The organism is Yimella lutea (assembly GCF_006715095.1).
Taxonomy (GTDB): Bacteria; Actinomycetota; Actinomycetes; order Actinomycetales; family Dermatophilaceae; genus Yimella; species Yimella lutea.
Genome location: NZ_VFMO01000001.1, coordinates 1,598,420 through 2,057,582, shown reverse-complemented (window position 1 = coordinate 2,057,582; position 459,163 = coordinate 1,598,420). Strand labels below are relative to the sequence as shown.

Annotated in this window: 452 protein-coding genes, 7 tRNA genes, 14 pseudogenes and 2 riboswitches (2 of these 475 cut by a window edge); of the genes and pseudogenes, 202 read left to right on the top strand and 271 right to left on the bottom strand. The window is 66.3% G+C overall.

What is annotated here, in order from left to right; genetic code table 11:
* On the bottom strand, positions 1-839 hold the 5' portion of the coding sequence (locus tag FB459_RS09905; RefSeq protein ID WP_141928370.1) for an FAD-dependent oxidoreductase. The gene continues 424 nt to the left of window position 1, outside the view; only the first 839 of its 1,263 coding nucleotides appear in the window; it begins with the start codon at positions 837-839; its stop codon lies off the left edge, out of view.
* A gap of 407 nt (positions 840-1,246) precedes the next feature.
* On the opposite strand from FB459_RS09905, the gene FB459_RS09900 reads away from it, so the two are divergent.
* From FB459_RS09900 to FB459_RS09860, 9 genes are all read left to right on the top strand, one after another.
* The gene (locus FB459_RS09900) at positions 1,247-1,696 is read left to right on the top strand and encodes a hypothetical protein (protein WP_141928369.1); all 450 of its coding nucleotides are present in this window, start codon (positions 1,247-1,249) and stop codon (positions 1,694-1,696) included.
* Complete coding sequence (locus tag FB459_RS09895) at positions 1,689-2,195, top strand: DUF1643 domain-containing protein (RefSeq protein ID WP_141928368.1); 507 nt, start codon at positions 1,689-1,691, stop codon at positions 2,193-2,195. Before FB459_RS09900 ends, FB459_RS09895 begins: the two co-directional genes overlap by 8 nt.
* Entirely contained in the window at positions 2,188-2,589 is a 402-nt protein-coding gene (locus FB459_RS09890) for a hypothetical protein (protein WP_141928367.1), read from the top strand. The genes FB459_RS09895 and FB459_RS09890 overlap by 8 nt, the downstream gene beginning before the upstream one ends.
* Before the next feature lie 4 nt (positions 2,590-2,593).
* Complete coding sequence (locus FB459_RS09885; protein WP_141928366.1) at positions 2,594-3,001, top strand: nucleoside triphosphate pyrophosphohydrolase family protein; 408 nt, start codon at positions 2,594-2,596, stop codon at positions 2,999-3,001.
* 330 nt (positions 3,002-3,331) lie between these two features.
* Entirely contained in the window at positions 3,332-3,805 is a 474-nt protein-coding gene (locus tag FB459_RS09880) for a hypothetical protein (RefSeq protein WP_141928365.1), read from the top strand.
* 132 nt (positions 3,806-3,937) lie between these two features.
* Complete coding sequence (locus FB459_RS09875; protein WP_141928364.1) at positions 3,938-4,177, top strand: hypothetical protein; 240 nt, start codon at positions 3,938-3,940, stop codon at positions 4,175-4,177.
* Between the two features lie 291 nt (positions 4,178-4,468).
* Complete coding sequence (locus FB459_RS09870) at positions 4,469-4,705, top strand: hypothetical protein (RefSeq protein ID WP_141928363.1); 237 nt, start codon at positions 4,469-4,471, stop codon at positions 4,703-4,705.
* Positions 4,702-5,346: a molecular chaperone DnaJ gene (locus tag FB459_RS09865; RefSeq protein ID WP_141928362.1), complete on the top strand. Its 645-nt coding sequence runs from the start codon at positions 4,702-4,704 to the stop codon at positions 5,344-5,346. Before FB459_RS09870 ends, FB459_RS09865 begins: the two co-directional genes overlap by 4 nt.
* Before the next feature lie 352 nt (positions 5,347-5,698).
* Positions 5,699-5,926 carry a hypothetical protein gene (locus FB459_RS09860; RefSeq protein ID WP_141928361.1) on the top strand — a complete coding sequence of 76 codons (228 nt, stop codon included), beginning with the start codon at positions 5,699-5,701 and terminating at the stop codon, positions 5,924-5,926.
* A 58-nt stretch (positions 5,927-5,984) separates the two neighbouring features.
* Here FB459_RS09860 and FB459_RS09855 read toward each other — a convergent pair whose 3' ends face one another.
* A complete protein-coding gene (locus tag FB459_RS09855; protein WP_170221846.1) occupies positions 5,985-6,410 on the bottom strand; it encodes an RNA polymerase-binding protein RbpA in 426 nt (141 codons plus the stop codon).
* 81 nt (positions 6,411-6,491) lie between these two features.
* Between FB459_RS09855 and FB459_RS09850 the strand changes: the two genes are divergently transcribed.
* Both FB459_RS09850 and FB459_RS09845 read left to right on the top strand, forming a co-directional pair.
* Positions 6,492-7,115, top strand: coding sequence for a hypothetical protein (locus FB459_RS09850; protein ID WP_141928359.1), 624 nt, complete (start codon positions 6,492-6,494; stop codon positions 7,113-7,115).
* A gap of 33 nt (positions 7,116-7,148) precedes the next feature.
* Positions 7,149-8,630 (top strand): DNA methyltransferase, encoded by a 1,482-nt coding sequence (locus FB459_RS09845; protein WP_141928358.1) that lies wholly within the window; start codon positions 7,149-7,151, stop codon positions 8,628-8,630.
* A gap of 57 nt (positions 8,631-8,687) precedes the next feature.
* Here the strand turns inward: FB459_RS09845 and FB459_RS09840 are convergent, their stop codons facing one another.
* The 5 genes from FB459_RS09840 to FB459_RS17280 form a co-directional block, all read right to left on the bottom strand.
* Positions 8,688-8,993, bottom strand: a complete 306-nt coding sequence (locus FB459_RS09840) for a winged helix-turn-helix domain-containing protein (RefSeq protein WP_141928357.1) — start codon at positions 8,991-8,993, stop codon at positions 8,688-8,690.
* A 27-nt stretch (positions 8,994-9,020) separates the two neighbouring features.
* The gene (locus FB459_RS17285; protein WP_170221844.1) at positions 9,021-9,197 is read right to left on the bottom strand and encodes a hypothetical protein; all 177 of its coding nucleotides are present in this window, start codon (positions 9,195-9,197) and stop codon (positions 9,021-9,023) included.
* Positions 9,198-9,311: 114 nt separating this feature from the next.
* Positions 9,312-9,674: a hypothetical protein gene (locus FB459_RS09835; protein ID WP_141928356.1), complete on the bottom strand. Its 363-nt coding sequence runs from the start codon at positions 9,672-9,674 to the stop codon at positions 9,312-9,314.
* Between the two features lie 158 nt (positions 9,675-9,832).
* A complete protein-coding gene (locus tag FB459_RS09830) occupies positions 9,833-10,735 on the bottom strand; it encodes a DNA adenine methylase (RefSeq protein ID WP_141928355.1) in 903 nt (300 codons plus the stop codon).
* Positions 10,728-10,898, bottom strand: coding sequence for a hypothetical protein (locus FB459_RS17280; RefSeq protein WP_170221843.1), 171 nt, complete (start codon positions 10,896-10,898; stop codon positions 10,728-10,730). The genes FB459_RS09830 and FB459_RS17280 overlap by 8 nt, the downstream gene beginning before the upstream one ends.
* Before the next feature lie 206 nt (positions 10,899-11,104).
* On the opposite strand from FB459_RS17280, the gene FB459_RS09825 reads away from it, so the two are divergent.
* The gene (locus FB459_RS09825) at positions 11,105-11,362 is read left to right on the top strand and encodes a hypothetical protein (protein ID WP_141928354.1); all 258 of its coding nucleotides are present in this window, start codon (positions 11,105-11,107) and stop codon (positions 11,360-11,362) included.
* Between the two features lie 151 nt (positions 11,363-11,513).
* On the opposite strand, the gene FB459_RS09820 is transcribed toward FB459_RS09825, so the two are convergent.
* The 7 genes from FB459_RS09820 to FB459_RS09790 all read right to left on the bottom strand — a co-directional run bounded on the left by FB459_RS09820 (position 11,514) and on the right by FB459_RS09790 (position 15,384).
* A complete protein-coding gene (locus tag FB459_RS09820) occupies positions 11,514-11,705 on the bottom strand; it encodes a hypothetical protein (RefSeq protein ID WP_141928353.1) in 192 nt (63 codons plus the stop codon).
* A 58-nt stretch (positions 11,706-11,763) separates the two neighbouring features.
* A complete protein-coding gene (locus tag FB459_RS09815) occupies positions 11,764-11,988 on the bottom strand; it encodes a hypothetical protein (protein ID WP_141928352.1) in 225 nt (74 codons plus the stop codon).
* A gap of 23 nt (positions 11,989-12,011) precedes the next feature.
* On the bottom strand, positions 12,012-12,221 hold the full coding sequence (locus FB459_RS09810) for a hypothetical protein (protein ID WP_141928351.1): 210 nt from the start codon (positions 12,219-12,221) through the stop codon (positions 12,012-12,014).
* Positions 12,214-12,753, bottom strand: coding sequence for a hypothetical protein (locus FB459_RS09805; protein WP_141928350.1), 540 nt, complete (start codon positions 12,751-12,753; stop codon positions 12,214-12,216). The genes FB459_RS09810 and FB459_RS09805 overlap by 8 nt, the downstream gene beginning before the upstream one ends.
* Positions 12,750-13,250 carry a zinc metalloprotease gene (locus FB459_RS09800; RefSeq protein WP_141928349.1) on the bottom strand — a complete coding sequence of 167 codons (501 nt, stop codon included), beginning with the start codon at positions 13,248-13,250 and terminating at the stop codon, positions 12,750-12,752. The genes FB459_RS09805 and FB459_RS09800 overlap by 4 nt, the downstream gene beginning before the upstream one ends.
* Before the next feature lie 37 nt (positions 13,251-13,287).
* Entirely contained in the window at positions 13,288-13,809 is a 522-nt protein-coding gene (locus FB459_RS09795) for a hypothetical protein (RefSeq protein WP_141928348.1), read from the bottom strand.
* Between the two features lie 336 nt (positions 13,810-14,145).
* Positions 14,146-15,384 carry an MFS transporter gene (locus FB459_RS09790; RefSeq protein ID WP_246092550.1) on the bottom strand — a complete coding sequence of 413 codons (1,239 nt, stop codon included), beginning with the start codon at positions 15,382-15,384 and terminating at the stop codon, positions 14,146-14,148.
* Between the two features lie 70 nt (positions 15,385-15,454).
* Between FB459_RS09790 and FB459_RS09785 the strand changes: the two genes are divergently transcribed.
* The 3 genes from FB459_RS09785 (at position 15,455) to FB459_RS09775 (ending at position 17,275) form a co-directional block, all read left to right on the top strand.
* On the top strand, positions 15,455-16,018 hold the full coding sequence (locus tag FB459_RS09785) for a CGNR zinc finger domain-containing protein (protein WP_170221841.1): 564 nt from the start codon (positions 15,455-15,457) through the stop codon (positions 16,016-16,018).
* Positions 16,019-16,339: 321 nt separating this feature from the next.
* Positions 16,340-16,699, top strand: coding sequence for a VOC family protein (locus tag FB459_RS09780; protein WP_141928345.1), 360 nt, complete (start codon positions 16,340-16,342; stop codon positions 16,697-16,699).
* Between the two features lie 75 nt (positions 16,700-16,774).
* On the top strand, positions 16,775-17,275 hold the full coding sequence (locus FB459_RS09775) for an ATP-binding protein (RefSeq protein ID WP_141928344.1): 501 nt from the start codon (positions 16,775-16,777) through the stop codon (positions 17,273-17,275).
* A 466-nt stretch (positions 17,276-17,741) separates the two neighbouring features.
* Here FB459_RS09775 and FB459_RS09770 read toward each other — a convergent pair whose 3' ends face one another.
* The gene (locus FB459_RS09770) at positions 17,742-18,689 is read right to left on the bottom strand and encodes an EamA family transporter (RefSeq protein ID WP_141928343.1); all 948 of its coding nucleotides are present in this window, start codon (positions 18,687-18,689) and stop codon (positions 17,742-17,744) included.
* A 43-nt stretch (positions 18,690-18,732) separates the two neighbouring features.
* On the opposite strand from FB459_RS09770, the gene FB459_RS09765 reads away from it, so the two are divergent.
* The gene (locus FB459_RS09765; RefSeq protein ID WP_141928342.1) at positions 18,733-19,230 is read left to right on the top strand and encodes a MarR family winged helix-turn-helix transcriptional regulator; all 498 of its coding nucleotides are present in this window, start codon (positions 18,733-18,735) and stop codon (positions 19,228-19,230) included.
* 260 nt (positions 19,231-19,490) lie between these two features.
* Here FB459_RS09765 and FB459_RS09760 read toward each other — a convergent pair whose 3' ends face one another.
* The 4 genes from FB459_RS09760 to FB459_RS09745 all read right to left on the bottom strand — a co-directional run bounded on the left by FB459_RS09760 (position 19,491) and on the right by FB459_RS09745 (position 22,083).
* Positions 19,491-19,724 (bottom strand): hypothetical protein, encoded by a 234-nt coding sequence (locus tag FB459_RS09760; protein WP_141928341.1) that lies wholly within the window; start codon positions 19,722-19,724, stop codon positions 19,491-19,493.
* A gap of 28 nt (positions 19,725-19,752) precedes the next feature.
* Positions 19,753-20,487 carry a glutaminyl-peptide cyclotransferase gene (locus FB459_RS09755; protein ID WP_170221839.1) on the bottom strand — a complete coding sequence of 245 codons (735 nt, stop codon included), beginning with the start codon at positions 20,485-20,487 and terminating at the stop codon, positions 19,753-19,755.
* Positions 20,488-20,615: 128 nt separating this feature from the next.
* Positions 20,616-21,560, bottom strand: coding sequence for a site-2 protease family protein (locus tag FB459_RS09750; RefSeq protein WP_170221837.1), 945 nt, complete (start codon positions 21,558-21,560; stop codon positions 20,616-20,618).
* A gap of 304 nt (positions 21,561-21,864) precedes the next feature.
* A complete protein-coding gene (locus FB459_RS09745; RefSeq protein WP_141928338.1) occupies positions 21,865-22,083 on the bottom strand; it encodes an FDXHR family putative zinc-binding protein in 219 nt (72 codons plus the stop codon).
* Positions 22,084-22,162: 79 nt separating this feature from the next.
* Between FB459_RS09745 and FB459_RS09740 the strand changes: the two genes are divergently transcribed.
* Positions 22,163-23,385, top strand: a protein-coding gene (locus tag FB459_RS09740) for an IS3 family transposase (protein WP_425472340.1) whose coding sequence is annotated in 2 segments (ribosomal slippage) — positions 22,163-22,415 and positions 22,415-23,385 — 1,224 coding nt in all. Because the reading frame shifts where the segments join, the coding sequence is not laid out codon by codon here.
* A 98-nt stretch (positions 23,386-23,483) separates the two neighbouring features.
* Here the strand turns inward: FB459_RS09740 and FB459_RS09735 are convergent.
* From FB459_RS09735 to FB459_RS09720, 4 genes are all read right to left on the bottom strand, one after another.
* Complete coding sequence (locus FB459_RS09735; RefSeq protein WP_141928336.1) at positions 23,484-24,470, bottom strand: IS481 family transposase; 987 nt, start codon at positions 24,468-24,470, stop codon at positions 23,484-23,486.
* A gap of 63 nt (positions 24,471-24,533) precedes the next feature.
* Entirely contained in the window at positions 24,534-25,298 is a 765-nt protein-coding gene (locus tag FB459_RS09730; protein WP_164987493.1) for a MerR family transcriptional regulator, read from the bottom strand.
* A 223-nt stretch (positions 25,299-25,521) separates the two neighbouring features.
* Positions 25,522-25,935, bottom strand: coding sequence for a hypothetical protein (locus tag FB459_RS09725; RefSeq protein WP_141928335.1), 414 nt, complete (start codon positions 25,933-25,935; stop codon positions 25,522-25,524).
* A 23-nt stretch (positions 25,936-25,958) separates the two neighbouring features.
* Positions 25,959-26,327 carry a hypothetical protein gene (locus FB459_RS09720; RefSeq protein WP_141928334.1) on the bottom strand — a complete coding sequence of 123 codons (369 nt, stop codon included), beginning with the start codon at positions 26,325-26,327 and terminating at the stop codon, positions 25,959-25,961.
* A 115-nt stretch (positions 26,328-26,442) separates the two neighbouring features.
* Here FB459_RS09720 and FB459_RS09715 point away from each other — a divergent pair, with 115 nt between their 5' ends.
* Positions 26,443-27,156 carry a hypothetical protein gene (locus FB459_RS09715; protein ID WP_141928333.1) on the top strand — a complete coding sequence of 238 codons (714 nt, stop codon included), beginning with the start codon at positions 26,443-26,445 and terminating at the stop codon, positions 27,154-27,156.
* Between the two features lie 470 nt (positions 27,157-27,626).
* Here FB459_RS09715 and FB459_RS09710 read toward each other — a convergent pair whose 3' ends face one another.
* From FB459_RS09710 to FB459_RS09655, 12 genes are all read right to left on the bottom strand, one after another.
* The gene (locus FB459_RS09710) at positions 27,627-30,749 is read right to left on the bottom strand and encodes a type I restriction endonuclease subunit R (protein ID WP_141928332.1); all 3,123 of its coding nucleotides are present in this window, start codon (positions 30,747-30,749) and stop codon (positions 27,627-27,629) included.
* Positions 30,746-31,972: a restriction endonuclease subunit S gene (locus FB459_RS09705; protein WP_141928331.1), complete on the bottom strand. Its 1,227-nt coding sequence runs from the start codon at positions 31,970-31,972 to the stop codon at positions 30,746-30,748. The genes FB459_RS09710 and FB459_RS09705 overlap by 4 nt, the downstream gene beginning before the upstream one ends.
* Positions 31,969-33,915: a type I restriction-modification system subunit M gene (locus FB459_RS09700; protein ID WP_141928330.1), complete on the bottom strand. Its 1,947-nt coding sequence runs from the start codon at positions 33,913-33,915 to the stop codon at positions 31,969-31,971. Before FB459_RS09700 ends, FB459_RS09705 begins: the two co-directional genes overlap by 4 nt.
* A 228-nt stretch (positions 33,916-34,143) precedes the next feature.
* Positions 34,144-34,593 (bottom strand): hypothetical protein, encoded by a 450-nt coding sequence (locus tag FB459_RS09695; protein ID WP_141928329.1) that lies wholly within the window; start codon positions 34,591-34,593, stop codon positions 34,144-34,146.
* Positions 34,580-35,833 (bottom strand): RNA-guided endonuclease InsQ/TnpB family protein, encoded by a 1,254-nt coding sequence (locus tag FB459_RS09690; protein ID WP_141928328.1) that lies wholly within the window; start codon positions 35,831-35,833, stop codon positions 34,580-34,582. Before FB459_RS09690 ends, FB459_RS09695 begins: the two co-directional genes overlap by 14 nt.
* A 256-nt stretch (positions 35,834-36,089) precedes the next feature.
* Entirely contained in the window at positions 36,090-36,599 is a 510-nt protein-coding gene (locus FB459_RS09685; protein WP_141928327.1) for a hypothetical protein, read from the bottom strand.
* Complete coding sequence (locus FB459_RS09680) at positions 36,599-37,174, bottom strand: hypothetical protein (protein ID WP_141928326.1); 576 nt, start codon at positions 37,172-37,174, stop codon at positions 36,599-36,601. Before FB459_RS09680 ends, FB459_RS09685 begins: the two co-directional genes overlap by 1 nt.
* Before the next feature lie 33 nt (positions 37,175-37,207).
* Positions 37,208-37,975, bottom strand: coding sequence for an HNH endonuclease family protein (locus FB459_RS09675; protein ID WP_211345168.1), 768 nt, complete (start codon positions 37,973-37,975; stop codon positions 37,208-37,210).
* A gap of 29 nt (positions 37,976-38,004) precedes the next feature.
* Positions 38,005-38,310 carry a hypothetical protein gene (locus FB459_RS09670; RefSeq protein ID WP_141928325.1) on the bottom strand — a complete coding sequence of 102 codons (306 nt, stop codon included), beginning with the start codon at positions 38,308-38,310 and terminating at the stop codon, positions 38,005-38,007.
* 2 nt (positions 38,311-38,312) lie between these two features.
* Positions 38,313-39,044, bottom strand: coding sequence for a hypothetical protein (locus FB459_RS09665; RefSeq protein ID WP_141928324.1), 732 nt, complete (start codon positions 39,042-39,044; stop codon positions 38,313-38,315).
* 100 nt (positions 39,045-39,144) lie between these two features.
* A complete protein-coding gene (locus FB459_RS09660; protein ID WP_141928323.1) occupies positions 39,145-42,147 on the bottom strand; it encodes a hypothetical protein in 3,003 nt (1,000 codons plus the stop codon).
* A gap of 168 nt (positions 42,148-42,315) precedes the next feature.
* Entirely contained in the window at positions 42,316-43,116 is an 801-nt protein-coding gene (locus tag FB459_RS09655) for a hypothetical protein (protein ID WP_141928322.1), read from the bottom strand.
* A 1,068-nt stretch (positions 43,117-44,184) separates the two neighbouring features.
* On the opposite strand from FB459_RS09655, the gene FB459_RS09650 reads away from it, so the two are divergent.
* The 6 genes from FB459_RS09650 to FB459_RS09625 all read left to right on the top strand — a co-directional run bounded on the left by FB459_RS09650 (position 44,185) and on the right by FB459_RS09625 (position 49,322).
* The gene (locus FB459_RS09650; RefSeq protein ID WP_141928321.1) at positions 44,185-45,450 is read left to right on the top strand and encodes an RNA-guided endonuclease InsQ/TnpB family protein; all 1,266 of its coding nucleotides are present in this window, start codon (positions 44,185-44,187) and stop codon (positions 45,448-45,450) included.
* Positions 45,451-45,596: 146 nt separating this feature from the next.
* On the top strand, positions 45,597-46,550 hold the full coding sequence (locus FB459_RS09645; protein ID WP_141928320.1) for a CpaE/TadZ family protein: 954 nt from the start codon (positions 45,597-45,599) through the stop codon (positions 46,548-46,550).
* A 9-nt stretch (positions 46,551-46,559) separates the two neighbouring features.
* Positions 46,560-46,964, top strand: a complete 405-nt coding sequence (locus FB459_RS09640; RefSeq protein ID WP_141928319.1) for a hypothetical protein — start codon at positions 46,560-46,562, stop codon at positions 46,962-46,964.
* Positions 46,964-47,854: a hypothetical protein gene (locus tag FB459_RS09635; RefSeq protein ID WP_141928318.1), complete on the top strand. Its 891-nt coding sequence runs from the start codon at positions 46,964-46,966 to the stop codon at positions 47,852-47,854. The genes FB459_RS09640 and FB459_RS09635 overlap by 1 nt, the downstream gene beginning before the upstream one ends.
* Positions 47,851-48,291 carry a hypothetical protein gene (locus FB459_RS09630; RefSeq protein WP_141928317.1) on the top strand — a complete coding sequence of 147 codons (441 nt, stop codon included), beginning with the start codon at positions 47,851-47,853 and terminating at the stop codon, positions 48,289-48,291. Before FB459_RS09635 ends, FB459_RS09630 begins: the two co-directional genes overlap by 4 nt.
* Positions 48,288-49,322, top strand: a complete 1,035-nt coding sequence (locus tag FB459_RS09625) for a hypothetical protein (protein WP_141928316.1) — start codon at positions 48,288-48,290, stop codon at positions 49,320-49,322. Before FB459_RS09630 ends, FB459_RS09625 begins: the two co-directional genes overlap by 4 nt.
* 128 nt (positions 49,323-49,450) lie before the next feature.
* Here the strand turns inward: FB459_RS09625 and FB459_RS09620 are convergent, their stop codons facing one another.
* Together FB459_RS09620 and FB459_RS09615 are read right to left on the bottom strand one after the other, a co-directional pair.
* Positions 49,451-49,804, bottom strand: coding sequence for a hypothetical protein (locus FB459_RS09620; protein WP_141928315.1), 354 nt, complete (start codon positions 49,802-49,804; stop codon positions 49,451-49,453).
* 82 nt (positions 49,805-49,886) lie between these two features.
* Positions 49,887-51,434, bottom strand: coding sequence for a RecB family exonuclease (locus FB459_RS09615; RefSeq protein ID WP_141928314.1), 1,548 nt, complete (start codon positions 51,432-51,434; stop codon positions 49,887-49,889).
* A gap of 123 nt (positions 51,435-51,557) precedes the next feature.
* Here FB459_RS09615 and FB459_RS09610 point away from each other — a divergent pair, with 123 nt between their 5' ends.
* Positions 51,558-52,145, top strand: coding sequence for a hypothetical protein (locus FB459_RS09610; protein ID WP_141928313.1), 588 nt, complete (start codon positions 51,558-51,560; stop codon positions 52,143-52,145).
* Positions 52,146-52,227: 82 nt separating this feature from the next.
* On the top strand, positions 52,228-52,911 hold the full coding sequence (locus FB459_RS09605; RefSeq protein WP_141928312.1) for a DUF7455 domain-containing protein: 684 nt from the start codon (positions 52,228-52,230) through the stop codon (positions 52,909-52,911).
* 20 nt (positions 52,912-52,931) lie between these two features.
* Here the strand turns inward: FB459_RS09605 and FB459_RS09600 are convergent, their stop codons facing one another.
* Positions 52,932-53,126, bottom strand: a complete 195-nt coding sequence (locus FB459_RS09600; protein ID WP_141928311.1) for a hypothetical protein — start codon at positions 53,124-53,126, stop codon at positions 52,932-52,934.
* Positions 53,127-53,179: 53 nt separating this feature from the next.
* Here FB459_RS09600 and FB459_RS09595 point away from each other — a divergent pair, with 53 nt between their 5' ends.
* The 29 genes and pseudogenes from FB459_RS09595 (at position 53,180) to FB459_RS09465 (ending at position 83,072) form a co-directional block, all read left to right on the top strand.
* A complete protein-coding gene (locus FB459_RS09595; RefSeq protein WP_141928310.1) occupies positions 53,180-54,460 on the top strand; it encodes a WGR domain-containing protein in 1,281 nt (426 codons plus the stop codon).
* 129 nt (positions 54,461-54,589) lie between these two features.
* The gene (locus FB459_RS09590; protein ID WP_170221835.1) at positions 54,590-55,096 is read left to right on the top strand and encodes a macro domain-containing protein; all 507 of its coding nucleotides are present in this window, start codon (positions 54,590-54,592) and stop codon (positions 55,094-55,096) included.
* 203 nt (positions 55,097-55,299) lie between these two features.
* The gene (locus FB459_RS09585; RefSeq protein WP_141928308.1) at positions 55,300-55,683 is read left to right on the top strand and encodes a hypothetical protein; all 384 of its coding nucleotides are present in this window, start codon (positions 55,300-55,302) and stop codon (positions 55,681-55,683) included.
* A gap of 179 nt (positions 55,684-55,862) precedes the next feature.
* A complete protein-coding gene (gene ligA, locus FB459_RS09580; protein WP_141928307.1) occupies positions 55,863-57,917 on the top strand; it encodes an NAD-dependent DNA ligase LigA in 2,055 nt (684 codons plus the stop codon).
* A 47-nt stretch (positions 57,918-57,964) separates the two neighbouring features.
* Positions 57,965-58,207, top strand: a complete 243-nt coding sequence (locus tag FB459_RS09575; protein ID WP_141928306.1) for a hypothetical protein — start codon at positions 57,965-57,967, stop codon at positions 58,205-58,207.
* Between the two features lie 9 nt (positions 58,208-58,216).
* Positions 58,217-58,387 (top strand): hypothetical protein, encoded by a 171-nt coding sequence (locus FB459_RS17275; protein WP_170221833.1) that lies wholly within the window; start codon positions 58,217-58,219, stop codon positions 58,385-58,387.
* A 29-nt stretch (positions 58,388-58,416) separates the two neighbouring features.
* A pseudogene (locus FB459_RS17820) lies at positions 58,417-58,860 on the top strand (ATP-binding protein); the annotation flags it as partial.
* A gap of 492 nt (positions 58,861-59,352) precedes the next feature.
* Positions 59,353-59,460 (top strand): annotated as a pseudogene (locus FB459_RS17815) (fructose-bisphosphatase class II); the annotation flags it as partial.
* Between the two features lie 136 nt (positions 59,461-59,596).
* Positions 59,597-60,481, top strand: a complete 885-nt coding sequence (locus FB459_RS09565; protein WP_141928304.1) for a hypothetical protein — start codon at positions 59,597-59,599, stop codon at positions 60,479-60,481.
* Between the two features lie 43 nt (positions 60,482-60,524).
* Positions 60,525-61,457 carry a hypothetical protein gene (locus tag FB459_RS09560; protein WP_141928303.1) on the top strand — a complete coding sequence of 311 codons (933 nt, stop codon included), beginning with the start codon at positions 60,525-60,527 and terminating at the stop codon, positions 61,455-61,457.
* A gap of 102 nt (positions 61,458-61,559) precedes the next feature.
* Entirely contained in the window at positions 61,560-62,237 is a 678-nt protein-coding gene (locus FB459_RS17810; protein WP_240795855.1) for an aggregation-promoting factor C-terminal-like domain-containing protein, read from the top strand.
* A 566-nt stretch (positions 62,238-62,803) separates the two neighbouring features.
* Positions 62,804-63,286 (top strand): transposase, encoded by a 483-nt coding sequence (locus tag FB459_RS09550; RefSeq protein WP_141928302.1) that lies wholly within the window; start codon positions 62,804-62,806, stop codon positions 63,284-63,286.
* Positions 63,287-63,413: 127 nt separating this feature from the next.
* Positions 63,414-63,794: an integrase core domain-containing protein gene (locus FB459_RS09545; RefSeq protein WP_141928301.1), complete on the top strand. Its 381-nt coding sequence runs from the start codon at positions 63,414-63,416 to the stop codon at positions 63,792-63,794.
* Positions 63,795-64,126: 332 nt separating this feature from the next.
* The gene (locus FB459_RS09540) at positions 64,127-65,218 is read left to right on the top strand and encodes a beta/alpha barrel domain-containing protein (RefSeq protein ID WP_211345167.1); all 1,092 of its coding nucleotides are present in this window, start codon (positions 64,127-64,129) and stop codon (positions 65,216-65,218) included.
* Positions 65,215-66,084: a fumarylacetoacetate hydrolase family protein gene (locus tag FB459_RS09535; protein WP_141928300.1), complete on the top strand. Its 870-nt coding sequence runs from the start codon at positions 65,215-65,217 to the stop codon at positions 66,082-66,084. Before FB459_RS09540 ends, FB459_RS09535 begins: the two co-directional genes overlap by 4 nt.
* Positions 66,077-66,841, top strand: coding sequence for an SDR family oxidoreductase (locus FB459_RS09530; protein ID WP_170221829.1), 765 nt, complete (start codon positions 66,077-66,079; stop codon positions 66,839-66,841). The genes FB459_RS09535 and FB459_RS09530 overlap by 8 nt, the downstream gene beginning before the upstream one ends.
* 40 nt (positions 66,842-66,881) lie before the next feature.
* Complete coding sequence (locus tag FB459_RS09525; RefSeq protein WP_211345166.1) at positions 66,882-68,582, top strand: non-ribosomal peptide synthetase; 1,701 nt, start codon at positions 66,882-66,884, stop codon at positions 68,580-68,582.
* Positions 68,583-68,632: 50 nt separating this feature from the next.
* Positions 68,633-70,333 carry an asparagine synthase (glutamine-hydrolyzing) gene (gene asnB / locus FB459_RS09520; RefSeq protein WP_246092403.1) on the top strand — a complete coding sequence of 567 codons (1,701 nt, stop codon included), beginning with the start codon at positions 68,633-68,635 and terminating at the stop codon, positions 70,331-70,333.
* Positions 70,334-70,479: 146 nt separating this feature from the next.
* Positions 70,480-71,727: an AMP-binding protein gene (locus FB459_RS09515; RefSeq protein ID WP_170221827.1), complete on the top strand. Its 1,248-nt coding sequence runs from the start codon at positions 70,480-70,482 to the stop codon at positions 71,725-71,727.
* Positions 71,687-71,998 (top strand): acyl carrier protein, encoded by a 312-nt coding sequence (locus tag FB459_RS18235; protein WP_141928296.1) that lies wholly within the window; start codon positions 71,687-71,689, stop codon positions 71,996-71,998. Before FB459_RS09515 ends, FB459_RS18235 begins: the two co-directional genes overlap by 41 nt.
* Positions 71,985-73,211, top strand: coding sequence for a cytochrome P450 (locus FB459_RS09505; protein WP_141928295.1), 1,227 nt, complete (start codon positions 71,985-71,987; stop codon positions 73,209-73,211). The genes FB459_RS18235 and FB459_RS09505 overlap by 14 nt, the downstream gene beginning before the upstream one ends.
* A 7-nt stretch (positions 73,212-73,218) precedes the next feature.
* Positions 73,219-73,926, top strand: a complete 708-nt coding sequence (locus tag FB459_RS09500) for a thioesterase II family protein (RefSeq protein ID WP_170221822.1) — start codon at positions 73,219-73,221, stop codon at positions 73,924-73,926.
* Positions 73,923-75,230, top strand: coding sequence for an APC family permease (locus FB459_RS09495; protein WP_141928293.1), 1,308 nt, complete (start codon positions 73,923-73,925; stop codon positions 75,228-75,230). The genes FB459_RS09500 and FB459_RS09495 overlap by 4 nt, the downstream gene beginning before the upstream one ends.
* Positions 75,227-75,958: a thioesterase II family protein gene (locus FB459_RS09490; RefSeq protein ID WP_141928292.1), complete on the top strand. Its 732-nt coding sequence runs from the start codon at positions 75,227-75,229 to the stop codon at positions 75,956-75,958. Before FB459_RS09495 ends, FB459_RS09490 begins: the two co-directional genes overlap by 4 nt.
* Entirely contained in the window at positions 75,951-77,261 is a 1,311-nt protein-coding gene (locus FB459_RS09485) for an MFS transporter (RefSeq protein ID WP_141928291.1), read from the top strand. The genes FB459_RS09490 and FB459_RS09485 overlap by 8 nt, the downstream gene beginning before the upstream one ends.
* 14 nt (positions 77,262-77,275) lie before the next feature.
* Entirely contained in the window at positions 77,276-79,294 is a 2,019-nt protein-coding gene (locus tag FB459_RS09480; protein WP_141928290.1) for a condensation domain-containing protein, read from the top strand.
* Complete coding sequence (locus FB459_RS09475; protein ID WP_141928289.1) at positions 79,194-80,126, top strand: alpha/beta fold hydrolase; 933 nt, start codon at positions 79,194-79,196, stop codon at positions 80,124-80,126. The genes FB459_RS09480 and FB459_RS09475 overlap by 101 nt, the downstream gene beginning before the upstream one ends.
* Complete coding sequence (locus FB459_RS09470; RefSeq protein WP_141928288.1) at positions 80,116-81,984, top strand: 2-oxoacid:acceptor oxidoreductase subunit alpha; 1,869 nt, start codon at positions 80,116-80,118, stop codon at positions 81,982-81,984. The genes FB459_RS09475 and FB459_RS09470 overlap by 11 nt, the downstream gene beginning before the upstream one ends.
* Positions 81,981-83,072: a 2-oxoacid:ferredoxin oxidoreductase subunit beta gene (locus FB459_RS09465; protein WP_141928287.1), complete on the top strand. Its 1,092-nt coding sequence runs from the start codon at positions 81,981-81,983 to the stop codon at positions 83,070-83,072. The genes FB459_RS09470 and FB459_RS09465 overlap by 4 nt, the downstream gene beginning before the upstream one ends.
* Before the next feature lie 5 nt (positions 83,073-83,077).
* Here the strand turns inward: FB459_RS09465 and FB459_RS09460 are convergent, their stop codons facing one another.
* The 3 genes from FB459_RS09460 to FB459_RS09450 all read right to left on the bottom strand — a co-directional run bounded on the left by FB459_RS09460 (position 83,078) and on the right by FB459_RS09450 (position 86,877).
* Entirely contained in the window at positions 83,078-83,635 is a 558-nt protein-coding gene (locus FB459_RS09460) for a DinB family protein (protein WP_141928286.1), read from the bottom strand.
* Positions 83,636-83,731: 96 nt separating this feature from the next.
* A complete protein-coding gene (locus FB459_RS09455) occupies positions 83,732-84,721 on the bottom strand; it encodes a hypothetical protein (protein WP_141928285.1) in 990 nt (329 codons plus the stop codon).
* Between the two features lie 38 nt (positions 84,722-84,759).
* The gene (locus FB459_RS09450) at positions 84,760-86,877 is read right to left on the bottom strand and encodes a sensor histidine kinase (RefSeq protein ID WP_141928284.1); all 2,118 of its coding nucleotides are present in this window, start codon (positions 86,875-86,877) and stop codon (positions 84,760-84,762) included.
* Between the two features lie 246 nt (positions 86,878-87,123).
* On the opposite strand from FB459_RS09450, the pseudogene FB459_RS18230 reads away from it, so the two are divergent.
* Both FB459_RS18230 and FB459_RS17800 read left to right on the top strand, forming a co-directional pair.
* Positions 87,124-87,414: pseudogene (locus tag FB459_RS18230) on the top strand (ATP-binding protein); the annotation flags it as partial.
* 362 nt (positions 87,415-87,776) lie between these two features.
* Positions 87,777-88,118 carry a hypothetical protein gene (locus FB459_RS17800; protein WP_246092401.1) on the top strand — a complete coding sequence of 114 codons (342 nt, stop codon included), beginning with the start codon at positions 87,777-87,779 and terminating at the stop codon, positions 88,116-88,118.
* 646 nt (positions 88,119-88,764) lie between these two features.
* On the opposite strand, the gene FB459_RS09440 is transcribed toward FB459_RS17800, so the two are convergent.
* From FB459_RS09440 to FB459_RS09375, 14 genes and pseudogenes are all read right to left on the bottom strand, one after another.
* On the bottom strand, positions 88,765-89,385 hold the full coding sequence (locus FB459_RS09440; RefSeq protein ID WP_141928283.1) for a hypothetical protein: 621 nt from the start codon (positions 89,383-89,385) through the stop codon (positions 88,765-88,767).
* A gap of 252 nt (positions 89,386-89,637) precedes the next feature.
* Complete coding sequence (locus tag FB459_RS09435; protein WP_141929497.1) at positions 89,638-90,006, bottom strand: very short patch repair endonuclease; 369 nt, start codon at positions 90,004-90,006, stop codon at positions 89,638-89,640.
* 38 nt (positions 90,007-90,044) lie between these two features.
* The gene (dcm, locus tag FB459_RS09430; protein WP_141928282.1) at positions 90,045-91,910 is read right to left on the bottom strand and encodes a DNA (cytosine-5-)-methyltransferase; all 1,866 of its coding nucleotides are present in this window, start codon (positions 91,908-91,910) and stop codon (positions 90,045-90,047) included.
* Positions 91,911-92,299: 389 nt separating this feature from the next.
* On the bottom strand, positions 92,300-94,000 hold the full coding sequence (locus FB459_RS09425) for an ABC transporter ATP-binding protein (RefSeq protein ID WP_170221816.1): 1,701 nt from the start codon (positions 93,998-94,000) through the stop codon (positions 92,300-92,302).
* A 22-nt stretch (positions 94,001-94,022) separates the two neighbouring features.
* Positions 94,023-97,067, bottom strand: coding sequence for a type 2 lanthipeptide synthetase LanM family protein (locus FB459_RS09420; protein ID WP_141928280.1), 3,045 nt, complete (start codon positions 97,065-97,067; stop codon positions 94,023-94,025).
* Between the two features lie 309 nt (positions 97,068-97,376).
* Complete coding sequence (locus FB459_RS09415; RefSeq protein ID WP_141928279.1) at positions 97,377-98,015, bottom strand: hypothetical protein; 639 nt, start codon at positions 98,013-98,015, stop codon at positions 97,377-97,379.
* A gap of 83 nt (positions 98,016-98,098) precedes the next feature.
* Entirely contained in the window at positions 98,099-99,016 is a 918-nt protein-coding gene (locus FB459_RS09410; protein WP_211345165.1) for an ATP-binding cassette domain-containing protein, read from the bottom strand.
* 241 nt (positions 99,017-99,257) lie between these two features.
* Positions 99,258-99,500: a hypothetical protein gene (locus tag FB459_RS09405; protein WP_141928278.1), complete on the bottom strand. Its 243-nt coding sequence runs from the start codon at positions 99,498-99,500 to the stop codon at positions 99,258-99,260.
* Between the two features lie 56 nt (positions 99,501-99,556).
* Positions 99,557-99,856, bottom strand: coding sequence for a hypothetical protein (locus FB459_RS09400; RefSeq protein ID WP_141928277.1), 300 nt, complete (start codon positions 99,854-99,856; stop codon positions 99,557-99,559).
* Positions 99,857-99,865: 9 nt separating this feature from the next.
* Positions 99,866-100,735, bottom strand: coding sequence for a hypothetical protein (locus tag FB459_RS09395; RefSeq protein WP_141928276.1), 870 nt, complete (start codon positions 100,733-100,735; stop codon positions 99,866-99,868).
* Positions 100,696-101,124, bottom strand: a complete 429-nt coding sequence (locus FB459_RS09390) for a hypothetical protein (protein ID WP_141928275.1) — start codon at positions 101,122-101,124, stop codon at positions 100,696-100,698. The genes FB459_RS09395 and FB459_RS09390 overlap by 40 nt, the downstream gene beginning before the upstream one ends.
* Positions 101,121-101,821 (bottom strand): annotated as a pseudogene (locus FB459_RS17795) (ATP-binding cassette domain-containing protein). The gene FB459_RS09390 and the pseudogene FB459_RS17795 overlap by 4 nt, the downstream one beginning before the upstream one ends.
* Positions 101,822-102,356: 535 nt before the next feature.
* Positions 102,357-102,767 carry a nuclear transport factor 2 family protein gene (locus FB459_RS09380; protein WP_141928273.1) on the bottom strand — a complete coding sequence of 137 codons (411 nt, stop codon included), beginning with the start codon at positions 102,765-102,767 and terminating at the stop codon, positions 102,357-102,359.
* A complete protein-coding gene (locus FB459_RS09375; protein ID WP_141928272.1) occupies positions 102,757-103,398 on the bottom strand; it encodes an HAD-IA family hydrolase in 642 nt (213 codons plus the stop codon). The genes FB459_RS09380 and FB459_RS09375 overlap by 11 nt, the downstream gene beginning before the upstream one ends.
* A 187-nt stretch (positions 103,399-103,585) precedes the next feature.
* On the opposite strand from FB459_RS09375, the gene FB459_RS09370 reads away from it, so the two are divergent.
* Positions 103,586-104,200, top strand: coding sequence for a ScbR family autoregulator-binding transcription factor (locus FB459_RS09370; protein WP_141928271.1), 615 nt, complete (start codon positions 103,586-103,588; stop codon positions 104,198-104,200).
* On the opposite strand, the gene FB459_RS09365 is transcribed toward FB459_RS09370, so the two are convergent.
* The gene (locus FB459_RS09365; RefSeq protein ID WP_141928270.1) at positions 104,191-105,108 is read right to left on the bottom strand and encodes an AfsA-related hotdog domain-containing protein; all 918 of its coding nucleotides are present in this window, start codon (positions 105,106-105,108) and stop codon (positions 104,191-104,193) included. The genes FB459_RS09370 and FB459_RS09365 overlap by 10 nt on opposite strands.
* A 507-nt stretch (positions 105,109-105,615) precedes the next feature.
* Here FB459_RS09365 and FB459_RS09360 point away from each other — a divergent pair.
* Both FB459_RS09360 and FB459_RS09355 read left to right on the top strand, forming a co-directional pair.
* A pseudogene (locus tag FB459_RS09360) lies at positions 105,616-105,839 on the top strand (integrase core domain-containing protein); the annotation flags it as partial.
* Between the two features lie 34 nt (positions 105,840-105,873).
* Positions 105,874-106,140, top strand: coding sequence for an asparagine synthase-related protein (locus FB459_RS09355; protein ID WP_141928269.1), 267 nt, complete (start codon positions 105,874-105,876; stop codon positions 106,138-106,140).
* A gap of 9 nt (positions 106,141-106,149) precedes the next feature.
* Here FB459_RS09355 and FB459_RS17790 read toward each other — a convergent pair whose 3' ends face one another.
* From FB459_RS17790 to FB459_RS18225, 5 genes and pseudogenes are all read right to left on the bottom strand, one after another.
* Positions 106,150-106,290 (bottom strand): hypothetical protein, encoded by a 141-nt coding sequence (locus tag FB459_RS17790; protein ID WP_246092548.1) that lies wholly within the window; start codon positions 106,288-106,290, stop codon positions 106,150-106,152.
* A 24-nt stretch (positions 106,291-106,314) separates the two neighbouring features.
* Positions 106,315-107,132 (bottom strand): annotated as a pseudogene (locus FB459_RS09350) (IS110 family transposase); the annotation flags it as partial.
* A gap of 485 nt (positions 107,133-107,617) precedes the next feature.
* Positions 107,618-108,253, bottom strand: a complete 636-nt coding sequence (locus FB459_RS09345) for a phosphotransferase family protein (RefSeq protein WP_141928268.1) — start codon at positions 108,251-108,253, stop codon at positions 107,618-107,620.
* Between the two features lie 67 nt (positions 108,254-108,320).
* The gene (locus FB459_RS09340; protein WP_141928267.1) at positions 108,321-108,605 is read right to left on the bottom strand and encodes a hypothetical protein; all 285 of its coding nucleotides are present in this window, start codon (positions 108,603-108,605) and stop codon (positions 108,321-108,323) included.
* A 56-nt stretch (positions 108,606-108,661) separates the two neighbouring features.
* A complete protein-coding gene (locus FB459_RS18225) occupies positions 108,662-108,748 on the bottom strand; it encodes a helix-turn-helix domain-containing protein (protein ID WP_425472378.1) in 87 nt (28 codons plus the stop codon).
* Between the two features lie 38 nt (positions 108,749-108,786).
* Between FB459_RS18225 and FB459_RS18050 the strand changes: the two genes are divergently transcribed.
* The 9 genes from FB459_RS18050 (at position 108,787) to FB459_RS18045 (ending at position 118,637) form a co-directional block, all read left to right on the top strand.
* Positions 108,787-108,909 carry a hypothetical protein gene (locus tag FB459_RS18050; protein ID WP_281279553.1) on the top strand — a complete coding sequence of 41 codons (123 nt, stop codon included), beginning with the start codon at positions 108,787-108,789 and terminating at the stop codon, positions 108,907-108,909.
* 99 nt (positions 108,910-109,008) lie between these two features.
* Positions 109,009-109,203, top strand: a complete 195-nt coding sequence (locus FB459_RS09325; RefSeq protein ID WP_141928266.1) for a hypothetical protein — start codon at positions 109,009-109,011, stop codon at positions 109,201-109,203.
* Positions 109,204-109,576: 373 nt separating this feature from the next.
* Positions 109,577-110,182: a hypothetical protein gene (locus FB459_RS09320; RefSeq protein WP_141928265.1), complete on the top strand. Its 606-nt coding sequence runs from the start codon at positions 109,577-109,579 to the stop codon at positions 110,180-110,182.
* A gap of 37 nt (positions 110,183-110,219) precedes the next feature.
* Positions 110,220-111,380 carry a hypothetical protein gene (locus FB459_RS09315; protein ID WP_141928264.1) on the top strand — a complete coding sequence of 387 codons (1,161 nt, stop codon included), beginning with the start codon at positions 110,220-110,222 and terminating at the stop codon, positions 111,378-111,380.
* 19 nt (positions 111,381-111,399) lie between these two features.
* Entirely contained in the window at positions 111,400-115,773 is a 4,374-nt protein-coding gene (locus FB459_RS09310; protein ID WP_141928263.1) for a hypothetical protein, read from the top strand.
* Positions 115,774-115,938: 165 nt separating this feature from the next.
* Positions 115,939-117,069: a hypothetical protein gene (locus tag FB459_RS09305; protein WP_141928262.1), complete on the top strand. Its 1,131-nt coding sequence runs from the start codon at positions 115,939-115,941 to the stop codon at positions 117,067-117,069.
* The gene (locus FB459_RS09300) at positions 117,069-118,286 is read left to right on the top strand and encodes a hypothetical protein (RefSeq protein WP_141928261.1); all 1,218 of its coding nucleotides are present in this window, start codon (positions 117,069-117,071) and stop codon (positions 118,284-118,286) included. The genes FB459_RS09305 and FB459_RS09300 overlap by 1 nt, the downstream gene beginning before the upstream one ends.
* Position 118,287: 1 nt before the next feature.
* A complete protein-coding gene (locus FB459_RS09295) occupies positions 118,288-118,512 on the top strand; it encodes a hypothetical protein (RefSeq protein WP_141928260.1) in 225 nt (74 codons plus the stop codon).
* Entirely contained in the window at positions 118,509-118,637 is a 129-nt protein-coding gene (locus tag FB459_RS18045) for a hypothetical protein (RefSeq protein WP_281279552.1), read from the top strand. The genes FB459_RS09295 and FB459_RS18045 overlap by 4 nt, the downstream gene beginning before the upstream one ends.
* Before the next feature lie 154 nt (positions 118,638-118,791).
* Here the strand turns inward: FB459_RS18045 and FB459_RS09290 are convergent, their stop codons facing one another.
* From FB459_RS09290 to FB459_RS09270, 6 genes are all read right to left on the bottom strand, one after another.
* Positions 118,792-119,586, bottom strand: a complete 795-nt coding sequence (locus tag FB459_RS09290) for a class I SAM-dependent methyltransferase (protein ID WP_246092547.1) — start codon at positions 119,584-119,586, stop codon at positions 118,792-118,794.
* A gap of 2 nt (positions 119,587-119,588) precedes the next feature.
* Positions 119,589-120,725, bottom strand: a complete 1,137-nt coding sequence (locus FB459_RS09285) for an MFS transporter (protein ID WP_170221813.1) — start codon at positions 120,723-120,725, stop codon at positions 119,589-119,591.
* A gap of 91 nt (positions 120,726-120,816) precedes the next feature.
* Positions 120,817-121,965 (bottom strand): CgnE/CgnB domain-containing protein, encoded by a 1,149-nt coding sequence (locus FB459_RS09280; protein ID WP_141928257.1) that lies wholly within the window; start codon positions 121,963-121,965, stop codon positions 120,817-120,819.
* 97 nt (positions 121,966-122,062) lie between these two features.
* Entirely contained in the window at positions 122,063-122,221 is a 159-nt protein-coding gene (locus tag FB459_RS17260) for a hypothetical protein (protein ID WP_170221811.1), read from the bottom strand.
* A gap of 390 nt (positions 122,222-122,611) precedes the next feature.
* Positions 122,612-123,004 (bottom strand): hypothetical protein, encoded by a 393-nt coding sequence (locus FB459_RS17550; protein ID WP_211345164.1) that lies wholly within the window; start codon positions 123,002-123,004, stop codon positions 122,612-122,614.
* A gap of 64 nt (positions 123,005-123,068) precedes the next feature.
* Positions 123,069-123,728 (bottom strand): zinc-ribbon domain-containing protein, encoded by a 660-nt coding sequence (locus tag FB459_RS09270; protein ID WP_170221809.1) that lies wholly within the window; start codon positions 123,726-123,728, stop codon positions 123,069-123,071.
* 110 nt (positions 123,729-123,838) lie between these two features.
* Between FB459_RS09270 and FB459_RS09265 the strand changes: the two genes are divergently transcribed.
* The 4 genes from FB459_RS09265 to FB459_RS09250 all read left to right on the top strand — a co-directional run bounded on the left by FB459_RS09265 (position 123,839) and on the right by FB459_RS09250 (position 126,117).
* A complete protein-coding gene (locus tag FB459_RS09265; RefSeq protein ID WP_141928255.1) occupies positions 123,839-125,071 on the top strand; it encodes a hypothetical protein in 1,233 nt (410 codons plus the stop codon).
* A gap of 81 nt (positions 125,072-125,152) precedes the next feature.
* On the top strand, positions 125,153-125,392 hold the full coding sequence (locus tag FB459_RS09260; protein ID WP_141928254.1) for a hypothetical protein: 240 nt from the start codon (positions 125,153-125,155) through the stop codon (positions 125,390-125,392).
* A gap of 3 nt (positions 125,393-125,395) precedes the next feature.
* Positions 125,396-125,785 carry a hypothetical protein gene (locus FB459_RS09255; protein WP_141928253.1) on the top strand — a complete coding sequence of 130 codons (390 nt, stop codon included), beginning with the start codon at positions 125,396-125,398 and terminating at the stop codon, positions 125,783-125,785.
* 152 nt (positions 125,786-125,937) lie between these two features.
* Positions 125,938-126,117, top strand: a complete 180-nt coding sequence (locus FB459_RS09250) for a hypothetical protein (protein WP_141928252.1) — start codon at positions 125,938-125,940, stop codon at positions 126,115-126,117.
* 187 nt (positions 126,118-126,304) lie between these two features.
* On the opposite strand, the gene FB459_RS09245 is transcribed toward FB459_RS09250, so the two are convergent.
* Complete coding sequence (locus FB459_RS09245) at positions 126,305-127,570, bottom strand: RNA-guided endonuclease InsQ/TnpB family protein (protein WP_141928251.1); 1,266 nt, start codon at positions 127,568-127,570, stop codon at positions 126,305-126,307.
* Positions 127,571-127,706: 136 nt separating this feature from the next.
* Between FB459_RS09245 and FB459_RS09240 the strand changes: the two genes are divergently transcribed.
* Positions 127,707-128,177, top strand: a complete 471-nt coding sequence (locus FB459_RS09240) for a metallophosphoesterase (protein WP_141928250.1) — start codon at positions 127,707-127,709, stop codon at positions 128,175-128,177.
* Here the strand turns inward: FB459_RS09240 and FB459_RS09235 are convergent.
* The 6 genes and pseudogenes from FB459_RS09235 to FB459_RS09210 form a co-directional block, all read right to left on the bottom strand.
* Entirely contained in the window at positions 128,174-128,749 is a 576-nt protein-coding gene (locus tag FB459_RS09235) for a hypothetical protein (RefSeq protein WP_141928249.1), read from the bottom strand. The two genes, FB459_RS09240 and FB459_RS09235, sit on opposite strands and share 4 nt — an antisense overlap.
* Before the next feature lie 198 nt (positions 128,750-128,947).
* Positions 128,948-129,706 carry an IS21-like element helper ATPase IstB gene (istB, locus tag FB459_RS09230; RefSeq protein ID WP_211345253.1) on the bottom strand — a complete coding sequence of 253 codons (759 nt, stop codon included), beginning with the start codon at positions 129,704-129,706 and terminating at the stop codon, positions 128,948-128,950.
* A gap of 17 nt (positions 129,707-129,723) precedes the next feature.
* Positions 129,724-131,393 (bottom strand): annotated as a pseudogene (gene istA, locus FB459_RS09225) (IS21 family transposase).
* A gap of 240 nt (positions 131,394-131,633) precedes the next feature.
* On the bottom strand, positions 131,634-131,936 hold the full coding sequence (locus tag FB459_RS09220; protein WP_141928247.1) for a hypothetical protein: 303 nt from the start codon (positions 131,934-131,936) through the stop codon (positions 131,634-131,636).
* Positions 131,933-132,643, bottom strand: a complete 711-nt coding sequence (locus FB459_RS09215; RefSeq protein ID WP_141928246.1) for an alpha/beta fold hydrolase — start codon at positions 132,641-132,643, stop codon at positions 131,933-131,935. The genes FB459_RS09220 and FB459_RS09215 overlap by 4 nt, the downstream gene beginning before the upstream one ends.
* The gene (locus FB459_RS09210) at positions 132,640-133,698 is read right to left on the bottom strand and encodes an alpha/beta fold hydrolase (protein ID WP_281279550.1); all 1,059 of its coding nucleotides are present in this window, start codon (positions 133,696-133,698) and stop codon (positions 132,640-132,642) included. Before FB459_RS09210 ends, FB459_RS09215 begins: the two co-directional genes overlap by 4 nt.
* A 182-nt stretch (positions 133,699-133,880) precedes the next feature.
* Here FB459_RS09210 and FB459_RS18220 point away from each other — a divergent pair, with 182 nt between their 5' ends.
* The 3 genes and pseudogenes from FB459_RS18220 to FB459_RS17255 all read left to right on the top strand — a co-directional run bounded on the left by FB459_RS18220 (position 133,881) and on the right by FB459_RS17255 (position 136,886).
* Positions 133,881-134,204, top strand: a complete 324-nt coding sequence (locus FB459_RS18220) for a MarR family winged helix-turn-helix transcriptional regulator (RefSeq protein WP_425472377.1) — start codon at positions 133,881-133,883, stop codon at positions 134,202-134,204.
* Between the two features lie 132 nt (positions 134,205-134,336).
* Positions 134,337-134,465, top strand: a pseudogene (locus FB459_RS17780) (transposase); the annotation flags it as partial.
* A 2,244-nt stretch (positions 134,466-136,709) separates the two neighbouring features.
* Positions 136,710-136,886 (top strand): hypothetical protein, encoded by a 177-nt coding sequence (locus FB459_RS17255; protein WP_170221803.1) that lies wholly within the window; start codon positions 136,710-136,712, stop codon positions 136,884-136,886.
* A 95-nt stretch (positions 136,887-136,981) separates the two neighbouring features.
* On the opposite strand, the gene FB459_RS09190 is transcribed toward FB459_RS17255, so the two are convergent.
* Complete coding sequence (locus FB459_RS09190) at positions 136,982-137,332, bottom strand: hypothetical protein (RefSeq protein WP_141928242.1); 351 nt, start codon at positions 137,330-137,332, stop codon at positions 136,982-136,984.
* Positions 137,333-137,489: 157 nt separating this feature from the next.
* Positions 137,490-137,885, bottom strand: a complete 396-nt coding sequence (locus FB459_RS09185; protein WP_141929494.1) for a RidA family protein — start codon at positions 137,883-137,885, stop codon at positions 137,490-137,492.
* A gap of 131 nt (positions 137,886-138,016) precedes the next feature.
* Here FB459_RS09185 and FB459_RS09180 point away from each other — a divergent pair, with 131 nt between their 5' ends.
* Positions 138,017-139,003, top strand: coding sequence for a helix-turn-helix transcriptional regulator (locus tag FB459_RS09180; protein ID WP_141928241.1), 987 nt, complete (start codon positions 138,017-138,019; stop codon positions 139,001-139,003).
* Positions 139,004-139,045: 42 nt separating this feature from the next.
* On the opposite strand, the gene FB459_RS09175 is transcribed toward FB459_RS09180, so the two are convergent.
* Both FB459_RS09175 and FB459_RS09170 read right to left on the bottom strand, forming a co-directional pair.
* Positions 139,046-139,747: a J domain-containing protein gene (locus tag FB459_RS09175; protein WP_141928240.1), complete on the bottom strand. Its 702-nt coding sequence runs from the start codon at positions 139,745-139,747 to the stop codon at positions 139,046-139,048.
* Positions 139,744-140,577 (bottom strand): hypothetical protein, encoded by an 834-nt coding sequence (locus FB459_RS09170; protein ID WP_141928239.1) that lies wholly within the window; start codon positions 140,575-140,577, stop codon positions 139,744-139,746. The genes FB459_RS09175 and FB459_RS09170 overlap by 4 nt, the downstream gene beginning before the upstream one ends.
* Before the next feature lie 163 nt (positions 140,578-140,740).
* Here FB459_RS09170 and FB459_RS09165 point away from each other — a divergent pair, with 163 nt between their 5' ends.
* The 11 genes from FB459_RS09165 to FB459_RS09115 all read left to right on the top strand — a co-directional run bounded on the left by FB459_RS09165 (position 140,741) and on the right by FB459_RS09115 (position 148,620).
* On the top strand, positions 140,741-140,929 hold the full coding sequence (locus FB459_RS09165) for a DUF4236 domain-containing protein (protein ID WP_141928238.1): 189 nt from the start codon (positions 140,741-140,743) through the stop codon (positions 140,927-140,929).
* A gap of 66 nt (positions 140,930-140,995) precedes the next feature.
* Positions 140,996-141,475 carry a hypothetical protein gene (locus tag FB459_RS09160; RefSeq protein WP_141928237.1) on the top strand — a complete coding sequence of 160 codons (480 nt, stop codon included), beginning with the start codon at positions 140,996-140,998 and terminating at the stop codon, positions 141,473-141,475.
* Positions 141,476-141,517: 42 nt separating this feature from the next.
* Positions 141,518-141,910: a hypothetical protein gene (locus tag FB459_RS09155; RefSeq protein ID WP_141928236.1), complete on the top strand. Its 393-nt coding sequence runs from the start codon at positions 141,518-141,520 to the stop codon at positions 141,908-141,910.
* A complete protein-coding gene (locus FB459_RS09150; protein ID WP_141928235.1) occupies positions 141,910-142,818 on the top strand; it encodes a hypothetical protein in 909 nt (302 codons plus the stop codon). The genes FB459_RS09155 and FB459_RS09150 overlap by 1 nt, the downstream gene beginning before the upstream one ends.
* A 5-nt stretch (positions 142,819-142,823) precedes the next feature.
* Positions 142,824-143,747: a hypothetical protein gene (locus FB459_RS09145; protein WP_141928234.1), complete on the top strand. Its 924-nt coding sequence runs from the start codon at positions 142,824-142,826 to the stop codon at positions 143,745-143,747.
* An 8-nt stretch (positions 143,748-143,755) separates the two neighbouring features.
* The gene (locus FB459_RS09140; protein ID WP_141928233.1) at positions 143,756-144,706 is read left to right on the top strand and encodes a hypothetical protein; all 951 of its coding nucleotides are present in this window, start codon (positions 143,756-143,758) and stop codon (positions 144,704-144,706) included.
* 36 nt (positions 144,707-144,742) lie between these two features.
* The gene (locus tag FB459_RS09135) at positions 144,743-145,273 is read left to right on the top strand and encodes a hypothetical protein (RefSeq protein WP_141928232.1); all 531 of its coding nucleotides are present in this window, start codon (positions 144,743-144,745) and stop codon (positions 145,271-145,273) included.
* Positions 145,260-145,439, top strand: a complete 180-nt coding sequence (locus tag FB459_RS09130; RefSeq protein ID WP_141928231.1) for a hypothetical protein — start codon at positions 145,260-145,262, stop codon at positions 145,437-145,439. The genes FB459_RS09135 and FB459_RS09130 overlap by 14 nt, the downstream gene beginning before the upstream one ends.
* A gap of 102 nt (positions 145,440-145,541) precedes the next feature.
* Entirely contained in the window at positions 145,542-146,441 is a 900-nt protein-coding gene (locus tag FB459_RS09125) for a hypothetical protein (RefSeq protein ID WP_141928230.1), read from the top strand.
* Positions 146,442-146,443: 2 nt separating this feature from the next.
* On the top strand, positions 146,444-147,205 hold the full coding sequence (locus FB459_RS09120; protein ID WP_141928229.1) for a hypothetical protein: 762 nt from the start codon (positions 146,444-146,446) through the stop codon (positions 147,203-147,205).
* A gap of 29 nt (positions 147,206-147,234) precedes the next feature.
* Positions 147,235-148,620, top strand: a complete 1,386-nt coding sequence (locus FB459_RS09115; RefSeq protein WP_141928228.1) for a PcfJ domain-containing protein — start codon at positions 147,235-147,237, stop codon at positions 148,618-148,620.
* A 79-nt stretch (positions 148,621-148,699) separates the two neighbouring features.
* Here the strand turns inward: FB459_RS09115 and FB459_RS09110 are convergent, their stop codons facing one another.
* From FB459_RS09110 to FB459_RS09100, 3 genes are read right to left on the bottom strand one after another with little or no spacing between them, the layout of a single operon-like run.
* Entirely contained in the window at positions 148,700-148,897 is a 198-nt protein-coding gene (locus FB459_RS09110; protein ID WP_129627594.1) for a hypothetical protein, read from the bottom strand.
* Complete coding sequence (locus FB459_RS09105; RefSeq protein WP_141928227.1) at positions 148,887-149,102, bottom strand: hypothetical protein; 216 nt, start codon at positions 149,100-149,102, stop codon at positions 148,887-148,889. The genes FB459_RS09110 and FB459_RS09105 overlap by 11 nt, the downstream gene beginning before the upstream one ends.
* Positions 149,103-149,108: 6 nt before the next feature.
* A complete protein-coding gene (locus tag FB459_RS09100) occupies positions 149,109-150,167 on the bottom strand; it encodes an ImmA/IrrE family metallo-endopeptidase (RefSeq protein ID WP_170221801.1) in 1,059 nt (352 codons plus the stop codon).
* Between the two features lie 181 nt (positions 150,168-150,348).
* Here FB459_RS09100 and FB459_RS17250 point away from each other — a divergent pair, with 181 nt between their 5' ends.
* Together FB459_RS17250 and FB459_RS09090 are read left to right on the top strand one after the other, a co-directional pair.
* Positions 150,349-150,666, top strand: coding sequence for a hypothetical protein (locus tag FB459_RS17250; RefSeq protein ID WP_170221799.1), 318 nt, complete (start codon positions 150,349-150,351; stop codon positions 150,664-150,666).
* Positions 150,667-150,726: 60 nt separating this feature from the next.
* Positions 150,727-151,741, top strand: a pseudogene (locus tag FB459_RS09090) (IS481 family transposase).
* A gap of 435 nt (positions 151,742-152,176) precedes the next feature.
* On the opposite strand, the gene FB459_RS09085 reads toward FB459_RS09090, so the two are convergent.
* The 3 genes from FB459_RS09085 to FB459_RS09070 all read right to left on the bottom strand — a co-directional run bounded on the left by FB459_RS09085 (position 152,177) and on the right by FB459_RS09070 (position 154,956).
* Positions 152,177-152,842 carry a potassium channel family protein gene (locus FB459_RS09085; protein WP_246092393.1) on the bottom strand — a complete coding sequence of 222 codons (666 nt, stop codon included), beginning with the start codon at positions 152,840-152,842 and terminating at the stop codon, positions 152,177-152,179.
* Positions 152,835-154,193: a TrkH family potassium uptake protein gene (locus FB459_RS09080; protein ID WP_129627508.1), complete on the bottom strand. Its 1,359-nt coding sequence runs from the start codon at positions 154,191-154,193 to the stop codon at positions 152,835-152,837. Before FB459_RS09080 ends, FB459_RS09085 begins: the two co-directional genes overlap by 8 nt.
* A gap of 322 nt (positions 154,194-154,515) precedes the next feature.
* The gene (locus FB459_RS09070) at positions 154,516-154,956 is read right to left on the bottom strand and encodes a hypothetical protein (protein WP_141928224.1); all 441 of its coding nucleotides are present in this window, start codon (positions 154,954-154,956) and stop codon (positions 154,516-154,518) included.
* 66 nt (positions 154,957-155,022) lie between these two features.
* Here FB459_RS09070 and FB459_RS09065 point away from each other — a divergent pair, with 66 nt between their 5' ends.
* The 4 genes from FB459_RS09065 (at position 155,023) to FB459_RS09050 (ending at position 156,680) form a co-directional block, all read left to right on the top strand.
* The gene (locus FB459_RS09065) at positions 155,023-155,580 is read left to right on the top strand and encodes a hypothetical protein (RefSeq protein WP_141928223.1); all 558 of its coding nucleotides are present in this window, start codon (positions 155,023-155,025) and stop codon (positions 155,578-155,580) included.
* A complete protein-coding gene (locus tag FB459_RS09060) occupies positions 155,573-155,848 on the top strand; it encodes a hypothetical protein (RefSeq protein ID WP_141928222.1) in 276 nt (91 codons plus the stop codon). The genes FB459_RS09065 and FB459_RS09060 overlap by 8 nt, the downstream gene beginning before the upstream one ends.
* A 24-nt stretch (positions 155,849-155,872) precedes the next feature.
* Entirely contained in the window at positions 155,873-156,250 is a 378-nt protein-coding gene (locus FB459_RS09055) for a WhiB family transcriptional regulator (RefSeq protein ID WP_141928221.1), read from the top strand.
* Between the two features lie 356 nt (positions 156,251-156,606).
* Positions 156,607-156,680 (top strand) — tRNA-Pro (locus FB459_RS09050).
* 207 nt (positions 156,681-156,887) lie between these two features.
* On the opposite strand, the gene FB459_RS09045 is transcribed toward FB459_RS09050, so the two are convergent.
* The 5 genes from FB459_RS09045 to FB459_RS09025 all read right to left on the bottom strand — a co-directional run bounded on the left by FB459_RS09045 (position 156,888) and on the right by FB459_RS09025 (position 161,264).
* Positions 156,888-158,117, bottom strand: coding sequence for a tyrosine-type recombinase/integrase (locus FB459_RS09045; protein WP_141928220.1), 1,230 nt, complete (start codon positions 158,115-158,117; stop codon positions 156,888-156,890).
* Positions 158,101-158,313: a helix-turn-helix transcriptional regulator gene (locus tag FB459_RS09040; RefSeq protein ID WP_141928219.1), complete on the bottom strand. Its 213-nt coding sequence runs from the start codon at positions 158,311-158,313 to the stop codon at positions 158,101-158,103. Before FB459_RS09040 ends, FB459_RS09045 begins: the two co-directional genes overlap by 17 nt.
* Positions 158,310-158,897: a hypothetical protein gene (locus tag FB459_RS09035; protein WP_141928218.1), complete on the bottom strand. Its 588-nt coding sequence runs from the start codon at positions 158,895-158,897 to the stop codon at positions 158,310-158,312. The genes FB459_RS09040 and FB459_RS09035 overlap by 4 nt, the downstream gene beginning before the upstream one ends.
* A gap of 79 nt (positions 158,898-158,976) precedes the next feature.
* A complete protein-coding gene (locus FB459_RS09030; protein ID WP_141929492.1) occupies positions 158,977-160,698 on the bottom strand; it encodes a type IV secretory system conjugative DNA transfer family protein in 1,722 nt (573 codons plus the stop codon).
* Positions 160,699-160,751: 53 nt separating this feature from the next.
* Positions 160,752-161,264, bottom strand: a complete 513-nt coding sequence (locus FB459_RS09025; RefSeq protein ID WP_141928217.1) for a hypothetical protein — start codon at positions 161,262-161,264, stop codon at positions 160,752-160,754.
* A gap of 88 nt (positions 161,265-161,352) precedes the next feature.
* On the opposite strand from FB459_RS09025, the gene FB459_RS09020 reads away from it, so the two are divergent.
* Positions 161,353-162,168: a hypothetical protein gene (locus tag FB459_RS09020; RefSeq protein ID WP_141928216.1), complete on the top strand. Its 816-nt coding sequence runs from the start codon at positions 161,353-161,355 to the stop codon at positions 162,166-162,168.
* On the opposite strand, the pseudogene FB459_RS09015 reads toward FB459_RS09020, so the two are convergent.
* A pseudogene (locus FB459_RS09015) lies at positions 162,144-162,920 on the bottom strand (ATP-binding protein); the annotation flags it as partial. The gene FB459_RS09020 and the pseudogene FB459_RS09015 sit on opposite strands and share 25 nt — an antisense overlap.
* Before the next feature lie 124 nt (positions 162,921-163,044).
* Between FB459_RS09015 and FB459_RS17545 the strand changes: the two are divergent.
* From FB459_RS17545 to FB459_RS08985, 8 genes are all read left to right on the top strand, one after another.
* Positions 163,045-163,191, top strand: coding sequence for a hypothetical protein (locus tag FB459_RS17545; RefSeq protein WP_211345163.1), 147 nt, complete (start codon positions 163,045-163,047; stop codon positions 163,189-163,191).
* A gap of 5 nt (positions 163,192-163,196) precedes the next feature.
* Positions 163,197-164,477 carry a queuosine biosynthesis protein queC gene (locus tag FB459_RS17240; RefSeq protein WP_170221797.1) on the top strand — a complete coding sequence of 427 codons (1,281 nt, stop codon included), beginning with the start codon at positions 163,197-163,199 and terminating at the stop codon, positions 164,475-164,477.
* A complete protein-coding gene (locus FB459_RS09010; RefSeq protein ID WP_170221796.1) occupies positions 164,474-165,229 on the top strand; it encodes a TatD family hydrolase in 756 nt (251 codons plus the stop codon). The genes FB459_RS17240 and FB459_RS09010 overlap by 4 nt, the downstream gene beginning before the upstream one ends.
* Positions 165,230-165,838: 609 nt before the next feature.
* Positions 165,839-167,305, top strand: a complete 1,467-nt coding sequence (locus FB459_RS09005) for a hypothetical protein (protein WP_141928214.1) — start codon at positions 165,839-165,841, stop codon at positions 167,303-167,305.
* Positions 167,306-167,372: 67 nt separating this feature from the next.
* Positions 167,373-168,080, top strand: a complete 708-nt coding sequence (locus FB459_RS09000; protein WP_141928213.1) for a hypothetical protein — start codon at positions 167,373-167,375, stop codon at positions 168,078-168,080.
* 111 nt (positions 168,081-168,191) lie between these two features.
* Positions 168,192-169,364, top strand: a complete 1,173-nt coding sequence (locus FB459_RS08995; RefSeq protein WP_211345162.1) for an SIR2 family protein — start codon at positions 168,192-168,194, stop codon at positions 169,362-169,364.
* Positions 169,357-171,120, top strand: a complete 1,764-nt coding sequence (locus FB459_RS08990; RefSeq protein ID WP_141928212.1) for an ATP-binding protein — start codon at positions 169,357-169,359, stop codon at positions 171,118-171,120. Before FB459_RS08995 ends, FB459_RS08990 begins: the two co-directional genes overlap by 8 nt.
* The gene (locus FB459_RS08985) at positions 171,117-171,338 is read left to right on the top strand and encodes a KTSC domain-containing protein (RefSeq protein ID WP_141928211.1); all 222 of its coding nucleotides are present in this window, start codon (positions 171,117-171,119) and stop codon (positions 171,336-171,338) included. Before FB459_RS08990 ends, FB459_RS08985 begins: the two co-directional genes overlap by 4 nt.
* A gap of 358 nt (positions 171,339-171,696) precedes the next feature.
* On the opposite strand, the gene FB459_RS08980 is transcribed toward FB459_RS08985, so the two are convergent.
* From FB459_RS08980 to FB459_RS08970, 3 genes are all read right to left on the bottom strand, one after another.
* The gene (locus FB459_RS08980; protein ID WP_141928210.1) at positions 171,697-172,494 is read right to left on the bottom strand and encodes a class I SAM-dependent methyltransferase; all 798 of its coding nucleotides are present in this window, start codon (positions 172,492-172,494) and stop codon (positions 171,697-171,699) included.
* Positions 172,491-173,627: an MFS transporter gene (locus tag FB459_RS08975; RefSeq protein WP_170221795.1), complete on the bottom strand. Its 1,137-nt coding sequence runs from the start codon at positions 173,625-173,627 to the stop codon at positions 172,491-172,493. The genes FB459_RS08980 and FB459_RS08975 overlap by 4 nt, the downstream gene beginning before the upstream one ends.
* A 710-nt stretch (positions 173,628-174,337) precedes the next feature.
* Positions 174,338-174,979 (bottom strand): hypothetical protein, encoded by a 642-nt coding sequence (locus tag FB459_RS08970; RefSeq protein WP_141928208.1) that lies wholly within the window; start codon positions 174,977-174,979, stop codon positions 174,338-174,340.
* Between the two features lie 231 nt (positions 174,980-175,210).
* Here FB459_RS08970 and FB459_RS08965 point away from each other — a divergent pair, with 231 nt between their 5' ends.
* Positions 175,211-175,564: an aminotransferase class V-fold PLP-dependent enzyme gene (locus FB459_RS08965; RefSeq protein ID WP_141928207.1), complete on the top strand. Its 354-nt coding sequence runs from the start codon at positions 175,211-175,213 to the stop codon at positions 175,562-175,564.
* A 79-nt stretch (positions 175,565-175,643) separates the two neighbouring features.
* Here FB459_RS08965 and FB459_RS08960 read toward each other — a convergent pair whose 3' ends face one another.
* The 11 genes from FB459_RS08960 to xerD all read right to left on the bottom strand — a co-directional run bounded on the left by FB459_RS08960 (position 175,644) and on the right by xerD (position 185,951).
* Positions 175,644-176,396, bottom strand: a complete 753-nt coding sequence (locus FB459_RS08960; protein WP_141928206.1) for a PIG-L deacetylase family protein — start codon at positions 176,394-176,396, stop codon at positions 175,644-175,646.
* Between the two features lie 32 nt (positions 176,397-176,428).
* The gene (locus FB459_RS08955) at positions 176,429-177,187 is read right to left on the bottom strand and encodes a PIG-L family deacetylase (RefSeq protein ID WP_170221793.1); all 759 of its coding nucleotides are present in this window, start codon (positions 177,185-177,187) and stop codon (positions 176,429-176,431) included.
* 124 nt (positions 177,188-177,311) lie between these two features.
* A complete protein-coding gene (gene der, locus FB459_RS08950) occupies positions 177,312-178,781 on the bottom strand; it encodes a ribosome biogenesis GTPase Der (protein ID WP_141928204.1) in 1,470 nt (489 codons plus the stop codon).
* A 38-nt stretch (positions 178,782-178,819) separates the two neighbouring features.
* The gene (locus FB459_RS08945; protein ID WP_141928203.1) at positions 178,820-179,497 is read right to left on the bottom strand and encodes a lysophospholipid acyltransferase family protein; all 678 of its coding nucleotides are present in this window, start codon (positions 179,495-179,497) and stop codon (positions 178,820-178,822) included.
* Complete coding sequence (cmk, locus tag FB459_RS08940; RefSeq protein WP_129623909.1) at positions 179,490-180,161, bottom strand: (d)CMP kinase; 672 nt, start codon at positions 180,159-180,161, stop codon at positions 179,490-179,492. The genes FB459_RS08945 and cmk overlap by 8 nt, the downstream gene beginning before the upstream one ends.
* Positions 180,162-180,198: 37 nt before the next feature.
* Positions 180,199-181,275: a prephenate dehydrogenase gene (locus tag FB459_RS08935; RefSeq protein WP_141928202.1), complete on the bottom strand. Its 1,077-nt coding sequence runs from the start codon at positions 181,273-181,275 to the stop codon at positions 180,199-180,201.
* A 102-nt stretch (positions 181,276-181,377) separates the two neighbouring features.
* Positions 181,378-182,241, bottom strand: a complete 864-nt coding sequence (locus tag FB459_RS08930; RefSeq protein ID WP_129623910.1) for a pseudouridine synthase — start codon at positions 182,239-182,241, stop codon at positions 181,378-181,380.
* Complete coding sequence (gene scpB, locus FB459_RS08925) at positions 182,238-182,879, bottom strand: SMC-Scp complex subunit ScpB (RefSeq protein ID WP_141928201.1); 642 nt, start codon at positions 182,877-182,879, stop codon at positions 182,238-182,240. The genes FB459_RS08930 and scpB overlap by 4 nt, the downstream gene beginning before the upstream one ends.
* A complete protein-coding gene (locus FB459_RS08920) occupies positions 182,872-183,801 on the bottom strand; it encodes a segregation and condensation protein A (RefSeq protein WP_275578513.1) in 930 nt (309 codons plus the stop codon). The genes scpB and FB459_RS08920 overlap by 8 nt, the downstream gene beginning before the upstream one ends.
* Positions 183,802-183,859: 58 nt before the next feature.
* On the bottom strand, positions 183,860-184,714 hold the full coding sequence (locus FB459_RS08915; protein ID WP_205744615.1) for a ParA family protein: 855 nt from the start codon (positions 184,712-184,714) through the stop codon (positions 183,860-183,862).
* Positions 184,715-185,024: 310 nt separating this feature from the next.
* A complete protein-coding gene (gene xerD, locus FB459_RS08910; protein WP_141928200.1) occupies positions 185,025-185,951 on the bottom strand; it encodes a site-specific tyrosine recombinase XerD in 927 nt (308 codons plus the stop codon).
* 103 nt (positions 185,952-186,054) lie between these two features.
* On the opposite strand from xerD, the gene FB459_RS08905 reads away from it, so the two are divergent.
* A complete protein-coding gene (locus FB459_RS08905; RefSeq protein WP_141928199.1) occupies positions 186,055-186,780 on the top strand; it encodes a hypothetical protein in 726 nt (241 codons plus the stop codon).
* Here FB459_RS08905 and hisS read toward each other — a convergent pair.
* Complete coding sequence (hisS, locus tag FB459_RS08900) at positions 186,767-188,113, bottom strand: histidine--tRNA ligase (protein WP_141928198.1); 1,347 nt, start codon at positions 188,111-188,113, stop codon at positions 186,767-186,769. The genes FB459_RS08905 and hisS overlap by 14 nt on opposite strands.
* Positions 188,114-188,133: 20 nt before the next feature.
* Positions 188,134-188,829 carry an MBL fold metallo-hydrolase gene (locus tag FB459_RS08895; RefSeq protein WP_141928197.1) on the bottom strand — a complete coding sequence of 232 codons (696 nt, stop codon included), beginning with the start codon at positions 188,827-188,829 and terminating at the stop codon, positions 188,134-188,136.
* 210 nt (positions 188,830-189,039) lie between these two features.
* Between FB459_RS08895 and FB459_RS08890 the strand changes: the two genes are divergently transcribed.
* From FB459_RS08890 to FB459_RS08880, 3 genes are read left to right on the top strand one after another with little or no spacing between them, the layout of a single operon-like run.
* Positions 189,040-189,714, top strand: coding sequence for a peptidylprolyl isomerase (locus FB459_RS08890; protein WP_246092391.1), 675 nt, complete (start codon positions 189,040-189,042; stop codon positions 189,712-189,714).
* Positions 189,715-189,716: 2 nt separating this feature from the next.
* Positions 189,717-191,081: a DUF349 domain-containing protein gene (locus FB459_RS08885; protein ID WP_141928196.1), complete on the top strand. Its 1,365-nt coding sequence runs from the start codon at positions 189,717-189,719 to the stop codon at positions 191,079-191,081.
* Positions 191,081-192,358: a M18 family aminopeptidase gene (locus tag FB459_RS08880; RefSeq protein ID WP_141928195.1), complete on the top strand. Its 1,278-nt coding sequence runs from the start codon at positions 191,081-191,083 to the stop codon at positions 192,356-192,358. The genes FB459_RS08885 and FB459_RS08880 overlap by 1 nt, the downstream gene beginning before the upstream one ends.
* 12 nt (positions 192,359-192,370) lie before the next feature.
* Here the strand turns inward: FB459_RS08880 and FB459_RS08875 are convergent, their stop codons facing one another.
* The 11 genes from FB459_RS08875 to FB459_RS08825 form a co-directional block, all read right to left on the bottom strand.
* Positions 192,371-194,284, bottom strand: coding sequence for an acyltransferase family protein (locus tag FB459_RS08875; protein WP_170221791.1), 1,914 nt, complete (start codon positions 194,282-194,284; stop codon positions 192,371-192,373).
* A 95-nt stretch (positions 194,285-194,379) separates the two neighbouring features.
* The gene (locus FB459_RS08870; protein ID WP_141928193.1) at positions 194,380-196,671 is read right to left on the bottom strand and encodes a RelA/SpoT family protein; all 2,292 of its coding nucleotides are present in this window, start codon (positions 196,669-196,671) and stop codon (positions 194,380-194,382) included.
* Between the two features lie 46 nt (positions 196,672-196,717).
* On the bottom strand, positions 196,718-197,239 hold the full coding sequence (locus tag FB459_RS08865; RefSeq protein ID WP_141928192.1) for an adenine phosphoribosyltransferase: 522 nt from the start codon (positions 197,237-197,239) through the stop codon (positions 196,718-196,720).
* Complete coding sequence (gene secF, locus FB459_RS08860; RefSeq protein ID WP_129623923.1) at positions 197,236-198,369, bottom strand: protein translocase subunit SecF; 1,134 nt, start codon at positions 198,367-198,369, stop codon at positions 197,236-197,238. The genes FB459_RS08865 and secF overlap by 4 nt, the downstream gene beginning before the upstream one ends.
* Positions 198,369-200,360 carry a protein translocase subunit SecD gene (gene secD / locus FB459_RS08855; RefSeq protein ID WP_141928191.1) on the bottom strand — a complete coding sequence of 664 codons (1,992 nt, stop codon included), beginning with the start codon at positions 200,358-200,360 and terminating at the stop codon, positions 198,369-198,371. Before secD ends, secF begins: the two co-directional genes overlap by 1 nt.
* Positions 200,361-200,364: 4 nt before the next feature.
* Complete coding sequence (gene yajC / locus FB459_RS08850) at positions 200,365-200,685, bottom strand: preprotein translocase subunit YajC (RefSeq protein ID WP_129623925.1); 321 nt, start codon at positions 200,683-200,685, stop codon at positions 200,365-200,367.
* Between the two features lie 181 nt (positions 200,686-200,866).
* The gene (gene ruvB, locus FB459_RS08845) at positions 200,867-201,955 is read right to left on the bottom strand and encodes a Holliday junction branch migration DNA helicase RuvB (protein ID WP_129623926.1); all 1,089 of its coding nucleotides are present in this window, start codon (positions 201,953-201,955) and stop codon (positions 200,867-200,869) included.
* Positions 201,952-202,557: a Holliday junction branch migration protein RuvA gene (gene ruvA, locus FB459_RS08840; protein ID WP_141928190.1), complete on the bottom strand. Its 606-nt coding sequence runs from the start codon at positions 202,555-202,557 to the stop codon at positions 201,952-201,954. Before ruvA ends, ruvB begins: the two co-directional genes overlap by 4 nt.
* Positions 202,554-203,120 (bottom strand): crossover junction endodeoxyribonuclease RuvC, encoded by a 567-nt coding sequence (ruvC, locus tag FB459_RS08835; protein WP_129623928.1) that lies wholly within the window; start codon positions 203,118-203,120, stop codon positions 202,554-202,556. The genes ruvA and ruvC overlap by 4 nt, the downstream gene beginning before the upstream one ends.
* A 489-nt stretch (positions 203,121-203,609) precedes the next feature.
* Positions 203,610-204,368 carry a YebC/PmpR family DNA-binding transcriptional regulator gene (locus FB459_RS08830; protein ID WP_141928189.1) on the bottom strand — a complete coding sequence of 253 codons (759 nt, stop codon included), beginning with the start codon at positions 204,366-204,368 and terminating at the stop codon, positions 203,610-203,612.
* Between the two features lie 72 nt (positions 204,369-204,440).
* Positions 204,441-205,715 carry a PucR family transcriptional regulator gene (locus FB459_RS08825; RefSeq protein WP_170221789.1) on the bottom strand — a complete coding sequence of 425 codons (1,275 nt, stop codon included), beginning with the start codon at positions 205,713-205,715 and terminating at the stop codon, positions 204,441-204,443.
* Positions 205,716-205,866: 151 nt separating this feature from the next.
* On the opposite strand from FB459_RS08825, the gene FB459_RS08820 reads away from it, so the two are divergent.
* From FB459_RS08820 to FB459_RS08800, 5 genes are read left to right on the top strand one after another with little or no spacing between them, the layout of a single operon-like run.
* A complete protein-coding gene (locus FB459_RS08820) occupies positions 205,867-206,772 on the top strand; it encodes an ABC transporter ATP-binding protein (protein WP_246092390.1) in 906 nt (301 codons plus the stop codon).
* On the top strand, positions 206,765-207,469 hold the full coding sequence (locus tag FB459_RS08815) for an ABC transporter ATP-binding protein (protein ID WP_129623932.1): 705 nt from the start codon (positions 206,765-206,767) through the stop codon (positions 207,467-207,469). The genes FB459_RS08820 and FB459_RS08815 overlap by 8 nt, the downstream gene beginning before the upstream one ends.
* A gap of 13 nt (positions 207,470-207,482) precedes the next feature.
* Positions 207,483-208,361, top strand: a complete 879-nt coding sequence (locus tag FB459_RS08810) for a branched-chain amino acid ABC transporter permease (protein ID WP_141928186.1) — start codon at positions 207,483-207,485, stop codon at positions 208,359-208,361.
* 1 nt (position 208,362) lies between these two features.
* Complete coding sequence (locus FB459_RS08805) at positions 208,363-209,547, top strand: branched-chain amino acid ABC transporter permease (protein ID WP_141928185.1); 1,185 nt, start codon at positions 208,363-208,365, stop codon at positions 209,545-209,547.
* Between the two features lie 36 nt (positions 209,548-209,583).
* Complete coding sequence (locus tag FB459_RS08800; protein WP_246092389.1) at positions 209,584-210,933, top strand: ABC transporter substrate-binding protein; 1,350 nt, start codon at positions 209,584-209,586, stop codon at positions 210,931-210,933.
* A gap of 72 nt (positions 210,934-211,005) precedes the next feature.
* Here FB459_RS08800 and pdxT read toward each other — a convergent pair whose 3' ends face one another.
* The gene (gene pdxT / locus FB459_RS08795; RefSeq protein ID WP_239701943.1) at positions 211,006-211,638 is read right to left on the bottom strand and encodes a pyridoxal 5'-phosphate synthase glutaminase subunit PdxT; all 633 of its coding nucleotides are present in this window, start codon (positions 211,636-211,638) and stop codon (positions 211,006-211,008) included.
* A 17-nt stretch (positions 211,639-211,655) separates the two neighbouring features.
* On the opposite strand from pdxT, the gene FB459_RS08790 reads away from it, so the two are divergent.
* On the top strand, positions 211,656-212,618 hold the full coding sequence (locus FB459_RS08790) for a GNAT family N-acetyltransferase (protein ID WP_141928184.1): 963 nt from the start codon (positions 211,656-211,658) through the stop codon (positions 212,616-212,618).
* Positions 212,619-212,620: 2 nt separating this feature from the next.
* Here the strand turns inward: FB459_RS08790 and pdxS are convergent, their stop codons facing one another.
* The 6 genes from pdxS to FB459_RS08760 all read right to left on the bottom strand — a co-directional run bounded on the left by pdxS (position 212,621) and on the right by FB459_RS08760 (position 217,551).
* Complete coding sequence (gene pdxS / locus FB459_RS08785; protein ID WP_141928183.1) at positions 212,621-213,535, bottom strand: pyridoxal 5'-phosphate synthase lyase subunit PdxS; 915 nt, start codon at positions 213,533-213,535, stop codon at positions 212,621-212,623.
* A gap of 118 nt (positions 213,536-213,653) precedes the next feature.
* Positions 213,654-214,232, bottom strand: a complete 579-nt coding sequence (locus FB459_RS08780) for a hypothetical protein (RefSeq protein WP_141928182.1) — start codon at positions 214,230-214,232, stop codon at positions 213,654-213,656.
* Entirely contained in the window at positions 214,232-215,404 is a 1,173-nt protein-coding gene (locus tag FB459_RS08775) for a glycosyltransferase family 4 protein (RefSeq protein WP_141928181.1), read from the bottom strand. The genes FB459_RS08780 and FB459_RS08775 overlap by 1 nt, the downstream gene beginning before the upstream one ends.
* Positions 215,401-216,327, bottom strand: coding sequence for a phosphatidylinositol mannoside acyltransferase (locus tag FB459_RS08770; protein ID WP_141928180.1), 927 nt, complete (start codon positions 216,325-216,327; stop codon positions 215,401-215,403). The genes FB459_RS08775 and FB459_RS08770 overlap by 4 nt, the downstream gene beginning before the upstream one ends.
* On the bottom strand, positions 216,324-216,950 hold the full coding sequence (gene pgsA / locus FB459_RS08765; RefSeq protein ID WP_129623940.1) for a phosphatidylinositol phosphate synthase: 627 nt from the start codon (positions 216,948-216,950) through the stop codon (positions 216,324-216,326). The genes FB459_RS08770 and pgsA overlap by 4 nt, the downstream gene beginning before the upstream one ends.
* 28 nt (positions 216,951-216,978) lie before the next feature.
* Entirely contained in the window at positions 216,979-217,551 is a 573-nt protein-coding gene (locus FB459_RS08760) for an HIT family protein (RefSeq protein WP_425472332.1), read from the bottom strand.
* A gap of 118 nt (positions 217,552-217,669) precedes the next feature.
* Here FB459_RS08760 and FB459_RS08755 point away from each other — a divergent pair, with 118 nt between their 5' ends.
* Complete coding sequence (locus FB459_RS08755) at positions 217,670-218,104, top strand: nitroreductase family deazaflavin-dependent oxidoreductase (protein ID WP_141928178.1); 435 nt, start codon at positions 217,670-217,672, stop codon at positions 218,102-218,104.
* Here FB459_RS08755 and FB459_RS08750 read toward each other — a convergent pair.
* The 5 genes and pseudogenes from FB459_RS08750 to FB459_RS08725 form a co-directional block, all read right to left on the bottom strand.
* Positions 218,088-218,558, bottom strand: coding sequence for a GNAT family N-acetyltransferase (locus FB459_RS08750; RefSeq protein ID WP_168990082.1), 471 nt, complete (start codon positions 218,556-218,558; stop codon positions 218,088-218,090). The genes FB459_RS08755 and FB459_RS08750 overlap by 17 nt on opposite strands.
* Before the next feature lie 73 nt (positions 218,559-218,631).
* Positions 218,632-220,632, bottom strand: a complete 2,001-nt coding sequence (gene thrS, locus FB459_RS08745; RefSeq protein WP_129623944.1) for a threonine--tRNA ligase — start codon at positions 220,630-220,632, stop codon at positions 218,632-218,634.
* A gap of 408 nt (positions 220,633-221,040) precedes the next feature.
* Positions 221,041-221,472, bottom strand: coding sequence for an antitoxin (locus FB459_RS08735; protein WP_141928176.1), 432 nt, complete (start codon positions 221,470-221,472; stop codon positions 221,041-221,043).
* A 100-nt stretch (positions 221,473-221,572) separates the two neighbouring features.
* Positions 221,573-221,665 (bottom strand): annotated as a pseudogene (locus FB459_RS18215) (30S ribosomal protein S14); the annotation flags it as partial.
* Between the two features lie 27 nt (positions 221,666-221,692).
* On the bottom strand, positions 221,693-222,145 hold the full coding sequence (locus tag FB459_RS08725; RefSeq protein WP_205744616.1) for a MarR family winged helix-turn-helix transcriptional regulator: 453 nt from the start codon (positions 222,143-222,145) through the stop codon (positions 221,693-221,695).
* Between the two features lie 76 nt (positions 222,146-222,221).
* On the opposite strand from FB459_RS08725, the gene FB459_RS08720 reads away from it, so the two are divergent.
* Positions 222,222-224,066, top strand: a complete 1,845-nt coding sequence (locus FB459_RS08720) for an ABC transporter ATP-binding protein (protein ID WP_246092388.1) — start codon at positions 222,222-222,224, stop codon at positions 224,064-224,066.
* A 4-nt stretch (positions 224,067-224,070) separates the two neighbouring features.
* Here FB459_RS08720 and FB459_RS08715 read toward each other — a convergent pair whose 3' ends face one another.
* The 3 genes from FB459_RS08715 to FB459_RS08705 form a co-directional block, all read right to left on the bottom strand.
* Complete coding sequence (locus FB459_RS08715; RefSeq protein WP_141928175.1) at positions 224,071-224,403, bottom strand: cupin domain-containing protein; 333 nt, start codon at positions 224,401-224,403, stop codon at positions 224,071-224,073.
* Positions 224,404-224,469: 66 nt separating this feature from the next.
* The gene (locus FB459_RS08710) at positions 224,470-224,976 is read right to left on the bottom strand and encodes a gluconokinase (protein ID WP_239701953.1); all 507 of its coding nucleotides are present in this window, start codon (positions 224,974-224,976) and stop codon (positions 224,470-224,472) included.
* Between the two features lie 2 nt (positions 224,977-224,978).
* Positions 224,979-226,376 (bottom strand): GntP family permease, encoded by a 1,398-nt coding sequence (locus FB459_RS08705; protein ID WP_141928174.1) that lies wholly within the window; start codon positions 226,374-226,376, stop codon positions 224,979-224,981.
* A gap of 180 nt (positions 226,377-226,556) precedes the next feature.
* Here FB459_RS08705 and FB459_RS08700 point away from each other — a divergent pair, with 180 nt between their 5' ends.
* Positions 226,557-227,282 carry a FadR/GntR family transcriptional regulator gene (locus FB459_RS08700; protein ID WP_141928173.1) on the top strand — a complete coding sequence of 242 codons (726 nt, stop codon included), beginning with the start codon at positions 226,557-226,559 and terminating at the stop codon, positions 227,280-227,282.
* Between the two features lie 53 nt (positions 227,283-227,335).
* Here FB459_RS08700 and FB459_RS08695 read toward each other — a convergent pair.
* The 6 genes from FB459_RS08695 to FB459_RS08670 form a co-directional block, all read right to left on the bottom strand.
* Positions 227,336-227,409: transfer RNA gene (locus FB459_RS08695), tRNA-Val, on the bottom strand.
* A gap of 79 nt (positions 227,410-227,488) precedes the next feature.
* Complete coding sequence (locus tag FB459_RS08690; RefSeq protein WP_141928172.1) at positions 227,489-228,019, bottom strand: TIGR02611 family protein; 531 nt, start codon at positions 228,017-228,019, stop codon at positions 227,489-227,491.
* A complete protein-coding gene (locus FB459_RS08685; RefSeq protein ID WP_141928171.1) occupies positions 228,019-228,846 on the bottom strand; it encodes an aminotransferase class IV in 828 nt (275 codons plus the stop codon). The genes FB459_RS08690 and FB459_RS08685 overlap by 1 nt, the downstream gene beginning before the upstream one ends.
* Complete coding sequence (locus tag FB459_RS08680; RefSeq protein ID WP_141928170.1) at positions 228,843-229,886, bottom strand: chorismate-binding protein; 1,044 nt, start codon at positions 229,884-229,886, stop codon at positions 228,843-228,845. Before FB459_RS08680 ends, FB459_RS08685 begins: the two co-directional genes overlap by 4 nt.
* A 144-nt stretch (positions 229,887-230,030) precedes the next feature.
* Positions 230,031-230,105, bottom strand: a tRNA-Val gene (locus tag FB459_RS08675).
* Between the two features lie 14 nt (positions 230,106-230,119).
* Positions 230,120-230,192: transfer RNA gene (locus FB459_RS08670), tRNA-Gly, on the bottom strand.
* A 94-nt stretch (positions 230,193-230,286) separates the two neighbouring features.
* On the opposite strand from FB459_RS08670, the gene FB459_RS08665 reads away from it, so the two are divergent.
* Positions 230,287-231,210 (top strand): phosphatase PAP2 family protein, encoded by a 924-nt coding sequence (locus tag FB459_RS08665; RefSeq protein WP_141928169.1) that lies wholly within the window; start codon positions 230,287-230,289, stop codon positions 231,208-231,210.
* A 58-nt stretch (positions 231,211-231,268) separates the two neighbouring features.
* On the opposite strand, the gene FB459_RS08660 is transcribed toward FB459_RS08665, so the two are convergent.
* The 4 genes from FB459_RS08660 to FB459_RS08645 form a co-directional block, all read right to left on the bottom strand.
* Positions 231,269-231,343 (bottom strand) — tRNA-Val (locus FB459_RS08660).
* 1 nt (position 231,344) lies between these two features.
* Positions 231,345-231,416, bottom strand: a tRNA-Cys gene (locus FB459_RS08655).
* Positions 231,417-231,443: 27 nt separating this feature from the next.
* A tRNA-Gly gene (locus FB459_RS08650) sits at positions 231,444-231,516 on the bottom strand.
* A gap of 50 nt (positions 231,517-231,566) precedes the next feature.
* Entirely contained in the window at positions 231,567-232,613 is a 1,047-nt protein-coding gene (locus FB459_RS08645; protein ID WP_141928168.1) for a YihY/virulence factor BrkB family protein, read from the bottom strand.
* Positions 232,614-232,795: 182 nt separating this feature from the next.
* On the opposite strand from FB459_RS08645, the gene glgX reads away from it, so the two are divergent.
* Positions 232,796-234,955 (top strand): glycogen debranching protein GlgX, encoded by a 2,160-nt coding sequence (gene glgX, locus FB459_RS08640; RefSeq protein WP_141928167.1) that lies wholly within the window; start codon positions 232,796-232,798, stop codon positions 234,953-234,955.
* A gap of 68 nt (positions 234,956-235,023) precedes the next feature.
* Here the strand turns inward: glgX and FB459_RS08635 are convergent, their stop codons facing one another.
* Positions 235,024-235,944: a PPK2 family polyphosphate kinase gene (locus FB459_RS08635; protein WP_425472376.1), complete on the bottom strand. Its 921-nt coding sequence runs from the start codon at positions 235,942-235,944 to the stop codon at positions 235,024-235,026.
* A gap of 12 nt (positions 235,945-235,956) precedes the next feature.
* Between FB459_RS08635 and FB459_RS08630 the strand changes: the two genes are divergently transcribed.
* Complete coding sequence (locus tag FB459_RS08630; protein WP_170221787.1) at positions 235,957-236,613, top strand: dihydrofolate reductase family protein; 657 nt, start codon at positions 235,957-235,959, stop codon at positions 236,611-236,613.
* On the opposite strand, the gene FB459_RS08625 is transcribed toward FB459_RS08630, so the two are convergent.
* A complete protein-coding gene (locus FB459_RS08625) occupies positions 236,602-237,753 on the bottom strand; it encodes an alpha/beta hydrolase family protein (RefSeq protein ID WP_246092387.1) in 1,152 nt (383 codons plus the stop codon). The two genes, FB459_RS08630 and FB459_RS08625, sit on opposite strands and share 12 nt — an antisense overlap.
* Before the next feature lie 37 nt (positions 237,754-237,790).
* Between FB459_RS08625 and FB459_RS08620 the strand changes: the two genes are divergently transcribed.
* A complete protein-coding gene (locus tag FB459_RS08620) occupies positions 237,791-238,849 on the top strand; it encodes an ATP-dependent DNA ligase (protein WP_141928164.1) in 1,059 nt (352 codons plus the stop codon).
* A gap of 233 nt (positions 238,850-239,082) precedes the next feature.
* Here the strand turns inward: FB459_RS08620 and ligD are convergent, their stop codons facing one another.
* A complete protein-coding gene (gene ligD, locus FB459_RS08615) occupies positions 239,083-240,126 on the bottom strand; it encodes a non-homologous end-joining DNA ligase (RefSeq protein WP_211345161.1) in 1,044 nt (347 codons plus the stop codon).
* A gap of 201 nt (positions 240,127-240,327) precedes the next feature.
* Between ligD and FB459_RS08610 the strand changes: the two genes are divergently transcribed.
* Both FB459_RS08610 and msrB read left to right on the top strand, forming a co-directional pair.
* Positions 240,328-242,715 carry a lamin tail domain-containing protein gene (locus tag FB459_RS08610; protein ID WP_141928163.1) on the top strand — a complete coding sequence of 796 codons (2,388 nt, stop codon included), beginning with the start codon at positions 240,328-240,330 and terminating at the stop codon, positions 242,713-242,715.
* Between the two features lie 95 nt (positions 242,716-242,810).
* Positions 242,811-243,212 (top strand): peptide-methionine (R)-S-oxide reductase MsrB, encoded by a 402-nt coding sequence (gene msrB / locus FB459_RS08605; RefSeq protein ID WP_141928162.1) that lies wholly within the window; start codon positions 242,811-242,813, stop codon positions 243,210-243,212.
* A gap of 86 nt (positions 243,213-243,298) precedes the next feature.
* Here msrB and hemQ read toward each other — a convergent pair whose 3' ends face one another.
* The 3 genes from hemQ to yczR are packed head-to-tail and all read right to left on the bottom strand — an operon-like array spanning position 243,299 to position 246,847.
* The gene (gene hemQ, locus FB459_RS08600; RefSeq protein ID WP_141928161.1) at positions 243,299-244,018 is read right to left on the bottom strand and encodes a hydrogen peroxide-dependent heme synthase; all 720 of its coding nucleotides are present in this window, start codon (positions 244,016-244,018) and stop codon (positions 243,299-243,301) included.
* Complete coding sequence (gene hemG / locus FB459_RS08595; protein WP_246092385.1) at positions 244,015-245,421, bottom strand: protoporphyrinogen oxidase; 1,407 nt, start codon at positions 245,419-245,421, stop codon at positions 244,015-244,017. The genes hemQ and hemG overlap by 4 nt, the downstream gene beginning before the upstream one ends.
* Before the next feature lie 49 nt (positions 245,422-245,470).
* Complete coding sequence (gene yczR, locus FB459_RS08590; RefSeq protein WP_246092540.1) at positions 245,471-246,847, bottom strand: MocR-like transcription factor YczR; 1,377 nt, start codon at positions 246,845-246,847, stop codon at positions 245,471-245,473.
* A 67-nt stretch (positions 246,848-246,914) separates the two neighbouring features.
* On the opposite strand from yczR, the gene yczE reads away from it, so the two are divergent.
* Positions 246,915-247,622: a membrane protein YczE gene (yczE, locus tag FB459_RS08585; RefSeq protein WP_141928158.1), complete on the top strand. Its 708-nt coding sequence runs from the start codon at positions 246,915-246,917 to the stop codon at positions 247,620-247,622.
* A gap of 37 nt (positions 247,623-247,659) precedes the next feature.
* On the opposite strand, the gene FB459_RS08580 is transcribed toward yczE, so the two are convergent.
* The 3 genes from FB459_RS08580 to FB459_RS08570 all read right to left on the bottom strand — a co-directional run bounded on the left by FB459_RS08580 (position 247,660) and on the right by FB459_RS08570 (position 250,062).
* Positions 247,660-247,950 carry a hypothetical protein gene (locus FB459_RS08580; RefSeq protein ID WP_141928157.1) on the bottom strand — a complete coding sequence of 97 codons (291 nt, stop codon included), beginning with the start codon at positions 247,948-247,950 and terminating at the stop codon, positions 247,660-247,662.
* Between the two features lie 191 nt (positions 247,951-248,141).
* Positions 248,142-249,197, bottom strand: a complete 1,056-nt coding sequence (gene hemE / locus FB459_RS08575; protein WP_141929482.1) for a uroporphyrinogen decarboxylase — start codon at positions 249,195-249,197, stop codon at positions 248,142-248,144.
* Positions 249,198-249,219: 22 nt separating this feature from the next.
* Complete coding sequence (locus FB459_RS08570) at positions 249,220-250,062, bottom strand: DMT family transporter (RefSeq protein WP_141928156.1); 843 nt, start codon at positions 250,060-250,062, stop codon at positions 249,220-249,222.
* 81 nt (positions 250,063-250,143) lie between these two features.
* Between FB459_RS08570 and FB459_RS08565 the strand changes: the two genes are divergently transcribed.
* The 7 genes from FB459_RS08565 (at position 250,144) to FB459_RS08535 (ending at position 258,773) form a co-directional block, all read left to right on the top strand.
* Entirely contained in the window at positions 250,144-250,725 is a 582-nt protein-coding gene (locus FB459_RS08565) for a DUF3000 domain-containing protein (RefSeq protein WP_141928155.1), read from the top strand.
* Positions 250,722-251,975 carry a ribonuclease D gene (locus FB459_RS08560; RefSeq protein ID WP_141928154.1) on the top strand — a complete coding sequence of 418 codons (1,254 nt, stop codon included), beginning with the start codon at positions 250,722-250,724 and terminating at the stop codon, positions 251,973-251,975. The genes FB459_RS08565 and FB459_RS08560 overlap by 4 nt, the downstream gene beginning before the upstream one ends.
* Before the next feature lie 50 nt (positions 251,976-252,025).
* Entirely contained in the window at positions 252,026-253,288 is a 1,263-nt protein-coding gene (locus FB459_RS08555) for a thiolase family protein (RefSeq protein WP_141928153.1), read from the top strand.
* Positions 253,288-255,393 (top strand): 3-hydroxyacyl-CoA dehydrogenase NAD-binding domain-containing protein, encoded by a 2,106-nt coding sequence (locus FB459_RS08550; protein ID WP_141928152.1) that lies wholly within the window; start codon positions 253,288-253,290, stop codon positions 255,391-255,393. Before FB459_RS08555 ends, FB459_RS08550 begins: the two co-directional genes overlap by 1 nt.
* A 135-nt stretch (positions 255,394-255,528) precedes the next feature.
* Positions 255,529-257,055 (top strand): UDP-N-acetylglucosamine 1-carboxyvinyltransferase, encoded by a 1,527-nt coding sequence (locus FB459_RS08545; protein WP_141928151.1) that lies wholly within the window; start codon positions 255,529-255,531, stop codon positions 257,053-257,055.
* A gap of 11 nt (positions 257,056-257,066) precedes the next feature.
* Positions 257,067-257,834: a glycerophosphodiester phosphodiesterase family protein gene (locus tag FB459_RS08540; protein ID WP_141928150.1), complete on the top strand. Its 768-nt coding sequence runs from the start codon at positions 257,067-257,069 to the stop codon at positions 257,832-257,834.
* A gap of 105 nt (positions 257,835-257,939) precedes the next feature.
* Positions 257,940-258,773, top strand: coding sequence for an aldo/keto reductase (locus FB459_RS08535; RefSeq protein WP_141928149.1), 834 nt, complete (start codon positions 257,940-257,942; stop codon positions 258,771-258,773).
* Positions 258,774-258,868: 95 nt separating this feature from the next.
* Here FB459_RS08535 and FB459_RS08530 read toward each other — a convergent pair whose 3' ends face one another.
* Both FB459_RS08530 and dxs read right to left on the bottom strand, forming a co-directional pair.
* On the bottom strand, positions 258,869-259,843 hold the full coding sequence (locus FB459_RS08530; RefSeq protein ID WP_141928148.1) for a phosphotransferase: 975 nt from the start codon (positions 259,841-259,843) through the stop codon (positions 258,869-258,871).
* Positions 259,844-259,846: 3 nt separating this feature from the next.
* On the bottom strand, positions 259,847-261,715 hold the full coding sequence (gene dxs / locus FB459_RS08525; RefSeq protein WP_141928147.1) for a 1-deoxy-D-xylulose-5-phosphate synthase: 1,869 nt from the start codon (positions 261,713-261,715) through the stop codon (positions 259,847-259,849).
* A gap of 105 nt (positions 261,716-261,820) precedes the next feature.
* On the opposite strand from dxs, the gene FB459_RS08520 reads away from it, so the two are divergent.
* The 3 genes and pseudogenes from FB459_RS08520 to FB459_RS17770 all read left to right on the top strand — a co-directional run.
* Positions 261,821-262,210 (top strand): VOC family protein, encoded by a 390-nt coding sequence (locus FB459_RS08520; RefSeq protein ID WP_141928146.1) that lies wholly within the window; start codon positions 261,821-261,823, stop codon positions 262,208-262,210.
* Between the two features lie 220 nt (positions 262,211-262,430).
* The gene (locus tag FB459_RS08515) at positions 262,431-262,730 is read left to right on the top strand and encodes a hypothetical protein (protein ID WP_141928145.1); all 300 of its coding nucleotides are present in this window, start codon (positions 262,431-262,433) and stop codon (positions 262,728-262,730) included.
* Between the two features lie 34 nt (positions 262,731-262,764).
* A pseudogene (locus tag FB459_RS17770) lies at positions 262,765-263,519 on the top strand (transposase); the annotation flags it as partial.
* A gap of 36 nt (positions 263,520-263,555) precedes the next feature.
* On the opposite strand, the gene FB459_RS08500 reads toward FB459_RS17770, so the two are convergent.
* Positions 263,556-264,829 (bottom strand): IS3 family transposase gene (locus tag FB459_RS08500; RefSeq protein WP_370447369.1). Its coding sequence is split into 2 segments (ribosomal slippage): positions 263,556-264,481 and positions 264,481-264,829, totalling 1,275 coding nucleotides; the frame shifts between segments, so codons are not numbered across the junction.
* An 87-nt stretch (positions 264,830-264,916) separates the two neighbouring features.
* Here FB459_RS08500 and FB459_RS08495 point away from each other — a divergent pair.
* Positions 264,917-265,645, top strand: coding sequence for a hypothetical protein (locus FB459_RS08495; RefSeq protein WP_141928142.1), 729 nt, complete (start codon positions 264,917-264,919; stop codon positions 265,643-265,645).
* 72 nt (positions 265,646-265,717) lie between these two features.
* Here the strand turns inward: FB459_RS08495 and acnA are convergent, their stop codons facing one another.
* Both acnA and FB459_RS08485 read right to left on the bottom strand, forming a co-directional pair.
* Positions 265,718-268,375: an aconitate hydratase AcnA gene (acnA, locus tag FB459_RS08490; protein ID WP_141928141.1), complete on the bottom strand. Its 2,658-nt coding sequence runs from the start codon at positions 268,373-268,375 to the stop codon at positions 265,718-265,720.
* 206 nt (positions 268,376-268,581) lie between these two features.
* On the bottom strand, positions 268,582-269,847 hold the full coding sequence (locus FB459_RS08485) for a class I SAM-dependent RNA methyltransferase (RefSeq protein WP_141929481.1): 1,266 nt from the start codon (positions 269,845-269,847) through the stop codon (positions 268,582-268,584).
* A 143-nt stretch (positions 269,848-269,990) separates the two neighbouring features.
* Here FB459_RS08485 and FB459_RS08480 point away from each other — a divergent pair, with 143 nt between their 5' ends.
* Positions 269,991-270,656, top strand: coding sequence for a potassium channel family protein (locus tag FB459_RS08480; RefSeq protein ID WP_141928140.1), 666 nt, complete (start codon positions 269,991-269,993; stop codon positions 270,654-270,656).
* Positions 270,657-270,670: 14 nt separating this feature from the next.
* Complete coding sequence (locus tag FB459_RS08475; RefSeq protein ID WP_129623980.1) at positions 270,671-271,369, top strand: potassium channel family protein; 699 nt, start codon at positions 270,671-270,673, stop codon at positions 271,367-271,369.
* 22 nt (positions 271,370-271,391) lie between these two features.
* On the opposite strand, the gene FB459_RS08470 is transcribed toward FB459_RS08475, so the two are convergent.
* The 6 genes from FB459_RS08470 to FB459_RS08445 form a co-directional block, all read right to left on the bottom strand.
* Positions 271,392-271,766, bottom strand: coding sequence for an OB-fold nucleic acid binding domain-containing protein (locus FB459_RS08470; RefSeq protein WP_211345159.1), 375 nt, complete (start codon positions 271,764-271,766; stop codon positions 271,392-271,394).
* Entirely contained in the window at positions 271,766-272,611 is an 846-nt protein-coding gene (locus tag FB459_RS08465; RefSeq protein ID WP_170221782.1) for a DUF3710 domain-containing protein, read from the bottom strand. The genes FB459_RS08470 and FB459_RS08465 overlap by 1 nt, the downstream gene beginning before the upstream one ends.
* A 5-nt stretch (positions 272,612-272,616) precedes the next feature.
* Complete coding sequence (dut, locus tag FB459_RS08460; protein ID WP_141929479.1) at positions 272,617-273,120, bottom strand: dUTP diphosphatase; 504 nt, start codon at positions 273,118-273,120, stop codon at positions 272,617-272,619.
* Positions 273,121-273,146: 26 nt separating this feature from the next.
* Entirely contained in the window at positions 273,147-273,440 is a 294-nt protein-coding gene (locus tag FB459_RS08455; RefSeq protein ID WP_129623982.1) for a DUF4193 domain-containing protein, read from the bottom strand.
* Between the two features lie 163 nt (positions 273,441-273,603).
* Positions 273,604-274,422, bottom strand: a complete 819-nt coding sequence (locus FB459_RS08450) for an inositol monophosphatase family protein (RefSeq protein WP_141928138.1) — start codon at positions 274,420-274,422, stop codon at positions 273,604-273,606.
* Entirely contained in the window at positions 274,422-275,690 is a 1,269-nt protein-coding gene (locus FB459_RS08445) for a ferrochelatase (protein ID WP_141928137.1), read from the bottom strand. The genes FB459_RS08450 and FB459_RS08445 overlap by 1 nt, the downstream gene beginning before the upstream one ends.
* 151 nt (positions 275,691-275,841) lie before the next feature.
* On the opposite strand from FB459_RS08445, the gene sepH reads away from it, so the two are divergent.
* Complete coding sequence (gene sepH, locus FB459_RS08440; protein ID WP_170221780.1) at positions 275,842-277,203, top strand: septation protein SepH; 1,362 nt, start codon at positions 275,842-275,844, stop codon at positions 277,201-277,203.
* A 23-nt stretch (positions 277,204-277,226) separates the two neighbouring features.
* Here sepH and FB459_RS08435 read toward each other — a convergent pair whose 3' ends face one another.
* Genes FB459_RS08435 through FB459_RS08425 form a run of 3 tightly spaced genes read right to left on the bottom strand, consistent with a single transcriptional unit; the run spans position 277,227 to position 282,118 of the window.
* The gene (locus tag FB459_RS08435; RefSeq protein WP_246092383.1) at positions 277,227-278,849 is read right to left on the bottom strand and encodes an MFS transporter; all 1,623 of its coding nucleotides are present in this window, start codon (positions 278,847-278,849) and stop codon (positions 277,227-277,229) included.
* 52 nt (positions 278,850-278,901) lie between these two features.
* Positions 278,902-279,603, bottom strand: a complete 702-nt coding sequence (locus FB459_RS08430) for a thymidine kinase (RefSeq protein ID WP_141928135.1) — start codon at positions 279,601-279,603, stop codon at positions 278,902-278,904.
* A 28-nt stretch (positions 279,604-279,631) separates the two neighbouring features.
* Entirely contained in the window at positions 279,632-282,118 is a 2,487-nt protein-coding gene (locus FB459_RS08425) for an XRE family transcriptional regulator (RefSeq protein WP_170221778.1), read from the bottom strand.
* A 210-nt stretch (positions 282,119-282,328) separates the two neighbouring features.
* On the opposite strand from FB459_RS08425, the gene FB459_RS08420 reads away from it, so the two are divergent.
* The 3 genes from FB459_RS08420 to FB459_RS08410 all read left to right on the top strand — a co-directional run bounded on the left by FB459_RS08420 (position 282,329) and on the right by FB459_RS08410 (position 285,233).
* Positions 282,329-283,066 (top strand): M15 family metallopeptidase, encoded by a 738-nt coding sequence (locus FB459_RS08420; RefSeq protein ID WP_141928133.1) that lies wholly within the window; start codon positions 282,329-282,331, stop codon positions 283,064-283,066.
* Positions 283,067-283,090: 24 nt separating this feature from the next.
* A complete protein-coding gene (locus FB459_RS08415; RefSeq protein WP_211345158.1) occupies positions 283,091-284,053 on the top strand; it encodes a penicillin-insensitive murein endopeptidase in 963 nt (320 codons plus the stop codon).
* Positions 284,054-284,147: 94 nt separating this feature from the next.
* Positions 284,148-285,233 carry a peptidoglycan recognition protein family protein gene (locus tag FB459_RS08410; RefSeq protein ID WP_141928131.1) on the top strand — a complete coding sequence of 362 codons (1,086 nt, stop codon included), beginning with the start codon at positions 284,148-284,150 and terminating at the stop codon, positions 285,231-285,233.
* A 26-nt stretch (positions 285,234-285,259) separates the two neighbouring features.
* Here FB459_RS08410 and FB459_RS08405 read toward each other — a convergent pair whose 3' ends face one another.
* From FB459_RS08405 to FB459_RS18120, 5 genes and pseudogenes are all read right to left on the bottom strand, one after another.
* Positions 285,260-286,387, bottom strand: coding sequence for an alkaline phosphatase family protein (locus FB459_RS08405; protein WP_246092381.1), 1,128 nt, complete (start codon positions 286,385-286,387; stop codon positions 285,260-285,262).
* Between the two features lie 5 nt (positions 286,388-286,392).
* Complete coding sequence (locus FB459_RS08400) at positions 286,393-286,995, bottom strand: DUF5998 family protein (RefSeq protein ID WP_129623987.1); 603 nt, start codon at positions 286,993-286,995, stop codon at positions 286,393-286,395.
* An 81-nt stretch (positions 286,996-287,076) separates the two neighbouring features.
* Entirely contained in the window at positions 287,077-289,749 is a 2,673-nt protein-coding gene (locus tag FB459_RS08395; RefSeq protein ID WP_141928130.1) for a bifunctional acetate--CoA ligase family protein/GNAT family N-acetyltransferase, read from the bottom strand.
* A gap of 19 nt (positions 289,750-289,768) precedes the next feature.
* Positions 289,769-291,172, bottom strand: coding sequence for a hypothetical protein (locus FB459_RS08390; RefSeq protein ID WP_168990088.1), 1,404 nt, complete (start codon positions 291,170-291,172; stop codon positions 289,769-289,771).
* Positions 291,173-291,222: 50 nt separating this feature from the next.
* Positions 291,223-291,324 (bottom strand): annotated as a pseudogene (locus FB459_RS18120) (hypothetical protein); the annotation flags it as partial.
* Between the two features lie 143 nt (positions 291,325-291,467).
* On the opposite strand from FB459_RS18120, the gene FB459_RS08385 reads away from it, so the two are divergent.
* Genes FB459_RS08385 through dhaM form a run of 5 tightly spaced genes read left to right on the top strand, consistent with a single transcriptional unit; the run spans position 291,468 to position 295,927 of the window.
* Positions 291,468-293,222: an AMP-binding protein gene (locus tag FB459_RS08385; RefSeq protein WP_141928129.1), complete on the top strand. Its 1,755-nt coding sequence runs from the start codon at positions 291,468-291,470 to the stop codon at positions 293,220-293,222.
* Positions 293,219-293,902, top strand: a complete 684-nt coding sequence (locus FB459_RS08380) for a nitroreductase family protein (protein WP_342771182.1) — start codon at positions 293,219-293,221, stop codon at positions 293,900-293,902. The genes FB459_RS08385 and FB459_RS08380 overlap by 4 nt, the downstream gene beginning before the upstream one ends.
* Positions 293,899-294,900: a dihydroxyacetone kinase subunit DhaK gene (dhaK, locus tag FB459_RS08375; RefSeq protein ID WP_141928128.1), complete on the top strand. Its 1,002-nt coding sequence runs from the start codon at positions 293,899-293,901 to the stop codon at positions 294,898-294,900. The genes FB459_RS08380 and dhaK overlap by 4 nt, the downstream gene beginning before the upstream one ends.
* 2 nt (positions 294,901-294,902) lie before the next feature.
* A complete protein-coding gene (dhaL, locus tag FB459_RS08370; RefSeq protein ID WP_170221776.1) occupies positions 294,903-295,520 on the top strand; it encodes a dihydroxyacetone kinase subunit DhaL in 618 nt (205 codons plus the stop codon).
* Positions 295,517-295,927 carry a dihydroxyacetone kinase phosphoryl donor subunit DhaM gene (gene dhaM / locus FB459_RS08365; RefSeq protein WP_129623992.1) on the top strand — a complete coding sequence of 137 codons (411 nt, stop codon included), beginning with the start codon at positions 295,517-295,519 and terminating at the stop codon, positions 295,925-295,927. The genes dhaL and dhaM overlap by 4 nt, the downstream gene beginning before the upstream one ends.
* A gap of 85 nt (positions 295,928-296,012) precedes the next feature.
* Here the strand turns inward: dhaM and FB459_RS08360 are convergent, their stop codons facing one another.
* Complete coding sequence (locus FB459_RS08360; protein WP_211345157.1) at positions 296,013-297,071, bottom strand: alpha-hydroxy acid oxidase; 1,059 nt, start codon at positions 297,069-297,071, stop codon at positions 296,013-296,015.
* Between the two features lie 26 nt (positions 297,072-297,097).
* Between FB459_RS08360 and FB459_RS08355 the strand changes: the two genes are divergently transcribed.
* Positions 297,098-297,907, top strand: coding sequence for an LLM class F420-dependent oxidoreductase (locus tag FB459_RS08355; RefSeq protein WP_141928126.1), 810 nt, complete (start codon positions 297,098-297,100; stop codon positions 297,905-297,907).
* Between the two features lie 49 nt (positions 297,908-297,956).
* On the opposite strand, the gene FB459_RS08350 is transcribed toward FB459_RS08355, so the two are convergent.
* Positions 297,957-298,373 carry a VOC family protein gene (locus tag FB459_RS08350; protein WP_141928125.1) on the bottom strand — a complete coding sequence of 139 codons (417 nt, stop codon included), beginning with the start codon at positions 298,371-298,373 and terminating at the stop codon, positions 297,957-297,959.
* Positions 298,374-298,765: 392 nt separating this feature from the next.
* Here FB459_RS08350 and FB459_RS08345 point away from each other — a divergent pair, with 392 nt between their 5' ends.
* From FB459_RS08345 to FB459_RS08335, 3 genes are all read left to right on the top strand, one after another.
* Entirely contained in the window at positions 298,766-299,479 is a 714-nt protein-coding gene (locus tag FB459_RS08345; protein WP_239701988.1) for a thermonuclease family protein, read from the top strand.
* A 150-nt stretch (positions 299,480-299,629) separates the two neighbouring features.
* Positions 299,630-302,098 carry a DNA gyrase/topoisomerase IV subunit A gene (locus FB459_RS08340; protein ID WP_141928124.1) on the top strand — a complete coding sequence of 823 codons (2,469 nt, stop codon included), beginning with the start codon at positions 299,630-299,632 and terminating at the stop codon, positions 302,096-302,098.
* 32 nt (positions 302,099-302,130) lie between these two features.
* Positions 302,131-303,054, top strand: coding sequence for a ferredoxin family protein (locus tag FB459_RS08335; RefSeq protein WP_141928123.1), 924 nt, complete (start codon positions 302,131-302,133; stop codon positions 303,052-303,054).
* Here FB459_RS08335 and FB459_RS08330 read toward each other — a convergent pair.
* From FB459_RS08330 to dinB, 6 genes are all read right to left on the bottom strand, one after another.
* Positions 303,051-303,554, bottom strand: coding sequence for a GNAT family N-acetyltransferase (locus FB459_RS08330; protein ID WP_141928122.1), 504 nt, complete (start codon positions 303,552-303,554; stop codon positions 303,051-303,053). The genes FB459_RS08335 and FB459_RS08330 overlap by 4 nt on opposite strands.
* On the bottom strand, positions 303,551-304,075 hold the full coding sequence (locus tag FB459_RS08325) for a DinB family protein (protein ID WP_246092380.1): 525 nt from the start codon (positions 304,073-304,075) through the stop codon (positions 303,551-303,553). Before FB459_RS08325 ends, FB459_RS08330 begins: the two co-directional genes overlap by 4 nt.
* A gap of 264 nt (positions 304,076-304,339) precedes the next feature.
* On the bottom strand, positions 304,340-304,738 hold the full coding sequence (locus FB459_RS08320) for a hypothetical protein (RefSeq protein WP_246092379.1): 399 nt from the start codon (positions 304,736-304,738) through the stop codon (positions 304,340-304,342).
* A 10-nt stretch (positions 304,739-304,748) separates the two neighbouring features.
* Entirely contained in the window at positions 304,749-305,381 is a 633-nt protein-coding gene (locus FB459_RS08315; protein WP_141928120.1) for a transposase, read from the bottom strand.
* A 38-nt stretch (positions 305,382-305,419) separates the two neighbouring features.
* Positions 305,420-306,007, bottom strand: coding sequence for an HhH-GPD-type base excision DNA repair protein (locus FB459_RS08310; RefSeq protein ID WP_141928119.1), 588 nt, complete (start codon positions 306,005-306,007; stop codon positions 305,420-305,422).
* A 128-nt stretch (positions 306,008-306,135) separates the two neighbouring features.
* Positions 306,136-307,350: a DNA polymerase IV gene (gene dinB / locus FB459_RS08305; protein ID WP_141928118.1), complete on the bottom strand. Its 1,215-nt coding sequence runs from the start codon at positions 307,348-307,350 to the stop codon at positions 306,136-306,138.
* 76 nt (positions 307,351-307,426) lie between these two features.
* Here dinB and FB459_RS08300 point away from each other — a divergent pair, with 76 nt between their 5' ends.
* Positions 307,427-307,903, top strand: coding sequence for a hypothetical protein (locus FB459_RS08300; RefSeq protein WP_141928117.1), 477 nt, complete (start codon positions 307,427-307,429; stop codon positions 307,901-307,903).
* A 33-nt stretch (positions 307,904-307,936) separates the two neighbouring features.
* On the opposite strand, the gene FB459_RS08295 is transcribed toward FB459_RS08300, so the two are convergent.
* On the bottom strand, positions 307,937-310,045 hold the full coding sequence (locus FB459_RS08295) for a DNA gyrase/topoisomerase IV subunit B (RefSeq protein ID WP_141928116.1): 2,109 nt from the start codon (positions 310,043-310,045) through the stop codon (positions 307,937-307,939).
* A gap of 289 nt (positions 310,046-310,334) precedes the next feature.
* Here FB459_RS08295 and FB459_RS08290 point away from each other — a divergent pair, with 289 nt between their 5' ends.
* A complete protein-coding gene (locus FB459_RS08290; protein WP_129624003.1) occupies positions 310,335-310,538 on the top strand; it encodes a DUF7455 domain-containing protein in 204 nt (67 codons plus the stop codon).
* A gap of 98 nt (positions 310,539-310,636) precedes the next feature.
* Positions 310,637-311,119, top strand: coding sequence for a DUF456 domain-containing protein (locus FB459_RS08285; protein ID WP_141928115.1), 483 nt, complete (start codon positions 310,637-310,639; stop codon positions 311,117-311,119).
* Between the two features lie 16 nt (positions 311,120-311,135).
* Here FB459_RS08285 and FB459_RS08280 read toward each other — a convergent pair whose 3' ends face one another.
* From FB459_RS08280 to metF, 3 genes are all read right to left on the bottom strand, one after another.
* Positions 311,136-311,579 carry a DUF3040 domain-containing protein gene (locus tag FB459_RS08280; protein WP_141928114.1) on the bottom strand — a complete coding sequence of 148 codons (444 nt, stop codon included), beginning with the start codon at positions 311,577-311,579 and terminating at the stop codon, positions 311,136-311,138.
* 130 nt (positions 311,580-311,709) lie between these two features.
* Positions 311,710-312,159 carry an SAV_6107 family HEPN domain-containing protein gene (locus FB459_RS08275; RefSeq protein WP_141928113.1) on the bottom strand — a complete coding sequence of 150 codons (450 nt, stop codon included), beginning with the start codon at positions 312,157-312,159 and terminating at the stop codon, positions 311,710-311,712.
* A gap of 99 nt (positions 312,160-312,258) precedes the next feature.
* On the bottom strand, positions 312,259-313,152 hold the full coding sequence (gene metF / locus FB459_RS08270; RefSeq protein ID WP_141928112.1) for a methylenetetrahydrofolate reductase [NAD(P)H]: 894 nt from the start codon (positions 313,150-313,152) through the stop codon (positions 312,259-312,261).
* A gap of 90 nt (positions 313,153-313,242) precedes the next feature.
* On the opposite strand from metF, the gene FB459_RS08265 reads away from it, so the two are divergent.
* On the top strand, positions 313,243-314,325 hold the full coding sequence (locus FB459_RS08265; protein ID WP_246092377.1) for a polyprenyl synthetase family protein: 1,083 nt from the start codon (positions 313,243-313,245) through the stop codon (positions 314,323-314,325).
* Positions 314,326-314,349: 24 nt separating this feature from the next.
* Here FB459_RS08265 and FB459_RS08260 read toward each other — a convergent pair whose 3' ends face one another.
* Complete coding sequence (locus FB459_RS08260; protein WP_239701997.1) at positions 314,350-314,709, bottom strand: Rv2175c family DNA-binding protein; 360 nt, start codon at positions 314,707-314,709, stop codon at positions 314,350-314,352.
* Between the two features lie 122 nt (positions 314,710-314,831).
* On the opposite strand from FB459_RS08260, the gene pknB reads away from it, so the two are divergent.
* Positions 314,832-316,787, top strand: a complete 1,956-nt coding sequence (gene pknB, locus FB459_RS08255; RefSeq protein ID WP_246092376.1) for a Stk1 family PASTA domain-containing Ser/Thr kinase — start codon at positions 314,832-314,834, stop codon at positions 316,785-316,787.
* Between the two features lie 64 nt (positions 316,788-316,851).
* Here the strand turns inward: pknB and FB459_RS08250 are convergent, their stop codons facing one another.
* Entirely contained in the window at positions 316,852-318,180 is a 1,329-nt protein-coding gene (locus FB459_RS08250) for a class II 3-deoxy-7-phosphoheptulonate synthase (RefSeq protein ID WP_129624149.1), read from the bottom strand.
* Positions 318,181-318,276: 96 nt separating this feature from the next.
* Positions 318,277-319,218: a lysophospholipid acyltransferase family protein gene (locus FB459_RS08245; protein ID WP_275578536.1), complete on the bottom strand. Its 942-nt coding sequence runs from the start codon at positions 319,216-319,218 to the stop codon at positions 318,277-318,279.
* Between the two features lie 46 nt (positions 319,219-319,264).
* Between FB459_RS08245 and FB459_RS08240 the strand changes: the two genes are divergently transcribed.
* Together FB459_RS08240 and FB459_RS08235 are read left to right on the top strand one after the other, a co-directional pair.
* Positions 319,265-320,014 carry an alpha/beta hydrolase gene (locus tag FB459_RS08240; RefSeq protein ID WP_141928111.1) on the top strand — a complete coding sequence of 250 codons (750 nt, stop codon included), beginning with the start codon at positions 319,265-319,267 and terminating at the stop codon, positions 320,012-320,014.
* Complete coding sequence (locus FB459_RS08235; RefSeq protein ID WP_141928110.1) at positions 320,011-320,454, top strand: hypothetical protein; 444 nt, start codon at positions 320,011-320,013, stop codon at positions 320,452-320,454. The genes FB459_RS08240 and FB459_RS08235 overlap by 4 nt, the downstream gene beginning before the upstream one ends.
* A 3-nt stretch (positions 320,455-320,457) precedes the next feature.
* Here FB459_RS08235 and FB459_RS08230 read toward each other — a convergent pair whose 3' ends face one another.
* The 8 genes from FB459_RS08230 to FB459_RS08195 are packed head-to-tail and all read right to left on the bottom strand — an operon-like array spanning position 320,458 to position 326,163.
* On the bottom strand, positions 320,458-321,150 hold the full coding sequence (locus tag FB459_RS08230; RefSeq protein ID WP_141928109.1) for an endonuclease/exonuclease/phosphatase family protein: 693 nt from the start codon (positions 321,148-321,150) through the stop codon (positions 320,458-320,460).
* On the bottom strand, positions 321,147-322,145 hold the full coding sequence (locus tag FB459_RS08225; RefSeq protein ID WP_246092375.1) for an ROK family glucokinase: 999 nt from the start codon (positions 322,143-322,145) through the stop codon (positions 321,147-321,149). The genes FB459_RS08230 and FB459_RS08225 overlap by 4 nt, the downstream gene beginning before the upstream one ends.
* Entirely contained in the window at positions 322,142-323,101 is a 960-nt protein-coding gene (locus tag FB459_RS08220) for an ROK family glucokinase (protein WP_246092373.1), read from the bottom strand. Before FB459_RS08220 ends, FB459_RS08225 begins: the two co-directional genes overlap by 4 nt.
* 5 nt (positions 323,102-323,106) lie before the next feature.
* A complete protein-coding gene (locus tag FB459_RS08215) occupies positions 323,107-323,601 on the bottom strand; it encodes a hypothetical protein (RefSeq protein ID WP_141928107.1) in 495 nt (164 codons plus the stop codon).
* Entirely contained in the window at positions 323,598-324,599 is a 1,002-nt protein-coding gene (locus FB459_RS08210) for an ArsA family ATPase (RefSeq protein WP_141928106.1), read from the bottom strand. The genes FB459_RS08215 and FB459_RS08210 overlap by 4 nt, the downstream gene beginning before the upstream one ends.
* Complete coding sequence (locus tag FB459_RS08205; protein ID WP_141928105.1) at positions 324,596-325,039, bottom strand: SRPBCC family protein; 444 nt, start codon at positions 325,037-325,039, stop codon at positions 324,596-324,598. The genes FB459_RS08210 and FB459_RS08205 overlap by 4 nt, the downstream gene beginning before the upstream one ends.
* A 9-nt stretch (positions 325,040-325,048) precedes the next feature.
* Positions 325,049-325,885: a hypothetical protein gene (locus FB459_RS08200; RefSeq protein ID WP_141928104.1), complete on the bottom strand. Its 837-nt coding sequence runs from the start codon at positions 325,883-325,885 to the stop codon at positions 325,049-325,051.
* Positions 325,886-325,926: 41 nt separating this feature from the next.
* Complete coding sequence (locus FB459_RS08195; protein ID WP_141928103.1) at positions 325,927-326,163, bottom strand: hypothetical protein; 237 nt, start codon at positions 326,161-326,163, stop codon at positions 325,927-325,929.
* Between the two features lie 211 nt (positions 326,164-326,374).
* Between FB459_RS08195 and FB459_RS08190 the strand changes: the two genes are divergently transcribed.
* Complete coding sequence (locus FB459_RS08190; protein WP_141928102.1) at positions 326,375-328,114, top strand: DEDD exonuclease domain-containing protein; 1,740 nt, start codon at positions 326,375-326,377, stop codon at positions 328,112-328,114.
* Positions 328,111-328,392 (top strand): Lrp/AsnC family transcriptional regulator, encoded by a 282-nt coding sequence (locus FB459_RS08185; protein WP_141928101.1) that lies wholly within the window; start codon positions 328,111-328,113, stop codon positions 328,390-328,392. The genes FB459_RS08190 and FB459_RS08185 overlap by 4 nt, the downstream gene beginning before the upstream one ends.
* A gap of 34 nt (positions 328,393-328,426) precedes the next feature.
* Here the strand turns inward: FB459_RS08185 and trpD are convergent, their stop codons facing one another.
* Both trpD and FB459_RS08175 read right to left on the bottom strand, forming a co-directional pair.
* Entirely contained in the window at positions 328,427-329,485 is a 1,059-nt protein-coding gene (gene trpD, locus FB459_RS08180; RefSeq protein WP_141928100.1) for an anthranilate phosphoribosyltransferase, read from the bottom strand.
* Positions 329,486-329,489: 4 nt separating this feature from the next.
* On the bottom strand, positions 329,490-329,933 hold the full coding sequence (locus tag FB459_RS08175) for a response regulator (protein WP_141928099.1): 444 nt from the start codon (positions 329,931-329,933) through the stop codon (positions 329,490-329,492).
* 218 nt (positions 329,934-330,151) lie between these two features.
* Here FB459_RS08175 and ctaE point away from each other — a divergent pair, with 218 nt between their 5' ends.
* Genes ctaE through FB459_RS08145 form a run of 6 tightly spaced genes read left to right on the top strand, consistent with a single transcriptional unit; the run spans position 330,152 to position 335,758 of the window.
* On the top strand, positions 330,152-330,796 hold the full coding sequence (ctaE, locus tag FB459_RS08170) for an aa3-type cytochrome oxidase subunit III (RefSeq protein WP_484455998.1): 645 nt from the start codon (positions 330,152-330,154) through the stop codon (positions 330,794-330,796).
* Positions 330,797-330,842: 46 nt separating this feature from the next.
* A complete protein-coding gene (gene qcrC / locus FB459_RS08165) occupies positions 330,843-331,631 on the top strand; it encodes a cytochrome bc1 complex diheme cytochrome c subunit (protein ID WP_141928098.1) in 789 nt (262 codons plus the stop codon).
* A 32-nt stretch (positions 331,632-331,663) separates the two neighbouring features.
* On the top strand, positions 331,664-332,740 hold the full coding sequence (gene qcrA / locus FB459_RS08160; protein WP_240795867.1) for a cytochrome bc1 complex Rieske iron-sulfur subunit: 1,077 nt from the start codon (positions 331,664-331,666) through the stop codon (positions 332,738-332,740).
* Entirely contained in the window at positions 332,737-334,548 is a 1,812-nt protein-coding gene (gene qcrB / locus FB459_RS08155) for a cytochrome bc1 complex cytochrome b subunit (protein WP_141928097.1), read from the top strand. Before qcrA ends, qcrB begins: the two co-directional genes overlap by 4 nt.
* 47 nt (positions 334,549-334,595) lie before the next feature.
* Positions 334,596-335,393, top strand: a complete 798-nt coding sequence (locus tag FB459_RS08150) for a 2-phosphosulfolactate phosphatase (protein ID WP_141928096.1) — start codon at positions 334,596-334,598, stop codon at positions 335,391-335,393.
* Positions 335,390-335,758, top strand: a complete 369-nt coding sequence (locus tag FB459_RS08145) for a metallopeptidase family protein (protein ID WP_141928095.1) — start codon at positions 335,390-335,392, stop codon at positions 335,756-335,758. Before FB459_RS08150 ends, FB459_RS08145 begins: the two co-directional genes overlap by 4 nt.
* 66 nt (positions 335,759-335,824) lie before the next feature.
* Here FB459_RS08145 and ctaF read toward each other — a convergent pair whose 3' ends face one another.
* From ctaF to FB459_RS08120, 5 genes and pseudogenes are all read right to left on the bottom strand, one after another.
* Complete coding sequence (gene ctaF, locus FB459_RS08140; RefSeq protein WP_129624027.1) at positions 335,825-336,238, bottom strand: aa3-type cytochrome oxidase subunit IV; 414 nt, start codon at positions 336,236-336,238, stop codon at positions 335,825-335,827.
* The gene (ctaD, locus tag FB459_RS08135) at positions 336,235-337,962 is read right to left on the bottom strand and encodes an aa3-type cytochrome oxidase subunit I (RefSeq protein WP_141928094.1); all 1,728 of its coding nucleotides are present in this window, start codon (positions 337,960-337,962) and stop codon (positions 336,235-336,237) included. Before ctaD ends, ctaF begins: the two co-directional genes overlap by 4 nt.
* The gene (ctaC, locus tag FB459_RS08130) at positions 337,962-338,888 is read right to left on the bottom strand and encodes an aa3-type cytochrome oxidase subunit II (RefSeq protein WP_425472315.1); all 927 of its coding nucleotides are present in this window, start codon (positions 338,886-338,888) and stop codon (positions 337,962-337,964) included. The genes ctaD and ctaC overlap by 1 nt, the downstream gene beginning before the upstream one ends.
* Positions 338,889-339,014: 126 nt before the next feature.
* Positions 339,015-339,692: pseudogene (aat, locus tag FB459_RS08125) on the bottom strand (leucyl/phenylalanyl-tRNA--protein transferase).
* 19 nt (positions 339,693-339,711) lie between these two features.
* Complete coding sequence (locus FB459_RS08120; protein ID WP_141928093.1) at positions 339,712-340,692, bottom strand: carbohydrate kinase family protein; 981 nt, start codon at positions 340,690-340,692, stop codon at positions 339,712-339,714.
* A 76-nt stretch (positions 340,693-340,768) separates the two neighbouring features.
* Here FB459_RS08120 and FB459_RS08115 point away from each other — a divergent pair, with 76 nt between their 5' ends.
* Entirely contained in the window at positions 340,769-342,262 is a 1,494-nt protein-coding gene (locus FB459_RS08115) for a serine hydrolase domain-containing protein (RefSeq protein WP_141928092.1), read from the top strand.
* Between the two features lie 64 nt (positions 342,263-342,326).
* Here FB459_RS08115 and erpA read toward each other — a convergent pair whose 3' ends face one another.
* From erpA to FB459_RS08090, 5 genes are all read right to left on the bottom strand, one after another.
* Positions 342,327-342,704, bottom strand: coding sequence for an iron-sulfur cluster insertion protein ErpA (gene erpA / locus FB459_RS08110; protein ID WP_129624032.1), 378 nt, complete (start codon positions 342,702-342,704; stop codon positions 342,327-342,329).
* A 122-nt stretch (positions 342,705-342,826) separates the two neighbouring features.
* The gene (locus tag FB459_RS08105) at positions 342,827-343,906 is read right to left on the bottom strand and encodes a glycerate kinase (RefSeq protein ID WP_141928091.1); all 1,080 of its coding nucleotides are present in this window, start codon (positions 343,904-343,906) and stop codon (positions 342,827-342,829) included.
* Between the two features lie 46 nt (positions 343,907-343,952).
* Complete coding sequence (locus tag FB459_RS08100) at positions 343,953-344,642, bottom strand: M50 family metallopeptidase (RefSeq protein WP_246092372.1); 690 nt, start codon at positions 344,640-344,642, stop codon at positions 343,953-343,955.
* Positions 344,643-344,705: 63 nt separating this feature from the next.
* Positions 344,706-345,794, bottom strand: coding sequence for a glutathione S-transferase family protein (locus FB459_RS08095; protein ID WP_141928089.1), 1,089 nt, complete (start codon positions 345,792-345,794; stop codon positions 344,706-344,708).
* Entirely contained in the window at positions 345,791-347,092 is a 1,302-nt protein-coding gene (locus FB459_RS08090) for a dipeptidase (protein WP_141929469.1), read from the bottom strand. Before FB459_RS08090 ends, FB459_RS08095 begins: the two co-directional genes overlap by 4 nt.
* A 159-nt stretch (positions 347,093-347,251) precedes the next feature.
* On the opposite strand from FB459_RS08090, the gene FB459_RS08085 reads away from it, so the two are divergent.
* On the top strand, positions 347,252-347,848 hold the full coding sequence (locus tag FB459_RS08085) for a DUF3043 domain-containing protein (protein WP_239702018.1): 597 nt from the start codon (positions 347,252-347,254) through the stop codon (positions 347,846-347,848).
* A 76-nt stretch (positions 347,849-347,924) separates the two neighbouring features.
* The gene (locus FB459_RS08080) at positions 347,925-348,752 is read left to right on the top strand and encodes an SDR family oxidoreductase (RefSeq protein WP_129624036.1); all 828 of its coding nucleotides are present in this window, start codon (positions 347,925-347,927) and stop codon (positions 348,750-348,752) included.
* Positions 348,753-348,826: 74 nt separating this feature from the next.
* Here FB459_RS08080 and FB459_RS08075 read toward each other — a convergent pair whose 3' ends face one another.
* Positions 348,827-349,015 (bottom strand): hypothetical protein, encoded by a 189-nt coding sequence (locus FB459_RS08075; protein WP_129624037.1) that lies wholly within the window; start codon positions 349,013-349,015, stop codon positions 348,827-348,829.
* 98 nt (positions 349,016-349,113) lie between these two features.
* Between FB459_RS08075 and FB459_RS08070 the strand changes: the two genes are divergently transcribed.
* Positions 349,114-349,743 carry a DUF937 domain-containing protein gene (locus FB459_RS08070; protein ID WP_129624038.1) on the top strand — a complete coding sequence of 210 codons (630 nt, stop codon included), beginning with the start codon at positions 349,114-349,116 and terminating at the stop codon, positions 349,741-349,743.
* Between the two features lie 59 nt (positions 349,744-349,802).
* Here the strand turns inward: FB459_RS08070 and FB459_RS08065 are convergent, their stop codons facing one another.
* On the bottom strand, positions 349,803-350,951 hold the full coding sequence (locus FB459_RS08065; RefSeq protein ID WP_129624039.1) for an NAD(P)-dependent malic enzyme: 1,149 nt from the start codon (positions 350,949-350,951) through the stop codon (positions 349,803-349,805).
* Positions 350,952-351,246: 295 nt separating this feature from the next.
* Here FB459_RS08065 and FB459_RS08060 point away from each other — a divergent pair, with 295 nt between their 5' ends.
* Positions 351,247-351,795, top strand: coding sequence for a bifunctional adenosylcobinamide kinase/adenosylcobinamide-phosphate guanylyltransferase (locus FB459_RS08060; RefSeq protein ID WP_141928088.1), 549 nt, complete (start codon positions 351,247-351,249; stop codon positions 351,793-351,795).
* A gap of 61 nt (positions 351,796-351,856) precedes the next feature.
* Here the strand turns inward: FB459_RS08060 and gcvT are convergent, their stop codons facing one another.
* Complete coding sequence (gcvT, locus tag FB459_RS08055) at positions 351,857-352,963, bottom strand: glycine cleavage system aminomethyltransferase GcvT (RefSeq protein ID WP_141928087.1); 1,107 nt, start codon at positions 352,961-352,963, stop codon at positions 351,857-351,859.
* 103 nt (positions 352,964-353,066) lie between these two features.
* Between gcvT and FB459_RS08050 the strand changes: the two genes are divergently transcribed.
* Positions 353,067-354,563, top strand: a complete 1,497-nt coding sequence (locus FB459_RS08050) for a leucyl aminopeptidase (RefSeq protein ID WP_129624042.1) — start codon at positions 353,067-353,069, stop codon at positions 354,561-354,563.
* Positions 354,564-354,645: 82 nt separating this feature from the next.
* Here the strand turns inward: FB459_RS08050 and FB459_RS08045 are convergent, their stop codons facing one another.
* Positions 354,646-354,831 (bottom strand): DUF5302 domain-containing protein, encoded by a 186-nt coding sequence (locus FB459_RS08045; protein WP_129624043.1) that lies wholly within the window; start codon positions 354,829-354,831, stop codon positions 354,646-354,648.
* Positions 354,832-355,036: 205 nt separating this feature from the next.
* Here FB459_RS08045 and lpdA point away from each other — a divergent pair, with 205 nt between their 5' ends.
* Together lpdA and sucB are read left to right on the top strand one after the other, a co-directional pair.
* On the top strand, positions 355,037-356,416 hold the full coding sequence (gene lpdA, locus FB459_RS08040) for a dihydrolipoyl dehydrogenase (RefSeq protein ID WP_141928086.1): 1,380 nt from the start codon (positions 355,037-355,039) through the stop codon (positions 356,414-356,416).
* A 44-nt stretch (positions 356,417-356,460) separates the two neighbouring features.
* Positions 356,461-358,395, top strand: coding sequence for a 2-oxoglutarate dehydrogenase, E2 component, dihydrolipoamide succinyltransferase (sucB, locus tag FB459_RS08035; RefSeq protein WP_141928085.1), 1,935 nt, complete (start codon positions 356,461-356,463; stop codon positions 358,393-358,395).
* A 63-nt stretch (positions 358,396-358,458) separates the two neighbouring features.
* On the opposite strand, the gene FB459_RS08030 is transcribed toward sucB, so the two are convergent.
* The gene (locus FB459_RS08030; RefSeq protein WP_141928084.1) at positions 358,459-359,973 is read right to left on the bottom strand and encodes a serine/threonine protein kinase; all 1,515 of its coding nucleotides are present in this window, start codon (positions 359,971-359,973) and stop codon (positions 358,459-358,461) included.
* Positions 359,974-360,051: 78 nt separating this feature from the next.
* On the opposite strand from FB459_RS08030, the gene FB459_RS08025 reads away from it, so the two are divergent.
* Positions 360,052-360,267, top strand: a complete 216-nt coding sequence (locus FB459_RS08025) for a hypothetical protein (protein ID WP_129624047.1) — start codon at positions 360,052-360,054, stop codon at positions 360,265-360,267.
* A 357-nt stretch (positions 360,268-360,624) separates the two neighbouring features.
* Entirely contained in the window at positions 360,625-361,131 is a 507-nt protein-coding gene (locus FB459_RS08020) for a mycothiol transferase (protein ID WP_240795868.1), read from the top strand.
* Positions 361,132-361,326: 195 nt separating this feature from the next.
* On the opposite strand, the gene FB459_RS08015 is transcribed toward FB459_RS08020, so the two are convergent.
* Positions 361,327-362,343: a Gfo/Idh/MocA family protein gene (locus FB459_RS08015; protein WP_141928083.1), complete on the bottom strand. Its 1,017-nt coding sequence runs from the start codon at positions 362,341-362,343 to the stop codon at positions 361,327-361,329.
* A gap of 33 nt (positions 362,344-362,376) precedes the next feature.
* Between FB459_RS08015 and FB459_RS08010 the strand changes: the two genes are divergently transcribed.
* The 4 genes from FB459_RS08010 to FB459_RS07995 all read left to right on the top strand — a co-directional run bounded on the left by FB459_RS08010 (position 362,377) and on the right by FB459_RS07995 (position 365,221).
* Positions 362,377-362,526, top strand: a complete 150-nt coding sequence (locus FB459_RS08010; protein WP_129624049.1) for a helix-turn-helix domain-containing protein — start codon at positions 362,377-362,379, stop codon at positions 362,524-362,526.
* Between the two features lie 13 nt (positions 362,527-362,539).
* Positions 362,540-363,277, top strand: coding sequence for a lipoyl(octanoyl) transferase LipB (lipB, locus tag FB459_RS08005; RefSeq protein WP_281279586.1), 738 nt, complete (start codon positions 362,540-362,542; stop codon positions 363,275-363,277).
* Between the two features lie 145 nt (positions 363,278-363,422).
* Complete coding sequence (lipA, locus tag FB459_RS08000) at positions 363,423-364,448, top strand: lipoyl synthase (RefSeq protein ID WP_141928082.1); 1,026 nt, start codon at positions 363,423-363,425, stop codon at positions 364,446-364,448.
* Between the two features lie 5 nt (positions 364,449-364,453).
* Positions 364,454-365,221 carry a DUF4191 domain-containing protein gene (locus FB459_RS07995; RefSeq protein ID WP_141928081.1) on the top strand — a complete coding sequence of 256 codons (768 nt, stop codon included), beginning with the start codon at positions 364,454-364,456 and terminating at the stop codon, positions 365,219-365,221.
* Between the two features lie 100 nt (positions 365,222-365,321).
* Here FB459_RS07995 and FB459_RS07990 read toward each other — a convergent pair whose 3' ends face one another.
* Positions 365,322-365,792 (bottom strand): RDD family protein, encoded by a 471-nt coding sequence (locus FB459_RS07990; RefSeq protein WP_129624053.1) that lies wholly within the window; start codon positions 365,790-365,792, stop codon positions 365,322-365,324.
* Between the two features lie 171 nt (positions 365,793-365,963).
* On the opposite strand from FB459_RS07990, the gene glnA reads away from it, so the two are divergent.
* Positions 365,964-367,388, top strand: a complete 1,425-nt coding sequence (gene glnA, locus FB459_RS07985) for a type I glutamate--ammonia ligase (RefSeq protein ID WP_129624054.1) — start codon at positions 365,964-365,966, stop codon at positions 367,386-367,388.
* A gap of 334 nt (positions 367,389-367,722) precedes the next feature.
* Here glnA and FB459_RS07980 read toward each other — a convergent pair whose 3' ends face one another.
* Positions 367,723-368,526: a DUF1206 domain-containing protein gene (locus FB459_RS07980; protein WP_141928080.1), complete on the bottom strand. Its 804-nt coding sequence runs from the start codon at positions 368,524-368,526 to the stop codon at positions 367,723-367,725.
* A 52-nt stretch (positions 368,527-368,578) separates the two neighbouring features.
* Here FB459_RS07980 and FB459_RS07975 point away from each other — a divergent pair, with 52 nt between their 5' ends.
* The 3 genes from FB459_RS07975 to FB459_RS07965 all read left to right on the top strand — a co-directional run bounded on the left by FB459_RS07975 (position 368,579) and on the right by FB459_RS07965 (position 370,027).
* Complete coding sequence (locus FB459_RS07975) at positions 368,579-369,013, top strand: HIT family protein (RefSeq protein WP_129624056.1); 435 nt, start codon at positions 368,579-368,581, stop codon at positions 369,011-369,013.
* A 64-nt stretch (positions 369,014-369,077) separates the two neighbouring features.
* The gene (locus FB459_RS07970) at positions 369,078-369,341 is read left to right on the top strand and encodes a DUF4031 domain-containing protein (RefSeq protein WP_141928078.1); all 264 of its coding nucleotides are present in this window, start codon (positions 369,078-369,080) and stop codon (positions 369,339-369,341) included.
* 227 nt (positions 369,342-369,568) lie between these two features.
* Positions 369,569-370,027, top strand: coding sequence for an SRPBCC family protein (locus tag FB459_RS07965; protein ID WP_141928077.1), 459 nt, complete (start codon positions 369,569-369,571; stop codon positions 370,025-370,027).
* A gap of 94 nt (positions 370,028-370,121) precedes the next feature.
* Here FB459_RS07965 and FB459_RS07960 read toward each other — a convergent pair whose 3' ends face one another.
* The 22 genes from FB459_RS07960 to mraZ form a co-directional block, all read right to left on the bottom strand.
* Positions 370,122-372,233 (bottom strand): S9 family peptidase, encoded by a 2,112-nt coding sequence (locus FB459_RS07960; protein WP_141928076.1) that lies wholly within the window; start codon positions 372,231-372,233, stop codon positions 370,122-370,124.
* Between the two features lie 79 nt (positions 372,234-372,312).
* On the bottom strand, positions 372,313-375,885 hold the full coding sequence (gene dnaE, locus FB459_RS07955; protein ID WP_141928075.1) for a DNA polymerase III subunit alpha: 3,573 nt from the start codon (positions 375,883-375,885) through the stop codon (positions 372,313-372,315).
* A gap of 84 nt (positions 375,886-375,969) precedes the next feature.
* On the bottom strand, positions 375,970-376,233 hold the full coding sequence (locus tag FB459_RS07950; RefSeq protein WP_141928074.1) for a hypothetical protein: 264 nt from the start codon (positions 376,231-376,233) through the stop codon (positions 375,970-375,972).
* A complete protein-coding gene (locus tag FB459_RS07945) occupies positions 376,226-377,152 on the bottom strand; it encodes an RluA family pseudouridine synthase (protein ID WP_211345156.1) in 927 nt (308 codons plus the stop codon). Before FB459_RS07945 ends, FB459_RS07950 begins: the two co-directional genes overlap by 8 nt.
* Entirely contained in the window at positions 377,145-377,675 is a 531-nt protein-coding gene (gene lspA / locus FB459_RS07940) for a signal peptidase II (RefSeq protein ID WP_239702028.1), read from the bottom strand. Before lspA ends, FB459_RS07945 begins: the two co-directional genes overlap by 8 nt.
* A 23-nt stretch (positions 377,676-377,698) precedes the next feature.
* The gene (locus tag FB459_RS07935) at positions 377,699-378,820 is read right to left on the bottom strand and encodes a TraR/DksA family transcriptional regulator (RefSeq protein WP_246092371.1); all 1,122 of its coding nucleotides are present in this window, start codon (positions 378,818-378,820) and stop codon (positions 377,699-377,701) included.
* 171 nt (positions 378,821-378,991) lie between these two features.
* Positions 378,992-380,041, bottom strand: a complete 1,050-nt coding sequence (locus FB459_RS07930) for a DivIVA domain-containing protein (protein WP_141928071.1) — start codon at positions 380,039-380,041, stop codon at positions 378,992-378,994.
* 84 nt (positions 380,042-380,125) lie between these two features.
* Positions 380,126-380,404, bottom strand: a complete 279-nt coding sequence (locus tag FB459_RS07925; protein WP_141928070.1) for a YggT family protein — start codon at positions 380,402-380,404, stop codon at positions 380,126-380,128.
* Between the two features lie 55 nt (positions 380,405-380,459).
* Positions 380,460-380,969, bottom strand: coding sequence for a cell division protein SepF (locus FB459_RS07920; RefSeq protein WP_141928069.1), 510 nt, complete (start codon positions 380,967-380,969; stop codon positions 380,460-380,462).
* A 148-nt stretch (positions 380,970-381,117) separates the two neighbouring features.
* Positions 381,118-381,819 (bottom strand): YggS family pyridoxal phosphate-dependent enzyme, encoded by a 702-nt coding sequence (locus tag FB459_RS07915; protein WP_141928068.1) that lies wholly within the window; start codon positions 381,817-381,819, stop codon positions 381,118-381,120.
* The gene (gene pgeF, locus FB459_RS07910) at positions 381,816-382,547 is read right to left on the bottom strand and encodes a peptidoglycan editing factor PgeF (RefSeq protein ID WP_141928067.1); all 732 of its coding nucleotides are present in this window, start codon (positions 382,545-382,547) and stop codon (positions 381,816-381,818) included. Before pgeF ends, FB459_RS07915 begins: the two co-directional genes overlap by 4 nt.
* Before the next feature lie 9 nt (positions 382,548-382,556).
* Positions 382,557-383,963 (bottom strand): cell division protein FtsZ, encoded by a 1,407-nt coding sequence (gene ftsZ, locus FB459_RS07905; RefSeq protein ID WP_141928066.1) that lies wholly within the window; start codon positions 383,961-383,963, stop codon positions 382,557-382,559.
* A gap of 116 nt (positions 383,964-384,079) precedes the next feature.
* The gene (gene murC, locus FB459_RS07900; protein WP_141928065.1) at positions 384,080-385,528 is read right to left on the bottom strand and encodes a UDP-N-acetylmuramate--L-alanine ligase; all 1,449 of its coding nucleotides are present in this window, start codon (positions 385,526-385,528) and stop codon (positions 384,080-384,082) included.
* Positions 385,525-386,625: an undecaprenyldiphospho-muramoylpentapeptide beta-N-acetylglucosaminyltransferase gene (murG, locus tag FB459_RS07895; RefSeq protein ID WP_141928064.1), complete on the bottom strand. Its 1,101-nt coding sequence runs from the start codon at positions 386,623-386,625 to the stop codon at positions 385,525-385,527. The genes murC and murG overlap by 4 nt, the downstream gene beginning before the upstream one ends.
* Positions 386,626-386,629: 4 nt before the next feature.
* A complete protein-coding gene (gene ftsW / locus FB459_RS07890) occupies positions 386,630-387,871 on the bottom strand; it encodes a putative lipid II flippase FtsW (RefSeq protein WP_141928063.1) in 1,242 nt (413 codons plus the stop codon).
* A 3-nt stretch (positions 387,872-387,874) separates the two neighbouring features.
* Positions 387,875-389,380 (bottom strand): UDP-N-acetylmuramoyl-L-alanine--D-glutamate ligase, encoded by a 1,506-nt coding sequence (murD, locus tag FB459_RS07885; protein ID WP_141928062.1) that lies wholly within the window; start codon positions 389,378-389,380, stop codon positions 387,875-387,877.
* Positions 389,377-390,453: a phospho-N-acetylmuramoyl-pentapeptide-transferase gene (gene mraY, locus FB459_RS07880; RefSeq protein WP_141928061.1), complete on the bottom strand. Its 1,077-nt coding sequence runs from the start codon at positions 390,451-390,453 to the stop codon at positions 389,377-389,379. Before mraY ends, murD begins: the two co-directional genes overlap by 4 nt.
* Positions 390,450-391,844 carry a UDP-N-acetylmuramoyl-tripeptide--D-alanyl-D-alanine ligase gene (locus tag FB459_RS07875; protein WP_141928060.1) on the bottom strand — a complete coding sequence of 465 codons (1,395 nt, stop codon included), beginning with the start codon at positions 391,842-391,844 and terminating at the stop codon, positions 390,450-390,452. Before FB459_RS07875 ends, mraY begins: the two co-directional genes overlap by 4 nt.
* Complete coding sequence (locus FB459_RS07870; protein ID WP_246092370.1) at positions 391,841-393,607, bottom strand: peptidoglycan D,D-transpeptidase FtsI family protein; 1,767 nt, start codon at positions 393,605-393,607, stop codon at positions 391,841-391,843. Before FB459_RS07870 ends, FB459_RS07875 begins: the two co-directional genes overlap by 4 nt.
* Before the next feature lie 343 nt (positions 393,608-393,950).
* Positions 393,951-394,676 carry a cell division protein FtsL gene (gene ftsL / locus FB459_RS07865; protein ID WP_141928059.1) on the bottom strand — a complete coding sequence of 242 codons (726 nt, stop codon included), beginning with the start codon at positions 394,674-394,676 and terminating at the stop codon, positions 393,951-393,953.
* Positions 394,673-395,665, bottom strand: coding sequence for a 16S rRNA (cytosine(1402)-N(4))-methyltransferase RsmH (rsmH, locus tag FB459_RS07860; RefSeq protein ID WP_246092369.1), 993 nt, complete (start codon positions 395,663-395,665; stop codon positions 394,673-394,675). Before rsmH ends, ftsL begins: the two co-directional genes overlap by 4 nt.
* Positions 395,666-395,845: 180 nt before the next feature.
* On the bottom strand, positions 395,846-396,280 hold the full coding sequence (mraZ, locus tag FB459_RS07855) for a division/cell wall cluster transcriptional repressor MraZ (protein WP_141929465.1): 435 nt from the start codon (positions 396,278-396,280) through the stop codon (positions 395,846-395,848).
* A 430-nt stretch (positions 396,281-396,710) separates the two neighbouring features.
* Here mraZ and FB459_RS07850 point away from each other — a divergent pair, with 430 nt between their 5' ends.
* The 3 genes from FB459_RS07850 to FB459_RS07840 are packed head-to-tail and all read left to right on the top strand — an operon-like array spanning position 396,711 to position 401,227.
* A complete protein-coding gene (locus FB459_RS07850; protein ID WP_141929464.1) occupies positions 396,711-397,694 on the top strand; it encodes an AAA family ATPase in 984 nt (327 codons plus the stop codon).
* Positions 397,695-397,733: 39 nt separating this feature from the next.
* Positions 397,734-398,969: a DUF58 domain-containing protein gene (locus FB459_RS07845; protein ID WP_141928058.1), complete on the top strand. Its 1,236-nt coding sequence runs from the start codon at positions 397,734-397,736 to the stop codon at positions 398,967-398,969.
* Positions 398,966-401,227 (top strand): transglutaminase TgpA family protein, encoded by a 2,262-nt coding sequence (locus FB459_RS07840; protein ID WP_141928057.1) that lies wholly within the window; start codon positions 398,966-398,968, stop codon positions 401,225-401,227. Before FB459_RS07845 ends, FB459_RS07840 begins: the two co-directional genes overlap by 4 nt.
* 75 nt (positions 401,228-401,302) lie before the next feature.
* Here FB459_RS07840 and FB459_RS07835 read toward each other — a convergent pair whose 3' ends face one another.
* From FB459_RS07835 to FB459_RS07815, 5 genes are all read right to left on the bottom strand, one after another.
* Positions 401,303-403,000 carry an RNA polymerase sigma factor gene (locus FB459_RS07835; protein ID WP_141928056.1) on the bottom strand — a complete coding sequence of 566 codons (1,698 nt, stop codon included), beginning with the start codon at positions 402,998-403,000 and terminating at the stop codon, positions 401,303-401,305.
* A gap of 214 nt (positions 403,001-403,214) precedes the next feature.
* Positions 403,215-403,580 (bottom strand): universal stress protein, encoded by a 366-nt coding sequence (locus FB459_RS07830; RefSeq protein WP_129624082.1) that lies wholly within the window; start codon positions 403,578-403,580, stop codon positions 403,215-403,217.
* 33 nt (positions 403,581-403,613) lie between these two features.
* Positions 403,614-404,858 (bottom strand): homoserine O-acetyltransferase MetX, encoded by a 1,245-nt coding sequence (metX, locus tag FB459_RS07825; RefSeq protein WP_170221774.1) that lies wholly within the window; start codon positions 404,856-404,858, stop codon positions 403,614-403,616.
* Between the two features lie 32 nt (positions 404,859-404,890).
* A riboswitch (SAM riboswitch) is annotated at positions 404,891-405,003 on the bottom strand.
* 67 nt (positions 405,004-405,070) lie between these two features.
* Entirely contained in the window at positions 405,071-406,099 is a 1,029-nt protein-coding gene (locus FB459_RS07820; RefSeq protein ID WP_141928055.1) for a DUF4192 domain-containing protein, read from the bottom strand.
* Between the two features lie 116 nt (positions 406,100-406,215).
* Positions 406,216-406,896, bottom strand: coding sequence for an EcsC family protein (locus tag FB459_RS07815; RefSeq protein ID WP_129624084.1), 681 nt, complete (start codon positions 406,894-406,896; stop codon positions 406,216-406,218).
* 74 nt (positions 406,897-406,970) lie between these two features.
* On the opposite strand from FB459_RS07815, the gene FB459_RS07810 reads away from it, so the two are divergent.
* The 3 genes from FB459_RS07810 to FB459_RS07800 all read left to right on the top strand — a co-directional run bounded on the left by FB459_RS07810 (position 406,971) and on the right by FB459_RS07800 (position 410,223).
* Positions 406,971-407,393: a SufE family protein gene (locus FB459_RS07810; RefSeq protein ID WP_141928054.1), complete on the top strand. Its 423-nt coding sequence runs from the start codon at positions 406,971-406,973 to the stop codon at positions 407,391-407,393.
* Positions 407,394-407,488: 95 nt separating this feature from the next.
* Positions 407,489-408,523, top strand: a complete 1,035-nt coding sequence (locus FB459_RS17535; protein ID WP_211345154.1) for a hypothetical protein — start codon at positions 407,489-407,491, stop codon at positions 408,521-408,523.
* Positions 408,493-410,223, top strand: coding sequence for a DNA polymerase (locus FB459_RS07800; RefSeq protein ID WP_141928053.1), 1,731 nt, complete (start codon positions 408,493-408,495; stop codon positions 410,221-410,223). The genes FB459_RS17535 and FB459_RS07800 overlap by 31 nt, the downstream gene beginning before the upstream one ends.
* A 60-nt stretch (positions 410,224-410,283) precedes the next feature.
* Here FB459_RS07800 and FB459_RS07795 read toward each other — a convergent pair whose 3' ends face one another.
* The 5 genes from FB459_RS07795 to FB459_RS07775 all read right to left on the bottom strand — a co-directional run bounded on the left by FB459_RS07795 (position 410,284) and on the right by FB459_RS07775 (position 417,821).
* The gene (locus tag FB459_RS07795) at positions 410,284-411,204 is read right to left on the bottom strand and encodes a PAC2 family protein (protein ID WP_129624087.1); all 921 of its coding nucleotides are present in this window, start codon (positions 411,202-411,204) and stop codon (positions 410,284-410,286) included.
* 81 nt (positions 411,205-411,285) lie between these two features.
* Positions 411,286-411,711, bottom strand: coding sequence for an HIT family protein (locus FB459_RS07790; protein ID WP_141928052.1), 426 nt, complete (start codon positions 411,709-411,711; stop codon positions 411,286-411,288).
* Between the two features lie 27 nt (positions 411,712-411,738).
* Positions 411,739-415,731 carry an ATP-dependent RNA helicase HrpA gene (hrpA, locus tag FB459_RS07785; RefSeq protein WP_141928051.1) on the bottom strand — a complete coding sequence of 1,331 codons (3,993 nt, stop codon included), beginning with the start codon at positions 415,729-415,731 and terminating at the stop codon, positions 411,739-411,741.
* 28 nt (positions 415,732-415,759) lie between these two features.
* On the bottom strand, positions 415,760-416,929 hold the full coding sequence (locus FB459_RS07780; RefSeq protein ID WP_141928050.1) for a DUF4185 domain-containing protein: 1,170 nt from the start codon (positions 416,927-416,929) through the stop codon (positions 415,760-415,762).
* Positions 416,930-416,963: 34 nt separating this feature from the next.
* On the bottom strand, positions 416,964-417,821 hold the full coding sequence (locus FB459_RS07775) for a serine protein kinase RIO (RefSeq protein ID WP_211345153.1): 858 nt from the start codon (positions 417,819-417,821) through the stop codon (positions 416,964-416,966).
* A gap of 239 nt (positions 417,822-418,060) precedes the next feature.
* Positions 418,061-418,178, top strand: a riboswitch (SAM riboswitch).
* Between the two features lie 58 nt (positions 418,179-418,236).
* Here FB459_RS07775 and FB459_RS07770 point away from each other — a divergent pair.
* A complete protein-coding gene (locus FB459_RS07770; protein WP_141928049.1) occupies positions 418,237-419,577 on the top strand; it encodes a bifunctional o-acetylhomoserine/o-acetylserine sulfhydrylase in 1,341 nt (446 codons plus the stop codon).
* Here the strand turns inward: FB459_RS07770 and FB459_RS07765 are convergent.
* From FB459_RS07765 to FB459_RS07725, 9 genes are all read right to left on the bottom strand, one after another.
* Complete coding sequence (locus FB459_RS07765) at positions 419,561-420,853, bottom strand: DUF445 domain-containing protein (RefSeq protein WP_342771124.1); 1,293 nt, start codon at positions 420,851-420,853, stop codon at positions 419,561-419,563. The genes FB459_RS07770 and FB459_RS07765 overlap by 17 nt on opposite strands.
* A 134-nt stretch (positions 420,854-420,987) precedes the next feature.
* Entirely contained in the window at positions 420,988-421,734 is a 747-nt protein-coding gene (locus tag FB459_RS07760; RefSeq protein WP_129624092.1) for a DUF4352 domain-containing protein, read from the bottom strand.
* A 188-nt stretch (positions 421,735-421,922) separates the two neighbouring features.
* The gene (serA, locus tag FB459_RS07755) at positions 421,923-423,122 is read right to left on the bottom strand and encodes a phosphoglycerate dehydrogenase (RefSeq protein WP_129624093.1); all 1,200 of its coding nucleotides are present in this window, start codon (positions 423,120-423,122) and stop codon (positions 421,923-421,925) included.
* 28 nt (positions 423,123-423,150) lie between these two features.
* On the bottom strand, positions 423,151-424,413 hold the full coding sequence (locus FB459_RS07750) for a cytochrome P450 (protein WP_141928048.1): 1,263 nt from the start codon (positions 424,411-424,413) through the stop codon (positions 423,151-423,153).
* The gene (locus FB459_RS07745; RefSeq protein WP_141928047.1) at positions 424,406-424,747 is read right to left on the bottom strand and encodes a DUF3349 domain-containing protein; all 342 of its coding nucleotides are present in this window, start codon (positions 424,745-424,747) and stop codon (positions 424,406-424,408) included. Before FB459_RS07745 ends, FB459_RS07750 begins: the two co-directional genes overlap by 8 nt.
* A 1-nt stretch (position 424,748) precedes the next feature.
* A complete protein-coding gene (locus tag FB459_RS07740; RefSeq protein WP_141928046.1) occupies positions 424,749-425,000 on the bottom strand; it encodes a hypothetical protein in 252 nt (83 codons plus the stop codon).
* Positions 425,000-426,211, bottom strand: a complete 1,212-nt coding sequence (locus tag FB459_RS07735) for an inorganic phosphate transporter (RefSeq protein WP_141928045.1) — start codon at positions 426,209-426,211, stop codon at positions 425,000-425,002. Before FB459_RS07735 ends, FB459_RS07740 begins: the two co-directional genes overlap by 1 nt.
* Before the next feature lie 99 nt (positions 426,212-426,310).
* Entirely contained in the window at positions 426,311-427,783 is a 1,473-nt protein-coding gene (locus FB459_RS07730) for an HAD-IB family hydrolase (RefSeq protein ID WP_129624098.1), read from the bottom strand.
* Positions 427,784-427,792: 9 nt separating this feature from the next.
* Complete coding sequence (locus FB459_RS07725; RefSeq protein WP_141928044.1) at positions 427,793-429,046, bottom strand: esterase/lipase family protein; 1,254 nt, start codon at positions 429,044-429,046, stop codon at positions 427,793-427,795.
* Positions 429,047-429,112: 66 nt separating this feature from the next.
* Here FB459_RS07725 and FB459_RS07720 point away from each other — a divergent pair, with 66 nt between their 5' ends.
* Complete coding sequence (locus FB459_RS07720; RefSeq protein WP_141928043.1) at positions 429,113-429,541, top strand: hypothetical protein; 429 nt, start codon at positions 429,113-429,115, stop codon at positions 429,539-429,541.
* An 87-nt stretch (positions 429,542-429,628) separates the two neighbouring features.
* A complete protein-coding gene (locus tag FB459_RS07715) occupies positions 429,629-429,907 on the top strand; it encodes a hypothetical protein (protein WP_141928042.1) in 279 nt (92 codons plus the stop codon).
* A gap of 74 nt (positions 429,908-429,981) precedes the next feature.
* Here the strand turns inward: FB459_RS07715 and FB459_RS07710 are convergent, their stop codons facing one another.
* The 3 genes from FB459_RS07710 to FB459_RS07700 form a co-directional block, all read right to left on the bottom strand.
* Complete coding sequence (locus FB459_RS07710; RefSeq protein WP_141928041.1) at positions 429,982-432,843, bottom strand: vitamin B12-dependent ribonucleotide reductase; 2,862 nt, start codon at positions 432,841-432,843, stop codon at positions 429,982-429,984.
* Between the two features lie 86 nt (positions 432,844-432,929).
* Positions 432,930-433,478 carry a transcriptional regulator NrdR gene (gene nrdR, locus FB459_RS07705; protein ID WP_129624102.1) on the bottom strand — a complete coding sequence of 183 codons (549 nt, stop codon included), beginning with the start codon at positions 433,476-433,478 and terminating at the stop codon, positions 432,930-432,932.
* 380 nt (positions 433,479-433,858) lie between these two features.
* Positions 433,859-434,239, bottom strand: a complete 381-nt coding sequence (locus tag FB459_RS07700) for a LysM peptidoglycan-binding domain-containing protein (RefSeq protein WP_129624103.1) — start codon at positions 434,237-434,239, stop codon at positions 433,859-433,861.
* 160 nt (positions 434,240-434,399) lie between these two features.
* On the opposite strand from FB459_RS07700, the gene FB459_RS17235 reads away from it, so the two are divergent.
* Together FB459_RS17235 and lexA are read left to right on the top strand one after the other, a co-directional pair.
* On the top strand, positions 434,400-434,555 hold the full coding sequence (locus tag FB459_RS17235; protein ID WP_168990094.1) for a hypothetical protein: 156 nt from the start codon (positions 434,400-434,402) through the stop codon (positions 434,553-434,555).
* Positions 434,552-435,295, top strand: a complete 744-nt coding sequence (gene lexA, locus FB459_RS07695) for a transcriptional repressor LexA (protein ID WP_370447330.1) — start codon at positions 434,552-434,554, stop codon at positions 435,293-435,295. Before FB459_RS17235 ends, lexA begins: the two co-directional genes overlap by 4 nt.
* Here lexA and FB459_RS07690 read toward each other — a convergent pair whose 3' ends face one another.
* The gene (locus FB459_RS07690) at positions 435,296-436,186 is read right to left on the bottom strand and encodes a Sir2 family NAD-dependent protein deacetylase (protein ID WP_129624104.1); all 891 of its coding nucleotides are present in this window, start codon (positions 436,184-436,186) and stop codon (positions 435,296-435,298) included.
* 344 nt (positions 436,187-436,530) lie between these two features.
* On the opposite strand from FB459_RS07690, the gene FB459_RS07685 reads away from it, so the two are divergent.
* Entirely contained in the window at positions 436,531-437,466 is a 936-nt protein-coding gene (locus FB459_RS07685) for a LysR family transcriptional regulator (protein ID WP_129624105.1), read from the top strand.
* 19 nt (positions 437,467-437,485) lie between these two features.
* Here FB459_RS07685 and FB459_RS07680 read toward each other — a convergent pair whose 3' ends face one another.
* The 4 genes from FB459_RS07680 to leuS form a co-directional block, all read right to left on the bottom strand.
* Positions 437,486-439,828 (bottom strand): ComEC/Rec2 family competence protein, encoded by a 2,343-nt coding sequence (locus FB459_RS07680; RefSeq protein ID WP_141928040.1) that lies wholly within the window; start codon positions 439,826-439,828, stop codon positions 437,486-437,488.
* 4 nt (positions 439,829-439,832) lie between these two features.
* A complete protein-coding gene (locus FB459_RS07675; protein WP_141928039.1) occupies positions 439,833-440,879 on the bottom strand; it encodes a ComEA family DNA-binding protein in 1,047 nt (348 codons plus the stop codon).
* A 91-nt stretch (positions 440,880-440,970) separates the two neighbouring features.
* Positions 440,971-441,840, bottom strand: coding sequence for a DegV family protein (locus FB459_RS07670; RefSeq protein WP_141928038.1), 870 nt, complete (start codon positions 441,838-441,840; stop codon positions 440,971-440,973).
* A gap of 34 nt (positions 441,841-441,874) precedes the next feature.
* The gene (gene leuS / locus FB459_RS07665) at positions 441,875-444,745 is read right to left on the bottom strand and encodes a leucine--tRNA ligase (protein WP_141928037.1); all 2,871 of its coding nucleotides are present in this window, start codon (positions 444,743-444,745) and stop codon (positions 441,875-441,877) included.
* 262 nt (positions 444,746-445,007) lie between these two features.
* Here leuS and FB459_RS07660 point away from each other — a divergent pair, with 262 nt between their 5' ends.
* Positions 445,008-446,246 (top strand): geranylgeranyl reductase family protein, encoded by a 1,239-nt coding sequence (locus FB459_RS07660; RefSeq protein WP_141928036.1) that lies wholly within the window; start codon positions 445,008-445,010, stop codon positions 446,244-446,246.
* Between the two features lie 233 nt (positions 446,247-446,479).
* On the opposite strand, the gene rpsT is transcribed toward FB459_RS07660, so the two are convergent.
* Both rpsT and holA read right to left on the bottom strand, forming a co-directional pair.
* Positions 446,480-446,740, bottom strand: a complete 261-nt coding sequence (gene rpsT, locus FB459_RS07655; RefSeq protein ID WP_129624111.1) for a 30S ribosomal protein S20 — start codon at positions 446,738-446,740, stop codon at positions 446,480-446,482.
* A gap of 214 nt (positions 446,741-446,954) precedes the next feature.
* The gene (holA, locus tag FB459_RS07650) at positions 446,955-447,914 is read right to left on the bottom strand and encodes a DNA polymerase III subunit delta (RefSeq protein ID WP_141928035.1); all 960 of its coding nucleotides are present in this window, start codon (positions 447,912-447,914) and stop codon (positions 446,955-446,957) included.
* Between the two features lie 87 nt (positions 447,915-448,001).
* Here holA and purU point away from each other — a divergent pair, with 87 nt between their 5' ends.
* Positions 448,002-448,886 (top strand): formyltetrahydrofolate deformylase, encoded by an 885-nt coding sequence (gene purU, locus FB459_RS07645; protein WP_129624113.1) that lies wholly within the window; start codon positions 448,002-448,004, stop codon positions 448,884-448,886.
* A 14-nt stretch (positions 448,887-448,900) separates the two neighbouring features.
* Here the strand turns inward: purU and FB459_RS07640 are convergent, their stop codons facing one another.
* From FB459_RS07640 to hflX, 3 genes are all read right to left on the bottom strand, one after another.
* The gene (locus FB459_RS07640) at positions 448,901-451,267 is read right to left on the bottom strand and encodes an ATP-dependent DNA helicase (protein ID WP_141928034.1); all 2,367 of its coding nucleotides are present in this window, start codon (positions 451,265-451,267) and stop codon (positions 448,901-448,903) included.
* Between the two features lie 92 nt (positions 451,268-451,359).
* Positions 451,360-451,776, bottom strand: coding sequence for an aspartate 1-decarboxylase (gene panD / locus FB459_RS07635; protein ID WP_129624115.1), 417 nt, complete (start codon positions 451,774-451,776; stop codon positions 451,360-451,362).
* 34 nt (positions 451,777-451,810) lie between these two features.
* Positions 451,811-453,301, bottom strand: a complete 1,491-nt coding sequence (gene hflX, locus FB459_RS07630) for a GTPase HflX (RefSeq protein WP_129624116.1) — start codon at positions 453,299-453,301, stop codon at positions 451,811-451,813.
* A 102-nt stretch (positions 453,302-453,403) separates the two neighbouring features.
* On the opposite strand from hflX, the gene FB459_RS07625 reads away from it, so the two are divergent.
* On the top strand, positions 453,404-454,015 hold the full coding sequence (locus FB459_RS07625) for a class I SAM-dependent methyltransferase (RefSeq protein ID WP_211345152.1): 612 nt from the start codon (positions 453,404-453,406) through the stop codon (positions 454,013-454,015).
* Here FB459_RS07625 and dapF read toward each other — a convergent pair.
* The 3 genes from dapF to FB459_RS07610 are packed head-to-tail and all read right to left on the bottom strand — an operon-like array spanning position 453,999 to position 456,077.
* Complete coding sequence (dapF, locus tag FB459_RS07620; protein ID WP_141928032.1) at positions 453,999-454,886, bottom strand: diaminopimelate epimerase; 888 nt, start codon at positions 454,884-454,886, stop codon at positions 453,999-454,001. The genes FB459_RS07625 and dapF overlap by 17 nt on opposite strands.
* Positions 454,883-455,809: a tRNA (adenosine(37)-N6)-dimethylallyltransferase MiaA gene (gene miaA / locus FB459_RS07615; RefSeq protein ID WP_246092368.1), complete on the bottom strand. Its 927-nt coding sequence runs from the start codon at positions 455,807-455,809 to the stop codon at positions 454,883-454,885. The genes dapF and miaA overlap by 4 nt, the downstream gene beginning before the upstream one ends.
* A complete protein-coding gene (locus FB459_RS07610) occupies positions 455,802-456,077 on the bottom strand; it encodes an acylphosphatase (protein WP_129624119.1) in 276 nt (91 codons plus the stop codon). Before FB459_RS07610 ends, miaA begins: the two co-directional genes overlap by 8 nt.
* A 69-nt stretch (positions 456,078-456,146) precedes the next feature.
* Here FB459_RS07610 and FB459_RS18040 point away from each other — a divergent pair, with 69 nt between their 5' ends.
* The 3 genes from FB459_RS18040 (at position 456,147) to FB459_RS07600 (ending at position 458,544) form a co-directional block, all read left to right on the top strand.
* Positions 456,147-456,269, top strand: coding sequence for a hypothetical protein (locus FB459_RS18040; protein ID WP_255407401.1), 123 nt, complete (start codon positions 456,147-456,149; stop codon positions 456,267-456,269).
* A 174-nt stretch (positions 456,270-456,443) separates the two neighbouring features.
* Positions 456,444-457,613: an RtcB family protein gene (locus FB459_RS07605; RefSeq protein WP_141928031.1), complete on the top strand. Its 1,170-nt coding sequence runs from the start codon at positions 456,444-456,446 to the stop codon at positions 457,611-457,613.
* An 88-nt stretch (positions 457,614-457,701) separates the two neighbouring features.
* Positions 457,702-458,544: a phosphotransferase enzyme family protein gene (locus tag FB459_RS07600; RefSeq protein WP_141928030.1), complete on the top strand. Its 843-nt coding sequence runs from the start codon at positions 457,702-457,704 to the stop codon at positions 458,542-458,544.
* 19 nt (positions 458,545-458,563) lie between these two features.
* Here the strand turns inward: FB459_RS07600 and trpS are convergent, their stop codons facing one another.
* Positions 458,564-459,163 carry the 3' portion of a tryptophan--tRNA ligase gene (gene trpS / locus FB459_RS07595; protein WP_141928029.1) on the bottom strand. 471 nt of this gene lie beyond the right edge of the window, so the window shows 600 of its 1,071 coding nt (coding positions 472-1,071); its start codon lies beyond the right edge, outside the window — the gene reads right to left on this strand; the stop codon is at positions 458,564-458,566.

The following is a 459,163-nucleotide window of genomic DNA, read 5'->3' as shown; positions in this document are numbered from 1 at the left end:
GGTACGACGTGCAATGCGTCGTAGGGCCAATGAGTAGCGTTGCCGTCGACGTCGCGCGTGATGACGTGGCGCGAGTCTGCGTCAATGGATTCGATGGTGATACCGGAACGCACGTGGACACCGAGGCGTCGCAGGCGGGAGTCGATCTCGTTGTTCGCGCGGGGTAGGCCGGTGAAGTCGCTGTTCTCGTTGAGCACGGTCATCGTGATGTTCTCGAGGCGCCCTTCGCGGCGCCAGTGGTCCGCGGCGAGAAACAGTGGCTTGAGGCCAACGGACGGGCAGGGTGCGTTGTGGCTCGAGATGGTGAACACCGCGTTGCCCTGGCGCAGGTTCTTGAGCATGTCCCATGTTGCGCTGGCCATGGTCGGCTCGTAGTTCGTCGAGGCGTGAGGTGAAGCGCATGCCTGACGCAGTCCGGGGGTGGCGTCCCAGTCAATGTGGGTGCCGGGGCACACGACGACATCGGTGGCGCTGATACGCCGTCCGGCATCTGTATGCACCTGATGCGCGCTTGTCGCGTCCACCTCGCCTGAGACTGGAGCGGGGGTCAACTCGACGACCGATTCGCGATACCAAGTGCATCCCGCAGGGATCTGCTTGCTTTGAGGCCGTTGCGCCCTGCGCAGCGTCGCAAGCCCTGCACCAACGTAGGAAAGCAGCGGGCGATAGGTGTGCAGCCCTTCGGGGCTGACGATGGCGATGTCCAGATCGGGATCGTCACGACGTAGCCGAGCGGCCAGCGCGATGCCGGCGTTGCCAGCGCCGATAATGACGACGTCGTGCGTGGTTTCGGGGCGGGTGAGGTTCATGGCTTCCATCTTGCCGCGCGGGTACGTCATTCTTGGATGGCGGTGACTGGCGGTAGCACGCACCGCCTCCGTCAGGGCCGCTTGGCTCGCACAGACCGGACCGTAGGGGACGGGGACGTGGCGATCCACCGAAGTCGGTCAGCTCATCGCGTGGCGCTTCTTGCTCGCCACCCTCTAGTTGTCCGGTCAGTACAGCTAGGCCGCGCACGAGAAGAGAAAAACGGATGACGGATAGTTACGCGCAGCTCGGCGACGAGTCCCGTTGCGTCCGCGTTGGCCGGCGACCCCGTCCATCGCTGGGTCGCTGTCCAAACGACGAAACCAGCCCTGATCCCGGTCGTCTGCCCGAACCACAACACGGGCGGTCCACACCTCACCGCGGCGCATAGTTGCGACGACTCACCGCTGTCGTTCGACTGCCGTCGCACCGTCGCTACATGAACACCTCTCCCCTGCTTGACGTGCTGGCCTCCGCCGAGCTGCGTGCGCTGTACGCGCGAGACGAGATCGGCGATCAGTTCCGTGCCGCGCTCGGACTGCGGCTCGACGTCCTCGGCAGTTGCGCCACCGGTGACCACCTGCGCGTCCTCTCCGTCGGCGACTACTGCACATCCGACCACGAACTGATCATCCGCGACGAGGCCACAGGAACCGTCACTTCGACTTCGGATGCGCGTGCTCTGGCCGAGGCCGTCCTACAGATCGCCTGTCGCGGACTGGCGAGCACACTCGACTTCCGGCAGATCGACCCAGACATCGCCGACCGGGAACGCGCCGCCTACGACGCTGCCGGAGGATTCGGTGGTGGCCGTCGTGCCGTCGAACAGTTGCGTATCGAGGAGATCTCCGAACTGCTGGCCGAGGCGCTGGGCAGCGCCGATGACTGAGCGGATTCGGTTCGGATCGGGCACCGCAGACCTTTCGGACGATGGTCTATACCGCTACCGCCTGACCCGTCGTTGGGGCGACGGCGAGAACGTCGCCACGTTCATCATGCTCAATCCCTCGACAGCTGACGCCGACCTCGACGACCCGACGATCCGCCGATGCGTCGGTTTCGCCAAGCGCGAGGGCTGCCAAGCGCTCCAGGTCGTCAACCTGTTCGCGTACCGCGCAACCACTCCCGCCGTACTTCGCACTGTCGCCGACCCGGTCGGCTCGGAGAACGACGAGTACCTCCGCCGGGCGATCGACTCCCCCGGACTGCGTGTCGCGGCATGGGGTGTTCACGGACGAGCTGATCGAATCGTCGTCGTGAAGAGCGCTGGCGCTGCACTCCACGCGCTCGGCACCACTAAGGACGGACATCCGCGGCACCCGCTGTACGTCCGCCGTGACGTCCCGCTCCTTCAGTGGCCGCTGGAAGAAGAAGGTCGACGTGCCTGAGCCGGTGTATCCGCCCCGCTTCGATTCCGACGAGTTCGGACACCGGGCACTGTGTACGTGCACTCTCACGTCGTACTGGACGACCGGGGTCCGGCACAGTCGCGCAGAAGCCGAAGGGGAACTCGCGCGGCACCTGACTGGTCATCACGACCGTAGGCTCGAGGTCGATCCGCCGGACGATGTTCGAGACGTCGTTCTCGATCTCATGGATGCCGTCGGCCGGATCGCGAAACACCAGTTCCAGGGTAAGGACGACCTTGCTGGGCTTTGTGACGCGGCGATTGCGCTGCACCGGATTGCGGCCGCGCACAACATCGACCTGGACTCTGGGGTTGCCTACCGCCAGGCGGTGCTGTCCGCACGTGAACGCGGCGATACGGCCGTCGCACCGTAGAGCCATGAACCTCAACGAGTACGCCGAGAAGATTCACGCGAACGCCGCCGACAAGGGCTTCTGGGACAGCGACCGCAACATGGGCGAGATGCTCATGCTCGCCGTTTCCGAACTGGCCGAAGCACTCGAAGAACACCGCGCCGGACGGCCGGCGGTCTGGTACGCCAGCACTGAGGCTGGCGACGACCGATCCGTCGACGAGGTCACCGTGATGGCCGACGGTCGTGCGCTCTACGGCGACGAGCAATGGCACGAGACGATGAAGCCCGAAGGTGTCGCTGTGGAGATCGCCGACTGCCTCATTCGGTGCCTCGACATGCTGAACTCTCTCGACGTCGATATCGACTCCGTTGTCCGTCAGAAGATGGCGTACAACGCCAGCCGCGAGCAGTTGCACGGGAAGTCTTACTGACGGGCGAGCTGGCCCTGAGGTAGATAGAGCGAGCTGCAGGTCAACGCTCAAGTGCGCGAGTGCCAGACCGGGACCGTCGACGCGGATCAGGCGACAGCGATCGCTCTGTGAGATCGCCTCGCAGCCCTTGCGATGAAGAATGCCCGACGTGTCGGCGCCCTTCTTATCGCTCGGCACTTTGCTGAGCGATGCGGGCTCAACGCTGACGATGCCTGGCTTTCGCAGCCCCTCATTGGCTAACGCGATTGACTCCTCGGGCTGACAAGATCCGGTTTCAGAGCTGGTCAGTCCAGAACGGCTGGGCGCTCGTGGCCGTCGCACCGTATCGGCATGTCCAAAAACCACCGCCTGCGCCTCGCCGATCTCGACGCATTGACCGCAGAAGCAGAAGCCTCCCGATCCGACAACGTCTCCGTGCCGATTGGTCCGCGCGAGCTCTTGGCGCTCCTCGGTGAGGTCGAGACTTCCCGACGCCTCGCGGCGAAGTCACAGACTCGAGGGGAGGACCGTTCGCTGACCGGTCTCGACCAGATCGAGGCGAAGCTCTGCCAGTGGGTGGAGGATCAGTCCGACCCCGGCAACCTCCTGTGCGCCACCCACGTCCGAAGCGAGGTCACCAGTGTCGACGGACGGTTCTGCGACCAATGGTCAGCGTGGATCGCTCCGGCTGTGCTCGCTGATTCGATTGCGGCGGTCCGGGCACGCGAATCGGCGATCCGGCACGCGGCCGAAGCCGATCGCAAGTGCCCCTGCTGCAGTGGATACTCGCGCATCCTGAAGATTCTCAACGGCACGGGCGACTAAGGCGCACATGTCAGAAGCATTGAGCCGGTGCGCGAAGCGCGGAAGCAGGCATCCCCTGTCCATCATCGAGTCGATCGCCCGCGACGAGGCGAGGTGGTTTCGGCTGAGCATCGGCCGTCGCACCGTATCGGCATGAAGATTTCCTGGGAGCCCACCAGCACCGAGCGGATGGCCCTGTTCGAGCACTACGACGAGACCGGCTTGCTCCTTTCCGTGTCGTCGATCTATCCGGAGCCCGTTGAACCCCGGGATGTCGTGGTCCGCCGACTCTGGTCGACGAGCGCCGACCCCACGATTCGGGTCCGCGGCTCTTGGGTGCCTCTCGACGACAACCTCACTGGTTCCGATGAGCAGTGCAGAGCATCGCGGTGATGCTCCGTCGCACCGTCACGGCATGAACAACGCAACACAGCAGCGGTGTCCTCAAGGCCGAACTCACGCGCGACGCCGGAGACCGTTGATGTCGACAGCCGACTGCGACCGGACATACATGGCTGCCGTCAGCCTCATCGGCGCGTGTGAAGGCAGCCCTGGTGCGGAAGGCGTGATCAGCGGATCTCCCACCGGCCACTGTGATCGGTTCGATGACGCGCTCGAAACCATCACTCAAGCGTTCGCCCGGATTCGCGCGGAAACGGCCCAGCCAACCGAAGGAGACTGCCCATGAGTCGCATCAAGCATCTAGACAACGGAACCAACGTTCGCCTCGAGACACGCACCGGAACAGAGGCAACAACCGTCGTCGTTGTGGATCATCCGGACGCGCCGGACGATATGCGCAACTACGAGGTGGGGCGCTTGTTTCCCGGCCTGGGCTTCCTGCCGGCGCCTTTCTGCGAAGCCGGTCTTCGTCCCGCGACGCTGCGCGCCATCGCCGATCTCATCGAGGAGAACACGTGAGCCGCCAGACCTGGTACAGCGTCGAGCCGATGCAGGACCAATCGTGGATTGGGCAGCGTGGCCGCACACCGACCCAGTTCAGCGCGAAACTGACCGACACGCTGACCTTGTTGCGCTCCGAGATCGACGCCATCACTGCGCGCGGCACGCTCGGCGACCCGGTGCTGCAGCTAGACCTTGACCGGGCCGACTTGCGCCTCGACGGCGGCATCCGTGCCAAGGCGCAGACCCGCACCGGAGCCGTCGCGGTGTCGTTCGAGTCCGCGCACGGACCGCTCATGTTCCGCTGCGACCGGTACTACACGAACTACTACTCACAGGGTGAGTCCTGGCACCACAATCTGCGTGCCATCGCGCTCACCTTGCAGTCGCTGCGCGCCGTCGCCCGGTACGGTGCCACCGCGTCCGGTGAGCAGTACACCGGCTTCCGGCAGATCGAAGCCGCGCGCCCGATGACGCAGCCGGAAGCTCTACAGGCGCTGTGGACCGCTGCCGGATTCCCCGGGCGGTTCACCAGCGACTACCCGCCGGCGGAGCTGTACCGCCGGGCGCGCCGCTCCACCCACCCCGACCGGCCCAGCGGGACGCGGGCGGCTTGGGACGCCGTTGAACGCGCCGGGCATGCCCTGGGGCTGGCATGACAGCGGCTCGGTTCGCCCAGGGTCGGCGACGACGACACCTGCGCGAGTGCGGACAGATTGTCGGCCGGTGAGCCGCTGTCCGCCGGACCTAGCACGCGCCGATCCCTTTGGTCTGCCCGCGTAACAGCACCGTTGCAGCTCATCGGACCGCAACCCACCAGTGCGCCCGGGACGCCGCTCAGGCTGTGCTCCGGGTGACCACCCGACGGAAAGTGGTCGAGAACGACAACGTCATCGGCGAGGTCGACGAGTCCGGAGACGACACCTACGGACTCACCCTCACGCTGGTCTGACGATCAGCTCCGTCGCACCGTTCGTTCGTATCACACCGCCGACCGAACGGACGGACCCGATGTCTTTGCTGCCCGCCGACAAGCCGACCAACCCGATCCTGTCCAGTCTCGGGTTCCTGGTCGCCTCCGCGCTGCTGTCGATTCCGCTGCTCGGCGGCCTGGTCCTCGCGGCCTACTGCGCCGTCGCGCTCGCCACCGGAACCCTCGACCCGCAGGGCTGGCTGGTGCCGGACTTCGTCACCGACTCGATCTCGCCGTCCAGCGCCACGCCGTCGGTCGCCCCGTAGTCGCCGGCACAGAAAAAGCCCGTACCGGACACCGGGACGGGCTCTTTCTCTTGATCGGTCAGGCGACGATGCGCGACGGTCCGTTGCGCAGGACGTCCAGGCGCTCGGCGAGCATCGCTTCAAGTTCGGCGTCCGTGCGCCGGGCATGCACCGCGTCGATGTGCGCCTGCGTCACCCACGACCCTTCGTACGCCGGCTCGTGCCGGGCGTTCAGTAGGTCGCGGTGACTCAGTTGACGCTCGGTTCCGCCCTCGCCGCAGATCTGCGCCACGGACCCGCAAGTGCGGCAGTCCCAGGTGTTCGGTACTTCCGCGTCCGCTGCGAACGTCAGCGTCATCCGGTGCTCCTTGCGGCAGACGAAGTCCCGGTCGATCGTGTCGATGGCGAACTGCTCGTCGATCTCCTCACGCTCGGACTGGAAGCTGTGGGTGACGCCGACGATGGATCCGACAACGCGGGTGGCTCGTGCTCGGTGAAGTGCCATGCCGCAACGGTGCGACGCCCGGTGCGGATGACTCGGCCTGGATGATCCGAGTCGCGGCATGCAACCTCTAACGTGTCGGCCATGCCCAACGATTTACCGTGCGGAATACCGTCGGCTGCCGTTGAGCAGTCGATCGTGCAGCCGATTCTTGTGCTCGGATCGGTGGCCCTCCTGATTGTGGCGCTGGTGCTTTGGGCAAGTGGGGAGCTGTCGTTCACGAAGTCCATGAGCGGGTCGTCCCGCCTCCTCAAGCCGCAATACCCGATCATTCGATGGATGTACGGCACCCTTCTTCTCGTTTTCGGAACGGTGTACTTAGTTGAGCTCAGCGACGCAGCGGCGCGATTGACGGAGGGTCACTGCTCCCTGATCGTGACTCCGGCACTGTGGCCGACCGCGTTCGTCGCCTCGTGCGTTGCGATCCTGAGTGCTGCGTTCCTCGGTCTCTGCGCGTGGTCGAATCGAACCCCCCTCCCTCTGGTCGATTACTTCGTCCCGCGCATGTTCAGATCCCGCCCGACAGTGTTCTGGAATGCCTTGTGGTCGTTCGTCGTCATCGCGCTGGGTCTGTGGGCGAGCGTTCTGAACTTGTCTCCCGTCGTCCTGGTCTGGGTCATGTTCGGTTTGTCGATCCTTCCGCTGGCTTTTCAGCGTGCTGGCAAAGCGGAAAGCGACACAGAACGGCGCGACGCGCCGAACGACTGAGGCAAACGTCACCGGTGTCGCACCGTCGATACGGTGACGCTCGTGCTGCCCAAACTCCCTTCCCCGAACCCCGGACAGCACGGGCGTCTCCTTCGCCTCGAAGAGCACATCGGCGTCGCGGGGAAGCAACCGCACCGGGTCATCTCCGGTGACAACCTGGCTGTGTTGGAGCTGCTGGATTCCGAGCTCGCCGGGGTCACGGACGCCGTCTGGATCGACCCGCCGTACAACACCGGCGTGGCGCGCCGCAGTTACGCCGATCAGTTTCGCGACTGGTCCGCCTTCATGCGCCCCCGCCTGCAGGCCGCGCGCCGGCTGCTGAACCCGGACGACTCGGTAATGGTCGTCCTCATCGGGCACGACGAGATGCTCACCCTCGGCCAGCTGTTACACGAGGTCTTCCCCGACGCCCGCATCCAGCTGGTCACCGTCGTCACTTCCCGGCGCGGAGTTCATTCACGCAACGCGTTCACCCAGGTCGCCGACTACGCCTTCTTCGTCATGCTCGGTGGCGCCCGGCCCGCGCCGGGCTACGTCGAACTGCTGGAGCAGGTCAAGGTCGACACCGCGAACCGTCTCACGGTGCGATGGGCGGGTCTTCGGCACCGCGGGCTCGGCTGGCGGCGTACGGAAACCCCGACCGCTTTCTACCCGATCCACGTCGACCCGGACACCGCTGCAATCCGAGACATCGGTGACGCCATCCCGCTCGAGATGCACCGGGACGATGCCCCGGCCGGGCCCGCAGGCTCGATCCCGTTGTGGCCGTTCAACCCCGACGGCGTCGAGGCACGGTGGACGCTCAGTGTCGACAGAGCACGGTCACTGTGGTCACAGGGTTACCTGCGCAGCCAGTTCCGCACCCGGCAAGCCGTCGGCGGGATCTCCGTGGACTACCTGACCGCTGGTCAGCGCGCACAGATCAAGGCGGGCACCCTGGTCGTCATCGGGCGCACCGAAGCCGGCGCCGTCATCGTCAAGCAGGCCGGTGCGAAACCCGTGCAGTCCAAGACGGTCTGGAACCACCTGAGTCACTCCGGCGACAAGTTCGGTACCGCGCTGTTGAGCTCGATGCTGCCGGGCCGGTCCTTCGACCACCCCAAGTCGCTTTATCTGGTCGCCGACACGCTGAGGCCGTTCATCGGGCACAAGCCGGACGCCCTGGTCGTCGATTTTTTCGCCGGATCCGGAACCACCGGCCACGCCGTCATGCTGCTCAACCACCTGGACGGCGGATCCCGGCGCAGCCTGCTGGTGACCCGCAACGAGGTGGCGCCGGCGGCTCAAGTCGAACTGATGAAGCAGGGACTGGCGCCAGGCCACCCTGACTGGGAAGCACTGGGGATCGCCCAGTACGTCTGCTACCCGAGGATGCTCTCGGCCGTCACTGGACGAACTCCGGATGGCCTTCCGATCCCGGGGAGCTACCGCTTCATGTTGGACCGGCCGATCGTGGGCGGCCTCGATGAGAACGTCGAGCTGCTGCGCTTCGAGTCGACCGACACCACGGACTAGACGCCATGTTCATTGCCGTTTGAGCACCGATAGTAACGATTGGCGCTGTTTCCACCGTCAGCTCGCCAGGGCGTCGCCGATCATCTCAAGGACACCCGGCACCAACTGCAGACGTCTGCCCGGCACACGCGCGACGATGCCGGTGCGTATCAACGACTCGAGATGGTGCTCGAAACGCTCCAAGCCGAGATGCCCGCACAACTCTCCGAAGCTCAGCCCCTCCGGATGCTGCATGAGCACCTGCACGGCACGCAGGCGATGAGGGTGCCCCAGGGCACGCAGCGCGACGGCCATCGCTGACAGATCGCCCGCGACCGACAGCGGTTCAATCCCGCTGGTGACCGGACGGACAGTGGCAACCATGCATCCAGGGTGGCACAGCCCGCAGGTTCACCCCGCGTGAACGGCCGAGCCGATGATTGAGCCGCGGCTGTTCACGACCTCCGGGTTCCAGTCCGGCCTCCAGTCGGGGCTGTCCTGCAGCAGCGCCGCGAGTTCTTGGGCGTGCGCGAACTGGCGGAAGCTGAATGCCTTGGTCGGCTTCGGCTGAATCGAGAACTCGTGCACCGCACCCGAGGACTTCGGCGGGCCAACCGCGACCCAGGCGTAGGAGACTCCGTCACCCCAGCAGCCGGATGCCGCATCGAACGTCGGGGGCGGCCACCTTCGAGACAGAGGTCGTCACGGCAGAAGGACCTCAATGTTGACGTCGTCGGACTCGGTCACCGCGACGAAGGCCGTGATGAGAGCGCGGGTGTCGTCCTCGTTGTCCGACCCGCCCTCGAGAATCTCGTCCCAGATGTCGCCGTCGCGCACGTCGATGTACCAGGTGTAGCCGCACCGCCGCCCGGTGTCCTCATCGAGTTCGTCGCTGGCGGTCAGGCGATACTCGCCGATCGTCCAGACGACGTTCGGGCCGTCGAGGTAGTCGGCGAAGGCGATGTGTGAGGTGCCCTCGTGGGCGAGGTAGGCGTCACGGACGAGGTCGACGACCTGCGTGGTCTGGGTGCTGACAGGGGCCGGGGACTTCGTCTGAGTTGTCACCAAAGGTGTGCCTTCGTTTGGACGCGACCAGCGACCGCGTCGATGGAACTGTTCGTGCTCGACACGGTGCGACGCGCGTGGACCGGCACGATCGCTCCGGAAGCGGCGGTTGTCGCACGGATTGCTGCCGTGCGGCGGCGGATCGGCGCTCCTGCCGGTCAGGCCGCGCCCAGCCAGCGCACCCGGCTACCAGGCACCGGCTCGAACGACTCCGGCACCATCACGCCGTCGGACAGCACCAGGTACTCCGTGTCGATGCGTGCCCGGTTGGCCGTGTGCGGGATCTCGAACTCGACAATGCGGCGGTCCGGGTACAGGCTGTCAGCGACCAGCGGCTCGTCGTCGTAGGTCAGCATCCAGTGCGCCGGGCAGTCGTTGAGCGCGTCAGCCAGCGCCTGATGGTCGTCCGCAGCGAACCCGTTGGCGTAGAGCCGGTTGCCTTCGCGGACATACGGCGGGTCGACGAACAGGAACACCTCATCCTCGATACCCGATCCATTCAGATCTGCGATGCAGCCGATGGCGTCCGTGCCCAGGTACCGCATCCGGTCGCTCACCGCGGCGATCCGGGTGATGCGGTCGACCAGTCCGTCGGCGTTCCATCGGGAGGCGACCGTCCACCGGCCCTTCTGGGTCTTCCCGCCGATCGGTCCGACATTCGAGGCGATGATGCCCGAGCGTGAACATCGGTTGAGCACGAGCGCGGATCGCGCCAGATCCAGGCGGTCGGCGCCGATGGGCGATCCCACAAGTTCACGGGCGGCGTAGAACGTTTCAAGCGTCGGTGTCGTCGACCGGATCGCGGCGATCAGCTCATCGGGTTGCTCGATGACGGCCTGCCAGAACGCGGCCAACGCCGGGTGCTTCTCGGCGAACCACAGCTCGTCGACAGCATCCTGCTCTAGCAACTTCAGTCCGGCACCGAGTCCGCCGGCGAACGGCTCGAGGAAGATCTCGATGTCCATAACGGACCACTGCGCCGCAAAGGCGCCGGCGAGGAACGGAGCCATGCGGACCTTCCCGCCGGGGTAGCGCAGCGGGCTGGTCCAGCGATTATTCATCCTCGTGCGACGGAACACAGTCCGGGCAGTAGTCGTACTCGGTCGAATGAACCCAGCCAGGGTCGATCGCCGACTCGATTTCGTTGACGCCGGCCGTAATGTCACTCGAGGTCTCAGCGGACTCGCCGCAGTCGTCGCACGTAATACTGATCGTGATGGTCATACAGCTACGGTGCGACGGGCCGGATGTCGCTTCACGGGTAGCTACAGACCGTTCGAATGGTGAGATTCGCGTTTCGGCTCATAAACGAGTCGAAACGCGAGATTGGTCTTCCCCGACGCCTGCGAAGACTTGCTCTGCTCCGTTCAGTGCGTCCACACTCGGAGCATCGGACAGCGAATATCGCTGCCGCACAAAACCATTCGAGGATGATCACTATGCATAACATCGGGACGATCCAGTTCGAGAAGGCCGTGGAGCGGGTCGCGAAAAAGCTCGACATATCCCACGAGCAAGCCCGGAAATGGCTGCTGAGGAACGAGTTCAAGGACCAAGCATCACTGTCGAGCGTCGATCTCGACCGCAAGATCGGAGTTGAGCTCGAACGGCGCAGAAAAAGGAGGCTTGCAGCCCTGCTGGCGTCCGTACCGCAGGCCGAGAAGGATGAGGACGAACTCAGCCTGTGAGCATGGACCACCGACCACGGCGGCGTGACGGGCTTATCGCCGCCCCTGGGCCGAGCGTGCTTCGGGCAATAGCGCCGGGGTACCGCAGCGGGCTCGTCCGACGGTCGGTCGCCATCAGTCGTGCTTGACGGAGAAGACCATCGGCGGCACGTCAGTCCCCTCCGCCGAACTTGGCGTTGCGGTGGGCGACCTGGGGGTCATCCTCGTCCTTCCACCAGGCGCAGTCCTGCGGGTGGTCGGTGATCTTGCGCCCACCGTTGCGGGCCGGGACCTGGCTCCAGTCCACCGACCCGTCGCTCTGCTCGGCGTCCTTGGCGGCGTAGTAGTCGGACAGGCAGCTCATGGGTGTTCCTCCTCGATTCAGTCCCGGAACCGCTCCGGGCAGAGCGCAGAGGACTCGTTCAGCGGTCGGTCGTCGTCTTCGTCGGCGTACGCAGCGCAGGACGGGGGCGATCCACGCAGAACCGGTCACGGTAAACCTCAGCTGTGCGCTGGGCTTCGCGCTCACTGAACTCGATGCTCCTCCACCCGCAGGTGCAGGATGCGGCGAGCATGAACTCGGGCCGAGCGTTGACGAACCACTCCGGGCGCTCGGCGCACATGACGATGCTGATGACGGGTTCCATGTCGGTACGGTGCGACGCGCTTGTTAGTCGAGATCGGACAGGTTGTGCAGCGTCTTGAAGCAGCGGGCGCAGAGGATGACACGGCGGGTGATCACCAGCGTCTGTCCGTCAGGATCTTCGGCGTTCCACTCCTCGGTTCCGGGGCGGTCGTCATGCCCGACCGTCCAGCAGATCGCGCGGGCAATCGTGTCGCGGATCGAAGCGGTCTCTAAGACGACGTCCTTCTCATCCATGACGAACCCTTCCGTTAGGACGCGGCTTGATCGTGACGACCGGTTGGGTCGCCCAGCGGACAGCTCGCTCCGCCGGCAAGACGTTCAGCAAACGTTCGGCGCCCTCGCCCTTCACCCGGACCACGAACGGGACGTCGTCACCGAGGCGCACGAGCAGATCGACTAGGCGGGCAAGGTCCGTGTCGGCCAGGTGGTCGGCGCCAGGCACGGTGAGCGTCACCTTGAGTCGAGCCGGGTGATGCAGGGAACCCCCGCAGCACTTGACGAAGCGTCGGATCTCGCGGATCGTCGACGGATCAAGGTGGGTGCGTCGTGCCTCGCGGATGCGGTCACGCCGGGCAACCTCGGAGGAGGACTTGGCGTCGATCGCCTTCCGGTCCCAGAGCACTTCACCGGCAGCGATCCGTTGCCACGCGGCATCGTTCGAGCGCCGCGGCGCACGCCACTTCGTTCCGACGACAACCTTCGGGTGCTCGCAACGACTTCCCATCCGTCGACAGGTGGCGCAGACGGCGCGCCTATACATCGTCATGTCCGGACGGTGCGACGGGCGATGTCCGCCAGTGCTGCGACCGCCTTCCATCCGTCGGAACGTCGGCCGGACGGCAGCAAGTTGGCGACACCGTCGAACAGCGCGAACAGGCAACCGACCCAGGCGGCGAAGCTGAGTCCGTTCCGGTCGAACACGGTGAGACCGAGGCTGGCCGCAGCGATGTGCAGACCCGGCCCTGCAAGGCTGATCCACAACTGCTCGGAGGGCGTGCGGTCCCGACCGTCCCGATGCTCGGACCGGACAGACGCGCCGAACTGGAAGGTCAGGTTCGCCCAGCGCATCCCAAAGAACCACCCAGGAAGCACATGCCCGACCTCGTGCACGAGCACGAGCAGCAGATAGGTGCCGGCGAAGACCACCGCGAACCCCCAGGTGCTGCCGTCCGGGTCGAGAAGCGTTCCGATGAACGCACCCACGACAAGAAGCACCACCAGGAGGGCGACGAATCCGACCCAGCGGACCCGGACGGTCGGCATCAGTGATGCGTGCCGTCGGTCCAGATGCAGCCGAGCGTCATTCGGCGACCCCCAACGGCTCACGCATTTCGTAGTACGTCGAGATCGCCCAGCGCATCGCTCGCAAAGCCCAGATGAACTGGAAGCTGTAGCCGTCGAGGTTGTACTCGTACCACTCGGTCTTCTCGTGCGGGCCGACGCTGAGGCCGCGCAGGAACTCGTGCGCCTCCTCCTTGAACGTGATGTGCGCGTACCCGTCCTCGTCGAACGCCTCAGCGAACTCCTCGGGGTACTGGTCGTCGTAGCCGCACTCAGCCCAGTCGTCACGGATCGTGTTCACGAGATCACGGAACACCCCCGGCGAGAACTCCTTGCCCTGACCGGCCTGGACCTTCTGTCCGACGTAATCGGCTGACAGCCGTTCGATGGTGGCTGAGTGGAACCAGGCGAACATGTCGGTTTCGCGGCGGAAGATGAAGCTACCCATGTCACCGGAGAAGACCAGATGACCGGGGTAACTGACGACGTCGAAGCGCTGGTGCCACGACCCGCCGTTGCTGCAGGACAGGTGCCGGTGCAACCCCTGGTCAAGCTGGACGTCGATGGTGTGACCAGCTAGATGTACTGACCGGGGACGTTAATCGAAGAGCCACTGCATGAGATTTACCTCGACACTGGGTGATGGGATGGTGTGGGGATCAACATTCTGAGCGCCGTTGTCATCACGTACTGAACCGCACCGGCGTCTCCGACCGGATGCTGTTTCACTAGGGACTCGAGGGCTGTTGGCCCCAGCGACTGCGGATCCGGCGACGGGCTACCGGCATTTCCAGAGCAAGTCCCGTTGGACAATGGCGGGGTCTACCGCTCACGTCCGTTGCGGGTCACCTGTGCTGAAGTGTGTCGGGCCAGTGCATCAAGAAGGGTCGGCCAGGTCTCGCATACCTCGTACGGGCGACAGGGCGACGGGAAGGGTGGAGGCTGCCATCAACGTTGCACCGACAATCGCTGCCGGCCACCAGGACCATGTGGTGACCAGTGAACCCGCAAGAAGGGCTCCGATGGCCAGAGCCCCCCAGGATAGCATCCGGTATGCGGCATTAACCCGGCCCCGGAGAGGTTCTGGGACTGTGAGCTGACGAACCGTGACGGCTTGGGAGTTCGCGACCCCAACACCGACGCCCGAGGCGAGCAAGGCGACGCCCAGGACGACCAGTGAACGCGTCGAGGTGTCCGACGCGAGAAGGACGCCCAGGAGTGGAGCCGTGTTTCCCAGGGCCATGGCTGCGATCAAGGAACGTCCGTAGCCGAACGTGGCCGTCAGCTGAGCACTCAGACTGGCCCCCAGGAAGGCGCCGATGCCGCCTGCCATGAGGATCACACCCAGCGCCAGAGGCCCACTGGGGTGCCCCTGAACCACTGCGACGGTCAGGGCGAGCATGAGGACCTCGTTGCCGAGATTCCACGCGGTGGCCTCCGCTGCGAGAGATCGCACGACACGGTGTCGAGCCAAAGCGGCCAGTCCTTCACTGGCCTGGCGCAGGGTGGAGTCAGTCGACGGTTCCGGAGTCGGTTCTGGCGTGCGAACCCGGCAGATGAGAGCCACTGCCACGAACCGCCCGATCCCGTTCAGGACTACGGCGAAGGGCGCCGACAGCCATTGGACTAGGGCCCCGCCGACCCCGGATCCGCCGATCCCGATTGCAGACTGAGTGGCCGTGATGCGGGCATTGGCGTCAGCTAGCTGCTCCCGGGAGACGACCAGTGGCACAAATGAGAAGTCGGCCAGCATGTGAAGCACCGCCATCGAGCCCAACACGGCCGCTGCGGCGATCAGCATGGGAATGGTCAGGCTCCCCACCAGCGCGAGTCCGGCCATCGTCAAGAGGACACAGGCACTCACCGCCTCGGCTCCGATGAGCAGGGGCCTGCGTGGATGACGATCCACGAGCACCCCGATCCACAGTGTCAAGGCCAGATAGGGCAAGAACGTGGCGACACGGACCCACGACAGCTCTTCCGCCGAAGCACCCAGCCACACCAGCGCGAGCACCGGGAGGGCTAGCTCTCCCACCTCGTTCCCCAAGGCCGAAGCGGTCGTGGCCCCCCAGATGCGCCTGAAGTCGCGGCTGCTCCATGCTGTAACTTTCGTCATAGCAACGAAGGTTATGAGACTGGCGCCGGGAGGGCAACCGCCAAACTGGGCTGGACGGTTATGCTGGAGCATGGTCTCGTCACAAGCCCCCTTTGCTCCGGGGCACCTTGAACTGGTCCGAAAGTTCGTCAACACCCGTGACTTGGAAAAGGGCACCGATGAGTTGCTCGAATCCAGCGATTGGGACGCGTGGTGCCAGTCGCAAGAGCTCCCCACCGGAAGCGCTCGTGACGATCGGGAGCGTCTTCAGGGATTGCGTGAGGCGCTGAGGGTGGGCATGCTGGCGAATCACGACCGTGCCGCACCGCCCACCCCCATGCTGGATGCCTTGAATGCCGCGCTCGCATGGAGTGAGGCCTGCCCTGTCGCCACCTCGAAGGGCCTCGACCTCCAGCCAGCTGGGGATGGTGCCAGCTATGTGGCGGGACTCCTCGTCCGGACGGTGGCCCAGGCGCTCACCGATGGCTCATGGTCTCGGATGAAGGCTTGCGGCGACGACACCTGCCAATGGGCCTTCTATGACCACTCACGCTCCAGAAGCGGCCATTGGTGCTCCATGGACATCTGCGGGAATCGAAACAAGCAGATACGTTGGCGGAAACGTCAAGCCCGTGAGCCTCGCAGCGATGGCTGACATGCCCCCAAGCGAATCCGAATAGTCCGGCAAGCACTCACGATCGACAGGGCGATGAAACGGCAGAACGCTTCAGCCCGAACCAGCGCAGCGACGGCGATGTCGATCATGCAGCCTTCTTGGCCCGGGTGCTGGCGTCGGTTCGCCACAGGGGAAGCTCAATCAGCTGCGTCCTGGGGGAAGCCTTCGGTGCCCGTCCAGCCGCGATTATCGGCGCTCTCCTGATGTGCCTGTCCGTCACGCCCATGCTCACCCGATCCATCCGAACCCCCACACTCCCCTCGACCTGACCACAGCCCCGCAACGAACAAGGAGAACGTCATGTCACTGCGCCTGTCACATACCACCTGGGATGCCCTCGACCCGTACGCCATCGCGGAGTTCTGGCGTCAACTGCTGGACTGGAGCATCACGGAGGCCGACACCTACAAGCCCGGATCAGACGAGTGCTACCTGACCAGTCCGCACGGGTACACAGTCCTCTTCTACCGCGTGCCCGACGCCAAGACCGTCAAGAACCGCGCACACATGGACCTCGCCCCCGAGGACTCCACGCGAGACGAACAGGTCGAACGCGCACTGGACCTCGGAGCAACCCTCGTCGACGACCGGCGCGAGGACCTCGGCTGGGCCGTCATAGCCGACCCCGAGGGAAACGAGTTCTGCATCCTCAGCGCATGACCCCACCGGCCGCACCACTGAGGACAAGGCGCCGGAAGCTTGGTCGGATATTCGGTCGCGAGTAGCTTGCTTCCCATGACTCTCGCACCGTTGCTTCTCACCGGAGGTCCCGCCGCTGGCAAGAGCAGCACTGCGCTCGCGCTGGCCGCAACGACCGTACGTACCGCGTTCATCAACGTGGACGACATCCGCCAGCTGGTCAAGAACGGCGGCGCCGCACCATGGGACGGTCCCGAGGGGACGGCCCAACAACAGCTCGGGGTCCGGAACGCCGCAAACCTCGCGACGAACTTCCTCGCTGCAGGGATCAACGTGACCATCGCTGACGTGGTCAATTCGACAACGCTGGCGCTCTATCGCGAACTCCTGCCCAGCCTCAGGGTCATCCGCCTAGCCCTGGGTCTGGAAGAAGCCGGCCGTCGTGCCACGCAGCGTCCGGTGTTCCTGACGGACGTCGAATTCGATGAACTTCACCACCAGCAGGCGGCGTCCTTGAAGGTGGATCACGAGCTTCCGGTGGCCGGCTTGTCCCGCGAGGCGCAGGTCGAAGCGGCGCGGAGGTTGTGGATCGCTTGAGGCAAAGCCACCAGTACCCCCTCTTCGGGATGGGTTGGAGGCCGCACCGATTTCGCCTGTCTGGCTGCAAGGCCAGGCCGAGGCAGAACTCCGCATCTGCCGCTGTTCGCAGCGGGGGCATCTCCAATGAGATTCGACAAGGGCGGAGGGGGGTGGAGATGGGTGGCGTGGTGGGGGAGGCGCTCGAGCCTTCGACCCTGCGGCCACTCGCCGCGAGCGTAGCCACCCCCGCAACGCGCTAGCAATGATGCCCTCGTGGATACACGTGGGTGTCATAGCAAATATTCACGAAACCCCAGTGCACATCCGTCTTCGAGGGCCGCTGGCCCACCGCAGAACAGTACTAATCAACAGGACCAGAAACACCGAAATTCTGACACTCCCAACTCCGGCCGGGTGGGGCAGCCGGTGCGGGGAACCAGCGGACCTTAAGCCCTGAGACGGCCGTCGGCCGGATTCGCCTCCGCTAATACCACCGGGTTCGATGCCCCGCGCTCAGGCTCCTGGCGGGGCCCGGCCGCCATGGCCGACGTCCGCCAGGCCGGACGGCAGAAACCCTTGGACCACGAATTTGCCCAAGAATGGATGCTGCCAGCGCGAGCGCAAAACCCGCGGACTGGGCGACGGTCAACTCCTGGCCCAAGATCAACCATCCGAGTGCCGCAGCAGTGATTGGACTCAGTGGGCCGAGAAGCGACGTCGACGTCGGCGGAAGACTTCGTGCTGTGCGGAACCACACCGCGTAGGCAAGAGCGCCACCGACGACGCTGAGCCACAGGTATCCCGCGACTCCCTTGGCAGTGAGCACCCATGACTGCTGGTCGAGGAGCGGCACCAACGGGGTGATCATGATTCCTCCGAGTAGCAGCTGCCATCCTGTCGACGCGAGTCCGCTCAGTCCAGCAGTCGGCCCCCAGGCCCGGGTCAACGTGATACCCAGCGCCATACTGACGGTGCCTGCACACGCCGCCACTGCACCGACTGGGTCGATACCGGTTACCCCTCCTCCAAGGGTCATGCCCACTCCGACGACCGCGACTAGGGTCCACGCAAGCTGGCGCAAGGGGGTTTGGCGCCCATGCATGAACCAAGCCGCGACCGCGACTACGAATGGCTGGGCAGCGCCAACGACTGCCGCGAGACCGCCAGGGAGGCGGTACGCAGCGACGAAGAGGAGGGGGAAGAACGCACCAATGTTCAGCAAGGCCAACAGGGCCAGCTTTCCCCATTGCTGGGGCCATGACCGCGTCCAGGCTATGAGGAGAAGACCTGCGGGAACCGCCCTCAGGACGGAAGCAGTCATCGGCCTTCCCGGTGGGAGCAGTTCGGTGGTCACCACGTAGGTTGTCCCCCACACGACTGGCGCTATTGCACCCAGCGCAGTCAACCGAACCCAATTAGATGTCGCTTCCATGGAAGTGACTATACACTTCCATGGAAGCGACTAGGCTGTGGGAATGAATGAGGACCACGTTGATGTCATCCAGTCAGAATGGCGGCGGGAGCGACCCGACGTCGATGTCGGCCCTCAAGGTGTGATCGGGCGGCTCCACCGCCTCGCGAACGCTCTGACCGCCGAACTGGAGACCGTCTACGACTCCCACGGCTTCGCCGAGATCGATTTCGACATCCTGTGTACTCTCCGCCGAGCAGGATCGCCGTTCGCGCGTCGCCCGGTCGACCTCGCACGAGCCTCCATGATCACGACGGGGGGAATCAGCAAGCGACTTGACCGACTGGAATCGGCCGGGTTGGTAGAGAGGGAGAAGGTCGCTGCCGGCGATGGCAGAGCCGTACGGATTCGGCTCACCGACGACGGGCGGCGGCGGATCGACGCGGCGTTCACCGAACACATGACCAACGAGCATCGTCTGCTGGAGATGATCTCGGACGACGACAAGGTCATGCTCGAACGAATTCTTCGCGGCTGGCTGCGGCAACTCGATCAACCGTAGCCCTCCTCAGGCTGCGAGGCCATGGCCGAACCGGCGAACCGGGCCCCCTCCTCGCTCATCGGCAGATGAGGGGTGGAGTGCCAACTGTCAGGCGGAAGGCCCTCTCGATGCGCACCATGATGATCGCGTGCACTGATCCCACATGCCGGCCCAAGGGTGCTTGGGCGACATGCGACGTCGCACCTACGAGGCCAAGGCCCGGCTACTTCCGCCTCATCGACTTCCGTTTTCACTAGCAGTGAGGCACTAGCCTCAGTCGTTCATATGACGTCGAACAGTCGCCGCACGGTGACGGCACCGTCGCCGTAGCTGGCACTGGCTTGCCAGCCGTCGATACGTCCGAGGTCGTCGGTCGATTCGAATCCGTGCAGGACGGTCGTGCCGATCATCCACACGACGTGGTCGGAGACCACGAGACGGGACGGACCATTGAACCGGCGACGGGCATCGAACACGACCTCGTCGATGCCGGGTGCGGCGAACGCTATTTGCATGACCGAACGGTGCGACGTGGCTGGGTCGTCAGCCGGAGACGCGCGCCACGAACATGAGCGGCCAGCGCTTGCCGGTCAGCAGGAGCGAACCGTCCGGCATCGTCGCGATCCCATTCAGCACGTCATCAGGGCCGAGGCGGCGGTGCTTGGAAGCCTCCGCGGTGAGGGCCGCAGCGTCCACCACGGCGGACACCTGGCCGCTGACGGTGGAGATCCTCACGATCTGGTTCGTCATCCAGACGTTCGACCAGATGGTGCCGTCCGGGTTGCACTCAAGCTCGTTGAGCATCGTGACCGGGACGCCGGCTCGGGTGGTGACCTGAATCCGGTGATGGACGGCGCCCGTCTTCGGGTCGCGCGCCGAGATCGTCGAGGTGCCGTCGCTGGTCCACAACATCCCGTCATGCAGGCACGCACCCCAGCCCTGGGTGTCCAGTGGCAGGTCGGCCTTGGCGGACAGCCCGGGCCAGGTGTAGCGCAGGATTCGCTTGTCCTTCCAGGTCAGCACCCACACCGTTCCGCCGTCGAGCGCGGGGTCAACCGCAACGCCCTCCCCGAAGACCTGCGCCGGTAGCTTCACCGACCGTTTCGTACGGCCCTGCAGGTCCATCACGATCAGCGTGGACTCACCGACCAGTCCGGTCGTCTCCACCAGCTCGTCACGGACGCGCACCAGGCCTTGCGTGAAGCGCGAGGTGTCGTGCGGCAGGTGGCGTTCGACGGCCAAGGTGGGCGCCGACGAACCGATCGGGACCGCCGGCACCGAAGGTTCCGCGGCGCCACCGGAGGTGCATCCGGAAATCAGGAGAAGAACACCACCAGCCAGGGCAGGGAGTCGTCGCACGAACGCACGGTGCGACGACCTTTCTGATCATCTACTGAGCCTGCCGGTCAACTCAGGAAGCGGATGAGGTCTTCCACCAGGAACCGGATCATCGCCAGACCGACGACCGCTGCCCCGGCCATCCGAAACCGTCCGATCGCCTTCAGCGATACCGGCCTGCCCGTACGCCGGCGCTGGACCTTGTCCCACGCCAGCAACGCAATGTGGTTACCGTCCAGCGGCGCCAATGGCAGCACGTTGAAAGCGGCCAGCATCAGGTTGATCGTGCCGAAGAACAGCAGCACCGCGCCGACCGCAGAGCCGTGCGATCCGACGACCGTCTCAAGCTGGCCCGGAGCCGACAGAATCGAGCCGCCCTCGCTCGTCAGCGCACTCGCCCCGAAGATCAGCGCCACCAGGAACACAGCAGCACCGACCGCAGTCATCACCACCACGGCAGCCGCAGTAGCGATCGGAGCCAGGATGGCCGTCGCCGGCTTCATCGGTGCCAGGAAGTACATCGCCGCGGTGATACCAACCCAAGCCAGCACCATGTTGTAGGCGATCCCGCCGAGCATGATGCGGGACTGCACCCGACTTGAGGACTCGCTCATCAGCGACACCGACCCGGTGTGCTGCGCGCACAGCCGGTCGCCTGAGTCACCGCCGATGATGCGCGTGAAGCCACCGAGCAGCACCAGTCGCAACGTGACCGGGACCTGCCAACGCCGGCCGACCGCCAACACCGGACCGAACCCGACGGAGAACTCGGACACCGTGACACCGTGGCGCAGCGCCGACCGCAGATGACCGAGCTCGTGCACAGCCACCGAGATCGTCAGCAGAATGAGCGTCCCGGCGATGGCGGCACCGGTGACAGGACTGGCTGCAACGACGGCAGCAAGACCGGTGAACAACCCCAAGGCCATGATCCGTCCCAGGAAGGACGGGGCGAGGTCCGGATCGTCTTGGCCTTCGCAGACCGGACAGGAGGTAGTGCTCTTGGGTTCCACCGAGTCCCCTTCCTCGTGTCCGACTGCCCCGATCCTCGCCGACCGCACCGACACACGGTGGGACAACGTCCGAAGAAGGCGAAACCCGCCGTGTCCGGACACGGCGGGTTCGCAGGGGAAGTCGGTCGCAGGTACGCCGCTACAGGGCCAGAGAAAGGAGGCCGCGCGCAGCCTGTTGTGGAACCCCAGTCGTCCTTCACCGGTTGTGAAATACCATCCTGCGCGCATTTTCCGGTGTTGACGTCCGACTATGAAGTTGGTGGTGGTACTGCTCCCACGGTGCGACGAACGTCGCGGCGCAGCGTCAGCGTTCGCGTCCCCAGCCAGCGGCGGCCTTCTGCTCGTCGGTCATCGGCTCACCACCCCACAGTCCGTCGTCGCGCAAGTGCAGACCGACCTCCGAGGGCTCCCGGCAGATACGGCGGCGGTTGGTGGCGTCCGCAGCGTCATCGGCGTGCCAGGCACGATGGCGGTCGAAGTTGGAGAGGCCGGAGAAGTAGTTACCGCATCCGGCGCACTGCATGTTCCGGTCGGTTGAGGTTGACCCCGTTTGGTGGACATCCTGATCGTCAGGTTTAGGCCTGGCAGGGAAGGATGCATTCATGGGTGCGAAGAGGAAGAGTTACACCCCGAAGTACCGGCAGGAGGCTGCTCACCTGGTGATCGACACCGGGCGAACGATCGTCGAGGTCGCGCGGGAGATCGGAGTCGGGGAGCAGTTGCTGGGCCGGTGGGTCGCGATCGAACGGTCTCGGATTGATGACCCGCCGGCGGCGTTGGACGCCGACGAGCGGGCCGAACTAGACCGGCTACGTCGTGAGGTCGCCGAGCTGCGGATGGATCGGGAGTTCCTGAAAAAAGCAGCGGCCTTCTTCGCCACCGAGAACTCGAACACGAGCAGGCGTTCGCAGTGATCGATGCGGAGAAGGCCACCCCGAACATGCCACCGGTGACCCGAATGGTCGACCTGCTGGGCGTGTCCCGATCGGGCTACTACGCCTGGGTGGCCCGCCAAGCCGACGCGGCCCGTGGCGAGCTCGACCCGCAGGCGGCACGCCGCGCGGACTTGCTGGTGAAGATCAAGGTTGCGCACGACGCCTCGGACGGGGTGAACGGGGCACCAAGGATCACCGCCGACCTGCGCGCAACGGGTGAGATTGTGTCGGTCAAGACCGTCGCGAAAATTATGCGGCACAGCGATCTTCGTGGGATCAGTCCACGTCCGTGGCGGCCGGTCACCACGATCACGGATGAGGGTGTGGCCCCGAGCCCGCACGCGATTCCCGATCTGGTGTGCCGCCGGTTCGATCGTGGTGCGCTGAATCAGGTGTGGACGTCTGACATCACCTACTTGGCCACCGGCGAGGGCTGGTTGTACCTGTGCGCGGTCCGTGACGGGTGCTCCCGTCGGGTGATCGGGTATGCGTTCGCCGAGAGCCTGCACACCGACGTCGTGGAGCAGGCGCTGCGACGCGCGGTCATGTTCCGGGAAGGTGATACCCGCGAGGTGATCTTCCATGCCGACCGTGGCTGTCAGTACACCTCGGCCCAACTCGCCGAGGCCGCAGAAGAGCTCGATGTTCGATTGTCGGTCGGGCGCACCGGGGTCTGTTGGGACAACGCGCAACAGGAATCTTTCTGGTCAACCCTGAAAACCGAGTACTACCATAGGTATTCGTTCACGACCCGGGCCGAAGCCATCACCGGAGTCAGTACCTGGATCGACACGGTCTACAACCGTCGCAGGCGGCACAGCGCCCTCGGTCAGATCAGCCCGACAGCGTTCGAAGACCAACTCACCACCGCGGCTGCTGAAGCCGCATAACCGATGTCCACCAGACGGGGTCAACCCCACGGTCAGTCGAGGGGTCTTGGCAGGGGCCGTGGTGGTCATGCTTGAACGGTGCGACGCCGCAGACACCCCTAGCTGTACTGATCGGGAACGTTGATCAATCGTGAGAAGGGCGGCTGGTTGCCGCAGGCCGTGTGGGGACGATGCTGGTTGTATTGGTGGAGCCAGGCTTCGAGAGAGTCGCGGCGTTCCTGCTCGCTGATGTAGCAGCGGGCGTAGGCCCACCCGTCGGCCATGGTGCGGTGGAACCTCTCGACCTTCCCGTTGGTCTGCGGCCGGTACGGACGAGTCCGCTTCGGGGTGATCGACAGTGCTTCGCAGGTGTCGCGCCAGAGGTGCGATCGGTACGCACCACCGTTGTCTGAAAGCACTCGCTCGATCGCGACGCCGCGGTCGGCGAACCAATCAACGGCCCGACGCAGGACAGCGACAGCGGTGAAGGCGGTCTCGTCGTCGTGGACCTCGGTGTAGGCGACTCTGGAATGGTCATCGATGACGGTATGCACGAATGCATATCCGAGCTTCGGATTGCCATAGACGTTGCGTGACTTGTCCTGCGTCGCGGCGCGGTTCTTCTCGCCTTGGTGGCGACCAACGTAACGCCAGCCGCCACCGTCGGGGATGTTGCCGAGCTTCTTCACGTCTACGTGCACCATTGATCCCGGATGATCGTGCTCGTAGCGGCGGACGGGCTCACCTGTTTCGCGGTCGACATGAGAGAGTCGGTTCAAGCGGGCTGATCGCAAGATTCGATGAACCGTCGACGGCGCGATGTTGAGTCTCGCAGCGAGCTGGACCGCACCTTCCCGCAGACGCATTCGTAGGCTGACGCACCTCTTAGTCACGGTCTTGGACGTCTTGCCAGGAGACCTCCGTGGCCGCGAGGAGCGATCCTGCATCGATTCGCCGGCGAGGTATCGATCGACCCAGCGCTTAACTGTCGGCCAGGACACTTGAAAGCGGGCCGCCACTTCACTGATCCGCCACCCCTGGTCGACAACCAGCCGGGCAACTTTCAGTCTGTGGCGCGGGGTGAGAGCCGCATTCGCATGGCTCATTGAGACACACCTCCAGGCGGGGGCTCGACGTCGCCGCTGGCCTCCCTTGCTGTGGTCCGCAAATCAGTGTCGCTCGCGAACAGGGGCCTGCAGGGTGACGTGTCCCGTCACGCTGTTGACCTGCCGATAGATGCCGAAACTGGTCAGGTGTCGCTTCTCTAGCTCGGCATCGATCAGGACCCAGGCATCCCCGATGCTCTCTGGCGGTCCATCGAAGGTGACCGTTACGCCTTCCGAGGCCTCCGGCACGACGATCCTGCTGACCGCCTCAGATTCGGGGCGCGTCGTAATCCCGGCTGAGACGGTGATCTGGTCGTCGTCCGTACCGTCATACAGAAGCACGATCTCTTCATCGGTGTGAGGGAGGTCCCGGTGCAACTGTTTGACGGCGTGACCGATCTCGGTCTCGTCAAGGACGGTGGTGCTCAGCCCCCAAATATTGAGGCTGGGCAGCGCGGTGATGGACAGATTCATGATGATCTCCATGGACTTGCTCTGGATGATGTCCAGCCGGTGCTGAACGTGGACCAGACGTGTTGAAGCCTCGGTGATCTGCCGCTGCAGGGCGTCTACCTGGTGAGTGAGAAGCACTTCCAGAGTGGACTGCTCAAGATGCGGATCGAGCAGCTGCCCGATCTCGGCCAAGCCGAACCCCAGCGCGCGCAGTTCCGCAATGGCACGCACGCGCCCAAGCTGGCTGTCCTGGTAGCGCCGATAGCCGGTTACAGGGTCGGTAGTAGCTGGGGTCAGCAACCCCTCGCCTTCCCAGTGCCGCAGCATGCGCCGCGAGACACCAGTGCTATGCGCGATCTCTCCGATACTCAACATGTCGACCCCCACCAGACCGCATCACACAGTGTCAAGGTCAATGCTCCCAGAGAGAGTCGCTCTACCAACGTCCCCGATCAGTACACCTAGCTGTGTTGCAACGTTTCCTGTGGACAGGCGTAGCCAGACGTGCTGGAGCACGCACAACCCCTGAGGGGCCAGCCGGGCATCCTCAGGGGTTGTGCGTTGCAGGGTGCGTCGCAGCGTTGACTTGAGCAAACGTTTAGCTGGTGAACGGCCGACCGTTCATCATCAGGAACACGAGGCCGCCCAGCCATCGGCGCGCGGCGGTGATCGATTTCAGCACCAACGGGTCGGCCTCGGTCAGCTTCTGTCGCTGCACCGGACGGGAGCCACGGTGCTTGTCCAGGCGGCGGGTTTCGTACAGCGACAGCACCGCGGCGATCGTCGTACCGTGCTGGACGAACAGGTCGACGGTCTGACCCGCACGCCACGACGGGAGGATCACATCGCGCAGCTCGTGCACGGCCCCGATGTGCGCAAAGCTGTCGGCCGGCGTCCGCAGCCACCCGTACGGGACGCTCAATGCGGTGTCGAGCAGGTCGAGCACCTCAAGTGCCGGCGGAGCAACGGGTGTCGCACGCGAGGTGATGTCAGCAAGAGCGGAAGTCGTCATGTCCTGACGGTGCGACACGCCTGTCAGCCGGGCCAATGCGACGATGTGTGATCGAGACGGTCCGCGAATCGCCGGACAAGCTTCGCCTCGGTGGCGGCGTCCGCCTCCGCGAAGTCGCGCTGGTTGTTGTAGTAGATCCTTTCCTGATCACGATGGGTGGCGCGGTTGAACACGAGCTCGTGCGTCGCCTGGTGGATCGAGTAACCAGAGCACTGGTAGCTCATCCGAGCCGCGCGACCGTAGATGAACGCGGGCTCCAGCGCCTCGAAGAAGTGGACGGAAGGCCTGGACGGGTCGCCCGCAAGGACGACATATCCCGGCGTCCGGATCAGGTCATCTCGGGTCGTCCGACGCGGAAGGTGCTCGGTGACGACCAGGTAGATCTTGCTCATGCGCGAACGGTGCGACGGACCAATAACAAGCGGCCCCACACAGTGTGTGAGGCCGCCGAGGTAGGTGCACCGGTCCAAGCCCGGTGCTCAATGCATTCAGTATAGCCTGCACCCCATGACTCAGGCCACCACCCTCCAAGACCTCATCGGTCCGGCGAGAAGCGCGCCGTACCTCATGGCGACCCACGGCGACCCGAAGTTGGCCGCTGTCCTGTACGCGTGGGGTGTGGAGTTGGCCGGCGCCTGGCACTCACACATCAGTTATGTCGAGGTCGCTGTACGCAACGCGATTGACGTCCAGCTGAAGCAGTGGAACGGACAGCATGGAGGCGGGCCGGAATGGACGGCACCAGGCAAAGCCGGGTCACTACTGCACAAGATCATAGGCAGTGCGATCGCCGACGCACGGAAGAGCGCCGGGAAGGAGGCGGCGCGGCGCCCGACCGGCCATCCGCGTTACGGACACCACCCCACACACGACGACGTCGTTGCACAGCTGATGTTTGGAGCGTGGTCCCGTTTGTTGATGCTCCCCCACCCCGACCCCCATGTTCGCCAGAAGAAGCTGTGGAGTCAGGGTCTGTGCTCAGCTTTCCCCCAAGGGCTCTCCACCGATTCGGGACGTGAAACTGCGGGACGGCAGTTAGAGTCCCTTCGCTTGCTGCGTAACCGAATCGCGCACCACGACAATCTGCTGGGGGTCAACACCATCGGGCACCTCAACAGTTCGCTGTCACTCCTGTCGAAGATCGACTCGTCCTACCCGGGTCTCGTGATGTCCCGCAACTCACTCCGGCGACTGGCGCAGGAAGACCCGCGGCGCTTCTGATCCAGTCGCGAACCGTCAATGGGCACCCCTCGTACGGCTCGCCGTGGGCGCAGTAGAGACCGGCCATCTCGGGCCAGTCCAGCTGCCGGCGAAACCGGGCGTCGCGCGAGGTGGTGTCAGCGAAGACGGAAGTCGTTATGCCCTGACGGTGCGACGCGCGGATCGTCTGCCCCGTCGCACCGTGGGGTCATGCCCGAATGCGGCACCTGTTCGTTGACATGACCCCATAGCCGTCGGATGGATCCTGGCGGAGACCTGCGATCACCAGCGCGACCGGTGGTCGAGTCGATCGAAAGCGAAGCTGAAACGAGCTGTCGGTGGGTATCGGCGAGGTCACGAAGTGTCTGCCCCGCGCACGCGGGGATGATCCATCAGTCGCCTGAGCAGGCTGGTTCGGTCATCGCGAGTACGTCGGTACGGAATCTTTGGGACGCTACGACGGACGGACGGGAAGATCGCCCGCCGGCGAATCACAGACCGTCCGTCGTCCCCTGCCCGTATCGGCGTTGCAGGTCAAGGTAGACGGTCTTGCCCAGTGCTTCGAGCAGGAGCTTCTCAATGGCACCCTTCTCGTTGAACAGTTGCGTCATGCGGGTCTGCGAGATGTTCGTCTCTACGACCGCCAGGGTGAGAGCGTCACGCAGGGTGGGTGAGATAAGGAACTGATCCTCGTTGTTGGCCACTGCCTGCTCACGCAGATCCTCGTCGGATTCCATCGCTGCGATGACCGAGTCGATCCACGACATTTTCTGGTGGTTCGGGATGTCCGCGGCGCCACTGACCTCGTTGATTCGCTCGATGACTTCGTCGAGCAGCACCATCCGGGGGTCGCGAGACTTCTTCGACCCGGCGGCCGTCGTTGTGCGCAGCGGGACGACCTCTCCTTCGCCCAGGTCGATCGAGTGCTTGCCGGTCTCCTTCTGCATGATCTGCACCAGCTCGACGTCGGACAGGTCTACCCGTTCCGAGGTGTCCGAGACGCGAAGGTGCGGGACGAGCAGCCGGCAGAACACCGCGTGCTTCTCGACGTCGGTGTCTTCGAAGTCAAGGATCTGGGACAGGAAGTCATACAGCCGGACGTAGGTGCCGATGTCCTTGCGGAAGGTACTCAGCTCATCGACCGTGCACTTGTCCTTTGTCGCGACCGCCGTGTTGTACCGCGCCACGAACCGCTGCTTGATCGGCTGGATCGCGCCGGCCAGAGCGTTGTTGCCCTTCTTCAGCACGAACGCCTCCACGACCGCGTCGAGCTCCTCGGTCGAGTAGATGCCCGCCGTGTCGAGCTTGGTCTGCAGGTCATGAATCTGGTTCGGGTCGGTCGTGGCGACGATCCGCGCCTCTTCGTAATACGGCTTGAACGCGGCCAGGATCTCCTCTTCGTTGTTCACGAAGTCCAGGATCATCGTCTTCTTGCCGGGCACGAACCGGTTGAGCCGCGACAGGGTCTGCACGGCGGTCACGCCGGACAGTTGCCGGTCGACGTACATCGCGCACAGCAGAGGCTGATCGAACCCGGTCTGGAACTTGTTGGCGACGATCATCACGCGGTACTCGTCCGTGTTGAACGCACCCCGTAGGTCTTTCACCCCGGGGTTCATCGTGTGCTCAGTGAACGGTCCAGGACCGGTCTTCGGGTCCACGACTTCGCCGGAGAACGCCACCAGGCTCGTGTAGTCGGTGTAACCCATCTTCTGGATGTAGGCGTCCATCGCGGTCTTGTACCGCACCGCAGCCTTGCGGGAATCGGTGACGACCATCGCCTTCGCGCGTCCGCCGAGGAGCGGCTTCACGTTCGCCTCGAAGTGCTCGATGATCACCTGAACCTTCTGCGCGATGTTCGTCGGGTGTAGCTTCACCCACCGCATCAGCCCCTTCGTCGCAGCAGACTCGTCCACGAGTTCGCCGTTGCTTTCGATCCGCTGGACCGGCTGCATCTGCCCACCCTGGACCTTCTTCGCCAACTCGAACGCGGTCGAGTAGGTGGTGTAGTTGCGCAGCACGTCGTGGATGAAGTTCTCCTCGATCGCCTGCGCCATCGTGTACGTGTGGAATGGTCGCGGCAGCCCGTCGTCACCCTCCGTCCCGAACATCTCGAGCGTCTTCGCCTTCGGAGTCGCCGTGAACGCGAGGAAGGAGATGTTGTGCGTGTCCGCCTTCGCCTTCGCGTCAGCAGCCAGGATCGCTTCGACATCGACCTCTCCCCCGTCCTCCAAGTCGGCGGCCTCCTGATCAGACAGCACCTGCTTCAGCTTGGTGGCCGTCTGACCGGTCTGCGATGAGTGCGCCTCGTCAGCGATCACCGCGAACTTGCGGCCCGCCAGCGCCTTGTTCTCCTGGATCGCCTCCAGGACGAACGGGAACGTCTGGATCGTCACCACGATGATCAACTTGCCCGAGGACAAGGTCTGCGTCAGGTAGGCCGACTTGGAGGTAAACGACTTCTTGGACGCCTCCGCGCTCGAGATCGTGGCAACCACCCCGGCCTTGGATTCGATCTGCTTGATCGCCTCCTGCAACTGCGCATCGAGCACGTTGCGGTCGGTCACCACGATGACCGTGTCGAAGACCTTCTCGTTCTGGTCGTTGTGCAGTGTCGCGAGGCGGTGCGCCGACCACGCGATCGAACGGGTCTTGCCCGACCCGGCCGAATGCTGGATCAGGTACCGCTGACCGGCGCCGTTGGTACGGGCGTCGTTCACGATCTTGGTGACGGCGTCGAGCTGGTGGAACCGCGGGAAGATCAGCATGTGCTTGGTGCTGACCTGCCCCGTCTTCTCATCAGTGCTCTTGGTGGTCTCGTAATGGATGAACTTGCCGATGATGTCGAGCCACTGGTCCCGCTGCAGCACATCCCGCCACAGGTACGTGGTCGCTGACCCGCCATCCTCATCCGGGCCGTTGCCTTTGTGCCCGTCGTTGCCACGGTTGAACGGCAGGAACACCGTCTTGTCGCCGGCGAGCTTCGTGGTCATCCACACTTCATCGTTCGACACGGCGAAATGCACCAGGGCACGCGTCCCGAACCCCAGCAGCGGTTCGCCCGCCGGTGGGCGGTCCTGCATGTACTGCGTCTTCGCATCGCCCACGTTCTGGGTGAAGTCCGTCTTCAACTCCAGGGTGGCGACGGGGATGCCGTTCACGAACAACACCAGGTCGATGCTGTTCTGGTTCTTCGTCGAGTAGTGCACTTGCCGCATCACCCGCAGCCGGTTCGCCACGTACCGGGCGTTCACCGTCGGGTTGATCGCCTGCTCCGGACGCTTCTGCATCAGGGAGAACGACGCCGGCGTGTCCTTGAAGCCGCTCCGCAGCACCTGCAGCGACCCGCCGACGGGCTGCCCCTTGTCGAGCAGCGTCGCGAGCCGGGTCAAGATGCCGTCACGCGCCTTCTCCTGAGCCTGCGCAGACATCGACGGCTTGACCTTCTTGGCGAGCTCCTCCGGTTGCGTGTCCTCGAGCCAGGCGAACACGTCCTCCGGGAACAACGCGCGCTGCCGGTCGTACCCGTCATCGTTCGGTGAGTACAACCACCCGTGCGCGGCAAGGTGCGCACACAGTTCGTCCTCGAACGCCTTCTCGATCACCTGGCTCACAACGCATCCCCCTGGCCCGCCACGTCAATCTGACCCGTCACCGCAGCCGTGATCAACGCTGACCGGCGCTCCCGCGACAACTCGATCATCCGCTCCGTCTTCGCGATCAACTCACCAATCCTCGCCGTCTCCCGCTCGAGGTACGCCACGATTTCCTGCAGTTCCTCGCCGTCTGTAGGCCATGAGACGAGCAGTCGTCCGAGGGCGTCCTGGGTCAGTTTTGGCTGGGCCGATCCTGTGACGAAGGGGGCGACGTCGAGTGATTCCACCCGGGCCGCCCAAAACGTCGGGGAACCGACCTTCGGTCGCATCACATGCGCGTGATTGTTCACCCAGTAGCGGCCAGAGGCAGTGAAGGCGATCGGTGACGAGCGCAGTATCAAGTTGGCACCGTCCTCGCTCACCAGCAGTAGTTCTTCATCGAAGAGGAAGTCGTCAACGTAGTCAATGACTCCGGACGCGCCGTAGTAGGGAAACTCACCGCTGCGTCCACCCCGCTCTTCGGCGCTGAGAGGGATTCGACGCCCGTCGAGTGACGTCATGGCCCTCCGGAGTGGCTGCACTGTCCAGCCGTCCGGAACGTACCCAACGGGGTTATCCGGGAGCTCAGTTCCTTCACGATTGTGCAGGCCGTACGTCACTGCCCGTTGGGTGATAGCCGCCCGTCGTTCTTGGAGGCGGGTGATCAGTTCGGTTTGCTTCTCGATGAGCGCGTCGATCTTCGCCGTCCCCCGATCCAAGAAGTCCGCGATGGCGCATTGCTCGACGAGCGTCGGAAGCGCGACACGAAGACGTCGGTACCGGCCAGCGCTGAAGTTGTCGATCGTCGACCGAACGGCGCCTACCGAAATCTGATCCCAATACGGCTGTGACTGCATCCAGTAGCCCATGAAACGCCGAGAGACGCCGGGCTTCGGTCGAAATCTGACTAGGAACCCTGCGTAGCAGGCTCGCCCCCCGGGGAAGGTCACGCTCTTCCCGATGGTTGCACCGGCTGCGGTCATCAAGAGATCGCCTGCCATCAGCATTGCCTTGGCTGCGACGTCAGGCGGCTGCGAAGCAAAGGTGTCTGTTCGGAGCTCCCGTGGCCCAGCGATGTCGGTCGTTCTGATGTAACGCGGCCACTCTGGCTCATCGTGCTCTCCCGAGAGGCCGAGTCCGTTTGTGATTGGAATCGAAGACAGATGTCTCAGGGAAATCTCTTTCCACACAGGCTTGGTCACGACTCGACCGCCTGCAACAGCTCGATGATCTCGGCGGTGAGCTGGTTCAGTTCGGCGTCGATCTCCTCGAGCGGCCGCGGTGGCACGTACTTGTAGAACAGGCGGGTGAACGGGATCTCGTAGCCGATCTTCGTCTTCGACTCGTCGATCCACGCATCAGGGACGTGCGGCTTCACCTCGCGCTCGAAGTACGTCTGGATGTCGTCGCGGAACGGCACCAGCTCCGTGTCTCGAAGGTCGGTGTCCGGTTCGATGACGCCCTTGGCGTCAGTGCAGATGTCGGCTGCCTCGTCCCGCTCACCGATCGACTGCCACAGCGCCTTGATCACCGGTGTCCCGACGGTGGTGCCGGCGGCCTTGATCGCCAAGCGGAGCGCCTTTGTGAACTCGTCCCGGTTCGTCCACACCTTGCCGGTCAGGGACAGCAGTGCCGTGCGGACAGCGTGCTGGTCGGACTCGTCCAGCTTCAGCACCGGCTTCAGCGCGAGGGCCGCGTCCATGCTCTCGGTCGTGACTTCGAAGCGGAGCCGCAGCGGTTGCTCGACGGTGATCTCCCAGTACCCGAAGTCGGCCGGCCGGAGGATCTTCGACTCGTCGGTTTCGGCGAAATCGTCGTACAGCTTCACGATCGCTGCCCGGTCAGCCTCACCGATCTCACGGTTCTTGCTGCCGAGGTTCTTGCGCAGCTTCTGCCACCGGGCCGTGCCGTCGATCAGCTGGATCTTGCCGCGCCGCTCCTTCGGCTTGTGGTTGTCCAGAATCCACACATAGGTCGCGATACCGGTGTTGTAGAACATGTTGGTCGGCAACGCCACGATGCAGTCGACCAGGTCGGACTCGATCATCCACCGGCGAATCTCCGACTCCCCCGAACCCGCGCCGCCGGTGAACAACGGTGACCCGTTCAGGACGATGCCGGCGCGGCCACCGGAGTTCTCGACACCTGAGGTGGCGGGGCGCATCTTGCTGGCGAGGTGCTGCAGGAACAGCATCTGACCGTCGCTGATCCGCGGCAGGCCAGCATCGAACCGGCCCTGCCCGAGCTCGTGCTCCTTGCGGACAACGGCTTCGGCGGCCTTCCAGTCACCGCCGTAGGGCGGGTTGGACAGGCAGTAGTCGAACCGGGTCTCATCGTGCCGGTCGTTGCGCAGCGTGTCGCCGAGCCGGATCGAGTCGACGGCCTGGCCCTTGCCGATCATGTCGGACTTGCAGACCGCATACGACTCCGCGTTCAACTCCTGACCGGCAAGGGTGACCTTCGCCTTCGGGTTCATCGTCAGGATCGCTTCCTCAGCGACCGAGAGCATCCCACCTGTCCCGGCGGTCGGGTCGTAAATGCTGCGCACCACACCGGGTGTGGCGAGCAGTTCGTCATCGGCCGCTAGGACGAGGTCGACGATCAGCCGGATCGCGTCGCGCGGCGTGAAGTGCTCACCAGCGGTTTCGTTCGATGCGGTGGAGAACTTGAAGATGAGGTGCTCGAACACCTCCCCCATGTCGGCGTTCGACACCGTTTCGGGGCGCAGGTCGATGTCGGAGAACTGGTCGACGATGAGGTAGAGCCGCTCGTTGTCGTCGAGCTTGTTCACCGTCTTGCTGAACTCGAACTTGTCGAAGATGTCGGCGACGTTGCTCGAGAACCCGGTCACGTAGTCGATCAGGTTGTCTGCGAGGTTCTCCGGGTCACCGAGTAGCGACTGCAGCGTGTAATCGGTGCGGTTCCAGAAATGCAGCCCGTACTTCTTGCGCAGCATTGCCGCCAACACGTCATCATTCGGTGTCTTCGCGACGAGCTCGTTGATCGCCTCGCGCTCGTCAGCCAGGACGCACTCCATCCGGCGCAGGATCAGGAACGGGAGCGTCGCCGTTCCGTACTGCGCTGGTTTGTAGACGCCCCGTAGCTGGTCCGCAATGTTCCAGATGAGACCACCTAGTGCCGACATTTCGTGCCTCTCGTTGATGCTGTTTCCCGATCGGGAGCGGGACAGAGAGAGGTGTCAGCCAGCGTGGCGACACTGGTGTCGTCCGCATTCTCCATGCCCAAGCGACCAAGATAGTCCGCGTTCCGTGCGGCGGTTCGAGCACTCGGTACCGCTCCCCGCTGTTTGCGCCCAGTTCCGTCGTTTCGCCCTCTTGACCCGAGTGGTCGTACCGGAACCGTGCGACGTGCCCTAGACCGTCTGGCGCGACCGTAGTGCGACGACGCCCGCAGCACGTTCGAGCGCTCCGGTCAGCCACGTCTCGTGCGCGAAGTTGTCCAGGTTGAGTCGCTCGAGTGCGACCACTTCGCGTACCGCGGCACGGGCCAGCTCGGCGAGCTCGCGGATCGACAGCGAAATGCGTCCACCGGACCAGATCGGTGCCAGATCCGGGTTGTCCCGAAGCACCGTTGCAGCGGCGTCATCCCACGATGCACCGGATGGTCCGAGCGAACCACGGCGCTGATCCATCAGGTGACGCTGCGCAGAAAGCAGCACCGCGGCAGCCGTGATCTCCTCCATCTCGGTGCGCAGCGGGAAAACGGACAGCGCAGCGCCGGAGCGGACGGAACGGATCAGGGCTGCGTTGACATCCTCCCCACGGCTGAAGCCGGGGGATTCCAGGGGGCTAGGGAGCGACACTGCGCCGCCTGCCTCTGGCGGTTGACGCGGTGGTGGGCGTACCACGGTTGCGTCCAAGCCCCCGAATGTCCTCGGGTTGGGTGCCGACCCCGACCGTAGCCAGGCCACGGCCCAGGATGTTGCCGGCGGCGTTGGTGTCCGCGTGACCACTCCAGCCGCATTCGACGCAGACGAACACCGCTTGGCTCTTGCGGCTTTGTGCTGCGACGTGCCCACAGGGGCAGGCGCGGGAGGTGTTACGCGGGTCCACGAAGACCAGGTGGCCTTCGGGAAGTTTGTGTCCCAACCGGGTGGCGAACGTCCCCCAGCAGGACGCCAGGATCGCCTTGTTGAGTGCGGACTTTGCGCGGGCACCGTTGCTCAGGAACGAGCCGTCGTTGTCCGGGTCGGGTTTGGGTGACGGGCGTTTGGTCATCCCGACGGTGTTGAGTCGTTCCAGGACGACTAGGTCGTAGGCGCGCGCGACCTGCGTTGTGGTGGTCTCGACCCAGTTCGTGCGCCGGTCGGTCAGGCGTTGCCGCATCCGGGCGAGTTTGTTCTTGGTGACCTGACGCCGGTTCGAGCCGGGGTGTTGCCGGGACAGTTGTCGCTGCAACGCCACAAACCGGGCCTGCTCGCCACGGGTGAAGCCGGGGATGTGCTCGAAGCCCCCGTCGCTGGTGGCGATCGTGTTCGACACGCCACGGTCGATCCCGACGACGGCACCGGTGCCGGTGACGATCGGTGGTGCTGGTGGGGTGGTCAGAGCGATGTGCCATTGGCCGTTGTGGAACGTCACTCGGGCGCTGGTCGCCGCCTGAACCTCGGGCCAGGGTCGGGTGGTGATGACGGTGACCGGACCCACCTTGGGCACAAGCACGGTGGCTTTACGCCGGCTGATCCGATGGATCGTGAGGTCTCGGATGACGAACCCCTGCCGGGAGTCGCTGGCTTTACGCCAGGTCGGACGCTGCTTGTGCCCGCCGAAGAACCCGTGGACGGCCCGGTCGAAGTCCCGCAACGCTCCTTGGTGCACCACGCTCGACCCGGCCCGCAACCACCCGAACTCGGACCTGGCCTCGGTGAGCTGCTTCATCCGGACCGCGTTGTTCGGGACCTGCACGCCTCGGGACGCCTTGTCCGGCCGGTACAGGTTCCATTGCTCCAAAGCCAGATTCCACACGTATCGGGCCTGGGCACAGTGCAGCATCATCGCCTCGGCCTCAACCGGGGACGGGTACATGCGCTGCCGGATGGACATGCTCCAACGGTGCGACGGAGCTGACAATCGGGGGTCGTTACCTGCGACAGGGCGGGACTAACCCCACGGCTCAAGTCGGGGGCCCGCGTCCACGCCATTCCGGTCAGTGGGTCGCAGGACATGTGCGGACGGTGCGACGCGCCAAGCGCACTCAGCCTTCGTCCAGTTCATCGACGAGCTGCTTGAACTCGCGCTGGTGCCGTCGGGCGAGTTCGGCCTGACGGCGAAGCTCGGGTGGGATGCGCGTGCCGGGCGTCTACCGTCCGATCCAGTCGGCGTGCGCCAGGATCGCCGCGGCAACCGTGATGCGAACATCCACGGTGGCCGAGGATGACTTCAGGAGACTGAACGCCTCATCGAGACACGAGCCGACGTACACCTCGAGTGAGTCGATCGCTTCGTCGTCGGGGATCTCGGCCACCATGCCAGTCCCGCCGTGGATCGCGTCATCCAGGATGAGGGTCGCCGCCACCGCGGTGTCGATGCCGTTGACGTCGGCTCCGGCGAGCTCAGACTGAGCCAATGCCGTCCTGCGCATCAGGTGGTGGTGCCGGACGATCTCGAACAGTACGTCGCGCTGCGTCGAGGAAACCGTCGGGGTCTCAGACGCAAGGACGGAGCGGTTCACCAGGGCGGCTGCACCCAACGCCATCTGCAGCGCGTGGGTTCGGCGCCGGGGGTCATCGGTGACCGGTTCGGTGCCGCCGACCAGACCGTCGATCAGGTCGCTGGCGTACTGCACCAGGGCGTCATGGTCGCTGGTCATCAGCCGGCCACCTGTTCCAGCGGCGGGCGGCGCAACCGAATCTTTGCGCCGGAGTGCTCGACGATCAGTGCGGCGAGTTCGCCGCGACCCTCGGGGTCGTTGATCTCCAGGTCGAGCATCTCAGCCAGCAATGGGACCAGCTCCATGATGAACCGCACGAGTGCACGGACAGCCTCGTCGGCCGGCACGAGTGAGACCAGTCCTCTGCCGCCGTACACCAGGTCATCAAGGATGGCGGTGGCCGTGGTGATCGAGTCGTAGCACTCGTCGCAGTAGTCCTGCTCGACGAAATCCTCAAGCGCGTCCCGACGGATACGGTGATGCTCGGCCAGCACCCGTTCACCGACCTCGGACCAGGTCGGATTCTTGAACGGGGTACCGAACATTATGTTGCGTGCCCTGTCGTGCAACGCATTGTTCCGGGTCGCCAGGACTGTTGCTCCCCAGGCCACCGGACGCACTAGGTCGAGTACCGCAGCAACGGATGGCGCGCCGCAGACACGGAACTCGCCTCCGGTCGAAGCGGCTTCCAGTGCGGCAAGGACGAACGACGGGTTGGCCTGACGAGAACGCATGCCGGCACGGTGCGACGCGCCTTCCGAACGGACTCAGCAGGTTCCGAGCGCGGTATTGAGCGAGGTCTTGTCAGCGCCGGTGATCGGCAGCGCGTACTTGGCGGCGACGGCGGTGTACTTGACCGCGTACGAGCAGGCGTAGGCCTTGTTCACCGGCATCCACTCCCCCGGGCCCTTGTCGCCCTTGGATGAGTTGGCAGGGCCGTCGGCGGCGAGCAGGTTGGCTGTCGTGTCGTTGGCGAAGTTGATCTTCTTGTCCAGCGGCCAGTACGCGGCACCGAAGTCCCACGCCCTCGACAGCGGGTAGATGTGGTCGACCTGCACGGCACTGGCATTGGTCTTCGTCCAGTTGATGACCCGCCCGGTGTACGGGTCCGGGTTGAGAGTTCCGGACTGCACGACGCATCGGCTGCCGTCGCGCATGACCACCTTCGTCATCTGCGCCTTGAGCACGTCGTCGCGGGTTCCGCAACCGTTGTGCCCGGTCCCACTGATCGTGTTGTCGTCAGTCCAGGCCGGACCGAAGGAGCACCCCTGACCGGTGCCGCAGCCACGCTCGTAACCGGGGACGTCCGGGCGCGCCGGGAGCACCTTCAGACCGGACAGCTGTTTGAGCGCAGCATCACGCTGCGCCGTGCTGACAGACCATGACGGAGCGACCGTCGAGCGTGTCGGGTTCGGTTGAGCGACAACAGAACCCACCTTGGACCCGCCGTAGCTGACCAGTGCAGCCAGGACGAGGATCCACAGGACGAAGTCCCCCATGTCGGGACCGGCGGACTTCTTACGTGATGCGGCCATGTTCGTACGGTGCGACGTCCCGCAGCCGCCTACGCCGGGTCCGGGGATTCGCGTAGTGCAGTCATCCGCGCCTCGCGCGCCTGACGACGGATGCGTGCCACACCGAGCTCGTCGCCGCGCGCGGTGGCTGCGTTCAGCAGCACGGTGTCCGCGACCGCAGCCGTCCAGTGCTCACGGGCGTCACGGCGGCTCAGACCGGAGCGAACCATCATCCGGATCGCGCTGGCACGGGCCAGCTCCATCCCGGCGCCCATCTGGGAAACGGACTGCTGAGCGAGTTCGCGGGCGGCGTCGATCGCTGCCTCGACGTCGGTGTTCGTGCTCTGGACGGACATGGTCACTCCTGCCATCCGGGGACGGTGTTGTGCAGGTAGGCGGAGACGTCGTAGCGGTCCTGACTCCATCCGGCGTCGCCGCGCTCAAGGAGGTACTCCTCGCTGAGCGAGAAGCCTCGGTTGGCGTCGTACTCGAAGTGGTTCATGTCGGTTCCGCTGGAACGGACGGTGTTGCTGTCGAAGACGTCGCGGCCGTCCTGGGCGAAGACGACCTCGCCGTTCTCGTGAACCTGCGCCGGGCCTTCGGACAGGTCGCGGTGCCTGACCCCGTGGCGGTACCAGGACGCGCCCTCATCGTCACGCCACGCCGGGCCACCGTCGCCGCGGTGCAGTCGATCCGTCGCATCGCGCCACTGGCTTGCACCGGTGGCGAGGTTGTAGACGTGGGCTCCGCCGCTCGACAGTGGGATCCGTACCGCGCCGAGCCGGTTCGGCTGCAGCGTCGTTCCGTCATCCAGGCGAACAGCAACGGACCTGCCGTTCTCGCGCACAACCTCGAAGTCGGGGTCGTAGGTGTCGGGCTCGACGTGGTCGCCGGTGATCTGGCCGGACTGCTTGGTGTGCGCCGCATCCCGCAACGCGCGAACCGCTCGCGCTGCCACAGGGCCGATCGGCTCCAGGCCGCGTGAGGGTTCGGCAGCCACATGGCCGGCGAAACGGCCCTTGGCGTCGTGGATAGCTCCGGACGGGTCAACGGTGGACATGCCAGATGGAACGGCGGGGCGGTTCGACATGCCTGGACGGTGCGACGAAGCCCGCCGGGTGGTTGCTCTGCCCCCGGCGGGCTCCGTCGGTTTCAGCGTACGTGGACCGGTCGCCGAATCACTCCACGAATCACTCGGCCTCGTCCGTGTCGGCGACGCCATCTTCTTCGCCGTACCCGCCGAGCAGCACCCGCAGCGGCACCGGGACACCGTTGATCGCGTTGCCCCTAACGTTGTAGCGCGCCGTGATGCGTTCCGAACCGTCGATGTTCTTCTGGCGGCTCCACTCCGTCGAACACATCCCCTCCGACCAGCACGAACTCCAACTCGAGTGGTGCTTCTGACCCGCCGGGATGTTGGTCCGGTAGAACCGGGCCGCGTTGTTGAACGCCTCCTGGGGGTTGAAGAAGATGTGCGGTTCGCCGTTACGCCAGACCAACCGGCCGATCGTCGGCCCCTGCGGATCCCAGCGGGTCTTGTCGTCGCTGCGCATCCGCCACCCGAGACGGCTGTTGGTGTCCACCGCCATGCCGGCCCAGTCCGAGGTCGGCGGGACTTCGGTCATCGGCGGCATGCCCTGCGCACCGAGGATGTGAAAATGACCAGCCGACAGTCCGTCCTGCAGTGACTCCATGAGTTTGCGTCCGGGGATCGAGTGCGTCTGCGCCTGGAAGTTGGAGTTCACCACGTCGATCAGGTCACCGGACAGCTCTTCGATCTTGTCGAGCGTCTCGATGGACACCTCCACCTGCTCGGCGAGGTCACGCAGCACCTCCAGCCCGAGCATGAGGTCTGCGGCGATCTCCGAGTGACGCGTCGCTTTGCCCTTGTCGTCGGACTCGCCTGCCATCCAGCGACCCGCATCGTTCTGGCACTGCTTGAGGCGCTGCTTCCACGCCCTGATGACGCCGGACCAGCCGTCGTAACTGGCTTCGACGGTGAGCATCTGCACACACGCAGCGACGATGTGGTTGGCCGCCAGGGTGTCCATGTTGAGACGCTCAAGCTCGCCGGTCTTGTCCCGGCCACCGAGGAAGTTGCGTTCACCGGTGTTGATGTGGACGACACGGTCCATTTCGGAGTGCGACACCAGTGAGTTCTCGGCCGTCACCACGAACACGCACCGCGGCTGGTTCAGCTGGCGGCGGGTGCCGTCGGAGAACATGCGCCGGGTTCCGGTGCCGTTGAAGATGGACCGGATGATCGCGCCGATGCCGGCCTCTTCGCGCTCAGCCTTGCGGGCATCCACTGAGGGTGCCTGGTCATCGGCCACCCAGATCGGAGTCCGCGCAACGACGTCCTCCATCGAGTACTTGGTGTCTGAGGCGCTACCGGGCAACTGGGACTGGAAAGCACCGGGCTCGTGCTGCCAGAACGCCATCATCGCCTTCGCCGTCCACGACTTACCGCCACGCGGCGGACCTGCGAGCAGGATCGAGGAGATCGGCCGGATCGGCACCACGGGACGAATCGCGGCAGCGATCGTCAGCGCGGCGACGCCCTGCTTACCCCACACTCCCCCGGTGTAGACGGAGATGACTTCCTCGATCGCGGCGCGCACGAGCTGCTGATAGTGCTCATCGTTGCTCGCCGGGACCAGGTTGAGCCCGAAGGATGAAGTTCCGGGGATCATCGCCGAGGTGACACCGGCGACGGTGTCCGACTCCGCACCCAGCGGACCTTCAGCCCCGAGCACGTCGTTGCCGGCGATGAAGACTGGTCGCCCACTGGTAGTCGGGACCCAACCCATGTGGTTCCACACGTAACGGTTGATCGTGTCCGGTGACCGGTGGCGCTTGATCGCCGCCTGCCACTTCTTGTCCATCGCGGTCCAGTCCGGGCAGCGCGAAACCGACACGGGAACCTTCCCGCCGCGCATGTGCCAGCGGTCCGGCGGCTCGGTGAGCAGGTCCGAGGGTCCGGTGACCGAACCGGTCGACTTCTGCCCGTCCGCGTTCTTCCACGAGATCTCGTAAACGACCTCGTCCTTGATCGAGGTGTCGACGTACGCCTCGTTGAGCCTTCCGGTGGCAAGCTCATCGTCACCCCATGCGGCGTACTTCGGAGTGTCGATCGAGACCAGGCGCCCGGACATCGGGTACTTCGGCACCCACTTCTTGATCGTGGTGGCTCCGTCGACGTCGACGTGGAACTCCTCGACCACGCAGTCCGTCTCGTTCACCCGCAGAGTGCCGGGCAGGAACTCCTCACCGGCGTCCGGAGCGTCGGGCAGCTCGGCGAGTTCGGTGTCGATCAGGTCGTTCCAGGACTTCCCACCAGCGAAGTAGTCATCCACTCCGGCCTTGTCGACATCATCCAGGCTCGGGTCGAGGAAGGCGACGCGCAGAGCCTTCTTGGATTCGAGGAAGCTCTGCAGGCGGTCGGCCTGCTTCCAGACGTTGGAGTTGCTGGCGACGTCTCCGTCGAAAGCGACGTAGACCGGCTTGTTCTTGAACGACAGCGACTCCCATTCGGGCTTGCCGTGCCAGTTGCCGACGCCGACCACCGAGATGATGAGCAGCTTGTCGGTCAGGGTGTCCATGATGTCCCGCAGGCGGGTACGGGACCCGGACGGGTCGTACTCGGACAGGTCCTTGAACGACACACCGCGGTCGAGCAGCCACGCGGTCAGCGCGGACAGTGCCTTGAGCTGACCTTCGCAGATCATGATGCTGGTCATGTCGCGGAAGTAGGACGACGGCGTTGAGGGGTGCACACCGAGCACGGTGTCGCCACCGCCGACCATCATGTACTTGCCGAATCCGGCCGTCGGTCGCTGGGGACGCCACTGTCCGAAGGTGGGCTGCGGCTCGACGCCGGCACCGATCTTGTCGTGGGCGGCGGCATGCGCAACCTCGTCCATCCGGAACCAGGGCATCGCCATCGCCGGCAAGCTCGCCTTGAGCTGCTTCCATGAGGCGTGTCGCTTGTCAGGCTTCGACGCGTCCTGCTTTGTCATGCCCACGCGCAACGCGGCCGCGCCGTCGTCGAGGTTCTTCTCGGTGATGCTGAACAGCCCCGCGGAGGCTGCTACGAGCGGGGCGATCGCGGAGCTGGCTACCTTCGCTGCGTCGACGGGATCAAGGCCGGGGTAACTCTCCGGGGTCCACCCGGCGGACGCGTTTGCTGACATGGCGTCAACGGTGCGACGCTTCGCACGAACGCGTTACTGCCGACGGTCAGCTGGGCCTGCGTCGAGCACCGTGTCAGAAGTCGACGTCTTCAGCGATGATCGAGTTGTCCGCATTGCGTTCGTCGATGCTGGCCCAGTCGAAGACATGGGCCTGCGTCGAGCACCGTGTCAGAAGTCGACGTCTTCAGCGATGATCGAGTTCTCCGCATTGCGTTCGTCGATGCTGGCCCACTGCGCGCCGAGGTCGCCGCCGTCGGCCAGCGTCGTCGCCAGGATGGACCAGCGTGAGACGACCTCGACGACGTAGCTGTCGTCGGTGGTGCCGAGCCAGCTGCGTCTGCGCGCGGCGACCCATCGGATCGCTTCAAGTCCGTCCTCGGCAAGTTGGCGGCCCTGTCCCTGCGGTAGTCGGCGGCGACTGCCGATCTGGATGACGGCGGCGACCTGTTCCTGTTCGCTGAGGTCACCTTCGTCTGTGTCGCCGGCCAGTGCAGCCAGTGCATCCGGGGCGCGTTTGTGTCCGAGGGCTCCTGCTGCGACGGCGTATGCGGCTCCGGGCGACAGGGGTTGCGCGAAGGCGGCCAGGCCTGTGTCGATCTCGGGGTGTGCCATGACCTGTCCGGCGACGTCGAGTGCGTCGGTGTAGGTCCCGAACACTCTGCCTGTGACGCCGACTGCTCCGTTGTCCAACGGCGGGTGCGGGCCGAAGCTCGATGCGCCCCAGCGTGCGGACAGGTGCCGCCACGGATCGGAGCCGGGGAGGGTTGAGATGAGGTCGCTCAGGACACCGCCGATGAAGAACGCGCCCCAGCGCGGGCGGGTCGTGATGAGGGCGACCATCTGGTCATTGAGGTGCTGCCGGTAGCGCAACGGGATGAGTGGGTCCGTCAAAGTGAACAGCCATCGCACGCCAATGTCGTGCGGGGTGTATGCGCCCGGTTCTCCGACCACGATGGTTTCTGCCTCCATGTCCTTGCCTCACCGATCCGGTCCCCCACCGCCAGGCGGACGGCCGGGTCAGATGGTTTCACATCCACCGTTGGTCAGACCGGGTGGATCGCCGCAGCTACTGCAACGGATGGGTTCGTTATCTCTCCAGTGTGCCTCGTGTATGACCGCGCCGGAAAGACCTTTGAAGAAAGCTCGCTCCGAGCATTGACTTTCCACCATGTTGCCTGTAGAACGCGCGCGCTACGCGGTACCGGGCATGCCCGAACAAAGTTAGACATCCTATGCACCTTATCGACCGGCATGGTCAAGACATGGGGTACCCCTTCTCCCATCGTGTGCGCGCGCCCGCGCGCGCGTAGGGGTAGTCGGCAGTGTGTGGCCTGCGTCACATTCGGTACTTTGGGCCATCTTGAGCCGAAAACAGGGCTGTTTCGTCCAAAATGAACCCCTCCGCAGCCCTTGTGTTCACGGGTTGGTTCAAAATCTCCACCCACGTTTCTGCAGGTCAGAGCCGGAAACCCTACTACTACTACTACTTTTTGATCTTTTGTACGAGGTTAGTAACGGTATAAGGGGGTACCTCCTATATGTATGGTTGTTTTCGGCAAGTAGATATATACGAATCACCCCTATAAGCACTACGTGCGCGCTGTTCAAAAGTACAAATCCTCGAACTTGTACCAATCAAACCGCCGCTGACCTGCGGAAACGTGGGGCGAAACTTTGACCCAACCGGTGACCACGATGAACAAGGCGCCTGCACGCATCCCCGGATACCCGCGCAATGGCGGTGTTTTCTGAGGTTCAGCTCGTTGTTCACTGGAAAGGCGGCTGGAGACCGATCGCGTCGTCCTCTCTCGACGTCTCACATCGTGGACGCCTTCCCGGAAGCTACCCGGACACCCGGACCACCCTCGCAGCTGGAGTGCTGCCCACCCATTGCCACGTCCTGTCGCGCGAGGGTGCTCCGTCCTTCAGGGCGGAGGTGAATCGCGCTGGGTCTCGGGCGGCTCTGTGCAGTGGAGCGTCCGCGCCGTCGCACCGTGAGGAGTGACAGGTTCGGTCCATGGTGGAAGGTGGTGAGGGATGGTGAGCACGACGCGCGCGTTCGTGTTCCGGCTGCGCCCTACCGCCAAGCAACAGGTGCTGTTGCGGGCGATGCTGAACGACCACCGTCACCTGTACAACGCCGCGCTGCAGGAACGCCGGGATGCCTGGGACACCCGTACCAAGCGCGGCATCACCGATCCTAAGGACCAGTTCGGCAAAATCGGGTTCGCGATCCAGTCCGCGCAGTTGCCGGCCATCCGCGCCAGTGACCCCGACCAGGCTCGGTGGTCAGCCACCGGCCAGCAGCAGACTCTGCGGAAACTGAACAAGTCCTTCGCCGGCTTCTACAGACGGTGTCGGGAGGGTCAGACCCCCGGATACCCGCGCTTCAAACCCGAGAAACGGTGGGACTCCGTCGAGTTCCGTGACGGTGACGGCGCCCGGTGGGACTCGGTCCCGACCGGCCGCGATGACTCCCGCCGGGTGTACCTGCAAGGCGTCGGGCACATCAAGACCAGCACCCACCGACCCATCAGGGGCACGGTAGCCACCATCCGGGTCAAGCGCCAGGGTGACCACCGCGCCCATACCCGTTGGGTCGTCATCGTCACCTGCAACAACGTCCCCCTGAAGGTGCTGCCGCGCACCAGCCGGGTGATCGGGATCGACATGGCCACCGGCGACAACGGACTGGCCTACACCAGTCACGGCGACCGGATCGACAACCTGCAACCGCACAAGCACGCTGCGCAACGGTTGACCCGGTTGCAGCAGCAACGATCTAAGACCAGGCGTGGCTCGATGCCCTACCGCGACCTGACCCGGCAGTTGGCTCGGGCGCACGCCAAAATCGCCCGGCAACGCTACGACCACCATCACCAGGTCGCCGCGCGACTGGTCGCCAGCTACGACATCATCTGCATCGAAGGATTGCCGGTGGCGTCCATGACCCGGCGAGCGAAAGCCAAACCTGACCCCGACGCTCCGGGGGCGTTCCTACCGAACGGGGCTCGCGCCAAAGCCGGGCTCAACCGATCCATCCTTGACGCGGGTTGGGGACAGTTCATTGCCATCCTGAAAGACAAGGCAGCATGCGCCGGTCGTCAGGTCATCGTGGTGAACCCCGCCTACACGTCACAAACCTGTGTCCAATGCCAACGCACGGACCCGGCCAGCCGGTCGGGCAAGGTGTTCTACTGCACCGGCTGCGGACACTACGACGACGCCGACATCAACGCGGCACAAACGATTCTGTGTGTGGGGACTGGACTGGTCCCCGAGCAACCCACCCGGGCTGCTTGAAGAAGCCCCCGCCTTCAGGCGGGGGAGAAGTCACAGGAACACGACCCTGACCTCGGGGTAGGTGCGTAAGTAGTAAGTGACATCACTCGCCTCGAACCAACGCGTGTGACCGCCGAACCGCACACCACCCAAGGAGTCCACCCGCCGTGTCCGATGACCTGTTCGCCGATCACGACCCGCGACGTCGCGTCGCCGGCCGTCTCGCGCCCGTCCTGCTGTTCGCCGGCGGCGCCGGTGGTTTGGGCAACACCAGCCTCGCCATCTGTACCGCACAGCTGGCCGCGACCCTGGGCAAGATGGATCGTGTCGTACTCATCGACGCCGACCTGACTCGCTCCGACGTTGCCACCATCCTGCGTGCACCCGCGTCCCTGCCGACCACTGCCACGGTGGCGATCACCGGTGCGATCGACCGCGCCTTCCTGGCACCGGGCACGCTCAACGCCCACCGCCCCGCGCACGTCCCGGACGTCAGCTTCCACGCCGTCCTGCTTCCCAGCGACCCCTCTATCCGATCCGACATCACCCCGCACCAGATCACTCAGATCGTCGAAGCCGCGCAGAAGGCCGCCGACCTCGTCGTGGTCAACCTGGGCCCGGCCGACCCGCGTCCGGGGTCGCTGGTCAACCAGATCGTCCTGCCTCTGCTGCGTCAGGGTGCCTGGCTCTCCCTGACCACCGAGCCTTCCCCGACCTCGCTCGCGAACACCGAACAGTCGCTGCAGTTCCTGACCGACGCAGCCGGGATCACTCGTGACCGCTTGTCCGTCGTCGTGTCCCGGCTGTCCGATGCGGTCAAGCCCGACCAGGCCGCTGCGTTCACCAAGCGTCTGTCCAAGGTGGCTCACCCGATGGGGTCGATCGAGGAGAACACCAAGGTCGGTGCTGACCTGCGCTCCGGCTCATTCCCGTTGCGCGGCCGTTACGTCTCCCCTGTGCTGGCTGGTCTGCTGCTGCGGGTGACCGGTCGCCCGGAGTTCGAAGAGACTGCCGCCGTCAAGGACGCCCCGCGCAGCGAGGTTGTCATCGACGAGGAGAACGACGTTCCGGTCGCCGTGACCAGGGCCACCAAGTCGCGTCGAATGCCCTGGAAGAAGTAGGACACGTCCTTGAGCACCATGATGCCCACCCACATCTCGAGTGCCCGCGACTGGCTGGCGATCCCGCTCACCGGAGCTCTCACCGCTGCGCTGGCGCTCGTGCCCGGACCGTCCTGGCTGCCGGTGATCGCCGCCGTCCTGATCGCACTGGTCGTCTCGGCCGTGGTCGTCTACCGGATGCGCCCCGTCATCGAAACCGGTGTCAACGTGCTGGCCGTGCTGACTCTGCTCGGCCTGGCACTGCTGTTGTCCGCGCCGATCCTGTTCGTGCCGTTCGCTCTGGTCGCGCTCGTAGCCCGCACGCTCGGGCTGACCGACCGGGTCATCGGCGCGGACGACGTCCCGGACGAGCAGGGTGCACCACTGGTGTTCCCCGTACCGGCCCACACCCCGGACGACGGACTGGAGGACTGATGTCCCACGGCCTGTCCGAGATGAACGACCTGGCCCGGATCATGCACGACATCCGGGTCGGTGAAGCCATCGAAGCAGCGGACCTACCCGACGGTCCGTTCGCCGTCCTGCCGACCTGGTGGATGCTTCCGGCCGACATCGGCCGCAAGTCCCGCCGCAGCGACGGCGAGAACGCCTTGGTCCCCCACCGGCTTCAGGGACCGGTGCTGCTCAGCGGCAATCAGCCGGCCGAACTGACAACCGCTTCGTTCGGCCGTGTCGATTCCTTCACGTCCGTCCTCGAGCCCACCGCCCGAGCTGTGCCGACGTGGTTCACTCACACTGACCCCACCGCCACCGACCCGGTGCGTCAGCCGGCGAGTTCCATGCCTGCGCCTGACCTCCTGCTCGCTGCGCGCGCCGCCCGCTGGCAGCTCACGGAGATCATCGAGGACAAGGTGCGCCGCACGTTGACCTCGCATGCCACAGCGACAATCGCCGCGGTGCGCGATGCCTCGATTGCCTACGGTCGGCGAGGAAGCACCCCGCACGGGCACCTGGACGAACAAGCCATCCAGGACGCAACGACCCGATTGGCTTTCGGCGACGACTCGAACGAAGGGTTGGTCACGCACGTCATTCGGACCTCGCTCACCCAGTCCTTCTCCGGGGTCGAGCCGAGCCTGTGGTTGACGCGGACGGTCAACGCTTCCGCCAAGCAGTTCGTGCGTCAGTGGCTGTCCGATCCGGTCGAAGGGCCGAAGGTGCGCGCCGCGATCATCGCCGGCGACCGGTTGGACGCCTTTGGCGACACCTTGATCCGCCGCTCCCTTGAGCCGGAGCTGGCACGGGTGTTGACCGCGGACGCCTTCCCTGACGACGACGACCCGCGCCACTGGATCACGTCATGAGCCGGCGCATCGTCCCGATCCCGGAACTGTCGGCCGCCCGCGACGCCGCCCGGAGGATGAGAGCCGCCTGGCTGGTGGGTCTGCATGAACGCAAAGCGGCACCGATCGACCTCATCGGTGCAGCCTCCCAGCCCGGCGGGAAACCCCTGCGAGCCGTGCGTCTGACCGAGCTGCTCTCGGTGCGCCATACCCCCGGCGAACGGAACCTTCGGCTTGCTCTGCTACGTCGTGGCTTGTCGGTCCCGAGTGGACTACTCGACAAGTCGCTGACGGTTGGTTGGCTCCTCAAGGGAGGTACTCGTCCGCATCACCGCCTGGCGGCATTCGTGGAGGCTGAACAGATGACAGGGCTGCGCGAACGAGAACGCACGATGACGACGTTCCCGTTCGTCTCAGACGACGAAACGCTGGCCGAGGTTTGGAGGGGGTCTTGGTGAACGACGCCATGACCGGCAAGGGGTACAACGCTGTGCCCGATGATGTCCTGGATGCGCCGGTCGACGCATTCCAGGAGTTCGCCGAACTCGACCAGGCCAGCAGGGTCGCGAACGTGGAAGCGTTCATGCTCGGGCACCTGCCAGACCTGAAGCAGATGGCTCGCAAGGTGGCACTGGACGGCCAGGACTTCGACGACGAACCGTTGTCCTCGGTCATGGAGGCCACCGTCAAGATCTACCACCGCACTGACGCGGAGTTGTCCGGAGTGCGCAGCTTCCGCGGCTACATCGTCCAGGAGGCCAAACGGCGCCAGCAGGAGAGCCGGCGCTCGTCCCTACCCAAGGGAGCCAAGAACGTCGACCGGGTCTCGATCGAGGTCAACAAGACCCGCGACATGCTCATCCGTGAGCTCGGTTTTCCGCCCACGCAGGATCAGCTCATCGAGCGGCACAACGCGCGGATGCGCCAGTCCCGCAAGGATCCGGCGCGCTCGGGGATGATCTTGGATCACTCGCGCCTGCGCGAGATGGAGGAGATCACCAACACCACCAAGTACGCCGGCGTGCCGGTCGAGACTCACGATGGGATGGTTGCCAGCCAGGAGAACATCATTGTCATGCAGCACCTGATCGCCAAGGTGATCCGCAGCTGCGAGAGGTTGTCTCCGGTGCTCGGGCAGGTCGCCCAGATGCGTCTGGACACCGACATGGCTCTGGGTGGTGACCGCTGGAGCGACAAGGAGATCGCCAAGCGTCTCGAGCTGCCGGTCTCCTCGGTTGAGGCCATGTGTGTCCAGGTGCTGCAGGAACTGGTGGACGAACTCGATGAGTACGCCCGTTTCGAGGCAGGCGATGACTACATCACTGGCAACACCGACCGGCGCGAATCTGACATCACGCATCCGCCGTTCGGCCACAGCCGGGTCTCACGCCAACCGGCGCAGACCGACTCGACCGACCCGATGGGCGGGACCCCGGACGACCCGTGGGATGCCTACGACGACCCTCCGGACTTCGATCCGACCCCCTGAGTCCTATGGCGGCACCTCAGAGCGCTCGAACGCCCCACCAGGGTCCACTGAGACCTTGGCGGGGCGTTCCGTCTTCCTGGGTCGAGTACTCGGCGCGTAACAGCCGGTTGCGGACTGTGCCGACGATCTCAGAACCGGTAGTCGGTCCGGGTCACCGGGATGCCGTCGATGACCGGGGCGGCGAACAGCGGTCGCGCACTGCGATCGACACGGAACGTCCCGTCGCCACGCCGGCGGACCACGTGTTGCTGCGCGTCCGGGTTGGGGACCATCTCCTCCCAGACCAGCGGGTAGGGGTTGCCCTCAAGGTTGTCGGACTGCACGATCTTCCCGGTCTTGGTCCGCCGAATGGTCAGCGTCTGCGCGGTCGTGGCAAGCACCTCCCAGCCGACACTGTCGGTGACGAGCATTTCCACCAGCATGTCGCCAGCGGAGAAGGTCTCCGCTGGGTGCTGGGGTTGGGTCTTCGTCTGAGTACTCATGCTCGAACGGTGCGACAGCCTCCGGCCGGGCATGACGAACGCCGCCCCGATGTGCGAAGCGGCGTTCGGTCAGTGGTTGGTCTCAGGCGGCCTGGGCATCCGGCGCCGCGATGGCTGCCACCAGGTCGGCGTACGGCTGCGAGACCTGACCGGCCTCCCAGACGTCCGTGGCGATCCGGAACAGGGTGATGATGCGCTGAATGCAGTAGCTCATCCAGCCCTCCCACTTGGTCGACTCGGGCGAGTCCAGCGGCGGCGGGGCTACCTCCAGGGTGGCGTAGAGCGCTGCACGCAGACGGGTGTTGGAGCCGTCCTGCAACGACACCTTGACGCCGAGCTGCTGCTGAGCAGCGGCGACGATGTTCGACAGACACAGCGCCAGCGACTTCACCTGCGCCTCGCCGGACATCCGCTTGCCGCCGTTCTTGGCGTGGGCGAACAGGATCTTGAACGCCTCGCAGGTGTAGGTCATCGACGCGGCGGCGGCGTAGGCGTTCGGGTTGAGCGCGGAGCCGGTCACCGGGTTGGTCTGGTTGGCCGGGAGGATTTCCTCCCAGGTCTTTCCTTCGGAGATCATGTGCGGGCCTTTCGGGTCATCGGACGGCGAGGCGGTCGGGTCGGTGGTGCCGTCTGTCGGTTGCGTAGGTACGGTGCGACGCTCCTCGCGGATTGGAGGGGCGGACGGGGCGCGCAGTAGTCGTGGGATGCCCAGTTCGGGACCGAGATGGGCTGCCGGGGTCTTGGCTCGGACGACTCGTGACCGGTTGCCCTCCGGGCAGACCAGAGCCAGCGGGCACCAGCCGCACAGGCCGGATGCCTTCATCGAGAACGTCCCCCGCTCGGCGTTGCTGTTCATCGCGGCGAACGCGTTACGCAGCACCGTCGCGGTTTCGCGCAGCGCATTCGGGGAGACATCGACTTCCTTGGACGCCCCGAAGGCGGTGTAGAGCAGGGTGGCTCGGGTCGGTAGTTCGCCGGTTTTGGCGGCTAGTGCCATGACGTAGGTGCGCTGCTGATCGGACTCCGCGTCGCGTTCGTCGCGGTAGGGCTTGCGCACCTTCCCGGTTTTGTAGTCCTGAACCCAGAGTGACCCATTCGGTTGTCGCGCAACGAGATCGGCGTACCCGTTGATCGGTACGCCAGCCACACTGACGTGGTCGAAGTGGATCTCGGTGCCGTACACGTCGATGGATGGCAGATCCATGATCGCGGGGATTCCGGCGAGCTTGCCGGCCACCTCACCGCGCCAGCGGGTGCGCTCCATGATGTCGTCCGGAACCGCCAGTTCCGGGTGGGTCTGGTCGACCCGTGACAGCTCGAACTCGATCGCTTCTGGTGTCCGCTGGTGCGACGGGCGCTGCATGACCTCTTCCATTACCGCGTGTGCGGCAGAGCCGAGTTCAGCGGCCCCGAACGGGTCATCGGTGCGCGGCATCGACCTCTCCACCGCCCACCGGGCATGACAACCGCCCTCCATCGCCGCAGCGGTGGAGGGTGAGAGCCGGCGTGGCTTCAGCAGCGACTTGGCAGCCGGATGCTCCCGGTCGGTGACGACGAGCGTGGCGGTTCCGCCTTCGTCGACGAACGCCAGCCAGGCGCCGAGATCGAGTGCGTCGTTGGGGTCGGGCATACCAGGGACGGTGCGACGCCCGACACGAAAGCAATCAGGCTCCGTTCGTCACCGGCGTCGCACCGTGCAGGGGCAATCGCACACCGATCACCCACGATCTGATCCCCCGGAGGGAAGCCCCACATGTCCAACGAGAACTACTCGCCCATTCAGGTACAGCAGGCGCTGATGACCGCTTACGGCATGGTCCCGTTCCCCACCCCGGAGGACTTCGAGGCGCTGCGCAACGGTCGCGGCGAGCTGCCGAAGTTCGGCCCCGAGCAGTGGCACGAGGCACTGGTGGCCGACAAGGCCAAGCAGCTGCTGATGTCCACCGGCGAGGGCGGACGCCTGTTCGCCGAAGTCGCACCGGTTGCCAAGGCCGAAAAGGTGTTCCGCTCGATCATCGCTGGCATCGAGACCGAGGCGAGCTCGGGACGCGCCGTGCTGATTCTGCACAGCCGTATCGACCCGAACGCGCAGAACGAGGACAAGCGCAATGGCTACGAGAAGATCCGTACCGAGTTCCTGAACGACCCGCACGGACGTCTGCTCGCCCGCCAGGCCAAGGACTTGATCGGTCACAACGTGATCGTGTTCGCCGAGATGCAGCCGATGCAGGGCCGTACCGGTCAGAACGTGCGCGTTCTGAAGGGGATCAAGGCGCTCGGGAAGGCGTCCGAGGCCGACATCCACACGCTGCGCACCGGTCAGCAGGTCGCTGCAGCCTGACCTGCGAACCACCACCAAGGGCACCCGATCGTCGGGTGCCCTTGGTGCAACCGGTGCGTGAAGCGCGTCGCACCGTACCGACATGTCCAGTGACAACCTCACCACCTGCGATGAGTGCGGAGTCCGCGCCAGGACCGACGTCACCAACAGCTCCGGCACCGTGCTGTCGTTCTGCGGGCACCACTACCGCGCCCGCTGCGCCGCGCTCGTCGAGGCCGGCTGGTGGCCTGCGGTGCTTGCGCACCGAGACGTCGATCAGGACAGCAGTGCACCCACCGGTACCGACGATGCTGAGCCGCTGTACGGCATCGACGACACTCAGCCGATCCCGGTCGGTACGCCGTCCGAACCGAAGCACGGACAGCGGACCCGCACCGTGTTCCCCATCGGTGAAGGGCTCGAGCAGGTGCAGTACACCGACGAGCAGGGGCGGCTCAGCAACTGCGCGGACGGCACCGCCGCCGTCACCATCCGCAGCATCGCCACCCCCGGCCAGTCCCCCGTCGTCTACGAGTTGCGCCGCTTCCGCGCCGGTGTCTGGACCGACGAAGCCGGGCAGCCCGCACTCATCCGCTTCGACACCCTGCAGCGTCCCCGTGTCGTCGTGCACGCCCTGGCCGGTCAGGTCACCGACATCATCGACGCCACCACCGGCGCGGTGGCCGCGTACGCCGTCGTGCACCTCGACGAGCGAGGCGAAGCGACCCTCATCGAGTCCTGGGCAGCCGGACACCACCTACAGAACATGCCGATCCAGTCCACCTGAAGGATGACCGGCGGCCCGGATCAGCCTTCGTGCTCGATCCAGGCGAGGACTGCCGCCTCGTCGGCGAAGATCGGATGCACGTCGAAGCCGACAGAGAACTGTGGCGTGCCGGACGGTGAGTACAACCAGGCGCCGCTGGTGCGCGTGCAGTCGTGCAGCAGCGGACGTCCGAAGGTCGGACAGCTGTGGTTGTTCTGGGTGCTTCGGGAAGTCATAGCGGTACGGTGTGACAACCTTCGCCGGGCGTGCCGCGTCGCACCGTACGGTCATGACTACAACCCTCGAACGCACGATGCTCGTCCTGACCGACGGGTCCGCGAACAGCAACAAGTTCTACGAAGTGACCGCGCACACCGACGGCCGTGTCATCGCCCGTTGGGGGCGCGTCGGCCAGTCGGGAAACATCACCGACCTGACCGGCAAGAAGTCCTTTGACCGTGCGGTTCACGACAAGACACGTAAGGGTTATCGTCCGGTTGCGCTGGCCGACGGCGCGTCCGGGGCGGCTCAAGCCAGCGCCGACGTGCTGCGCACGGTGGGGCGTGACAAGCTCGCCGGCGGCAACTCGGCGATCGCTGCGATGGTCGACCGGTTGGTCGCCGTGAACGCGCACACGATCTCCTCGGCGTCCGGCGGCAAGATCACCGTCACCTCGACCGGTGTGCAGACCGCGCTCGGCCCGGTGTCCTCCTCCTCCATCAGTCAGGCCCGCAACCTTCTCGACCGGATGCACGTCATGACGTCCGGCACTGACCGGGTTCGCCTGGTCAACGACTACCTCATGCTCATCCCGCAGACGGTGCCTTCACGCGGTGCCTGGGCGGACCACTTCGTCACCGGTGACGCGCAGGTGCGTCAGCAGCGGGACCTGCTCGATCAGCTCGAGGCTGCTGTCGCGTTCACCGCGGCGCCGGACAGCGGGGACGACGACTTCTTCCGCTACACCCTCGTCCCGGCGACCGCCGCCGAACTGAAGACCCTGCGCGCCCGGTACGTGGGCACGAAGAACGCCAAGCACCGCGGAGTCTCCTCGGCGACGATGTCCGGTGCCTACCGGCTGATTGACAACCGCCGCAGCGATGAGATCGAGCAGACCATCGCCAGCGTCGGCAATGTGCGGTCGATGTGGCACGGTTCGCGCGCGGGCAACGTGCTGTCCATCCTGTCCTCGGGGTTGGTAGTGCCGCCGGCGACCGCCAAGCACGTCACAGCCCGCATGTTCGGCGACGGTGTGTACCTGTCCGAGCAGTCGTCCAAGTCGCTGCAGTACAGCCGTGGCGGGGTGTGGTCTGCTGGCACGGACCCGGAGTTCTTCATGTTCGCCGCTGACGTGGCGATGGGCTGGGAGTACCGACCGAACATGCACGGTCAGAGCCATGCTGCCTACGACCGGGCCCGCTCCGGCTCTCTGGTCGACAACCACCACGAAGGCCGCCGCTTCGACTCGATCAACGTCAAGGGGGGAACGTGCGGCGTGCTCAACCACGAGGCGATCATCTGGCGTCCCGACCAGGTCAAGTTGACGTTCCTGTGTCAGTTCGGCGGATAGCCGGCGAGGCCCGTCGCACCGTGAGGTTATGAACACGTCCACATGCTGCGCCCCCGTCCGCGTCCAGGTGCCTCCTTCGTCGTCGATGAAGGCACTCACCCGCTGCCAGAGCGCACCTGGTGGTGCAGCATGACGATCAAGCACAGCCACACCGACCTGTTCGACGTTCCCGCAGTGCTCGGGCACCAGCGTCACCTCGCGCACGGGGTCAACACGCATGGCGTGATGGGCGCCGGTGTCGCCAAGCAGTTCGCCCGGCGCTACCCCCAGCTCCTGCCGGCGTACCGCGCGTACATCAACCACTGCACCCGGTACGACATCCAGCTGCCCGGCGACTGGTTCCGCTTCGAGGCTGGCACCGATGTCATCCACAACCTGTTCAGCCAGGACGCTCCCGGACCAACCGCGCAACTCGAGTGGTTGGAACTGTCGCTGTCGCACGCGATGAACAGCTGTGAGCCCGACGTCACGATTCACCTGCCGTGGATCGGTGCCGGCATCGGTGGACTGACCCGGCAGGAGGTGGCGCGCACCTTCTTAAGCGTCGCGAGCGACTACCCCGACGTGCATCTGCATGTTCACACTCACCCGGCTGAGGAGATCGACGAGCACGCTGTCAAGATCCTGTTCGGCTGAGCCAGACCACGGCGTCGAGGGCGTCGACGTTGCTTGGTGTCATGCCAGGACCGGACCGGACGGCATCAGTCCGCTGGACAGTGACCGCGGCGGGCGGCTGAATCGTCTGCGTGAGTTGTCGCCTTACCCCGCCAGTGGTCGGGTCACCCGAACGAGGTCACCGTCGACTGAGCAGCGGCCGTCACCCGTCGCACCGTGTGGGTATGACGACGAATCTCGCCCCCGTGTTCTCCTCCGACGACCAGGGCCACCTTCGCCCCAGCACTGCCGACGCTGTCGAGCAGCAGCTCCAGACGCTCGCCCTGGCTCGCGTCGCAGAGGATCACCTGTGGGACTGCGTACTTGCTGCCACGCCGCAGACCCGCACCGCCGCCACCACGGCGCACCTGATCGCCAAAGCGATCGTGTCCGAGGTCGACCCGTTCCGCTTCGAGGCACCAGTCGCTATCCCGTCCGGTGCTGCTCCGTACCTGCCGGAGACGCTCGAGTGGCTGAACACCGAGTACCAGGGCACGCTTGCGTCTCGGGACATGCTGCTTACCAGTGGGCTCGACGTCATCCGTCAGCGCATCAGGTCGATGCTCTAGACGAACCAATCGAGGAGCTCAACGACAAAGCAGAAGAAGCCCCCGACGGATCGAGAGCCTGACCCGCTGGATCCCCGTGGCGATGCAACCACCCGTCCTGGCGCGATGAACGCACTGGTGGTGGGCACCGTCGCGCTGGCCCGAGGCGCATCGGACGAGCGACGTCGCACCGTAGAGGTATGAACATCACCTCTCGAACCGAGTTCGACGCCACCATCACCCAGATCGTCGAGGCCTCCACCGCGTACTACACCGACGGCACCTCGAACCTGTCCGACGCACAGTTCGACAGCCTCTACGACGCCGCCAGTGCATACGCCGAACAGCAGGGAATCGACGCCCCCGAGCTCGCGAAGGTCGCCTCCGGTTCCGTCTCCGGCGACGTGGCGCATAGTGTGCCGATGTTGTCGCTGGAGAAGGTTACTGAGGACACCGCGGCGCTGACGACCTGGATGACCAAGTCCGGCATCGAGCAGTTCTCCGTAGAGCCGAAGCTCGACGGCCTCGCGGTCGTCATTCGCTACCGCAACGGCAAGCCGGTGCAGATGGTCACCCGTGGCGACGGTTCGCACGGCGAGGACGTGACGTACGCACTCGAGTCGATCGACAACATCCCCGCATTCGTGGGCGGTCCGTCGCACCACAAGGGCGGCATCTCGACCCGTGACATTCGTGGTTTCGACCTTGAGGTGCGCGGGGAGGCCGTGTTCACCCACGACCAGTTCGAGGGTGCGAACGTGCTGCGCGAACAGCACGGCGATCCGGTCTTCGCGAACGCACGCAACGGAGTGGCCGGAACGCTACGCGGAGCAAAATCTCGCGACTACCTCATCCCGTTCAGCTTCTACGCCTACGACCAGATTGGTCTGGATACCGCGCCACACACCGACTCGATGGACGACCTCGAAGCGTTTGGGTTCGCTACTGCTGCGGGCTTGCTGGGTAGGCGCGGCCCGCACGACATGGGACAGGTCGTCACCGAAGTCCAGGCATGGGCTGGCGCCGAGCCGAACGTCGACACCGACGGCATAGTGGTCAAAGCGGACCGAACCTCGGACCGCGTCCGGCTCGGGATCGGGTCACGCACCCCGCGCTGGGCGATCGCCTACAAGTACGCCACGCAGCAGGTCACCAGCACGCTGCTGGAGGTTGAATGGACGATCGGTCGCACAGGCAGGCTCACTCCGCGTGCCCGCATCGAGCCGGTCGAGCTCACCGGCAGCACCGTCACCTACGCCTCGCTGCACAACCCCGACGACATCAGCCGCAAGGGCTTCATGCTCGGCGACACGGTCATCGTGAAGAAGGCCGGCGAGATCATCCCCCGCCTGGAAGCTCCGGTCGTCGCCCACCGTGACGGCAGCCAAACCCCGATCGACGTGCCGGCCGTCTGCCCGAACTGCGGCAGTAACTTTGACACCACTCAGGCCGTGTGGCGCTGCGTCAGGGGACGCGGGTGCGCCGCCGTCGAGTCGGTTGCCTACGCGGTGAGCCGGGACGCTCTTGACATCGACGGCCTGTCCACCTCGCTCGTGAAGCGGATGATCGACCAGGGCGTCGTCACCGACCTGGCCGACCTGTTCACCCTGACGGCCGCGCAGGTCGCTGCGGTCTCCTCAGACAAGGTCTACGGCGACACCGCGCAGAACCGGAAGGCAGATCGTGTCGGTCAGTCCGTCCCTGTCGGTTCGACGGTCGCCGGAAACATCGTCACGCAGATTGAGAAGGCCAAGACCGCTGGACTTGCCCGCGTCATTACGTCCCTCGGCGTTCGCGGCACGGGACGAAGCATGTCCCGACGTCTCGCCAAGCATTTCGGCTCGATGGACGCTCTGCGGGCCGCGTCCGTGGAGGAACTGGCAACGGTGGAGAAGATCGGCACCATCAAGGCCGCGATGATTGTCGATGAGCTGGCCGAGCTGGCGAGTGTCATTGACCGAATGTCCGCCGCCGGGGTCGTGATGCAGGACGCGCCCGCATCGAGGGCCACCACGGACGCCTGCTCTCAGCCGCTGGCCGGGATGTCGGTCTGCGTCACCGGGTCGATGGTGCTCCGCACTCGATCGGAGATGAACGAGACAGTGGAGTCGCTGGGCGGCAGAGCGGCATCCTCGGTGTCCAAATCGACCTCCCTCCTGGTCGCTGGTCCGGGTGCCGGCAGCAAACTCGACAAGGCCGCGACACTCGGCGTGCGGGTAATGACCGAGGACGAGTTCATCGCGGAGTACCTCTGACGTGACACATTCCCTTCAAACGCCAAGCCCGTCGCACCGTCACCGTTATGAGCAAGCAGCCGTCCTGGGAGGCGATCGCGCACCGGCTCGCGAGCCGGGTGTTCGTCGACCAGTGTCCGCACACCTTCGGGCTCGATCCGGACTGTCCGTTCTGTGAGGACTTCCGGGTGCTGAAGATGTACCGCGAGAAGTGCAGGGCCACCGGGCGCCCATATGTCGGCCAGGAGGTCGACGAGGCGATCGCGGCGGCGGCGGTCGTGCCTGTTCACGAGCTTCCGTACACGGACTAACCTGCTGCGATGGGCATGGAGGGTCGCCGCAAGGAACTGCTGCGGCAGCGCGCTGAACTACGCCGGGAGCTTCGCCTCGAGCAGCGTCCCGGTGTCTCACGAGCGGCCAGCCATCAGGTGATCGTTGCGCTGCGCGAGCGGCTCGTCGAGATCGAGTCGGAGCTGCGCATCACCAACTGACCGACCGAGCGGCGTCGCACCGTTCCGGTATGCAGATCAACCCGACATCGAATGCCACTGTTACCGGAAACATCGACCGCGCCGCCGCGTCCGCGATGGGCTTCCAGGTCGAAACGACCGAGGACATGGCCGTCCTCATGGACATCCTGAGCAGCCTCTACAGCGACCCGCGCACCGCGATTCTGCGCGAGTACGCCGTCAACGGGCGAGACGCGCACCTGGTCGCCGGCGTCACCGAGCCCGTGCAGATCACGTTGCCGTCCGAGTTCGACTCGACGCTGCGGATCAGGGACTTCGGCACCGGCCTGACCGCTGCCGAGATGGACGACATCTACGGCGTCTACCTCAAGTCCACCAAGCGCGGAACGACCCAAACAGGCGGCTTCGGAATCGGTGCCAAGTCAGCCTTCGCGGAGTCGCGGCAGTTCATCGTCACCTCGATCAAGGACGGCATCAAGAACGTCGTCCTGTTCGCCTTGGACGACAACAACATCGGCACCAAGAACGTCATCGTCGCGGGTGTCGCTACCGACGAGCCGAGCGGTGTGCAGGTCGAAATCCCGTTCCGTGAGCACACGGGTTTCGCCCAGACGGCGCGGCGGGTGTTCGAGGTCTGGCCGAGTGGCACCGCACTGATCGACGGCACACTGAACGTGTCCATCCTCGACCGCTGCACCGCCATCGACGACAGCGCGTTCGTGCTGCCCGATGAGTGGGAGCGCCGCAGAGATGTGTCAGTCATCATGGGTGGCGTCGCGTACCCGCTTCCCGCCGGGTCAGCCAAGCGTGTCCGTCAGGCCATGAACGCGGACTCGTCGCGGTCGGCGGTCTACCTGGTAGCGCAGGTCAACGACCTGTCGCCCGCGCCCACCCGCGAGGCACTGAAGGACACCGACGGTAACCGCGCGTGGATCGAAGCGCAGATCGAGTCTCTGCCGGGCCGCGTCGCGGCGATGCACGCCCCCCCGCGCCACGAGGAGCTCGGTCGCCAGGTGCGCGACGCCGGCGCCCGCATCCGCTACATCAGCGACGGCGACGTCGCCGGCTCGATCATGGCCGCCCGCGAGGGCACCGCACGGCCGACACCTTGCCGTCGGCGGGGGCAGCGGTCGCAGCAGCCTACGAGAACAAGGTGTTCCGCATCGGCCCGTCGGTCATCTGGCGCGGGAAGACGTATCCACGGGGTTCACGGCACCGGCGAAGTCTGTGGTGCTGTGGCTCGACAAGAATCGCGACAAGCCCGTCTCCCTGTGTGACCCGCAGCGGCTGATCGTCCCGCGGATGGCGCGGGTGAAGTTTGGCGTGGTCGTCGCAGCTTCCATCTCCGGTGTTCGTGCTCATGCGACCCGCGTGATGCTCGACCAGGGATGGGAGATGCTGGTCACCGTTCCCGAGGAGTCCGGCCAGATCGGGTGGCTGCGCTGGGGTCACGACGGCGACGAGGTGGATGTCCTGACCGCTGCACAGTTCAAGGCGCTCGGTGAGAGCATCAAGGCTTCCACGCAGCAGAAGGTCACCGTTGGCGGCGCCGTCATCGAGCCGACGTATCGGGTGCGTGTGCCGCGCTCCGTCGTCGATCTGGAACTGACCGAGACCGCTCTCGTCGCGTTGTGCAAGGAGTACGGCGGTCATTTGCGCGTCATCAACCGGAACGACGGTGTGAACCAGCAAGCCGTGACCTCGACCTGCCCGGTACTCGTGCAGAAGGACGGTCGCGCCCCGGCGAAGAAGTGGGCCAAGGCTGGGCTGACGATCACCCGTGCGGACAACTACTGGTCGGAGATCCGGCAGGTCGTCGCTGGGCTCAACACGGTTGAACGGGATGCGTTGGCTCTCGTCAACCATCTCGCCCCTCTGACGGAGTACGCCGACCGCCTGTTCGACCCACGGCTGCGTGCGGCAGCGTCGGTGCCGGATCAGGATTGGCTCGCCGTCCTGGCGACGTTCAGCCCAAACAGCCGCGAGGACAGCATCGCCGAGGTGTATCCGGTGCTGCGGGCGCGGCATCTGGACGGCGATGACCTGCTCGATGTCCTCAACGGGGTCTACCTGTTGCGTCAGCACCAGGCGGCTCAGGCGGCTGTCGCGGCATGAGGACACGACGCCCAACCCGCGAGCTTCGTCGCACCGTACGGGTATGAAAACCACCATTCCGTACAACGTCATTTCCACCGGAAACGACTCGACGATCACGTTCTTCGACCCGGCAGGTTCGGGCTCCAAGACGCTCTCATCCGCTCACCCGAACTACGCCCGAGTCCGCGACTGTCTACTGTCCGGTGACGGTTCGAGTTACGCCGACCTGGCGGTGTTGGTGGACACCAAGACGCACATCGCACAGTCGCTGTCGAAGCTGTCCGACCACATCTCCTACGACGGCACGAACCTGTTGTGGGACGGCGACGTCATCAACAACGCTCTGGCCCGGCACATGCTGCGGCTGCTCAAGGACGACGATCAGCGGTACGTCGCGCTGGTGCATTTCATGGAGCGGCTCGCCAAGAACCCCTCACAGGTGTCCCGCGTTCACCTGTGGACGTGGTTGGAGTCCGAGGACTTCACCATCACCCCGGACGGCCTGATCCTGGGCTACAAGGGTGTCCAGAACGTCGAGGACAACCTTTCGATGCGTTCCGGTGTCGAGCCGGTCTACGTCAACGGCGTCGCCCACATCGGGCACATTCCGAACCCCGCTGGTGCGACCGTCGAGATTCCACGCTCGTACGTGCAGACCGACCGCAACGTTGCCTGCTCGGTCGGCTTGCACGTCGGCACCTGGGACTACGCCAACGGATTCGGCCGCAAACTGTTGCGCGTACTCGTCGACCCCGCCGACGTGGTGAGCGTCCCCAAGGACAGCGGCTGCGCCAAGATGCGCGTCTCGCGTTACGTCGTGCTCGACGCTTCGGAGAAGAAGGTTGTCACGCCCATCTTTGATTACGTCGGCCCGTTCGACGACGACGACGACGAGGACTACTGCAGCGACTGCGGCGCGGTTGTTGAGGAATGCGTCTGCGACTCGACGTGCTCGGAGTGCGGCGAGAATGTGGACGACTGCGAATGCCTGTGAGCGGACGACGCGCTCGTCGTGGGTTAAGCAGACGTTGACCGTTAAAGGTCGGCTGGCTGCCGAAGGCGCCTGACGACCGAAGCGCGTCGCACCGTCTACTTCATGCACACCACCCAGAAGACCAAGCTGCTGTCCACCCTCGCCCTCCTCGCGATCGCTGCGCCCGCTCAAGCGATGCAACCGATCGACAAGGGGCCCTCATCAACTCCGTTGCGGCCCGTCGAGATCAGCGTCTCCCGATCGAGCGCGCGACCTGTGATGCTTGCCCCGGCGGCGCAGGCACTCCCGCTCGTGCAGTCCACGCCGGTCGTCATCGTCCCGACGCCCACTACTGTCCCGGCTCGGCCCGCGCCCGCAGCGAAGACGCCGACCCAGAAGTCGAAGACCAGGGCTCCGTCCGCCGCGACGCCTGCGCAACCGACGAAGGACACCAGCGCCCCGAACCCGAAACCTGTTGAGAAGGCCGCTCCGGTCCCCGCGGGTTCCGCACGCTCGATCGCACAGTCCATGCTGTCCTCGTACGGCTGGGGTCAGGATCAGTTCGGCTGCCTGGACAGACTCTGGACCCGCGAATCCGGTTGGGCGCACACCGCGACGAACCCCTCCTCGGGCGCCTACGGCATCCCGCAGTCGCTGCCGGGATCCAAGATGGCCTCCGCCGGCGCCGACTGGCGCACCAATCCGGCCACCCAGATCACCTGGGGCCTGACCTACATCAAGGGACGCTACGGCTCCCCCTGTGGCGCGTGGGCTCACTCCGAAGCCGTCAACTGGTACTGAGTGAGCGAGCCCACTCAGCACCGAGTAAGCTCATGCGAATCTTCCCTCGTCGCGGACCCGAGGCTTCGCAGCAACAAGACCCCGGCGGCCCCTGTGCGTCAGGCTGAGGTGAGACACGACTTCTGAGTTCTTTCTCGCTGCATGGGGCCGAGAAGTGAGACACCTTGATGCAATGACGTTGGCCGACGCCTCTCGGATCGATGATGGGGCGTGACTCCTGGAGCTGATCGTCCGAAGCGGCGCACGTTCACCGCGGAATACAAGGCCCGGATCGTGGCCCAGTGAGCAGCTGCGGACCACGATCGGGGTGCGGTCCTGCGCAGGGAGGGCCGTGTACTCCTTCCACATCACCGGGTGGCGTAAGGCTGCCCGGGCCGGCGCGACCGCGGCGCTGGGGCCTAATACGAGGGTCGCCGCGACCGGGAGATCGAGCAGCTCAAGGCTCGGGCGGAGAAGGCCGAGGCCGAACTCGCGAGGACAAGAGCGGCGTTGGGCATCGTGGGAAGAGCACACGCGCTCGTGGAGACGCTCTCCGAGAGCACGGGCACGCCGAAGCCGCTAAAGCGGTGATCGTCCCTGCCGTCGACGACCTCGCCGAGCACACGAGCATCAAGAAGGCCTGCGGGCTGCTAGTCCGCTCGCCAGGCGGTCACTACTGCGCCAAGCAGCCGCGGATGCACGGACCGGCGCCGAGACGGCCCACGCCACCCAACGCGCTCACTGACGAGGAGCAGGCGCAGGTGCTGGCCGCGTTGACCAGCGAGAGGTTCGTGGACAAATCAGTCGCGCAAACCTGGGCCATCCTGCTCGACGAGGGCGCGTACCTGTGCTCGGTGTCGACCATGCACCGGATCCTTCGATGCGACGGTGCCACCGGCGAGCGGCACCGGCAGGCCACCCACCCTGCGCGCAAGAAGCCCAAACTGCTGGCCACCGGACCAGGACAGATCTGGAGCTGGGACATCACCAAACTCCGCGGACTAGGGCGCGAGTGCTGGTTCCAGCCCTACGTCGTGCTCGACATCCTCTCCCGCTACGTCGTCGCGTAAACCGTCCAGACCGGTGAGAACTCCGAGATCGCCAAGACGATGCTCGAGGAGGCGATGGGCATCTACGGCATCCCCGATGCGGCTCACGCTGACCGGGGCACCTCGATGACATCGAAACGGCGCCCAACTGCTGCACGACCCAAGGATCGACCGATCCCACTCCCGGCCGCGGGTGTCGAATGACAACCCAGTCAGCAAGTCGGCGTTCAAGACGCTGACGTACGCACCGGTGTTCCCCGAGAGCTCCTGGTCCCCGGCCGACGCGAGGGCGTTCTCTGAGGCGTTCTTCACCTATTACAACCACGAGCAGCGTCGCTCCAGGATCGGACTCCACACCCCGGCGCCGGTCCACCACGGCAACGCGACCGAGATCCGCGCCCAATGCCAGACAACGCTGAACACCGCTCACCCCGAACGGTTGGCAACCACAGACCTGTTGCCCCCAAGGATGCCCGAAGCGGCCTGGATCAACCGGCCATCACCGGAGGCCCTGATACAGACCACGTAACGAGACGTGTCTCACTGCTTGACATCTTCCGCGCTATGAACCGCTAAAACAAACCATCCGTGTGGTACTTTTGTGATCGCAGTCGCAGGTGGCCCCGCAATCGGCCCTCCCCGCAGAGAGTCGATGGGGCTCAACACAACCAGCAGCACGAACCCGACCCCTGGCCGGACCGGGCCGTCGATCAAGCACTCCTCGGAGGCTCCAAGGAACGAGAGACACCCGGTCGGGGCGAACATCAACCGCCTTGTCCGACGAGAACACACGCATCACGACCCCGCCAGTGCGGTCCAGAACTGCTGGGCCACTCCCTCAATAATCCACGATTCCATCGCTTGACGATCGAACGAAGGACTCAAGAAATGCTTCACAAAATCGAAGTCGAGACGGACTGGGACCAAGTTCAGATACTCGACTGCACGCTACGAGATGGTTCCTACGCTGTCGATTTCGAGTTCGAAGAAGCATTCGTTGCTGAACTCCTCGACGGACTAGCCACCAGCGCGATTCCCCTCGTCGAGATCGGCCACGGTCTCGGCTTGGAGGCCGAGCGGAAGGGCGCGAAGCCGGGCAATATTCACCACGCCCAGTGGGCGGAGCTTGCGCAGTCGCACCTCAACGGCAAACCGTGGGGGATGTTCGCACAGCCCGACTTCACCCGGATCGAAACGATCGCCAGCCTCTCATCAGAGGGGATGTCCTTCATCCGTGTCGGAATGGAGCCGGAAAAGGTCCCCGCCAATACCGACTACCTACTGGCAGCGCTCGACTCATGTCCGAACGTTTACCTGAACCTCATGAAGACCAGCTCCACCGCTCCGAAACAACTCCCCGGCCTGCTCGACACCGTTCCCGCGGAAGTGGCCGGCGTGTACGTCGTCGACTCCTACGGAGCGATGATCCCCGACGATGTGGACCGCTACGTATCCACTGTCAAGCAACTCTTCCCCGTCATCGGTTTCCATGGTCATGACAATCTGGGGCTGGCGAACATCAACAGCTTGAGCGCACTTCTCGCCGGAGCTACCATCGCCGACGGGTGTCTGAACGGAATCGGTCGGGGGTCAGGGAACGCGTCAACGGAATCCCTCGCAGCAATCATCAACCTTCTTGACAGCGACCACTTCCGGTACCAGGAACTGGCTCCCTTAGCCGAGCTCTGCCGCGAAGAGATGACGGTGATCGCGGAGAACCGCGAGATGCACGTCCTCGGTGCCGTCATCGGCATGCACTCCGGGTTCTTCCCACTCATCCAGGAAGCCTCCGCAAATGCCAACGTGCGCCCCGCCGACCTCATGCAGACAGCCGCAAATCTGGCGGAGCAAGCACCGGGGCCGCAGCACATCCGGGGCGCGGCTGAACAACTTTGCCGGTCAGTCTCGCTGCCCCAGACGTCCGGCGACACGCAGGCAGCTGTACCGCAATGAAGTTCACCCGCCTCCCCGGAAAGTCGAATCACCGCACCGACTACGCGGTCCTGTATGCGAACTCCTGGTATTCGGTTTCGTCGCTCACCGACCGAACCATTGACAACCCGGTCAAGCTGCTTGCGGCCATCACGACCGAGCCCGTCATCTCCGGAAGAGTAACTCGCCGCTTGGATGAGGTCACTGCCTTACGGGTCGACCTGGCGCACGCACCCACCTTGGCGGACCGAAGGCTGCCCATCTGGGGAGCAGGCCTGAACTACCGTGGCCACTCCAAAGACCTTGCCGCCGCCCAGCCTTCCGACGGACCGGGGTCATACCTTCGACCAGCAACATGCCTGATCGATAACGGCGAAACGATCATGTTGCCACCGCAGTCGAGTCGCGTCACGGCTGAGGCCGAACTGGGGCTCATCCTAGGCCAATCCTGCAAGAACGTGAAGCGCTCGGACTGGCGATCCGCTGTAGCGGCGGTAACCGTCGTTCTGGATCTCACCGCCGAGGACGCCATCCGCAAGAATCCTCGCCACATCCCATGGGCGAAGGGTTTCGACTCGTTCTGCAGTATCGGGCCTGTCCTCGTTGCGCTCGCTGATCTCAGCGATGACCAGCTCATGTCCCTCACGGTGAGCACCCGCCTCAACGGGGAGACCGTGGCGTCGGCACCAGTGGCTGACATGAAGTACGACTGTGGATTCCTCGTGGAGTACTTCACCGCTGGTCGGACGCTACCCGCCGGAACAGTGATCTGTACCGGCACACCGGGAGCAGCTCCTCTCGCCGACGGCGACGTGGTCACGGCGACAGTCGATGGCGTAGGCGAACTCAGCCATCCCATCACGGCCGGAGCGATCGACCGTGGGTGACCTGGCAGGTACCGACTCACTCGTGCTCGGCGGCTCTCGCGGGATCGGCAAAGCGGTCGCCGACTGTTTGGCCCGAGACGGCAGTCGGGTGACGATCGTGGCCCGCACAGTGGCGAGTGCGCGAGAAGCAGCCGCTCGCTTACCGGGAACGGGGCACACCGGACTCGGCATCGACCTGCGCGAGCCAGCGCAGATCGCCGCCGCCCTCGAACCACTGGGTGCGTTCGACATCGTCATCCTCAACTCACCCGGTGCCGCCCCCAACCGGGTTGAGGATACGACCCCTGAAGGTTTGCAGGCCGCATTCACCCTCATGGTGCTGTCGCTCCAACGCGTCGTCGCCTGCACGATGCCCCAAATGAAGGCAGCGGGCACCGGGCGATACATCGCAATCACCTCAAGCTCCTTGTCGTCACCGATCGATGACTTGGCGGACTCCTCCGTGGCCAGGGCAGCCTTCGCGTCCTACCTCGCCCTACTTGCCCGCCATCTCGGGAGTCACGGCATCACCGTGAATCACGTCATGCCGGGAAAGGTCGACACCGAGCGAGTGCGCGCCATCGACGCGAGTACAGCAGCCACGCAGCGCCGCGACCCCTTGGCAGTCCGCAAGGACGTCGAGAGCGGAATCCCGCTCGGCCGATACGCGCAACCTCGCGAAATCGCGGAGCTCGTCAGCTTCCTGGCCGGACCCCGGGCCTCATACATCACCGGCTCGGGCCTGCGGTGCGATGGCGGACTCGTGAAATCACTCTGACACCAAACCATCCAAGATTCGTCGATTGGAGCTTGTCGCCGTGCCACCCCAACGCCTGTCGCTAGCCGAACACATCCGGGATACCGCGAACCGCACCCCCAATGCGGTAGCAATCGAACACGCCGAACGTCGCATCACCTACGTCGAACTCGAGGCAGCGATCGAGCACCTCACTGAGACCCTTCGAACGACCTGTCCTGCGGGCCGCTTCGTCGGCATCCTCGGCCAACGCGGACCGGCAGCGGTCATCGCTATCGTTGCCTCGCTCCGTGCCCGGCGCCCCTTTGTCATTCTGGACGATCGCGATAGCACGGCCACGAACCGCCAGAAAGTGGGTCTGCTAGGCGTTGCCCTCATCACCGGACCCGAACCGTCAGGTTGGCGACCCATCGTCGGGCCAGTTCCCGAGAAGTGGGAAGCACACCCAGGCGGCAACACCCGGTTCGACACCACCGGCGTTGCCTACGCGATCTACACCTCCGGGTCGACAGGGCAACCCAAGTGTGTTCTCGTCCGATCGACACCGCTCGCCACGATCATCCACGACCACGTCGATCGCCTCGAAGTCAACGGAGCGAGCCGCACGCTGCAGTTCGCGCGCCTCACGTTCGACGGGTGTCTCACTGAGATCCTGTGGACTCTCAGCGCCGGTGCCTGCCTTGTCATCGTCGCCGAAGACGAACTCGCCCCCGGTGACCCGCTGCAACGGACTCTCGAGCGTCACCGCATCACGCACCTGAAGACCACCCCCTTCGCGCTGACGGTGACAGATCCCACCCCGGAGATGTCACTAGAGCGGGTCATCAACGGCGGGGGGGCGTGCCGGCCCAACACGATCGCTCGCTGGTCGTCCATCGCGCGATTCCACAACGCCTACGGGCTCACCGAAACCACCATTTGCAATCTCCTCACAAGACCCTTGGACGGTCGCAAAGAGTGGCAGTCCATACCACTTGGGGATGTTGTCGGCGACTGCGACGTGCTCGTCGCAAGTCCGCATTCGGACCATTCACGGCCGGTGGAAGGTGTGCCGGGTGAACTCGTCATCACCGGTGACAGCGTCGCCCTCGGCTACCTCACCGCCTCCGGAGTCGAGACGTTCGATGAAGAGTTCCGCACCGGTGACATGGTCGAACTGACCGACAACGGTCTGTGCTTTGTCCAACGGTCGGACCGCCAAGTCAAGGTTCGCGGCTACCGGATCGATCCCGGCGAGATCGAACATGCGGTGTGCCGATTCGAATCGGTCCGGGACGCAGCCGTTGTCACCGAAGGCCTGGACGCTCGAGAACGCACCGACGACGCCCTCGTTTGCTACTACGCGGGAGATGCCGACCCAACGCATCTACGTGCCCATCTGGACCGCACTCTTGATCCTTACAAGGTGCCGTCCGTGCTGGAACGCGTCGACCAACTTCCGCACACGAGCAACGGGAAGGTGGACATCGCAGCGTTAGCTGCCGGTAGACGCGAACGGCTCGATTCGACCGGCACGTCATCCACACCGATGGACACCCTCCTGCAGTATGTAGCAGCCATCACCGGTGCCCCGGCCGTCCGGCCGACGGACAACTTCTTCGACCTTGGCGGAGATTCCGCGAGCTCCCTGGCGCTGGTCAACAAACTGCGCAGTCTTGGCTGGCACGACGCCGGGGTCCGCGATGTGCTGCGTGCCCAGGATGTCGCCGCGCTCGGTGACGCCCTCATGCAAAGGAACGGAGTCCAGACGTGTGCGGACTAAGCGGCACCTTCTCCACCGGAGGAACTCCAGATCGGTCAATCGTTTCCGCAATGCACAATGCGCTCCTGCACCGGGGACCCGACGAAACCTACTCGTTCAGTACCCCGCAGATCTCGATCAAACTGGCCCGTCTAGCAATGAACGGGCTGACCGATGGGTGGCAACCAGCAGAAGACCGGAGCGGCCGGTACGTCGCGCTCACCAACGGTGAGATCTACAACGCGGCAGACCTCTGGGACCAGGCCCTTACCGCTCAACAGGACCACAACAGGGTTGACGTCGCCGTCATTCCTGAGTTGTTTGCTCAGTACGGCCCACTGGGATTCGAACGAATTGACGGCCAGTTCGCAACGGTCATCTTCGACCGGGTGACTGGGACGCTGCACCTTGCCCGGGACCGGTTCGGCATCTGCCCACTCCACTACGTCCTTAATGGAGGGCACCTTCACTTCTGTTCCGAACTGCGTCCCTTGGTCAAGCACGCACCGAACAGTCGTCGCGTCGACCTCACAGCCGTCGACCAGTACCTGTCCCTCGGCAACATCGTTGCGCCGCGCACAATCGTGGAGGGAGTGTGTGCCGTTCCCCCGGGCTGTGTCGTTACTGCCACTCACTCGGGTTCCAGAACGACCCGGTACTGGCGCTACGGCGACTTCCGACAGGAAGGGCGCCCTCTTGGAGGGGTTCGGGAAGCGGTTCAGGCGGCCGTCGATTCGCGACTGAACGCCGAGGTTGAGATCGGCGCCTACCTCAGCGGAGGGCTGGATTCGACGATCCTGGCTGCCGAGGCAGCCCGGTTGATCGACAGGCCCCTGCAAACGTTCTCCGTCGCGTTCGGCGAGGACCAACTCCTGAACGAGCAGAGGTACCAGCGAGAGGTCCAGGCCGCTCTGGGAACAGAGCACCACGAAGTGCAGTGCACACCGACGGACATCGCACAACAGTTCGAGGACATGGTGCGTCATTGTTGTTACCCGCAACGCGAAACGTACAACGTGGCATCGCGGATGCTCTCGGAGATGACGAACAGACACCGCGTCAAGGGTGTGATCTCCGGGGAGGGCGCCGACGAACTGTTCTTCGGGTATGACTCCTACGTCTTCGACGGAGTGCTCGGCACAACTCCTGAAGACAGCCGAAACGAAAAGGCATGGGGACGGGCGGACTTCGCCTGGGAGGCCAACTGGGAGGTGCGGGAGAAGCTACTGCAGACCTGCTTGGTCCCGGACGCCATGGAATCGCTGCGGGGCCGCGAGTTCCACTGCGATCGGCTCATCCCATTCAGTGACCACGAGCTGACTTCCCTGACGCGGCTGCAGATGCGATCGATCTGCGACGTGTACATCCAGCTGTGCGGGCACCTGCTGGGCGACCACGGTGATTCCATGCTCATGTCGAGCTCGGTGGAGGGCCGGTACCCGTTTCTCGCGAATGCCGTCGTCGAATACGCGCTCCGCACGCCGGACACAGCGAAAGTGTCCGATTTCGAGGGCAAGCAGTGCTTGCGAACGGCTTACCGATCGCTCATCCCCCAAGCCGTCCTGAATCGCCCAAAGCAGGGTTTCACCGCGTACTCATTCGACGACTTGGATCCGGGAACAACCCAACGGTGGCGGGCGCTCGTGGCCGACTGTGGACTTTTCAACTCGGACGTTTTTGATGCGCTGCTTGCATCCACAAACCCCAAATGGGACGTGACAGTCAGCCTTACGAGCATCAGCATGCTCATCGACGAACTGGGGTTGACATGAGCGGCCGGCCATGGAGCGACGTCATCAACGGCGGACGGTGGGCAAGTGGTCTCCCCCTCTGGGTGGAGGATGGCTGTGAATACAGTTGGCGCCACGTCTCCGCGGTCGCAGACCGAATCCGGGAGCAGATCCCACCCCAGTCGCGGGTGGTGCAGGTCTCAGCCGGGTCCAAGGTGGGCTACTTCGCAGCACAGCTTGCAGTCTGGCGCCTCGGTCGAATCTTCGTCACCGACGATGGTTCTCTTAGCGCTGAGCAAAATGGCCAGGTCGGCGCAGACACGGTGGTTTCTGTTCCGTCGGATGTCGAGGCGCGGATCGATTACGACCAGATACGGAAACCTGCGCCCGACGAGGCGCATTTCCCCACGGGCATCGCTGCGGTGAACTTCACATCCGGGAGTACCGGCGCACGAAAGGCGGTGGCGGTCACTGCCAAGAACCTGTTAGCCACTTGGGCTGATCCTTCCCTTTCAACAGCGCGTGTGGGCCACGCATCGGCAAGCTTCGCGCAACCTGCCTTCGATGGCTGGTGGTTCGATACCTGGCGAACCGTGACCGAAGGTGGGACCGTCGTTTGCCTACCCGGTGTCAACGACGACGTTTTCGCTTGGCCGGATCTTGCCCGCCGCTACAACATCGGGCGTGTCCTGCTACCTGCAGCGGTTCTGTCGACGCTGCTCGATGCCGCACCGGAATGTCTGGTGGGGTTCCCCACTATCTTTAGCGGCGGGGAGGCTTTCGGGACGACGGTGGTTTCCCGCGCCGCTGAGGCCGGGCTACCCGGTCGATTCGTGAACTTGTACGGCCCAACGGAGGCAACATTCGCAACGCACCGATACGACGTCGGGCAAGGTGACGCTGACGGGCCCATCCCGATCGGGCGACCGCTCTCATCAGTCCAGCAGCTCTTGCGCCCCTTGGATGACCAGCCCGAACACTTCGAGCTTGTCGTGAAAGGGCCGACCGTGTGCGCGGGCTACGTCGATGACGGCAGATTGACAACGCGCTTCCTCGATCAGGACGGACATCCTAGTTATTCGACGGGGGACCTTGTCACAGTTGCGCCAACGGGGGATTTGGTATTCGTCGGTAGGAGGGACCGCCAAGTGAAGGTCAATGGTCACCGTATCGACGCGGGCCAATTGGAGCGTCACGTTCTCACCGTGCCCGGCGTGAGCGCTTGCCGTCTACTGCAGCGCGACCATGTGACCGTGGCGTTCGTGGTCCTCCTCGACCGGCAACCGCATGCCCGAACCCCTACGGATGACCTGCTGAACGTCGTCCGAAGCTACTCGGCAGCGATTCACGTCCAGTTAGTCGACAACCTGCCACTGAGGGGCGGCGGCAAAGTCGATGAGGGCGCCCTGTTCGAGACATATAACACCACCGTATAGGAGGAAACCCGCAATGACAACCTCAACACCTGCGAACAGCACACCTTCGGCCCAAGAGATCGTCGAGTGCATCAAAGCCGTTACGAACCGTGACGTCACGCCTGACACCGACATCTTCGACTCAGCCGGCGTTGACTCCCTCTCCATCCTCCGCTGTCGGGCCAACTTAAAGACCAAGTTCGGCTTTCCAGTCCCGGCCAGTGCCTTCTTCAACGGACGGACTCCGACCGGTATCGCACAACGAATTGAGGAAATCCGTGAGAACGGTTGACGACAGCCCACTCTACTCAGCCGACTTCTTCGCTGACCAAGACCCGTGGGCGTATCTCAACGAACTCCGCACAGAAAGTCCCGTGTCGCTCCACCGGCGGGCGGACGGATATGAGTTCTACGCCCTCACAACCTACGAGGACGTCCGCGACGCATACATCGATCACGTAAACCTGAGTTCGTCATACGGAACGATGATCGACGGGTCGTTCATCCCGCAGGAGGATACGGCCTCCGGTCGGATGCTCATCGTGGCTGATGAGCCGGCGCACGGACGGATTAAGAAGCCGGTGAAACAGAGCGGCTTCAATCGCGGAATGATTGAGTCCATCGGTCGCACCGTTTCGCGGAACATTGCCACCAGTTTGAATGGGCTAAGCGTCGGTGACCACATCGACTTCACCACGCACGTTGCACCGGAGTTGCCGAAGGGCGTCCTGGAGGTGCTCTTCGGGGTCGGGCCAGCTGACGCCGCGGAGCTACTTCAAGCGACCCGAACCATGATCGGCTATCGGGACGCCAACTACAGCGGCGCCGCACCGTTGGACTCGCTCGTAGATGCACAGCAGGAGATCCTAGACTTCATCGACGACCTCATCGGGCAGCGCCAACGGACCGGCGACGACAGCGACATGATCGGCTTTCTCGCCTCGTGTGTATCACGGGGTGAAATGACCCGGGATGTTGCACTTCTGAACGGTCTCAACGTCGCAGTCGGCGGCAACGAAACCACGCCCCATACCGCGAGCCTGAGCATCCATACGATTGACGCACACCCTGACGAGTGGAGCAAAGTCACGAGTGGAGAGGCCGATCTCGACCTCGCAACGGAGGAGTTCCTGCGATGGACGTCAACGAACACCTACGTACAGCGGCTCAGTCTCAACGAGGTGAGTTTCGGTGAGGCAACCATCCCTCCGCGCTCCTTCGTAACCCTGTGGAACATGGCGGCAAACCGTGACCCGGACGTGTTCGACCGACCGGACGAGTTTGTCATCGACCGACCTCACAACCGGCAGATTGCGTTTGGCGCCGGCGTCCACCGATGCATCGGTGCACCGGTAGCCACACTCGAGATCAAAATGTTCTTGGATGCCTTACGTAGCTGGGACAAAGAGTTTGCAGTACTTGAGCCGCCCCGCCGTCTTCGCTCCAACTTCATGCTCGGCTTCACCGAATTGCAGGTTGAGGTCATTCCTGCCCGGAAGAGCTGACTTCTCCATGATCAAGCCAAACGACATCATCGGATTCTTCCCTGCTGCGGGTGCGGGCGGCAGCACGCTCGACTCCAGCCGTGAGATTGCCGACCAACTAGGGTGCGCGCTGCTCGAACTGCCCAACCCGCCGACGATCGACGACTTCACCACCGGTCGGTGGTACAACGGCCTCGAACACATCGTGCGTGCACAAATTGCCAAGGACGGCAACAGCCGGCTCGTCTTGGTCGGTCACTGCATGGGCGGCCTGTCGGCGTTCACCGCTGCTTCATTGCTCCGTTCCACGAGCCCGGATGTTCGGGTCGGAGCTCTTGTCATAAACACTCCGTACCCCGGACGGGACGGGCGTATCCCGACCATGTCAGCCCTGTCGGACAGTGCTATTGGCGAGCTACTCGGGGCTGAGGGTTTCCCGCAAGAATTGATCGACGACGTGGACATGCTTGAGGAAGTTGCCACGAACCTACGAGCCGAAGCTACTGTCGCGGACAGAGTGGCTGGGGCGATCCATGAGCGAACCGACTGTGTTCCGCTCCACGCTCTGTCGACCCGTGGGGACCCGTTCATCACCCCGGGCGACTGCGAAGGTTGGTCACGCCGGTCATGCGGGTTGTTCGGTTGGACAATCTGTGAGGGTGGTCATGCCATCAACGAAGCCAGTGCTCCGGTTCTTCGGCGAACGATCATGTCGCTCTTCGGTGAACTGGCATGACGGCTGCGGGAACTCACGAGCTGCGCCGCTCGCTCAACGGGGTAACCGCCACGTTCATCGCGCTCGGGACGGTCCTGGGCAGCGGAATCATGATCCTGCCCGGATTGACGTACAGCAGCCTGGATCGCTCGGCGTGGATCCCGTGGGCTATCGCGGCGTTGAGCGTGGCGCCTCTGCTAGTCGCGTACTCGTGGCTGGGTCGCTCCTTCCCTTCCGCGTCCGGCGTGGCTCATTATTCGCAGTTGGCGTTCGGTCGTCCCTTGGGTGCTACGTCGGGCGTACTCGCCATCATCGCCCTCGCGACCGGGATACCCGCCACGGCCCTGACCGGCGGACGTTACGCCGCGCAGTTCACTGACGAGCCGGCCCTGCAGTGGCTCATCCCGCTGGTCCTTGTCGGTACAGCGATCTGCGTAGCAGCAAGCGGCACCACGGTGTCGGGGCGAGTCCAGACAGGGCTGACTTTGTCGCTGTGCATCGTCGTCGTTGTGGTGTGCACGGCGGCCATTGCTTCCGCCGACTCGCCTCGCCCCGACCTGTCGTTCCCCGGAGAATCGGTCGCCGCGCCTCTCGCCGCTGTATTCGTTGCGTTCACCGGGTGGGAGACTGTCGCGTTCACGTTCGAGGAGCATGCCCGACCGGACCTCATCCCCCGCATCTTCGCCATCTCCTACGTGATCGTCACGACCGTTTACGCACTAATTCTGCTCGCACTGTTCTCGGTGGTGGCCTCGGATGATCCGGGTTTGACGGAGGCACCGCTCCTGCTTCTCGCCCAGAAGGTCTTGGGGGGCGACGTGGGACGGTACTTGGTGACTGGGTTCGTGGTGGCAGCCATCCTGTCTAACGTTCTTGCCTCTGCTGTTGCCCTCTCCCGGCTCGTTTTCGGCATGGCACGTGACCGCCATCTACCGCGCCACTTAGGAGTTCTGACAGCCACTGGCAATCCACTACGTTCAGTCTTCTTCGTCGGGGGAACGTTGCTGCTCATCGCCTCCAGCGTGTGCGTTGGATTGCTGCCATTCGAGCAATTGTTCGTGTTGTCCGGCGGGATCTACTTCTTGCTGTACGCCGTGGGTGCCGCCTCCTACGCAGCCCTGAATCCCCGTCGAGGAGCGAAGCTCGTCACCCTGTTGAGTCTCGTCGCGGTGATCTCGGTGGGCGTATTGGCAGCCTCGTCACTCGTGGTTTCCCTATGCCTAGCAGCAGGTGTTTTCGCTGTGATCAAGCTGGTTGCCAGGACTTGGAGACAACCCGCCACGGATGAAACTAGATCTGGCGCATATGGGAACGGAGAAACATGACACATCTATTGTTTTTTCCCGGTGCAGGATCGTTCGGCACGGAGTTCGCAACGTTGGGGCGTTCATTGCCGTTTGCTTCGGCGGTCATCGACTACCCGGGCCGCCGCGGCGCAACCTTCGGTCACCCACCGGAGTCGTTCCGTACGGTCGTGGACCACTGCATGGAACAAGTCCGCGGCACGGAGAGTCGTCGGCAGCCAGTAGCGCTCCTAGGCCACAGTTATGGCGCATACGTCGCCTGGGAAACGGCGATGAGACTCGAGGCGGAGGGTACGAGCGTCCGCGGTCTGTTCCTGGCAGGTGCAGCGTCACCTTCGCACGACACTTCGCGCTTGCCCGTCACCGTGCCTGAGGTCAGACGGTACTTCGACCGCGTGGATCCACACCTGCTCACGTCGGCACCGTCCTCCGAATGGGCCGACATCATCTGTGAAACAGCCGCGGACGACCTACGACTGCTACGTGACTACAGGACGCAGCCGAGGGGTGCCGATAGCATGCTCGCCATTCCTGCAACCGTCTGTCGGGGTGAGCAGGACACACTCGTCGACAGGGCCGCGTTGGAAGCTTGGGGTGAATTCTGCAGCGGCCCGTTCTCCTCCATCGTCTTCGCTGGCGGCCATTCCGATTACCTCACAACGTCAACTTTCGCGTCGTGGTTGACAGAGCAGGTTCATCAACTGGCCAGTGGTCCCGAACCCACCAAGGGTGTGAACCACGATGAGTGAGCGGACTCGACAGTCGGCTGGCAGCGGCCGCCCCGAGGAGACGGCACCAACCGAACCGACTCTGCGTTCGAACTACGATTTCACGAAGTTTTGGTTCGGCCAAGGGGTTTCGCTCCTCGGCTCGCAGATGACCCTCTTGGCACTCCCCCTCGCAGCAATCACAGTGTTCTCAGCATCGTCCGGTGAGGTGGGTCTACTGCGCTTCGTCGAGACCATCCCGTACTTGTTCTTCGCATTACCGTTCGGCGTCTGGGTCGATCGGCGGAAGAAGAAGCCCGTGATGATTACCGCGAACGCATTGCGAATGCTTCTCCTACTCGCCGTCCCCGTTCTGGCGCATTTCGACCTCTTGACGGTTCATGTGTTACTGGTGATCGCCGGCGCCGTAGGTGTCTTCTCCGTGCTGTTCGAAGTCACGTGGATGTCCTACATTCCGACGCTGGTGAAGCGCAGGGACCATCTCGTCGACGCCAACCAGAGGCTCGGTGTCACCCAGTCGACCACGGACCTCGCGGGCCCGGGGCTCGCAGGACTCCTCATCGGTTGGGTGGGGCCGATCACGGTCCTTGTCGTCGACTCGGTCTCCTACCTCCTGTCTCTGGTCACCATGGCATTTGTAAGGGCGCCAGAGGAGAAACCAGAGGTTTCGCCAGACAGGTCCTTCACCCGCGAGCTCAGCGACGGGGTAACGTTGGTTTTCCGGCACACCGTTCTTCGACCTTTGGCTCTGATTGCACCCTTCACCAACATGTCGTTGACGTGTATTTCGACACTTTTCCTCCTCTACGGGGTCCGCAATTCCGGACTGACGCCGGCGGAAATCGGGACGGTCTTCTCCGTATCGGCCGTCGGGGCCCTGCTCGGAGCTCTTGTCTCGAAACGCCTCCTCGCCCGGTTCCCCGTCGGTCCGCTGTACGGAGCCGCGATGCTTGCTCTGTACGCAGCCCCCTTGCCGCTGACGTTCGCTGACGGAGCGAAGTCCGTCGTAATGGCTGTATTCGCCGCAACACTCATGATCAGCTACTTCGGGAGCGGGTTATCGAACGTCATCCAGCTGTCGCTTCGCCAGACGTGTACCCCGACGCCGATGATGGGCCGTATGAGTGCCGCATTCCGCACTCTCCTGTTCGGGGGGGCGGCCGTCGGCGCGCTCATCGCCGGTTTCTTGGGCGAAAGCCTCGGTGTGGAAGACGCGCTCAGGCTCGTGACCATCTGTTCGGCACTCCTCGTCCTGCCCATTCTGATGACACCCGTCGTCCGGCTCCGCGACGTCTCGGACGCCATGACCACGGAAGCCCCCTGAACGAATCGATAACCATGGAGAGGATCACATCAATGAACCAATCTTCCGCTGCACCGATCGAGGCTGTTCGTGCGTCGTTCGCACAGGAACAATTGTGGTTCCTTGACCAACTTTCTTCCGGTGGCAGCGCCTACAACATCATGCTGAGTTGGGGACTGACCGGCGAAGTCAGAGCCGACCTCCTCCGCGAATCCATAGCTGCCGTTGTCGCACGACATGACGCGCTCCGCATGACCTTTCACGACGGCAATGGCACCCCCCGCGTTGTCGCGGCTGAGGCCGACAGCGTCCATGTCGGACTTCCGGTCATCGACCTCCGATCCTTGGACCCGACGTCCCGCCAGCAATGGCTGTCCGACGAGGTGAACAGACGGCAGAATCAACGTTTCAATCTCACGGTCGGCCCCCTGTTCTTCTTCGAGCTCATACAGCTCACCGAGGACGAGTTCTTTTTTCTGGAGTGCTTCCACCACTCGATCTTGGATGGATGGTCCTCATCGATCGTGAACGACGACCTCAGCCGCTTCTATAACGCCGTGGTCGAGGGCAAACAGATGCTCCCCCAGTCGTCGGACCCCACCTACATCGACTTCATCACCAATCAGCGGGCCCGTCTGACACCCAACGTCCTTGCTGAGGAACTCAGTTTCTGGACCGAACGACTCAAGGGACTCGCACCACTGCAGCTTCCCACCGAACGCTCGCGCGCCCTAGCCGCTGCATCCAACGACGCAGTGGCCCAACCCGGTGACACGTTCGTACGTGCCATGGATCGGACGGCCTACACGGCAGTCAAGAAGTCAGCGGCTGAGGGCGGAACCTCCACACTTGCCGTAATCGGCGCGGCACTTTCGGTGGTGCTCAGCCGATACTCGACAAGCACGGACATCCCAATTGGGATTCCGATGCTCGGGCGCATCGACGCAGAGTGGGAAGGCGTGGTCGGCATGTTCATCAACATGACCGTGTTGCGCTCGCACCCGAATCCCGAACTGACCTTCGCCGAGCTACGAGAGCAGGTCATGGAGAGCCTGTTCGAACTCATGGATCACCAGGAGGCGCCGTTCTCCATGGTGGTCGAACAGGTGGCCCCGGCTCGTGCCGCAAACCAGAATCCCCTGTTCCAGGTTAGCCTGCAGGTCCTGGACGCCAGTAGCGCGGGCCAGACCCTCACGCTCACGGGCGTCGACGTTGAGTTCATCCCGCCCAGATCCGACACCTCACGTTTCGACGTGTCCCTCAATCTTTTCGACTCCGGCGAAGACATCCAGGTATCCGCGGAGTATTCGACGCACCTCTTCGACGAGTGGCGCATCATGGGACTGCTTGGCCACCTCGAAGAGGTCATCCGACAGGGAGCGACCAACCCAACGATGAGACTCTCGAGTCTGGCGATGGTCCCCACGGATGAAGCCACCGAACTCGTGGCCGCCGGACGGGGCCCGCGAACCTCGCGGATCAATCTCGACGCCGCCCTTCCCGACGCACGTGATCTCCCTCTCGCCGTGGTCGACGCCCAAGGCAACCTCACACCACGCGGCATCCCGGGTGAAGTGGTACTCGGTCTGTCCCCGTGGACCGATGAGGTGGCGGATCAGATCGCTACTACGGGCAGCGTGACCTGTGTGCCCACCCGCCCCACCGGACTGCATGCCGTCTGGGGACGGGATATGGATCTGCAGCCAGTCACCTCCGGAGAGCCCCCACACACGGCGGCCGTCGCCCGAACGGGCCCTTCCGAACCAGAGAGCGGTATCGACTCGCGGGCTCCCCGCGACAGCGCAGTTCAGGAGGACGTGGCACAGGCATTCACAGACGTTCTCGAAGTTACGCATCTTGGTCCCGACGACAACTTCTTCGACGCTGGCGGCAGCTCCTTGCGAGCAATGCGTGTCATCAGCCGTGTCAACAAGAAGCTGGGGATAAAGCTGAGTGTTCGAACCATGTACGCCGACCCGACAATCCGGGCCGTTGCCGCAGCCGCAACGGAAGCACTCAACGCGTCAGACAGGACAGCGTCCAGTGTCCAGTGAACAGCAACAAACCCGCCTCCCGGCCTCGCTCGTCCCCCTCAACACAGAAGGTGAGGGAGTCCACCTGTTCTGTGTGCATCCCAGTTCCGGCTCACCTTTCCACTACTACGAACTGGCCAAGTCGCTCCAAGCTGGGCAGCGAACCTACGGGGTTCAAGCACCATCCTTACCCGGGTCAGGCCGTGCGGCACCCTCCATCCGGGACCTTGCTGCCGTGTACAGCGACGACGTACGGGAGGTGATGCAAACCGTCGAGGGGTCCGATGTTGCTCTCCTCGGATGGTCGTTGGGGGGCATCATCGCCCACGCCATAGCCTGCCGGTTGCAACACGTCGGTGATGTCAGCGTCAAGGCCCTCGTCCTCGTGGATGTGAGTGTTCCGCGTATTGCGAGCCTTCCGCCGGAGAAGCAATTGGTCCTGCGATTCCTGCAGGAGCTGTTCGGCAATCAATCGGCCATCCTTGAGCAGGTTGCTCCAGTGATCGAAACCGCCCCTGACGACGATGCGCACGATCTGTTCGTGCGACTGGAACGATCCGGCGATTGGGGATTCGACGACCTGGACGCCGGCTTCTTGACGGAGCGCTACACGATCTTTCGGGCCTTGGTCGCCGCGTCATACGCGTACACGCCCACTGAAACCTATTACGGTCCAGCGATGCATCTGACGGCCCGCGACTCCGGGCTGTCGCCGACTGAATGGCCAACGTTCATCCCGGCCCTACGTGAACGCTCTGTTCCCGGAGATCACCACACGCTCTGGCTCGCGGACGGCCTCGCAATGATCGCTACGGCGGTTGATTCCAGTTGTGGGGCCAACAGTGAGAAGTAAGCAGTCCCAAGCACTCGACCGTGTGGTCATTCGTTTCGCCGGCGACTCCGGCGACGGCATGCAGTTGACCGGTGACCGATTCACCGCCGAGGCGGCCTCGCTCGGCAACGACCTGTCGACGTTGCCCAACTTCCCCGCCGAGATCCGCGCGCCCCAGGGCACGCTGCCGGGTGTCTCCAGCTTCCAGCTGCACTTCGCCGACCACGACGTGCTCACCCCGGGTGACGCGCCCGACGTGCTCGTGGCGATAAATCCCGCTGCACTCAAAGCGAATCTGGGTGATCTGCCACGCGGCGCGACGGTCATCGTCAACACCGACGAGTTCACCAAGCGCAACCTGGCCAAGGTCGGTTACACCACCAGCCCGTTGGACGATGAATCCCTCGCCTCATGGCAGGTGCACCCTGTCCCGCTGACCTCGATCACCGTCGAGGCGCTTCAGGAGTTCGAGAGCCTGAGCCGCAAGGACAAGGAACGCGCGAAGAACATGTTCGCGCTCGGCCTGCTGTCGTGGATGTACTCGCGTCCGCTGGAGGGCACCGAGAAGTTCCTGTCCACCAAGTTCGCCAAGTTGCCCGACATCCTCGCCGCCAACATCAAGGCACTGCACGCCGGTCACGCGTACGGCGAGACGACCGAGGCGTTCGGAGTCCAGTACGAGATCGCGCCGGCCCCGATGCCGCAGGGCACCTACCGCAACATCACCGGAAACGTAGCTCTCGCCTACGGATTGGTGGCTGCGTCGCACCGTGCGGGCATCCCGCTGACACTCGGCAGCTACCCGATCACGCCGGCGTCCGATCTGCTGCACACCCTGTCGGGGCTCAAGCGCTTCAACGTCATGACGCTGCAGGCCGAGGACGAGATCGCCGCTGTCGGTGCCGCACTCGGCGCGTCGTTCGGTGGGTCGCTCGCTGTCACCACGACCAGCGGACCCGGCCTCGCGCTCAAGGCCGAGACCATCGGCCTCGCGGTCTCCCTCGAACTGCCCCTGGTGATCGTCGACGTGCAGCGCGGTGGCCCGTCCACCGGCCTGCCGACCAAGACCGAACAATCAGACCTGCTGCAGGCGATGTTCGGCCGCAACGGCGAGTCCCCCGTGGCCGTCATCGCGCCGTGCACCCCGATCGACTGCTTCGACGCCGCGCTGGACGCCGTTCGCATGGCCACGAAGTACCGCACCCCGGTCATCGTGCTGTCCGACGGTTACCTGGCCAATGGTTCCGAGCCGTGGCTGGTGCCATCCGTGGACGAACTGCCCGATCTGACAGTCGAATTCACCACCGAGCCCAACGACGTGGACGCCGACGGCAAACCGGTCTTCCACGGCTACAAGCGCGATCCGGAGACGCTCGCTCGGCCGTGGGCCGTGCCCGGCACCCCCGGTCTCGAGCACCGCGTCGGCGGTATCGAGAAGGCCGACATCACCGGCAACATCAGCTACGACCCGGCCAACCACGACCACATGGTGCGCACCCGCGCCGCCAAGATCGCCGGCATCGAGGTGCCCGACGTCGAGGTCGACGACCCGAGCGGCAAGGCCAAGGTGCTGGTGCTCGGCTGGGGTTCGACCTACGGACCGATCCAGGCCGCGGCACGGCTGGTGCGTGCCGGCGGCGCCGAACTGGCCACCGCACACGTCCGCCACCTCAACCCGTTCCCGGCGAACCTCGGAACCGTGCTCAAGTCATACGACCGGGTGATCGTGCCGGAGATGAACCTCGGCCAGCTCGCGATGCTGCTGCGCAGCAAGTACCTCGTCGACATCAAGTCGCACACCGCCGTCCGCGGATTGCCTTTCACCGCAACCGAACTCGCCACCGTCATCACCGAACACCTCGAGGGGGTCTCGCAGTGAGCATCGACCTGGGCATGCCCGCCACCATCGGCGGCGGCACCGCCGGCGTCCCGACCACCGACGCGAAGCAGACCAAGAAGGACTTCACCTCCGATCAGGAAGTGCGCTGGTGCCCTGGCTGCGGCGATTACGCGATCCTCGCCGCCGTCCAGGGCTTCCTTCCCGAACTCGGCCTCAAGCGCGAGAACATCGTGTTCGTCTCCGGCATCGGTTGCTCCAGCCGTTTCCCGTACTACCTCGACACCTACGGCATGCACTCGATCCACGGCCGCGCCCCGGCCATCGCGACCGGGCTCGCCACCTCGCGCGGTGACCTGTCGGTGTGGGTCGTGACCGGTGACGGCGACGCGCTGTCGATCGGTGGCAACCACCTGATCCACGCGCTGCGCCGCAACGTGAACCTGACGATCCTGTTGTTCAACAACAAGATCTACGGCCTCACCAAGGGTCAGTACTCCCCCACCTCGGACGTCGGTGCCGTGACGAAGTCGTCGCCCGCCGGTTCGGTAGACCGGCCGTTCAACCCGGTCTCGCTGGCGCTCGGAGCCGAGGGCACGTTCGTCGCCCGCACCATGGACTCCGACCGCAAGCACCTCACCGAGACGCTGAAAGCCGCTGCGGCACACCGCGGTACGTCGCTGGTGGAGATCTACCAAAACTGCCCGATCTTCAACGACGGCGCCTTCGAACTGCTGAAGGACCGTGACGAGGCGACCGCGCGCCTGTTGCACCTCGTGCCCGGCGAACCCGTCCGTGCCGGCACCGGCGACGACGTGCGCGTGGTCGTCAGCGCCGAGAACGGTTCTCTCGCCGTCGTTCCCGAGGCGGACGCCGATCCGAATCGCATCGTCCACCACGACCCCACCGACCTCGGTCTCGCGTTCGCGCTGTCGCGGCTGGACGACCCGTCGTTCGCGCACGTACCGATGGGCATCTTCCGCCAGGTCGAGGTGCCGACGTACGACGACCGTGTACGCGCCCAGATCGACCAGGCCACCGGCGGCGAACAGGTGGCCGACGCCGACCTGCAGCAACTGCTGTCCGGTGCCGACACCTGGGACGTCAGTCTCACGAATGCACTGGCGTGAGGCGATCAATCCCCCGTGGAACCATCGATTTGTTCTCTGAGCAGATCCAAGTGCCCGGCATGCCTGCTGTACTCCTGAATGAGGTGCAACAGGATCCAACGCAGCGCGTACGACGGCGCGTCAGCGTCGGGAGTTTGGCCGGGATCTTCAGATCCCGCCCGTACCCCCACCCGGTCGAAGTCCAGCACCGAGTCGTAAACGTCGTCGGCAACCCGTGTGGCCCTGTCGTAAAGAGCTAGTACCTGCTCCCCGGATTCTCCCCTTGTATCCCACTCCCACTCGGCGTCTGTGCCCCGTCGGGAAGCCCAGGGTTCCTGGATCAACTCGTATGGAATTCCCCGGAACACCGCCTCAGCCCACTTGACCTCCACCCAGCTGAGATGTTTCAGAATCCCGCCAACGGTCAGGGCAGAGGGATGACCTGAAAGTCGAGCACGAAGCTGTCCGTCGCTCAGTCCCTCCGCCTTGCGCCTGACCACTACCCGCTGGTATGTCAGATATTCGCGCAACATGGGCTGTTCCCGGCCCGTTCCACTGATCACAGGCAACTCTGTGAACATCATGTCTTCATCACGCCCTTCTTCACTATTTCCAAGCCGTCAAGACCGCTTCCCTCGCCGAAGGAGTCGATGTCCGTGCCGGCGTCGGGGCGACCCGGGTCAGTTACCAAGTCGATCCTTGTCCAGGGTCGGCGTCCCGACCCTGCCCGCATACTGCCCGTAACGGACGAGAAGGGCTTCTGCGAAGGGGGCGTCAAGCGTGGCCTCGATCGTTCCCCGCGCGGTGGACGACCACCATTCACACGGTTCGGAGCGCACGTGCTGGAGGTCCACCACCAACTCGGGGATCGGGCCGTGCGCCGCCAGGTGGAAGAACCGGGGTTTCGAACCGGTCGCGACGTCGTTCCGGTGTTTGATGCCCATCTCCTCCAGCGGCTTCGCACGCAGCAGTCGAATGAACCCGGCTTTCCTCTTGCCACCGCGCATCACCAGGTCACACGCCGGGGTCGCGACCACCCACCACTCGTCGTCGCGGTCCCGGAGGACGGCACCGCATTCCGGGTCCTGCGACATCGGGGGAACCAAATACATTCGTGACGGTCCCGCACCGGTCGCTCCCTCCGGTGCGAGACGGTCGAGTCGAGCGGCTGCCCGCCGGAACACCTGCGAACGCAGGTCTTCCGGCGTCTCGTCCGATGGTCGATCCGCTTGGGACCACATGAAGTTACGCAGTTCGTCGCGTACCGCACCCTTCACGTCACGCGCAGCGGTGACGGCTCCGGACTCGATCAGATCCCGCACGGCGACATCGAGTTGTTCTGTGTGTTCCTTCGGCACCACCCGCACGAATCGGAGGTCGCGCAGTTCGGCGCCGATATCGCTCGCGTACGCCGTATAGAACACGGTTGGCACAAAGCCCCAAGACTTCATCGTCCCGAACAATTGCAGACCACGGTCGTTCCCGGGGATGTGGTCGGACTGGCCGTCGCGAAGGTCGACGATCGCGAGGTCGAACTCACGACTCCTGGACGCGGCTGCCGCTGCCTCGAAACTGTCGTAACAGTCCGGGTCGAAGCTGAGACCGGTGTCCTCCGAGACCACCTCCAGCCGATCCGTCACCGTCTCGCGGGCACTGGCTTGGTCGTCCACGACGAGGACCCTCAGCGCCTCCGATGAATCCATTCCCGTCATACGTGCCTCCCAAGGGTGAGTTCGAAGCTCGCCCCACCGAGCTCCGGGTGTTCGGAGAGGGTGAGTGCCCCCCCGTAGTTGTCCGCGATGCTGCCGACGATTGACAGCCCGAGCCCTACACCGTTGGATTTCAACGAGAAGTAGGGGTCGAAGATGTGCCCTTCGTACTGGGGGTCCACTCCCGGACCGTTATCGGATACGCGAATGAGTACCTGGTCGTCCGCAACCCTGGTGAACGTGACCCGAACGGCCTTGTCCCGATTGCCGGACCCGGATAGCCAGTAGAGGGCGTTGTTGATGAGGTTGACGACGGCCAAGATGATGTCCGATTCCGCCCATCGCACCCTGGTGTCGTTGCCCTCGACCGTGATGGTCGCCGTTGGGCACAGCGTCGTGTCGCTCGCCCTGACCGCTTCATTGATGGCACGCATCGCGTTGACGTTCGCGGGCCGACCACGTTTGCGGCCGCTGAGCGGGTCGAGCCCGTCGAAAAGGGCGCCGAGCAGCGACGCCTGCGATTCCACCGTCGAGAGGAGCTCGTCACGGCGTTTGGTGATTGCGTTGTCGTCGGACCTCTCGACGGCACGCGACAGCAGGTTGGCCTTGTTCCGTAGCGGAGCGATCGCGTTGCGCCCCTCGTGCACGACCCGATCGACGAGTTGTCCGAGCGTCGCGTGCATCTGGAAGCGGGTCAAGGTGTCCTTGACAACCTGGACTGCTCCCGAGATCAACTCGGCTCGGCGCTCGACTTCCGCGATGACTTCCGCCTTTGCACCGTGGGATCTCAGAACGTCGGGAAGGTCGTCGATGGTCAGGTTGTCGAACAGGCCGCCTGTCGGCTCGGCCGGCTTCTCCCGGCGTCGCAGGCTGACCCGCAACGCCTCCAGCTCGGCGGTCAGAGTTGTCACCATGGTTCGCAGGTCGTCGTAGGCGACGTTGTCGATGAGCCCCTCCCTGTTCGACTGGTCCTGCAACAGCGGGTTCCGCGAGTGTGAGAGGAAGACGAAGCCGATGATCTGGTTGTTCGACACCCTCATCGTGGGTTGGTTCACCCGTCGCAGGTCGAGGCCGAGCCAGTCGTCGCCGCGCTCGCCGTACGGGAACAGCCGGAAACCGTCCCGGTACATGCTTACGCCCGCCATCATCGCGAGCTGACGGCGGAAGTCCCGCACGCCCATCGTCGGTGCGGCGAGGTCGATGCCCTCACGGTCTAGGTCCCACGCACGGATCTCGACGGTGAAGGGGCCACACACGGGTTTCCGGTCGGCCGTCCAGAGATGCCGGGTTTTTGACCGTGGTACGAGGTCCGGGTGTTGTCCGTCGAATTCGATGACGGCGTCGCCCGATTCGTCCACCGTGGCACGCAGCCGGTACAGCGGGGCGGTGGTGAACTGCGGCGGTCCGACCTCACCGGCCAAATCCTCGAATTCGCTCGGAAGCGACAGAACGATTCTGAAGTCGGACCGTGTGCCGACCGTCGCGGGAGCGACGAGACGCTGCAGAGCCCGCTGGATCTCAGCTACGTCATCATGCGTCCACGCCTGCGTCTCACCGGTGATCGTCAGCATGGTGCCGTACGAGCCTTCATGCTCGACCCCCGCCTCGTCGCGCAGTCGGCTCGCCCGACCGTAGGGGCCGAGGTCGTCCGATTCGCCGGTCGTCACGGCCACCTCGATCTGGTCGAGGTACAGGTCGGGGTTCCTGAACTGCGCCCAGTCGATCATCAACTGGCATTCCTCGTGACCCCGTCGACGGGTGGTGACCATGAGTTCGCTGCCCAACCGCGACGCGGCCAGTCGGCCAACACCCTTCTCCCCCAGCAGGGGGCGGCCCTTGCTCTCGCTCAGCCGGGTCTTGACTTTCGCGGTTCCGGCCAGGTCCAGCCAGCCGGAGGTCAGTTCGTCAAGCGTCATTCCGTGACCGTCGTCGAGCACGACTAGTTCACGGCCCGTGCCGGATTCAGCGGGTCCGTATGCGATGAGGCACGTCGTCGCGTCGGCGTCGTACGCATTCTTGACGAGTTCGACGAGCGCGACGCGTTCGCTGCTGATGAGGTCGGCGCCGAGTGTGCCCACGATCCGGGCTCGTGGGCGGAACGGAGCGGACTCGGGCATGGGACCCCCTTCGATACAGACCGTTTGGACTGTTTTATAGCATGGATACGGTTCTACTCAACTGTTTGCCGTCCGGATGGCGCACATGATGTTCCGCCACTCGCGACGCTTCCTCGGATATCGTGCCGCCAACATGACAGCTTCAAGGGGAAGCAATTGAATCGGCGAGACAGCTTTGACATCGTCCCGGACGCGTCGCGCACGATCGAGTCGCTGCGCGACATCGGGTACGACCTCAATCAGGCGGTGGCGGACCTGATCGACAAAAGCATCAGTGCGGGTGCCGGGAACATTGCGGTCGACTTCCACCACGAGCCCGGAGGATCCTCGATACGGATCGCCGACGACGGGTCCGGCATGGACACGGCACAGATCACCGAGGCGCTCCGGTATGGCGCCAAGCGGGATTACGACGATGACGACTTGGGCAAGTTCGGGTTCGGACTCAAGACGGCCTCGACCGCGATGTGCCGTCGGGTCGAGGTCGCCTCCCGTATCGCTCCGGAACGGGCACGCATCGAGACACGGGTGCTCGATCTGGACCACATCGCGAGGACGAATCGTTGGGAAGTCGTCACCCTGCCGGTCGACGAACGTCCGGCCCATCTCATACAGCCGTTGCAGAGCACGACGGGCACCGTCGTGCTATGGAAGAAGCTCCACCGGATCCTGAAATACCGGGACCCGTACGGCGGCTGGGCCCGCAAACATGTGATGAGTCTCTTGGACTCACTGGACCAACATCTGTCCATGGTTTTCCACCGCTCCTCGCGCAGCAGGTGGGCGGGCGCAAGAGACTACGAATCACCCTCAATGGGAATGGGCTGCAGCCCTGGGACCCCTTCTGTGTTTCCGAACCGGCGACGCGGGAGATCAGCACCGACTTCCTATGGATCCACGTGGGCTCCGAACCGCAGATCGTCCGGGTCAAGTCCTACGTGCTACCCGACAAGGCCAGCTTCTCCACCACCGAGGCATTCAACGCAGCTGCCGGTCCGAACAAATGGAATCGCCATCAGGGGTTCTACGTGTACCGCGCCGACCGCCTCATCCAGTGGGGCGGTTGGAGTCGCCTGCGCACGCTGGACGAGCACATCAAGCTCGCCCGGATCGCGATCGACTTCAAACCTGCACTGGACCCCGCGTTCCATATCAACATCTCGAAAGCAGTCGTGGTGATCCCAACCGAGATGCGCGAGGAGTTGAGCACCATCGCGTCCAGAACTGTGTCGGCGGCCTAGGCGGCCTACCGACGCAAAACCCCCACACCGCAACCCCCGCCAAGGACGCGCCCCTCCCCCACACCGAACCGCGATCCCGAATCAATGACAACGGCGACTGCGACGCCGATCACCCCCGACCCCATCCCCCGACCCCATCCCCCGGCGTTGGCCGACGGACCCCGCTTTCGAACCGCGTACCGCTCCGACGACCGAAACCGGCGTCGCCGGCGCCCTCACACGTGCGGCTCACCGCATCGGGGATGTCGAAGCGTTGCACCGGATCCGGATGGACCTGACACGTAACAACCCGGAGGTGGCCCGTGAGCTCGGCTGGTGACGCGATCGACAAGTTGTGCCACATCGTCCGTCTGACTATGGAGATCAGGGGCACCGACTTAGACGGCGCCGTGGCGGAACTGGGCCCGGTCGTCCCCGACGGGATGACGGACAAACTGAGACAATGCATGCTCCATGACAGCACCGTCCTGCTACGGCCGGCCTCCCCGACCGTCCTGTCCGGGGGTGGGCCGCAGGACTGGGGGATTACGACCCGTCCGCCGGCGACTACTGGCTTCGTCTGCGCGCCTATCTCACGGAAGCGGTGGACCGACGAGCACCCGAGGTCGACGCACTGGACACCTCGACCGACATGATCCTTCGCCATCTACCCCCGCCGGGTCGCGGGGCGCCCTTCGGAACGCGAGGCCTCGTGTTGGGTCACGTGCAGTCCGGCAAAACCGGGAACTTCAGCGCTCTCATCGCCAAGGCCGCCGACGCCGGTTACCGCATCGTCATCGTACTGTCGGGAATCCACAACAGTTTGCGCCTGCAGACGCAGCGGCGGTTGGAGCGTGAGCTCGGACGCACGGGGGCCGGTGGGGTCGGGGAACCACGGGCCGGACATCACTGGCAATGGATGACCGATTCCACCCCGTGGGGCGACTTCAACCCGGGAACGGTCGACAACCACGCGATGCTTCAGGGCAATCAGGCGGTTATTTTCGTCGTAAAGAAGAACGCCTCCCGCCTGAGACGGCTCAACGAGTGGATCGGCGATGCGGTCCCCCGTGGCGTGCCCGTCCTGGTAATCGACGACGAGGGCGACCAGGCATCCGTCAACACCGGCGGCAATCGCACGTCCCCGGCGGTCGAGGAGGATGAGCTCCTCCTCGACGACGTCGACCTGTCGGATACGGATGTCGAGGCCGGTGCAAATGCCTCGAGCGAGCTGGCACCGAGCATCATCAACGCGGAGATCCGCAAGCTGTTGGACCGCTTCGGACAATATGCGTACGTCGCCTACACCGCGACTCCGTTCGCGAACGTGCTCATCGCTCCGTTGGTCACCGACTCGGATGCGGGCGAGGATCTGTATCCCCGGGATTTCATCATCAACTTGCCGCCACCGCCACGGGACCTGTACGTGGGCGCCGAGCGACTTTTCGGCCAAGAGTCCCCTAACCCGGACCAGCCCGACACCGACCCGCTCGGGGTGATCCGCAGTGGCGTGGCTCGGGGCCCGGGAACTGATCGGCGATCAGCCACGCACGACACGCACGGTGCGCTCGACGGCGCTCTCCGTGGGTTCGTGTTCCCAGACCCTGAGGACGGTCCAGCCGGCGACCCGCAACAGGTCATCGGTCTCGGCGTCCCGTGCCCGATTCGAGTCGATCTTGGCCAGCCACCACGAACTGTTCGTTCCCGGCCGGACGAAATGCTCCTCGCAACCGTGCCAGAAGCACCCGTCGACGTGGACGGCAACCCGTTGCCGTGTGAACGCAATATCCATCGTTCTGCGTGGCGCACCGGGAACCGGCACATGTACCCGGTACCGCAGGCCGGCCCGATGAAGCGCCCGACGAAGCCTGATCTCCGCTGATGTGTCGCTGGTCCGTTGTACGGCCATCCGGAGGCTGACGGCGGGTTCGGGATTACCGGGGGAACTCACGGCTTCGACGACGGGCAGAATTCCTTCAACGGGCACGAGCCGCACAACGGGTCGCTGACACACGTCGTGACACCAAGCAGACGCAGTGCCGCCATACGTGCTGCTGCACCATCGCCCGCCCCGACCAGGCGGGCGATCCGGGCGCGACCATCGGTCTGGCGATTCACTGTGTTCGACGGATCCTGACCGTGCATTCTCGAGGCGACGCGTTGAGCGGGGCTCCCCGACCAGATCAGGTCGACACCCCTCATGACGGCGAGCAACATGGCCTCTGATTTGCCCCACCCCGCTGCGTCGACGAGGTTGACGGGGTCGGCGAGCAGTTCCGGACGTCCGACGACCTGCTCGAGCCGCCCTTCGAGGCGGCGGCGGCTGGACCCTGCTCGCGCGAGAATCGCGAGGAACCGTTCGGCATCGAGTGGTCCGTACGCGGCACCGAACACTGACTGGAGCGCGTCACGGGGTGCGCCCCCCAGGACGGATGCGACGGCATGCTGGGTGACGCTGATGCGGGGTCCGGGCAGGTAGTACTTGGCAACGGGGTCCTTCTGCTGCTCCCCGACCCAGAGGTCGAGGGCTTTCCTGGTACAGGCCCAGTGCGGCAGGTCCCCGATCGTGGCGCGGCCCTCCACCGGGAGCACGGCCCGGGCGACGGCAGCACCGAGCATCGGGGGCACCGCATTGCCGATCTGCTTGAACGCGTCGCTTCGCGTCCCCGCGAATCGGAACGTGTCGGGGAAGGTCTGCACGCGCGCCGCTTCACGCACGGTAATGGTTCGGTGCTGGTGGGGGTGGATGTACCAGTATCCGTCCTTGGCGATGTGCGCCGTGATGGTCCGACTCAAACCATTCGCGTCGAGCCGCTTGTACTTGTCACGAAACGTGTCCGCCGCGTAGCGGCGCTTCGACTCCTCGATATCGCTGTACAGCGTCGTCGTGGTCATCGAGGCGAAGACGTCATGGTCGTCCACACGCACGCGGCGGGTGTGGTGGTCGTGCAGCGTCGGTCCGGCACCGCGTCGCATGAGTTTCTGGAATGGGGTCGTGGCGGGACCGCGGTAGCCCATCGCGGCCGCTCCGATCGCCTCGAGCGGGGTCACCTCGAGCGGGGGAAGATCCCCGATGGCGTCACCGAGCGTTGTCTGCGAGGTCGCCTTCGGCCAGTCGAAGCGGTCGATGTCGCGGCGGGCGAGGAGGATGAGGCGCCGTCGATGCTGCGGCACCCCGTACCGCCACGCCTCGACTATCCGGTAATCGGTCGCATAGCCGAGCGCCTCGAACCTGCTCTCCATGACGCGCAGCACCCGGAAGTCATCCGACAGCCCCATGTCGGGGACGTTCTCCATGATGACCGCTCGCGGCCGCAGCCGGGTGACGACGTCCATGTAGGCGGCCCACAACTCCTTGCGCCGATCACGGGGATCCCGACCGGCCCGGTCCACCAGTGAGCGAATCTTGCTCCGCCCCGCCCGGCTGAACGGCTGGCAGGGCGGGCCGCCGGCAACCAGATCGATGGTCGCGTCCTTCAACGCATCGACGAGGATGTCCCGATCATCCGAGCTGCCCAGGTCGAGTCCGACGGAAGCACCCGGGAAGTTGGCCCGGTGCGTCTGGAGGGCACGTTCGTCGTTGTCCACCGCGACAGCCGTCGTCCAACCCGCATCGATGAGGCCGTGACTGAGACCGCCGGCCCCGGAGAAGAGGTCGACCGCGAGTCGATCGCCGCGGTGCGCGGTCAGCCAGGCACCGAGTTCGTCGAAGTCGCAACTGTCATCGTGGGGAGCGAGTTCGACGCGAGCACTACGTTGCAGCGGAACACCGTAGAACCGCGAGGTCACTTCTGTGGCGGGAAGGATGCTCATGCTTGTCTGTCGCGTGTCCTCGGTGGTGGTCGGTGCGGTGGCTCCGGGGAACCTTCCGGCAGGGTATTCAACGGGAGGCTCTGAGTCATCGCGGCACGGCGGGAAGAGGTGAACTGCGTCGGTTTCCGATTCTGCTGTCATGGTGACGTGGTGCGACGGGTGGTCTGCGCGTCCGGCTATGGGAGAGGAACCTGCCACCCGCCACCGACAACCCCGTCGGCGAACCTCGGGCGACACGCTACCGCCCCGAGGCTCGGCACCCCACTGTGCCGGGGTCGGGTACATGCGCTGCCGGATACTCACACCCCAGTGGTCCGACGGGTCCGTAATCCGTCACGGTCGGGACTTACCCCACAGCCAAAGCAGGGGGCCTGCGTCCCGACCATTGGTTAAGGGTTGCGGATACACCCCTTCTCCCTGCCGTCACCGGCGTCGTACCGCGTCACGACCCGGCCGCGATCGACCGAGTACACCGTGCAGGCATTCCTGATCAAGGAAGGGCGATGTGCGACCACGACCACCGCCTTCACCGCTGCCAGCGATTGCAGGGCCCGGGTTGTCGCGTTCTCGTTCTCCTCGTCCAACGCCGATGTCGGCTCGTCGAACAGGACGATGTCCGCGTCCCGTAACAGTGCTCGCGCAATCGCCAGTCGCTGCATCTCACCACCGGACAGTCCCGTCGCTTCGTCAACAACGGTGTCCAAACCGTGCGGCAGGGACTCGACCTTTTCCCGCAGGTTCACCTTCTCCAGCGCGCACCACACGGATTCGTCACCCCCTCCCCAAGTCGTCGCTCCGAGCGTGAGGTTCTGCCTGAGGGCGACATTGAGGAGGGTCGGCCTTTGTTCGACCAGGCTCACTCGGGCGCGGCGCTCGGCAACCGACCACGCCTCGATCGGATGACCGTGAATCGTGATACGTCCCGAGGTGAGTGGAAGGAACCCCTCGATGACGTTCAGGATCGATGTCTTTCCGGCGCCGCTGGGCCCGACGAGCGCGACCATGCCCGTACGAGGCACCTGCAGCGTGACACCGCGAAGCACATGGTGCTCGTTCACTTGAACCCGCACGTCCTGGAACGAGAGTGCCGGCTCGTCATCACTCGGTTCCGCCCTTGACGCCGGGGCCACGCCGCTGGCCTCCGGCGGAAACCGCAGGACCTCGTCCATTCGTTCGATGGCACTGTGCGCCAGCTGGATTCGGCCCAGACTCTGGGCGATCGTGACCAGCGGGCCAACCAGTTGGAACAGGTACATGAGGAATGCGACGAAGTGCGCGAGCGACAACGCCCCGGAGCTGACACGCAAACCGCCGACCGCCAGCACACCGACAACCGCCACCTGCTGCGCAACACCGGCCAGTGGAGTGATGCAACTTTGTGAAAGGGCGCCCCGAACCCCGCTCGCCGCGACTTCCTCGACGTCCGATCGGATCCGCTCCAACATGGTCGATTCGGCACCGAACGCCTTCACCGTGGTGACCGAGGCCATGACCGATTGAAACTGTTGCGTGACCTGACCGAGGGCGGCCTGCTGCCGAAGGCCCGCACGACGGGTACTTCGCAGGAATGTCCGCATTGACAGCGATGCGACGAGGAATGTCGACACCACCACAACGAAGAGCACCCAATCCAGCCAGATCATCACCGCCGTGAACGCGCACGCCGACAGGGCTGACACCGGCAGACCGGAGGCGAGGACATCGGTGTATGTCCTCATCTGTCCCGCATCGCCCACGATCCGGGAGGTGATCTCGCCGGTCCCCGCTGTGCGCAAGGTGGTCAGGTCGGTCGTCAGTGCCCGGCGAACCAGTTCCATGCGAGTCCCGGCAACCGCCAATTCACCGACGGACGTCACCAGGAACGACGACCCAGCTCCGGCAACGGCACCGACAACCGATACGAATGCCACGATGATCAGGTCCGCCCAAGCCGACCTCCCACCGGCAAGTTCGCCGATGGCGCCGGCGACGAGGAGAGGGGCAGCCACCGCGCAGGCGGCGCCCGTCAGTGCGAGAGTGGCCGCACCGGCAAGTCTTGCTCGGCCCCGACCAAACTCCGCCCGCACCAGAGCAACCGTGGGACTCGTCATGATGTCGCCACCGCTCGGGTGGTCACCCGCGGGCGTCCCGCTGGAGGGCCGGACCCAACTCCAATGCCAGCACGTTCGGCACCAGGTCGGGACGACTGAACCGTGCCAGCGCATACATCAGGCCGGCGTGACCCACCATGAGGCCCGGTGCACGTCGTACCGGGAAACCGAGCCCGGGCACGGGTTTGTCGCCGGCAACCGCACCGAGCGTCCGTCCCCAGTACGCGGCGACCGTCGGGTGGTTCGCCCCGAGAACGTCCTGCAGGATGATCGCGTTGCCCGGGGCACCATGGCACAAGGAGTCGTTGGGCGGCAGGGCAGCGATCGCAAGCCGCTCCGCGGCGACGTGAGCGTGGTTGTTCCACGTCGTCGACCCGAGCGCCGCTCCGGCCCCCTTACGTCCGAGGGCGATCCCGCCCGCACCATGGCACCAGTGAACGGGCAACGCCTCGGGGTGGTGGTCTCCCGTCTCCGCCCGCAGGTCCTTCCAAAGTCCGGTACGTTCGTCCAGGTGCAGGTCATCGAACAGGAGGCCGCGCTCGGCGAGCTCCGCACACTCCCCATGCGTGACCGAGGCACGCGCCAGTGCCCAGGCGATACCCGTGGCCCCGTGCGAGAAGCCCCCCAGCGCCACCCGGGAGTCGCCGACCGGCCACCCGATGGCGTTCGTACCCGCGATTCCTTGCGCTCCTCGCCTGAGCCGTTCCGCGGCCGCGCCCACCAGGTGATCGAACGCGGCGGCGCTGCACATTTCGGCGTCACGCAGGGCCGCGCCGACCGCGAGTGCTCCAGCGATCCCGGAGGACAGATCCAGGTAGGAGTCATCGGCGGCACTTTCGGCGGCAACCCGCACGAACCGTTGAACGGCGGGACGCCACGTGTCGTCACCGGTTCCCAGCTCGTAGTGGGCCACCGCGTACGCGAATCCCGCTGCGCCACTGAAAGCGCCCACGGGGCCACGCGGGCTATCGCACCAACGATCCAGCTCCGCGACGACGGGAGTCAGCGCGCGACGGGCGAGGCTTTCGATGGCCGCCGACTCTTTCGGACGAACAACTGCGGCCGAGACCAAGGCCGTGGAAACCCCCGCGAGCCCGTCGAAGAGCCCCGGGCCGACCGGCCGCAGTTCAAGGATCCCGCTGTTCGTACTGCTGGCCATACCGATCCAGGTCGCGTCATCGGTTCCGACCACGGCGTTACTGACGTACTTCTGTATGAGACTGTCGAGAAGCGCGTCCGCGAAGCCGCTCGGCGGTTCGTGGTCCCAGGGTCGCTCCCGCGCGCCCACCCCCGGTTCGCTCACGGCACACCCCACCGAGTCCTCGATGAGTTCAAGCTGCGTTGCGACCCTCGCCGGAGCGAGCCCGCGGAGCCGGGTCTCAACCAGGTCCCTGGGTGACATCCCGCACACCGACCCGGTCGGCCCGAGATCGGAGACGAGCTGCGTGCCGTCCGAGCGAACGCTGAAGTATGGGATATCGCCCCGGAGGAGTTGGTCGACCTCGTGGTGGACCAGTCCGGTGCCGACGTACGCGGCGTTCCCGTACTTGTAGAGGCGGTTGTACTGGTTCTCCCGCGCCAGCATCGATCGCAGGTAGGAGGGATGCCTCACCTCGTGCTGTAGCAGCGCGTAGATCCGTGTGGGTCGTACCACAATCCGAACGTGGAACGCCGACGCATCGAGGATCGCAAGAACCTCGGACGCGCTGCTCCTCAACGCACCGCACCGTTCCACGAAGCCGCGTGTTATCGCAGCACGATGGGCGGCGATCGTGGTCTTGGTCGAGTCGACCGGTTGGTTCTGCCGGGCCCCGGAGTTGCCGGACGTCATTTCGGTCACCATCGTCCCGTCGTCCCGGCGGCGGTAGACCTCCACCTCGCCACGGACCGATTCCAGCCCACCGGTCAACGCACTCACGTCGAGATCGGCCGCGGATGTGGCTGCCACGACCGGAAGCAACCCTGCCCCCATCACGCTGGCGTTCAACCACTCGGTCGCAAGTTGTTGGGCAGCCAAGCCGTTCCGTGCTGTCGGTGACGCACTGAAGAATGTCTCGACGTCGACCGCCTTCGGGCCGGCGCTGGTGGCGACCACGTTCTCCAGGTGAAGGTCCCGGCTACCGCACGTCCACCCCAATCCGACGAGCGACCCGAACTGTTCGTAGTACGCCTCGGAAGCCCGACCGTCGTGGTGTGCGAACTCGACCCACCCGTAACCGGTTCGGTTCATGGACCGCGGCACATGGGTCGCACCCACGACCTCGCCGATCCGACGCGCCGCCGCGAAGGCGCCGCAATCGTGGGGACGGAACACGACCGTGCCACCGGTCGTCTCCAGGATGGCGACGGATTGCCCCCTGTGATGGGTGTCCCCGACACCGGCCCGGACCCGGATCAGTTCCCCCGTGCCGATGAACCCGTTTCGCAGGAGATCGTCCCTGTCCCGGACGAACGACTCCAGGATGCGGACGATCGACGACGCCGCGTCGCCGAGGGCGCGGACGATGTCCAACGCCGCCACCGGGTACTTGATGAGGAACTCCTCCCGTGCCCCAACCTCAACCAACCCGGATTCGAACCCCGACCGTGCCGACTCGGCGGCCAGCGGACGAATGCATTGGTTCAGGACGGCGGCGGCTGCATACTCCGCCAACTGTGGGCGCAGCACCGATGAGTCGTCATGATCCGTCGTCACCGCAACGACCCCGAGCAGCCAACCGACGAAAGGGCGGACGAAACCGTCGAAGGGAACCTGTTCGAATCGTTGTGAACCGACGTTTGCGGCCAAAGCGCCCTGGTACGGAGCAGCCGAGACCATCTGGTTCAGGCGCTCGACCCAGTCGAGTGCACCCGGACCGGGCTCCCAGTGTCCCGGCGTGAGGCGTTGTACGAGTTCGGTGGTCGTCAGCCCGTGGTGGCGCAGGTACTCCGTGAAGGCCTCGTCGTCGGTGAGCCAGGGTGATCGCCATGCCTCCACGGTTGCGCGGATCTCATCCGGGTCGACGGCGCCCGTTCCTCGCCGGTCGTCGACGGGTAATGCGTCCATGAAATCTAACGGATTGAGCATGCCGACCTCCGATGTGTTCCAATACAGCGACTACTGGAACTCGGACAGTTCGAGTGTCCGAGTTCCAGTCGTCGCATGTTCCTACGTCAGCGGCAGGCGCAGACGAACGTTCCGCACTCGATGGTGAGGGTGCAGACCCAGCCGGAGCGCTCATCGACGGTGCGACGAACTCGTCGAACGCTGCGTCGATGGCGCCCTGCTGGCTCGGCGCGACACTGACGTCCGGAGTGACACTCCATGCCTTGGTGTTCATGTACTTCTCCTTCTCGTGTGATCTTTCGTGGTGTCACGGACTTGGTTGCCCGCGTTCTAGAGGTCACGGCGACGCATCCACAACCCGATGAGGGAAACGACGGTGACACAAAATCCGTAGAAGTAACCGAGGGCGGGGAGGGGCTGTCGCGGCGGATCGCCGAACTGGGCGGGGTTGGTGAACATGACCGAGTTCATGAACGGCAACCACGCACGAACTGCATCGCCGATGCCCGGCAGGGCCGGAGCCAGGGGCTCGATTGCCTGTACCCAGATGATCACGGCGGCCACACCCAGGCCGGTCCGTCCGATAACGAGCCCGACCGCGCAAGACAGGGCTGCGGCAGCGAAGTACACGGGGCACAAACCGATCGTGGCGCGCAGTACTGCCGCATCGCTGACGTCGAGGTCGGTCCCGGCTCCTCCGATCGCGAGCATGATCGCACCGGAAACCGCCCCGATGCCGGAACCGATCAAGCCGACTGAGACGACTTTGCAGAGGTAACCGAGACCACGATTGGGGTTTGCCAGCCGAGTGGTCCGTAGCGTGCCGAACTGCACATCGGATGTCGCGGAGACGACACCGAACGCCATCACGATGAGCAGGCCCAGGCCCGACCCCACGCCAAGACCTCCCGGTGTCGGGTGGTCCGCGGTGAGAACCTGCAGTGCCCCGAGTCCGACAACCGCGACCACCGACGCGACAATGCACGCCCACGAGGACCGCAGGCTGAGCGATTTCAGCCATTCGGAGCGGACTTGATCAATGGCGACTGTTGTCATCGCTGCCCACCACCACTGACGTATTCGACGTGGTCCTGGGTCAGACCGAGCACCGCGTCCTCCAGCGTGTGGACCTGTCGGCTCAGCTCGAGTACCGCAACACCCGCCGAGTGGCACGCCCGTCCGATGTCGTCGAAATCCCCGCCGCCGCTCACGGACAGATGGTCACCACCGTCGGTGACACACCACCCTGCCTCGCGGAGCACGCGCGCCGCGGTCCCCGCTGCCCCTTCGATGCGCAGCGTTGCCGCGGTACCGCCGGTCCGTGACACGAGGTCGGTGACGGGGGCTTGGTCCAACAAGGTTCCCTGTGCGATGAGGACCACATCATCCGCGACGAGCTGGAGTTCCGTCAGCAGGTGGCTGCTCACGACAATGCATTTCCCATCGGCTGCGGCGGCCCTGAGGAAGGTGCGCATCCATCGGACACCTTCCGGGTCGAGCCCGTTGAGTGGCTCATCCAGGATCAGATGTTTCGGGTCGCCGATTAGGGAGACCGCCAATCCCAACCGTTGCCGCATACCGAGGGAGAACGACGACACGCGATCGTTGGCGACGTTCGTCAGTCCGGTCAGGTTCAGGACTTCCTCGCAGCGTTGCTTCGCGATCGAGCTCGCTGCGCAGATCCATCTCAGGTGCGCGGACGCCGTTCGGCCGGGGTGGACCCATGCCGGGTCGAGCATGGCACCGAGGACCGTCATCGGCCGGAGCAGGCGGTCGTACGATTGGCCGTCGATATGGGCCGTTCCCGCGTCCGGTGTGTCCAAGCCGGCGATGCAACGCAGTGTTGTCGATTTTCCCGCGCCGTTCGGTCCCACGAACCCGGTAACTGCGCCATCACGGGCGATGAAGCTCAACTCGTTCACGGCAAGGCGATCCCCGTAGCGCTTAGTCAGCCTCTCGACTTGGATCACTTGCCCTCCTCCGCAGGCCGTTCCGTGCTTGCACGACCTATCGTTGCACCGCATCCGACATTTGTCAACCATCCAGTTGGTTTTTTCTTGACGCCGATGACCGCGGCGCCGAGGAGCACATCAGAACAGCGAACGCTCTCGAAGGCCACTGCCGCTACATCTGCGCGACCGGCCACGAGCCTGCAGCAGCTCGCGAACCATCACGGAGCGCATTCCGCCCTCGTCGCCGTTCCTCGACCGTTCAGTCGCCGTCCCCGGTCGGACGGCAAGTACTCGCAGCCAGGTACGGGTGCCGTCCGCTGCCCGCAGTCAACCCGGCCACTGGCAGGAGGATGGCGGCGACCATGGCGACATCACCGGAGGGCGGCGCCAGGGGTATGGACCAGAGCGACTGTTCGCTGCCGAGCAGACCACAGACGATGGCGTATGCGATCGGTGCCGCCGACGCGGCATCGACGATCAGTGCCCTGACCAGGAGCCCCACCGCGACTTAGACGAACAGGTTGCGAGCCGCAAGGAACAGCAACGTCTGCCCGCCGATCATCCACCGAGAACCCAGATCGTCGCGATGAGGGCGGTCGACAGCATGACGGTGAGGCCATCAAGCAGTCCGACGCGGCGCACGCTCAGAGCTTCTGCGGTCACGAGCCGTGGCCGGGAGGCGATCAGGATTCCCGCGGCGACCAAGGCGGGCGCGAGGAGCGCGGTCGGGATCGGTGCACGGCCGGCCAGTTGTGGCAGGGGCGTCGGGCGACTCCCGGCGAACAGGACGAGCAGCGTCCCGACGGTCGTGAAGACCACCGCAGCCACACCGATCCGTGCTCGGATCCATAAACGCATCCGGCGGCCTCACATGGCCGGCAACCGGCCGCAGCCCGGTACTGCGGTCACGATCTGGTTCATCGCGGATACCTGCTGATGCATCGGTCTGGCCTCGAGCCCGCGTAACCATTGCCGGACCTGACCGGGATCGGTTGCGGCCGTGGAGTCGATCGGGACACCCAGACGGTGAGCCCACCAACCGGCGACCACGACCGTCACGGACCAGTAGAGTTCCCGGTCCACCCTCTTCGTCAGGCGCACACGCTGGAGGCATTCCTCGGACGGACGCGGTGTGAGGGCACCCAACAGTTCACCCGTCCGTTCGGACGCCGTGGCACCGGGCTCCAACGACACCACCCCCTCCATCGGCCGCGCCCGCCCCGATTCGGTGACCCGTCGCGGGTACCGCGCGCCCGTCCGACGCGCGTCCGCACCGACCCGCGCAAGGATCGCAGCCGCCTCGCTGCGAACCTGCTCGTGCTCGGGCCATAGGCACAACTGCGTTCCGGATGCGTCCTGGCATCTCAGTCCCTGCCTGCGCGCATCCGTGGCCACCGCCGCCAGACCGGCTGCCAGGACCAAGGCCAGCGCGACACCCACCCCGACCGCGGGAACGCCGTGCACGAGGCGGAGGCCGCCGCCGTAACGGTGGGCGGAGACCAGAAAGGCACCGAACGCAACGGTGCACGTCAGCACGAGGAAGCCGCCGACCGCCCGCAGGGAAAGAGTCTCGGCGGTGGTACAGCAATTCGAGCTGACCACCACGAGATGACGCAACCAGACCGGTTCCATCGCCGGCGGGAAAGCCATCACCAGATACGGGATCAACAGGGCGATCGGCGCCGCCACCATGAGCCTCAGCCACGTTCCGACCGCGAACCCCAGGAGTGCGTACATCGTGGACGCAGCAAGTGTCGCCACCCCAAGGAGGGGGTGGGCCACGCGAGAACCCCACGCCCCGACGCGTAGATCGCACCCACGAGCAACACCGCGGCAGTGGTGGCCACGACCGGCAACGCGATCTGCCCGAGAATTCGAGCCACGGGTCCCCTGCGCCGGGAACCCGTGACCCTTGCCCCCTCGACCAGACGCCGCGCGATGATCGCACAGCACAACGCCAGCCACGGCATGACGATCACCCATGCGCCCGCGCCGGCTGTCTGCGCAGCCAAGGGAGAGTTACCCACCGCGGGCACCGCACTGTCGACGAACAGCAGCCCGAAACCGACCGCAATCGGCACAAGTGCCCACACCAGTGAGAACCACAGATGAGTGCGTGCCCTCACTGCTGCCCCTGCATCAGCCGCAGGTACCCGGCCTTCGCATCGCCGTCCCCGAGATCCCGAAGCTCCGCAACGGTCCCGGACCACAGCACGCGACCTCGACGGAGAACATGGACGTCCTCGAACTGCGCTGCGACGTCGGTGATCTGGTGGGTCGACATCAGGACGTCGACGGACAGACCACCGAGCACGTCCAGGAACACCGACCTCTGCTGCGGGTCCAGCCCCGCCGTCGGTTCATCCAGCAGCACCGCATCGCACCGGCCCGTCAACGCCTCCGCAAGCCCGAGCCGGCGACGTTCCCCACCGGACAGCGTGGTCACCCGATCGTGCAGTTTCGCCTCCAGTTGCACCTCCTTTATCAACCTGCGTGCATCATCGCCGGCCTTCCCCGTGTCGAGCCCCTTGAGCCAACCGGCGTACGTCACCTGCTCCAGCGCCGCCAGTCCACGTACGACCCCGACATCCTGTGGCAGGTACCCGATCCGGCGGCAAGCCTGTTGCCGACGTCGCGCACACCGAACCGAACCGCGCCGGCCGAGGGACGCAGCAGCCCGACCCCCAACCGCAGCAACGTCGAATTGCCAGCCCCGTTGGGTCCCAACAACAACGACCGCCGACCGAAGCGGACATCCAGACCGTCGAAGATCAGTCGTCGCCCCCGAGCGAAACGAACACCCTCGAAAACCAGCGAAGCCATCCCCCGGGCGCTCAGTACGCAACCCCGACGTAGCTGGCATTCATCCTGTCCTTCGCGCGATCGGTCCCGTCAACCTTCACGACGGTGAAGTGGTGCTTTCCTGCCTTCAGCCGACCCCACGAGTCCCAGTCGTCCGTTGAGCAGTAGAGAGACCGCTGACCCAAGTTCTCGTCCGGAGTCCACGTGTTCTCGTACGTGACCTGGACTGTGACATTGCTGAATGACGACTAGGGCGTGACGTAGCGGCATCCACGGAATCGGATGGTTGTCGCATTCGATGTGGTGTTGTGGTCCGTCCATGTCCGGGAGGATTAGGGCGGAAGTATTCCGGACAGCGTGGAGGTCCAACTGCCTTCCCAAGCGAAAGCCGGCGCCGTCATCAGTGTGGTGACGATCGAGCTGCCTGCAATCAGTGCACTTCGCCGGCTGAGTACGTTAATCTTCGCTTCCCGGGATCCTGGCGTCATCGTGACGCAAGAAACATACCCGTCATCTGGTTTGTCCCGGCGTACCGAACCTTGCGGCGATCCGACGATCAGGCGAGTGCTGCGTAGAACCGGTCCAGGCCTTCGACATCCGACAGATGCGTGGACACCGCCGCGACCAACCCATCCCGGACTTCGAAGACGAGGGCGAGCGACTCGTCCAGTTCCACCGGCTGGTCGGCGGAGTTGTGCAATGTCACGACCACGGTGCTGTGGCCAACCATCACGTCCCGCAGGCGGCTGTTCAGAGTTGCCGCGTTGATCGCACGAGCCGTGTCGACGACGGCCTCGACGCCCTCTTTCCTGCCCGAGACGGATGACGTACCGGGGAGCGTCCAGACGACGCCGGGGTGCAGAAGTTGACGCACCGTTGACCAGTCCTCGGAGCGAAACCCCGCGAGCAACGCCGTCACCACACCCACGTCCGCCGAGTCGACAGTCGCGAACCCATTATCCGTCATTCCGCTCTCCTTCGTTTCCCAGGACTTTCGTCAGATCAGCGTCCGCCTGCACCGCGCTGGTGAAGTGCACGGCCAACCACCCGGCGGCCCTTGCACCTTGACAATTTTCGATCGAGTCGTCGACCAGGACATGCCGGGCCGTCCGGGTCGTCACGGTGCACTCGGCGGCCGCGAAGATTGCCGGTTCGGGCTTTCGGCAGCCGGCCTGAGCCGAGGTGAGGACAACGTCGAACGTGACTGCCGGGACCATTCGTCGCCATGCCGACGCCCAACTGGGCGGCATGTTGCTCAGCAACCCCACGGACACTCCCGCCCCCCGAACAGCTCGGAGCACTGCGAGCCATGGCTCGTTCACCGGACGGTCGACGAACCATGGCCCTGCCAGCGCGGTCTGCGGGACGGATACCCCGAGATGCTTGCCGAGCCGACGGCACCACTCGCCCTCCGGCATTCGTCCCGCTTCGATCATGGCCAAGGGCTCCGCCGTCCCGAGTTCGCTCGCGAGCATGGTCAACGCGGAGGTCATGCGAGCCGTGGACACCCCGAGTTCACCGGCAAACGCGGGCAGGCTCTCCCGCGGCCCCGGTACGACGACTCCGCCGAAGTCGGTCCAGACGATGACCGGATTCACAGCAGTCCCCTATCGTGAGTCGGTGGTCATGCCCTTAGGTCGCTCCGGCGTACTCGGCTACTAAATCACGGCGCTGGTTTGTTTCGTGGGCTAGGGCGCGCCGGCCTGACCTCGGAGTTCAGTCCACTGGACACTCGGGTGTCCGCTATCCTTCCAACACCCACACGCGCAACGGAGCAACAAGTAGATGCCAGAGCTGCAGCAGTCCAGGGCCATCGCAACCCGCGAGAAGATCTTGCGTGGCGGTGCCGAGGTGTTCTCGAAGAAGGGGTACGAGGGCACCACCGTCGCCGACATCCTCGTGGCCAGCGAGGTCACCAAGGGTGCCATGTACTTCCATTTCCCATCCAAGGAACACTTGGGGCGAGCCATCGTCACGATCCAGACCGACGTGATCGACAGCTTCGAGGTCTCGAATGGACAACCTGCGGCCCAACACCTGATCGACGTGAGTTTCCGCTTTGCCAAGGCCCTCCTGACCGATCCCCTGATGCGGGCATCGGTCAGGATGGCCACGGAAGGGCATGGTTTCGACCAAGAGCAGCATCACACTTTCGAAACATGGCTCCATCTCGGATCCGACCTCGCGCAGAAGGCGATCATCGAGGGGGACATTCGGAGCACGTGGACCGCCCTACAGGTTGCCGAAACCCTGACCGCGGCTGTGAACGGCGCGCAGCAGTCCTCGCTGATCTTCAGCCAGTACGCCGACTTGGTCGAACGGCTGTGCGCGCTCTGGAAAATGCTCGCGCCCGGGCTCTTCACCCCGAAAGGGATGAAGACACTCCGCCTTCATCCCTGACCGGCCATCGGAGCACCACCGAGGTCCACCCTGACAACCGATTTGGTCTCGGTTCCCTGCGTGAAGGTGGCATGCCACCCGTAGTCGTCGTCGTTCCATGTCACGTAACACGGAACATCCAGTTCGATGAATGTCGAGAACGCGGCCACCACTCTCGCGATCGGAAAACGGACCGCGAACTCGCCGATGAGTGGCACTTGGAGTGCTGCTTCGATGACCAGCAATCCCGGCACGTGGTCCAACGGGTGGTCGAAGAAGACCGGATGGTCCTGATCGACATGGAGGACCGGGACACCGCCGAGACGTCCCAGGCAGCCGTCCCGTCCGCGGGAACTCAAGGAACGGTTCGCTTCGACCTTGACGGATTCGATCAGCTTGTGGGCCCGCCCGCCTCGCAATCTCGCGTACAGCGGCTGCACCGCAAGCATTGAGATGCCCGTTGCCCGCGCGACATCCGAGTCGTCAACCCGGATTCTGATCGTCCAATGCTGTGTGTTCCGGATCCGTGCTGCGCACTCGACTTCGACGGTGAGGGACACTCCTTCTTCTGAAACGTCACGGATGGACGCGAACCCCAAGAACTCGACATCGATCTCACGCATCATGAACGCCGTTCCGAGTTCCACGCCCAGCAGGTGGTGCGCCGTCGCAATGACCGACTGCCGGACGGTCTCGATGACAATGAGCGGGGAATACGCACCCAGGCAGCGGAACACGGCGTCGATGTCGGGCGACCAGTGCACGTCGAGGGTCGCCATGGATGTGGTGGAGGTTCGTATTGCCCGGACGAGCACCTGTGCTGCCGATCTCTTGTGCACCCAGTTCTGCATCGTCACCGGCGATGCAGTCGTCGGACACCGGTCCTCCATGTTCGCTCCTAGCTCTCCCTTGCCGAACATGGAAAACATACCGTCGATCCCGTTGGTTCGTGCCGGCTAGCGGAAAAATTCCACTATGCGGTGTTCCCCGCCCGTCGGATCGGCGCATTGTTTCGGGGAACTATCCAACCGGGTTCAGAATGAAAGTAGGCGCCGGGAATCGGGACGAGGCGTAGTCGCAGACCGGAGCTCAGCGGTTCCCACTGACAGCTGATGGCCCGGGACTGTACGGAACCTCGGACGGACAGGACACACCCTTCAAACTGACCGACCCGACCACCTCGATCTGGCGGCACGCTCTCCCCCACCTTGCTTCCCCCGACCATGAGGTGGCCGCACGGTGGTAGTAGACAACGATGGGTATCGTCCGGCCCGAGGGCGAACCGGTCTCCCACGAAAACATGGGCGCCGGAACAAGGGCTCCCTGACCTCCGCCGAGTAACCGGTGCGCTGTGCGCGTCATCCGCGAGGTCTACCACCTGCTCAACCCCACTCCCAGGGCCGCCATCCCGGCCCGTTGACAGACATAGGAGCATCAACGCGTTAGCGGAGTCGATCAACGGGTTGTACAAGACCGAGTTGATCAAGCGGGGCAAGCCCTGGAAAGGCGCCGATGACGTCGAGATCGCGACCGCCGAATGGTCGATTGGTTCAACCATCGGCGCCTGTACGAGTACTGCGGCGACATCCCACCCGTCGAGCTTGAGCAGGCGTACTACGCTCGCAAGACAACCCAGAAAACCGCCGCGCTGACCGTTTGAGAAAGTCTCCGGACCCTCCGGGGCGATTCACAGCATGCCCGGACTCATCCGTGACACCTTGGCCCGTGCAGTGGATGACCTATGCCACGACCGTCAACCCACCGCCGTTCTCTCGGGCGGGATCGACTCCAGCTCTGTCGCAGCTCTCGCGGTCCGGTGCGGAGCACAACTGACCACCGTTTCGATGGGGACCGAGCTCGGTGACGAGTTCGATCAGGCCCGCCTGGTCGCGGACCACCTCGGCACGAACCATCGCGAGTTGCGCACGTCCTCCACCGACATCCTGGCTCTTCCGAAATGAGGGATGCTCCTATATTGCGCAACCGGGTGGCTGCTGGGTGGCGAGGTAGTTGCGGTAGGTGATGATCGCGGCGCGGTCGGAGGTGTGTCCGCGTTCGATGTGAGAGACGGTGGCCATGGACCAGTGCAGGTCGTGCGCGGCGGTCTCGATGGTGATCCCGGCGGCCTGACGCAGCGGGCGGAGCTGGGTGGTGCTGATCGGCTCTGGAGGGTTCGTGAGCAGGTGGTAAACCTCTCGTGCGATCGCGCGCTTGAGGCACCGCAGGATCTCTTTGCTGGTCTTGCCCGCGGCTCGTCTGCTGGCGGTGTAGTCACGGATGCGCTGGTCGGTGCGGAGCCGGACACGGCGACGCGATGCAGGGCGCGGTTCGCGTAACGGTTGCCACCGCGGTTGAGCCGGTGACGGGTGATCTTGCCAGAGGAGGCCGGCACCGGGCAGGCGCCGCACAGGGCGGCGAAGGCTGCCTCGCTGCTGATTCGGTCGGGGTTTTCGCCGGCGGCGATCAGTAGGTCGGCTGGCTCGGGTGCGGTGACCAGGATGTCCCGGATCTGCAGCACCGCGTCGGTGGTCGCGGCAACGGCTGACCTGCGGGCGGTCGCCACGACACGGATCGCCTCCACGCGTCCGTCACGGTCCTTGGGGACCGAACAGTTCGTGCCGGCCAACGCGGTCTCCGCGGCGGCGTAGGCATCGATCTCGTCGGACTTGCCACGCATCCGGCGGATCTGCCGACTTGGGCGCAAGACCTCCAGCACTGGCACCCCAGCAGAGCTCAGATATCGGGCCAGACCCGCGCCGTAGGATCCGGTGCCCTCGACACCCACCTTGTCCACCGTCCCGAACCCGGCAATGAAGGCAGCCAAAGCTCGATAGCCAGCCGTAGTGGTCGGGAACTGCGCAGCACCCAGGTGCTGACCTGTCGCGGTGATCACCGCGGCGTGATGAGTGTCCTTGTGTGTGTCGACACCCGCGATGACGACTAGCTGATTCATCAGGTTGTGCCCTTTCCTGCCAACGGTTCACCATGGAAGGCGTCGGCCGGACCGGTCAGACAACACGTTGACGAAACCGGGCTGAATCGGCGGGTCACGCTCCTATCAGGTCATGGCGGGTTCGGTCGGCACCCCACTACTCCTGCTTGCTCCGAGCAGCAGACAGATCCCTCGGAAGACAGAACCCTCAAGGAGCCCGTCAGTGTAGGCGTCGGGTCATGCCACTCAGTGCCCTTCAAGTATCAACGCGTAGCCGATGCAGCGGCGACTGGCGCGTTCAGTCAGGGGGCAGGCGTCCTAGTCTTCCGATGATGGAGGCTCCTACACGCAGCTATCCGAAAGACCTCGACGTGCCTGACGCTACCTTCGCGAGACCTGACCTGACCACCTTTACCCGCTTGGACCGGCCTTGGCTTGGAGGTCACCGGGTCAGTTGCTTGAGCCTGACCTTGCCGTGCCGGGCCTGTCGGAGGTCTGGTCAGGTCCTACCACGCTGACTGGTTACCCCATGTCTCAGCAGCGACCTTAAGGGGACGAGGTGCGAGCAGCTCGTACTCGGGGAGCGCAGTATCTGATGCCTCCGTCCGTCCGCACACCATCTGGAAGTAGCTGGCGCAGCTGACAGCCCAGTAGACGCACGCGGCGGAGTACTGCTCGTAGCTGGCGACCGGGAACCCACACACTGCGAGCTGCGCGAACATCTCTCTCGCGAGCTCGCTGCGCTGGTCGTGTGTCATGTGGAATGCGGGGTTGCACGCGAAGCGCGCGATATCGATGGCTGGCAGATTGGGTCCGTATGACTCGTAGTCGACGACATAGACATCGCGGTCGTCTGCAAGCACGTTATTGGGCTGGACGTCGCCGTGAGTCGCCACCCCGGGCAGATCGCTGAGGATATCGAGCACTGTCGCCGCCCCCGGGAGTTCAGAGGTTGCGGAGCGGGCGAGGCTATCGTACGAATCCTGAACGTCCGAGCGGTCCGGTTGGGCGCCTCGCCAGCAGCGGATGCCAAAAATGGAGGCATATACCTCGGGGATACGGGGAAGAATGCGCGCCACCTCAGGCGTCGCTAGGCTTGAGAGACGAGGCAATGACACGTGCTCAAGCACAAGGAGGCGCATGGTGTCGTCAGCATGAAGGACATCAGTGCGGTCCGCCGCACCGTCGGTCGACCAGGTGTGGCCGAGGTCAGCCCTCGGTGGACTCAGCGGACTCCGAAGCGTCCTGTTGCCCCGAGCCGCTGCTGACGGCCTCGGCGTTCTCCATTGCGTCGGCGAGGTCACGCAGGATGCCGACCGCCTCTTCGATGGTCAGCTGGCTGAGTGCGACATCGAGGGACAGTGAACTCTCATCGCCGCGCTGGTCGTCCGAGGGTTGGATGAGGATACTTGGGAAGTCGCCGAGCGCGACCTCGAGGTTGGCGCCCTCGGTGAAGAGCTGGATGTTGGCGTACAGGTGGCCTTCGGCGTCCAAGGCGGCCTTCTTTCGTCGAGAAACGGACAGTCAACCGGCACGGTGCGACGGACCTGTCAGTTCACTGCGTCGCGCGGCAGCAGCAAGTCGCTCGGCGTGCACTCCAGGATCCGGCACAGCGCGGCCAGTTGCTCGATCGGCAGCCGGATCGGAACAGACCGCGCACTCGGTTCGCCTGTGGGTGACTGATCCCGACGCCCTCATCAAGCAACCGGCGGTGCAGATCGACAGCCGTCCAGATCTTCCGCTCGGCGGCCAGCACCCGCAGGTTCCACGTCAGGCCGGGTTCCCCGGCCGGACCTGATCCGTGCCGTCCTATCTCTTCAGCCATGTCCTCGTCCACCTCTGCGTCCAACCATCGCAGGAGACGGTGGGACAGCCCCTACGTCGCACCGTGGGAATCATGGAACCGACCAGCTCAACGACAACCGTGAACGCCGTGGAACGGCTCCGGGCCCGGCGCGGATTGTGGCTCGAACCGGCCGACCTGTTCGATGCCGACCTCGCCGCCACCAATCCCACTGCGGCCCACCTGCGCGGACAGCACATCGTGTATCGCCCCGGCGATCTGGTCGAGCTGCCTTCCGCTGCGCAGTGACATCCCTCGCCTGGGCCGCCGCGACGGCTCTGTCCTCGTTGGCCTTGTCCGGGTGGGCGGCACGGCAGTACGCAGACCACCCACATGCCATCGCCCGCTGGGCAACAACTGCGGCGTTCATCGTCTCGCTCTGGACCTGCGCCGGAGTCGGCTACCTGGCGATCCCCCGGTAGTGACCAACGGCGCAGCCCTGACAGGCCTGGCTCCGTGGAAGTTGCCCACGGAGGTGAAGCGCCGGTGGGTAGCTCCCTCCCCCGCAAAGGTCGACCCTGGCTCAACGGGATCTACCCACCGGACTACGTCCGGCTGGGCAACTTCCGACCGCCGGCAGAAACCGCACCCTGGCTCCGTAAAGGTTGCCCATGAAACAGGTGTGAGCGATTACAGCCTTCCCAACAGCACCTACGGTTCGGCGTCCGACCGCGGATCCGATCCCGTTTCCGACGACGCGTCGACGCAGCAGGTCGAGCAGACCGAGGCGCCGAAGAAGAAGGCCACCAAGGCCCGGGAGTTCTCCGAGGAGCAGAAGCAGGCTCGTGCTGCCGCCGAGCGGGAGCGCACCCAGCGCCGCAAGCTCGTGGCAGCGCTGGACAAGTACGAGGACTTCCGCGACATGGAGTCCGCGCACCTGCAGTTGGCCGCGACGTTGCTCGGCTGCTCCGCGGACGCCAAGTCGGTGACGATCGCCGCCGTCATGCCGCCGGCTGGAGCGTCCAGCCCGTCAGCCGTCGCCGAACTCATCGACCAGCTGCGCGCTGACGACCCGATGGACGCCCTGGTGGCTGCCGCTGGGATCGCCGAGGACAAGCCGATGCTGCGCGGCGTCTGGTCGCTGCTCGGCATCTTCCTGCCTGACCTGTCTGAGCGCGTCCCGACCGGCGACAACTTGCACGTCGGCCGTGACCTGGCTCGTGCCGCCGGCCGCTTGTCCGACGACGACCTGCAGACCGTGCAATCCGTGCTGTCCACCCTGCGCTGACCGTCCTTCCCACCCGCGACCAAGGAGCCCACCCCACATGGCCCTGCTGACCAAGAAGAAGTCAGGCACCGAGAACCTGGACATCGCAGACGGCGGTGACCTGTTCGGTGAAATGGAGACCGCGCCGCGCGCGGACCTCGACCTGCGCGAGAAGAACATTCGGCGCGGCAAGCTCATCAAGTGGGGTCTCATCGTCTCCTTGTCGATGATCCCGGTCTCCTGCCTCGGCTCGGTGAACGCCTCCAACCTGGCCGCGAGCAACCAGGACGAGGTCGCCGAACTGAAGGCGAACGGCATCGCTGACATGGGCAAGGTCGAGGACGATCCTGGAAAGTTCGCAGCCACCTCGGCACTACAGTCCTGGCTTGACGCGGTGCCCGCCCCGCTCCCCGGCGGACAGATCATGTCCTGGGACGGTTCGGTGAAGCAGCCCGGATATGACAAGACCAAGGTCAGCCGGATGTTGGAGAACTTCACCGTTCTCGATGGCGCCGGACGCGGGTACACCGCCACTCTCGAGGTGTCGGTCGACCCCCGCGGCGGAGCGCAGGTCATGTTCGGTCCATCGCTCATTCCGATCCCGCAGGCCGCGACCGACGGATGGGCCGGCACCGAACTGTGGCCGGGTCTGGAGCCGGGCGGCGACGTCACACCGTCGGTTTCGACGGCTGTGCAGTCATGGGCGACTGCTTACACCTCCGGCGATGCCGACGCTCTGCGCGTGGCTGTCGGTGACGGCGACTCCTCGCACACCTACTTGGCGCTGTCCGGCATCACCTCGGTCACAGCCTCGGCGTCCGCGATGGCGACGACCAAGGACGGCACGATCGCTCGCGTCGAACTCCAGCCGACCTGGGCGGGTCGCTCGAACAGCAGCAGCGGGCAAGTCACCCCGATGATCTTCGACGTCCTCATCCAGCGCGCCGACACGGCCGCGCCGCAGGTTGTCGCCTGGGGTGCCCCTGGGTCCGGGCCCCGGCTCAAGCCGTACGTCAACGCGATCACGGTGCCTGCGAACGTGCTCGGTACCGCGACCGCCCCGTCAGCGGAGACCTCGGAGCCCACGACGAAGGGCGACCCCGGCGGCACCGCGAACACCAGCGCCCCGACCGGAACCGGATCGCCGTCCGCGTCAGGCGGCGGCACCTCCACTCCGGCCGCGCCGTCGAGTACCTCCGACGCGTCCTCCTCGAACTGATCCAAGGAGACCACCCAACATGGCTACCAAGAACGCACCCAAGAACAGCAAGCCCAAGAAGCTGAACTCGCCGATCACCGACGACCAGCCGGACTGGCCCACTCAGGTCAAGAAGGTCTACTCCTCCGGCGTCATCGTCACGGTCAACAACGAGGTCTGGCTGTACCGCCGTGTGCCGCTCGGCCCCGTCGTTTCCGCGCGGTCGATGAAGGACGCCGTCGACATCGGATCCCCGATCTTCCGGGCCTGCCAGGAGGTCGAAGCGCTCACCTCTCGGTCGATGGCGAAGAACCGGCGCATGTCCAAGCACAACTACCGGGACATCCACATGCTGCTGGTGAACGTGCCGAAGTTGTACGTCCCGGACGACAAGCAGCCGCTGAAGGCCTACCTCGCCCAGCAGTTCTCCGGCAAGACTGTCGACCAGCGCTTGCTGCTGTTCGGGGTCCGGCTGCGTAACTCGGCTTTCCGTTCCGGTTGGGACTACGCCCTGCAGGCGCTCACCGAGGCGATCACGTTGCAGAACGTCGGCGTGCAACTTCCCGAGTACGCCGCGGACTTCAAGAAGGTCTCCGCTGCACTGACCCGTGCCGGCATGATCGAGGCCACTAGTGAGCAGCTGCACCTGGCGGACTCGTGGTGGAACCTGGGTCGCAACGCCGACGTGCCCTACCTGGTTCACTCCGACCACCTGCACATGTTCACCGCGCCCGGTTCACTCACCGACGCCGCCCGGCTCGAGCGGGACAAGGTGCCGTGCTCGGCCCCGGAGTGGAAGAAGCTGCGGCAGACGCACACACTGTCGATGTCGGCCTTCGACACCTTCAACTTCAACTGGCGCGACATCAACTCCTCCGAGGTGCATTTCTTCCCGGAGCTGCTCGGCGCCGGCGCTCAGGCGGTCAGTCTGCGCGGCAAGGTCGAACCGACGGACATTACCCGCAACGAGCTGCGCTCCGGCCGCCGCCGGATGATGGCCGACATCAACGAGTCGCGCTCTCAGGGTGCGATGGACCGCGCCGAGCAGGACGAGAAGCTCGAAACGCTGCGCCAGATGGAAGACCTGTACTCCGGTTCGACCTTGTCGTTGCCGAGCATCATCGACTGCTCGATCGTTACGGCGCTCAACGGTTCGCGAGGCGGGTCCTACGACGTGCGTGGTGAGACGGCCCGAGTGAAGCTCGGCCTGCTCACTGAGCGCCAGGAGAAGGCGCTGGCCGAGATGATGCTTGGGTCCAATGTCCGATCCAACCCCAACCTGCGCGACCTGCCGGCGACAGCCGCGGCCTTCACCGGGGCACCGAACCTCGCGATGTGCGGCGACAGGACCGGTGCGCTGCTCGGCTTCACCGAGAACGACAAGCAGCCGGTCTACATCTCCAGCGACGCGGCAGCCAACGAGGACCAACTGCCGATGTTCCTGGTTGCCGCCGGAACCGGGTCGGGTAAGCTCCTTGACATGTCAACTACTTTGCCAACTCCGTTGGGCAACACGCGAGTTGGCGATCTAAAGGTCGGTGACGAGGTCCTCGGACGCAACGGGAAGATCACCACGATCACCTACCTGTCGCCGGTCAACCCGAACCCGGACCTGTACCGGATCACCTTCTCCGATGGCCAGACCCTCGACGCGGACTTCGACCACCAGTGGGTCGTGTCCAGCTTCAAGGACCGGCACCGTAACAACTCCGGCGATCACCGCGAGGCCATCACTCGGTGGGAGGAGAAGCGCGCCGTCGCGGACCGCGTCCACGACCTCGCTGAGCGTTTGGCTGCCGACGACACCGGTGCCAGCGTGACCGAACTGCACCGCCTGCTCGATGTCGAGCTCGGTGCGCTCAACCCGTGGTCCGGTCCGGACGCTGTCCGTGCCGCCCTAGTGATGATGGACGCCCCGTTCGTCACCAGGATGCAGTCAAAGACCGCCACCCGTCACCGCACCGAGCCGATCGTCAAGATCGACCCGGTGGTGCTGTGGCCGGTGCGTGAACTGCTCGAAGCCAACATCTCCCGCTGGACCACCACCTCCCCCGGCAACGCTGCCCGGTGGAAGGACCGCATCGCCTCGCGCGTCGCCGCGGCCCAGTCGATCCTGGCCGACCTGGACGACGGCCGCGAAGAAACCGCCGCTGAGATCGCCCGGATGCTGCGTGCTCACCAAGGAGACTTCCGTCAGGGGGCCAAGGCCGAACTGGCAACGTGCGGCCGCGCCGCTGGAGTGCAGTCCCGCAAGGGTTTCCGTGAAGTCACCGTCCCGCTCGGCGGTCACTTCACCGGCCAGCACCCGGTCAACTTCTACGCGACCAACATCGCCCTGAAGTCGCTGGCAGCCCGCCTGGACCAGCAGCTCCACAACAAGCCGGTCACCGGTGTCATGGAGCAGCGGATGACCACCGGCGAAATGCTGGCTGCCGGGCTGAAGCACGCCGGCACGCACAGCAACTTCGCGATCCGCCTCGCCGAAGCGATCCAGCTGCCTGAAGCCGACCTGCCGTTGGATCCGTACATCCTGGGTGCGTGGCTCGGTGACGGCACCACAGGGAATGGGCAGTTCACCAGTGGCACCGCGGGATCCTGTACGGATCGCTGCGGTGTGACCGACCAGGAGTACCTGTGTCGCGAACTGGAGCGCGCTGGTTTCACGGTGGGTACGTGTGGCGTGAAGACGATCAACGTGCTCGGAATGCGTCCCGCGCTTCGGGAGGCAGGGGTGTTCGCAGACAAGCGCATCCCAATGGCCTACCTGCGCGGCAGCTACGAGCAGCGCCTCGCGGTGCTGCAGGGGCTCATGGACACCGACGGGTCGATCGGCGCCGAAGGCGCGTGCGAACTCACCCTGTGCAAGCAAGATCTCGCCCACGACGCACTGGAGCTCACCCGTTCGCTCGGCATCAAGGTAGCGATGCGGGAGGCTGAGGCCGCGTACACGCTCACCGACCCGGAGACCGGTGAGAAGACCCGCACCGTCACCGGAACCCGCTACCGGATGGTGTTCACCACCAACCAGGAGATCTTCCGTCTGCCCCGAAAGCGGGAGAAGCTGCCGTTGACGGTTCGCGACACCCAGAAGTGGCTCTACATCACCGACATCCAGCCGATCGAATCAGTGCCTGGTCGGTGCCTGACCGTGGCCGACCCGGACCACGTCTACCTCGCCGGCGGCTTCATCCCAAGCAGCAACACGATGTCGCTGCTGAACATGGCCGATCAGTGGGCCCGTGCCGGTGTCCCCCAGATCATCACCGACTGGAAGCCGGGATCCGACCACTCCGACACCGTGCGTGCAGCTGGAGGACAGTGCCTCAAGCTGTCCGACCTCACCTCCGGTGACGGTGTCTTCGACCCGCTGCGTTTCAGTCACGACGTCAAGGCCGGCCTGGAGTACGCGAGCTCGATGCTGCTGGAAGTCTCGCCGTGGCCGGAAGGCTCCAAGAAGTATGAGTCGCAGCTGATGGTCGCGCTCGACTACGGCGTGAAGAACGGTGCCACCTGCATCGGTCAGGCCCTCAAGATCGCTCTGGACGCCAAGAAGGCATCCGAGGACATGGTGAAGCCGATCCTCGACTACGCGGAAACCTCCATCAACTTCCGCGCCTGTGTGGGGATGGACCCGCAGGCTGAGGGGCTCGCCGTGGCCGACGGCATCACCTACATCTTCGTCGGTGACTCCAGCCTGGAGCTGCCGCCGATGGGCAAGCCGGCGACGACGATGAACCAGCGCATCGCCGCGCAGCTGGTGCGCATGGCGGTCTTCGGTTCAGTGATGGCGCTGGCGTACCGCGACGGTGTTTGCCACTTCGACGAGGCGTGGGTTCTCACGAACAACAGCCCCGAGGAGCTGGACCGCATCGGTCGTCTGGTGCGCCAGTTGAGGGTGCTGCCAATTCTCTACACCCAGCGCGTCAGCGACGCCGTGAACGCGGGTCTGACCGGATTCATCAGTCGCGGGCTGATCATGCACATCGCTGACCGGGAAGAGGCACTGGCCGCCTGCGCCTTGTTCAAACTGGAACCGACCGAGGAGCGGTTGGAGCGGATCACCGCCCGGTCGTCGCTCGGTAAGGGCACGGATGCCGCGGAGGACTCCGCTGGCCTGAACTGGAACTCACTCAAGGCGTTGGTCATGAAGAGCGACGACGAGGGCGGGCCGCGAATCGTCAAACGCGGCGCGGTCGGTATTCACATCGACCTGGAAGGTCGAGCCGTTCCTGTCGTCATCGACCTGCCGCCGGACTTCCTCGAGATGGCGTCGACGAACCCTGTCGACATCGCGCGCCGTGAGGCGAAGAAGCGGTTGCGGTTGCTGTCCAAGGACTCGGCCCCGATCGAGGCCACCGAGCCGGTCATCATCACCGCCGCCGACGAGGATGCCGACATGTTCGCCGCCAGTTAGGCGAACTCATAGACCGACGAACCCCGGCAGGCATGGGTGGGCTCTGCCGGGGTTCGTCGCCTCATCGCTGACGACTTAGCGGTTTCTGACGCCCAATGAGCCGCGGCATTGCGCGGTTCGTCGATCGTGATGTCCATTTTTCACGGACGTCGCACCGTCAGCATCATGTTGGTCGATCGACTCGCGCATGACATGTGCTCACAGCCGCAGCCGGATACTGAGCGCATCCTCCGGTTGGCTCTGCGGTCCCCTGAAACGGAGAAGGCGATCCGTCGCGCCGTTCGCCGGGCATCCCGCAACTTGTCGCCGGCCACCGTCGATGAGATCACCGACCAAGTGCGCTCGAAGGTGCATGCCGCACTCGGGCGTTCGATCATGGGTACCCCCGGTGCCCCACCGACGTTCCACCCGTCCAAAGTCGCCGACGGTGCATCGTTCAGTGGCTGGCTCGACCGGTTCTGCACCCCGGTCGCCGCCCACGAGGTCGCCTCGTTCCTGCGGTCCTGGAGGCCTGCCACGCCGATCGACCCGACGGACCTGGCTGATCTTGAAGTGCCGTGGATGGTGCCTTCGGCGGCGCGTGCCCGCGAAGACCTCATCGACCAGATCGCCCAGGGACTGCATCACGACCAGTCGGCTCTGCGTGGATCCTCACGTCACCTGCGCTTGGCGAATGCCCTGGCTCGCGGACTCAACCTGAAACCGTTGATGCGTCCCACCTTCGAAGGGCCGCACCAGCGATCGGAGTTCCTGTCATGGGTGGCGACCGACGAAGGCGTCGCCGCTGTGGTGTTCGCGCTCGGCCGGATCGCCTCCGGCAAGGAGACCGCGTGTCCGATCCGCCACCTGCGCGTCGTCGAGCAGATGGTCAGCCACCACAAGGTGTCCGAACTACGCCGACTGCTTGACCAGCAGGACGTCGTGTTGCGTCAGATGCTCACCGCGGCTGCGGTCCCCCGTCCGGTACCGAAGCAGTCGTTGTGCCAGCAGCTCATTGCCAACCTGCAGACCCAGAACCCGCAGGCCGTTCCCGGGCGGATTACCAAGCTCGTGCGCACCTGGGCCACCGCAGCAGCCGAGCTCGAGGTCTCCGAATGGCGCGACCCGAACGCCGCGGAGAAGACCCCACAGCAACGGCAGGTCGAGTGGGCGAAGTTCAGCTCCTGCGCGGTGGACGCCGCCGATAACACCACCACGTTCGCCGGTATGACGCCGGTTCAGATCAGCGCCCGCCTCGACGAGATGTTCAACGCGCTCGAGCAGGCTGCTGTCGCCCACGCTGAGGAGATCGCCTGATGCGCACCACCCGCGCGCTCGTGGCCGCCCTTGCCATCGGATCGGTCGTCCTGACCGGCTGCGGTGAGACCAAGCCGACCACCATCACCAAGACCGTGACCGTGAAGCCGTCAGCGCCGACCGCCAAGACGGTCACCAAGATGTACGACGCAGGATCTTCGGAGCCCTACGACGGCATGATCACGTTCGGGGACGGCGGAATCGTCGCCACACCGGAGGGAACGTGGCACTTCGGACTCGGCAAGGTTGCCAGCTCCGTCGACGGCGAAACGATGAGTTACCTCACCGAAGGTAAGAACGTCCTGGTTCCGGTGGCGTGGTCCTTCACCCCGCCCGGCGGATACTCCCAGGCCGAACAGGCCGGGGCTGTGAGTCAACCGGACCAGACCGAGATCCGGATGGTCGCCGGCGGCAAGCCTTACCTGCTCACGCCGGACATGACGAGTTCCGACGCTCAGATCGTCGCCGTACCCGGAGCGGCCAACCAACCGCTGTCCCTACGGGTCACCTACCGCGACCTGACGCAGACGATTGACCTGCGTACCGGCAAGGTCACCGGCACCGAACGCGCCGCCGGCCTGTACGACGGACTCTCGACCTCCGGCTCGGGAACGTGTCCTGAGATTTCCAATGGCTTCACTTCCGGCGTCGGTCTGCAGGTGCGCGCGACCTGCGGCATCGTCGCGGTCACCCGGGCCTCCTACCTCAAGGGCTCCGGGTGGGCTCCGGCCGGGACCGCGTGGGTCACGGCCACCGTCATCGTCAACCCCGGTTCGTTCGTCTGGCACAACCCGGACAAGACCGTTTCCACGTACACGACCAAGGTTGAGCTGACCGGGGCAAGCCTGGGTGGGAAGCCGAGCAGTTCGATCAGCCGCACGGGCAACTCCTTCAACATCACCTTCGCAGCCCCCGCCGGCAAGGCCTCGATGCAGCTGGTGCTGAACCAGAAGCTCACCGGCATCACGACGCAGGTCGCCCCGCCGCAGACGGCCGCAGTGGCACCGGAGCCGACGAGCACGTCGACATCGCCGACCTCGACCGCTGCACCGTCCGATCCGTCAAGCAGCCCGAGCGACCCCAGCGCGCCGCGGAGCACGACGTCGAGCACGGTTCCGTCGCCGAGCAGCACCAAGACGCTGCCGGGGGTCAACGCCCCGCAGACGGTCACCCTCACCCAGAACGTCGTCTCGACGATCTCCTTCCGGAAAGCATGACGTGGCGAAGTCGCAGACACAGCTCTATCGTTGGCAGCACCCAGGAACCGGCGAAGTCATCACTTCCCGGCGCGGGTTGGCGATGTTCGTGGCATTGCAGTACGGCCAGGATGAGCCCGAGCTGCGTTACGGGACACGCGTCGCGTTGCTGGCCGCACTTGCTGGTCTCACCGCGCTGGCGGCACTCGTTGGACTCGGGTGGTTCGTCCTCGGAATCGGGCAGTGAGCCAGCCTCAGGAGAAGCGCCACAGGAACGACGAGGCCGAGGTCAGCGCAGGCAAGGTCGTTGTCGTCTGCCTGTTGTTGTTCTTCTTCGTCGCCATCCCGATCTCGGTCGTTCTGACAGCCTGATGCCCGGTGCGACGATGTCGTCATGCGCGAGGTCGACGAGCACGGTCAGCGGCGATTCGTCGTTCAGCAGGTGCTTAACACCGCTTGGCCGCCGAACGCGCGCACCATCCGCCCGGCGCCGACAGGAATCCTCGTGCAGCCCGACGGTGAGGCGTCATCCTCCTCGACGTAATACCAAGTGATAGAGCCTCGCCACCGAGCGGTAGGGATCCCTGGAACCGGCGAGGCGCTCAAGCTCCATGAGCGCTGCCAGCTCAGCGGGATCATGGGGGACATCAGTGTCCTCCAAGTGATCCGTGAACACCCGCACCCCAAACTCCGCTTCGGGAACGAAGCCGAATTCGGCGGCGACATCAACCAGCGTGTCGCGATCATGGGTCCACGTCGGCAGGTATCGACTCTGCGCCTCGTCGCCGTGCTGCATCGCGGTAAGTGCCTCATCCCAGCGACGCTGTAAGGCCGATCGCATAGCGATTGACCGCGGGTTCGTGGAAAGCACGGAGACGCGTGCCGTGCTCTTGAGGACACGCGATGCGGCCTCGAAGAAGGGTCGAACATCTTGGAAGTACATGAGCACGCTGTGGAGCAGCACCGCATCGCACTCGCCGGCGCCGAGACTCTCCAGCCGCCGACCGTCGTCCGGCACTAGGACAACCCGCGAGGCAAGCGCTTCCTCCAGGGTCTGAATTCGCGACTTCGCCATGGCCAGCATGGCGGGGTCCGGGTCGCAAACCGTGACACGGAATCCTTCGCGCGCGAGCATGATTGCCTGCTCGCCGAACCCGCCACCCACATCGACCACGTGGCCCTCCGTCCGCGGAAAGACCTCCAGGAGTTGACTCGAAACCAGTTCGAATCGGACACGTCCCAGAACCGACTCGGCGTGTCGTGCGTAGGCGGGCCCGAGCAGGTCGGCGGACGGCGCCCACGCGTCACCGCAGGCACCCACAGTCACCCTCGCACCCACATGACCGCCACCCCGGCCAGCAGAACGTACAGCGCGACGGCTGCGGTCAGCGCCGCCTCCGCACCCGCGGTCGAGCCGACGGTGCCACCGACCAGCAGTCCGGGGAGTGCAGCAGCCTCCAGGCCGATGCTGGCGGCGGACATCGTCCGTGCCACGCGGTGACTGGGCGTGATCATCTGCAGGCGCCCCATCGTCGACGCGATCATGAGAGTGCCGAAAAGGGCTGTGAGGAATTCGTAGGCGATGGCAGCCGGAAGCGCCCAATGACCGAGACCGTTGGCGCCCAGGAGCAGGCCAATGGCGAGAGCGGACATGACAGCACCGGTCGCCAGCACAACGCTCGCCCGGAAGCGGCCGGCGACCGCGCGGACCAGCAAACCCCCAACAATGCCGCCAGGAGCGGCTGCGGCGAAGGTGACACCGATGAGCCACATCGGAATCCGGAGTACGTCCAACAGGAACACCAGGATCGCGGGTGCCGAGACGGAAGCAACGAACCCGATCATCCAGATGGTCAGCAATGGTCGGTTCGTCCGAATCGATGTCCACACCGACGTCGCATCCGTCGATGACACGTCCTCATCAGCGTTGGCCACCTCACCGGTGGCGCGACGCAATGATCGGACGCATATCGCTGATACCACGCTCAGGACGACGTCGACGAGAAGCACCACCGGCGGCGGAACGAACCGTGTCAGTGCGGGACCCACCGCCTCGCCGACGACTGAGCCCACACTGTTCACGCTGCTCAAGTGCCCGGTCATGCGGAGCCGTTCCGGCCCATCCGCGATTCTGCCGACCACCGCATACCCGGAAGTGGAGACAACCGTGCGGCCAAGGGCGATGAGTAGAACGCAGGCCAGAAGGAAGGGGTAGGTCAGCACGCCGATCATCCAGGCCGCCCAAATCAAGGCTGACCCGATGCCTGCAAGCACAAGGGCCAATGCCTGAACGCTCGCCTCGTCGGTCCTGTGATCCAGGATCCGCGCGATCGGAAGGCGAAGCACAAGTGCTGTCCCGAGCGTCGCGAACAGGACGGCGCTTATCTCACCCGGACCACCCCCGAGCGTTACCACGATGACCAGCGGGATGACTGCTTCCGCCGTCGAGCTGCCAACCACCGCAATACCCCGCGTCGCGAGGTATCGCCGCTGCAGTGCGGAGCGACGCGCTGCCTCCAACCGCGGCACGTCCGTGAGCAACTCGCGCGTCCTACCCAATGACGACGGCCTCCGGCCCTGTACCGCGTGTCGGAAGGGTGACGAGGGAGCAGCCACTTGAACAGCAGTCGCCGTTCACGTCCTGATCACGGACGAGGCGCGGGTGTTCGACCGAGGGATCCGGTGGGAATGACGCTAAGTCGAGCGTCTCGCCGCTCTCCTTGGTGATCCGCGCACGTGTCGCCACCAAATCGATGTGTGTCGGACAGTAGTAGGGCACATTCTCAAGAGTCTGATTGTGCTGACCAATCCCCAGATGGATGCCGGGGAAACGCTCGTTGAGATGACTATTGTGCGGGATGAAGCGGTGCAGCGCCCGATTCGTCCCGAAGCCTAGCTCGCCGATCCGGTTGCCATGCTCCTGGGCGAATGCTGATGACAGGAACTGCCGCACATCGTCCCGCGTCGTTTGGAACGAAACGACTCTGGAATCGACGATCTCAAGCCGAAGTGCTGCGTCGGCGAGCAGAACGTCGAGCTCCGTCAGGACGTTGCAGTTGATCGCACCGTCGGGGCAGTAGATGCCGTTGACCCGAGCGGGGTAGGTCGCTATCTCACCCGGTGGGAGCACCAGGAATGCACCCGGCCGGTGGCGTCCGCGGTTGCTGATCCAGTCATAGCGATCCTGGTCGAGTTCCACCGTGAGGTCCGTGCCCGCCTCGTTGCTCAGATGAACGGAGCGTGCATCCCGGAGCCATGCCATGAGCGTCGCATTAAGGCGCTCCATCACGGTCGGAGAAAGTGCAAGTCCCGAGGTGAACAACTCCTCCGTTGCACTGATGATGCGGACCACTTTTGCCCGTGCCGCGCCGTACGCGTCGATGATGTCCGAGAACTCGTCGAAATGTGACATCGTGTCCAATTCGAGTGTCAGAGCAACGAACGAACCACGGAATGACGCCGGGTCCGGAAGGACGCACGCGAGTCGGTCCCGAAGACCGGGGTCTTCGAGCGGAAGCATGGGGAACGTCGTATGGCGGATGCCCCTGCCAGCCAGCTCCAGCGAGACGGCCGCGGCATACCTGCGGCTATCTGGTGTGTACGCAAGTAGAACGTGGTCGTGCGACGACACGCCGATGTAGCTGTCGAGCAGGCGAGTCACTCCCTCCCGGAGGGATAGGTCGTTCACTGCGGTGTGCACGATATTTGCTCCTTCTGCGCGATTGACGGTGTAAACAATCCCGGGTACGGGGCGAGGTGCCGTGATTAGCCATTCCCACCCCGTACCAGGAGTGGGCTCAGGCGGATTCGCTCGGCGCGATGGTCTTGTAGGCGATGTACCAGACGTTCGTGCCGGGCTCGTAGGTGCGAGCCTGGTCGGCCAATCCGTTCTCCGATGCCTCCATGCGGGCGACGGCTGCGGCGAGGTCGTCCTCGTATGTGCTCTCGTAACGCATTGCACTCTCCTTCGGAACTGCGGCTTGGTCGATCCGCCTGTCGGATCGTCCGCACCAACATCTTGTTCCTGCGCACTCGCCAAACAAACCCTACTTGTCGGTTTTTTACCTAGTTCGTACTATCGCGACCCGGTACAAAGGTGTCGCCTCAAGACACTGTCCAGGTACCTCAACAGGTCCGGGTGCTCCACCCGGTCCGGAAGTAAGTCAAGGTCGCCGCGCTCGAGCAAACCCAGCGGGTGCTCGTCTGCCCACAACTTCTCGGTTGCGGTCTGCGTCAGTTCAACCATATGAAACAGGAACGGCACGCATGGCTCGCTCCGCAGGACGTGCGGCGGTCTCAGTGATCTGCCTACAAAGCGTCCCCGAGCGGCTTGCTCGCCTTGTCGTTCAGACGGCTTCGATCATGGGGAAGAGGAGGATCTCCTTAACGAACTGGGTCGACAGCAGGCCCTCGATGCCGCCGATCATCCAGAGCCCCTCGGTGGTGTGCTCAGCGAATCGGGTCGACACGTCGCCTTTCTGCAGGACGCGGATCAGTCGGTACAGACCCGGTGCGTACGCCGGCTTGTCCGGGGCGTCGCCACGGACAACCGTCTCGAGTTGGTCGTCGTCGATGCAGGCGGTCTCGTCGGACAGCAGTTCGCCCTGGTCACAGACGAACTGGTCGAAGTCGGCGTCGTCGTCCTCGATCAGATCCACCGGCGCGGTGACCCGATACGTCTGGGTCACGCGGACCAGGTAGGAGCGTTCAACGAGGACGGTGCGGGTTTCGGTAGTCATAGAGATACGGTGCGACGCGCTTGGGCCGGTCTGCCTGCCAGGCCTGGTGGGGCTGGCGCGCGTCCTACCTGCAGCGTGGGCAGGTGTTGCCACGGACCCGCTGTGCCACGGTCGCTTGCCAGACGTGTCCGTTGTCGCACTTCCACCATGCCAGGAACGTGCCGGTCGCGAGCACCTGATCCGGCCAGGCGGGCTTGTTCTTGGTCGCGTGCCACTGCCTTGCCAGGTCGGGTCGCTGCGAGGCGAGATCGTTGACCCCGGCAGCAACCGATTGGTTGGTACAGATCGGGCATCCGTGACCGTTGACACGGTGTGCCCCGGTGGATTGCCACTCATGGCCCGCGTCGCAGACCCACCACAGCATCTTGCGGGCGCCGGACATGATCTGTCGCGGAGTCAGTGTGCCGTTCTTGATCGGGTGCCACTGCGCGGCGATGTCCGGGTGGACTGTCGCGAGGTCGTTCACGCCAGGCATGACGACCTTCTTGGAGCAGATCGGGCATCCGTAGCCCCGGTAGGTGCGCGTGTAGATCGCGGCCTGCCATTCGTGGTCGACCTCGCACCGCCACCACGCGCGGTCCTTGCTCGACGGCGCGACGTCACGCGGGGTGAGGTCCCCGTTCTTGGTCGGGTGCCATTGCGCGGCGACTGCGCGGAACCGGAAGGCGAGGGACTTCTTGCCCAGCGGCTTCTTCGTCGCCGAAGCGGATTGGTGAGCAACCATTTCGATACGGTGCGACGCCCGTGACGTTTCGCGCATAGGTCCCTCGCATCCCTGTGCCAGTACGGGACTCGGGCCAAGCGGCCGGCCGAGCCGTGTCGCACCGTACCGACATGACGAACCAGACCGCCACCGCTGACACCGACCCGCAGGTCCACCCCACGACTCTGCTGCCGCAGGAGTACGCAGCGACCCGCGACAAGATCGCCAAGATCAACGCCCGTGCGATCAAGCGCGGATTCACCGGACGCTTGGAGGTAACCGGCACCCGGCGCATCATCACGAACAAAGGCCAGTTCCCCGACCTACCCGCCGGCGCCCGCGTCACTGTGATCGACACCACCATCACCGGCGAGGCGCCGTGCTATGCCGGCTGGCGCTTCCTGGCGTCGCTGGACGTGCTTCCGGCCGGTGAGTCAGTGACGTGGATCGTGCGCAGCGCGGCCGGCACCGAGGCGAACGTCGACCGATCAACACTCATCGTCGGGTACTGCGGCCACTGCACCACCAATCGTCCGAACCGCCGCAAGTCCTACCTGGTGGAGAACGTCGAGACCGGCGAGCGGATCCAGGTCGGCTCGGCCTGCATCAAGGACTTCCTTGGCCACGAGGGCAAACCGGTGTTCCTGTCCACTGAGGACATCGAGGCGGGCAGGGGTCGCGGCTCGTACACTCCGCAGTCCTTCGAGACGACCTACGCGCTGGCCCTGGCCTTCGCGGTCGCCGAGGTCGGAGGTGGGTTCAAGGCCGCCTCCAGCTTCGGCGTCAGCACCCGTGACCTGATGGCGAGCTACCTGTGGGGCAACAGCACGGTTGACCGCAAGCTGCGTGCCGAGGTCGATGCGGTCCTGGCTGCGCACACCACCGCCGCCGAGTCGATCCGAACCGCCGTGCGTGAACACTTCGAGGACGAGGACAGCGACTACGCGGCCAACATGGTCGCGGTGCTGGAAGCCGATGTGGTCGAGTCCCGCCAGTTCGGCCTGCTGGCTTCCACGGTCGGCGCCTACGCCCGGATGCGTGGCGAGCACGCCAACCGCAAGGACGCACCCGAGCCGGTCGAGCGCGAGTGGCTCGGCACAGTGGGCGACAAGGTCGAGGTGACCGGCGTGGTTGCCACCGCGATGACCGTCGACGGGTTCGCTTACAACACCACGCAGCGCTTCCTTGTCGTGGACGCGGGCGCGACGCTGGCGAAGATCTACACCAGCGCTGCGTGGGCCTACAACGTTCGGTCCGGCGACACGGTCACCCTGTCGGCTGTCGTCAAGAAGCACGAGATGTACGGCACGGACAAGCAGACTGTGCTCACCCGCGCCAAGCGGATCGAGGCCGCCGCGAGCTGAGCTCCGACCAGCGCGACCCCCTCGGCCAACCGATCCGAGCTCGTCGCACCGTACCGACATCACCAGATCCGAGGAGCCACCATGCACAGCGCGTCCGAGCAAATGTCCTTCGACACCCAGTACGCCGCCGACCTTCGAGATCGTGCCGACTCCTACGAGGACGCCGCCGAATATCTGCGGGCGGTCGACATGGAAAAGGCTGCACGAGCTCTCGAGGCTCAGGCACAGGACAACCGGAACACCGCCCGCAGCCTCGAAGCGCGTATCCGGTATGAGGAGCGGCACGGCAGCGCAACGCAGACCACTCCCGCCGTTCTTTAGGGCATGTCGAGCACCACAACCCGCGACGAGTCGCGCCAGCTGCGCAACAGCGACGGCACGTTCTCCGGCTACGTCGCCGCCGAATCGCCCGCCGACCTGCCCGCCACCGACACCTACGTCGACCCCTGCGTTGCCGACGAGGCGCAGGAAATGTTCGACGACGCTGGCGGCAGCACCGACTGGTCCGACTACGACACCGTGCTCGAGAACTGCGCGAGCCAGCTCGCCGGCTGCGACAAACAGAGCGCGTCCGGTTCGAGCAACGGCGGTGAGTACGAGGCCGAATGGTGCACAGAGCACGGTGGCGGACCGGATTGCGCCGTGCACGAGGAGTTCCGCGACCAGCTGACCGGCGAGCTCGAACGTCTCGGCGTCGGAGCGGACCAGCCGTAGCCCATCGCACCGTAGCGGTATGAACACTCGGACCGCCTGCGGCGAACCTCGTGTCCAGACGACGGACCCACCGTCGATGACCACTCACACAGTCCCCGATCCGGCCAACGTCGCACTCGAAGAAGACGACACGATCGCGTCGAAGTGCAAGCGTGTTCATGCCTTCGGGTGCCGCGACTTGCGTGACTCCGGAGTCGGTCAGGGGTGACATCCGCTGCTCGGTCGACCTGCTCGATGCACTCGACGGGTCCCCGCAGCCGCGCGCCACGATGGCCCCGTGCGCGATAGAAAAGCTCAAGGAGCTCGCGGCAGCCGGTCACTACGCAGACTGAGCAGTCGCGCGACGGGCCTCACCGCCCAGGCGCGTCGCACCGTACCGACATGCCGACGTACTTCACCTCCGACATCCACTACGAGCACCGCTTGGTGTCCTTCCTGCGCGGCTTCGAGTCGCCGGAAGCACACGACGATTCCTTCGATGAGATGTGACTTCTCCCCCGCCTGAAGGCGGGGGCTTCTTCAAGCAGCCCGGGTGGGTTGCTCGGGGACCAGTCCAGTCCCCACACACAGAATCGTTTGTGCCGCGTTGATGTCGGCGTCGTCGTAGTGTCCGCAGCCGGTGCAGTAGAACACCTTGCCCGACCGGCTGGCCGGGTCCGTGCGTTGGCATTGGACACAGGTTTGTGACGTGTAGGCGGGGTTCACCACGATGACCTGACGACCGGCGCATGCTGCCTTGTCTTTCAGGATGGCAATGAACTGTCCCCAACCCGCGTCACGGATGGATCGGTTGAGCCCGGCTTTGGCGCGAGCCCCGTTCGGTAGGAACGCCCCCGGAGCGTCGGGGTCAGGTTTGGCTTTCGCTCGCCGGGTCATGGACGCCACCGGCAATCCTTCGATGCAGATGATGTCGTAGCTGGCGACCAGTCGCGCGGCGACCTGGTGATGGTGGTCGTAGCGTTGCCGGGCGATTCTGGCGTGCGCCCGAGCCAATTGCCGGGTCAGGTCGCGGTAGGGCATCGAGCCACGCCTGGTCTTAGATCGTTGCTGCTGCAACCGGGTCAACCGTTGCGCAGCGTGCTTGTGCGGTTGCAGGTTGTCGATCCGGTCGCCGTGACTGGTGTAGGCCAGTCCGTTGTCGCCGGTGGCCATGTCGATCCCGATCACCCGGCTGGTGCGCGGCAGCACCTTCAGGGGGACGTTGTTGCAGGTGACGATGACGACCCAACGGGTATGGGCGCGGTGGTCACCCTGGCGCTTGACCCGGATCGTGGCTACCGTGCCCCTGATGGGTCGGTGGGTGCTGGTCTTGATGTGCCCGACGCCTTGCAGGTACACCCGGCGGGAGTCATCGCGGCCGGTCGGGACCGAGTCCCACCGGGCGCCGTCACCGTCACGGAACTCGACGGAGTCCCACCGTTTCTCGGGTTTGAAGCGCGGGTATCCGGGGGTCTGACCCTCCCGACACCGTCTGTAGAAGTCGGCGAAGGACTTGTTCAGCCTCCGCAGAGTCTGCTGCTGGCTGGTGGCTGACCACCGAGCCTGGTCGGGGTCACTGGCGCGGATGGCCGGCAACTGCGCGGACTGGATCGCGAACCCGATTTTGCCGAACTGGTCCTTAGGATCGGTGATGCCGCGCTTGGTACGGGTGTCCCAGGCATCCCGGCGTTCCTGCAGCGCGGCGTTGTACAGGTGACGGTGGTCGTTCAGCATCGCCCGCAACAGCACCTGTTGCCTGGTGGCAGGGCGCAGCCGGAACACGAACGCGCGCGTCGTGCTCACCATCCCTCACCACCTTCCACCATGGACCGAACCTGTCACTCCTCACGGTGCGACGGCGCGGACGTTCCAGCACAGAGCCGCCCGAGACCCAGCGCGATTCACCTCCGCCCTGAAGGACGGAGCACCCTCGCGCAACAGGTTGTGGCGATCGACCGTCGGTAAGAACGACCTGGTGTGGATCCTGGGCGACCTGCACATGTCCGGCTACCGCCGTGCGCTGGAGCGGATGGCTGCGCTGCCTGGACGCAAGCGGATCGTCCTCGGAAACCACGACGCGGCACACCCGATGCACCGCACCGCCGGCGCCGCGTTCGGTCCGTTCGCCGATGTCTTCGAACAGGTGACGACCGCGGCCACGATTCGGCTGCACGGGCGCAAGGTGCTGTCCTCGCACTTCCCGTACGACGGCGAGGGACGAAGAACCGGCCCCGAACGCTTCACACAGTGGCGCTTGAAGGATCTGGGTGAGCCGCTGCTGCACGGGCACACGCACGCCCCAGACCGAGCGACCCGCTCCGCGTCCGGAAGCCTGCAGGTGCACGTCGGACTGGACGCCTGGGGCTTCCGCCTGGCGGCCGAAACCGAGGTGCTCGACCTGATGGCTGACTAACGCGTCACCGAAGCGCGCAGTGCGTCGATCACCGCAGGCTGGTCGATGAAACTGGCCGGGTTCTGTAGTTGCGCATCGAGCGTTTCGGCGAGGCTGCTCAGGGTCGTCACCGCATTGATCCGTGCGCCCTTGGGCTCGAAGGCGACTTTGTCGGTGTCCACGACAACCACGGCCCTCCACGGTCGCGGCATCGACATCGTGATCCGGCGCATTGTGTGACTCATATTGAGCACCTCTTCATCACCAGCGGCCGTCCTCACTTTGAGCCGGTGGTGCTTGACGACGTACTGCCCGCTCGGCCCCGATGCGGCGATGATGAAGCGCACCCGAACACCGTCCACAATGGCGCCGACGACGGGTCCGAAGTTGTCGAACCGCAGCAGCCGTGCCCCGGGTCGCGCGACGACGAAGGCCTGCAGGGCTGAGTCGATCTGCGCATGGTCTGGGCTCGTGCTGGCCTCTCCGAACATGTTGTAGTCGCGCAGCATCTGCCGGCCGATGGTCTTACGGTCGACCAACCACGACTGCATGGCCCACCCGAGCAGGCGCCCGTACGGCATGCCGGCGATCACGCACGCGATGAACGTGGTTCCGCGTGTGGCGCCGAGTGCAATCAGGACAGCGACGGATGCAGCGAAGCAGCACCCCACCACCCTGGCTTCGGAGGTTTCGTTCGACACCACTTGTAGGCGAGTTCTGACACCGAGGAGACGTGATCTGGGCCGGCGATGGTGGTCTCGGTCGACACCGCTTCTCGCACATGGCGGCGGTCAGGTCGTGCGCTGTTTTGCGGCTTGGGCCAGGCGGTAGGAGTCGGTGCCGGTCTCGAGGATGGTGCCGCCGAAGGTGAGTCGGTCGACGATGGCAGCGCACAGCCTGGGGTCGGTAAAGGTCTTGGTCCAGCCGCCGAAGGACTCGTTGGACGCGATCGCGACAGAGGCCTTCTCCTCGCGCTCGGTGAGGACCTGGAACAACAGCTCGGCCCCGCGCCGGTCGAGTTGCATGTATCCGAGTTCGTCGATGCAGAGCAGGTCGACGCGTCCGTAGCGGGCGATGGTCTTGGCGAGTGTCATCTCGTCGGCGGCCTCGACGAGCTCGTTGGCGAGATGGGTGGCCAGGGTGTACTTGACCCGGTAGCCGGCCATGGCGGCCTCTGTGCAGAGCGCGATGAGCAGGTGAGATTTGCCGGTGCCGGAGTCGCCGATCAGACACAGCGGTTGCCCCTTCTGGACCCATTCGCACTTGGCGAGGGTGTGGATCACGGCGGGGTCGATGTTGGGGTTGGCGTCGAAGTCGAAGGCCCGCAGGGACTTCTCGCGGGGGAACTTGGCGGCCTTGATCCGACGCTCGGACCGGCGTCGTGCACGGTCGTCACACTCGGCGAGCAGTAGTTCGGCGAGGTATCCGCGGTAGGACATTTGCTCGTGCCCGGCCCGGTCGGCGTAGTCGGTGAAGGAGCTGCGGATGGTGGGCATCCTCAGCATCCGGCACGCCTGGTCGATCGCGGCGTCGGCTGCTTCCTCGGTCATCCCTCGGCGCTTGGTGGTCACGGTGCGGCTCCTTCGTTCGGCGGGTCACGGCGGCTGGCCAGCAGCTGGTCGTACTTGTCCACGCTCGGCAGCGGCCGAGTGTCGGTCGGATGTGGGCGCGAAGCCGACGCTCGGTCAGCGATCGCACGGCAGGGGTCTCGCCTTCACCGCGTGCCCTGTCGCCGCCCAAGTGGGTCGGGCGGTGACCTGTCTTGTCGTCGGCTCCGCCATCTTCCGTCTCGTTGTGCTTGCGCGCTTCAAGTGCGACAGCGTCCGCGGTGAGCGCGCCTGCGCGCAGCGCTGTCGCGAGCCCGGCGACGACGTGTTCGTGGGGAAGGTGCCGGTGCAGCATCAGGACCTCGATCAGCGCCCGGGTGCCGTCGGCGTCACCGTGGGCCTTGCAGGCCGCGGCCCACCAGGCGTCGTGAACGGGAGTGAACCTCCCCGATGCCCTGGCCTGTTCCAGCGCTGTCGCGCCGGGTAGCGCGCCGGGTTTGCGGAGGAGGACCTCGAGGTAGTGGTCCAGGTCGACCCGGGTCGAGCCCTTGGTCATGAGGCGCTCGTGGCGGGCGATTTCGGTCTTGCCGTCGAACACGACCATGTCGCTGGCGTTGAGCAGCACTCGGGCTTGACGGCCGACCATGCGGGCGGGTACGGAGTATTTGTTCATCCGAACGGTGATCTGGGCGTACCTGTCGACGCGTGGGGTGAACCAGCGGCCGGTCTCGAACGACTCGTTGGGCAGTGGCGCGAGCAGAGGCTGCTCGGTGGCGAAGTGTTCCCCGACCGTGCGGGCGCGGGATCCGATCCGCCGGCCGTCGTCGGCTTCGTCCCAGACGTCGACCATGGCGTTGAGCTCGGCGACGGAGTCGACTTCTGGGATGGGGACGAGGTGGTTGCGTCGGAACCAGCCGATCTGCCCCTCGACGCCGCCCTTCTCGTGAGCGCCTTGGATGCCGGGCTGGCAGTAGAAGGCCTCGATGCCGTAGTGGGAGCGGAACGCGGTCCACCGGTCGGCCTCGACCCGCTGGCGGGAGAACCCGATCACGCTCGCGACGGCGGCCTTGAGGTTGTCGTAGCGGATCTTCCCGGTCGGGACGCCCCCGAGGGCTCGGAACGCGTGCGTGTGGCCCTCGAAGAAGGCTTCCTGCCCGGCGGACGCACTGATCCTGTGGGCGGCCTTGCCGGAGTATGAGAGTCGCAGGCTGAACAACGTGCAGGTGACCAGTTCGCCGCGCAGCCGGATCGCGACCTCGCCGAAGTCGACCTCGGCCTCGCGGCCTGGCAGGTGCTCCTGCGGAATGTACGTGTTCGCGGGTTCCCGGCCCGCTTCGATCCGGATCTCGCGGCGTCTCGTGGCGACATACTCGCGCACCATCCAGTAGGACACGTCGGTGGTGTGGTGCTCATCCTGGAGCCGGTCGAAGATCCGCTTCGCGGTGTGCCGCTGCTTGCGAGGCGCGTCCAGGTCCGCCCGTAGCCAGTCATTGATGACGCCTCGGTACTGGTCCAGACGTGACCCGCGCTTCGGGGGTGGCTTCCGCTCCTTCGGCCAGGCCGACTCCAGTGCGGCGACCACGGTCCGGTAGCCGACGCCGTGCTGGCGTTGCAGCGCACGATTCGAAATCCCCGCGCGGGCGTCGCGCCGAATCGCCGCATACAACTCGACTTGATTCACTGCCGGCATCCGCGATGGCGGCTTCAGTGGGTGCGGGCCGAAATTGTCGCGAGAAGCCGCTGCATCGTCGCTACGGTCCGCGTCGTGACCGGCACGGACAGCAGTTGCTCGAGGCACCCGGTGACGTTGCCTGCGGTCTGGCGCGGCTTCCAGCAGACGCTGTGGGCGCAGTCGGGCCCCATGGCGCGAATCTCTACGAGGCCATCTGGGCTCCGGAACGGTAAGCGGACAGTCGGGAACTGGCGCACGTCAAAGAACGAGATCATCGAGCGATAGACACCTTCCCCGGGATCTACCGGAGGCACATCCTCTACCGCGCGCCGAATTTGCTCCAGCGCCCGGATGACAACAGTTGGCTGATACCCGGTGGCCCGCTCTGATGATCGCCGCGGCCGAGGCATTCTCCGGATCCATGGCCTCGAAAACGACCGTGCCGTTGCTTTGGAAGCTGCGGGCGACCGCCGGGCCGCCGAACGCCTCGACGAGTTCATCACCAGTGGGACTGCCTGGGTGTCCGAGGTTGACGTTGCGGAACAAGGCGACGGTGATCATGATGTGGCCAGCTCCATGGTGACGCACGCTGTCTCCGCCGGGTGGGTGATCATCGGCCAGTGGCCGGCGTCGAGCGTGCGGTAGCTCCATCCGAGCTTCTCCGCTGACACCTCGGCGACTGGAGGACTGGTCCGGAGGCAGCGAACGTACGCTACGGGCACGCCGGCTGCGCTCAGTGGCTCGTTGATCGCAGGTTGCGTGTAGGTGCCGATCGGCTGCGCGGTCAGATGCTGCTGCATCCACGCGAAGTCGGCGTCACCGATCCCGTTGTCCGGGTAGAGCTGGTCGAGCTGATCCCGGGAGAACCACGGGATCGCCCCGTCGTTGGCCAGGCTCGTCATGAACCCGGCGACCCCGGCCCCCATCACGTCGAACCACGACCTGCCCGGCTGCGGCAGAACGGCATCGATGAAGATGAGTCGGCGGATGCTCTGTGGTTGTCTTTCGAGCACTCCTGCCGCGACGTAGCCGGCGAATGAGTGAGCGACGAGAGTGGCATCCGCTTGGTCGCTGAGGGCTTCGTCGATGTCCTCGATCCAGTTATCCAGACTGACGGCGTTCGCGGGCGTCGCGTCATCGCCCGTCGTGCGTAGTTGCGGCGTGATGGTGCGGAATCCGTGGTCGTGCAGGATCGGTGTGACGCGTTCCCAGGCCCAAGGGCCAAGGCCGCTACCTCCGATGAGGACGATGGGGCTGCTTGCGGTCATGTGTCTGCTCCTATGCGGTTCATGAAGTCGGTCAGGTCGTCGACGAGCTCGGCGGGCGAATCGAGTGAGGCGACGTGGCCGCCGCTGTCGTGTGAGTACCAGGCCACGAGGTTGTTCGCTCGGGACGACACCGAGCGGGCGGCGAAGTCTCCATGACCGAAAACGCTCACTGCGGTCGGCACGCCCCCGGCCGCGGCATCCACGTCCGGAGCGTCCATCGAATAGATCCGCATGCTGGTGCCGGCACTCGCTGTCAGCCAGTAGAGAGTCGCGTTGGCCACGATGAAGTCGGTTCCTAGGCCGAAGTCGTCCCCCAGTGGGGCCTGCCAAAGCTGGTACTTGTCAAGCTGCCAGGCGAGCAGCCCTACGGGAGAGTCCGACAACGCGAATGCCAGCGAGTCCGGTCGGCGACTCTGCAGCTGAAGGTATCCGCCGCCGTCGACGGCGAACCTCTGCAGCCTGCTCCAAGCAGGCTCGTCGTCCGCGCTCTCGGCCATGAAGCCTCGTAGCCCTGCGCTCACGTGGACACCGATAACCCGCTCGGGTTCGACTGCGGCGATGGCTCGAGCGACGACGGACCCCCAGTCCTGTCCATGGACGAGGAACCGGTGGTGGCCCATCGCCCGCATGGCATCAGCCAGTGCGCGCGCTGAGTCGGTGATCGACCAGGAACCTGGTGGCAAAGTCGAGGTGCCGAACCCGGGAAGGGAAGCAAGTACGATCTCGGAGGCGAGAGTCCGGAGAGGCTCGATCACACGGTGGAAGGCGAGGAAAGAGGTGGGCCAGCCGTGCAGAAGCAACATTGGCACGCGCCCTGATCCGCGGACCCTGACGGCATGGACGCGGGTGCCCGCGATCCTGAAGTCGACGTGCTCACCCAATCCGTCGTGGCTCTTCTGCTGAAGCCAGTGGTCCCACTCAGTCGCATAGTGCTCCACGATCGACGGCGCAAGACCGCGCGCCCCCTCGCCCAACGATGGCAGCACCGGCCACCGCGTCTGACTCAAGCGGCTACGGAGCGACTCGAAACCCGCATCGGCCCCGAGTGCACCCACGAGAAGTTGGTAGCATGCTGTCACATTGCCAACCCTAGGCACATGACAGTCTGCTGTCAAAGGAGAGTTGCGTGAACCCCGACGCCGACGCGGCACTGCATGCCATCTTCGAGGTCAACCGGCTCCTGCGCGACGCCGGGGAGCGAGTGTCCGCGGCGGCAAGTCAAACACATTCCCGGCGCATGGTCCTCCAAGCCGGCGATCGCGCCACCGTCCCGGACATCGCCCGCCAGCTCGGGCTCCAGCGTCAGAGCGTTCAGCGCGTCGCCGACGAACTCGTAGCAGACGGTCTTGCGCGCTACGAGGACAACCCACGCCACCAGCGGTCCCGACTCCTCGTCACGACGGCAGCCGGAAAGAGCGCACTCGCGGCGATCCAGAGCGCTCACCGCGCGTGGGTCGCGGAAGTGGTAGCCACAGTCGGCGAGCTCGACTGGGAACGCCTCAACGGTGACCTTGGCCGCATCGCGCAGGCCGTTGGGCACCACGCACGGCAGCCTGGCTAAGTCACGGCATGCACGGCCAAGCATCTGTGCTGGCGTCTGGTGGTGTCGACTCTCGCCAACATGCTGACCCGATGGATCCTCGTCGGTGCTCGAACTCGCCTACAACTGGTGTCGAACGGAACCTCCCAAGCCAAGACGTGTGTCATTCACTTGCTCCGCAACAGTTTCCGGCTCACGTCGCGTAAGTACTGGGATCAGATCGCCCGGGAGTTGAAGCTGGTGTACACCGCGCCCACTGCGCAGGCGGCACGAGCACAACGAGGGCTGCCAGGTCACCTTCCTCGGCGCGGAGTTCAACAAGGGCTGCCAGGTCGACTTCCGCGAGGCGGAGTTCAACGAGGGCTGCCAGGTCACCTTCCTCGGCGCGGAGTTCAACGAGGGCTGCCAGGTCACCTTCCTCGGCGCGGAGTTCAACGAGGGCTGCCAGGTCACCTTCCTCGGCGCGGAGTTCAACGAGGGCTGCCAGGTCACCTTCCTCGGCGCGGAGTTCAACGAGGGCTGCCAGGTCGCCTTCCTCGGCGCGGAGTTCAACGAGGGCTGCCAGGTCGCCTTCCTCGGCGCGGAGTTCAACGAGGGATGGCCTATTGGGCCATGGGGTGACGGGTCACCTCCCCTAAGCGGTTGGCCTCCCTACTCGGATTAGTGCGGATGGGGTACACCCCATTCGCACGCCGGGATCTGGAGCAGGGCGCGTGCATCTAGGGTCACCGACTCGTCTCTTGCACGAGCCTGGTCGAGGGTCTAGACCCTAGATGCGCAGCAGGCGCCGTCGCTCAGTGACGATCGTTTTCGGATGGCGGCGCGCCGCGCGCGGGGAGCGTGCTCGAGAAGGTTCGAAATTGCCCATTTGAGACTCAAAAAGGGTCGGTCGCGCGTTTCGAACAACAACAGCCCTGCGACATGTGTCCGGTGAGACCCCGTTTAGTTCGATGGTCCTGGTAGCAGGTCAACGGGCGCCCACTGCCACGCAGCGTTGCAATTGCCCTGACCGCGCTCAACGTGGGTGATCATCACCAGATACCGATGCGGGGTCGAGGCAACGCGTGTGCCCTCGTACGGCGCCACGTCGAGAACGCTGTCGTGGTGAGCGTTGGTGGTGTTTAGAAGGCACAGTCGTTCATGGTCGCCTTTGTGAACGCGCCAGCCGCTGCTCTGCGGATACGCAGCAACGTAGTGCTCTTGGACCGTTCTCCAGGAAGCCCGACCAACGTCAACGACCTGGATCTTTCCGCGCAAGGGGTCGTCATCGTCAGAAGCGTTAGACGTCGCCACGACCGAGGCTCCTGGTGGCAGAGGTGCGGGCGTCGGATACCTCAGCCCACTCTGACCTGAGCAAGCGGACGCCACAACAACCCCAGCGGCCACGGCCGCCCTCTCTGCCCAAATCAGCACCGGCTGAGCGTATCTAGCAGCGTGGGACGCCGGCCCCCTGCAAGGCTCCCATAACACCGTGTTTCCGAGGTGCGCGGCAGCTTCGGTGCCGCGACCAGTGACGATCGTTCGATCGCGGCGCGCCAGCCGCGGGTGCCGGGCTCATGAGTTGTCCGAAAGGCCGGTGTTCGCGACTCAGGTGAGGTCGCAATCTTTGTTTCGAGCAGCTGGTGTGCGGAGGTGGCGCGCCTGCGGTCAGAGATCGCGGCGATGCAGTATCCGAGCTACGCCTAGTTCACGCCGCACCGAGGCGTTGGTGAGTCCGTCCACCATCACGTGGGCTCCCAGCCAGACCGCCCCTGCCTGAGAGACGAGCTGGCGGCAGGCCACTGCTTGCGCCCCAGTCTCGATCCAGTCGTCTACGAACAGGACGCGATCTCCAGTGCGTAGGCAGGAACGCCGTAGCGCCAGTTCCAGATGCCTGTCCTGGTAGTCGGGGACCGTCAGTTGAGTCAGCCAGCGGTCGTCGTCCGAGGCTCGCTCGGGCTCTTTGCGCACTTCAGCGACCCGATGCCGAGGTGGGCCGCTACGAGGAGAGCGACCGCGAAGCCGCGTGATTCGGTTCCCATGACCACGGTCGCAGCAGCCGATGCTTGAGAATTCAGTCCCGCCAGACAAGCACCCAAGCCCGCCACGATTTCGGGGTGACGCCACCATTCCGAGTCGTCCGCGTATCTGTACTCGCTCCAAGGGTCCGTACGCCAGGTGAAGGATGCGACGAGGCGCTCACGCACCACCTCCGAACTCGTAGCCACGGATGAATGATGACGCAATCGCAACGCCGGGCGTGTTCGGGTCGGAATTGTGCGACCTATACAACGCCCTCTGTCCGTCCCGAAACGATCATCACTGGACGGGGACACGCCGTGCGCGGGTTCCGACCAGATGGCGAGTTCGAAAACCCGAGAATGATGACTCGATAACGTCGCGCTCGTAGTTTCGAGCGTGGGCGAGGACGGTGGAGGATTGAGGTCGGCGCTAGCGCAGATTGGCGGTGCGCTCAGGTGGCTGCTCGTGCGTGCTCCGGCTCGCCTTTACGGCCGCGGTGAGGAAACGGGAGGCTCCAGTCCCTGGATGTACTGGATCGCCTTCGCAGGGATGGCCGGTGCTGGTGCGGCTGTCGGAACCCTCGTCGGCACCGTTGCCGGAGTCGATCTCGGTGACGCTGCGGCCAGCGGCGCTGTGCTTGGCATGGGGGCCATGGTGTGCTGGGTGCTTTGGGGCATTGGGTTGTTGCCGTTCTCGCTCTAACGGGTCGGCTGCGCGTGGAGCAAGGCGACCGGTGGTTGAGGCGCCCAAGACGGTGGTGGGATCGGTAGAGAACCGTACCGGTGGTGGCGGCTAGGTCAGAAGTTTCTGTCGGTCAGACCGAGCCGGCGCCAGGCAGCGGCGGCTTCCACCGGGGGTAGCCAGGTGACGTCGTAGATGGCGTTGTCGGTGCACATCTTCCGCCAGACGCCGAGATTGATCCCGAGGAAGCGATGACGCCGCTGGGTGCTCGGCCGCGCTCCGTACGTGAAGTGTCCTTCGTCGAGTTCACGGACCGCGGGCCAATCTGGGCCGTAGTCCTCCTCGGAGGGATCCTTGGAGCCGCCTGGCCAGTACCCGATCCCGGCGGCGGCAAGCGAGGCATGCAATCGCTGCGAGTTGGCCCAGGCGTACTGGGTGCCTTCGCACGCCGCGACGCTGTCGCACATCGAGCAGCATGCTGACCCCGCCCTTGTTCAGGCTGTCCAGAAACGACGAGGCATCGAAGCCGTAGACCCCGATCGTCCTCAGCTGGTGCATCAGCGATCACCCCTCCCTGCCTTGCTGCCCGCGCCGACGGTGACCGGAGCGGGCAGCGGGGGTCGCTCAGGCGACCGCGGTGCCTTCCAGCTCGATCATCTGGCCGGGGATCGCCAGCCGTGTCACGCCGAGCATGGTGGTGGTCGGCGCTACCTGGGCTGCTCCCAGCCGCGACGCCAGCACTCCGTAGTGCTGGAAGAGCAGGTCGACGTCGGTGGTGTACACGTTGAGCCGCACGAGGTTGGCCAGTGACATGTCGGCCGCGGCCAGCACCGCCTCCAGGTTGTCCAGGCTCAACGCAACCTGTGCTGTCATGTCTCCCTCATGCTGAGGAGTTCCGTCGGCTCCCATCGCGGTCTGCCCAGAGCAGTACAACGTCCGGGTGTGGCCGGTGATCACCTCGCCCTGGTTGAACCCCATCTCCACCGACCACGTCACCGGGTTGACGGCCACTCGTTCGATTGCCACATCAGCTCCAATCAGATTCCATCGGGGTCGCCCGCATTCGGGCGTCGCCGCGGTTCGGCGGCGCGTGACCACCCTGACGCTGAATCACGACACCTTGTGTCAGGTATTTCGGTAACGTCTTCGTCGTGCGAGCTGACCGGCTGGTGTCCTTGGTCCTGCTGCTGCGTCAGCGCGGCCAGTTGACCGCGGATGCCCTAGCCAAAGAGCTCGAGGTCTCCCCGCGCACCGTCCTGCGCGACATCGAAGCGCTTTCCGCGGCCGGCGTCCCCGTCTATGCCGAACGTGGCCGGCACGGTGGGTACGCACTCCTACCTGGGTTCCGGACCGAGCTCACGGGCCTCAACAACGACGAAGCACTCGCGCTGCTCACCGCTGGCTCGAGGCCAGGCGAGCAGATCTTCGGACTTGGGACGGCTCTCGCCTCAGCAATGCGGAAGATCGTTGACGCCCTCCCCGAAGGCCACCAGGTCGCCGCGACCAACGCGGCACAACGGTTCCTCGTCAACCCCGAGACCGACCTACTTTCCCGTCGCCTGAGCCGGGAAGAGCTGCCCGACGCCACGGTGATGGTGGTGCGACGCGCGGTCCTCGCCGGACGCAAACTGCGGGTCCACTACGCCTCGCGCGGCCAGCCACCCCAATGGCACACAGTGGACCCGATCGGCCTGGTCACCGTGCGAGACAAGGGCTACTTACTGGCCGCCGAGTCCGGCACCGACCGGACCATGCGAATATCGCGAATCCACGCCGCCGAAGAGCTTGTCGAACCAGCCCAGCGACCAGATCAGGTCGACCTCGAACACATCTGGGCACAACGGTGTGCCGAATTCCTGTCCGAGGGCCACATCTCCGTCCAGGTACGTGTGAGCCCGGCGCGCCGGGACGACCTCCTCGACATGGCAGAAGCCGTACGCGCCGAGGAGGCCGAACCGGACGGCTGGCTACGCCTCGAAGTCACCTTCCAAGATCTCTGGCACGCAGAGTGGGCGCTGTGGCAGCTCTGCACCAACGCTGAAGCGCTCGCCCCGCCCGAACTGCGCGCTTCCCTGCACGCTCGGGCAGACGCAGTCGCCGACCGCTACCGAGCCACGGCTGAGCCCGACCCGAACTAGACGTCCATCCATGCCTGCCCACTTCAGGAGTGATGTCGAAACTCACCAACACCGGCGCAGCTCACGAACCGAGCGGTGTCGAAACAACCCCCACTCGGTGTTGAACGAGACCTCCATAGCCACCACCCAGAAGACGAACCTCGACGGTCGGCCGGCCGGATGCGGAACCCCGACCCCGGAAGCACCGACAGCAACAGTCAGCGGGAGGACGATGACGAGCCAGTTCGCGATGTCCGGTCCACTCGTCGCCCATAGCAAGCCGTACAGGGCGGACCAGCAACCCAGTCCCGCAGCGCCAATCCAGGCCAGTCGTCGGGCCATCGTGCGCACACGGATCGACGTGATCTTCGTCGGTGATGCCGCAGGCGGCGGCGCGGGTTCGGGCTCGGTCTCGCCGTACGGGGAAGGTGGCGGCGCGGGGGGCACAGGTTCGTCGACCACCGGCGCATCGACGATGTCGTCGGTCCAGTCGGATTCCTCGCCCCAAAGAGGCTCGTTGGCGAGCTCTGCGTCCGGCCGCGCCGGATCAGCCAGAGCCGCTTCGTACGCTGCACGCAACTCCGGATCGGACAGGATCCGGAACGCTTCATGCAGCACGGCGGTGCGCTGCTCCCCCACCGGACCGACGATGTCGGGATGGTTGAGTCGCAACTGTTTGCGGTAGGCCGCCTTGAGCCCGGCCGGTGTCACCGTCTCGGTGACACCGAGCGTCTCGAAGTGTGTGAAGGCAGCCTCCGTCGTCATCCGTCGAGCCCCTCGACGCGCGTCGGGCCGAGGTCGTAGGTGGCCTGCTCGACACTCCACTGCGACGCGCCGGCGTCAAGCACGGCGTTCAGGACGACGGCACGGGCCGCGTCCATCCGCACCACTTCGACGGTGTGCTTGCCGTTCTTGTACCGGTAGATGTTGCCGGACGTGAACAGCGGCGCCGGGACGGAACTGACCACCGTCCGGCGCACACTCGCGGGCACGAACTGCAGGGCGGACTCGGCCAGCTCGGCAGCCTCGTCGACTGGCGACCCATTGGACGCGCCGCTGGGCTCCGACGCACTCGAGCGCACGGCATCACTTGTCACGACACCCTTGCGCCGCTGCGCGGTGCCGCTGGCGCAGTCGTAAGTGACGCGCCGGGCCAACTCCCAGTCGCCGGCTGGTCGGTAGGCCTTGCCGTCCTGGCGCAGCGGACGTTCGACGGTGATGACCTGAATGAGCGACGGGGTCGCCAGCCAGCCGACGCGGCGCTGCACCACGTCACTTCCACGACGGCGCGGCTTGGTGTACTGGTGCACCCCGTCGGCGATGATCTCCCGCTTCGACGGGACAGGAACCGATCCGCTCGGCACCACGTCACCGGCACGCACCAGTGCGGTCGAGCGGTCGGGCGATGCTCCCCCGCGCAGCACCAGCGCCGTCGAGGAGGATGCGGTGCGAGCCACCGCGAAGTCCTGTGGCATGTCGTCGAAGACCAGCGCGGTTGTGGTGAAGGTCGCCTCGCTCGTGTCACGCGACGAGCCGAGATTCGTGGCGGCTCCCAGGCCGCGTCCGGTCGCTGTCGGTCGTCCAAGTTCACCCATGCGCGTGACGGTGCGACGGCAGCTACAGAACAACGGGGACAGCGCAGTGCTCCCTGACGCGCAGCGGACAGGAGTATGCGCGTGACGGTGCGACGGCACGCATAAACCGCGGCTGCTGCCTCATCTCGCCAGACCGGCCGAGCCACGTCGCACCGTCGAAGACATGAGCATCAACTACCGCAAGCGCGTCTCCCCCGGCCCCCTGAAGTTCCAGTTCACGCAGAACGGTCTGTCCTCGGTCTCTCTCAAGGTCGGCCCGATCACCAGCCGACTGTGGTCGCGCACCCAGAGCCGCCGTTCGGTCTCCTCGGTCAACTTGCCGGGGGGCTTCTCCTACCGCGGCGGTCGCTGATGGCGCTGCTCGGGCGCCCGCCATTCCACCTGACATGACCTATCGACCCGCGAACAAGGATCTTCCATGAGCACCGTTGACGCGACCGGAGCCGTTCACGGCACCGACGGGCGCTTCACCGGTGACGTCGCCGCCGAATCGTCCGGGTCGCTGGATGGCGTATCAGCTCAGCAGCCCGTCGAGCGGTCCTTCGAGGACGCCGCCATCGCGAACGACGACTGGTCCTACCTGAAGGCGGGTGGCAGTGACCACGACACGTTCACCGACTCCGTCACCGATGTCGCCCACACGATCAACCTCGAGTTTCCCGAACCGGACCGCCCGCGGCTGCATGTCGAGCCCGAAACCTTCGGCGAGTCCGGGCCGACCTTCCGCGTCGGGTCTCGTCGCATCGACGGTCACGGCCACGAATGGATTACCGCTCGCGAGGTGTCGATCCACGAGCTCACCGACGATCCGACCGCCACCGGCAACGACGCCGCGCGTGCGATCGCGCGTCGCCTGCAACAGCACTACGAACAGTCCCTGAACGGAGTCCTGCGATGAACACTCACCGCTTCTCCGCTCGCGTCCAGACGGCGGTGCCCGATGACCACCATTGACGCCACGGGCACCCTGCACGATGCCAAGGGACGCTTCGCCGGCCATGTCGCCGCCGAACCGACGACGGATCTTTCTGTCGCGCCGCCGGTCAACCCGACCGAGCGAGCAGTCGCCAAGATGGGTGAACTGCTCACCGAGGCCTACCCCGACGAAACGGTCGAGGTCGAGTTCGAGCCGACCTACGACGGTGACGGCTGGCAGATCAGGCAGATCCGGCTGGTGGACTACGCCGAGCAGCACTCGGAGCGGGTGTACTTCGACGACGAGGTGCGCATCAGCCTCGACGATGCAGCCACTGCGTTGAGCGAGCACGACTGGGACTGGGCGCACCGTCGCGACGAAGAACGTGCGTACCTCGAGTTCGGCGGGCGGTCCTGATGTCGACGATCGACCAGTCCGGAGCGATCCACGACGCCAAGGGGCGCTTCGCCGGCCACGTCGCCGCCGAATCCACGACCGGGTTGTGCGCTGAACTGATTCACGATGAACCCCAGCCGATCCTCACTGCCATGCCCGAGATCGAGGAGCTGCAGCGGCAGCGGGACGAGATCTGCCGCACAATCGATGAGGCGAAGTGGCGCGCGAACGCCGCGCAGGTCAAGCACGACTACCCGACCGCCGAATCCATCGCTGTGTCCTTCGACCGCGAGGACCGCATTTACCACCTCGACGCAGTGCTCGCCGCTGACGAGCAGCCGCTCTACAACAGCTTGGACTTCGATGCCGTCTCGGACGAGACCCTCGACATCGCCCTTGTCGGAGGCGACGCACACCTCGACGCCGTCGGTGCACGCGACTACCCCGGGCAAACCCTGTTCGGTGGCGGGCAGGTTCTCCCGTTGGACCGGCTCGCCACGATCGGCCGCAGCCAGGACTCCGATCCTCCCGAACTGCCTGACTTTGGCAGCACGGACGACGCTCTGAACGAGCGTGTGCTGTCGATCCTGCACGGCCCCGGACAGCGGTTCGAGAGCTTCGAGGACGCGCACCCGTCGGTGTGGTCCAGACAGGTGCAGCAGGTCGGGCGGAGCATGGCCGGCGACAGCGAAAACGTGGTCGGTTACAACGCTCAGTTGGTCATCGAGCGGGACGGCGACAGCGGCATGACCATCGGTGCTGTCCGCGGACACCAGTGGAACACCCGGTACGTCCAGCACGACTGGCTGACCAACGACGAAAGCGCCGAGAGCTACGACGCCGTCACCGAGATCCAACAGAAGTTGCACGAGGTCTTCCGCCAGGAGCTGCAAGACATGGACCGCCACAACCACCAGCAAGGAGCCTGAAAAACATGTCGACCATCGACCACAGCGGAGCCATCCACGGCAGTGACGGCAGGTTCACCGGCCACATCGCCGGGGAGTCCATCGCCGAACTCTCAGACGTGACGACTGCGCCGGTCATCGAAGCGATGCCACAGGAAGAGTACGACCACCAAGTTGAGGTCAACCGGCAGATGTCGAACCGCGCTGGCTCGACACAAGCCGCCGGAAAATCCTGGAGCGACGAGTGCCAGAACCAGCACGTCTACCTCACGCTCAAGCGGTTCTGCCCGGAGGCGACGCAGGTGGTTGGCCACTTGACGGACAAGCATTCCGACGACGGTTCGTGGTACTTCTCGATGCGGTCGGCGACGGACGCCAACGGCGCCGAGATCGACCTGCCGCGCCCACTATCCTACGAGTGGCTTCCGGAGGACACCGCCGCACAGTTTGCGTCCGATGACATCGACGCCTGGGAGGGTGACGACATTTCGATCCCCGTCGAGTCGTCGAAGGCACCCGACTGGGACGACGAAGAGGCACGCGCCGCGCGTGTCGATTCGTTGATGCAGCGGCTACACAAGGAAGGCGGCAGTGACCTCGACCCGGACGAGATCGGGAACGCGTACTCTCACGACTTCGGAGCGGACGTCGAGAACATCGCTGCGTTCATGTCCCGTGAACCTGAGTACTCCGGCGGCGGACAGCCGGAGCTGTATGCCGAACAGGCTTACGCCGCCAGCGAGACTAGCGGTTACAACGTGGGCGCGTACGTCGTCGCGCCGGACGGTTCGCAGATGCAGTTCGGCACATGGGTGGATGACAACGACATCTCCGATGACGCCGCAGCTGAAGGAGCTGATCAGGTGCGCGCCACGATGTCGGCGATCGACCGGCACTACAACCGTGCCGCCGACAACGCGCGCCGCCTCGGCTTGCGCGGCCGAATCTGAGGAGCGACATGTCGACCATCGACCCTTCGGGGGCTGTCCACGGCAGCGACGGACGCTTCACCGGGCACATCGCCGCGGAGTCCGTCGAAGACCTGCCGTCGACGGACGCTGTCGCACTGGCCGATCTCGGCCTGGACCCGGGACAATCGGAGGAGATCGACCCCTACGACCTGACCGACGCGAGCATCGACGCGGCACGCATCCAGCGCGACACCGACGGAACCTACCGCCTGGAAGTCGATCGGTACATGGATCTGACCGCGGACGGCGCCATCTCCGATAGCTACCTGGAAACCCGCACCACGCTCGTCTCGGCGTATGCCAAGGCACACTGGGGCGCCGACATCGACGATTCGACGACTGAGTGGGACAACACCCGCGTCACCTGTTCGATCCCGCTCGACGGCGCCGGCGACACCTCGCAGGTCGGTCAGGCACTGTTCAACGACCAGTCAATGCTGAAGTTCGACGACGCCTATGGCGACGAGCAGACCATCCCCGACCTCGGCCGGTATCTCGGCGGCATCGACAACATCAACCGGTCCATGAACGACCAACTGCGTGCGCGGATGGACGCGGTAAACCCCCGAGCAACACTGGCGAGGGGCAATCAGGAGGAACTCAACCAGGAGCTTTACGAAGCTGTTGCCGCGCTCCCGCCGCAGGCCGTCTCCGACCTGAAGACGTTCGGCGGACCTGATCTGGGCAAGGTCTACCTCGACGCGCGCTTCGGCACGGACGTCGGTGAGAACCTGCCCATGCGAGTACGCAGCCAGCGCGAGATCCAACAGTCCCTCAGTGACGGAGTCCAGGACTCTATAGCCGCGGCTGCCGATGTTCAGGAGCGCGAAGGTGACCGCATCATGCACCGCGAGAAGCTGCGTGAGGTCGTCGCCGGCCAGCCGCGCCTGTCGATCTCCGACGCCGGGGATGAGCGTGTCCGCGTCGAACGCAGGTAGGACTGACCGCCGATCGGCCCCGCCGTTCTATCGGTCATGACAACCGTTGATCCGTCCGGCGCACTGCACGACGCCAAGGGTCGCTTCGCCGGGCACGTCGCTGGCGAGTCCGGTTCGACGCTGCAGGACGAGGACCTGGAGCACCTGCGCGCCACGCTGTCCGGGTCACCGGTGGACGAGGACTCCAAGACGGACGGACCCGTCGGTTTCGAGGTCGCCGCAACCCCCGATGGCCGCAGACGCCAGCGCGAACACCTGCGGCAGATGACTGACCGGCTCGACACGCAGGCGATCTCCGATGTCGTCTGCATCGCCCGCTCCTCGATGCCAAATGTCCGTTCGATTTCGGTCGCTCGAGCGACCAGCGGATCACCCTGGTCATTGGACGGTGTCTACGACGACTCATACCGGTACCTCACCTGCGACGACGAGTCCTGGCAGGACATCGATTCCCTTGTGCGAGAACTCGATCCGTCCGCGCGCTGGGCTCAGTCGACTGAGAACGACGACAACTACTTCTATGCCTCCCTCCCTATCCCGCAAGGAGCTACCGATGACCACCGTTGACCCGTCCGGCGCACTGCACGACGCCAAGGGGCGGTTCGCCGGACACATTGCCGCCGAATCGACCGGTGACCTTGACGTGACCGAACAGCCCAGCGTGACGAGCGCACGTCGCCTGCACGCCATCTTCGACGAGGCGTATGTCGCCTTCGCACAGAACAGCCGCTGACCAATGTCGACGGTCGATGCCAGCGGAGCCATTCACGGATCGGACGGGCGGTTCGCCGGTCATATTGCCGGGGAATCCTGCGCCGAGCTCACGGTGCCCACCGTGTCGGCGTACGACGACGCGCCGCAGCACATCACGGACGCGGACGCCTTCGCTGCAGCCAACACTGCGGCGCGGGGCAAGACATGGGCTCTCAAGGACGACGTTGACGCAACGGCCTACGACTACCACCGCTCTGTCGGCAAGGCGCTGTTTCCCTCGGCCACTGCGATGCAGCTCGACATGGAAGACCTTGGCTGCCCGTGGAAGGTGACGTACATCGACGACTCCGGTAGCGCCGTCACCATGCCGGGAGGATCCGCTCAGCACCTCGCGACCAACCCGTTCAACGACACCGACGACGATTTCGCCGACGATGCGGACCGTGAGGCCGCTTCGTTGATCTCCGTGGACGAGTTCGACGACGCAAAGTTCAGCGACTACTCGGCGTGGATGGAGGATCACTCCACTGTCACGGAGACGGGCAGGGACATCGAGGGCGACCGGTTCGTCAGCCAGCGCACCATCCGGTTCGACACCGTGGACCCGACCCGGTCGCCGGCGACGTCGTCCGGACTGCCGGACTATGACGCTGCCGACCAGCACATCCAGGACGCCCTGGACACGATCGCCCTAGATGGTGACTACGACGACTTCGGCAACGTCCGTGACCTGGACGATCAACAGTTCGCTGAGCAGGTCGAGCGGGTTGCCGATGACGTCGACGGCAACTTCCCGCCGGAGTACGGCGACACCCGACTGTCGATCACGGTGTCGCGCTACAACGACTTCGTCTCCGTCGGTACCCACACCTACGGACCCGACGGACTCTCGACCGTTCGCACCGGGTCCTACCTGACCCGTTCGTTGACCGTCGATCCCGAGGCGACCGGATCGGACCAGGCGCGCGCCATTGCTACCAAACTGCACGGCCTTTATCGCAAAGCACGACAGGGAGCCTGAACATGACGACCGTTGATCCGTCCGGAGCACTGCACGACGCCAAGGGCCGCTTCGCCGGGCACGTCGCCGGCGAGCCCGATGCCGACCTGGCGAACGACCCGGAATACGCCGGGTGGCCGAGCGAGGAGCCGGAGTACGAAGGTGACCTGCCGCCGTACGGCAAGCCGGAGGAGCCACTGCCCGATCTACCGGAAGAGCCGTTACCGGACATCTCGAGCATTGAGTCACTGTCGCGGGTGGAAGCACATCGCGGTGGGCTCGCCGAGCGCGACGTCACGATCGGGTCCATGCCGAAGGGCGACGCACAGACGCAGCACTTCCAGGTGCAGGGTCTGCGGTACTCGGTGACCTACTACCCCGACCAGGCGCTCGGGGACGACAACTACCCCGTCCGCGGGGACTACGTCGGTGAGCTGTATTGCACCGGCCCGGACGGTGAACGGCATTCGGTACGGCACAGCCCATCGGGTGCGGTCAGCGGGAACGCACCGTGGGTCGCCGCGGCCGAGGGCATGGTGCGGCACATCCGACGTGACGCGACCTCGAAGCTGTCGCGGGGCAAGAAGCCGGACCGTTTCGAGCACATGCCGGCGCAGACTCGTCTGGAGTTGGAGCCGCACGAGTTCCCCGCGTACGACCGGGTCGTCATCGAGCGCACTTACGGCACCGGCTTCTCGGTGCTCGCCGAGAAGGACGGCGCGGCGACCCGGTTCGAGGGCGGCGCCGAGTTCAGCGACAGACGGTTGAAGGATCTCCTCGGCTGACCGGCCAGACGGCGTCGCACCGTCCGGTCATGTCTGTAGCAACCCTGGAACGAACACCCACCGAGAATCTCACGCTGCCGCGTGAGATCGCGCCCAACAAGCACGGCCACCCGCGCATCCTGCTGCGCGACACGTCTGTTAAGTCGTGGCTAGATCCTCAATCCGGGTTCTTGACCCCGGCGAGTCACTACCGGACCATCCTGGTGATCCGTCCTGAAGGCCGCTGGTCGATCGTCCACCTCCAAAGCATTCGGAAGCAAGGCGTCAGCAAGAACGGGAAGCCGTGGACTCGGTGGATGACCGGTAGCATCGAAACATTCCGGCTCTGCCGCGACGGTCGCGTCCAGCGGCTCACCATGTCCCGCCGCGCCGGGGCCCGCTGGACGGGGAGCCATTGGGTGCCGATTCCGAAACCCGATTGGCTGGCAACTCAGCTCGGACCGGACGGCTCAGACCTCATTCGCCGGCACGGTCTCACTGAACCGCGGCGGGCTGATGACCTCATGCCGTTGTTCAGCTACTTCGGTTCACTCGACGCCCACTCGTCCGCCCACATTCAACGCGCGATGGTTGGCGCGCCGGACCTCCCGACGTTCACCCGCAATCTGTTCGGGGTGCTCCGGTATCGGTCTGACCTGGTGCGCGCAGTGGCGCAGTCCGACTTGAGCACCATCACGGTCGCCCATGCGCTTCGACTCGTTGCGCCGGTCGACTGGATCGTTCAGTTCCTGAACAGCACGAGAGTCGAAAACCCATGGGCGTCCAACGTAGGTCGGATCGAGAAGCACCTGCGCAACCTGGACGAGCGCTCGATTCGTCGGTTGTGCCTCGGGCAGCGTGCGCAGATGTGTGACGGTGCCAAGGTCACTCTCAACGGTCTGGGCGACCTGGCACGGTTCCCGGTTGACCCAACAGTGACTCGCGTCGAGTCGTGGGCGGACCTGCACGACAGGCTCGCTCGGGCCCAGCGTGACCAGTTGCGCCGGCAACAGATTGAGCGTCTCGGTGGGATGACGCGCGACCTGACAGTCCAGCAGAAGCCTGACGTGCTGAGGGAGTCCATCAGCCATGTCGAGTCGTCGCTCGTGTCGGCCAAGCTTCCCGACGGCTACCGGATCACGGTGCCGCGCACCGCTCTCGATCTCGTCGAATGGGGCGACCGGCTCCACAACTGCATCGGTGGGTACGCCCACGCATGGAATACCGGACGGTCCATCCTGGGGTCGGTTCATCACGGCGGGGACCTCATTGGCGCCTTCGAGTTGGTTCAGCCCGACTCCGGGAACGCCTGGAAGGTCGAGCAGATGCTCGGCAAACGCAACCGAGGGCTTGAGCCCGAGGTTCGCTCGGCGGTCGAACAGGCGATGACGCAGGCCGGTGTCGACGTCCCGCAGACGTACTGGGGATCGCGCTGATCGCTCAGTCGTCTCCGAAAACCGTTGCAGGACAGTAAGAACCGCCGACCGCAGGAAGCAGTCGGCGGTTCTTGGTCGCTCAGGCTGCGACCAGGGACCGTTGGAACGCGATGACCGTGCCGGTGGATGTCACCGCGAATGCCGGGTCGTTGGACGATTCCGGTTCGACGACGAACCCACCGTCCGGTGCGGGGCGCACGGCATACCGTCCGTTGAGTGCGATCCGGTGGTCGTAGGCGTACCGCTGGACCAGGGTGAGTGCGCGCTCAGAGGTCATCGTCACCAACCCCCACCAGTGCCGGCTCGTCGTCGTCCTCGCCGAACGCGGCGATCTTCTCCTCGAGCTCGTCCTCGGAGTCAGCCAGCAGCGTTGTGATCTCACCCGTTGTGGGGTTCTCGACCTGCGCGACGAACTCCGGTCGCACCTCTTCGTCGAGGGCGACCTGCTCTTCGCGGCCCTTGAGAAAATCCATGAAGCCCATGTCCGGTCAGCTTTCTGTTGTAGTGGATTCTGTTGCGTTCCAACCCGCTTCGTCGGCGAACTTCTCGTAAGACTTGGCGGCGTGGTCGATGGCGGCAGTCACCGTCTTGGTGTCGCCACGGCTCCAGCCGGCGATGTATCCGGGGCTGAATGCTTCGCAGTCGGAGGAGGACAGACCGCCCTCACGGCGCAGCAGATAGCTGAAGGCCTCGGCCTCCGACTCCATCCGGCCCCGGTGGGTCGTGTAGTCCGCGGCATCGTCATCGACGTGCCCACACGCGACGTGTCCGATCTCGTGCGAGGCGGCCTGCACCTTCTGCTCGACGCTGAGGCGCGAATCCACGACGACGCTCTTCGACCTCGGCTCGACGTAGGCCATCGTGCCCTTGAGAGTCACCGGGTCGCAGCCGGGAATCTCCTTCTCCTCATACGAGTAGCCCTTGGACACCACCCAGTCACGCATCCCGTCGAGCATCTCCTGGGTGCCCCCGATGGCGGGACGGCTCGGGTGCTGCGGCACCGGGTCACCGTCGGTCTGCGTCACGTCGAACACCGCGCACGGCGTCGTACCGACCATGACCTTGCGCCGGACCGTCTTGTCCGGGTCGTCCTTGTCCTGGACGCTGATCCATTTGGTGACCGGCGCCTGGATGTAGAGGGCCGAGCCCTTACCGGAGGTGATCTTGCGTCCGGCCGCGTTCCACGCCTTCGCGCCCCGCGCGTCGATCGTGCCCATCCGGGCAAGAACCTCGTGGACGTCGGTGATGCCTTCACGGCGGGCGACCTGCACCGCGGCAAGCAACTGGTTGTTCGTCGACCAGCGCGACATACCGTTGGCAGCGCGTGCGTCCAGGTAGGCGGTGAGCTGACCCGACTCGACGAGCTGCTCCACCGCGTTCGACAGATCAGCCTGCATCGCCTTCAAGCGGGCATCCCGGTCCAGCGCGCCGTAGTTGCCGGACTGCGACGCCTCCATCGACAGGTCGGTGTCTCCTTCACCGGCAACGCGCCCCGCGAACCGGCCCTTGGCGTCGTGCAGGGTACCGGTGGCGTCGATAGTCGTCATCGAGTGCAACCCGTCTGGGCACGAGCGGCGTAGCCGTGAGTGGTCATCGCGCGAACTCCGTTCTGTGTAGGCGGTGGTACCCGTAGGAATGGCGGCGGAGTGTTTCCCCCTGATGGCGGGCGACCGAGCACAGACCCTGGAAACGAACGGTGCGACGCATTGGACGTCGCACCGCTCAGACATGCCTCTTGAACAAACCCTCGACGCCGCCCTGGCTGCTGATCTCGCCCTCGCCGAACGAGCCACCGGCCGACTACGGCGCATTCGTCAGCACCGGATCGGCCAGACCGCGCAGACGATCGTGTTGCTGCGTATCTTCAACATCGAGCACTACATCGCCTGGGTCCACACCACCCGCGACGCGATCAAAGCCGGCGTACTGTCCGAGCTCGAACTCACCCAGGCAGCCGCACACCGCTTCCGTTGGCGCCGCGACCTCCACCTCGGTCTAGCTGTTCTGTCCACGGACGTTAGTTACGGCGAGTCGACTGGAAAGTGAGGAAGACCTCCGGGTGAGGTGTGGAGCTACCACGCACCCACATTCACCACGGAGGTCTTCATGTCCCACGCTAACGCGACGCTCACACCGGCTGGCCGGCTCCGCTTGGCCAAGCTCATCGTCGATGAGCAGTGGTCCTACGCGCATGCTGCTGAACGGTTTTCGGTCAGCATCACGACCGCACGCCGCTGGGCGTTGCGGTACCGGGAACATGGCCCGGCAGGGATGACCGACCGATCCTCACGACCACACCACTGTCCCCACCAGTTGCCGCGGCGCACTGAACGCCGGATTATCAACCTGCGGGTGACACGCCGGTGGGGTCCGGCCCGTATCGCCTACCACCTGGGGTTGAATCCCTCGACCGTGCACCACGTGCTGCGCCGGTACGGCTGCCCGCGACTGAAGTGGACCGACCCCGCGACCGGGACCCGCATCAAGGCATCCTCACGCGACAAGCAACGGTATGAACACCAGGCACCCGGTGACCTGGTGCATGTCGACATCAAGAAACTCGGGAAGATCCCCGACGGCGGTGGGTGGCGCATCACCGGACGCGGTTCGGCTCAGGACCGACGTGCCGGCGTGGCCCGTGACCGTGCCGCACGTCAGGGCGCATCATCCTCGCGTGGCTACGTCTACCTCCACCACGCCGTCGATGACCACTCCCGGCTGGCCTACTCAGAGATCCTCAGCGATGAACGCAAGGAGACAGCCGCAGCGTTCTGGAAGCGTGCCCAACAGTTCTTCGCTCGCCATGGCATCACCGTCAAAGCGGTCCTGACCGACAACGGCGCCTGCTACCGCAGCCGGTTATGGGCCAAGACGCTCGGCACGCGCATCAAACACCGCCGTACCCGCCCCTACCGTCCGCAAACCAACGGCACGGTCGAACGCTTCAACCGGACCCTGCTGGAGGAATGGGCTTACGCGTGCGCTTACACCTCAGAAGTCCGACCGCCGTGCGACCTACCCCGAATGGCTCCATCACTACAATCACCACCGCGGCCACACCAGCCTCAAGGGCCAATCACCCATCGACCGCGTGCCTAACCTCTCCGGACAGAACATCTAGGCCGATTATGAGCAGCAGTCCGCCCATACGGCATGGGCGATGCGGAAGACGTCGCCGCCGACCTGCGGGACCTGTCACTACCAGGTAGGCGCGATGGTCCCGCGCGTCGGTCGATACGAACTGTCGGACCTCACCTACGCTGCAGCCGGGATCTGTCCAGCTGACCGGTTCTGATGGCGTGAGCCGAACGTACTACGCGTACGATACGTCTTGCACATATGCGGTTCCAGCGGCTACCGCACGCGTCGTATGGCTACCTGGCTACCGGTTTCAGTCGCAGTGTTACGGCGTGTCGGATGCGAGTGGCGGGGTGCGCAATGGACGCCGGATCGCGACTGCCACGACAAATCAGCAGGTCACAGCACAGACACGGGCGTCTTCCTCATCGCCACCTGAGAAAAGACGTGATGTGCGAGGGTCCATTGTTCGCGGTCACTACTGGTTGGAGAACGCTTCGACCTTGCGGCGCTCGCCGGAGACGATGATGAGATCCCCGTCCTCGACCACCGTCTCGGCGGTCGCGTGGGTGAAGTCCTTGCCGGTGGCCTTGACGCCGACGACCGTGACGCCCCATTTCGAACGGACTGCTGCCTCCGCGAGAGTCTTGCCGAGAATGCTGCGCGGTGGGCGTGTACGAACGATGGCGAATCCATCGTCGAACTCGATGTAGTCCAGCATCTTGCCGCGCACGAGGTGAGCTGTACGACGGCCCATTTCATGTTCGGGGCGCACGACGTGCTCAACCCCGACCTGCTCGAGGATCTGCGCTTGGGCCTTGGTGGTTGCCTTGGCCCAGATATGCGGTACGTGCAGACCGCGCAGGACGAAGGCTGCGAGCACACTTGCCTCAAGGCTGGACCCGATGGCAACGACGGCCCGGTCGAACTCATGCACAGACAGCTGGCGCATGGCTTCTGCGTCGGTCGCGTCGGCCTGAACGACGTGGGTGAGCCTGCCTGCAACAGCTTGGACAGGGCGCGGGTCTGCGTCGATGCCCAGGACTTCCATCCCATCACTCTCGAGCTCCAGCGCAAGAGATTTGCCGAAACGGCCGAGTCCGATGACGACGACTCCGCCGCCAGCTCCGATGCGCTTAGCCAATGAGGGGCCATCCTTCCGGGTAGGTGTATCGGCGTCCGCGCTTGCGCAACGCCAGAGCCGACACTAGGGTCACCGGCCCCAACCTCCCCAGGAACATCAGGGCAGCCAATACAAACTGACCCGATTCCGGCACCTGGGCAGTGATTCCGGTGGACAACCCGACCGTCGAGAAGGCACTCGTCGTCTCGAAAAGCACGTCGCGGAAGGGCAGACCGGTGAGTTGAGTGAGGAGCATGGTCGATCCCACAACGGCAGCAACCCCCAGTAGAGCCACGGTGATGGCCTGCCGCACAGTGCGATCGCCGATCCGCCGGCCGAACGCGACCACATCATGCTCGCCACGAACCTCGGCAACGATGACGAAGAATAGGACGACGAACGTGGTGACCTTCAGTCCACCGGCGGTGCCGGCCGATCCACCTCCGACGAACATCAGCATGATTGTGCCGAGCAACGTCTCGTCGGTGGCCTGCCCGTAGTCCCAGGCATTGAAACCCGCGGTACGCGGCTGCACGGCGTGGACGAAGCCGGCCAGCAGCTTCTGCGCTGGATTCAGTGTTCCGATCGTCGCGTCATTACCCCATTCGCTGAGCGTCATGAACACGGTTCCGCCGACGAGAAGGATCGTGGTCATGAAAAGTGTGAGTTGGGTGTGCAACGACCAGTGCCTGCGTGCACGGCGACGCAGGAGTTCGAGCAGGACGGGGAATCCGAGGCCGCCGATGACGATGGCCACGACGATCGGGAGTTGAATCCAGGGGTCGGTGAGGTAACTCATGAGGCTGTCGCTGAACAGCGCGAACCCGGCGTTGTTGAAGGCCGACACTGCGTGGAATCCGCCGAGTCGCAGAGACTCCAAGAAGCCGAAGCCGTGGCCGAGCCAGAACCTGAGTGTCAGGGCAAGAGCGACGACTGCCTCGACGATGACGGTGATTCTGAAGACTCCCACTAGGACGGTGCGAACGTCGCCGACCCCGCTCTTTGTTTCGGCAGCCGCTGCGATTCGGCTGCGCAGACCTAGCCGCCGGCCGATGAACAGCACCAGCAAAGTGGTCATCGTCATGAATCCGAACCCGCCGACCTGGATGAGTCCGAGGATGACGGCCTGGCCGAAACCGGTCCAGTAGGTCGCTGTGTCCACGGTGACGAGGCCGGTGACACACACTGCACTTGTGGAGGTGAAAAGTGCGGTGACGAATGGTGCGCCTCCATCACCGGTTCGTGCCATCGGGAGCATGAGGAGCAGGGTGCCGATGGTGTTGCCCACCGCGAATGCCGCGACCACGGTCTGCGCGGGGTGACGCAAGAGTCGGGAGCGGGGGGTGGCCCGGGCACCGGTGTCGGAGAGCATCGTCGGTGAGAATGGCACAGCAGCCTGGCCTCCGTCCACTGGGCCCTCGTCCTGTTGAAGTAGCGCCCGATCTCCACAGGCCGAACGCGCCCATCCGCCTGGGATCCCGCGCTCAAGCCTGGCGGGGAGCAAGGCCGTGTTCTTGACGCGGGACACGACCTACCCCGAACGGCTCCATCACTACAATCACCACCGCGGCCACACCAGCCTCAAGGGCCAATCACCCATCGACCGCGTGCCTAACCTCTCCGGACAGAACATCTAGCGGTCGCCTGAACGTTGCCCGCCGAGTCCGCGACACCACAGACCTGTCCGCTGTTCGCTAGGCCGCTGCGTTCCTTGGCAAGGAAGCGACTCGCGTCGCCAGGCCGATGACCTTGACGTGCAAACCGGTCTTCCCATCGGTGTCGACATAGACCCTACGGATCTGCAGGTCGACGACGGACTGCTTGCTTGAGATGAGCCCATCGGCGACGATGCCGTCGAGGGCGTCCTCCATCAGATCCAGTGCCGAGTGCCCGTTCGTAGGGTAGGCCGGGCTCTTGGGAAAAACGCCGTGCGCCCCGTAGTGCATCGCCGGCCGCTTCACACCGTGCGTCAACTCAACCCGCACCGGCCCGATGACCGACCGCCCCTTGCGGTACTTCACGCAACTCGCAGCGATGTGCCCGCACCACGCTTCGCGGCTTTGCGGTTGACGCAGCGGAAGACGCGGGACACGGAAAGAGGCGGTGCGTAGCGGAATGACTGTGGCGTTTGACATGCCGCCCACGGTGCGACGCGGATGACGTCCCGAGGTACCGGCCCGGGGCTGTCGCACCGTGCTGATATGGAACAGGACAACACCTACATTCCGAAGCGCGCACGCAACCTCGTCGCGCTCTCGGTCACCCACAGTCCCCCGACCCCTCCGACCCTCGCCTTCTGCTCAGCCCAGTGGTTCGAGTCGTTCGACGGCGATCGTCTCGCTGATGCCATTGAGATGATCACCTTGCTGGAGACCCATGAGCTGCTCGTCACCTGGGGTGGACTCGCTCCGGTCAGGGATGCCGCTGAAGCCCACGGGATCGCGCACCCGTTCAGTCAGAAGAAGCCGACTGGCGAGATCGCCGTCAAGGCCCACTCCCGCGTGCTCGACCTGGCCGCAGCCACGGGCTCCGAACCGACCACGCAGGCACTGTGGTCGTACCTGGCCGCGAACGTCCGGGACGGAGTCATGGAGAACCTGGCGACCCGTCCGCAGGACCGGCGCACACCCGAAGCCGTGGCGGAAGCGATCCGCACCTCGGCCGTCGCGTATATTCTCAACGAGCGACCCGCTGCGCCGTCCTCCATGTCCGAAGGTCTTAGCAACGGGTCGCTCGCATGCGGAGACTGCGATGACTGACACCTCGATGTCGGTCTGGGCCAGCCAACTGCTCCTCGGCGGTCTTGCCCTGCTGCTCGTTCTCTACTGGGTCCGACGCCTGAGCGAAGCCGTCACCGCAGCCACCGGCTCGACCGACGACGTGGTTCAGCCACCGGTGCTACGTGTACTCGACGGATCCGATCTGAATGAGGACCTCGACACCACGACCGAGCGCGGCATCTACGACTGGGAAGCCGAGGGCGACTTCGACCGCCGGCATCTGACCCTCGTTCCGACCGCGGACTGAACCGCGCGTCGCACCGTCACGAACATGGAACTTCGAACCGCTGCGCGCACCCTGCCTGGAACGATGCGCCCTGCCGCGTCGCCTTCGGTCGAGGAGCGCTGGCCGGACCGGCACGTCCCGGCCGAGGTCGCGCACATGCGCAGCAACGACCTGCAGTGGGCGTGCTCTGGTCATCCGCAGCCGGAGATCTTCTTCCCGAACACCAACCGCGACCTGTCCGCGGCCAAGAAGATCTGCTCGGACTGTCCGGCCAAGCTGATGTGTGGGCGCGCCGGCGTCGAGTCGCTCGAGTCCGGAGTCTGGGGAGGCACGCTGTTGCACAACGGTGTCCCGAACAATCGTCTCTTCACTCGGGAGTACCCCGGTGCAGGACGTAAGAAGGCCACAACACAGTCCGCCTGACCAGCACCGACGAAGCCGCTCAAGCCAAAGTGCTGAGCGGCTTCGTCGTTGTCCGAAGCTGTCCGGTCAATCCCGGATTCTCTGACGCCAAGTCGAAAGGCAGGAAAGTAGGGAATCCAGGTGGCGCATTGGGCGTTCGAGCTACCACTTTTCGAAACTTTGACACCAGGGTTCACTCGGATGAGCCCACTACAGGCCCACAATGGCTCTGTTCAGGTAACATCAGGAGTAATAAGAATGACTTGACATAGGTGTTATGAGCGCGGATGAAAGACCACGACTTCTCGACCCTTACGGCTGGGGGTTAAGGGGTCTACCCCGCTCTGGTCGGCCCGGATAACTGAAAATCTATGCCACGGGCTGTGGCGCAGCTTGGTAGCGCACCTGACTGGGGGTCAGGGGGTCGCAGGTTCAAATCCTGTCAGCCCGACGTAAAAGCCCAGGTGAGAGCAGGTTTCTCGCCTGGGCTTCATCATGTCCGGCGGTCGTTTTCCGTGGTCCCCCTCTGGTCCCCCCACGCTCTCGCCTGCGGTCGCCTGTGGACGTACGGGGCGCCTTGAACCCGCTTCCTGTGGATAAGGGGACCAAAAGGGGACCAGAACGCTTCTGGGAGCACGCCCACGGGCGTCGGAGCGCATCACAGGCCCCGAGACGCCGGGCCACTGCGCCGAGCGTGCTTGCGCTGTCCGGGGGCGGAGAGGAAGGCGTTGGCCTGCTCGGCCGCCGACGCGAGGTGACGGTCGTCGGGATGCAGATAGCCGCGGGTGGTCTCCATCGAGGCGTGCCCGAGGATGTCTTGGAGGACGTGCAGCGGGATACCCGCGTCGGCCATCCAGGTCGCCCCGGTGTGACGTAGCCCGTGCCGGGTGAGGTCGGGCAGGCCGAGCTTCGCGACGATGCCGTCCCAGTTGGTGGCGTCGCGGACGGTCGCGGTGGTGAGGTAGCCGCCCTTCGGACCGACCAGCAACGAGTCCTCCGGTTGCTTGCCGTCGGTGAGTCGTTCCAGCACGGGGCGGAGCGGTTCAAGGATCGGCACGCGGCGCTCTTTGCGGCTCTTGGTCGGCTTGGTGACCAGACCGCCCTTGCCGGGGAACACCTGCCGGCGGATCACGACGAGGTTCTTGCCGAAGTCCACGTCCCCGACCTGCAACCCGGACACCTCCGAGGACCGTGCGGCCAGCAGCGCGGCGAGCATCACGAAGTCGCTGTAGGACTGATGCACCTTCCCGCACGCCCTGGCGAGTCGGTTGAGGGTCTTCATGTCCGGGATCGCGTGCGCCCGCGGGGAGGCGTGTTCGGCGGACTGCCCGCGGAAGGCGTTGCGGTTCAGGCTCCGCTTGGCGCGGTTCTTCGCGGGGTTGATCTGGATCAGCCCGTCCCGCACCGCCTCATCGAGCACCCTCACGAGCGGGGCGATGGTGTTCTTGATGGTCGAGGCGCCGTGGCGCTGCTCCCACTCATCAATGGTCCGGTCGATGATGCCCGCGGTGATCTGGGTGACCGGCAGGTGCCCGAGGGCGGGCAGCACACGGAGCTTCAGCCCGTACCCGTAGGTCTCGCCGGTGGAGGTCGGGTCCAGCCCCCGAGCCCACCGGTCGCCGATGGAGGTGACGAACTCCAGCAGCGTCATCGACACGTCCATGCCCTTGGTCGATGAGCTGCGGAGCTGGTCGAAGAACGTGTGTGCGGCCGCTTCGTCGGGAACGATCTCCGACCTGGTGACACGGCGTTTGGTGGTTGGGTCGGTCCACCGGGGGCGGGCGCGGATGCCGTAGGAGCGGCGCTCCATGTCCGTGGAGACCTTCACGCCGATCGGCGGGACCGGCTTGGGCTCGGCGGTCGGCTGCGGCTCAGCTCTCCGGGGCATGGTCGTGTTCCAGCTCGTCCAGCCAGCGGTCCACGGCGTCGAGCCGGTACCGGGCGATCCCGCCGAGGCGCAGGAACGGCGGCCCCGTGCCGGCCGACCGCCACCGCGACAGGGTGGATTCCGAGACCTTCAAGTACGCCGCGACCTCGCGGCTGTGCATGAGCGACGACACCACGAGCGTTCCGTCGTCGCTCATGACAGCTCTCCGGTGTCGGGGTCGAGGGTGCGGTAGAAGGCTTCCTCGGCCTCGCGGCGGGCTTGGACGTCGGCCATGACGAACTCCACGAACTCGGCGTCGCGGTCGGTGATCGGGATGTCCTCGATCGGGTCGCGGGGTTCTTCGCCGGGCCAGACGGTCTTCCTGGTGGGGCGGTCGTGGTCGAGCCGGGTGCCGCAGGCGGCGACCCATTCGCGGAGTCGCTGCCGGGTGTCGGCGAAGTCGCGGTGCCAGCCGAGCGGCGCGCTGCCGTTCTGGTCGGGGTCGTAGGCGCAGAGCCAGTGCAGGTGCAGCGCGCTCAGCTCCCACAGCAGCTCGGGGTGCATGTGCCAGGCCGGCGGGATCACGGAGGCGGGGAGCCCGTAGGTGTGGCGCAGCCAGTCCACCCAGCGGTTGAGTTCCAACCACTCGGCCTCGGCGTCCTCGGCACTCAGCAGGTTCCAGTTGATCGGGTGCGGCGGCTCGGCGATCAGCGGCTCGTCGCAGCCGTCGTCGTCCATCTCGTTCACATCCGAGTCGGGAACGTCGTTCATCGTGGCGTCGCCGTGAGGTTCGTCGGACATGTTGTGCTCCTGTCTGCTTTCCGGCCCCGGTGGTGCCGGGCCGTTGTGGTGGGCAGGTGCTCCTTGCCGCGACCGGCGTTCAGGTGTCGGAGCGGCGCAGCAGGGCTTCGATCTCGGTGCGGTCGGCGGTGAGCTGGCCGGCGTCGGGGCGCTTGGGCCATGGGTGCAGGTCGGTGACGATCGGTGGTGCGGAGCGCAGCAGCACGATCCCGGTGCCGAACGGGAGGCGCCTGATCTTGTCGGGCGGGAAGATCGGCACCCGGCGCACGGAGCGCTGGTTGGAGCGGGTGCCGTGGTCGCCCAGCGTCACGGAGTCGGTGTATTCGTCGCGTTCGCCGACCAGGGCGCTCAGGTCTTGCAGGTCCCGGCTGTTGGATGCGCCGCCGAGGATGACCTTCACGATCGAGGCGTCCCAGATGGCGTTCGCCTGGTGCTCGTTCCACTTGTCCCGCGCCTGCGCGAGTGATTGGAGCACCGGCATCGTCGTGATGCCCGAGCCGCCGCCTTCGGCCATCAGCGTCGGCAGCGACGGCAACGGCGAGAGATTGGCTATCTCGTCCAGCGCGAGCAGCATCGGCGGATCGAGCCGGGCGCCGGCCGAGCGGGCGGCCAGGCGGCGGGCGGTCTCGATGAGGTCTTCCACGAGCGCGGCGACCAGCGCGGCGCTGGCTCCCGCGCCGGACCCGGTTGCCAGCAGGAACAACGTGCCGCGTTCGCGGATGAACGCTTCGGGGTCGAAGCCCTCACCCGGGCCGGGCGATACGGCGTCGAGCACCCGGGGGTCGGCCAGCGAGCCGAGAGCCAGGGAGACGCCCTGCCAGATCGAGTCGCGGGTGCGGGGGTCGGAGTCGATCATCGCTTCCAGGGACTCGGCCCATCCGGTCGCGGCCTGGGTGGAGCCGGTCAGGATCGCCACCGCGTCAGCGGCCGCGGTCGGATCGAGCGTCCACCGGAACAGCTCGGCGGGCGGCCGGTTGTCGATCGCTGCCGCGTGCAGCAGCGCTTGGAGCGCCGCCCGTGTCTTGCCCTCCCAGAAGCCTCCGCCATCGACACCGCCCGCGGACAGGCCGGTGCCGGCGGCGAGCCCGGTGGCGCGGATCATCGCCGTCTGCGGTGACTCACAGCCCCGGATCGGTGACCAACGCAGACCGGCGGGCAGACCCTCGGCCAAGTGCTGGGGGTCGAAGATCGCGACCGGGCCGGCCCTGCGGCGAGCACGCATGGTCGCGGTGAGGCTGTCTGGCCTGGTCGAGGTGACGACGGCGGCGCCGGGGGCGTCGAGGATCGCCGGGATCACCAGATGCAGGCCCTTCCCGGAGCGGGGCGGGCCGATGACCATGATCGAGTCCTCCACGCTCGCCCATACGCTCGTGCCCTTGGAGGTGCCGAGCCGGTAGCCCACGTCCTGCGGCCGTGGGTCGCTCAGGCCGGGGCGCAGGTTTCCCGCGCGGCGCAGCAGCGCCTTGTCGGACGCCGCGGCGGCGACCTCGTGCCGGGTGGCGATCCCGGCCATGCGGCGCGGATCGGCTTCGATCCGGTGGGTGTGGCGGCGCAGCCGTAGCCATGCCCATAGGCCGCCGGTGACGAGGCCGGCGAGCAGCAGCCCGGCGACGATCCAGTAGACGACCGGGTTCAGGCCGTCCGCGTCGAGCGCCGAGCCGGGGTCGCCGGGGCGGAACAGCACTCCGACCCCGGAGGCGGGATCGCCGGCCGGCTGCGGTGTGCCGGTCAGGAACGCGGCTACCGATCCAGCGGCGCGCAGGATCAGCGCGACGCCGAACAGGACGACCAGCCCGATCATCGCGGCGTTGGTCAGCTCGTCCCCGAACGAGCCGGTCTGCCGGCCCTGCTCGTTCACGGCAGCCGCCGGATGATCGTGGTGCCGGAGACGCGGCCGAACAGGATGACCTCGGTAACCCCGCCGGTCTGGTCGACGCTGACTCCGGCCGGGTCGATGAGGGCGCGCGCGGTGCCGGTGTGAGCGGCGTCGGTGTGCCCGGTGACGACCGCGACCGCCACGTCCTCGCCGGGGACGAACCCCGCGCCCTCGACGGTGTGGAACATCGGCCCGGCTGATGCTTCCGGTTCCGGCTCGGGCTCGGGGCGGGACCGCCGACGGCGGGCGGCGATGATATCGGTGAAGGTCGTGCCGTCCGCTTCGCGGACCTCGACCCTGACCGGCGTCGTCCGGTCGTTCGTGGCGCGGTCGATGATCCGCCCGAACGAAGATCGCCGCCACGGCGGCGCGAAAGGGCCGGGGTCCAGCCGTCTCCCGTCGACGGTGACAGTCACGGTGCCGTCCTCGTGCACGTCGAACACGACGAACGGGATGGAGACCGGGACGGGCTCAGGCTCGGGTTTCCTCATGAATCCGAGGTGAGCCAGAACCGCCTCCGGCAGGACGACCCACCGCAGACTCGGCTTCCACCGTTAGCCTTTGAGGAGGAGGAGCGAGATGACTGAACAGGAGGGGTTTCGGCCGAGTGGCCAGCAGGCCAGAACCGGCAGATGCACCCTCTGCGGGAACCGAGCAAAGCTCACCCAAGCTCACGTGCCGCCCAAGGCAGCCTTCAACCGGGGAAGCTTCGCTTGGGGCGGCACAACAGCGGATAACCGCCTTGCCTACGGACGACCGAGGCTCGGGGGCGCGAGCCGGTACGCGCACTGCGAGGCTTGCCGTGCAAGCACGTCGCCCTGGGATGACGAGTACATCAGGTGGGCGCACTGTTTCGCCGGCCACTTGCTCCGCTCGCAATGGAAGGGCCAGCGGACCCACATCACGGGCGAACTTACCGACGTGCGTCCCGGCAGATTCATCCGCGCAGCGATCGCGGGCATGACGGCCCTGACTCCAAAGCTCATCGACTCGCACGCTGATCTTGTTCGTATCGTGCGCGAAGGCACCCCAGCCCAGCCGCCCGAAGGCATAAGGTTCCTGGCAGCCATCGCGCCGAACAGAAGCCCGGCCCACGTAGAGGGCAGCCACGAGGCGCTAGTTGTCCGCATGTCACAAGACAGCGATAGCGGTGAGTGGGCGACCGCGGCTACACCGGCGGTATCGGCGGTGATTCACTTCGCTCCTTTCAGCCTACTGCTTGCTGATCGACAACTCGTTGACTCTTTTCCTCACCTCGACTGCACCGAGTGGTTGCAGCTCGGCGTGGATGACATCGCCAAGGTGCGGATTGCCCTCCCGATAGTCGACCTTCCTAGAACACCAACTGCGCCGGTGCCCATTGCGATGCTTCAGTTCATGAAGGCCCGCGCATGATCCTGGGTGTTGCTGGTCATGCGGGCGGTGGTGTCGAAGGCGGCGAGCTCGGCGGGGTGGAGCTGGTGCTGCACCACGAACGCCCGGTCCTTGATCCGCCAGAGCCCTTGTCCGGTGCCGAGTCCGGGCAGCAGGCGGCGTTCGGCGCCGGTCAGCCCGAGCGCGACGGCGGTAGGGCCGAGCTGATCGGTCTCCTGCCGGTAGACGATCCTGGTCTCCGCGTTCGCCAGCAGGCTGTTCGCCAGCGCCCGGTTCGCCGACCCTGCATCGCCGACATTTTCCAAGTCGGTGAGCTTGTGGAACACGAGCAGGTTCGCCAGCCCGTAATGTCTGGCGAGCCGCCAGTGCGCGTCCATCCTGCGCAGGAGCGCCGGGTGGGACATGAGCCGCCATGCCTCGTCGTAGACGACCCATCTGCGGCCGCCGTTGGGGTCGAGCAGTGCGGCTTCCATCCATGCCGATGAGCAGGTCATCAGCACCGAAACCAGCGTGCTGTTCTCGGTGACGCGCGAAAGGTCGAGACTGACCATCGGCAGCGACGGGTCGAACCTGACCGTGCTCGGGCCGTCGAACAGACCGGCCAGGTCCCCGGCCACCAACCGGCGCAGCGCGTGGCCGACCTGGCGGCCGTCCTCGGTGAGCCGGCCGTCCGGGTCGTCGGCAGGGTCGGGGCGCAGCAGCCGCTCGACCACCATCGGCAGGATCGGCACGTCCGCATCGCGCACCGCCCCGGCCAGGGCGGTGTCGATCGAAGGCGAGCCTCCGACGGCTACCGAGGCAATCAAGGGCTTCGTCAGCGCGTACATCTTCCAGCTGGGACTCGTTGAACTCCAAGACCAGATCACCAACGGAACGCTCGACGGTAACGAGGCAGTCGTGCGCGAGCGCATGCTGCGCGGCTGGATCGACGCGAAGGTCCGTGCCCTCGACATCGATGTGAACCCCGCGCTCTCAGCGAACGCCCTCCATCAGGCAGCTGCTGATCTCGCCCAACGAGCCGTGCGCGTTCTGAGGGCGAGGTAGACCACATGCCACTCACACACTTCTACGTCTCCGGCGAGGCCTCCACCACCCAGCCCCCGGAAGATCATCACCATCTACGGTGGCCCACCGCCCCCGGTAAGACAGACACGGTCAAGAGCGCCATCGGCTGGTGGCTGTCCTCTCTGGGATCACTCCCAACGCAAGCGATCGATCTGGTCCGTATCGCCGGCGGTGCCTACCTCGTCGACCGGCTCTCCGGCAGGCCGAGCGCCTTCACCCGGCGACTTCATCTCGCTGTGGAGGTGGCCGATCCCGAGCCGTGGGAGGGCGATGCAATCAACCAGCTCGCTCAGCTACTTTTCTGGCTCACCGGCGACACCTGGGAACTCCAGCTCGTCCAGGACCCCACCACCCCGAATGACCCGGTAGCAGACACCTCTGAAACGGCGCAGTCTGTCGCGCTCCTCAGCGGAGGCCTCGACTCCTACCTCGGAGCTTTGCACCTGCTCTCCACCCTGAGTGAGCCTCCGCTATTCGTGGGCCACTACGACACCGCCACCGCCGTACGCCGGGCCCAGAACACCATCCACAGCTGGCTACAGGAGACCCACACTCCACCGCCGTCCTACACGCAGATCGAGTTCACGCAAGTCGCAGCCAAGAAGGAAAGCTCCAGCCGCAGCCGCTCCTTGCTCTTCGTCGCGCTCGGGGCCGCCGTTGCTGCAAGCCGTGGCGCCTCGAAGCTCTTCGTGCCGGAGAACGGATTCACCAGCCTCAACCTCCCACTGCACCCCAATCGCGCCGGTGCGCTCTCGACTCGTTCCACTCATCCCGAGACTTTCTATCGCATCAATACGCTCCTCCAAAGTCTCGATTTGTCGCTCGCCGTGACCAATCCGTTCGCCGCCAACACCAAGGGGGAGGAGATGCGGCTCGTTGCCGACAGGCACCCAGCGAGCGGCTGGGATCGTATCGCTGGATTCACAGTCTCCTGCAGCAAACTCGACGGCGCGCGAATTAAGGGCGGAGACTCCACCCTCAACTGCGGCCTCTGCTACACATGTGTCACCCGTCGAGGTGCATTTATCGCGGCTGGCATCGAAGACTCGACCATTTACCTGTCCAACGAATTCACTGGAGATGCGCGGCTCGAACTCCTTGAAAGGCGCTACAGCGACCGTGCCGCCATCTCATACGCGACAACCCGTGGTATCGACGACGACGCGATCGACGCGGGCACCTGGCCCCCAGATGCCGACCCGGACGAAATCAGCGAACTCGCCCGCCGAGGTCTTGCCGAACTCGGGAACGTGGACCTGACGTGATCGGCTCTGCTCTCCCCGCCCTAGACGCCCACGCCCACATCGCGCCGGACGTCACGCCGGCACAGATCGCGGCGCTCGGACAGTCGGTGGTGTTCGCGATGACCCGGAGCCTGCACGAAGCCCGCCAAGTTAAGAACAGGCGGGACTCGACACTTGTCTGGGGTATCGGCGTCCATCCCGGCGTAGCGGTAGCGCGCGAAGCGTGGGACCCGAAGCAGTTCACCCATCTCCTTGCTTCTTTCGCGCTAGTCGGGGAAATCGGTCTCGACCGCCGTGCCGGCGACATGGTGGGGCAGCGCACGATATTCAACGAGGTACTGAGCATCGTTCGCAGCGAACCGGTGCTCGTCTCCGTCCATAGCAGCGGCGCTGCGACCGAAGTTGTAGAGCACCTTCATAACGCCAACGTGCGCGGAGCGATCCTGCATTGGTTCAACGGTGATGCCACGGATATCAGACGCGCGATCGAGGCCGATGCCTACTTCTCAATCAACGCCGCGATGCCCGAAGACCAGATCCGGCTGCTGCCCCCCGAGCGGATCCTGTGCGAGACGGACTTTCCTGCCCGAAAGGTCCGCGCCCGCCGCCCCGCCGACATACAAAGCACAGAAACGCTGTTGGGTCAGATCTGGAACAAAACGCCCGAAGAAGTCCGCGCACGAACCTGGTGGAACCTTCGGACCTTGAGTGAACAATCCGGAGCCATCGAACGGCTGCCTGAGGTAGTCGCTGACACTCTCATGTACCTATAGCGCCAGGGGCTGTCGCGCGTGAACGGCGGACAGTCAGCGTGAACTCCGTCTAGTGAAACTTGGCTGAGTCCGCTTCAGCTATAAGTCACGCCCAGCAAAGTGCCGCCCGGCTGAGACCGCATACGACCGGGGGATGGCCTTGCCCGAACGCGCGGCCCGAGCAGAAACGCTCCAGGCGCATCGGGTCAGCGCGAGTCGCACGTTCGCTGTGACCGCGGCCGCGACCTGTCAGCTTCGGCTCGGAGCGGGATCCAGACCGCTCGCGCGAATGTTCAATCGTCGCAGGCGGGCACGCGCCGCCAGCCGGGTGTCACGGTCGGACCCGGGAACGAACGAGCGCTCCCGGATGGGAGGTGCCCCAGCCCCTATCTCGGTAGACGTCCCCTCGCCTTCCCCTGAGATGATCGGACTCAACGCTCCTGATCCTGCCAGGAACACTGGTGGACAGCGACAATTGACAGAATGGCGGGAATGAAAGATCGCGAGACGCTGCGGCGGTTCGTCCTGCGTGCGCGGCGGGTGCATGCGCACTCGATCGTCCAGGACTGGGACGAGTTGCTGCGGCACGCGCACGGCAGCTTCGACGGGCACCTCGACCTGGCCGGTCAAATGACGATCACGCGGCGCCTCCCTGCTGACGAGGAGGTCTTCGAGTCGTTGGCCTCGAGAGTCAGACCCTTGACGGTAAAGTCCGAGCCCGTCTACTACGTGAAGGTCTTCGATGCGATCGAGCGTCTCATCGGCGAAGCAGACGTGGAAGACGCGCTTCGTGCTCGCCTGCGCGATCTCCGGCGTGCCTGGGACGCCTCCGAGATCCAGGGAACCCAGATTCAAGCGTATTCAGTGCAGTCGGCCCGTATCGACGGGACCGAGGCGACCAGTATGGTCTCGGACACACAACTCGCCGCCGCGTGGCTGTACGCCGACCTCGTCCACGCCGACGCCCAAGGACCGAAGCGGCAAGCACTGGCGTTCTCCCTCCGCGAGCGATACGCCGCGGCCGTCCGCGTGTTCTCTCACATGGCTGCTCTGACGGTAGCTACCATGCAGTTAGTCGAGTCCCTGAGAGACGCACGGTTGCTCGCCGTGGATGACTCGGCGTGGGAGGACGATGTGAGCGTCGGCGCGTCCGAACTGGTTGAGGAGGCAAGGGCATTCGTTGCGCCTTTGGGTAGTGAGATGCCGGACATGCGCGACTCCTTAGAGCTGACCGAGGAATGGACCGCCTTCACCGTCACGGAACTGCTCAGACAGGACCCGGCCAACCATGTCCGTGTCGTGCTCCGTGACGACAACGGCGACGTCACCGCGACCTACGATGCAGCCGTCGCGCGGCGCACGCCCGACGCCAACTCTGCTGAATGGGATGTGCTGGTCGCGGGCAGCGTCATGTTCAAGTTCTCCTTCGACATTCAGGGCGAACGGATGACCGACGCCCACTTCCGAGGGTGGGAAGCATTCGACTCCACCAACGACCTCAAGTTCGCATCGACGCGCCTCATGCTTGAGTTCCACCGCACGTCTGCGATGGCCTTCGAGGTCGGAGGGAGCGAACTGCTGTCCCTTGGGCCGCCCACCTTCTCCGCAGAGGAGCGGCGAGAACTGGAGGTTCTTGCGGAGACGGTCGAGGACATCGTCACGATCGAGCGTCTCGTTAGGCAAGCACTCGAACCCTGCAACGGCCGCTTTGACGACCACGACCGTGTCAGACTACGTCGCGCTCGGCTGCTGCTGGAGGGCCAGATCGTCCACGCGATGCGTCACCCGATCACAGTCACAGCTCCAGAGGGCAACCCTCCACAGGTAGTGGTCGCCGCCGCTGGAACGCTGAACGTCGGCGGCGCAGAGGTCCCCACACCGCAGACCGTCATGCGTCACCCAGCCATGACAGCGACCGAGACCGGGGTCGCTCCCGATTCGGGACCTAACGCCAAGACCTTCCGGATGGAGCCGCCCGACGGTGAACAGTTCTTGGCGTGGGTTCCCGGCCTTGTTGAGGTCTCTGGCGATGAGGACCTCGTGGTCACCAGGTCGTGGGACCTGATCGGCATCGACGAAGAGAGCTTCAGCTCCTGACCGGCAAAGGGCGTCTCCTCGGCCTCGTGCGACGGATGCTGTCCGTCCACGTCGTTAGCCTGAGACCGTGGCAATTGTGGGCTTGGACCGGCAGCAGGGGTTTGCTCTGCTCGCGGAGATGACCTCGACGCGGAACCTGCTCGCCTACGGCATCCGAGTCATCCGCACGGGCGCGTTCATCGACACGACCCGCGACCCGATCCTGACCATGCTGTCGATCGGCGTGGAGAAGCTGTACAAACTCACCCTTGGGCTCATCGCCCTAGATCTTGACCACAAGTGGCCCACCAAGACCGAGATGCAAAAGCAGGGACACAAGCTCGTCGCTATGCACACCACGGTGATGAACGAGCTGCGAGTACGTACTGCGGACAAGAGCGAGTACGTTCGCGGTCTCCTCGCCGAGGTCGACAACGACACTGTCGTTCTACCGATCATCGAGGCGCTGGACATGTACGGACGCATGGGGCGGTTCTACTACCTCGATGAGTTGGGCGACGCCCAGCAACCGGTGAGCCCCGACGACGCATGGCAGAACATCGAACAAGCCGCGCTCGCTGACTCCACGGTCGCAACGCTCTACCAGCAGGCGATGAGCGACTTGGGCGACAACGATGCCTGGGACAAGTTCATCCACGCTCTCCATGAGCGCATCGCAACGGCGATCGAGCGTCTCTGGGCCGGAGTCGCTGTCTGCGGACGCAACCACGCGCTGGGGGAGACTGGTGGAGTATTCGGCTTCGAAGTACATCCCGACTCCGTAGGCCGGCAGTAGCCCTCGCACCAGGTGCAGAAGACCAGGCGAAGCCGCGCTAGGTCTGACATCGGAAGACACGCGTGTCTCCGACGCGACCAGGATGGGCATACGCCAGCGTAATCTTGAACCATGTCGGCACACGATGTCGTGGGGTTCGTGAACGGGCTGAGCGAAAAGCTCGCCTCCCGTTCGCGTCACGTGTGCGTGTTCCTCGGCGCAGGTGCGTCAAAAGCATGCGGCCTGCCTGACATCGCGGGCCTGACTGAGCATGTCCGTGGTGCCCTGACAGGCGACGAGTTGACCGCCTTCGAGCGCCTGGCGACAGGTCGCAATCTGGAGCAGGTACTCAGCCGTCTACGCCGCATCGCCACCTTGCTCGAAGAATCCGAGGACACGGTCGACGGACTGACTGGGGAACAGGCGGGTGCGCTCGATGTCGATATCTGTCGACTCATTATCGACAAGCTGACATCCGCAACGGTTACGTATGAGCCGATGTGGCGGTTGGCATCCTGGGCGGCCAGAGCGGAATACCACCGGCCAGTTGAGCTATTCACAGTCAACTACGACTTGCTCGTCGAAACAGGACTAGAGGCACTGGGTGTCCCATACTTCGACGGATTCGTGGGAACCCTGCGTGCTCAGTTCCGAGGCGATCTTGTGGAGGGCGTCGGAGACGCGGAGCGCGGTGTCCAATCAGTGGGCGCTTCGCTTCCAGCGTTCCTCGTCCGCCTCTGGAAACTCCACGGATCAGTGCACTGGGTCTGGAGCGAGAACGAGAACCCCACGGTTGTACGTCTCGGAATGCCGGCGCCAGGAGGCCAGCCGGCTGCGATCTACCCGTCGGATGCCAAGTACGATGAATCGCGCCGCGTCCCATTCCTAGTGCTCCAGGATCGGCTACGCCGTGCGCTCGACGAACCCGAAACTTTGACACTGATCACCGGGTACTCGTTCGGTGATCAACACCTGAACGAGACCATCTTCAACGCGGCTCGTCGACGACCACGTTCAGAGTTCATCGTGTTCTGTTACTCCGCGATCCCTGATGAAGTAGCAGCCCTCGCGGCAACGACGCCAAACGTCCAAGTCGTGACACGTGGCGAGGCAGTACTGGGAGGCATCCGGCAACCCTGGAAGAAGCCAGATTCGATCCCCGCCGACGTATGGAATGGCGACAAGTTCCTGCTAGGTGACTTCGAGTTCTTCACTCATTTCTTGGCGCGGAGTTCTCCGCCCCGCGGAGAACTCGAGTCCCGACTCGCGGACTTGCTTGCGAAAGCCGCGGTTTCGAATGGCTGAACAGGACCCAACTTGCATCGGGCGGGTTCGGCACGTCCTCGGAGCGCAAGTCACAGTAGCTCTCGACTCTGATCTGGCAGGCGCGGCACCGATTTATCGCGGTCGCCTACAGCGCATCGGCCAAGTCGGCTCGATCGTGCGAGTCCCTCAGGGACTGGTGGACCTCGTTGGACAGGTTAGCCTTCTCGGCATCGCCGAGCTGAGCGGAACCACCAAGCCAGCAGACACCGTGCAAGTCGGCGAACGGTGGCTTCAGATCGAGTTGCTCGGAGAGATCGACCGAGGAACGGGACACTTTCAGCGAGGGGTAGGGACATACCCAGGGTTGGACGATCCAGTCCACTTCGCCACACCCGACGACCTCCACGCGCTGTTCCCATCGCCCGACGAACGATTCTTGCGTTTCGGGCGGCTCGCGGCTGCCGAAGAAGTTCCGGTGTGCCTTGACGCAAGTCGATTCGTGACACGCCACGCGGCGATCGTCGGCTCGACCGGCGCAGGCAAGACTAGCTGTGTCGCCTCACTTCTCCAGGGATTCTCGCGAGGAGGGTGGGATGCAGCCAACATTGTTGTGATTGACCCCCATGGTGAGTATGCCGAGGCGCTCAGCGCCCAAGCATCCATTCGCTCGGTACTCGATGCTGGAGACCGAGGCATTCGTGTTCCCTATTGGGCGCTTCCAGCGATGGACATCCTTCACGCCTTTGCAGGAACACATGGCGGCGGCACAGTCCAGAGCCGCTTCCGTGAACTGGTGACCGAGGAGCGGCGCGCGTTCGCCGCCGCAGCCGACTGGCTCGAACTCGACGCTGCCTCCGTCACTGCCGACACGCCGATTCCTTTCGACCTACGAAATGTGTGGCACCAGCTCGACGCCGAGAACAACGAGGTCCGAGAGGTCAAGACCGACGCGGCCACGGCAATCGTAGAGCGCGAGGGTGACCCACAGACGCTAACGCCCAAGGAGTTTGCGCCCTATGGCCCTGGTGGTGCGGCTCCTTTCAAGAGTCCGAGCCACGGCGTCTATGGGGCTGTTCCTGAGTTGCTCCGTCTCGGGCTTCTCGATCCGCGGCGCGCCTTCCTCCAAGAACCGGCAGGCGATCCGCGCGGAGATGATCCCCTCATCGACGAGGTTGCCAACTGGCTAGGGCGCGAGAAGCCAGTTTCCATCCTTGACTTCAGTGGAGTTCCCGATGAAGCTAGCGAACTAGCAATCGGCGTCATTCTCACACTGATATTTGAAACAGCCGTTCGCACGCCGGCTAATGGGACCGGTATTGGTCGGTCACGGCCCGTTCTCATCGTCCTGGAGGAAGCACACCGCTACCTCGGACCGACCGCCGCAGACATGGCCAGCAAGGCGGCTAATCGCATCGCTCGTGAAGGCAGAAAGTACGGCGTCGGATTGGTGCTGGTCACGCAACGCCCTTCCGAGCTTCCAGACACTGCGCTCGCCCAAGCAGGGACTCTGATCGCGCTGAGGCTTAGTAACTCCGCGGATCAAGCGAAAATCAGAGCTGCCTTACCCGATAGCGTGTCCGGCCTTGCCACAGTGTTGCCAGCACTCAGGACCGGCGAGGCGATTGTTACTGGCGAAGCCGTCAGCTTGCCGGCGCGTGCTCTGGTGGACGCTCCCATGCCGTTCCCGAACGCACACGATCCTTCTCTCGAATCCTGGCGCCAGCCAAGCAGCCCACCGAACGTAGCGGCGTCAATTGCGTCGTGGCGAGGAACCTACAACCTGGAGGAAACATGATCGACTGGCAGGCGGTAGACGGGTCATCTCGAATCGTCGCCGAGGCTTACATCCCAGAGAGCGAGACCATTCTCGTTCGCTTCCCTGACGGAGTCGAATGGTCCTACGCTGCGTGCCCGCAGGCCACCTGGGATGAATTTACTGCCGACGGCCAATCCCGTGGACAGTACATCGCCACTGTCCTCAACGCGAAGCCGAATGGCCGCTGGGCGGGCTAGGCCGGACCTCCGGCGGGGTGCTTAGGTTTTTCGTGCTCTAAGCGCTCAGGAAGGTCCAGCCTTGCCGAGAGTGCGCGATACTCGCTTGGCACTGCGACGACGCCCAAGTGCACGAATCAGTGGGACGCCGTTGACTTGATCAAGTACACGATCATCAGCAAGCTCAGGTCGGCGAAGTCGGCTGAAGTGTGAAGGTTCCTCGGGACGCACCCAACTCATTCTCCGGTGCCTGGCACAAGGGGGACCAGAAGGGGACCAGAATCATGCAAACCATGCATTTCGTGACGTGTTCTGCATGATCTGACGCCCGGAATCACGCGGAATCCGATGCGGCCGAAGCCGTCTGGACGCCTGGGGGTCAAGGGGCCGCAGGTTCAAATCCTGTCAGCCCGACGTTGGAGGGTCGCAGATCTTGCCGGTATTCCGGGCAGATCTGCGGCTCTCTTCCGCATCCACTGGGGTTTTTGACCTTTCTGTCGTACGGGGTTTTTGCGACTCCCATCTTCCGCATCCACTGGGGTTTTTGACCTTTCTGTCGTACGGGGTTTTTGCGACTCCCACGCGACAGAACGCGCATCGCAAGCGCGCAGGACGGACTGACTGATGACGCCGGACCGGCGATCATCCCTTTGACCGACCCGGTGTACACGTTCGCCGAGGTGGCGAAGCTGACCGGTGTCTCCGAGCCGACCGTGCGCCGCGTGGTATCGGAAGGAGAAATTCGACGAACCTCGATCGGGCACTCCCCTCGCGTCCTGCGATCCGACCTCGAGAGCACGCTGTGGAGCAGCACCGCATCGCACTCGCCGGCGCCGAGACTCTCCAGCCGCCGACCGTCGTCCGGCACTAGGACAACCCGCGAGGCAAGCGCTTCCTCCAGGGGCTGAATTCGCGACTTCACCATGGCCAGCATGTCGGGGTCCGGGTCGCAAACCGTGACACGGAATCCTTCGCGCGCGAGCATGATTGCCTGCTCGCCGAACCCGCCACCCATGTCGACGACGTGGCCTTCCGTCCGCGGAAAGACCTCCAGGAGTTGACTCGAAACCAGTTCGAATCGGACACGTCCCAGAACAGACTCGGCGTGTCGTGCGTAGGCGGGCCCGAGCAGGTCGGCGGAAGGCGCCCACGCGTCACCGCAGGCATCCACGGTCACCCTCGCACCCACATGACCGCCACCCCGGCCAGCAGAACGTACAGCGCGACGGCTGCGGTCAGCGCCGCCTCCGCACCCGCGGTCGAGCCGACGGTGCCACCGACCAGCAGTCCGGGCAGTGCGGCAGCCTCCAGTCCGATGCTGGCGGCGGACATCGTCCGTGCCACGCGGTGACTCGGCGTGATCATCTGCAGGCGCCCCATCGTCGACGCGATCATGAGAGTGCCGAAAAGGGCTGTGACGAATTCGTAGGCGATGGCAGCCGGAAGCGCCCAATGACCGAGACCGTTGGCGCCCAGGAGCAGGCCGATGGCGAGAGCGGACATGACAGCACCGGTCGCCAGCACAACGCTCGCCCGGAAGCGGCCGGCGACCGCGCGGACCAGCAAACCCCCGACAATGCCGCCAGGAGCGGCTGCGGCGAAGGTGACACCGATGAGCCACATCGGAATCCCGAGTACGTCCAACAGGAACACCAGGATCGCGGGCGCCGAGACGGAAGCAACGAACCCGATCATCCAGATGGTCAGCAATGGTCGGTTCGTCCGAATCGACGTCCACACCGACGTGGCATCGCTCGATGACACGTCCTCATCAGCCTTGGCCGCCTCACCGGTGGCGCGGCGCAATGATCGGACGCATATCGCTGATACCACGCTCAGGACGACGTCGACGAGAAGCACCACCGGCGGCGGAACGAACCGTGTCAGTGCGGGACCCACCGCCTCGCCGACGACTGAGCCCACACTGTTCACGCTACTCAAGTGCCCGGTCATGCGGAGCCGTTCCGGCCCATCCGCGATTCTGCCGACCACCGCATACCCGGAAGTGGAGACAACCGTGCGGCCAAGGGCGATGAGTAGAACGCAGGCCAGAAGGAAGGGGTAGGTCAGCACGCCGATCATCCAGGCCGCCCAAATCAAGGCTGACCCGATGCCTGCAAGCACAAGGGCCAATGCCTGAATGCTTGCCTCGTCGGTCCTGTGATCCAGGATCCGCGCGATCGGAAGGCGAAGCACAAGTGCTGTTCCGAGCGTCGCGAACAGGACGGCGCTGATCTGACCCGGACCGCCCCCGAGCGTTACCACGATGACCAGTGGGATGACTGCTTCCGCCGTCGAGCTGCCAACCACCGCAATACCCCGCGTCGCGAGGTATCGCCGCTGCAGTGCGGAGCGACGCGCTGCCTCCAACCGCGGCACGTCCGTGAGCAACTCGCGCGTCCTACCCAATGGCGACGGTCTCCGGCCCACCGCAGAACAGTACTAATCAACAGGACCAGAAACACCGAAATTCCGCCCGAAGAACCGTGGATATTGCGGCGTCAGGACGCCGGTCGGCGCCCAATTGTGCGGCCAGCCACCCATTAGAACTTGTTGCAGTCGAGAGCACCGCGCGGCGGAGCGCTGGCGACCCAGCCACCACTTGGCGACGCCACCGTGTCCAACGAACGAGTGCCCACGACCCGTAATCGGCTGGCGCATCACTCAGGCGTCGGCCGACCCTTCAGCATTCCCAACCCGACTGCCCGACTAGCGTTTACGCAGGTAAGAGGTGGTTTCAGTTAAGCACCGGGACCGCCTCTTTCATGTTTCCGACCGGTCGTCTGTGCACTGTGTGCGAGCGCATCCGGCCATCCGGCCATCGGGCTGGCTGTCGTAGGCCGGCAACCCGCGGGCACTCGCCCGCCTCCGGTCAGCCGGCGGTAGCCCCGGAGGCTTCGTAGTGATCCTCGATGGCCGCTGCCGCACAACAATCTGAGTACAGGGGCTTTCGCTTCAACCGGCCAGAGAATACGTTCGTCAGCACACGCCGCTCGCGGGGACTTCGGGGGGACAAGTGCTCAAGCGACTAACAGCACTCTCCGCGACGGCGGTACTTGCAGGGCTGGTGCCGTTTTCCGCCGGCCGAACCCTGAGGCAGTACGGCGCAACTTGGAGGCTGGATAGCGATGAAACGACTGGGTATCCGACTTTGTACCGCGCTGGCAGGGTTTGTTCTTGTGTTGACAGGCTGCTCCGGGCCGACGGGTCCTGAGCCGACGCAGACCGGTGGAACGATCCCGGTTCTCACCCAGTCGACTGCGGGGCAGAAGTACGCCGAACTGCAGAGGAAGCACCCGGCCGTCAACGGTATGTACCAGACCGGCACGAGCTCCTTCTTCGTGATCGTCCCCGCTCAGGAACGCGCCGCGATGTCCACGATCAGGGACGAGGGCTTCTTGCCGCGCATCTCCGAGGTTGGGGATCGTGAACTTCGACGCACCCAGCAGGACGTCGAGAAGATTGACCCGACCGGCCGACAGATCACGGGCGTCGGTGTCGATCTTCGCAATCTGCGCGTGAACGTCCAGATCACCACTGCCGCGTCCAAGGGAGGTCGGCAAGAAGGTCCGCGCCCTGAACCACGTGAATGTGCAGGTGTCCGACGAAGTGGAGACCGCCGCCCAGTAGCCATGGCCCGCTTGCCGGTCGAGACGGAGCACATTTTTCACCTGGCCAGGTCTGGTCAGCCTGCGCGCTTCGGTCTCACGGCGTCGCGCATGGTCGGCCGACCGGCGCCGGGCGACCGTCATCAGCCAGGCCGTGGGGTTGGCGGGAATCCAATCGACCGGCACACAAGACGTACCTGGTCGACGTTCGCTTTCCGACCGCCGAAATCTGCTCCCTCATCTTCTCCGCCCCGCTGCGTCAGAGCGCCGTGCCACGCTGAGGCCATGAACTTCGACACGCAAACCCAGTCCCCCGCAGCGCCCTTGGACGTCGAAGCGATCCGTCGCCACTTTCCCGCACTTCACGATGGTGTGACCATGTTCTCCCGGGCGCGCCGGCGCACACCCACCTTGCTGGCGACCTTCGCCGGTGTGCAGTCGTCCGCTGTCAGCGAGTTTCTGGCGCAACAGGGCGTCAATGCCCCGGCGTCCTCGTTCTACGGCTACGAAACGTCCGAATTGCTCGGACTCGGGGAGGCAGGTGGCGTACGCATTGGGCTCGCTCCGTACAACAACGACCGGGATGTCGCCCGACTCCTCGACGCACTGAACGCTTTCTTCTCCCGCGCGACCGGGTGAGTCACCGGGGCTCACCCATTCTGCGGTTCGCCGAGCCGACAGTGCGCTCGTGGACGAAGGGCGCTCAGTGGCGACTACTTCACTCCCCCTCGTCTCCCGTGGACATCCCTACGTCGTACACACGGAAGAGCACCGCGTACTGCGATCCGGCGGCCTGGCCACCGTCCTTCAGGATCTCCGGAATGAACTTCTCCGGCTTCGGATGGCCCGGCAGGTCCGCCAGGTAGGCCTCGTGGCACTCCAGCGACGCAACGGCCGCGGCGACCGCGTCCTCGTCGACAGTCACTGCGTGCGTGGCGTCCGGATGACCACCCACAAGCAGGCGGCCCGTGCTCCACTTGGCGAGACCCTCATCGGCGAGTTCACGAAAGACCCAGGTGTTGTCCGCGTCCCGCACCGCGTCGATCGTCGCCAGGCCGGCAGCGCGGTGATCGGCCTGATTCAACCCGCCGTATGCCTCGAGGTCGAAGTTCATCGTCAGGACAGCGTCCGGACGAACTTCCCGGATCACCCGCGCGATGTCACGGCGCAGTTGCAGGGTCGGCTGGAGCATTCCGTCCGGGTGGTCGAGGATGCGCAGCTGCTTCACGCCCACCGTGTCGCAGGCTCGCTGCTGCTCCTGCGCGCGCAGCGGTCCCACCTCCTCGGGCGACCGCTGCATGCCCGCTTCACCGCTGGTCAGCAGCAGATAAGTGACCTCGATGCCGCGCTTCGCCCACGTGGCAACGGCCGCGGACGCGCCGTACTCCATGTCGTCGGGATGCGCCACGACGCACAGGACGCGCGACCACGACTCGTCAGGGAGGGCGGGAAGGACAGCACGTTCAGTCATGCGATCACCGTACGCCGGGCGCCCGTCCGGGATCAGAGTTCGACCGGGCGCAGACCGATTCTCATGACGATCGGTTCGCGCTGCCCGCCGACGTGAACGACCTCGTCGCCGTCGACGGTCAGCTGCGACGCGTGGGCCTGCAGCGCCTCGCGCACACTGGGCAAGTGAGCCGACAGGTCGCTCCACTCGATCCGATCGAGGTCTCCCCCGACCTCCCGGTCGGGCGGAATGACTTCCAGCATCGGCAGACCGCGAGTCTTCGCGACCTCGCGGGTGATCTCCTGGGTGCGGACGTGGTCGGGATGCCCGTACCCGCCGTTCTCGTCGTAGGAGATCAGCACATCCGGGCCGATGGCGTCGACGTACGCTTCGAGGTCTGCGGCGGCGTCCGACAACTTTGCGGCAGTGAGGGATTCGTCGTCGGCGTCCTCGGCGGGACCGGCGACGGTCTCGGTGATCCACCGCATGCCTGAATCGCGGTAGGTGCGCTCCTGCGTCTGCCCCGCAGCTCGTGCAGGCGGGCTGCCGAGGAACGCATGACCGGCGACCTGCAGCGTCCGAAGAGCGGAGGCGAGCTCGCCCTCACGCAGCGCGACCAGTTGGTCCGACCCTGGCTCGACGCCCGAGACGGCAGGCGTCAGTTCGCCACGTTCACCGCGCGTCGCGGTCACGACCCGCACCTCCACACCGCGTTCGACGAGCTCGGCGATCAGCGCACCGGTCGCGAGCGTCTCGTCGTCAGGATGGGCGTGAACCAGCAGAACTCGACGCACACCACTCAACACACTCACGGATATCGGCCTCTCTTAGTCGGCGGCAGAAAGAACGCGGTCAGCCGGTGAGTCGCTGTAGCCGCGGCGTGCGCAGCAGGTCATCACCCAGGGCGCGTTCGATCATCCGGCATGCCGACCTGGACTAGCGCTGCTTGCGCTTCTCGCGCACCCGCACCGACATCTCGATCGGGGTGCCCTCGAAGCCGAACTCCTCACGGATGCGGCGCTCGAGGAAGCGTCGATAACCCGCCTCGATGAAGCCGGACGCGAAGATCACGAACCGCGGCGGACGCGTGGACGCCTGCGTCGCGAACAGGATGCGGGGCTGTTTACCGCCGCGCACCGGGTGCGGGTGACCGGCGACGATCTCGCCGATGAACGCGTTCAGGCGGCCCGTCGGGATGCGGGTGTCCCAGGACTCGAGGGCGGTCTCGATCGCCGGAACCAGCTTCTCGACATTGCGACCGGTGACCGCGGAGATGTTCACCCGCGGCGCCCAGGTCATCTGGACGAGTTCGCGCTCGATCTCGCGCTCGAGGTAGTAGCGGCGCTCCTCATCCAACAAGTCCCACTTGTTGAAGGCGACCACCAGCGAACGACCGGCGTCGATGACCTGCTGCACCACGCGGATGTCCTGCTCGGCGATCGACTCCTCGGCGTCGATCAGCACGACGGCGACCTCGGCCTTCTCGATCGCGGTCTGGGTACGCAGCGAGGCGTAGAAGTCGGCACCACGGGTCTGGTGCACGCGGCGCCGAATGCCGGCCGTGTCGACGAATCGCCATGTCTTGCCGGCGAGTTCGATGTACTCATCCACTGGGTCACGGGTGGTGCCGGCCACGTTGTCGACGACGACACGGTCTTCACGGGCCAGCTTGTTCAGCAGCGAGGACTTGCCGACGTTGGGGCGTCCGACCAGTGCGACGCGGCGCGGGCCGCCGCGCTGATAAGCACCCGAGACGGTCGACTTGTCGGGGAGCACATCCAGCAGCGCGTCGAGCGCGTCGCCGGTGCCGCGTCCGTGCAGCGCAGAGACGGGCCAGGGCTGGCCCAGGCCCAGCGACCAGAGCATCGCGGCGTCGGCCTCGGAGCGCTGGTCGTCGACCTTGTTGGCGATCAAAATGACGGGCTTACCCGATTTGCGGAGCAGTTTCACGACGGCCTCGTCGGCGTCGGTCGCACCGACGGTCGCGTCGACCACGAAAAGGACGGCGTCGGCGAGGTCGATCGCGACCTCGGCCTGCTCGGCAACGCGCAGGTGAATGCCCTGGGCGTCGATCTCCCAGCCGCCGGTGTCGACGAGCGTGAACCGGCGTCCGCTCCATTCGCCGTCGTAGGCGACGCGGTCGCGGGTGACACCGGGGACGTCCTCGACGACGGCCTCACGGCGTCCGATGATGCGGTTGACGAGGGTGGACTTGCCGACGTTCGGGCGGCCGATGATCGCGACGACCGGGCGGGTCGATTCCTCCGACTCCTCATCGAGGTCGGCGCCCTGTCGTTCGAGGAGGGCGCGGTCCTCTTCACTGAGGTCGAAGTCCTCCAGTCCGGCACGCAAGGCGCGCTCGACGTTCTCCTCGTCGGTGACGGTGGGGGGATTCTGCTCAGTCATTGATCCATCATCCCCGACACCTGGGTTGAACGAGAAACTCAGAGGACCGGTGGGGCGTCGACCGGCAGCTTGAGGCCGGTTTCGTCGACCGCGGCGTGCACGTGTTCGGCCAAGCGGGAACGGATCTCCTCCGTCGCCAACTGCAGTTTCTGCCGACCCGGGACGCCTTCGTAGGGCGGCAGATCGAACGGTTCACCGAACACCACGCGCAGCGTTGCGCCCGGCTTTGGCCAGGACTCCCGACCGCGCCCGGTGCCGCGCGTCCCGAGGGTCGCCGCGGGGACGATCGTGGCTCCGGTCTGCAGCGCCAGCCACGCCGCGCCCTGGTGGGCCGACTCGACCGTGCCGGTGCCCCGCGTCCCTTCGGGAAAAATGCCGAGCGCATGGCCGTCGGACAGCAGGGATTTCGCGACAGCCAGCGCCTGACGATCGCCGGTGCGCTGTTCGATCGGGATCTGGCCCATGCCGCGCAGCAACCGGCCCCACACGGACTTGAAATAGCTCTTCTTCACCAGGAAGTGAACTGTGCGTGGCGCGAGGCAGAAGACGAGCGGGCCGTCGAGGAATCCGGTGTGGTTGGAGATGATCAACACCGGTCCGGTGCACGGAACCCGTTCGGGGTGAAGGGCTTTCGCGCGCCACCCGAACCTCACCAGTCGGTTGCCGATGCCGCGTCCACGGTCGGACCAGCCGCGGTCGAAGTCGATCTCAGTCACGTCGGGCCCCCTGGACGATCTGCAACACCGCCGCCAGCGATTCCTCGAAGGTCAATTCGGAGGTGTCGACGAGCGTGACGCCGTCGGCGGCGGTCATGAACTGGGAAACGGTGGAGTCGGCCTTGTCGCGGTCGACGATCTGGGAGCGGGTCGCCTCGACGGTCGAGCTGAGTTCCTTGGAACGGCGCGCGAGCCGTGCCTCCTCGCTGGCCGTCATCAGGATCCGGACGTCGGCGTCCGGTGCGACGACCGTCGTGATGTCGCGGCCTTCGGCGACGACTCCCCCGGTCTGTTCCGCGAGCTGCTGCATGAGCGCCCGCTGTCGCTCCCGCATGTTCGCGCGAACCTCGAGATTGGTGGCGACCTTCGCGACCTGACGGGTGAGTTCGGGCTCGCGGATCTCTGCATCGATGCGTCGATCCCCCACTGCCACCGTGGGGTTCGAGGGATCGGTGCCCATCTGCAGGTCGAACGACTTCGACGCGTCCGTGACCGCAGGTCCGTCGTCCAGGTCGACGTCCTGGTCGAGACACCACCAGGTGAGGGCCCGGTACATCGCGCCGGTGTCGAGGTAGCCCCAGCCGTGCTGCTTGGCGACGAGCTTGGAGACGGACGACTTGCCGGTGCCCGAGGGGCCGTCGATCGCGACCTGGATCTGCTTCATGCCACTCCCTTTTCGTTCGTCACCATTGTCGCCACCCTCACTCATGCACGCTCCATCCCTTCGCGGTGAGTTCATCGCGCAGTCGCTCGGCCACGGACGGGAGCACCGACACTTCGGCGAGGCCGACCGGTGCACCCTGACCGTGTTCCAGGCGCAGGTCCTCCATGTTGACCCCGGCCGCACCGATGTCGTTGAACAGTCGGCCGAGCTCGCCTGGCCGGTCGGGCACCACCACGACGAGCGTGGCGTAGGTCGTCGGTGCGCTGCCGTGCTTACCGGGGATGCGCGCGTGGCCGAGTTGGCCGTCGGCGATCACCCGGGCCAGCACCTGCCGGGCTCCGTCCTCGTTGCCGGCCGCCAGATCGGTGACCGCCTGCCGAACGCGACCGAGGTCGTCCAGCAGAGCATCGAGCACCGGGGCGACGGCTGCCGCATTGCCGGCGAGGATCTGCGTCCAAAGCATCGGATCACTCTCGGCGATGCGCGTCACATCACGAATTCCCTGTCCGGACAGACCGATTGCTTCGTCCGACAGTTCACGCAGCCGTACGGCGACCAGACTGGCGGCGATTTGGGGGACGTGCGAGACCGCCGCGACGGCGTGGTCGTGTTCGGCGGCGTCCATCGTCGTGGTGGCGGCGCCGGTGGCCTCAGCCACAGTGCGGACCGCGGCAACGGCTCCCGGGTCATCATCCTGGGTCGGGCAGATCACCCAGGTGCGCCCTTCGAACAGATCGGCGCGCGCGGCGACGGCACCGGAGCGTTCGCGTCCGGCCATCGGGTGTGACCCGACGTAGCGCGACAGATCGGCGCCGGCGGAGCGCAGTTCGTCGAGCACCTGCTGCTTCATCGAGGCGACATCGGTGACGACGGCGCCCGGCCAGCGGTCAAGTTCGGCACGGACGACGGACACAACGACGTCCGGTGGTGCGGCCACCACAACGACCTCGGGTGCATCGGTGACGTCGATCTCGCCCGCTCCCATGTCGCGGGCGATGGCCTGCGACGTCGGGGACGGGTCACTCAACGAGACACGGAACCCGCTGCGCGACAACGCAAGACCGATCGACGTTCCGATCAGGCCACAGCCGACAATCCTTACGTGCACGCAGATGCTCCAGCCATGTTCGGGGCCCCCGCAAAGTATCGGAGCGACGAAGGAGCGGAGAACTTTGCGGGGTCAAGCCCACAGCCGACGACTCTGACGTGCATCCGTCTACAGTCCTGCCGCCTTGTAGAGACCCTTCACCTCGGCCGAGGACAGCGGACGCATCTTGCCCGGTCGCAGGTCACCCAGCTGAACCGGGCCGACGTCGGTGCGCACGAGGGACTCGACGGGGTGGCCGACCGCCTCCATGATGCGTCGCACGATGCGGTTGCGGCCCTCGTGCAGGATGATCTCGAGCATCACCCAGCCGGGTCGTGAGTCGACGACTTTGAAGGAGTCGACCTTCACCGGGCCGTCCTCGAGTTCGATGCCCGCACGCAGTTCCTTACCCAGGCCACGGGGCAGCGGACCCGGGACGACGGCGACGTACGTCTTCTGCACCCCGTACCGCGGGTGCTGCAGACGGTTGGCGAGTTCGCCGTCGTTGGTGAGCAGCAGCAGTCCCTCGGTGTCGGCGTCCAGGCGTCCGACGTGGAACAGGCGCTCCTTGCGGGGGCCGACGAAGTCGCCGACCGACTCGCGGCCGAGATCGTCGTCCATCGTCGACACGACACCGAGCGGCTTGTTGAAGGCGAAGTAGACGCGGCTCTCGTCGAGCACCACGCGCTCACCGTCGACGTGCACGATCTGCTTCAACGGGTCGATGCGCACCCCGAGTTCGGTGACGATCTGGTCGTCGACCGACACGCGTCCGTCGGCGATCAGCTGTTCGCAGACGCGGCGGCTGCCCACGCCGGCGGCAGCGAGCAGCTTCTGCAGGCGTACGCCGTCGGGGTCGTGGACGTCGATCGGCTCGGCCGGGGCCTGCCGCTTCGGCGGGAGCGGCGCTCCGCCGCGGTTCGCGGTGGTACCCGACGAACCCTTGCGGTGGTTGGTCTTCTTCGCCGGACGGCGGCCGTTCGGAGTGCTCATGCGTGTCCCTGCTCAATCAGTTCGTCGATCACGTCGGTCTCGGGTAGGTAGGGGGCCAGCGCGGGCAGTTCGTCGAGTGACGACAGGCCCATGCGCTGCAGGAAGTAGGGGGTGGTGCCGTAGAGCATCGCGCCGCCGTCGCCGTCGGTGCCCATCTCGGCGATCAGGCCACGGGTGGTGAGGGTGCGGATGACGCCGTCGACGTTCACGCCGCGCACCGCGCCGACCCGGGCGCGGGAGATGGGCTGGCGGTACGCGATGACGGCGAGGGTCTCCAGCGACGCCTGGGTCAGCTTGGCCTGCTGACCGCCCAGGAGGAACTTCTCCACAGCCGGTGCGTAGTCCGCCCGACTGTAGACGCGCCACCCACCGTTGATCTCGCGGATGGTGAATCCACGCTGCTGCAAGGCGTATTCGTCCTCGAGCGCGAGGAGGTGTTCCCGGACGTCGTGCTCCTCGAGTTCGAGGGCGTCGGCCAGCTCGAGAGGCGTCAGCGGCTGGTCGACGACCATCAGGATGGCCTCGATCGTGCTGCGTGCACCACCTGGGAAGTCCTCGACGTCGAAGCCTTCGGGCTCGACCGGCACCTCGATCGCGGGCACCGGCACGTCGAGCGGTTCCTGTTGCGGCTCAGTCATCGCCGGCTCCTTCGTCATCTGGTGCTGTGGTGTCGGGGTCGGGCTCAGCCGTCGGCACCGGGTCGTCCTCGTCGAACTCGGCGCTGACCTCCACGTGAGTATCTGTGTCCGCGGTCCAGCGCACCGTGAGATCGCCCAGCGCCTCCTCCTGCTCGAAGACGATCACCGCCTCCTTGAACAGTTCCAGCACAGCAAGGAACCGCGCGACGATCACGAGCGTGTTGTCGGCGTCGGCAACCAAGTCGCGGAACGACGAAACCGGTTGCGCCCGAAGCTTGTTCGCGACGATCTCGGCTTGCTCACGCACGCTGACCGCAGCCTGGTGCAGATGCTCCAGACCGACCGACGGCGGCATCTTCGGGATCATCGCGGACGCCGCGATCATCGCCAGCTGCTCGGGCGTCACATTCATGACGAGTTCGGGCAGCAGACCGGCGAACTGCTCCTCCAGACCTGCCTGGCGGGCCGTGATGCGTCCGGCGGTCGCCATGCGCTGATCGAAGGCTGCGGCAACCTGCTTGAACGCGCGGTACTGCAACAGTCGTGCGAACAGCAGGTCGCGCGCCTCGATGAGGGCGAGGTCGTCCTCGTCCTCCGGGCCGGAGTTCGGCAACAACCGAGCAGCCTTGAGGTCCAACAGAGTTGCCGCGATGAGCAGGAACTCCGACGCCTGACCGAGGTCCCAGTCGGCCTTCGTCTTCTGTGCCTGCCGGATGTGCGCGATGAACTCGTCGGTGACCTTGTGCAACGCGATCTCGGTGACATCGAGCTTGTGCTTGGCGATGAGGCCGAGCAGCAGGTCGAAGGGCCCGGAAAAGACGTCGAGGTGCACCTGGAACGGGGTGGACGCACCGCGCTTGGTGATCACGCCACCGGGTACGACCTCGTCCGATGTGGATACGTCAGCGGATTCGGCGAGCAGTGCAGCGTCGCCGGACTCGATCGCGTCCTCAATGCCGTGAGTGGGCTCGCCGCCCTGCTCAGGCTGCGTCGCCGCGGGCGATGAGTTCACGAGCCAACTGTCGGTAGGCCTCGGCTGCGCCGTGGTTGGAGGCGTACTTGGTGATCGGTTCGGCCGCGAGGGTGGCGTCGGGGAACTTCACCGTGCGGTTGATCGTGGTGTGGAACACCTTGTCGCCGAAGTGGTCGACCACCGATCGGACGACGTCGCGGCTGTGCAGCGTGCGTCCGTCGTACATGGTGGCGACGATGCCGTCGATCTCCAGGCGCGGGTTGAGGCGGTCGGTGACCTTGTCGATGGTCTCGACCAGCAGGGCGACACCGCGCATCGCGAAGAATTCGCACTCGAGCGGGATGATCACGCCGTGTGACGCGGTGAGCGCGTTGACCGTGAGCAGACCCAGGCTGGGCTGGCAGTCGATCAGGATGACGTCGTACTCGTCGGCGACCGGACGCAGCACGCGCGCCAGGATCATCTCGCGAGCGACCTCGCCGACCAGCTGGACCTCGGCAGCCGACAGGTCGATGTTGGCCGGCAGCACATCGAGATTCATGACCCCGGTGCCCTGGATGACTTTGTGGATGTCGTGACCGCGTTCGACCAGCAGGTTGTAGACGGTGAGGTCGAGTTCGTTGCTGCGGACGCCGAGACCGGCGGACAGCGCACCCTGCGGATCGAAGTCGACGACGAGAACGCGCCGGCCGTACTCGGCCAGGGCTGCGCCGAGGTTGATCGTCGTGGTGGTCTTGCCGACCCCGCCCTTCTGGTTGCACAACGCGATGATGCGCGCGGGTCCGTGACTCTCCAGCCGCTTGGGGTACGGGAAGGTCGGTAGCGGGCGGCCGGTGGGACCGAGGGTCTCCTGCTGGCTCAACTTCACTCCTAGAACGTGCTCTGGCTCTCGCCGATCAGCGGCCAGCCTATGCCACCACCCCAACCCGCGCCCAGTCCCCGACGAAGACGGTGGTCGAACTGGGGGCGGAGTGCCTGCACTTGAGCCGACGCGAGGTACGAGCGTCGTGTCGAAGGGATCGAGAACCCACCCACGCCCGCTGGTTGAGCCGGACGGATGAGGAACGGATCCGTCGGTGCCGAAACCCCCCGAACCCTCGACGCAAACCCACTCCGTTCCCCAGTCACCATTGAAATCGGCGTGAGTTCGTGCTCTTCGCCGGAGGGTGAGATCAGCGCGCCCTCGGGTGCGATCCGGCGAACACCTCACGCAGTTGCTGGACGGTGACCAGCGTGTAGATCTGCGTCGTGGTGACGGAGGCATGACCGAGCAGTTCCTGCACGACGCGGACGTCGGCACCGCCGTCCAGCAGGTGCGTAGCGAACGAGTGGCGCAGCGTGTGCGGCGACAGCTGAGCGGTCAGTCCGGCACGCTCCCCACAGGCCTGAATGGTGTTCCACACCGACTGGCGCGACAGGCGTCCGCCGCGCTGGTTCAGGAACAACGCGGGCGTCCCCTTGCCCTTCGATGCGAACACCGGACGGGCACGGACGACGTACGACTGCACTGCGTCCTTGGCGAACGAACCGAGCGGTAACAACCGTTCCTTGTCGCCCTTCCCCAGGACGCGGACGGTGTCGGTCTCGAAGTCGACGTCGTCGACGTCCAACCCGGTGATCTCGCTGACGCGCGCACCGATGCCGTACATCAGCTCCAGCATCGCCCTGTCCCGCAACGAGTTCGGCGTGTCACCGACGCTCGCCGCGTCGAGCAGTCGCGCCACCTCGTCCTGGCTGATCGCCTTCGGCAACCGTCGTCCCGGAGTCGGCGGGGACACACCTTCGGCCGCGTCCTTGGTGGTCTCCCCCTCCAACGCGAGGAACTTGTGGAAGCCGCGCACGGCCACCAGCGACCTGGCCGCAGACGACGCCGCGAGTGGCGGATGCTCGTCGTCGCCCTCTCGCAAGTGAGCCAGGAACCCGCTGACCTCGTTCTCCCCCACCTTCACGGCGTCCGTGACACCGAGGCCGGCGAGATAGCCGCGGTAGCGCTCGAGGTCGCGACCGTACGCCTTCAGGGTGTGTACCGAGACACCGCGCTCCACCCGCAGGTGATCGAGCCACCCGCGGACGCTGCGTTCGAGCGCGCTGGCGGCCATGGACGTGCATTCTGCCCTCTGCACCGGCCGATCCGGACGAGCGCGTCCGCGCGGCGTGGCCGCCGGGTAGGTTCCATCCCATGCGCATCGCGAGGGGACACCGATGAAGCTCTACGCCGAACGACCGATCCGACTGCTGCCGCAGATCCTGTTCGACGCGGCGATCGTCACGTGGCTGGCCTTCTGGTGGAACGTCGCGAATCGCGTGAACAACACGGCGGACGCGTCGACCGTCGGCGCGAACAAGCTGCAGACGAGCGCCGCCTCGCTTTCGGGCAACCTCACCGAGGCGGGCCAGCGCCTGCGCAAGGTGCCGTTGGTCGGCGACACCCTGCAGTCGCCGTTCGACAAGTCGGCCGCGGCAGCCAACCAGATCTCGGCGGCCGGGCGTGACATGTCCGTCGGCATCGACGACCTCGGGGATCTGCTCGGCTACCTCACCGCAGCAGCTCCGTACCTGTTCGCCCTGCTCCTCTGGGGCATGATCCGTATCCCCTGGCTGCGCAAGGCGTCCCAGGCCGCCAAGCTGCGCAGGACGACGGCAGGCATGGACGTGCTCGCGCTCCGAGCATTGCAACACCGTTCGGCTGCAGAGCTTTTCGCGGTGTCGTCCGGACCGGCGACGAGCTGGCGCACCGGTGACGAGGAGACCAATCGGGCCCTCGGTGAGCTTCACCTGCGCAAGCTGGGTCTGAACGCAGCCAAGGCAGAACCGATCGTGTCCCGTGCTGCGACGGCCCGACCGGTGACCGCGTCGGAGCCGGATCGCGAGCCCACCGGTCCGGCCACTGAGCCGGTCCGGCGGGACGACGACGTCAGTCCGTCGTAGGACTCACCAGCGACGGACGCAGGTCGGCCTGCGGCGGCGTCCACGAGGAGCGGTCGGCTGCCGACTGCTGGCCGGAACGGATGTCCTTCACCTGGTCGCTGCCGTCCTCGCCGGCCCCCGGGAACCACACGAACGGAATCCCGCGACGGTCGGCGAACTGGATCTGTTTGCCGAACTTCGCGGCCTTCGGCGCCACCAGCGTCGCAATCCCGCGACTGCGTAAAGCCGTTGCGATGCGGGTGGATTCGGCCCGCGAGTCCTCGTCGTTGACGGCGACGAGCACAGCGACCGGGGTCTCCCGGGAGGCCGTCAGGCCCTCCTCGCCGATGAGCAGACCCAGCAGGCGCGAGACGCCGATCGAGATGCCGACCCCGGGGTAGGTGCGCTTGCCGTCGGTGGCGAGCGAGTCGTACCGACCTCCGGAGCAGATCGACCCGTAACCGGGGTCACGTTCGAGCATCGTCTCGTAGACGGTGCCGGTGTAGTAGTCGAGGCCGCGCGCGATGCGCAGGTCGGCGATCGCGACGCCGGGAGCGTGCTCGGCCGCGGTGGCGATGACCGACTCGAGGTGCGCCAGTCCCTCGTCCAGCGTCGGGTGCTCGACCCCGAGGGCACGGACACGCTCGACGAACGAACCGTCCGGTGAGTTGATCTCCGCCAGCGCGAGGCACTGCTTGGCCTGCTCGTCGGTCAAGCCGTTCGCGACCAGGAGCTCCGCGACCTTCTGCGGCCCGATCTTGTCGAGCTTGTCGACGATGCGCAGCGTGCCGATCACGTCGTCGATACCGAGACCGAGGTAGAAGCCCTCGCAGATCTTGCGGTTGTTGACGTGAATCGTGTAGTCACCGACCGGTAGCCGCGCGAACACGTCCGCGATGACCAACAGCAGTTCGGCCTCATAGTGCGCGGGCAACTCCCCCGCGTCGACGATGTCGATGTCGGCCTGGATGAACTCGCGGTACCGGCCGCGCTGCGGTCGTTCACCACGCCAGGCCTGCTGGATCTGGTAGCGACGGAAGGGGAACGTCAACTTGCCGGCGTTCTCCAGCACGTAGCGCGCGAACGGCACCGTCATGTCGAAGTGCAGGCCCAGCGTCGGCTCAGCCTGCTCGTCGGCGGGGGCTGCCAACCGGCGGACGGCGTAGATCTCCTTGTCGGCGTCCTCGCCCTGGCTGGACAGCCGCTCGACCGACTCGACGGAGCGGGTGTTCACCGAGGCGAAGCCGTGCAGCTCGAACACCTCACGGATGGTGTCGAGGAAGTACTGCTCGGCGATGCGCTCGGTGGGCAGCCATTCCTGGAAGCCACTGATCGGAGTGACCTTGGAAGCCATGTGTTGTGAATCCTTGTGTCTCAGAGGTTCTGGAGGAAGGGGTTGCTCATGCGCTCGTGAGCCATGGTGGTGCCGGGGCCGTGGCCGGGCAGCACCAGTGCGGTGTCGGGCAGCGGCAGGACGACGTCCTTCAGCGACCGCTGCATCGACTCGTGCGAACCGCCCGGTAGGTCGGTGCGGCCGATGGAGCCCGCGAACAGCACGTCGCCGGACAGCACGGTCGAGGTCACCTCGACCTCGCCGGGAAGACCGTCCGGAATCGTGTCGATGCCGAACATCACCGAACCCTCGGTATGGCCGGGGGCGTGGCTGACGGTGAAGTCGAGGCCGGCGAGCGTCAGCTTCTGTGCGTCGGCGATCTCGACGATGTGCTCGGGTTCCTTCCAACCGGCCTGTTGCCCGAACTGCTGCTCGAACATGTGCAGCAGGCCCGGATCGAGGCTCGACAGCGGGTCGGCGAGCCGGTAACGGTCGTCGTGGTGGATGTAGGCGCCGAGTTCGCCGCCGCAGACGGGCGTCACGGAGTACACGTGATCGACGTGTCCGTGGGTCAACAGCACGGCGGTCGGCTTCAGGTCGAGATCGGTCAGGACCTCGGTCAGCTGCGGCATCACCCCGATGCCCGGGTCGACGACGACGCATTCCTGTCCGCGGCCGGTGGCCAGCACATAACAGTTGGTTGCGAAGGCCTGGGCCGGGAAATAGACGGTCAGCACCGGCCAAGCCTATCGACGGCGTATCCAGGTCGTGACCTGCCGCCCGGGCACGCGCCGGACGGATGTCCCTAGACTGACCGGCGACCGTGCCCTTCGGGGCAGTACAAGCCGCCAGGCTGCACCGACTGGGAGTCCTCACCCGTGCGACCCACATCGCGACCCACCGAGCGAGCAAGCACGCGCCATCCGCACCGTCTGATCTCAGCCCTTGTGGCAGCCACCGTGATCGGCGGTTCGCTCGCCGGTTGCGCCGATGGTGACGACAGCCCGCAGAACACCACGTCCGCCGGATCGTCGGCGACCTCGGCCGGCGAGGGTGGCGCGGGTGGCGCAGCCTGCACGCCGGCGACGAGCAAAGAGGGCCTGAAGCTGCCGGCCAAGGAGTGCGCGCAGGGCAAGACCTTCGACGCCAGCATGGAGACCGACCAGGGCACGGTGAAGTTCGAGCTGTACGGCGACAAGGCACCGCAGACGGTCGCGTCGTTCATCCAGCTCTCGGGCGCCTACTACGCCGACACCTCGTGCCACCGTCTCGTGCCCGACTTCGTGCTGCAGTGCGGTGACCCCACCGGCACGGGTCAGGGCGGGCCGGGCTACACCTACGGCCTGGAGAACGCACCCGCCGACGACCAGTACCCGCGCGGCACCCTTGCGATGGCGCGCCAGGGAAACAAGGGCGACAGCAACGGCGGTCAGTTCTTCGTCACCCTGAAGGACGTGCCGATCCCGTCCGACAACGCCGGCGGCTACACCATCTTCGGCAAGGTGGTCAGCGGCATGGACGTCGTCGACAAGGTGGCTGCCGGCGGCGTCGGTGCCGACGGCACCGCACCCAAGACCCCTGTCACGATCAAGAAGATCACCGTCACTGAGAAGAAGGCCTGACGATGTCGACCGACGCACCGAAGCCGACGCCCCGCCCCGGCGTCCCCACGCCCGCTGCGATCAAGCCGCACACCCCGGCCGCAGCGCCCGCTGCCACCCCGGTGGCCGCGTCCAGCAACTCCGTGACGTTCGGCCGGGTCGCCGACGACGGCACCGTGTTCGTCCGCACCCCGGACGGTGAGAAGGAGGTCGGGTCCTACCCCGACGCCACCCACGAGGAGGCGCTCGCCTACTTCGCCCGCAAGTACGACGAGTTGGCGGCATCCGCGAACCTGCTGCTGCAGCGCGTGGTGCAGACCGACCTGTCCACCCAGGACGGCCAGACGGCGCTGAAGTCCCTGCGCGAGCAGGTCTTGCAGGCGAACGTCGTCGGTGACCTGCCCGCACTCGACAACACCGTCGAGCAGATCGCGACCGCCCTCGCAGCCAAGGCCGAGGTCGAGTCGAAGGCTCGCGCCGAGGCCAAGAAGGAGTCGGCCGCCAAGCGCGAGGAGCTTGTCGCCGAGGCGGAGAAGATCGCGTCCCAGCCGGTCGAGAAGGTGCAGTGGAAGCAGTCCACCGCTCGAATGCGCGAACTGTTGGACGAGTGGAAGACGTTGCAGCGCAGCCAGGTTCGGCTCGACAAGGAGACCGAGAACTCCCTGTGGACGCGGTTCAGCGCCGCCCGGAACGGCTTCGACAAGACCCGACGCACCCATTTCGCCAAGCTCGACGAGGAGCACTCTTCCGCCAAGGCCACCAAGCAGAAGTTGGTCGAGGAAGCCGAGAAGCTGTCCGAGAGCACCGAGTGGGGCCCGACCGCAGGTGCGTTCAAGCGGTTGATGAGCGAGTGGAAGCGCGCCGGTCGCGCCTCCCGTGCCGACGACGACGCACTGTGGGCGAAGTTCAAGGCAGCTCAGGACGCGTTCTTCAACGCCAAGGACGAAGTGGCCGCCGCTGAGAACGTCGAGTTCGAGGCCAACCTGAAGGTGAAGGAAGAACTCCTCACCCAGGCGCAGGCGCTTGTGCCGATCAAGGACCTGGAGAAGGCCAAGAAGGATCTGCACGCGATCCAGGACAAGTGGGACGCCGCCGGCAAGGTGCCGCGTAAGGACATCGAGCGGATGGAGCGCGGCATGCGCAAGGTCGAGCAGACCATCCGCGAGGCTGAAAACAAGCAGTGGAAGAAGACCGACCCCGAACTCGCTGCGCGCGCCGGATCGTTCGCGCAGCAGCTGCAGCGGGCGGTCAGCGACCTGCAGGACGAGATCACCGCGGCCGAGGCCAAGGGTGATGACAAGAAGGCCGCGAAGCTGCGCGAGGAGCTCAAGACCAAGCAAACCTGGCTCGACCAGGCGATGGGCGGACTGAAGGAGTTCGGCAGCTGATGCTGGATGCCGCGGACGGACTGATCGAGTACCTGGGCACGAGCCCGTCGCCGTTCCATGCGTGCGAGACGTCAGCTCGCATGCTGGAGGACGCGGGTTTCGTCCGGCTGCTGGAGACGGACGCCTGGCCGAGCGAATCCGGGCGCTACTACCTCGTCCGCGGCGGCACGCTGGCCGCGTGGAGCACCGAGCACGCCGACGGCGCCACGACACCGTTCCGCATCGTCGGGGCGCACACCGACTCCCCCAACTTCCGGATCAAGCCGCAGCCCGACCATCGGAGCATCGGCTACGCACAGTTGGGGGTCGAGCCGTACGGCGGCATCATCCTGAACAGCTGGCTGGACCGCGACCTCGGCCTCTCGGGGCGGGTCACTGTTCGCGAGAACGGCTCTGTCGCAGCGAAACTGCTACGGGTCGACGAACCGCTGCTGCGTATCTCGCGACTTGCGATCCACCTCGACCGCAGCGCCGCGGAGGGTGAGGTCTTCAACAAGCAGTTCCAGATCGCACCGCACTGGGCGCTGGGTGACGCACCCTCGTTCCGCGAATTCCTCGGTGACCGGCTCGGGGTCGCCGGGGCCGACGTCCTGGCATGGGATGTGATGACGCACGACATCCAACCGGCCGGCCGCACGGGGCTGAACGGTGAGTTCGTGGCCGGCGCGCGGATGGACAACCTCGCGACGTCCTACGCCGGCACCCGGGCGCTGATCCGCGCGGTCGAGGACGGCCCGGCCGACTCGACCGTCCAGGTGCTTGTGCTCTTCGACCACGAGGAGATCGGGTCGATGACCGAGCGTGGCGCCTTCTCGGTGCTGCTGCCGACCGTGCTCGAACGGATCGTCTCCGGGCTCGGTGGCGGACGGGATGACTACCACCGTGCGCTTGCCGGCACGGTGATCGCGTCCGGCGACATGGCGCACGCCACGCACCCCAACTACGCCGACCGGCACGAACCCGACCACCGCATCGCGCTGAACGGCGGTCCGGTGTTGAAGGTCAACACCAACGGCCGTTACGCCACCGACAGCGTCGGTGCCGGGTCGTTCGCGCTCGCCTGTGAGCAGGCCGGCGTGCCGATGCAGTCCTTCGTCATGCGTTCGGATCTGCCGTGCGGCTCGACCGTCGGACCGATGACCTCGGCGCTCACCGGTGCGACCACCGTCGACTTCGGTGCGCCGACCCTGTCGATGCACTCCGTGCGCGAACTCGTCGGTTCGGACGACCAGCAGATGTACGCCGACGCGTTGACCGCGTTCCTCGCACCCGCCTGAGCAGGTTCGGTTCTACTCGCCGAGGACGGTGCGCTGGATCAAGTTGCCGTACTCGCGAACTCCGTTGCCGTTCGGGTGAACTCCGTCGACGAACCAGTCGTCGTGCGGGTTGGCCAGGGAGTACCAGTCAGCCACCTTCACTCGCGGTGAGCGAGCGGCGACCGAGCGCAACTGCTTGACCACCTCGTTCTGCCAGAACCGAGGCACGCGAGGAAGCCCGAGTACCACGACGCTGTGCGTCGGGATCTTCGCGATGGCGGCGGCCAGCGCGACCTCGTCGATGACACCGTTGTTGCCGACATGGATGAGGACGATGTCCGTGGTCAGGGACGGCGCCAACCGGTCGAGTTCGGACACAGCGACGAACCCCTGCTCACCTTCCTTGGCGTGCAGGGTCGCCGTCTTGAACCGCCGGTGCAACCCGTTGGCGGCACCGATCGCGAACGAGTCACCGAACACGGTCATGGTCATGTCCGATGTGCGACCGTCGAAGGACGGAGTCGGTGAACTGCTGGTTGACGACGTCGGCGATGCGGTCAGGGACGGCGCCGAAGGGGCGGAACCGGTCGGTCGGTCGCTCGTTGCTGACGGCGCCGCAGACGGGACGGCGAACGACGGCGGAGCAGGCTCCTCGACAGCCGCGGTGACGGCAGCTTTCGCCGTGGTCTTCGGCTGCGGGCTCATCGCGGCGACGGCACCGGTCGATGCGAAGACCGCGACGAGCGTGCTCACCAGCGCCGGACGCGCGATACGTCCGATCGAGTGCGAACGCAGTGACCGCCATGCACCGCGCAGCCCCAGCCGTCGGACGGGTTGCTCGACCAGTTGATACGACAACTCCGACAGCACGAACGTCAGTCCGAGCTTGAGGGCGATGTTCGCCGTGCCGGTCAGCGGGACGTCGAGTTCGGGACGGGTGAAGACGAAGACCGGCCAGTGCCACAGGTAGAGGCCGTAGGACCGGCGTCCGATCGCAGCGAGGGGTTCGAGGTCGAGCACTCGGCCCAGCACACCGGGACGAGTGGCAGCCGCGACGAGAACGGCCGTGAGCAGAGCGAGAGCCGCGAAACCCCAGCGGTACAACGCAACCGACCATGAGTGCACCGCCCACAGCGACCACAGCAGGGCACCGAGCGCCACGACTCCGACAAGCGTCGACCGAACGGTGGCCGGGCGGAGCGCGGGTCCGCCGAAGCCGGCGCCGCCGCGCCATACCGCAAGCGCCGCGCCGACCAGCAGACCGGCGCTGTGGGAGTCGGTGCCGAAGTAGAAACGGGAGGCGTCTGCTCCCAGCGGCGCGCCGGAACGCCAGGTGCCCACGCCCATCACGAGCATCGACGCGGCCGCGCCGAGTACGCAGACCGTGAGCATCGCGAACCTGCGCGCATGCGGACGACGGAACACGAACACGATGAGCGCGACCACCAACGGCCAGACGACGTAGAACTGCTCCTCCACCGCCAGCGACCACAGGTGCTGCAGGGCCCGCGGTCGACCGAACGCCTCGAAATAGGAACGTTCGTGCAGCACGTACCACCAGTTGGAGGTGTACGTCGCGGCCGCACCGAGGTCGCCGAGGTAGCTGGTGAGCTGATCGCGTCCGGCGGCGAGCTGCGCGAGCGTGGTGGCGAGCAGGACGACGACCAGTGCCGGGATCAGCCGGCGTGCACGAGCCGCCCAGAACCGACGCAGATCGACTCCGCCGCCCGGAGCAGATGCGCGGGCCCACAATTGCGAGGTGATCAGGTAGCCGCTGATCACGAAGAAGATGTCGACTCCGAGGAATCCGCCTGCGGCCCAGGGCAGTTCGAGGTGGTAGAGGATGACGGCGACGACTGCTATCGCTCGCAGTCCGTCCAGTCCCCCGACATGCTTACGCGCAGCCGGCGTTTGCTCGCCGACGCGCACGCCCCCCTCGTCACGCATGGCCACCATGGTACTACACCCAGGGGTGGGTCGTCACGGGTGACGCGGCCGACGAGATCAAACCGTGATGGACGCCCGTTCAAGACGAGTCGGGGTCAGGAGGCGCCGACGCGCTGACCGGAGCCGGTGAGCCGGTATACGTCGAACACGCCGTCCACCTTGCGCACTGCCCGGATCACGTGGTCGAGGTAGCCGGCGTCGCCCATCTCGAAAGTGAACCGGGAGACGGCGACGCGATTGTTCGCGGTCGACAGGTTCGCCGACAGGATGTTGACGTGCTGTTCGGACAGCACCCGGGTCACGTCGGAGAGCAGGCCCTTGCGGTCGAGCGCCTCGACCTGCAACTGCACCATGAACACGCTCGCCGCGGACGGCGCCCACGCGACCTCGACCAGCCGATCCGGCTGGGACTTCAACTGGGCGGCGTTCGTGCAGTCGTCGCGGTGCACGGACACGCCATGACCGGTGGTCACGAAGCCGAGGATGTCGTCGCCGGGCATCGGGGTGCAGCACCGGGCCAGCTTCACCCAGACGTCGTCGGTGCCCACGACCGTGACTCCCGGGTCGCCCGCACGCCGCCGCGTCTCGGCGCGGGTGATGATCGGAGCGCTCTCGGGAGTCTGCTGCGGCTCCGGCTCGTCCGGACCGACGGCCTCGCGCAGCAGCTTGGAGACGTGTTCGGCGGAGACGTGGTTGTCGCCGACCGCGGCGTACAGCGAGTCGACGTCCTGGTAGTGCAGACCGGTCGCGACCTTGGCCATGGTGTCGACATTGGTCAATCGCGCGATGCCCTGACCCTGTTTGCGCAGCGCCTTGGTCAGCTGTTCCTTGCCGGAGTCGATCGCTTCCTCGCGACGTTCGCGGGAGAACCACTGGCGGATCTTGCTTCGGGCGCGCGGGCTGGCGACGAAGCCCAGCCAGTCACGACTGGGCCCGGCGCCGTCGGCCTTGCTGGTGAGCACCTCGATGACATCACCGTTCTCGACCGGCGACTCCAGCGGCGCGAGCCGTCCGTTGATCCGGGCCCCGATCGTGTGGTGACCGACCTCGGTGTGCACCGCGTAGGCGAAGTCGACGGGGGTCGACCCGACGGGTAGACCGACGACCTCACCCTTGGGCGTGAAGACGTAGACCTCCTGACTGCCGACATCGAAGCGCAGGTTGTCGAGGAACTCATCGGGGTCGGCGGTCTCGCGCTGCCATTCCAGCAACTGGCGAAACCAGGCCATCTCATCGAGCTGCCCGCCGTCAGACGACGCCGGGACCGGCGCAGCAGCCGACTTCGCATCGTCCTTGTATTTCCAGTGCGCCGCAACGCCGTACTCGGCCCGGTGGTGCATCGCGTGGGTGCGGATCTGGATCTCCACCGACTTGCCGTCGGGCCCGATGATCGTCGTGTGCAACGACTGGTACATGTTCATCTTCGGGGTGGCGATGTAGTCCTTGAACCGCCCCGGCACCGGGCTCCACCTGGTGTGCAGGGTGCCGAGCACCGCGTAACAGTCGCGCACCGAGTCGACCAGGATGCGCACCGCGACCAGGTCGTAGATGTCCTTGAACTCCCGGCCGCGCACGATCATCTTCTGGTAGACCGAGTAGTAGTGCTTGGGCCGACTGGTGACCGTCGCGTCGATCCGCGCCGCCTTGAGGTCGGTACTGACCTGTTCGCGGAAACCCTGCAGATACTGCTCGCGCGCGGGGGCGGCGTCGGCCACCAACCGGGCGATCTCGTCGTACAGCTTGGGGTGCAGCACCGCGAAGCAGAGGTCTTCCAACTCCCACTTGATGGTGTTCATGCCCAGTCGATGCGCGAGAGGAGCGTAGATCTCGAGCGTCTCGTTGGCCTTGCGGGTCGCCGACTCCACCGACACGTAGCGCCAGGTGCGCGCGTTGTGCAGCCGGTCGGCGAGTTTGATGACCAGCACCCGGATGTCCTTGGCCATCGCGACGACCATCTTGCGGACGGTCTCGGCCTGCGCCGCGTCGCCGTACTTCATCTTGTCGAGCTTGGTGACGCCGTCGACCAGGAGGGCGATCTCCTCGCCGAAGTCCTCGCGCAACTGGTTCAGCGAGTAGTCGGTGTCCTCGACGGTGTCGTGCAGCAGCGCGGCGGCGAGCACGGCCGGCTGCATGCCGAGTTCGGCCAGGATCGTGGTGACCGCGAGCGGGTGGGTGATATACGGGTCGCCGGACTTGCGGGTCTGCCCACGGTGGGCGTGTTCGGCCACGGCATACGCGCGTTCCAGCAGCGTGACATCGGCCTTGGGGTGAGAGTCACGGACGGTGCGCAGCAGCGGGCCGAGCACCTTGTGCTGCGGTGTGCGCGGGGCGCCCAGCCGCACCAGACGGGCCCTGACCCGCGACCCGGAACGCTCCTGCTCGACCATGAATTGATCTTAGTGCCGCAGCGCGGCAGAACTGACCGCCGTGCCGTCACACGGTCGCGACGACCGCGACCTCGTGACCCTCCAGCAGCCGGCGCCCCTCCAGGAACCCGACCTCGAGCAGGAACTCGATTCCGACGACCGTCGCGCCCGCCCGTTCCAGCAGCGAGACCGCAGCGGCGGCGGTGCCCCCGGTGGCCAGCACGTCGTCGACCAACAGCACGCGCTTGCCCTCGCACGCGTCGGCCGGGATCTCGATGGTGGCGGTGCCGTACTCCAGGTCGTACGTCTGGTCGATCGTCTCCCCCGGCAACTTGCCAGCCTTGCGCACCGGCAGGAAACCCACGCCCATCCGCTGGGCCAGCGCAGCGCCCACGACGAAGCCGCGAGCTTCGATGCCGGCGACCAGGTCGATCGTGCCCTCCCAGCCGGACGCCACCTCGCCGAGCACGAGAGCGAACGCGTCGGGGTCCGCGAACAGGGGGTTGAGGTCCTTGAACAACACGCCCGGCCGGGGGAAGTCGGGGATGTCGCGCACGCGCTCCAGGAGCACCTGCGAGGCGTTGCTCACGCGTCGTCCTTCGTGGCCCACGGGTGCACCTCACGCTTACGGGCGGTGCGTTCCTTGCGGGCGGCGACGAGTTCCTTCTCCCGCTCCGGGTCGACGACGCCGGACGAGGTCTCGGCGGTGCCTGCGTGGTCGGCTCCGGTCGCTTCCTGGTACTGCGCCGCGCGCCGGGCCAGTTCCTTGTTGGCGGGCTCACGGTTGCGCAGCGACACCAGCAGCGGAGTGGCGATGAAGATCGAGGAGTACGTGCCGACGGCGATGCCGATGAACAGCACCAGCGCGAGGTCGAGCAGGGTGCCCGGGCCGAGCATGGTGAATCCGACGACCAGCAACGCCAGGATCGGCAGCAACGCGACGACCGAGGTGTTGATCGAACGGACGAGCGTCTGGTTGACGGCGTAGTTGGCAGCCTGCGCGTAGGAACGCTTACCGGTGGCGTGCGCCTCGTCGACGTTCTCACGCACCTTGTCGAACACGACGACGGTGTCGTAGATCGAGTAACCGAGGATCGTCAGGAAGCCGATCATCGTGGCCGGCGAGACCTCGAACCCGGACAGCGCGTAAATGCCGACGGTGAACGCGAGGTCGTGCATCAACGCGACCAGCGCGGCGACCGCCATCGCCCACGTGCGGAAGTAGATCGCGAGCACGACGGACACCAGCACCAGGAAGACGATCAACGCGATCAGGGCCTTGCGGGTGACGGTCTCACCCCAGGACGGTCCGATGTACGAACTGTCGATGGAGGTGGCCGGGACACCGAACTCCTCGGCCAGCGCGTTCGAGACCTTGTCGGTCGTCGCGGCCGAGTTGTCGCCGAGTTTCTTGGCCTGGATGCGTACCTGGTTGTCACCCAGTTTGGTGACGTTGAGCGAGTCGTTGGCACCGGTGGCGGAACTCACGGCGTCCTTGGCGCGCTCCTCGTAGTTGTCCATCTGGGTGACGCCCTGGACGCGAAGCTCCGAGCCGCCCTTGAACTCCAGGCCGAGGTTCAGACCCCGGCCGAGCAGGCCGGCGGCCGCGACGACGAGAAGGATCGCGGAGATGACGTACCAGGTCTTGCGGCGTCCGACGAAGTCGAATTGACGGCGTCCGGTGTAGAGGTCGTTACCGAACTGCGCGAAGCTCGCCATCAGAGCATTCCTCCTTCGGCCGCAGCGGCCTTGCGATCGGCGATCGTGACGCGTCCGCGCCCGGCGTAGGTCGCACCCTTGGCGCCCAGGCGCTCGGGGTCGAAGCCGGACCACTTGTGTCCGTCGCCGAAGAACTTGGTGCGGGCCAGCAGCGACAGCACCGGGTGGGTGAACATCACGACGACCAGCAGGTCGATCAGGGTTGTGACACCGAGGGTGAACGCGAACGCCTTCACGCTGGATTCGGACAACACGTACAGCACCGCGGCGGCGATGAAGTTCATCGCGTCGGAGATCAGGATCGTGCGGCGGGCACGGGCCCAACCCGTCTCGACGGCGGCACGCAATGGTCTTCCGGATCTGACTTCGTCCCTGACTCGTTCGAAGTAGACGATGAAGGAGTCGGCGGTGATACCGATCGCGACGATGAGGCCGGTGATGCCGGCCATGGTCAGACGGAAGTTGTTCGCGTAGCCCAGGAAGGTGACCGCACCGTAGGTGAGCAGACCGGCCACGATCAGCGAGGCCACGGTCACCAGGCCGAGCGCGCGGTACTGGAACAGCGAGTAGAGGACCACCAGGAGCAGACCGATCGCGCCGGCGATGAGTCCCTTCTGCAACTGGTCGGTGCCCAGCTGCGGGCTGATCTGGTCGGAGGTGAGTTCCTTGAAGCTGAACGGCAGCGCGCCGAACTTGAGTTGATCGGCGAGGGTCTTCGCGCTGTCGGAGGTGAAGCCTCCGCTGATCTCGGCGCGGCCGTCGACGATCGGGCCGTTCGTACCGGGAGCGGAGATGACGACCCCGTCGACGTTGATCGCGGAGCGGTTCTGGTCCTGCTTCAGGGAGGACAGACGACGGGTCATGTCGCCGAAGGCCTTCTTGCCCTCTTCGTTGAACTCCAGGTTGACCGCGACCTCACCGGTGGCGATGCCCTGCTGGTTGGTGCGCTGGCCGAAGGAAGCGTCGGTGATGGTGGAACCGTCCACCTCGACCGGACCCATCAGCAGAACCTCGTTGCCGTCCTTGGCACACGCGACGGAGGGCTCGTCCTCGGGCGCCTGCGCGGAGATCTCACGGAACTTCGCCGCGGTGGGGCCCTTCTTCGGGTCGGTGTTGCGGCAGCTGAACTGCGACATCAACTGCTGGTAAGTAGTGCCCTTCTTGGCCAGCCCGTTGGTCACCCAGATGTCGGCGACCGGCTTGGCGCCCCACTGCGGGTCGCTGGGCGTGGCCGGAATACCGGCGTCTTCGGCACCGGGCAGCGTCGGCTGCGCGGGAACCGGGTCGGCCGGAGCAGCGGGCGTAGTCGCGGCGGTCTTCGACGTGGTCGCAGGCTTGGAGGTCGCAGGCTTGGAGGTCGCAGGAGTGCTCGGCGCCGGAGTGCTCGGTGCGGCCTTGGCGTACGCCTCGGGGAACGGAGCGTTCGCAGAGGTCGATGCTGCCGGTGCAGAGGTGCTCGGCTTGGCCGGAGCGCTCGTGCTCGGCTTGGCCGGAGCGGTCGAGGGCGAGCCGGACGGAGTCGAGGGCGCGCTGCTGGTCGACGGCTTCGCCGTTGCAGCGGCATCCGCCACCGGCGGGGTCGTGGCGATGACCGGACGGATCGTCAGCTTGGAGGACTGCGCGAGAGAGTCGAGGATCTCCTTGGACGGGTTGCCCGGGATCGCCACCACGATGCTGCGGTCACCCAGGGTGCTGACCTCCGCCTCGGCGACGCCCGTGCCGTCGACGCGCTGGCGGATGATGTTCACCGCCTGGTTCACCTGGCCCGAACTGACCTGCTGGCCGCGTCCGAGCACCGGCTCGAGGACGACCTGGCGGCCACCTTCGAGATCGAGGCCGAGCTTCGGGGTCCATTGTCCGGCCGGCTTGGCCCAGACGGTGGTCGCCGCGATGCCGCCGAAGAGCGCGGCGATGATCAAGAAGAGCAGGATCAGCGTGCGCTTCGGTTTGGAAGCCGGTGCACGACGAGCACGGGTTGCACGGGTTGCCACGAACTCAGGCCTTCTTGTCGTTGGATTCGGGGGTCGCCTCAATGACCATGCTGCGCGGCACGACCGCCCGGCGGTCGAAACGAAGTTGGACACCGTCGGCGACCTCGAGCGTTGCGGTCTGGTCGTCCATGGCGACCAGACGGCCGTACAGGCCGGACGTGGTGGTGACTTCGTCGCCTACCGTGATCTGCGACTGCGCCTGCGCGAACTGCTTCTGCCGGCGACGGCTGAACCAGAACATCACGGCGAGCAGCGCCAGCGGCAGCAGCAACAAGACCATGCCGCCCGAGTTCTGAGTGCCGGTCTCGGCGACGAGTGCGTGCATGTGAGTGGTGCTCCCTGCGATCGATAGATGTGGCGACGGCCCGGACGGTTGTGCTTCGCCGGTGCGATCGGACGCGTACGCCGACGGGTGAGTCTAAGTCAGGTGTGCGGCTGCCCCAACTTCGGGTGTGAGGCGTGTCATGCCCGAGTTCGAGCAATACCCGGCGGATGGATCGGAATGTTCAGTCCGAGAAACGACCTTCACCCTCAGGCAACGACAACTGCGTCGCCCACGTTCCGGCATCCTTGGGCGGCGTCAGCCCGAGGTGCGCCCACGCCTGCGCCGTCGCGGCACGTCCGCGCGGTGTGCGCAACAGATATCCCTCACGCACCAGGTACGGCTCGGCGACCGTCTCGACGGTGTCGGGTTCCTCGCCGACGGCCACCGCGAGGGTCGTGAGCCCGACCGGTCCCCCGCCGAACCGCTTGCACAACGTCTCCAGGACGCCGCGGTCGAGCCGGTCAAGGCCCTTCTCGTCGACGTCGAACAGCTTCAACGCAGCCATGGCGGACGGTTGATCGACGACCTCGCTGCCATGGATCTGCGCATAGTCGCGCACCCGCCGCAGCAACCGGTTGGCGATACGGGGTGTGCCGCGGGAGCGTCCGGCGATCTCGGCGATGCCCTGCCGGGTGGCGTCGACCCCGAGCAGACCGGCACTGCGGTGCAGGATGGCCGCGAGATCCTCGGGTGTGTAGAAGTCCAGGTGTCCGGTGAAGCCGAAGCGGTCTCGCAACGGGGCCGGCAGCAGACCGGCCCGGGTGGTCGCACCGACCACCGTGAACGGCGGCAGTTCGAGCGGGATCGCCGTTGCGCCAGGGCCCTTACCGACGATGACATCGACGCGGAAGTCCTCCATCGCCAGGTACAACATCTCCTCGGCCGCACGGGCCATACGGTGGATCTCGTCGAGGAAGAGCACCTCGCCCTCGGCCAGCGAGGACAGGATCGCCGCCAGGTCACCGGCGTGCTGGATGGCGGGGCCGCTGGTGATGCGGATCGGCTGCTCGAGTTCGGCGGCGATGATCATCGCCAGGCTGGTCTTGCCGAGGCCGGGCGGACCGGACAGCAGGACGTGGTCGGGCGTCGTGCCACGACGCTTCGCCGCCGCGAGCACGAGTCCGAGTTGCTCGCTGACCCGTGGCTGGCCGGGGAACTCCGCCAACCGCCTCGGACGCAGTGCCGCCTCGAAGTGGCGTTCATCGGGTGCGACGCCGGGGTCGACGATGCGGGCGCCGGCCTCGTAGGAGGAGTCGTCGTACTCGCTCATCGGCCCAGGCTACGAAGGGTCACTCGCAGCAGTTGCGAGACATCCGTGGGGGCGTCGTCGGCCTTGGTGACCTTGGCGACGGCGTCCTGCGCCTGTTTGGTCGACCAGCCGAGGCCGACGAGCGCATCGACGACCTGTTGTTGCGTCTCGTCGGCGGCAGGCACCTGCGGCTGCGGCAACGAGGAAGACCCGCCGCCGGTGAGGGCACCGACCTTGTCCTTGAGTTCCAGCACGATGCGCTCGGCGCCCTTCTTGCCGATACCGGGCACCTTCATCAGCGTGGGCACATCCCCACCGGCGATCGCCCCGCGTAGGGCATCCGGTGCGTGCACGGCGAGCATCGCCAGTGCGAGCCGGGGACCGACCCCGCTGACGGTCTGGACCAGTTCGAACAGCTTGCGTTCGGAGTCGTCGCCGAACCCGTAGAACGTCAGGGAGTCCTCGCGCACGACCAGCGTGGTGAAGAAGGTCGCTTCGGTGCCGGCGCGCGCTGACGCTGCATGCGCGGGCGTGGTGTGAACGAGCATGCCCACTCCCCCGACCTCGACGACGACATTGTCGAGACCGGCACTCAACACGCTGCCGCGGATGGAAGAAATCATCGTGCGTACCTGTTTGACGCCCGGACCAACGGAGCCTCTTTCGGTCGTGAGTTTCGTTGTGCAGCAGCGGCGTTCGCAATGCGTGCCTGCGCACCCCCGCGCCAGACATGGCAGATCGCGAGAGCGAGTGCGTCAGCGGCGTCCGCCGGTTTGGGCGCGACCTCGAGCCGCAGGATACGGGTCACCATCGAAGTGACCTGGGCCTTGTCGGCCCGGCCGTTGCCGGTGACGGACGCCTTCACCTCACTGGGCGTGTGCATCACCAACGGCAACCCGCGACGCGCGGCGGCGAGCATCGGCACGGCGGACGCCTGCGCGGTGCCCATGATCCCTTTGATGTTCGCCTTGGCGAAGACCCGCTCGACCGCGACCACGTCCGGTTCGTAGTCGGACAACCACTGGTCGAGTTCGGTCTGCAGGGTGAGCAGTCGCTCGGCCGGGTCGTCGCCGACGGGCGTACGGATCACGCCGACGCCCACGAGCCGCACCGGTTGCCCGATGCCGCCGTCGACCACTCCGATGCCGCACCGGGTCAGCCCCGGGTCGACGCCGAGTACACGCACAGTCCACTCCTCGCACAAATGTTCGGTTTCAGGAACGTTAACCCGTACCGGCGGGGCGATTCACGCAGGCGCGCCGGACTGGGATGAGCAGGGTGCATCGACATCGAGCACGAGCGCCGCATGATCGGTGTGCCCCTCGATCCGCGGTGTCTGATCGAGGTCGCATCGCCGGACGACGAAGCCTTCGGTGACGAACGCGTGATCGTATCGGCAGCCGAGTCCGGTGTGATCACGTCCGACGACATGACCGAGTACCCAGCCTGGCGGCAGACGGCCTCGATCAATCGTGACCCCTCGCCGCCGCCGATCTCGGTCAGCACCCACACGTCTTCTGGGCGGCGACAGCCAGTGCAGGAGCGCCTGCGCCTTCACGCGCTACGGATTGGAGAGATTCAGGGTCAGCAGTCCGGGCACCGACCCCTGATCGGGGAAGAAACGAATCGACCCGGCGGAGCGAGTCTGCCGGGTCGAGTTCGAGGTGGAACGGGATCAGTCCTCGGCGTCGAGTTCGGCGAGCACCTCGTCCGACACGTCACCGTTGGCGAACACGTTCTGCACGTCGTCGGAGTCCTCGAGCGCCTCGATGACGCGGAACATCTTCTTGGCGCCTTCCTTGTCGAGCGGCACCTCGACGGTCGGCAGCCAGGACGACTCGGCGGAGTCATAGTCGACACCGGCCGCTTGCAGCGCCTCACGCACGGCAACGAAATCGCCTGCCTCGGAGACGATCTCGAACGATTCGCCGTGGTCGTTGATCTCCTCGGCGCCGGCGTCGAGCACGATCTCGAGCAGGTCGTCCTCGGTGTTGTCGCCCTTCGGGACGATGACGACACCCTTGCGATGGAACTGGAAGGCGACCGAGCCGGAGTCGGCCATCGAGCCGCCGTTCTTCTGCAGCGCGGTACGCACCTCAGCCACGGCGCGGTTCTTGTTGTCGGTCAGGCACTCGATGAGCAGCGCGACTCCGCCGGGTGCGTAACCCTCGTACATCAGGCTCATGTACTCGGCGGCGCCCGCCTCGGCGCCCGAACCACGCTTGACGGCGCGGTCGATGTTGTCGTTGGGCACCGACGACTTCTTGGCCTTCTGGATGGCGTCGTACAGCGTGGGGTTACCGGCGGGGTCACCGCCGCCCTGACGCGCGGCCACCTCGATGTTCTTGATGAGCTTTGCGAAGAGCTTGCCCCGCTTGGCGTCGATCGCAGCCTTCTTGTGCTTGGTCGTCGCCCATTTGGAGTGACCGCTCATGTCTCCCTCTACACACTCGTACGTTCGCTTCGGCCCACAGGGCGTCGGCCATCCTAATTGACCGGACGGGCGTCAGGCGCCGACGGACGACGGCGCGCTCTCCCCGTCTCCTCCGGCGCGCAAGGCGATGATGGCCAGCGACAGCATCAGCCGATCCCGCGGCTGCGTCAGCGAGCGCCCGGTGAGGTTCTCGATCTGCTTGAGGCGGTAGATGACGGTGTTGCGGTGACAGAACAGTTCCTGGGCGGCGTGGGTCGGTGAGCCCCCGTGCCGCAGCAACGCACCGAGGGTTTCCAGCAGCATCCGGCGCGTCGAGTCGGGCTGCTGGTTCAGACGTCCGAGCGTCTCCTGGACCAGGAGCACGGTTGCCTCCGGGCTACCGGTGAGCAGAACCTCCGGCAGACGATCCCGGACGTCGACCACCTCGCGACTGCCACCGGGCAGCGAGGACGCGGCCCGCGAGGCCAGCTGTCGCGCGACCGCGAAACCCTGCAGACCGTCGCTGCACAGCGCGACGGCGGCCCGTCCCCGCGCCGCAACTTGGAGATGGTCGATGACCTGCGCCGGGTCACGACCGGCGAGGTCGATCAGCCCCACGGTCTGCGCGCCGAGTTGGAGCCAGTGCGACTGGACCCCGATCTGCTCCAGGCGTTCCTCGGCCCACCGGGTGGGCTGATCGGCCTCGTCGTCGTTGATGCAGCTGATCGCGAGCAGGTCCTCGTCGATACCGACGCTCAGTACCTGACGGGCCTCCGAGGCGAAGTCAGGCTCGGACCCACGTCCCTGGACCAGCCCGTCCAGCACGGTGAGCTGGCGTTGCAGGTCCCGCCGTTGTAGCAGCGCTTCCTCGCGACGGTAGGACTCGCAGGCGGTTGCGTTCTGCACGTCGAGCGCGCTCCACAACTGTTGTCCCATCAGGATGAGCGTCTGCGCGCTCACCTCGCGCACGTTGCCCGAACCCTGCAGCAGCACGGTCTCCCACAGGGCTCTCGCGCCGTAGCTGTAGGCGTTCAACACTTGTTCCAGTGGCACGCCCTGTTGTGCGCGCCGGCGCCCGGTTTCGCGCCAGACGTGGATCGCGCGATCGTCCGGGGCTGCCAGGCCGGCCATCGTGAGCAATCCGGCCCGGACGTGGCGGCGGGTGCTGGTGCGAACCTCCTCACGCAGTTCGCTGGTCACCTGCTGGTAGTAGGCCTCGTCGCGCCCGAACAGTTCGAGAGTGATCGCGTCCGCGATGATCTCGGCGTCGTCGAGCATGCTCGCCCACGCACGTCGGATCGCCTCCCGCTGGGCGGCGGGAATCTCGTGCCGGGAGGTCGACAGACTCGACTCGGTGGGCGCGGCCATGGGCCGAGAATGACACCGGCGCACAAAAAGCGCTAGTGGCAGATCCCCGGGATGACCGCCTGCACCACAGATATTGTGCGCTGCGCCCATACCCCTTCTTGTGCGTAGCGTCCAAAGTTGGGTCACCCGCACTTCCACCCCAGGAGTCAAAGTGAGCGCATTTGCACCAGACGGTGCACCAGACCGCGCAGCCCTCGCCTCGCCCACGACCATGCTCACGCTGCAGGACATCACCGTTCGCTTCGGCGGCATCGTCGCGCTCGACAGCGTCGGTCTCGAGGTCCGTCCGAGCGAGGTCCACGGCGTGATCGGTCCGAACGGCGCCGGCAAGACCACGTTGTTCAACGTCGCCTGCGGCTTCGTGCAACCGTCCTCCGGCACGATCACCTGGAAGGGCGAACAGCTCAACGGCCTGCGGCCCCACCACCTGGCCCGCCACGGCATCGCCCGCACCCTGCAGGGTCTCGGCTTGTTCGACGGCATCAGCGTGCTTGAAAACGTGATGGTCGGAGCCGACCGTCACGGCCGGGCCGGATTCTGGTCGGGTCTGCTGGCGATCCCGCGCAGCACCGGCGACGAGAAGGCACTGCGCGAGCGCAGCCTCGACGTGCTGTGTGAACTCGACATCGAGGGATACGCCGACCGCTCACCGGCCAGCCTCCCCTACCCGATCCGCAAGCGTGTCGCCCTGGCACGCGCCCTGGTCAGCGAGCCGGAGTTGCTGTTGCTGGACGAGCCGGCGTCCGGCCTGTCCGAGTCGGAGATGGCCGAGCTCGGCGACATCATCCTCGGGCTGTCCGACCGGGTGTCGGTGATGCTCGTGGAGCACCACATGGATCTGGTCATGCGGGTGTGCAGCCGGATCACCGTGCTCGACTTCGGCCGGGTCATCGCTCGCGGCACACCGGACGAGGTCCGGGAGGACCCTGCCGTCCTCGCCGCCTACCTCGGCAACGAGGTGACCCACGACGACGGTGGGATCGACGACGACGCCGACGACCGCGACCCGAACCGTTCCCTCGACCGTGACGACGCGAACGGAGACCGACGTGCTTGAGGTCTCGGAACTCTCTGCCTCCTACGGACCGGTGAAGGCCCTGCAGGGCGTCTCCTTCGAGGTGCCCGACCGCACGATCACCGCCGTGCTGGGCGCCAACGGCGCCGGCAAGACCACACTGCTGCGCACCGTGTCCGGCCTGATCCGTCCACAGTCCGGCACGGTGACCCTCGACGGCGCTGACATCACGCACGCGGCACCCGAACGCATGTCCCGCCTCGGCCTCACCCACGTCCCCGAGGGCCGCGGAGTGATCACCGAACTCACCGTGACCGAGAATCTCCGGCTGGGTGAACTGGGACGCGCCAGGAACGGTGACCCCGTCTCCATGGATCGCGTCTGGGAGATGTTCCCCAAGCTCGCCGACCGGCGCTCGGCCTTCGCCGGGACGCTGTCCGGTGGCGAGCGCCAGATGCTGGTCATCGCGCGAGCGCTGATGGCCACCCCGAAGGTGCTGCTGCTGGACGAACCCTCGCTCGGCCTTGCGCCGCGCATCGTGGCGCAGATCTTCGACCTGGTGCGCACGCTCGTCGACGAACAAGGCCTGTCGGTCCTGTTGGTCGAGCAGAACGCGCGCAGCGCGCTGTCCATTGCCGACCTCGGCGTCGTCCTCAACCTCGGCAAGGTCGTCACGACCCAGGAGGCGCACGCTCTCGCGGCGGACGAGGGTCTACGCCACGCCTACCTCGGGTTCTGAGAAGGGAACCGTCGTGCAACAGTTCGTCACAACCATCCTCAACGGCATCACCATGGGTGCCGTGTACTCGGCGTTCGCGCTGGCACTGGTGCTCATCTGGCGCTCCACCCGTATCGTCAACTTCGCGCAGGCACCGATGGCCATGGTCACCACCTACGTCGCGATGAACCTCATCGAACGCGGGATGAACTACTGGATCGCCTTCATCGCGGCGCTGGTCGCGGGCTTCCTGCTCGGCGCGTTCGTCGAACGAGTGATCGTCCGCCCGGTCGAAGGCAAGTCCGACATCAACGCGGTGATCCTGACCCTCGGTCTGTTCATCGTGCTGCACTCGGCGGCGGCGCTCATCTTCGGCAGCGACTACAAGTCCTTCCCGGCGGCCTTCGGAGTCCGCGGCATCACCGTGGGCGGCACGAGCCTGGCGATCACCCCGTTCGGCATCTTCACCATCCTCGCGGTGTTCGCGGTGATGCTGTTGCTGCTCGTGCTCTTCCAGAAGACCGACATCGGTCTGCAGATGCGCGCCTCCGCGTTCAACCCCGAGGTGGCCCGCCTGCTCGGCGTCCGGGTGAGCACGATGCTGACGCTCGGCTGGGCGCTCGCCGCACTGGTCGGTTCACTGTCCGGCCTGCTGATCGCGGGAGGCAACCTGGTGCACCCCGGCTACATGGACTCGGTCGTCGTCTTCGGCTTCGTGGCGGCTGTGATCGGCGGCCTCGACAGTCCGTTCGGCGCCGTCGCCGGCGGCATGATCATCGGGCTCAGCCTCAGCCTCGTCTCCGGATACCTCGGCTCCGGGCTGGTCTCCTTCGCCGCCCTCGTCATCCTGGTCCTGGTCCTGCTGGTGCGGCCCGGCGGCTTGTTCTCCCACACCTCCGAGCGGAAGGTCTGACATGCGTTCCGCAGTGACAACCGTCCGGGGCAATCCCTTGCTCCGGCACCTGCTCCTCGGCCTGCTGGCCGCGGCCCTCGTCATCCTCGTCATGGAATCGGTCGACCCGTTCCGGCAGGGACAGCTGGCGATGATGGCGTACTACGCCATAGCGGCCGGCGGTCTGACGATCCTCACCGGCCTGAACGGTCAACTCTCCCTGGGTCACGGCGCGTTCATGGCGATCGGCGCGTACACCACGGCCTTGTTGCTGCAGGATCGCGAAGGCGCCCTGCCGACGCTGCTGATCATCGCGCTCTCGGCACTGGCCGCCACCGTGATCGGCGCCGTGGTGGGGGTCGCCGCTGCTCGTCTGCACGGTCCGTACATCGCCGGTGCCACGCTCGCGCTCGCGGTTGCCGTGCCCGCTCTTGCGCTGCATTTCTCCGAGACGCTCGGCGGTGAACAGGGCCTCAGCGTGATGGTGCCCGAGGTACCGAAACTCGCCGACGACGCGCTTTACTTCCTGACCGGCACGGAGACCACACCGTCGGAATGGGTCGCCTACTCGGGATGGTTCCTGCTGATCTTCGTCTACATCCTGCTGGCGAACCTCTCCTCCAGCCGGGTCGGACGACGCTGGCGTGCAGTGCGTGACGACGAGGTCGCCGCGTCCCTGGCCGGGATCAACCTCGGCCGCGATCGGGTCATCGCGTTCGTCGTCAGTGCGGCGTGCGCCGGAATCGCGGGCGCTCTGCTCGCCCTCGCCAACCGGCTGGCGGCTCCCGGATCGTTCTCGTTGACACTGTCGCTCACCCTGCTCAGCGCGGTCGTGCTCGGCGGTCTGGGCAGTCTGACAGGAGCCCTGCTCGGTTCCGGATTGCTGGCCCTGCTGCCCAACTTCGCGACGAACGCGGGCACTTCGGCCGGTCTGACCGACATCCAGGCGGCTCAGCTCGCACCGTTGATCATCGGTCTGACCACGATGTTGGTCATTCTGCTCATGCCCGGCGGAATCGTCGGCGGCATCAGGAAACTGTGGGCTCGACGTCCGGGTCGTGGCGGTGGTCCCGGCGCAGCCGCGGACACCCCGACCGTGGAAGCCGACTCGGCCCACCCCCAGGACACCGGGAAGCACTCATCAGCTCCCGGAGCGGCGCCGGCCTCCCGCGCACCGCACACCGCACACCGCAATACCCACCACTGACCTCGCCCGCGAGGAACAACCGCCGAGGAGGCACCAATGATGAGAAGGTCCAAGAAGGGCACGGTCGTCGTGAGCATGGCGCTCAGCACCGTTCTGCTCGCCGCTTGCGGCGCAGGCGGCCGCGACGACAAGGCTTCCGAGGACGGCGGGTCCGCCGGTTCCACGACCGGCATCACCGACACCACGGTCAAGATCGGTGCGCACTACCCGCTCACCGGCGTCGCCGCACCCGGCTACAGCGAGATTCCGTCGGGCGCGAAGGCGTACTTCGACTACGTCAACTCCAAGGGCGGCATTCACGGGCGCAAGATCCAGTACGTCGTCAAGGACGACGGGTACATCCCCACCAACACCACACAGGCCGTCAACGAGCTGGTGCAGAAGGACAAGGTCTTCGCGGTCGTCGGTGGTCTCGGCACCCCCACCCACTCGGCGGTCGTCGACTTCCTCAACAGTGAGAAGGTGCCCGACCTGTTCGTCTCCTCGGGGTCGATCAAGTGGGGTGACGACCCGAAGAAGCGCCCGATGACGTTCGGCTGGCAGCCGGACTACGAGATCGAGGGCAAGATCATCGGTAAGTACATCAAGGAGAAGATGCCGAACGCCAAGATCGGCCTCTACCTCCAGGACGACGATCTCGGCGCCGACGGGGCCAAGGGCCTGAAGCAGTTCGCCGGTGGGCAGGTCGTCAAGGAGGTCAAGTACACGACGGGTAACACGGACGTCGCGCCGCAGATCGCCGCGCTGCAGGCGTCCAAGGCCGACCTCATCGTGGGCTTCAACGTCCCGTCCTACACCGCCCTCAGCCAGCTCACCGCGATGAAGCTGAACTACAAGCCGAAGTGGTTCTACACCAATGTCGGATCCGACCCGAAGCTCGTCGGGGAGTTGCTCGCGAAGTTCTCCAAGGGCAGCGTGAAGAACGGCAGCTCGGCTCTCGACGGCATCATGACGACCGAGTACATCCCGGGTGTCGACTCGGCCGACGACCCGTGGGTCAAGCTGTGGCAGAAGGTCTGGAAGGAGTCCGGCGGCAAGGGCGAACTGACCAACTACCGCATCTACGGCATGTCCCAGGCGTACGCGTTCGTCTCGGCGCTGCAGGCCTCGGGCAAGAAGTTGACCCGTGAAGGCATCGTCAAGGCGATCGAGCAGAACGGCGCGAAGTGGAAAGGCCCGCAGAAGCTGCCCTTCCGTTACTCGGCCGACAGCCACCTCGGTATCTCCGGTGTCGAGGTCGTCGAGATCCAGAACGGCATCGGCAAGGGTCTGCAGTCTCCGATGGTCACCGACCTGGGTGACGCGGCGATCAAGCCGGACGCCGGGACGGCCGCTCAGGCGCCGAACGCGTCCGGTCTGCCGGACGACATCAAGGCCACCGAGTGATCTCGCTGTCCTGATCGTCGATCAGTTCAGGAATGCCGCGGACGTTCGTCCGCGGCATTCCTGCGTCCGGCCTCAGGTGTGCCGGACCATGTCGGCGAAGTAGGCGTGCACGCGGTGGTCACCGGTGACCTCAGGATGGAACGAGGTGGCGAGCAGGTTGCCCTGGCGCACCGCGACCGCTCGCCCCGACGCCGCATCATGACCCTGCGGGACCCGGGCGAGAACCTTCACGGCGTCGTCCGTGGCTTCGACCCATGGCGCTCGGATGAACACGGCGTGCACCGGGATGTCACCGAGCGCAGGCATTGGCAGGTCGCACTCGAACGAGTCCACTTGTCGACCGAAAGCGTTGCGGCGCACCGTGATCGCCATACCGCCGAGAGTCTCCTGGTCGGCGGTGCCACCGACGATCGAGTCAGCCAGCAGGATCATCCCGGCACACGATCCGTAGACCGGCATCCCCTGTGCTAGACGCTCGCGGATCGGATCCCGCAGGTCGAAGATGCGCAGCAGCTTGTCGATCGTCGTCGACTCGCCACCGGGCAGCACAAGACCGTCGACTGCGTCGAGTTCGGCGGGCCGTCGCACCGCGACCGTGGCGACTCCCGCTGTGCGCAGAGCGTGCAGGTGTTCGCGGACATCGCCCTGCAGAGCCAGGACGCCGACGGTAACCTGCCGAGCATCCGGCACCGATGCAGCGGTCACTTGGTTAGCCTCCCGTTGTGTCCGTGATCATCCGTCCTCGCCTCGAGTCGGACCTGCCGCAGCTGGTCGAGCAGCTGCGCACCCAGCAACCGGTCTCCGAGTACCCCCTGCGCTGGCCACTGCCGTTCCCGCCTGAGCAGTTCATCGTCCGCGACACCGAGTTGGTTGCCTTCGTCGCGCAGATCGACGATCAGGTCGCGGGCCACGTGTCTGTCACCCGGGTGAGCGACAACCCGGACGGGGCGTTCTGGTCGCGCGGAACCGGCCGGCCGATCGAAGCGCTGGGCTGTCTCTCGGTGCTTTTCGTCGGACCGGAGGCTGCCGGACTCGGGGTCGGTGGACGACTGATGGACACCGCTGTCGCCGAGATCCGTGCCCGAGGTCTGACTCCTGTACTCGACGTCACCCAGAGCAGGTCGAGCGCCACCGCGGTCTATCGACACCGGGGCTGGCGATTCCTCGGCCACAGCCGTCCCGACTGGTTGCCCGACTGGGCGCCTGATGTCCAGTTCTTCGCCCTCCCCGACGATATCGGTCGAATTCTGTTGTCCGGCACAGTCGTTCGAGGTCATGGGGTTGCCTCCGGCACCGGCCGCGACGCGAGACATCCGGGTGGAACGATCGCCGCCCAGACGCCCCACTTCACCTCGCGCGGCGTCGACCTCGCCGGGCTCGAGCCCGCCACGATCAATCTCTCGCTCGACGCTGCCACCGTGCAGATGGTCCGCCCGACCATCACGCTGGCGGGCCTCGCATGGACCGATCAGCATGACGCGGAGACCTTCTCGCTCGTTCGGTGTTCTGCACTGAACGGTGATCAGCGGTTCGGGGGCTACCTCTATTGGCCGCACCCGGAGACCAAACCCGATCATTTCCAACCGGATTCAGTCATCGAGTTGCTCATGCCGCGCATCACTGGTCTGACGTACGGCGACCGCCTGACGGTAGACCTGCCCGCCGGCGCCATCCGGATCAGCTAGGACTACCAGCCCCGTTCGGCCAATCGGTGCGGCGCCGGGATGTCATCGACATTGATGCCGACCATGGCTTCTCCGAGGCCGCGCGAGACCTTGGCGATCACGTCCGGGTCGTCATGGAAGGTGGTCGCCTCCACGATCGCGGCTGCGCGCTCGGCGGGATTGCCGCTCTTGAAGATTCCCGACCCGACGAAGACGCCTTCCGCGCCCAGTTGCATCATCATCGCGGCGTCGGCCGGGGTGGCGATGCCTCCGGCGGTGAACAGGACGACGGGCAGCTTGCCGAGCTCGGCCACCTCCTTGACCAGCTCGTACGGTGCCTGCAGTTCCTTGGCGGCGACGTACAGCTCGTCCTCGGGCAGGTTCTGCAACCGACGCAGCTCCTGGCGGATCTGACGCATGTGCGTGGTCGCGTTGGAGACGTCGCCGGTGCCGGCCTCACCCTTGGAGCGGATCATCGCCGCACCCTCGGTGATGCGGCGCAACGCCTCGCCGAGGTTGGTGGCGCCGCAGACGAAGGGGACGGTGAACTCCCACTTGTCGATGTGGTTGGCGTAGTCGGCCGGGGTGAGCACCTCGGACTCGTCGATGTAGTCCACGCCGAGGCTCTGCAGCACCTGCGCCTCGACGAAGTGACCGATCCGTGCTTTCGCCATGACCGGGATGGAGACAGCCTCGATGATTGCGTCGATCATGTCCGGGTCGCTCATCCGGGAGACACCGCCCTGGGCGCGAATGTCGGCGGGAACGCGCTCCAGCGCCATCACCGCCACGGCTCCCGCGTCCTCGGCGATCCTCGCCTGTTCGGGGGTGACGACATCCATGATCACGCCGCCCTTGAGCATCTCGGCCATGCCGCGTTTGACGCGGGCGGTGCCGGTGCGCGTGAAATCGGTGGTGTGGTCGGCGACCTGGGTCACGGCGGAACTCCTCGTTCGAACCTCGATGGTGTTGCTCGAAGGCTAGACCCGTGCGGAGTCCACTTCGAGCCACATCGTCGGATATGGCACTTTGCTGCCACGGCAGCGTCCAGACAGCTCAGAAGCTGTCGATGGCCGGTGGGTCGGAGTCGAAGTCGACGACCTGCGGCATGGTGGTGCGGCCGGCGAGCCGGAAGGCACGGACCGGCGGCTGCGCCCGCACCCGACGCACGGCGCGTACTGCGTCGTCGTGGAACGCACGAGCCAGGACGACACGCTGGCCCGCCTGCTGCACCCGCTGCGTCAACGCGAGCCCACCCTTGTGCGTCTCGATCTCGCGGACCGCGTCCGGCGTGAGCGTGAGTCGCAGCGTATGGCTGAGCGCAGACTCGGCGGTGGCTCGTTCCCGGTCGATGCCGAAGTCACGCACCTCGCCGTGCACCTCGGCGTCGTCGGCGAAGTCGAGCGAGCCGGTGGCCGCTTGCGCGAGCAACATCGAACTCGCGGGATCGAGTACACCGGAGTGCGCGAGTTCCATGACCGCCTCGGCCCGGCGCACCAACTGGGCATCCAGTGCCGACACCGAACCCTCCAGCCTGGCGTGCAAGCGGTCCAACCGTGCCGCGGTGTAGGAGAGGTACCAGGCAACGAGCGCGAGGACCGCAACGACGAGCATGACCCAGAACCACACACGCATCAGCTCTCGCCTCTCCACCAACGGACCGGACGGACATCGGATCTGCCCATCCTTGCCGGAACAGTTGCTGCACAAACGGTTTCGTACACCGAGAAAACGTCGGACGCGACCCGCGACCAGTCGAAGCGACGCGCACGTCTGCTCCCCTGTGTTGCGAGTTGCAATCGGTCGGCCGCGTTGGCGAGGAGTTCGAGGACGACGTCCGCGAGTTCACCCGGCTGCTCGTTGGCGAACAACGCACCCGCCCAGCCGTCGTCGAGCACCGCGCGGAAGGCCCTGATGTCACTGGCGACAACGGCGGCGCCGGCACTCATCGCCTCGACCAGGATGATGCCGAAGCTCTCGCCGCCGGTGTTGGGCGCGATGTAGCAGTCGACCGACCGCAGGAACGACTGCTTGTCGGCGTCGCTGATGGGGCCGAGGAACTCGCAGGCGTCGATGACGTTGCGCGGGCGTCCCTCGAGAACCTGCTTGGGGTCGCCCGGCCCGGCGACGATGAGGCGTAGCCCAGGTCGCGCAGCCAGCAGCGCAGGCATGGCGTCGAGCAGCACGTGCAGGCCCTTGCGCGGCTCCTCGATGCGCCCGAGGAACGCCAGCGTCGGACGGTCGTCGGTGCCCTGCCAGGCCGGATTGACCGGGGCGTTCGCGAACTGGTCCACGTACACCCCGTTCGGGATGATGACCGCGTCCCCGCCGATGTGTTCGTGGACGAACCGGCGCGCTTCCGCCGACACCGCGATGCGTCCCATGAGCTTCTCCAGGCCCGGTTGGAGCATCGGGCCGACAGCCAGCAGAGCCCGCGACTTGGTGTTGCTGGTGTGGAAGGTCGCCACGATCGGTCCTTCGGCGGCCCACATCGCGAGCATGGAGACGCTCGGACTCACCGGCTCGTGCACGTGCAGCACGTCGAAGCGGCCGCGTTCGATCCAGCGGGTCACGCGGCTCGCCGTCACCGGGCCGAAGGTCAGCCGCGCAACCGAGCCGTTGTAGGGCACCGCAAGCGCACTGCCCGCGCTCACCACGTACGGCGGCAACGGGGTGTCGAGTTCGGACGGCGCGAGCACCTCGACGTAGTGACCGCGTCCGATGAGGTATTCGGCAAGATCGCGCACGTGCAACTGGACGCCGCCCGGCACGTCGAACGAGTACGGGCTGACCAGCCCGATTCTCATCGCCGCTCCTGCAGGCCGCTGTCGAAGTCGTCGAGGAAGATGCGCTGCATCATGTGCCAGTCCTCGGTGCGCTGCCTGACCACGTCCCCGAGCGCGTCCACGCATTGCTGGGTCATCGCACGCACCTGGTCGGACCGGTCGCCGTCCGGCACGACCACCCGGTCGCCGAAGTGCGCGACCACGCGTTGCGCCGCCCGACCCGGCACGGGTTCGTAGGTGATCGCGAGCGGGAACAGCGCGGCGCCGGTGTCGAGGGCCAATCGCGCCGGCCCGGTGGCCGCCTTGATGCGGTGGCCGAGCAACCGCACCTCGACGCCGTTGGACGTCAGGTCTCGATCGGACAGAAGCGGGACGAACCCGCCGGCGTCGAGGGCATCGACCAGGCGTCCGTAGGTGTTGTCGCCCCCTGTCAGCGGAAGGATCGTCATGCCCAAGGACTCCCGGAAGGCCAAGAACTCCCCGAACAGTTCCTCGGGCTTGAGGCGTTCGGCGACGGTCGTCACGGGCGCGAAGTAGGTGGTCGACCAGGCTCCGGCGAGGTCCCAGTTGCCCATGTGGCCGAGGAACAGGATGATCGGCTCGCCGCGCCCGACGATCGCCCTGGCCTGCTCGTCCGCGCCGGTCAGCCGCATCCGCTCGGCGAGTTCCTCGGGCGAGTGCACCGAGAGCCGGAAGGCGTCGCACCAGTACCGCATATAGGAACGAATCCCGTTGCGCACCAATGCATCCAGCTCGCCATCGGACAGTTCGGGACGAACTCTGGCGTAGTTGGACCGCATCCGCTCGACCGACTTGCCGCCGCGCTTGTAGGTGGCGTCGGCGATACGTTCGAAGAGTCCGTAGGCCGCGGACTCGGGCAGTCTGCAGACGAGTTTCCAGGCCGTCCGGAACCCGGCGACCTGCAGCGAATCGGCGAAACTCACAGAGCTTTGCCGAGCGCCTGTTGACGCACGGTGAGCATCCGCTGCAGCACGGTGATGAAGCTGGCCAGCGCGAGCAGGCCGAGTACGACGCCCATGATCCAGGTTTCCCAGGGCCGCAGGAACCATCCGCACAGTCCGGTGGCAACCAGCACGACGACCAGTCGTTCGGCGCGTTCGGCGATGCCGACGTTCGCGGTCATACCGAGGCCTTCGGCGCGTGCCTTGGCGTAGGAGACCACGCTGCCGAAGATCAGACAGGCGAGTGCGAGCCCGGCCAGCAGCATGTTGTGGCCCTGGTCGCCGGCGTAGTACAGGACGAGTGCTCCGAAGATGGCTGCGTCGCCGACCCGGTCGAGGGTCGAGTCGAGGTAGGCGCCCCAGACGCTGGAGCGACCGGACATGCGAGCCATGACACCGTCGATCGTGTCGCTGAACACGAACGCGGTGATGACCAGCGTCCCGATCAGGAATTCGTGACGCGGGTAGAACGCCAGCGCGCCGAAACAGACGCCGAGGGTGCCGATGATCGTCACGACGTCGGGGCTGATCCCCATCTTGAGGAAGAGCTTGGCGACAGGGGTGAAGACCTTCGTGAAAAACGCGCGGGCGTACTTGTTCAGCATGGTGGTCCCAGGTTACCGAGCGACCGGTTCAGTTCTTCGGCCATGCTTCGGCGAGCCGCGACCTGGCGTCCTCGAGCAGCTGGGGTAGCGCTTTGGTCCGGGCGATGATCGGCAGGAAGTTCGAGTCGCCGCCCCAACGCGGCACGATGTGCTGGTGCAGGTGAGCGGCCACCCCGGCGCCGGCGACCTCGCCCTGGTTCATACCGAGGTTGAAACCCATCGGCGCCGATACGGCCTGCAGCGCGCGGATGCCTTCCTTGGTCAGCTTGGTGAACTCGGCCGTCTCCTCGTCGGTGAGGTCGAGGTACAGCGGCACGTGTCGGTACGGGCAGACCAGCAGGTGACCGGGGTTGTACGGGAACAGGTTCATCACCACGAAGCAGCGTTCGCCGCGGTGCACGATCAGCCCGTCGGCATCGTCCTTCTTCGGCGCCGCACAGAAGGGGCAGGCTTCGTCGTCGTGGTCGGCCGGCCGGTCTGCCTCGATATAGACCATCCGGTGCGGGGTCCACAGGCGCTCGAAACCGTCGGGCGAGCCGGCGAAGTCGTCGGGTTTCTCGGACTGCACGGTCGAATCGGTCGGATCGGTCGGATCGGTCACGGCGTCGATCCTAAGTGGCCCCATCTGGAATAGCCTCGGTGGCACCGGCCGTTGCCATGCATCATGGTGCGGACGGTTGCACCGCACGTACCGATCGACACGTTCTAAGGAGCTCGTCATGCCGTTGCAGGGTGAGTACGCGCTGGAGAAGACGCCGTGGGTCGCGCAGCAGTTGGCCGCGATCGACGAAGCCGGCACCACCGAGGTGGCCGACGTGCAGGGAAGGTCTGTGGTCGTCTACACGATCCGCGGCAACAAGTCGGGTCTGCTGCGCCGGGTTCCGCTGATGCGGGTGGAGAAGGACGGCGTCTACGCCGCGGTGGCGTCCAAGGGTGGCGCTCCGGAACACCCGGCGTGGTATCACAACATCGTCGCGAACCCGGACGTCGAGGTTCAGGACGGCTCGCGTCACCTGGACGGTGTCGCGCGGCGGATCTCGGGCGCCGAACGGGACGAATGGTGGGAGCGCGCCGTTGCTGCTTTTCCGCCCTACGCCGAGTACCAGACCAAGACCGACCGGGAGATCCCGGTCCTCCTCATCGAGCCGAGCTGACCGCTGCCGGACGCAATTCCATCAGTCGCTCGTCGGGGGCGGTGAAGCCGAGCCGTTCGTACAGCGAACGTGCTGGCGGACGCGCCGTCAGCTGGTAGCGCTCGATCCCGTTGGTCGTACCCCAGGCGATCATCGCGCGCAGCATCTGTTCGGCGAGGTCGTTCCCACGCGCGGCCGGGGTGACGAACACCTTCTTCACGTGCACCCAACCGGTCGTCGGCCGACGCAGGCTGGGCAGTTTCGACACCCAGTTCGTCTGCACGAATCCGACCGCGGATCCGTCATCGCCGAACGCGACCCAGGTCGGCATGGATTCGAACTCCTCCAACCACGCATCCGCGAACTGCGCAATGAACCCGGCACGGTTCGTGCCGCCGTCCTCCAGATCGGCCTGCAGCGTCAACGCGCCCAGGATGAAGGCGTGTTCACGCTCGGCACGGACGATTCTGCTCACCTGGGCATCGAAGCACACCTGCGTCGAAGTCATGCAGAGCGCGCCGGATGTGGCGCGCTCTGCATGAGGCCCGTCAGTGCTGCGGAGCGGTGGTGATCTGCGCCTTGGACCCGATCGCGGCTCGGATCTCTTCGATCGCCTCGCCGACCGGCACACCGTTGCGCTGCGAGCCGTCGCGGTAGCGGAACGACACCGCGCCGGCGTCCTTGTCCTCGGCGCCGGCGATGAGCACGAACGGCGCCTTCGACTTCGACGCGTTGCGAATCTTCTTCGGAAAGCGGTCGTCGCTGTCGTCGAGCTCGACCCGAACTCCGTTGTCGCGCAACTGCTTCAGAACGTCGTTCAGGTAGTCGGCGAAGTCGTCGGCCACCGGCACACCGAGCACCTGCACCGGCGACAACCACACCGGGAAAGCCCCCGCGTAGTGCTCGACGAGCACACCGATGAACCGCTCGATCGAACCGAACTTGGCCGAGTGGATCATCACCGGCTCCTGGCGGCTGCCGTCCGCGGCCTGGAACTCCAGTCCGAAACGGTTCGGCTGGTTGAAGTCGTACTGGATCGTCGACATCTGCCAGGTGCGGCCGATCGCGTCCTTGGCCTGGACGGAGATCTTCGGTCCGTAGAACGCGGCACCGCCGGGGTCGGGCACGAGGTCGACCCCGAACTTTCGTGCGGTGTCCTCGAGTACCCTGGTCGCGGTCTCCCACTGCTCGTCCGAGCCGATGAACTTGTCCTTCTTGTCGCCCTCGGTGTCGCGCGTCGAGAGTTCGAAGTAGTAGTCGTTCAGCCCGAAGTCCTTGAGCAGGCCGACAACGAAGTTCAGCAGGTGCTCGATCTCGGCCGGTGCCTGCTCAGGGGTCACGTAGGAGTGCGAATCGTCCTGGGTCATCGCCCGGACGCGGGTCAGACCGTGCACCACACCGGACTTCTCGTTGCGATAGACCGAACCGAACTCGAAGAACCGCAGCGGGAGTTCACGGTACGAACGGCCCCGCGACCTGAAGATCAGGTTGTGCATCGGGCAGTTCATCGCCTTCAGCCGGTACTCCGCGTTCTCCATCTCCATCGGCGGGAACATGGTGTCGGCGTAGTACGGCAGGTGCCCCGAGGTGTGGAAGAGCCCCTCCTTGGAGATGTGCGGGGTGCTGACGTAGGAGAACCCCTCCTCCAGGTGCCGGCGACGGACGTAGTCCTCCATCTCCCGCTTGATGACACCGCCCTTGGGGTGGAAAACGACCATGCCCGAACCCAATTCGTCCGGGAAGGAGTACAGGTCGAGTTCGGCTCCGAGCTTGCGGTGGTCGCGCTTCTCGGCCTCGGCGATGCGGTCGAGGTAGGCCTTGAGTTCGTCCTTGCTGGCCCAGGCGGTGCCGTAGATGCGCTGCAACTGCGGGTTCTTCTCGCTGCCGCGCCAGTACGCGGCGGCCGAACGCATGATCTTGAACGCGTTGCCGAGCACCTTGGTCGACGGCACGTGCGGTCCGCGGCACAGGTCGCCCCAGGCACGCTCACCGTCGCGGCGGATGTTGTCGTAGATCGTGAGTTCGCCGGCGCCGACCTCGGCCTCAGCACCCTCGGCGGCGTCGGCGGCATTGCCCTTCAGCCCGATGAGCTCCAGCTTGTACGGCTCCTGCGCGAGTTCGGCACGGGCTTCTTCGTCGCTGACGACCCGGCGCGAGAAGGTCTGGCCCTCGTTGACGATCTTCTGCATCGCCTTCTCGAGCGCCTTCAGGTCATCGGGTTGGAACGGGGTCTCGACGTCGAAGTCGTAGTAGAAGCCGTCCTTGACCGGCGGGCCGATGCCGAGCTTGGCATCCGGGTTCACCTGCTGCACGGCCTGCGCCAGGACGTGCGCGGCGGAGTGGCGCAGGATGTCGAGGCCGTCCTGCTGGGACAGGTCGACCGCCTCGACGACGGCGCCGTCCGGGATCTCGCGGAAGAGGTCCTGGAGCCGACCGTCGACGCGCATCGCGACGACGCTGCGGTCGCCGCCGAACAGGTCGGAGCCGGTAGTGCCCTGCTGCACCGCTCGCTCGCTTCCGGCGACGGACACGGTGATCTGGCTGGACACGTGGTGCTCCTTGATCTGGGTTCGGATTGAACCCCGCAAGGTTATCGGTCGATCAACGTTGCTCTCGACCGGATATCACTGTCCCCCGGCAACCGCCCGCAGCACGGTCAGCCGGTGACCAGTTGCTGCGCGAACTGCTGGTGTCGCGCCATGACCGCTTCGAGGTCGAGCCCTTCGATCGCACCGTCGGTCACGACCCACTTCCCATCCACCATCACCCGGTCGGCTCGGTGAGCACCGCACAGGACCAGGGATGCGACCGGGTCGTGGGAACCGGCGAAGCGCAACTCGTCCAGGTGGATTCCGTGGCACCAACTCCGCAGGACGCCTCCAACTCACTGTCGTCTTATCCCCGGGCACGAAGAAACCCGGGCGCCTTTCGGCACCCGGGCTTCTTCAATTCGAGACTCAGTTGAGCGGACCCGGGCGGTCGATCGGGTCCGGGCGGTCCAGCGGGTCGACCGGGTCGGGCACGTGGCCCGGACGGCGACCCGCGGTGCCGGCGTCCGGCGCTCCCGCCGTGCCGGGGGCGCCGGTCGTACCGGTGGCGTCCGTGCTGAATCCGCCGTCGGCTGTCGCGTCGGTGCCGGTCGGGTTCACACCCGGCGTCGGCTTGTGCGCCTGCTTCTGCACGGTTTCCTCGACCTTGTTGCCGGCAGTCTGGATCTTGTCGGTGTACTTGCCCTTGGTGACCTTGTCGGCCGTCTGGGTGACCTTGTCGATGCCCCCGCGCACCTTGTCGGGGTTCTCGGCAGCAGCCTTCTTCACCTTGTCGACGCCGCCGATCGCAGCCTTCTTGGCCTTGTCGAACAGGTCCTTCGCCTGACCGGAGTTGCTCATGTCGTCCTCCTCGTGGGATGGGCACACCCGCGGCCGCAGCCGCGGGAACTGGGTATGCACCCAGGTTGCCAAACTCCGCACCCGAAAAGTGGCTAAGAGATCAGCAACTCGACTTCGTGACGCCGGGCAGTTCACCGCGATGAGCCATCTCACGCAACCGGATCCGGGACGGAACTCCGTCGACCGGCCGGCGCCAGCACGCCTGCCGGTCGGTCGCGCCTCACTCGAGCTCACTGTCGGTGGAGCGCAGGACGACCAGGAGCAACGCGCGCAGTTCCTCGCGTTGGTCGGCACTCAGGACGTCGAACATCGCGTCATCACGTTCGCGGCGCGAGGTGTCGAGGGTGCGCCACAAGCGGACGCCTTCATCCGTCAGCGACAACACCTTGGCCCGACGGTCGTCCGGATCAGGGCTGCGCAGCACGAGGCCACGCTCCGCCAGTCCGTCGACGACCTCCGTCGCCGAACGCGGGGACACCCGAAGACGCTGCGCGAGCTCTGCTGCCCGCATGCCCGAATCCTCTTGCGCGGCAATCACATTCAACGCTCGAGCCAGGTGCGGGCTCAGACCGTACGGCTCCAGATCGGCGAGCCACGCCCGTCGGGAGACGTGCGCGACACGCATCAACAGTTGGCGCAGCGGCAGTTCTTCGGACGACTCGTGGGAAGGCACGGGAACATCCTAGCGATTGTGGAGGTTACGACATGTTGAAGTAACCTCAGCACATCTCCGACCGAAGGGAGTCCGCATGGCAGCCGGATCCCAACCCATGACCGCCTCAGGACGCGGCGGTCCCGGACGCATGGCGCACAAGAGTGCCTCCGACGTCCGCCAACTCGATGACCACCCGGTCGAACTCGCGCGCATCGCGGCGCTGTTCCGCCCCTACCGCAGCCGGCTCGCCGCTGTCTGCGCGCTCATCGTCCTCACTTCCCTGATCGGTCTCGCATCGCCCTTCCTGGTGAAGCACCTGATCGACGACGCGATCCCTGCCCAGAACGTGCCGCTGCTGCTGGCCCTGGTCGGCGGCATGCTCACGATCACGGTCTGTACCCAACTGCTCGGCGTCCTGCAGACCTGGCTGTCGACCCGCATCGGCCAGCAGGTGATGCACGACCTGCGCACCCGCCTGTTCGCCCACCTGCAACGGATGCCGCTCGGCTTCTTCACCCGCACCCGCAGCGGTGAGGTGCAATCCCGCGTCACCAACGACATCAGCGCGATGCAGGCGGTCGTCACCGACTCCGCGACATCGATCGCATCGAATGTCACCACCGCCGTCGGCACAGCCACAGCGATGGCCTTCCTGTCCTGGAAGCTGTCGCTGCTTAGCCTGGTCGTGCTGCCGCCGGCCATCTGGCTGACCCGCCGCGTCGCCCACCAGCGGCGTGCCATCCAAGGCAAGGCACAGCGCACGCTCGCCGACATGCAGACCCAGATCGAGGAGTCGTTGTCGATCAACGGTGTCATCCTCGCCAAGACGCTCGGCTCCGGACCCGCTCTCTCCCAGCGGTTCTCCGGTTCCTCGACCACCCTCACCGAACTCGAGGTGCAGTCACAGCTCGCCGGACGCTGGCGCATGGGCACGATGGCGATCATCTTCTCCGCGATCCCCGCCCTCATCTACCTCGCGGCCGGACTCCCAGCCACCGGCGGCGGCATGACGATCGGCACCTTGGTCGCCTTCGTCGCACTGCAGACCCAGTTGTTCCGACCCCTGATGGGCGTGCTCAACGTCGGCGCCCAAGTGGTCACCTCGATGGCGCTGTTCAGCCGCATCTTCGAATACCTCGACCTTCCCGTCGAGATCGACGACCCGGCCGATCCGGCCCCGCTGCAGACCGATCGGGCGCGCGGTGAAATCAGATTCGACGGGGTCACCGTCACCTATCCGGACGCCGACCGCCCCGCTCTCGACAGCATCGACCTCACCGTCCCGGCGGGGTCGACGGTCGCGGTCGTCGGCGCCACCGGCTCGGGCAAGTCCACCCTGGCAGCCCTCGTCTCACGTCTGCACGACCCGACGAACGGGCGGGTCCTCATCGACGGCCACGACCTGCGCGACCTGCGTCTGACCGACATCGCCGGCCTGGTCGGTGTCGTCAGCCAGGAGAGCTACCTGTTGCACGCGTCGGTCGCCGACAACCTGCGGTACGCCCGTCCGGATGCCACGGACCACCAGATGATCGAAGCAGCCCGGGCAGCGCAGGTACACGAACTGATCGAGTCACTCCCGCAGGGTTACGACACCGTCGTCGGTGCTCGCGGGTACCGCTTCTCCGGCGGTGAGAAGCAGCGGATCGCGTTGGCGCGCACCATTCTTCGCAATCCGAAGATTATGGTGCTGGACGAGGCCACCTCGGCGCTGGACAACTCCACCGAACGCGCCGTGCAACGCGCGTTGGACGCGGCAGGCGCCGGGCGCACGACGCTGACCATCGCGCACCGCCTGTCGACCGTCCGCGACGCCGACCGCATCGTCGTACTCGACCGGGGACGCATCGCCGAGCAGGGCACCCACGAGCAGTTGTTGCTGCGCGGGGGCCACTACGCACGTCTGTGGGACGCCCAGCTCTGCGCTGCCGCGGCCTGAGGGTTCAGCCCGTCCGCGCCACGGACAGCAGGACAACGCTGTCGGCGTGCGCATCGAGGCGATGCTTGGTCTGCGGGATGACCGTGTACTCCCCCGCCTTCAGTCGGGCGGACCCGTCTGCCCAGCCGAGAGTGACCTCACCGGACAGGACCAGCAGGGTCGCCTCACCAGGGTTGTTGTGGTCTGCCAACTGCGACCCGGCGTTCATGGTGAGCAGCACCTGGCCGAGAGTCTGGCCACCGCCACCTTTCAAGGTCAGCGCGCTGCGACCGACCTTCGACTCACCGGCGCGCTCGCGCTCATCGGGATACACATCGTCCAACCGCACGGTCTTCATGAGTCCATCGTGCACCCGCGGCACCACGAAGGCCCGGGACCAACGTCCCGGGCCTTCGTGCGCGCATCATCCGGCGCGCAGGTACTCAACCGCCAGCGCGACGAGCTCGGACGGTGTGTGCGCGAGGTCGAGGGTGATTCCCGCCTCGTCCTCCTCCAGCGGCTCGAGCGTCGCGAACTGGGAATCGAGCAGACTTCCCGGCATGAAGTGACCCTGGCGAGCGACGAGTCGCGAACCGATCAGTTCCTTCGACCCGGCGAGGTGGACGAAGTCGAGTTGGGCCCCGCTGCTGCGCAGGATGTCCCGGTAGCGACGACGCAGAGCCGAACAGGCCAGGACGGTGCTGGTGCCGGCGGCGTCCCGCTCGGCGATCCAGTCGGCCAAGGTCTGCAGCCACGGCAGCCGGTCGTCGTCGTCCAACGGGGTGCCGGCGCGCATCTTCTCCACGTTCGCCTCGGGGTGGAACAGGTCGGCCTCGCCGAACTCCCATCCCAGTTCCCGGGCGACGCCCATGGCGACCGTGGTCTTTCCGCTGCCGGACACACCCATCAGGACAGCGTGGCGCACGCCCACGGTCACAGGATCGCGCTCACGAGAGCGGCGAAGGTGAAGCCGACGACACCGATGAGCGTCTCCATGACGGTCCAGGTGCGCAGCGTGGTCTTCTCGTCCATGCCGAGGAACCGACCGACCAGCCAGAAGCCGGAGTCGTTGACGTGGGACAACACGGTCGCGCCACCGGCGATCGCGATGACGATGCAGGCCAGGTCGATCGAGGACAGTCCGCCGGTCGCAGCCACGGTCGGCGCCATGAGCCCGGCGGTCGTGGTGAGGGCGACTGTCGCCGAACCCTGCGCCACGCGCAGTGCGGTCGCCACCACGAACGCGGCGACGATGACGGGCAGACCGGTCGACTCGAGCGAGCCGGCCAGCGCCTGGCCGATGCCGCTGGCGCGAAGGACGCCACCGAACATGCCACCGGCACCGGTGATCAGGATGATCGCGCAGACCGGGCCGAGTGCGCCGTTGACGATCTCCTCGATGTCGGCCTTCGAGCGGCGTCCCATGCCGAGCAGGATCATCGCGACCAGCACGGTGATCAGCAAAGCGATCGGGGTCTGACCGAACATGCGCAGCAGGCGAACCCACGTCGCGTCACCGTCGATCGTCTTGTTGGTGGCCAACGTGTTCAGTCCGGTGTTGAGGAAGATCAGCACCAGGGGCAGCAACAGCACGAACAGCACGAGGCCGAACGACGGTTTCGACCCACCGGCCTTGCCCTCCTCGACGTCGCCACCGGAGAGCAGCTCCGGCACCGGGATGTGGACGCGCTTGCCCGCCCAGAGACCGAACAGGTAGGAGGAGATGTACCAAGTCGGCAGACCGATGATGATGCCGAGCACCAGGACGAGGCCGAGGTCGGCGCCGAGCAACTCACCTGCGGCGACCGGGCCGGGGTGCGGCGGGACGAACGCGTGCATCACCGCGAACGCACCCGCGGCAGGCAGCGCGTAGGTCAGCACGCTGCCGCCGAAGCGACGGGCGACCGAGAAGATAATCGGGAGCATGACGACCAGGCCGGCGTCGAAGAAGATCGGGAATCCGAACAGCAGCGAGGCGACACCGAGCGCGAGCGGTGCGCGCTTCTCGCCGAATCGTGCGATCAAGGTGTCGGCGAGCACCTGAGCACCGCCGGTCACTTCCAGCAGTCGTCCGATCATCGCGCCGAACCCGACCAGGAGGGCGACGTTCGCGAGCGTCGATCCGAACCCGTCCAGCAAGGTCGGCACGACCTTCTCGAACGAAACCTTCGTGGCCAGGGCGGTCAGGAAGCTGACCAGCACGAGCGCCACGAAGGCGTGCAACTTGAAACGCATGATCAGCAGGAGCAGAACTGCCACCGCCGCTGCGGCGATGAGGAGCAGGACGCCCGAGCTGTATGCGGGCTGCACCTCTTCTGCGGTCAGGAACATCGAGGATCCTTCGTCGAGTGTGATGAATCACGTGGGGTGGGTCACACGACTGTAGAGTTATTCGTAGTACTTAATCAAGCAATATGAGTATTTTTAATACGGGCGTGGCGCCGCGACGTAGGCTCGGTCGCATTCACCAGGCCGAGAGCAGTTGCCGAGAGAAGCCGAAAGGGGACGCCGATGTCGGGTATCGGGCAGGCCGTCCGGACGCCGTCCGCGCCGCTGCTGCACCGCGCGCCCGCGCGCGAACTCGGCATCGAGATCATCGAGGGCAGAATCGCGGTCGACGCCGGCATGACGCTGGACGACCTGCAACGCCGCTTCGGGATCTCGCGCACCGTGGCCCGCGAGGTCGTCCGCGAACTGGAGACGCTGCACCTGGTCACTTCGCGTCGCCGGGTCGGCATCGTCGTGCAGGACCGCGCCGGCTGGAATGCGTTGCACCCCACCCTGATCGACTGGCGCCTGCATTCGACCGACCGCCCCAAGCAGTTGCGCGATCTCACTGAGCTGCGGCACGTCGTCGAGCCGGCCGCAGCCGGTGCGGCCGCCCGCCTGGCAACCGTCGAGGCCCGCGCAGCCCTCCCCCCGCTTGCTGCCCGGATGCGTGAACTGGGCGAGGCCGGACGCCTGGAGGAGTTCATGACCCTCGACATCCGGATGCACCGGATGATCCTGGAATCGAGCGGCAACGACCTCTTCGCCGCGATGGCGGATCTCGTTGAGGTCGTGCTCATCGGTCGCACGCAGTTGTCCCTCATGCCCCAGCAGCCCAAGCCGGAGGCGCTGGACGCGCACGAGGACGTCGCGGACGCCATCTGGCGTGGCGACACCAGGGCCGCGCAATCGGCGATGACAGCGATCACCGCCGAAGTGCTCGCTGCATTCACGGACGCTGCCGACTGACCGAACACTGAAGGACCCGACCAAAACGTGGCGGGTCCTTCAGTGCATGTCGGTGGATGTAAAGGGACTCGAACCCCTGACCTCTCGCGTGTGAAGCGAACGCTCTAACCAACTGAGCTATACATCCGTGCGGATCACAGCCCGCCCGGGCTGCGAGGAAGTACTTTACCCGCCGTTCAAGTCGCCGCCTAATCGGGCCTGTGCGCTCAGCCGAGGCCGGGCATTTGCTGCAGGAAGTCCTTGGCCGAGCCGGGCAACAAGCCGGGAATGCCGCCGAGCTTGAGGGTCAGCCAGACGACGAAGCACACGAACGCGAACGTCAGCAACGCGACAATGCCCTTGAACCACAACGGTTTCGGACGCATCCAGTCGTTCCAGGCTTCGACCTTCTCCCGGGCGAAGTTGAGCAGACGCGCGGCCCACATGAACTCGGTCGCCCAGATGCCGAGGCCGAGGAAGACGATCAACCAGCCCGGACCCGGGAACGGGATGGCGACGACGCCGATGCCGGTCACGATGAACCCGACGACACCGACCACGATTCGGTAGGTGTGGTTGGAGACCGGGTTCGCCGCGAGCTTGCGACGCCAGGCGAACTTGTATGTCTTGGGTGAGAACGGCTCCTCGAAGGCCCCGTCCGCGCGTCGCTTCGGCGCCACGGCGGTGCTCCCGCCGTCGCCGCCGGACACGACGTGCTTGTCCGCCACCTGCTCCCCCACTGCAGTCTCCTTCTTCATCACGCCAATGTTGCTGCTCGTGCCCGGAACGCGTCCGCGACCCGCGCTGTGACGGGACCGGGAGCGTCCATGTTCCGTTCGTCAACGCGCGACACGGCTTGCACATCCCGAGTGGACGAGGTGATGAACACCTCATCTGCAGTCTGGAGGATCGACAGCGGCAGCGCGACCTCCTTGACCGTGATGCCCTCTTCGCGAGCGGCGAGGATGGCGAGGTCGCGGGTGATCCCGGGCAGCAGGCCGGAGTCGGTCGGCGGGGTGAGCACGTCGCCGTCGACGACGACGAAGATGTTGCTGCCGGTGCCCTCGCACAGTTCGCCGCGGGTGTTGGCGAAGATCGCCTCGCTGCCGCCGCGTTCCTTCGCGTAGGCCAGCGCGACGACGTTCTCGGCGTACGAGGTGGTCTTCAGTCCGACGACTGCGCTGTTCTCGTTCCGGGTCCACGGAACGGTCGTGATTGCGGTCGTCCGCGGCGGACGCGGCACAGACCCCGCGAGGACGATGTACGTCGCCTCGGTGTCGTCACGGTCGGAGCCGAGCGGTCCCGGGCCGGCCGTCACGCTGTAACGAACACGCCCGAACTCCAACGGTTCTGACAGGACAGCGGCGATTCCCTCGTCCAGCCGGTCCCGGTCCGCGGGCGGCAGACCGAGGCCCTTGAGCGAGTTGTCGAGACGGTCGTGGTGCCGCTCCCGCGCGAACACCTCGTTGTTCTCGACCTTGCAGGTCTCGAACACCCCGTCGCCGACGGTGACGCCGTGGTCGAGCGCGCTGATGCTGGCTCGGTCGCCGACCAGCTCGCCGTTCACCCACACTCGAACCGTCATGACGTCCTCTCCTCCAACGCGACCTCGGCCAACCCGATCAGTCGTCTCGCCTTGAGCAGCGTTTCACACCACTCCGCCTCGGGGTCGGAGCCCCAGGTGATTCCGGCGCCCGTCCCGAACTTCAGCACCCGGCGTCCGGGCAAGGACTGCATCCAGAAGGTACGAATACCCACCGCCAACCGGGCGGTGGCAGTCTCGTTGTCGACGTACCCGATGGCACCGCAGTACGGTCCCCGCGACACTCGCTCGAGATCCCGAATTGCATGCAGGGCAGTGATTTTCGGCGCACCTGACACCGACCCGGGCGGGAACGACGCACCGAGGATGTCCGGCCAGCCGACTCCTGGACGCAGCAGCGAACGCACGGTCGAGACCAGGTGGACCAGGCCGGGATGCTGTTCGACCGCGCACAAGCCGTCGACCTCGACCGTGCCCGGCACGCTGACCGGTGCCAGGTCGTTGCGCACCAGGTCGGTGATCATGACGTTCTCGGTGAAGTCCTTCGGCAGCAACTCTTGCTCGGTCGGGGCGGTGCCCTTGATCGGCGCCGATGCAAGCCGGTCGCCGTCGCGCTCGAGGTACAGCTCCGGACTGGCACAGACGATCTCGAGTCCGGCTGTGGGCAGGTCGATCAGGGCGGCGTAGGGGGCCGGGTTTCCCGCCAGCAGGACGTCCGCCAGACGCCGCAGATCGAACGTCGCCGGCACATCGCGGGACAGCACCCGGCAGATGTTCGCCTGGTAGACCTCTCCGAGGGCGACGCGGCGGCGGACCTGCTCGACCGCAGCCTCGTACTGCGCATGGCTGAGCGAACTGCGCCAGGAATGCTCACCGTTGTCGGCGGCCGGCGTCGACCGGGTCTCCCGAACGGCGGGCCGAGCGACCCGGTCGACATGTTGCATCCGGACGGCGGTGAGTTGCCCCTCGAAAGTGATCACGACCACCCACACGCCGGGTTCGTCCAGCGCTGCGGCGTCGTGACGGATCTCCGCGACGCCTCTGGCCGACAGCCCGTCGAACTCTGCGTGTTCACCGGGCACTACCGACCTCCTTGGCGCCGAGCCCAGCTGGGTACCCGATCCGGGCCGGGGCGTCGTTGCCAAGTCAACCACCCCTGCGGCCTTCGGGATATGCGGTTGTGACGAGCAGAGGGGCCCCGGCTCATGCCGGGGCCTCTCTGCTCATGGTGGGCGATACTGGGTTTGAACCAGTGACCTCTTCCGTGTCAAGGAAGCGCGCTACCGCTGCGCCAATCGCCCTTGGAAATGAGGAGAGCGGACAACCGGGCTCGAACCGGCGACCTCAACCTTGGCAAGGTTGCGCTCTACCAACTGAGCTATGTCCGCCTGTGCCCTTGCGGGCAACGGCAAGACAATACCCGACAGTTCGCCGACTCTCCAAAACGAGTCCTTCGGGCCCCGGAAGGGTTCAATGGATGGCATGCCCGAACCAGCCGATGCCACACCGGGGCCCGAGACCGAGTCCGGTGCGCGAACCGCATTTCCCCGAGCCGTCGAGTCGATCGGTTCACGCGACCTCGGCCGCTGGACGACGTGGCTGGGTCGGCTGCTGCTGCGTGCCTTCCGGTGGCTGGAGCGCACGATTCGCCGGTACTCCGCGGACGGCAGTCTCTCCCTCGCAGCCCTGATCACGGCCGCGCTGGGCGTCCTCCTGCTCGGTGCTTCGCAGGCGATCGCAGCGCAGGTGTACGACAACGTGCTCGACCACAACGGAGTCGCCGGGTGGGACCGCCCGGTGCTCGACCGGATGGTTTCGTGGCGCTCCCCCGGTGCCGACGCCGCAGTCACGCACTTCACCGACATCGGTGGAAAGGTCGGCGGCCCGATCCTCGGCGTGGTGCTGACCGCCCTGCTGTGCCTGCTGTGGCGCCGTCGGACGCCGGCCGTGCTCATGGGAATCGCGATGACGGGATCGCTGCTGGTGACCGTCCTCGGCAAGGAAGCGACCGCCCGCCTGCGCCCGCCGACGCAGCTCGCGGTGCCGCCCTTCGAGTCCTCGCCGTCCTTCCCGTCCGGCCACACCCTGAACATGACGGTGATGATGGGCATCGCGGCGTACGTCTTGCTGGTCTGGTCGCACCGCACCTGGGCCCGCGTCGCCACGGTGCTCCTGACGGCGGCGATGACGATCACAATGGGTCTGTCCCGCGTCTATCTCGGGCACCACTGGCTCACCGACGTGATCGCGGCGTGGTTCCTCGGCATCGGCTGGGTGGTCGCCGTGGTGACCGTGCACCGGCTGACGATCACCGTGCGGCGCACGCGCGCCGACCATATCGCCGGGCGGCGTGAACTCTTCGAGGTCGCCGGGGTCCGACCGCCCGAGGACGAGCCCTCGCACTGAGCACGACTCCAAAACGCAGCAGGTCCCGGCCGAGAACGACCGGGACCTGCTTGCGTACTGGTGGGCGATACTGGGTTTGAACCAGTGACCTCTTCCGTGTCAAGGAAGCGCGCTACCGCTGCGCCAATCGCCCGAGGTGGCGACGGGATTCGAACCCGTGTAGACGGCTTTGCAGGCCGTTGCCTAAGCCTCTCGGCCACGCCACCGGAGATCTCACGACAAAGCGAGATCAGAGCGGACAACCGGGCTCGAACCGGCGACCTCAACCTTGGCAAGGTTGCGCTCTACCAACTGAGCTATGTCCGCCTGCGCCTGGAATCACGCTGTGGAAACGCGTTCAGGTGCGGTGCATGAGGCTAACCGATGGACGCCGCCGAATCCAGCCGGGGTGCGGGTGTGTCGCCGTCGCCATCGGTGCTCGCCTTCGGATTAGTCGGGAACTGTTCGTCGTCCGGATCTTGTGACCGCGCGGCGGGTGCTGGGTTGACCTTCTTGCCGGCGGATCCGTTGCGGGCCAGCGGGATCGGTCCCGTGCGGACGTCATTGACGCGGGCGCGGGTGCGCGAGACACCGTCGCTGAGCAGTTCGCGCGCCCGGTGATGGGCCGGTAAGAACTCCTGCACGGGCCACAGCTTCATCGTGGCGGCGTTCAGCGCTGCCCCGATGAGTACCGCGATGCCGAGGAAGTACAGGAAGATCAGCACCACGATGGCTGCCGCGAGCGGCCCGTAGATGCTGGTGCCACCGACCGAGGCACCGAGCAGGAAGCGCAGCGCCATGGCCGACAGCACCCAGATCACCAGGGTGAGAACGGCCCCCGGCAGGTCGCGTACCCAGGGCGTCTTGATCGGCGTGGCGAGATAGAAGAGCGTCGCGAACCCGAGGATCGTCAAGCCGCCGACGAGGGGCCAGTAGAAGACCATCAGCACCTGCAGCCGCGCCGGCAGCCATTCGCTGAGCAACTGCGGACCGATGACGATCAACGGCACGACGATAGCCCCGAAGGCGAGCGTGACGAAGTACAGGCTCAGGCTCATCAACCGGGTGCGGACGATGCCTCGTTTGCCGCCCTGCCCGTACATGATCGAGACGGTGTCGAGCAGCACGTTGAGTGCACGTGATCCCGACCAGAGCGACAACAGGAAACCGGCGGAGATGACGTCGGGTCTTCCGCCGCGCAGCGCGTCGGAGATCGTGGGCATCAGGACATCACGCAACGAGTTCTCGGTGAGGAACTGGGACGAGTAGGCCTCGATCGCCTCGGTGACACGAGTCACAGCGTTCTCACCGATCCACCCACCGAGATAACCGACCCCGCCGAGCAATCCGAACACCAGCGGCGGGAACGACAGGAGGGCGAAGAAACCGGCTTCCGCCGCCAGGCCGGTCACCCGATATCGCATGCACAAACGCACGGTTTCGCGGGTCAGACGTGCCAGCGCGAGTGCCCCTGGGATCCGCCCGAGTGCGCGTGTTGCGCGGCTGCGCGGACTCACCCGCACGCCCCGGACGCCGACCTCGTGAAGCACATGTCACCCACGGTAATGGTCCGAACGGCTCCCGCCGTGCACCACAATGGCGTGCCATGGACATCTGGCCGGGACAGCCCTATCCGCTCGGCGCCACCTTCGACGGTTCTGGCGTCAACTTTGCGATCTTCTCCTCCGTCGCCGAAAGGGTGGAACTGTGCCTGCTCACACCCGGTGAAGAGCCGGGTGAGGACGGCGAACACACCTGGGACGAGGAGCGCATCGATCTGACCGAGGTCGACGGACACGTCTGGCACGCCTACCTGCCCGGGGTGCAGCCCGGTCAGCGGTACGGCTTCCGGGTGCACGGCCCCTACGACCCTGAGCTCGGCCACCGCTGCAATCCCTCGAAACTGCTGCTCGACCCGTACGCGAAGGCGATCGACGGGCAGATCGACGGCGACGAGTCGCTCTTCTCCTACCGTTTCGACGACCCGGACGCATTCAACGACGACGACTCGCTCGACCACACGATGCTCTCGGTGGTGGTGAACCCCTTCTTCGACTGGGGCCACGACCGTCCGCCCAGGCACGAGTACCACGACAGCGTCATCTACGAGATGCACGTCAAGGGCCTGACGATGACCCACCCGGACGTGCCCGAGGAGATCCGCGGCACCTATGCCGCCGTCGCGCACCCGGCGATCATCGACCACCTGCAGCAACTCGGCGTGACGGCGGTCGAACTCCTGCCGGTGCACCAGTTCGTCCAGGACTCGACCCTGGTCGACAAGGGCCTGTCGAACTACTGGGGCTACAACACCATCGGTTTCCTCGCGCCGCACAACGCGTACAGCGCCGGCGGGAGCGAAGGTCAGCAGGTCACGGAGTTCAAGGCGATGGTGAAGGCGCTGCACGCTGCCGACATCGAGGTCATCCTCGACGTCGTCTACAACCACACCGCCGAGGGCAACCAGCTCGGTCCGACGCTGGCGTTCCGCGGCCTGGACAATGCCCACTACTACCGGCTGGTCGACAGCGACCCGGCGCACTACTACGACACCACCGGCACCGGCAACAGCCTGCTGATGCGCAGCCCGCACGTGCTGCAGCTGATCATGGACTCGCTGCGGTACTGGGTCACCGAGATGCATGTCGACGGTTTCCGGTTCGACCTCGCCGCCACGCTGGCGCGACAGTTCCACGAGGTCGACCGCCTCTCGGCGTTCTTCGACATCATCCAGCAGGACCCGATCATCAGTCAGGTGAAGCTGATCGCGGAGCCCTGGGACCTGGGCGACGGTGGCTATCAGGTTGGCAACTTCCCGCCGCTGTGGACCGAGTGGAACGGCAAGTACCGCGACACCGTCCGTGACTTCTGGCGCGGTGAGCCATCGACACTGGCCGAATTCGCTTCTCGCCTCACCGGATCCAGCGACCTGTATGCACACTCGGGACGCCGTCCGATCGCGTCGATCAACTTCATCACCGCCCACGACGGCTTCACGTTGCGTGACCTGGTCAGCTACAACGAGAAGCACAACGAGGCCAACGGCGAGGGCGGCAACGACGGCGAGGCGCACAACCGGTCCTGGAACTGCGGCGTCGAGGGCGAGACCGACGACCCGCAGGTCCGCTCGCTGCGGGCGCGTCAGCAGCGCAACTTCCTCACCACGCTGCTGCTGAGCCAGGGTGTGCCGATGCTCGCTCACGGCGACGAACTCGGCCGTACGCAGCTCGGCAACAACAACGTGTACTGCCAGGACAACGAACTGGCGTGGTTCGACTGGGACCTCGACGAGGACGAGCAGTCGCTGCTGGACTTCGCGAGCAAGGTCATCTCGCTACGTCGCGAGCACCCGACCTTCCGTCGGCGCCGGTTCTTCTCCGGCGACGCCGGACACGGCGGTGAGAGCACCCTCGGCGACATCGGCTGGTTCACGCCCGACGGCAACCACATGACCCAGATCGACTGGCGCAACGGCCTGGCACGTGAGGTCGCGGTGTTCCTCAACGGTGCAGCGATCCAGGCGCCGGACCCCCAGGGGCGACGGGTCATCGACGACCACTTCCTGCTGCTGTTCAACGCCGGCGACCAGGAGACGACGTTCACCGTCCCGACCGTGGTCGAGGACGCGGAGTGGAGCGTCGTGCTCGACACCGCCGACGAAGCCATCGATGAGACCGAGGAGCGCGTAGCCACCGGTGGGTACGAACTCACCCTGGCCGGCCGGTCCATCGTGGTACTCAGCTGCACCCCGGACGAGGAGCAGTGAACCGGACCTGACAAACCCGTGAAGGGCTCCCCGATCGCTCGGGGAGCCCTTCACTGCGGAGTTCGGTTTCAGGACGCTTCGAGACGCGCCTTCTGTTCCTCGACGTCGAAGTCGGCGTCCGGCCAGGGCTGGTCGAGTTCACGCAGGTGCTGCAGCAGGATCTGCTGGACAGCCAACCGCGCGTACCACTTGCGGTTCGCCGGCACCACGTACCAGGCAGCGCTGTCGGTGGAGGTCTTGTCCAACGCGGCCTGGTAGGCCTCCTGGTAGGCGTCCCAGAGCTCGCGCTCATCGATGTCGCCCGGGTTGAACTTCCACCACTTGTCGCGGCGATCGAGCCGCTCCATCAGGCGCGCCTTCTGCTCGTCGGCGTCGATGTGCAACATCACCTTGATGATCCGGGTGCCGTTGTCGGTCACCGACTTCTCGAAGGTGTTGATCTGCGAGTACCGCCGCTGCCAGGTAGTGGCCGGAACGAGATTGCGCACCCGTGCGATGAGCACGTCCTCGTAGTGCGACCGGTCGAAGACACCGATCATCCCAGGTTTCGGCAACGCCTTGCGGATCCGCCACAGGAACGGGTGCTTGCGCTCCTCGGCGTTCGGCGCCTTGAAAGAGGTCAGCGAAACTCCCTGCGGGTCAACGCTTCCCACGACGTGACGCATGATCCCGCCCTTGCCTGAGGTGTCCATGCCCTGGATCACCAACAGGACGGACGTGCCGTCGCCGTCACGCCCGTTGGCGTAGAGGCGCTCCTGCAGTTCGCCGAGCTCGGCGGCGCTCGCTGCGAGCAGTTCCTCCGCTTCCGCCTTGTCACCCTTGTAGCCGGGAGTGGACGAGGCATCCAGGGAGCTGAGCTCGAATCCTGGTGCGACGCAAAGCTTCTCGGTGATCTCGGCTGCGAGATCGCCGGACTTCTTGAGCTGCTTGTCCGACTTCTTGTCGGACTTCTTCGTCTTCTTCTTGGCCATACGGGATGATCTCACGATTGGATGACCGACATGAGGAAACTGCTCCCCGATCACGCAGCAATCACGCCCGGTGATCTGCCGGACGCCTACGAATGCGGCGTCGATCGCGGCTGGTTCGTGCGGCTGAACTTCGTTGCGACAGTGGACGGTTCGGTTGTCGGCGGGGATCATCGGTCGGGGTCGATCAACAATGACGTCGACGGGCTCGTCTTCCACATGCTGCGGGCGTGGGCCGATGTCATCGCGGTCGGCGCAGGCACCGCACGCGCCGAGCAGTACGACGCACCGATCACCGACGAGCGGTGGCGATCGCTGCGTGCAGGGCGCCCGGAACACCCCGCGATGGCCGTGCTGAGCACCGAAGCGGAACTGCCGCCGGGGATGGACACGATGGGTCGTGATGACGTCTTCGCGGTCGACAGCAGCGGCCCGGACGGAGTGCGAACGGCTCTGCACCGTCTGCGCCGACGCGGCTACAACCGCGTGCTGCTCGAAGGCGGCCCGACCATTGCGGGCCTCGCCCTCGGGGACGACCTGATCGACGAGATCTGCCTGACCACCTCGCCGTTGTTGGTGGGCGGCTCGGCCCACCGGATGGTCGACGGAGCACCGCTCGACCTGCGCGCGAGGCTGGTCGGACTGATCGAATCCGAGTCGACGCTGCTGGCTCGTTGGTCAGTGCGCTGAGGCCGGCGCACAGAAGTTACGCACGACCTTCTCCCAGCGCTCACTGTCGACATTCCACTCCCGGCAATGCCGTGCCACCTCGAAGGTCTCCAGACGCACCAGATCGGGTCGTGCGTCGGCGAGGTCCTGCGATGGTTCGAAGGGCACGAAGTCATCGTCGACCGAGTGGATCAGCAGCGTCGGCTTCGTCAGTTCCCCCGCTCGGGTGACCCAGTCGGCCCGGGTGACGTCGAGTGGCTCGGCCAACCCGATCAGGTTGCGGTGCAACGGTCCTCGCATCAGGTCGAGCCCGACCCGACTGACGACACCGGGCAGCTTGTTGAGCCCCGCGTGGAAGGCCAGCACGTGCCGCCAATTGATCACCGGGGCGTCCAGCACGATCCGGCTGACATGCTCGGCCAGCGGCGATCGATCGACGGTCTGCAATACGGTGGCGCCACCCATCGACCACCCGAACAACTGAATGTCGGCGGCACCCGCGTCCAGGACGTAGCGCATGGCCGCTTCGACGTCCTGCCACTCGGTGAGGCCGAGGTTGTACAGACCGTCGGCTCCGGACGGGACCCCTGGATCGTTGCGATAGTTGATGATCAATGCGTTGATTCCGCAACGTTGCAGGGTCGGCAGCGCTCGCAGACACTCCGAGCGCAGCGCGCCGCGCCCGTGCACCAGGACGGCCCACCGGGTGGAGTCGGGCACGTCCATCCGCCAGGCCGGCATGTCCCCCACCGGGCTGCGATAGACCACCTCGCGCAGATCGATACCGAGGGAGTCCGCCGGCGGTCCGACGAAGTAGCTGCCGTTGACCCGCGCCGGTCCGGCATCGAGCTCACCGAAGTCGACGCCGAGCAGTTCACGGGTGACCTCCTCGCCCTCCACGGCGAGCACGTCCCCGATGCGGGCGTGGGTGTCGTACCCACCGACGAAGAGTCCGTAGCGGCCGGGCGCAACGGTCTCGTCGTTGACGTCGAGGGTGATCGTGAGGTCGTTGAACGTCCTGACCACGCTCTTGTCGGCCGGCGGCTCGGGTGTGAGCACCTTGCGGGCGAAGACGGCGGCAGCCGACGTGACGGCTCCGGCCCCCATGAGGGCTCCGGCGCCGAGCATGGAGGCGGCACGAACGATGTGGCGAGGCTGCACCTGTCCATCGTGACATCCGGGCAGCACAATGGCGGGCATGACCGTGCCGTTCGAGACCCCGATCACGCCGATGCTGGCCAAGGCCACTCCCGCGGTGCCCACACCCGACGACACCAAGCGGTACCTGTACGAACCCAAGTGGGACGGCTTCCGGTGTGTTCTGGTGAAGGACGGGGACGAGGTCGAACTCGAGTCGCGTGGCTCCAAACCGCTCACCCGTTACTTCCCCGAACTGATCGAAGCGGCTCGTCGGCTGCTGCCGCAGCAGTGTGTCCTGGACGGCGAGATCGTCGTTCGCTCCGGCGCACCGGGAGCGCAGCGCCTGTCGTTCGAAGCGCTCGGGCAGCGCATCCACCCGGCCGCCTCGAGGGTGACCAAGCTGTCGGTGGAGACACCCGCCGAGGTGATCTTCTTCGACTGCCTGTGGACCGGCGGTGACTCGTTGATGGAACAACCGTTCGCCGAACGCCGCTGCGCGCTGGTCGAGGCACTCGACGGTCTGCCCACCGACGGCCCCTTCCACCTGACCCGCGTGACCGAGGATCCCCAGGTCGCGCAGCAGTGGTTCGAACAGTTCGAGGGAGCCGGTCTGGACGGCGTGATCGCCAAGGATGTCACCAGCCCGTACCAGCCGGGCAAGCGCTCGATGCTGAAGATCAAGCACAGCCGCACGTGTGAGGCGGTGCTGCTGGGTTATCGAATTCACAAGAGCGGCAACGGAGTCGGCTCGCTCCTGCTCGGGCTGTACGACGACGACGGCAACTTGCGCAATGTCGGCGGCATTCTTGCGTTCACCGCGAAGCGACGAGTGGAGCTGATCGACGAACTCGCCGACCTCGTGGTCACCGACGACGAGGGAGAGACGGTTCGTGGCGAGACCGACCGGTCGCGGTTCAGCAGCAACAAGGACGTGTCGTTCGTACGCCTTCGTCCGGAGCGCGTGGTCGAGGTGAAGTTCGATCAACTCGAGGGTTCTCGTTTCCGGCACGGCGTGACGTTCCTGCGCTGGCGGCCCGATCGCGACCCCGAATCGTGCCTGCTGGACCAGGTGGAGCGCGCCCCGGCGTACGACCTCGGCGCGGTACTCAGCCGCTGATCATCACCGGACGAAGATCGGCGCCGGACCTCCCCCGAGGATCCGGCGCCGATCTCTTGCCCCCACGAACATCCTGTCGATCGGCAGCCGGGGTGACCATGGGGAGAACTCCCCATGGGCTACTCGGGCAGGCCCGACACAACCCGCCGGTCGAGTGGTGAGGCAGGGTTACCGACCGAGCGCGATCGAGACATGGTGCCGGCGAACGTAAACCCGCCCGAATCGACAGCTCTTCATCGAAATTCGGGATCCGGCAGGTCGTTGCGTTTCTTGCTCGGTTGGACGCGGCGCGGCTCGCCGGGCATCTTCGGATAATCGGGAGGAAAGTTCAGTTCGCCGAGCCCGCGTTCCTGAACGTCTCTGTCCCACAACGCGATCGCGGCAGCGATATCGCCGGGCTCGCCGCGATCGGCCCACGCATCACCTTCGGATTCGACGATGCCGGGAGCGGTGCGCACGGTGAACTCGCGCGGGTCGGCGTCCGCCAGCCGTTCCCAGGTGAGCGGCATGGAGACAGGAGCACCGGGCAAAGGACGTGGCGAATACGCGCCGGCGATCGTGCGATCCCGGCACGCCTGGTTGAAGTCGACGAAGACTCGCTCGCCTCGTTCTTCCTTCCACCACGCCGTGGTCACCAGATCGGGCAGGCGGCGCTCGAGTTCGCGAGCGATACCGATGACGCCGTGGCGGACGTCGAGGAACTCGTGCGTCGGTTCGATCGAGGCGTACACGTGGACTCCCCGGTTGCCGGAGGTCTTCACTCGCGGTTGGAAGCCGAGTTCGGTGAGCAGGTCGCGTAACGGTAAGGCTGCTTCGACAGCATCCTTGAAACCGCGCCCGGGTTGCGGGTCGAGGTCGATGCGCAGTTCGTCCGGGTTGTCGTTGTCATAGGCGCAGACCGGCCACGGATGGAAGGTGACGGTGTTCATCTGTGCACACCACACCGCGGCAGCCGGCTCGTCGAGCACCAACTGCGGGTGCTTGCGTCCGGAGGGGTAGGTACACATGACCGAGCGCATGTACTCGGGCACTCCGCGGGGAGGGTTCTTGGAGAAGAACTGCTCCCCCTCGATGCCCTCCGGAAACCGTTCCAGCGCGACGGGTCTGTTGCCGTTGGCGTGGATGAACACCTCGCCGACGGCGACCAGATACTGCGCCAGATCGAGCTTGGTGATCCCGTCCTGGGGATAGATCAGTCGGTCCGGACTGGAGATCTTCACCGTCCGGACGCCGGCCGGTCCGTCGACCTCGAGCATCACCGGCTTCGCAGCTGCCATGTACTCACCCTAGGGGCCTGGCACGCCGGCAGCCCGGGTGTTCCGATCCGCGGTTCGCACAGTTGGGCCCGGCGACTTTGCCATCTCATGACCGAACCGTTGCCGGACATTCACCGAAACCGGAGGGGAAGGACATCGGGGCGACCTAGCGTCGGAACTGCCCCGTCCCAAGACCCAGTCAAATTCCCCCGGAGTGCCCCGATGCCTTCTCGTTCGTTGTTCCGCCTCGCCGTGGCAGGCTCTGCCGCCACCCTCGCCGCCGCAGGCGCGGTGTCACTTGCGCCCTCTGCTCAAGCCGTCTCCTCGTCCGTCGTCATCTCGGAGGTGTACGGCGGTGGCGGCAACTCCGGCGCCGTCCACAACAGCGACTTCGTCGAGTTGTACAACCTCAGCGGTACCCCGGTCGACTTGAATGGCTGGAGCGTCCAGTATTGGTCGGCGAACGGCACCACCGCCCAGCGCACCCCGCTGAGCGGCACGGTCGCGCCGGCCACGAGCTTCCTGGTCAAGGAAGCATCCGGAGCGAACACGTCGGCCACTCCCCTGCCCACGCCGGACGTCGTCGGCACCATTCCGATGAGCGCATCGGGTGGACGGGTCGCGATCGTCGACCCGTCCGGCAAGGTCGTCGACCTGCTCGGATGGGGCAGCGCGTCGACCGCAGAGGGCAGCCCGGCTGCCGCCACCTCCAACCCGACGTCCGTCGCACGCACCTCCACGTGCACCGACACCGACAACAATTCGGTCGACTTCGCCGTGGGCTCCCCGAGTCCTCGCAATTCGGCTGCCGGACAACAGGACTGCAGCCCGACGCCGCCCGACGACGGCACTGTCGCAACGGTCGCGCAGATCCAGGGCAGTTCACACACCTCCCCCCTGGCCGGCACGAAGGTCAAGGACGTCGAGGGCGTCGTCACCGCGGTCAAGAGTTCCGGCTTCTGGATCCAGTCGCTCACTCCGGACGGCGACGACTCGACCAGCGAAGGCATCTACGTCTTCACCCGGACGGCACCGACGGTGAAGGCGGGCGACAAGGTTTCTGTTGTCGGTACCGTCGCCGAGTACCGCCCCGGCGGCTCGGGCGGCACCACCAACCTGACCACCACCGAAATCGACGGTCCGACGGTCACCGTCACGGGCACCGCTGCGCTGCCCGCGCCGGTCGTGCTCGGCGTCGACCGCGTCGCTCCGCAGCAAACGATCTTCGCCGGCGACCCCGGCAACATCGAACTGCCCGGCGTCCCGTTCGAACCCGCGCAGAACGCCATCGATTTCAACGAGTCGATGGAAGGAATGCGTCTGGCGCTGAAGGACGCTCGCGCTGTGGGACCGACGAACACGCGCTACGGCGAAACCCCGGTCGTTCCCGGCCAGAACGTCGACGCGGTCAACTCACCCCGCGGCGGCGTCGTGTACAGCTCCTATGCCCACCCCAACGCCATGCGGCTGATCCTCAACGACTCGCTCGTCAAGGGTCAGATCGGTGCGGCGAACGTCGGCGACGTGTTCAGCGGCACCACAACGGGCGTCCTGGACTACTCGTTCGCCAACTACACCCTGCTCGCGACCGACCCCGGCACGCTGACCGACAACGGCCTGCAGCGTGAGGTCACCGCGTCCCCGCGCGGCAACGAGATGGCTGTCGCGACGTTCAACGTCGAGAACCTCGCGCCGTCCGACCCTGCGGAGAAGTACTCACGGCTGGCCGGACAGATCGTCACCAACCTCAAGTCGCCCGACATCCTGGCGCTCGAGGAGATCCAGGACAACAGCGGCTCTCGCAACGACGGCACGGTCGACTCGACCGCGACCAGCGACACGCTGATCGCCGCCATCAAGGCGGCCGGCGGACCGGCGTACGAGGCCAAGTGGGTCAATCCGAACAACCTGACCGACGGTGGCCAGCCGGGAGGCAACATCCGCCAGGTCTTCCTGTTCCGCACCGACCGAGGCGTCTGGTTCGTCGACAAGCCCGGTGCAACCGCGAACACCTCGACGGACGTCGTCGGCACCGGCCGCGGCACCTCACTGACCCAGTCTCCGGGACGCATCGACGTCGGTAACGCCGCGTGGAACAACTCGCGCAAGCCGCTGGTCGGACAGTTCAGCTACAACGACCGCAGTGTGTTCGTCATCGCCAACCACTTCGCATCCAAAGGTGGCGACGACCCACTGTTCGGCCGCTTCCAGCAGCCGGTGCGTGGTTCGGAGGCCCAGCGACACAGCCAGGCACAGGTGGTGCGTGGATTCGTCGACAAGCTGCTCGCCGCCGACCCGGACGCGAACGTCATCGTCCTCGGTGACATCAACGACTTCGAGTTCAGCCGTACCACCGACATCCTGGTGGGGTCCGGTTCGAGCGCACTGACCGATCTGCCGCGGACGCTGCCGGCGCCCGAGCGGTACACCTATGTGTTCCAGGGCAACAACCAGGTGCTCGACCACATCCTGCTCAGCCGGAACCTGGTGCGCACGATGGCCAACAAACGCTACTCCTACGACATCGTCCACACGAATGCCGAGTTCCACGACCAGGATTCCGACCACGACCCCCAGATCGTCCGTCTGCCCGTGCAGGTGACCCGCTGACCCGCAGTTGCGACACATCGGCGCAGGCCGGGCGGAATGATCCGCCCGGCCCGCGTCGTTGACGCAGAGGCAGACCGGACAAGGAGAGTGGACCGATGACGAAGGTGACCAAGTCGGAGCAGGAGTGGCGTGAGCAGCTGAGCCCGATGGAGTATGCGGTGCTGCGCGAGGGCGGCACCGAGCGCGCGTTCACGGGCGAATACACCGACACCGAGACCGAGGGCATCTACAACTGCCGGGCGTGCGGTGCGGAGTTGTTCCGCTCGACGACGAAGTTCCACAGCCACTGCGGTTGGCCGTCGTTCTACGCGCCGTCGGGCGACGACAACGTGCGCCTCATCGAAGACCGGTCGCACGGCATGGTGCGCACCGAAGTGCGTTGCGGCAGCTGCGATTCCCACCTCGGGCACGTCTTCGAGGGCGAGGGTTACGCCACCCCGACCGACCAGCGCTACTGCATCAACTCGGTGTCGCTCACCCTGCAGCCGAACGACTGAACGACCGCATCACGAACAACACCGACGAACAGCAGAGCCCCGGACGATCCCGGGGCTCTGCTGTTGGTTCGGTGTGGTGCTGGTCGTCAGCGCAGTCGCTGCGCGAAGTCGGTGATCGTGGTCTGCGGGCCGGTGAAGAACGGCACTTCCTCGCGCACGTGGCGACGCGCGTCGACCGCGCGCAGTTCGCGCATGAGGTCGACGATGCGGTGCAGTTCGTCGGCTTCGAACGCCAGCAGCCACTCGTAGTCACCGAGGGCGAACGCCGAGATGGTGTTGGCGCGCACGTCGCCGAAGTCGCGGGCGGCCTCACCGTGTTCGCGCAGCATGCGGCGCCGCTCGTCCTCGGGCAGCAAGTACCAGTCGTAGGAGCGCACGAAGGGGTAGACGCAGATGTACTTGCGCGCAGCCTCGCCGGACAGGAAGGCCGGCACGTGGCCGCGGTTGAACTCCGCGGCACGGTGCAGCCCGACGTTCGACCAGACGCCGTCGAAACTGCGACCGAACTCGGTGGCTAGGAAGCCCCGGTAGGCGTCCTGGAGTTGCTCGACGGTGTCGGCGTGCCACCAGACCAGCAGGTCGGCGTCGGCGCGCAGGCCGCCCACGTCGTAGATGCCGCGGACGGTGACACCCGACTTCTCCAGGCCGGCGAAGAACTTCTCGGCCTCCTTGACGGCCTTCTTGCCCTCCGGCTTCGGGCGCTCCGCCTTGAACACCGAGTACATCGCGTAGCGGATGCTGGCGTTGATCGCTTCCGCCTCGGCCTCGGTGGGCTGGCGGTGCACGTCGTGTTGCTGGTCGGTCATGAGCGTCCTTCGGTGGGTTCGGATGGGTTCAACTGATCCAGCACGGTACGGGCAGCGGTGCGACCCGAACCGATGCAGGCCGGGATGCCCACACCGTCGTAGGCTGCGCCGGCCACGGAAACCGCTGGAAGACTTGAGAGTTCGCGTCGCAAGCGGGCGACGAGGTCGATGTGCCCGGTGGCGTACTGCGGCAGGCCGCCGCCCCAGCGCCGCACGTGAGCGGCCACCGGAGTCGGCAAGGGACCGAGCGCCGTCCGCAGTTCGGCGAGGCCGTCGGCGGCGAGCAGCGCGTCGGGGCGACGCAGTGCCTCGGTCTCGCGGAAACGGCCCGCGGAGACCCGAACGAAGACCAGGTCGGGGCTTTCCTGCGCCAGCCAGGGCCACTTCACCGAGCTGAACGTCGAGGCCTTGATGCGGCGCCCGTCGACCGGCGGCACGAGGAAGCCCGACTGCTCCCCCAGCAACTCGCGCGCCGACGCGGGGAAGGCGTACGTGACCACGGCCATCGACGCGTACTCGATGGCGCGCAGTTCGTCGCACGCCCCGGGTGCGAGGGTCGCCAGTAGCTTCGCGGACGAGGGTGCGGGGGTGGCGAGCACGATCGCGTCGGCGTCGAAGGTGGTGCCGTCGCCGAGCACGAGCCGCCAGCGTCCGGCCTGCTCGTCGCGGTCGATGCCGGTGACCAACGTGCCGACCCGCACCTGCGCCCCCGCCGCGTGCAGCGCCTCGCTGAGCCGGGTCGGGAGCGAGCCGATTCCGCCGCGCAGTCCGGCGAAGACCGGCGGCTGGTCGGCTGCGGCGACGGCGGGTTGGCGGGAGGCCGCAGCGGCTGTGCCCCCCAGCGAGTTGCCGTGCTGCACAGCGTCGTACAGGGCAGGAACACACGCCCGCAGCGACAGATAGCGGGCGTCGCCGGCGTAGACGCCACCGAGCAACGGCTCGACGAGTCGGTCGACCACGGCCGGTCCGAAGGCCTGCTCGACGGCATCGCCGACCGAGATGTCGCCACCGGTGTCGAGCCGGACGGTCTGTTCGTCGGCCGCGCGGGCGACCTCGGCGTCGCCGAGGAGGCCGGCGAGCGTGCTCGCATCGGAGGGCACACCCATCAGCGTGCCCTTCGGCATCGCACGCAGCGCGCCGCGGCTCCAGATCGACGCACCGACCTGGGCGGGCGGGCTGGGCGTGAGGTCGAGTTCGGCGAGGAGTTGCTGCACCTCCGGGCGACGACCGAGCATCGACTCGGCGCCGACGTCGACGGGCGTGCCCGCGACGTTCTCGGTGCGGAGTTTGCCGCCGACCCGGTCGGTGGACTCGAACACTGAGACGCAGGCTCCGGAGCCGACAAGCTCCCACGCAGCACTCAGGCCCGCGATCCCGCCTCCGACGACGGCTACATCGACCACGTGACTCAGTCTCCCACGTCCGGCGAACGACTCCGACACGGGGTAGTAGCTACTCGACGCACCCGCTGTTCTCGGCCGCCGTACGCAGGGCCGGCAGCACCTTGTCGATCTCATCGGGACGCAGCGTGAACGGCGTGCGCAGGAAGGAATCGAGCCCGCGACCGTCGACCGCGAAAGCCGAACCGGGCAGCATCAGCAGGCCCTCGCGTTCGGCGGCAGCGGCGAGCGCATTGCCGCGTGGGCGCGGCAGACGCCACCAGATGCTGAGTCCGCCGGACGGCGCAAGGGCCCGCCAGCCGCACTCGATTCCGAACTGCCACAACCGATCCCGGCTCCCCCGCAGCATCACGCGCATGTCGGGGTGCAGGCCGGGCCGGGTGCGCAGCAGCTCGTCAAGGGCAAGTTGTTCGAGCACCGGCGACCCCAGGTCGAAGCTGCGCCGGGCGGCCGACAGCGCACCCACGAGCTGACGCGGCGCCCGGATCCAGCCGAGTCTCAGCCCGCCCCAGTGCGTCTTGCTGGCCGATCCGATGGTGATGACACCCGGGTGGTGCGCCGCCATCGGGCGCACCTGCGGTTCGTCGTCCAGCCAGGTCTCGACCAGCGTCTCGTCGACGATCGCGGTTGTGCCACGACGTTTCCAAATGCGAGCAAGTTCGGCTCGGCGCTCCTCGTCGGCCAGCAGGCCCGTCGGGTTCTGGAAGTCGAGCACGACCAGGCACGCGTTCACCCGCGCCAAGGCGTTGTCCATGGCCGCCGGGTCGGCCACCGGCACACCGACCGGGCGCCGCCCGACGCCTCGCATGGCCTGGACGGTGTTGGGGTATCCGGGGCTCTCGAGCAGCACCGCCGAGCGCGGGTCGGTGAGCGCGGTCAGGGCGATGCCGACCGCGGAACTCGCGCCCGTCGTCACGACGACCTGGTCGGCGCCGGTGGGCACCCCGCGGTCGGTGTAACGCTGCGCGATCGCCTCGCGCAGGTCGGGGATGCCGAGCGAGTAGTAGCCGCGGCCGGCGGTGAAGCGCAGCAGTTGCTCCAGACCCTTCTCGAAGGCCGCCTGCAGACCCGGGGTGGCCGGGGGCGCGGCCTGCACCAGATTGAGCAACCGCGGGTCGGCCGGACGGTCGTCGAGCGGTTCGGCGTCACCCTCGTCGGGCCGGCCACCGGGCAGCACGATGGTCGTGCCGGAACCCTGGCGAGCGCGGGTGTATCCGCGTTCGGCGAGCACGGCGTAGGCCTTGGTGATCGTGGTGCGCGAGACTTGGAGCGCCGGTGCGAGGTCGCGCTCGCCGGGCAGTCGGGTGCCGTGCATGACACGTCCGTCGGCGACGGCGGCGCGGATGCCGTCGGCGATCCACAGGTACGCCGGGCCGTCGCTGCGATCATCGCCGAGAATGGAGCCGAGCCGGCTCGCCGAGATGCGCATGCTCACGAAGCCACTGTCACACAAGTGGCTATGTAGAACAAGGCCACTTTCGGTCATGCTTGTCGACATGAGCACGACCGCTGCTGCGGCCCGACCCGCACCCCGCCAGTTGGCGAACCTCTCCCCCTTGGCGCAACTGCGTGCCGGACGGCTGACCGGCCGCCTGGCCCAGCTCTTCGTGGGCCTGTCGATGTACGGCCTCGCGATGGCCATGATGGTGCGCGCCGGCGTGGGCCTCGACCCGTGGGACGTCTTCCACTACGGCGTCTCGTTGCACACCGACTGGTCGCTCGGTGTCGCGGTGATCGTGGTGAGCATTCCGGTGCTGCTGCTCTGGGCGCCACTTCGTCAGTGGCCCGGCCTCGGCACCGTCGCCAACGCCCTCTGGATCGGTGTTGCCACGGATATCTCGCTGCGGCTGCTGCCCACCGCGCACGGCCTCGCCGTGCAGGTGCCGCTGTTCGCGGCGGCCCTGGTGATCAACGCTCTCGGCGGCGCGCTCTACATCGGCAGCCAACTCGGCCCCGGGCCGCGCGACGGACTGATGACCGGTCTGCACCGTCGCACCGGCATCAGCCTGCGGGTGGTGCGCACCGGCATCGAGCTCAGCGTGCTCGGCATCGGCTGGCTGCTCGGCGGCATCGTCGGCGTGGGCACGCTCGCCTACGCGCTGCTGATCGGCCCGCTCGTGCAGTTGTTCCTGCCGGCCTGCATCGTCGACCTGCCCGAGCGACACACACCGACCGAGACCGAGTTGGCCGAGCGCGGCGAATGAGGATCACCGGCGGGTCGTCGGCGGACCAAGCCTGCCGTCAATCGCCCGGTGGATACGTAACGTAGGTCTGCCCGGTGCGGCTGGTCCAGGTGTAGACGCCCTCGTCGGTCATCTCGTAGTCCCAGACGCCTCTGGTCTTCGCGTCGACGAACACTCCGGACTCATTGCGAACGGTATGCCGACGCGCCTGCTTGAGAGCGCCGGGCTCGAACTTCAGCAGCACCGCCTTCGTCGTGCCCTTGAGCCGCTGCGAACCCCATGTGTCGAAGCCGCGAGCGCTCAGCAACTGCCGTTCGATGCGCCCCGCCGCCTCGGTGGACGCGTTCACGAGTTCGGCGGCGACCGTCCTGTGCGGCCTGCGCCACCGCCAACCTCGGTCTGATTGACAACATCTGCACCCAGGGCAGCAGCTTCAAGGTGGTCGACACCACCATCACCTACGACGTCGTCGACGACGACCACGTCCAACTCACCAGCCGGCGCGCCTGACGAGCGAGGCTCACCCGCCGCTGCGTTGACTCAGCGTGCGGAGTGCTCGTGCACCAACTCGACCACCCGGGTGAGCATGTCGGGGTCCGTCGTCGGGAGCACGCCGTGGCCGAGGTTGAAGATGTGGCCACGTGCGCCCAAGCCGGCGTCGAGGATCTCGATCACCTTGTCGCGCAACGGTTCCCAGGGAGCGAACAGCAGTGCCGGGTCGAGGTTGCCCTGCAGGGCGTAGGTCGGGCCGACCCGTCGTGCAGCCTCGTCCAACGGAATGCGGAAGTCGACGCCGACGACGTCCGCGCCGGCCTCGCCCATCGCCGGGAGCAGCTCTCCGGTGCCGACGCCGAAGTGGATGCGCGGGACGTCGAGCTCACCCAACGCCGACAACACCGCCGCCGAATGCGGCTGCACGTACGTCAGGTAGTCGACGCGGCTGAGTGCACCGACCCACGAGTCGAACAACTGGATCGCGGAGGCACCGGCTTGCACCTGCACCTTCAGGAAGGTGGAGGAGATGCGGGCGAGCTTGGCGCACAACGCATTCCACGCTTCCGGGTCGCCATACATCATCGCCTTGGTGTGTTCGTGGTTCTTGGACGGACCGCCCTCGACCAGGTAGCTGGCAAGCGTGAACGGCGCACCGGCGAAGCCGATCAGCGGAGTGCCGCCGAGCTCGGCGGTCAGCATGCCGACGGACGTCGCGATGTCGTCGATCTGCGAGGGGTCGAGTTCCGGCAGTGCGTCGACATCGGCTCGCGAACGCACCGGCGACGCAACGACGGGGCCGGTACCCGGAACGATGTCGAGGTCGATCCCGGCTGCGGCGAGCGGCACGACGATGTCGCTGAAGAAGATCGCCGCGTCCACCTTGTGCCGCCGCACCGGCTGGAGCGTGATCTCGGTGACCAGTTCGGGTGTGCGGCACGACTGCAGCATCGGGACGCCCTCGCGCACCTTTCGGTACTCAGGCAGGGAGCGCCCGGCCTGGCGCATGAACCACACCGGGGTGTGGTCGACGGACTGGCCGCGAGCGGCACGGACGAGGGCGCTGTCGCGCGGGTCAGACGATGCAACGGTCACGCCGCCGATCCTCCCACGACCGCAGCGGTGCTCAGCCCACGACCAACGCGATGCCGCCGAGCGTTGCTGCCACCCCCGCGACCTGGACGGGACGTAATCGCTCGTCCAGCAGCACCCGTGCCCAGATGAGCGTGACGACCGGGTAAAGCGACCCGAGAACACTGACCACGCTCACCATTCCCTGCGCAGCGGCGAAGCTGAACAGTGCGTTGGCTGCCAGATCGCCGACTCCGACGAGCATGATTATCGGCACATCGCGGCGAGGCACCCGTGCGCCCACCGGGCCACCCGGCCAAAAGCGCCAGGCGAGCAGCAGAGCCGACACGCTCGCGATCCGCATCGCCCACAGTGCGGGGATGACGTCGACCTCGGCGGCGCGATCCATGCAGAACAGCGACAACCCGAACGCGACGGCCGCCACGAACGCGAGCAGCACCGGTGTCCGTCCGGCGCCGCCACCGAGCTCAGGACCGGATGCGAGCACCACGCCGAACACCATGAGTGCCAACCCGATTCCGACCGCCACTCCGATCCGGTCACCGGTGGCCAGCCCCGCCGCGACCGGCACGACCGCACCCATCGAGGCGATCGGCGAGACGACGCCCATGGTGCCCATCGACAGCGCGGCGTAGAAGCAGACCAGGCCGACCGCACCGGTCAGGCCGGCCAACGCCCCGTAGAGGTACCAGGGCCCGTCTGCGATCGCGACGCCCTGCGCGACCCGGATGCCGAGCACGACACACATCGTGAGCAGGCCGCCGATCTGCGCCACGGCGACGACCCGGACGGCGGCGATGCGCTTGGCGAGCAGACCGCCCGCGAAGTCCGAGGTGCCCCAGACCAGACTGGAACCGAGAGCCAGGAGAGCGACCATCCGCCCATCCTGCTGTACCCGTCCGGGCTCACGGCGTGCCGTTCCGCGATTCGTAGGCATGTTCGACATACCCTCGACGACGTGGGTTCGAAGAATGCCAGCAGCGACATCGGGTCGCACTTCTCTCGCGTCGTCCGCGAGCTCGAGACCGTGCGCCTTCGGCCCGAGGTCAGCTTGACCGAGGTTCCGGCGCCCGGGCGCATCGCGCCGTACTCCGTCGCCATGACCGCCGAGGTGGCGAACTCCCCCGACGACGACGAACTCGCCTCGGGACGCTTCGTCGTGCTGCACGACCCCAGTTGCCCCGAGCCCTGGGCAGGCGCCTGGCGCATCGTCACCTTCGCGCGCGCCGAACTGGAACCGGAACTGGCGTCCGACCCGATGCTCGGAGAGGTCGGCTGGACCTGGCTGATCGACTCCCTGGCCGAGGCCGGTGCCGAGTTCACCGCCGAGGCCGGCACCGTCACCCGCGTCCTGTCACAGGGCTTCGGTGGCCTCGCCGACAACGGCACCACGGTCGAGATGGAGATCCGCGCCTCGTGGACCCCCACCACCGAGGACCTCACGTCTCACCTGCAGGCCTGGGGTGCGATGTTGTGCACGATCGCCGGTCTGCCCCCGCTGCCCGAGGGCGTCGTGGCGCTGCCGGGGCAGCGTCGATGACCGACGAAGTCGCCGAACCCACCACCTACCCACTGCTGGCCGCCCCCGCTGACGGGGTCCCGGCGGTCGTCGACACCGAACGCGCACTGACGCAGACTGCGAAGGCGCTCGCCGGCGGTGAAGGTCCGGTCGCGATCGACGCCGAGCGGGCGTCCGGGTTCCGCTACGGAAACCGTGCCTATCTCGTCCAGATCCGCCGGGAAGGATCCGGCACTCACCTGATCGACCCGATCGCCTGCCCCGATCTCAGCCCGGTGCAGGACGCGATCGCCGACGTCGAGTGGGTCCTGCACGCTGCGACGCAGGACCTGCCGTGCCTGGCCGAGGTCGGCCTGAAGCCGAGCCGCCTGTTCGACACCGAACTCGGCTCGCGGCTGGCCGGCCTCCCGCGGGTCGGTCTTGCCGCGGTGATCGAGCACTACCTCGGCATGACACTCGCGAAGGAGCACTCGGCGGTTGACTGGTCCGAGCGGCCTTTGCCGCAGCCGTGGCTGTCGTACGCGGCACTCGACGTCGAAGTGCTGGTGCAGGTGCGTGACGCCCTGGCCGCCGACCTGCAGGAGCAGGGCAAGTGGGAGTGGGCCGAGCAGGAGTTTCACGCGCTGACCTCCTTCACCGGTCCCCCGGCGCGTCAGGATCCTTGGCGACGGACCTCCGGGATGCACAAGATCAAGAACCGTCGCGCGATCGCCCGGGTGCGCGAGCTGTGGCTCACCCGCGACACCATCGCCCAGCGCCGCGACACGTCGCCCGGGCGCGTCCTGCCCGACGCACTTCTGGTCGAGATCGCCAACACAGCCCCCAAGACTCCGGCCGAGTTGCTCGCACTGCCGAGCGCCACCAGTCGGCGTGGGCGCCCGCACACCGGCGTAGCCCGTCACCAACGCGATTGGTTGGAGGCGGTCCGCCGAGTCGGTTCGATGGCCGACGCCGACCTGCCGCCGGCGACCGTCCGCAGCGACGCTCCTCCGCCGCCGCGGGTCTGGGCCGACCGCGACCCCGTCGCAGCAGCCCGCCTGACCGAGGTGCGTGACGACCTCGCGGTCTTCGCCGAGGAGCACAACCTGCCGGTCGAGAACATCCTCACCCCCGACCACCTGCGCCGAGTGCTCTGGGATTCCGCGAATCCCCTTGATGCACAGACGATCTCGGCCGAGTTGACCCAGCTCGGAGCGCGGCCCTGGCAGATCGAGGTCGTCACCCCGATGATCGTCGACGCGGTTTCCGCCGACCTGCCTACCAGCGAGTAACCAACCGGGTTAGAGTCGTCCTGACCTATCGACTCATCCCGGGAGGCACTGTGCCCCGCACGCTTTCCGAGGTCGTCTTCGTCGACGGCGTTCGTACGCCGTTCGGCAAGGCCGGCGAGAAGGGCATCTACGCCCAGACCCGCGCTGACGACCTCGTCATCAAATGCATCCGCGACCTGCTGCGCCGTCAGCCCAACCTGCCGCCCGAGCGCGTCGAGGAGGTCGCGATCGCGGCCACGACGCAGATTGGTGACCAGGGCCTGACCCTCGGCCGCCTGGCTGCCCTGCTGGCCGGCCTGCCCAAGACCACTCCCGGCTACTCCGTCGACCGCATGTGCGCTGGTGCGATGACGGCCGTCACCAACACCGCGTCCAGCATCGCCTTCGGTGCCTACGACATCGCCATCGCCGGCGGCGTCGAGCACATGGGCCGCCACCCGATGGGTGAGGGCGTCGACCCCAACCCGCGCATCGTCGCCGAGAAGCTGGTCGACACCTCTGCCCTCGTCATGGGCGAGACCGCCGAGAACCTGCACGACCGCTACCCCAGCGTCACCAAGGAGCGCTGCGACAACTTCGCGGTCGCCAGCCAGAACAAGCTGCAGCAGGCGTACGAGGACGGCAAGATCCAGCCCGACCTGGTGCCCGTCGCGACGCGTCACGCCGACAAGGGATGGGGCCTGGCCACCGTCGACGAGCCGCCGCGCAAGGACGTCAAGCTCGAGGACCTCACGTCGCTGAAGACCCCGTTCCGTCCGCACGGAAACGTCACCGCCGGCAACGCGGCCGGCCTGAACGACGGTGCGACCGCCTGCCTGCTTGCCTCCGAGCGTGCAGCCAACGAGCTCGGCCTGCCGGTCGGCATGCGCCTGGTCACCTACTCGTTCGTGGGTGTGGAACCGGAGGTCATGGGTATCGGTCCGGTGCCGGCCACCGAGAAGGCACTCGACCACGCCGGTCTGAGCATCGACGACATCGGCCTGTTCGAGCTCAACGAGGCGTTCGCCGTGCAGGTGCTCGCCTTCCTCGAACACTTCGGCATCGCCGACGACGACAAGCGTGTCAACCCGTGGGGCGGTGCGATCGCGACCGGTCACCCGCTGGCCTCGTCCGGTGTCCGGCTGATGACGCAGCTGTCGCGTCACTTCGAGGAGCACCCCGAGGTGCGTTACGGCCTCACCGCGATGTGCATCGGAATCGGCATGGGTGGGGCGGTCATCTGGGAGAACCCGCACCACGCCGAGTACGTCAGCTCGGTCGACAGCGAGGTCTCCAAGCTCCACTCGAACAACTCCGAAGAGGGTGTTGCCTGATGGCCGAGAACCAGAACCAGCACGCGGACGAGGTCGTCACCCACGTCCGTAGCCAGGACGTCGAGTTGCCCGGTGGTGCAGGCACTTTCGTGCTCCTGACGCTCGACAACGCGTTCGACCACACCAAGCCGAACAGCTTCGGCCCGGCCGGTCTCACCGAGCTCTCGGACGCGCTGGACGAGGCCGCCCGCCGCGCGAATGCCAAGGAGATCGTCGGCCTCGGCATCACCGGCAAGCCGTTCATCTTCGCCGTCGGCGCCGACCTCAAGGGTGTCGGCACGATCACCTCCCGCGACCAGGCGCTGGAGATCGCCCGTCAGGGTCACGAGACGTTCAGCAAGATCAGCGACCTGTCGGTGCCGACCTTCGCGTTCATCAACGGCGCCTCCATGGGTGGCGGCGTCGAGATCGCGTTGTACGCCGATTACCGCACGATCTCCTCGGACGTGCCCGCGTACGCCACGCCCGAGGTCTTCCTCGGTCTCGTGCCCGGCTGGGGTGGCACCTACCTGCTGCCGAACCTCATCGGTGTCGAGAACGCACTCAAGCTGATCGTCGAGAACCCGCTCAACCAGAACCGCATGATCAAGGGCAAGGACGCCTTCGCCCTGGGTTGCGCGGACCGCCTGCTCGAGCCGGTCACCTTCCTGGAGGACTCGCTGGCGTTCGCCGAAGGCGTCATCTCGGGCGAGGAGAAGGTCGAGCGCGGGTCGGTCGACACCGACGAAACCGCTTGGGACGCAGCCGTTTCGAAGATGCGCAAGACGGCGGACCAGCGCACCGGTCGCGCTGCCATCTCGGCGTACCGCGCGCTCGACCTCGTCGCTGCCGCTCGAACGGCGTCGCGCGAGGAGGCTTTCGAGGCTGAGAACCAGGCTTTGGCCGACCTCATCATGAGCGACGAACTGCGTGCCGGCCTGTACGCGTTCGACCTGGTGCAGCGCCGCGCCAAGCGTCCTGCCGGTGCGCCGGACAAGTCGCTCGCCCGCAAGATCTCCAAGGTGGGCATCGTCGGTGCAGGACTCATGGCCAGTCAGATGGCGATGCTGTTCATCCGTCAGCTGAAGGTGCCGGTCGTGATGACCGACCTCGACCAGGAGCGGGTCGACAAGGGTGTGGAGTACGTCCACGCAGAGATCGACAAGCTCGCTGCGAAGGGACGCATCTCCCCCGACGGCGTGAACCGCTTCAAGGCGCTCGTCACCGGTTCCACCTCCAAGGACGGATTCGCCGACGCCGACTTCGTCATCGAGGCGGTGTTCGAGCAGATGTCGGTCAAGAAGAAGGTCTGGGCCGAGGTCGAGGAGATCGTCACGCCGGAGTGCGTGCTGGCCACCAACACCTCGTCGCTGTCGATCACCGAGATGGCCGAAGACCTCAAGCACCCGGAGCGGGTAGTGGGCTTCCACTTCTTCAACCCGGTGGCCGTCATGCCGCTGCTGGAGATCATCCGCGGCGAGAAGACCGACGACGCTACTTTCGCAACGGCATTCGCCGCAGGAAAGGGCCTGAAGAAGACCTGCATCCTGGTGAAGAACTCGCCGTCGTTCGTGGTCAACCGTCTGCTCGGGCGTTTCATGGGCGACGCGGGTCGCATGGTCGATGAGGGCACGCCGATCGAGACCGTCGAAAAGGCATTCGCCGGCCTCACCCCGATGCCGCCGTTCATGCTGATCTCGTTGGTCGGTCCCCCGATCGCGCTGCACAACAGCGAGACCCTCGCCAAGGCCTTCCCGGACCGCTTCCGGGCGAGCAAGAACCTGGCCAAGGTCGTGGAGGCGAAGATCCCCTCGTTCTACGGCGCCGACGGGAAGATCGACCCGAAGGTCATGGAGCTGTTCGATGCTCCGTCCGACCCGAAGGAGCTCACCGCCGAGCAGGTGCGCGAGAGCGCGCTGGCCTCGATGGCCGACGAGATCCGCCGAATGCTCGACGAAGGCGTCGTTGCCGAGGTGCAGGACATCGACCTCGCGATGATCACCGGTGCGGGTTTCCCGTTCTGGAACGGCGGCATCTCACCGCTGTTGGACCGCACCGGCACCTCCGAGAAGGTCACGGGTTCGCGGTTCCTGGCTCCGGGCGTTGCGAGCGTGCCCACGTCCTGAGCACATCTCGAGCGCGAAGGCGCGACCTGTCCACGTGACGGGTCGCGCCTTTCGTGTCGAAGGGGTGATCAGCGTTACGCTGAACAAACTGCTCTGAATCCCGTCGATATCTCATATGTGAGATACGCTCCCGGAGTGACTGAGGACTATCTGGTACGCGTCGGCCGCATCATTCGCGACGCGCGGCGCCACAAACAACTGACCCAGCACGAACTTGCAGCATCCTTGAACACCAGTCAGAGCGCCGTCGCGCGCATCGAACAAGGCAAACAGAACTTGAGTCTGGAGACGCTCGCGCGGATCGGACAGGCTCTCGACACCGAGGTGGTAACCGTGGCATCGAACACTCCCCTGAACCTTCGCATCGAAGGCGGGCGTCAGCTCTCGGGTGAGATCGACGTACGCACCAGCAAGAACGCCGCAGTCGCGTGTCTGTGTGCGGCTCTGCTGAACAAGGGGAAGACGACGCTGCGCAACCTTGCGCGCATCGAAGAGGTCAACCGCATCACCGAGGTGCTCGACTCGATCGGCGTGAAGACCCGCTGGCTGCCGAACAGCTCCGACCTGGAGATCGTCCCGGGCGACACCATCGACCTCGATTCGATGGACGAGGCAGCTGCCCGCCGCACCCGCACGATCCTGATGTTCCTCGGCCCGCTGCTGCACGAGTACGAGAAGTTCAAGCTGCCGAACGCCGGCGGCTGCGACCTCGGTGAGCGCACCGTGGAGCCGCACCTGCACGCGCTGCGCCACTTCGGCCTCGACGTCGTCGCGACGCACGGTTACTACCACGCGACCGTCGATCGCGAGGTGCGCCCCAAGCGTGCCATCGTGCTCACCGAGCGCGGCGACACCGTCACCGAGAACGCACTGTTCGCGGCCGCCCGCTATGAGGGCACCACCATCATTCGCAACGCCAGCCCGAACTACATGGTTCAGGACCTCTGTTTCTTCCTGCGCGAACTCGGTGTCGAGGTCGAGGGCGTCGGCACGACAACCTTGACCGTCACCGGCGTCAAGGAGATCAACAAGGACGTCGAGTACCACCCGTCCGAGGACCCGATCGAGGCGATGTCGCTCATCGCAGCCGCGATCGTCACCAAGTCGCAGATCACCGTCAAGCGCGTGCCGATCGAGTTCATGGAGATGGAACTGGCTCAGCTGGAGGTCATGGGCTTCCAGTACGAGATGAGCCAGGAGTACCTGTCGAAGAACGGTGAGACCCGTTTGGTCGACATCACCACGATCCCGAGCGATCTGGTGGCGCCGAAGGACAAAATCCACCCGATGCCGTTCCCCGGCCTCAATATCGACAACCTGCCGTTCTTCGCCGTCATCGCGGCGACTGCGACCGGCAGCACCACGATCCACGACTGGGTGTACGACAACCGGGCGATCTACCTGATCGACCTCAACGCGCTCGGTGCGAAGGTCAAGCTGATGGACCCGCACCGCGTGCTCATCGAGGGCCCGACCCGTTGGCGCGCGGCCGAGGTCATGTGCCCGCCGGCGCTGCGTCCGGGAGTCGTCATCCTGCTGGGCATGCTCGCCGCACCGGGCACCTCGGTGCTGCGCAACACCTACGTCATCAACCGTGGCTACGAGGAGCTCGCCGAGCGCCTCAACGACCTCGGCGCGAAGATCGAGTCCTTCCGCGACTGAGCAGCGCGCCCATGGCACGTACGGCGTATTTCGATCACCCGGCCCCGATCGCGATGGCGCATCGCGGCTTCTCGGTCGACGGCCACGAGAACACCCTCGCTGCCTTCGAGCAGGCGGTCGATCTGGGTTTCGCCTATGTCGAGACCGATGTGCACGTCACGTCGGACGGCATGCTGGTCGCCTTCCACGACGACACCCTCGACCGGGTCACCGATGCGCACGGGCTGATCCGCGAACTGCCTTGGAGCACGGTCGAGCTCGCCCGTATCGGCGATCAGCCCGTGCCCCGCCTCGACGACGTGCTGGATGCCTGGCCCGCCCTCCGTCTGAACATTGACTGCAAGCACATCAGCGCCGCTGAGACCCTTGCCGACACGATCGAGAAGCACGCGGCGCACGACCGCGTCCTTGTCGCGTCGTTCGACGATCACACGCGTCACGAGGTGCTCAAGCGACTGTCGAGACCGGTGGCGACCTCGGCCGGCAAGAGTCGGACTCGCACCGCTGTGCTGGCCGCAAAGGCCCGGTTCTCCCCGCTGGCGCGCCGAGCACTTGGCCCGGTCGACGCTCTGCAGATCCCCCATCACTATGGTCGGGTGACCGTGGTGACCAGAGCGCTGGTGCAGCGGGCGCACAGCACCGGAGTACAGGTGCATGTCTGGACGATCAACGACCCCGAGGAGATGCACGAGTTGCTCGACCTCGGCGTCGACGGCCTGATCTCCGACCGTGCCGACCTGCTGAAAACCGTTCTGCAGGAACGCGGTCAGTGGGCCTGAGCGGCCAGGTCGTTTGTCGACGCTGAGTACCGGCCGGGTACGCGCCGGCCCTTCGAGGATCTCAGCCCACCTCCCACCTCAGGACAACCAGGAAGTGATCGCGGAATGCGACGGATAACGCTACCGAGCGGGGAGTCCATCCCTGTGCTGGGCCAGGGCACCTGGGGCTGGGGTGAGGACCCCGGCCGACGCGGCGACGAGGTCGCCGCGCTGCACGCCGGCCTGGAGCTGGGCATGACACTGGTCGACACCGCCGAGATGTACGCCGACGGCGGCGCGGAGGAGGTGGTCGGCGAAGCATTGGCGGGTCGCCGCGACGAGGCGTTCGTGGTCAGCAAGGTCCGGCCGTCCCAGGCCTCCCGTTCCGGCACGATCGCGGCCTGCGAACGCAGCCTGGAACGCCTGGGCACCGATCGGATTGACCTCTACCTGTTGCACTGGCAGGGCAGGTACCCGCTGCAGGACACCGTCGCGGCCTTCCAACAGCTCGTCGCGGACGGGAAAATCCGATACTGGGGCGTCAGCAACTTCGACCACCTGGCCCTCGCCGACCTGCGAGACGTGCCGGGCAGCAGCGGGCTGGCCACGAATCAGGTGCTGTACAACCTGTCGCGGCGAGGACCGGAGTACGACCTACTGCCGTGGTGCACCGACCACCAGCTGCCGGTCATGGCGTACTCGCCGATCGAGCAGGGCCGCATCCTTCACGACGCGACGTTGAACGACGTCGCGGCCGGACACAGCGTCAGCCCCGCGGCGGCGGCCCTCGCCTGGGTGCTGCGCCGCGACTCGCTCTGCACGATCCCCAAGGCGAGCAGCCCGCAACACGTGCGCGACAACGCCACAGCACTGGAGGTGGAGCTGACCCGCGAAGACTTGGACGCTCTGGACCGTGCGTTCCCGCCGCCGAGCGGACCGCGACGACTAGAAATGCTGTGACCCTGGGGTGGCGGCCGAGGAGCGCTGGATGAACCACGCGATCGAGCGATTAGTGGCCCCTGGACGACCACTACCCAGCACGGATGCGGCTCGCCTCATCGCCGGCGTGCAGACCGTACGGCTGCGACGACTTCCTTCACCCATTGCATCGGGTGGTCCGACCACTGCCGCTTCTGGGCATCTGTCGCATTCGCCAGCGCTCGGCGCCACCCGATGATGCGACCGACCCGGGCCAGCAGCAGCGCGTCGGGAAGTACCTTCGACAATTCGGCCGACGACGCGACGTCCGACCAGCACGCCAGGTAGGCCCGCACCATGCGAGCGTCGCGCTCTGGGTCAGCGGGCAGATCGAAGTGGTACGACGGGCCACGCAGCGGAATCAGCAACGAGCACAACGGATTTCCGAGATAGGTGTCACCCCAGTCGAAAATGCGCGAGTCATGCATGCTGGCACTGGCCGCGTCGGCGACAAAGACATTGCCGGCATGCAGGTCGTCGTGCTGGACGGTGGTCGGCAGGCCGACCGCGTCGAGGCGCGCCGCGGCGTCACGTAACGCGGGTGTGGCCTCTGCGGACAGGCCCTCACTCGTCCACTCCTGCACCAGATCGCAGGGACGGAGCGTGGGCACGCCGGCCGCCGCCATCGCATCGACCGCCTTGACGGACGCTCGTTGCGCCCGAGCATATCGGCGAAGCACCGCCGAGAGGTGCCCCGTGATGTTCTGCGCGTCGGCAACGTCGCGCAGGGTCGGCCCCTGATCCGGCACGAGCAACCAACCCCGCTCGGCATCGGCGGACCACAACGTAGGGACGAGGTCAGGCGCGACGTCGGTGAGCGCGTCGAGCACCGGCACCTCGGCTCGTTGCTGCGGTGCGCATGCCTTGAACCACACGCGTCCGTGATCGGTATCGACCACGAGAAGGGTCGACCATGGGCGCAGGCGCGGTTGCCGCGGTGACGTGGGTATGCGCGTGACACCGCGGCGTTCGAGGTTGTCGTCGATCCAGGCCGTCGCATCGCGCAACCAGTCGCGCGAGGACCACAGATCAGTCGTGAAGTACTCGCCCAACGATCAGTGGGACGCGATACGGGCCAGGACGTCGGTCGTGATGACGTCAGGCGTCAGGCCGATCGACTCCAGCACCTGACCGCGCGACGCGTGATCGAGGAACCGATGCGGAATGCCGTAGGTGTGAACCGGCACGTCGACACCCGCGGATCGCAGCGCATGCGAGACGGCGACGCCGACACCGTGAGTAACCAGGTTGTCCTCGATCACGACCACGCGCCCGACCGACCGCGCTTGCTCTACGATCGCTTCGTTCACGGGGATGACCCATCGCGGGTCGATCACCAGAGTCGAATGCCCCTGTGCTTCAAGCTTTTCCGCGACGCTGATCGCGGCCGCGCACATCGAGCCGACCGCCACCACCAGTACGTGCGGCGCGGACGCGTCGTGCAGCACGTCGAGACCATTGTTCTGCCGAACAGCAGTGAGCGGTTCGGCGACGTCGCCCTTCGGGAAGCGGATGACCGTCGGGGCATCGTCGACCTCGACCGCCTCGCGCAGCTGCGCCTTGACCTGCTCCCCGTCGCGCGGTGCGGCCAGGCGCAGTCCGGGCACGATCGAGCAGATCGCCATGTCCCACATGCCGTTGTGCGACGGGCCGTCCGAGCCGGTGATGCCGGCGCGGTCGAGCACGAAGGTCACGCCCTGCTTGTGCAGCGCGCAGTCCATGAGCAACTGATCGAATGCGCGGTTGAGGAAGGTGGCGTAGATCGCCACGACCGGGTGCATGCCGCCGAACGAGAGACCGGCGGCCATCGTGGCGGCGTGCTGCTCGGCGATGCCGACGTCGAAGACCCGCTCGGGGTACTTGGCGGCGAACTGGTCCAGGCCGACCGGGATCAGCATCGCCGCGGTGATGGCGACGATGTCGTCGCGTTGGGCTCCTAGGCGGACCATCTCGTCGCTGAACTCATCGGTCCAGATGCGCCCGGACACCTCGAACGGTAGCCCGGTCTCGGGATTGAACTTGCCGATGCCGTGCCATTGATCGCCCTCGTGTTCGGCCGCCGGCGCGTAGCCGCGGCCCTTCTGGGTGATCACGTGCACCAAGCATGGGCCGCCGTAGGTCTTTGCCTTCTCCAGCGCATGTTCGACAGCCTGCTCGTCGTGGCCGTCGACCGGTCCCACGTACTTCAGACCGAGGTCTTCGAACATGCCACGCTGCGGCGAGAGGACATCCTTGATGCCCTTCTTCATGCCGTGCAACGACTGGTACATCGCGTTGCCGACGACAGGGGTCTGCTGTAGCCGCGCCTTGCCCCAGTCGAGAACCTGCTCGTACTGGCGGGTGGTGCGCAGCGTGGCGAGATGTTCGGCAAGACCGCCGATGGTCGGGGCGTAGGACCGCTCGTTGTCATTGATCACGATGACGAGCGGGAGTTCGCGGTCGACCGCGATGTTGTTGAGCGCTTCCCAGGCCATGCCGCCGGTGAGTGCACCGTCACCGATGATCGCGACGGTGTGGCGATCCTCGCCCTTGAGCTTGCGAGCCCTGGCGATGCCGTGCGCCCAGGACAGGGACGTGCTGGCGTGAGAATTCTCGACGATGTCGTGCTCGGACTCCGCGCGACAGGGGTAGCCGGAGATACCTCCCTGCTTCTTGAGGTCGGAGAAGTCGTGCCGCCCGGTGAGCAGTTTGTGGACGTACGACTGGTGACCGGTGTCGAAGACGATCGAATCGATCGGTGAATCGAACACGCGGTGCAGCGCGATCGACAACTCGACGACCCCGAGGTTCGGGCCGAGGTGTCCACCGGTGCGGGAGACCGAGTCGACCAGGAAATCGCGGATCTCCCGCGCGAGTTCGTCGATTTGCTCGACCGGGACGTTCTTGACGTCGCCCGGTGCGTGAATGCCGGAAAGCAGTCCCACGGGTGTGCACGTTCCTTCCACAGGGGTCAGTCGAGTCTAGGCGATCCAGGGCTCCAACGAACGTCGGACGGGCTGTCGTTCCGGATCAGCCCCTACGGTGGCGGCATGGGTACAGCAGGCAAGGATCGGTGGAAGCGCAAGGACTGGTGGGGTGTCGTGCTCGATGCTCCTGATGTCGCCGAACTGACCAGGTTCTACAGCGAGTTACGCGACTGGGCTATCTACAAGATGGACGAGGACGACGCGGCCCTTGATTGCGGTGAGGGCGTGGCTTACCTGGCCGTTCAACGCAATCCCGACTACGTGCGGCCGATCTGGCCGTGCTCCCCCAGCAGTCAGCAGATGCAGTTGCACCTAGACTTCGAGGTCGAGGATCTGGCCGCCGAGACCGAGCGCGCAATCTCGCTCGGTGCGACGTTGCCCGACCACCAGCCGCAGGACGACGTGCGAGTGCTCCTCGACCCCGCCGGTCACCCCTTCTGCCTGTACACCTGATCGCCACCCGCGTCCGCTCGTCCAGCCGAACGCCCGTCACCGCTGGTTGAGCCGGACGCCCGAGGCACGAGGGTGTACGCGCCGAAACCACGGCAACCATCAACGGCCACCCGACCCACGCGTTCTCCACAACCGGTGAGTAACCAATCCGGTTGTCCACAAACACAATTGATCCGTTCGAACCCTTCAACTGAAGTTCGAACAGGTGTACGATGAAGGCATGTCGAACACCACGGCGAAACCCCTCGGACAGGACGCGATCACCCCACGCGATCTGCTCGAAGCCGTGATGCTCGAAGACGGCGTCGACGCAGCCATCGAACTGGCATCGCACCCCGAACTGGTGCCGGGTGCGAACCCCGCCACCATCCAGTTGCTCATCGCACAATTGCTGACACACAACGCGTTCGAACGCCTCAACGGAGAGGACCCGTTCACCGTCCAGCCCGGTGGGGACCGGTTCTTCACCGAAACCGACCTCAACGGGATCGACCAACAGGTTGAATCGCCCCAGGTTTAATGCCGCATCTTTCTGAGTTGGAAGGATGTTGTTCATGCCGAAGAAGGTTGATCCTGAGTTGAAGGCTCGGGCTGTGAGGTTGGTGCTGGAGCACCGCCAGGAGTATCCGTCGTTGACCGCGGCCGTGGCTGCGGTCGCTCGTCAGCAGGGCGTGGGACATGAATCGCTGCGACGGTGGGTGGCCCAGGTCGAGGTTGACAGTGGTGCCCGGCCTGGGGTCACGAGCCAGGAGTCGGAGGAGGTTAAGCGGCTGAGGGCTGAGAACCGTCGCCTGCGAGAGGACGTGGCCATCTTGAAAGCAGCCACGACTTTCTTCGCGGGGGAGCTCGACCCCCGCAGCCGATGATCATGAAATTCATCCACGAGATGCGGGGGCAGGGGCACGCGGTCGAGTCGGTCTGTCGAGTGCTGCGTGAGCAGGGCTGCCAGGTCGCCGCACGCACCTACCGCGCCTGGTCCGCCCGCCGGTGTCCGGCGCAGCGGACCGTGAGCGACGCGTTTGTCGTGCACGCGATCCGTTCGATCGTGTGGACCAAGGATCCGGACACCGGTGTTGTCCGGATGAACCCTGAAGGGTTGTACGGACGCCGGAAAATGTTGGTCGAAGTCCGCAAGAGACACCCGTGGGCCACGCCCGGATCGGTGGACCGTGGAATGAAACAGTTGGGACTCAACGGTGTTCGACGTTCCAAGGGCGTACGGACCACGGTCCCGGCCAGCGATGGAGTGCGCGCTGGGGACCTGCTGGATCGTGACTTCACCGCGCCGGCACCGAACCGGGTTTGGGTTAGGGCCCTACCCCCGGATCTTGGACACGGGGTGTGATTACGCAGCAGGTCGCAGCGTAGCGGTGTAGCCGGTCTCGAAGGCGACCGGCGAGGTGTAGCGACACCACGAGTGGCGTCGCTTGGTGTTGTAGCGGACGAGCCATCTGAAGACCTGCCGACGGCAGGTCAGCTCGTCACTCCAGCAGGCGGCGTCTTGGAGGACTTCACGCTTCATCGTGGCGTTGAACGACTCTGCGAGGGCGTTGTCCGCGCTGGATCCGACGGCGCCCATGGACTGGGTCACGCCGAGCTTGCGGCAGAGCTTGGCGTAGGCCTTCGAGCAGTAGACCGACCCGTGGTCGCTGTGGAACACAGCGCCCTTGAGGCTGCCCCGGGTCGCGGCGGCGGCCTTGAGGGCGTCCTCGACGAGTTCGGTGCGCATGTGGTCGGCGATGGCCCACCCGGCCAGCCGACGGGAGTAGCAGTCGATCACGGTCGCCAAGTACAGGTTCGTCCCGTCGGCCAGCGGCAGGTAGGTGATGTCGCCGACATAGCGCTCGTTGGGGCGCTCGGCGGTGAAGTCACGCTGGAGCAGGTCGGGGTACTTCTGCCCCGACGGCTCGGGGATCGTGGTGCGGACCCGGCGCTTCTTCATGTAGCCGCGGATGCCCTCAAAGCGCATCACCCTCGCGACACGCTTGTGGTTGACCCGCTCACCGGCAGCCGCGCTGTCACCGAGTTGAGCGTTGAGCTCGGCGGTGATCCGCGGCGCGCCCTGAGTGTTGTCCTCGGCATGGACCGCTCTGATCCGCTCAGCCAGCGCTGCGTCGTCAGCTGCTCTGGCTTCGCGGGCCGGCGCGGCCTTGAGCCAGGCGTAGTAGGACGAGCGCTCGATCTCGACGAGCTCGCACAGTCGCTTCACCTCGAAGGTGGCGGAGTTGTCGGCGACGAACTGGAAGCGACTCACCAGCGCGTCTCCCCGGCGAAATACTTGGCCGCCCGCTGCAGGATCTCCCGCTCGGTCGTGAGCTTGGTGGTCTCCGCTCGCAACGCCGCGTTCTCGGCCTCGAGCCGGGCGATCCTCTGCTCCGGCGTCTCGTCCGTCGGTGCCGACGAGCTCGCGGCGGACGTCTTGGCTTGCAGCGGGCTGGAGGTCAACGTCCCGTCAGCGGCGGTCTTCTTGCCGGTCCCGTAGACCTCGAGCCAACCCCGCAGCGTGCCACGCACGATGCCGAGGTCCTCGGCGATGCCGCGGACCGTGGCGCCCGGGGTGGACTCGTACAAGTCGACGGCCTGACGACGGAACTCCTCGGAGTAGTTCTTCCTGGCCATGATTCTCGGATCATCTCGCTTCCCCAGCACCAGGTGCTGGATTCAGCGTGTCCAAGAACCGGGGTCAGGCCCCGTGACAATGCCGACATGACGACTCGCGACGAAGCGCAGGCCATCATTGCGGCCGAGGGTCTGCACGACTGTGTCTGGTTCGCTGACCCGACCAACCGGACGGAGATCGTGGGCATCGGCGCGGACGCCGACGGCTGGTACACGTACGCAACGAACGAACGGGCGACGGTCTCGGGCGTGGCCCGCTTCGAGCAGGAGTCCGATGCGCTCGACAGCCTCGTCCACCGGCTACGCGCCGGCAAGAGCGCGCGGCAATACCGAGCGAAACGGGCGGCGGAGCACGGCCAAAAGCATTCGGCGCCACCCACTCAGCACGTCGCAGAACCGCAACCGGCGGCGCTGGAGCAAGCGGCCGTCATCCGCGAGATCGCGCAGTCCGTCGGATCCAATGCGACAGGTGACTGGCGCACCGCTCGCTTCGTGGCGCACATGACCGCTGCGGTGAGTTCGTGCGCGGTGTTCATCAGCGACGGCGGTGATGAGCGGCGGACGTTGGCGGCCCGCGATGCCAAGTTGGCCGCCGAAAGGCTACGGACGCTCATGTACAAGCCAGGAGCCGGCACCTGGTTCACGATGGAAGTGCTCGTGCGGCGCGAAGGCACCGCCGACGCACGCTTCGACTACGACTCCGAGCCCGCATTCCACGTCCCACCGTCCGACCTGGCGTACGTCGAGGACGCGAGGGTGTTCCCGCGCGACGCCGCCCACACGCCCGACTGGCTCGCGGCGAAACTGCACGCCTGATCCTCGACCTGCACGACGAAGCCCCGGTCCGAATCGAACCGGGGCTTCGTATTGCCTTGCGTTACAGGCGAATCACTTCACCAGGCTGCGCAGGACGTACTGCAGGATGCCGTCGTTGCGGAAGTACTCCGCCTCACCCGGGGTGTCGATGCGGACGACCGCGTCGAACTCGACCGTGTCGCCGCCCTCCTTGGTGGCGGTGACGTGGACCGTCTTGGGGGTCTTGCCCTCGTTGAGCTCGGTGATGCCCGAGATGTCGAAGGTCTCCGTGCCGTCCAGGCCGAGCGAGTCGGTCGACTCACCCTTCGGGAACTGCAACGGCAGCACGCCCATGCCGATGAGGTTGGAGCGGTGGATACGCTCGAACGACTCGGTGATCACGGCCTTGACGCCCAGCAGACGGGTGCCCTTGGCGGCCCAGTCACGCGAGGAGCCCGAGCCGTACTCCTTGCCACCGAGGATCACCAGCGGGATGCCCTCCTTGGCGTAGTTCTCGGCGGCGTCGTAGATCGCGGCCTGCTCGCCACCGGCGGTGAAGTCGCGGGTGAAGCCACCTTCGACACCGTCCAGCAGCTGGTTCTTCAGGCGGATGTTCGCGAACGTGCCGCGCACCATCACCTCGTGGTTACCGCGACGCGAGCCGTAGGAGTTGAAGTCCTTGCGTTCCACACCGTGCTCGTTCAGGTAACGCCCGGCCGGGCTGTCGGCCTTGATCGCGCCGGCCGGGCTGATGTGGTCGGTGGTGACCGAGTCGCCCAGCTTGGCCAGCACCCGAGCACCGGAGATGTCCTCGACGGGAGTGGTCTCCAGCTTCATCCCTTCGAAGTACGGGGGCTTGCGAACGTAGGTCGACTCGCCGTCCCACTCGAAGGTGTCGCCTTCGGGGGTCTGCAACGACTTCCAGCGCTCGTCGCCGGCGAACACGTCGGCGTAGTCCTTGACGAACAACTCCTTGTTGATCGCCTGCGCGATCGTCGACTCGACTTCGTCCGGGGTCGGCCAGATGTCCTTGAGGAAGACCTCGTTGCCCTCGGCGTCCTTGCCCAGCGCGTCGGTGTCGAAGTCGAAGTCCATCGTGCCGGCGAGCGCGTAAGCGATGACCAACGGCGGTGAAGCCAAGTAGTTCATCTTTACGTCAGGGTTGATGCGGCCCTCGAAGTTGCGGTTACCCGACAGCACCGAGACGACCGACAGGTCGTTCTCGTTGATGGCTGCGGAGATGTCGTCCGACAGCGGACCGGAGTTACCGATACAGGTGGTGCAGCCGTAACCGACCAGGTAGAAGCCGAGCTTCTCCAGGTAGGGCCACAGGCCCGCGTTCTCGTAGTAACCGGTGACGACCTGCGAACCGGGAGCCATCGAGGTCTTGACCCACGGCGGCACCGTCAGACCCTTCTCGACGGCCTTCTTCGCCAGCAGAGCGGCGCCCATCATCACCGAGGGGTTCGAGGTGTTGGTGCACGAGGTGATCGACGCGATCACGACCGCGCCGTCCTTCAGCTCAAAGGTGTCGCCCTCCTTGTTGACGGACGCGGAGCGCAGGTCACCATCGACGCCGTAGTTCTTGATGTCGAGCTTGAACTGCTCCTTGGCCTCCGAGACCACGATGCGGTCCTGGGGACGCTTCGGGCCGGCGATCGAGGGAACGACGGTCGACAGGTCGAGTTCGAGGTACTCGGAGTAGCGCGGCTCGTGCGACGGGTCGTGCCACAGACCCTGCTCCTTGGTGTACGCCTCGACGAGCGCGACCTGCTCGTCGCTGCGGCCGGTCAGGCGCAGGTAGTCCAGCGTGACCTCGTCGATCGGGAAGATCGCACAGGTTGAACCGAACTCGGGGCTCATGTTGCCGATGGTGGCGCGGTTGGCCAGCGGCACGGCGCCGACACCGTCGCCGTAGAACTCGACGAACTTGCCCACTACGCCGTGCTGGCGCAGCATCTGGGTGATCGTGAGGACGACGTCGGTCGCGGTCGCACCGGCGGGAATCTCGCCGCTGAGCTTGAAGCCGACGACGCGCGGGATGAGCATCGAGACCGGCTGGCCGAGCATCGCGGCCTCGGCCTCGATGCCACCGACGCCCCAGCCGAGCACGCCCAGGCCGTTGACCATCGTGGTGTGGCTGTCGGTGCCGACGCAGGAGTCGGGGTAGGCGACGCCGTCGCGCACCATCACGGTGCGGGCCAGGTGCTCGATGTTGACCTGGTGGACGATGCCGGTGCCCGGGGGCACGACCTTGAAGTCGTCGAACGCGGTCTGACCCCAGCGCAGGAACTGGTAGCGCTCCTTGTTTCGGCCGTACTCGAACTCGACGTTCTTCTCGAACGCGTCCGGCGTGCCGAAGACGTCGATGATCACCGAGTGGTCGATGACCATCTCGGCCGGTGCGAGCGGGTTGATCTTCTTCGCGTCGCCACCGAGCTCGGCGACTGCCTCACGCATGGTGGCGAGGTCGACCACACACGGAACACCGGTGAAGTCCTGCATGATCACGCGTGCCGGCGTGAACTGGATCTCGGTGTCGGGCTCGGCGTTCTCGTCCCACTGACCGAGCGCGTTGATGTGCTCCTTGGTGATGTTCGCGCCGTCCTCGGTGCGCAGTAGGTTCTCCAGCAGCACCTTGAGGCTGAACGGGAGGTTGCTGCTGCCCTCGACCGTGTTCAACCGGTAGATCTCGTAGGACTGATCCCCCACCCCGAGGGTGCCCTTGGCCCCAAAACTGTTGGTGCTCACGCCAACTCCTTCATCGCATCGGTCTGGCTGTCACGGGCAACAGCCCGATTATCTTGACGTCAAGATAATCCAATCACACCGGATGGGCGCGGAATCACGAAGGTTCACCTAACTCACGCGCGTGGTGTGCCTGCCCCGATTCAACACCGTTCGACCGCGCGACACGCCCCTGCCGGGCAAGATCCTCGTGAGCGCCCGACCCGGTCTCACCGCGGTTCGAGGATCGCGATCGTCTCGACGTGATGGGTCATGGGAAAGGCATCGAACGCCTCGATCGAGGTCGGCGCGTAACCGACCTCGGACGCGTACGCCAGGTCGCGCGCCAACGCTGCGGGATCGCACGCGACGTACGCGACAGCCCGCGGCGCACGGGCTGCGATGGCTTCGATGACCTCACGCCCCGCGCCCGTGCGTGGCGGGTCGAGCACGACCAGATCGGCCTCGGCCTCCAGGAAGTCCAACTGCTCTCGCACGTCACCGGCGATGAAACTCGCGCCGGGGACGTTCGCGTGCGCCTGCTCCACGGCCGGCTCCGAGCCCTCGACACCGAGGACGTTCGGCGCGCCGACGACATCTGCGAAGAACGCGGAGAACAGGCCCACACCGCAGTACAGATCGAGCACCTTCTCGCCCTCGACCGGCGCCAACTTCGACAGCACGTGCTCGACAAAGGTCGTGGTGGCCCCCGGGTGGATCTGCCAGAAGCCGCGCGCGCTCACCTCGAACTCGTGTTCGCGTCCGTTCGCCGCGACCACCTCGCCCAGCACCGGAATCTCGTCCCCCGACTCCAGCGGCAACTCGACTGCAATCACTTCGTTCTCAGAGGTCACCGCGACGTCGAGACCCGACAGACCGGGCTTGAAACGCTCCTGGTAGAGACCGACCTGACCGATCAGCGGGTGCGCGATCCGGCAGTTGTCGATCTTGATGATGTCGTGCGAGCGGTGGCCACGCAGGCCGAGACGCCCTCCCCCACTGATCGTGAACTCGACCCGGGTGCGCCAGCCGGCACCGTCGTCGTCACCCGGCACGGCCTGCACCTGACCGTTCCATTCGATGCCGGCCAGCCGCTGCAACTGTTCGCGCACCACGGCGGTCTTCAGATCGCGCTGATAGGCGGCGGTCGTGTGCTGCCAGTCGCACCCGCCACACTTGCCCGGACCGGCGAACGGACACCCGTCGTCCACTCGCTCGTCCGATGCTTCGAGCACCCGGACGGCATCTGCCCGCAGAAAGCTCGACTTGTCTCCCCCGTCGGTCACCCGCGCGATCACGCGCTCGCCGGGCAACGCGTGCCTGACGAACAACACGCGTCCCTCGTGGCGAGCCACGCAGTGACCGCCGTGCGCGACCGGACCGATCTCGACCTCGAACTCCTGACCGACCAGCGATCGGCCTTGGTTGGAACGCGACCGCGGACGGCGCTGGTCGCCACGTCGACGACCACGTCCCGAACCCGACGGACGGCTCATCGCGCGACCCACGCGGCGGTGCACGGGCAGGACGGGCCGGGAATGCATGGAAGGGACATGTTCGGAGCATAGGCAGCAGGTACGGCATGGGGCGAACCGCCGAGGTTGGGAATGCACCCACCTGCTCCGGTAGCGTCTGCTGAGTGCACTACGTGATCATGGGCTGCGGCCGTGTGGGCTCCACCTTGGCTATGTCGCTGGAAGCACAGGGACACTCAGTCGCCGTCATCGACCAGAACGAGGCCGCCTTCCGGCGCCTCGGCGCAGCGTTCGAGGGACGACGCATCACCGGCGTCGGATTCGACCGCGACACCCTGCGTGCAGCCGGCATCGACCGGGCGTACGCATTCGCGGCAGTCAGCAGCGGTGACAACTCCAACATCCTGTCCGCCCGGGTGGCCCGTGAGACGTTCGACGTCGAGCACGTTGTCGCCCGTATCTACGACCCGGGCCGCGCGGAGATCTATCAGCGGCTCGGCATCCCCACGGTGGCCACCGTGAAGTGGACCGCCGACCAGGTGATGCGCCGGCTGGTGCCTGCCGGAGCCGTCCCGGTGCACACCGACGTGAGCGGCGCGGTGACACTGGCCGAGATCCCGACCGACCCCAGCTGGGTCGGCACTGCGCTGGTCAAACTGGAGGCGATCACCGGCGCCCGCGTCGCCTACCTGACGCGGCTGGGTGAAGGGATGCTCCCAGTCAAGAACACCGTCCTGCAGGACGGCGACCTGTTGCAGATGCTGGTGCGCACCGACCGTCTCGCCGCCCTCGAGCAGTTGCTCGCGGGTCAGCGTCCGACCGAAGTCTGAGCGAGGGAATTTCGATGCGAGTCGTCATCGTCGGAGCAGGTTCGGTCGGCCGTTCGATCGGCCGTGAATTGCTCGTCAACAAGCACCAGGTGCTGTTCATCGACAAGTACGCGGACGAGGCGAAGAGCCAGTCCGTGCCCGAGGCGTCCTGGTTGCTGGCCGACGCGTGCGAGACCAGCACACTGCACGAGGCCGGCCTCGAGGACTGCGATGTCGTGGTCTGCGCGACCGGCGACGACAAGGTCAACCTCGTCGTCTCGTTGCTCGCGAAGACCGAGTTCGGCGTCGGGCGCACGGTCGCCCGCATCAGCAACCCGAAGAACGAGTGGATGTTCGACGAGAGCTGGGGTGTCGACGTCGCGGTGTCGACCCCGCGCCTGATGACCGCCCTGGTCGAGGAGGCTGTCTCCGTCGGTGACCTGGTAAGGCTGTTCCAGTTCCAGCAGGGTCGCGCTGCGATGGTCGAGATCACCGTTCCCGCCGACGGACCCGTCGTGGGCAGCACCATCGCCGAGTTGGAGCTGCCGAAGGACACCGTGCTGGTCGCGATCATTCGCGACGAGACGCCAATCGCGCCGAAGCCGCACGACGTCGTCGAAGGGTTCGACGAACTGCTGTTCCTCACCACTCCCGCGTCCGAGCCGTTGCTCGGCACCGCGCTCACCGGTCAGGACGCGTCCGAGATCCGCCTGGTGACCCCAGACGTCCTTTGACCTCGGAGATGGGCGGCAGTGGTCAGCGGTCGCTGCAGGGGATGATTTCGTAGCGCGGGTTGAACATCACCGGCAGGCTGCGCTTGAACGACACCCGACCGTGCGCGGTCAGCATCACGCCCGGTTCGATTCCGGCGATGCTGCGCCGACCGAGCCAGCTCAGCGTCAGTACGCCCGAACCGTCGTCGACGGCAGCGAGCAGGGCCCAACCGTCCTCACCCAACTGCTGAGCAGAGACCTCGGTGATCGTGCCCGTGCAGGTCGCCGATGAACGGTCGACGAGCTCGGCGACACGGCTGCTGCCCGAGGCAAGGGCGTTGCGCTGCAACGCTTCTCGGTCGTGTTCGACGCTCGAACCCGAGATTTTTCGGGCCCAGCGACGCAGGCGGGAATCCATCAACGGATCTCGGTGATCTCCGGACCGCGGTCGAACGGGTTCGGGAGTTCCTCGCCCGCCTCGTCGTACTCGCGCACCGGCTCGGTGTTCTCCGGCAGTCGAAGCGGCAGGAGTTCGCGGGGAGCGCGCGGCTCACCGCCACGGGTCACGACCACGCCACGGATGAACTCCAGCATCTGCTCGGCGGCCTCGTCCTCCATCGCGGCCCTGCCGGACAGGACGGCCCGCAGGAACCAGCGTGGGCCGTCGACGCCGACGAAGGTCGCGGCGGAGTGCGTGGTGCGACCGTCAGGGCCGGTGGCCGGCGTCCGGACGTGCAGTTCGTACCCCAGTTCGCCGACCATCTCCTGCGCGGTACCGCCGGTGCTCAGCAGGTTGTCGTGGATCTCGCCACGGATTCCGTCCCACACACCGCTGGACTTCGGTGCAGCAAAGACCTGCATCTGACACGCAGATTCGCCGACGATCGCAGTCAGGCCGGTGATCTCCTGTCCCGATTCGTCGACGTCCAGGCGAAGTTCCATCTCGGCGATCGGGACGATGGCGATCGAACCGAAATCGACGCGGCCCTCGAGGTCGTCGACCTCCGCGCGGTCGAAAGGGCCCTTGCTGCGGTCGACCTCACGCGAGTTCAGGCGCGGGGTGCGGGCAAGCTTGTCGGCGTTCTCGTCGGCGGCAACAGCCGGGTCGGTGCGTGCGTCGTCGGCGCTGTCGTCAGAGGTCCCGGTCACCGGTTCGCCGGCTGCGGCGTCCGTCTCGACGTCACGCACCTCTTCGGTGTCGACCTCGGTCGCGGCTGGCTTCTCGACCTCGGCCGCCTTGTCCTTGCGACGGAAAATACCCACGGTTCTCAGTCCTTGCTCGTGCTGTCGGAAGTCGTGCTGTCGGACGGTCGGTCCGAAGGGCGATCTGTCGGTGTCGTGGACGAACCGAAGCCACCACTGGCTCCGTGTCCCCTCACACCTCTCACGCTATCGGGAAGGGCATCCACGGGTTCCCACTCGACCCGGGCACATGCCTGCACCACGAGTTGGGCGATGCGGTCACCCCGCTGCACCTGGAAGGTGTCGCGCGGGTCCAGATTCATCAGGTTCACCAGCACCTCGCCGCGGTAGCCGGCGTCGATGGTGCCAGGAGCATTGACGATGGTGATGCCGTGCTTCGCGGCCAGCCCGGACCGCGGGTGAACCAGGCCGACGAAGCCGTCGGGTATGGCGAGCGCGATACCGGTGCGCACCAACGAGCGCTCACCGGGTGGCAGTGAAACCCCTTGCGCCGCATACAGATCCATGCCCGCGTCGCCGGGTTTGGCGTACGCGGGCAGTGGCAGCTCCGGGTCGAGCTGCTGGATCATCAGCGGCAGTCGGTCAGGCACAGCGCTCAGGCGCAGTCCTTGCAGATCGGCAGGCCGTCACGCTCGCCGGCGTGCTGACTGCGGTGGTTGACCAGGAAGCAGCGTGAGCAGGTGAACTCGTCGGCCTGACGCGGGACGACGCGGATCTCCATCTCCTCACCGGAGAGGTCCGCACCCGGCAGCTCGAAGCCTTCTGCCTGCTCGGTCTCGTCGACGTCGACCTGACCGCTGGTGTCGTTGCGACGCGACTTGAGTTCCTCGAGGCTGTCCTCGGAGAGGTCGTCGTCGGTCTTTCGTGGAGCGTCGTAATCGGTGGCCATCGAGGTCCTTCTTCGTCGTCAGTTCGGTGCGTCGGCCGGGCGGTACCCCGGCTTCAGTCGCGGTAACGCTCCCGACCCGTTTTTTGTGCCCGCCGCGCGGGAATTGTGCACCATCGCGGCCGAGGAGTGCGCACCGGGTCCGCGGTTTCACCCTCGTGGGTGGTCATCCGTCAGCAAGCACCCGGAGCGCCACCTGCTCGACCAACCCCGCCGGGCCTGCGATCACCATGTGCTTGTCGGGCTCCTGGTCTGCCCCGCGGACCACTCCGCCCGCTTCCCGGACCAGCAACTGACCGGCCGCACGGTCCCACGGATTGAGGCCGGACTCGAAGTACACGTCCAGGCGTCCGGCCGCAATGGAGCACAGATCGAGCGCCGCGCTCCCGATCCGGCGCACATCGCGCACGTCACCGATGAGCTCGGCCAGCACAGCGCCCTGTCGCTCCCGCTTGGCCGCTTCGTACCCGAAGCCCGTACCGAGCAGCGCCATCCCCAGATCCTTCGTGCCGCTCACCGAAAGCGGCTGCTGACGCAACCCGATGCTCAGGTGCGCTCCCCCGCCACGATGGCCGTGGAAGAGTTCGTCGGTCACCGGGTTGTAGACCGCGCCCGCGACGGGGACGAGTTCCTCCGGCCGGGAGATGTCGCCGGTACAGGCTGCGATCGACACCGCGTACGCCGGAATCTCGTACAGGTAGTTGACCGTCCCGTCGATCGGGTCGACCACCCAGGTGATCCCACTCGAGCCCGCGTCGCTGGTGCCTTCTTCGCCGAGCACACCGTCGTCCGGACGACGGTGTGCGAGCTCGTCGCGGATCAGACGTTCGCTGCGCCGGTCCATCTCGGTGACGACGTCGGTCAGGCTGGTCTTCGTCTGCGCGACACCGAGCCCGGCGGGGCGTTCCTCGACGATCAACCGGCCGGCGAGCACCGCCACGTCGCGCGCAACCTGTTCCAGCGCTGCGGCGTCGTGCGATGCCATCAGTCGGAGCCGCAGGCAGCCGGCAGCGCGGTACGCAGGTTCGGGCAACAGCCCGGGCGACAGATCGGCGGCATCGCCTCACCCGGCCACGCCGGCATCGTCACCTGCTCACCGCGGGCCTGAGCGGCGCGCTCCTCGACGAGGTCGACCAGCCCGCTGACGAACTCCAGGTCGATACCGACGGTCGGGACGCGCGTCATGCGCAGCCCGACTTCCTGTGCGGTTTCGGCGGCCTCGGTGTCGAGATCGAACTTCACCTCCATGTGGTCGGAGATGAAGCCGATCGGTGCCACGACGACGTCCGTGACGCCGTCCTCGGCGAGCGAACGCAGGTGATCGTTGATGTCGGGCTCGAGCCAGGGCTGGCTGGGCGGGCCGGACCGCGAGCAGTAGACCAGTGCGCCGTCGAGGTCGCGGTCGAGCGTCGCGCCGATCTCGTCGAGTGCGACGTGCGCCAGTTCGTCGTGCTGGTGCTCGTACAGGTTTCCCTCCCCATCGCCCGGGCCGGAGGTGTCGTCCATCGCCTCGGGGATGGAGTGGGTCACGAACACGACCCGCAGTTTGGAGTCGTCAGGCTGGTCGGCCGCACGGACGGCGTCGGTGATCAGCCGGATGTTGGTGCGTGCGAAGCTGGGATGCGTGGCGTACTGGCGCACCTTGTCGACGTGGAGTTCCTTGCCTTCCTCGGCGAGTTCGGCCAGCGAGGCAGCGATGTTCTCGCGGTACTGCCGACACGAGCTGTAGGAGGAGTAGGCGCTCGTGGTGAGCGCGACGACATTGCGCATGCCGCCGTCGTAGGCCTCCCGCAGCACATCGGTCAGGAACGGTTCGCTGTTGCGGTTGCCCCACAGCACGGGGGTGCTGATGCCCCGCCGGCGCAGTTCGTCGTGCAACGCCGACTGCAGGGCCCGGCACTGGTCGTTGATGGGGCTGCGACCGCCGAACTCCATGTAGTGGTGGGCCACTTCTTCCAGTCGCTCGTCGGGGATGCCACGTCCACCGGTCACCCGGCGCAGGAAGGGCATGACCTCCTCCGGTGACTCCGGACCACCGAACGACAGCAGGACGATCGCGTCGTACGGCGGCAGAGCGGTGTCCCCACCCTCGCCCGACGGCTGGGGCTCAGGGGTGGTCTGCCCGATGTCCGTGGTGGGATCCGTGGTGGGATCCGTGGTGGGATCCGTGGTGGCATCCGACGCTGCCTCGGGGTTCATGGGTGCGGAGCCGGAGTCCGCAGGGTCACGGGGGTCGGCGGTGGGAGAACTCATGGGTCCATTGTCACCCTCGTCCCCGGGGCGGGGCGCGGCACCCGTCGATGTCTCGTGTGTGCCTCGCGCCCGGCGTGCCGTCCGGTCCGATCACACTCACCGTGGCAAGGTGAACCACGGTTTGTCGAAGCCCGGGAAGGCATACATACACATGCGCGACTTGCGATTCGTCGGTGTCGATGACGAAGGCACGCGACTGCTCCTCGTCGACGAGGACGGTGAACAGCACCAGGTCGAGATCGACGATGCCCTGCGCAGCGCCGTCCGCGCCGTGCGCTCCCGGCTGAACGACGACGGCGTCGACCCGAACGTGCGTCCCCGCGACATCCAGGCGTTGTTGCGCTCCGGTCTGACGATCGACGAGGTCGCCGAGCGCACCGGTTGGTCCACCGACAAGGTCGGCCGATTCGAACCGCCGATCCGCGCCGAGCGCGACCACGTGGCGCTCACCGCACAGAAGCTGCCGTTGCACGTCCGCGTCGGCGGACGTGAGCAGGGCACCACGGTCGGCGAACGCGTCAGCAGCCGTCTTTCGCACCGTGGCGTGGCCGCATCCGACATGAACTGGGACGCCTACCGCGGCGACCGCGGGTGGACGATCGAGTGCCGCTTCCCCGCCGGCGGACGTGCCCGCGTCGCGACCTGGCGCTACGACGCGCAGACCCAGAGCCTGCACCCGACCGACGACGAAGCACGCTGGCTGAGCGAGGACGACCAGCCGACCGCGACGATGCCGTTCGGCAAGAACCCCGCCAAATCGGTCGTCTACGACGTCGTTGCCGAAGGCGGTCTCGATCAGCAGTCGCCCGCGCCCCACCGTCCCGCACGTGTCTCCGCACCGAAGATCCCGCACGCTGCGCCGGACGAGGCGCAGGAGACGGACAGCTCACCGGAGCCGTCGGACTCCGCTGACACCGACGCCGACGCGGCCACGCCGGTCGCGAACAAGGACGACCGTCCGGTCGACCTGGTATCGGTGATGCGCGAGCGGTCGAAGAACCGTCGCAAGGCGAACGCGCGCCGCAAGGGCGAGAGCCACCCGTCCGGCAATCACCCGGCGGGCAAGCAGTCCGCCGCAGCCGGCAACGACACGGACGGGGGCGCCGAGGAGCCGGATCAGCCCACGGTCGACGAACTGGGCCACGACCCCGTCACCGGCACGGTCGACCTGTTCGGTCTCGGCGAGGTCGAGCCGTTGCGACATGAGGTGGTCGCCCAGGATCCTGAGGACGTCGCCGTCGACGAGGCTGGGGATGATGCCTTCGAAGACGCCTCGGATCACCCGGACATCGAACCGGGTCCGAGCTTCGGCGACGACGTGTCCGACGCCGATTCAGACGTCGACGAGGTTGCCTCGAAGCAGGCCGTCTATACGCCGGCCGAGCCGTCCGACGGCCGGGGCGACGACGAACCTGAGGCCGTGCCGTCTCGTCCGAGTCAGGCCCGCAAGGGTCGCCCGTCGGTGCCCAGTTGGGACGACATCATGTTCGGTAAGCGCGGGCCGAAGGAGTAGGCGCGCTCGAACCCGCTTGCGCCTCAGCGTCGTTCGCGCGGTGCCGGGTTCATCGCCTGCTTGCGACTGATGCCCATCGTCGGGCTGTCATGCACCCGGTCGTACGGGCCGGTCGAACCGGAACGAACCGTGCGCCCGGTGTGCCACCACAGCACCAGGCCCGCCCACACCACCAGCAAAGCCGCGGACAGGTACATGCCGAGCGTCGCGTCGGTGGGGATGACGACGGCGACGATGCCACCGATGACCCACGAGAGCTGAAGCAGCGTCTCCGAGCGCCCGAAGACGCTGGTGCGCATGTGTTCGGGTACGCGGTCCTGGATCAATGAGTCGAGCGCGAGCTTGCCCAACTGCTGTCCGACACCGGCGACGAGCGCCACCAGGACGGCCGTCCACAGGCGGAAGTTCAGCGCCGCGAACACCACCACGGCAGCGTCGACGATCAACATCACCAGGACGATGATCCGCGGTGAGGCAACCTTCATCAGGTTGCCCATCACCGTGCCGAGAGCATTGCCGAGTCCCGCTGCGCCGAGCACGAGGGCCAGCAACTGGGTCTGCTTGTTCTCCCAGCCCGGGAACGGTTCGGCGCGCATCAGGAAGGCCATGAACAGCGTCAGGAAGCCGGACAGCCAGCGGAGGCCGGCGTTCGCCCGCAGCGCGGAGATGACGTCGCCGGAGATCGGGAACTTCGTCTTGCGCCGGAACATCGGCGCGGGCTTCTCGCCGATGGTCGAGTCGACCCGGGGCGGCAGCAGGATCGCCAAAATCGTGCCGATCGTGAACAGGACGAATGCAACTCGCAGTGCCCACTCCGACCCGCCGAACTTCGCCGCACCACCGGCAAGTGCACCGGCCATGACGGCGCCGACGACTCCGGCCAGCGACAGCCGGCTGTTGGCCTTCACCAGCGTCATCGAATCGGGCAGCAGGCGTGGGGTCGCCGCGGATCGGCTGACCAGATACGCCTTGGACGAGACCAGCACGCACATCGCGACCGGGAACAGGAGGGTGGATTCAGCGGCAACCGCTCCTGCGAGCACCCAACAGAAGAAGGCGCGGATCGCGAGCGTGCCGCCGATCGCCCACCGGCGACCGTGGCGCAGCCGGTCGAGCACGGGACCGATCAGGGGCGCGACGATCGCGAACGGAAGCATCGTGAGGAGCAGGAACAGCAGCGTCTGGGTCTTGGCCTGCTCCCCGGGTGCGGCGAAGAAGACGGTGCCGGCCAGACCGATGGCGACGGCGGCGTCGCCGGCCGAACTGAACGCGTGCACCTCGATGAGGCGGCCGAGACCGGACTCACCGGCGCCGTGCGAGTTGCTCGCCCGACGGGCAGCCTTCAGGGTGCTTCGTCCGGCACCGGCGGTCATCCGGGCGACAGCGCCGGCCGAGCGTGCTACTCCTCGACCGACTACCCGGGTGCGCGAGGACGACATCGCGGTGCCACCTGACGGTCCATCTCGGCGGTCGGCGTACCTGTCGTCGAACCGGCGTCGGTCACGGCGATCGTCGTCGTCACGTCCGTACTGGGATTCGTAGCCACGATCGTCGTAGCGACGGGACTCCCGCCGCCGGTCGTCCGAGTGCTCCGTGCGCGGGCGCGGCAACGGGGCGGTGGGCCGGTGTTCGTCCCGCTCGCTCATCGCCTCGTCCCCTGCCCGGCGTCCATGTCGATCATGCTTCCATCCGCCGGTGTCACTGCCCGGATGAAGTATCGCCCATCGGCGCCGAAGGCAGGGGGCACAATCCGAGATCGAAGGGAAGAATGTCCGCGGAACCGCTCTGCAGGCGGGCGGCGGCCGAGGTCATCCGGCGCATGTAATGACGTCGACACAGCACCTCGTACTCGACCGCGTGCGCGGTTTCACCGGCGACGTCGCCGACGACGACCTGTTCGCCCTCGATGACCATGTGTCCGTCGACGACGCGGGCGTTGTGAGTGGCACCGCGACCGCACCAGCACAGCGCCTCGACCTGCGGCACCTGCAACCTGTCGGCGAGTTCGATCAGTCGCTTCGAACCCGGGAAGAGCTGGGTGCGGAAGTCGGCCATGATGCCGAACGCGTACACGTCGATGTCGCATTCGTCGACGACCCGCGCGAGCTGCTCGATCTGCTCCGGCTCGTAGAACTGGGACTCGTCGCAGATGACGTAATGGATCTCGCGGCCATGGGCGGTCTGCGCGATGACCAGTTCCCAGAAGTCCAGCTCGTCGGTCACCTCGACCGCCTCACGCGACAGGCCGAGACGGGAGGAGATGACGGCCGCGCCGGCGCGGTCGTTCTTGGTGAAGATGATTCCTTCGCGCCCGCGCGCTCGGTGGTTGTGCTCCATCTGCAGGGCGAGTGTGGACTTGCCGCAGTCCATGGTGCCGGAGAAGAAGACGAGTTCAGCCACGAGGTACGACTGTAGAGGCCGAGCCCGCTTAGCCCGACAGGGGACGCGAGTGGTCACTTGCCTCGCCGCACAGAGCTCGTTCTCGTTGCCGCTGCAGATCCGCTGCAATGCCTTCCTCCCCGCGCTGTCGACAGATCTGCAGAGCGATATCCCAGTGTTCGATGGCGTCGTCCCACATGCCGGCTTCGGCCAGCGCGGACGCCATCCGCGTCCGGATTCCGGCTTCCCACTGCCTCGCGCCACGCGCGTCGACGAGGGACAGACCGGATTCCATGAGTTCGAGGCCACGGTCGCGGTCACCGGCCCCGAGATGCCAACGGCCGAGTTCATCGAGTGCTTCGGTCTCCAACTCGCGATCGCCACAGGCACGCGCGGACGCCACCGCGTCCTCCAGCAACTGTCTGGCCGGCTCACGCTGTCCGAGCCGCCTGCGCATGACGCCCACATTGATCAGACCCATGCAGCGGCCACGCTCATTGCCGATGCGTTCGAAGATCTCCAGTGAGCGGGTCGCGGCATCCAGCCCCTCGTGCAGGTGCTCGTCACGGCACAGTTGAAGTCCGACATCGCGCAGCGCCGCCGCCTCCAGGAAGTCGTCCTTGACCTGCCGGGCGAGTTCCAGCGCGCGGACCGCGAACCCGTAGGCGTCCGGCGCGCCGACGCGACCGGAGGTCAGTGACAGTGCCATCGCCGCTGTAGCCTGCAGCCTTGGCGAGCCGAGCTCCTCGGCAATACGGTCCGCCTCGCGTGCCGACCTCAGGCTCTCCTGCTGCGCGCCTCGCGAGGTCTGTGCCGTGGAGAGATCCAGCAACAAGGACGCCCGCAGCACCGGTTCCTGGCCGACCGAGGTGCGCAGTGCGTCCTGCAGATGCTGGGACCAGTCGAAGAACATCGACCGAGTGACGCAGTACGCAGTGAAGGCGAGCGCCAGCAGCACGGACTCGCGTTGTTCCGCCTCGTCCTGCGACGCCAGCCCGGTGGCCAACAGTTCGCGGATGTGGTCGACCTCGAGGGCGATCGCCGACAAAGACCCCACCGCGTCGAAGTCGTGCGGCCAAGCCTGCGCGTGGTGCTGCGCCAAGCCCTCGGGGTGGCTCGGACGCACCTGCTCGCGGGCAGTCCAACCCAAGGCGGCGTACGCGCGCCGGCAGCGACGCCTGATCTCGGCGACCTCGGCGCCGTCGAGTTCATCGGCAAGTGCGCGTGCGTGGTCGTGGACGAGGTCGTGAACACTGAACTGCCCCGGGCCGGTGCTGTCCAGCAGGCTCGTGTCGGTCAGCCGCTCCAACGCGGCCCGCGCACGGTCCAGCGAGATGTCCGCCAGCGCTGCCGCGGTGACGACCGAGACCGAGCGCCTGCGCAGAATCCCGATCCGCACGAACAGACGGTGTGCATCATGCAGGTCACTGCGCCCCGTCTCCAGATGCCACAACGTCTCTTCGATGCACCTGCGGACGGCGACATCGCCGATCCGCAACTCCTGGAGGCGATCGCCCTGTCTCGCAACGCGTTCGGCCAGGTAAGAGATCGGCCATGACGTGCGGCGCTGGAGCCGCGCGCCGACGATCTTGAGCGCCAGCGGCAGGCCCGCACAACTGTGCAGCAGGGACGCTGTCGCTTCCGGTTCGGCTTCCAGACGTGGCGCACCGACGAGGTCCTGCAGCAACGCGCGAGCGGCTCGGTCATCGAGCACCGGCACCGCCGCGTGCACCAGATCCACGCCGACCGGTGGCGCGGCGCGTCCACTGACCAGCAGAACGCAGTCGCCTCCGGGCACGAGATCGTCCAGTGGAAGGTCGGGGGGCATGTCGTCCAGCACGATCAGCAACTTTCGACCCGCGCTGAGCGATCGGTACATGGCGACCGCCGCCGCACGTCGGGTCGGTACGGGCGCGCCTTCAGCGAGCAACGACTCCAGGACGAAGGACAGGGCGTCGTCCGCTGTCACCGCCGAATCTCGCTGTCCCCCACACATATCGAGGTGAATCCGACCGTCGGTGAATTCGTCGGCCAACAGGTGCGCAGCCTGGACGAGCACCGCCGACTTTCCCAAACCACCCATTCCGCTCAGTACGACCGTGCGAGCACCCCCACGAACAGCGCGGACGACGTGGTCCACGAGCTCCGCACGTCCGAACAGACACGTCGGTGGTGCCGGTAACTGGTCGGGCACGATGCGGTGGTGGTCGGCGCGGTTGTCCGTGGGCCTTCGATCGGACTCCCGTGCCGACGCGGGCGTGCCCGAGTCCGGGGGCGAGGCTCGGGTGGGTGCGGGTCGCCGAGCCCGCTCATCCATCTGGCGACGAACCGACTCATCGACTTGTAATGCACGAGCCAACAAATCGATCGTGGACCGTCGAGGGTGCAGCCGGTGCCCCCGCTCCAGGGCGCTGATGCCTTCGATGCTCAGGCCGCTGCGTTCGGCGAGAGCCTCCTGGGTCAGCCCGGCGTCGTGCCGCAACGCCCGCAGCAAGTGCGCGAAGTCCAACGCATTGTCGATCGCTTCCAAAGACATCCACGAGCCTCCATCGCCACTCCCCATGACCAACGCTTCGTCGGCTTCGGGCCTGACGAGCGTATGGACTTCCCAGCCCGTACGACCGAAAGGGCGACCGGACATGTCCGGGTTGTCCGTGGCGTGAGACGCGCTCCCGCTGAAAGCTGGTTCCGTTCCACTTCAGTTCACACGGAGTCACACCACAGGTATCACACAAGGAGAAGAACGATGAAGCTAACCAAGCGAGTGGCCGCGATCGCCGCGGCCGGCGCCCTCACGTTCACCGGAGCGGTCGCTGTCAGTGTCAACAACTCGGACACGGCGTCGGCCGCCGGATGCGACTCGTGGAGCTCGACACTCCGCAAGTCCAGCAGAGGCGCCGCCGTGAAGGAACTGCAGATCCGTGTCGCCGCCTTCGTGCCCTCGGGTCAGGTGATGGGTGCCGACGGCGTCTACGGCGACCAGACCGTTGCTGCCGTCCGCGGCTTCCAAAAAGCTTACGGACTCACGGCGGACGGCGTGGCCGGCACGAAGACCTTCAGCAAGCTGCGTTCCCTCACCTCCTCCGACTGCACTCCGATCCACTTCACCTACCGGGAGGCGAGCAACAACTGCGGCAAGGGCTTCACCGGGAATTCCTGGCACAAGGCGAACCTGCGCCGTTCGCTGTGGCAGGCGGAGGGGCTGCGCAGGAAGATGGGTGACAAGCCGCTGAAGATCACCTCCGGCTACCGCGACCCGGCCTGCGACCGTTCCGTCGGCGGCAGCGGAAGCGGGATGCACACGACCGGCATGGCGATCGACTTCGTGCCGATGGGCTCGCAGACCTACTGCTCGATCACCAAGGCCGCCACCCGTAACGGTTACGGCGGCATCTTCGGTCCTGGTTACCCCGCCCACAGCGACCATGTGCACGCCGACTGGCGCTCGGGCAAGATCTGGTCCGCGTCCAAGTGCGGGGTGTGAGTCGCGATGACACGCATGACACACATGACACCGACCACGCAAAGGAGGCGAATCGCGTTGCGGATCGCGGCGGCCGCGGTTGCTACCGGTTCCGTTTTCGCCACCGCTGCGGCGCTCGCCCCGAGCGCCGACGCATTCAGCCGGGCGGCGTATCCCGTGCTCTCTGCGGGAAACCGCGGCGCCGACGTGCAAGCAGTGCAGTACCTGCTGACCGCACGTGGCCACTCGGTAGGAGCTGACGGAACGTTCGGCAACGCCACCAAGACGGCTGTCGTCGCGTTCCAGAAGTCCAAGCGTCTGACCGCCGACGGCGTGGTGGGCGCCCGCACCTGGGATGCCCTGACCGTGACCGTCCGCAGCGGCTCGTCCGGCAACGACGTCAAGGCGTTGCAGATGTTGCTGAACAACAAGCGCGGCGCCGGCCTCACGGTCGACGGCAAGTTCGGCGCAGGTACCCGATCCGCGGTGGCCGCGTTCCAGAAGCACGCTGGCATCAGCGCCGACGGTGTGGCCGGAGCAACGACCTGGCGCAACCTGACGTGGCACTACATGACGCCGTCGTGGACGAACATCTGTGACCAGAATCCGGACGGGAACAAGACCGCCAACTGGGGTGCTGCCTCGACCATCGCCCAGCTGAACAAGGCAGCGGCCTCCTTCCGTGCGACCGGGCAGGGCAAGGTCCCCGTGGGCGACATCAGCTTCGAGCACGGCGGCGACATTGCCGGTCACGCCTCCCACGAACTCGGGGTCGATGTCGATCTGTGGCCGATCCGCACCGACAACGCTCAGTGCACGGCGGGTCGCATCACCTGGAAATCCTCCGCCTACGACCGATCGGCCACCCGGCAACTGGTCAAGTCGATCCGTGCCGCAGCTCCCGGGCAGATCGCACTCGTCTACTTCAACGATCCGGTGTTGATCAAGGAAGGGCTGACCACGGCGTACCCGAATCACGACAACCACGTGCACGTGCGGTACCGCTGACACCTGCTGTGCACGACCTACCGGGGGCCGGCGCCGGATTCCCCCATTCCGACGCCGGCCTCGTCAACACCCGACCTCCTATGGAAGGACCCTGATGAACCTGCTCGACCGCTCGATGGACGTCTCTCGCAGAGCCATGCTCACCGGCACGCTCGGTGCCGGTGCCCTGCTCACCCTCGGCTCCCGGCCGTCGGCCCTCGGTGCAGTGTCCGGGGCCGGCGCGCGAGCTGTCGCGGTGCCGATCACCTCCTGTGCCACGTGGGGCGCGAAGCCCCCCACCGAGCCGGTGCGTCTGACCTCGCCGCTGCAACAGTTGATCGTTCATCACACGGCAACCCCGAACGGCACCGACTACAGCCAGAAGCACGCATTCGCGTTCGCCCGCTCGGTTCAGCAGTCGCACTTCGCACGCGATTGGATCGACACCGGCCAGCACCTGACGATCAGCCGGGGCGGGCACGTCCTGGAGGGTCGTCACCGCACGCTGGAGTCGCTGGCCACACGGAGTCAGTTCCCGCTCGGCGCCCACTGCACCGACATGAATCCCATTGCATTCGGCATCGAGAACGAAGGCACGTACAGCGAGGTCCTGCCACCCGCGGCGTTGTGGAAGCGTCTGGTCGAGACGTGCGCCTTCGTCTGCAGCATCTACCGAGTCGATCCGAAGATCATCGTCGGGCATCGCGACCACCAGAGCACCGACTGTCCGGGGGAACAGTTGTACAAGAAGCTGCCCGCCCTGCGCGCCTCGGTACGCACCGCGATGGCAGCTCGGCCGTGGGGCAGGGTGTCGCCCGGCGACGTGAGCCCGAACGTCCGAGCGGCCCAGTTGCTCCTGCGGCAGGCCGGACGGTCGGTGCCGGTCGACGGAGGGTACGACTCCGCCATGACCTCCGTCGTGAAGTCCTACCAGGGCGCCAAAGGGATGTTCTTCGTCGACGGGATCATCGGCGCGGTGACCTGGGAGTCCGGACTCACCCCGACCCTGCGCACCGGCTCGACCGCGCGGGATGCGGTCCGCGCGGCGCAGACGATGCTCACCGCCCGCGGTCACCGGACCACCGTCAGCGGCACCTTCGACGATGCGACCTCACGCGCCGTGAAGGCGTTCCAGAGCAGTCGCTCGCTGACCGCCGACGCAGTGATCGGCCTCGATACCTGGTCACGGTTGCTCGCCTAGGCGTGCTGACCGGCTGGCCGGTCGACTCAGTCGGCGGGACGGTGCAGCACCGGAACGGCCATCTCAGCCGAGGTGAGCGAGCCGTGCTGACCGATGAGTTCTCCGACCGTGATGGTCATCACGCGGGAGTCCCAGTAGCCGTACGGGCCGTCCATCGCCACGAGCACGTCGCCGAGGCGGGGCGCGATATGTGGTTGCACCGGGCCGAACAGTCCTTTCGAGACGGCATCGGCCATCGGCAACACCCAGCCCTGTTCGCCCAGCCGCGCGGTCCAGGCGGCCAGGACGTCGTCGGTCGCGCCGGGCTCACAGTAGAGCTGCAGGGATCGCATCTCACCCCCGGTGTGCCGGACGCCGGCGGCGAGCTCGGGGTCGAAGGCGATATCGGTCTTGTTGGATTCGGGGATGTCGATCATGCCGTGGTCGGCGGTGATCGTGAGGCTGACGCCGCGCGGAAGACGAGCGGACAAGCGTTGCAGTTCGGCGTCCACCGCTTCGAGTTCATCGACCCATTCCCATGAGCCGCAACCGAATTCGTGACCAGTGCGGTCGAGGTTTCCCCAGTAGAGGTAGGTGAGGCTGCGGGGCTGCCGAGCCACGCGGGCCAGCACGATGTCGACGCGTTGGGCCAGCGTGGCGGCCGTGGCGAAACCGGCACCGCGTAGCGCAGCCGTCGTCAGGCCGGAGCCGTTGAAGTAGTCGTTGGCGACCATCGTCGTCTCGATCCCGGCAGGGGCAACGCGCTCGAAGACGGTCGGTTCACGCTGCCAGCGGCGCGGATCGGGTCCGTTCTCCCAGGAGAGTTCGTTGAACAGGAGGTCGGTGGCCGGATCGACCACCTGGTAGCCGAGCAGACCGTGCGAGCCGGGGGGAAGTCCGGTGCCGAACGTGCCCATGCTGGTCGCGGTCGTCGACGGGAAGCCCGCGGTCGCACTCGCCGCGTCGATCATCAGCGTCCGCATGAACGGTGCGTGACCGGAACGGGCCCGAAGAAGTTCGGCGCCCAGACCGTCGACGAGCACGACCACCGCGCCACGAGCCTGCGGCAGGGCGCCGCGAAACCCTTTGACGCCGAGCGAAGCTGCCGCCGACGGCAACACCCCGGCGAGGTCGGTGGCCCCGTAGCTCGGCGCTGCGGGCAGCGGGCGTATCACCGGCTTCAGCGACCGGTGACCGCGGACAGCGCTGCAGCGAAGTCGAGTGCGTTCTGCAGGTTGCGTTCGCCGTCGGCGTCGGCGCTGACCCGGACGCTGATGTCGTCGGCCGTGACCGTGCCCTCGTAGCCGTGGTCGGCGACGCAGTCGGGGTCGGCGCAGGCTGCGGGCAGCAGGTCGACGCGGCTGACCGTGCCCCAACCGATAGTGACCGTCACCTCACGTCCGAGTGACCCTTCGGCGTACTTCTCCGGCGAGTTGATGACGTGGGTGAGCATCACTCCGCGGATCGCCGACAGCGGCACCGTCTCGGTGGTCGCGGTGGCGACGTTGCGGGCGACGATCGTGGGTGCGTCCAGGGACGGGGTGTGGTCGTCGGCGTGGGCGATGACCAGGCGTCCGCCGCTGATCACCAGCACGGTGATGTGCCGACGCACGGTGTCGGTGTCGATCGTGGTCTCCGCGTGTACCAGGTGGGCGTCGACGGCCTGAGTGCCCAGGGCCGCCTTCAACACGTCGGCGACCAAGGCCGGGTAGTAGCCCGCCTGCTCGATGTCATGCAACAACGCGTCGGGCAAGGTGGCGGCGGTCAGGTGCGAAGCGGACATGGGGGCCATCTTCCCATGTCCTCACCGGGGCAGCTGCGTGATGGCGGCGATGTGGATCGCCGCGCTGTCAGCGCCCGGCGGTCACCACCCGCTCATCGCGCGGCGACCGCTGTCGCTGCGGCCGACCGGCGGCGCGACGACGATCGACGCTCCCAGCACCTCCGCGCCCCACCGGTGGGTGTTGACCGGGTTGAGGTTGAGTTCGTAGATCTGCGGGTTGGTGTTGGCGAGCACCGAGACCCGGGCGATGACGTCGCGCAGCGCGTCGCGGTCGATCGGCACCCGGTGCCCGAAACCGTCGAGGATCGGGGCGGCCCGGACGGAGTCGATCAGGTCGTCGATGTCGTTGCTGCTGAACGGCGGGATGCGGTAGCCGAAGTCGTTCATCACCTCGGTCGGCACACCCGCCAGGCTGAACCGCACGACGGGACCGAACAACTCGTCCTCCTCCGACATCACCACGCACGGGATGCCGGGTTCGGCCATCCTCTGCACCACGAACGTGTTGGCACCGATCGGGGCGAGCCGGTCATCGAGCGCGCGGTAGGCCTCGGCGACCGCGTCGGCGGAGCCAAGATCTGCTCGCACCGACGACACCGGCTGGATCCGCACGATCGGCGAGGTCGACTTCAGCACCACCGGGTAGCCGATCTCGTCGGCGGCTGCGACCGCCTCCTGCACCGAGGTCACGGCCGTCGAGGGCCAGACGGTGATGCCGTACGCCGCCAGCAACTCCCGTGTCTCCAGGGCGGTGAGCTCGCGGCCGTCGGGGTCGGATTCCAGCACCGTGGCGATGATTGCTGCGGCCTTGTCCTGGTCGATGCCCTCGGGGAGCACGAGGTCGTCGCTCTGCCGGTCGAGCCACTGCCCGTACCGCGTGGCGGCGGCCAGCGCACGGATCGCGTCCTCGGGCATGGCGTACGACGGGACGACCTCGCGTCGGCCGTCCTCGCGGGGCTGCCCGGCCAGCACCTCGGATACCCCGCGGATACCGAGGAACGTTGTCACACAAGGCTTCTCGTAGCGTCCGGCAACCTCGCCGAGTGCCTCGGCGATGTCGAGACCAGCCGACTGGCGGGGCGGGAGGAACGCGGTGACGACGGAGTCGACGTGCGGGTCCTCGAAGGCTGCCCGGACGGCGTCGGCGAACTCCTGTGCCGTTGCCTCGGGATCGAGGCTGACCGGTCCGTGGGTCACCTGCAGGCGCCAGGACACACACGCGTCGGCGGCCAGTGCACCCAGCGCTGAAGAGTTGCCGACGACCGCGACCCGCTCCCCCTTCGGTATCTCCTGGTGGACGACGAGCTGAGCGATGTCGAACATCTGGTGCACGTTCTCGACGCGGATCACGCCGGCCTGACGCAGCATCGCCCGGAAGGCCTCCGGCCGGATCCGGGTCGGACGCACCCGATGCCCGGGCGGCACGCCGTACTCCGAGACACCCGACTTCACCACGATCACCGGCTTGGCCTTCGACAAGCGCCGTGCGATGCGGTTGAACTTGCGCGGGTTACCCATCGACTCCAGGTACATGCCGACCGCACGCGTCTGCTCGTCGTCCAGCCAGAACTGCATCAGGTCGTTGCCGGAGACGTCGGCGCGGTTACCGGCCGACACGAAGGTGCTGATGCCCAGGCCACGACGCGCAGCGGACTCCAACCCAGCGATCGCGAGCGCACCGCTCTGGGAGAACAGGCCGAGGTCGCCTGCAGCCGGCAGCTCCGGTGCCAGCGACGCGTTCAGTTGCACATCGTCCGCGGTGTTGATGAGACCGAAGGAGTTCGGGCCGACCACACGCATCCCGTGGTTGCGGGCGGTTCGCAGCAACTCCTGCTGCAACTGCTCTCCGGCCTCACCCGCCTCGGCGAATCCGGACGACACGACCAGCACGCCGCGGACGCCGTGCTGGGCGCACTCGCGGACCACGCCCGGGACTTCGGACGCCGGGACCGCGATCACCGCGAGGTCGATGTCGCCCGGGACGTCGGCGAGGCAGGTGTACAGGTCGCCCTCGACCTCGGCGTGCGCGGTGCGGTTCACCGCGTACAGGTCACCGGCGAAACCACCGGTGCGCAGGTGTTCGTACAAGTCACGGCCGGTGGACTCACGGTTGCGGGACACCCCGATCACGACGACGCTGCGCGGGTTCAGCAGTGCGCGGATGCTTGCGGCTTCGGCTCGTTGCTCCCGTGCGATCCGGACGGCTTCACTGGCGTCCGTGGGCTCGATCGGGAACGCGAGCGAGATGACGCCGTCGTCGAAGTGGTGTTTGACGCCGAACCCGGCATCGATGAAGACGCCCATCATTTTGCGGTTCTGCGGCAGGACGTCGGCGGTGAACTCCTCGACCCCGGCCTCACGGGCGATGGCCGCCATGTGTTCCAGCAGCACCGACCCGATACCGCGCCCCTGGAAATGATCCGAGACGTTGAAGGCGACCTCGGCCGATGTCCCGGTGGGCCCGCCGAGCCGGTCGTACCGGCCGATCCCGATCAGTTCCTCGTTGCCCTCCAGCACCAGCGCGACCCGTTCCACGTGGTCGACATTGGCGAAACGCTTGGCGTCCTTGTCGGACAACTCCTTCATCGGTGCGAAGAAGCGCAGGTAGATCGACTCCGGCGACTGCTTGCGGTGAAAGTCCTGCAGGGCCGCGACGTCGTCGGGGCGGATCGGCCTGATCTGCGCGACGGAGCCGTCTCGCAGGACGACGTCCGCCTCCCATCCAGCCGGATAGGGCGCCGGATTCTCGCTCATGCGGCCCAGCATGTCATGTTCACGACTTCGGGACGACGACCTTCCAGGACTTCCCGAAGTCGGAACTCACCCAGAAACCCGGGGTCGTGCGCGGAACCGCGTAGAACTCCGCCCCGCCCGGGCTACCGGTCCAGTCGAAGCCGTTCACCGGCGGCGGCTGCGGGAATCGGGGCACGGTCCAACTGCGTCCGCCGTCGGCGGAGATCTGCAGGACCCTGCGCGCGTCGTCCCCGGAACTCGTGCCACCACCACGTGGGCCGCCGACGGTCACCACCAGGTGCTGCGGGTCGGCGGCACCGAGGCTCAGCTGTCCGATCTGGGGAAGGCGCAGCGTCCCGACGGAGTGCTCGACCCAACTCTGCGCCTGATCGTTGCTGCTCACCACACGGAAGGCTCCGCGGTCCTGTGACAGCCGGCACAGCGCGAACATGTGCGCGTCGGTGCTGGCGGTGATCGTCACCGCTTCGAGGGGGCTTGATCCGCAGACCTCGGGGGCTTTCATGGGCTCCAGCCGTTCGGCAGCCAGCATCCACGGCTGCTGCGTCGGGCGGCCGTCGTTGCTGGTCTGCACGATGACCAGCGCGTCCTTGACCACGACGGAGGCGTCGTCGATCGGTCCGGAGAGCGCCGCCGAGTCGACAGTCGTGAACGAGCTGGGGTTGGCGCGGCTACTGAAGGAGACGTAGACCGGGCCCGAACACGTGCCCTGGACGCAGCCGTCCGCGGTGAGCAGGTAGACCTGCCCCTCCCAGATCTCCAGATCGAGCACGGTCTGTCCGGGGTGGTTGACCTTGTCGAAGCTGGCGCCGCGATCGGAGGTGACCCACAGGTCGCCGCCGTAGACGTAGCCCACCTGGGAGTCGACGAAGCGGACGTCGCTGAGCGCACCGTCCGGCTGGATGTTCGGCACATCGGCGCCGGACGCACTCGAGGTGTCGGTGCCGTTGAAGATGTGGACGGCCTGCCAGGACTCACCGTCGGCGCCGGAGCGCAACAGTGTCGGGCAGATGTCCGAACCACACTCGGTCGACCCGAGGTTGTACAGGGTGCCGCTGCCGGCATTGCTGACCGACCAGGTGCGGAACGTGGCCGGCACGCCCTGCGGCAGCTGGGCAGCTCCCATGTCGTCACCGGCGTCGGCAGTGCCCCGCTCAGACCCGTCCTCGCTGGCGGCCACGGTCTGCCCCGGACGGATGTTGCCGGCTCCGAAGGGTTCCTGCTTCCAGGTCCATACGCCGGCCAGCACGAGCATCGCGGCGACTCCGGCGGCGATGACGCCTCCCCAGGCCTTGCCGGCGGTGCGCATCGGGCTGCGACGGGCGGTCTGCACCACCTGTTGCCAGTGCACGTCGTTCGGCGTAGCGGGCTCGATCGCGTCGCGGTGCTTGGCGAAGAAGTCATCGACCAGGTCCGGTTCGTTCACGGGATCCTGGGATGGGTCGTCGCCATGACGTCGTCCGAAAGGCGAATCGTTCATCGCTGTCCCTCCAGACGTTCCATCAACAGTTTGCGCGCATCGAACAGATCCCGCTTGATCGTGCCCTCGGACTTGCCGAGGCTCTGCGCCACCTGGGCGACGGAAAGGTCAGCCTAATATTGCAGCAACACCGGGCGACCCGGATCGGGGTCAACGTCACTGCTGTCATGAACAGCAGGACGCCGACCGCTACTCACCGGTTGGCCCGCGCGACGACGTCTTCGTCGCTAGTGTCGAAAACATGCCGACCACAGAGCCTGGTAGCACTCCCACGAATCTCTTCGGCCGTCTGCGGGACGCGTTGCTGGACGCCCGGGAAGACCCGGCTGCGGCCGCGAACGCCTGGCAGACACCCGCATTCGAATCGTTCAACTGGGCGACGGACTGGTTCGACGCAATCGCTGCGCGACACCCCGACCGTCCTGCGCTGATCGTGAAGTCGGCCGACGAACGCCTCGAACGCAGCTACGCGGATCTTTCGGCCCGCTCCGAGCAGGTCGCCGGCTGGTTGTCGGACGCCGGCGTGCACCAGGGCGACCGCGTACTGCTCATGCTCGGCAACCAGGTGGAGTTGTGGGAATGCATGCTCGCCTGCATCCGTCTCGGCGCGGTGACGATCCCCGCGACGATGCTGCTGACCTCCGCGGACCTGCGCGATCGGGTCGAGCGCGGCGAGGTCAAGCACGTGATCGCCGCCTCGGCGGTCACCGGTGCATTCACATCCGTCGAGGGCGACTTCACGCGCATCGCCGTCGGTGACCCGGCGTCCGGTTGGCTGTCGTACTCCGACTCCGAGGCCTCGACGACGCCCGCTCCCGCGGTGACCACGGCACCGGACGACGCGATGCTGCTGTACTTCACCTCCGGCACCACGTCCCGTCCCAAGTTGGTGCTGCACACGCAGACCTCCTACCCGCTCGGCCACCTGTCGACGATGTACTGGATCGGGCTGCAGCCCGGCGATGTCCACCTCAACATCAGCTCTCCGGGTTGGGCCAAGCACGCGTGGAGCAACGTCTTCGCACCGTGGAACGCAGGCGCGACCGTGCTGGTCGTCAACCAGCCGCGGTTCGATGCCCGCGAACTGCTGGAGTGGGTGGCACAGGAGAAGGCGACGACGTTCTGCGCCCCGCCCACCGTGTACCGGATGCTGATCCAGGCCGACCTCGCCGCCTACCGTGGCAAGTTGTCGCTGCGCGAGATGGTCGGGGCCGGCGAACCGCTCAATCCCGAGGTCATCCAGCAGGTGGAGAAGGCCCTCGGGCTCACCATCCGCGACGGCTTCGGCCAGACCGAGACCACGGCCCAGGTCGGCAACACTCCCGGGCAGCCCCTCAAACCCGGCTCCATGGGCCGCCCGTTGCCGGGCTACGACGTGGTGCTGGTGGATCCCGCCACCGGTGAGGAGCGCAACGGTCCGGGCGACGAGGGTGAGATCTGCCTGCGCCTGTCCGGACCGCTCGGCCGGCCGGCCGGACTGATGACCGGTTATTACGGCGACGAGGCGAAGACCGCGCAGGTGATGCGCGACGGCGTGTATCACACGGGTGACGTCGCGGCCCGGGACGAGGACGGCTACGTCAACTACGTCGGACGCGCGGACGACGTGTTCAAGGCGTCCGACTACCGCATCTCCCCCTTCGAACTCGAGTCGGTGCTGATCGAGCACCCGCTCGTCGCGGAAGCGGCGATCGTGCCCTCGCCCGACCCGACCCGACTCGCCGTCCCGAAGGCGTATGTCGTTCTCACGGAGGGAAATTCACCGTCCGCCGAGATCGCCAGAGACATCCTCGTGTTCACCCGAGAGCATCTCGCGCCGTACAAGCGGATCCGGCGCATCGAGTTCTTCGACCTGCCCAAGACGATCTCGGGCAAGATCCGTCGGGTCGAGTTGCGGCAACGGGAAGCCAGTTCGCACGGGGACGGTGGCGACTCCACCTCGCGTGCCTCCGAGCTCGAGTTCTGGGAAGCCGACTTCCCGGATCTGAGGTCATGATGGAACTGCAGAAGGCGATCCGTCGCCGCCGGATGATCCGCGATTTCGACCCCGACCGGCCGGTCCCGCGCGACGTCGTCGACACGGCGGTGACTCTCGGATTGCGGGCACCGAGTGCAGGCTTCAGCCAGGGCTGGGACTTCGTCGTGTTGACCGATCCCGCTGACCGGCAACGGTTCTGGGAGGTCACCACCAACGCCGACGAGGAACTCGACCGTTGGCTGGCGAAGGTGAGTTCGGCTCCGGTGCTGATTCTGTGCTGCGGCGACAAGGACACCTACCTTCGCCGCTACGCCCAGCCTGACAAGCCGTGGCAGGACATGGACGAATCGCACTGGCCCGTGCCCTACTGGGACGTCGACACCGGGATGGCCGCCCTCATCATGCTGCTCGTCGCTGTCGACGAAGGCCTGGGCGGTCTCTTCTTCGGAGTGCCGGTCGAGCGGTGCGATGTCGTCCGGGAGACGTTCGGCATCCCCGGAGACCGGTCGCTGGTCGGTGTGGTCGCGATGGGGTACGCGCGCACCCAGCGTCCGAGTGGCAGCACCCTGGCGCGCCGTCGTCGTCCGACGGGCGAGGTGGTGCACGACGGTCGTTTCGGCTCGCCCTGGTCCACCGATCGAAATGTGCTGACAAAGAACCCATCTCAAGGGGTTCCTTCCGGAAGGATGAAGACATGAAGAAACTCATCAACGACCCGGCTGATGTCGTCGTCGACGCGTTGCGTGGATTCGAGGCGGCTCACTCCGACCGGGTCCGCGTCGACCTCGACCTGAAGACCATCTACCGCAAGGACGCCCCGAAGAAGGGCAAGGTCGCGCTCATCTCCGGCGGCGGCTCGGGTCACGAGCCGATGCACGGTGGGTTCGTCGGACCGGGCATGTTGGACGCGGCCTGCTGCGGCGAGGTGTTCACCTCCCCGGTGCCTGACCAGATGATGGCGGCGACCACCGCCGTCGACGGTGGCGCGGGCGTCCTGCACATCGTGAAGAACTACACCGGTGACGTCATGAACTTCGAGATGGCAGCCGAGATGGCCGAGGCCGACTCGGGCATCCGCGTTGCCTCGATCGTGACCGATGACGATGTGGCAGTTCAGGATTCGCTGTACACGGCCGGGCGCCGCGGCGTCGGCGTGACCGTGCTGCTGGAGAAGATCGCCGGTGCTGCCGCCGAGGAGGGACGTGACCTCGACGCCGTCCTCGAGGTCGCGAAGAAGGTGAACGGGAACGGTCGTTCGATGGGCATGGCGCTCACCTCGTGCACCGTCCCGGCGGCCGGTGAACCCACCTTCGAACTCGGCGAGGACGAGATGGAGGTCGGCATCGGCATCCACGGCGAGCCGGGCCGGGAGAAGCGGCCTCTGGCGTCGGCACGCGAGATCGCCGAGCAACTCCTCGACCCGATCCTGAAGGACCACGACTTCAAGGGCGCTCCGGCAATCGTGATGATGAACGGCATGGGTGGCACGCCGCTGCTGGAGCTGTACCTGATGTACGGGGAAGTGGCGAAGATTCTCGAGGCCCAGGGCGTTGCGATCGCTCGCAACCTGGTGGGCAACTACATCACCTCGCTGGAGATGGCCGGCTGTTCGGTGACGCTGCTGCGCGCGGACGACGAGCTGGTGAGCCTGTGGGATGCACCGGTCAACACTCCCGGCCTTCGGTGGGGGTGCTGAGCATGACGTTGAATCTCGAAACGGCAGCTGCCTGGATGTCCGACTACGCGAGTGTCATCGACGAGAACGCGGCGATGCTCACCGACCTCGACCGTCAGACCGGTGACGCCGATCACGGCAGCAACATGCAACGCGGAATGAAAGCCGTTGCCGCACTTGACCCCTCGGAGTTCGACGATGCGGCGGCGTACCTCAAGAAGGCGGGCATGACACTCGTCTCCACCGTCGGTGGCGCGTCCGGCCCGTTGTACGGCACCTTCCTGCTCCGCTTCGCCGGCGCGGTGGGCGACGGTGGCAAGGACGCGCTGACCGCAGCCTTCCGGGCCGGACTCGACGGCGTCGTGCAACGTGGCAAGGCCGAGGTGGGCGACAAGACGATGGTCGATGCCCTCTCCCCCGCAGTCGACGCGTTCGACGCAGCCGGCTCGCTCGATGAAGCGCTGAACGCGGCGGCCGAAGCGGCCGCGAAGGGTCGCGACGAAGCCACCCCGCTGGTCGCCCGGAAGGGTCGCGCGTCCTACCTCGGAGAACGCTCGAAGGATCACCAGGATCCAGGAGCCACCAGCCTCACCTTGCTGCTGGAGTCGGCCGCCCGCACTCTCGTAGGTGATTCCGCGTGATCGGTATCGTCGTCGTCTCGCACAGTCGAGCTCTTGCGGATGCCGCGGTCGAGTTGTCGTCCGAACTGTTCGGCGCCGGCACCCCGCCCACGATCGTGGTGGCGTCCGGCACCGCAGACGGCGGATTCGGCACGGATGCCACCGCAGTCAGCGCGGCGATCGAGGCGGCCGACTCCGGTGACGGCGTGCTCGTCCTGATGGATCTGGGCAGCTCGGTGATGAGTGCCGAGATGGCGCTGGAGTTCCTCGACCCCGACCTCGCCTCACGGGTACGCCTGTGCGGCGGACCGCTGGTCGAAGGGCTCGTGATCGCCGGCGTCACCGCGTCCACCGGAGCCTCGCTCGACAAGTGCGACAGCGAGGCGCGGCGCGCGCTCGAAGCGAAGGGCAAGCACCTCACCAGCTGATGAAGGTGCATCTCGTCCTGCACACCACCCTGCCGATACCTGGTCGTACACCGAGCAGAACTGTTCCTGCGACATATCGGCCTCGTCATCGGACAAGGCAGGCGTCCCGGATCTGATGCAGGTCGGTGACGCCGGCCAAGCCCATCACGTGCTTCAGCTCGGCGGCGTACTCGAGCAGCAACGACTCGACGCCGGGACGGCCCTGCGACGCGAGCGCCCAGAGGGCAGGGCGACCGACGAAGACCGCTGACGCCCCGAGGCCCAAAGCGGTGAGGATGTCGAAGCCGTCACGCACTCCGCCATCGACGACCACCGGCACCGAATCACCCACCGCCTCGACAATTTCGGGAAGAACACTGGCGGGCGTCACGGCACGGTCGAGCTGGCGTCCGCCGTGCGCACTCACCCAAACGGCGTCCGCGCCGTGATCGACGAACAAGCGTGCGTCGTCCTCGCGGAGCACGCCTTTCACGACGACCGGCCGGCCGCTGATCTGCTTCAACCACTCGATCGTCTCGACCCCGATCGCCGGGTCCTGGTCGATGTGCGACCACGGGGCGCGGGCCTGTTGGGGAGTGAGGTGATCGCCCATGTTCACCAGCGCGAGTTCGTCGGTCATCTCCATCGGACGCCCGGAGTCGGGGATGTTGCGGTGTCCGACGTACGGGGTGTCGACGGTCAACACCAAGGCGGTGGCACCGGTTGCGACCGCGCGCCGCACCATCCCTTCGGTGACCTCGCGCGTGAGCGTCATGTAGACCTGGAACCACCACGGCCCCCACACGGCCGCACCGACGTCCTCGATCCGACAGGTGGAGCGACTGGAGAGCACGAACGGACTGCCCACCGCGCCGGCGGCGCCGGCCGTCGCGATCTCACCCTCGGCGTGCGTGAGCTTGTGGAAGGCGGTCGGTGCCACCCCGACGGGGTTCGACCAGGTGCCGAACAGGTCGAGGCCGAGATCGACGGTCGACACATCGCGCAGCGTCCGTGGACGCAGACGGTAGGCGGCCCACGAGGATTCGGCCTCGGCCACCGAGATTCCCATCCCGCACCCGCGCTGGACGTACTCCCAGAACGGTGGGTCGAGACGGTGCGCAGCGGTCTCCCGGAAAGCTTCGATCATCGGGTGCATACCTGCCATCCTAGGACCGCGTTAGCGTGGGTTTCATGACCAAGCGCCCCGTCCGCATCGGCGTCCAGATCCAGCCCCAGCACGGCTCGTACGACAAGATCCGGGACGCGGTACGCCGCGCCGAGCACCTCGGCGTCGACGTGATCTTCAACTGGGACCACTTCTTCCCGCTCAACGGCGACCCCGACGGCATGCACTTCGAGTGCTGGACGATGCTCGCCGCCTGGGCGGAGCAGACCACCCGGGTCGAGATCGGCGCCTTGGTCACCTGCAACAGCTACCGCAACCCGAACCTGCTGGCCGACATGGCCCGCACCGTCGACCACATCAGCGACGGACGGCTGATCCTCGGCATCGGCTCGGGTTGGTTCGAGCGCGACTACGACGAGTACGGCTACGAATTCGGCACTGCCGGAAGCCGATTGGACGAGCTGGCGACCGCGCTGCCGAAGATCGAGCAGCGCTACGAGCAGTTGAACCCCGCACCGACGCGCAAGATCCCCACGCTCATCGGCGGAGGCGGCGAGAAGAAGACTCTCAAGCTCGTCGCTCAGTACGCCGATACGTGGCACTCCTTCGCCGATCCCGCGGTGCTGAAGCACAAGCTGTCGGTGCTGCAGGGGCATTGCGAGCGGGAAGGTCGCCCCATCGAGGAGATCGAGATCTCCGTCGGGGTGGGCGGTAAGGGGCGCGAGGGACGCTCCCCGGACGCTCCGCAGGTCGAGGGACAACCGCTGTACGACCTGGGTGCGCGTCTGTTCACGATGGGCACCGGCGGGCCTGACTACGACCTCGCTCCGGTCGAGCCGTGGCTGCGTTGGCGCGACGAGATCAACGGCAACTGATCCGAAAGTCCGCGAAACTCGCGGGTCAACTCGCTGCGATTGCGGACGTTCAGCGGTCGCGGGTGGACAGCACGCAGAACTCGTTGCCCTCCGGATCAGCCAGCACCGTCCAGGTGACCGCGCCTTTGTCGGCGTCCGATTGACCGACCTCGACCTCGGTGGCCCCGCGTTCGAGCAACGCCTTGATCTCGGCTTCGCGATCCTGGGATGAGTGCGGCGCGAGGTCGATGTGCAGCCGGTTCTTGACGGTCTTGTCCTCGGGCACCGGCACGAAGACCAGACCCTGCCCCTCGGCCAGCCAGTCGTCCAGCGACTTCACCGGATCGATACTGGTGCCCGGCGGAACAACGACGACCTCGTCGTCGGCCTCGTACACGATCACCCAGCCGAGGGTCTCGGCCCACCACCTGCTCAGTCGTGCGGGGTCGTGGCTGTCGACGACGATCGTGTACCAGCGAAGTGCCATACCGACGATTGTGCTCCTGGGTCGACTCGGAAACGGCGAAACGCCTGCGCGGGATGAGTACTGCAATCTAATCTCGTGAGGTGCCCCGCCTTTCACTCCGTGCGCTGACTCCTGCCCTGCTCGTGCCGCTTCTGGCGAGCTGCAACCCGGCCCCGGACACGACCCAGACTTCCGTCGCGCAGCACACATCGGCCGTTTCGACGGCATCCGTGAACGCCGGATCCACTGCAGCGCAAGAGAATTCAGCGGTACCGGAAGCAGCGAGCGACGAGCCGACCAACGGCACCTCTACCTCGGCAGCGGCGGCAGCCGCACCGTCCACAGGTGGTGAGACGACGGCCACGACACCCGGTAGCACCGCTTCTGCTCGGCCAGCCGGCAGCCTGGTGCAGGTGGCCGGCATCACCGACGGGGACACGATCAAGGTGTGGATCAACGGGGTCCGGCAGCCGGTGCGCCTGCTCGGCGTCGACACACCCGAGAGTCGTAAACCGAACACCGCCGTGGCCTGCTACGCCAAGGAAGCCACCAGCAGGATGCAGAGCCTGGTCCAGTCCAAGCAGGTTCACCTGGTCGCCGACCCGACCCAGGTCGACCGTGATCGGTACCACCGGCTGGTGCGATATGTCGTGCTGCCCGACGGAACGGACGTGTCTCAGGCGATGATCGCCGGCGGGTTCGGTCGCGAGTACACCTACGCGGCGGCGTACGGCAAGCAGGATACGTTCCGCACCGCGCAGACCCAGGCTCAGTCGGCCAAGCTCGGCCTGTGGGGTGCCTGCAGCTATGACGCGGCCTTCAACCCGGCCTCCGCCGTCCCGTCCGCGACCGCACCGGCTCCCTTCGTCCCGCCGAGCACATCCACCCAGCCGCCGGCACCCCGCCCGACCGCACGCCCGACCGCACGCCCGACAACGCCTCCGCCCGCGGCCGAGCCGGCCGGCTGCTCGATCAAGGGCAACATCAACAGCGAGGGCGAGAAGATCTACCACCTTCCCGGTCAATCGGCGTACGACAAGACCAGGATCACGACGTCCAAGGGCGAACGCTGGTTCTGCTCCGAGCAGGAAGCCCGGGACGCAGGCTGGCGCCGGGCCAAGCGCTGAGTTCCGATTCCCTTCGTTCGTCCCGGAATTGCGCGGCGAACGCGTGTCGGAACGGGCGTGACGGCGCCTGCTGAACAACACTTGCAGATGGCCTGTCGCCGTCGGCGGTGACAGGACACTCAGCTTGTCCGGCACCACCGAGGGAGACCCATGGCCCGCCGTCGTAAGGACGACCAACCGCTCGAACCCGACTTCGTCGAGAACATCGTCGACATCACGGTCGAGGACGAGATGCAGACGGCGTTCCTGGAGTACGCGTACTCGGTCATCTATTCCCGTGCTCTGCCGGACGCCCGCGACGGTCTGAAGCCGGTGCAGCGCCGGATCCTGTTCTCGATGGACGAGTTGGGTCTGCGTCCGGATCGCAATCACGTCAAGTGTTCGCGCGTCGTGGGCGAAGTCATGGGTAAGTACCACCCGCACGGCGACACCGCGATCTACGACGCGCTGGTGCGTATGGCCCAGCCATGGACGATGCGCCTTCCCCTGGTCGATGGCCACGGCAACTTCGGCTCGCTCGACCAGGGCCCCGCTGCGTCGCGGTACACCGAGGCCCGGCCGGCACCCGCCGCGCTGCTGATGACCGCGTCGCTGGACGAGAACACCGTCGACTTCGTACCCAACTACGACGAATCCGAGCAGCAGCCCGCCGTGCTGCCGGCGGCGTTCCCGAACCTGCTGGTCAACGGCGCCAGCGGTATCGCGGTCGGTATGGCCACCAACATGCCCCCGCACAACCTGGTCGAGGTCATCGGCGCCGCGCGGCACCTGATCACCAACCCCGACTGCTCGCTGGACGACCTGATGAAGTTCGTTCCGGGCCCGGACCTGCCGATGGGCGGCCAGATCGTCGGGCTCGAAGGCATCCGGGACGCCTACCTCACCGGACGCGGTTCGTTCCGTACTCGTGCGACGGTGCGGGTCGAGAATGTCACGCCGCGTAAGAAGGGTCTGGTCGTCACCGAACTGCCCTATCTGGTCGGTCCGGAGAAGGTCATCGAGAAGATCAAGGATCTGCACCAGGGCAAGAAGATCCAGGGCATCTCCGACGTCAAGGATCTGTCCGACCGCAACAAGGGCCTCGAACTCGTCATCGAGATCAAGAACGGCTTCAACCCGGACGCAGTGCTGGAGCAGTTGTACAAGTTGACCCCGATGGAGGAGTCGTTCGGCATCAACAACGTCGCGCTCGTCGACGGTCAGCCGCGCGCCCTCGGCCTGAAGGAACTTCTGAAGGTCTACGTCGACTTCCGCATCGACGTGGTGCGCCGCCGCACCGAGTTCCGGCTGGCGAAGAAGAAGGACCGTCTGCACCTGGTCGAGGGTCTGCTCATCGCGATCCTCGACATCGATGAGGTCATCCAGGTGATCCGCACCAGCGACGACTCCGCTGCCGCCCGCGCCCGGTTGATGCAGGTGTTCGATCTGTCCGAAGCGCAGGCCAACTACATCCTCGACCTCCAACTGCGCCGACTGACGAAGTTCTCCCGCATCGAGTTGGAGCAGGAGGCCGACGAACTGCGCAAGGCCATCGAGGAACTCGAGGCGATCCTTGGCGATGAGAAGGTGCTCAACAAGCTCGTCTCGACCGAACTCGCCGACGTCGCCAAGGCGCACGGCACTCCTCGCCGGACTGTGCTGCTTGAGTCCTCCGGAGCTCCGAAGCAGACGGCCACGCCGCTCGAGGTCACTGATGACCCGTGCTGGGTATTGCTGTCCTCCAGCGGACTGCTGGCTCGCACGACGACAGCGGATCCGTTGTCCGACAGCGGTTCTCGTAGAAATCATGATGCGATCGTCGGCGCAGTACGCACGACGGTCCGCGGCGACTTCGGCGTGGTGACCTCCTCCGGACGGGTCACCCGGCTGACCGCCCTCGACCTGCCGACCCTGGTCGCCACCAATGAGGCGCCGGCGTTGTCGGGCGGAGCCCCGCTCGCGGCGTTCGTCGATCTGCCCGCCGGGGAGAAGGTGCTCACGTTGATCAGCCTGGACGCTTCGGCTCCGCCGCTCGCGATCGGTACGGCGAACGGTGTGGTCAAGCGGGTCACCACCGAGTACCCGAACCGTGATTCGTTCGAGGTGATCACGCTCAAGGACGGCGATGAGGTGGTCGGTGCAGCTCAACCCGCTTCCGACACAGCCGAACTTACATTCGTGACGTCGGCGGCCATGCTCCTGCACTTCCCCGCGTCCGGCGTGCGGCCGCAGGGTCGCACCGGTGGTGGCGTGGCAGGCATCAAGCTCGGCGCCGGCGCAAAGGCGATCTGGTTCGGCGCCGTCGAATCGGCCGACGCGGTGCTGGTCACGGTTGCCGACTCCTCCGGTGCGCTGCCGGGCACCGGAGGCGGGTCGATCAAGGTCACCGAATTCGCCGCCTACCCCGGCAAGGGTCGGGCCACCGGCGGCGTCCGCTGCCAGCGTTTCCTGCGCGGTGAGGACGAGCTCGTCTTCGCCTGGGCCGGACGTGCACCACGCGCCGCAACCGGCGCAGGTGTCGCGGTCGACCTGCCGGACGCCGACACCCGCCGCGACGGCAGTGGCGTGCCCCTCACCGGCAACCTCGCTGCGATCGCCGGCTCGGTCGCAGACACCGCAACCGAACCGTCCGACGACTGACCGTCGACGATCGGCCCGGCAGACTGGCCCGCATGAGTGACGTGACGCAGTGTTCGCGGCAGTGGGACGAAGCCGGGCTCCCGGCGCCGGGTTCGGCATCGGTGGCGCAGTTCTGGGTCGCGCTGGAACAGAACGGACCGTGGGGTCATGACGCCATCGCGACAGCTCATCTGCCGGAAGGTATCGGCCCTGCGCTCGAACGCGCGATCTCGGACGCCGGAGGTCGGCTGTTGCTCATCCGCCGACCGGGTCGACACGTCGACACCCACGACACTTCACTCTCACGATTCTGTTTCGTCGCAGGCGGATTGGCCGATGACCCGTGGCTGTTGGAAGGATCGCTGGGTGATCCGGCTGACCTGCTCCGTATCGATTGGCGCCTGCACATCGCCGAAGGTCCGGATGCTGTGAGCCAGGTGGTGCCGCTGCTGGAGGAGACACGCGACGTCGCCCTCCTGGTCTGCGCCAACAGTAAACGCGACCAGTGTTGTGCGGTACGGGGCCGACCGGTGGCGGCACACGCGTCCGAACAACACCCCGGACGCGTGTGGGAGTGCTCGCACACGGGCGGACACCGGTTCGCACCCACTGCGGTCATGCTTCCCTCCGGTCAGACCTACGCCCGACTGACCGGGCAGACGGCGCTCGACGCATACGACGCGGAACGCCGGCGCGAGGTGGCGGCCTCGCTGAATTCGTTGTCGCACAACCGGGGGCGCAGCGTGCTCGCACCACCCGCGCAGGCCGCCGAAGCCGCCGTCCGCGCCGAGAGCGGTGAACTCGCCCTGGACGCATTCACCGTCGAGGAGGAGGACGTCGACCGAATGCGGGTGCAGCACCGGAACGGGCGCACCTGGCGTGTGCAAGTCACCTCGTGCGCCGGGCCAGACCTCAAGGACTCGTGCCTGAAGCAGCCGAAACCGTCGAACTACTGGACCGTGGAGTTGCTCGACTAGAGCGCCAGGTACATCACATGCAGGCCGACGAGACCCTGCTGCGGATGCCGGAAAGCGTCAGGCACAGTGCCGATCACGTCGAACCCCAACGACTTCCACAGCTTGACGGCGGATTCGTTGGTCTCGACCACCGCGTTGAACTGGATGCCGTGGAACCCCTGGTCGCGGTGCCACTGCACGACGTACTCCCCCAGCGTGCGGCCGACGCCCCTGCCCCGGGCGTCGGGCGAGACCATGAAGCTGGCCGTGCCTATGTGGGAACCGTTGCCCGGCCGGTTGGGGCCCATCTTCGCGCTGCCCAGCACGGCGCCTGACTCACTGCCGTCATCGTCTACCCACACAACGGTCTGCCCAGGCGGCTGTTCCATCCACCAACCGCGAGCCTGCTCACTGGTCAGGTCGAAGGGGAAGGCGTAGGTTTCGCCGGCCTGGACGATGTCCCTCCAGAACGGCCAGATCTGAGCCCAGTCGGCATCGGTCGCCGCACGGATGGTGCTCATTCGCCGACCTGTCCGTCGATCGCCTCGCGGAGTAGATCGGCATGGCCGTTGTGCCGCGCGTACTCCTCGACCAGGTGCACCAGGATCCACCGCAAGCTGACCCGATCGTCCTGGCCCGGGTTCTGCGCAGTGAGGTCGAGTCCGCCGCTGGTGAGCGCTGCATCGACGACGGAGTCTGACTCTTGCTGCATCCGGCTCAGCAACTCGGTGCGTTGGTCCGGTGACATGCCGGCAGCCATCTCCCAGTCGTAGTCCGGAGCCGCGTCCCAATCGTTGTCGGCGAACATTTCGAGTGGACGCTTGCCCTCGAATACGTAGGTGAACCAGTAGTTCTCGACGAACGCCAGGTGCGTGGTCATCCCAGCGAGCGTCATGGTGGACGGCGCGAGGGGCTGTTGCAATTGCTCGTCGTCGAGTCCCTCGATCTTCCATCGGAAAGTGTCGCGCAGGTACTGAAGGAAGCCGAGGACGGTGGCAACCTCGTCGCCGGCCATGGGAGCTTCGAATCGATTGTCGGTCACCGCCCGAACGTAGCCTGCGTCATCTCGCGACAGCGAGCGATTTTCACCGTCCGGACGACGGGCAAGACCTACTGGTCCACGGCGCCGCACATCCACCGTCCACGACGATCCGTCGCCCGCCAGTCGATCGAACACCAAAGTGACCGAGCAGGAATCGACCTGCGCTGGGTCTCCTGACGGATCCCTCGCTTCAGGTCTTGTTCCGCGCTGACGTTCGTGTGTGGCTATGGATTCGGCCCAGATGGGTCAGCCGTCCGTCCACGCTCAGCCGATCAACCAGTGCGCAACTCCCGCGCACCCGCACGCCCAGAGCACGCTGACGAACGTGCCGATGATGAATCGCTCGGCCACCGCCGAGTTGTCGCCGTTCTTCAGTTCCGGGTATCGACCGAGGCCCTTGACAGCCAGCACGATCGCGATCGCTTCGGGCCAACCAAGCAGAAGTCCCGAGTAGATCGCCAGCCGCTCCAGACCCCCAATCCACGCGCCCCCGCGCAGGCTCGATCCTGCGGCCTCGACGGAGTGTTCGTCGGCGTCCGCCGCCGGCCGCGTCGAGTGGTTGCCGCGGTCGACGACCCGGAAGCAGAGCATGGTGAGCAGCCCGCCGACCAGGACGGCCACGAAGCCGATCACGGTGACGATGAGCGCCGATCCCCCATCCATGGTGTGCACGCTAGCCGGGACCACCGACAGTCTCGGCGCGAGCCCGGTCAAGCAGTCGCTCGACCAGCCGCGCCCCCGCCTGCGTCTCGGCGAACCCACTCGATCGCAGCCGCTGGCTCACCGCCGAAGCGGTGATACCCAGGCTCTTGGCAACCTGCTGCTGTGGTCGACCGTCGGCGGCGACGGTGCACGCTTCCCAGCCGGCCGGCGTCCGGCGACGCCACACACTCAGCAACAGCCACAGCACTGCTTCGGCTTCAGCGCATGAGGGAGGGCCCACGACGCGTAGATCCTGCGGCGCGCTGCGCGCGGTGTTGAGCGCATCGCGGGCGGCGAGGAAGGCCGGACCGTTCGCGGCACGGACGTCACGCGGGACAGGACGGTCGACATCGCCGATACCGATGCCTATACGCCAGCCACCGAGCCGCGTGAGGGTCTCGATGACAGACACCACCGCAGCCGAATCGGTGACCAAGCCCTGAATCTCGTCACCGGCTGTACGCGCGAATCGGCGCGAGCTTCGTCCGAGCCGCAGTTGCGCGAGGGCGTCCAACGCCGCCGGGACGTTGTCGCCTCCCTTGCGACTACCGATCTGGTCGGCCGTGACGACGACCGAACCCTTCACTGCGTCCGATTCAGGCATATGTCTAAATTACTACGGATGAAGGCTATTGCCTACATTCAGCTCGACTGCTCGGCCGCCTTCGCCTTGGCCGCGGCTTTGGTCTGCTTCTTGAAGTCGCGCACCTTCTGCAGCGACTCACCGTCGACGACGTCCGCCACCGACCGGAAGCTCCCTTCCTCTGCGTAGGGTCCGATCACCTCACGCCAGCCGTGCGACCGGACGTCGAGCCGCTTGGCCAGCAGGGCGGCGAAGATGCGGGCCTTCTGGTCGCCGTAGCCCGGCAGAGCCTTCAATCGTTTGAGCAGTTCCTTGGTGTCGCCGGCAGTCGACCAGATCTTCGACGCGTCGCCGTCGTACTCGGCGACGACGACCTGAGCCAGCTGCTGCACGCGACCGGCCATCGAACGGCCGTACCGATGGATCGCCGGAGGGGTGGAGGCAAGGTCGGCGAACTGCTCGGGCTCCTGCGCGGCTATCACTCTCGGGTCGATCGTGCCGAGGCGGGACGCGATCTTGGCCGGACCACGGAAGGCGTGCTCCATCGGATACTGCTGATCCAGCAGCATTCCGACCAACAGCGCGAACGGATCACTGGAGAGCAACTCGTCGGCTTCGACATCCTGGGCGATCTGCAGCTTCACCATGCGGCGCAGTCTAGGCCGCCCCCAGGGCGAATCGGCCGGAGCACCTGCCACCTCGATTCCGAGGATATGCAATGTCGGTCCGGGCACCGTCGGGGTGCGGTGGACCTGGCCGCAGGACCCCGACTGAGTCACATTCCGTCGGACAGCATCGGCACGTCGAACCCGTCCGAGCTGCCGACCAACACACCGCGCCGCACCGAACCCGACCCGAACTTCTCGCGCACCTCGTCCAACGCAGTGTCGAGGACACCGGATTGGTGGGCGTCGAAGGGCAGCATCAACTGCGTGGTGCCGCTTGCGTCGAGAGCACCGATCGTCAAGCCCAGCAACGTGATTCCGCGGTCAGCGATCAGCGGGCGTAGCCCGAGCAACAGTTCACGGGAGATCCGCAGCACGGTCTCGGTGGCCATCGTGGGTCGAGGCAGCGTGCGTGATCTGGTGACCCGCTCGTAGTCGCCGAACCGAACCCGGACGGTGATTGTCGCCCCTGGTCGGCCACCGTCACGGACTCGACCCATGACCCGGTCGACGATGCCGACGAGGATCTGGTCGAGTTCGGCGTCACTACGCCGCCCGGGGCCGAACGCCCGCTGCGAGCCGATCGATCGGCGACGCCGACCCCGCTCGACCGGACGCGGATCCTGGAAATGCGCCAGTGCGAACAGGTGTCGCCCCGAGGCCTTGCCGACTGTCTCGGACAATGACCGAAGCTCGAGCTCGGCGAGCTGACCGATCGTGCGAATTCCCCTGGCGTGCAACTTCTCCGACGTCTTCTTACCGACTCCCCACAGCCGTTCGATCGGGAGCGGGTACAGGAAATCCTCCTCGCCGTCACGTGGAACGACCAGCAAGCCGTCGGGCTTGCTGACCGCGCTCGCGATCTTTGCGAGGTACTTCGTGCGAGCTACCCCGACCGAGATCGGCAACCCCACCTCGTCCCGCACCCGCTGCCGCAGCAGCGCAGCGACCTGGGACGGTGAACCGACCAGACGGGCGAGTCCGCCGACGTCCAGGAACGCTTCGTCGACCGAAATTCCTTCGACATTCGGCGTGAGGTCGTGGAAGATCTCGAAAACCGCCCGACTGGCTTCCATGTAGACCTTCGGCCGCATCGGCGCGACCAGCAGATCAGGACACAGTTGGCGGGCGATGCGCTCGCCCATCGGTGTCGAGACGCCGTACGCCTTGGCTTCATAGGAGGCCGCCATGATGATCCCACCGCCGACCGCGACGGGACGCCCACGCAGCCGAGGGTCGTCGCGCTGCTCGACGGAGGCGTAGAACGAGTCGAGATCGGCGTGCAGCATCGGCCCCTCGACCACTCCCTCACCGGACACGAACATATGTTCGCATCAGCCGCCGACAACGGCCACCCTGCGCAGCGACCCGACCACCTCTTCCGGGTCGTACGGTGGGGTGATGAGCGACGAATCGAAGGAATGGAACAGCGACTTCGGCAGCACCGAACTCGACCCGCAGGAGCGCCGGGACACCGAGACCTATCTCGACGACCCGAACGACAGCGACGATGAACCCTGGACGCCGCCGGAGCGACAGCCGCGGGCTGGGGAGTTCCTCGACGACGACGAGGAAGAGACGATCGACCAGCGCATCGGGCAGGAAATCCCCGAGGAAGGCACCGCCTACGGCGCGCCGGAGGAGGAGGCGGACGTGTTACGCGACCACGCCATGGCCGGCGGTGACGACCCGGACGCGATCCCGGCCGATCAGGACTTCATCGGTGACCCCGACGAGGTCGACGACTCGGCGTACCAGCGGCGCGACGACGCCGAACCCGCGGAGGAAGCGGCGCTGCACGTCGTGGACGACGATGAGCAGTCCCCCGACGAAGAGGATGTCGACATCGAGGACGAGGACGTCGAGTTCGAGGACTGACCGCGCGGCAGCCCTGGCCCGGCGGGCCCGATCTCAGGCGTCGATGCGCTCGAGATCGAGGCCCGCCGCGTTGTCGACGATGAAGTCCTTGCGGGGCGCGACCTCCGAGCCCATCAGCAGATCGAACATCCGCTCGGCGGCCTCGGCGTCGGCGAGTGTGACCCGGCGCAGTGTGCGATGGCGCGGCTCCATCGTCGTCTCGGCCAGCTGGTCGGCGTCCATCTCGCCCAACCCCTTGTAGCGCTGCGGCTGCTTGATGTGACGGCCTTTCTTCTGCAGGTCGGCCATCGTCTTGCGCATCTGCGCCTCGGAGTAGGTGTAGATCACCTCGCCCTTGCTGCGGCCCTGCGCACTGGTCTCGATGCGGTGCAGCGGAGGCACGGCGGCGTACACCTTGCCGGCCTCGACCAACGGACGCATGTACCGGAAGAACAACGTCAGCAGCAAGGTGCGGATGTGCGCACCGTCGACGTCCGCGTCGGTCATCAGGATGACCTTGCCGTAACGCACCATCTCCGGGTCGAAGGAACGACCTGAACCACCACCGACGACCTGGATGATCGAGGCGCACTCGGCGTTCTTGAGCATGTCGCCCACGGACGCCTTCTGCACGTTGAGGATCTTGCCGCGGATCGGCAGCAACGCCTGATATTCGGAGTTACGGGCCGCCATGCCGGTGCCGAGCGCGGAGTCTCCCTCGACGATGAACAGCTCGGTGCGCTCGGAGTCGGTTGAGCGACAGTCCTTCAATTTCGATGGCAGAGAAGAGGATTCGAGCGCTGTCTTGCGGCGCTGGGTTTCCTTGTGAAGACGCGCGCTGATGCGCGTCTTCATCTCCGACACGACCTTCTCCAGCAGCTGGGTCGACTGGGTCTTCAAGTCACGCTTGCCCGAGGTGAGGTTGGCGGTGAGTTCCTGTTCGACGACCTTGCTGACGATGGCCCGCACCGCCGAGGTGCCCAGCACCTCCTTGGTCTGCCCCTCGAACTGCGGCTCCGCCAGCCGGACGGTGACGACGGCGGTGAGTCCCGCCAGGATGTCGTCCTTCTCGACCTTGTCGTTGCCGACCTTCAGCCGACGTGAGTTGACCTCCAACTGCTTGCGGAAGACCTTGAGCAGCGACTGCTCGAACCCGCTGACGTGGGTGCCGCCCTTGGGCGTCGCGATGATGTTGACGAACGACTTCACCTTCGTGTCGTAGCCCGTGCCCCACCTCAGCGCGATGTCGACGACGCAGTTGCGCTCGACCTCGGTCGGCATCATGTGGCCCTTGTCGTCCAGCACCGGCACCGTCTCGGTGAACGTGCTCTCACCCTGCAAGCGCCACACGTCGGTGACCGCAGGGTCGGCGGCGAGGTACTCGGTGAACTCACTGATGCCACCGTCGTGCAGGAACAACTCTTCGTGGGGACCATCGGCACCGGAAGTCTCTGGCAGACCGCGTTCGTCGCGGATGGCGATCGCCAGACCGGGAATCAGGAACGAGGTCTGGCGTGCACGATCCAGCAGACCGTCGTAGTCGAACCGTGCGTTCTTGAGGAAGATCTGGTCGTCGGCCCAGTAACGGATGCGGCAACCGGTGACCCCACGCTTGGCCTTGCCCACGACCGCGAGTTCGCTGCCCACCTCGAACGGAGTGAACGGCGCGTCCGGGCCGTCGCCGGCGAACGTGCCGGGTTCGCCGCGGCGGAAGCTCATCCCGTACGTCTTTCCCGCCCGGTCGACCTCGACGTCGAGTCGCGCCGAGAGCGCGTTGACGACCGATGCGCCGACGCCGTGCAGGCCACCGGAGGCGGTGTAGGAGCCTCCGCCGAACTTGCCACCCGCGTGCAGCTTTGTGAACACGACCTCGACACCCGAGAGTCCGGTGCGCGGTTCGATGTCGACCGGGATGCCTCGGCCGTGGTCGCTGACCTGCACCGACCCGTCGGCGAACAACGTGACCTCGATGCGATCGCCGTGACCGCCGAGCGCCTCGTCGACGGCGTTGTCGATGATCTCCCACAGGCAGTGCATGAGACCGCGCCCATCGGTCGAGCCGATGTACATGCCCGGACGCTTGCGCACCGCTTCGAGACCTTCGAGCACCTGCAGGTGCCGAGCGTTGTATTCGGAGGCGGACGATGTACTGCGAGGAACCACGGGGGTCGAACTCCTTCGTGCGGGACGGCGCTCGCAGCGTAACCGCGCCCACCGACATCGCCCGGGAGGCTGGCCGACGGAGGCTGGTGACAGTTCTGGTCACAGATCGGATATGGCACACGCCACGCCGGTGCAGAACCCCTCCGGGAACACACGGAGGTGCTTGGATGTTGTCTCATCGGAACGGCGCACACCGTTGCAACCGCGAGGGGGCATCGACCGTCGTGACGAACGACCTCCTCGAGAGGAAACTGACGGCGTCTCGGCGCCCGACGAAAGGATGGACCCAATGGCCACTGCACTCGCACCTACGCTGACCGCCGCTGACCGCTGTGACCGATGCGGCGCTCAGGCATTCATCCGGGCCCGTCTTGCCGGCGACATGGAGCTGCTGTTCTGCGCCCACCACGGACGCAGCCACTTGGACAAGCTTCAGGACGTCGCCGAAGAAGTCATCGACGAGACCGACCGCCTGCACGCTGCTCAGGACTGACAGCGCGATAGACACCCCACCGGCATGCCGGTGAGAACGAATCGCCCGCACCGTTCTCGGTGCGGGCGATTCGCTTGTCCGGGCGATAGGTTCATCGCGTGGAACCCGTGACTCTTCTGGCCGGCGCACTCATCCTCATCGGCATCCTCGGCCTCATCGTGCCGGTCCTGCCCGGCCTGCTCGTGGTCGAGGCCGGTGTCCTGCTGTGGGCCTGGGACAACGGATCGACGACCGCCTGGGTGATCTTCGGGATCAGTGTCGTGATCGCGCTGATCGGCTGGTTCCTGCAGTACCAGATCCCGAACAGGTCGCTGCGCCAGGCAGGCGTCCCCGGGCGGTCCCGCCTCGCGGGCATCGTGCTGGCCACGATCGGCTTCTTCGTGATCCCCTATGTGGGGCTCTTCCTCGGTTTCATCGCCGGCGTATACCTCGCCGAGCAGGTACGCCTGCGCAATCCCTCGGCAGCGTGGACCTCGACCAAGATGGCCTTAAGAGCGGTGCTGTCCAGCATCGGAATCGAACTCGCGGCAGCGGTCACTGTGTCATTGCTGTGGGTGGGCGGGCTACTTCTCACTCGCTGAGAAGCCGACCGACGAGTCACCACTGCTCTCGACGACGCTTCTCCCAGCGCGCCTCGAGCCGCTGCATGAATGAACCGGAGGATCGCTGCTTGCCCGGGCGACTCACGCTCACGCCGCGACCTCGCCCACCGCGCGGACGGTGCCCGCGGGGTTCAGCCGGACGAACGGTGCCGTCGTCCTGCACGGTGCCGAGGTTCGCGGCCGAACCAGAGCCGTTGAAGGCCCATGCCGCGACAGCCACCATCACCACGAAGCCCACGACGCCGAGCCAGATGAGGTTGTTCATCACCCCGACGACGGCGACCGCGAGGCCCATCATCATCCCGAACGCGGCGATCATCAGGCGTCCGCGTCGCGGGCTGGTGACCGCACGCATCTGGGAGGCGAACTTCGGGTCCTCTTCGGACAACGCGCGTTCCATCTGCTCGAGCATGCGTTGCTCGTGCTCCGACAGCGGCACGGTCGACCTCCCAGCAGGAATGTTCCGGATGCACGTCGAGCATCGACGTGTACCTCTGAGGATAAGTCGCCGGCGGGCCGCATGGTAGGCCGGGCAGCAGAACTCGTCACTTTGAATTTCCGGCCGCGACTCACCGCGCCATCGACGGAGCCACCGCGGCGTCGAGCCCGGCGCCCAGAACGGATGCCATCGGCAGACCCAGACAGCGAAGCACGAGCCCGAGGAAGGTCTCACCGGCGCGAATCAGATCGTCGGCTTCGCGCACGGTGGGTCGCTGTGCTCCCCGATCGAAGATCTGCCCCCGGCGTCCGGTGTCGGTGAAGTAGATCGCCCACTCGGCGAGCTCGGGAGCGACGGTCGGGACGACCTCCCACACCGACCGAGGACCCGACCTGGCGTTGCGCCGGCTCCGCGCGGCCAGTAACGCAGCCGCTGCGCGCAAGGCGGCCAGCTGTGCGCAGCGGTACCGCTCGATGACGTCCTGTTGATGACAGGCCTCGAGCAGGCAACCGCGGGAGCGATCGATGAGATCGAGGACCCCGGTGGCGAGCGGGGTCGGGCTGCTGGTGACGGTGGACATGGCGCCTCCTGCGAAGGGGTGGACCGAACGAGTTGTTCGAACTCATGTTCGAACGCTCATACAGTAGGTTCCCCCACCGACAACCCGTCGCGCAAGCGTTCAGCCGACCAGGTTGCGGTGCACTTCCAGCGTCGCGGTCGACCGGTTCATCGTGATGAAGTGAAGACCGGGCGCACCTTCGGCCAGCATGCGCTGCGCGTGCTCCGTGCAGATCTGGATGCCGACCTCCCGGACGGCCGACCTGTCGTCCTTCACCGCCTCGATGCGCTCGACGACCTCCGCGGCCAACGGCTGACCGTTGAGTTCGGTCATCCGTTGCAGCTGGCCGTAGGCAGTCACCGGCATCAGTCCGGGAACGATCGGAATCGATCGCCCGGATGCGGCGACCAGGTCGCGCAGGCGCAGGTAGGCGTCGACGTCGGTGACCATCTGGGTGATCGCGAAGGACGCACCCGCCTGCGCCTTGCGGATCAGAACCTGAGCGTCTTCCTCGAGCGACCCCGACTCCGGGTGCTTGTCGGGGAATGCGGCCACTCCGACGGTGAACTCGCCGAGCTCTCGAATCAGGCCGACCAGTTGGTCGGCGTGGTCGAGACCCCCCGGGTGGGGGGTCCACGGCGTGCCCAGTCCACCGGCGGGGTCGCCGCGCAGGGCGAGGATGTTGCGGATGCCCGCACCCGCGTACTGGCCGACGATCTGACGCAGCTCGGTCGTCGAGGAACCGACACAGGTCAGGTGCGCCATCGTGGTGAGTGTCGTCTCGTGCTCGATCCGGCTGGTGACGCGTACCGTCCGGTCACGGGTCGAGCCCCCTGCGCCGTAGGTGACGGAGACGAACGAGGGTCGGATCCGCTCGACGCGCCGGATGGAATCCCACAGGATCGCTTCACTCGCGTCGTCCTTCGGCGGGAAGAACTCGAAACTGAACGCCGTGTCGGGCGCGTGGAGCAGGTCTGGAATGCTTGGGTGCGGACGAGCGCTCGCATCGGGCATGTGGGCGACCTTAGCGGTTACCCGGCCCTCGACCCGACAGTGACCGACTCGTGAGTAACCCCCGATGAACGCCCGCCGAGAGGACCCCGCGTGAACCAGCCCCTTCCCCTCGAGGAGTTGCGCGCCCAGGTTCAGACCGTCCTTGATCGCGCACACGCCCACCACACCGCCGAGCTCGCGCCGATCGGCCCGGAGATGGACGCCCTGATCGCGCCGATCAACGCGCTGCTGCGCGGCGGGAAGCGACTACGTGCCGCGTTCTGCTACTGGGGTTACCGTGCCGCCGGCGGACGACACGACGACGCGATCGTGCAGGTGGCGACCGCCATGGAGGTCTTCCAGGCAGCGGCGTTGCTGCACGACGATGTGATGGATCGCAGCGACACCCGTCGCGGCATGCCCACCGCACATCGCACGCTCGCGGCGTTGCATCGGGAGCACGGCTGGGACGGAGAATCGGACCGATTCGGCGAAGCCGCCGCGATTCTCGCCGGCGATCTGTGCCTGAACTGGACCGACGAGTTGTACAGCACCAGTGGGCTGCCGGCCGACGAACTGGCTCGAGGTCGCGTCGTGTTCGACCGGATGCGGACTCAGCTCATGGGCGGCCAGTACCTCGACGTCCTGGAATCGGTGCGCCCGTGGGAGTCGGCCTCGACGCAGGACCGCATCGAACGGGCCCGACTCGTGATCCGCTACAAGAGTGCCAAGTACACCGTCGAACAGCCCCTGCTCATCGGCGCGACCGCGTTCGGCGTCGACGCCGACACCGAGTCGGCGCTGTCCGAGTACGGCCTCGCACTCGGCGAAGCGTTCCAGCTGCGCGATGACCTGCTCGGTGTCTACGGCGACCCGGAAGCCACCGGCAAGCCCGCCGGTGACGACCTGCGCGAGGGCAAGCGCACCGTGTTGATCGCCCTGGCGCTCGACAACAGTTCCGCCGAGGAGGTCCGTCTGTTCAACGAATCCTTCGGACGCGACGATCTCGACGACGACGGGATCGGTCGACTGCGGGACTGGATCACCGCGTCCGGCGCGGTCGAGCGGGTCGAGCAGATGATCACCGACCTGAGCCGTGAAGCCGGCTCGGCACTCGACCGGGCCGACCTCGATCCGGAGGGCGAGCAGATGTTGCGCGAATTGATCGGCATCGCCGTCGCGCGCGCAGCCTGACCGTTCAGCCCGGGAGGGCGTGCCTCACCAGGCCAGTTCGCTGGCCCGTTTGCGCACTTCTGCCTTGCGGCCGAGCTGCAACATAGTGATGGGTGAACCGACCACCGGCAGGGTCTCGTCCGGGGTGAACAACCAGCGCAGCGCCTCGTCGGCGGTGAGATGCGCATCGCGCAGCACCGTGATCGTGCCCATCAGCGCCGGCAGCAGTTCGCCGTCCTTGACGAAGGCGGCCGGTACCGCCAGCGCCTCGTTGGAGCCGATGCGTGCAGCGAGCAACTCGCCGTCATCGATCATCCGGCGGACGGTGCGGTGCGGCAGGCCGAGAGCATCGGCGACTTCGGGCACGGACAGCCAGGAGCCGACCAGGGTTTCCACGTCGTTCACGGCACCAGCTTGGCATGTCGTGCGTCGGATCGATGCGGCGCCGGGTCTCGTCGTGACGGGCAGAGCCATACACGCAGCCCAACCTCCCCGGCGCTGATGCGGAAGGAACTTAGAATTTGCGGGTGAGTCCAGCCAGTGAAGCCTCGATCGTGGGACGAGTGATCGACGGTCGATACCGCGTCACCCGGCACCTCGCCGACGGCGGGATGGGCTCGGTCTTCGTGGCGATCGACGAGCGCCTCGAGCGTGACGTCGCGTTGAAGGTAATGCGTGCGGACCTCGCGCGCGACGACGCGTTCGTCGCGCGGTTCCGACGCGAGGCGCGCTCGGCGGCCCGGCTGGGGCACCCCAACGTCGTCGCCGTGACCGACCAGGGCTCGGACGGGCAGTACGCGTTCCTGGCGATGGAGTTGGTGCTGGGTGACACGCTGCGCCAGCTGATCCGGCGGCGCGGACCGCTACCGGTCGACGAGGCCCTCGGCCTGATGGACCCGATCCTCGACGGCCTCGCCGCCGCGCACCGTGCCGGCCTGGTACATCGTGACGTGAAGCCGGAGAACGTCCTGATCAGCCAGACCGGCCAGGTGAAGGTCACCGACTTCGGACTGGCACGTGCGGTCACCACGAGCACACTCACGGGCGACAGCGACATCCTGCTCGGCACCGCCTCCTACCTGTCCCCCGAGCAGGTGGAGCACGGATCGGCCGACGCGCGTTCGGACGTCTACTCCGCCGGTCTGTTGCTCTTCGAGATCCTCACCGGCGAGAAGGCGTTCCCGGGCGACTCGCCGATCCATGTCGCGTACCAGCACGTGCACGGCACGATGCCGCGCGCGTCGGACGCCGTCTCCGGTATCCCGGACACTGTGGACGACCTCATCGCCCAGGCCACCGCCAAGGATCCGGACGATCGCCCGGCCACTGCCGCCGACCTGCTGGTCGCGCTGCGGACGGTGCGACGCGGGCTCGAGTCCGGACACACCGATCACACCGATCACACCGATCACGGCGACCGGCGCACCCGTGCGCTCCCCTCGGACACCGAGACCACCGAGACCACCGAGACCACCGATGCACAGGTCGACCACGAGCCGGTGGACGCCGGCAGGTCGCACACCACTGCCATCCACAGCAAGACCAACCCGCTCGACACCCGCGGCTATCAGCCGGGTGAGAACTCCCGGCGTCCTCGACGCGGTCTCTCGCTGGTCGTCCTGTTCCTATTGGCGTTGCTGCTGCTCGGCGCAGCCGCCGCTTGGGCCTTCACGTCCGGCCCGTTGGGGTCGACAAAGGTGCCGACGGTGAACGGTTTGGCCCAGGGCTCGGCGGTCGAACGGATCAGCAAGGCTGATCTCAAGGCACGCGTCCGACAGACCTTCAGCGAGAGCGTCGCCCAAGGCAAGGTCATCAGGGCCGAACCGGGCGCCGGGTCTGAGCAGCGCAAGAACTCCACCGTCACCCTCACCGTCTCCAAGGGGCCCGAGCGGTTCAGTGCCCCGAAACTTGCGGGGTCGAAGCAGGCCGCAGCGCGGGCGGCGATCACGAAGGCGCAGTTGGGCGTGGGCACCGTGACGCAGGCCTTCCACGAGAGCGTCCCGACCGGCTCGGTCATTTCGTCTACCCCGGCACCTGGCACCGCGCTTAAGAAGGGTGCCAAGGTCAATTTCGTCGTGAGCAAGGGCAAGCAGCCGGTGCCGGTCCCGAACGTTGCCGGTCAACCTCGAGCTGAGGCTGAAGGTTCGTTGACCAGTCTCGGGTTGAAGGTGGCCTACGGCACGGAGGAGTTCTCGGAAACGGTCGCCAAGGGTTCGGTCATCCGCAGCACTCCCGCGAGCGGCGCGAACCTGTACAAGGGCGACTCGGTCGAACTGATCGTCTCCAAGGGGCCGGAGATGGTCCAGGTCCCCAGAGTCATCGACATGAAGAGCGGCGCCGCCAAGACTCTCCTGGAGTCACAGGGATTCACCGTCGAACTCGACCGGTTCTTCGGCGGGCTCTTCGACACCGTCCGGGATCAAAGCCTGCGCCCCGGCACCTCGGTGAAGAAGGGCAGCACGATCACCCTGTCGATCGTCTGACGCGTCAGCCGCAACAGAAAGGGACCGGTTCACCTGTGAACCGGTCCCTTTCTGTTGCTGATCGTCAGCGGCTGCGCTGCGCGAGCATCTCGGCGACCAGGAAGGACAACTCCAGGCTCTGCTGGTGGTTGAGTCGCGGGTCGCACGCGGTCTCGTACCGCTTCTCCAGGTCGGCGTCCAGGATCTGTTCCGAACCGCCGAGGCACTCGGTCACGTCGTTGCCGGTGAGCTCGACGTGCACGCCACCGGGGATCGTGCCGAGCGCGGCGTGCACCTCGAAGAAGCCGCGCACCTCATCGACGATCTGGTCGAACTCACGCGTCTTGTAGCCACTGGGCGACTCGAAGGTGTTGCCGTGCATCGGGTCGCAGACCCAGACGACCTGGGCACCCGACTCGGTCACCCGCCGAACCAGGTTCGGCAACTTCTCGCGGACGACACCGGCGCCCATCCGGGTGATGAACGTCAGGCGGCCGGGAGTGCGCTGCGGGTCGAGACGGTCGATCATCCGCAGCACGTCGTCGGGGTCGGCATTCGGGCCGAGCTTGACGCCGATCGGGTTGTGGATGCGGGACACGAAGTCGATGTGTGCGCCGTCGAGGTCGCGGGTGCGCTCGCCCACCCAGACGAAGTGGCCCGAGACCGCGTACGGGTTGCCGGTCCGCGAGTCGATCCGCGTCAACGGCTGTTCGTAATCGAGCAGCAACGCCTCGTGGCTGGCGAAGAACTCCACGGTGCGGGCGTTCATCGCATCGAAGTCGGCGCCGCACGCCTTCATGAACTTCATCGCACGGTCGATGTCGCGGGCCGTCGACTCGTAGCGGGCGTACGCCGAGTTGGCGATGAACCCGCGGTTCCACTCGTGCACGTGACGCAGGTCGGCGAAACCGCCGGTGGTGAAGGCTCGCACCAGGTTCAGCGTCGAGGCACTGGTGTGGTAGGCGCGCAGCAGTCGCTGGGGGTCGGGGGTGCGGGATTCCTCGGTGAACGCGAAGTCGTTAACCATGTCGCCGCGGTACGCCGGGAGGGTGACGTCGCCCCGGGTCTCGGTGTCCTTGCTGCGCGGCTTGGCGTACTGGCCGGCGATGCGACCGAGCTTCACGACCGGGGTGCTCGCGCCATAGGTGAGGACTGCGGCCATTTGCAGGATCGTCTTGATGCGGTCGCGGATGTTCGCTGCGGTCGCCGCGGAGAACATCTCGGCGCAGTCGCCTCCCTGCAACACGAAGGCCTCACCTTTCGCGGCCGCGGCAAGGCGATCGCGCAGCACGTCGCACTCCCCCGCAAACACCAGCGGCGGCAGCGAAGCCAGCTCGGAGCGCACATACTCGACGGCATGACGGTCGGGCCAGGTGGGCTGCTGCATGGCAGGCAGCTGCGGCCACTCGGGCATCTCGTTCAGGGCGTCGGGGTTCAGTGCGGTGGTACTCACCCGGCAAGCGTACGCGCCGCTCACCACGTCCGAATCAGGTGCCCGATGCGCGGGACGTCAGCTCTGCGAAGGGGTGTGAGCGGCGTCACCGTCGGCGTCGTGGACAGTGCCAGCAACCGTGTCGGCGTCGGTCTCGAGGTCGATCGCGAGACCGCCCTCGGATGCCTCCGGCGAGGTCTCGTCCTTCGCGCCGGCGTCCTCGCCGGAACGTCGGGACACCTTGTTGCCGATGGCCTGGGCGGCACCGCTGCCGACGGCGACGGCCGCGCCGCCGATCTCCTTGGCCTTGGCCGCGATCCGGTCCTTGACCGTGGACGCGTACACGTCGACGTACTCCTGGCCGGACAACAGCATCAGCTCGTACATCACCTCATCGGTGATGCTGCGCAGCACGAACCGGTCGTCCTGCATGCCTTCGTAGCGCGAGAAGTCCATCGGCTTGCCGATGCGGATGCCGATCCTCATGATCTTCGGGATCTTCTTACCGGTCGGCTGCGCTTTGTCCGTGTCGATCATCGCGACCGGGATGACCGGGCACTTGGCCTCCAGAGCGAGCCGAGCGACGCCGGTCTTGCCCTTGTAGAGACGCCCATCGGGGCTGCGGGTCCCCTCGGGGTAGATGCCGAACAGTTCGCCCCGGCGTAGCACGTTGAGGCCGGACTGCAACGCCCCGCTCGACGCGGATCCGCCGGCGCGGTCGATCGGAATCTGCCCGACCCCACGGAAGAAGGCGGCCGTGAGGCGGCCCTTGATACCGGTGCCGGTGAAGTAGTCGGCCTTGGCGACGAAGGTCATCCGGCGCGGCACGACCAGCGGGAGGAAGAAGGAGTCGGAGAACGACAGGTGGTTGCTGGCGAAGATCGCCGGCCCCTTATCAGGGATGTTCTTCTCACCGTCGACCCAGGGTCGGAACAGCAGATTGAGAATAGGACCGATCAGGACCCGCTTCAAGAACCAGTACAGCACCGCGCCTCCAAGAATTGCTTCGGCCTGAACCATAACGCCCACCGCCACCACCTCGCAGGCATGCGTAAAGATGGACGTCATGCAGATCCGCGAGGGTGCCACCCCGATCGTCCACGACGGCTCCCGGACCGGCGTCCTGGTCTGCCACGCATTCACCGGCTCGCCGGCCGCGGTGCGCCCGTTGGCCGAGCATCTGGTCGACGAGGGGTTCAGCGTTCGCGCTCCCCGACTCCCCGGGCACGGCACCGCGTGGCAGGACCTCGACGGCACGACCTGGACCGACTGGTACGCCGAACTGGAGGGCGCGTACGCCGAACTCACCGAACGATGCGACACCGTGGTCGCGTGTGGCCTCTCGATGGGCGCAACGCTGAGCACCCTTCTGGTGCAACGGAACCCGGAGATCGCCGGACTCGTGGTGATCAACCCGGTCATGCGCACCAAGAACCTGAAGTTCCGCCTCATCCCGGTTGCCCGACGGCTGCGCTCGACGGTCTCCGGAATCGGCGGCGACATCAAGAAGGACGGCGTGTCGCACGACGCATACGAGCGCATGCCGCTGCGTCCGCTGCACACCCAGGCGCAGTTGTGGCACCGCGTGACCCGCGACCTGCCGCAGATCACGCAGCCGGTGTTGGTGCTGCGTTCTCGGGTGGATCACATCGTGGCTCCGGCGAGTTCGCAGCTGTTTCTCTCCCGGATCTCGAGCACCGACGTCACCGATGTCGTGCTCGAGAACAGCTACCACGTCGCGACTCTCGACAACGACGCTCCGCGCATTCATGAAGCGGTCACCGACTTCACCCGACGAGTTGCAGGAAACGCATGAGCGACGAGCGCCCCGACGAACACCCGCACTCCGACGAGGAGGTCGACCGGCGGTTCGAGGAGATGATGACCGACTGGGACGGCTCAGCCGCCGAACCGATCGATCTCGAAGATCCGAAGCCTTCCGCACCCGCGGCGTTCACCGTCCCGAGGCAGTGGCGCGCCGGCACCGGCCCCGGTTTCGTCGAGGAGCACGAGGAGGACTTCCAGCCTCCCGCTCCCCCGCCACTGCCCAAGGACGAAGGTTTCTGGGCGACGATCGCCTGCCTGGTCGGCGGGCCGCTCTGGCTGCTCTACCTGTTCTTCTTCGACCGCTACGCCGCCGCACTCTGGTGGGTCGCGGCGGTGCTCATCACGATCGCCGGAATCGTGCTGATGGTGGTTCGTCAACCCGCCAATCGCGACGAGGACGACCCCTTCGACGACGGCGCCCGGCTGTAGTCCTCACAGGGCGAGCGAACTCAGATCGAAGTCGACATAGAGCGGCAGGTGGTCTGTCGCGCGGGCGAGCTTCGCCGGATCGAGGGAGAACACCGGGCGGCTGTGCGGCAGGGACGCAGAGGCGAAGATCGCGTCGATCCGCTTGACCGGAGCTTTCGAGGGGAAAGTGAATTCGTCCAGCGTCGCCTCGTGCAGCGTCTCGCCGAACATCTTCCAGACGTCGTGCCCGGGGGTCTCGTTGAGATCGCCGCCGATGATCGCCGGGATGACGTCAGGTTGCAGCACGCTCATCACAGCCGCCGCCTGCGGTTTGCGCTCGTCCGAACGCAGCGACATGTGCAGGCTCGCGACGTGCAGCGGCGAGTGTCCGGGCAGGCTGATCGTCGCCAGCGCATACCCGCGCGGCTCGTCGCCCTTGCGGACCTCCAGGTTGCGGTGGACGCTGTCGTGCACGTGCACCCGCAGGCTGGTCAGCAACGTGGTGCTCATCCAGCCGCGCTTGCCGTTCGCCCAGGTCATTCCGATGTCGGCCGCGAACCGCGCGATCCGGTGCCCGGAGAGCGGATGCCGGGGAGCCTCCTGCACCAGCAGCACATCCGGCTCCATCAGCCGGATGATCTCCTTCAACGCGTCCGTGTCGTCCTTGAAGGCGCGGACGTTGTACGACACCACCCGCAGGGTGTGCGCTGCCCTCATGCGTCCAGTACCTCCGTGCGTGCCAGGTCGGCGGCGCCGACCAGACCGGCTTCATTGCTGAGTTCGGCTTTCACGATGCGCGCCTCGGGCCGGTAGCCACGGCCGGACAGGTGCCTGCGGAAGGATGCGCGGGCCGGGTCGAGCAGCATCGGACCGGCCGCGCTGACGCCTCCGCCGATCACGAAGGCTCCCGGGTCGAACGCATTGGCCAGATTCGCCAGACCCACTCCCAGCCAGGTACCGATCTCGGCCAGGAGTTCCTGGGCAGTCGGGTCGCCGCCTTGCGCGGCCTCGGTGATCATCGGGCCGGTCAGTCTCGAGGCGTCGCCATCGACCATGGCGGCCATGTCAGCGGCCATCGGCGAGTTCGCTGCGATCATCGAACGGGCTTCTCGCACAAGCGCATTCCCGCTCGCGTACTGCTCCCAGCAGCCACGGTTACCGCATTCACACCGGTGTCCGTCGGGGACGACCTGCATGTGGCCGAACTCCCCCGCGATACCGAACCGGCCACGCTGCATCTGACCGTCGGTGAGAATCGCTCCGCCGATGCCGGTGCCCAGGTTGACCATCACGACATGGGACTCCTCGCGCACCGCTCCGAAGCGCCACTCGGCCCAGCAGGACGCGTTCGCGTCGTTGTCGACGAAGACCGGCAGGTCGATCCGTTGCCGCAACGCCTCACGCAGCGGCTCGTGCCGCCAGGACAGGTGGGGTGCGAACACGACCGTGGCCCGGTCCGAGGAGACGAAGCCCGCGGCGCCGATGCCGATCGCGACCGGGCGGCGCTCGGTGTGTCGCAGGAGTTCCTGGACCGCGTCGACGATGACGTCCTCGACGACGTGCGGCGCGGTCGAACGATGCGGGGTGTCCCGGCGAGTCCGGGCGATGACGGTGCCGTCGGAGTCGACGATGCCGCCGGCGACCTTCGTTCCCCCGATGTCGATCCCGATCGCGAGTTCGTCGCTCCGGCCGGGTTTCACGTTCGCGCTCACGCCTTCGCCGGCCGCACCAGGGCCGCTGCGCCGACCATGCCGGCGTCATTGCCGAGCTGGGCGATCTCGAAGGTGGCGGTCGGCCGGTGACCGCGGCCGGTCAACTGGCGGCCGAATGCCTGACGGATGGGTCCGAGAAGCAGGTCGCCGGCATCGGCCACACCGCCACCGATGACAAACCGAGCCGGGTCGAGCACCGAGGTCAACGAGGCGGCGCCTTCACCGATCCATCGGCCGATGTCGGCCAGCAGCTCGATGGCGGCCGGATCCCCTGCTTGTGCCGCCTCGGTGACGTGTTTGCCCTCGAGTTGTCTGGCGTCCCCCCCGCACTTGTCGGCGAGGCCGCCGGTGTACGGCGAGCCACCGGCGACCAGTGCGCGGGCTTCACGCACGAGGGCGCGACCGCTGCCGTAGCTCTCCAGGCATCCGCGGTTGCCGCACCCGCAGCGAATACCGTCGGGCACCACGCGCATGTGACCGATCTCGGCGGCGATGCCGTAGGAGCCCCGGAAGAGCTCACCGTCGATGATCACGCCACCACCGACTCCGGTACCGATCGTGATCATCACCATGTCGTCGACGTCGTGGCCGGCTCCGTGGATGAACTCGCCGTAGGCAGCGGCGTTCGCGTCGTTCTCGATCGTCACTTCGACGTCGACCGACTTCTCCAGTCGTTCCTTGAGCGGCTCGTCGCGCCAAGCGAGGTTGGGTGAGAACAGGACCGTGGTCCCGGACTTGTCGATGTATCCCGCACACGCCACGCCGGCCCGCTCCACGTCCTCGCCCTCGGCGAGATCGCTGATGACGTCGGCGACTGTCGCTGCGATCTCGTCCACGTTCTCCGCCGGGGAATCGCGGCGGTCGCGCTTGAGGATCGTGCCGTCGGGGGCGATGAGTCCCCCGGCGATCTTCGTGCCGCCGATGTCGATACCGATGGTCGCTCGCGTCGAATTCACGCTGGTCATTCTGCCGAGTCACCGCCGCCGGTTCGGGGACGCGCGGCGTCCGGATCTGTGCCGGCGTCTGTCGTGACCGGAACCTTGTGCGTCCGCGGTGGCTGCTGGGCCTCGGCGGCCGACTTTTGCTCCGGCGTGCCGCGACGTTGCCGTGCCGCTTCCTGCAGGCTCCCGGCGAGCATCCCGATGACATCGGCGATGCGCTCCATCGCGTCCGGGCCGAGGCTCTCGACGAACGAACCGATGCGGCAGACCGGACATACCGCACAGACCTTGGGTGCGTGTGTCGAACTGCAGTCACAGCCACCCGTGGTCGACTTCTCGGCTGACTCCTGCCTTGGTGCTTCCTGCGCGTCCGGAGCGGGAGCACCGGACGACTGAGCCGACGCCTGTGCCTGTGCCTGTGTGTCGGCCCACGCGCCGAGCGATTCCATCAGCTTGATCGCCTCGTCGGCGACCGAGCCGGTCTCGGACGCACGTGGTTCGGACTGCTGGTTCACGAAGTTCCCTCGGGCTGCGTCGGTTCGAATGTCACCCCAAGGATGCCTTGCCGAACCGTGGCGCCTGTCGCGACATGGCGCGCAAGCAGTGAGGGAAGCACGAAGGTGCGGCGCGACTCCTGCACCGCAACGACCAACCGGGTACCTGACTGTTCGAGTTCGACCTCTGCCGGATCGACGAACGGCAAGGGCAGCTCCCAGGTGACAGCACCATCTCGCGCGTCCCCCCGGACGCTCGATTCCCGGGGCGGGTCTGCCAGCTTCTCGGCCCAGTTCCGGGGCAGGTCGGACCACATCGGGATTACCGGAGGGCCATCGCACAGCACGACGTCGTCCCCCTCGGTCACGACCGCCCCCAGACGGCACTGGGCAAGAGCGAGGGCGCAGGCGTGGTGCCGCACATTCGCAGTCGGGCTCCCGTTGCTCGCACACAGAACGGACGCCGTCGCCCGGGACATCACCAGTTCGGACAACCGAACCGCGTCTTCCGCCACCGCCGCCAGTCGACTCGCGCCTGCTTTGTCGATGGCCGATGAACCCATCGCCAGAGCGATCACCGGACGCGTGGCGCGCAACCAGCCGCTGTGCAGGGGGCCCGCCTCGGACAGCAGCCATGGCAGCCGGTGAGCCTGCAGGACGAGTCCGGACAGCTGCGCCCCGGCGTCCACCACCACCCGGTCGAAGCGCTCGAGCAGGCGCGGCAGCTGCCACAGCGCCGGGCCGTCCGTGGCAGACAGCAGCGCCAGCGCCTGGTCCACCACGAACGGATCGAGCCCCCAGGACCGGGCCGCCGACGACAAGATCTCCGGAAGGTCCACCTCCGGTCGGACCTCCACGGCGTCGCGGTGTGTCGTCAGCGTGTGGGCACCGAATCTCGGGTCGAGTGAAACCACACCGACGCTGAGCCCGCGCGCGGCCCAGTCGTCGGCGAGCGCAGCGGCCCAGGTCGATGAACCGGAGCCTCCGGGGCCGCCGACCAGCAGCAGCCTCGGGCTCACCCCTCGGCGCGCTTCTTCAAGCCGGCGAGGGCCGTGTCGATGATCGTGCGCTCGGCCTTGTTGCGCAGCGCACCGATGAGCGGCATCTTCAAGGCGACCGCCAGCTTGTAGGTGACGGACGTCGTGTCGCCCGACCCGGTGATGCTGTAGGTGCCGTCGAGACCTTTGAGCAGGTCGGACCGCACCAGGTGCCAGCTGACCGATCCGGTGCCGTCCTGCGTGACGTCCCAGTCGTACTCCAGCACGTAGGTGTCGCGGATCGGTGCAGCGTCGAGGGTGAACTCGACCTGTTCCGGCCACCCGAGTTCGTCCTCGGAGAGCACCTTCGCGCTCTTCACCTGGGTCGCCCACTCGGGGTAGGCGTCGAAGTCGGCGATGGTGTCGAGAACGGTCGCCGCGTCGGCGGCGATGTCGATCGTGGACTGGGTGCTGTCGGCCATGCGGCCACCCTACCGACGGCCGGATGCAAGTTTCGCCAGATGCTCGGCGAACGATGCACTGAGCGCTCGCTGGGTGGCGGCGAAGGTGGCGTCGAACAGGTCGTCGACGGGTCGCCCTCCGGCGACCGCGGAAACGACGAAACGGCGGTAGCCCACCGGATCGGTGCGCGTGAGCAGGAAGTCGCTGTAGGCGCAGGCGTGCTGGTAGGCGCGCTGGACGTCGGCGGCGTCCGAGTCCAGCTGGGCGTCCGACGGTGGCCCGTGCGGCCGGTCACCCGCTCGAACACGACGCACGAAGGTCGGTGCGTACTGCGCGAACGACAGACCGGATGCGTGCCAGGCCGTGAGCTCGGCCGCGCCCTCGGCAACCCATCGAGCAGCTGCGGAGCGAACCCCGAGCCGGACATGAGTGAACTCGTGAGAAAGGACGAAAACCCTTGCTGCTGAGGGCGATTCGAGGAGGGATGGCGAGATGAGGACGGTGCCGTCCTCGGTGGTGGTCGCAGTGACGGATCGTGCGTTGCGGTCCCCACCGGCAGCAACGAACGCGTCGTGGTCTGCGAAGGCGCGGACGTGCGCGCCTGCCGACGGCCAGGGCGATTGATCACCCCACAAGGACGTGACGATGCTTGCCGCCTTCTCGACGTCGCGGCTGACTGCTGCTCGCAGTTGCGTCGGCACCCCTTGGGCGTCGAGCACGGTGCGGGCGCGGTTGGTCGAACGGGCGGAGGTCGCCGACGTCTCGAACGACTCGGATTCGACAGATCGACCGCATGACGTCAGCACGGCGACACCGACCAGACCGGCGAACCCCGTGAGGGCACCGCGACGGTGGACTTCAGCCATGGACACATCGTCGCCGATGGCGAGATGGGTCGAGCACCAGGTCAGCCGACCGAACGCAGGCCCCTCTCGTCCACCTCCACCTCGACGCTCGCGAGGTCCGCGACGTCGACGAGTCCGAGTGAGACGAACATGTCGAGCGCTGCTCGCTCGCCACGGTCGAGTGCGGGCTGTCGCGGGGCGGGTGGGGCGAGTGCGTACAGATGGGTGACCATGCAGTCGCCACACATCCGGTCTCGGACCGGGCAGGTACGGCAGTCGATGTGCAGTTCGTCGTGCATGTGGTCCTCCTTCGGGTTCGGTCGGATCGCTTGGTCTCCGACTCGGTTTCCACTACGCCGAAGACGCTAAGGGTGAGCACCGACAACCTGCTCGGGCCCGACCTCGGACGAGCCGCGGACACGCCTCGAGCACGGCCCTCCCGACGCTGTCCACCGGCTGCGCCGCGCGTCCTACGGGTCGTTGTCGGTGGCGGCACCTAGCGTTCGGAACATGTCCACCAGACCGGTCGCAGTCCAGGCGACACTCGACGATCTCGGCACACCACTGTCCGATGTCACCTTCGTCGTGCTCGACCTGGAGACAACCGGCGGCGCACCCGCCGGCAGGAACATCACCGAGATCGGTGCGGTGAAGGTGCGCGGCGGCATCGTGCTGGGTGAGTTCCAGACGCTGGTGCGCCCGGGCGAGCCGATCCCGGCGTTCGTGTCCGTACTGACCGGCATCAGCAATGCGATGGTCGCCGGCGCGCCCCGTATCGACGCCGTGCTCGGCCCCTTTCTGGACTTCCTCGGTGACTGCGTGGTCGTCGCCCACAATGCGCCGTACGACGTCGGATTCCTCAAGGCCGCCTGTCGTGACACCGGCGCGGTGTGGCCGCGGCCGGCCGTGGTCGACACCGCGCACCTGGCTCGCCAACTCGTCACCTCCGACGAGGCGCCCAATCGCAAACTCGGCACGCTCGCCCATCTGTTCGGCGCCGCGACCACTCCCGATCACCGAGCGCTGCACGACGCGCGGGCAACCGTCGACGTCCTGCATGCGCTGACCGGACGAGTCGGCAATCTCGGCGTTCACACGCTCGAAGAACTCCAGACCTACAGCAAACGGGTCAGCCCGCAGCAACGGCGCAAGCGGGTGATCGCCGACGATCTGCCGTCCGCTCCGGGTGTCTATGTGTTCAAGGACGCGAACGGTCAGGCCCTGTACGTCGGCACCTCCGTCGACATCAAGAAGCGCGTACGCAGTTACTTCACCGAGAGCGAGAAGCGCCGACGGATGCGCGAGATGGTCGGTCTGGCCGAGTCGGTCACTCCCGTCGTGTGTCAGACCGCGCTCGAGGCGCAGGTGCGTGAGCTTCGGCTGATCGCGCAGCACAAGCCGCGGTTCAACCGCCGTTCGCGCTATCCGGAGCGGGCGGTGTGGGTGAAGCTGACCCAGGAACCCTTCCCGCGGCTGTCCGTCGTCTCCACGGTCCGCGCCGATGCCCGCTCTTACGTCGGCCCGTTCAACTCCAGGACCGCCGCCGAACAGGCCGTCACCGCGGTCCACGACGTCATCCCGCTGCGGCAGTGCACCAAACGGTTGTCGGCTCGGGGCGGGTCCACCGCTTGCGCGCTCTTCGATCTCGGCAAGTGCGGGGCGCCGTGCATCGGCGAGCAGTCCACCGACGAGTACGCCGACATCGCCGCCGACGCCGAACGGCTGCTGACCACCGACGCACGCCCGGTCGTCGATGTACTCACCGAACGGATGGAACGCCTCAGCGATCAGAGCCGGTACGAGGATGCGGCTGACGTGCGCGACCGGATGCTTTCGTTCGTCCGGGGCGCGGCACGCGCCCAGCGACTCGATCCGCTCGCCCGCACCCCAGAGGTCGTCGCAGCACGCCCCGGTGCGGTCGGAGGATGGGAGGTGGTCTGCGTGCGCTACGGCCGATTCGCCGGCACCACCCTCAGCCCACGCGGCGCAGATCCGATGCCCTACATCGCAGCACTGCGCGAAACAGCCGAGGTGGTCGCCGCGCCGGTGGCACCGGCTCCGGCCGCGCTCACGGAAGAAACCGAGAAGGTGCTGCACTGGCTCGAGCAGCCGGGAGTTCGGATCGTGCACACCGACGGAGTGTGGGTGTGCCCGATCAACGGGGCCGCCGGCACCAGAACCCGATTGGAGCAGCAGATGTCCTTGGCGCAGGGCACCCGCGCCGACGCCGGCGATAGAGTGGCCGGGTGATCTCAGCCATCGTTCTCATCACCGCCGACGTCCACCGCATCCCCGAGGTCGCCCAGGAGATCTCCGAGATCAAGGGCATCGCAGAGGTCTACTCGGTCACCGGCGATGTCGACCTCGTCGCGGTCGCGAAGGTCGCACGCCACGAGGACTTCGCCGACGTGATCGCCGATCGCCTCAACAAGGTCGAGGGTGTACTCGACTCACGCACCCACATCGCGTTCCGCACGTATTCCTCGGACGACCTCGGAGCTGCCTTCGCACTCGGCCTCGACGAGTAGTAGCCGCAGCACCGACGTCTGGTGACGCCTGGGGTCAGGCATTCTGCGTGGAGTTGATCCAACGCTCCAAGGCGGCTTTGGCCGCGCCGCTGTCGATCGACCTCTCGGCGGCGGCGACGCCCCGCGAGAGGGCACCGTCCAGGTCGGAATCGGCGCCGAAGCGTCCACCGCTTCCCGACTCCACCACCGCAAGGGCGATGCCTGCATTCAGCAACACGGCGTCCCGCACCGGTCCGGTCGAGCCGTCCATGACCTCGCGCACCACCTGCGCGTTGTGCATGCCGTCGCCCCCGCGCAGCGCCTCCAGCGGTGCCCGCTGCAGGCCGTGGTTCTCCGGATCGATCGAGTGCTCGCTGATCTCACCGTCGTGAATCCACCACACCGTGGACGTCGTCGACAACGTCAGTTCGTCCAGGCCGTCGTCGCCGCGGAACACTGCGGCGTTCTGCTCACGTTCGGCGAAGACTCCGGCGACCAGCGGGGCGACCCGCGGGTCGGCGACACCGACCGCCCGGTACTTCGGGTTGGCCGGATTGGTCATCGGTCCGAGCACGTTGAACGCGGTCGTGACGCCCATTTCCCTTCGGGTCGCCGCGGCGTGACGCATGCTCGGGTGGAAGGTCTGGGCGAAGCAGAAGGTGATCCCGGCCTCGTCCGCGACCTTCTTGACCTGAGCCGGAGTCAGGTCGAGACGGACGCCGAGCGCCTCCATGACGTCGGCCGCGCCGGACGACGACGACGCAGCGCGGTTGCCGTGCTTGACGATCCTGGCGCCTGCGCCGGCGCACACGATCGACGACATGGTCGAGATGTTCACCGTGTGTGCCCGGTCGCCACCGGTACCGACGATGTCGAGGGTGTCGCCCTCGACGCTGATCGGCTGCGCGTGCGCCACCATGACGTCGGCCAACCCCCGAAGTTCGACGACGGTCTCACCCTTGGCGCGCAACGCGACCAGGAAGCCCGCGAGCTGGGAGGGCGATGCATTGCCGGACATGATCTCGTTCATCGCCCAGGACGTCTGATCGAGCGAGAGATCGTCGCCGTCCAGCAGCGAATTGAGGATGGTCGGCCAGGTCAGCTGTGCCGTCACCGGCTCAGCCCTGTCGAGCGACGGAGGCGATCGCGTTCGCGAGGACGAGCGGATCGATGGGGTGCGGCACGGCAGCTTCCGCCTGCGACCAGGACGCGAGCCAACCGTCCGCGGCTCGACCGGTCAGCACCAGCACCTTCGGGCAGTTCACGATCTCGTTCTTCAGCTGGCGGGTGAGCCCGAGGCCACCGACCGGAGCGGCTTCACCGTCGAGAATGAGCAGGTCGTACGTCTCGCTCTCGACCGCTTCGATCACGGCCGGGGCTGTGGCGCACTCGCGCCACGCGACGATCTCCACGTCGCGCGCCGGGCGGCGACCGACACCGACGCGCACTGCGTCGCGGGTGGCGCTGTCGTCGCTGTAGAGCAGGACGGTCAACTGGCGCGGGCCGGAGGACTGCTCCGACCGGGCGGCTTCGGTCGCGGGAACCGGCACGTTCGAACTCATGTCGCTGATGCTACCGACCTCACGGCCGGTGCTCGATCGCGCCCGACCACAACGAACCGCAGATCACAACCACATCACGGCCGCATTCGCTTGCGCCGCACCAAATCCCCGCAACGGCGCGGGCACTCAACCCGCCTGATGCTCGTTGAGTCACGGGAAGTTCACGAAACCGGGGGGTCGATGGCGCACGTCGCAGCCAATGGGGACATAATGGCGCCGTGGCGACAGCAACTACTGCTCACTCGAGCTCCCCCGGTACCAGCCCCGCGGTGACCCGGCCGAACATGACCGCCGTCGGAACGATGGTGTGGCTCTCCAGCGAGCTGATGTTCTTCGCCGGTCTGTTCGCGATGTACTTCACGATCCGCGCCGTTGCGCCGGATCTATGGGCCGATCGCACTGAAGCCCTGAACGTACCCTTCGCGACGGTCAACACCCTGATCCTGGTGATTTCCTCGGTCTGGTGTCAGCTCGGCGTCTTCAAGGCCGAGGCCGGCCAGCCCGCTCGCACCGGCTCCCTGCTCCAGGTCGGCAAGTGGGGCATGCGCGAGTGGTACGCCCTCACCTACGTCTTCGGCGCGATCTTCGTGTCCGGTCAGGTGTATGAGTACTCCGAGATGTTCAGCCACGGCATCTCGATGGACTCCGACGCGTACGGCTCGATGTTCTACATGACCACCGGCTTCCACGGCGTCCACGTCGCGGCCGGTCTGGTCGCCTTCCTGCTGATCATCGGCCGCACCTTCACCACGCGCCGCTACACCCACCACCAGGCCACCGGCGCCATCGTGACCTCCTACTACTGGCACTTCGTCGACGTGGTGTGGATCGCCCTGTTCGCGACCATCTACCTGCTCCAGTGACGACTCCCCCGACCGCTCCGACCGCTCGACGACAGGACAAAGCCTCGTGAGTTCCCTCGCCGCCCGCCGCCGGCATCCCGCCGCACTCCTGGTCGTGCTTCTGCTCGGCCTGGTGCTCACCGGTGGCCTGTACGCACTGTTCGCCCCCAAGAACGCCGACGCCTCCAACGCGAGCGTCGCGTCCGCCGACCAGGTGTCCGAGGGCAAGCAGCTGTTCCTGTCCAACTGCGCCAGCTGCCACGGCATCTCCGCCGCCGGTGGCCCCAACGGCCCGTCGCTGGTCGGTGTCGGAGCCGCAGCCGTCGATTTCCAGGTGGCCACGGGCCGCATGCCGATGCAGCAGCCCGGTGTCCAGGCCGGACGAGCCACCCCGCAGTTCGACCAGAAGCAGACCAACGCGTTGGCCGCCTACGTCGCCTCCCTCGGTGACGGCCCGGCCGTTCCGAGCAAGGAGTACACCTCCGGTGGCGGCAACATCGCCAAGGGTGGCGAGCTGTTCCGCGTCAACTGCGCCATGTGCCACAACTTCGCCGGCTCCGGTGGTGCTCTGACCCGCGGTAAGTACGCGCCGCCGCTGATGAACGTCAGCGAGAAGCACATCTACGAGGCGATGCTCACAGGCCCGCAGTCGATGCCGGTCTTCAACGACACGAACCTGTCGCCGAAGGACAAGCGGGACATCATCGCGTACTTGAAGTACATCGAGACCGAGGCATCGCCGGGCGGCCACAGCCTGGGCAACCTGGGCCCGGTCGCCGACGGCCTGTTCGCCTGGACCATCTTCATCGGCATCCTCATCGGCTTCGCCGTCTGGCTGGGCAAGAAGGCGGCGTGATGACAGACCCCACTCCGCAGGAGGATCCCGCAGTGACGAACCAAGTCGCACGGCACTCGAACGACGCGCACGGCAGCCACGGCACCGCGGTCGCGTCGCACGGGGCCGCCGACACCCCGGAAAATTTCGAGAACCCGGGACTCCCCCCGCACATCCACCGTCACGGTGACCACGACGAGAAGGCCGCGAAGCGGTCCGAACTCCAGGTCGTCACGATGTTCGGTCTGTCGATGTTGTTCACGCTGCTGTTCATCGTGAGCTACTTCGCGATCGGCCAGGACGCCACCGTCACGCTGCCGCTGAGCGGCAAGGTGGGCGCGAGTCACACCGCACTCGGCGTGACGCTCGGTCTGTCGATCCTGTTCATCGGCCTGGGCGCCATCCACTGGGCCAAGACGCTGATGTCGGACGAGGAAGTCGTCGAGGAGCGCCACCCGCTGCGCTCGGACGACGAGACCCGTGCCAGCGTCGTGAAGACCCTCGCCGACGCCGCCGAGTCCACCCACCTGACGCGTCGTCCGCTGTTGAAGATGACCATGGGCGGTGCACTCGGCCTGTTCGCACTCCCCCTCGGCCTGCAGCTGCTGGGCTCGATGGGTCCGATGCCGCGCAACGACCTCGAGGTCACCCTTTGGGGCAAGAAGCTCAACGGCAAGAACCGTCGCCTGATGCGCGACCCCGCCGGCACCGCGATCCGTCTGTCCGATGTCACTCTCGGTTCGGTGTTCCACGTGCTGCCCGAAGGCGTGAACGAGACCGAGCACCCGCTGAACGAAAAGGCCAAGTCCTCGGTCATCCTGGTCAGCCTCGACGAGAACAAGATCAAGTCGCAGAAACAGCGTGACTGGGGCATCGGGGGCGTCGTCGCCTACTCCAAGATCTGCACCCACGTCGGCTGTCCGGTCGGCCTGTACGAACAGCAGACGCACCACCTGCTGTGCCCGTGTCACCAGTCGACCTTCGACATGACCGAGGACTGCAAGGTCATCTTCGGCCCGGCCAAGCGTCCGCTGCCACAGTTGAAGATCTCGGTCGATGACGAGGGTTACCTGGTCGCCGACGGCGACTTCGCCGACGCTGTCGGCCCGAGCTTCTGGGAGCTTGCATGAGTACCGCTGCACACCGTCCTGCGGACGCCCTGCGCACCGACGATCGCACCGACGCCCCGAAGAAGAGCGGCGGCCCGGCCGGCGCGATCGGCAACTGGGTCGACGAGCGCACCGGCGCTGCGAAGGCTGCCAAGTTCTTGATGAAGAAGGTCTTCCCGGACCACTGGTCGTTCATGCTCGGCGAGATCGCGATGTACTCGATGATCGTCGTGCTGATCACCGGCACCTTCCTGACCTTCTGGTTCGTGCCGAGCATGGGCCACACGGTCTACGACGGCTCCTACGTGCCGATGCAGGGCGTGCCGATGTCGGAGGCCTTCGCGTCCACCATCGACATCTCCATGGACGTGCGCGGTGGTCTGCTGATCCGTCAGATGCACCACTGGGGCGCGCTGATCTTCCTCGTGTCGATCATGCTGCACATGTTCCGTGTGTTCTTCACCGGAGCCTTCCGCAAGCCGCGTGAGATCAACTGGGTCATCGGACTGCTGCTGTTCATGCTCGCGATGATCGAGGGCTTCGCCGGCTACTCGCTGCCGGACGACCTGCTGTCCGGTACGGGTGTCCGCGCCGCCCAGGGCTTCATCCTCAGCGTCCCGGTCATCGGCACCTACATCGCCTACGGCCTGTTCGGTGGCGGCTTCCCGGGTGAGGCGATCATCCCCCGCCTGTACACCGTCCACGTGCTGCTGCTGCCGGCTCTTCTGATCGGCCTGTTCACCGCGCACATCCTGCTGGTGATGGTGCACAAGCACACCCAGTACCCCGGGCCGGGTCGCACCGAGAAGAACGTCGTCGGCTTCCCGCTGATGCCGGTCTACACGGCCAAGGCCGGTGGCTTCTTCTTCATCGTGTTCGGTGTTATCGCCCTGGTGTCCGCACTGGTGACCATTAACCCGATCTGGATGTACGGCCCGTACGAGCCGACGCAGGTGACTGCCGGATCGCAGCCCGACTGGTACATGGGCTTCGCCGACGGCGCGTTGCGACTGCTACCGGGCTGGCTCGAATTCAACCTGCTGGGCCATACCTACAGCTTCAACGTGATGATCGGCGCCGTGCTGCTCATTCCGCTGATGTGGACCGCGATGGGTATCTACCCGTTCCTGGAGCGCTGGGTCACCGGTGACACCAAGGAGCACCACCTGCTCGACCGCCCGCGCAACAACCCGACGCGCACCGGCATCGGCATGGCGTTCATCACGTTCTACTTCATCCTGCTGTTCGCAGCCGGTAACGACCTGATGGCGATCAAGCTGCATCTGTCGATCAACGACATCACCTGGTTCTTCCGCATCATGGTGTTCCTCGGCCCGATCATCGCTTTCTGGGTGACCAAGCGAATCTGCCTGAGTCTGCAGCGTCGCGACCGCGATCTCGTCCTGCACGGACGCGAGACCGGGCGTATCGTCCGCACGGCCGACGGTCGCTTCTTCGAGGCCCACGAGCCGATCGACGAGTACAAGCGTTGGCCGCTGGTGTCGTACAAGTCCTACCGCCCGGTCGGGGCCGGTCCGGACGTCGACGCGAACGGTGTGCGCCGCAAGGGCACCAAGGGCGAGAAGCTGCGCGCCAAGCTGTCGAACTTCTACTTCAGTGACCGCATCGAGCCGGTGACCCCGGCCGAGCTCGCAGCCGAGCACCACACGCACGGCCGCGAAGCCGAACTGGAGCAGGCTGCGATCGCCGCCACCAAGAAGCCGTCCTTCGGGCACTTCTCCGGTGTGGGCACCGCGCAGGAACTCGACGAGCACAGCGCGTACAACCGTCGCGACACCGACGACCGCGAGACCAGCGACACCCACTGATCTCGCACCCTGTCACCGAACCCGACCGACGAACCGGCTGATCACCTATGAAGAATGCGGACAATCCCGCTCTCCTGCAAGGTCATTGGCCGGTTCGTTGTGTCTGGGGTGGCTCGGGCGCGCGGCACATGGCCCTCGAGGCGAAGGCACCGTTGCTCGCCGTCGTGGTGGACGTGTGCAGTTTCAGCACCTGCGTCTCGCTGGCAACCGATCGAGGCGCGGTCGTCTACCCGTACCGATGGCGCGACTCCGGTGCCGCCCGTCTGGCCGAGAAGACCGGGGCGGTGCTGGCCAGTCAACGGCATGAGCGCGGGGTCGGAGATCCGCCCGGACAATTGTCGCTGTCTCCCGCCTCGATCCTGGCCGCAGAACCCTTCAAGGCCCTGGTGCTTCCCTCCCCCAACGGCTCGACGATCAGCGCTGCCCTGGCGGAGACCGGGGCCGAGGTCGTCGTGGGCTGCCTGCGCAATGCGCGTGCAGTCTGCGAGCATGCCGCCAAGCACCTGGAGAACGGCGGCGAAGTGCTGGTCGTGCCGGCCGGCGAACGCTGGCCCGACGGCACGATGCGCGTCGCCAGCGAAGATCTCTGGGGCGCCGGCGCCATCCTGTGCGGGCTGCCCGCCGAAGCTCGCTCCCCCGAAGCTGAGGTCGCCGTGGAGGCGTACCGCGCGGTGAAACGTACCTTGGCCGGCCGGTTGAAGACCATCAGCAGTGGCATCGAGCTCATCTCCAAGGGGTACGGCGACGACGTCAACCTCATCGGTCAGCTGAACGCCAGTAACGGCGTCCCCAAGCTTGTCGACGGCGCCTTCCAGGCGACGCGTCAGCCACGCCAGTTGACGTGACCGTCCCGCTGTCCCGCGCAGACTTCGAGGACGCCGTCGCCGATGCCCTCGACGAGATCCCGCAGGACCTTTTCGACCGCCTGGACAACGTCGTCATCCTGATCGAGGACGAGCCGACGGACGAACAACGTGGTCAACACGCCGAGCTGCTGGGCCTGTACGTCGGCATCCCGCTGCCCCAGCGCATGGACAGCTACATATACGGCTCCTTGCCCGACCGCATCTTCCTGTTCCAGGGCCCGCTCACCCGGCACAGCCGTGACCGGGCCGACCTCATCGAACAGATCCGCGTCACCACGCTGCACGAGATCGGCCACTACTTCGGCATCGACGACGACCGTCTGCACGAACTCGGCTGGGGCTGAGCATTCACCGCACGCGAGAGCCCCGGCCGAGTGGGCCGGGGCTCGTCGTGTTGTCTTGTGCGTGCGTCAGACGGAGTCCTCACCGCGGAAGAACTCGAAGGTCCAACCGATCGCACCGATGACCAGGACCGGCATCGAGATGATGACGATCCACCAACCGACGGCGGCACCGAACATCACCAGCGCACACCCGAAAGCCAGGATCAGCGGCCACCACGAGTGCGGCGCGAAGAAGCCGAAGTCACCCTCGACGTCCGAGATCTCACCGTCGGGGTCGTCATCCGGACGCGGGTCGCTCTTCTTTCCGGAGAGGGAGAAGAAGAAGCCGCACATGAAGCACAGACCGGCGGTCAGCAGCAGGCCGGCAACCCCGACCGGCTCGATACCTCGAGCGTCCCGCATGGTGAAGAAGGTGTAAATCGCGAACACCAGCAGGATGAAAATGCCGATCCCGTAGAAGAGCCTTGCTTCGGTCTTCATCGCACGTCACCTTCCCGTCCGGCGGAGATGTCAGCCAGAACCTTCTTCGATGCCGAGACGGACGGCGGTGCCGCCTCGGGGTGGTTGAGGTCGAACGCCGGACGCTCCGAGCGGATCCGCGGGATGCGGTCGAAGTTGTGACGTGGCGGCGGGCAGGAGGTCGCCCACTCCAGCGAGGCGCCGTAGCCCCACGGGTCGTCGGTCTCCACCATCGCAGCGGTGCGCCAGGTCTTCCACACGTTGTAGAAGAACGGCAGCATCGAGACGCCCAGGATCATCGAACCGATGGTCGAAACCTGGTTCATGAACTGGAAGCCGTCCTCCGGCAGGTAGTCGGCGTACCGGCGCGGCATGCCGTCGACACCCAGCCAGTGCTGGATGAGGAAGGTCATGTGGAAGCCGATGAACAGCAACCAGAAGTGGATCTTGCCGAGGGTCTCGTCCAGCATCCGACCGGTGAGCTTGGGCCACCAGAAGTAGAAGCCGGCGAACATCGCGAACACGACGGTGCCGAAGATCACGTAGTGGAAGTGCGCGACCACGAAGTAGGAGTCGGTCAGCGAGAAGTCCAGGGCCGGGCTGGCCAGGATGACACCGGTTAGACCACCGAACAAGAAGGTCACCAGGAAGCCGAGCGCCCACAACATCGGAGTCTCGAAGGTGATCGATCCGCCCCACATGGTGCCGATCCAGTTGAAGAACTTCACACCGGTCGGGACGGCGATGAGCATCGTCATCACCGCGAAGAACGGCAACAGCACCTGCCCGGTCGCGTACATGTGGTGGGCCCAGACGCTCACCGACAGAGCGGCGATGGCGACGGTGGCCATGACCAGACCCTTGTAGCCGAAGATCGGCTTACGGCTGAACACCGGCAGGATCTCGGAGATGATACCGAAGAACGGCAGGGCGATGATGTAGACCTCTGGATGCCCGAAGAACCAGAACATGTGTTGCCAGAGCATCGCTCCACCCGTTTCAGGGTCGAAGACATGTGCACCGAACACCCGGTCCATGCCGAGGCCGAACATTGCGGCGGCCAGCACCGGGAACACGATCAGCGCCAGGATCGAGGTGATCAGCACCGTCCAGGTGAACATCGGCATGCGGAACATCGTCATACCGGGCGCACGCATGCACACGATCGTGGTGATGAAGTTGACCGAACCGAGGATCGTGCCGAAACCACCGAGGCCGAGGCCGAAGACCCAGAGGTTTCCGCCGAGACCGGGGCTGAAGGTGGAGTTGCTCAGCGGGGCGTACGCGAACCAACCGAAGGCGGCCGCACCCTGCGGGGTCAGGAAGCCGAACGCGGCGATCAGTCCACCGAACAGGTACAGCCAATAGGCGAACATGTTCAGGCGCGGGAACGCTACGTCCGGAGAACCGATCTGCAGCGGCACCAGCGCGTTGGCGAAGCCGGCGAACAGCGGCGTTGCGAACAACAGCAGCATGATCGTGCCGTGCATGGTGAACAACTGGTTGAACTGCTCGGGGTTGTCGACGACCGACAGACCCGGCGCCCACAACTCTGCGCGGATCATCAGGGCGAGCACGCCACCGAGAAGGAAGAACAGGAAGGAGGAGATGAAGTAGAGGTTGCCGATGACCTTGTGGTCGGTGGAGGTGATCCACTTGACCACGGTGCGGCCGGGGTGACGCTGCGGCGGACCCTTGGGGCTGTCGCCCCCGAGCTGGGCTCCGACCGGAGTGGTGGTTGCCATTACTTGGTTCCTTCCACGACGTCGTCCTGGTCGAACCCGGCGGGCAGGTACTGCTGCTCACCCGGTGCGAAGGTCGAGCCCTTGCGCGCCATCGAGTTGGACAAGAATCCGTTGTAGCCACGGTCCTTGAGCGACTGGATGTGCTTGTTGTAGTCGGCCTCGCTGACGACCTTCACGTTGAAGAGCATCTGCGAGTGGTAGGCGCCGCAGAGTTCGGCGCACTTGCCCTTGTAGGTGCCGATCTCGGACGGGGTGACCTGGAATTTGTTCACCCGGCCCGGAATCATGTCCATCTTCTGCAGGAACTGGATCACCCAGAAGGTGTGAATGACGTCGCGAGCAGTCAGCACGAACTCGACCCGCTTGTTCACGGGGAGGTAGAGCGTCGGGATCGTCTTCTCCGCGCCCGGCTTGCCGTCCATGACGGCCTGGGTGCCCACGTCGTATGCCTTCTCGTCGACGTAGTTGAAGTCCCAGCTCCACTGCTTGCCGACGACGTTGACCGTCACGTCGGGCTTCTTGGAGGTGTCGAGCATCTTGTTCTCGATCTCGACCGTCTTGCCGAACAGCACCGCGACCATCAGGATCGGCACGACCGTGAAGAGGATCTCGATCGGCACGTGGTAGGCGATCTGCGGCGGAAGACCGGTGTCGGTCTTCTTACGGCGGTAGCGCGCCATGCACCAGAACATCAGCGCCCACACGAAAACACCGACGCCCATGGCCCACGCCCAGGTCGCGACCCAGAAGTCGGTGATCTCCGGTGAGAGCTCGGTGACGCCCTTGGGCAGGAAGCCCCGCTCTTGGTATTCGGTGCAGCCGCTGAGCAGCAGCGCTGCGCCGCCGAGGCCGACCGCGCGGATCATGTGCGTCCGCGTCCGCTGACGTGAAGACCCCACGGAGGGGTTTGTCTTGGTTCCAGGCACGCTGAAACCATATCCCAACCTCGTTCGTTTGCGCGGCCAGGGTGGACCGCTTGGCCTGTCCTGTCACCGGATCGATGCGTATCCGGCACGTCCTGCTTGGGACGCTCCCGCCGGGATCGGTGCGGATCACACGAAACCGGCGGGCGGAGGCTGCAAGAGTGCTGTTTCGAGCAACGCCCGGTACCGCTCACGAGACACCGATCGGACGCCCTGCCTGGCTAGGTGCGGCGTCTGCCACTGCACGTCGAAGAGGCGGTTCTCCCCCGCGTCGTCGAACACCAGATCGACCGCCGCCCAGAGCGCGACCTTGCTGGCGTCGGTGACCCGATGGAACATCGACTCCCCGGCGAACAGCCCGCCGACGGACACCCCTTAAAACCCGCCGACCAGGTCGCCGTGCTTCGACCAGACCTCGATCGAGTGCGCCCGACCGAGTGCGTGCAGACGTCCGTAGGCCTGCGCGACGGTGTCGGTGATCCAGGCGCCCGAGCGGGAGGGGTCGGCGCAGCCGGCGACGACCTCGTCGAACGCGGCGTCGACGGTGATCTCGAACTGCGGCCGGCTTCGGCGCAGCGACCGGGACACATGGTGGTCGCCGTGCAGCAGGACGCCGCGCGGGCTGGGTGACCACCAACCCATCGGCGGCGCGCCCCCCTCACTCGTGCCCATCGGGAAGAACCCGTGCCGGTAGGCGTCCACCAACGTGGCAGGGGCGAGATCCGCACCACCGATGACGAAGTCACCGGAGTGCGGCGGGATGTCGACCTCGAAGTCGTACCGCGAGGGCGGGAGTTCTGCCGGCATCGGACTGACCGGGCCCGACTCAAGCCTTCTTCAGGTGCGCCTCGATGTCGGCACGGGCGTCGGCGCCGTACGCCTGCTCAAAACGGTCGAGGAACTCGGCGTGCTTCAGCTCGTACTCCTGGGTGCCGACGGTCTCCACCACGTAGGTGGCAAGCATCGAGCCCACCTGAGCACACCGCTCGAGGGGGAGTTCCCAGGCCAGACCGCACAGGAAACCGGCGCGGAAGGCGTCCCCGACACCGGTCGGATCGGCCTTGGTGCGCTCCCCCGCGACACCGACCTCGATGGGCTCTTCGCCGTGACGCAGCACGACGGCGCCGTCCTTGCCCTTGGTCATCACCTGTACGCCGACCCGACCGAGCACCTCGTCCACGCTCCAGCCGGTCTTCTGCTGGACCAATTGCGCCTCGTACTCGTTGGTGAACAGGTAGGCGGCGCCGTCGATGAGTTCGCGGATCAGCGGTCCGTCACCGAACGCGAGTTGCTGCGAGGGGTCGGCGACGAAGTCGATGCCGCGGTTGCGGCACTCGCTGGTGTGGCGGCGCATCGCCTCGGGGTCGTTGGGGCCGATGAGCACCAGGTCGAGGCCACCGAGGCGAGCCGCGACGGGCGCCAGTTCGATCTCGCGCGCCTCGGTCATCGCGCCGGCGTAGAAGGTCGCCATCTGGGCCATGTCGTTGTCGGTGGTGCACACGAACCTCGCCGTGTGCTTGGTCTCGGACGTGTGCACCGACTTGCAGTCGACGTCATGGCGCTCGAGCCACGATCGGTAGTCGACGAAGTCCTCACCCACCGCACCGACCAGGGCCGGACGCACACCGAGGTTGCCCATACCGAATGCGATGTTCGCTGCCACGCCACCGCGGCGGATCTGCAGGTCCTGCGCCAGGAAGCTCACCGAGATCTTGTCGAGCTGCTCGACCACCAGCGAGTCGGCGAAGCGACCGTCGAAGGTCATCAGGTGGTCGGTGGCGATGGAACCGGTGACGGCGATCTTCATGGCCTGCAACCTACCGGCCGGCACATTCGTGATGAGAATCCGGGCGTGGACAGGCTGGTCTGGATAGCGTGGGCGCGTGACTCACGCGATTGCCTTCCCCACCGCACCACCGTCGTCCGTCGGGGTCGACGCCGCCGGGATCCACAGGTTCGTGGACGCCACCGAACGGGCCGGTTGCGACCTGCACTCGCTGATGATCGCGCGTGAAGGAAAGTTGATCGCGCAGGGGCACTGGTCGCCCTACACCGCCGACCGCGTCCATCTCCTCTACTCCTGCAGCAAGATGTTCACCGCCACCGCGGTCGGCCTGCTGGTCGACGCAGGCGAACTCGACCTGCGTGATCGAGTGCTGGAGAAGTTGCCGTGGTGGTTGCTCAAGACCGACCGTTCACGGATCGACCCGGCGTGGTTCGACGTCACGATCGCGCACTGTCTGTCGATGACGGTGGGTCACGACGACGACGCCTGGCGACGCGGCACCGAAGGCGCGTTCGCCGCCGACGGGAAGCCGGCGGACGTCGACTGGATCGACCTGATCCTGCGTACCCGACTCGACCACGAACCGGGGTCTACCTTCGCCTACAACCAGGTCGCCACCTACCTGCTGTCGCGCGTCGTGGCCCACGTCAGCGGCGAGGGCCTGCTGCCGTACCTGCGTCCTCGGCTGCTCGATCCACTCGGCATCGGCCGGGTCATCACACAGACGGATGCTGCCGGAAATGCCTTGGGGTTCACCGGAATTCACGCGGCGACCGATGCGCTGCTCAAGCTCGCTCAGCTCTACCTCGATGAGGGCGTCTGGCGTGGGGATCGGATCCTGTCGGCTGACTGGGTGCGCCGCGCACGAGTGCCGTTCGGGCCGTCCAACCGTGATCCGCAGGCCGACCCGGACTGGGATCAGGGCTACGGGTTCGGCCTGTGGTGCGCCCGGCACGGCTATCGCGGCGACGGTGCGTTCGGGCAGTTCGCGATCGTTCTTCCCCAGCAACGGACGGTGGTCGCCATGACGGCCGAGACGGTTGACATGCAGCGCATCCTCGACCTGCTGTGGGAGCACGTGCTGCCGGCGATCGACCGCCCCGGCGATCCGGAGGCGGATGCGACGCTTGCCGATCGACTGTCGACCCTGACACTCGACATTGACGAAGTGGGTCCGTTCGACGCACCCGCCGGCGAACACCGCTGGGTCCGAGCCGAACTCATCGGCGCGCAGGTCGATCCGTATTCGGGTGCGGGACGGTTCCCTGAGCACTGGAGCGACGCGACGGTGAGCGTGGCGGACGGCCGGACCACCGTCGCGCTGGAGGCACGCGTCGGCGCCTTCGAACTCACCGTCACTGCGGCCACCTGGACGCAGACGACGTGGACCTTCCCGCACGGCGCGTCGATGCCCGTGCTGGCACGCGGTGGGTGGCAGACGCCGACCCGATTCGTCGCCGATGTGATCGCGATCGAATCGCCGCACCGCTTCCGGTTCGTCGCGGATGCCGAAACAGGCACGTTCGACCTCGGGTGGCGCCTGCCACCGCTCACCGGTACCGAACCCGCGTTGCTCGCGCCGAGGACGTGAGAAAACGACCGAGCCCCGGACACCGCGAGGGTGTCCGGGGCTCGATGCTTGCTGTGGAGGCGGCTCAGCTGAAGGAGTCGCCGCACGCGCAGCTGCTGCCGGCGTTCGGGTTGTCGATCGTGAAGCCCTGCTTCTCGATGGTGTCGGCGAAGTCGATCGTCGCACCCAGCAGGTACGGCGAGCTCATCCGGTCGACGACGACCTCGACACCGCCGAAGTCGCGCACGAGGTCACCGTCGAGGGTGCGCTCGTCGAAGTACAGCTGGTAGATCAGGCCGGAGCAGCCGCCGGGCTGCACGCCGACACGGAGGCGCAGGTCGTCGCGACCCTCCTGTTCGAGCAGGCTCTTCACCTTGGCCGCGGCGACATCGGTCAGCTCCACACCGTGCGTTTCCGTCTGCGTGTCGGTCTGGGCCTCGGTCGCATTGCTGTCGATGCTCATGTCTCACATTTCCTTTGCGGGCGAGTGCATTCGGGCTGAACCGCCGGTTTCGGCGCCGGTCCAGGCGTCCGGGGTGTGTAACGAGAAGGTCGGCCAGAATCTTCCCGTTCGTTCGGACGTACCTAGGGTACGTCGGTTCTCGGGGGTGGTGTCCACGTGCCCGCCACTCGGCGAGCCAGACCCGGCAGTGATTCGGCGAGCTCGGCCGCCGACGCGGGTACGGGACGCATCCAGCCGGACTTGTTGACCGAGTACGCACCTTGGACACCGAGCGACATCTGTTCCCGGCGGCCGACATGCACCTCGTCGGCGAGCACCACGGCCGGGGTCGCTGCCGTAGCGGCGGCCGAGGTCACCTCGGCCAGCACGCTGTGTTCGAGCACCCGCCAGTCGAAGACCTGGGTCGCTGTGACCACGAGGTCACAGTGCGTGATCTTCTCGGCGAGGCCGGTCTGCCCCGCGACGTAGGTAGGACCGGCGACCAGCTGTGCGCCCAGCGCGAACAACAGAAAACCCAAACCACCGGCCGCACCGGCCCCCCGCTCCTTCTCCGGGCGAATCGGCTTGCCCTGCAACAGGTCTCGCCGTGCGGGTATTGCCGCGCGGACGACGTCCAGCCACTCGCCCATCGCCTGCTCGGCGGCTTGGGCGTCGGTCTTGTCGAGGCCCAGTTCCTCTATAGCCGGGTAACACGCCCCGTGGAAGCCGAGCAGTTGCCGGTCTGTGTTCGCGACGGCGGTGACCGTCGTGTCGGCGAGCAACTCACGGGCCCGGCGCACACCGTCCGCGTCCGCCGACCCGGCAAGAGCCCGGACGAATCCGCGGCCGCCGTCGAGACTGCGAACACCGCCGAGTCCGATGACCAGCGTCCGCACGCCGTCGGCGAGCAGCGAGGCCACCGCCGCACCGAGCGACGCGGAGTCTTCTCCCCCGGCAGCCTCCGCCTCGGCCGAGTCGATCCAGGCTCGCGAGCGGTCCGCAGACAGGAAGGCCGGAACCGTGGCTGCCTGGGCGTCGACCACGATCGGTTGTGCGTGCTGCGCGGAGCCGAGCACCTGGGCTGTTCCGATGCCGCCGTCCGCCTGCGGTGCGGTCACCACCTCGACGTGTGGGCTCGCCTCTCGCCAGGCGTTGGCGATCGCCGATGCAGCCTCACCCGCTCCGAGCCGGCCGAACGGTCCGGGTGCCACGAGTACTCGCATGACCGCTATTCCACCGCACGGCAGAGCCGACCGTTCAACGGGTGACTCAGGCGGTCAACCGCAGACCGCCGACGACGCCGGTCGCCACGGTCACCAGCAGCATCAGCGTCCACCAGATGACAGCGGGAACGGGCGTGATCGCGGCGAGTTGGTCGACGTCGGTGCGGCTACGGTCGCGTCGGCGCGTCTTCCACAGCCCGACCATCCCCCAGGGTCCGCTGAGCAGCAGGAACCAGGCCAGGGTGCCCGCCACCGTCGACCGCACGAGGTCCGTGCCGAACCAGGTGATCAACCCGAGCCCGACGCCGAACGCCAGCACCACCCACAGCCCGTGCAGGTTGCGTATCTGCAGCAGGATCGCCGCACAGAGCAGGACCGCACCCCACAGGTAGGCGTTCGACCATCCGTTCGGCACCGCGTACGCGCCGGCAAGGCCGACCAGGCCAGGGGTCACATATCCGGCGAAGAGGGTGGCGACCATGCCCGCGCCGGACGGACGGCCGCGGGAGACCGAGACGCCCGAGGCGTCGGAGTGCAGGCGGATGCCGTGCAGAGATCGCCCCGCGGCGATCGCGACGAACGCGTGACCGCCCTCGTGCATCAGGGTCACCAGGTGACGGGTCAGGGCAAAGACCTGCCGCACCAGCAACGCCGCCAGCGCCGCCGCGGCGCACACGAGAAGGATCGTGCGGTCGGGCGGCGTCGTGGCGGCGATCCGGTCGAGAAGGTCGTTCACGAACCGTTCAACGTCGATGAATTACGTTGAGTGCCGATGTGATCCGACTGTGGGTCAGCGGTGTCAGGCCCCCGGGGTTCGCACCAGGAGCTGTCCGTCGTCACCCAGCAACGGGTTGTGCGCCACCGGCACGCGCTCCGCAACAGCCACCTCACCCGGAGCGGTGCCTTCGCCGTACGGGCTGCCACCGAGTCCTTCGCGGCCGTGCGGCTCGCCCCAGCCGAGCAGGTTCGGCCCCTTGGGGACGATGCCCGTCGGGTTCACGTCGTTGTGCACCACGTAGTAGTGCTGCTTGATCTGCTGGAAATCGACGGTGTCGCCGAAACCGGGCGTCTGGAACAGGTCGCGCGCGTATGCCCACAGGATCGGCATCTCGGTCAGTTTCTGTCGGTTGCACTTGAAATGGCCGTGGTAGACGGGGTCGAAGCGGACCAGCGTGGTGAACAACCGGACGTCGGCTTCGGTGATCGTGTCGCCCATCAGGTACCGCTGGTCCGCCAGGCGCTCGCTGACCCAGTCCAGGGCAGTGAACAGCCGGTCGTACGCGTCCTCGTACGAGCTCTGCTCCCCCGCGAATCCGCACCGGTACACGCCGTTGTTGATCTCGGTGTAGATGCGCCGCATCACCGGCTCCATCTCTTCGCGCAGCGCCTCGGGGTAGAGGTCGGGCGCACCCTCGCGGTGGTACTGCGTCCACTCGGTGGAGAAGTCGAGCGTCATCGGCGGGAAGTCGTTGGTGACGACCTTGCCGGACTCAATCTCGACCATCGCGGGGACGGTGATGCCGCGCGGGTAGCCGGGCTCGCGCTTGTCGTACGCGTCCTTGAGCTTGGGAATGCCCAGGACCGGGTCGACCTGACCTTCGTCGAGGTCGAAGGTCCAGCTGTCGGAGTCGTGGGTCGGGCCGGTGAGGCCCATCGACAGCACGTCCTCCAGACCGAGCAACCGCCGCACGATGATGGTCCGGTTCGCCCACGGGCAGGCGCGCGCGGCGACCAGGCGGTAGCGGCCGGGTTCGACCGGCCACACCTCGACGCCCGCGTCCTTGATCTCACGGGCGAGGTCACTGTCGGTGTCGGCGAGGATGCGGTCGCCGATGTAGCGGGTGTCCCGCTCGTAGGTGCTCTCGATGTATCCCTTGCGTTCAGTCATCTCTGACCTCCAAGTCGTTCCAGCAACAAAGCTTCAGCCAGGCAGACGCGTTCGAACTCGCCCAGGTGCAGCGACTCGTTCGCTCCGTGGGCACGCGAGTCGGGATCCTCGACGCCGGTCACCAGGATCGCGGCGTCCGGGAACTTCTCGGCGAACGCGGCCACGAACGGGATCGATCCGCCGACCCCGATGTCGACCGGCTCCCGTCCGTCCCACGCGTCCTGGAACGAACTGCGGGCGATGTCGTAGATCGGCCCCTGCGCGTCCGCGGCGAAACCGGCGCCCTCGTCGTCCAGGCTCACCTCGACGACCGCGCCCCAGGGCGTCGTCTTCTCGATGTGCTGTCGCAGCAGGTCATAGGCGTGCCGCGGGTCCTCGTCGGCCGCCAGGCGCATCGAGACCTTGGCGCGCGCCGACGGCACGAGCGTGTTGGACGCGGTGTCGACGGACGGCGCGTCGATGCCGATCGTGGTGATGCTTGGTTTGGTCCACAGCCTCGACAGGATCGAGTCCGAACCGATCGGCGAGACCGTGTCGAGCAGACCGCTCTCGGCTCGCAGACGAGCCTCGTCGTAATCGAGTTCGGCGGCCAGCCCCTGCGAAAGTCCTTGCACCGCAACGTTTCCTTGGTCGTCGTGCAACCCGGCAAGGATACGGACGAGCGCGGTGATCGCGTCCGGGACGGCACCGCCGTACATACCGGAGTGGATCGCGTGGTCGAGGGTCTCGACCTGGATCGCGACACGGACCATCCCGCGCAGGGTGGTGGTGAGGGCCGGGACACCGACCTCCCAGTTGGTTGAGTCGGCGAGCACGATCGCGTCGGCGCGCAGCAGGTCGCCATGCTTGTCGAGGATCGTCGCGAGCGAGTCGGAGCCGATCTCCTCCTCACCCTCGACGAACACGTTGACCCCCACCGGCGGCTTGCCGTCGTGGGCGCGGATCGCGGCGAGGTGCGCCATCACGCCGGCCTTGTCGTCGGCTGCACCACGGCCGAACAGACGTCCGTCACGTTCGGTCGGCTCGAACGGCGCAGTATCCCAGTCCTTGTCGTCACCGGGTGGCTGGACGTCGTGGTGGGCGTACAGGGTGATGGTCGGAGCGCCTTCGGGTGCGGCCAGCCGTCCGATGACCGCCGGACGCCCACCCTCGCGGACGATCTGCACCTCCAACCCCTCGGCTCTGAGCAGATCGGCGACGGCGTCCGCGCTCTTTTCGACCTGCGCCTGGTCGAAGGAATCGAGCGAGACGCTCGGGATGCGGGTCAGGGCTTCGAGATCGGCACGCACCTGCGGCATGAGTTCTCGGACGCGGTCACGCAGGGATTCGACTCGATCAGTGGTCACCCTTCCACCGTATCCGCCCGGAAGTCCGCGGTCCGGCGAGGTCAGCGCCACGAACCTGGACTTGCGGGTGTGGTCGGGCGCATCGTCGAACGCACCGTAAGATCGTGGATTGTGTTCGGCCGTAAGAAGGAATCCCAGCAGCCCACCGTCGAGGATCACGAGATCCGGGAGTCGGTGAGCGAGAACGGCGTCCCCGGCAAGAAGGGCCGGCCGACCCCGAAGCGCCGCGATCAGCAGGCCGCCCGCCGTCAGCCGTTGGTACCGGCCGACCGTGATGCCGCCAAGAAGAACGCCAAACAGGAAGCACGCCTCGAGCGGATGAGGCAGAAGGACGCGTTCGCCCGCGGCGAAGAGAGCGCACTGCCCAAGCGCGACCGTGGTCCGATCAAACGGTTCATCCGCGACACGGTCGACAGCCGCTGGAACATCGGCGAAATCCTGCTCCCGCTCATGCTGATCGTGCTGGTGATGACGGTCATCCCGAACCGCAACTTCCAGATCGCCTCGCTGATCCTGGTCTGGCTGGTCATCGTGGTCGGCATCGTCGACTGCGTCCTGTTGTGGCTGCGCCTGAAGAAGAAGATCCGTGCCCGGTTCGGCGAGGACCCGCCGAAGGGTTCGAAGTCCTACGCGATCATGCGCGCTTTCCAGATGCGCCTGTCGCGCATGCCGCGCCCGCAGGTCAAGCGCGGCGAAGCTCCCCGCTGAGTCCGAGCCTCCGGCCGGGCGGACATTTGTTGAACCGAGTTCTCGAAGAGAACCGCTGAACGCCAAGGAGACTCACATGGCAAGCACCACCATCGCCGGACGCACCATCCTGATGTCCGGCGGTAGCCGCGGCATCGGGCTCGCGATCGCACTGCGGGCAGCGCAGGACGGCGCGAACGTCGTCCTGCTGGCCAAGACCGACCAACCGCACCCCAAACTCGAGGGCACCGTTCACACCGCTGCCGCCGAGATCGAGGCGGCCGGTGGCCAGGCGTTGGCGGTCGTGGGCGACGTCCGCGACGAGAACTCCGTCCGATCGGCCGTCGAGCAGGCGGTGTCGCGGTTCGGCGGCATCGACATCGTCGTCAACAACGCGAGCGCCATCGACCTGTCACCGGTGAGTTCGTTGCCGATGAAGAAGTTCGATCTCATGCACCAGATCAATGCTCGCGGCTCATACCTGCTCGCAGCCGCGGCGCTCCCCCAACTTCAGCGCTCCGAGCACGCCCACATCCTGACCCTCTCGCCGCCGATCAACCTCGACCCGAAGTGGGCCGGGCGGCACCTCGGCTACACGATGGCGAAGTACGGCATGAGCCTGGTGACCCTCGGCCTGGCCGAGGAACTGCGCGGCGCCGGGATCGCGGCGAACAGCCTGTGGCCGCGCACCCTCATCGCAACTGCAGCCGTCCAGAACCTGCTCGGCGGCGACGAGGCGATGACCAAGAGCCGCTCCCCGCAGATCGTCGCCGACGCCGCACACGCGATCCTGGTGCGCGACCCGCGCGAGTGCACCGGCAACTTCTTCATCGATGAAGAGGTGTTGCGCGAGGAGGGCGTCACCGACCTGCTGCAGTACGGCGGCACCGACGACCAGCTCGAGCTGGACATCTTCCTCGACTGATCAGGCGCGCGGGGTCTCGGGATCTACGGGCGTCCTGACGCGCGCGGATCTCGATACCCCTGGCGTCTGGGTAATCAGTTCTGCGACAACGGCATCGGGCCGTACACGTCGAACTCACCCTGCCGCAGGGTGACCGCGGTGACGCCTTGGTCGGCGAGTTCCTGCCAACTCTCCGACAGCCACGCCTCGGCCTCGGCCTGCGTCGGAAAGGCGGCGGATGCGTCCTGCTCGCCACCGGTGTAGGTCCACGTCCATTCGTTCATGAATCGACCGTAAACGTTCGCGCTACCCACACGGGTGGCAGCGCACTAGGGTTGCTCGGAACGTCGTCGACGGCGACGACACCGGACCAGGAGTTTCCATGGACGCACGCCAGGACATCCTCTCCCAGCTCCCGATGGACCGCCTCGCGCAGCAGATCGGCGCCGATGAGGCGAGCACCCGTCAGGCGGCCGAGCAACTGATCCCCACCCTTCTCGGTGGCATGCAGGTCAACGCCCAGGACGAACGCGGCGCACAGTCATTGCTCGATGCCCTCGGCGAGCACCAGGGCACTACTCCCTCACTGGACGCCGTGGACCCGCGCGAGGGTCAGAAGATCGTCAGCCACGTCTTCGGTCCGAACCAGGACGAGGTAGCCAACCGCCTCGGCGGGCTCGAGGGTGGGGCGAGCAGCGACCTGATCAAGAAGCTGCTGCCGATCCTCGCGCCGATCGTGCTGAACTACATCGCCGGCAAGGTGCTCGGCGGAGGTGGACTCGGAGGTGGACTCGGCGGCGGACTCGGCGGCGGTCAGCCCGCACCGCAGCAGCCGGGTCAGTCCGCACCGGACGCGGGTCAGAGCCAACCGGGTGGTGGCGGACTCGCCGACATCCTCGGCAGCATCCTGGGCGGCATGGCCGGCGGACAGGGCGGTCAGGCCGGCGGGTCGAGCCTGCCGGGCGGACTCGGCGACATCCTGGGCGATCTCCTCGGCGGCGGACGCCGCTAGAACCCCACACATGCAAAATCCGGGTGAGCCGCTGAGGCTCACCCGGATTTCGTTGTGTCTCAAGCCAGGTCGGCGACGGCCTTGGCGACTGTCGGGGCGACGCGGTCATCGAACGCACTCGGCACGATCTCGGTCGCGGACGGCTCGTCCACCAAGGACGCGATCGCTTCTGCCGCAGCGATCTTCATCGCCTCGGTGATCTGCGGAGCCCCGGAGTCGAGCGCGCCGCGGAACAGTCCCGGGAACGCGAGCACGTTGTTGATCTGATTCGGGAAGTCCGACCGGCCGGTGGCGACGACCGCTGCGTACTTCTGCGCGACCGTCGGGTGCACCTCGGGATCGGGGTTGGCGAGCGCGAAGATGATGCAGTTGTCGGCCATCTTGGCCACGTCCGACTCCGGCACAGTGCCACCGGAGACGCCGACGTAGACGTCCGCGTCGAGCAGGGCGTCGCCGAGCTTGCCGCGCAACCCGAGGGGGTTGGTCGTCGCGGCGAGCTTGCGCTTGATGTCGGTGAGGTCGGTGCGCTGCGGCTCGATGATCCCGCGCGAGTCGCACACCACGAGGTCGTCGATGCCGGCCCGGCGGAAGATGTTCGCGATCGCGACACCGGCCGCGCCCGCACCACCGATGACGACGCGCAGACTCGACAGTTCGCGTCCGACGACCTTCGCGGCATTGATCAGCGCAGCCAACGCGACGATCGCGGTGCCGTGCTGGTCGTCGTGGAACACCGGGATGTCCAGGCGCTCCTTGAGCTGGCGCTCGATCTCGAAGCAGCGGGGCGCCGAGATGTCCTCGAGGTTGATGCCACCGTAGGTCGGTGCCAGGCGGACGACGGCCTCGACGATCTCCTCGACGGTGCCCGTCTCCAGACATACCGGCACGGAGTCGACGTTCGCGAAGTGCTTGAACAACACCGCCTTGCCCTCCATCACCGGCAGGGCCGCGACCGGCCCGATGTCACCGAGACCCAGCACCGCGGTGCCGTCGGTGACGACCGCGACGGTGTTGCGTCGCGTCGTGTACTCGAACGACAACTGCGGGTCCTGGGCGATGGCGCGGCACACGTCGGCGACGCCGGGGGTGTACAGCAGAGCAAGGTCCTTGCGGTCACGCAAGGGCTTGCTCGGAACGGACTCCAGCTTGCCGCCCTCGTGGGCGGCGAACACGGGTCCGGAGGTATCGGGGCGTGAGGGATGAGTCATAGCAGACAAAGGTCTCCACCTTCGAAGATCGGCTCGTCGATGAGCACCGGCTTGGGAGCCGGACTGTTGAGCGGTCGATCGCCGGGGTGGCGGCGCACTTCCGTGAGATTCGAAACGCGAGGTTGGCCCGCGTACGTCCCGTCAGTGTTTCACAGGGATGCCCGAGCTGTCAGTCGGGACACGACATACACCCGCGTGTTGACGCAGGCCTTTGCCGGAGGCTGCACCACCGGCAGTACCCTGTACGACGCAGCCCGCGACCGGTGCTCCACCGGTGCACTCAGGAGGGGGACGAATGACGACCACACTCGTACTCGGCGGAACGCGCAGCGGCAAGGCCCAGTACGCGCGGCGTTTCCTACCTGCGGACGGGGCGGTCACCGTCATCAACGCCGGCGGCGAGGCAGCACGTTCGGGACGGGCGGCGCAGATCCACGGTCCGCGCGAACAGGTGCACGTGAGCGACTCCTGGAACGTCACCGACCCCCTCGACGTCACCCGAGCGATCCTGCGCACCCGCAACCCGGTATTGGTCGACTGCCTGGGCACCTGGGTGGTCGGTCTGCTCGACGAGTGGCAGACCTGGGACGACCCGCAGCAATCACTCGAACGGATCGAGCAGGCTGCGTACGAGTTGGCCGCGCTCTGGTCGGACGCCCCGTACGACGCCGTCGCCGTCTCGCACGAGGCCGGTTTCTCGCCGCTGTCGCCCGACCCGCGGGCCCGCGTCTACCAGGAGTGCCTCGGTCGGGTGAACACCATCATCAGCCAGGCCAGCCGGCGAACGCATGTGGTGATCGCCGGACGCGTCCTGGACCTGTCGGACGCTCCCGCCATCCACTGACCTCCCGAAGAAAAATCCGCGCACCCGGTTGCGGGTGCGCGGATTTCTCGTACTGACGTGCTCAGTCGGTCTCGACCTGGACGAACGGTGGCTTGACCACCTTCGCCTCGACGCCGCGGCCGCGGACGTCGATGGTGACCTGGGTGCCCTCGGTGATGTCGCGGTCGAGCAACGCGAGCGCGATGCCTTGCTTCAGCGTCGGTGACATCGTGCCGGAGGTGACCTCACCGATGACCTTCCCGTCGGAGTCCTTCACCTCGCAGTGCGCACGCGGGATGCCGCGGCCGGTGACCAGCAGGCCCCAGGAGAGGCGGTAGTCCTTCGCGGCCTTCCGCGTCTCGAGCACGTCCTTGCCCCAGAACGCGTCCTTCTTCCACCCGACGGCCCAGCCGGAGCGCGCCATGTTGGGGGTGATGTCCATCGACAGATCGTTGCCGTGCAGCGGGTACCCCATCTCGGTGCGCAGCGTGTCGCGGGCGCCGAGCCCGCACGGCAGACCACCGAACGGCTCCATCGCCTCGACGAGGGCGTCCCAGACGGCGGGAGTGTCCTGCCAGCGCGGGACGAGTTCGAAGCCCTTCTCGCCGGTGTATCCGGAACGCAGCACGATGACGGGCTTGCCGTTCCAGTCGGCCTCGGCGAACGACATGTACTCCAGGTCGGTCGGCAGGCCGAGCGCCTCGACGACCTCGAACGACTTGGGACCCTGGACGGCGATGACGCCGTACTCGGTGTGCTGGTCGGTGACCGTGACGCCTTCGGGCAGCTTCTCGTTCAAGCGGCGCACGACCTCGGCGGTGTTGGCCGCGTTCGGGACCAGAAAAACCTCGTCGTCGCTGCGCAGGTACTGGATGAGGTCATCGACCACGCCGCCGGTCTCCTCGTCGCAGCACATCGTGTACTGGGCCTTCGGCGGGGAGATCTTGCGCAGATCGTTGGTGAAGCAACTGTTGACGAAGTCGGCCGCGCCGGGACCCTTCACCAGCGCCTTGCCGAGGTGGCTGACGTCGAAGATGCCGACGGCCTCACGGACCGCGGTGTGCTCGCGCAGCACTCCGCCGCCGGGATACTCGATCGGCATCTGCCAGCCACCGAAGTCGGCCATCTTCGCGCCGAGCGCCTGGTGGCGGTCGTGCAACGGGGAAGCTTTCAAGGATGCGTCACTCATGGGGCGAACCTACCGGTGGTTCGCCCGCGTATTGTCGCGGGTGGGCAACCGAGCAGTACGCCGACAACACCACCGTAGAAGTACTCCGAGAGGACACTCACCCGTGACCACAGTGACCCTGACCGACCGTCCCGCCGACAAGGTCTCGGCGCCCGTCCTGGTCGTGATGACCCTCGCCGTCGACGGCAAGGCGAGCGTTTCCGGCGCGAACCTCGACCCGGCGGTGGCCGAGTCCGTGAACCAGGCGCTCTCCGTCCTCGGCGCCTCCGGTACGGCCGACGAGATCGTGAAGCTGACCGGCATCGCCGGCACGAGCGGGTACGTCGTCGCAGCCGGGTCCGGTCTCGACCACGAGCCGGTCGACACCGACGTCGAGGCGGTCCGTCGCGCCGCCGGTTCGGCCGCTCGCGCCCTGCCGGACGTGGCCCACGCGTCCTTCGGTTTCCCCAGTGACACCGCGGCGCTGACGGTCGCGGCCGTCGAGGGTCTGCGCTTCGGCGCCTACGAGTACACCTCCTACCGCGCCACCGGCGCCAAGCCCAAGCCGCTGGCGAAGGCGTCCGTGTCCTCGTCGGTCGCGAAGGCGTCCACCACCAAGACCGGGGTGAAGCGCGCACAGATCCTCGCCGACGAGCAGGCCTGGGCCCGCGACCTGGTCAACATGCCCCCGCTCGACCTCTACCCGGCCTCCTTCGCGGCCGAGGCCAAGCGGCACTTCGCCGGCACCGAGGTCAAGGTGCAGGTGCTGGACGAGAAGGCGCTCGCCCGTCAGAACTGCGGCGGCCTGGTCGGTGTCGGACGCGGTTCGTCGCGTCCGCCGCGCCTGGTCACCCTCACCTACAAGCCGGCCAAGGCCAAGGCGCACATCGCGCTCGTCGGCAAGGGCATCACGTTCGACAGCGGTGGCCTGTGCATCAAGCCGGCGACCGGCATGGTGACGATGAAATGCGACATGGCGGGAGCCGCATCGGTGGCTGCGGCGACCGCTGCGATCGCGGCGCTCGGTCTGCCGATCGCGGTCACCACCTACCTGTGCCTCGCCGAGAACCTCACCGGCTCGGACGCCCAGCGCCCTGGTGACGTCGTGACCATGCCGAACGGCAAGACCGTCGAGATCATCAACACCGACGCCGAAGGCCGCCTGGTCATGGCCGACGGTCTGTGCTTCGCCTCGAAGGCCGACCCCGACCTGGTCGTCGATGTCGCGACCCTCACCGGCGCCGCCGTCCTGTCGCTCGGTCCGCGCACCACGGCCGTCCTGTCCAACGTCGACGGCGTGCGGGACGAGGTGTTGAACGCTGCCGCCACCGCCGGTGAGGCGATGTGGCCGATCCCGCTGCTGGACGAACTGCGTCCGCCGATGAAGTCGAACGTCGCCGACGTGAAGCACACCGGCGAGCGCATGGGCGGGATGATCACCGCCGCGTTGTTCCTGCGCGAGTTCGTCGGTGACGACACGTCCGGCGCGCAGCTGCCATGGGCTCACCTCGACATCGCCGGTCCGGCGTACAACGAGGCGGGCGCCTACGGCTACACCCCCGTCGGAGCCACCGGACACAGCGTCCGCACGCTGGTGGCGCTGGCCGAGGGACGCGCCTGATCGCTGTTTTCCGAACGACGAAGGACGCGCCACGGACATCCGTGGCGCGTCCTTCCTTGTTTCGGCCTGTTTGCCCGGTCTGTCAGCCGCCGGACTTGCGGCGGAACATCTGCTGCGTCCCCGAGGTCTCGGCGTCGTGCGTGCCGGCAACCTTGGAGTGCGCCGAGTGATCGGACACGTCCCGTCCGCCGTGCGCCTTCTTCTTGTCGAGGGCCTCGCGGAACTTCGCCTTCATCTCATCGCTGGGTGACGGCTTGTCGCCTGACATGTCCACTCCTTCTGCTCGGCTGGAAGACCATCGCGCAAGGTCTCCCGTGTCGGAACACTCTCGCACGGACGTGGCACCCGTTCCAGTGATTACTCTCCAGTTGACAACCACCTGTTCGGCGAATTCGGCGGCAGTGCCAAGATTGTCGGCGTCGACGATCTCGACGCGGTCCCCTGTGCGCAACCCCGTGAGGAGCTACGAGCCAATGGCGCGATCCACCGACCAGACCTACGACATCGTGATCCTGGGCGGAGGCAGCGGCGGTTACGCGTGCGCGCTGCGGGCCGCCGAACTGGGTCTGAATGTCGCGCTGGTCGAGAAGGACAAGCTCGGCGGCACCTGCCTGCACCGCGGCTGCATCCCGACCAAGGCGCTGCTGCATGCCGCCGAGGTCGCCGACTCCGCACGCGAAGGCGCGAAGTTCGGGGTCAATACCGCCCTCGAATCGATCGACATGGCGGGCGTGCACAAGTACAAGGACGGCGTCATCTCCCGTCTGCACAAGGGCCTGCAGGGCCTGGTGCAGTCGGCCGCCATCGACTACGTCGAGGGGGAGGGACGCCTGTCATCCCCCACCACGGTCACCGTCGGCGACCGCACACTGACCGGCAAGCACGTCGTCCTCGCCACCGGTTCGTACGCCAAGAGCCTGCCCGGTCTCGAGCTCGGGCCGCGCATCATGACCAGCGACCAGGCCCTGACGCTCGACTTCGTCCCGGAGAAGGTCGTCGTGCTCGGTGGCGGCGTGATCGGCGTCGAGTTCGCTTCGGTGTTCAACTCCTTCGGTGCTCAGGTCACCATCGTCGAGGCGTTGCCCCGCCTGGTCGCGGCGGAGGACGAAGCGATCTCCAAGCAGCTCGAACGCTCCTTCAAGAAGCGCAAGATCACCTCGAAGACCGGCGTGAAGTTCGCCGCTGCCACGGCGAGCGACGACGGCGTGAGCGTGCAGTTGGAGTCCGGTGAAACGATCGATGCCGACCTGTTGCTGGTGGCCGTCGGCCGCGGCCCGGTCACCGACGGGCTCGGCTACGAGGAGGCCGGCGTGAAGGTCGACCGCGGATTCGTCCTGGCCGACGAGCGCTGCCGCACCACTGCGGAGTCCGTGCGCGCGGTGGGCGACATCGTCCCCGGTCTGCAGTTGGCGCACCGCGGGTTCGCCCAGGGGATCTTCGTGGCCGAGGACATCGCCGGTCTCGAGCCTGCCCCGCTCGTGGAGGGCACCATCCCGCGCGTCACCTACTGCGACCCCGAGATCGCCTCGGTCGGCCTGACCGAGGAGCAGGCGAAGGCCGAGCACGGCGAGATCAGCACCTACGAGTACAACCTCGGCGGCAACGGCAAGAGCCAGATCCTGCAGACGCAGGGTTTCGTGAAGCTCGTCCGCGCCGAGGAGGGCGCCGTGGTCGGCGTCCACATGATCGGCGCCCGTATGGGCGAACAGGTCGGCGAGGCGCAGCTGATCGTCGGGTGGGAGGCACTGCCCGACGACGTCGCGTCGATGATCCACGCCCACCCCACCCAGAACGAGGCTCTCGGCGAAGCGCATCTCGCACTGGCCGGAAAGCCCCTGCATGCGCATGCATGAGACGAAGATGGACTTGAGCCACCCAACACAAGGAGACTGCACACATGTCTGAACGCGTGACGATGCCCGCACTCGGCGAATCCGTGACGGAAGGCACCGTCACCCGATGGCTGAAGAGTGTCGGCGACGAGGTGGCCGTCGATGAACCGTTGCTCGAGGTCTCGACCGACAAGGTCGACACCGAGATCCCCTCGCCGGTTGCCGGCACCCTGCAGGAGATCCTGGTCGAGGAGGACGAGACCGTTCCGGTCGGCGCCGACCTCGCAGTGATCGGTGACGGTGAGGCATCCGGCTCGTCCGACTCCTCCGACTCCGGCGAGGAGAAGGAAGAGCCGAAGGCGCAGGAGAAGACCGAGGAGAGGTCGGACGACTCGTCCGCCGGCTCCGAGGAAGCCGCGGCTGCCGAGGGCAAGGAGGAGGCCTCCGAGGAGACGGCCAAGGAAGAGGGCGCCGACCAGGCCGAGTCCGACTCCTCGTCGGAGTCGTCCGGCGGCTCTGGTGATGGCGACGTCGAGGGCGGCGAGATCATCAAGATGCCGGCTCTGGGCGAGTCGGTCACCGAAGGCACCATCACCCGCTGGCTGAAGGCCGAGGGCGATGACGTCGCTGTCGACGAGCCGCTGCTCGAGGTCTCGACCGACAAGGTCGACACCGAGGTGCCCTCCCCTGTGGCGGGCAAGCTGACCAAGATCCTGGTGCAGGAGGACGAGACCGTTCCGGTCGGCGCCGACCTCGCCGTCGTCGGCGCAGAAGCCGGCGGATCCCAGCCCAAGAAGGACGAGGCGCCCGCGAAGTCCGAGAAGTCCGAGGCGCCGAAGCAGGACGCCGAGGAAGAGCCGAAGGCACAGGAGGAGTCCGGCGACACGCAGGACAAGGCCGCCGCTGCTGCCGAGAACAAGGAAGAGACTCCCGAGCCCGAGGCTGCCCCCGGCAAGGAGGACGAGGCCAAGGAGCAGAAGCAGGAAGCCGCACAGCAGCAGGAGCAGGCTCCCAAGCAGGACAAGAAGCCGGAAAGCACCGACGCGAAGCCCGCTTCGACCGCCGGTGACGCCGGGTACGTCACCCCGTTGGTGCGCAAGCTTGCCGAGCAGGCCGGAGTCGACCTGTCGTCGATCAAGGGGTCCGGTGTCGGTGGACGCATCCGCAAGCAGGATGTCCAGGCTGCCGCGGAGGCCGCGAAGGCGCCCGAGCAGGAAGAGGCTCCGGCCGCTTCGCAGGACGCACCGGCACCCGCCGCGTCCGGTGGCCAGTCGGCTCCGCCTGCGGTCTCGCCGAAGCGCGGCACGACCGAGAAAATGACCCGTATGCGCAAGCTGATCGCGACGCGCATGGTGGAGTCGCTGCAGGTTTCGGCCCAGCTGACCACGGTCGTCGAGGTCGACGTGACCAGGATCGCGCGTCTGCGTGACAAGGCGAAGGCCGGTTTCCAGCAGCGTGAAGGCGTCAAGCTCAGCTTCATGCCGTTCTTCGCGCTGGCCGCGGTGGAGGCACTCAAGGCGTACCCGCAGCTCAACGCGAGCGTGCAGGACGACTCGATCGTGTACCACCCCGCGGAGAACCTCGGCATCGCGGTCGACACCGAGAAGGGTTTGTTCGTCCCGGTCATCCAGAACGCCGGCGACCTGAACATCGCCGGTCTGTCGCGCAAGATCGCCGACCTCGCCGACCGTACCCGCGGCAACAAGATCACGCCGGACGAACTGGGCGGTGGCACGTTCACCCTCACCAACACCGGCAGCCGTGGGGCGCTGTTCGACACCCCGATCATCAACCAGCCGCAGGTCGGCATCCTGGGCACCGGCTCGGTGGTCAAGCGTGCGGTCGTGGTGCCGGACGGTGACGGTGGCGAGACGATCGCGATTCGCTCGATGGTCTACCTGGCCCTGTCGTACGACCACCGCATCGTCGACGGCGCCGATGCTGCGCGGTTCCTCACGCACATGAAGGAGCGCTTGGAAGAGGGCGCCTTCGAGGTCTGAGCACACCCGCTTGAGGCCGGTCCCGGCGACGGGGCCGGCCTTCGCGTTTGCCGGACGGCTTGTTCATCGCCACGAGTGGATCAACCACGACTGACCCGACCGCACCAGTTCGAGAGTCACGCGCTGGGAATTGGCCGGTCGGTCATGTGTGACGGAGGCTGTGGTGACCACGTAGTCGGGTCGTTGCACCGTGGTGATCACCGTCATCCGGCTGGCCGACCTCTTGGTGACCGAGACCTGCCCCACGTCGAACCTCACCTGCCCGTAATCGGCACCCTGCCTCTGCGCCGTCGCGAGTGCGGTCCGATCTGCTTTGTCCGCGGGTGAATTCGGGGCGAGGGCATGGACCAGAAGTTGGGGGTCTTCCTGATTCCATGCCCTCGCTCGAGCCGCCACCAGGTCGCTGACGATCTGGGACGGGGTCTTGAGCGCCACAGCCGGCTTCGGGACCGGCTTCGGGACAAGCTTCGCGGCGGGTGGAGCGGCAGACGACGGCTGCTGGACCGCCGGCGGCGCAGAAGTCGGCGTGGACGGATCGACGTGGCCGGTGGCGTACGTCGGTTCGTCGGGCACGAGCGCCCAGACTCCCGTCGCGACGACCGAGGTAACCAGTGCTGCACCCGCTCCGGTGAACAGCGCGTGCCGCGCGGGAAGCTTCGAGGCGAACCGTGACCGCAGAGACGGTTCAGGGTCGGTCTCGGCATCCTCCACGGCCTTGGCCGCACGGATCATCCGGCGCGTGAGCAGCACCGGTTCTTGGGCGTCTGCTACTCGGCGCGATCCCCGACTGCCGGCCACCGGCGCCGGTCGCGCTTCGGCGCATCGCCACAGGCGCAGCGCGAATTCGCCTGCGCTGGGACGTTCTTCCGGATCGAACGACATCGCCTCGTCGATCAACTCGATGACCGACCCATCCAGGTGCGATGCCACACCCTGAAGCTCGGGGCGCTGGAGCAACGGCGGTGGCGGAGTGCCGGTCACGCAGGCCCAGGCCACCGCGCCGAGTGCGTAGACGTCGGACGCCGGTCCCGCGGGCTGTCCCGCGAGTACCTCGGGCGCGGCCCACGCATCCGTGGCCCAGGTGGTGTCGTCATAGCTGCCGGCCAGCCTGGCGACGCCGAGGTCTGCCAGCAGCGGTTTGCCGGCGTCGGTGAACAGGATGTTGCCGGTCGAGATGTCGGCATGGACGAGTCCGGAGCCGTGGAGGTCGTGCAGGGTTCGCGCGATCGGGGTCAGCACGGTCACCAGTTCACCTGGGGTGAGGGTGCGCCGGGCTTCGATCGCATCTGCCAACGATCCACCTTCGGCCAGATCGAGGATGAGCACGGTGCGTTCGTCCCCGCCTTCCTCCCGCACGGTGTCGCGCAACCGGACCACATGATCGTGATCCAGTCTGCGCAGGAAGTCCTCCTCCCCGACGGTGCGCTCGTGAGACGAGGGAATCAGTTTGGCTGCCAAACGAATTCCGTCCGGACGTCGCACCACCCAGACCTCGCCCGATCCCCCGGCGCCCAGCCGGTCGATCACCTCGTAACCGGGAATCACCGGCTTCCCGCTGCCGTCCATGAGCTCGTCCATGCCGACACCGTGCCACCGATCGACAACGCCGTCGGAAGTTATCCACACCACCCTGGCCCGAGCAGTGATGATGTAACGGTGAGTGAGTTCCTCGGCGTCGGCCCCCGCACGTGGCGCTTCCTGCTGGTGCTGGGTGGGCTCGCCATGCTGTTCACGGCGGTGGGCGCCGTGTCATCAGCGCTCGATCACGATTGGTATCACACGGCGTACTTCACAGCCATGAGCGCGGTGTTCGCCGGGGCGGTGTGGCGCAATCGCACCCGTGCCCGCTCGGACGCCCCCTGCGCTGATTGAGCCCGTGGGACTGACAGGCGCGATATCGCCCCGGTAGGTAATCGGGTCCCCACGATCGCTGATTGAACCGGGCGACTGACACTCGCAACCCTCGCCACCGCTGGAAGGTAACCGGCGCGCCACAATCGCTGGTTGAGCCCGGGACTAGGTACGAATTCACCCGCGCCGAAACAACGGCAAGATCGACGCAAAGCCGACCACATTTCCCGTCCACGGAGGTTTACAAGCGGTCCAAGCCATAGCCATGGCGCGGTAAGCCGCGATAGACGAGGAGTTGGTCGATTCCGACACCGGGGTCACCTCGAAGGTCGAGCACGCCCTCGGGCACCAATCGTCGCGCCGGTGACAGTCATTCCGATGCCCCATAAGTTGGGCGGCATGATCGATGAACGCACGCTGCTTTTCGCTCACCTGGATGCCCAGCGAGCACACGTGCTGGCGACGACGGACGACCTCGGCGATGACCACTTGCTCCAGCCGGTGGCACCGTCCGGATGGTCGATCGCCCGAATGATCAACCACCTCACCTACGACGACGAGATCTTCTGGGGTGCAGCGGTTCTCGGCGGCGACGAGGAAGCGATCGGGCTCGTCCAGGACGGGTGGCAGGTGCCGGTGACGCGCGGCGCTGATGCGATCGCCACCTACCGACGCTGGACCATGCGCGTCGACGATCTCCTCGCAGACCTCGATCTCGACAGTGCCCCGAAGTGGTGGCCCGGCTCGGATGTCTTCCCCTTCCCTGCGTTCGAGACGTCGCGAGAAGTCGTCCTGAGATTGCTCACCGAAACGGCTACGCACGCCGGCCACCTCGACCTCGCCCGCGAGCACATCGACGGTCACCAGCACCTCGTCGTGGAGTGACGACCGTGGCGAGGACCGACCGGGTCGAGGTTCGCCCGGCGAACCAGGTCAGCTGTGCCGAACTCGACCAGGTCTTCGGCACGAAGGCATCAGCGGCCGAATGTCGTTGCCAGCGTTACCGACTCGCCCGGGTTCGCGGTCATTCACGAACCCTCGAAGCGACGGGCGGTGGTCTCGATCGATCTCTGAGCGACCTCAACCGCGCGCCACATCGACCGCTTGCCAATTCTCGGCCGAGCGCCGGGCCGCATCGATCACCCGCGCCGTGTGGACCGCGTCCCACGGGTCCACCGGCATCGCCGCCTGGACGTCGCCGCTGTGCAGCGCGGCCGTGACCTGCTGGTAGAAGGTCGTGGAGGACTGCACTTCGCGGACCGGTTCCCTGGTCTCGCCACGAGCGATCCAACCGATGTGGCCCTCGGAGTTCTCGAACCCGAGAAAGGCGTTGGGTTCGGTCTCGAACTCGGTGACGACGTACGCCGCCTTCGTCCCGCTCACCCGCAACCGTGGTCCGGGAGCGCCCGCGAGCGAGGTGGTTGACAGCTCGGACACGACACCCGAGGCGTGTCGACACAGGAGCACCGCAGCATCCTCGGCGATGGTCGTGTGAGCCGAGACCGTCGCGAAGACCGACTCCACCGGTCCGAAGAGATCGACCGCCGAGTCGACCAGGTGCGTCCCGAGATCGAGCAGCAGTCCCCCTCCGTCGGCGGCCGACGCCTGCTCGCGCCAACGATCCTTGGGTTCGGGACGCCAACGCTCCCAACGGAATTCGTAGCGAATGACGTCGCCGATGGTGCCGTCCGAGATCAGCTTCTTCGCGGTCAGGTGCGGCGGGTCCCAGCGACGGTTATGGAAAACCGTCAACGGGCAACCGGCATCCTCAGCAGCCTCGACCACCTCTCGGGCAGCCGAGGAGTCGACCGCGATCGGCTTGTCGACGACAGTCGGGAGGCCGGCCGCGATGCAGGCCATCAGGTGTTCGAAGTGCTTCCCGCTCGGTGTCGCGAGCACGACGAGGTCCAAGCCCGACACCTCGAGAAGGGCGTCCAGATCCGGCACGACCACGGCGTCCGGCTCGTCGGCACGCACCGCATCCGAACGCTCCGCCGAAGACGTCGCCACAGCCCCGATCTCGAACCCGGCGGCTCGCAGCTGCGCTCGATGGATTCCACGTCCCGCCATGCCGTACCCGGCGATTCCAACGCGCATGCGAACACGGTAGTGCTGCCCTACGGTCGAACCATGAGCGGCGAGTTGATCACGACAGCGCAGGCAGCCGAAATGCTCGGCGTGCAGCCCGCGACGATCTACTCCTACGTCGCCCGCGGCGTACTGACCCGAGCCACCGCCACCAGCCGGCACGAGGGGTTCGCTCTTTCGTCGCAGCGATGAAGGTGTTCATTGTCTGCAGCGTGAACCTCTCGGTCCGCGCCTTCTATATGGATGCCGTCCACCTACCCGCGCGTACCGAACCGCGCACGTCGAGGGTCCAGCTCGGTTCTACCCTGAGTCAATGCGCATCGAACACGTCGGTTTCGACCCCGATCTCGTCGACTACCAGCACGCCTGGGACCTGCAGAAGCAGGTGCATGCGCAGGTCGTCGACGGCACCCGCGAGGACACCGTCCTGCTGCTCGAGCACGCTCGGGTCTACACCGCCGGAAAGCGCACCGAACCACACGAGCGCCCGTTCGACGGCACCCCGGTGATCGACGTGGACCGTGGGGGCAAGATCACCTGGCACGGCCCGGGCCAGTTGGTCGGTTACCCGATCGTCCGACTCGACGACCCGATCGACGTGGTCGCGTACGTGCGACGGCTCGAGCAGATGATGATCGATGTCTGCGGCGATCTCGGGCTGGATGCCGGACGTGTCGAGGGACGCAGCGGCGTGTGGTTCCCGGCGTCCGACGGCAGGCCGGAGCGCAAGGTCGGAGCAATAGGCATCCGGGTCAGCCGGGACGTGACCATGCACGGTTTCGCACTCAACTGCGACTGCGATCTCTCGTGGTCGACCACCATCGTCCCGTGCGGGATTCCGGACGCGGGTGTCACGAACCTCACCCGGGAACTCGGTCGCGACGTCACGGTCGCCGAGGTGCTGCCCTACGTCGAGAAGCGGCTGGACTCGATCCTGGGCTAAACGCTCAGTGCTTTGACCCGAGCCCCCTACGCGGCAGTAAGCCCATTCCGGGCGAGACGACTGAACCCGGCCGCGTACGCTGGTACGAACCGTGTCACCGCCGCCACGCGCGTGACTGTCTGTTGATCGAGGGAGCCGTTCGAGGATGACCATCGCACCGGAGGGACGCCGCCTGCTGCGCGTCGAGGCCCGCAACGCCGAGACGCCGATCGAGCGCAAGCCCGAATGGATCCGCACCACCGCGAAGATGGGTCCGGCCTACACCAAGCTGCACACGATGGTGAAGAGCGAAGGGCTGCACACCGTCTGCCAGGAAGCCGGTTGCCCCAACATCTTCGAGTGCTGGGAGGACCGCGAGGCCACCTTCCTCATCGGTGGTGACGTCTGTACCCGGCGCTGCGACTTCTGTGACATCGCGACCGGTCGCCCGACCGAACTCGACATGGACGAGCCGCGCCGCGTAGCGGAATCCATCCAGCAGATGAACCTGCGGTACGCCACAGTCACCGGCGTCGCCCGCGACGACCAGCCGGACGGCGCAGCACGCCTGTATGCGGAGACCATCCGCAAGATCCACGAACTCAATCCGAACACCGGCGTCGAGATCCTCCCGCCCGACTTCGGCGCCAAGCCGGACCTGGTCGGTCAGGTCTTCGACGCACGTCCGGAGGTGTTCGCGCACAACTTGGAGACGGTGCCGCGCATCTTCAAGCGGATCCGTCCGGCGTTCACCTACGACAAGTCGCTCAAGGTGCTCACCATGGCCAAGGAGCAGGAGCTGGTCACCAAGTCCAACCTCATCCTCGGCATGGGCGAGCAGGAGCACGAGATCGAGCAGGCGCTCACCGACCTGCATCAGGCCGGCTGCGACATCATCACGATCACCCAGTACCTGCGTCCCTCGCCCCTGCATCACCCGATCGACCGATGGGTGAAGCCGCAGGAGTTCGTGCACTGGAGCAACGTGGCCCGTGACCTCGGCTTCGTCGGGGTGATGGCCGGACCCCTGGTCCGCTCGTCCTACCGCGCCGGACGCCTGTACTCCACAGCCATGGCCGCACTCGGACGCGAGGTGCCGGAACACCTCAGCCACCTGGCGCAGGCAGCATCCGAGCCCGCCCGTCAGGAAGCGGCGTCGCTCATGGCCAAGCTCGCCCCGCAAGTATCCTGAACCGCATGTCCACCTCCTCCACCGCGACGGCGCCGAAGAAGTCGCGCCGCAAACGCAGGCCCAAGGACCCTAACAAGCCGGGTCGGTTCAGCCAGATCTCTACGCTCTACAAGGGCGCCGTCAAGCAGAACCCGCGGATCCCGTTGTGGATGGCCCTCGCGTTCCTCGTCGGCTTCCTTCCCCTGCTGCTGATCGGCCTGGCGTGGGGACACCCGTTCTACCTGGGCTTCATCGGCCTGATGGTCGGACTGCTGCTGATGATGATCGTGTTCGGCCGGTTGGCCGAGCGGGCCGCGTACAGCCAGCTCGACGGGCAGCCGGGGGCGTCCGGTGCTGCGTTGGGTGCGCTGCGTCGAGGGTGGTTCGTGGAGCAGGAGCCGGTCGCGGCCGACGCGGGCCGTGCCCGCAACCCTCGCGACATGGGTTCTGCCGCAATGGTTTTCCGCGCAGTCGGACGCCCCGGCGTCGTGCTCATCGGTGAAGGTCCGAAGGCCAATGCGAGCAAGCTGCTCAACTCGGAGAAGAAGCGGGTCGAACGGGTCGTCGGTCCCGAGGTTCCGATCACGATCTACCGCGTGGGCCAGGGCGAGGACACCGTCGCGGTCAGCGAGATCACCAAGCGCATGGGCAAGCTGGACAAGAAGCTCACCACCGCCGAGGTAACCGCCGTCAACAAGCGCCTGCGCGCGCTCGGCACGAAGCGTCCGCCGATTCCCCCGGGCATGGACCCGCGCAACGCGCGTCCGGACCGCCGCGGGATGCGCGGCCGCTGACGTACACCGGCTGCAGTTCGTCACCCCACGACCTCGATGGTCGTGGGGTGACGACGTTTCTGACCGGATGCTCCGGTGAGCTGCAGCGCGGGTGAGCGCCTCAGCGGGTGCGGACGATCATCGTGCGAGCGATCCGGTCATGGAAGCCGCGCTCGTCCTTGTCCCAGATCACTGCCGGCAGAACCAGGGCCAGCAGCAGGGTCCGGATCGTCGCAGGCACCAGGCCGGCACGTTCGCCGTCCACCCGCAGCACCATCAACCCCATGATCCGGTGGCCGACCGTCATGCCGAGCGTGCCGACGAGCAGGATGTTCTCGATCACGAAGACCAGCAACGGCTTGAAGCTGCCAGCTCCCGGTTCACCCCAGCTGAATCCGAGGAGACCGGCAGCGATCAGCGAACACAGCGCCCAGTCGATGACCAGTGCGATCGCGCGGGGGCCGGTGCGGGCGATCGAACCCGGTCCCGACTCCGGCAAGCCCAGGTCGCGTCCCGGATAGTCACCCTCGGCCCGCTCGCGGACCGCTCCGGGACCCTCCAGCCAGCTGCCTACATCACGACGATCAACCACGTCCCGAGCCTAAGCCAGCCGTGATGCCGCGAAATGTTCGGGCTCATCGGGGCCCAAGACGTAACACGGGCGAAACAATCGGGTCACTGCCGGGAAACCGCGCCCCGATAAGGTCGACTCAGTCGAACGGCCGAGGAATACCCCGGCTGTGACATTCCAGATGGAGGTTCCATGTTCAACAACGCCGACGAGGTCCTGAAGTACATCAAGGACGAAGGCGTCGAGTTCGTCGATGTTCGTTTCTGTGACCTGCCGGGCGTGATGCAGCACTTCAACGTGCCTGCCAAGACGTTCGACCACGACGCGTTCGAGACCGGCCAGATGTTCGACGGCTCGTCGATCCGAGGTTTCCAGGCCATCCACGAGTCCGACATGAAGCTGATCCCGGACCCGAAGTCGGCCTACCTCGACCCGTTCCGTGAGCGCAAGACGCTCATCATGAACTTCTCCATCGTCGACCCGTTCACCGGTGAGGCCTACAGCCGCGACCCGCGCAACATCGCCGCGAAGGCGGAGGCCTACCTGAAGTCGACCGGCATTGCCGACACCGCGTTCTTCGGTGCCGAGGCCGAGTTCTACATCTTCGACGACGTGCGCTTCGAGACGAACTCGCACTCGGGTTACTACTACGTCGACTCCGTCGAGGGTGCCTGGAACACCGGCCGCGTCGAAGAGGGCGGCAACCTGGGCTACAAGCCGCGCGTCAAGGGTGGCTACTTCCCCGTCCCGCCGGTCGACCACATGGCCGACCTGCGCGACCAGATGTGCGTCAACATGGACAAGGTCGGCCTGAACGTCGAGCGCGCGCACCACGAGGTGGGCACCGCCGGTCAGCAGGAGATCAACTACACCTTCTCGACGCTGCTCGGCTCCGGCGACGACGTCATGAAGTTCAAGTACATCATCAAGAACACCGCCTTCCAGGCCGGCAAGACCGCCACCTTCATGCCGAAGCCGCTGTTCGGCGACAACGGTTCGGGTATGCACACCCACCAGTCACTCTGGAAGGACGGCGAGCCCCTCTTCTACGACGAGAAGGGGTACGGCGGCCTGTCCGACATCGCCCGCTGGTACGTCGGTGGCCTGCTCAAGCACGCTCCGTCGCTGCTGGCCTTCACCAACCCGACGGTGAACTCCTACCACCGTCTGGTGCCGGGTTACGAGGCTCCGGTCAACCTGGTGTACTCGGCGCGCAACCGTTCGGCCTGCGTCCGCATCCCGATCGCCGGCACCTCGCCGAAGGCCAAGCGCATCGAGTTCCGAATCCCCGACCCGTCGGCGAACCCTTACCTGTCGTTCGCGGCTCAGCTGATGGCCGGTCTGGACGGAATCAAGAACCGCATCGAGCCGCCGGAGCCGGTCGACAAGGACCTCTACGAGCTGCCGCCGGAGGAGCACGCGAACATCGAGCAGGTGCCCGGTTCGCTGCCCGAGGTGCTGGACGCGCTCGCGGCCGACCACGACTACCTCACCGAGGGCGACGTGTTCACCGAGGACCTCATCGAGACCTGGATCGACTACAAGCGCCTCAACGAGGTCGACCCGATCCGCTTCCGTCCGCACCCGCACGAATTCGAGATGTACTACGACCTGTGATCCGTCAGGTCACCTGCACATCGAGCGAGCGCCGTCCCCGTCATCGGGGGCGGCGCTCGCTTTGAGCTCTCAGTGACGCGGACCTTGCGTACAGATGCCCGCGTCACATCCGGGTGCGCACGCCATGACCTGCGCGTCCGGACGCAGCGTGGGCGTGGGTACGTTCACTGCGCAAACTCTCGGGTCGCCCCCAGTCAGGTCGGTGAGGTTGCAATCCCCAGGGCGCAGCACGTCCTCCCATGCCTTGCCGGAAACCACGCCCAACGAGAGTCAACCGCCGCAGGGCGATACATAGCCGCCTGTGCCGATGACTGCCCGGATTGCTCGGACCTCGTCAGACCTTCGCGAATTTCGCGCACGCGAAGGAGTAGATGCCGTAACAGGCGATGCCGAGAGCGACGACGGTGAGCAGGATCTTGCCGAACGGCTGCTCGAGCAAGGTGCGCAGCGCACCGTCGAGGCCCGTCGTCTCCTTCGTGGAGCCCTTCGCTCCCCCGACGACGAACAACCCTCCGACGATAGTCAGTGCAATTCCCTTGGCGACGTAGCCGATTCGACCGGCATGGATCACCGCATCACCGGGGTTGCCCTGCAGGTCCTCCCGGAACTTCTCGGTCCAGCCCTTGTACAAGTGGTACGCGCCGACACCCAGGATCACCAAACCGATGATGGCCACGAGGACGCGTCCGAAGGGCTGATGCATCAGCTTCGCGGTGAAGTCACGGGTGTTGCCACTGCTGGAGGACGAACCGCCCGAGGCGAACTTGTAGGTGGTCCAGGCAAGACCCATGAACAACACCGTTTTCGCGACGTCCTGGACGGCGTCCTTCGCCCGGTCCTTGGCCTCCGTCCCGGGCGAGCCGGTGGCCGCCTCGGTCAGATGCCACAGCGCGAGCAAGACGAATCCGACCACCAGGACCCACAGGATCACTTTCCCGCCGGGCTGACCGGACAGGTTGCCGAGGGCGCCGGTCTGGTCGGCACTGCCGCCGCCCTTCGACCACGCGATACGGACCGCGATCCACGCCATCAGCAGATGCAACAGACCGCTCGCGGCGAACCCGACCCGTGCGCCGCACTCGACGACTTTGGAGTCACCGACCTGACGTGCGGCACCTTCGACATCGCGTTGGTTCATTCCACAGATACTGCCCTGTCGCAGTTGCGGAACGGGTGGACCTGCCCATCCGATGCGGGATACTCGCCCGATGAGCGACTGCGTGTTCTGCCAGATCATCTCGGGCGAGACTGCGGCCTTCGTCGTGCACGAGTCCCCCGGCACCATCGCCTTCCTCGACACCCGCCCGGTCTTCAAGGGACATGTGCTCGTCGTGCCTCACGAGCACCACGAGACACTCGCCGACCTGCCGTCCGGCCAGGTGCCGCCGTTCTTCGACGTCGTGCAGCACATCGCCGCACGGATGCCGCAGGCCCTGGACTCACAGGGCACGTTCGTCGCGATGAACAATGCTGTGTCGCAATCAGTTCCACACCTGCACTGCCACGTCGTCCCGAGGACCAAGGGCGACGGGTTACGCGGATTCTTCTGGCCACGAACGAAGTACACCGACGGGGAGGCCGCCGAATACGCGCAGCAGCTGGGCGCCGCACTCCAGGAGCGATGAGTCAGGGCGCCGCATATGGCCCGGTAGTTGCGCCGCGGCGTCCGACGTGGTGAAGTCACTGCCCATGACCGTCCTGATCGACCCGCCGTTCTGGCCTGCATACGACCGCCTGTGGTCGCATCTGGTCAGTGACGAGTCGTACGCGGAGTTGCACAGCTTCGCGCGGTCCGTCGGTCTTCCGGATCACCTGTTCGACGGTGACCACTATGACATTCCGCAGGACCGTTACGCGCAGGTCGTCGCCGCCGGCGCGGTCGAGGTGAGCGGCGGTCAGCTGATCCGCCGGCTGATCGCCGGCGGACTTCGAATCCCGGCCAAGAAGCGCTGACGGCGAGCGTCAGTCCAGGCGGCGGGCACCGTCGCCGGCGCTCGCAACGAACGCCGTCGGGGTCGTACCAGAAGATCTGTCGTCCGTCGGCGAGGTGCCCGGCAACGCGTCCGATCGACCTACTTCAAGCGACGCCACTCGTCCGGGACGGCGGCGTTCGACCCTGCGAGCGGGTCGGTCCGCATAACATCGCGAGCAGATCACCCGAAGACGTCCAGGAGTTGTTCATGCCCGCGAACCTGTCCACCTCGATCGACATCGACGCACCGCCGGCGAGGGTCTGGGCGATCGTGTCCGACCTCAAGCGCATGGCCGAATGGAGCCCGAGCACGGCGAAGGTCATCGTGCGCGGTGGCGAGATCAAGCACGGCGCCACGATGATGAACATCAACCGGATGGGTCTGAAGGTCTGGCCCACCCAGAGCAAGGTCACCGCTTACGAGCCCGAGCGCAGGATCGCGTTCAAGATCCGTGAGAACCACAGCACCTGGATCTACGAACTCGAACCCACCGCGGACGGCGGCACCCGCCTGACCGAGACCCGCGACGTCTCGAACGACACCACGAAACTGTCTAAGGTGCTGATCGACAAGGTGCTCGGCGGCGAGCCGACCTTCGAGGCCCACCTGATGACCGGCATGAAGCAGACCCTGGCGAAGATCAAGTCCGAGGCGGAGACGGCCTGATCCGAACGCACCGAGTGGCCGGGCTGTGAACCGGTGGCCGGGATATAACCCGGACGCTGGTTCATAGCCCCGGCCACTCGGCGTCAGGAAAGTGTCAGAGGGCCTTGATCTGGTCGAGCATGAACGCGATCTCGAACGCGTCCTGCTTCCAGGCGTCGTAGCGTCCGCTGCTGCCGGCGTGCCCGGCGACGATCTCGGTCTTCAGCACGATCGGGCGGTCGGCCCCGTTGCTCGTGATCTCGCGCAGCTGCTGCACCCACTTGACCGGTTCCACGAACGAGACGCGGGTGTCGTTGATGCTCGTGGTCGCGAGGATCGCCGGGTACTGCACGGGACGGATGTTCTCGTACGGGCTGTAACCCTTCATGTACGCGTACACGCGGGGATCCTCGATCGGGTTGCCCCATTCCTCCCACTCCCCGACCGTGAGCGGCAGGGTCGGGTCGAGGATCGTGGTGAGGGCGTCGACGAACGGCACCGCGGCGTGCACCACACGGAAGACCTCCGGCGCCCGGTTGACGACAGCACCGATGAGCAGTCCTCCGGCCGAACCTCCTTCTGCCGCAAGCCGATCCGGTGCAACCCACTGCTGATCGATCAACCAGCGCGAGCAGTCGACGAAGTCGTCGAAGGTGTTGTTCTTGGCGAGCATCTTGCCGTCGTCGTACCAGGCTCGGCCCATCTCACCGCCGCCACGCGGGTGCGCCAAGGCGTACACGACCCCCCGGTCGAGCATCGACAGTCGCAGCGCGGAGAACGCCGGATCGATGCTCACCTCGTAGGACCCATAGCCGTAGATGAATCCGGGGTTAGTGCCGTCGGCGCGGACGTCGGCCCGGCGGGCGATGTCGACCGGCACCTGGACGCCGTCCCGCGCGGTGACCCAGACCCGCTCCTCCACGTACTTCTCCGGGTCGAACCCGCGCACGTCCTGCACCTTCAGCACGGAGCTCGCTCCGTCGGAATCGACGTCCACGACCGTGCGTGGCGTGAGAAGCGACGTGGCGACGAGTTGCACCGTCGTCTGGTCATAGCTCGGATTCGAACCGGGGCCGATGCGGGGAATGCCGTTCACGTCGATCGGACGCGGGTCGCCGTACGGCTCCTCACCCGCGATCGCCTTCGACAGCAGGTCGGCGGTCGGCAGACCGCCGCGGCGCAGGAACATCGTCACGAAGCCCTCGAATGCCAGCGCCCCGAGCACCCGCTCCCCCGCAGCCGGCTCGTACACCGGCTTCCAGTTCGCTCGGCCCGGAGCGTCCAGCGGTGCCCAGGCGAGCGCGAAGTCGGCATGAGTTCCGTTGTGCGTCACGATGATTCGGTCGCCGTCGACCTCGACCGAGTAGTCGAGTCCGTGTTTGCGGGGTTCGACGAGCAGCGGTTCGGAAAGCGGGTCACGCAGGTCGAGCAGTCGGACCTCGCTGGTCAGCTGCGACCCGGACTGGATGACCAGCCACTTGTCGTCGCGTGAGGATTCGATGCCGAGAGCGAACATCTCGTCCGCCTCCTCCAGCACCAGCACGTCGGACTCGGTGTTCGAGCCGAGTTCGTGGCGCCAAACCTGGTGAGCACGCCACGCGTCGTCGCGGCGGACGTAGAACAGGTGCGTGCCGTCGTAGGACCACGCCAGATCGTGACTCGCCTGCTTCACCGTGTGGTCGAGCACCTGTCCGGACGCGATCTCGCGAACGTCGAGGTCATAGAGCTCGCCGCCGGTGCGGTCGACCAGGATCGCCATCCTTTCCCCGGTGCGGTCGATCTCCAGTGCGGCCAGTTCGAAGAACTCCTCGCCCGCGGCTTCGGCGTTGCCGTCGACCAGCACCTGCTCCCCCGCCAGCGGCGTGCCGGGGACGGGTGTGGGTCGATCGGCGTGTGCGGATCGTGATGTGCGGCAATGAATCTCGTACTGCTGCCCCTCGACCGTGCGCGCGTAATACCACCAGTCACCGAGCAGAACCGGCACCGAGACGTCGTCCTGGACGATCCTGGACTTCATCTCGGCGAAGATGGCCTCCGTGCCCGCAGCGAGGTGACCGGTGACCGCCTCGGTGTACGCGTTCTCCGCCTTGACGTGCGGGAGCAGGCGCGGGTCGTCGTGGTCACGCATCCAGGCGAAGTCGTCGACGAACACGTCGCCGTGGAAGACGCGCTCACTCGGGATGCGTTCGGCCAGTGGCGGTTGCAGAGGGGTCTCAGAATCGGTCACCGGGACACGCTAACCCGCAGCGAAAGTCCGCAGAACTCGCGGGTCACCTCGCGGGTTCTGCGGACTTTCGGTTGCTGTCTCAGGCTGTCAGGCAGGTCGGGCCGAGCAGCGCCTTCAGATCGCCGAAGAGTGCGGGCGACGCCGCGACCTTCAGCTTCTCATCGAGTTTCACCGTGACCTGACGTCCGGGCTGGACGAGGCGGATGTGCACCTCGGTGCCGCCCGGGTGTTCGGCCAGCACGCCCTTGAGCTTCAGCGCCAGACCGTTGTTGGCCCGGGCGAGCGGCATGGTCAGCACGATGGGCCCGCGCAGGTCGCCCTTGAGTTCGGGGATGGTCATCTCCTGGGCGTTGAGACTGATCGAGTCGTCGCGCGACATCACCTGCGCCCGGATCACACACACGGTGTCGGTGTTGAGCATGGTCGAGACCGTCATGTACGTCTTGGCGAAGAACAACACCTCGACCGAACCCTCGAGGTCCTCGACCTCGGCGATGGCCCACAACTCACCCTTCTTGTTGCGCTTCAGGGTGAGGCTGGTGACGAGTCCGGCGATCGTCACCTGGGAACGATCCTTGGGCGGGTCTTCGCCGAGCAGCCGCGAGATCGGGGTGTCGGCGTGCTGGGCGAGCACGTGTTCGATTCCGAAGAGCGGGTGGTCGGACACGTAGAGGCCGAGCATGTCGCGCTCGAACGCCAGCAGTGTCTGCTTGTCCCACTCGATGTCGGGGATCGGCGGCAGCGCCGCGAAGGTGACCGCGTCGTCGTCCCCGAAGCCGCCGAACAGGCTGTCCTGGCCGTGGGCCTCGTTGCGCTTCTCCTCCACCAGCGAGTCGACATACGTCTCGTGCACGTGCACCAGACCTTGGCGCTTGTGCTGCAGGTCGTCGAAAGCCCCTGCCTTGATGAGGGATTCGATCGTGCGTTTGTTGCACACCACCGCCGGCACCTTGCGCAGGAAGTCCTCGAAGGAGGTGAAGCGTCCCTTCTCCTGCCGCGCCTGCACGATGCCGTCGACGACGTTGCCGCCGACATTGCGTACAGCGGCCAGACCGAAACGGATGTCCTCGCCGACAGCGGTGAAGTCGTCGACCGACTCGTTGACATCGGGCGGCAACACCTTGATGCCGAGCTTGCGCGTGTCGGCGAGGTAGATCGCCATCTTGTCCTTGGAGTCCTCCACGGACGTCAGCAGCGCCGCGGCGTACTCGGCCGGGTAGTTCGCCTTCAGGTAGGCGGTCCAGCAGGACACGAGTGCGTACCCGGCGGCGTGCGACTTGTTGAAGGCGTAGCCCGCGAACGGGAGCATGACGTCCCACAACGCCTGGGTGGCTTCCTTGGAGTAGCCGTTGGCGGTCATTCCGGCGGAGAAGTTGTCCCACTCCTTCGCCAGCACCTCGGGCTTCTTCTTACCCATGGCACGACGCAACAGGTCTGCACCACCGAGGGTGTACCCGGCCAGCTCCCGGGCGATCGCCATGATCTGCTCCTGGTAGATGAGCAGGTGGTAGGTCTCACCCAGGATCGGGTCGAGCGCGTCCTTCAGCTCGGGGTGGATCGCGGCGATCGGCTTGCGACCGTTCTTGCGGTCGGCGTAATCGGTGTGCGCGTTCGCTGCCATCGGTCCCGGCCGGTACAGCGCGAGCACAGCGGTGATGTCCTCGAACCCGGTCGGCGCCATCTGACGCAGCAGCGTCCGCATCCCGCCGCCGTCGAGCTGGAACACACCGAGCGTGTCACCACGACCGAGCAGCTCGTAGGTCTTCGGGTCGTCCAGCGGGATCGTCTCGGTGGTGATCTGCTCGCCACGGTTGGCCTCGATGTTCTTCAGCGCCTGGTCGATGATGCCGAGGTTGCGCAGCCCCAGGAAGTCCATCTTGACCAGGCCCATGTCCTCGCACTGAGGGTAGGAGAACCCGGTGATGATCGTGCCGTCCTTGTCGCGGCGATGCATCGGGATCAGGTCGAGCAACGGCTCGGACGACAGGATGACGGCGGCCGCGTGCACACCGGTGCCACGGATCTTGCCCTCGAGGCCGCGCGCGGTCTCGAAGATCTTCTTCACCTCCGGCTGGGCCTCGATCATCGATCGGAAGTCGACGCCCTCGTTGTAGCGCGGGTGGTCCTTGTCGTAGGTCGAGGCCAGCGGAACGCCCTTGCCCTGGACGTCGGGCGGCATCGCCTTGGAGATCTGGTCGCCGAGGCTGAACGGGAAACCGAGGATTCGGTTCGCGTCCTTGATGGCGGCCTTGGCCTTGATGGTGGAGAAGGTGTTGACCTGCGCTGTGTAGGCGGCGCCGTACTTCTCGGTGACGTAGCGAACCATCTTGTCGCGCTGGCGGTCGTCGAAGTCGAGGTCGACGTCGGGTGGGCTGATGCGCTCGGGGTTGAGGAATCGCTCGAACAGCAGGCCGTGTTCGAGCGGGTCGAGCTCGATGATGCGGGTCAGGTAGGCGACCAGCGAACCGGCGGCAGAACCACGACCCGGGCCGAGCGGGATGCCGTTGTCCCGTGCGTACTTGCAGATGTCGGCGACCACGAGGAAGTAGGAGCTGAAGCCCATCGGCTCGATGACCGACATCTCGGTCTCGATGCGCTCCCAGACGCCGTCGGGCACCTGGTCGCCGTACCGCTCGGTGACGCCGATCTTGATCTGTTCGCGCAGGTACTGCGACTGGGTCTGCTCGGCGGGGACGTCGGGGAACTGCGGCATCCGGTCGATGTGCTTGAAGACGTCTTCGTAGCTCTCGATCTGTTCGGCGATGCGCAACGTGTTGTCGCACGCCTGCGGCAGCTCCCGGAACAGTTCACGCATTTCGTCGGCCGACTTGATGTAGTAACCCGACCCGTTGAACTTGAACCGGCTGGGGTCATCCTTGTTGCGGCCGACGCCGACACACAGCAGGTCGTCGTGGCTGTCGGCCTGGTCTTCGGTGACGTAGTGGGAGTCGTTGGTGGCCAGCAGCGGCAGGTCGAGACGCTTGGCGACCCGCAACAGGTTCTCGCGGACCTGGCGCTCGATGTCGACGCCGTGGTCCATCAGCTCGAGGTAGAAGTTCTCCTTGCCGAAGATGTCCTGCAGTTCGGCCGCCGCCGCACAGGCCTCCTCGAACTGCCCCAAGCGAAGCCGGGTCTGAACCGCGCCGGAGGGGCAGCCGGTGGTGGCGATGATGCCCTCGGAGCGCGCCGCCATGATCTCGTTGTCCATGCGCGGCTTGCCGTAGAAACCCTCGAAGCTGGCCAGCGAGCTCAGCGCGAACAGGTTGCGCAGACCCGTCGCGTTCTTGGCCCACATCGTCATGTGCAGGTAACGACCGCCACCGGAGATGTCCTTGCCACCCTCGCCGTCGACGTTGTTGTCGCGCTGACCGCTGGTGGCCCAGAACTCCTGCTTGCGGTTGCGCCGGTCGGACGGCGCGACATACGCCTCGATGCCGATGATCGGCTTCACGTCGGGGAAATCCTTGGCCGCGCCCTGGAAGTCGTAGGCGCCGAACATGTTGCCGTGATCGCTCATGGCGACGGCCGGCATGCCGAGGCGATCGACCTCCGCCAGCAGCGGTTTCACCTGCGCAGCACCGTCGAGCATCGAGTACTCGGTGTGCACGTGGAGGTGGACGAAATCGCTGCGGGTGTGGCTCTGGCTGGACATCGCGACGAGTCTAAGTCCGACCTGCGACAGCCGCCTCCTCAGCGCGCACGGTGGGACGAATGAGGCCTGTGTTATGTCCCCCGGTCAGGAGCGGTCTTCTTCGATGTGCTCAGCAATGGCGCGGTGAACGACGGCGACGAATGACAGGAACAAGCACCCGACCAGTAGCGAGCCGGCGAGGGTCAGCAGGTCCGAAACCGGTTGTCCGAGGGCGAACTGCATGACCCCGAAGCCACCGACGAGGACGGCAGAGATGAATGCCACGACGCAGAGCAGTCGTGAAATCTTGTACGACAGGCGTTCGTTGGATGCGGTCGCACGTGACGCTCGGTGTCCGAGGTCAGCCACGAGCAACCTCGAGCGCGTGCTGCAGGTCCGCAGGGTACGGACTCTCGAAAGTCACCCACTCCCCTGAACCGGGGTGCTCGAAGCCGAGCTTCACCGCGTGCAACCACTGGCGGTCGAGGCCGAGCTTCTTGGCCACGGTGGGGTCGGACCCGTAGAGCGGATCGCCGACGCAGGGGTGGTGCAGCGCGGAGAAGTGCACCCGGATCTGATGGGTGCGGCCGGTCTCCAAGTGGATCTCGAGCAGCGACATCGATCGGAAGGCCTCGAGCAGTTCATAGTGGGTCACGCTCTCGCGACCCGACTGCATCACCGCGAACTTGTAGTCGTGATTGGGGTGGCGACCGATCGGAGCCTCGATCGTGCCGACGACAGGGTCCGGAAGTCCTTGCACGAGAGCGTGATACGTCTTGTCGACGGTCCGGTCACGGAACGCCTGCTTGAGCACCGTGTAGGCCCGCTCCGACTTGGCGACGACCATCAGACCGGACGTGCCGACGTCGAGGCGCTGGACGATGCCCTGCCGCTCCGGAGCACCCGAGGTGGAGATGCGGTAACCGGCCCCGGCCAGTCCGCTCACGACGTCCGGACCGTCCCAACCGACACTCGGGTGTGCGGCGACACCCGCCGGCTTGTCGACGACGACGATCTCGCTGTCGTCGTGGATGATGCGCAGGTTGTCGATCCTCTGGGGCTTGACCTGCGGGGTGCGGTCGACCTGCGCGGGGATGTCGACTTCGAGCCACTGACCGGCACTCACACGGTCGGACTTGGTGACCGGACGATGGTCGAGGGTCACCGCACCTGAGGTGACCAGTTCGACCGCACGGGTCCGGGAAAGACCGAGCATCCGAGCCATTGCGGCGTCGACGCGTTCGCCTTCGAGACCTTCGGGAATCGACAGCGCTTTGAGTTCACTCATCGTCGGACACCTGCCTGCTGTGGGCCGGCGCATCCTCTGTCACTTTGGTGCCGTCGAGACCGATGCCGCGGATCGACAGCAACGCGATCAGACAGGCGGCGGTGACGACGCAGATGTCGGCGACATTGAAGATCGGCCAGTTCGGCAGTTCGAGGAAGTCGACGACATGCCCTTTGCCGAAGCCGGGCTCACGGAAGAAACGGTCGGTCAGGTTGCCCAGCGCCCCGCCGATCAGCAGACCCAGACCGAGCGCCCAGACCCGACTGCGCAGCTTGCGTGCCGAGTAGATGGTGAACGCGATGACGACGCACGCGATGATCGTCAACACCCAGGTCGCGTTCGTGCCGATGGAGAACGCCGCGCCCGGGTTGAACGTCAGCCGCAGCTGCAGCAGCGTCCCGATCAACTCTCGTGGCTGCCCGGGTTCGAGGGCCGCCAGGGCCCACTCCTTGGTGCCCTGGTCGAGGGCGAACCCGGTCGCAGCGACCACTGCGAGCAGGCCGACGGACCCTCGACGGGTCACGCGGGATCTACGGACGGATGGACTCAGCGGCGTTCCTGCTTCTGTTTGCATTGCAGGCACAGTGTCGCACGCGGGAAGGCCTGCAGCCGAAGCTTGCCGATCGGCTTGCCGCAGCTTTCGCACTGACCGTAGGTGCCGTCATCGGTGCGGGCCAGCGCACGCGCCGCCTGCTCCATCGACGCACGGTTGGTCTGGGCGAGCGAGTACTCGTACTCCCGCTCGAGGGCTTTGCTGCCGACGTCGGCCTGGTCGTCACCCGCCCCGACATTGCCGTCGTCGAGGAGACCGGCGATGTCGGCTTCGATCGACTTCAGCTCGTGCTCGAAGTGGTTGATCTCGTCGGTGAGTTCCTTACGCACGTCGGCGATCTCTTCTGCGGTCCACGGCGATTCGTCCTCGCGGACGACGAGATCGGCAGCCGCCTTCGCGGAGCTCTTCTTCGCCGTGGGCACCGGCACCGGCGCGGCCTGTGCCTCGATGGCGGTCTTGACCGGAGCCTTGGACGCGGCCTTCTTCGTCGGCGCGCTCGTGGCCGCGGTGGCCTTCGTCGGCGCAGCCTTCTCGGTGGTCGCGGCCTTCGCCGTCGCCTTCTTGGCGGGCGTCGTCTTGGCAGCTGTCTCGGTAGTTGCGGCCGTCGTGGACGACGCCTTCTGTGCTGCCGCCTTCGCCGGGGCGCTCTTCGTCGCCTTCTTGGCCGTGCTCGCCGAGGTCTTCGCGGGTGCCTTCTTCGCAGCGGTCTTCTTGGCGGTGGTCGTCTTCGCAGCGGTCTTCTTGGCGGTGCTCTTCGCAGCTGCTTTCGCCGGTGCAGCCTTGGTCGTGCTCTTCGCAGCCGACGCGGCGGACCCGGCCGCCGTCGTCTTCTTCGCGGTGGTCTGTGCCGTGGTCGCCTTCTTGGCAGGAGCCGAATTCTTGGCAGCACTCTTTGCCGGAGCCGTCTTCGCGGCCGACTTCTTGGCAGTGGTCTTCTTCGCCGCGGGGACAGCCTTCTTGGTCGGTGCTTCCTCGGTGCCGTTCGAGGCCGCACGACCGCGACCGACCCCGGCCGCGCGCCCGACGACTCCGCCCGCACTGCGAAGGAGCGACCCGACGCGGGAACCCTGCTGCTTGTCTGACGCCGCCATGCCGGCCTTTCGTGAGTGGGTCACCCACCGGCGACCGAGACATCCGCCACACCGACGGATTGCCCGAGAATATGCGAATCACTCGCAGGTTTGGGGCCGAAACGCCAGAACATTGCGCGAATCCGGCTGGTACTGAACGCAAACAGGCAGCCACTCCGACGTGGAGTGGCTGCCCGTCGACGGACGGAGGACCAATCAGCCCTGTTTGTCGCCCTTGACGTCGTCGAGGCCGACGGTCTTGAGCTGGTCGAGCTGACCCTCGATGTAGCCGCGCAGCTTGCTGCGGTAGTCGCTCTCGAACCCGCGCAGCGATTCAATCTTCGCGTTCAGACCGTCGCGCTGTGAACCGAGATCGGTCAGCACTGAAGTGCGCTCGTCGGTCGCGGTCTTGATCAGGTCGTCGTGACGGGTCTGACCGGTGTTGATCAGTTCGTCATGGCGTGCCTGGCCGGTCTTGATCAGGTCGTCGTGCTTGGCCTGACCCGCGGAGATGAACTCGTCGTACTTGCGCTGACCGGTCTTGATCAGGTCATCGCGCTTGGCGTTGGCCTCGCCGACCACCTTGTCGTGGTGGTTCTTGGCGTCGCTGATGAGCTTGTCGCGCGTGGTCTCGCCCTCGCGCACGTGCTCGTCGTGCAGCTTCTGGGCCAGCGCGATGACACCGGCGGCTCCACCCGCCGCGCCACCGGCGAAACCGTGAGCGCCACCGTCGGGCTGCTGCGGTGCGGCAGCGGCGGCAGGCGCCTGAGCGGCGCGGTCCTTGGCGTCCTTCAGCTCCTGCTCGGCCTGCGTGACCTGTGCCCGCAACTCCTGCAGCTTCTTCTGCTCGGCCTGGGTGTCGCGCTGCGCCTGGGCGAGCTGTTCCCGGGCGGTCTTCAGACGGCCCTCGACATCCTTGAACTCACGCTCGGCGTCGGTGACCTTCGCCGTCGCTGCCTGCGAGTCCTGCGAAGGAGCGGATGAGGCCGGGGTGACGACCGGAGTCGCCTGCGTCGGCGCATCGGTGGACGCGGCCGGAACCGACGTCGCGGAATCGCTCTTACCGAGATTCGCCGGGCGACCGGAGGAACGACGGCAGTCGGCCAATTGGGCTGCGAGGTCTTCGTTCTCGGCGTTCAGCCGGCGCAACTCGACGACGATCTCGTCGAGGAAGTCGTCCACCTGAATCTCGTCATAGCCGCTCTTACCGAAGCCCTTCGGCTTGGTGAATTCCTTCTTGACTACGTCCTCAGGCGTCAACGCCATGTGGTCACCTCTTGGGGCCCATCAGGTCGATACGTGCGCACGCGGGACGGCACGACGAACCGACGATCGAAATTACGTCGCCGGTCAGCTTATGACACTGAGCAGCAAACTCACACTCAGCATGAGGACCAGGAATGCGAGGTCGAGCCGCACCTGCCCCAGACGCAGCGGCGGAATGACCTTGCGCAACGCCTTGAGCGGCGGGTCGGTCAGGGTGTAGACGCCCTCGGCGACCACCAGCACCGGACCCTTGGGACGCCACTCACGGGCGAAGACCTGGATCCAGTCGAACACCAGCCGAGCCAGCAGGACGATGAAGTACAGGTACAGAATCGACGCGAGTACGGATCTCAGCTGTTCCACTTACCACTCCAGACGATTGCGGCGAGCCCCGGACAAGGCCCGCCGCATCATCATCTCAGCTCTGGTTGAAGAGACCGCGCGAGGCCTTGGCGTCGCTGCCCGTGGTGGCCACCTCGACGCCCGACGGCGACAGCAGGAAGACCTTCGCCGTCACGCGCTCGATGGTGCCGTGCAGACCGAAGACCAGACCGGCGGCGAAGTCGACCAAGCGCTTGGCGTCGGTGTCGTCCATGTCGGAGAGGTTCATGATGACCGGGATTCCGTTGCGGAAGCTTTCACCGATCTCCTTCGCCTCGTTGTAGGTGCGCGGGTGGATCGCGTTGATACGGCTCATGTCGCCTGCCTTGGGGTGCGCCGCGACCGCAGCGATGTTCTTACGCAAAGGAGTGACCGCAGCAGGCTGCGTCTCGACCTCGGGCTCGTGCTCGACGTCGAAACCCGAGTCGGAGTAGTCGTCGTAGCCGTCGTGGTATTCGTGGCCGTACTCGTCGTACTCGTCCTTGTAGCGACGGTCTTCCTCGGCGAGTCCGAGGTACGCCATGGTCTTGCGCAGTGCGCCTGCCATCAGATGCTCCTTGAAGCGGTGAGCCGCTGGGTCGTCCGGTGTGGTCGCGGCTGACGCTACCGGCGCGGCGCACCGATGCCGTGGATTACCTACTGCGACACGCGGACACGACTTCGCATGCGCCCGGCGCAGGCCCCGGCCGGGCAGGTCAGAGGCTCGGGCGTGGCCCGAGAATCGCGCTGCCGACCCGGACGTGTGTCGCGCCGTGCTCGATCGCGGCTTCGAGGTCAGCGCTCATACCCGCGGAGATGCAGTCTGCCCCCGGGTGCACCGCCTGCACCGTGCCGGCGAGTTCAGCGAGCCGGGCAAATGCATCTCCGGCGTCGCCGCCGCGGGGCGCGACGGCCATAACCCCACGCAGGGTCAGGCGGTCGGCATCGGCGACCGACTGCGCCAGATCGAGCAGATCGTCGACCAGGACTCCCCCGCGTCCGGGGTCGCTGCCATCGAGGTCGACCTGCAACATGACGTCCACATCGCGTTCGTGGCGGGCTGCGCCCTTGGCCAGCGCGTTCACGATCTTCGCGCGGTCGACCGACTGGACGACGTCGGCATACGCCGACACGTGGCCGGCCTTGTTCGACTGCAACTGCCCGACGAAATGGACGCGCACGCCTTCACGTTCCGCAGCCGACAGGTCGGCCAGCTTCTGCGAGGCCTCCTGATCCTTGTTCTCACCGACGTGCTGAACGCCCAGATCGATCAATCGTCGGACGTCGTCGACCGGGAAGTACTTGGTGATGACGACGAGGTCCACCTCGCCCGGGTCGCGACCGACCGACCGTGCGGCACCGGCGATGCGCCGCTGCACCGTCGTCAGGTTGTCGCGGAGTTCCGCCGAGCGGCTCATGCGGCGTTCCTGCGCAGCGCGACCACGCCGGCAAAGCGGCCGGCTCCGTGGTCACGGCGGTGGGAGAACAGTTTCTGCTCCTCACGGGTACACCCTGGCACCCAGTCGAGGGGCACCCCCAGATCGTGCAACTGCGAAACCACGCCACCGGCGACATCGATCGCGGCGGTGCCCGACCAACTCACCGCATGGCTCGCCGGGAATTGCTGCGCTGCAACGCTTCTCATCTCGTCCGGCACTTCGTAGCAACGCCCGCACACCGACGGTCCGACGACGGCGCGCAGGTCGGCGGCCCCGAGCGAACGCATCTTTTGCACGGTGTTCGGAACGACTCCCGCAACCATGCCTGGACGCCCGGCGTGCACCGCCGCGACAAGGGGGCGATCGGTGGCGTACAGCAATACCGGGGTGCAGTCGGCCACGAGCACGACGAGCGCTTGGTCGAAGTCGGCGCCGATCTGGGCGTCTGCGCTCGGCGCGGGGTCGCACGGCAGCACCGCAACATCCGCGCCGTGAACCTGCGCCATGAAGTTCAGGGCGGATGCCGGTAGCTCGAGGGCGTCGGCCACTCGAGCGCGATTGGTCGCCACGGCGTCCGCGTCGTCACCGACGTGTCCTGCGAGGTTCAGCGAACTCCGTCCGCCGGTGCTCACGCCGCCGGCGACATCAGTGAACGCGAGGTCGACGAACCAGTCGCCGACCTCGCGTCGTTCACGCCACCAGAACAATGGCGGTGATCACTTCAGGAAGTCGGGAACGTCCAGGTCGTCGTCACCGTCGTCGAACGTCACCTCACGCGGCGGACGCGAGGTCGAGGACTGCTGGACGTGACCGGGCTGCTGGCGACCCTGACCATCCGGGCCCTGCCCTCCACCCTGCTGACCCGACTGCTGACCGTCACGCTGCTGGCCCGAGTTGGCTCCGCCCTGCTGACCCTGCTGGCCACCCTGGCCGAACTGGGGACGCTGCCCGCCCTGCTGCGCGCCGCCGGACTGCTGGCCCGCCGGGATCGCGCCGGCCGCCTCGGCCGGCGACTGCACCCGCTGACCGCCCTGCTGGCCCGACTGCTGGCCCGACTGCTGGCCCGACTGCTGCGCGTTCTGCTGCCCGCCCTGCTGGCTCACCTGTCCCGGAGCCTGCCGCTGCGGCGAACCCTGGATCTGACCGAGCGCACGGTCGTCGGTGCGCTTCTGAGGAGCACCCCCGTCGAAGCCGGCCGCGATGACGGTGACGCGCACCTCGTCGCCGAGGGCGTCGTCGATGACCGCACCGAAGATGATGTTGGCCTCCGGGTGAGCGGCTTCCTGCACCAGGCGTGCCGCCTCGTTGATCTCGAACAGACCCAGGTCGCTACCACCCTGGACCGACAGCAGCACGCCCTGCGCGCCGTCGATGCTGGCTTCGAGCAGCGGGCTGGAGATCGCGAACTCGGCGGCCTGGACCGCACGGTCCTCGCCGCGGGCCGAACCGATTCCCATCAGCGCGGAGCCCGCGCCCTGCATGACCGACTTCACGTCGGCGAAGTCGAGGTTGATCAGACCCGGGGTCGTGATCAGGTCGGTGATGCCCTGGACACCGGACAGCAACACCTGGTCGGCGCTGCGGAAGGCGTCGAGCATCGATACGTTGCGGTCGCTGATCGACAGCAGTCGGTCGTTCGGGATGACGATGAGGGTGTCGACCTCGTCACGCAGCGCGTTGATGCCGAGATCGGCCTGACCCGCTCGGCGGCGTCCTTCGAAGGTGAACGGGCGGGTGACCACACCGATGGTGAGCGCGCCGAGGTTCTTGGCGATCTTCGCGACGACCGGTGCACCACCGGTACCGGTGCCACCACCTTCGCCTGCGGTCACGAAGACCATGTCGGCACCCTTGAGGACCTCTTCGATCTCTTCCTGGTGGTCCTCGGCGGCCTTGCGACCGACCTCGGGGTCGGCGCCCGCGCCGAGCCCGCGGGTCAGCTCACGACCGACCTCGAGTTTCACGTCGGCGTCGCACATGAGCAATGCCTGCGCGTCGGTGTTGATCGCGATGAACTCGACGCCCTTGAGCCCCTGTTCGATCATCCGGTTCACGGCGTTCACCCCGCCGCCGCCGATGCCGACGACCTTGATGACTGCGAGGTAATTCTGCGGAGATGCCACGAACGTTGGCCTTCCTGTCGAGATCTATGGTCTTCAGTCGTTGGGCGACGTCATGCCACGGGCAACCCAAGGTACTTGCGCCGCATGTTACGCGTTCTCCTGGCCCGCCGCGACTGTCAAGTTCGACTTGACGTTGACTCGGCCAAACGCTCCAGGATCTGCGGTCCGAGTGCGGTGACGTCCCCGGCACCCACCGTGAGGACGAGGTCGCCCGGACGCGCCGTGGTGACGACGAGGTCGACCGTCTCCTGAGCCGAGTGCGTCCGGGTGCAGGGACGACGCATGGCCTGGGCGATGAGATCACTCGTCACACCCTCGACCGGCTGCTCGCGAGCCCCGTAGATGTTCATCAGCAGCACGACGTCAGCACCGTCGAGCGCCTCGGCCATACCGATCGCCTGGTCGCGAGTACGGCTGTACAGGTGCGGCTGGAAGACGACGATCAGTCGGCCGTCGCCACGCAGATGCCGACCGGTGCGCACGGCCGCCGCGAGCTTTCCCTGGTTGTGGGCGTAGTCGTCGACGACCCGGATGCCGCCGATCTCACCCTTGAGTTCGCACCGGCGCGACGTGCCCCGGAAGGCCGCCACCGAAGCGACCGCATCAACCGAGTCGACACCGAACCCGTACACCAACGCAGCGACCACGCCGGCGGCGTTCTCAAGGTTGTGAAAACCCGGAACGTTGAGTTGAAGGTTATGCGCGTTTCCCGCGATATCCCACAGAAGGCAGCCGGCCGACCAGCCCTGCTCCGCGAGCTTCTCGATCCGGACGTCCGCGCCCTCCTGCGTGCCGTAGGTGAGCACCGTGCGTCCGTGGTCCCGGGCCCAGCGAGCAAGATCCGCGCTGCCCGGATCGTCTGCACAGCACACGATGAGGCCGTCCGGATCCGTGGTAAGGGCGAAGGCGCGGTACGCCTCGACCAGCCGCTCGGTAGTGCCGTAGAAGTCGAGGTGGTCGTCCTTGACGCTGGTGATGATCGCGACGCGCGGGTGGTAGACGACGAACGATCCGTCGCTCTCATCGGCCTCGACGACGAACTCTTGCCCTGCTCCGACTCCTGAATTCGCTCCGACACCGAGAACCTCGGCACCGATCGCGAACGACGGGTCACGCCCGAGGTCGCGCAGCGCTGCCGTGGCGATACCGGACGTGCTGGTCTTGCCGTTCGCCCCTGCGACGGCCAACGCGGATCGAGTCTCGAGCACCAATGCCAGACCCTGCGAACGGTGCAACACCGGCAGGCCGCGTCGACGGACCTCGGACAGTTCGGGGTTGTCCTCCTTGATCGCGGACGACACCACGACCAGCGTTCCGTCGGGCAACGCAGCAGCCGTGGCGGCCTCGTAGCCGATCGTGATCCCGATTCCTTCGGCCGCGAGATTGTCCAGCACCGGCACCTCGGCATTGTCCGAGCCGCTGACCTCCAACCCGCGAGCACGCATCAGCCGCGCGACTCCGGACATGCCCGAGCCGCCGACGGCGATGAAATGCACGCGGTGAACCTCGTCGAGTGCCGGGAGCGGCGCGTTGAAGTCGAATCGCTCGTTGACGCCGTTGCTCACCTGTTCTCCTCCACCGACTCGGCGATCGCACGCTCGGCGAGGTCGACCAACGCGTCCGCGGCGCCGGCGTGCTGCTGTGCCCGCATGGCCGCACTCATGATCGAGAGCCGATCGGCGTCCGTGACGAGTCCGACCAGTTCGCTTTCGACCCACGAGCGGGTGAAATCGTCGTTGTCGATGAGCAGCGCTCCCCCGGCGGCGACGGTGTCGGCGGCATTCAGCTTCTGCTCACCGTTGCCGATCGGCAACGGCACGTACACCGACGGCAGTCCCACCGCGCTCGTCTCGCAGACCATTCCCGCACCGGACCTGGTGACGACCAGGTCGGCGGCTGCGTAACACAGGTCCATCCGGTCGGCATATTCGAGCACGGTGTACGGCGCCTTCGCCTCCGCGGCGTCGAAGCCCTTGCCACGCCCTGTGAGGTGAAGAACCTGGACGCCGGCTTCGGCGAGCGCGTCGCGCGCACCCCACACGGCTTCGTTCAACGAGAGGGCACCCAGCGATCCGCCGGTGACCAACAGCGTCGGCCGTTCGGCGTCCAGCCCGAACGTCTCACGAGCCCGACCTCGCAGTGCCGAGCGATCGAGTTCGGTGATCTCCCGGCGCAGCGGCAGTCCGATGACCTCGGCGCCGGGTAACGGAGTGCTGGAGAAGGTCGTGGCGACGTACGGCGTCATCCGGGCACCGAGCTTGTTGGCCAAGCCCGGACGGGCGTTCTGCTCATGGATGACGAAGGGCGTCCTGCGTCCGCGGGCAGCAAGATAGGCCGGCGTGCTGACGTGTCCGCCGAAACCGAGGACCACCTGGGCGTCGCGTTCGTCGAGCAGACTGCGGGTGCGCTTGACGGCCTTGCGGAAGCTACCCGGGAAACGGACAGCAGCACCGTTCGGACGACGAGGGAAGGCTACCTTCGGGATGAGGGTCAGGTCGTAGCCGCGCGCGGGCACGAGGTCTTCTTCCAGCCCCCCTTCGCTGCCGAGCACTGAAATCTCGACCTGTGGGTGGCGGGCCCGCAGCGCGTCCGCGGTGGCCAGCAGGGGCGACACATGGCCGGCGGTTCCACCGCCGGCCAGGACTACTCGTTCGATCGTCATGGGATCATCTTCCGCGTCGGCCGGTGGGCAGGATCGCCCGGGTGCGGCCTACCAGCTTCGGACGTTGGGCGAGTGCCGCCTTGCATTCGGGTTCGTTGCGGGCGAACGACATGACCATGCCGAGCGCGAACAGGCTGGTGACCAACTGGGAGCCCCCGGATGAAACCAGCGGCAACGGCACACCGATGACCGGCAGCAGTCCCAGCACGGAGGCCATGTTGATCGTTGCCTGCACCAGGATCCACGCCATCACGCCGGTGGTCGCCAAGCGGACGAAGAAGTCTTTGCTGGTTGAGATCAGGCGGTAGCAGGCGTAACCGATGGCCAGGTAGAGGCACAGCACGGTCAACGTGCCGGGCAGGCCGAGTTCCTCGCCGAGGATGGCGAAGATGAAGTCGTTGTGGGCCTCGGCCATCCAACCCCACTTCTCTCGGCTGGCGCCCAGGCCGACGCCCCACCAGCCACCGTCGGCCAGGGCGTACTTGCCGTGCACCGGCTGCCAGCAGCCGTCCTGGAGGGCACCCTCGGAGCAGCCGCCGAGCCAGGTGCTGATCCGGCCCATACGGTTGCCGGAGGTCCACACCAACACGGTGGCCGTCGCAGCGGCGACGGCGAGGCTGACGCCGAAGATCCGCAGTTTGATTCCGGCGACGAAGAGCACCGAACCGAGGATCGCCGCCAGCACCAAGGTCGTGCCGAGGTCGTGACCACCCATCACCAGTGCCATGAAGCCCAGGCCGCACGGGAAGATCAACGGGATCACCACGTGCTTGAACTCCGCCAGCCGCTTGCGCTTCATCGTCAGCACGCCTGCGGCCAACAGCACCAGAGCGATCTTGCCGAACTCCGACGGCTGCATCCGGAAACCGGCGACCTCGATCCAGTTGGTATTGCCCATGACGCTGACACCCAACGGGCTGAACACCAGGAGTTGCAGCGCCATGGCGAGCAGGAAGGTCGGCCAGCCCAGGTGCCGCCAGACCTTCATCGGCATCCGCGCGGCCACCACGGCGCCGATCACACCGATCACCGCGAACATCGCCTGGCTCTTGAAGACGGTGAACGAGGAGCCGGACTGTTGGTAGGAGGTGACGCTCGAGGCGGACAGCACCATGATCAGACCGAGCACGGTCAGTCCGCTGGTCGCGCCGAGCAGCAGGTAGTACGGGGCCGTCGGCGACTCCATCCGCTGCAGCGTGGCACGCAGGTCGCCGCGCCCGGTGCCAGCCGGTGAGTGGGCGGTCATCGCTCAGTCGGTGTTCGCCAGCGTGCGTGCAGCGGCGGCGAAGGCTTCGCCGCGGGCACCGTACGAAGCGAACATGTCGAGCGACGCCGCAGCCGGCGAGAGCAGGACGACGTCGCCCGGGTGTGCCAGGTCGGCAGCACGGCGCACAGCTTCGTCCATGACCTCAGTGTCGGTGCGATCGAGCACGACCACCGGAACATCCGGTGCGTGTCGCCTGATTGCCTGCGCGATCTGTTCCCGGTCGGCGCCGATGAGCACGGCAGCGCGCAGCCGAGAGGCGTTGTCGGCCACAAGGGCATCGACATCGGCTCCCTTGAGCTGACCACCGGCGACCCACACGATCGAATCGAAGGCACGCATCGCGGCCTCGGCGGCAGGCGGGTTGGTGGCCTTGGAGTCGTCGACGAAGCGCACGCCACCACGGGTCAGGACGTTCGCCATCCGGTGCGGCTGCGGCTGATAGGCGCGTAGTCCGTCACGCACCGCCAGCGGTCGAACGCCATACGCACGCGCCAGGGCGGCCGCGGCGAGAGCGTCCGAGACGTAGTGCGGCGCCGGCGGGTTGCCGTCGCGTCCGAGGTCCTTGCGCTGACACAGTTCGGCGGCCTGGTGGGCTCGGTCCTCTACGAAGGCGCGGTCAGCGAGCACATCGTCCACGACCCCCAGCATCGAGGGGTGCGGCGTCTTGAGGGTGAATCCGACGGCGCGGCAACCCTCCACGACATCGGCGTCCTCCACGAGCTTCTCGGTGGTGGGGTCGTCGACGTTGTAGACGCACGCGACCTGGGTGCGGTCGAAGATGCGGCCTTTCTGCCTGCGGTACTCCTCGAAGGACCCGTGCCAGTCGATGTGGTCGGGAGCGACGTTGAGCAGACAGGATGCATACGGGGAGATGCTGCGCGACCAATGCAACTGGAAGGTCGACAGTTCGACGGCGAGCACCTCGTAGGGCTGCGGGTGCAGAACTGCTTCGAGGATCGGCAGCCCGACATTGCCGGCCGCGGTGGCCCGTAGACCGGCGGAGCGCAGGATCTGTTCGAGCATGGTCACCGCGGTGGTCTTGCCGTTGGTACCGGTGATCGTCAGCCATGGCGCCGCACCCTGTCGCGGTCGCATCCGCCAGGCGAGTTCGATCTCGCCCCAGACGGGGACGCCGCCCGCTGCGGCGGACCGCATGAACGGGTGATCCGGTCGGACGCCGGGCGAGGTGACGACCAGGTCAGTGCCTGCCGGTACCTGTTGTTGGTGCTCGTTTCCCCAGCGGATCTCGGCACCGAGGATCTCCAGGATCTTGGCCCGCTCCTGCACGGTCCCGGACTCGTCGGTCGACAGGACCGTGACCTTCGCACCGCGTTCCAGCAGCGCATCGGCAGCGGCGTAACCCGACAGGCCGAGGCCCATCACGACGATGTCAAGGCCGGACCAATCGGCGTCGCGATGCGTGAGGTCACGCTCGCCCCCGCGGGGTTCGTACGAAGGGTCGACCGGCCAGAGCTGGTCGCCGGTCATCCGGCAACCCATTCGGCATAGAACAGTCCGAGTCCGAGTGCCACGCAGAGCCCGGCGATGATCCAGAACCGGATCACGACCGTGACCTCGTTCCACCCGACCATTTCGAAGTGGTGATGCAACGGCGCCATCCGGAACACGCGTTTGCCGCGGGACTTGAACGACCCGACCTGGATGATCACCGAAAGGGTCTCCAGCACGAACAGCCCGGCGAGAATCACGACGAGCAGTTCGGTGCGGGTCATGATCGCCAGACCGGCCAGCGCCCCGCCGAGCGCGAGCGAGCCGGTGTCGCCCATGAAGATCTTCGCGGGGGTGGCGTTCCACCACAGGAATCCGAAGCAGGCACCCATCACGCAGGCCGCCACCAGGGCGAGGTCGTGCGGGTCGCGGACGTCGTAACACTTGTTGCTGCCGATCGTTTCGCAGTTCTGGTTGAACTGCCAGATCGAGATGAGCACGTAGGCGGCGAACACCATCACGCTCGCGCCGGTGAGCAGTCCGTCGAGACCGTCGGTCAGGTTGGTGCCGTTGGAGGTGCCCGCGATGATGAGGTTCGCCCAGAGCACGAACAGCACCATGCCGACGCCGGTGCCGGCGAACGCCAGGTCGAACCAGGTGTCGCGCACGAAGGACACCTTGTAACTGGCCGGAGTACGTCCGCCGGTGTCGGGGAAGTTGAGGGCCAACAGCGCGAAAGAGACGCCGACGAAGGTCTGCGCGACCAGCTTCTGCCAGGCCCGCAACCCGAGTGAACGCTGGTTGCTGATCTTGATCCAGTCATCGGCGAACCCGACCGCGCCGAGGCCGACGATCAGGTACATCACCAGCAGTCCGGAGACGGTCGGCGCCGTCCACAACACCAGGTGCGCCAGGAAGTACCCGAGCACACAACCGACGATGATGACGGCGCCACCCATCGTGGGCGTGCCGCGCTTGGTGTGGTGCGTCGTGGGACCGTCGTCACGGATGAACTGTCCGTAGCCCTTACGGACGAGGAACTTGATGAACGCCGGGGTGCCGACCAGGCCGGTGGCGAGTGCGATCAACGCACCGATCAAGATGGCCTTCACGCCCTGGCACCCTTTCCGTCCGTGTCCACGAGCCGGTCGCCAAGGTAGCGCAGTCCGCAGTCACGGCTTGATTTCAGCAGGGCGATGTCGCCCGGCTTCAACGTACCGGTGAGCAACCGGAACGCGGCGTCGACGTCGTCGACGTGTTTGCACTCCACCCCTGCGGCCTGCGCGGCGCTGCCGATCGCGTCCGCGCCGGCACCGACGGTGATCAGCAGGTCGACGCCGAACTCGGCCGCCTTGCGTCCCACGCCGGCGTGTTCTTCGGCCGATGATTCGCCGAGTTCGAGCATCTGACCCAGCACCGCGACCTTGCGACCGCAGGCCGTCATCGTGGACAGCGCGCGCAGGGCCGCAGCCATCGAGTCGGGATTGGCGTTGTAGGCGTCGTTGACGATCGTGACGCCGTTGCCGAGCTCGTGCACTTCCATCCGCCAGCGGCTGACCGCGGCGGCGTTCTCGAACACGGACACGATGTGGTCGGCGTCCACACCCAGATGGCGGGCGGCCGCGTAGACCGCGAGTGAGTTGCCGACGTGGTGAACCCCGAACAGTCCCAACCAGATTCGACGCGGCTCACCGTCGCCGACGAGTGTGTACGAGGCACGCGACTTGTCGTCGAGTTCGATGTCGACGGCACGCAGGTCGGCGTGCTCACCGGTACCGACCAGCAGGACCGGGGCCATGCTGCGGCTCTTCATCGCGGCGACGCGCGGGTCGTCGGCGTTCAGGACGGCCAGACCGTCTGCAGGGAGCGCCTCGACGAGCTCACCCTTGGTCTGCGCGATCGCCTCCACCGATCCGAACTCCCCCACGTGGGCGCGTCCGACATTGAGCACGATGCCGACGTGCGGCGGCGCGATCCGGGTGAGGTAGGCGATGTGCCCCACACCGTCGGCGCCCATCTCCGCGACGAGGTAGCGGGTACCGGTGCTGACGCGGCACACGGTGAGCGGCACCCCCATCTCGGAGTTGAACGAACCCTCGGGGACGACCGAATCCGCCAGCGGTGACAGCACCTGACCGAGAAGGTCCTTGGTGGACGTCTTGCCCGAGCTGCCGGTGATGCCGACGATCCGCAGGTCATCGGCACGGTCGACGACAGCTCGTGCGAGGACGCCGAACGCGGTCTGCACGTCGTCGACGACGACCGTCGGCATGCCCTCGATCGCCCGACTGCCCAGTGTCGCGACCGCGCCCGATTCGGCTGCCGCAGAAGCGAAGTCGTGGCCATCGGCGAACTCACCGACGCGTGCGACGTACAGGCTTCCCGGTTCGGCCAGACGTGAGTCGGAGATCACCGCGCCATCAACCCGGACATCGCCTGCGTCTGCCGGCTCCAACCGTCCGCCGACCGCGTCGGCGATCTGGCGCAGGGTCATTGTGATCATTGCTTCTCGCTCTTCGGTGGGACGTACTTCAGGTCGTACAGGGTCGGCTTGCTACTGCTGGGTGGAACGTGACCGTGACGCAGCGCGGCCTGCATCAACTGGGAGAACACCGGGGCGGCGATCTCACCGCCGTAGATGCTCACCGCCTGCGGACGCTGCAGGGTCACCGACACGATGTACTGCGGCTTCTCCGCCGGCGCGAACCCGATGAACGAGGCCGTGTAACCGGCGTAGCGGCGGGTCTTCTCGTCGTACCGCTCCGCGGTACCGGTCTTGCCCGCGACGTTGTACCCCGGAACTGCCGCCTTCGGCGCGGTGCCCCCCTCGCCGACGACGGACTGCAGCATCCGGCTGACTTCACCGGCGACCTTCGGCGACACGACCTGAACAGCGACCCGGTCGTCCTGCGCAGCGGTGTAGCCACCGGATCCATCGCCGACACCCTTCACCAGCTTGAGCGGCTCGCGGACGCCGCCGTTCGCGATCGTCTGGAACACCGAGACCTGCTGCATGGAGTTACCGCTGACGCCCTGACCGAACATCACGGTGTACCGCGTGGGACCCTTCCACTTGTCGACCGGCGGAACATACCCGGAACTCTCTCCGGGGAATCGGACTCCGGTCGGAACGCCGAGACCGAACTTGTTCATGTAGCCCCGCAGCACCTGCGGCGACAACTTCTCCCCGACCTGGATCGTGCCGGTGTTGGAGGAGTCGGCAAGGATCCCCGCCGTCGTGTACTTCTCGGTGGGGTGCGGATGGGAGTCCTTGAACTTCTGGTCGGCACGCTCCAACTGGTAGGGCACGGTGAACACCGACTGCGGGGTCACCTTGCCTTCTTCGAGCGCAGCAGCCATCGTGATCACCTTGCTGGTCGAACCCGGCTCGTAGGCGTCGGCGAAGGGGCGCGACAGCAGTGAACCCTTGGCCGAGGCGATCTGGTTGTTGTCGAAGCTGGGATAACTGGCGGCCGCGACGATGTTGCCCTTGACGTCGGTCACGACAGCCTCACCCGACAGCGACTTGGTGCTCTTCACCTGTGCGGCGATGAGGTTCTGCGCCGTCCACTGCAGGTCGTTGTTGATCGTGAGTTGCACCGGCTTGCCGTCGACGGCAGGCGTGTCGGAATTGTCGGCGGTCGCGATCACGGTGCCGTCGGCCGCGCGTTCGTACACATGCGTGCCCGGCTTGCCGTTGAGTCGGCGGTTCTGCATCGCCTCGATGCCACCGCCGGGGCTGCCGTCGGCTCCCACCCACCCGATGAGCGGCGCGACCGATGTGCCCTGCGGGTACTCGCGCTTGACCGTTCGTTCGCTGAAGATGCCGGGGATGCGCAGATCGCTGACCTGCGTCCACTGCTGCGGCGAGACGTCCTTGACCAGGTACAGGAAACGCCGATTCTGCGTCTCGGCACGCTGCAAGGAGGAGCTGAGGGCTGCGGGATCGGCACCGACGATCGCCGCGATCGCCTCCGCGGCGCCCTTGAGTCCCATCTTCGTCTTCTTCACGCTGCCGTCAGGCTGCCGGTCACGCTTGACCCAGGTCGAAGCGGCCAACGGGTCGGCGGTGATGTTGCGTCGTTCGACAGACCTGGCCAGCGTGATGCCGTCGGCATCCACCACCTCGCCGCGCATGGCGGGAATCGTCACCCGATTGGCGCGTTCGGAGAAAGCCTGCTGCGACACCGAGGCTGCGTCGAGACCCTGAACCCGCAGCAACTGAGCGGCGAACACGGTGAAGATCATCGCGAACGCGACCAGCAACGCGCGAGCGCGACGACGCGGGTGTCCCAGACCGAGCTGGACCGGAAGACGCGGCCTGGAGCGGCCGGAGCCACCGGTCTGCGGACGGGGAGCGGCGCTCGATCCGGTGCGCGGACGAGCGGTGGAACCACTGCTGCGACGACCGGCGCGTGCGGCCGCCAGGTCGATCGTGGGCGAGGGACGTGAGGAGTTCCCGGAAGTCCTGCCCGCCGGTCGCGGCGGCCGGGTCGGGCGACCTGCCGTGCGCGGGTTCGAGGACCTGCGCGTGGACGATGACGTGCTGGATGACGTGCTGGATGACGTGCTGGATCGCGAACCCGGTCGACGGGACTGCGTCACTGGCTCACCTCGCGGACGTCGGCGTGGGCGACGTCGTCTTCTCGTTCTTCTGGGGGGCGGGCTTGGTGGCCGTGCCACCCGTGGACTTCGGGCTGTTCTGCGGCTTGGTGCTGGGCTTGGTGCTGGGCTTGGTGCTAGGTGTCGCGTTCGCCTTGTCCGACGGTTTGGTCGAAGCTGCGGGCGGCGCCGGCTTCTTTGCCTCCGGCGCTGCCTTGGGCTTCGGCTTCTCCACCAGTCCTGCCTTGCCCGCCGAGTTCACGGCGAGTTCGGCGATCGGGGTGGCCGGTGTCCTGGGCAACGTGCTCACGGTAAACGGGGCGGTCGCAGCGCTGCCTTCCGCCACGCCGACGAGTCGGTGATCGGAGGCGCGCACGTACCGAATCTTCCCGGCCGGCACCATCCCGAACTCCTGCGCCTTGAGCGCGACCTGCTGCGGAGCGCGGGCGTAGGTGAGTTGTGTGCCCAGTTCCTGGTCCTTGGCCAACAACCGGGACGAGGCATTCTGCAGGTCACCGATCGTGTACTGCTGCTGGGCTCGTGCAGTGTTGAGCAGGAGCACGGTGAGCAGGCCGCCGACCAGCAGCGTCGCGCAGAGGATGACGAAACCGACGCCCCCCTCGCTCGTGTGCGTCGCCGGCTGGACGAGCTTGAGCCGCGCACGGGTGGCGGTCGGGTTGGCTCCCCGCGGGGCGCGGCGGACCGTCAACGGGCGGGCGGTGGCCTGGCTCATCGCTTGGTTCCCTTCGTGGCACGGATTCGTTCAGCTACGCGCAGACGGGCGGACGCCGCGCGCGGGTTCGTGTTCACCTCGGCGTCGCCGGGTTGCTCGGCGCCACGGGTGAGGAGTTTCAGGTAGGGCTTGTGTTCGGGCAGTTCGACCGGCAGACCGGCGGGGGCGGTCGAACGCGCGCCGGCCTGCAGTTCGTGCTTGGTGATGCGGTCCTCGAGCGAGTGGTAGGACAGCACCGCGATGCGTCCCCCGATCGCGAGCGCATCGATCGCCGCGGGCAAGGCGGCCTGCCAGCTGAGCAGTTCGGCGTTCACCTCGATGCGCAGGGCCTGGAAGGTCCGCTTCCCGGGGTGCCCGCCGGTGCGTTGCGAGGCCGCCGGGATGGCGTCCCGCAGCACCTGCATGAGTTCGTCGGAGGTGCGGATCGGCGACTGCTCACGGCGGCGCACGATCGCCTTGGCGACCTTGCCGGCGAACCGTTCCTCGCCGTACTCCCGCAGGATGCGCCGAAGGTCGCCCTCGTCGTACTCGGCGATGACATCGGCGGCGGTCATCCCCTGGGTCTGATCCATCCGCATGTCCAAGGCGGCGTCCCGGCTGTAGGAGAAACCGCGCTCGGTCTCATCGAGCTGCAGGGAACTGACACCCAGGTCGAACAAGGCCGCGTCAACGCGATGGACGTCGAGTTCGGCCAGTTCCTCGATCGCGTCGTCGTAGCGAGCATGCACCGGAATGAACCGGTCCCCGAACTGTGCCAACCGCTCCCCCGCCAGACGCAGCGCGTCCGTGTCGCGGTCGACGCCGTACGCGACTGCGTCCGGACAGGCCTTGAGGATCGCCTCGGTGTGACCACCCATGCCGAGCGTTCCGTCGAGGTACACCGGACGGCGACCTGACTCCCCCGTGACCAGTGCCGGACGCAGCAGCTCGATGATGCGGTCGCGCATGACCGGAACGTGGCGGTCGGCCACTGTCCGGTTGTCGATCATCGCTTCGCCTTTCGCTCGTCTGCGGTGTGTTGTCGGTGGTGGGCGATAAATGTTGTGGTGGTGATTCCTGCGGGTTGCCGCTTTCTGATCTCCGGTCCCCAGCCGCTGCATGTCGTCGGCACCGGGGAAGTGATGTCGACGCGCACGCGTCAGCGGATGGAGGCCACAGGTCAGAAGAGGTCAGAACAGACCGCCAGGAATCACCTCCTGTGCCTGGTCGGCGAACTCGTCCTCGGTGCTGGCCAGCAGTTCGTTCCACGCCTCGGTGGCCCACAACTCGACCCGGTTGCCGGCGCCGATCACCGTGCACTCCTTGGTGAGACCGGCGTATTCCCGAAGGATCGCGGGGATCGTGATGCGCCCCTGCTTGTCGGGGATCTCGTCCGAGGCGGCCGACAGCAGCACACGCTGGAAATTGCGGGCCGCCTTGTTGGTGACCGGGGTGCGGCTCATTTCTGCGGCGAGCTTTTCGAAATCGGCCATCGCGAAGACGTACAGGCAGCGCTCCTGACCACGGGTGATGACCAGCCCGGAAGCGAGCTTCTCGCGGAACTTGGCGGGCAGGAACATGCGGCCCTTGTCATCCAGTCGGGGCTGATGGGTACCGAGAAACAAAGTCATCGTCACCGCCCCTTCCCGCCCGATCGACTCCGCAGTGCTCCTGTTTGCTCCACTTTACTCCACCAGACCCCACCTGTCGCCCTCAAAGGGATCGAATTCGGACTCTTTTCGAGTGTTTTCCCAGGTCAGAGCCACTGGTCCGTGGTGGAGGGATTTTCGGCCACCTCGTCGATCCATCCACGCGACAACGGGCGAAAAATGGGACAGCTGCACGTTGAACCACCGCAAACCCGGGCGATCGTCGGGTCGGGTGACGCCTGATTTCGTCCTTCAGCGCCGGACCCGACGGACTGTGGAGCAAAGTGGAGGATGAGTGAGCCGAGCAAGTCGTGGCCAACCGGTGATGGGATCCGGGGCCGTGGTCGGGCAGGATCTACCCATGCAGGATGCGTCGCAACTGGCCAAGACCGAGGACAGTCACCGGATGCGAGGCGAGAGCGACCCTGATCCGCAGCTGTCACTGGACGAGGTGCACGACCTCGCCGCACGCATTCACGAGGCGGTGTCCTCGGTCATCGAGGGCAAGTCGGACGCCGTGCGCACCGCGATCATCGTGCTGCTCGCCGAAGGTCACCTGTTGATCGAGGATGTCCCGGGCGTCGGCAAGACGATGCTCGCCAAGACGCTCGCCCGGTCGATCGACGGCACGATGCGACGGATCCAGTTCACGCCGGACCTGTTGCCCAGTGACATCACCGGTGTCAGTGTCTTCAACCAGGATGCCCGCACGTTCGAATTTCGTCCGGGAGCGGTGTTCGCCAACCTCGTGGTCGGCGACGAGATCAACCGGGCCTCGCCCAAGACCCAGTCCGCGCTCCTGGAGTGCATGGAAGAGGCACAGGTCACCGTCGACGGCACGACCTACGAGTTGTCGCGCCCGTTCATGGTGATGGCCACCCAGAACCCGATCGAGATGGAGGGGACCTACCCGTTGCCCGAAGCGCAGCGCGACCGGTTCATGGCCCGTATCTCGATGGGTTACCCGACCGCCGCCGCCGAACTGGCCATGCTCGACTCGCACGGTGCGGGCAGTCCGCTGGCGCGGCTGCGCCCGGTCACCGATGCGACGTCCGTCGCGGCAGCGATCGCCCGCGTCGCCCAGGTCTACGCGAGCCCCGCCCTGCGCCAGTACGTCGTCGACATCGTGACAGCCACCCGCTCGACCTCCGCGCTTCGCCTCGGCGCCTCGCCGCGTGCCGCTCTCGGTCTGCTGCGTGCGGCGCGGGCCAACGCTGCACTCGATCGCCGCGACCACGTCATCCCCGAGGATGTCCAACGGGTCGCCCTCCCGGTTCTGGCACACCGGGTGATCCTGAGCGCCGACCAGCAGCACCTGCGGCATGGTGCAGGCGAGGTGCTGGAGCAACTCCTGCAGCGGGTGCCGGTGCCCGCGGCTTCCGCCCGCTGAATCGCACGTTCGGCATCCTGAGTACAAGGTGAGCACCAGATGAAGAAGGCACGACTGACCACCCGCGGGCGGTCGTTCCTGTCCGCGGGGCTCACCCTCCTGGTCGGAGGCGTCGTGCTCGGTTTCCTGGACGTCGTGCGTCTGGGTGGCCTTCTGCTCGCCCTGGTCGTTGCGACCTGGTGGCTGTCGCGGCGGCGGGACCGCCGCGTCGAGGTGGCCCGGCGACTGCAGCCTGATGTCGTCACCGCCGGATCCCGGTGTGCGATCACCCTCACCTTCACCAACACCGACCGACGCCGGTCCCGCTACGGCCTGGCTCAGGAGACCCTCGACTACACCCTCGGTGATTCACCCCGATTCGTCCTGCCCGGCATGGCAGCCGGCGAATCCCGGGTGGTGGAGTACACCGTTCAACCCCGGGTCCGCGGTGAGCACGACGTGGGTCCGGTGCACGTCAGCATCCGCGACCCGTTCGGGATGACCGAACGACACGTCACCGTCCAGGCGGTCGACCGGTTGCTGGTGCTCCCCCGCATCGTGGCGCTGGGTGCCAGCCATCCGCCCGGCGCCGGTTCGGGGCAGGAAGGAACCACCCCCGCGATGATCGCGCTGCACGGCGAGGAGGACGTCAGTCTGCGCAACTACCAGGACGGCGACGATCTGCGTAAGGTGCACTGGCCCGCCACGGCGCACCGCGGAGAGCTGATGGTCCGGCAGCTCGACCGCCCGGCGAGGCGGTCCTGCGTCCTGTTGCTCGACTCGCGTTCCAGCGCGCACGCCGGACACGGCGAGCATTCATCCTTCGAGTGGGCGGTCAGCGCGCTGGCCTCCATCGCGGCCCGAATGCACGAACTCGGTTATCTGGTGCACCTGGTGAGCAAGGAGACAGTTGCTGCGGGAGTACACCTGAGCGATCTGCCACCGACAGTGGTCCAACTCTGGCTGGCGCGTGCCGCCCTCGGCGGCGACGACACGAACTTCGCCTTCGTCCTCAAGGGCGCTCACGATGTGGCAGGCACCGGAGCTGTCGTGGTCGCTGCCGTCGCCGACGACCTCGCCGGACTGCTGAACGATCTGGGATCGCTGCGTCAGCCGGGCGCGTCCGCCCTCGCCCTTCGCCTCGACACCGCGTCCTTCGGCGGTCCTTCGCCGCAGCGGACGGTCGGCCTCGCCGACTACGGCTGGCGCGTCGTCGATGTACCCGCCGACATGACGATCGAGCAGGCGTGGACCACCATCACCAGGCGTTCGCTGGTTCGGGTGGGTGCGTTGTGAGGTTCCGTCAAGCCCCACTGACGCTGCTGGCCGGCGTAACCGCACTGATCGCGGCGTGGCCGATCACGACCCTCGTCCGCGGCAGCGACTGGGTATGGGATGCCGTGCTCGTCGTCGCACTGGCGCTCGGGTGCGCGGTCCTTGCTCGCGCAGTGTCCATCCCGGAGTTCGCGGTGGTCTGGGTGCAGTTCGTGGTGGTCGCGGCAGCGTTGTGGTTCCTGTATGTCCGCGGTTCCGGCGAGCCCACCGTCGAGACGGTCCAGGCCCTGATCACCGAGGCAGACGGCACCATCCGCAAGTATGCGGCTCCCGCGCCGGAAACCGAGGGGCTGCGGTTCGCGATCGTCGGTCTGATCGCGATGCTGGCCGTGCTCACCGATGTCCTTGCCGTCGGTCTGGCTGCCCCGGCTGTTGCAGGCCTGCCGATCATGAGCATCTACCTGATCAGTGCGGCGAACACGACGGACGGCCTCGCGCCGCAATACTTCCTCGCTGCGGCGACGGGCTGGCTGTTGATGGTCGGCCTTACTGCCCGAGGAAACGTCCAGCGCTGGTCCAACACGACGGCCCGCGCCACTGCTCCCACTCTGCTCGGCGATCGGCTGGGACTGGGCGGTTTCGCGTCGGTCGCGCGGACGGTGGGTTTGCTGGCGTTGATCGGCGCACTGGTGGTGCCGCACGTGCTGCCGTCGACCGACCAGCGTTACCTCGGCGAAGGACTCGGCCGGCGCACCGGCGGCACCGGCTCGGTCGGACTGTCGAACACCCTCGACGTCAGTCGGAGTCTGGTGAGCAACGACCGCACACCGGTGATCACCTACAGCACTCAGGACCCGACGCCCGGACCCCTGCGGGTGTTCACCTCATCGGCCTACAACGACGGGCAGTGGAGCCAGACGGACCCGGCAGATCAGCAAGGCGGCTCGGACAACGCGCGGATCCAACCGGCCGGACTGCGACCCGATGCGGGCTACGTCGAGCAGTCGATCCGGGTCGAGTCCAGCACTCTCACCGCAGGCCTTCTCGCGACCCCGACCCCGACGCTCAGCGTCGACCTCGGGGGTGCCTCCTGGCAGTACGACCCCACGACATCGGTCATCAGCCCGCAACGCAGCGTGTCGCAGTACTCGGTGAAATATGCACTGCTCGGACCGTCGGCTCGTCCGACCTCCAGGTCCACCCCGGAGGGGTTCGAGCGCGACCTGGCCATCGATCCCCGAGCGCTGCCGGAGCTGCGGCGCACGCTGTCACGCATCGGGGGCGGTGACAACCCGTTCGAGCGAGCGGTCGCTATCCAGGACTACCTGCGCTCCGGCGGCGGTTTCACCTACTCCCTCACGCTGGCCCCGACTCGGCGCACGGTGAACGACCAGACCGCCGACCCGATCACCAACTTCCTGCTCACCAAGCAGGGCTACTGCGTCCAGTTCGCCACCGCGATGATCATGCTCGCTCGACTGGAGCAGATTCCTGCACGGATGGCCATCGGATTCCTCGGCGGCAGCCCCTCGCTGAGCGCCGACCAGTACACCGTCATCCAGTCCGACGCCCACGCCTGGCCCGAGTTGTACTTCCCCGGTCTGGGCTGGACGCGGTTCGAGCCGACTCCGGGCAGCCGCGCCGCAAGCGTTCCCGACTACGCCGTGCCGCAGACCAGCGGGCCGAGCCGTACCGAGCGGCCGGAGCAGACGACACCGACCACCTCGGCCGACGTGTCCACCGCTCCCGCCCAGACGTCGTCCGCCACCGACAGCGGCGGCGGCACCGACTCGGACACTCCGTCCTGGTTCGGCACCGCTTTCAAGTACCTCGGTTGGCTGGTGCTCGTAGCACTGTTCCTCGGTCTGCTGGGTTCGTTCCTGCCGATGGCCGCTCGACGCGAAGCCGAAAGGCGGCGACGCACCAACGACCTGCGTGAACAGGTGGAGGCCGACTGGCTCACCTTCCGCGACGACCTGGACGACCTCGGCGTCCCCCACCCACCCGATGTCTCACCCCGTGCCCAACTTCAGCACTACCGGCGAGCAGGTGCCCTGGGCAGCGAGTCCTCGCAGGCCCTCGACCGTGCGACGCGCACCTTGGAGAAGGCCCGATACGGACGTGCGGACGACGATCTGGACGTCCGCACCGACACCGCCGCCGTCATCGAGGCCGTCCGCCGCAACGCAGGCTTCCGCCACAAGTTGGTCCACCGCTTCGCTCCGCGCACCGGACGCCGGTGGTTCCTGCGCAAGGTGATGCCCTGGCGCAAGGACTGACGTCAGCGGCGCCCCACCCACGCACGCAGAAAGGGCCCCCGTCGCCGGGGGCCCTTTCCTGTTGTTCGAACCGGATCAGTCCAGGTAGTCGCGCAGCACCTGGGAACGCGAGGGGTGGCGCAGCTTGCTCATCGTCTTGGACTCGATCTGGCGGATCCGCTCACGCGTCACGCCGTAGACCTTGCCGATCTCGTCCAGGGTTTTCGGCTGACCGTCGGTCAGACCGAAGCGCATCGCCACCACGCCGGCCTCACGCTCGGACAAGGTGTCCAGCACCGAGTGCAGTTGTTCCTGCAGCAGCGTGAAGCTCACTGCATCAGCCGGGACGACCGCCTCGGAGTCCTCGATGAGGTCACCGAACTCGCTGTCGCCGTCCTCGCCGAGCGGAGTGTGCAGCGAGATCGGCTCGCGACCGTACTTCTGCACCTCCACGACCTTCTCCGGGGTCATGTCGAGCTCCTTGGCAAGCTCCTCCGGAGTGGGTTCGCGTCCGAGGTCCTGCAGCATCTGACGCTGCACGCGAGCCAGCTTGTTGATGACCTCGACCATGTGCACGGGGATACGGATGGTGCGCGCCTGGTCGGCCATCGCTCGGGTGATCGCCTGACGGATCCACCACGTGGCGTAGGTCGAGAACTTGTAACCCTTGGTGTAGTCGAACTTCTCGACCGCACGGATCAGACCGAGGTTGCCCTCCTGGATCAGGTCGAGGAAGAGCATGCCGCGGCCGGTGTACCTCTTGGCGAGCGAGACGACCAGTCGCAGGTTGGCCTCGAGCAGGTGGTTCTTGGCCTTCTTACCGTCCTGGGCGATCCACCACAGCTCACGCTTGATGGTCATGTCCATCTTCTCGCCGGAGTTGAGCTTCTCCTCCGCGAACAGACCGGCCTCGATGCGCTTGGCGAGCTCGACCTCCTGCTCGGCGTTGAGCAGGGCGACCTTTCCGATCTGCTTCAGGTAGTCCTTCACCGGGTCGGCGGTGGCACCGGCGGTGACGACCTGCTGCGCGGGGGCGTCGTCCTCGTCGTCCTGGCGGATGACGAATCCGCCGGTCTCTGTCTCCTCGGCCTTCGTCTCCTCGGTGGACTCCGCGGTGGACTCCTCGGCGTCGTCGTCCTTGGCCTCGTCCTTTTCGGAGTTGACGACGGTCTTCGGGTCGATCTTCGCTTCGTCGCCGAGCTCCAGGTCGACATCCTCGATCTCGACCTCTTCGAGCTCGACCTCGTCGACGTCGCCCTTCTTCACCGCGGTCTTCTTGGCCGTGGACTTCTTCGCAGCGCCCTTGGCGGCAGCCTTCTTCGCCGGGACAGCCTCTGCGACCTCGTCCGGCGCCGCGCTCTTGGCGGCGGTCTTCTTGGCCGGCGCCTTCGCGGTGGTCTTCTTCACCGCGCTCTTGGCAGCGGTCTTCTTCGCCGGAGCCTTCGCAACCGCTGTGTCGTCGGCCGAATCGTCCTGCGCCGCAGCGGTCTTGGCGGTGGTGGTCTTGGCCGCGGTCTTCTTCGCCGGAGCCTTCTTCGCAGCAGTCTTGCGCGCGGCTGTCTTCTTGACGGGGACGATCTCGGGGACCTCGACGGTGATGCCCTGACGGTCGAGCTCCTTCAGCACCGCCTTCATCCGCTTCGGCTCCAGCGATGCTTCTTCCAGCGCCGCCTTCACGTCGTCGCCGTCGACCGATCCGGTCGCGGCACCCTTCTCGAGCAGTTGCTGCAGGGCCGGGTGGGAGAATTCAGCCGGAAGCTGTTTGGTCTCAGCGGTTTTCGACGCGGAAGTCACTGACTACCTTCCATTCCGTTGCGGGGCTGTGCCGATGGCACGAGGGCATAACGACACACCGCCGAGTGGCGGTTCACCGATGGGGATTTCAAGCATTCGCGGTTCACTCTTCGGGTCGGGCCCGAAGCGGGGCGCGTACTTGTAGACATTATAAAACGACGCGCTGCCCGCGGCCCAATCCCGGGGCGTTCCCGAACGCAGTAGGACCGAGTCTTCAGGCGGTGTCGGGCTTGACCGTGAGCACCGGAACCGGTGCGTCCAGCATGATGCGTTGCGCGTTCGTGCCGAGGATCAGCTTGCCGACGGTCGTGCGGCGCCGCAGCCCGATCACGATCAGACTCGCGTCCAGATCGCGTGCAGTCGCCAGGAAGGACTCGACGAGGTCTTGGCCCCCGAGCGCGGGCGTGACGGTGACCGACGCCGCGCCGGACGCGTCCGCGAGCGCCTGCGCCCGCGGCTCGGCGGTTCGGTCGAGCGGCACGACGCTCACCTCGAGCCCTTGGGCTCGCCCCTGAGCGGCGGCTGCGGCGAACGCCGCCTCTCCCTCGGGCGTGGCCAGGAATGCCACCACGATCCTCATCAACTCTCCCCTTCTCCTTCGTCGTCGGCGACGCTACCCCACCCGGGGGGTGGAGCCGGCCGACCCCGCAGGCAGAGCGTCGGTGACGATCGCTTCGATCTGGTCGGTCTCGACCAGGAAGCCGTCATGACCGCACACGGACCGGATCAGCGAGGTGCGTACGCCGGCGGCCGCTGCCAATTCGTGCGACAGATGTGGAGGGAAGAGACGGTCGGAGTCGACGGCGGCCACGTGAAGGCGTCCGGGGTAGGCCGCGACGACGGCTGCGACACCCCCACGACCGCGTCCGATGTCGTGAGTCGCCATCGCACGGGTCAGATGTAGGTAGCTTCCGGCGTCGAACCGACGGACGAGTTTGCCGGCCTGGTGGTCCAGGTAGCTCTCGACGGCGAAGCGTCCGTCACCGAGCGGGTCCTCAGTGCTCTGCGGCTTTACACCGAACCGCTGCTCGAGTTCGTCGGCGCTGCGATAGGTCGTGTGCGCGATGCGACGAGCCAGACCGAGGCCCGCACGTGGCCCGGGGCCGGGGTAGTAGTCACCGGCGCAGTAGTCGGGGTCGGAGCTGATCGCGAGTTCCTGTGCTTGTCCCCAGGCGATCTGGTCGGCCGTCGCACAACCGGTCGTCGCGATCGCGAGCACGCTGTCGCAACGCTGCGGGAAGCTGCCCAGCCATTCCAGCGCACGCATGCCGCCCATTGAGCCGCCGAGCACCAGTTGCCAGCGTTCGATGCCGAGGTGATCGGCGAGGGCGGCCTCGACCAGCACTTGGTCGCGGATGGTGATCTGCGGGAAGCGTGATCCCCATGGGCGCCCGTCCGGGGCCGGGCTGCTCGGGCCGGTGGTGCCACGGCATCCCCCGAGCACGTTCGAGGCCACGATGAAGAAGCGGTCGGTGTCCAGCGGAGCACCCGGCCCGATGAGGCCGGGCCACCATCCGCCGCTGGGTTGACCCGGACCCGTCGCACCGACGACGTGCGCGTCACCGGTGAGGGCATGCTCGACCAGGATCGCGTTGTCGGCCATCTCCGAGAGGGTGCCCCAGGTCTGGTAGCCGACCAAGACATCGTCGATCGTGCGTCCGGATTCGAGCGTGAAGGCCCCGGCATCGAAGCGACGCAGCGCAGGATTGTCGTACGGGTCGTTCTCGATCGCTGCACTCTGCGCAGGAGTCTTCGGTCGCAACCCTGGGGCAGCCGGGGTCATGAGCGTCGAACGGGCGTGGTTGTGCCGGGCCGAAACCGACGTCGACGGCGTGCCCGTGTGGTGACTGCTGCTCATCGCCTCTCCCAGCGGAACCGGGGGCTCATGCAGCCCCGCGCTTGTCGCCGACCGAACGGTCGGGACCTTGTCCTCACCCGGGGCACCCCACGCGGTGGAGGGTTGCCGCCCAGCAAGCCGGGGCTTGACGCTGGGACTCTTGACGGGAGCGACGATACCTCAGAGCGCGCGTTCGGACAGCCCCCTGTTCTTGCACCGGACACGCTGCAGGGTCAGGCTGCCGGGTCGATGCGTCCGCCGGGCAGCGTGCCTGTCAGGAGGCAGTTGCGGACGAGACTCGCGAGCCGACATCCGGGATCGGCCTCGAAGGCACGGTCCAGCGCGATGGTGGCCACCGCGCTTCCGCCGTCGGCCCACTCGGACGCCGCGACGCAGGCCCAGAGCGGAGCCGACAGCTGTGCCGGGACGCGGCATGCCCAGCGAATGAGGATGTGCACCGTCCCGGCGCGCTCGGCGCGATTCGGCGACGGGAGCTCGCCGGACTGCTGCCACCGGTCCCGGTCACTTCTGCTCAGCCGGGTCGGTGGGAACACATCCGGACGCAGCCAGCACAGCAGTCCGTCGCGCACGCCGACCACCTGGACGGCCGCGAGGGCCCGACTCACCGTCACCGGATCGTCGAGCGCAGCAGGGTCACCGCGAAGGATCCGATGGACGGCAACCAGTTCGAGGTCGCGGCCGGTTTCGAGGTCCGCCTCCATGACGCTCCACAATTCCTCGACCTCGGCAGCGATCTGCGCTTCGTCCTGAGTCGGGGTGCACCGGTTCTCCAGGTCGTCACGACTGGGTGCGGGACTGCAGCCGCGGTAGACGGCTTCGACGGCCGCCGGGATCAGGTGTGCCTCGGTCAGCGGGGTCCGCTGCTCCGGGCACTGTCCACAGCAGCACCACAGAGCCGCCCAGGTGGACGTGCCGTTATCGACCTCCCAAACGTGAACCAGCTCGATTCCGTTGCAGCGCAGGGCGGTTCGTAGTACCGACGAGGTGAGGAGGACAGCGTCGCCGTCGCCGTAGTTCACCAGTGCGGCGCTTGCCAAGGTGCGCAGACGTCCCTGGCCGATCAGATGGGCGATGTCGTTCACCGCCTCCGGCACCACCGGATCGAAGCGGGCGGTGACGACCAGGTGGTCGTCCTCGTCGAAGCCGACGAGGACGACGCTGTCGGACGGGTTGAACCCGAGTTGGTAGGGCACGTAGGCCAGCAGTTCGCCGGCTCCGGTCAGGGAAGGGATCGGTTCCATCCGCTGACTTCAGTGCCGGCGGGAGACTTCTGTCGTGCTCCCTTGCACCGGTTGTGGAGGACACGCCGAGCGGGATCGGGCTGTGCACAACCGGTCCCGCTTCGTCGATCATGCGATCAGCGTCGAGGGAACTGCTCCGCGGCGTTCTTGGCGACCTTGTGCAGCATCCAGGAGTCCATGCCGGCGCCGATGAAACCGCCGGCGAAGGGGATGGCCTTACCCAGACGGGTGGCGACCTTCTCCCCCACCTGGCCGATCAGCCGGAACCCGACGGCCTTGTTGACGACCATCAGCACCGGGGGCGGCAACTGCTGGGCGGCCATGCCGGCCAGGCGACCGGTGGCGACGACGCCGGCCTTGTTGATGATGTCGTTGGCGTCCGCGCCGACCAGGGTCAGCAGGATCGCCGACCGCAGGCTGGGGTCACGCAGGTCGTAGCCACGAATGTGGGCCACAGCCGCCACCATACGGGTGGACAGCAGGTAGAAGCCCGCGACGTTCGCCGGCAGCGCGACGGCCATCGTGACGAAGCCACCCAGGCCGGTGACGAACCCGTTGGCGGCAGCAAGGCGGCGAGTGTCGGAGACGATCTCCTTGATCGCCTTCTCCTGGTCGCCACCGCTGTCCTGCAGTGCCTTCGCAGCAATCTTCTGGGCGGAGTCGAAACTGCCCTTGCCGTCGATACCGACCTGAAGAAGCTTCTCGGCGAACCCGAGGGCGGAACTACCCATCGGTCCACTATCGAGCTTCACCGGGACGTTCTTCTGGTCGTCCTTCTTGTCTCCGAAACCGAACATGTGGCTCATCATGGCAGCCGGACGCGTCCGACAGCGGCTGCCGCGAGGGTGAATCCGTCGGCGATGATGGCGTGATGGAAACGCTGTCGGAGCTTCTGGACGAAGCGGCCATGGTGCCGTTGGCCGAACGACTGGAGTGGCTGGTCGAACTGGGTGAGGACCTGCCCGCGCCGTCGGCTGCCGCAGGTGAGTTGCGCCGGCTGCCCGAGTGCCAGTCGCCGGTGAGTTGGGCGGCCCGACCGGACGCGTCCGATGTCTTCCATCTGGCCATCACGGTGCCGTCGAGCGCGGTCGTCGTACGCGGATTCGCCGGACTGATCGTGCCGACGCTGGACGGGCGAGCGGCGCAGCAGGTGCGTACCGCTCCGGCGGATCTGGTCGGGCAACTCGGTCTCGGCGATGCGGTCTCGCCGTTGCGCCTGCGCGGGTTGCACGCACTGTGGAATCACGTCCGGGCTGCTGCCGAACCGGTCGAGGACCCTGCCGGGCTCGCCTGATCGTCCTGAATCGAGCGCCACCGGCGCGGGATTCCCCGCAGACAGCAGCGAGGCGGTAGCCGATCGCTGGGCCACGATGGGCTACTTTTGTCGGCATGTCCAATTCTTCCGGCAACAAGAACGCGATGTTGGCGATTCCGGCCGCGGCTGCCCTCCTCGGTCTGATCCTCGGGCTGGTCAGCGCGCTGGCCAGCCCGAAGGTGAGCCTGAACGGGTTCTCCAACGGTCAGAGCGTGGAATCGTCCGCCTTCTCCGTCTACAGCACCGAGCAGAGCGACCGTGGCAACGCACAGTGCAGCGTGGTCGCGAACGGCAACACCACCTCGTTCGGTCAGCCGTCCGAGGACTTCTCGGTGGAGGCCGACGGAAAGAAGTACTGGGAGATCGGTCGCAGCCCCGACGGCATGGCCAAGGCCTCCTACGAGACCAAGTGCGAGAACGCCAAAGGTCAGTTGTTTGCCGGTAACCGCGCCGACAACATCGGCGGCGGGTGGCGCACTCCGGTGCTGATCCTTGGTCTGCTGTTGCTGCTCGGCGGCATCCTGGGCACCGTCCTGATGATGATGCGTCGCAAGAAGTCGCGGTCGACCGGTTCGGGTTACGACAACACCTACAACCAGGGTGGCTACCAGTACGGCCAGGGCTACAGCGACGGTTACGGCACGCCGGGCTCCTACGGTGTCTCCGCGGGCTCCCAGACCCCGGCTCAGGGCACCCAGGGCTACGGCCAGCAGCACAACCAGCAGGGTGGTTACGGACAGCAGGCGTATGGCCAGCAGCCCCAGCAGGGTGGCTACGGCCAGCAGCCCGGTCAGCAGGGCTACGGCCAGCAGCCCCAGCAGGGTGGCTACGGCCAGCAGCCCGGTCAGCAGGGATACGGACAGCAGGCGTATGGCCAGCAGCCGCAACAGGGCGGCTACGGCCAGCAGCACGGCCAGCAGGGTGGTTACGGACAGCAGCAGGGTGGCGATGTCTCGGACGCCGCGACCCAGGCGGTGAACCGTGACGACGTGCGCGCGGCCGGTGGCGCAGACGCCCCGACCCAGGCGCAGCCGGGCCAGCAGGGCTACGGCCAGCAGGGCCAGCACGGTCAGTCCGGGTGGGAGCCCCCGCAGGACGGTCAGCGCTGAGCGCACCAGAACACACGGCAACCCCGCAGCGATCGCTGCGGGGTTCGCTGTCTGTTGCGGCCGCGGTCGTGGTCTCTCCCGGCGGGCAGGTGTGCGTTGTCGACGAGCAGGTGAGTCACCACCGTGATGCACGCGCGGTACACGAAGCCGGCGTCCTCGAGGGACGGCGCGTGGTCTGGTGGAGCGCTTCCTCGGCCCGCGCCCTCATCGGCGACGGCCGGTTGTCACGCGTCTGGGACGTCGCCGCCGTTCACCGTTTGATCGCGGGGGGCCACCGGGACGACCCTGTCGCGGTCTGGTCGACGCGGTTCGGGCTGCCGATCCCCGCCCCCATCGAGGAACGTCAGGCACGGCCGGGTGGGCCCGACCTGTTCGCAGGTCTCGCCGACGAGGACACCACGTTGAGTCCGGGGCAGCCGTTGCCGGCACGGACAGGATCGCCGGAGTGGTTGCGTGACGGCGGAAACCGCGAACTGTGGGGTCGTGCCGCTCTCGACACAGCGTTGTGGCAGGCCGATGTGCTCGATGATCGATGTGGCGGTTTGTCCTGTGCAACAAGCGAATCCGGGGCCGCGATGCTCTGCGTCGAGTTGGAGGAGCACGGACTGCCGATCGACCGGCCCACGCTCGAAGGGTTGATCGCCCAGGCGGCGGGACCGCGTCCGACCGACGACCGGCATGCTGCGGAGATTCGCCGCGGCCGAGATGCCGTCGTGTGGCAGCACCTTCCCGGTGGTGGGAGCATCGACCTTCGCAACCCGCTGGCCGTGCGGGACATGTTGCGGCGCAGCGGAATCAATGTCGAGGACACTCGCGCCTGGCATCTGGAGCCGTATCGGGCCGGGTCGCCCCTGGTCGACGCCTTGCTGGACTGGCGCAAGGCCGAACGGATCGCGACGACGTACGGGTGGCATTGGCTCGATCGTTTCGTGGGTCCCGACGATCGGCTACGCGGAGAGTGGGACGCCTCCGACGGAGGGGCCGGTCGGATGACCGCCGGGTCCGGGCTGCACAGCCTGCCCGCTCCTCTGCGTCCCGGTGTGGCAGCCGCAGCCGGTCACGTCCTGGTGCGCGCCGATCTCGGTCAGATCGAGCCGCGCGTCCTTGCGGTCGTGTCGCGCGACCCGGCCCTGGCCGAGGCCACCCGCGCCGATGATCTGTACGCAGAGATCGCGACGGATCTGAGTGTCGACCGCCCGACGGCGAAGATCGCGATGCTGGCCGCGATGTACGGGCAGACGAGCGGCACCGCCGGTCAGGTGCTGGGCCGGCTGGAGCACACCTACCCGGTGGCGATGGCGTACCTGCGGGATGCAGCCCTACGAGGTGAACGCGGTGAGTCGGTGATGACGTACGGCGGACGCCTGGTCCCTGTCTCCGTGGGCCCGGACGACACCTCTGCTCGCGCACGTGGCCGCGGACGGTTCACCCGCAATGCCGTCGTCCAGGGTGCGGCGGCGGAGTTCTTCAAGGCGTGGGCGCTCACCGTCCGGGCTGCGATTGCACCGCTCGGCGGCGAGATCGTCCTCTGCCTGCACGACGAACTGCTGGTGCATACCCCTGCCGCACAGGCGGATTCGACGATGCAGGCGGTTGAGACCGCGCTGCAGGACGCGGCCAGACGCTGGTCGGAGGGCGCGCCGGTGCGGTTCGTGGCCGACACCGGGATCTTCCAGCGCTGGAGCGAGGCCAAAGAATGAAAGTCCGCAGAACGCGCGGGTGACCTGCGCAGTTCTGCGGACTTTCAGTCTCCGGGCGGCTCAGTCCTCGTCGTCGTCGCCGACCTCGGTGCGCAGGAACTCCTCGAACTCGGCACCGATCTCCTCGGCGCTCGGAAGTTCGGCCAGTTCGGTGGCCAGCAGGTTCTGCCGCTGACGCCCCTGCGCGAACGCGTCGTACTGCTGCTCAATGCCCTGCACCACGTCGCGGATCTCGGGGTTGGCCTCGATCTGCCGGCTGATCTCGGCGCGGTGCAGTTCGGCCTGCATCGCCAGGTCGGTCACCGGCAGCGACAACCCGGTGAACCCCACGATCGTGTCGATCGCGGCCACCGTGGCGTCGCCGAAGTCCATCGCTGCGAGGTAGTGGGGCACGTGCAGCGCCAGGCCGATCGCGTCAACGCCCGACTCACCGAGGCGAAGGTGGACCAGTTGCTCCAGGTTGCCGGGCACCTGCACCTCGCCGAAGACGGCGTCGTTGTCGGGGATGAGACGCCGGTCGGTCGCGTACTTGGTCATACCCACCGGGCGGGTGTGCGGCACCGCCATCGGGATGCCGTGCGCACTGATGACGAGCTGGACGCCGAGGCGTCGGGTCAACACGCGAACGGCTTCACTGACACGCTCCCACTGGTAGTCCGGCTCCGGGCCCGCGAGCAACAGGTAGGGCGTGCCCTCGTCGTCGGTCAGGCGGTAGAGGTTGAGGGAAGGGTCCTCATACGAGGTGAACCGGTCGCGCTCGAAGGTCATCAACGGACGCCGTCCGCGGTAGTCGAGCAGTTGATCGATGTCGAAGGACGCGACGACGACCGGGTCACCGTTGGCCAGCAGGTGCTGGACGAGTAGCCGTTGGGTGTTGCCGGCGTCGATCAACCCGCCGAGCGCGACGATCAGCGTCCGCGCGCCGAGTTCGCTGGCGTGGGCGTCCTGCTCGAAACGGACGAGCTCCATCGGGTCCCGCATGGGAAGTCTCCTGGTCGAAGGAAAGAAGGTCTCTGCCGCGGTTCAACGTGCTGCACAGCGCGGTCATTCCCCCGGGTGGGATCAGTCCGGCACGTGCTCGCTGTTCCCTTGCTCACGCAGTGCGTCGCGCAGCCGCTGCGCATTCGCGGCGAGCACCTTCTGGTCCTGGCCCTTGGTCACGTTGTGGACATCGAAGTCCTCGACACCGTTGGCCGGCCAGACATGCACGTGCAGGTGCGGCACCTCGAAACCCTCGACGAGAACCCCCACCCGGGCGCTGTCCCAGGCAGCATGCTGGGCCCTGCCGATGGTCTGCGCGACCTGCGTGAGGTGGCTCAGCAGCTGCGGTGGGGCATCGAGCCAGTGGTCGATCTCCTCGCGCGGCACCACGACGGTGTGGCCGTCGGTCAGCGGGTCGATCACCAGGAACGCGACGCAGGAGTCGTCCTTCCAGACGAAGTGACCGGGGATCTCGCCGTCGATGATCTTCGTGAACAAAGTCGCCATGGGTCGAGCCTAACGACGCACCAGAGATCAGGTGGCGTCCTCGACCTCGTCCATCGCCTTGAAGATGCGCTTGATCGAGATGGGCCCGGCCGTGCCGAGTTTCTGGGCGAACAGGCTGACCCGCAGCTCCTCGATCATCCAACGCAGCGCGACGACGTCCGGGTCGGTGTGGCGGGCAGCCGGCAGCGCGGCGAGCAGCTTGTCGAGTTCTGCGCGGACGTGGTCGACGTCGCCCTGCCGTTCGGCGTCCCGGGCAATGTCGGTGGGCGCCTTCTCGATGCGTTCGAGCATCGCCCGCAGGTGGACGCGCAGCCGCGGAAGCCGGGCGGCGCCGGTCTCGGCCACGAACCCCGGGTGGATCAGCGACGCGTACTGCCGCTCCAACTGTTTCCTCAGATCGGCGGTGGACGGCGCGGTCATCCGGTCGAGTGCCAGACGCACCTGGCGAGCCACGTCGAGACACGGACCGACCCGATCGACGATTTCGATCACCTCCGGCACGATCTGCTGCCGAACGACGAGCAGCGCCGTCTCGTACTGCTGCGGGTCACGGACGCGTCCGCCGGGCAGTTCGCGAGCGATGATCGCGTCGACCGCACACGCGAGGATGTCGTCGTACAACGCGTCCCGGGTGGGGTGCGGGTGGTTGCCGAGGGCGAGTTTCTGGGTGTTGCTGAGCAGCCCGAGAATCCGGTTCCACGGCACATCGGTGTTGAGCAGCACCAGGCGACGGACGCCGAAGTGGGTCGCGTACTCGCGCTCGGACGGGCTCGGGAGCACCTGCAGCGCAACGGAATCGCCTTGATCGACGAGCGCCGGGTAGCCGACGACGATGCGTCCGCCGCTCCTGCTCTCGACCTTGTCCTGCAGCGTCAGGTCGTCCCAGGAGCGAATTCCCTTGCGCTCCAGTGCTTCTCCAACACTGGACATTGCTTGCCGAACCGAACCCTGAAGCTGTTGCTGCAGGAGCGGAAGGTCCTTGCCCTCCGCGAGCTTCTTGCCGCCCTTGCCCTCGATCCGGAAGGTCATCCGCAGGTGGTCCGGCACGCGCGACCAGTCCCATTCCCCGCGCGGGATCCGAACGCGGCTGCGGTCGAACAGGACATCGGCAAGTGCATCCACCAGATCCTGGCCGGAAGCCGAATCCAGCTGTGCGACGGCGGCTCTGGCGTGGTCGGGAGTCGGCACGAAGTGCTTGCGGGTGTTCTTGGGCAACGACTTCAACAGGGCGGTCACCAATTCCTCGCGCACCCCGGGCACCGACCAGTCGAAGCCCACGTCCTGCACCTGGTTCAACTGTTCCACGGGGATGTGCGCCGTGACTCCATCGGCATCGGAACCCGGGTCGAACTGGTAACTCAGCCGCAGGTTCAGCTCGCCCTGGTGCCAGGCCTTGGGGAAGTCCGTCGTGTCGAGGTCGGCTGCTTCGTCGGTGAGCAGCAGGTCGCGGGTGAACGTCAGCAGCTTGCCTTGCTTCTTGCTCTGCCCCTTCCACCACCGGTCGAAGTGCGCCCCGGAGACGATGTCGTCCGGCAGCCGTTCGTCGTAGAACTCGAACAGCACGTCGTCGTCGACCACCAGATCGCGCCGGCGGGTGCGCTCCTCCAGTTCACCGACCTCGCGCAGCAGGGCACGGTTGTCGTGGAAGAAGCGGTGATGGGTCTGCCACTCCCCCTCGACCAGTGCGTGCCGGATGAACAACTCCCGCGCGTACGCCTGATCGATCCGCCCGAACGACACCGGCCTCCCGGCGGCCAGCGGGACGCCGTACAGGGTCACCCGTTCGCTGCAGATCGCCTGCGCCTGCTTCTTCTCCCATCGCGGGTCGGAGTAACTGCGTCTGAGCAGATGCTGTCCGGCCGCCTCGACCCACGCCGGATCGACGCGGGCATTGGTACGTGCCCACAGGCGCGTGGTCTCGACCAGTTCACCGGCCATCAACCAGTCGGGTTGAGCGCGGAACAGCACCGAGCCGGGCTGGATGGCGAAGCGGGCCTGCCGGGCGCCGAGGTAGTCACGAGCGTCCCGGTCGCGCAGGCCGACGTGCGAGAGCAACCCGGTGAGCAACGCCTGGTGCACGGTGTCGTCCGCGGCCTTGTTGTCACTGGGCTGCAGCTTGAGCTGTTTGCAGATATCGCGCAGTTGAGCGTGCAGGTCCTGCCACTCGCGCACGCGCAGGTAATGCAGGTACTCCTGCTTGCACATGCGACGGAAAGCACTGCCGGACAACGCTTTCTGCTGTTCGCGCAGGTAGTTCCACAGGTTCAGGACGGTGAGGAAATCGCTCGACTCGTGCTTGAACCGGGCATGGCTCTGGTCGGCCTGGGTCTGCTGATCGGCGGGTCGTTCACGCGGGTCCTGGATCGACATCAGGGCGACGATCGGCAACACCTCACGCAACGATCCGTTGCGGGAGGCCTCGACGATCATTCGAGCCAGCCGCGGGTCGACCGGCAGCGTCGCGATCGCGCGACCGTCGGCGGTGAGCCGCCGCCGGCCCCGGCGTCCGTCGCCGCTCTCACGTCCGGTCTCGTCGTCGATCGCGTTCAGCTCGTGCAACAGACGCAGTCCGTCGGTAATCTGCCGGCTGTCGGGCGGCTGCACGAACGGGAAACGCGCGACATCGCCCAGGCCCAGCGAGATCATCTGCAGGATGACGGACGCGAGGTTCGTGCGCAGGATCTCCGGGTCGGTGAACTCGGGGCGCGCCTCGAAATCCTCCTGCGAGTACAACCGGATCGCGATGCCGTCGGCCAGGCGGCCGCAGCGTCCGGACCGCTGGTTGGCGCTGGCCTGGGAGATGGGCTCGATCGGCAACCGCTGCACCTTGGTGCGCTGGCTGTACCGGGAGATGCGCGCGGTGCCTGTGTCGATCACGTACCGGATGCCCGGCACGGTCAACGAGGTCTCGGCCACGTTGGTGGACACCACGATCCGGCGTCCGTCGTGCTTGGCGAACACCCGGTGCTGTTCGGCTGCCGACAACCGACCGTACAGCGGGACGATCTCGGTGTTCGGCAGGCCGAGACCCTTGAGCGCGTCGGTGGCGTCGCGAATCTCGCGTTCGCCGGAGCAGAACACCAGCACGTCCTGCGGGCCACCATCGTCGACGCGACTGCTGTTGCCGGGTCGGGGTCCCCGCGAAGTATCGAGCGACGCAGGAGAGAGAACCTCGTGGGGTGACCACAATTCCTCGATGGCGTCGATGATGCCGGTGACCTGGTCGATGTCGACGAGGTTCGGGGCGGCGTCCGCGCCCTTGCCGGGCATCTCACGCACGAGCGGTCGGTAGCGCACCTCGACCGGGTAGGTCCGTCCGGACACCTCGATGATCGGCACCGGGTTACCTTGTGTCGCAAAGTGATCGGCGAAACGCTGTGGGTCGATGGTCGCCGAGGTGATGATCACCTTGAGGTCGGGACGTTTGGGCAACAGTTGCTTGAGATAGCCGAGGATGAAGTCGATGTTGAGCGAGCGCTCGTGTGCCTCGTCGATGATGATCGTGTCGTACTGACTGAGCATCCGGTCCCGCTGCAACTGCGACAACAGGATGCCGTCGGTCATCACCTTGACGAGGGTGTCGCGGCTCGAGGTGTCGGTGAATCGCACCTGGTAGCCGACGGCCTGCCCCAGCTCGGTGCCCAGTTCCTCGGCGATCCGCTCGGCGACCGAGCGGGCCGCGAGCCGGCGGGGTTGGGTGTGACCGATCGTGCCGCTGACCCCGCGGCCGAGTTCGAGGCAGATCTTCGGGATCTGGGTCGTCTTTCCCGAACCCGTCTCACCCGCGATGACCACGACCTGGTGGTCACGGATGGCCTCGGCGATCTCGTCCTTGGCGGCGACGACCGGCAGGTCCGGATACGTGATCGCCGGCACGGACGCGCGGCGGTGCTCGATCTGTTGGGGGGACAGACCCCGCGGACGACGGTCCGCGCCGGCCTTGCGCTGCGGACGACGACGGCCGGAGCGAGGGCGCTCAGGCGAACTGTTCGGCGCGCGGGTGGGTGTGGGTTCAGTCATGAGGGATCGGTCGATTGTCCCAGATCACTCACGGCATCGGCACCTCGATAAACACCGGACGCGAGGCCTTGGGTCGCTGCAGGAGGTCGACGACCGATTTTGCGACGCGCGAGACCGACACCAGCAGCTTGCCGCTCGCCAGGTCGAACTCCGGATGAGCGAGTGGTTGGTAACTGACGACCTGCCCACGCTCGTACGGGAAGTGCGTCGTCGACCGGACCGTCCAGGGACCCTGCGGGCTGTTCGCAGTCCAGACCGCGACGGTGTCGGTCAGGTCCCCGCCGAGCTTGGAGACAGCCAGGTAATCGTTGCCCCGCTTGTGCACACTCAACGCCTGGGAGACACCACTGCCCGAGTCGATGACCGGCCGGACGGCGGATTCCTGCGCGTCCCAGCCGGCACCGTCCCAGTACTGCCAGGTCGACCTGAGCGTGACGGTGTCCGCGGCGGCACGCGCCAGCACCAGTTCGCGCGGCCCGGGACCGCCGGAGCGTTGGCGGGAACCGTAGATGTAGATCCACTCGTCGTCCGCCAGCAGCGCACTCCCCCAGTTGATCTGGGTCGGGTCCACTCGATCCGGCGTCACCGGCGTGACGACCGGACGGGTCGCGACGCCGCTGTGCGGCACGCGCAGCGATGCGATCGACATGCCGAGGTAGTCGAACCCGAAGATGTCGGCCGAGGTGCGCCGCACCCGACTGCATCCGACGAGCACGTCGTCGTACGTGCTGTGAGAAACGGCCGTCATCGACGATGGCCAGCACACCGAGCCCGCGCTGTTCGCAAGGAACGGACCCGCCGGGTCGACCCACTGGGAGGTGCACCGCCCCTTGGTCACCAACGCCGAGCTGGACACGAACCGTGGGCGGAACTCCCCCGCGCGCGCGGTGTCTCCGAAGACCCACAGCGTGCGTCCGTCACCGAGTCGGACGGTGACTCCGACGTCCGCCGCGCGCCACTGCGGCAGGTTGTCCAGCCCTTCCATCCAGGTGTTCGCGTGCTGCGCCCCCGTCCACGGACGCGGGTCGACGCACGCCTGCCCGCCGACCGGCTCCTGCACCTCCAGGGCGCTTCCCACGGTGGCGGGGCTGACCGACGACCAGGACTCCTGGGGATAGGTCGGCGGCTGCGGCGGACGACTGCACGCCGTGACCGTGAAAGTCACGGCCACGACCACGGCGCCGAGTCTGCGAAGCACGCGGCAAGCCTATGCAGCGCGCGCAGCGCAGTCCTCAGAATGCGTACCCGAGCAGTTCGGCGAAGAGTTCGTCGCCGTCGCACGCGTGGCCCTTCGAGGAGAACCAGGTGCAGACGTTCACGCAATCGCGGTGCAGGAACTCGACCCCGTTGGGGTTGGCGATCACGTCGACGATCTGGGGCAGATCGATCAGCACGAGGCCGGACTCGGCCACAAGGATGTTGTACGCCGACAGATCTCCGTGCACGATTCCCTTGCCGCACAACACGATCAGTGCAGCACGCAGTTGATCGAACCAGACCTCCAGTTGTTCTGCGGTCGGCCGCGTGGCAGCCAGGCGGGGTGCCGGGCGGCCGTCGGCGCCGACGACCAACTCCATCAGGATCTCTCGACCGTCGATCTGCACCGGGTACGGCACCGGCACGCCGCTGGTCCACAGGTCGACCAGCGCCGACCATTCGGCCTGCGCCCAGACACCGGCAGCGACCTGCTTGCCGAACGCGGTCCCGGTGGCGACGGCTCGAGCTTCTCGGGTGTCCTTGATCCGTCGACCTTCGGTGTAACCGGCGTGCCGGCGGAAGGATCGATGCTTGGCGTCGCGATAGCGCTTGGCCGCCATCAGCGTGCTGCATTGGGGCGCGCAGACGGCGGTGCGCTCGATGACGAAGACGTCGGCTTCCTTGCCGGTCTTGAGCACACCGAGCTCGGTGTCGATGGACTCGTCGTGGGTCACGACCCAGGACGGGCGGGGTTCGGGGCCGCGCTGCAGCCGTTCGATGCTGCTCCAGGTCGACCATCGCTGCCCCTCGGGCAGCTCGTCCGGGACGAAGGGATCGATCAGTGGGGTGTCGGGAGCGAACGCGCCCTGCGGCGCGCGAGTTTCGTTCTGCACGAGTGGTATTCCGTTTCTCGGAAGGGTCTGCTCTGATGCTGGACGCGGCAGTCGTGCCGCTGCTGGTTCCTCATCGGCTCCTCCTTCGAACGGGCGCTCCCACGGACGGGGTACGCGACTGCTCCCAGGCTGTCGAACATCGGACGTCCGCGGCAACCGAATTTCCGGGCCATCGGCGACCGTCCGGATACAGAGACCTGTCTTCAGCCGGCGGACACCGCTCACGTAATCTGGCGTCAGGTCATGAGCGTCAGCGACAAGCCCCGGCTCGCTGGCCGGCAACCCTCCACCGCGGTGGGGTGCCCCGGGTGAAGACCTGGCCGGACGGTGCAGATCGCCGCCCGGCAAGCGCGGACGCGAACGTCGGTCCGCCGCAGGCGGATCGAGCGCCTGCACCGAGCAGGAGGAGACGCCGATGAGCGACACCCAGAACCCCGGCCAGGACAGCGCTGCCGAGTGGTCCTTCGAGACCCGTCAGATCCACGCCGGACAGGTCGTCGACGAGACGACCGGCGCGCGGGCGTTGCCGATCTACCAGACCACGTCGTACGTGTTCAAGGACACCGAGCACGCGAAGAACCTGTTCGCGCTCAGCGAGTTCGGCAACATCTACACCCGTTTGATGAACCCGACGACGGACGCCGTCGAGCAGCGGATCGCCAGCCTGGAAGGCGGCGTCGGCGCTCTGCTCGTGGCCTCCGGACAGGCCGCCGAGACGTTGGCGATCCTCAACATCGCCGAGGCGGGTTCGCACATCGTCGCCAGCCCGGCGCTGTACGGCGGCACGGCCAACCTGTTGAAGTACACGCTGCCGAAGTTCGGGATCGAGGTCACGTTCGTCGAGGACTCCCGCGATCTCGACCAGTGGCGCACTGCGGTGCGTCCGAACACCAAGCTCTTCTTCGCAGAGACCGTGTCGAACCCGAAGGCGGAGATCCTCGACATCGAGGGCGTTGCCGGCGTCGCGCACGAGGCCGGCGTGCCGTTGATCGTCGACAACACCGTCGCGACGCCCTACGTGCTGCGTCCCATCGAGTACGGCGCCGACATCGTCGTCCACTCCGCGACCAAGTACCTCGGCGGCCACGGCACCTCGATCGCGGGGGCGATCGTCGACTCGGGCAACTTCGACTTCGGTAAGGACCCGGAGAGGTTCCCGAACTACAACACGCCCGAGGAGAGCTACCACGGATTGGTCTACGCCCGTGATCTCGGCGTGGGCAGCCCGCTCGGGGCCAACCTCGCGTTCATCCTCAAGGCGCGCGTGCAGTTGCTGCGTGACCTCGGCGCGGCAGTTTCCCCGTTCAACGCCTTTCTCATCGCCCAGGGCATCGAGACCCTGAGCCTGCGCATCGAGCGCCACCTGGAGAACGCGCACAAGGTGGCACAGTTCCTGCAGGGTCACGACCAGGTGGAGAAGGTCGTCTGGGCCTCGTTGCCGGACAACGACTTCCACGCCCTCGCGCAGAAGTACACGCCGCAGGGCTCGGGTGCAGTCATCTCCTTCGAGATCACCGGCGGACTCGAAGCCGGCAAGAAGTTCGTCGAGGCACTGCAACTGCATTCGCACGTGGCCAATATCGGTGACGTGCGTTCGCTGGTGATCCACCCGGCATCGACCACGCACAGCCAGGGCTCGGACGAGGACCGCCTCGCCGCAGGCGTGACCCCCGGTCTCGTGCGCCTGGCCGTGGGCATCGAGCACATCGACGACATCGTCGCCGACCTGAAGACCGGCTTCAGAGCAGCTGGCTGAGGGTGTGGATCAGCAGACCCACGAGACCACCGACGATGGTGCCGTTGATCCGGATGAACTGCAGGTCTCGGCCGACGTGCAACTCGATGCGCTCGGCGGCCTCGTTTCCGTCCCACTTGTCGATGGTCTGGGAGATGACCGTCGACAGTTCACGCCCGTAGGTGCGCACGACGTACCCGACGGTCTCGGCGAGGCGACGATCGAGCGAAGCACGCAGTTCGTCGTCCCGGACGACTCGCGCGCCGAGGTCGTGCAACGCGACCGCGAGACGGGCGCGCAGTTCGCCGTCGGGGTCGCCCAGGGCTTCGACGACTGCTCGGCGTACCGAACCCCACAGCGAGACAAGTGAATTGCCGACCGACGGGTGCTCGAGAAAGCGCTCCTTGATGGCCTCGGCCTTCGCGATCGTGTCTTCGTCGTTCTGCAGGTCATCAGCCAGGGTGGCGAGCAGGTTGTCCAGCGCCTGCCGCGCCGAGTGCTTCGGGTCGTCCCGGACGTCGGCGAGCCATTTGACGATCTCCAGGTGCACGCGCGCGGTGACGGTGTCGTCCAGCCACTTCGGCGACCACCACGGGGCGCGTTGGCCGAGGATCTCGGTGATCGTCGCCTCGTTGTGCTCGGCCCAGTTGTGCAGTTCACGAATGCCGATGTCGACGAGACCGTGGTGCGAACCGTCCTCGACCACACCCTGCAGCAGGTGTCCGGTGAGCGGGCCGACCGGCTCCCGACCCAGGCGGGGCAGGAGGATCCGGTCGAGCAGGTGACGCACCTCGTCGTCCTTGATCGACGTCACGGCCTTGCTGAGCGCGGGGGCCGCTTCGGTGACGACGCGCCCTGCGTTGCCCGGCTCCTGCAGCCAATGGCCCAGCCGCAGGGGAATCTGCGCACTGGCCAGTCGGGTGTTGACGTTGTCCTCGGTGAGGAAGTTGTCGGTGACGAAGTCCTCGAGGCTGTGCGCGATCTGGTCCTTGCGTTTGGGGATGATCGCAGTGTGCGGGATCGGCAGTCGCAGCGGATGCCGGAACAACGCCGTCACCGCGAACCAGTCGGCGACCGCGCCGACCATTGCTGCCTCGGACGCTGCATTCACATAACCCCACGCGCCGCCACGTCCATGGGTCAGCACGAAGACGATCGCGGCAAGGACGAGCAGGCCGAGGGCGACGGCTCGCATACGGCGCAGGCCGGCGCGGCGTTCCTCGTCGCCGGCCGACAGGATCGGGCCGCTGGACGCAGCGGTCGACCGATCGGGGGTGCTGTTCACGGTGTCAGTCAAGCTGGTCGCCGCCTCCTGTGCCACGGCGGCCGGTGGAACCGGTCACCTTCTCCGAGAGCCCATCGACAACGAAAGATCGGCCACACTCCCGAACGACGGGAGTGGGCCGATCATTCCGTGAATCGACGGCTTGGTCAGCCCTGCCAGCCGTAGCCGGCCTCGGTGCCACCCTTGTAGTCGCTGTTCCACAGCAGCGTGTACTTGCTGTAGTCCTTGTTCTTGGGCACGACGAAGACCATCTTGCCGCTGTACTCCGTGGTCTTGTCATTGATCGACTCGACGTCGAGCATGTCCTTGCCCAGCACGACGTTGTTCGACGAACTGGAAGCACGGGTGCAGTTGCGGCCGTTCTCGTCGATCAGGGAGAAGGCCAGCGGCGTTGCGACGTAGAAGCCGTCCGCGCTGGTCCGCTTGAACTTCACGTCGAAGATGAGCGCCTGGGTGTCGTCGTCGTACGGGTAGTCCGTGCCGCCGTCCTTCGCCTCGCCCTTGGAGATCGTCAGGTCGAGGGTCGCGTCACCCACGTCACCGGTCACCGACTGGGTCTCCCCGTACTTCTTCACCTTGGTGCCGGAGCCCTTGACGATGTAGTAGCTGCTGGTGTTGTTGCACTGCCCGGCGGCCGAGCTCTGGCTGACGCCGCCGCCGGCGCTGCTCGAGGAACTCGTGCTGCTCGACTCGGTCGAGGACGACGAGGAACTGCTCTCGGTCGACGACGGGCTCTGCGAGGACGAGCTGGAGCTCTCGGTGGACGACGGACTCTGGGTGGTGCTGCTCGTCGGCTGGGCCACCGGCGGTGCGCTGTCCTGGCACGCGGTGAGTCCGAGTGTGCACGCGGCCACGACCGCAACGGCGAGCGAACGCTGACGCTTGGTGTTCATGTGGTTCTCCTCCTGTGGTTCAGTTCCCCCCGTGGCGCGCCGCGCGACGGTCCTGAGTGCGAAGTTTAACGAGGTGTACGGCGCAGCGGGCTGCCAGCCGTCCCCTTGTTCGATGAGCAGAAGCCTTGCGGTTCCGGTGGTTCCGACTGCCCCGCGGCCCGGTCGGTTCCCCGTACGCCCGACTTTCTTCAGATCACCCGCAGGCGGATGGTCTCCGACAGCTCCTGCAGTTCGGTGATCGCGGCCTGCGGCAGGTCCCGGACGTCGGTGACCACGTAGCCGATGCTGCCCAGGGTGCCGAGCAACTGGCCTTCGATGTTCACGCCGTGATGGGCGAGCACGTTGTTGACCGTCGCGAGCACACCCGGGGTGTTGGAGTGGAAGTGCAGGATCCGGCGGTCGCCCGGGTGTCCTTCGAGGGTGAGGGCAGGCAGGTTGACGCTGAGCGTCGTCGTTCCCCGCTGCATGAAGTCGCGCAGCTTGCCGGCGACGAACCGGCCGATGTCCTCCTGCGCCTCCTCGGTCGATCCGCCGATGTGCGGCGTGAGCACGACATTCGGGATGCCCTGCAACGGCGACTCGAACCGGTCGCCGCGCGCCTTGGGTTCGACCGGGAACACATCGACCGAAGCACCGGCGATGTGGCCGGCGAGCAGTTGCTCACGCAGCGCGTCGTAGTCGACGACGAAACCGCGCGACAGGTTCAGGAACAGCGAACGCGGACGCATCTTGGCGAACTGCTCGGCCCCGAAGAACCCGGCGTTGCCCTCGCGTCCGTCGACGTGCAGTGTGACGACCTCGGCGATCTCCAGCAGTTCGTCCAGCGAGTCGCACCGGCGGGCGTTGCCGAGCGCGAGTTTGTCCTCGCTGTCGTAGAAGTACACCTGCAGGCCGAGCATCTCGGCGACGACCGACAATTGGCTGCCGATGTTGCCGTAGCCGACGATGCCGATCCGGCGGCCACGGATCTCGTGGCTGCCCTTGGCGTTCTTGTCCCACACACCGCTGTGCAGCGCCGAGTCCTTCTCGGTGAGGCGGCGGGCCATCACGATGATCTCGGCGATCGCGAGTTCGACGACGCTTCGGGTGTTGCTGAACGGGGCGTTGAACACGACGATCCCGCGCTCGGCGGCACTCGCCTTGTCGATCTGGTTGGTGCCGATGCAGAAGGCGCCGATGGCCTGCAATTGATCGGCGGATTCGATCACCCGGGCGGTGACGTCGGTCTTGGACCGGAGGCCGAGCAGGTCGACCCCCACGAGTGCGGCGATCAGTTCGTCCTCGTCCATCGCTCCCGCGTGGCTGACGACCTCGATCCCGCTGTCGCGCAGCAACGCTTCGGCCAGGGGGTGGATGCTCTCCAACAACAGTGCCTTCACGCGGGCCATTCTGACAGCGCGGTCGCGCGCTGCCGGCTCAGGTCCGCGATACGGGCTGTGTGAGAAAGCGCACCCGCAACTCCTGCAATCCGCGGATCACGAACGTCGGATGGTACTCCGGCTCCCGCATGAGTTCGAGGTTCGGCGCAGCGGTCGCGACGCGGTGCAACATCGCGGTGAGTTCGGCGCGGGCCAGCGGGGCCCCGATGCAGAAGTGGACGCCGGCACCGAAGCCGATGTGGGTCGTCTCGCCGCGGGCCGCATCGAAGACGTCGGCGTCGGGAAAGCGCTGCGGGTCGCGGTTGGCCGAACCGAACAGCATCGCGATCCGCTCCCCCGTCTCGAACCTGCGGCCGGCCAGCTCGACGGGTTCGAGCACCCATCGTTCGAACATCTGCAGGGGCGGGTCGAAGCGCAGCATCTCCTCGACCGCCACGATCGGCTCGACCTCGCCGCCGGTGATTCTCGCCCATTGGTCGGGACGCTGCAGCAGCGCGTTGAGACCGTTGCCGAGGGTGTTCACCGTGGCTTCGTGCCCGGCGTTGAGCAGGACGATGACCGTGCAGACGATCTCGTCGACGGTCAGCCGGTCGCCCTCGTCGGCGACGAGGACGAGTTCGGAGACGAGGTCGGTACCCGGCGTCCGCCGTCGTTCCTCGATGAGTTCCTGGACGAAGTCGACGAACTGCCCCGCTGCCCGTTCGGCGTCCGTGCGCTGCTGTTCGGTCGTAGATATCTCGTACATCTTCACGATCGCGTGGGACCAGTCGAGCAAGTTCGGGCCGTGTTCCTGCGGCACCCCGAGCAATTCACAGATGACCGAGATGGAGAAGGGCTGCGCGAGCCGGGAGATGACGTCGACTCCGCCCTGCGCGTCGCCGGTGTCGCGTGCGCCGCGGAACGCCACATCCGCCAACTGCGCGATCTGCGGTTCGAACTCGCGGACCGCCTTGGCGGTGAACACCTTCGTCACCAGCCGGCGAATTCTGGTGTGATCCGGGGGTTCGAGATTCAGCAGCGACCAGCGTTCGGATTCGACGAAACGCGGAAAGCTCGACTCCATGTCGCAAAGGCCCGGACGTCCGAATTGGGCCGGTGTGTGACGGTGCTCGAAACTGCGCCCGAGCGAGCGATTGCGCAGCGCGGCATGCACATCGGCGAAGTGCGGAATGAGCCAGACGTCGCGTTCGGCGTACGGGACAGTTCGACCGGCGGCACGCAGTCCGGTGAGCACCGGGTAAGGATCGGCGATGAACGACGGGTCCGACGGTGCGAACCCGAGTTCTGTCGCGTCAGACATCGCCGGCCTCTCGGTCGTCCGTCTCGGGCGAGATCACGCCGGCGCGGGCTACTCCCGGATCGCGCCAACCGGCGTTGTACAGGCGTTTGCTGACCCGGGCGATGTCCTTGTCGGTGGGCAGAGCGTGGGCGACACTCTTGACGGACTCACGGATCTCGTCCTCGTCGACCTCCCGGCCACGGCTGCGCCGCAACTCGGTGACGACCTGCTCGATCTCGTTGTCGGTCAGCGAACGCTGCAGCACCGACAGCAGTGGGCTGTAGTCCGACGGCGGGACACCCTCGGGGTAGCCCTCGCGCAACCAGTTGACAAATTGGGTGAGCGGGTTGTGCATGTCAGAAAACCGTGATCCCGAGGTAGTGCGACAAGGACTTACGCGTGATCCACAGGATCGCGACCAGCACCATGATGCCGACCAACGCGAACCCCGTCCACGCCATCGCGAGCGTACCGCGACGAGCGATCACACTGTCGACGTGGTCCGCGCGATCCCACATGCGCAGGGCGAGCACGTAGATGACCGGCAGGCCGACACCGAACACGAGTCCGGCGAGCACGACGTTGAGCAGCGAGTCGAGAATCTTCATCAGTGCGCCGCTCCCGTCGACGCCGGGACGGGCGGCTCGGCCTCGTTGTCGTCCCAGTCCCGGTTGACGTTGTGGGCGGTGACCGCCTGGCGGCGACTGCGCTGGTACATGTACACCGACAGCGCGACCAGGACACCGAAGATCACCAGGTCACCGGCCAGTCCCCCGATCAACCGGGAGACGAACAGGCAGAGTGCGCCGATCAAACCTGCACTGGGCAGGGTGATCAGCCACGCGGTGACCATCCGGGCCGCGACACCCCAGCGCACCTGCGCCTGCGGCTTGCCGACGCCGGAACCGATGATCGAACCGGTCGCGACGTGGGTGGTCGACAGCGCCATGCCGAAATGGCTGGAGGTCAGAATGATCGCCGCCGAGGACGCCTGCGCGGCCATTCCCTGCGCCGGTTCGATGTCGACCAGGCCCTTACCGAGCGTGCGGATGATGCGCCAGCCGCCGAGGTAGGTGCCGAGCGCGATGGCGATGGCACAACTGACGATGATCCAGACCGGCAGACCGTTCTGCTCGATGCCGTCGACCGTCAGGCCGCCCTGCACCATGAGTGCGAGCGCGATGACACCCATCGTCTTCTGCGCGTCACCGGTGCCGTGGGCGAGCGACACCAGGCTGGCCGTGCCGACCTGACCCCAGCGGAACGCACTGTTCTTCTTGCGCTCACCGCGCACCGATCGCGACAACAGGTAGATCAGTGCCGTGCCGAGGGCGGCGATACACCCGGCGATCAACGGCGACAACACCGCCGGCAGCAGGATCTTGGCCGTGACACCGTCCCACTTGACGCCCTCGAGTCCCATGCCCGCGATGCCCGCGCCCACGAGCCCGCCGAACAGGGCGTGGGAGGAACTGGACGGCAGCCCGAGCAACCAGGTGAACAGGTTCCACAGGATGCCACCGATCAACCCGGCGAACACGATCGTCATCGCCAATGACGGACTGATCCCGCTGAGCAACGAACCGTCCGAGGCCTGCAACCGCAGGATGTCCTTGGTGACGGTGACCGCGACCTCCACCGACAGGAAGCCACCCACGAGATTCAACAGCGCCGACAGCGTGACCGCCGTCTTCGGCTTCAGCGCACCGGTGGCGATGGATGTTGCCATGGCGTTTCCCGTGTCGTGGAAGCCGTTGGTGAAGTCGAACCCCAGCGCCGTGATGACGACCAGCGTCAACACGAGAATCTCGGTGGTCATGCCCGCAGTCTGACGACGTGCGGCCACCTGACGCAAACCCGCAGTTCACCGCGGCGAACAGGCGGGGCCAGCAGCGTTCAGAACGCGTTCAGTTCCTGTTCACCGCCGCTTCAGTGCTGCCTTGCGCCCCTTTGCGGTGTTGGCTGCGATGGTCCGCTCGATGTCGGGCAGATCGCTCTGCGGGATGCGACCACCGGGGTAGGTCGAGGCCACCTGCTCGATGCTGGTCGGCTTCAGGCCCTTCGCCGCATCGGGCAGGATCGCCGAGATCGCCGCCATGATGCGTTTTGTGTCGGCCTGCTCCGAGCGGTACTTCAACTCCACCGGTTCGCCGATGTTGACCACGATCTTCGGCGGGTTCAGAAAACTCAGCACATTGGGCGCAGCGGCAGCACGCGGCCAGACCAGTTCGGTCCCGCTGAGCGCAAACGGAATGACCGGCGCCTTCGTCATGGCCGCGAGGCGCGCCGTGCCGGGGTAGCCGCGCAACTCATCGCAGAAGAAGTCGAGTCCGCGCGGGATCGTCCCCTGCGGCATCACGCCGACCAGGTCACCGCCGGCGAGCGCGACCGCCGCCTCCTCCAGCGGGTCGGCCGCGTCCGGATCGCGATGGTCACGGTCGACGCTCAGGCCACCGAGCATCCGCAACACCGGTCCGAGCAGCGGCACGTCGAACATCTCGCGCTTGGCCAGAAAGCTCGCGCCGCGCCCCGTGCGTCCGACGACGACCGCCATGGTCGCCATGTCGAAGTAGCTGCGGTGGTTGCCGGCGAAGATCGCGGGACCGTCTGCGGGGATGTTCTCCAGCCCGTTGATCTCGAACCTCACGTACGGGAAGGTCTCCGGCCGGGCCAGCATCAGCGCGAGCCGGCGGGCTTCCAGGTCGACCACCGGCAAGGTGAGAGTGCCGGGCGGCGCATCGAAGGACAGGATCGGCCAGCGCTTGGCCATGGCGACCACCAGCAGTCGCGGGTCAGGGTTGACCGCACCGGGGTTGCCGACCGCGGTGAGCAGCGGAATGTCGAACACCGAGTCGGAATAGGCGAAGGATTCCTCGAGGTCGACGTCGTTGGCGGCCGCCCAGTCGCGGACGGCGGCCAACTTCCCCCAGGACCACACGAACCGGCCCTCGTGGCGCCCGTTGTACGTACCGTTCTCACCGACGGCGTACCGGGTGGCGATCACGTCGTCGAACCCGAGCGCATCGGCCAGCGGCTTGATGAGGTGGTACGGCGTGGTTGTCGCCATGACCACCTTTCGGCCTGCGTCGTGGTGCTGTTCGACCAGAATTCGGGCGAACGGGCCTACTTGGTCGACGAGCACCTCGGCGGCCTTGTGGGCCGCGTCGTCGAATGCGCCGTCGGGTTTGCCGGCCGCTATGAGCACGGCTTGTCGCGCGAGCGCGATGGAGCCGAGCGTCTCACCGAAGGCGTTCATCCACCAGAACAGCAATGACTCACCGGGCAGCTTCGACCCCACCACCCCGCTCTCGCGCATCGCGCGGGAAAGGGCCGGACCCGAGGCCTTGCGGACGAGGGTGCGATCGAGGTCGAAGAAGGCTGCGCCGGACATGCTGTGAGGTTAGTCGCCCGGGTGACGCAAAGGGAGCTGTTTCACCCCGAGGCGCTCGGCGAGGACGTTGTAGACCTTCGGGTGGTTGAGCAGATCCATGTGGTTGACACCGCCGACGTACGCGGTGTCCCAGGTCTCGCCCTCAAGGCCCGCAGCCGAGGACCGCGACACCATGCCGTCACCCAGCGGACGGCCCCACCACGCGTGCGGCTGCGGCGCGATCATCCCGACGACCGCGAGGTGTCGGATCGGGTGCAGGTGCCTGCGGTCGCGGGCCCGGTGATCCTCCGGATCGTCGGGATCGAAGCCCTTCCAGTCCGCCTCCACGAGGTTGCCGTGGCGCAGATCCTTGATGCCCTGGCTTCGGAATCTGAGCACCCCGCCGGCCCAACGGGTCGCCCGGTGGTTGTCGAACTCCTTCGCCACGACATTCACGCTCTTCTCCAGCAGGGCTCCGTGGTAGGGGGTGCCGAGCGACACGGTGTCGGTGACCAGGCCCGCCCACGGCGCGTCCGGCGCAGCCTGGAGCAGCGCGCTGTGCACGACCAGTCCGCCCATCGAGTGGCCGACCAGCACCACCCGATCGACCGGGACTGGCCAGCGTGCGACGAGTCGGGCGAGCATGCGGCCGAGGTCGCGGCCGTTGGTCGAGACGCGCTGGCCGGTGTTGTAGCGCACCCACACCGCCGACCAGTCACCGAGCGATTCGAGGCGGCGGCCGTAGGAGAGTCGGCGGCCCTCGTCGTCGCGGCTCGCGCGCCGCTTCCACATCTGCTCGGTACCCACGAAACCGTGGACGAACACGACGAGGTTCGAGGACGCGTCCGGGTAGGCGTTCGACAGACCTGCCTTGGTGATCGGCACGTCGTAGCCGGAACGTCGCAAGGTCATCGGGTACGAGATCGGCAGGTCGACGTCGACCAGCCGGTCTCCGGTGAGGCCTTGGACGAAGGCCGCCACCGACGTCGCCCGGCGTTTCACCACCCGAGAGGGAACTTGTCCCGCAACGAATCCCGCGGCCGGACGTGCGACAACTCCGGCGACGTCGAGTGCCAGTTCCAGTGAGCTGTAGGTGCCGGAGAGGACGACATCGTGGGCGAGCTCGAGCGGTGTGACGACAGGCCCGAGCAGGGAGCGCGCCCGACCGAAGATCTTCGTGGTCGTCGACCCGTGGGCATCGCGTAGGCCCGCGACGAAACCACGCGCGTCCTCGCCCGCCGTCTCGGCGCGCGAGGTCGTCCCGGACTTCGTCTTGGTTGTCATCGTTCGCGATGCTACTCGCCAGTACGTGCGCTTGTGTCCTTGTAGGGTCGACACGATGAGGACGCGATGAGGACGAGCCGTCGCCTGACGTGCCCCGCGCTGGGCGTGGTCGTCGCCCTGGTGGCCGGTTGCTCCGTCGGCGATGGTGACCCGACTCCCCCACCCACGACGTCCACTGTCCCGTTGAGATCGACCTCTCGCCCTGCGTCTTCGCCGGCGCCGGCTGTTGTCTCCGCGCCCGGCGTCGACCGGAATGCCTGGCGGTCGGTCGACGGCGCCGCCCGTAGGGTCGCCCAGGACGTCGCGCTGTTGGCCGGCTTCGTCACGCCGTCCGGTCAGTTGCAGATCGTGCACCGCAGCGGACCCGTGGACACCCGGCCGATCGCGTCGGTCACCAAGCTGTACGTGATGATCGCGCTGCTGGACGCGATCAGGGCGGGCAGGCTGCGCTGGGACCAGTCGGCGGCAACTGATCGTACCCTCCCGCCGTGCTGACGCGAGTGGCCCCGACTTCTCGATCGGTGGCTCCTGGCGCAGCGGTCTGGGCTATTCCGCAAGCTCCGAGACGTTGCCCGGGCCTGGGTGGCGCTCCACACCCGCGCGAAAGCGTCCCGTTCCACCCTCGCCTCGCAGATCATGGCGGTGCCCTCACCCGGGTTCACCGCGCCGCGCGCCTGGACGACGGTGTGGTTCAAGAGCGGTGCGCTGGGAGGCGTCGAGAACGGCACCTGGTACTCCCCGGCCCCAGAGGGCGACCAAGTGATCGTCGTGCTCGCATCGGGCGGACCGACCATCTCGGGGGTGCGCAGTCTGGCTACCAAGGCAGCCGACGAACTGGAGCGATACGCCCGAAAGCGCTGAGTCGCAACCGTTTCCCGACAGACTCACGACATGACGGAGGGCCGCCGGAAAACCGGCGGCCCTTCGCCCTCGGCTCAGCTGCAGCCGGAGGTGCTTCCGCAACCCTCGCAGACGTAGCAGCTACCGGCCGGACGCATCTTCGTGCCACAGGTCATGCACATCGGAGCGTCGGCGGCCTTGCCCTGGAACTTCTCCATCAGCTCGGCCGAGGAGTGAATCTCCGGGGAGACCTCACGCACGTCGGCAGCACCGGCGCCGGAGCTCGCCTGCGCGGCGGACACCTTCGGTGCCTCCTTGGTGGCGGCCGACTGGGAGAAGTTCTCCAGTTCGCCCTCCACGTCGTCGCCCTCGTTCGAGGCGTACGAGCCGGTCTCGAGCTGGCGGGCGCGCTCCTCGGCGCTGTGGATCCCCATGAACGAACGCGTCTCGAAGTCCAGGTGGTCCAGCGCCAGGCGACGGAACACGTAGTCCATGATCGACTGCGCCATCCGCACGTCCGGGTCGTCGGTCATACCGGCCGGCTCGAAGCGCATGTTGGTGAACTTCTCGACGTAGGTCTCCAGCGGCACGCCGTACTGCAGCGCGACCGAGACGGCGATCGAGAACGCGTCCATCACGCCGGCGAGGGTCGAACCCTGCTTGCCGAACTTCAGGAACAGTTCACCCAGTTCACCGTTGTCGTAGGTGCTGGCGGTGAGGTAACCCTCGGCGCCACCGACCGCGAACGAGGTGGTCTGGCTGCTGCGACGCTTGGGCAGGCGACGACGGATCGGGCGGTACTCGACGACTTTCTCCGGCTCGGCGGCATCCTGCACCGGCTTGGCCTTGGCCTTGCCGTCGGACAGCGGCTGGCCGACCTTGCAGTTGTCGCGGTAGACCGCGAGCGCCTTCAGGCCGAGCTTCCAGCCCTCCAAGTGGACCTCGGCGATCTCCTCGACGGTCGCCGTCTCCGGCAGGTTGACCGTCTTGGAGATCGCACCCGACAGGAACGGCTGGCAGGCCGCCATCATGCGGACGTGGCCCATCGGGCTGATCGCGCGCTCGCCCATCGCGCAGTCGAAGACCTCGTAGTGCTCGGTCTTCAGACCCGGTGCGTCGATGACGTGACCGTTGTTGGCGATGTGCTCGACGATCGCCTCGATCTGCTCGCCCTGGTAGCCGAGCTTCTTCAGCGCCCGCGGGATGGTCTGGTTGACGATCTGCATCGAGCCGCCACCGACGAGCTTCTTGAACTTCACCAGCGAGAAGTCGGGCTCGATACCGGTGGTGTCGCAGTCCATCATGAAGCCGATGGTGCCGGTCGGCGCGAGCACCGAGGCCTGCGCGTTGCGGTAACCGTTCTTCTCCCCGAGCTCGATGACATCGGCCCACGCCTTCGTCGCGGCGCGGTGGATGTTGGCGTCCATCGTGTCGAGCGTGCGCACCTGGTCGTTGGCGGCCTGGTGCTTGCGCATGACCTTCCTGTGCGCCTCGGCGTTGCGGGCGTAGCCGGCGTAGGAACCGACGACACCGGCGATCTCGGCAGACCGCTTGTAGGCCGCGCCGGTGAGCAGCGAGGTGATGGCAGCGGCGAGGCTGCGGCCACCTTCGGACTCGTAGCCGTGGCCGGTGGCCATCAGCAGCGCACCGAGGTTGGCGTAACCGATGCCGAGCTGGCGGTAGTCGACGGTGGTCTTGCCGATCGCCTCGGTCGGGAAGTCGGCGAAGCAGATGGAGATGTCCATCGCGGTGATGACCATCTCGACGACCTTCTGGAAGGTCGGCACGTCGAAGGTGTCGTCTTCCTTCAGGAACTTCAGCAGGTTGAGGCTCGCGAGGTTGCAGGAGGAGTTGTCGAGCGACATGTACTCCGAGCACGGGTTGGACGCGGTGATGCGCCCCGACTCGGGGTTGGTGTGCCACGCGTTGATGGTGTCGTCGTACTGCACACCCGGGTCGGCGCACTCCCACGCGGCCTTGTTGATCTTGTCGAACAGCTCGCGGGCGTCGACTTCCTCGATGACCTCACCGGTGCCGCGGGCACGCAGACCGAACGGCTTACCGTCCTCGACCGCACGCATGAACTCGTCGCTGACCCGGACGGAGTTGTTGGCGTTCTGGTACTGGACCGAGTGGATGTCCTTGCCGCCGAGGTCCATGTCGAAACCGGCGTCGCGCAGCGCACGGATCTTGTCTTCCTCGCGCGCCTTGGTCTCGATGAACTCCTCGATGTCGGGGTGGTCGACGTCGAGCACGACCATCTTCGCCGCGCGGCGGGTGGCGCCACCGGACTTGATGGTGCCGGCGGAGGCGTCGGCGCCACGCATGAAGCTGACCGGGCCGCTGGCGGTGCCGCCGCTGGACAACAACTCCTTGGAGGAACGGATCCGCGAGAGGTTCAGGCCGGCACCGGAGCCGCCCTTGAAGATGAAGCCCTCCTCCTTGTACCAGTTGAGGATCGAGTCCATCGAATCGTCGACGGCGAGGATGAAGCACGCCGAGACCTGCTGGGGGCTCTTGGTGCCGACGTTGAACCACACCGGGGAGTTGAAGCTGAAGACCTGGTGCAGCAGCGACCAGGTGAGCTCGTGCTCGAACAGCGTCGCGTCGTCGTCGGTGGCGAAGTAGCCGAACTCCTTGCCGGCCTTGACGTAGGTCAGCACGACACGGTCGATGAGCTGCTTGAGGCTCGTCTCACGGGCCTCGGTGCCGAGTGCGCCGCGGAAGTACTTCGTGGTGACGATCGTGGACGCGTTCAGCGACCAGAAGTCGGGGAACTCCACGCCACGCTGCTCGAAGATCGTCTCGCCGGTCTTCCAGTTCTGCTGAACGACGTCGCGACGCTCCCAGGTGACCTCGTCATAGGGATGCACGCCCGGGGTGGTGAAGATGCGTTCCACCTTCACACCCTTGCCGCTCTTGCGCGTGCGCGAGCGTGCGTTGGTCGTCTCCGTCATGATGCTCCTCCGTGGGCTTCTGGGTGTGATGCCGGTTGTGGATCTGCGTGTGATTGCTTGGAAATCGGTGGTGCGCGTGCCGGCGGTCAGCGGTCGGTCACGGTTCGATCAGTCTGAACCCGACCACCGACAGCCTCGTCGCCTGTTCGAGCTGCGGCCTGGTGACCGGCCCCGTCGGTCGAGCTGAGATCGCGTTCGGCGCGCAACAGGGCGATGGCTGCCTCGAAGTCGTCGAGATCGTCGAACGCCTGGTAGACGGACGCGAACCGCAGGTAGGCCACCTCGTCGAGCGTGCGCAGCGGGCCGAGAATCGCCAGTCCCACGTCGTGCGCGTCGATCTCGGCCGCGCCGCCGGAGCGGATGCTCTCCTCCACCTCCTGCGCCAGCAGGGCGAGCTGGTCCTCGGACACCGGCCGGCCCTGGCAGGCCTTGCGGACGCCCACGAGCACCTTCTGCCGGGAGAACGGTTCGCTGGCGCCGGACCGCTTGACCACCGTGAGGCCGGCGGTCTCCATGGTGGAGAACCGCTTGCCGCACGACGGGCACTGGCGACGCCGTTTGATGGAGGTGCCGTCATCACTGCTGCGGCTGTCGACGACCCGGGAGTCGTCGTGTCGGCAGAACGGGCAGTGCATGGTCACCTCCTGGTGATGATCCGGGTCGGTTCGGCTCGCAAGGGCATAGGAATGCCCGGGCCACGAGGCCTTGATCGGCCCGATTGGGGATGTTCTTGTGGATAACCGGTGAAGAAGCCCGTCATTCCTGTTGAGATCCTGGGGACCTACATGTGGACAACTTACATCGGTGTAACTACTAGATGTAGGGATGTTATTCCGCTTCGACCCCAAGATGCAAGGTGGGGATCGGAAAGTCTCTCCGCCGATCCGGCACGTTCACCAAACGTGCTGGTCACGGCGCCGAGGCGTTCGCGAACTGGTCGCGAGGCCCCGTGACACACCCGCGCCCCGTTCCCGACGATCGGGAGACGGGGCGCGCCATGGGAGCGAAGTCGTCGTCAGCGAGGAGCCGTCAACGACTGGCCCGGGTGGACATGCAGAGTATTGAGGTCGTTCGCGAGCTGAAGGCGCACGACCGCTTCGGCGACCGGCAACTGCGGGTAGGCCTGGTGCGCAACCTCGGACAGCGTCTGCCCCGGCTGCACCACCAACTGCGTCGCCGACGGCGAGGAGGCGAAGGCCCGCCCGGCACCCCAGCCCGCCGCGATCAGGGTGGTGAGCACGAGCGCGGCGAGCACGCGACGGCCGCGCATGGTGAGCCGAACCTCGTCCCGGCCGAGTCGCGCGACCGGCTGGTTCGACGGCACGAGGGTCAGGTGACGCCGGCGCTGCGGTGTGCGGACCACACGCGGCTGATCCCAGCGAGCAACTGCACTCATGATGTTCTCCGTCCCTGGCGCGAGGCGCCGGATCAAGTTCTCCTTCGCACACGTGTGCGATAGAACGTCTGTACGATGTATAGCACGGCTGTTCGAATGATGCGAGACACGCCTCGTACAAATGTTTGAAAACTGTGTCCGAGCCGCATAGCCTCTTTCCATGCTCCGCAGCCTGGCACCGACCACCGACAACCTCCTTCGAAAGAGCGCTGCACGGCTCGCCGACAGCAGCTTCATCGGTCGTCCAGGACGCATCACCCGGGGCATGAAGGGCCGTACCGATCGACCCGCCCGCACCACCTCACCGACGGCATGACGAAGGACGCAGACGAAATGGCCAAGATCCACCAGCTGCCCGACGACGAGGGCGGCGTAGCGCTGACCACCCGCCAGCGCAAGGTCCTCGAAGTGATCCGCAACTCCGTCGACCGGCGCGGCTACCCGCCGAGCATGCGGGAGATCGGTGAGGCCGTCGGCCTGACCAGCCCGAGTTCGGTGGCCCACCAACTGTCGATGCTCGAGCGCAAGGGTTATCTGCGCCGTGACCCCAACCGTCCCCGCGCGATCGAGGTCATCTCCCCCGATCACCAGCAGGACAAGCGGGGCGTGCGTGGCGGTTCCAGCGTCACCTCGAGCGACGAGTCCACCATCGACGAGACCGGCGCCGGCGACCAGCGTCCGGCAGCCTCCTACGTGCCCGTCGTCGGACGCATCGCGGCCGGCGGGCCGATCCTGGCCGAAGAGGTCGTCGAGGACGTCTTCCCGTTGCCCAAGCAGATCGTCGGTGAGGGCGACCTGTTCCTGCTCAAAGTGGTCGGTGACTCGATGGTCGACGCCGCAATCTGCGACGGCGACTGGGTCGTCGTGCGCCAGCAGCCGACCGCGACCAACGGCGACATCGTCGCCGCGATGCTCGACAACGAAGCCACCGTCAAGACGTTCAAGCGTCGCGACGGCAAGGTCTGGCTGATGCCGCACAACCCGGCGTACGACCCGATCGACGGTGACCACGCGGTGATCCTCGGCAAGGTCACGGCCGTCCTGCGGCGGGTCTGATCACCGGCGTCGATCGCCGCTCGCGTCCCGGTCGACGTCACCCAGTACGTCCCACACCGCCTCCTGCAGCACCTCGCTCAGGGGGCGGTGTACGTGTCTGGTGGCCAGATGTTCCGCTCGCGACCAACCGGTGTTGACCAGAACGATCGGGATGTCGCGCTCGGCAGCACGCCGCGCGAAACGGAAGCCGGACATCACACCGAGCGAGGATCCGACCACCAGCAGCGACTTTGCCCGCTCGAGACGGTTGAAGCAATGGGCGACCAGATCCTTGGGTACCGATTCGCCGAACATCACGACGTCCGGCTTCAGCAGGTCGCTGCCACAGGTCGGGCACACCACCAGTTCGATGTCATGGATCAGCGAGGGGTCGATGTCGACGTCGCCATCCGGGCGCAGCGGCAGGTCGCGCGCCCTCTCGGCGTCCTGCGCGAACACCGGATTGCGCGTGGCGAACTGCTGCTGGATCCACTCTCGGTCGGCAAGCGCCCGGCAGTTCAGGCAGACGGCTCGCCCGAGGTTGCCGTGCAACTCGATGACATCGCGGGACCCTGCCTGCTGGGCCAGGCCGTCGACGTTCTGGGTGATCGTCGTCTCGAACAGGCCCGCCTTCTCCAGCGCGGCGAGGTGACGGTGCGCTTCGTTGGGCCGCGCCGTCCGGAACCTCTCCCATCCGACATAGGACCGGCTCCAATAGCGTTGCCGCGCAGCGACTCCGGCCCGGAACTCGCTCACCGTCATGGGCTCCACACGGCGTACCCCGTCCGGTCCGCGGTAATCGGGCAGCCCGGATTCGGTGGACAGCCCGGCCCCGGTCATGACCAACACGTCGCCCTCGCGGAGCAGGTGTGCCAGGTGGCTGCGGTCGTCCATCGGACCTTCGTTCTCCATGGGTCGGGTCTGTTCCGAGTTCGAGGCCGCGGCTCATCGAGAGCCGGCGGGCACATCGGTTCGTACGCTATCGGGGTGGGTCACGCTGGGTTGGCTCGCGGTGATGGGCGACAGCTGTCTCCACGGCCGGACGCGCGAACACGACCGAGGCCCCTTCGCCCCTGATCCTGCCGTTGTTGCTGGTGGTGGCGCACAGGGGCCACCGCCCCGATCAGCCGCGCCGGAGGCGGTGCGGCGGTGGCCTGGATGATGCACTCGGCACTGGACCGGTGAGGATCTGCGGCTCGCGCTGCGATTTCATGCTGAGCAGGCGGGTCGGTCGAACGGTTTGTAGGCTGGTGCGCATGATCGACGCTGCCGGCCTCCGGGTGATTCGTGCCATCGCTGACGAGGGCAGTTTCACCGCCGCGGCGTCGTCGCTCGGTTACTCCCAGCCCGCCATCTCCCAGATGGTCCGTCGCCTCGAAGAGCGCTTGGGCACTCCCCTGGTCGAACGACTGGGCCGCAACGTGCGACTCACCGAAGCCGGTGAAGTCCTGGCCCGCCACGCCGGCGCGGTCCTCGGCGCGATCAGCGCGGCCGAATCCGAGGTCGCGGCGATCGCCGGTCTCCAGTCAGGACGCGTGCGACTCATGGCCTTCCCCTCCTCGTCCTCGACGCTGGTGCCGAAGGCACTGTCGCTGGTGAAGAAGCGTTTCCCGCAGGTGCAGGTGAGCTTCGCAGAGGGTGAGCCACCGGAGTCGCTGGCGGCCCTGCGAGCCGGCGAGTGTGACGTCGCTGTGGCCTTCACCTATGACGGGCTGGAGATCAGCAGCGACCACCTCGACGACTTCGAGGTCAAGGAACTTCTGCTCGACCACGTTCGGATCGCCCTGCCGCTGGACCACCCACTTGCTTCTCAGGACAGTGTCGACCTCGCGGCTCTCGCCGAAGCGCCGTGGATCGCCGGTTGTCCGCGTTGCCGTGGACACCTGCTCTCGCTCGCAGCAGCCGCCGGGTATCGCCCGGACGTCGCGTTCGAGACCGAGGACTACGTGGCCGTTCTCGGTCTGGTCGCCGAAGGTCTGGGCGTCGCCCTGGTGCCCGATCTGATCCTGCGGTCGGCACCGAACGCACGGGTCAAGGTGCTGCCCATCGACCCGCCCTCCCACCGCACCGTGTACGCGGTGACGACCCCCGACCTGACCCGCGTACCGGCGGTCGCCGCGATGATCGACGCCCTCGTGGAAGCAGCCGGCGACTCCTCCTGCGTCGGCGACCTGGCGAAACAGCCTGTCTGACAACGCAATCGGTAGCCCGTCAGCCGGAGCTGCTGACCGAGACGCCACCGTCCGTATGCGGGTGGACGAACAGCATGCCGTCCTGATCGGTGCGCAACACGGTGCATCCGGCGAGCAGTCGTAACGTCGCCGGCGCCGGGTGCCCGTAGTCGTTGTCTGCGCCGACCCCGATCAGGCAGACCCGCGGGCGCACCACCGCCATCAGATCTGCGTCCTGGTTGGCCGAACCGTGGTGGGCCACCTTGAGCACGTCGAAGGATCCCTCCCCCGCGGCCTGGAGTTCCTGTCGGACGGCGCGTCCGGCATCCCGTTCGATGTCGCCGGTGAACAACGCCCGGACGCCCCCGGCGACGACCGCGAGCACCACGCTCGCGTTGTTCTGCACCGATCCGGTCTCGAGTGTGCGGGCCGGCCACAGCACCTTCCCCGTGATGCCAGGTGCGTCCACGCTGTCGCCGCGCCGCACCAACCGCACCGGTACGCGTGCGCGTGCGGCGAGAGCCAGCGTCGGTTCACGGCGTGATGCCTCCTCGTGCGGGCCGGCGTCGTCCTCACCCTCGACGAAGGTCGCGACAAGCTCTCGCACCGTGCGGCCGCTGCGCAGTACCCCGGCAAGCCCATCGACGTGGTCGGCGTGGAAATGGGTGAGCACGACGGCGTCGATCCGTTCGACGCCGAGGCGGCTCAGGCAACTGTCGACGGTGTCGGGTTCGGGACCGGTATCGATCAGCAACACTCCGCCCTGGGGTGATCGGACGATCGTCGCGTCTCCTTGCCCCACGTCACACATGGCGACGGTCCACCCTCGCGACGGAGGTGCGGCGGGCACCGGAACGACGAGGGCCAGCGCGATGACCGCGGCAGCGGCGCCGTGCCACGGTCGGGCCGCGGCCTGGTGCGCCCACCAGTGCCCGGTGGTCAGCACCAGCGCGATGACGAGGACCAGCAGGGCGAGCCCGACCCAGCCTCCGGGCCAGGGCAGCGTTCCATAGGGCAGGTCGGCCCCGAGGTGCGCGATCGTGGCGATTCCCCAGGCCGGGAGACCGGCCACCCAGGCGAGCAACTGGGCGAGCGGCGGCAACACCGGTGCGCTGCAGACGACCAGCACTCCGGCGACCGTCGCGATCGGTACCAACGGTGCGGCCAGGACGTTCGCGGGCACTCCGACCAGGCTGACGCCGGGCTGGAGCAGCAGGGTGAGCGGTGCGCAGAAGACTTGAGCTGCCAGAGGAACGCAGATGGCTTCCGCGAGTGGTGCACACCGTCTCGGGAGATATCGGGCGATGGCATCCGCCCACCGCCGGGCGAACAGCAACAGCCCGAGGGTGGCGAAACTGGACAGGATGAACCCGAAGGAGCGAGCCAGGTGCGGGTCGATCGCGAGCAGCACCAGTATCGCTGCGGCCAGTGCCGGGGCTCCTGCGCGCCGCGACCCGCCGCGCAGCGCCAGCAGCCCGACCACTCCCATCGCCGAGGCCCGCACGACCGACGGTTCGGGTCGACAGAGCATCACGAACAGGGCGAGGCCGAGGAGCGCGAACGGCAGGCGCCATCGCCGCGGAATCCGCAGGTAGCCGGCCAGTCCTTGCACGCACAGCAGGACGACGGTGACGTTGCTGCCGGAGACCGCGTTGAGGTGGGTCATTCCGGTGGCCTGCATGTCGTCCTTCAGTTCCTGCGGCATGCGGCTGGTGTCACCGATGACCAGTGCCGGCACCAGCCCGGCGGGGTCGGTCGGCAAGCCCTCGGTGCTGTCGCGCAGACCGGTTCGTAGGTGTTCGACGGTCTCTTCGATCCGTCCTGCCGGGTGGGTGCGCTGCACCTGACGAATGCGAAGGATCGCTCGTACGTCGGCACCCGTCTCGGCGGGTTGGAGGCGTCCCGCGGCGACGACGGTGTCGTGCCAGCGCAGCCGGCCCACGTCCTGCCCGCCGAACGCGAGAATCGGCGTTCGTGCAACGGCCACCTCGCCGCGTCCGGAGATCCGCGTGGCCTGCAGGCGAACGCGCCAGACCTGCTCTGCGCCGAAGCGGGACCGGACCGGTGCCGGATCGGAGACCACCCTCGCCTCGAGACGGACGGAGGCGCCACGCTCAGCAAGCGTCGGTACCAAGCCGGCTTGTGCGACAGCGCGATGCCCGAGGACGGCGGTGAGGATGAAGGTCGTTGCCAGAGCGCAGAACCCGATCATTCGTAGGGTTGGTCTGCCCCATACGCAGCAGCCGATTCCGGTGACGAGACACCCGACGAGAACGGCGATCACCAGCGAAGTGGCGACACCGAGGAGTGCGGCAGCGACGCCCCAGGCGATCAGTGCCGGCAGGAGCAGACGGAGGTCGAGGGCACGGTGCGTCTGCTCCATCGGGTCACACGGTGACCAGCGGGCGCAGCCGCTCCAGCAGCTTGTCGCCGATACCGCTCACCTCACCGAGTTCGTCGACGCTGCTGAACCTGCCGTTCGTGGTACGCCACTCGATGATCCGCGCTGCCAGCACCGGGCCGACCCCCGGAAGTGCGTCCAGGTCCGCCACGGTGGCGGTGTTCAGGGGGATCGGTCCGGCGGGTACGCCGGCTTTCGTCGACACTGTGCCCTCGCCTGACTGCGCGGCCGGCGCCGGCGCAGGCATCGGGCTCTCCCCCGGCCTGGGCACCTGCACCTGTTCTCCGTCGGTGACCAGGCGGGCAAGGTTGACCGCAGACAGGTCTGCGCTTCGCCCCGCACCACCGGCCGCACGGATGGCGTCCTCGACCCGGGACCCTGATGTGAGCCGTACCACGCCTGGACGCTGCACCTGACCGACCACGTGAACCAGGAGGCTCGTCGGCGAAGCTGCGGCGGCCGAGGTGGCGTACGGTGCTTGACCTCCCCTCCCACCCGGTGCGGTAGCAGTGGCCGAGCCGGTCGAGGTCACAGCTGTTGAGGCGGCGGGCGCGAGTGGCACGGGCTCGGCCGCGCTCCGGGCCGAGAACACCCGTACGCCGAACACGACCCCCGCCACCAACAGGACCACGAGGGCTCCGATCAGAGCGGCGCGACCGGGATGTGTGTCGACCTCGGTGTCGGGCAACGGTGTTCGGAACAAGGGGGTGTGGGGACTGACCCGTTCGCTGTCGCGCCGGTTCCCGCCTCCGACACCTTGATGACGCCGATCGGCCCGGCTACGCGGCTCGTCCTCGACCGTCTCGCCCTCCATCCCCGAAGTGTCGAAGTCGTCGAGATCGCCATCGGTTCCCGGGCCCCGGCGGTCCGGAATGTGTGTCGCCGCAGCACGTCGACGACGGCCGGGCAGCGCCGGCCACAGCGGACGACGGTCGATCAGATCGTCCTCGTCCGGCAGCCACGGCGTCCGCCGACCTTCGTCGAGTTCGGCGAGGATCGCGGCGAGTCGATCGGGTGGCTGGTTGCGTGACATGCGAGGCACGTTAGGTCGGGTTCGCAGAACACGTCGCCGGCCGATGCTCAGCCTGTGGAGAACTGCGCCGCAGCAGAAGGGCTGTGGAGGATCAGGCGCCCGGAGCGCGACAGCGCGGAGCCACCGCCACCGCGATCGTGCCCGGGCCCACGTGCGCACCGACGGCGGCACCGAGTTCGACCAGCAACACTCGACGGGCGTCCGGCACCGCTTCCGCAAGATCTTCGGCAAGCTGCTCGGCTCGTTCGAGCGCATCCAGGTGGTGCACAGCGACGTCGACTCCGTCTCCGGAATCGAGTTCGACCGCAGCCTGCCGGGCGAGGCTCTTCAACCGTGCCAACGCCTTGGAAGTGGTGCGTACCCGCTCGAGGGGCTCGATGTAGCCGTCGGTGAGGGTCAGCAGCGGTTTGATGGACAGGGCCGACCCCACCAGCGAGGGGGCCCGCCCGATGCGTCCGCCGCGCCGCAGGTATTCCAGCGTGTCGACGTAGAAGTAGGTGTGCGACGTCGCCGCGACGTCGCGGGCGATGCGTTCTACCTCGTCCACCGTCGCGCCGTCGTCGACTGCACCCGCTGCGGCAAGGACTGCGAATCCCATTGCCATTCCGATGGATTCGCTGTCGATCACACGGACGTCGGCATCGCAGGACGCCGCGGCGATCTCGGCCGACGCGAGGGTGGCCGACATCTGTCGTGACAGGTGGATCGAGACGATCTGGTCGACACCGCGCGCGATGAGGTCCTCGTAGACCTCCAGGAACGCACCCGGCGACGGCCTTGAGGTAGAGACCGGACGGTGCTCGCGCAGCGCTGCTGCGACGTCGGATGCGCTCACGTCGACGCCTTCGTCGTGTGAGACACCGTCGACCGCGACGTGCAGCGGCACCACGAACACGCGTCCGCGCACCGCGACATGCGTGGGCAGGTAGGCGGAGGAGTCGGTCACGACCGCGATCGTCATCGCATCTCCTCCCCTACCCGCCGACGCTCGTTCATCATCCGACGACGACGTTGACCAGCTTCGGGGCCCGCACGATGACCTTGCGAACCTGCTTGTCCCCCATGGCCGCTCGTACACGGTCGCTCGCCAGCGCGGCCGCTTCGAGGTCGGCGTCACTGACATCGGCCGCGACCTCCAGCCGGTCGCGGACCTTGCCCAGCACCTGCACGACACAGGTGACGGTGTCGTCGACCAGCAACGCCGGGTCGGCCTGCGGGAACGGCTCGAACGTGATCGTCGAGGTATGGCCCAGGCGCTGCCACAGTTCCTCGGCGATGTGCGGGGCCATCGGTGAAACCATCTGCACCAGCGACTCGACCACCGCACGCGGCACGTCGTCCAGCTTGGTCAGTGCGTTGTTCAGTTCGATCAGCTTGGCGACCGCAGTGTTGTAGCTCAGCTGCGAGTAGTCGCGGCCGACGCCGTCGATCGTCTTGTGCAGCAAGCGTTTCGTCGCCTCGTCCGGTTCACCGTCGACGACCCGCACCTGCCCGGTCTCCTCGTCGACGACATTGCGCCACAGCCGCTGCAGGAAGCGCTGCGCCCCGACGACCGCACGCGTCTCCCACGGACGCGACTGGTCCAGCGGACCCATCGACATCTCATAGATGCGGAAGGTGTCGGCGCCGTACTGGTCGCACATCTCGTCGGGCGTGACGACGTTCTTCAGCGACTTGCCCATCTTCCCGTACTCGCGGGTGACGACCTGTCCGTTCCAGGTGTAGGTCGTGCCGTCGGCGTCGGTCGTCTCCTGCACCTCGGCTGCTGGGACCGGCTGGCCGCGGTGGTCGCGGAACGCGTACGCCTGCACGTAGCCCTGGTTGAACAGACGGCGGAACGGTTCCTCGGACGTGATCTCGCCCAGGTCGAACAAAACCTTGTGCCAGAAGCGGGCGTACAGCAGGTGCAGCACCGCGTGTTCGACGCCACCGACGTACAGGTCGACGCCACCGGTGTCGTTCGGCCTGCCCTCGCCCGCGCCGCGCCCGGGACCCATCCAGTACTCCTCGCACTCGCGGTCGACGAAGCGCTCGGTGTTCTCCGGGTCGGTGTATCGCATTTCGTACCAACAGGATCCGGCCCAGTTGGGCATCGTGTCGGTTTCGCGGCGGTAGGTCTTCGGTCCGTCACCCAGGTCCAGCTCGACGTTGACCCACTCAGCCGCGCGCGACAGCGGCGACTCGGGCATGGAGTCCTTGTCGTCCGGTTCGTAGGTCTTGGGCGAGTAGTCGGCGACCTCGGGCAACTGCACCGGCAGCATCGACTCCGGCACCGAGTGCGCCGCACCGGACTCGTCGTACACGATCGGGAAGGGCTCGCCCCAGTAGCGCTGCCGGCTGAACAGCCAGTCGCGCAGCTTGTAGTTGATCGTGCCGTTGCCGATGCCCTCGGCTTCGACGAACTGGATGATCTTCGCTTTGGCGTCGGCTACTCCCAAGCCGTCCAAGGAGATTCGCTCGTTGGCAGAGTTGATCGCCGCGCCGTCCCCGGTGAAAGGCTGGTCGTCGGGATGACCGTCGGACGGCTGCACGGTACGCACGATCGGCAGGTCGAACGCGGACGCGTAAGCCCAGTCGCGCTCGTCCTGACCGGGCACGGCCATGATCGCGCCGGTGCCATAACCCATCAGCACGTAGTCGGCGATGAACACCGGCACCGGCCGCCCGGTCACCGGGTTGGTCGCGAACGTGCCGGTGAACACTCCGGTCTTGGTCTTCTCGTCGGCCTGCCGCTCGACCTCGCTCTTGCGCGAGGCGGCCAGCCGGTAGTCGGCGACCGCGGTGCGCGGATCGCCGTGGCCGCCGGTCCAGGCCTGCTTGGTGCCCTCGGGCCACGTCGTCGGGGTCATCGCGTCGACCAACGGGTGTTCGGGGGCCAGCACCATGAAGGTGGCGCCGAAGATGGTGTCCGGACGCGTGGTGAACACTTCGATGGACGCGTCGATGGCGTTGACCGGGAAGCGCAGGGCCGCACCCTGCGAGCGCCCGATCCAGTTGCGCTGCATGGCCTTGATCGACTCGGGCCAGTCCAGCCGGTCCAGGTCGTCGATCAGGCGGTCGGCGTACGCCGTGATGCGCATCATCCATTGCGACAGGCTGCGCCGGAAGACCGGCATGTCGCCGCGTTCGGTCAGGCCCTCGTTGGTGACCTCCTCGTTGGCGACGACGGTGCCCAGACCGGGCGCCCAGTTGACCGGCACCTCCTTCTTGTACGCCAGACGGCGTGCGTCGACGGCTGCGATGCGCTCGGTGTCCGACAGGTCGGCCCAGGCCGCACCGGTCGGGGTGGCGATTTCACCGCTTTCGTAGGCCGAGACCAGGTCCTCGATCGGTCGGGCCTTGCCCGCGCGCTCGTCGTGCCAGGAGTTGTAGATGCGCAGGAAGATCCACTGCGTCCACTTGTAGTACTCGGGATCGATCGTCGCGAACGAGCGGCGCAGATCGTGCGACAACCCCAGCTGCCGCAGCTGTCGGCGGTAGGTGACGATGTTGTCCTCGGTGGTCTTGCGCGGGTGCTGGCCGGTCTGCACCGCGTACTGCTCGGCCGGCAGGCCGAAGGCGTCGAAGCCCATCGTGTACAGCACGTTCTTGCCGGTCATGCGCTGGTAGCGCGCGAAGACGTCGGTCGCGATGAAGCCCAGCGGGTGGCCGACGTGCAGGCCCGCGCCGCTGGGGTAGGGGAACATGTCCTGCAGGAAGTACTTCTGCTTGCCGTCGGCGGACGGGTCGGCCCACGGGCCGCTCGGGTTAGGCGCCTGGAAGGTGCCCTGCTCCTCCCACCGGTCCTGCCAGCGGCGTTCGATCTCGCCGGCGGTCTGCGCGGTGTACCGGAACTTCGGGGTGTCGCTCTGATTGCTGTCGCTCATGGTGCCCTCACGTCGTTTCGTCTGCTCGTTGTCTGCCGTGTCGCGTTCTGCGGCACCGAACCGTGCCAACAAGAAGCCCCTCGCTCATCAGGCAAGGGGCGGCCGCGCTGAGGTCCGGTCTGTTCAGCGCGGCGTTCGAAGCAGAAGCAGGCGATGCATGAGCAGAGAATATCGCAGCTGCGAGACCTGCCGCCCCGGGAGCAGGCACTGCCGGTTCGACGCCGAATTGGCACCGCGCGACGACCCTGAGAGAATCGCTGCCATGCCCGCTGCGACACACACTGATGTCCTCGTCGTCGGGGCCGGCCCCGCCGGTTCGGCTGCGGCCACCTGGGCCGCCCGTTACGGCCTGGACGTCGTCCTCGCCGACGCGGCGGTCTTCCCCCGCGACAAGACCTGCGGCGACGGACTCACCCCTCGCGCGATCGGTGAACTCCACCGTCTCGGACTCACCGACTGGGTTTTCGCGCACACCGTCAACCAGGGTCTGCGGGCACACGGGTTCGGGCAGCGGCTCGAACTGCCTTGGCCGCAGGTCGAAGGTCTGCCCGACCGCGGATCGGCCGTTCCGCGTACCGAGTTGGACGACCACCTGCGCACCACCGCCCTGAAGGCAGGCGCGGTCGGGGTCGAGGGTGCGCGGGCGATCGACGCTCGACTGGACGGCGGACGAGTCCGCGCCGTCACCTTCCGCGGCGCCGAGGGCACCTTCGAGATCGAGTGCGAGCGGCTGGTCGTCGCAGACGGTGTGCGCTCCCCGCTCGGCAAGGTGCTCGGGCGCGAATGGCACCGCGACACCGTGTACGCCGTCGCCGGCCGCTCGTATGTCACCTCGACGATGAGCGACGACCCGTGGATCTCCTCCCACCTCGAGCTCCGTGGCGAGCAAGGCCAGATTCTGTCCGGATACGGCTGGGTGTTCCCGCTCGGCGACGGTTCGGTCAACCTCGGTGCGGGTACCCTCGCCACATCCAAACGTCCGGCCGACGTGGCGATCAAGCCACTGATGAAGGTGTACGCCGACACCATCGGCGACGAGTTCGGGCTGTCCGGCGAACTGCGAAACCCGACGTCCGCGCTGCTACCGATGGGCGGAGCGGTGTCGAACGTCGCCGGCCCGAACTGGGCGCTCATCGGCGACGCCGCCGCGTGCATCAACCCGCTCAACGGCGAGGGCATCGACTACGGCCTGGAGACCGGTCGCTTCATCGCCGACATGCTCGTCGCCGGCGATTCGCTCGAAACCGCATGGCCGGCGCTGCTGACCGAGCACTACGGCGAGGCGTTCTCCGTGGCCCGCCGGCTCGCCGGAGTCTTCAGCAACCCCAAGCTGTTGACTGCGCTCGGCCCGGTCGGCATGCGCTCGGATTTCCTGATGACCCTGGCGCTGCGCTGGATGGGCAACCTGGTCACCGAGCAGGACCGCGACCGCGCGGCCCGTATCTGGCGTTGGGCCGGACGTCGCTCGGTCGCCATCGACGCCCGCCCGCCCTTCAGCTGACCCGAGAGTCCGCAGACCCCGCGCGCTGACCCGCGAGTCCTGCGGACTTTCGGATGACCGACGCAGAAGCCCCGCACCTGTTCGGTGCGGGGCTTCATTGCTACGAACGGTGGCCCTGCCTCCCAGTGGTGGCACCCAGGCGACCACAGCGCAAGGCTCACGCGGCGGGACGCATCAGGCCCGTAGCAGAAGCCAAGCGCCTGCTACGGGCCTGAACTGCGAAGGAGCCGCAATCAGAGGCTGTTCACCTGCTTGGTGAGCGCCGACTTCTTGTTCGCGGCCTGGTTCTTGTGGATGACACCCTTGGAGACGGCCTTGTCCAGCTTCTGGCCGGCGGTCCTGAGGGCGTCCTTCGCCTTGTCGGCGTCACCGGCGGCAACGGCCTCACGGGTCTTGCGGATCCAGGTGCGAAGCTCCGACTTGTAGGCCTTGTTGCGCTCGGTGCGGATCTCGTTGGTCTTGATCCGCTTCATCTGCGACTTGATGTTTGCCACGAAAGTTCTTCCTAAAGTTCGGTCTGATGGTTGTCGTAGAGGGCGACGACGCACCGGAACGGATGGGGCGTGGGGACGACCCTGGCGAGTTCGGTGCGTTGGTACTGCTGCGAGCGCGCACGACCAATACGCGCACGCAAGGAGCAAATCTACACGCCTGCCGGTGATCCCCTCAAATCGCGGGTCGGCGCGGCTCACCTGCGTTTACCCGCCGTCAGCGTGCCGTTCGCTCGCGGCAGATCGTCAGCACGGCCCGCTCGACGGCGTAGACCGGGTCGCGTCCGCCACCCTTGACATCGAAGTCGGCGGCCGCGACGGCCTGGATCGCGCGGCCGAGCCGGTCGCCGTCCCAGCCGCGGGCCGACCGGCGTGCACGCTCGACCTGCCACGGGGCCATGCTCAGGTCACGGGCGAGCGCCGCGGACGATCCGTTGCCGGCCGAGGCGACCTTCGCGATCTGACGCAGCTGTCCGGCGAGGACCGCGACGATCGGGACCGGGTCGAGACCCGACGCGAGCGCGTGACGCAACAGGCGCAGCGCCTCCCCCGCGTTGCCGGCGATGGCCATCTCCGCGACCTTGAAGCCGGTCGCCTCGACCTTGCCGCCGTAGTACTCGTCGACCTGCTCCTCGTCGACGACGCCGGTCGTGTCGGCGATCAGCTGTGCGCACGCCGCGGCGAGTTCGCCGAGGTCCTTGCCGACGGCGTCCAACAGCGCCTGCACCGCCTCGGGAGTGACCTTGCGCCGAGCAGCGCGGAACTCGTTGCTGACGAACGAGGCCTTGTCGCGATCGGACTTGATCGCCGGCGCCTCGATGACCCGTGCGCCGCCCTTCTTGAGTGCGTCCAGCGCACGCTTGCCGCGGTTTCCGCTCTTGTGCATCGCGACGAGCACGGCGCCGTCCATCGGGGCCTTCGCGAGCGCGGTGACTTCGTCGATCAGTTCGTCGCCGGCCTCGTCCAGGTCGCGTGCGACCACGATCTTCAGCCCGCCGAACAGGCTCGGGCTGATGTGCAGCATGAGTTCGCCCGGCTCGTAGGTGGCGGCGTCGATTCGCACCACCTCCGCGTCGGGCTCGGTCTCGCGTACCAGGTCGATGGTGCTGCGCAGGGCGCGATCGGCAAGCAGTTGTTCGGGGCCGCTGATCAGCACGAGCGGGGGCACTGAACTCATGGGGCACACTCTTTCACCCTGGTCCGACACCGTCCTCACCGCTGCGATGACCTATCTTCGGGGCCTCACCCTTCCGTAGGAGCAACTGTGGGCACCCACCCGTCCGACCCGTCCGACCCGTCCGACCCGTCCGACTTCGTCCTCACCGCGACGTGCGTCGACCGACCCGGGATCGTCCACGCGATGACCGGTTACCTCGTCGAGCAGGGCGCGAACATCAACGAGTGCCAACAGTTCGAGGACCCGTCCACCGGGCGCTTCTTCATCCGGTTGGTGTTCCGGTGCGAGAAGCACTCACTGGACACGCTGCAGGACGGGTTCACCTCAGTGGCAACTGAATTCGGCATGGAATGGGGCCTGTGGCCGGCCGGGAAGCCGATCCGGGCACTGGTGCTGGTGTCCAAACTCGGCCATTGCCTCAACGACCTGTTGTTCCGGCAGCAGGTGGGTTCGTTGCCGCTCGAGATCGTCGCGGTGGGATCGAACCACCTGACGTTCCAGAAGACCGTCGCCACCCATGACATCCCCTTCCACCACATCCCGGTGACGGCGCAGACGAAGGCGCAGTCGGAGACGCGCATCCTCGAACTCGTCCAGGAGTACGACGTCGAGTTGGTGGTGCTCGCCCGCTACATGCAGGTGCTGTCGGACAACCTGTGCCGCACCTTGGAGGGCCGTGCGATCAACATCCACCATTCGTTCCTGCCCAGCTTCAAGGGTGCTCGCCCTTATCACCAGGCGCACGACCGCGGCGTGAAGCTGATCGGTGCGACCGCGCACTACGTGACGCCGGATCTGGACGAGGGCCCGATCATCGAGCAGGACGTGGCCCGCATCGACCACACCTACTCCCCCGATCACATGGTCGTGGCCGGTCGGGACGTCGAGACGCAGGTCTTGGCGCGCGCTCTCACCTGGCACGCCGAGCACCGGGTGTTCCTCAACGGCTCAAGCACCGTCGTCCTGCGCTGACCGACGGCTGATCGTCAGCCGAGGTTCAGCTTCTTCAGGCGTGCCTCGACCTCGGCCACCGGCCGGTCGAGATGGTCGGCCAGTTCATCGACATCGAGGCCGAGTGAGACACCGTCCGACAACTCTTCGTCGTCGTCGCTGGTCCATTCCCCGCCCTGAGCAGGGGCCGGTTCGACGACGACATCGGTCTCGGCCGGTACCGCCGGCACCGCCGGCAGCGGTTCGGGCGCCGGGTGTTCCTCGGCGGCCCGCCGTTCCGGGGTCTCCACGGCGTCGGCCGGTTCGTCATCGGTGAACACGAGTTCGTCGTAGTCGCCGGCGTCGGTGGACGTGACCCGACCGGCTTCGGCGTCGAAGCGCTCCTGAACGTCGGGCTTGGAGGCGGCATGCGGCACAGGCTTCTTCGCCGGCGCCACCGGAGCGTCGGCGGTTTCGTCCAGTCGCTTGAGCGCACGCAGCACGAGGTCGCGGTCGGTCGTCGGCCAGAACGGCGGGAGGGACTTCTGCAGGAAGCCCGCGTACCGCGCAGTGACCATTCGGTTGTCCAGGAACGCGACCACGCCGCGGTCGTTCGAGCGCCGGATCAGGCGTCCGGCCCCCTGTGACAGACGCAAGGCAGCGTGGGTGGCCGACACCGCCATGAAGCCGTTGCCGCCGCGTTCGGCGATCGCCTGCGAGCGCGCCGAGGTGATCGGATCGTCCGGACGCGGGAACGGGATTCGGTCGATGATCACCAGTTGGCAGGCCGAACCGGGCACATCGACGCCCTGCCAGAGGGTGAGAGTGCCGAACAGGCAGGTCTTCGGATCGGCGGCGAACTGTTTGACGAGCGTGCCCATCTGATCGTCGCCCTGGCACAGGACCGGAAACTCGTCGCCGAACCGTTCGCGCATCGCCTCGGTCGCCGCCTTCGCGGCGCGCATGGAGGAGAACAGCCCGAGAGTGCGTCCGCCGGCGGCCCGGATGAGGGTCTCGATCTCGTCGATCGCTTGGTCGGAGGTGCCGTCGCGGCCGGGCGGCGGCAGGTGTTTGGCGACGTAGGCGATGGCCTGCTGCGGGTAGTCGAACGGCGAGCCGACGTCCAGACCCTCCCACGCCGGTGAACCCTCACCACGCAGGCCGAGCGTGCCGGCCACTGAGTCGAAGGATCCACCGAGTTCGAGCGTGGCCGAGGTCATCACGACCGTGCGATCGCCGAAGATCTTGTCGCGCACCAGCATCGCCACACTCATCGGTGCGACATTGAGTGCCGAGCCGCGGTACTCGCTGCGGCTGATCCAGGCGACGTCGAGTTCACGTGCTTCGAGCAGGCGTGCGGCGTTCTCCAGCACTTCGTCGACTGCGGCCCGTGCCGTCTGTCGGGGGCCGTCGTTGTCGGCCGGCTTGTCGGGCTTGAGGTCGGAGGACAGGCTGCGTGCGCTGTCGTGCACGCGCTGGACGGCGAGCGCGAGATTGTCGGGCAGTCCGAGCAGACGTCCCTCGGCCAGCTGATCGAGGACTCCCCCGAGGAAGACGCCGGTGTCGGCGAGCTCCTGGGTGTCGGCGTACCGGGCAGCCTTCTTCGCCGCGCTCGCCACCATGCCCGCGGTCAGTTCGTCGGTGATGGTGGAGGTGACCCGGTCGACGAGTTCGTGCGCCTCGTCGACGACCAGCGCGTCGTGTTCGGGCAGCATCTGGCGGCCCTCGAAGGAGTCGATCGCCATGAAGCTGTGGTTGGTGACGACGACATCGACGTCCCTGGCCTCGGCGCGGGCCTTCTCCACGAAGCACTCCTGCACCATCGGGCAGGTCGATCCGAGGCATTCGTGGGCCGTGACCGACACCTGACGCCAAGCGCGTTCGCTGACGCCTGGCACGAGATCGTCGCGGTCACCGGTGTCGGTCTCGCCGGCCCATTCACGCAGTCGGACGATCTCCTTCTCCAGGCGTCCGAGTTGCTGGTCGACCGCACCGGTGCTGAACAGGCTGTCTTCTTCGTCGTCGGGGTAACCACCGACGAGCTTGTGTTGGCACAGGTAGTTGCGGCGCCCCTTGACCAGTCCGTAGGTGGGGCGCCGGCCGAGCACCGGACGCAGGGCTTCGGCGAGCACCGGCAGGTCGCGCCCGACGATCTGCGCCTGCAACGCGAGCGTCGCGGTGGCGACGATGACGGGCTTGCCGGTCGCGTTGGCGTGCACGATGGACGGCACGAGATAGGCCAGCGACTTACCGGTGCCGGTGCCGGCCTGGACGAGCAGGTGATGCTCGTCGTCGAACGCCTTGGCGACCGCTTCGGTCATCTGCTGCTGCCCCGGGCGGGGCGCTCCACCCACAGCCGCGACTGCGGCCTCCATCAACGAATCGATCGGGCTCGAGGAGGACGTCGAGTTGGAGGCCGGCATCCTGCAAGCCTAGGTCTGGTGTCCGGTGCGGACGACATCGGACGCGCCGGTTGTGGATACACCGGGCGCGTGCATGGGGGTGTGGAGGAAGGTCAGCGGTGGGTGACCGCAGAGGTCGACAGTCCGAAGCCGTCCGGCACGTCGCCCGGGTCATGATCGACCTGCACGATGCGGTTCTGCTTGTCGACGAACACGACATTCGGCTCGAACGAACGGGCCTCGGCGTCGTCCATCGCGGCGTACGCGATGACGATCACGGTGTCGCCTGGACTGATCAAGCGGGCCGCGGCACCGTTGATGCACAGGATGCCGGTGCCCCGCTCACCCTCGATCGCGTACGTGGTGAGGCGGTTGCCGTTGTCGACGTCGACGACATCGACCTGCTGACCCGGAAGGAGGTCGGCCGCGTCCATCAGGTCACGGTCGATCGTCAACGAACCCACGTAGTGCAGGTCGGCCTGGGTGACCGTCGCACGGTGGATCTTGCTGTGGAGCATGAATCGCTGCATGGTGCGCCATTGTGGCCTACCGGTGGCAGGCCTCTTACTCGGCAGCCACCCGGACGAGGTACTCCTCGAGTGCCGACTCCAGCGAAGGGTTCACCTTCGCGTGCACGTGGGTGCCCTCGCCGGTGTGCTCGCTGCTGATCACGTCGGCCTCGTCGTGCAACCGGCTCAGCAGGTCGCCGCGGTCGTAGGGCAGCAGCACCTCGACCCGGATCTGCGGGCGCGGCAACTCACGATCGATGAGTTCGAGCAACTCGGCGAACCCGGCGCCGGTGTGAGCGGACACCGCGATCGCATACTTCTCCGAGCGCAACAGCCGGTCGACCACCTCGGGGTCGGCGACGTCCGACTTGTTGACGACCACGACCTCCTTGACGTCGGTCGCGCCCACCTCGGCAAGCACCTCACGCACCGCGGAGATCTGCGCCTGCGGGTCGGGGTGTGACCCGTCGACGACGTGCAACAGCAGGTCGGACTCGCCGACCTCCTCCAGCGTCGAACGGAACGCCTCCACGAGTTGGTGCGGCAGGTTGCGCACGAATCCGACGGTGTCGGCGAGGGTGTACGGACGGCCGTCGGCGGTCTCGCTGCGACGCACGGTCGGGTCGAGGGTGGCGAACAGCTGGTTCTGCACCAGGACGCCGGCACCGGTGAGCCGGTTGAGGATCGAGGACTTGCCGGCGTTGGTGTAACCGGCGATCGCGACCGACGGCACCTCGTTCGCTTTGCGGCCGTGGCGCTTGGTGTCACGGATCGTCTTCATCGAAGCGATCTCGCGCTTGAGCTTGGCGATGCGGGTGTTGATGCGGCGGCGGTCGAGCTCGATCTTCGTCTCACCTGGGCCTCGCGAACCCATGCCCTGGCCACCGGCGGCCTGACCACCCGCCTGCCGGGACATCGACTCACCCCAACCACGAAGTCGCGGCAGGAGGTACTGCAACTGGGCGAGCTCGACCTGCGCCTTACCTTCCTTGGACTTCGCGTGCTGGGCGAAGATGTCGAGAATCAGCGCCGTGCGGTCGATGACCTTCACCTTGACGACGTCCTCCAGGGCACGCCGCTGGCCGGGGCTGAGCTCACCGTCGGCGATGACGGTGTCGGCGCCTTCGGCGATGACGATCGCGCGCAGGTCGGCGGCCTTGCCCGATCCCATCCAGGTGCTCGGGTCGGGCTTGCTGCGACGCTGCATCACACCGGCGAGCACGGTCGAACCCGCGGTCTCGGCGAGGGCGGCGAGTTCACGCATCGAGTTGTCGGCGTCCTCGACGGTTCCCTCGGTCCAGACGCCGGCGAGCACCACTCGCTCCAGACGCAGCTGGCGGTACTCGACCTCGGTGACGTCCTGCAGTTCGGTCGACAGGCCCTCCACACGGCGAAGGGCCGCACGTTCGGCGCGGTCGAGTTGGTCGCCGTCGCGGTGCTCGGTGCCGTCCTCCAGCAAGAAGCCGTCCTGGTCGTACTGGACGTCGAACTCGGAGTCGGCGAGCGCATCGGCGCGGCGGTTGAAGAAATCGTGTTGCGAAGTCATGTTCCCCTCAGTGTCGCAAGCTTCAACCGTTCGAGCGAGTTCTTTATGCCAAATGTCAGGCGTCCGGATGCACATCGCTGCCCCGCCGATAGGTTGGGACCGATGTCAGGCACCGATCACTACTTCAGCGCCGAACCCGCCAGCGCTGACGAGCGCAGGACGATCAACGTCCCGTTGGCGGGTTCGACACACGCCGTCCAGGTTGCGCCGGGAATCTTCTCGCCCGACCGGATCGACCAGGGCACCTCGGTGCTGCTGCAGCACGCTCCGCAGCCCCCGGCGTCCGGCACTTTCCTCGACCTCGGGTGCGGTTGGGGACCGATGGCTCTGAGCCTGGGGTTGTACTCGCCGGACGCGATCGTGCATGCGGTGGACGTGAACGAGCGTGCGATGGATCTGGCTCGACTCAACGCAGAATCGTTGGGGCTAAGGAACATTCGGGCGTCCACTGCGGACGAGGTGCCGGCGGACGTCCGGTTCGATCTGATCTGGTCGAACCCGCCGATCCGGGTCGGCAAGGCGGTGTTGCACGACCTGTTGCGCGCCTGGTTGCCGCGACTGTCGGACGACGGCGAGGCCTATCTGGTGGTGCAGCGCAACCTCGGTTCGGACTCATTGCAGAAATGGCTGAACGAGAACCTCGACGGCTTGGTCGCCGATCGGTTCACCAGCGTCCGGGGCTTCCGGATCCTGCGCGTCACGCACCGTCACTGACCCCGACCGGGTCCGGCAGCTCGACGGTGCCGCGGGCGACAAGGACGGCGGGTCCGGACAGCGCCACCCGATCACCCGCGATCTGGACGCCGAGACGTCCTCCCGGTACATCCACGAGCCAGTCGAGTTGATCGGACGGACGACCGCCCCACCACCAGATCGCGAGCGCCGCAGCAGCTGCGCCGGTGCCACAGCTCAGCGTCTCCCCCACACCGCGTTCGTGCACCCGCATGGAGATGTGGGCGTGTTCGATCGCGCGGACGAACTCGACGTTCGTGCCGTGCTCGGGGTGCGGGTCGACCTGCGGAGCACGGGTCAGGTCAAGGGCGCCGAGGTCGATGGACGGCGGGAGCGCGACCACGGTGTGCGGGTTGCCGAGGTCGAGGCTGAGCGCGGGCAGCGGGTCGGGTGCCCCGTGCACCTGGACCACGGAATCCATTCCACGCTCCTGGGCCTCGACCTCCCGCGACAAGCGCCACGGCCCGAGGTCGGTGGCGAAACCGTCACCGAACCGGGTGATCCGCTTCTGACCGGCCCGCGTCGCGATCTCGAAGACATCCGCGCGTTCGAGGCCGGCGTCCACCAGGTACCGCGCAAAAACACGGGTGCCGTTGCCGCACATCTCCGCGACGGAGCCGTCGCTGTTGCGGTAGTCCATGAACCATCGCGCGTCCGGGCACTGCTCGCGGACGTCGTCGGGTGCCGCCCCGATCGGAGCAACCCGGATCACTCCGTCGCCACCGATGCCGGCCCGGCGATCGGCCAGGAAGGTCACCTCCTGCGGGGTGAGGTCGAGGCGTCCCTCGTGATCGGGCACGAGAACGAAGTCGTTCTGCGTGCCGTGGCCCTTGACGAAGTCGATGGTGGTCACGCGTCCATTGTGCGCGAGGACGCGATCACCTCGAGCGCACGGTCCATCAGGTCGGACGCGTCGTGCGGCAACCAGGTGATCCTCGGGTCGGGCCGGAACCAGGAGAACTGCCGCCGGGCCAGTCGCTTGGTGGCACGTGCGGTGTCCTCGATCGCTTCAGCCTCGGTGAGTTCGGCGTCGAGTTGCCGCAACACCTGCGTGTATCCGATCGCCCGGCTCGCGGTCCGTCCGTCTCGGAGCCCTGTTGCGTCGAGTGCTCGCACCTCGTCGACCAGACCGTCGTCCCACATCGCCCTCGTGCGCCGGTCGATGCGCTGGTCGAGCACGCCGCGATCGGCATCGAGTCCGAGCATCACTGTGGGACGGAGAAATTCGCGCCTCGGCATGGTCGCGCTGAACGGGCGACCGGTGAGCTCGATGACCTCCAGTGCACGGATCACACGGCGCTCGTTGCTCGGCAGGATGTTGGCCGCTGCGTTCGGATCCCGTTGTCTCAGTAGGGAGTACAACGCCAGAATCCCCTCGGTAGCGGCCCGCCGCTCGAAGTGTTCCCGTACCCCGGGGTCGGTGGGTGGGATGTCGAGGACGTCGAGCGCCGCGCGGACGTAGAGCCCGGTGCCGCCTACCAGCACGGGGACATGTCCGCGATCGAGGATGCTGTCGATGTCACGCCGGGAATCACGTTGATAGGCAGCGACACTCGCCTCCTCGGTCACCTCGAGGACGTCCAGCTGGTGGTGCGGCACTCCGCGCCGCTGCTCGAGCGGCATCTTCGCCGTGCCGATGTCCATGCCGCGGTAGAGCTGTGACGCGTCGGCGTTGACAACTTCTCCCCCGAGTCTTTCGGCGAGTGCGACGCCGAGGTCCGATTTGCCGCACGCGGTCGGACCGATGACGGCGATCAGGTTTCCTGAATCACTCACGGTCGACGTCGAATCCGTCGGCTCCGATGGGCGCCACCTTGGTCACCTCGACGTCTGTGACGTCGGCTCGTCGCGGACCCTTGCGGCACCACTGCACGATCTCCTCGATCGAGTTCCAGCCGCCCTCGAAGTGAGCCAGCACGGTGCCGTCCGGCTCATTGCGCACCCATCCGCGCACCCCCAGTTGTCGGGCGTACTCGGCGCAGGAGGCACGGAAGAAGACCCCTTGGACGCGTCCGGTGATGCGCACCTGTACCGCTCGCAACATGGCGATCAGCCTAGAACTCGCCGATTAATCGGTTGCACAGGACACGACGGCGGGCCCAGACTTCCCGACATGTCGATCACGGCGCTGACCCTGGATGGGAGCCTCAGCCCTCGCCGCCAAGAGCGTGAGGGCAATTCGGGCTGCCTGAAGCAGTTCGGCGCCACCGACGATGATTCGTCCAGGATCGACTGACGTCGATACGACGAGCAATGCCCGGTGGTCCGCCACCGGGCATTTTTCGTTGTCCGACAACAACATTCGCATTCGATGGATCATTCGACGGCATCCGGACGTCAATCCTCGGTTACGAAGAACCCACCCACGCACACCTGATGAGTGTGGGATGAGAACGAAGGGAGTAGGACCATGCAGAAGATCAACGAGCGGCTCTGGAACTGGGCAAGCATCCTGGAGGACAACACGCGCGAGCAGGCAGAACTTACGGCGTCGATGCCCTTCATCTTCCCGCACCTCGCGCTGATGCCAGACGCACACCTGGGCCGGGGAGCAACCGTCGGTTCGGTCATCCCGACGCAGGCAGCGATCATCCCGGCGGCGGTCGGTGTGGACATCGGCTGCGGCATGATCGCGGTGCGGACCCAGTTCACCAAGGCCGACATCGCGGGTGACCTGTCGAAGCTGCGGAAGCAGATCGAGCGGTCGATCCCGCTGTCGGCGGGCGGCGTCAACCGGAAGATCTCCCGCGAGCACACCCAGGCACGGGTCGACGAGCTCGCGGCCATGGCGACGGACGCAGGTTTCGACCCGGCGAAGTACGCCGGCAAGTGGGACCTGCAGCTGGGCTCGCTGGGTTCTGGCAACCATTTCATCGAGGTGAGCCTGGACGAGCAGGATCGGGTCTGGCTGTTCCTGCACTCGGGTTCGCGGGGCGTCGGCAACAAGATCGCGTCAAACCACATCAAGGTCGCCCAGCAGTTGGCGCAGAAGTGGTGGATCTCGTTGCCGGACAACGACCTTGCATACCTGGTCGAGGGCACGGACGAGTTCTGGGCCTACATCCGGGAGTTGCGGTGGGCACAGCACTACGCGTTGCTGAACCGGGAGGAGATGATGGACCGGGTGATCACCCAGCTGGAGTACTGGATGGGTGTGCCGGTGCAGCAGCAGGAACGGATCAACTGCCACCACAACTACACCGAGCAGGAGACCCACTTCGGCAAGCAGGTCTGGTTGTCCCGGAAGGGTGCGATCAACGCCGAGGCGGGTCGTCCGGGCCTGATCCCGGGCTCTATGGGCACCGCGTCCTACGTCGTGGTCGGCAAGGGAAACCCGTTGTCACTCAACAGCTCCCCGCACGGTGCCGGCAGGGAGTACTCGCGAAGCAAGGCCCGCAAGACCTTCACCCGGGAGCAGCTCCAGGAGGCGATGGTCGGCATCGAGTACCGGGACACCGACGCGTTCATCGACGAGATCCCGCAGGCGTACAAGGACATCGACCAGGTGATGGCGGACGCCGCCGACCTGGTGGAGGTGCGGCACACGCTGCGGCAGATCGTCAATGTGAAGGGCGACTGACCTCCCCGGGACGAGAATCCGCGCACCCTGCGGTGATCGAGGGTGCGCGGATTCTCCAGTCTTCCGGCCGCTTCGTAGGCTGGCCGACATGTCGACCCTCAGCGCCGAACAGCACCTGCTCCTTGAATCATGGTGCCCCGGCATCGAGATCGTCCGGGACCACAGCTGGGGGCTGGTCGACACCGTCGTCCAGGAGGGCGTCACAGCAGATGGGCGACGGGTGATCATCAAGGCGTCCGGCCAGGACAACCATCACCTGGTGCGAGAGATCGCAGCGCATCGCGAGTGGGTGCCCGTGCTCGCGTCGACAGGTCACGCGCCCGTGCTGCTCCACGAGGACGCCGACGCACGCCTGCTCGTGACCCACTACCTTCCCGGACAACTCGTCGAGAACACGGCGAGCGAATCGAAGCCCGAGACCTACCGGCAGGCCGGCGCGCTCCTTGCCCGCATCCATTCCAGCACTTCACAGGTCGACATCAGATACGAAGAAGCACTGCGCAAGAAGGCCCTCGCCTGGCTCGACAAGCCGCACCGCATCGAGCCCACTGCCGAGACAAGGCTGCGGGAAGTCATTGCGTCGTGGCCGACTCCCCCGGTGACCCTCGTCCCGACGCACGGTGACTGGCAGCCGCGCAACTGGCTGGACGACGAGAGCACGATCCGGATCATCGACTTCGGACGCGCCGAGCACCGTCCTGCCGCAAGCGATTTCGCACGCTTGGCGACCCAGCAGTTCGTCGGGCGTCGCGATCTCGAAACCGCGTTTCTCGACGGGTACGGCGACGATCCACGCGAGCCGGACGCGTGGCACCGCATGCTGATCCGTGAGGCGATCGGCACGGCCGCCTGGGCCTTCCAGGTACGTGACGAGGGCTTCGAAGCCCAGGGTCATCGGATGATCGCGGACGCACTGCGCGCATACTCCTGAGCGAGGACCCGAGCACCCGTCAGTAGTTCATCCGCATCACTGCACGGACCGTCGCGAGCGTGGCATCTGCCACCGCGTTCGCTCGTTCGTTCCCCTGACGCAACACGATGTGCAGGTACGCGGGATCGGCAGCCAACTCGGCTCGGCGCGAACGGTGGTCGCGAAGTCCTTCGTTGACCGCATCGGTGACGAGCTTCTTCAGCCCGCCTGCACCTGCGTCCCCGATCTGCGCAGCGAGCTCACCGGGCGCACGACCCTCGAACCCTGCGGCGATCTCCAACAACGAAGCAACCTGGGGACGGCGATCAGGTTCGTAGGTGATCACCCGCTCGGAATCGGTGCGTGCCTTCCGGACGGCGGCAGCGGTTTGGTCCGCCGTCATCGCGAGGGTGATCGTGTTGCCCTTCGACTTGCTCATCTTGGTGCCGTCCAGCCCGAGCAACAGTGGCGATTCGGTGAGCAGAGCGTCCGGCTCGGCGAACACCGTCTCGCCACCGGCGTACCGGTTGTTGAAGCGACGTGCGATCACCCGGGTCTGCTCGACGTGCGGCAGGTTGTCCTTGCCGATCGGCACCACATTCCCATGGCAGAAGAGAATGTCGGCCGCCTGGTGCACCGG

Coding starts and splice junctions, on each gene's coding strand:
- FB459_RS08705 (WP_141928174.1), bottom strand. CDS start 226,376: ATGTTCCTGACCGCAGAAGAGGTGCAGCCCGCATACAGCTCGGGCGTC.
- dut (WP_141929479.1), bottom strand. CDS start 273,120: ATGATCCAGCAGCTCGACCCGGAGCTGCCACTGCCCGCGTACGCCAAA.
- murG (WP_141928064.1), bottom strand. CDS start 386,625: ATGACGATCGAACGAGTAGTCCTGGCCGGCGGTGGAACCGCCGGCCAT.
- FB459_RS09585 (WP_141928308.1), top strand. CDS start 55,300: ATGACGACGAATCTCGCCCCCGTGTTCTCCTCCGACGACCAGGGCCAC.
- FB459_RS09400 (WP_141928277.1), bottom strand. CDS start 99,856: ATGCGTTTATGGATCCGAGCACGGATCGGTGTGGCTGCGGTGGTCTTC.
- FB459_RS09825 (WP_141928354.1), top strand. CDS start 11,105: ATGATCACTATGCATAACATCGGGACGATCCAGTTCGAGAAGGCCGTG.
- FB459_RS09035 (WP_141928218.1), bottom strand. CDS start 158,897: ATGTCCGACGAACCTCACGGCGACGCCACGATGAACGACGTTCCCGAC.
- FB459_RS08020 (WP_240795868.1), top strand. CDS start 360,625: ATGCCCCATAAGTTGGGCGGCATGATCGATGAACGCACGCTGCTTTTC.
- FB459_RS08090 (WP_141929469.1), bottom strand. CDS start 347,092: ATGCCGCAGGTGCGTGCCGATCTCGAAGCCCTGACCCGCATCCCGAGC.
- FB459_RS09300 (WP_141928261.1), top strand. CDS start 117,069: ATGCGCACCACCCGCGCGCTCGTGGCCGCCCTTGCCATCGGATCGGTC.
- FB459_RS09490 (WP_141928292.1), top strand. CDS start 75,227: ATGACACATCTATTGTTTTTTCCCGGTGCAGGATCGTTCGGCACGGAG.
- FB459_RS08275 (WP_141928113.1), bottom strand. CDS start 312,159: ATGTCCACCGTCACCAGCAGCCCGACCCCGCTCGCCACCGGGGTCCTC.
- FB459_RS08310 (WP_141928119.1), bottom strand. CDS start 306,007: ATGGTGAAGCTGCAGATCGCCCAGGATGTCGAAGCCGACGAGTTGCTC.
- lpdA (WP_141928086.1), top strand. CDS start 355,037: ATGGCGCGATCCACCGACCAGACCTACGACATCGTGATCCTGGGCGGA.
- FB459_RS09670 (WP_141928325.1), bottom strand. CDS start 38,310: ATGTCCGTCCAGAGCACGAACACCGACGTCGAGGCAGCGATCGACGCC.
- FB459_RS08010 (WP_129624049.1), top strand. CDS start 362,377: ATGAGCGGCGAGTTGATCACGACAGCGCAGGCAGCCGAAATGCTCGGC.
- FB459_RS08645 (WP_141928168.1), bottom strand. CDS start 232,613: ATGCGATATCGGGTGACCGGCCTGGCGGCGGAAGCCGGTTTCTTCGCC.
- FB459_RS09170 (WP_141928239.1), bottom strand. CDS start 140,577: ATGGGTGAACTTGGACGACCGACAGCGACCGGACGCGGCCTGGGAGCC.
- FB459_RS08245 (WP_275578536.1), bottom strand. CDS start 319,218: ATGGTTCAGGCCGAAGCAATTCTTGGAGGCGCGGTGCTGTACTGGTTC.
- FB459_RS09030 (WP_141929492.1), bottom strand. CDS start 160,698: ATGATCGGGCTGGTCGTCCTGTTCGGCGTCGCGCTGATCCTGCGCGCC.
- lexA (WP_370447330.1), top strand. CDS start 434,552: ATGACGAAGGACGCAGACGAAATGGCCAAGATCCACCAGCTGCCCGAC.
- FB459_RS09575 (WP_141928306.1), top strand. CDS start 57,965: ATGAGCAAGCAGCCGTCCTGGGAGGCGATCGCGCACCGGCTCGCGAGC.
- FB459_RS07640 (WP_141928034.1), bottom strand. CDS start 451,267: ATGCCGGCCTCCAACTCGACGTCCTCCTCGAGCCCGATCGATTCGTTG.
- FB459_RS09780 (WP_141928345.1), top strand. CDS start 16,340: ATGTCACTGCGCCTGTCACATACCACCTGGGATGCCCTCGACCCGTAC.
- FB459_RS08195 (WP_141928103.1), bottom strand. CDS start 326,163: ATGCACGACGAACTGCACATCGACTGCCGTACCTGCCCGGTCCGAGAC.
- FB459_RS08715 (WP_141928175.1), bottom strand. CDS start 224,403: ATGAAGACCGTGCGGTTGGACGATGTGTATCCCGATGAGCGCGAGCGC.
- FB459_RS07725 (WP_141928044.1), bottom strand. CDS start 429,046: ATGACAACCAAGACGAAGTCCGGGACGACCTCGCGCGCCGAGACGGCG.
- FB459_RS08550 (WP_141928152.1), top strand. CDS start 253,288: ATGGCCGAGAACCAGAACCAGCACGCGGACGAGGTCGTCACCCACGTC.
- FB459_RS08780 (WP_141928182.1), bottom strand. CDS start 214,232: ATGCGTGTGTGGTTCTGGGTCATGCTCGTCGTTGCGGTCCTCGCGCTC.
- FB459_RS08065 (WP_129624039.1), bottom strand. CDS start 350,951: ATGACTCATCCCTCACGCCCCGATACCTCCGGACCCGTGTTCGCCGCC.
- FB459_RS09800 (WP_141928349.1), bottom strand. CDS start 13,250: ATGCCGACCGTCCGGGTCCGCTGGGTCGGATTCGTCGCCCTCCTGGTG.
- msrB (WP_141928162.1), top strand. CDS start 242,811: ATGACGAAGGTGACCAAGTCGGAGCAGGAGTGGCGTGAGCAGCTGAGC.
- FB459_RS09175 (WP_141928240.1), bottom strand. CDS start 139,747: ATGACGACGGAGGCTGCCTTCACACACTTCGAGACGCTCGGTGTCACC.
- FB459_RS09155 (WP_141928236.1), top strand. CDS start 141,518: ATGACCACCATTGACGCCACGGGCACCCTGCACGATGCCAAGGGACGC.
- FB459_RS09305 (WP_141928262.1), top strand. CDS start 115,939: ATGTTGGTCGATCGACTCGCGCATGACATGTGCTCACAGCCGCAGCCG.
- FB459_RS09485 (WP_141928291.1), top strand. CDS start 75,951: ATGAGTGAGCGGACTCGACAGTCGGCTGGCAGCGGCCGCCCCGAGGAG.
- FB459_RS17260 (WP_170221811.1), bottom strand. CDS start 122,221: ATGCGTTACGAGAGCACATACGAGGACGACCTCGCCGCAGCCGTCGCC.
- asnB (WP_246092403.1), top strand. CDS start 68,633: ATGCACAATGCGCTCCTGCACCGGGGACCCGACGAAACCTACTCGTTC.
- FB459_RS09420 (WP_141928280.1), bottom strand. CDS start 97,067: ATGCTCAATCCGTTAGATTTCATGGACGCATTACCCGTCGACGACCGG.
- lipA (WP_141928082.1), top strand. CDS start 363,423: ATGACCATCGCACCGGAGGGACGCCGCCTGCTGCGCGTCGAGGCCCGC.
- FB459_RS07750 (WP_141928048.1), bottom strand. CDS start 424,413: ATGTCTGACGCGACAGAACTCGGGTTCGCACCGTCGGACCCGTCGTTC.
- FB459_RS09635 (WP_141928318.1), top strand. CDS start 46,964: ATGTCCCACGGCCTGTCCGAGATGAACGACCTGGCCCGGATCATGCAC.
- FB459_RS09190 (WP_141928242.1), bottom strand. CDS start 137,332: ATGTGCGACAGCGTCGCGGCGTGCGAAGGCACCCAGTACGCCTGGGCC.
- FB459_RS08930 (WP_129623910.1), bottom strand. CDS start 182,241: ATGAGCACTCCGAACGGCCGCCGTCCGGCGAAGAAGACCAACCACCGC.
- FB459_RS09620 (WP_141928315.1), bottom strand. CDS start 49,804: ATGAGTACTCAGACGAAGACCCAACCCCAGCACCCAGCGGAGACCTTC.
- FB459_RS09745 (WP_141928338.1), bottom strand. CDS start 22,083: ATGCAGTGCGCCGGATGCGGTAACTACTTCTCCGGCCTCTCCAACTTC.
- FB459_RS08470 (WP_211345159.1), bottom strand. CDS start 271,766: ATGGATTCCCGCCTGCGTCGCTGGGCCCGAAAAATCTCGGGTTCGAGC.
- FB459_RS08350 (WP_141928125.1), bottom strand. CDS start 298,373: ATGGCACTTCGCTGGTACACGATCGTCGTCGACAGCCACGACCCCGCA.
- FB459_RS09590 (WP_170221835.1), top strand. CDS start 54,590: ATGACGATCAAGCACAGCCACACCGACCTGTTCGACGTTCCCGCAGTG.
- FB459_RS09135 (WP_141928232.1), top strand. CDS start 144,743: ATGACAACCGTTGATCCGTCCGGCGCACTGCACGACGCCAAGGGTCGC.
- FB459_RS09600 (WP_141928311.1), bottom strand. CDS start 53,126: ATGACTTCCCGAAGCACCCAGAACAACCACAGCTGTCCGACCTTCGGA.
- FB459_RS09660 (WP_141928323.1), bottom strand. CDS start 42,147: ATGTCAGCAAACGCGTCCGCCGGGTGGACCCCGGAGAGTTACCCCGGC.
- hisS (WP_141928198.1), bottom strand. CDS start 188,113: ATGGCTTCCAAGGTCACTCCGATCAGTGGCTTCCAGGAATGGCTGCCC.
- FB459_RS08105 (WP_141928091.1), bottom strand. CDS start 343,906: ATGCGAGTACTCGTGGCACCCGGACCGTTCGGCCGGCTCGGAGCGGGT.
- FB459_RS08875 (WP_170221791.1), bottom strand. CDS start 194,284: ATGCGTGACGAGGGGGGCGTGCGCGTCGGCGAGCAAACGCCGGCTGCG.
- FB459_RS07625 (WP_211345152.1), top strand. CDS start 453,404: ATGTCAGGCACCGATCACTACTTCAGCGCCGAACCCGCCAGCGCTGAC.
- FB459_RS09105 (WP_141928227.1), bottom strand. CDS start 149,102: ATGGGCTTCATGGATTTTCTCAAGGGCCGCGAAGAGCAGGTCGCCCTC.
- FB459_RS09630 (WP_141928317.1), top strand. CDS start 47,851: ATGAGCCGGCGCATCGTCCCGATCCCGGAACTGTCGGCCGCCCGCGAC.
- erpA (WP_129624032.1), bottom strand. CDS start 342,704: ATGAGCATCGACAGCAATGCGACCGAGGCCCAGACCGACACGCAGACG.
- FB459_RS09325 (WP_141928266.1), top strand. CDS start 109,009: ATGGAACCGACCAGCTCAACGACAACCGTGAACGCCGTGGAACGGCTC.
- FB459_RS09690 (WP_141928328.1), bottom strand. CDS start 35,833: ATGTCCATCCGGCAGCGCATGTACCCGTCCCCGGTTGAGGCCGAGGCG.
- FB459_RS09115 (WP_141928228.1), top strand. CDS start 147,235: ATGTCTGTAGCAACCCTGGAACGAACACCCACCGAGAATCTCACGCTG.
- FB459_RS09895 (WP_141928368.1), top strand. CDS start 1,689: ATGACTGAGCGGATTCGGTTCGGATCGGGCACCGCAGACCTTTCGGAC.
- FB459_RS08400 (WP_129623987.1), bottom strand. CDS start 286,995: ATGTCCGCTTCGCACCTGACCGCCGCCACCTTGCCCGACGCGTTGTTG.
- FB459_RS09500 (WP_170221822.1), top strand. CDS start 73,219: ATGATCAAGCCAAACGACATCATCGGATTCTTCCCTGCTGCGGGTGCG.
- FB459_RS08410 (WP_141928131.1), top strand. CDS start 284,148: ATGAACCTGCTCGACCGCTCGATGGACGTCTCTCGCAGAGCCATGCTC.
- FB459_RS09785 (WP_170221841.1), top strand. CDS start 15,455: ATGGTCTCGTCACAAGCCCCCTTTGCTCCGGGGCACCTTGAACTGGTC.
- FB459_RS07745 (WP_141928047.1), bottom strand. CDS start 424,747: ATGCACAACCCGCTCACCCAATTTGTCAACTGGTTGCGCGAGGGCTAC.
- ligD (WP_211345161.1), bottom strand. CDS start 240,126: ATGGCAGCTGCGAAGCCGGTGATGCTCGAGGTCGACGGACCGGCCGGC.
- FB459_RS09560 (WP_141928303.1), top strand. CDS start 60,525: ATGAAAACCACCATTCCGTACAACGTCATTTCCACCGGAAACGACTCG.
- FB459_RS08205 (WP_141928105.1), bottom strand. CDS start 325,039: ATGGCCGACAGCACCCAGTCCACGATCGACATCGCCGCCGACGCGGCG.
- FB459_RS08385 (WP_141928129.1), top strand. CDS start 291,468: ATGCCGACCACAGAGCCTGGTAGCACTCCCACGAATCTCTTCGGCCGT.
- FB459_RS09610 (WP_141928313.1), top strand. CDS start 51,558: ATGTCCAACGAGAACTACTCGCCCATTCAGGTACAGCAGGCGCTGATG.
- FB459_RS07675 (WP_141928039.1), bottom strand. CDS start 440,879: ATGTCACGCAACCAGCCACCCGATCGACTCGCCGCGATCCTCGCCGAA.
- murD (WP_141928062.1), bottom strand. CDS start 389,380: ATGACCGGCGACCAGCTCTGGCCGGTCGACCCTTCGTACGAACCCCGC.
- FB459_RS08415 (WP_211345158.1), top strand. CDS start 283,091: ATGACACCGACCACGCAAAGGAGGCGAATCGCGTTGCGGATCGCGGCG.
- FB459_RS07770 (WP_141928049.1), top strand. CDS start 418,237: ATGAGCGACACCCAGAACCCCGGCCAGGACAGCGCTGCCGAGTGGTCC.
- hrpA (WP_141928051.1), bottom strand. CDS start 415,731: ATGACTGAACCCACACCCACCCGCGCGCCGAACAGTTCGCCTGAGCGC.
- ftsL (WP_141928059.1), bottom strand. CDS start 394,676: ATGAGCCAGGCCACCGCCCGCCCGTTGACGGTCCGCCGCGCCCCGCGG.
- FB459_RS08905 (WP_141928199.1), top strand. CDS start 186,055: ATGAAGCTCTACGCCGAACGACCGATCCGACTGCTGCCGCAGATCCTG.
- FB459_RS09080 (WP_129627508.1), bottom strand. CDS start 154,193: ATGCTCTCCGACACCGGTGCCCGGGCCACCCCCCGCTCCCGACTCTTG.
- FB459_RS18235 (WP_141928296.1), top strand. CDS start 71,687: ATGAGGGCGCCCTGTTCGAGACATATAACACCACCGTATAGGAGGAAA.
- FB459_RS08690 (WP_141928172.1), bottom strand. CDS start 228,019: ATGAAGAAGGAGACTGCAGTGGGGGAGCAGGTGGCGGACAAGCACGTC.
- FB459_RS18040 (WP_255407401.1), top strand. CDS start 456,147: ATGTCGATCACGGCGCTGACCCTGGATGGGAGCCTCAGCCCTCGCCGC.
- ligA (WP_141928307.1), top strand. CDS start 55,863: ATGAACATCACCTCTCGAACCGAGTTCGACGCCACCATCACCCAGATC.
- sucB (WP_141928085.1), top strand. CDS start 356,461: ATGTCTGAACGCGTGACGATGCCCGCACTCGGCGAATCCGTGACGGAA.
- FB459_RS09495 (WP_141928293.1), top strand. CDS start 73,923: ATGACGGCTGCGGGAACTCACGAGCTGCGCCGCTCGCTCAACGGGGTA.
- FB459_RS09820 (WP_141928353.1), bottom strand. CDS start 11,705: ATGAGCTGCCTGTCCGACTACTACGCCGCCAAGGACGCCGAGCAGAGC.
- scpB (WP_141928201.1), bottom strand. CDS start 182,879: ATGACTGAGCCGCAACAGGAACCGCTCGACGTGCCGGTGCCCGCGATC.
- FB459_RS09680 (WP_141928326.1), bottom strand. CDS start 37,174: ATGCGTTCTCGTCAGGCCAACCCGTCGTTCGTCCTTGCCGCACTGGAA.
- FB459_RS08300 (WP_141928117.1), top strand. CDS start 307,427: ATGAGCGACGAATCGAAGGAATGGAACAGCGACTTCGGCAGCACCGAA.
- FB459_RS09875 (WP_141928364.1), top strand. CDS start 3,938: ATGAAGATTTCCTGGGAGCCCACCAGCACCGAGCGGATGGCCCTGTTC.
- FB459_RS08720 (WP_246092388.1), top strand. CDS start 222,222: ATGGCAGCCGGATCCCAACCCATGACCGCCTCAGGACGCGGCGGTCCC.
- FB459_RS09220 (WP_141928247.1), bottom strand. CDS start 131,936: ATGATCACCGTCGCCTTGTTCCGCAACGTCAACCTCGGACACCCAGGC.
- FB459_RS08700 (WP_141928173.1), top strand. CDS start 226,557: ATGTCGGGTATCGGGCAGGCCGTCCGGACGCCGTCCGCGCCGCTGCTG.
- FB459_RS08620 (WP_141928164.1), top strand. CDS start 237,791: ATGACCGTGCCGTTCGAGACCCCGATCACGCCGATGCTGGCCAAGGCC.
- FB459_RS08075 (WP_129624037.1), bottom strand. CDS start 349,015: ATGAACGAATGGACGTGGACCTACACCGGTGGCGAGCAGGACGCATCC.
- rsmH (WP_246092369.1), bottom strand. CDS start 395,665: ATGATCGACAACCGGACAGTGGCCGACCGCCACGTTCCGGTCATGCGC.
- FB459_RS08475 (WP_129623980.1), top strand. CDS start 270,671: ATGCGAGTCGTCATCGTCGGAGCAGGTTCGGTCGGCCGTTCGATCGGC.
- dhaK (WP_141928128.1), top strand. CDS start 293,899: ATGAAGAAACTCATCAACGACCCGGCTGATGTCGTCGTCGACGCGTTG.
- FB459_RS09735 (WP_141928336.1), bottom strand. CDS start 24,470: ATGAGCCATGCGAATGCGGCTCTCACCCCGCGCCACAGACTGAAAGTT.
- FB459_RS09140 (WP_141928233.1), top strand. CDS start 143,756: ATGTCGACCATCGACCCTTCGGGGGCTGTCCACGGCAGCGACGGACGC.
- FB459_RS09345 (WP_141928268.1), bottom strand. CDS start 108,253: ATGCGCCTCCTTGTGCTTGAGCACGTGTCATTGCCTCGTCTCTCAAGC.
- yajC (WP_129623925.1), bottom strand. CDS start 200,685: ATGCACGCACTCGTCGCCGAGACCGGCACTCAGAACTCGGGCGGCATG.
- glnA (WP_129624054.1), top strand. CDS start 365,964: ATGTTCAACAACGCCGACGAGGTCCTGAAGTACATCAAGGACGAAGGC.
- FB459_RS08420 (WP_141928133.1), top strand. CDS start 282,329: ATGAAGCTAACCAAGCGAGTGGCCGCGATCGCCGCGGCCGGCGCCCTC.
- istB (WP_211345253.1), bottom strand. CDS start 129,706: ATGACCGAGGAAGCAGCCGACGCCGCGATCGACCAGGCGTGCCGGATG.
- FB459_RS09165 (WP_141928238.1), top strand. CDS start 140,741: ATGAGCATCAACTACCGCAAGCGCGTCTCCCCCGGCCCCCTGAAGTTC.
- FB459_RS07915 (WP_141928068.1), bottom strand. CDS start 381,819: ATGAGCCGCTCGGCGGAACTCCGCGACAACCTGACGACGGTGCAGCGG.
- holA (WP_141928035.1), bottom strand. CDS start 447,914: ATGAGTTCAGTGCCCCCGCTCGTGCTGATCAGCGGCCCCGAACAACTG.
- hflX (WP_129624116.1), bottom strand. CDS start 453,301: ATGACTTCGCAACACGATTTCTTCAACCGCCGCGCCGATGCGCTCGCC.
- FB459_RS09255 (WP_141928253.1), top strand. CDS start 125,396: ATGTCGAGCACCACAACCCGCGACGAGTCGCGCCAGCTGCGCAACAGC.
- FB459_RS08755 (WP_141928178.1), top strand. CDS start 217,670: ATGCCGTTGCAGGGTGAGTACGCGCTGGAGAAGACGCCGTGGGTCGCG.
- FB459_RS08610 (WP_141928163.1), top strand. CDS start 240,328: ATGCCTTCTCGTTCGTTGTTCCGCCTCGCCGTGGCAGGCTCTGCCGCC.
- ctaD (WP_141928094.1), bottom strand. CDS start 337,962: ATGGCAACCACCACTCCGGTCGGAGCCCAGCTCGGGGGCGACAGCCCC.
- FB459_RS09655 (WP_141928322.1), bottom strand. CDS start 43,116: ATGGAGGCAGAAACCATCGTGGTCGGAGAACCGGGCGCATACACCCCG.
- FB459_RS09370 (WP_141928271.1), top strand. CDS start 103,586: ATGCCAGAGCTGCAGCAGTCCAGGGCCATCGCAACCCGCGAGAAGATC.
- FB459_RS08515 (WP_141928145.1), top strand. CDS start 262,431: ATGTCGAACACCACGGCGAAACCCCTCGGACAGGACGCGATCACCCCA.
- FB459_RS09450 (WP_141928284.1), bottom strand. CDS start 86,877: ATGCCCGAGTCCGCTCCGTTCCGCCCACGAGCCCGGATCGTGGGCACA.
- FB459_RS07720 (WP_141928043.1), top strand. CDS start 429,113: ATGAGGACGAGCCGTCGCCTGACGTGCCCCGCGCTGGGCGTGGTCGTC.
- FB459_RS08320 (WP_246092379.1), bottom strand. CDS start 304,738: ATGGATGGGGGATCGGCGCTCATCGTCACCGTGATCGGCTTCGTGGCC.
- FB459_RS08230 (WP_141928109.1), bottom strand. CDS start 321,150: ATGAGGGCAGCGCACACCCTGCGGGTGGTGTCGTACAACGTCCGCGCC.
- FB459_RS07710 (WP_141928041.1), bottom strand. CDS start 432,843: ATGACGGAGACGACCAACGCACGCTCGCGCACGCGCAAGAGCGGCAAG.
- FB459_RS09675 (WP_211345168.1), bottom strand. CDS start 37,975: ATGGCCGCATCACGTAAGAAGTCCGCCGGTCCCGACATGGGGGACTTC.
- FB459_RS08450 (WP_141928138.1), bottom strand. CDS start 274,422: ATGGCATCGCACGACGCCGCAGCGCTGGAACAGGTTGCGCGCGACGTG.
- FB459_RS17550 (WP_211345164.1), bottom strand. CDS start 123,004: ATGACTACCGAAACCCGCACCGTCCTCGTTGAACGCTCCTACCTGGTC.
- FB459_RS09110 (WP_129627594.1), bottom strand. CDS start 148,897: ATGACCTCTGAGCGCGCACTCACCCTGGTCCAGCGGTACGCCTACGAC.
- FB459_RS09365 (WP_141928270.1), bottom strand. CDS start 105,108: ATGTTTTCCATGTTCGGCAAGGGAGAGCTAGGAGCGAACATGGAGGAC.
- glgX (WP_141928167.1), top strand. CDS start 232,796: ATGGACATCTGGCCGGGACAGCCCTATCCGCTCGGCGCCACCTTCGAC.
- FB459_RS09840 (WP_141928357.1), bottom strand. CDS start 8,993: ATGGTTGCCACTGTCCGTCCGGTCACCAGCGGGATTGAACCGCTGTCG.
- FB459_RS09810 (WP_141928351.1), bottom strand. CDS start 12,221: ATGGATGAGAAGGACGTCGTCTTAGAGACCGCTTCGATCCGCGACACG.
- xerD (WP_141928200.1), bottom strand. CDS start 185,951: ATGGCCGCCAGCGCGCTCGAACGCAGCGTCCGCGGGTGGCTCGATCAC.
- metX (WP_170221774.1), bottom strand. CDS start 404,858: ATGAGCAGCAGTCACCACACGGGCACGCCGTCGACGTCGGTTTCGGCC.
- FB459_RS09065 (WP_141928223.1), top strand. CDS start 155,023: ATGGAACAGGACAACACCTACATTCCGAAGCGCGCACGCAACCTCGTC.
- FB459_RS09535 (WP_141928300.1), top strand. CDS start 65,215: ATGAAGTTCACCCGCCTCCCCGGAAAGTCGAATCACCGCACCGACTAC.
- FB459_RS17810 (WP_240795855.1), top strand. CDS start 61,560: ATGCACACCACCCAGAAGACCAAGCTGCTGTCCACCCTCGCCCTCCTC.
- yczR (WP_246092540.1), bottom strand. CDS start 246,847: ATGCGCATCTCGGCGAGCCGGCTCGGCTCCATTCTCGGCGATGATCGC.
- FB459_RS07945 (WP_211345156.1), bottom strand. CDS start 377,152: ATGAGTGAACTCAAAGCGCTGTCGATTCCCGAAGGTCTCGAAGGCGAA.
- FB459_RS07660 (WP_141928036.1), top strand. CDS start 445,008: ATGCCCGCTGCGACACACACTGATGTCCTCGTCGTCGGGGCCGGCCCC.
- FB459_RS09760 (WP_141928341.1), bottom strand. CDS start 19,724: ATGCAAATAGCGTTCGCCGCACCCGGCATCGACGAGGTCGTGTTCGAT.
- FB459_RS08520 (WP_141928146.1), top strand. CDS start 261,821: ATGGGTACAGCAGGCAAGGATCGGTGGAAGCGCAAGGACTGGTGGGGT.
- FB459_RS09885 (WP_141928366.1), top strand. CDS start 2,594: ATGAACCTCAACGAGTACGCCGAGAAGATTCACGCGAACGCCGCCGAC.
- FB459_RS08775 (WP_141928181.1), bottom strand. CDS start 215,404: ATGAGAATCGGGCTGGTCAGCCCGTACTCGTTCGACGTGCCGGGCGGC.
- hemQ (WP_141928161.1), bottom strand. CDS start 244,018: ATGACCGACCAGCAACACGACGTGCACCGCCAGCCCACCGAGGCCGAG.
- FB459_RS08250 (WP_129624149.1), bottom strand. CDS start 318,180: ATGCCCGAGTGGCCGCAGCTGCCTGCCATGCAGCAGCCCACCTGGCCC.
- FB459_RS09020 (WP_141928216.1), top strand. CDS start 161,353: ATGACTGAACAGGAGGGGTTTCGGCCGAGTGGCCAGCAGGCCAGAACC.
- FB459_RS07700 (WP_129624103.1), bottom strand. CDS start 434,239: ATGAGTGCAGTTGCTCGCTGGGATCAGCCGCGTGTGGTCCGCACACCG.
- FB459_RS08015 (WP_141928083.1), bottom strand. CDS start 362,343: ATGCGCGTTGGAATCGCCGGGTACGGCATGGCGGGACGTGGAATCCAT.
- FB459_RS09880 (WP_141928365.1), top strand. CDS start 3,332: ATGTCCAAAAACCACCGCCTGCGCCTCGCCGATCTCGACGCATTGACC.
- FB459_RS07920 (WP_141928069.1), bottom strand. CDS start 380,969: ATGGCAGGCGCACTGCGCAAGACCATGGCGTACCTCGGACTCGCCGAG.
- FB459_RS08805 (WP_141928185.1), top strand. CDS start 208,363: ATGCGTTCCGCAGTGACAACCGTCCGGGGCAATCCCTTGCTCCGGCAC.
- FB459_RS09130 (WP_141928231.1), top strand. CDS start 145,260: ATGACCACCGTTGACCCGTCCGGCGCACTGCACGACGCCAAGGGGCGG.
- FB459_RS08825 (WP_170221789.1), bottom strand. CDS start 205,715: ATGGCCGCGCCCACCGAGTCGAGTCTGTCGACCTCCCGGCACGAGATT.
- FB459_RS09595 (WP_141928310.1), top strand. CDS start 53,180: ATGACTACAACCCTCGAACGCACGATGCTCGTCCTGACCGACGGGTCC.
- FB459_RS08495 (WP_141928142.1), top strand. CDS start 264,917: ATGACGACTCGCGACGAAGCGCAGGCCATCATTGCGGCCGAGGGTCTG.
- FB459_RS08150 (WP_141928096.1), top strand. CDS start 334,596: ATGAAGAATGCGGACAATCCCGCTCTCCTGCAAGGTCATTGGCCGGTT.
- FB459_RS08885 (WP_141928196.1), top strand. CDS start 189,717: ATGTCGACCGACGCACCGAAGCCGACGCCCCGCCCCGGCGTCCCCACG.
- FB459_RS09665 (WP_141928324.1), bottom strand. CDS start 39,044: ATGTCGAACCGCCCCGCCGTTCCATCTGGCATGTCCACCGTTGACCCG.
- FB459_RS08355 (WP_141928126.1), top strand. CDS start 297,098: ATGACCAAGCGCCCCGTCCGCATCGGCGTCCAGATCCAGCCCCAGCAC.
- FB459_RS18220 (WP_425472377.1), top strand. CDS start 133,881: ATGGTCCTCCAAGCCGGCGATCGCGCCACCGTCCCGGACATCGCCCGC.
- dnaE (WP_141928075.1), bottom strand. CDS start 375,885: ATGTCCAGCCAGAGCCACACCCGCAGCGATTTCGTCCACCTCCACGTG.
- FB459_RS08990 (WP_141928212.1), top strand. CDS start 169,357: ATGGCTGAACAGGACCCAACTTGCATCGGGCGGGTTCGGCACGTCCTC.
- FB459_RS08560 (WP_141928154.1), top strand. CDS start 250,722: ATGACCGACGAAGTCGCCGAACCCACCACCTACCCACTGCTGGCCGCC.
- cmk (WP_129623909.1), bottom strand. CDS start 180,161: ATGAAGCAGATCCAGGTCGCGATCGACGGCCCCTCGGGCACCGGCAAG.
- FB459_RS08340 (WP_141928124.1), top strand. CDS start 299,630: ATGGCCCGCCGTCGTAAGGACGACCAACCGCTCGAACCCGACTTCGTC.
- FB459_RS08995 (WP_211345162.1), top strand. CDS start 168,192: ATGTCGGCACACGATGTCGTGGGGTTCGTGAACGGGCTGAGCGAAAAG.
- FB459_RS09045 (WP_141928220.1), bottom strand. CDS start 158,117: ATGCCCCGGAGAGCTGAGCCGCAGCCGACCGCCGAGCCCAAGCCGGTC.
- FB459_RS09790 (WP_246092550.1), bottom strand. CDS start 15,384: ATGACGAAAGTTACAGCATGGAGCAGCCGCGACTTCAGGCGCATCTGG.
- der (WP_141928204.1), bottom strand. CDS start 178,781: ATGACTGAGCAGAATCCCCCCACCGTCACCGACGAGGAGAACGTCGAG.
- FB459_RS17250 (WP_170221799.1), top strand. CDS start 150,349: ATGCCTCTTGAACAAACCCTCGACGCCGCCCTGGCTGCTGATCTCGCC.
- FB459_RS08080 (WP_129624036.1), top strand. CDS start 347,925: ATGGCAAGCACCACCATCGCCGGACGCACCATCCTGATGTCCGGCGGT.
- FB459_RS09310 (WP_141928263.1), top strand. CDS start 111,400: ATGGCTACCAAGAACGCACCCAAGAACAGCAAGCCCAAGAAGCTGAAC.
- FB459_RS09480 (WP_141928290.1), top strand. CDS start 77,276: ATGGAGAGGATCACATCAATGAACCAATCTTCCGCTGCACCGATCGAG.
- serA (WP_129624093.1), bottom strand. CDS start 423,122: ATGGCCCGCGTGAAGGCACTGTTGTTGGAGAGCATCCACCCCCTGGCC.
- FB459_RS07850 (WP_141929464.1), top strand. CDS start 396,711: ATGCGAGGCGAGAGCGACCCTGATCCGCAGCTGTCACTGGACGAGGTG.
- FB459_RS09860 (WP_141928361.1), top strand. CDS start 5,699: ATGTCTTTGCTGCCCGCCGACAAGCCGACCAACCCGATCCTGTCCAGT.
- FB459_RS07995 (WP_141928081.1), top strand. CDS start 364,454: ATGTCCACCTCCTCCACCGCGACGGCGCCGAAGAAGTCGCGCCGCAAA.
- FB459_RS09355 (WP_141928269.1), top strand. CDS start 105,874: ATGCCCGGACTCATCCGTGACACCTTGGCCCGTGCAGTGGATGACCTA.
- FB459_RS07810 (WP_141928054.1), top strand. CDS start 406,971: ATGGAAACGCTGTCGGAGCTTCTGGACGAAGCGGCCATGGTGCCGTTG.
- FB459_RS09160 (WP_141928237.1), top strand. CDS start 140,996: ATGAGCACCGTTGACGCGACCGGAGCCGTTCACGGCACCGACGGGCGC.
- FB459_RS07685 (WP_129624105.1), top strand. CDS start 436,531: ATGATCGACGCTGCCGGCCTCCGGGTGATTCGTGCCATCGCTGACGAG.
- FB459_RS07735 (WP_141928045.1), bottom strand. CDS start 426,211: ATGACCACCGAGATTCTCGTGTTGACGCTGGTCGTCATCACGGCGCTG.
- FB459_RS09850 (WP_141928359.1), top strand. CDS start 6,492: ATGCCCAACGATTTACCGTGCGGAATACCGTCGGCTGCCGTTGAGCAG.
- dinB (WP_141928118.1), bottom strand. CDS start 307,350: ATGTTCGTGTCCGGTGAGGGAGTGGTCGAGGGGCCGATGCTGCACGCC.
- FB459_RS09005 (WP_141928214.1), top strand. CDS start 165,839: ATGACGATCACGCGGCGCCTCCCTGCTGACGAGGAGGTCTTCGAGTCG.
- FB459_RS09775 (WP_141928344.1), top strand. CDS start 16,775: ATGACTCTCGCACCGTTGCTTCTCACCGGAGGTCCCGCCGCTGGCAAG.
- FB459_RS07845 (WP_141928058.1), top strand. CDS start 397,734: ATGAAGAAGGCACGACTGACCACCCGCGGGCGGTCGTTCCTGTCCGCG.
- FB459_RS09040 (WP_141928219.1), bottom strand. CDS start 158,313: ATGAGCGACGACGGAACGCTCGTGGTGTCGTCGCTCATGCACAGCCGC.
- FB459_RS17535 (WP_211345154.1), top strand. CDS start 407,489: ATGTCCAATTCTTCCGGCAACAAGAACGCGATGTTGGCGATTCCGGCC.
- FB459_RS08570 (WP_141928156.1), bottom strand. CDS start 250,062: ATGGTCGCTCTCCTGGCTCTCGGTTCCAGTCTGGTCTGGGGCACCTCG.
- FB459_RS09315 (WP_141928264.1), top strand. CDS start 110,220: ATGGCCCTGCTGACCAAGAAGAAGTCAGGCACCGAGAACCTGGACATC.
- panD (WP_129624115.1), bottom strand. CDS start 451,776: ATGCAGCGATTCATGCTCCACAGCAAGATCCACCGTGCGACGGTCACC.
- FB459_RS08200 (WP_141928104.1), bottom strand. CDS start 325,885: ATGGCTGAAGTCCACCGTCGCGGTGCCCTCACGGGGTTCGCCGGTCTG.
- FB459_RS08290 (WP_129624003.1), top strand. CDS start 310,335: ATGGCCACTGCACTCGCACCTACGCTGACCGCCGCTGACCGCTGTGAC.
- nrdR (WP_129624102.1), bottom strand. CDS start 433,478: ATGCACTGCCCGTTCTGCCGACACGACGACTCCCGGGTCGTCGACAGC.
- FB459_RS09425 (WP_170221816.1), bottom strand. CDS start 94,000: ATGACGAGTCCCACGGTTGCTCTGGTGCGGGCGGAGTTTGGTCGGGGC.
- FB459_RS17275 (WP_170221833.1), top strand. CDS start 58,217: ATGGGCATGGAGGGTCGCCGCAAGGAACTGCTGCGGCAGCGCGCTGAA.
- FB459_RS07680 (WP_141928040.1), bottom strand. CDS start 439,828: ATGGAGCAGACGCACCGTGCCCTCGACCTCCGTCTGCTCCTGCCGGCA.
- FB459_RS09270 (WP_170221809.1), bottom strand. CDS start 123,728: ATGGTTGCTCACCAATCCGCTTCGGCGACGAAGAAGCCGCTGGGCAAG.
- FB459_RS17280 (WP_170221843.1), bottom strand. CDS start 10,898: ATGACCATCACGATCAGTATTACGTGCGACGACTGCGGCGAGTCCGCT.
- FB459_RS08030 (WP_141928084.1), bottom strand. CDS start 359,973: ATGGACGAGCTCATGGACGGCAGCGGGAAGCCGGTGATTCCCGGTTAC.
- FB459_RS09700 (WP_141928330.1), bottom strand. CDS start 33,915: ATGTCGGCACTAGGTGGTCTCATCTGGAACATTGCGGACCAGCTACGG.
- FB459_RS08880 (WP_141928195.1), top strand. CDS start 191,081: ATGCTGGATGCCGCGGACGGACTGATCGAGTACCTGGGCACGAGCCCG.
- FB459_RS07930 (WP_141928071.1), bottom strand. CDS start 380,041: ATGGCGTTGACGCCTGAGGACGTAGTCAAGAAGGAATTCACCAAGCCG.
- FB459_RS09100 (WP_170221801.1), bottom strand. CDS start 150,167: ATGACGACTATCGACGCCACCGGTACCCTGCACGACGCCAAGGGCCGG.
- FB459_RS09215 (WP_141928246.1), bottom strand. CDS start 132,643: ATGACCGCAAGCAGCCCCATCGTCCTCATCGGAGGTAGCGGCCTTGGC.
- ctaF (WP_129624027.1), bottom strand. CDS start 336,238: ATGAAGACCGAAGCAAGGCTCTTCTACGGGATCGGCATTTTCATCCTG.
- FB459_RS09055 (WP_141928221.1), top strand. CDS start 155,873: ATGGAACTTCGAACCGCTGCGCGCACCCTGCCTGGAACGATGCGCCCT.
- FB459_RS09605 (WP_141928312.1), top strand. CDS start 52,228: ATGTCCAGTGACAACCTCACCACCTGCGATGAGTGCGGAGTCCGCGCC.
- dcm (WP_141928282.1), bottom strand. CDS start 91,910: ATGAGCATCCTTCCCGCCACAGAAGTGACCTCGCGGTTCTACGGTGTT.
- FB459_RS08665 (WP_141928169.1), top strand. CDS start 230,287: ATGCCCGAACCAGCCGATGCCACACCGGGGCCCGAGACCGAGTCCGGT.
- FB459_RS09070 (WP_141928224.1), bottom strand. CDS start 154,956: ATGTCAAACGCCACAGTCATTCCGCTACGCACCGCCTCTTTCCGTGTC.
- FB459_RS17235 (WP_168990094.1), top strand. CDS start 434,400: ATGCTCCGCAGCCTGGCACCGACCACCGACAACCTCCTTCGAAAGAGC.
- qcrB (WP_141928097.1), top strand. CDS start 332,737: ATGAGTACCGCTGCACACCGTCCTGCGGACGCCCTGCGCACCGACGAT.
- FB459_RS17240 (WP_170221797.1), top strand. CDS start 163,197: ATGCCACTCACACACTTCTACGTCTCCGGCGAGGCCTCCACCACCCAG.
- FB459_RS08485 (WP_141929481.1), bottom strand. CDS start 269,847: ATGAGCCGTCCGTCGGGTTCGGGACGTGGTCGTCGACGTGGCGACCAG.
- FB459_RS07610 (WP_129624119.1), bottom strand. CDS start 456,077: ATGTTGCGAGCGGTACAGGTGCGCATCACCGGACGCGTCCAAGGGGTC.
- FB459_RS07820 (WP_141928055.1), bottom strand. CDS start 406,099: ATGGAACCGATCCCTTCCCTGACCGGAGCCGGCGAACTGCTGGCCTAC.
- FB459_RS09460 (WP_141928286.1), bottom strand. CDS start 83,635: ATGATGTTCACAGAGTTGCCTGTGATCAGTGGAACGGGCCGGGAACAG.
- FB459_RS07970 (WP_141928078.1), top strand. CDS start 369,078: ATGACCGTCCTGATCGACCCGCCGTTCTGGCCTGCATACGACCGCCTG.
- ftsW (WP_141928063.1), bottom strand. CDS start 387,871: ATGACCGCCCACTCACCGGCTGGCACCGGGCGCGGCGACCTGCGTGCC.
- FB459_RS09025 (WP_141928217.1), bottom strand. CDS start 161,264: ATGAGGAAACCCGAGCCTGAGCCCGTCCCGGTCTCCATCCCGTTCGTC.
- FB459_RS09145 (WP_141928234.1), top strand. CDS start 142,824: ATGTCGACCATCGACCACAGCGGAGCCATCCACGGCAGTGACGGCAGG.
- secF (WP_129623923.1), bottom strand. CDS start 198,369: ATGGCGAGCTTCGCGCAGTTCGGTAACGACCTCTACACCGGACGCCGT.
- FB459_RS08985 (WP_141928211.1), top strand. CDS start 171,117: ATGATCGACTGGCAGGCGGTAGACGGGTCATCTCGAATCGTCGCCGAG.
- FB459_RS07795 (WP_129624087.1), bottom strand. CDS start 411,204: ATGCGGGACCCGATGGAGCTCGTCCGTTTCGAGCAGGACGCCCACGCC.
- leuS (WP_141928037.1), bottom strand. CDS start 444,745: ATGAGCGACAGCAATCAGAGCGACACCCCGAAGTTCCGGTACACCGCG.
- pgsA (WP_129623940.1), bottom strand. CDS start 216,950: ATGCTGAACAAGTACGCCCGCGCGTTTTTCACGAAGGTCTTCACCCCT.
- ruvB (WP_129623926.1), bottom strand. CDS start 201,955: ATGAGCGAGTACGACGACTCCTCCTACGAGGCCGGCGCCCGCATCGTC.
- FB459_RS09150 (WP_141928235.1), top strand. CDS start 141,910: ATGTCGACGATCGACCAGTCCGGAGCGATCCACGACGCCAAGGGGCGC.
- FB459_RS07730 (WP_129624098.1), bottom strand. CDS start 427,783: ATGTCCGGCGCAGCCTTCTTCGACCTCGATCGCACCCTCGTCCGCAAG.
- FB459_RS09265 (WP_141928255.1), top strand. CDS start 123,839: ATGACGAACCAGACCGCCACCGCTGACACCGACCCGCAGGTCCACCCC.
- FB459_RS09720 (WP_141928334.1), bottom strand. CDS start 26,327: ATGAGCAAGATCTACCTGGTCGTCACCGAGCACCTTCCGCGTCGGACG.
- FB459_RS08445 (WP_141928137.1), bottom strand. CDS start 275,690: ATGAGTTCTCCCACCGCCGACCCCCGTGACCCTGCGGACTCCGGCTCC.
- FB459_RS07965 (WP_141928077.1), top strand. CDS start 369,569: ATGCCCGCGAACCTGTCCACCTCGATCGACATCGACGCACCGCCGGCG.
- FB459_RS07740 (WP_141928046.1), bottom strand. CDS start 425,000: ATGAAGATTCTCGACTCGCTGCTCAACGTCGTGCTCGCCGGACTCGTG.
- FB459_RS08235 (WP_141928110.1), top strand. CDS start 320,011: ATGAGCGACGAGCGCCCCGACGAACACCCGCACTCCGACGAGGAGGTC.
- FB459_RS07690 (WP_129624104.1), bottom strand. CDS start 436,186: ATGGAGAACGAAGGTCCGATGGACGACCGCAGCCACCTGGCACACCTG.
- FB459_RS08120 (WP_141928093.1), bottom strand. CDS start 340,692: ATGAAGATCGCCGTCACCGGTTCCATCGCCACCGACCACCTGATGACC.
- FB459_RS08735 (WP_141928176.1), bottom strand. CDS start 221,472: ATGAGCAACTCCGGTCAGGCGAAGGACCTGTTCGACAAGGCCAAGAAG.
- FB459_RS08070 (WP_129624038.1), top strand. CDS start 349,114: ATGGACGCACGCCAGGACATCCTCTCCCAGCTCCCGATGGACCGCCTC.
- FB459_RS08395 (WP_141928130.1), bottom strand. CDS start 289,749: ATGAGCGAGAATCCGGCGCCCTATCCGGCTGGATGGGAGGCGGACGTC.
- dhaL (WP_170221776.1), top strand. CDS start 294,903: ATGACGTTGAATCTCGAAACGGCAGCTGCCTGGATGTCCGACTACGCG.
- FB459_RS07790 (WP_141928052.1), bottom strand. CDS start 411,711: ATGGCGACTTTGTTCACGAAGATCATCGACGGCGAGATCCCCGGTCAC.
- FB459_RS09650 (WP_141928321.1), top strand. CDS start 44,185: ATGGTGAGCACGACGCGCGCGTTCGTGTTCCGGCTGCGCCCTACCGCC.
- FB459_RS07815 (WP_129624084.1), bottom strand. CDS start 406,896: ATGTTCGGTTTCGGAGACAAGAAGGACGACCAGAAGAACGTCCCGGTG.
- FB459_RS09715 (WP_141928333.1), top strand. CDS start 26,443: ATGACTCAGGCCACCACCCTCCAAGACCTCATCGGTCCGGCGAGAAGC.
- FB459_RS08540 (WP_141928150.1), top strand. CDS start 257,067: ATGGCACGTACGGCGTATTTCGATCACCCGGCCCCGATCGCGATGGCG.
- FB459_RS08960 (WP_141928206.1), bottom strand. CDS start 176,396: ATGACTGAACGTGCTGTCCTTCCCGCCCTCCCTGACGAGTCGTGGTCG.
- FB459_RS08800 (WP_246092389.1), top strand. CDS start 209,584: ATGATGAGAAGGTCCAAGAAGGGCACGGTCGTCGTGAGCATGGCGCTC.
- FB459_RS09685 (WP_141928327.1), bottom strand. CDS start 36,599: ATGACCAGCGACCATGACGCCCTGGTGCAGTACGCCAGCGACCTGATC.
- FB459_RS09435 (WP_141929497.1), bottom strand. CDS start 90,006: ATGGCCGTACAACGGACCAGCGACACATCAGCGGAGATCAGGCTTCGT.
- FB459_RS09395 (WP_141928276.1), bottom strand. CDS start 100,735: ATGTACGCACTCCTGGGGTTCGCGGTCGGAACGTGGCTGAGGCTCATG.
- FB459_RS09900 (WP_141928369.1), top strand. CDS start 1,247: ATGAACACCTCTCCCCTGCTTGACGTGCTGGCCTCCGCCGAGCTGCGT.
- FB459_RS08535 (WP_141928149.1), top strand. CDS start 257,940: ATGCGACGGATAACGCTACCGAGCGGGGAGTCCATCCCTGTGCTGGGC.
- FB459_RS08455 (WP_129623982.1), bottom strand. CDS start 273,440: ATGGCCACCGATTACGACGCTCCACGAAAGACCGACGACGACCTCTCC.
- FB459_RS07670 (WP_141928038.1), bottom strand. CDS start 441,840: ATGACGATCGCGGTCGTGACCGACTCCTCCGCCTACCTGCCCACGCAT.
- FB459_RS08240 (WP_141928111.1), top strand. CDS start 319,265: ATGCAGATCCGCGAGGGTGCCACCCCGATCGTCCACGACGGCTCCCGG.
- FB459_RS08190 (WP_141928102.1), top strand. CDS start 326,375: ATGTCCACCAGACCGGTCGCAGTCCAGGCGACACTCGACGATCTCGGC.
- FB459_RS09815 (WP_141928352.1), bottom strand. CDS start 11,988: ATGGAACCCGTCATCAGCATCGTCATGTGCGCCGAGCGCCCGGAGTGG.
- FB459_RS08425 (WP_170221778.1), bottom strand. CDS start 282,118: ATGTCTTTGGAAGCGATCGACAATGCGTTGGACTTCGCGCACTTGCTG.
- FB459_RS08870 (WP_141928193.1), bottom strand. CDS start 196,671: ATGGTCGAGCAGGAGCGTTCCGGGTCGCGGGTCAGGGCCCGTCTGGTG.
- FB459_RS09120 (WP_141928229.1), top strand. CDS start 146,444: ATGACGACCGTTGATCCGTCCGGAGCACTGCACGACGCCAAGGGCCGC.
- FB459_RS09245 (WP_141928251.1), bottom strand. CDS start 127,570: ATGGTGAGCACGACGCGCGCGTTCGTGTTCCGGCTGCGCCCTGCCACC.
- FB459_RS09260 (WP_141928254.1), top strand. CDS start 125,153: ATGCACAGCGCGTCCGAGCAAATGTCCTTCGACACCCAGTACGCCGCC.
- FB459_RS08360 (WP_211345157.1), bottom strand. CDS start 297,071: ATGGCAGGTATGCACCCGATGATCGAAGCTTTCCGGGAGACCGCTGCG.
- FB459_RS08330 (WP_141928122.1), bottom strand. CDS start 303,554: ATGAGCACCATCCGTGCGGCGACCGATGCCGACTGGGCTCAGATCTGG.
- FB459_RS08685 (WP_141928171.1), bottom strand. CDS start 228,846: ATGACGGTTCGAGTGTGGGTGAACGGCGAGCTGGTCGGCGACCGAGCC.
- FB459_RS09855 (WP_170221846.1), bottom strand. CDS start 6,410: ATGGCACTTCACCGAGCACGAGCCACCCGCGTTGTCGGATCCATCGTC.
- FB459_RS08435 (WP_246092383.1), bottom strand. CDS start 278,849: ATGAGCGAGCGGGACGAACACCGGCCCACCGCCCCGTTGCCGCGCCCG.
- FB459_RS08380 (WP_342771182.1), top strand. CDS start 293,219: ATGATGGAACTGCAGAAGGCGATCCGTCGCCGCCGGATGATCCGCGAT.
- FB459_RS08175 (WP_141928099.1), bottom strand. CDS start 329,933: ATGAGTTCGAACGTGCCGGTTCCCGCGACCGAAGCCGCCCGGTCGGAG.
- gcvT (WP_141928087.1), bottom strand. CDS start 352,963: ATGAGTGACGCATCCTTGAAAGCTTCCCCGTTGCACGACCGCCACCAG.
- FB459_RS09870 (WP_141928363.1), top strand. CDS start 4,469: ATGAGTCGCATCAAGCATCTAGACAACGGAACCAACGTTCGCCTCGAG.
- FB459_RS07875 (WP_141928060.1), bottom strand. CDS start 391,844: ATGATCACAATGACCCTGCGCCAGATCGCCGACGCGGTCGGCGGACGG.
- FB459_RS09830 (WP_141928355.1), bottom strand. CDS start 10,735: ATGAATAATCGCTGGACCAGCCCGCTGCGCTACCCCGGCGGGAAGGTC.
- FB459_RS08630 (WP_170221787.1), top strand. CDS start 235,957: ATGAGGAAACTGCTCCCCGATCACGCAGCAATCACGCCCGGTGATCTG.
- FB459_RS09770 (WP_141928343.1), bottom strand. CDS start 18,689: ATGGAAGCGACATCTAATTGGGTTCGGTTGACTGCGCTGGGTGCAATA.
- yczE (WP_141928158.1), top strand. CDS start 246,915: ATGAGCACGACCGCTGCTGCGGCCCGACCCGCACCCCGCCAGTTGGCG.
- FB459_RS09060 (WP_141928222.1), top strand. CDS start 155,573: ATGACTGACACCTCGATGTCGGTCTGGGCCAGCCAACTGCTCCTCGGC.
- FB459_RS07605 (WP_141928031.1), top strand. CDS start 456,444: ATGCAGAAGATCAACGAGCGGCTCTGGAACTGGGCAAGCATCCTGGAG.
- ruvA (WP_141928190.1), bottom strand. CDS start 202,557: ATGATTTCTTCCATCCGCGGCAGCGTGTTGAGTGCCGGTCTCGACAAT.
- FB459_RS08045 (WP_129624043.1), bottom strand. CDS start 354,831: ATGTCAGGCGACAAGCCGTCACCCAGCGATGAGATGAAGGCGAAGTTC.
- FB459_RS08335 (WP_141928123.1), top strand. CDS start 302,131: ATGAGTGACGTGACGCAGTGTTCGCGGCAGTGGGACGAAGCCGGGCTC.
- FB459_RS09765 (WP_141928342.1), top strand. CDS start 18,733: ATGAATGAGGACCACGTTGATGTCATCCAGTCAGAATGGCGGCGGGAG.
- sepH (WP_170221780.1), top strand. CDS start 275,842: ATGCGCGACTTGCGATTCGTCGGTGTCGATGACGAAGGCACGCGACTG.
- FB459_RS08830 (WP_141928189.1), bottom strand. CDS start 204,368: ATGAGCGGTCACTCCAAATGGGCGACGACCAAGCACAAGAAGGCTGCG.
- FB459_RS08060 (WP_141928088.1), top strand. CDS start 351,247: ATGACGACCACACTCGTACTCGGCGGAACGCGCAGCGGCAAGGCCCAG.
- FB459_RS07980 (WP_141928080.1), bottom strand. CDS start 368,526: ATGAACCAACGCGATGTCGAAGGTGCCGCACGTCAGGTCGGTGACTCC.
- FB459_RS09725 (WP_141928335.1), bottom strand. CDS start 25,935: ATGACGACTTCCGCTCTTGCTGACATCACCTCGCGTGCGACACCCGTT.
- FB459_RS07600 (WP_141928030.1), top strand. CDS start 457,702: ATGTCGACCCTCAGCGCCGAACAGCACCTGCTCCTTGAATCATGGTGC.
- FB459_RS09380 (WP_141928273.1), bottom strand. CDS start 102,767: ATGACGGATAATGGGTTCGCGACTGTCGACTCGGCGGACGTGGGTGTG.
- FB459_RS09730 (WP_164987493.1), bottom strand. CDS start 25,298: ATGTTGAGTATCGGAGAGATCGCGCATAGCACTGGTGTCTCGCGGCGC.
- FB459_RS07830 (WP_129624082.1), bottom strand. CDS start 403,580: ATGAGGATCGTGGTGGCATTCCTGGCCACGCCCGAGGGAGAGGCGGCG.
- FB459_RS08965 (WP_141928207.1), top strand. CDS start 175,211: ATGAACTTCGACACGCAAACCCAGTCCCCCGCAGCGCCCTTGGACGTC.
- FB459_RS07760 (WP_129624092.1), bottom strand. CDS start 421,734: ATGAACACCAAGCGTCAGCGTTCGCTCGCCGTTGCGGTCGTGGCCGCG.
- FB459_RS08315 (WP_141928120.1), bottom strand. CDS start 305,381: ATGCCTGAATCGGACGCAGTGAAGGGTTCGGTCGTCGTCACGGCCGAC.
- FB459_RS07975 (WP_129624056.1), top strand. CDS start 368,579: ATGCGGGATACTCGCCCGATGAGCGACTGCGTGTTCTGCCAGATCATC.
- FB459_RS08095 (WP_141928089.1), bottom strand. CDS start 345,794: ATGACTGAACGCAAGGGATACATCGAGAGCACCTACGAGCGGGACACC.
- metF (WP_141928112.1), bottom strand. CDS start 313,152: ATGCCCGATGCGAGCGCTCGTCCGCACCCAAGCATTCCAGACCTGCTC.
- FB459_RS09615 (WP_141928314.1), bottom strand. CDS start 51,434: ATGCCCGACCCCAACGACGCACTCGATCTCGGCGCCTGGCTGGCGTTC.
- FB459_RS17255 (WP_170221803.1), top strand. CDS start 136,710: ATGTACTGGATCGCCTTCGCAGGGATGGCCGGTGCTGGTGCGGCTGTC.
- FB459_RS09805 (WP_141928350.1), bottom strand. CDS start 12,753: ATGACGATGTATAGGCGCGCCGTCTGCGCCACCTGTCGACGGATGGGA.